This is a genomic window from Diaphorobacter sp. B2A2W2 (assembly GCF_056730635.1).
This window is the reverse complement of sequence record NZ_JBWZOR010000001.1, coordinates 226469-677877: the sequence shown is the minus strand read 5'-3', so window position 1 is coordinate 677877 and position 451409 is coordinate 226469. Positions and strand designations below refer to the sequence as shown.

Genomic DNA, 451409 nt, shown 5'->3' with positions numbered 1-451409 from the left:
AGATAGTCGCCCGTCCCTGTGGTGTGGATCAGCGCCTTGATCTTGACGCCCGCATCCAGATACTGCTGCGCCAGCAGGAACAGCAAGGGGCCGCAGCCTGCCAGCACCACGGGCTCAGTAGGAACGGCGCCCGAGGATTTGTACAGAATCTGGGCCGCGCCCGCGCCCATGACGCCTGGCAGCGTCCAGCCGGGCACGGGAAAGGGCCGCTCCATCGCACCGCTGGCAAGCACCAGGCTGCGCCCCTGGATCTTCCTGCTGCCGCCGTCGAGGAGGTAGGACACCGTCTTGTCCTTGGCGACGTTCCAGACGGCGGCGCCGCCCACGTGCACGGCGCCGCAGGCTGCAAAATCCTGCGCCAGTTTTGCGCCAGCGGCGTAGTCCGGGCCAAGCACTTCGCGGCGGCGGGGGCTGGACTCCTCGATGGCCCGGTAGATCTGGCCGCCAACCCGCCGCTGCTCATCGAGCACGGCCACTGAAAGCCCGAAGCACCGTGCCTCGATGGCCGCCGAAAGCCCTGCGGGGCCCGCACCAATGACCACCAGGTCAAACAATTCAACACCGGTTGCCATATCAGTTCTCCGCACTTTGCATGTTCAGCCCGGATGCGCCCTCCTGGCGCTGGATGACCATGCCGTCCCTCACCTGCGTGAGGCATGACTGGCGGCTGGGGCGGCCGTCGATTTCCACGAGGCACTCAAAGCAGACGCCCATCATGCAATAGGGTGCGCGCGCAGAGCCGGAAACCGGGGTCGAGCGGAATGTCCGCACGCCCGACATGAGCAGCGCCGACGCCACGCTCACATCGTGCGGAACGTCCAGCGGCTGGCCGTCAAAGTAAATGCGGACTTTCTTTCCCTGCGAGCCGGCTTCGGGCATGAACAGGGAAACATTTGTTGCTTGAGTTTCAGTATGCACTGCTGAATTTCCTATTGGGGTTCAGGAATCGCTCGCCAGCGAATTCCCCGATGCCATCCGGCGCTGGTTTCACCCCCGCGATCCAGGGTGCGATTTCATAGGCATGGGAGCCTGCCAGGGAGACCCCGCTGTGGCTGGTGGCGGTGAATGCGCCGGGGTATCGGGCCGACTCCTGGTAGACCGGCGAGCCATCGGGGGTGAGCACGCGAAGCGATCCCCATGCCCGCACGAGCTTGACCGACGACAGGATGGGAAAGGTGGCGACCGAGCGTTTGGCGATCGACTCGATGGCCTCCACCGTCGTCCCGTCGTCCAGTCCCACGTCCTCCGCCGAGAACCCGAGCTGAACCGTGCCCTCGGTGGTCTGGCGCGCCTTGTTGGTGGGGTACGGCAGGAATTTCTTCAGCCGCTCGGTGATGAGCACCTGGCCCCGCTTGGGCAGCACGGGCGCGTGAAGGCCCAGTTGGGGGGCGAGGGCGCTGTTGCTCAGGCCTGCGGCCAGCACGATTTTTGCGCCGCTCCACTGGCGGCCATCGCTGCTCTTGGCCTGAAAGCCCCGTCCTTCGCCGAGCGAGCGCACCTCGCCCACGTCAACTGCGCTGCAGATGCGGCCGCCGAGCGCCTTGATGCCCGCATGCAGCGCATGCAGCAGCTTGAGCGGGTTGGCGTGGCCGTCCAGAGGGCACCAACTGCCCCCGGCCACCTTCGGGCCGATCGCGGGCAGCCGGGCCTTGAGCGCCTGGTGGTCGAGCATCTCGAAGGGCGTGCGGCCGTCGGCATTGATTTTTGCCAGCATTGCCTCCCGCTCGACGACTTCTTTTTCGCTGAAGCCAATCCAGAATCCGCCGTTTTGCTGCAGATCCACATCGACCCCGGTGAGCTCGCGGAGTTCGCTGGCAAGCGGCCCCCAATGGTCAACGGCATCCCGGCTCCATCGGGCGTAGCGGGGAAACCCCGCGCCCTTGCTCTGCAGCCAGACGAGGCCGAAGTTGCCGCGCGAGGCGCGGTGCGCCACGTCGCCCTGGTCGAGCAGGGTCACCGGGCCGCCGGACTTGAGCACGCCATACGCGATGGCGGCCCCCACCAGTCCCCCGCCGACGACGATTGTTTCATTTGAAGACATAGATGTTTACCGGGAAGAACTCTCTGGAGAGCTTTTCTCAATTGAGCGTGATGTTGTTGCGCTTCACGACCTCGCCCCAGCGCACGCTGTCGGCATTGAGCATTTGCCTGTATTCGGCGATGGAAGCCGGGGCCACCTTTGCGCCGAGCCGCTCGTGCTTCTTGATGACCTCGGGGTCCGCGAGCACGGCGTTGATCTCCCGATGCAGCTTTTCAACGATGGCCTGCGGCATGTTGGCCGGCCCCACGACGCCGCCCCAGGTTTCCATTTCCAGGTCCGGGTAACCGGCTTCCCGGATGGTGGGGACGTTCGGCAGCAGGGGGGAGCGGTTAGGCCCTGTAATGGCCAGCGCGTTGATACGGCCCGCCTTCACCTGGGGCTCCATCGACGTGAAGTTGCTGAACATCATCTGGATCTGGCCCGCCGCCAGATCCAGCTCCGCCGCCGGGGCGCTCTTGTACGGGACGTGGGTGATCTGAGCCCCGGAGAGGTTGGCGAACAATGCGCCGAGCACATGCAGCGCGGTGCCGTTGCCAGTGGAGCCGTAGAAAATCTCGCCAGGATGGGCCTTGGCGTAATTCACCAAGTCCGCGACGCTCTTGACGGGAAGGGCCGGGCTCACGCCCAGCAGGTTGGGCTGCGTCCACTGCTTCGCGATGGGCGTGAAGCTCTTGGCAGGATCGTAGGGCAGCGATTTCGCGGTCAGCGCGGTAACGGTGTAGGTCGCGAGATTGGAGTTGCCGATCGTGTACCCATCCGGCGCGGCCTTGGCCACCGCATCCAGCCCGATGGCCCCCGATGCCCCCGGCTTGTTGTCGATCACGATGGGCTGCCCCAGGCGCTTGCTGAGGCCGTCCGCCAGAACCCGCGCCGTGCCGTCCGCAGCGCCGCCTGCCGCGGCGTTCACGATGAAGCGGATCGGTTTTTCCGGCCACTCTGCCTGTGCAGCAGACCCGAGCGAAATCAGGGTGGTGAAAGCAGCCGCGGCCATAAGGAACCGGCGCTGGTTGTGATACGACATGGACACTCTCCGTTGGACATGATGAACGAACGAGTTCTCATGGTAAGAAGGGATCCTGCCGATATCTATGGATGCTGGATCATCAATACATACATGGATGTTATGTTTCTGCGCATGAAGCCGCCGCGACCAAACGAATTAATTCCTTGGCCGGGACTGAAAGCTTCGCGTCGCTCATGGCCGTGGCATAGACCGTGTAGCCGATCGAAGGGCGCAGCGGCAAGGCCACGCCGCCCCGCTTCTGGTGTTTTGCCGCCGTCATGGGATCGACCACGGCAATGCCCAGCCCCTCCAGGCAGAGGTCGCTGATGGACTGGAACAGCGACGCTTCGATCATGGCATCGGCTTGAACCCCGTTGGCACTGAGCCAGGCATTCAGGCGCGTTTGGAACGTTCCGGATGACGCGATGAAGGGTTTGTTGACGAATTCGCCGACGTGAATGTGGTCGGCCTTCGGATCGAGCCACTTCTCGTTGCCGATGCATACACATTCCGAGGGAAACTCTGCCACCGTCTCCAGGTCTCCCAGCGAGAGCGTATCTGCCGTGAGCCCGATATCGGCCTGCCGGGTTTTGACGTGCCTGGCCACTTCAATGTACGAAGCAACTCGAAGGCTGATGAAAACGTCGGGAAATTTTTCTCTCAATTGGCGGATGACGGCTGGAAGGATGGAATGCCCGATGGAAGGGATTGCGCTGATCGAGAGCTGGCCAAGCTTCTGCTTTCGCAGTTGATCGGAAAAATCGACGATTTGCTCCAGCCCTAGAAAAGACTGCTGAACCTTTGCCATCAAAGCATGGGCCTCTTGCGTGGGCTTGATGCTGCGTCCGTTTTTGGCGAACAGCAAAATACCCATGGATCTTTGGAGATCGGCTATCAGCCGACTCATGGCCGGCTGGGTGATTCCCAGCGCATCGGCTCCGGCGCTGATTCCGTTATGCTGCATCGCAGCCTGGAAGGCCTCAACCATTCGGTGGGTGACATTTCGATTCTTCATGAGGTTGACCTTAAGGCAATGCTGAAAAAGTCTCCGCTGCTGCTCCAGCCTGGGTAAATTACTGGGCCATGAAGCAGCAGACCCTTGCTATGGCAGCCGACGCGCAGTTGGGCTTTGAACAACACCGTAAGCCTACGCGGCGCGACGAATTCCTCAAGACTATGGATTCGCTGGTGCCCTGGGCGGCGCTGTGCGAAGAAATCGCACCGCACTACCCCAAGGCCGGCAATGGGCGCCCTCCCATTGGCCTGGAGCGCATGCTGCGCATCCACTTCATCCAGCATTGGTTCAATCTCGCCGACCTGGCGTGTGAGGAAGCCCTCTACGACAGTGCCAGTCTGCGTCGCTTCGTCGGCATTGACTTGGGCTGTGAACCCGTGCCCGACGCGACCACGATGCTCAGGTTCCGTCGGCTGCTCAACGACAACAGGTTGAACGAAGCCCTGTTTGCACGCGTTGGCAAGGAGCTGCAGGCACGCGGCATCAAGGTCAATACCGGAACCATCGTGGACGCCACCATCATCGGTGCGCCCAGCTCGACCAAGAACGCTAACAAGGCAAGAGACCCCGAGATGCACCAGACCCGCAAGGGCCAGCAGTGGTACTTCGGCATGAAGCTGCACATCGGTGTGGACAGTCAAACGGGGCTGAGCCATAGCGCGGTGGTCACAGCGGCAAACGTGCATGACAAGCATCCACTGCCTGATTTGCTGCACGGCAATGAGCAACGGGTCTATGGCGACTCGGCCTATGCCAGCCAGAAGGCACTGATCGCGAGCAAGGCGCCCAGGGCCAAGGACTTCACCAACCAGCGCACGCGCTGCGCTGGCGAGGTGGACGAAGTGCAGCGGGCCAAGAACCGCAACAAGTCGCGGGTGCGTGCTCGGGTCGAACATGTCTTTGCCGTGGTCAAGCGGCTATGGGGGTTCAGCAAGGTGCGCTATCGCGGGCTGCAGAAGAACGCCACGCGCGCATTCACGGCCCTGGCGCTGGCCAACATTTACCTGTGCCGCAGTCATCTGTTGGGACAGGTGCGCCCGTAAGGGCGGGAATCGGGCCTGAAGGCCCCGCGAACTGCCCAAATGGGCGGTGCGAGGGGCCAAAACATCCGAAAAACTGCGTCGTTCAGTGCCGCATAGCAAATTACGACGGCTTGTTCAGCGTTGCCTTAAATAGTTATTTGGGTTAACGCAAATAGCGAAACCTCAAAGCCCAAGCTGAGCTCATGGGAAGAGCAATGACAACATTCCTGGCTTCCCCAGCGTGTCGACGTAGCAAATTAGCTCAACCCAGAAGCGCAGCACCTTGCCGCACAAGAGGCAGCTCAGAAGGGGCATCCGTGGCCTACTGATCAATCGTATCCGGGAGATCGATTCGGGATCAACCGATCAGACAGCCTAATCAGTTTCTGTGGCCACTGTCTCAGAACAACCCGCGAGTGCCCGGTGACTGGCTTACAGCTGGCTTCCACATTGCGGGCGCGAGTGGCAGCAACCGCTGCAAAGCTGCCAAGTGGCGGCAATCAACCAGCGACGGCAACGAGTCGCGTGCTGACGCTGCCTTCGATAGCAGTGGTCATTTGGATCCCCATCCTCAACGACCGCTGGTAGCCTAGAGCGCCCTAAGCGATAGATAAAACCTCCGCCAACTGCTTGCGTGGCTTCTGTGGCCAGTTTCCGGGTTGTGCATAACCTACCGCAACAATCATCACCGGCAACTCTGTAGCATCAAGATGAAAATCTCGGCTTACCTGCGCCGCATCGAACCCGCCCATCGCACACGAGTCCAGCCCCATCCCTTGCGCCGCCAGCATCAGCGTCATGGCTGCCAGTGACGCGGAACGGATGGCCTCGTCGCGCTGCAAGGCCGAGTTCCCTTCGTGCGCCGCGGCTGCTTGAGCCACCCATCCATCGGCGGCACGTTGCTCCATGATGCGTGCCTCCACGCTAGGTCTTAACGCCGTGGCCAATTGCGTGTGCGCTGCCAACCTGCCGCAGACAATAAACACCACCGAGGCATCAACAACCTTTTGCTGACCGTAGGCAACCGATTTCAGACGAGCTTTGGCATTCGCTGATCGCACGGCGATGAACCGCCAGTTTTGGAAGTTGTACGCAGAGGGTGCCTTCGTAGCCTGGTTGACCAGAGCCCCGATGACATCGTCACCCAATGGTCGGTCAGGCTGAAAGCGGTTCACGGACGCCCTGGATTCGATGGCACGCTGTACGGGATTGGTCATAACGATCACTGAAGGAATAGAAAACGCCGTGAGGGATTACTGCGCGTGCGCCGTGGTCCACTGAACTGCAAAGACGCTGGTCAGCACGATCACCAGTCCAACGAATGCCATACCGGTCATGGACTGCGACAGGACGGTCCAGCCCAGAACCACGGCTGTCAGAGGGCTGAGTAAGCCCAGTGAAGAGACGGCAACTGTTGGCAGCCTGACGACGCCTCGAAAGAAGATCACATAGGCGAGTACCGCCCCTGCCAGGCTGAGATAGGCGTAAGCCAGCCATTGCGTCATCGAGACGGACTGCAACTGTGCATCTGCCAGCCACGCCACCGGCGCCAGCATCAGACCGCCGATGAGCAATTGCCAGCCAGTCAGCGCAAGCACCGGCATGTCCAGCGCCCAGCGACGCGTCAGCCACATACCCGTCGCCATGGATGCAGCACCCAGCATCGCAGCCAGGATGCCAACGGGCTCGAATACCGTCTGCGGTGAAAGCAGCAGAATGGCCATGCCCACGATGCCCGCGATCGCCGACCAAAGCGTGGCGTGTGCCGGTGATCGCTTGTCGGCCACCCACGTCAACGCTATGACCACCAAAGGCTGAATTGAGCCCAGGACAGCCGCCAGGCCGCCCGGCAGACGATACGCCGCAACAAACAGAAGCGCCTGGAAGACGCCGATGTTCAACGCACCGAGCACCAGCAAGCGCCACCAGTCCCGGCGGGCAGGCATTTGGCGCGTGAACAGCAACAACAGCAGCCCGGCAGGCAAGGCCCGGAGGAGGGCAGCGGTGAACGGGCGGTCCGGCGGCAGCAGCTCCGAGGCTACGATGTAGGTCGATCCCCAGATGATGGGCGCGAGCGCGGTGAGCATGACTTCGCGCCAGTAGTTCTGTAAAACAACGGTGGGCATGGCATATATCTTCAATTCAAGATATATCAATTCTGGCCACCAATTATCTCGATGTCAAGACATATGAATAGAGCGATCCGGCGGCAAACTGACGCGGTGGATGCCATCCTCGATCAATGGGCGCGAGAACGCCCTGACCTGGACACCAGTCCGATGGGACCGATCGGCCGGATAAAGCGGTGCGCAGCCCTGTTGCAACAACGTGTGGAGTCCAATCTGGCGCAGTTCGACCTGAGCCTGTGGGAGTTCGACATGCTTGCGACGCTGCGACGCTCTGGCGCACCCTACCGTTTGAGTCCGACCGAGTTATTTTCCGCTCTGATGGTGACCTCGGGCACGATGACGCATCGGCTTAAGACCCTAGAGACCAAGGGCTGGATCGAGCGGGTATCCAATGAGCAGGATGCACGCAGCATGCTCGTCCAACTGAGTCGCAAAGGGCGCCTACTGGTTGATCGTGCGGTAGAAGCGCACATCGAAAATGAGCGCCAGCTTGTATCGGTGTTATCTGCATCCGCGCTCTCGGCGTTGGATACACATCTCTCGGCTTTACTGCGGGGCCTGGAATCGCCGGCAGCGCTGCTGCAGGACGAAAGTTGAGAGGGGAGGGAAGGCAGCTTTTCGCTGCAGACCCGCTAGTCGCTTAACGCGGTTGAGGCTCCGCTCAGGGTCGTTTTGTTCGGCTGCAAACCGCTCGATCTCATCCGTGTCCGCAATGGGAAGACCCTCACGTTCGTTCAGCATGACGCCTGGGTGGTCAATGGCAATGCCATCCACCACAGCCCAGGCGTGTACGAAGTCTTCGGCTTGGTAGCGCATCTCCACTTGGTTATCTCTTTCCGAGAACACCGTGTGCAGCGCTGCCTCCATCGCTCAACATCCGCCTTCCTCAAAGCAGAAGCCGATTTTGGCTGCTTCGATAGCTTGGGCTACCCCCGTGTCGAAACACTAGTCCGTCCTTGGTCAAAACGCTCCGTTGTTGTCCTGTTAGGTGTAGCTAGGACTTTGGCGGAGCCCCGTAGGCAATGGACGCTATGTCGCCACTGGTGGTCATTGCCCGGTACAGTGATTGTTATTGGCGACATTGAGGCACTGATTTCGCCTGGGCTGCCATCGGGTTCGGTGAGAAAATGACCGTAATCACAGTCCTTATGCATGACAAGGACTGCGATTGCAGACGCAGCCATCTGCGCTGCGTCACAACCCGGCCGGTTACTGCCGCCTTGCAGCAACGTGCTCCTTTTTTTGCGAGAAGCCCATGAAGTACGACGAATCACTCCGCACGCCTGATGTCCGCCTTAAAGAGGCAGAGCAGATCGGCGCCCAGCTCCGCACGCTGCGCATTGCGCGCGGTATGACACAGAGTGATGCGGCGGCGCGCGCAGGCGTTTCTCGATCCACCGCGGTACTGCTGGAGCAGGGGGATAAAAGCCGCACGCTCTCGCAAGTCCTGCGCTACTTGCACGGCCTGGAGCCCGAGCTGACCTTGGCTGGCTTACTGACAGGCAAGTCGGCCGCCGTGCGTGTCTTCAATGAAGCTCCCCGCGTCCAGCGCGTCTATAAGTCGAATGCAAGCTCTGGACGCAAGGTCGTGGGCTCCACTTTTGGTACCAAAAGCGGGTCCAAGGCGACCTTCAGGTCTGATTCTGGGCAATCCACTGAAATGACCGCGAAGCGCAAGGCTGAAAAGGATCCGTATGACTTCTGACCGGAATCCCTATGCCCGTCCTCCTGGTAACGTTTTCGTGTTCGCCCACGTGACGTATGAGCATGCACTGACTTCGTGCCAGCGGGTTCGCTGGAAGGCGCAAACACCACGCAGCCTGTTTTCGTCTACGGTACCGGCGCATCCTTGGCTGGTAGACGCAACTGGTAGCTGGGCGTGGCCCGTGACATGCCGATGAGCCCGCAGGCGCGGCGCAGACTCAGGCCCCGTGCACGCACGAAGTCCAGTTGCTCGCGCCGCGCCAGCGGGCTCACCATTTTTTTGCGTTGATCTCCTTGAGGATCTCGACGTCGAGGTCGCGCTTGGCCAGCAGCTTCTTGAGCCGACTGTTCTCCAGTTCCAGGGCTTTCAGGCGTTTGACGTCGGCCGCTTCCATCTGCCCGAAGTGCTTACGCCAGGCGTAGATCGTGGCATCGCTGACTTTGTGCTTCTTGGCGGTCTCGGCCACCGTCGTGCGATCTGCCTTGCGCAGGATCGTCACCATCTGCTCTTCTGAGAATCGACTCTTCTTCATGGGCTCCTCTTCCGATTGGAGCCATCTTGCTAGATATCAATGTCTCGGAGAATCCGGGCAGGTCAGGAGAGGCACTTACCAACTTGCACGTGCTGCAAAACCTCATAGACGTGGCATGTGTGATGTTGTCAATTGAGGCTTGATCAAGATATGGGTCAGGCTGTAAATCTCTTCAGAACCAGCGACGCATTCACACCGCCAAAACCAAATCCGTTGAGCATGGCGTGCTTCATGGTATGGGCACGCGCACTCCCAGCGATCAGATCCAGGCCGTCGGCCAATGGATCTGGATGTTCTAGATTGAGCACAGGTGGCGCCATTTGGTCGCGCAATGCCAATACAGTAAAGATCGCAGCGGCCCCGCCAGCGGCTCCCAGCATGTGACCCACGGCGGATTTGGTGGCTGTGATGGATGGGCCAGAGCCGGCTCCAAACACTTGTCGAATGGCTGCCAACTCGCCTCGGTCGCCCACGAGAGTGGAGGTCGCGTGCGCATTCAGGTGTTGAATATCCCAAGGCTGCAGCTGTGCCTGGTGCAACGCGGCGCGCATTGATCGTGCGGCGCCAGAGCCATCCTCCGGCCCGGAGGTGACATGGTATGCATCGGCGGAGGTGCCGTAGCCCACGATCTCGGCCAGCGGCGTGGCACCACGCGCCAATGCATGATCCAGGACCTCCAGCACCAATAGGCCCGCACCCTCGGCCATGACAAAGCCGTTCCGAGCCAGGTCAAAGGGGCGCGAAGCCTTTGCGGGATCGCCGTCACTGTAGGTCGTTACTGCTTTCGCGGCGGCAAAGCTGCCCAGCGCAACCCGGTCAATGGTGGCTTCGCTGCCGCCGCAGAGCGCCATATCCGCTTCGTCATTGCGGATCAGCCGTGCTGCATCGCCAATGGCTTGAATGCTGGCCGCACAGGCCGTCACCGGAGCACCCAACGGACCCTTCAGCCGGTGCCGGATCGACACCTGTCCGGCCGCCAAATTGGCCAGGAAAGCGGGTACGGTGAAAGGCGACAAGCGTTGTGGCCCCTTGCCATCCGTCGTGCGCACCGCTTCTGCGATGGTGCTAAAGCCGCCCACGCCGGAGCCGATGATGGTCGCCGCACGCTCTTGCTGCTCAACGCTTGGATGGGTCCACCGTGCGTGTGCCAGAGCTTGGTCTGCCGCGCCCAACGCAAAGGCGATGAAGCGGTCCATGCGACGTAGCTCCTTCGCCGAGACGACAGCTTCGGCGTTCCACCCGGCTTGCGGATCCTCTTCCTGGCTTGGCACCCGTCCAGCGATGGAGACACCCGTGCCTTCACCCACGGCTGCATCTAGGGTGCGGATCCCAGACTGGCCTGCCAGCAGGCGTTGCCAGGCCACTTCCACATTGCACCCCAAAGGAGATACCAAGCCCAAGCCAGTGATGACGACCCGACGATCCATGCTGCACCTTCCACTGTGAAATCCAGCTCCTGCGAAGAGTTGAGCGTGATTTATTGATGATCGTTGTCATCATAAGTGAGTTTTGATGATGGATATCATCTAATGCATGAAAGTGAGCAAAGCACAGGCCGCCGAGAATCGCGAAGGAATCGTGGAAGCCGCTGCGCGCCTTTATCGGGAAAAGGGCCTGGATGGCGTGGGCGTGGCCGAGATCACACGCGATGCAGGCTTGACGCACGGCGGGCTGTACCGGCACTTTGAGTCCAAGGATGCCCTCGCGCGAGAGGCGTGCCTGCGTGCATTTGAGTGGACGATCACGCCGCTCGACGGATGGGAGCCTCGGGAGGCGGAAGGTGCGCCTGAAACCAGACTCCGTGCGCTGGTGCATGGCTACCTTTCTGTGAACCACCGCGATCACCCTGGAGAGGGTTGCCCTGCTGCGGCATTGGCAGCGGATGCTGCAAGAGCGGGGCCTGAGATGTCAAAGGTTTTTGCGCAGGGGGTGGAGCGCAACATCCAGCGCTTTATGAGCGTGCTCCCGGGTAATGACGGGGCCAAGCGTGCCCGGACTATCGCGACCCTCAGCAGCATGGTTGGGGCATTGGTTCTCGCCCGCGCCACGGCGGCAGGCGACCCGGCGCTGTCTGAAGAAATATTGGCAACCTTGCGGGAGCAGCTAGCCCCGTAGTCGCTGGATTTGGACAGGCGCTCGCACATTTGAAGCGCCCATCACGTTAGTGCTGACGATGAGGCTGCTAGCCTTAGGGGGCCTGTCCATCCTTTGCGCAGCGGGTTTGGATAGGCGCCAAACGGGCGCCTGGCTTGAAAGGCTTCCGGCAACTTTTTCCACCACGCGCTTTATGTACCTACCTGCACAATTCGCCGAGTCCCGGATCGGGGAGCTTCACCGCATCGTCCGCGAGAACGCGCTGGGCATGCTGGTGACACACACTCCCGCCGGTTTGGAGGCCAACCACCTTCCATTTTTTCTGGATGGCGACATGCTGCTGGCGCATGTGGCGCGTGGCAATCCCATCTGGCGCGAGGTACGCGACGGCGATCAAGTGCTTGTCGTCTTCCGCGGCGTCGAAGGTTATATCTCTCCCAACTGGTATCCTGGTAAACAGGAGACGCATCGGCGCGTGCCTACCTGGAACTACGAGGTTGTCCATGCCCACGGAACGATTCATGTCCGCGACGATGTGAAATTCGTTCGCAGGGTGGTCGCCTTGCTAACGCGCCAGCATGAGGCGGGGCAGGCACAGCCATGGAAGATGGGTGATGCGCCGCCAGACTACTTGGATGAGCAACTGCGGCATATCGTGGGCATCGAGATCCGTCTCGGGCGACTGGAAGGAAAGCGCAAGCTGAACCAGCACCACGGCGAGCAAGACCGCGAGGGCGCGATTCAAGGACTGGAGTCCCGCGGCAACCATGGGCTCGCCAAAGCCATGAGGGAGGCGACGTCCCCCACATCGTGACCCGCAACTCCTTGGCCGGCCGGCTTGTGGCCATGCGCGGAGCGGGGTGGCGGGCCTCAGTGCGTTGCCTGCCAGGTGATGCGCTGGCCAGCAAACGATCCAAGCCCTGACCTATCAAGGTGGGCACTGGTGGTAAGCCCGGCCATGGTGGCTGCCATGCAATCCGGCAGCGGACCTGCTGGGGCGGTAATGCCCGGCAGTGCGGTGGCGGATCGCCTCCTGCGCGCCTCGGTGAAAGCCGCGCGCCGCATCGCGTGCCGTCGCGTTGGCGCAGAGCGTGCAATGGCGATGCCGGAGCCGGTCGGCACGGATGCCTTATTCCGGGAGCGGGCCCATGAAGGATCCCGAGGGTTGCCGCATCTCGCCCGCGGGCATGGCACCATGCGGTTTTCTATGTGGGAGTGAATCCATGAAATTCTGGCGGGCGGGTGCGTTCGGAGCGTTGGTGTTGGCGGGCTGTGCCAGCCAGCAAACGCTGGTGCCGCAGATTCAGCAAGGCGAATCCGAAGGGAAAAAGACCGTGACGGTGGCGCCCGCGAGTGCCGCGTGCTCCCGGCCCCAGTGCCCCGTGCTGGCGGCGGCGTGGAGCGCGGCGAAGCCGGCGCAGGCGGTGCTCACCGTGGGCCTGCCCCATCAGGCGGCGGAGGTCACGGGCGCGGACTTCCATTTGGGGGGCGGGCAGGCAGTGCGCGTGCGTTCACGTTCGCGCGCCGAGGCCGCTGCGCTGGGCTACCCCGCCACGGCGTTCGATGTGCCGTTGCGGCTGGTGGACCAGATCGCCTACACGCCGCGCAGCTGGGTGCGGGTCTATACGGCGGATGGGCGCAGCGTGGATGAGACGCTCAACAGCGGTGAGGAGCGCAGCAAGGCCGTCGAGGCGATGAGCTACTTTGTCACTGCCGTGGAGTCCGCCAGCGGCCAGGTGGCAAACCCCGACAGCTCTCGCGGCGGCTTGATGGACCGCCTGGGCGGCGGCAAATAGGGCATCAGCGGTCCACGTCCAGCCAGTCCCACATCGACAGGAACAGCGCCACCGCAACGGCAGCGCCCAGCAGGCTGTGGATGTAGAACAGCGCCAGCGGCACCGCCCAGATCATGAGGCGCAGCGACTGGCTGTAGTACAGGCCCGCGCGCATCAGACTGAGCTCGCCAAGGGTCTGCCATGACCGGCGCGCAGCGGACTCCACGGGCATGCCCGCCACGAAACCGGCGTGGTGGTAGTTGCGCGCCGCCAGCATCGAGGTCAGAAATGCCAGTGCCAGCAGCACCAGCACGGTGAACGCGTTCCAGAAGGCCAAGCCCTGGTCGGTGCCCAACGGTGGAAAACCGTGGTGCCACCACTGCGACGGCCAATGTCCCTGGGTGAGCGTGAGCCCGCCCATGAACGCCAGCGTGGCCGTGGTCGCCGTCATGGTGCAGGACATGAGCGAGTTGCGTAGCGTCTGGACCCCCAGCACTTCGGTGCCCTTGTGCTGCGCAATGGCGGTAAACCATTCCTGCCGCAACCGTGTATGGGCGCGTGTGGCGGAAGGTGCCCACGCCCAGTGCCGCACAAGGTACAGCAGTGGCAGCGCGGCGGTGAGGAGAAACAACAGGGAGTCCATGTGCATCGCTATGAATTAAGGAGCTTATAGCGCTTGTTGGTATTGGTTTTCAATGCGTTATTGCGATGAATTCGGCCAATGACAAGCGCTGCCAGCTATTTTTTCAGGAGCGCGTGCGGCGATCCCAGAAGTGTTGCAGCTGCATCCCCGCCAGCATGGCGGCCACGAACAGCCAGACCTCGCCGCGCAGCGTCCCCAGGTTCATCACGGCCGGGCCGGGGCAGAACCCCGCCAATCCCCAGCCAATGCCGAACAGCGCCGCGCCGGTCAGCAGGCGTTTGTCCACCGCGGTGGAGGAGGGCAGCTGCATGGGGTCTCCCAGCAGCGAGGTCTTGCGCTTGCGGGCCCAGGTGAACGCCACCAGCCCCACAAGAATGGCGCCCCCCATGACGAAGGCGAGCGAAGGGTCCCATGCGCCGAAGAAGTCCAGGAAGTTCTGTACTTTTGCGGGATTGCCCATGCCCGACAGGATCAGGCCCAGTCCGAAGACGAGACCGGCGAGCAGTGATGCGATGGCAGAAGCCATGGTGTTTCTCCTTGAGATGGGTCAGGCCAGCACGTGACGCACCACGAACACCGTGGCGGCGCCGGCACCGATGAAGGTCAGGGTGGCGGCCAGGGAGCGCAGCGACAGGCGCGAGAGTCCGCACACGCCGTGCCCACTGGTACAGCCCGACCCCAGCCGGGTGCCAAAGCCGACCAGCAGGCCGGCCAGCACGATGACCAGCGGGTTGCTGGGCATCTCCATGGGGGGCAGGGGGGCGATGAGCTGCCAGACCAATGGCGCCACCACCATGCCGATCACGAAGGCCGCACGCCAGCCCCAGTTGGCAACGCTGGCCCAGCTGCTGCGCTGCAGCAGCGCGCCCACGATGCCGCTGATGCCGGCGATGCGCCCCAACAGCACGATCAGCAGCGCCGCGGCCAGGCCGATCAGCATGCCGCCGGCCAGCGATGACCAGGGGGTGAACGAATTCCAGAGGATGGTCATGGGATCAAGCTCCTTGCTTGCAGAAAAGGCGATGGATGGCCTGCATCAGCTGCAGTGCGCGGTCGTCCGCCAGTTGGTACCAGATGAATTTGCCTTCACGGCGGGTTTGCACCAGCCCGTCGCGGCGCAATACGCCCAACTGCTGCGACAGCGTGGGCTGGCCGATGCCGGTGAGCTGCTCCAGCTCGCCCACGGTGCGCTCGCCTTCGGTCAGCTGGCACAGCAGCATGAGCCGGTCTTCGTTGCCCAGCAGCTTGAGCATGGTCACGGCTTCGCCCGCATGGGCGCGCATGGCGGGCAGGTCCAGGGTCGTGGCGTCGTTAATCATGATGGAGGTGCAAAACAATATGTTTTCATATAATATATCAAAAAATAAACTGTTGTTGGTTGGTGGTGCTGCTTCGGCACTTCCGTCTTCATTGCGAAAGGACCTTCATGCCCCACGCCTCCATGCATATCGAGCCCTTCTTCGACCCCGTGACGGGCACCGTGAGCTATGTGCTCGCAGACACCGACGCCGGCCAAGCGGCAGTGATCGACCCCGTGCTGGATTTCGAGCCGAAGTCCGGCACGCTGACCAGCGCGTCATCGGACCGCATCATTGAATACGTGCGCCGCCAGGGCTGGCAGGTGCAGTGGATTCTGGAAACCCACGCACACGCCGACCATCTCTCGGGCGCGCAGCACATACGCCACCACCTCGGCGGCAAGGTCGCCATCGGCGCGCACATCCGCGCGGTGCAGCAGCTCTTTCGCAGCGTGTTCCATTTCGAGCGCAGCTTCCTGCCCGACGGCAGCCAGTTCGACCACCTGTTCGAGGACGGCGAGACCTTCCATGTCGGCGGGCTGGAGCTGACGGCGCTGCATGTGCCCGGCCACACGCCTGCCGACATGGCCTACCGCGTGGGCGACGACGTGTTTGTGGGCGACACGCTGTTCATGCCCGATGTGGGTACGGCGCGCGCGGACTTCCCGGGCGGTGACGCCGTCACGCTGTACCGCTCCATCCAGCGCCTGCTGGCGCTGCCCGCGCACACCCGACTGCACATGTGCCACGACTATCCGCCCGAGAACCGCGCACCTGCCTGGGTCAGCACCGTGGCAGAGCAACGCAGCGGCAACATCCATGTGCACGAGGGCGTGACCGAGGCCGCGTTCGTGCAGATGCGCACCGCGCGGGACGCCACACTGGCCATGCCCACGCTCATCCTGCCTTCGGTGCAGGTCAATGTGCGCGCCGGCAAGCTGCCGCCCGCGCAGGACGACGGGCGTACCTATATCCAGCTGCCCATCAATGCGTTCCTGAAAGGGGCTGGCGCGCCGCAGGGCATGTCGTGACGTCGGCGGCGCACCTCTTTGCGCCAGCGGCCGCGTTGCTAAGGGGCGGAGTGGCCGCTGATGAGCGCGAGGTGTTGGGCCAGCGTGGCAGCCGACAGCTCGCCCACGCGCACCGCGGCCAGACGGCCCTGGCGGTCATAGAACAGGGTGGTGGGCAGGGCTTTGTGGCCCAGCGCGCTACCCAGCTGGCCCGCTGAGTCCAGCAGCACATCGGCGGCCGGCAGGCGCTGCTGCGCCGCAAACCGGGCGACTGTCTCGGGAGGCTCCCCCTGGTTCACCCACAGAAAACGCACCTGTGACTGGGGCGACTGTGCCTCGCGCGCCTGCAGCATGACGGGCATCTCGCGCCGGCAGGGCGGGCACCAACTGGCCCACAGGTTTACCACCACGGGCTGCCCCTTCAGCTCTGGCAGGGCGACCGTGCGCGCATCCAGCGCCACGCCTTGCCATGAGGGCAGGGCGGCCTGCTCGCGCGGTGCCGTAGCCTGCAGCACGCCCCAACCCAGCAGCCATACTCCGGCGAATGTGGCCAGCCCTGCCGTGGCGCTCTGCCGCCATGGGCTGCGCCGCAGCCACAGCAGCGCGACATAGAGCAGCGCGGCGCCCAGGCCCGCCCAGGGCGACCACCCGCCGTCGCGGATGTCGAGCACAGCCACCGGCGCGCTGGCATACAGATCCGCATAGCGCAGCACGAAGCCCAGCCGCGCCGCGATCAGTGCGACCAGGGGCAGCAGCCAGCCATGCGGGCCGCCCGGCAGGCCACGCCGTGCGGCCAGTCGCTCATGCACCATCGTGCCCAACTGCCAGGCGCCCAGGAGCACCAGCAACATCCACGGCAGGACCAGTGGGCCCAGGTGCAGTACGCGGTCCACGGCGGCGTCAGTCCTTTGCCGCCGAAGAGGTCACCACCAGCGCCGGAAGGCACAGCCGCGCCCGCAGGCCGGGCTCGGCCGGCTCCAGCGTCAGCGTGCCATGGGCGCTTTCGGCGATGCGGCGCACGATCGTCAGGCCCAGGCCGCTGCCGGGCGAGGTGCTGGACTTGCGCCAGAAACGCCGCAGCGCTTGCTCGCACTCCGCAGGGGTCAGGCCGGAGCCTTCGTCGCGCACACAGACTTCCACCGTGCCCGGACCGGCAGCATCGGCTTGCCAGCGCAGCGTGGCACTCACAGGGGTGGGGCCCTGGTGATGGCGCAGCGCGTTGTCGATCAGGTTGGTGATGGCGCAGGCCAGTAGCGCGGGGGGCAGCGGTAGCTGTATTGCCTGCCAGGCTGCCGGGTCGGCGGGTATTTCTGCCGCGTCCAGCGGTGGGGAGGGCAACTGAATGCCCTCGTTCTCGGCACGCTGCAGGGACTGGCTGCAGGCCAGGCGGAAGGCCTGCGCGATGCCGGTGCCCACGGTGGCGCGCGCCTCTCCCGCGCTGGCGCTTTCCACGCGTGCAAGCTGCAGCAGTTGCTCCAGCGTGGCGTGCATGTGGTCGATGCCTTCGCCCGCTTGGCGCAGTGCGTTGGCGGCCTTGTCGGGGCTGGCGTTGTTGTTGCCCGCGGCAAGTGTCAGCTGCGCCACCTGCACATGGGTCTTGATGGCGGTGAGCGGCGTGCGCAGCTCATGCGCCGCGTCGGCGGTCCAGCGGCGCTCGTGTTCCATGCTGGCGTCCATGCGCGCCAGCAACTGGTTCAGGCTGTCCACCAGCGGGGCCAGTTCCTTGACGTCGCGGCCCGACTGCACGGGCGTGGGGTCGTGGGGTGGGCGCTGCACCAGCTCCTCGCGCAGGCGCTGCAGCGGGCGCAGGCTGCGCGTGCCCATCCACCAGGTCAGCAGCAGGATGACGGCAAGCGCCAGCACGAAGGGCAGCACCAGCGTGCGCACGAAGGTCTGCACCAATTGGTCGCGCACATCCAGCCGGTCGGCGGTGGCCACGCGCACCCCCTTGTCCTCCAGCACATAGGTGCGCCACTGCTTGCCGCCCTTGGTGATCTGGCCAAAGCCCGCGCTGCCGGCAGAGGCCATGTCCGGGATGTTGTTAGTGCGCGCGATGGGCAGGATGTCCACTTCGCTGCGCACCAGGCTCACCTCGCAGGCCACGCCATCGCGGCCAATGACCGACAGCAGCGCATCGTTGCTGGCGCGCGGCGCTGCCGCCAGCTCGGCCTGCTGGAACTGCTGCACGATGCCCACCACCATCCGGGCCGATGCGATGAGGCGGTCGTCCAGCAGCGTGCGCAGCTCGCGCTGCATGTTGATGAACTGCCAGATCGCCACGCCGCTCCAGACCAGGCAAATGGTCAGGCTCAGGCCCAGCACCAGCCGAACCCGCAGGCTTTGCATAGGTCGTGCCGTCATGCCGCACCGCCGCAGTACCGCGTGCCCAGCCGAAAGCCCAGGCCGCGCACGGTGTCGATCACATCGGCGCCCAGCTTCTTGCGCAGATGGTGCACGTGCACGTTCACGGTGTTGCTGCCCACGTCCTGGTCCAGGCCGTACAGGCTGTCATGCAGCTGCGCCGCGCTCAGCACGCGCCCGTGCGCCTGCAGCAGGGCCTGCAGCAGCGCCCATTCGCGGCGCGAGATGTCTATCGCCACGCCGTTGCGCGTGACTTCGCCGGTGGCCATGTTGACCTGGCAGTCGCCCAGCGCCAGCAGGTCGCTGGTGCGCCCGCCTGCGCGGCGCAGCAGGGCGCGCAGGCGCAGCACCAGCTCCTGCAGGTCGAAGGGTTTGGTCAGGTAGTCGTCGGTGCCGGTCTGAAAGCCGGCCACCTTGTCCTCGATGGTGCTGCGCGCGGTAAGGATCAGCACCGGCAGCGCCAACCCCTTGGCGCGCCACTGGCGCAGCAGGCTGATGCCGTCGCTATCGGGCAGGCCTAAGTCCAGCACGCAGGCATCGAACTGGCGGCTGGTCATGTGGGCCTGCGCCTGCGCCACGCTGCCCGCGGTGTCGCTGGTGAAGCCGTGCAGCTCCAGCCCGGCCTGGATGCCGCTGGCCACCAGCGCGTTGTCTTCGACGATCAGGATGTGCATGCGGCCCGCTTGGCAAAAGCCCGCATTCTAGGAACGGCGCGTTATCCCCACATTAACGGCGCACCCGCTGCGTCGGTATCATTGACTGTATAAACGCACAGTCTTTTGTATGCCGCAGCCCGGCCCTGCGCCCGCACCGCACCGCTTTTACTACCTGCACAACTTCCAGCGTGCGCTGGACTGGCTGCACACGCGCTATGGCGACCTGCTCGGTGTGGACGACCTGCAGTTCCTCACCGACTTTCGGCAACTACCCCAGGCCGCACAGGCCCTGCTGGTGCGCATGGTGATGCGGCGCGGGCCGTGGTTTCGCGCGAGCAAGCTGGCCTATGACGAGATTCCCGACACGCGCGACGCCGCCGCGCCGCTGCTGTCGCGGGGCTGGCTGTGCGCCGATGCGCCTCTGGGTCTATCGGAGCTGTTTGCCTTGCACACCAAGCGCGAGCTGCTACAGATTTTGCAGGGCACTGCGCTGCACCCCACCATGCGCAAGGCCGAGATGCTGCAGGCCCTGGCCGACCGCGCTGACCTGCGGCAGCCCTACGCCGCCTGGCACCCGCATGCCGACGAGCCCGTGTGGCAGGTGACGGTGGGCGCGCGCTGCGAGCGGCTGCGGCTCATGTTCTTCGGCAACCTGCACCAGAGCTGGGCGGAGTTCGTGCTGGCCGACCTGGGCGTGTTCCGCTACGAGGCCGTGCCGCTGGACGCTGCCTCGCGCCCGTTCCAGAGCCCAGCCGATGTGGACACCTACCTCGCCCTCAGCGCCTGCCGCCAGGCGCTGGACGCGGAGGGCGCTGATGCCGCAGCGCTGCTGCAGGCGCTGGCCGCCGCGCACAGCGCTACGCCGTGGCTGGAGCAGCGCCGCGCGCGGGTCCTGCTGCGCGTGGGCCAGGCCTGCGAGCGCGCGCACGACTGGCCGCTGGCCGCGCAGGCCTACGCCGCCAGCCGCGCCCCCGGTGCGCGCCACCGCCAGATCCGCGTGCTGGAGCGCATGCAATGCTCCGATCAGGCCCTAGCCCTTGCCCATCAAGCGCTGGCTGCTCCTGAAAGTGAAGAAGAACACCAGCGCGTGGCGCGCATGCTGCCGCGCCTGCGCCGCAGCCTGGGGCAGGGCGGCGGGCCGCGCCGGCCGGCACTGGCCCCGGCCGTGGCTGCGCTGCGCATGGACGTGGAACTGCCCGCGCCCACGCCGCCCCAGTCGGTGGAGCACGCGCTGCGCGCGCACTGGCACTGCGCCGAGGCACCGGTGTTTTATGTGGAGAACACGCTCGTCAACGCGCTGTTCGGCCTGCTGTGCTGGCCGGCCATCTTTGCGCCGCTGCCGGGCGCGTTCTTCCACCCGTTCCAGAGCGGCCCGGCCGACCTGGGCGCGCCCGACTTCGTGGCCCGCCGCCAGGCCTTGTTCAACGCCTGCCTGGCCGAGCTGCACGACGGCCGCTACCGCGCCACCATCCTGCAGCGCTTTGAAGAGAAGCACGGCACCCAGTCGCCCTTCGTGGCCTGGGGCGCGTTGAGCGCCGAGCTGCTGGCGCTGGCGCTGGACTGCATTCCGCCCGCGCACCTGGAGCGGCTGTATGCCCGGCTGCTGCGCGACGTGCAGGCCAACCGCACCGGACTGCCCGACCTGGTGCGCTTCTGGCCCGGCCGGCCGCCCGGGGCCGATCGCTATGCGCTGGTGGAGGTGAAGGCCCCCGGCGACAAGCTGCAGGACAACCAGATCCGCTGGCTGGATTACTGCGTGGCGCAGGGCATTCCGGTGCAGGTGTGCCACGTGCAGTGGTGCGCCCCGGCATGACGCCCGCCCCGCGCCCCCACGTGGTGGCCGTGCGCGCGCTGTGCGAGTTCACCGCCCGCACGGGTGACCTGGACCTGCGCTTCACCCCCGCCCCCAGCGCGCTCGAAGGCATGGAGGGCCACCGTGCGGTGCAGCAGCGCCGCGGCGCAGGCTACGAGGCCGAGGTGCCGCTGACCGGCACGTACGACCACCTGACGGTGCGCGGCCGTGCCGATGGCTGGAACGCGGCGCTGGGCCAGCTCGAAGAAATCAAGACCTACCGCGGCACGCTGGACAGCGTGCGCCCCCACCACCGCGCGCTGCACTGGGCCCAGGCCCAGGTGTACGGCCACCTGCTGTGCCAGGCGCGCGGGCTGGCGGGGCTCAAGCTTGCGCTGGTCTACGTGCACGCCACCACCCATGCCGAGACCGTGCTGGTGCAGGAACACACCGCCGCCGCGCTGCAGGCGTTCTTTGCCACGCAGTGCCAGCGCTATTTGGCCTGGGCGCACAGCGAGGCCGTGCACCGCCAGCAGCGCAACGCCGCCCTGGTGCGGCTGCGCTTTCCGCTGCCCGCATTCCGCGCCGGGCAGCGCGAGCTGGCCGTGGCCGTGTACCGCACCGCACACCCCAACGCAGAGGGCGCCAGCGCCCCCGCCGGGCGTTGCCTGCTGGCCCAGGCGCCCACCGGCATCGGCAAGACCCTGGGCACGCTGTTCCCGCTGCTCAAGGCGATGGCGCCCCCGGCGATGGCGCCCCCGGCCACGGTGCCCCCGGCGATAGCCGCGCCAGGGCAGGGCAGGCCTGCTCCGGCCGCTGCCGCATCCGGCGCCGCCGCCGATGCGGTGCCCAACGGGGATACGGAAACCCTCAAAAAAGAGAGCGCGCCACGCTTGCCCAGCGGGCTGGACAAGCTGTTTTTCCTCACCGCCAAGGGCACGGGCCACGGCCTGGCGCTGCACGCGCTGGCCCAGTTGCAGGGCGCGCTGGCACCCCACGCGCCAGGCACGCCGCTGCGCGTGCTGGACCTGCACGCGCGCGACAAGACCTGCGAACACCCCGGCAGCGCCTGCCATGGCGATGCCTGCCCGCTGGCGCGCGGCTTCTTTGACCGGCTGCCCGCCGCCCGCGCCGCCGCCGTGCAGCAGCCCGCGCCTTGGGATGCGCCCGCCGTGCGCAGCGTGGCGCTGCAGCACGGCATCTGCCCCTACTACCTGTCGCAAGAGCTGGTGCGTTGGGCCGACGTGGTGGTGGCCGACTACCACTACTACTACGACAGCGCCGCGATGCTCTACGCCCTCACGCAGCAGCAGGGCTGGCGCGTGGCCGTGCTGGTGGACGAGGCCCACAACCTGCTGGAGCGCGCACGCAGCATGTACACCGCGCCGCTCTCGCCCTTCGAGCTGGCCGCCGCACGCCAGGCCGCCACCGGCCCCGTGAAGAAGGCGCTCGACGCGCTGCACCGCCAGTGGAACGCGCTGAACAAGACCGTGGGCCAGGCCGCAGAAGACGCTGACGCGCCGGGCGCACCCGGCGCACTGCACACCGGCGCCACCGCACCCGCGCTCCCCATCGCCGCCACGCCCAGCTACCAGGCCCACACCACCGTGCCGCCCGCGCTGCTGGGCGCCGTGCAGCGCGCCGTAGGCGCCATGGCCGAGGCCCAGGCCGACCAGCCCCTGCCGCCGGGCGACGCGGTGCTGGTGTTCTACTGGTCGCTGCTGCACTTCCAGGCCCTGGCCGAGCAGTTCGGCCCGCATGCGCTGTTCGATCTGCAGCGCACCGCCACGCCACCGCGCAGCCGCAGCGGCCGGGCCCGCACACCCGCCACCACGCTGTGCATCCGCAACGTCATGCCCGCGCCGCACCTGGCCGCGCGCCACGCCGCGGCGCAGGCCACGGTGCTGTTCTCGGGCACGCTCAGCCCGCCGCAGTTCTACCGCGACCTGCTGGGCCTGCCGCCCGACACCGCCTGGCTGGACGTGGCCGCCCCCTTTGCCGCCCACCAGCTGCAGGTGCGCGTGGCCCCGCACATCTCCACCCGCTGGCGCGACCGCGAGGCCTCGCTCGCCCCCATCGCCGATCTGGTGGCCGCGCAGTACGCGCACCAGCCCGGCAACTACCTGTGCTTTGCCAGCAGCTTCGACTACCTGCAGCGCGTGGCCGCCACGCTGGCCCAGCGCCACCCACAGGTGCCCCAATGGCAGCAAACGCGCGAGATGGACGACGCCAGCCGCGCCGCCTTCCTCGCCCGCTTTACCGAGGGCGGCCAGGGCGTGGGCCTGGCCGTGCTGGGCGGCGCCTTTGCCGAAGGGGTAGACCTGCCGGGCACCCGCCTCATCGGCGCCTTCATCGCCACGCTGGGCCTGCCGCAAGTGAATGCGGTGAACGACGCCATGCAATGTGCGCTGGACGAGGTGATGGGCCCCGGCCAGGGCTATGCCTGCACCTACCTGTACCCCGGCCTGCGCAAGGTGGTGCAGGCCGCTGGCCGCGTGATCCGCACCGAGCACGACCAGGGCGTGGTGGTGCTGATGGACGACCGCTTTCAGCGTGCCGAGGTGCGCGCGTTGTTGCCACAGTGGTGGCAGGTGGGGTGAGGGGCTGGGTTCGGATGTGGGGCAGCATGCGTGCCCGTGATACCGAATGGCACTAGATGCTATGAATGTGGTAGCTGTTAGCGCTTATCTAAAGCGCCGTAGCGGCCTATTTGGCTGATAAATCCGGAGGGTTTGATTCCCCGAACCGGCTTGAAGGGAAGGTTGATTCTTCAGTGAAATGCTCAGAAGGCGCTGAGCAAAAACGGCGTTTCAAAGGCTGTGGGGGCAGCTTGCGGCCAGAATGCGACATCCGGTTTGCAGCCGTAGAGCGGCCGTTGCGCCACGCTTCAGGCCATGAGCCAACCTGTGCGGTACCAAGAAGTGCTGGAGCACGCGGCGCCGACAGACACCGCGAATTGACGCGAAACGATCAAAAATCCCTAGGATGCCTCTCTGATGGACAGAATCGAAAGACTACTCCGGCTGGGCTACCTCCCGTCTCAGTTGCCGCCCGCATTCAGGACAAGCGATATCGCCGCGCACCACGCAGCTCTCTACGCCGCTTGGATTGCACTGTCTCCGACAACGAAGACTGCGAAGGCCCGCAAGTCAAGGTCCGAATTGTTCAGCGTCGCGCGCCCTGGGCATCAGCGTCGGGCGACCAGTCTGCCGAATCCTATTGCCCAAACTTACCTCAGCAAGGCAATCATCGACAACTGGGCAAGCTTGATCGGGCACTTTCGACGCTCGAAATTGAGTGCGAGTCACCCTAGATTTCGGCGCGATTCCAGTCGCGCTGCAAGCCTACCCGCAATGCAAACCCTTTATGAGCGGCGGCTGCTGCAGGGAGCAGGCTACAGATTCGTACTTCGTTCAGACATTTCGCGTTTTTTTCCAACCATTTACACGCATTCCATACCATGGGCTCTTCACGGCAAGGCGATAGCAAAGAAGAACAGATCCATCACGCCAAAGTTCTTCGGAAACCTCCTTGATCAAGCGGTTCGTCAAGGTCAGGACGAACAGACGTTCGGACTGCCCATTGGCCCTGATACCTCACACATCATCGCTGAATGCATCGCTACTTCGATCGACGTCGAGCTGACCAAGAAGCTTCGCGCTCGTCCCGTTGGCTTCCGTTATGTTGATGACTACTACCTCTTCTTTGAATCGCATGATTCTGCGCAGAAGGCGCTCGCGCACCTTATTCGCTGCCTGAAAGATTTTGAGCTTCAGATCAATTTTGAGAAGACAAAGGTGTGCCGGATTGAAGAGTTAGAAGAAGATTCTTGGACTCATGCGCTTAGAAGTTTTGACATTGCATCAACAGGTCAGCGTCAACGCTCCGATATCAATCATTTCTTCGAACTTGCGCGCGACCTTGCGAAGCGCCACGCAAGTGACGGAGTGATGGTTTACGCACTTAGGCGAGTCGGCTCAGTCATACTCCGAAAGGAAAATTGGGACCCTTTTGAAGCACAACTGTGCATAACTGCAGCCGCGCATCCAGTGACGCTTCAGGCAGTTACGCGTCTTTTCTCGACGTATTCTGGCCTGGGCTATCCTATCGGCAAACAGCGTCTATCACGCCTCGTGAATTCGCTCATCGAAGAGCATGCCCCCCTTGAGCACCATAGTGAAGTTGCGTGGTGCCTGTGGCTCTGCAAAGAGCTTTCCTTAACTTTGACGTCCGCCAACGTAGATCTCGTTGCCGCAATGAATTCTTCAGTTTGCGGTTTGATTCTTTTAGATCTTGCTTCTGCCGAATCGCTGCCCAAAGCGCCACCGCCGGCGAGATTCAAGCCGCTTGAAGACCCCAATGCGCTGTGGGATGACCTTTGGATGCTGAGCTACGAGGCCGGGGTGCGAGGTTGGGGCGGTCTTTCCGACGTTCACATAAAGGCAGATCCGCATTTTGAGGAAATGCGAAAGCGCAATGTGCGTTTTTACGACCCTGCCGCCTCGATCGCGCCGTTGTTTACTCCCAAACCCAATGCGTTGAAGCAGCACAATTTCAAAACAATCGCTGAGCTACTCGAGCTGGATGATCTCGACGACGTGTTTGAGTACGACGACGAAGAAGACATGTACGGTAGTCCGTTCGACGAGCCGGACGACGAACTGTTCGACGAGCCGGATGACGAACTGTTCGATGAGCCGGATGACGAACTGTTCGATGAGCCGGATGACGAACTGTTCGATGAGCCGGACGACGAACTGTTCGATGAGCCGGACGACGATCCGTTCGATGAAGTCCTCCTTGAAGATGACGATCTGTAGATTGAGATCATGGAAAAAGGTCGCGCAATTGTCCTCCCCCTTTGCAGACCCCATCTCTTGAATCGAACGGCGAGAATCAGTCTGCCTTGCCGGTTGCAGTGACGCGTCACGCGATCGTTCTGCTCAATCGCCGAGTTTCGCGACAGTTCGCTTTTTTCGAAGCTGGCCGACAGCAACGGGTCGAAAGCCCCTGCTGATAAAAAAAGCCCATCGCAGTTGCGATGGGCTTTTCCATTCAGTGCACCCGCGCCCGCAAGCGCCCAGTGCTCAGCACCTGGCAGGCATCACACCTTCCGCACCTTCACCGGCAACCCCTGCCGCACCACGGCCCCCGACACCCAGTCGATCCACACGTTGTCCTTGGCGGGCCGGGTGGGGTCGGCAAAGCCCAGCGCGTTCAGGTTCACGCCGTTGCCGTGCTGCGGGTTGTGGGCCATGGGCTTGCCGTCCACGGTGTGGATGGCGGCGCCCAGCTGCTTGTGGCCGTAGCCGTACTCAATAGCCAGGGCGCCCTGGGCGATGCCGCTGCGCACCAGGGCCACGCCCTGCAGCTTGGCGCCGGGGGTGCTGACCTCGATGCGGTCGCCGTTGGCGATGCCCAGTTTGGCCGCATCGTCCTTGTTCAGGCTGATGGGGTTGTGCGGGTGCACCTGGCGCAGACGGCTGGCGGCAATCGACATGCTGCTCATCAGGTTGGACTTGTAGCTGCTCATGGTCAGCGGCCAGTCCTGCTCGGTGAAGCGCTCGCGCATGCTGCTGCCGTCGGCAAAGCGGGTGGGGAACCAGGTGGGGCAGCCCACGTAGCGCTCGCCGGTCATGGAGTGGCGCATCTTGGCCAGGCCTTCGTGCCACAGCTGCACGGGGAACTTGTAGGCGGCCTTGATCTGCTCGCCCTTCCAGGCGTCTTCGATCTTGTCGAAGCGCCCGCCACGGCTCATCACCATGGCCACGCGGCGCACTTCCTCGGGCTTGAGGCGCTTTTCCACCTCGGGCATCCAGCGGGTGACGCCGGTGAGGGCGATGTCGTCGTCGCTGGCTTCGGGCACGGGCTTGCCGGCCTGGTAGGCGATGTTGCACATGCCGCGCAGGTAGAAGTCTTCGGCGCTTTCCAGGTCGAGCGGCTCGCCGTCCTTGGTGCTCATCGCGCCCTTGCCAAAGCCGGGCAGCTGCAGCTGCTTGGCCACGGCAAAGACGAAGCTCTCAAAGCTCACGGGCTTGCCGTCGGCCGTCTTGGCGGTGGCGGGCTCCACGGTGGGCCAGCGCACGGTGCTGCTCTTGGCGATCACGTCGGCCCAGGGGGCGCCGATGCCCCAGCTTTCGTACGTGACGGTGTCGGGCACGATGTAGTCGGCCAGGGCCGAGGTCTCGTTGATGAACGGATCGACCGAGACGAACAGCGGCAGCTTCTTCGGGTCCTTGAGGGCGCTGACCAGCGTGTTCTCAAAGCCGCAGATGGCGTACACCGGGTTGCTCATGTGGTTGATCCACGCCTTCACCGGGTAGGGGTAGCCCAGCAGGCCGGCAGCCAGCATTTCGCTGGAGAGGCCCCCGGGCGCCGGGTACCACGGTGCCTTGGCGGGGTAGGGGTTCTGGCCGGCTTCTTTCTTGCGCTTGAACTCGCTGGTCTTCTCGTACGGAAAGCGCGTGCGCGACAGCGCCACGCCCGTGGCTTTTACCGCACCCTCGAACTGCGCGAAGTTGTAGCGCGGGCCGGGGCCAAAGGGGCCGAACGGGCCGGCGTCCAGCACCCAGCCGCCCTTGACGTTCAGGTTGCCGATCAGGTTGTTCAGCATGGCGATGGCGTAGGCGGTGTAGAAGCCCGCGCCGCTCATGGTGCCGCCGTGCGAGTTGGCCACGGCCTGCTTGCCGTGGCTGGTGAATTCGCGCGCCAGGTCTTCGATGTCTTTCACCGGTACGCCGCACAGGTCGGAATACTCCTGCAGCGTCTTGCGGCGCGCTTCCTCGCGCAGCTTGACGAACGATGTGCACACGGCGATCGGCGCGGGCTCCTCGGTGGCGCCCGCGGCCTTCAGGGGCATGAATTCGCGCTCCACCACCAGCTCGGCCGGCTGGGCCACGGTGTGGGGCACCAGCTTGAAGCCGCCCTTGCCGTCGGCCACCTGCACCACGTACACGTCTTCGGCCGGGGTCTTCTCGTCCACCGGCTCGGGCATGGGCAGGCCCAGGTCGGCGCCGCGCAGGAACTGGCCGTAGCGCGGGTGCTTGGGGTCGTTGATGAGCAGGTGGGTGGCGTTGCTCCAGCTCGCCTCACCCGCGGCGGCCATGGCGGCCGGGCCGGGCTGGGTGAGGTACTTGGCGTCATAGCGCTCGTTGTCGATGATCCAGCGGATCAGCGCCATGGCCAGCGCCAGGTCGGTGGCGGGCTTGATGGGCAGCCAGCGGTTGTTGTCGCCGGCCGCGTGGCTGGACGACATGGGCAGCACGGGCGACACCACCACGTAGCGGTAGGCGTTGTCGTCGCGCGAGCGGGCCTCGGCCAGCTCGCGCCCCATGCGCTGGAACGGGTTGCCCGACTGCGCCGGCGCCGTGCCCAGAAACAGGCCGAAGCGCGAGTTCTTCCAGTCCGGCTTGCCGTGCGGCATGCCGGGGATGTTGCCCAGGGCGGCCGCCGTGCCCACGCGGTAGGTCTGGCCGCAGTAGGCGCCGTGGTTGGCCACGTTCACCGTGCCAAAGGACTGGCGCGCAAAGCGGTTGATGAGCGGCGTGCGGCCTTCGTTGGAGGCGTCGGTCACCAGCAGCTGGTTGGCCTTGGGGCCGTACTCGGGGTTCTCGGGGTCGATCAGCGTTTGCACGTCGCGGATGGCGGCCAGGCCATCCACGTGGCCTTCGCCGAACAGGTCGCCGCCCTCGCAGATTTCCTTGACCAGCTGTTCCAGCGAGATGCTTTTCCACTGGCCGGAGCCGCGCGGGCCCACGCGCTTGAGCGGGGTGAGCACGCGGTGGGCCGCAGTCTGGTGCTCCAGCATGGCCGAGCCGCGCGCGCAGCTGGTGGCGCGGCCCTCCAGGCCGTTGTCGCCGCCCAGCAGGGCGTACACCTCGCGCACGGGCGTCTCCATGGGCGCATGGTGCGTGGTGGCCAGCGGGTGGTAGGGGTTGCCGGCGATGCGGATGATTTTGTTGTGCTCGGTATCCACGCGCACACGCACGCCGCACTGCGTCCAGCAGCCCAGGCAGCTGCTGGGGCTGACCACCTGGCCCGGCTGGGTGGTGAGCTGGCCGGTCACGGGGTCGATGCGGAACTCGGGCGTGAGCGAATTGCCGCGCGTGGCGCTCTTGGTGGCGGTGCCGGACGTGCCGGTCACCAGCCCCTTGGCGCCCTTGGCCACGGTTTCGCCGTAGCCGGCGGCAAAGGCCGCCAGGCCACCGGCCACCGCGCCGCCGCGCAGCAGCAGGCGGCGGCGGTTGGCGTCGGGGTGGGCCTCGGTCTCGGGAGAGGAATGCGGTTTCTTGTCAGTCATGGTCTGTACCTTCAAGGGCAGCGCCAGCGGGTATCACTTCAGTATTGATAGCTGCTCGCGCTTGCTGATATTGCGTTAAAGGCCGATTTGTCTATGAATTTCAGGCGGCAGTGGCCGTGGGTGCCTTGCGGGCCGGGAACAGCTCCAGCGCCCAGCTCGCCAGCCCGACCAGTGCCACGCACAGGCCTGCCACACCCACCATGCCCAGCAGCCCGTCGCCGCCCAGGGGCATGTGGTACAGGTACAGGCCGGCGCCGAACTTGGGCACGCCCTGCACACCCATGAACAGCGCCCAGCGGAAGGCCCAGGCGGCGGCGGCCAGCCCCAGACCCAGCACCAGCGTGTAGCCCTTGGCATGCAGGCGGTGGCGCCCGCGCAGCAGCGCCCCCAGCACGGCGGCGCCACCGACGGCCGAGCCGACCATCGTCAGGCGCCACACGGGGAAGTCGTTCCACAGGCGCAGCGCGGCGTTGAACGAGGGGCTGTCGCCGCCCAAGCCGCTCGCGGCCCAGGCCAGCGCCACCACCAGCAGCGCGCCGGCCAGCGCCAGGCCCATGCCGCGCAGCGTCTGCAGCGCTTCAGCGCCGGGGCGCAGCGTGGCGGGCAGGAAGCGCTCCAGCACGAAGGCCGCGCCCACGGTGGCCAGCCAGCCGGTCAGCGCCAGGTTGACGGGCACCCACAGCGTGTTCCACAGCGGGCGCGAGCGCACCACCATCATCTCGGCGCCGGTATAGACCGAAATGGTGAGCGCAGAGAGCACGAGCAGCGGCGCCAGCAGGCGCATCCAGCCGGTCTTGCCCAGCCACCAGGCGGCGCACATCGCCACGCTGAGCGTGACAAACACGGGCAGCAGCAGCGCGCCGACCGACATCCACGACCAGGGCGTGAAGTGCGCATAGAAGTGCCAGAAGCGCGCGGGCTGGTGCAAGTCGGCCAGCAGCGACACGGGGGCGGCGATGGCGCTGACGGCCAGCGTCAGCACGGCCGCGGGCAGCAGGCGCTGCAGCGTGCCGCCGTCTTTGCCCCAGGCGCACAGCGCGGCCAGGATGGCGGCGCCGGTGGCCACGCCGACCAGAAAGAAGTACTGCACGGCCCAGGGCAGCCAGGCCGCCTCGTAGTGCGGGGTCAGGAGTTCGATGATTTGCATGGTGCGCTCCTTGGGGTTCAGTGGTCGGACAGCAGGCGCACGCTGGCCTGGCCGTCCACGCCGTTGACGAACGCATCGGGCAGGCCGATGTAGTAGACGCGCGGCGAAGTGTTCATGCCGGGCTTGAGCACCTTGAGGTCTTCCTTGTGTTCGGCCATGCGGCGGTTGATCTCGCTGCCCTGGTCGTTCAGGTCGCCGATGACGCGCGCGCCGCCCACGCAGCTTTCCACGCAGGCGGGCAGCAGGCCAGCCTCCAGGCGGTGCTCGCAGAAGGTGCACTTGTCGGCGGTCTGCGTCTCGTGGTTGATGAAGCGCGCGTCGTACGGGCAGGCCTGCACGCAGTAGCCGCAGCCCACGCAGCGCTCGTTGTCCACCAGCACGATGCCGTCGGTGCGCTGGAAGGTGGCCTGCACCGGGCACACGGGCACGCAGGGCGGCTCGTCGCAGTGGTTGCACAGGCGCGGCAGGCTGACCATGGCGGGCGCGCTGCCGTCGTCCTTGTTGATCTCGTACTGCAGCACCGTGGTGCGGAACTGGCCGATGGGCGGCTGGTTCTCCACCGAGCAGCTCACCGTGCAGGCCTGGCAGCCGATGCACTTGCGCAGATCCACCAGCATGCCGAAGCGCTTGCCCTCCATGCCGGGGCGGCGCGGCGGCTGGCCCGGCGCAAAGGGTGTGGCGGCCTGGCTGGCGCCGGCCAGGCCAAAGGCGGTGGCCAGGCCGACGAGTTCTTGCAGGAAGGTGCGCTTGCCGGGTTGCGGCGCGGCGCAGGCGGTGGGGGATGGGGTACTTTTTGACATAAATACTTTGAATATTTACTGCGTAGATGCATTATTCTCCCCGCATCTCGATTATCTGTTTGATTAACGTCAAATGACTTTGTTGATATTCTTATTGGATTATTTTGGTTAAACTTTTTTATTTTATTAATTGAAAATTAATGAAATATTAAATAATCCCGAGCAATTGCGTATGGAATGTGGAGCAGCCGCAAAACGGCCATACGTGCGGGTTCCGGGCCCCGCGGAAAGTCAGCCTTCTGGGCTTGGGATACGAATGCCATCCTGGGTACCAAAATCCGAAAATTGCCGATGAATGGGCGGTGAGGCGATATGCCTCAATTGCCGCCATTCCGATTAAAAATATCGGTTATTGCCCGCGCCGGCGGAGTGCCTGTTACCCACAAAGGCCAGGGGCGGCGCTACAGTGGGACGCATGGACGCTCACCAACTGCCGCTCGCCGGCGTGGAGCCCGATGCGCCACGCCCCAACCACCATCTTTTCTTTGCCGTGCTGCCCGAGCCCCGAGCGGCGCAGGCTGTGGCCGATCTGGCGCAGACGCTGATTGCGCGGCACGACCTGCAGGCGCAGGTACGCGCGCAGCGCCTGCACGCCACGCTGCTGTCGCTGGGGTGGGAGCCTGCGCTGTCGCCGCGGCATCTGCAGTGGGCGCGCGACGCGGCGCAGCAGGTGCGGGCGAGGGCGTTCTCGTTGCGGTTCGATCGGGTGTTGAGCTTTCGCCGCGCGCCGCAGGCCAAGCGGCCCTGCGTGCTCTGCGGCCCCGCCGACGGGCAGCAGGGTTTCATCGCGTTGTACGAGGCGCTGCATACGGCGCTGTGGTCGCAGGTGCGGGGGCTGGACGGCGTGCCCCATGCGCCGCACATCACCCCGCACATGACGCTGTGCTACAGCCGCCAGGCCGTGCCCGAGCAACCCGTGCCGCCGCTGGAATGGACGGTGGGCCGCTTCGTGCTGCTGCACAACCTGCGCGGCTCGCCCGGCCCTTACGAGGTGCTGGGCGAGTGGCCGCTGGCGGATTGATTGCTATTGTTTATATAGCTGTTGGCGCTTGATGGATAAGCGCTGGAGGCCAATTTACTCTGGCATCACGCCATGGTCATCAGGCTGGCATTGCCGCCTGCCGCCGTGGTGTTGATGCTGACCGCGCGCTCCAGCAACAGGCGCAGGGACGCCTGCAGCGCATCGGCGGCGCCGTCCACCGCCGTCACGCCCACGATGGGGCCGGGGCGCAGGGCCACGCGCTGGCATTCCACGCGGCGCGTTTCTGGGCTGCCGCTGTGCAGCACGGCGTCGTAGCCCAGGCCATCGCCGCGCCAGTCGGACACCAGGGCGATGCGCGCCTGCACCTCGCGCGGCAGTGTGGCGCACAGGGCCTGCGCGTCCTGCGGCCAGAGCGCAAGCGCGCCCGCGGCCAGCACCGCGCTCAACTGCAGCAGCAGCGCCTCGTCCGTATCGGCCAGGCACAGCACGCGTTCGCGCGGCAGCAGCCGATAGGTGTTGCGCTCGCCGGTGGGGCCGGGCAGGGTGCAGGCCAGGCCCGCGCAACTGGCCTGCGCCTGGGCCGCGCAGGCCTGTGCCAGCGCTGCGTTGCCTTGCGCCTGGGCCCAGTGCTCCAGCGCCGACAGCGGGGCGAGCAGCGCGGGCTGTGCGCTGGCGTCGGGCACCTGCACGGCCGTCGCCGCCAGCGCGCCGTGCGTGGCGTTGGCCGGGTGGCGCGACAGCAGGCGCAGCAGATACAGCGGGCCGCCTGCCTTGGGGCCCGTTCCCGACAGGCCCTCGCCGCCGAAAGGCTGCACGCCGACCACGGCGCCCACCATGTTGCGGTTCACATAGACGTTGCCGGCCGTGCTGTGGGCCAGCACCTGGGCCACGGTTTCGTCGATGCGGGTGTGCAGGCCCTGGGTGAGGCCGTAGCCCGTGGCGCTGATCTGCGCGAGCAGCGCGTCCAGCTCGCCGCGCTCGTAGCGCACCACGTGCAGCACGGGGCCGAAGACCTCGCGCTCCAGCTCGGTGATGCTGTTCAGCTCGATCAGCGTGGGCGGCACGAAGGTGCCATGCGCCGTGCCCTGCCCACCGGCATGGCTTTGGAACACCGGCCGGCCGCTGGCGCGCAGGCGCTCGATGTGGCGCGCGATCGTGGCGCGCGCCTCCTCGTCGATCACCGGGCCTACGTCCACCGCCAGTTGCGTGGGGTTGCCCATGCGCAGTTCCAGCATGGCGCCGCGCAGCATCTGCAGCAGGCGGTCCGCGCAGTCGCGCTGCACGCACAGCACGCGCAGGGCGGAGCAGCGCTGGCCCGCGCTGTCGAAGGCCGAAGTGAGCACGTCCGCGACCACCTGCTCCAGCAGGGCGGAGGAGTCCACGATCAATGCGTTCTGTCCACCGGTCTCTGCGATCAGCGGAATGGGCCGGCCACTGGCGTCCAGCCGTGCGGCCAGGCTGCGCTGCAGCAGCCGCGCCACCTCGGTGGAGCCGGTGAACATCACGCCCATCACCCGCGCGTCGCCCACCAGCGCCGCGCCCACCGTCTCGCCGCGGCCGGGCAGCAGCTGCACGGCGGCGGTGGGCACGCCGGCCTGGTGCAGCAGGCGCACGGCCTGGCAGGCAATGAGGGGCGTCTGCTCTGCCGGCTTGGCCAGCACCACGTTGCCCGCGGCCAGTGCGGCGGCCACCTGGCCCATGAAGATGGCCAGCGGGAAGTTCCAGGGGCTGATGCAGGTGAGCGGCCCCAGCGGCGGGTGGGTGGCGTTGTCGAAGTGCCCATCCACCTGCGCCGCGTAGTAGCGCAGGAAGTCCACCGCCTCGCGCACCTCGGCCACGGCGTTGGCGCAGGTCTTGCCGGCTTCTCGCATCAGCAGGGCCAGCAGGGCGGGCATATCGCGTTCCAGCCCATCGGCCGCGGCGCGCAGCAGCCGTGCACGTTCTGCGGTTGGCGTGGCAGCCCAGGCGGGCTGCGCCGCGGCGGCAGCCTGCAGCGCGGCGTCCACATCGGCGGTGGTGGCTTCTTGCACCTGCCCGACCATATCGGTGGCATCGGCAGGGTTGCGCACCGGGGTGCGCGGGCCGGCGGGAACGCCGGCGGCGATGAGGGGTGTGGCTTCCAGCGGCGTGGCGGCGCTGGCGGCCAGCGCGTCGGCCACGCGCTGCAGCGTGGGCTCGGCCGCCAGGTCCAGGCCCTGCGAATTGGCACGCGCCGGGCCGTAGAGCTGCGGGGGCAGCGCGATGCGCGGGTGCGGCAGGCCTGCGCCGCCTTCGGCGCGGGCCTCGGCATCCACCGTGTCCACGGGGTTGTCGATCAGCGCCTCCAGCGGCAGCGTGGCGTCGGCCACGCGGTTCACGAACGAGGTGTTGGCGCCGTTTTCCAGCAGGCGGCGCACCAGGTACGCCAGCAGCGTCTCGTGCGTACCCACCGGGGCGTAGATGCGGCAGGGGCGCTCGGGCACCACCTGCTCGTACAGCGGCTCGCCCATGCCGTGCAGGCACTGGAACTCGTACTGGCCGGGGCGATAGTCCGCGGGGCCCGCCAGCTCATAGATGGTGGCCAGCGTCTGCGCGTTGTGCGTGGCGAACTGGGGGTACACCGCGTCGGGTGCGGCCAGCAGCTTGCGTGCGCAGGCGATGTAGGAAATATCGGTGTGCGCCTTGCGCGTGTACACGGGGTAGTCCGCCAGGCCATCGACCTGGGCGCGCTTGATCTCGCTGTCCCAGTACGCGCCCTTGACCAGCCGGATCATCAGGCGGTGGCCGCTGCGGCGCGCCAGATCGATGCAGTAGTCGATCACGCGCGGGCAGCGCTTTTGGTAGGCCTGGATCACGAAGCCGATGCCCTTGAAGCCCGCGAGGGACGGCGCATGGCACAGGCGTTCCAGCAGGTCCAGCGACAGTTCCAGCCGGTCGGCCTCTTCGGCGTCGATGTTCAGGCCGATGTCGTAGCCGCGCGCCAGTTCCGCCAGTTGCAGCACGCGCGGGTACAGCTCGTCCATCACGCGCTGCCACTGCGCGCGGGCGTAGCGCGGGTGCAGCGCGCTGAGCTTGATGGAAATGCCGGGCCCTTCGTACACGCCGCGGCCCGCGCTGGCGCGGCCGATGGCGTGGATGGCATCCACATAGGACTGCATGTAGCGGTCGGCGTCGTGCCCCGTGAGCGCGGCCTCGCCCAACATGTCGTAGGAATAGCGGAAGCCGCGTGCCTCCAGGGTGCGCGCCTTGCCTAGCGCCTGTTCGATGGTTTCGCCGGTGACGAACTGCTCGCCCATCATGCGCATGGCGACGTCCACGCCCTTGCGGATCAGCGGCTCTCCGCCGCGGGCGGTGATGCGGCGCAGCGCATCCTTCAAGCCCCCTTCGCTGTGCGTGGTCACCAGCCGTCCGGTGAGCAGCAGGCCCCAGGTGGCTGCATTGACGAACAGCGACGGGCTCTTGCCCAGGTGCGCGGCCCAGTCGCCCGTGCCGATCTTGTCGCGGATCAGCGCGTCGCGCGTGGCGGCGTCGGGGATGCGCAGCAGCGCTTCTGCCAGGCACATCAGCGCCACGCCTTCTTGCGAGGACAGCGCGAACCGCTGCAGCAGCCCCTGCACCAGGCCGGACCGCCCGCTGGCATGTTCGCGCTGGCGCAGCCCTTGCGCCAGGCGCAGCGCACGCGCCTGGATGTCCTGCGCCATGGCAGCGGGCAGGCGCGCCTGCGCCAGCAGCGGCGCCAGTGCCTCAGGCTCGGGCGGGCGGCAAGCCTGGGTGACCGCCAGGCGCAGCGGGTCGGTGTCGCGGGGGCGAGGGGAAAAGTGGGCGGCGTGGGGGGCGGCGTTTGTCATGGGGTCGCATCATCCTTGGGTGAATGGCGAATGAATCACTAAAATCGGCAAGCACCACCGAATTTTTGCTCAATGACCGGCCAATTTCCCACTGATCTGGATCGCATCGATCGCAGGATATTGAAGATCCTGCAAGACGATGGGCGCATCTCCAACCTCAAGCTGGCAGAAACCGTGGCGCTGTCGCCCACTGCTGTGCTCGCGCGCGTGCAGCGGCTCACGCGCGAAGGCTACATCCTGGGGTATGAGGCGCGGCTCAATCCCCTCAAGCTGGGCGCGGGCATGCTGGTGTTCGTGGAGGTGCTGCTGGACCGCACCACGCCCAACGTGTTCGACCAGTTCAAGGCCGCGGTGCAGGTGCATCCCGAGGTCATGGAATGCCACATGGTGGCCGGCGGTTTCGACTACCTGCTCAAGACGCGCTGCGCCGATATGAATGCCTACCGCCAGTTCGCCGGCGCCGTGTTGTGGCAGTTGCCCGGCGTGCGCGAGACGCGCACCTACGCGGTGATGGAAGAGGTCAAGCACTCCAACCACCTGTACCTGGGTTGAAGCCCCTCGGTACGGAAGACGCAACGCCCGCGTCGTGCGGGCGTTGTGTTTCCCATCAGCCCGCCGGGTATAGCGATGGGGCGTTCCCTGTGTTGTGCCGATGTTTCGTTGCGCATCTCATCGATCACCTGCTGGCGGGTCCTGGTCGAAGCCGTTGAGGGTGCCGGTTCCGGAAAGCTGCTTTCCCCGTAGGACAGGCGGTCCTGTTGCACTGCGGTCTCGGCTTCTGCCCTGACTTGCTCACGGGTCCGATCACTCTTGAAATGCTCGGGGTGAACGACCACGCCCGCTTCGTTGTTGGGGGTGCCAGTAGCCAGCAGATGCCATCGTTGGCAGACCGAGTGCTGCGACGGCAGCCACGCTTGCGATCACGGAGAAAAGAGGAGGTCGGCGACCCATCATGTTCAATATCCCGTGTTGGTTTGCCGGAGCGTGCATATCCCGCCCTTGCGCAGGGGGGCGCAAGGGGCGCTCACAGCAGATGAATGCTTGGAAGGGGGCTGGCATGCACCGGGGTGTGCAGCCGCCCCTCCGGTACTTGCGTTGTGCCCCTTAGTGGGACAGCGGGATGGCCTTCCAGCCGCTGTGGCTGAAGTACTTGCCGTAGGCATTGGAGGCCTGGGCCACCTTGACCACGCCCTCGGCGCGCTTGTCCTCGCCATGCTTGCCTTGCGCGGCCTCGGCACCGGCCATCAGGTCGGCCACGACGATGTGCAACTGTGCATCGGCGGCGGGCGGCAGCTTGCAGTTCTCCACCATGTAGGCGACCTGCTGGTTGACGGTGTTGGCGAAGGCGTCGTAATCGGCCGGAGTGGCCTTGCCCGAGTGGGCGGTGGGCAGGATCTGCGTGACCGATCCGCGCACGGCCGTCATGGCCTTGCGCAGCGGCGCGTCGGTTTCCCACTTCTTGCCGGCGTTGAGCTGCAGTTGGTGGGTTTCGGCACTGCCGCCATGGTTGTGTGCGTCGGCGGCGTAAACGGCCAGCGGGGATGCCAGGGCGGCGGACAGCAGCAGTGCGGTGAAGGTGTTCATGAGAATGCTCCGTTGAAAAGTTGAACCATCAAGGCAGCCGCTCAAGGGAATGTGTGGCTGCCTTGCCTACTTCAACGAAGGTGGTGCCTCAATGTTCCATCTCATTTGCACCTTTTTCCTTCTCTCATCTCGGCGTTCACTTGCGGTGCAGCATTTCCTCCTCGGTGGCTTCTTCTGCATAGCGGGTCAGCAGCAATTGCAGCAGCCGCGTGCGCTGGGCGTCGTCCAGCATGGCGCGCTCGGCCAAGAGTTGGTCAATCACGCGCTGTTGCTGCGTGGCCTGCAGGCGGGCGATGGCGGCCTGCTCGGCGTCAATGGCGGTGCGCTCTGGTGCGTCAGCAAAGATGTGGCGCACCAGGGCTTCGCGGTGGCGGCGTATGTCACTCCAGTTGGACGACAGGTCATGGAGGAAGGGGGTTTCCATTCCTTCCCAGCGCGCGCGCTGTTCGGGGGTGAGCTTCAGATACTCGGGCAGGTGGACCACGGGAGGCGCGCCGCCCTCGGGCACCGTGTCCGGCGCAGGGCGTAGCACCAGTGCGGCAACCACGCCCAGGTTGAGCGCCAGCGAGATCGCCAGCAGGGTGCGAATCCAGGCAGGGTTTTTCATGGCAGGGTTCTCGGCAAACGGCAGATTTCGGCGGCGGCGCACAGCCCGCCTGGTGGCACAGGGTCGAACACGCGCGCCATGGCAGGGCTGGCAGCCGGAAGGGCCGCGCCCGTGCCCAGCAGCAGCCCCCCCAGCCAGACGCCGGACACCAGCGCGGCCCCCGCGGCGAGGCCCGTGGGCATCCAGCCCAGCAGGTTCCAGCCGGTGCGCCGGGACCGGGTGGGTCGTTGCGCCAGGTCGTGTGCCAGGCGGTCCTGCAGTTGCGCCGCCAGGTCGAAACCCAGCGCGGGCGAGGGCAGGGCCAGCAATTGCTGGCGCTGTGCCTGCAATGCGGCAAGGTGCTGGCTGCACAGGGGGCAGGCGTGCAGGTGCTGCTGCAGCGCGACCTGCGCATGCGCGGGCAGCGCATGGTCGATCAAAGCGGAAAGGTCTTCGGTGCGAGGGCAGTTCATGGCGGCTCCTTGCGTTCAGCGTGGCATGAGTTGCAGCAGCCCGGCGCGTGCGCGGGCAATGCGGGATTTGACGGTGCCCAGGCTGATGCCCAGCACCTCGGCGATGTCCTCGTAGGCCATGTCTTCGATGTCGCGCAGCAGCAGGATCTCGCGGTGCTCCACCGAGAGCCGCTGCAGCGCGCCTTCCAGCGCTTCGATGCGCTGGCGGGCCTGCAGTGCAGCCTCGGGCGTGGGCGTGTCCGCCGGCACCTGCTCGGACAAGGTCTCGTCCAGTTCCACGAACGCGACACGCTGCGCGCGGCGCAACAGGTCCAACGCCTGGTTGCGCGCAATGCGAAACAGCCAGGTGGACAGTTGTGCGTCCGGCTGCCAGCGGGGCAGTGCCTGGTAGGCGTTCAAGAAAGTCTCCTGGGCGAGTTCGCGCGCATCCTCCTGCGAGCGCGTCATGCGGAACAAAAAACGGTAGATGCGGTCCTGGTAGCGGGCCACCAGTTCGGAGAACGCCGCGACCTCGCCGCGCTGGGCGCGGGCGATGCAGTCGCTCTCTTCAAGGTGGCTCAGGGGGCGCATTGCCTCTTTCAACGCAGGGCCGCAGCAAAAGTTCCATGAAACCGTCAACACGGGGCCGGGAACAGCCGCTTACCGGGGCGGGCGCAAACTCCGCAATAATGCGCCGCATTCACAGCACAAGAAGGAAGGGAACCCTCATGCGAGCCATTCGCTTTGCCACGGCCTCGGCCGCCGCCATGATTGCCGGACTGTTTGCACCGGGCGCGTGGGCTACTTGCTACGTGATCTATGGCGCAGACCAGCAGGTCATCTACCGCTCGCAGACCCCCCCTGTGGACCTGTCGCGCAACCTGCACGAAACCTTGCCCCAGGTCGCGCCCGGCGGCACGCTGGTGTTTTCCTTGAACAACTATGGCTGCGAGGTGGAAGTCAACCGCCTGCCTTCCAATGTGGCTGCGGTCCGCAAGGATGCCGCTGCAGGCGCCCCCACCGCGCCCCGTGCGCCGCGCGCCAGCCGCAGCTGAAAGCCGCCCGCGCGGCGGCAGGGGTGGGCCGGCCTGAGACAATCGGGGCATGAGCGACCCCACAGAATTCAGCCCACCACCGCCCACCTCCACGGATCTTCCCCCCGGCTGGCTCGAAGTCACCGCCATGGACATGGACGCCCAAGGCGTCGCGCGCAAGCCCGATGGCAAGGTGGTGTTCATCGACGGCGCACTGCCCACCGAGCTGGTCAGCGCCAACACCCACCGCAAGAAGAACAACTGGGAGCAGGCCAGCCTCACGGAAGTCCACCGCCAGTCCAGCCAGCGCGTACAGCCCGGCTGCCCGCACTTCGGCCTGCACGCGGGCGCCTGCGGCGGCTGCAAGATGCAGCATCTGCACGTGGCGGCCCAGGTGGCCGTGAAACAGCGTGTGCTGGAAGACAACCTCTGGCACCTGGGGAAAGTGAAGGCCGAGACCATCCTGCGCCCCATTGAAGGCCCTGCCTGGGGCTACCGCTACCGCGCGCGCCTGTCCGTGCGCTACGTGCCCAAGAAGGACAAGGTGCTCGTGGGCTTTCACGAGCGCAAGAGCCGCTACATCGCCGACATGGAGACCTGCAAGATCCTGCCGCCGCATGTGGACACCATGCTGATGCCGCTGCGCGCCCTGATCGGCAGCATGGCCGCACGCGACACCTGCCCGCAGATCGAGCTGGCCTGCGGCGATACGGTCACGGCGCTGGTGCTGCGCCACCTGGAGCCGCTGTCCCCGGAGGACAAAGACAAGTTGCGCGCCTTTGCCGCCGCGCATGGCGTGCAATGGTGGTTGCAGCCCAAGGGGCCGGACACGGTGCATCTGCTGGACGAGGGCGGCGAGCCGCTTGCCTATGGGCTGCCCGACTTCGGCATCACCATGCCCTTCAAACCCACCGACTTCACGCAGGTCAACCCGCACATCAACCGCGTGCTGGTCACGCGCGCGCTGCGCCTGCTGGACGCGCGCAAGGACGAGCGCGTGATCGACTGGTTCTGTGGCCTGGGCAACTTCACGCTGCCCATCGCCACCCAGGCGCGCGAGGTGCTGGGCATCGAGGGCAGTGAGGCGCTGGTGGCGCGTTCGCGCGAGAATTACCAGTCAAATCAGGCCAAAAGGCAGGACGGATCTGCGCTGGCAGCTACCAGCTTTGTAGCGCGCAACCTGTTCGAGATGACGCCTGAGATGCTCATTGCCGATGGCGCCTCCGACAAATGGCTGGTGGACCCGCCGCGCGAGGGGGCGTTCGCATTGTCCAAGGCGCTGGCGGACATCCACCAGGCGCGCATCGGTGCCGAGGACGCGCCGCCGCTGCCCGCTGGGCATGAAGGCTGGCAGCCGCCCCGGCGCATCGTCTACGTGAGCTGCAACCCGGCCACGCTGGCGCGGGACGCGGGCCTGCTGGTGCACCAGGCGGGCTACCGCTGCGTGGCGGCGGGGGTGGTCAACATGTTTCCGCACACGGCCCATGTGGAGAGCATGGCAGTGTTCGAGCGGGGCTGACGCCCGCGGTGGCTTAAGACGTTTTTGGCCAGGGGGCGCTTGCCTAGCAAGCGCCAGCAGCTATCGTTTGGATAGCATCAGCTGCGGTTGCGGGAGGTGCGGCCCTCGGTCTGCAGGTCCGCCTCTTCGTCGCTTGCACGGCGACTGGCGGGCTTTTTCTCCAACTGCGTGAGTACCGAGGCCGTGCCCTCGATCTTGTTCTCGCGCATGTACAGATCCATGTCTTTCCAGCCCGCGAACACCTGGGCCTTGGGGGCCTTGGGGTTCAGCGTGAAGCAGTCCTCCAGCCCGCGCAGCGCATGCCGGCAGGCGCCACCGATGGCCTTGGCCTCGGCCTCACGCTGGGCCACGCGCGGGTCCGGCCCCATGCCGGGAATCTCACAACCCGCCAGCGGCAGCAGCGCGGCAGCGATCAGGGCGGCGCGAGCGCCGGCGGCAAGGAGGGGGTGGTGGCGAGGCAGCATGTACAGGGGTTATCGGCAGGCGTGCCGTCAAGTTGAGGCTGTCAGCCAAGGGCGGACGTGAAAAAGGCCCCGGAAATCGGGGCCTTGCGACGCATGTGCGGTGGGAAGGCCGTTCAGTCGCGCTCGCCGCCCATGATGCCCAGCAGGGCCAGCAGGCTCTGGAACACGTTGAAGATGTCCAGGTACAGCGCCAGTGTGGCGCTGATGTAGTTGGTCTCGCCGCCGTCCAGGATCTGCTTCAGGTCGTACAGCATGTAGGCGCTGAAGATGCCGATCGCTGCCACCGAGATGGCCATCATGCCCGCCGACGAGCCGACGAACACGTTGATGATGGCGCCCACCATGAGCACCAGCGCGCCCACGAACAGCCACTTGCCCATGCCTGACAGGTCGCGCTTGATGACGCTGGCCAGGCTGGCCATGACGAAGAACACGCCCGCCGTGCCGGCGAAGGCCGTCATGATGAGGTCGGTGCCGTTCTTGAAGCCCAGCACCATGCCGATCAGGCGCGACAGCATCAGGCCCATGAAGAAGGTGAAGGCCAGCAGCACCGGCACGCCCGCGGCCGAGCGCTTGGTCTTCTCGATGGCGAACATGAAGCCGAAGGCGCCGCCGAGGAACACGATCAGCCCCAGGCCGCCGCGCAGCGACTGCGTGATGCCCGTGGCCACGCCGATCCAGGCGCCCAGCACGGTGGGCAGCAGGCTGAGCGCCAGCAGCCAGTACGTGTTGCGCAGCACGCGGTGGCGCTGCTCCTGCGAGATGCCATAGCCCGCGGAGCCGACACTGGTGATTTCTGGGTTCATCTGGTTTCTCTCCTGATTGGCCTGCACAGCGCAGACCCGAATGATTCTAGGTGGTGGCTTTTGGCGCCGAATGCAATACCCGCGCACCATCCCGTACTTTATGGGTTGCATTCTTTTGCCCTGCGGCGGGGCACTGGGCGGGCCCGCTGGCACTATGCTTTTCGTTTTCCCGTTGCGCGCCCTGCCGGCTGGCCGGGCGCATCCACCCACCTCCTGCAGGACTGCCTCATGAAGACCAAACCCGAACTTGAACTCTCCGACGTCAAGCTGATCGCCGCCGCCGCCGAGGCCGAGGCCCTGAAGAACCAGTGGGCCGTGACCATCGCCATCGTGGACGACGGCGGGCATCTGCTGTGGCTGCAGCGCCTGGACGGGGCGGCAGCGGTGTCCGCGCACATCGCGCCGGCCAAGGCCCACACGGCCGCCTTGGGCCGCCGCGAGAGCAAGGGCTATGAAGACGTGATCAACGGCGGCCGCACGGCCTTCCTGAGCGTGCCTGCGCTGCAGGGCATGCTGGAAGGCGGCGTACCCATCATGAAGAACGGCCAGTGCCTGGGCGCCGTGGGCGTGAGCGGCGTGAAGTCCCATGAGGACGCGCAGATTGCGCGCGCGGGGATTGCGGCGATCGGGCTGTAAGCACTCATCGGGACTGGATTGCTATTGTTTTGATAGCTGTTAGCGCTTGTTGGAAGGGCGCTAGGGACTAAAAACATATTGGGTTCCAACAGAAAAACCGGCGCGTGGGCCGGTTTTTTCATGGGTGTGCAGGGAAAAAAAGCCTGGCTACGCGGGCATGCCCGTTGGCTGGCCAATACGACCCTTCGGACCGAGGTCCTGGAGTCGCCCCACGATGAAACTTATTTGGTCAGGATCAGCTTGCCGAGTTTGGTGGCCTGCAGCCGGTAGACGGCGCCGTTGTGCACGATGGCCACGGCCTTCTGGCCGCGCAGCAGGGTGCTGCTGTCGACGGCGCCGCCTTCGGCGTGGGACGCCGGGCTGGAATCGGCGGGCACTGCGAACATGCGGGGTGCGGTCAGTGCGGACGGTGCGGTCAGGCTGGCATGCATGGTGAAGTCTCGGTGCGTTACGATGGTCAAATGATAACCATTCTCAACTAAAGATCAAGCATCCGGGGCTGAAAATTGCCTGTCGATTCGTATCCAGATGCAAGAGGCAGCCCCCGCAGGTGGCGGTGGCGACGCTGCTGCGCCGCCCGTGGGGCTGCTGCTGTGAAGGCCGGCGCGCCGGCGCGGCCGTGGTGCGTCAGGGCGCCGGGTCGGTCACGAAGCCGATCTTGCGCACGCCCGCGCGTTGGGCCGCCGACATCGCCTGCGCCACGCGCTCGTACCGCACGTCCTTGTCGCCGCGGATGTGCAGGTCCGGCTGCGGGTCCTTGCGGGCCTCGGCCTGCAGGCGCGGCTCCAGCTCGTCGTCGCCGATCGTGGTCTCGTTCCAGTGGTACTTGCCGTCGGCCGTCACCGACAGGCGGATGGTTTCGGGCTTGATGATTTCGCGCTCGTTGGACGCACGCGGCAGGTCTACCGGCACCGCGTGCTTCATCACCGGCACGGTGATGATGAAGATGATGAGCAGCACCAGCATGACGTCCACCAGCGGCGTCATGTTGATTTCGTTCATCACCTCGTCGGCATCGTCCTGGGTTCCGAAAGCCATGGCGCATCAGCCTTTCTTGATGGGCAGCACCTTGGCTGCCTCGCCGTGTACCGAAACGCGCGCGCCGGTCACGAAGTAGGCGTGCAGATCGTGCGCAAAGCTGTTGAGGCTGTGCAGGATGGATTTGTTGCCCCGCACCAGGGCGTTGTAGCCCAGCACGGCGGGAATGGCCACGGCCAGGCCTAGCGCGGTCATGATCAGCGCCTCGCCGATCGGGCCGGCCACCTTGTCGATGGTCGACTGGCCCGAGGCGCCGATGGCCACCAGCGCATGGTAGATACCCCACACGGTGCCGAAGAGGCCGATGAATGGCGCCGTGGAGCCCACGGAGGCCAGGATGGCCAGGCCCGCCTGCACGCGCGCCGTGAACTCGTCGATGCAGTTGCGCAGGCAGCGCGTGACCCAGTCGCTCACGTCCAGGCTGTCATGCAGATGGGCCTGCGTGTTGCGGTGGTGCTGCGTGGCTTCGCGGCCTTCCAAAGCGAGGTGGCGGAAGGGGTTGCTCGGGTCGGAGCCCAGCTTGGTCAGGCCGGCGGCGAAGTCTTCGCTGTGCCAGAAGTCGCGTGCCTGGCGGGCGTGTTTCTTGAACTTCAGGATGTCCAGCGCCTTGATGATGATGACGATCCACGATGCCAGCGACATGCCGATGAGCAGCACAGCGACGGCGCGGGTGACGAAGTCGCCCTGTACCCAGACATTGGCAATGCCGAAATGCGATTCCATGAAAACTCCTGCGAGACTTATTGTTGGAGAACGAAGTTGATCGGGACCAGATTCCACATGGCTTCTGGCACGCCGTTGCGCTTGCCGGGTACGAAGCGCCAGCGCATGACGGCGTCGATGGCCTGGCGGTCCAGGCGCTCGAAACCGCTGGACTGCTTGACTTCCACTTTCTGCGGCAGTCCGTCGGTGCCGATGAGCACGCGCAGCATCACTTTGCCTTGTTCTCCCAGCCGCTTGCTCACGGCGGGGTAGACGGGCTTGGGGTTGTTCAGGTAGCTCGCGTCGCTGGAGGGCAACTCGATGCTGGGTGCGGCCGGCGCCGGTGGAGCCGCGGGGGCCGCCGGTGCGGCGACGGGCGCGGCCGCAACCGGCGGGGCCGGGGGCTGAGGCTCAACGACGCCCGTGGGCGCGGCGGGGGCGGGTGTGGGGTCGGGGACCGCCACGGGCATGGGAGCGGGGCGCGGCTTGGGCGCCACGGGTTTAGGCGGCGCCGGGGCTGGTTTGGGCGGCGGCGGAGCGGGAGGGGCCGGTGGGGCCGGAGGCGCGGGCGGCGCGATGAATTCGCTCAACACCTCAGCAGGGATGATGATCTCTGCCGCCTTGCGCACCAGACCCGATTGCAGGGCCCACAGGCCGGCCACGTGCAGCACCACCACGGAGCCTGCGATCACGGCATTGCGGCTCAAGCCCCCGGGGGAGCCGTATCGGTCAGAGGACATAAAAATGATAGCTGCTGGCGCTTGTCCAGCTTGGTCGGAAGGCCAAAAAAGCCTTGAATAGGCGGTCTATTTATGCAGGATCCACCAGACCGAGCATATGACGATGATCAGACTTCCTGCGAGTGCGTAGAACAGTTGCATGCCTTGCCTTCCGGGATGAGGGTGGCAAGCTGGACGGCTGTGGGATCGGTGTCCTTGTACAGGGCGGCCACCGGCTGCGATGCGCAGCACTGCGCCACGACATCGCGGGCACAGTCTTCGCAGCGGCCGCACTGGGTGGCGACGCCCAACTCGAACTGAATCTCATCGAAGCTCATACCTGCGCGCGCATGGCGTGCAATCTCCCGGTCGGAAACGCGGTGGCAAACACAGACGATCATGGTGCAGGCAGTCGTGGCTGGCTATGGACGATGAATTGATTATAAATGCGAATTCATCGCATTTGCAGTCCTTGGCCCCACTGCCGTGTAAGAAACCATTGCCGAGTGCCTTGCAGGCAAAAAAAAACCGGCATGCACATGCCGGTCTTTGTTCGCCTGGCTCTCGCAGAGAGCCTGGCAGGGCAGATTACTTGACGTGCTTGCCAATCAGGCCGGCCATCTCGAACATCGAGACCTGGGGCTTGCCAAACACTTCCTTGAGCTTGGCATCCGCGTTGATCATGCGCTTGTTGGAGGCGTCCTGCAGGTTGTGCGCCTTGATGTATACCCACAGCTTGCTGATGATCTCCGTGCGCGGCAGCGGGGTGGCGCCGACCACGGCCGCCAGAGCGGGGCTGGGGGTCAGGGGCTTCATGAAAGCGGCGTTGGGGGTGCGCTTCTTTGCGGGTGCTGCGGACGCGGTCTTTGCAGTTGCCATGTTGGGTTGTTCCTTGTTGGAAATGAAATATGTCACCAGCGAACGCCGCAGCTCCACTGGCAGCGGTGATGCTACTGGGAAAAAAACCGGTTTCCAAGGCGAGCTGCCTCTTTTTTGCCTCGATTTGTTGCTCTGGCGGCCAACTGTCGGCACGCGCGAGAATGCGCCACCGCAGCTTGCTGCAGCGCACCATCCCCCTTTATGCACAGAAAGGCTTCCCTTCCATGTCCGCACACCCGACCCCGGCCATCAGCACCTGCGATCTCTGCGACGCCCACAAGGGTGACGACAGTGGCGCGTTCCGCGTGCTGCCGCCTGTGTTCCAGAGCTACGGAGCACTGCCCGCTTTCAGCGGCCCCGTGAGCACGGTGAAGTGCTTCGAGGACAACACGCTGGTCAAGGCGGCCGTGGATTCGCCGGGCAACGGGCGCGTGTTGGTGGTGGACGGTGGAGCTTCGCTGCGTCGCGCGCTGGTGGGGGGCAATCTGGCAGCCAGCGCGGCGCGCAATGGCTGGGCCGGTATCGTCGTGAATGGCTGCGTGCGCGACGTGGCAGAACTGAGTGCCGAGCGCGTGGGTATCCGCGCACTCGCACTCATGCCGTTGCCCACCGAAAAGCGGGGCGAAGGGCTTTCTGACGTGGCGGTGCAGGTACAGGGCGTGTGGGTGCGGCCGGGCGACTGGCTGTATGCGGATGCCGACGGCATCGTGATCAGCGACCGCGCGCTGTAACGCCGCCGGTCAGGCGCGCATATCGCGGCCGGTGCGCCACGGCAGCCGTGCGGGCATCGTGGCCAGTACGACGCTGGCCAGTGCGATGCCAAAGGCCATGAACTGCATAGTCGTGAAGCGTTCGCCCAGCGCCAGCACGCCCACCAGCGCTGCGCTCACCGGCAGCAGCACGGTGAATACGCCACTCTGCGCGGCGGGGACGGTCTTCAGGCCGGTCATCCACAGCCACACGCTCCACATGCATGCTGCCATGGCGTAGAACACCAGCAGCAACCAAGTGGGCCAGCGTACGGCCGTGAAGTCGAAGTACAGGGCGAAATACAGCCCGAAAGGCATCGAGAGCATGAAGCCCCACAGGTTGATCAGCGCCGTGATGCGCCGTGGCCCCAGCGCGCCGGTGAGTTTCTTGCCGATGACGGAATAGGCGGCCTCACACAGCGATGCGGCCAGCAGCAGGGCATAGCCCAGCCATTGCAAGTGTTGGGCATTTTCGGGCTGTAGGGCATTGCTGGCGTATGCGGAGTGCTCTGGTTTGGATAGCGCAAACAGCACAATACCCGCCACTGCGCAGGCCACCGCCACCCAGGTGCGGGTCGCGACCTGTTCACGCAGGAACAGCCAGCTCATGACCGCCACACATGCGGGGATGGTCGCCATGATCACCCCGGCAGAGGTGGCGCTGGTGAGGCTCACGCCGTAGATCATGCAAACGGTGAATAGAAAGTTGCCCAGCAGCGACTGCAGAAAAAGCAGGCCTTGGGTCTGCCGCGTCAGAGGTGGCTCCTGGTGCGGCTTCTTCAACCATCCGAGCATGGCCATTGCGCCGATACCGAAACGCAACCACGCCAGCAAAAGCACGGGGAACGCCGCGGCCAGCGGCTTGGAGAGCGCCACGTAGGCACCCACCAGCATCATGCTGAGCGCCAGGCAAAGGTATGCGGTGGGGCGGTTTGGCATCTGATGAAGATTCCGAACGGAGGCTCCATCATGCATGAGCGCGGGGCAGCCCATGGAAAGGAACTCACCAGGTCTCTTATTTCGCATGGAGAAAGTACAATTTTTCAATATGAAAATTTTGATTGCTGCGTTGCGGAAAAATTTCTCGATATGAGAAATGAATTTTCATATAGAGACATAAAAGTCGTAAGCCATTGATTTTTATGGGTTAAATTTATCTCTTATATAAGACATAAGAGATTGATGTGGTCTTATAGAAGACTTAAAGTTGTGTCCAAGGGTCCCGGGAGCGGTACCCGCCCATTCCTTCATCTCTTGGAGAGCAACATGCCAGATTCCCTGAACGCACAACTGAGCCGTGAGCAGCAAATCGCAGCCCTGGAAAAGGACTGGGCCCAGAACCCCCGCTGGAAGAGCGTGAAGCGCGGCTACACAGCCGCTGACGTGGTGCGTCTGCGTGGCAGCCTCCAGCCCGAATACACGCTGGCCAAGCGTGGCGCAGAGAAGCTGTGGGACAAGATCAATGGCGGCGCCAAGAAGGGCTATGTGAATGCCTTCGGTGCCATCAGCGCCGGCCAAGCCATGCAGCAAGCCAAGGCGGGCCTGGAAGCTGTGTACCTGTCGGGCTGGCAGGTGGCCGCTGACGGCAACACCAGCGAGACCATGTACCCCGACCAGTCGCTGTATGCCTATGACTCGGTGCCGACGATGGTGCGCCGCATCAACAACACCTTCAAGCGTGCTGACGAGATCCAGTGGGGCCGCGGTATCAATCCCGGCGACAAGGAATTCATCGACTACTTCCTGCCCATCGTGGCCGACGCCGAAGCCGGCTTCGGCGGCGTGCTGAACGCCTTCGAACTGATGAAGAACATGATTGCCGCTGGCGCGGCCGGCGTGCACTTCGAAGACCAACTGGCTGCCGTGAAGAAGTGCGGGCACATGGGCGGCAAGGTCCTCGTGCCCACACAGGAAGCCATCGAAAAGCTGATCGCTGCCCGCTTCGCTGCCGACGTGATGGGCGTGCCCACCATCGTGCTGGCCCGCACCGATGCCGAGGCCGCCAACCTGATCACCAGCGACCACGACGCCAACGACAAGCCGTTCTTGACGGGCGAGCGTACGCAGGAAGGCTTCTATCGTGTGAAGAATGGTCTGGAGCAAGCCATCAGCCGCGGTGTGGCCTACGCTCCCTACGCCGACCTGGTGTGGTGCGAGACCGGTACGCCCGACCTGGGTTTTGCCCGCGAGTTCGCCCAGGCCGTGCATGCCAAGTGCCCCGGCAAGCTGCTGTCGTACAACTGCTCGCCGTCCTTCAACTGGAAGAAAAACCTGGACGAGAAGACCATCGCCAAGTTCCAAGACGAGCTGTCCGCACTCGGCTACAAGTACCAGTTCATCACGCTGGCCGGCATCCACATCAACTGGTACAACACGTTCCAGTTCGCCCATGCTTATGCCCGCGGCGAAGGCATGAAGCACTACGTGAACATGGTGCAGGAGCCCGAGTTCGCCGCACGTGAGCAGGGCTACACCTTCGTGTCGCACCAGCAGGAGGTGGGCGCAGGCTATTTCGACGACGTGACCACTGTGATCCAGGGTGGTTCTTCGAGCGTGAAGGCGCTGACCGGCTCCACCGAAGAAGAGCAGTTCCACTGATCTTCTTGGTTGATGCGAGAAGCCCGGGGCCCCCGCCTCGGGCTTTTCTATTGCTGCAGGGTAAAATGCCACATCTGTTCACCAACAAGGGCGAGAAAGGCAATCTGGTTATGACACCGCGAACTACGACGGAGATCTGTTCCAGCCGCTGAGGCTGGCCGTTCGCGCCTGCAAGAGATTTCTCTCGCCCCCATAAAAGCGCGGACCTGTACCGCGCTTTTTGCTTTCTGAACCTCAGTCAAGCGCGGCTCACCTACCGAAAAGACTCGATAAGGATTTCCATGATTCACATTACGCTTCCCGACGGTTCCCAGCGAGAGTTTGCTGGTCCCGTGACTGTGGCGGAGGTGGCTGCCTCCATCGGTTCGGGCCTGGCCAAAGCGGCGCTCGCCGGCAAGATCGGGGACAAGGTGGTGGATACCAGCTACCGGATCACGCAAGACAGCCCGCTGTCCATCGTGACGGCCAAGGATGCCGACGGCCTGGAGGTGATCCGCCACTCCACGGCCCACTTGCTGGCCTATGCGGTCAAGGAACTGTTTCCCGATGCGCAGGTGACCATCGGGCCGGTGATCGAAAACGGCTTCTACTACGACTTCTCGTACAAGCGTCCGTTTACGCCGGAAGACTTGGCCGCCATTGAAAAGCGCATGGCGGAACTGGCTGCGAAGGATGAACCAGTGGTGCGCCGTGTATTGCCTCGGGACGAGGCGGTGGCGTACTTCAAGGGCCTGGGCGAACACTACAAGGCCGAGATCATTGCCAGCATCCCGACGAATGAGGACGTGAGCCTGTACCGCGAGGGCGGCTTTGAAGACCTGTGCCGTGGCCCACACGTGCCCAGCACCGGCAAGCTCAAGTTCTTCAAGCTCATGAAGGTAGCGGGCGCCTATTGGCGCGGCGACCACCGCAACGAGATGCTCCAGCGCGTCTATGGCACGGCATGGGCCACGAAGGAAGAACTGCAGCAGTACCTGCACATGCTGGAAGAGGCTGAGAAGCGCGACCACCGCAAGCTGGGCCGTGAGCTTGACCTGTTCCACATCGACGAGCATTCGCCCGGCACGGTGTTCTGGCACCCCAAGGGCTGGACGCTGTGGCAGGAGGTGGAGCAGTACATGCGCCGCGTATACCGCGACAACGGCTACCAGGAGGTCAAGGGCCCGCAGATCCTGGACAAGACGCTGTGGGAGAAAACGGGACACTGGGACAAGTACCGCGACAACATGTTCACCACTGAGAGCGAGAAGCGCGACTACGCTCTCAAGCCGATGAACTGCCCGGGCCATATCCTGATCTTCAAGCAGGGCATCAAGAGCTACCGCGACCTGCCGTTGCGCTACGGCGAGTTCGGTCAGTGCCACCGCAACGAGCCCACGGGTGGCCTGCACGGCATCATGCGCGTGCGCGGTTTCACGCAGGACGATGGTCACATCTTCTGCACGGAAGACCACATCCTGGCCGAATGCACGGCTTACACAGCGTTGCTGCAAAAGGTCTACAAGGACTTCGGCTTCCACAACATCATCTACAAGGTGGCCACGCGCCCCGAGGCACGCATCGGTTCCGACGAGAGCTGGGACAAGGCCGAGCATGCGCTGATGGAAAGCCTGCGCGCGTCGGGTTGCGAATTCGAGATCGCTCCCGGCGATGGCGCCTTCTACGGCCCGAAGATCGAATACACGCTCAAGGACGCGATCGGACGGCAGTGGCAGTGCGGCACCATGCAGGTGGACTTCTCGATGCCCGAGCGGCTGGATGCAGAGTACGTGGGCGAGGATGGCGGGCGCCATCGGCCGGTGATGCTGCACCGCGCCATCGTGGGCAGCCTGGAGCGCTTCATCGGCATCCTGATCGAAGAACATGCCGGGGCCTTGCCCGTTTGGCTTGCGCCCGTACAGGTGGCGGTGCTCAATATCACCGATGTACAGTCCGATTACTGTCGTGAAATCGCCGCAAAGCTGCAAAAAGCGTTGCCGAATCAAGGCCTTAGGGTGGTGACTGATCTGCGTAACGAGAAGATTACGTATAAAATACGGGAGCATTCGCTGCAAAAGCTGCCCTACATCCTCGTCGCCGGCGACAAGGAAAAGGCTGCAGGGGCTGTGGCAGTGCGTGCCCGGGGTAACAAAGACCTCGGCGTGATGTCCCTCGACGCATTCGTCGATCTGATCGCGCAGGACATTGCTTCCAAAGTCTGAATCATCGCTTGAAGCGCATCCCTGGTGCGTAAGCTGCTACGCTTTTCGTAGCTTTTTAATTGAAGGTGAGAGCCATCGCTACCGAATTTCGTGACCGTCGCCAGCGCGAGGAGCGCAAGCATCGACTGAACCGTGAAATCATGGCGCCTGAAGTGCGCCTGTCCGGTCCGGACAACGAGCCCCTGGGCATCGTCAGCCTGCAAGAGGCCCTGCGCATGGCGGGCGAGCTGGATGTGGACTTGGTTGAAATTGCAGCCACGGCTAATCCCCCGGTCTGCCGCCTGATGGACTACGGCAAGTTCAAGTATCAGGAGCAGAAGAAGGCGGCCGAGGCCAAGGCCAAGCAGACGGTCATCGAGATCAAGGAAGTTAAGTTCCGCCCTGGTACGGACGATGGTGACTACAACATCAAGCTGCGCAACATCCGCCGTTTTCTGGCAGAGGGCGACAAGTGCAAGATCACGCTGCGCTTCCGTGGCCGCGAGATCACGCACCAGGAGCTGGGCCTGGCATTGCTCAACCGCTTGAGGGATGACCTGGGCGACACCATTTTGGTGGAGCAGTTTCCCAAGCTGGAAGGTCGCCAAATGATCATGATGATCGCGCCGGCCCGCAAGAAGCCGGCAGGTAAACCTGCCGCTGAAAGCGCTCCCGCCGCTGGGGACAACGCTGCGTAAGCAAGGAGATTTGGCGGGCACCCCCTAAAAAAGGGTACCGGTCGATAGGCGGCATGCAAGTGCCGCCGCACGGCGAGCCGCAAGGCGCGTCGTTTGAAAAAGTGGCTCGGGGCCAACAAGGTTGCACAGCGGTGTGCAAACGCCTCACGAGCACAACCAACAGGAGCATTCACATGCCCAAGATGAAGACCAAGAGCAGCGCGAAGAAGCGTTTTCGCGTTCGTCCAGGCGGTACGGTCAAGCGTGGCCAAGCTTTCAAGCGCCACATCCTGACCAAGAAGACCACGAAGAACAAGCGCCACCTGCGTGGCATTGTGAACGTGCATGAAGGCGATATGGGTTCCATCGCAAAGATGCTGCCCTCCGCTGGCCTGTAATCAACTGACGAACAAGGAGAAAACACATGCCTCGCGTCAAACGTGGTGTAACGGCCCGCGCCCGTCACAAGAAGGTCCTCGCCCTTGCCAAGGGCTTCCGTGGTCGCCGCGGTAACGTCTTCCGCATCGCCAAGCAGGCGGTGATGAAGGCGGGGCAATATGCCTACCGTGACCGCCGCACCAAGAAGCGCGTGTTCCGCCAGTTGTGGATCGCCCGTATCAACGCCGCTGCCCGTGAACTGGGCCTGACCTACAGCCAGTTCGCCAACGGCCTGAAGAAGGCATCCATCGAGATCGACCGCAAGATGCTGGCCGACCTCGCGGTGCATGACAAGGCTGCCTTTGGCAGCATCGTGGAGCAAGTCAAGGCCAAGCTGGCTGCTTGAGTTCACGATTGGTAGCTATAAATTCTATAGCTACTAGCGCGCAAACAACAAGGGCTAGGGCTTGAAAAGGCACTAGCCCTTGTTTCTTTTTCAAGAGTCGATATGAACGAGTTGGATTCCTTGGTGACGAGCGCGCGCGAGTCGTTCGCGCGTTCCGCAACCCCTGCCGAACTGGAGAACGCCAAGGCGCAGTTCCTGGGCAAGTCAGGCCGCCTGACCGAGCTCATGAAGGGCATGGCGCAGCTCTCGCCCGAGGAGAAGAAAACCCGCGGCGCCGCCATCAACGTGGCCAAGCAGGCCGTGGAGGCAGCCCTCGCCGCACGCCGCCAGGAGCTGGCGGCCGCCGAGCTGCAGGCACAGCTCAAGGCCGAGGCGCTGGATGTGACGCTGCCGGGCCGCCAGCGCGGCCGCGGCGGCCTGCATCCCGTGTCGTTGACGCTGGAGCGCATCGAGCGGATCTTCGGTTCGATGGGCTTCGAGGTGGCGGACGGCCCCGAGATCGAGACCGACTGGTTCAACTTCACGGCGCTGAACACGCCCGAAGACCACCCCGCCCGGTCCATGCACGACACCTTCTACGTGGAAGGCGGCACACCCGAAGCCCCCAACCTGCTGCGCACGCACACCAGCCCGATGCAGGTGCGCTACGCCGTGCAGCATGTGAAGAAACACCGTGGCCTGATCGACGCCGGCCAGGCCATGCCCGAGATCCGCGTGATCGCTCCGGGCCGCACCTACCGCGTGGACTCAGACGCCACGCACTCGCCCATGTTCCACCAATGTGAAGGCCTGTGGATCGGCGAGAACGTGAGCTTCAAGGACCTGAAGGTCGTGTTCACGGACTTCTGCAAGACCTTCTTTGAAAGCGACGACCTGGTGCTGCGCTTTCGCCCCAGCTTCTTCCCTTTCACCGAGCCCAGCGCCGAGATCGATATCCAGTTCCAGTCGGGCCCGTTGGCCGGCAAGTGGCTGGAGGTGGCGGGCTCTGGCCAGGTGCACCCCAACGTGGTGCGCAACATGGGGCTGGACCCCGAGCGCTTCATCGGCTTTGCCTTCGGCATGGGGCCGGACCGACTGACCATGCTGCGCTACGGCGTGAACGACCTGCGCCTGTTCTTCGACGGCGACATCCGTTTCCTGTCGCAGTTCCAGTAATGCAAAAAAGTGAGCTGCCAGCGCTTGTTAAGCTTACTCTTCAATATGTTTTCATGTGGAAAACAATAGGTAGCAAGCGCTAGCAGCTCTCTTTTCAAGAGCACGCCAAAGAAGTCTGACTATGCAATTCCCCGAATCCTGGTTGCGCGAGTTCTGCAACCCTCCGCTCACCACCCAAGAACTGGCCGACACCCTGACGATGGCAGGGCTGGAGGTCGAAGAGCTGCAGCCCGTCGCGCCGCCGTTCACGAAGATCGTCGTCGGCGAGATCAAGGATGCCCAGCAGCACCCCAATGCCGACCGCCTGCGCGTGTGCCAGGTGGATGTGGGGCAGGGCGAGCCGCTGACCATCGTCTGCGGCGCGCCCAATGCCCGCGTGGGCATCAAGGTGCCGTGCGCCATGGTGGGCGCGGAGCTGCCGCCCGGCGAGGATGGCAAGCCATTCCTCATCAAGGTGGGCAAGCTGCGCGGTGTGGAGAGCTTTGGCATGCTCTGCTCGGCGCGCGAGCTGAAACTGTCGGAGGACCATGGCGGCCTGCTGGAACTACCGGCCGACGCGCCGCTGGGCCAGAACATCCGCCAGTACCTGAACCTGGACGACACGCTGTTCACGCTCAAGCTCACACCCAACCTGGCGCATTGCCTGAGTGTCTACGGCATCGCGCGCGAGGTGTCCGCGCTGACGGGCGCGCCGCTGAAGGCACCGCAGTTCCCCACCATGGCCACCGCGATCGATGACCGCTTGCCCGTGCGCGTGAGCGCGCCTGACCTGTGCGGGCGCTTCTCCGGCCGCGTCGTGCGCAACGTCAATACCCAGGCCGCCACACCGCAGTGGATGGTGGACCGCCTGGCGCGCTGCGGCCAGCGCAGTGTCTCGCCGCTGGTGGACATCTCCAACTACGTGATGTTCGAGTTCGGCCGCCCGTCGCACATCTTCGATCTGGACAAGATCCATGGCGGCCTGGAAGTGCGCTGGGGTAAGGCCGGCGAACAACTCAAGCTGCTCAACGGCAACACCGTCACCGTCGATGAGAAGGTGGGTGTGATCGCCGACGAGCGCGAGGTGGAGTCGCTTGCCGGCATCATGGGTGGTGACGCCACGGCTGTGTCGGATGACACGCGCAACATCTACGTCGAGGCGGCCTTCTGGTGGCCAGAGGCCGTAGCCGGCCGCTCGCGCCGCTACAACTTCTCCACCGACGCCGGCCATCGCTTCGAGCGCGGCGTGGATCCCGAGTTGACCGTGGAGCACATCGAGCGCATCACGCAGCTGATCGTCGACATTTGCGGTACGCCAGAGACGGCATGCGCTCCCATTGATGATCAGCGCGTCAACATGCCCGCGCAAACACCGGTGCGCATGCGCGTCGCGCGTGCGGCCAAGGTGATCGGCATGCCGCTCACGCAGGCGCAGTGCGTGGATGCGCTGAGGCGCCTGGGCCTGCCGCTGCAGGAGGAAGAGGGTGCCGTGACGGTCACGCCACCGTCGTTCCGCTTCGACCTGCGCCTGGAGGAAGACCTGATCGAGGAAGTGGCGCGCGTGGTGGGCTACAACAACCTGCCCACCACCCCGCCGCTGGCGCCGATCACGCCCAAGTTGCGCGCCGAATCGCGCCGCAGCAGCTTCGCGGTGCGCCGTGAACTGGCGGCATTGGGCTACCAGGAGACCATCAACTTCAGCTTTGTCGAAGAGCATTGGGAAAAGGAACTGGCCGGCAACGCCGCGCCGATCAAGCTGCTCAACCCCATCGCCAGCCACCTGAGCGTCATGCGCTCGTCGCTGCTGGGCTCTTTGCTGCAGGTGCTCAAGTTCAACCTGGACCGCAAGGCCGGCCGCGTGCGCGTGTTCGAGCTGGGGCGGGTGTTCCTGCGTGATGCGAGCGTGCAGAACACCGACCGCACGGTGGAAGGCTTCGCGCAGCCGATGCGGGTCGCGGGCCTGGCCTATGGTGCGGCCGATGCGCTGCAGTGGGGCCGCAAGGACAAGGCGGTGGACTTCTACGATGCCAAGGGTGATGTGGAAGCGCTGCTCGCGCCGCTGCGCCCCACGTTCGAGCCAGCAGCGCATCCGGCACTGCACCCGGGCCGCTGCGCGCGCGTGCTGCTGGAGGGTCACCCCATCGGCTTTGTGGGCGAATTGCATCCGCAATGGCGCCAGTCCTGGGACCTGCCGGCTGCGCCGATGATGTTTGAACTGGAGCTGGACGCCGTGCTGCAGCGCAAGGTGCCGGGCTTTCGCCCCGTGGCCAAGCGCCAGCTGGTGGAGCGGGACATTGCCGTGGTTGTGGCCGAGCGGGTCTCGCACGATGAGGTGATGCGTGCCATTGGCGGTGCACTGGCGGGCGATCTGCTGCGCTCCGCGGTGCTGTTCGATGTCTTCCGGCCCCAGCCGCAGCGTGCGGGCGAGGCCGTGCCGGCGGGCGCTCTGGCGCAGGGCGAGAAGAGCCTGGCCATTCGCCTGACGCTGGGCAGCGACGCCGCCGCGTTGACGGACGCTGAGATCGAAGCCGCAGTGCAATCGGTGCTGCAGGCGCTGGGTACCCACACAGGAGCGAGGTTGCGATGACTCTGGGGATGGAGCCGGGGCCGGTGGAGTTCGCCGTGGAAAGTCTGGAATCGCCTGCGCTGACCAAAGCGCAGCTGGCGGATCTGCTGTTCGAGCACATCGGCCTGAACAAGCGCGAGTCCAAGGACATGGTGGACGCCTTCTTCGACCTGATCGTGCAAAGCCTGGTCGACGGCCAGGACGTGAAGCTGTCAGGGTTTGGCAATTTCCAGATCCGCACCAAGGCGCCGCGCCCGGGGCGTAACCCGCGCACTGGCGAAGCCATCCCCATCAAGGCGCGACGCGTGGTGACCTTTCATGCCAGCACCAAACTCAAGGAGCAGATCCAGGGGCAGGACAAAGCTTGAAGTAGTTGACCCGAACCGGTGTTTTTGGCCCAGAGATCCTGGCCGCCGGTAAGGGGCTGCAGTACGCTCCACAGTCCTGCCCGTTTTTTGCGCCATTCCCATGAGCACCTTGCTGCCACCCATTCCGGCCAAACGCTATTTCACGATTGGTGAAGTGGCGGAGCTTTGTGGCGTCAAACCCCATGTCCTGCGCTACTGGGAACAGGAATTCACGCAGTTGCGCCCCATGAAGCGGCGCGGCAACCGGCGCTATTACCAGCACCATGAGGTGCTGATGATCCGCCGCATTCGCGACCTGCTGTATGACCAAGGCTTCACCATCAGCGGTGCGCGCAACCGGCTGCAGGAGCTGGCCCATGCGGACAAGGCGCTGCGCGATGGTGGTGCGCCGCATGCGGATGGCCTGGAAGCGGCTGTACCCGCACAGGGTGCGAACGAGGGGATGAGCGTCGCGCAGGCGGTTCCTTTGAACGCGGCGACCCTGCGAAAAGAATTGGAAGAAATTCGCGCACTTCTTCTTACGGCCTGATTTTTCGGTATAGAATCCAAGTCTTGTCGGCGTGTAGCGCAGCCTGGTAGCGCACTTGCATGGGGTGCAAGGGGTCGCGAGTTCGAATCCCGCCACGCCGACCATTTATGCCAAAGGGACCACCGTGAAAACGGTGGTCCCTTTCTTATTTGGCCCGTTTGGATCCTTGGCGGGACCAATGTCCTGTGCGCAGTGAGCATGCGCCTCTCGCGCTACAATGAGAGGCTTTCCCGCAAACAAGTCGCCCGGCCGCATCCAAAGCAATTTTCAACAAGCAGTAGCCTTCAGGAACATCGCCGTTCCTGCGGCTCCCGGGCGACCCGTAAACCATCGGAGAACCCAGTGCTTTTGTCTCTCAAGGGAACCTTCCCGCCCGCCATCCTGGCGCTCGCAGACGGCACGGTCTTTATCGGTAACTCGATCGGTGCCGCCGGCACCACGGTCGGCGAAGTGGTCTTCAATACCGCCATCACCGGCTACCAGGAAATTCTCACGGACCCCAGCTACTGCCAGCAGATCGTCACCCTGACGTATCCGCACATCGGCAACTACGGCGTCAACGCAGAGGATATCGAGGCTGAAAAAGTCCACGCCGCGGGCCTCATCATCAAGGACCTGCCGCTGCTGGCCAGCAACTTCCGCATGACCGAGACGCTGCCCGAGTACCTCGTTCGTGCCAAGACGGTGGCCATCGCCAACATCGACACCCGCAAACTGACCCGCCTGCTGCGCACCCGGGGCGCGCAAAATGGCGCCATCGTCGGCTTGGCGGCTGGCGAGGCCGTGACCCAGGCGCGCATCGACGAAGCCGTGGCCGCGGCGAAGGCGGCGCCCAACATGAACGGGCTGGATCTGGCCAAGGTCGTGACCACGCGTGCCGCGTACGCCTGGGACCAGACTGAGTGGAAGCTGGGCGAAGGCTACGGTACGCAGACGGCCCCGCGCTTTCACGTCGTGGCCTATGACTATGGCGTGAAGCTGAACATCCTGCGCATGCTGGCCGAACGCGGCTGCAGGCTCACCGTGGTGCCCGCGCAGACCTCGGCGGCAGAGGTGCTGGCCATGAATCCCGATGGCGTGTTCCTGTCCAACGGCCCGGGCGACCCGGCGGCCTGCGACTACGCGATCACGGCAGTCAAGCAGATCATCGACAGCGGCGTGCCTACCTTCGGCATCTGCCTGGGCCACCAGATCATGGCGCTGGCCAGTGGCGCCAGGACTTTCAAGATGGACAACAGCCACCATGGCGCAAACCACCCTGTGAAGGACTTGGACAGCGGCCGGGTAAGCATCACCAGCCAGAACCACGGTTTCGCGGTGGACATGGCATCGCTGCCGGCCACCTTGCGCGCCACGCACATCAGCCTGTTCGACGGCACGCTGCAGGGCCTGGAACACAAGGACAAGCCGGCCTTCTGCTTCCAGGGGCACCCCGAGGCGTCACCCGGTCCGCACGACATTGCCTACCTGTTCGACCGCTTCACCACTCTGATGCAGGCCGCCAAGGCCCAGTAAGCCCAAAAGGAAACCGGCGCCATGAAACTCTTCAGCTTCCCGGCTGCAGCGCTTGAGAAAGCCATTCACAAGCGCGTGCTCACATTGCCTCCAATGCACCGCGAGTGGTTCACCGAACGCTGGCAGCAAAAGCCCTACAAGAAGTCTTTCGTCGAGAACAAGGCCATGCCCCTGGTCACGCTGATCGCCAAGGGCAAGACCTGGGACGATGCGACCTTCGCAGAGGCCATGCAGGAGTGGGACGTGACGTTCTACGAGGCAGAAGCCGAAGTGTTGCGACCCCTGGTTCAGGGCGACGGCCTGCTGCAGCTGATGCAAAAGAACCTCCCCGCCGAGCGGGCCCAGGCGCTGCTGGACAGGCTGAATACGCGGCGCCCCGCAGCGGTGTCTGCCGCCCCAGCCTCCGCCCCAGCGACCGATTGACAGACATACCATGCCAAAACGCACAGACATCAAAAGCATCCTCATCATCGGCGCCGGCCCGATCATCATCGGCCAGGCCTGCGAGTTCGACTACTCGGGCGTGCAGGCCTGCAAGGCGCTGCGCGAGGAGGGCTACAAGGTCATCCTGATCAACAGCAACCCCGCGACGATCATGACCGACCCGGCCACGGCCGACGTCACCTACATCGAGCCCATCACCTGGCAGACGGTCGAGAAGATCATCGCCAAGGAGCGCCCCGACGCCATCCTGCCGACCATGGGCGGCCAGACCGCGCTGAACTGCGCGCTGGACCTGTGGCGCAACGGCGTGCTGCACAAGTACAAGGTCGAACTGATCGGCGCGACGCCCGAGGCCATCGACAAGGCCGAAGACCGCCTGAAGTTCAAGGATGCGATGACCCGCATCGGCCTTGGGTCGGCGCGCTCCGGCATCGCCCACAGCATGGACGAGGCCTGGGCCGTGCAGAAGAACGTGGGCTTCCCCACCGTGATCCGGCCCAGCTTTACGCTGGGCGGCACGGGCGGCGGGATCGCCTACAACCCGGAAGAATTCGAAACCATCTGCAAGCGCGGCCTGGAAGCCTCGCCCACCAACGAGCTGCTGATCGAAGAGTCGCTGCTCGGCTGGAAGGAGTACGAGATGGAGGTCGTGCGTGACAAGGCGGACAACTGCATCATCGTGTGCTCGATCGAGAACCTGGACCCGATGGGCGTGCACACGGGCGACTCGATCACCGTGGCACCCGCGCAGACGCTGACCGACAAGGAATACCAGATCATGCGCAACGCCAGCCTGGCAGTGCTGCGCGAGATCGGCGTCGACACGGGTGGCTCCAACGTGCAGTTCTCGGTGAACCCGAAGGACGGCCGCATGATCGTGATCGAGATGAACCCTCGCGTGTCGCGTTCGTCGGCGCTGGCCTCCAAGGCCACGGGCTTCCCGATCGCCAAGGTCGCTGCCAAGCTGGCCGTGGGCTATACGCTCGATGAACTGAAGAACGAAATCACCGGCGGCGCCACACCCGCGTCGTTCGAGCCCTCCATCGACTACGTCGTTACCAAGATCCCGCGTTTTGCGTTCGAGAAATTCCCAGCGGCCGACAGCCGCCTGACCACGCAGATGAAGTCCGTAGGCGAGGTGATGGCCATGGGCCGCACTTTCCAGGAGTCCTTCCAGAAGGCGTTGCGCGGCCTGGAGGTGGGTGTGGATGGCATGAATGAGAAGACCCAGGACCGCGAGTTGCTCGAGAAGGAACTGGGCGAGCCGGGACCTGAGCGTATCTGGTACGTGGGCGACGCGTTCGCCATGGGCCTGTCGGTGGACGAGGTGCATGACCTCACCAAAATCGACAAGTGGTTCCTCGTGCAGATCGAGGAGATCGTGAAGATCGAACTCGACCTGGACCAACTCACGGCCGAGAAGGGCGATGGCGCGCTGGCCTTGCTGGATGCGGACACGTTGCGCGCGCTCAAGAAGAAGGGCTTCTCCGACCGCCGCCTGGCCAAGCTGCTCAAAACCAACGAGAAGGCTGTGCGCGAAGCGCGCCATGCGTTGAATGTGCGCCCGGTGTACAAGCGCGTGGATACCTGCGCCGCCGAATTCGCCACCAATACCGCCTACATGTATTCGACCTATGAGGACGAATGCGAAGCCGAGCCCACCAACAAGAAGAAGATCATGGTGCTGGGTGGCGGCCCCAACCGCATCGGCCAGGGCATCGAGTTCGACTACTGCTGCGTGCATGCCGCCCTCGCCATGCGCGAGGACGGGTACGAGACCATCATGGTCAACTGCAACCCCGAGACTGTCTCGACCGACTATGACACGTCGGATCGCCTGTACTTCGAACCGCTGACGCTGGAAGACGTGCTGGAGATCGTGGACAAGGAAAAGCCCGAGGGCGTGATCGTGCAGTACGGCGGCCAGACGCCACTGAAGCTGGCGCTGGGCCTGGAGGCCGCTGGCGTGCCCATCATTGGCACCACCCCCGACATGATCGACGCCGCCGAGGACCGCGAGCGTTTCCAGAAGCTGCTGGGCGACCTGGGCCTGCGCCAGCCGCCCAACGCCACCGCGCGTACCGAACCCGAGGCGCTGGAGAAGGCCGCTGCCCTGGGCTACCCGCTGGTGGTGCGCCCCAGCTACGTGCTGGGCGGCCGTGCCATGGAGATCGTGCATGAGCAGCGCGACTTGGAACGCTACATGCGCGAAGCCGTCAAGGTAAGCAACGATTCGCCCGTGCTGCTGGATCGCTTCCTCTCCAATGCCATTGAGTGCGATGTGGATTGTGTGCGCGATGCCTCCGGTGCCGTGTTCATCGGCGGCGTGATGGAGCACATCGAACAGGCTGGCGTGCACTCGGGCGACTCCGCCTGCTCGCTGCCGCCGTACTACCTGAAGGCCGAGACGGTGGCCGAGATCAAGCGCCAGACCACGGCCATGGCCCATGGCCTGAACGTGGTGGGCCTGATGAACGTGCAGTTCGCAATTCAGGAAACTGACGACGGTGATGTGATCTACGTGCTGGAAGTGAACCCGCGCGCCTCGCGCACGGTGCCGTTCGTCAGCAAGGCCACGGGCATCCAGTTGGCCAAGGTGGCGGCGCGCTGCATGGCCGGCCAGACCCTGGCCAGCCAGGGCATCACCAAGGAAGTCACGCCGCCGTACTTCAGCGTGAAGGAGGCCGTGTTCCCCTTCGTCAAGTTCCCGGGCGTGGACACCATTCTGGGCCCCGAGATGAAGTCCACCGGCGAAGTCATGGGTGTGGGCAAGACCTTTGGCGAGGCCTTCGTCAAGAGCCAACTGGGTGCGGGTACGCGCCTGCCGCGCTCGGGCAAGGTGTTCCTCACCGTGAAGAACGCCGACAAGCAGCGCGCGGTGGCGATTGCCCGCGACCTGGCGGCCATGGGCTTCGAGCTGCTGGCCACCAAGGGAACGGCCGCGGCCATTGAGGCCGCCGGCGTGCCGGTGCAGGTGGTCAACAAGGTGACCGAAGGCCGCCCGCACATCGTGGACATGATCAAGAACGACGAGATCGCCATGGTCATCAACACGGTGGAGGAGCGCCGCAACGCGATTGCCGATTCGCGCGCGATCCGCACCAGTTCGCTGCTGGCGCGCGTGACCACCTTCACGACCATCTTCGGCGCCGAGGCGGCCGTGGAAGGCATGAAGCACCTCGACAATCTGGACGTGTATTCGGTGCAGGAACTGCACGCCCGCCTGGCGGCTGCAGCCTGAGCGCGGCACCGGGTTTTAGGGGATGACCGCCGCGGCAAACGCGGCATAATCGCCCTTGATTTGTGAGACCGCCGCGCGGCAACGCGCGGCGGTTTGCTTTTTGCATCTGGAATCTGGAGACTGACCCATGGCCACCATTCCCATCACCAAGCGCGGCGCAGAGAAACTCAAGGAGGAACTGCACCGCCTCAAGACCGTCGAGCGGCCTGCCGTGATCAGCGCCATTGCGGAGGCGCGCGCGCAGGGCGATCTGAGCGAAAACGCCGAGTACGAAGCCGCCAAGGACCGCCAGGGCTTCATCGAAGGCCGCATCATGGAGATCGAAGGCAAGCTGTCGGCGGCCCAGATCATCGACCCCTCGGCGCTGGACGCTGGCGGTCGCGTGGTCTTCGGCGCCACGGTGGAGCTGGAGGACGAGGACACGGGCGACGCCGTGAAGTACCAGATCGTGGGCGAGGACGAAGCCGACTTGAAGCACGGCCTGATCAATGTTTCCAGCCCGATCGCGCGCGCGCTCATCGGCAAGGAAGAGGGCGACACGGCCGAGGTGCAGGCGCCTGGGGGCGTGCGGCGCTACGAAGTGGTGGCCGTCAGCTACATCTGAGGGTGCACGCCATGCGCGAACGCCTGCCCGTGCTGGCTGCGGCCCTGTGGTGGGGTAGCCTCTCGGCCATGGGCTTCGTGGCCGTGCCGATGCTGTTCGTCTACCTGCCCACGCCGAGTGTGGCGGGGCAGATGGCAGCCCGTTTGTTCGAGGCGCAGACTTATATTTCGATAGCGTGTTGCGCTTGTCTGTTGGTGCTTTCCAAAAGAAAACACGCGGAAACCGAGGAGCAGTGGGCGCGAGCAGCTATGGTTTTTGTGATCCTCGGCCTGCTGCTGGCCTTGCTGGTGCAATATGGCGTGGCGCCGCGCATCGTGGCGCGCCAGAACCTGCGGCTGTGGCACAGCGTGGGCAGTGCCATGTATCTGGTGCAATGGCTCTGCGCGGGCATCACGTTGTGGAAAACTGCCAGGCAAGGAGGGTGAGCGAGCATGGAATCCCAGGTCGTACGCATCGAATCCCGTGATTGGTCGGTACCGGGGACCGACGCCTGGCGCGCTGCGCTGGAGGGCGGCAAGGTGCTGTTCTTTCCCAACCTCGCCTTCGAGGTGCAGCCTGAAGAGCGCGCCCTGCTGCGGCCTGACATCCGCGACCCTGGTGCGCGCAACATCAGCCTGAATGTCGACGGCAGCCTGAAGGGCGCGGTGGGCGACGCCACCACCCAGGCGCAGTTGACGGCCATGATCACGCGCTTTCGGGCGCAGGCGCTGGGCTTGATCGAGGCGCTGCTGCCGCATTACACCTCTGCGCTGCGACTGGCCCCCACCAGCTACCGGCCGATGCAGGTGGAAAGCCGCCAGCAATCCTGGCGGGCCGACGACCGGCGGCTGCACGTGGATGCGTTTCCCTCGCGTCCCAACTATGGCGAACGCATCCTGCGCGTGTTTGCCAACGTCAACCCCGACGGGGCGCCCCGTGTGTGGCGCGTGGGTGAGCCCTTCGAAGCCATGGCGCGTAAGTTCCTGCCACGCGCCAAGCCGTATTCGGCGTGGCAGGCCAAGGTGCTGCAGGCGCTGCGTGTGACCAAGTCCTTTCGCAGCGAGTACGACCACCTGATGCTGCAACTGCACGACGGCATGAAGGGCGACCTGGAGTACCAGCGCACCAGTCCGCAGGAAACGGTGCCGTTTCCTGCGGGTTCGGTATGGGTGTGCTTTTCGGACCAAGCCACGCATGCGGTCATGTCCGGCCAATACATGCTGGAGCAGACATTGCACCTGCCCGCGTCGCATGCGTATGACCGGGAAGCGAGCCCCTTGGCGATCCTCACGCGATTGACGGGCCGGCCGTTGCACGGCGTTCCGACGGCCTAACCGGCGCCTTGGCGCTGGCGGTTCCTGTCCGCCACGCTTCATGGCGGGGCGACCTCGTCATTCGTGCCAGTGTCGCGCCACCCAGCGTGCGGGCTGGATGTGGTGAAAGCGCTTGTTGCGCCGTCCCTCCAGCGCATCCGGCGGATTGCATTCGCCGTGGAAGATCATGATGCGTGCGCCTTCGGGCACGAAGGGCTCGCGCCAGTAGTTGCTCGGCCACGCGGGAATGCCGTCGTACTTGAAGCTCGGGCACCAGCCTTCAGGCCAGTACGACAGCTTGCCCTGGGCATGCAGGAAGCGTGACAGAAAGGCCTGCTCGTTGCGATAGCTGGCCTGCACCTCGTCCATGTGCGTGCGGAAGTACGCCAGCACATCGGCATGCGCGCCCAGTTCAAAGCGGTAGACCGAGGAGTTGCCCGTGATCCGCTGGCCAAAGCGCCAGAAACGGGGGTAGTCGTGGATGATGAGGAATTCACCCGGCTGCTCGAAGAAGGGATCCAGCCCGCCCACGATCACCACGTCGAGGTCGAGGAACAGCGCTGTGCCGCGCAGGCCGTGCAGGTCGGCCTCAAAGGTCGTGAGCTTTTTCCAGGCGCCGTCCCGCTGGCCGGGTGCCAGCTGCAGATTCAGCGGCGGGATGGGCAGGCACTGCACCTCGGGGCGTATGCCCGCATCGTCGTCGGTGAGGCAGACGAAGTTGAACTCGCCACTCAGGTGGCGGCGCACCATGGCGTAAAGCCGGTTGACGTACTCGGGGCCATATTTCGTGCCCCACTTCATGCAAAGGATGTGGCGCTGGTGCTGCTGCGGTGCGTTCATGGGATCTAGGATCAATCGGCCTGACGTTTTTTCACCGACTTCTGCTTGGGCTTGGCACGCTTGATCTGTCCGCCAGGCGTCAGACGCTGGTTACCCAGCACACGCAGTTGCTTGACCTCGGGGCGCTGGCCGCCGCGCTTGCTGAACTTGAGTACCTTCACGTCGCGGGGACCGGGCATGCGGTCTTCGTCGATGGCTTTCTCTTTCGCAGGAATGGGCCGCCACAGCACCAGCAGCTTGCCGATATGCTGGATGGGTGCGGCGTTCAGCGCATCGGCCAGTTGCTGATACATCTCCTCGCGTGCGGCGCGGTCGTCGTTGAAGACGCGCACCTTGATGAGTCCATGGGCCTTGAGTGCGGCATCGATCTCCTTTTGAACGGCGGCCGTAAGTCCGTCGCCACCGATCAGGACCACGGGGTCCAGATGGTGGGCATTGGCGCGGTGTTCCCGGCGCTCGGCGGGAGTCAGTTGAATTTGAGGCATACCCGTATTATCTCAACGCCCCGGCAATGGCCGGCATACTGCTGTCCCCCGATCCGGGGCGGCGCACCGATCTATCCATGAAAGCCCAGACCAAAAGCAAGAAGGTGAACAAGGCATGGCTCCACGACCATGTCAACGACACCTACGTCAAGCTCGCCCAGAAGGAGGGCTACCGCGCACGCGCCGCCTACAAGCTCAAAGAGATCGACGAGCAGCTCGGGCTGATCAAGCCCGGCCATGTGGTGGTGGATCTCGGGTCGTCTCCGGGGGCCTGGAGCCAGTATGTGCGCCGGCGGTTGTCGCCGGACGGGGCTGCCGTGGGGCAACTCAACGGCGTCATCATCGCGCTGGACATCCTGCCGATGGAGCCGATTGAAGGCGTCACCTTTTTACAGGGGGATTTTCGGGAGGAAGAGGTGCTGGCACGCTTGCAGGAGGCCGTGCAAGGGCGGCCCGTGGATGTGGTGGTGTCGGATATGGCTCCCAATCTGTCGGGCGTGGAGTCGGTGGATGCCGTGCGTATCGCGCACCTGATCGAGCTGGCGGTGGACTTTGCCGTGCACCATCTGAAGCCTGAGGGGGCACTGGTTGTGAAGCTGTTCCACGGCAGCGGTTACTCCCAGCTGGTGCAACTCTTCAAGGACACCTTTCGCGTGGTCAAGCCGATGAAGCCCAAGGCCTCGCGCGACAAATCATCGGAGACCTTTCTGGTGGGCATGGGGCTCAAGCGTCAAGGTTGACCGCAGCGCCTTGACCATGGCCTGTGCCGGGGTTAATGGGCGGTGCTGGCGGGTTGAAACGCCTAAAATGAACCCCAATTGCGTTAGGACGTTTCCATGACAGTGTCGTGGCCGGCCTCCCACTTCTGAATCTGGAGTTCCGCTTGAACAATCAGTGGTTTTCAAAAGTCGCCGTCTGGCTGGTCATTGCCATGGTGCTCTTTACGGTGTTCAAACAATTTGACACCCGTGCGGGCGCGGGCGCCGGAACCATCGGCTATTCGGAATTCCTGGAAGAGGTGCGCAGCAACCGCATCAAGAGCGCGACCATCCAGGAAGGGCAGGGCGGCACCGAGATCGTGGCGGTCACCAATGATGACCGCCGCATCCGCACCACGGCCACCTACCTCGACCGCGGCCTCGTGGGCGATCTGATCAATAACAACGTCAAGTTCGACGTCAAGCCGCGCGAAGAAGGCTCGCTGCTCATGACCCTGCTGGTCAGCTGGGGCCCAATGCTTCTGCTGATCGGCGTGTGGGTGTACTTCATGCGCCAGATGCAGGGCGGCGGCAAGGGTGGTGCCTTCAGCTTTGGCAAATCGAAGGCGCGCATGCTGGACGAGAACAACAACACCGTCACCTTCGCGGACGTGGCGGGCTGCGACGAGGCCAAGGAAGAGGTGAAGGAAGTCGTCGACTTCCTGAAAGACCCGCAGAAATTCCAGAAATTGGGCGGCCGCATTCCGCGCGGCTTGCTGCTGGTCGGCCCACCCGGCACCGGCAAGACGCTGCTGGCCAAGTCCATCGCGGGTGAAGCCAAGGTGCCGTTCTTCAGCATCTCGGGCTCCGACTTCGTGGAAATGTTCGTTGGCGTGGGTGCGGCGCGTGTACGCGACATGTTCGAGAACGCCAAGAAAAACGCCCCCTGCATCATCTTCATCGATGAGATCGATGCCGTGGGTCGCCAGCGCGGCGCCGGCCTGGGGGGCGGCAATGACGAGCGCGAGCAGACGCTGAACCAGATGCTGGTCGAGATGGATGGCTTCGAGACCAACCTGGGCGTGATCGTCGTGGCTGCGACCAACCGTCCCGACATCCTGGACGCCGCATTGCTGCGTCCCGGTCGCTTCGACCGCCAGGTCTATGTGACGCTGCCCGACATTCGCGGCCGCGAGCAGATCCTGGGCGTGCACATGCGCAAGATCCCGGTGGGTCAGGACGTGAACCCCGCCATCATCGCGCGCGGAACGCCCGGCATGTCCGGCGCAGACTTGGCCAACCTGTGCAACGAAGCAGCGTTGATGGCTGCACGGCGCAATGCGCGCACCGTGGAGATGCAGGACTTCGAAAAGGCCAAGGACAAGATCATCATGGGCCCCGAGCGCAAGACCATGGTCATGCCCGAGGAAGAGCGCCGCAACACGGCCTACCACGAAGCAGGCCATGCGCTGATCGGCAAGTTGTTGCCGAAGTGCGACCCGGTGCACAAGGTCACCATCATTCCGCGCGGCCGCGCGCTGGGCGTGACCATGAGCCTGCCCGAGAAGGACCGCTACTCCTACGACAAGGAGTACATGCTGAACCAGATCGCCATGCTGTTCGGCGGGCGCATTGCCGAAGAAGTGTTCATGAACCAGATGACCACGGGCGCCAGCAATGACTTCGAACGCGCCACGTCCATCGCGCGCGACATGGTGATGCGCTACGGCATGAGTGAGGCCCTGGGGCCCATGGTGTACGCGGAGAACGAAGGCGAAGTGTTCCTGGGCCGTTCGGTGACCAAGACCACCAATATCTCCGAAGAAACCATGCAGAAGGTGGATGCTGAGGTGCGTCGCATCATCGACGAGCAGTACGGATTGGCACGCCGCCTGATCGAAGAGAACCAGGACAAGATGCACGCCATGGCGAAGGCCATGCTGGAGTGGGAAACCATCGATGCCGAACAGCTGGACGACATCATGGCCGGCCGGGCACCTCGCCCGCCCAAGGACTGGACGCCGCGCACCCCTCCTTCAGGCGGTGACGGTTCCAGCGGCGGCACTCCGGCCGTCAAGCCGGACCCGGCACCCTCCGCCGCCTGACAGCGGTTTGGCATGAACAACGGGGCCTCGCGCCCCGTTTTCTGTATTTCACGGCTCGCACTCACTCACACATGCGCTGGCAAACCACACGTTTCGACGTGAACCTCACGCGTCCCCAGGTCATGGGGATCGTCAACGTCACCCCAGATTCCTTCTCAGACGGCGGCCGGCATGTCGATACGCGGGGAGCGTTGCGGCACTGCGAGCAGCTGATCAAGGATGGCGCGGATATCCTGGACATCGGCGGCGAATCCACGCGCCCGGGTAGCCCGGCGGTGCCGCTGGAGCAAGAGCTGGCGCGCGTCGTGCCGCTGGTGGCGGAGGCGGTGCGCCTGGGGGTGCCAGTCTCGGTCGACACCTACAAGCCCGAGGTCATGCAGGCGGTGCTGGACCTGGGGGCGGACATCGTCAACGACATCTGGGCGTTGCGCCAGCCAGGGGCGGCCGGGATCGTCGCCGCCCATCCGCGCTGCGGCGTGTGCCTGATGCATATGCACCGGGACCCGCAGACCATGCAGGCCACGCCCATGGAGGAAGATGTGGTGCCGTCAGTGCTCTATTTTTTGGAGCGCTCCGCGCAGGAACTGCAAGCGCTGGGCGTGGAAAAGGCCCGCATCGTGCTCGACTATGGCATTGGGTTCGGCAAGACAGTCGAGCAGAATTTCGCCCTGCTGGCCCGCCAGCCCGAGCTCCTGGCCTTGGGCTACCCGTTGCTGGCCGGCTGGTCGCGCAAATCGTCCATCGGTTCCGTCACTGGCCTGCCTGTGCACGAACGCATGGCGCCTAGCGTTGCCGCGGCCGTGCTTGCCGTGGAGCGCGGTGCGCGGGTGGTGCGTGTGCATGACGTACGCGACACCGTGGCGGCGCTGGCGGTGTGGAGCGCGATGCGGCAGCAGGACACCGGCGCCGCCATTTCCCAGTAATCAAGGAATTTCATGACCCGCAAGTATTTCGGCACCGATGGCATCCGCGGCACGGTGGGGCAGTCGCCCATCACCCCCGACTTCGCGCTGCGCTTGGCACATGCGGTAGGGCGTGTGCTGCGCCGCACGCAGGAGCGTCCCACGGTGCTCATCGGCAAGGACACGCGCATCTCCGGCTACATGCTGGAAAGCGCGCTGGAATCGGGCTTCAACTCGGCGGGTGTGGATGTCGTGCTGCTGGGGCCGCTGCCCACGCCGGGCGTGGCCTACCTCACGCGTGCCCAGCGTGCGAGCCTGGGTGTGGTCATCAGCGCCAGCCACAATCCATACCCCGACAACGGCATCAAGTTCTTCAGTGCGCAAGGCACCAAGCTGCCCGACGCATGGGAAGAAGAGGTGGAAGCCGCCCTGGAGCAACCGCCCGTGTGGGCCGATTCCGCATCGCTGGGCAAGACGCGACGGCTGGATGACGCCGCCGGCCGTTACATCGAATTCTGCAAGAGCACTTTTGCCAACGACCTCACGCTGCGGGGCCTGAAGATCGTCGTGGATGCCGCACATGGCGCGGCTTATCACATCGCGCCCAAGGTGTTTCATGAACTGGGGGCCGAGGTCCTGGCGATCGGGTGCGCGCCCGATGGACTCAACATCAACCATCAAGTGGGCGCCACGCATCCGGACGCGCTGGTGCGGGCCGTGCGTGCCAACCATGCTGACTACGGCATTGCGCTGGATGGCGACGCGGACCGCGTGCAAATGGTGGATGCGGCGGGGCGGCTTTTCAACGGTGACGAACTGCTCTACGTGATGGTCGCCGCCCGGCTGGCGCGCGACGAGCATGTGCCCGGCGTAGTCGGCACCTTGATGACCAACATGGCCGTGGAAGAGGCTCTGCAGCGGCGCGGCGTGAAATTCATGCGCGCCAAGGTAGGGGACCGCTATGTGCTGGAAGAACTCCAGCGCCAGCATTGGCTGTTGGGCGGGGAGGGCTCGGGCCACCTGCTCGCGCTGGACCGGCACACCACGGGCGATGGCCTGATCAGCGCGTTGCAGGTGTTGCAGGCGTGCGTGCGCAGCGGCAAAACGCTGGCACAGCTGCTCGCGGACGTGCCGTTGTTTCCCCAGGTGTTGCTCAACGTACGCTTGAACCCGGGACAGGACTGGAAAACCAACCCTGTGCTCGCGGATGCCATCCGCGACGCAGAGGCTGAACTGGGCGCCCATGGCCGCGTGCTGGTACGCGCCAGCGGCACGGAGCCACTGTTGCGCGTGATGGTGGAGGCACGTGAGGCCGAGCAGGCGAACCGCTGCGCACAACGCATGGCAGACGCGGCGCGTGCGGGCTGATTTGCTATTGTTGCTGTAGCTGCTTGCGCTTGATAGACGGGCGCTACAGGCACTTTTGAGTGTTCATTCAGGCAGGGCGCTGCAGCAGATACTGTTGCAGATGCGGGGCCCCCAGGGGCCGGCTGAAATAGAAACCCTGGGCTTCATCACAGCCCTGTTCGCGCAGGAACGTCAGTTGATGGGCGGTTTCTACCCCCTCGGCCGTGGTGCGCATGCCCAGCGCCTGCGCCATGCGGATGATGGCGCTGACGATGGCGCGGTCGTTGCCGTCATGGTCCAGGTCGCGCACGAAGGACTGGTCGATCTTCAGCCGGTAGATCTGGAATCGCTTGAGATGGCTCAGCGACGAATAGCCGGTACCAAAGTCATCCATCGACAGGCGCACGCCTTTGGCGTGGAGCTGGTCCATCGTCGCGATCGCGGCGTGGGGGTCCGCGACGGCCACGTTCTCGGTCAGCTCCAGCTCCAGCAGGTGGGGCTGCACTCCGTACTCGGCGAGGAGCCGGTCCACCAGCTCCAGCAACTGCGGCTGGCGGAACTGCACGGCGGACAGATTCACTGCCATCGTCAGGGCCGGAAGTCCCTGACTATGCCAGGTGCGCAACTGCGCCAGCGCCGTGCGCAGCACCCACTCGCCAATGGGCAGGATTTGCCCAGTGTCTTCTGCCACCGGAATGAATTCTGCCGGCGATACCGCGCCCAGTTCTGGGTGATGCCAGCGCAGCAGCGCCTCCACGCCGCAGACCCTGCCCGTCGCTATGGACACCTGGGGTTGGTAATGCAGCGACAACTGGTTGCGCTCCAAAGCCCGCCGCAGCGCGTTGGTCAACTGCAGCGCTCGGGCCGACTGCGCCTGCATCGTGGGCGTGAAGAACCGGAAGCTGTTGCGTCCGTCCGCCTTGGCGCGGTACATCGCGGTATCGGCCGACTGGATCAGGGTCTCGAAATCGCTCCCATGCTCAGGAAAGAGCGCAATCCCCATGGACAGGGCCAGCGACAATTCATGGTGCTGGATGTGCACGGGCTGCAGGGCTGCTTCCTGCATCTTGGCCGCCACCCGCGCGGCGCCTTGCGCGTTGGCGCCGGGTAGCAGGAGCACGAACTCGTCACCCCCTAGGCGCGCCACGGTGTCCCTTTGCCGCACCGTGGTGCGCAGGCGCTGTGCGATTTCCACCAACAGTGCATCGCCGATGCGATGGCCCAGCGAGTCGTTCACGTGCTTGAAGTTGTCCAAGTCCAGGAACATCACGGCCAGGGGCGCACCGGACTCTTGCGCGTGGCGGATCGCGTCCTGACCGCGCTCGGCCAGAAGGACGCGGTTGGGCAGTTCGGTGAGCGCGTCGTAGTGCGCCATCCAGTAGATACGTTCCTGGTCGCGTTGACGGTCCTGGATCTCGCGGTGCAGGTTGCCCACTGTCTCCTGCAACTCGCGCGTGCGGTCGCGCACTTGCTGCTCCAGTTCGCCATGCATGCCCGCGAGCTGCCTCTGAATGCGCAATCGCTCGCTCACATCCATCACGATCCAGATGGAGCCCTGCGCGACATTCGACGGATCGACGGCCTTGCTGCGTACCTCACATTCAATAGCGCGCCCATCGCGGGTGCGCAAGACCATCTGGCCTTCGAAGGACTGTCCCTGCACCAGCGGCGCATAGCAGCGCACCCCCGCCTCGTGCCAGTCTTCGTCGCTCAAATACCACCGCCGCGACAAGGACCCTGCCAGTTCGCCCGGGCCGTACCCCAGGATCTGCTCGAAATGGCGGTTGCACCGTGTCATGCGCCGCTCTTGCAGGAAGACGATGCCCACCATGGCACTGTCGAACAGCACCTGCTTTTCCCACAAGGCCGCCTGCAACTGCGCCTGAGCACGCTTTTGCTCGTCGATGTCGTCGATGATCCAGATGGACCCTTCGCGGCTGTCCCGGGGGTTGATCAATCGCCCGGTGAGGTGCGCCCAGAACAGTTGGCCGTCGCAGCGTTTCAGCTGGCGCTCCGTGCGATACGCCTGACCGCGCGCGAGGGTCGGATAAGCGGCGCGGCCGAGTTCGCGGAACGCTCCCCGGCTTGGGTGCAGGGCTTCGCTGCTTCGGCCAATCGCGTCTTCGGGCGAGGGTAGCCCGAAGATCTCGGCGCAGCGCTGGTTGCACCGCACCAAAGCGCGGTTGCGAATGAACACGATCCCGACGCCCGCGCTGTCCAGCAAGGTCTGCTGTTCGCGCAGGACGCGCTGCATCGCCCCGGGAGAAACCTGCCCTGGGTCCTGCGCCAGGGCGGTGGACGGATGCGACATGGACAGCAGTCCGAAGATGGTGACGTTGGAAATCCTGATTTGTAGCAAATTGTATTCGCGGCGGGGCGTTTTCGGCCATCTCTTTTTGGCAGGGTTAGTCCCATGACACAAAGTCGCCACGAAGGCGACACCGCGCCGTCACGGGCCGTATGCACAGTCATGTCCAAGGAATGCGGTGCTCCGGCATCTTCGGGCAGGCACGCGTGGTCCTTGCGACATCAGGAGTGCCCAATGAGCGACTTGCCGAACCCCACCATGCCCTTGAGCCCCGTGACCCTTCCCAGGGGGTCACTTCACCGCCCACGCAGCGCGGAAGGTGTGGGCCACGGTGCAGCGCCGCACGGCGGTGTGGAGGTGGCCTGGGCGCGGCATCTCGATGAAGTCCGTCAAGCGCAGCGGTTGAGATTCGATGTCTTCGCTTCGGAAATGGGCGCACGTCTGCAGACCGCGCTGCCCGGCCATGATGTGGACCTCTTTGACGACTACTGTGAGCATCTGCTGGTGCGCGACATGCAGTCGCGGCAAGTGATCGGCACCTACCGGGTCTTGACGCCTGCGCAGGCCCAGCGCGTGGGCAGCACGTATAGCGATACCGAGTTCGACCTGACGCGCCTGCGCGGCCTGCGTGAGCGCATGGTGGAACTGGGCCGCAGTTGCGTTCACCCCGACCATCGCCATGGCGGCGTCATTCTTGCGCTGTGGGGCGCACTGGCGGACTTCATGGCCCGCAACCGGCTGGACACGATGATCGGCTGCGCCAGCATCCCGATGCTGCACGGCGGCATTGTCACGGGCGACGTGGCCGCCAGCATCTGGCACCAATTGCGCCAGACGCATCTCGCGCCCATCGAATACCATGTCTTGCCCCGCTTGCCGCTGCCTGTCGAGCACCTGGACAGCAGCATGGATGTGGAGCCGCCAGCGTTGATCAAGGGCTATTTGCGCCTGGGTGCCAAGATTCTGGGAGCGCCTGCCTGGGACCCGGATTTCAACACGGCCGACCTGCCCATGCTGATGCGCCTGACGGATCTCCCGCCCCGTTATCGCAAGCACTTCCTGGGGCATTGACGGACACCCCTTGAATGAAGGGGATTCCGTATACGCGTGACAGAAACAAGTCAGTGTCATGAATTTGTCATTGGCATCGCAAATACTGGTGGTCACTCTTTCTTCTGTGTACTCCCATGTCCTCTCCTGTGACCTCGTCCGCTGTTTCTCGTCAGATCGAGGAGAAGCCGGATGTTGAAGTGGAAAGGGAGGAGGGCACCGCCGCTCTGCCCGCTCCGGTGCGTGCCGTGCCGTTGCTGGACCGTGACCACAGCATTCTCGCTTTCAATGAACGGGTGCTGGACTGGGCGATGCGGGAAGACGTGCCGCTGCTGGAGCGGTTGCGCTACCTGTGCATCGTTTCTTCCAACCTTGATGAGTTCTTCGAAGTACGTGCCGCTGCCCATCTTGCCGCGGCGGACGGTGGTGAAGCCAAGCAAGGCTACAGCCTGCATTCGTTTGAGGCGCTGGCACGCAAAGCCCACGATCTGGTCGAGCGGCAATACGCCCTGTACAACCATTCGCTGATTCCCGCGTTTGCCGCGCAGGGCATACGCATGGTCTCGCATGGCGAGCGCACGGCGGCGCAGCGGCGGTGGGTGCGTGAGTATTTCCAGCGCGATGTGCGCCCGCTGCTCATTCCGGTGGGGTTGGATCCGGCGCACCCATTTCCCCAAGTGGCGAACAAATCGCTGAACTTCATCGTGCGCCTGCGCGGCAGCGCTGCCTTCGGGCGTGAAAACGAGATCGCCATTGTCAAAGTGCCGCGCGTATTGCCGCGCATCATGCGCCTGCCCGCACATGTGGCGCCCACGGGCATGCAGTTCGTCAGCCTCTCCAGCATCATCCGCACGCACCTGGCGGACCTGTTTCCGGGCCGCGAGGTGTACGAATTTTCGCAGTTCCGCGTCACCCGTCACTCGGACCTCGCTGTGGATGAGGAAGACGTGCGCAACCTGCGCACCGCCCTGCGGCAGGGACTGCAGCAGCGGCACTTCGGTCAAGCGGTGCGCCTGGAGGTTTCTTCCAGTTGCTCGCGATTTCTGGCCGAATTCCTGCAATCCCAGTTCGCTCTGCCTGCCGCGGCGCTGTATCGGGTGCATGGCCCCGTCAACTTGGTGCGGTTGGTGCAGATGGTGGAACTGATTAATGTGCCAGCCTTGCTGTTCCCTCCGTGGCGCGCGGCATGGCCAGTGCAATTGCCGCGCTCCAGCTCCATCATGGCGGAGCTGCGCCGCAGAGACCTGCTCATCCACCAGCCGTTCGAGAGTTTTGACGGAGTGCTGGCATTCCTGCGCGAGGCGGTCAACGATCCGCAGGTACTGGCCATCAAGCAGACCATCTATCGCACGGGCTCGGATTCGGAACTCATGGAGCTCCTGCGTGAGGCGGTGCGTCGCGGCAAGGAGGTGACGGCAGTCGTGGAACTGAAGGCACGCTTTGACGAGGAGGCCAACATCAACTGGGCCGAAGCGCTGGAGTCCATCGGCGCGCAGGTGGTGTATGGCGTCGTGGGCTTGAAGACCCATGCCAAGATGCTCTTGGTGACGCGCCGCGAAGGAGGGCGCCTGCGGCGCTACGGGCACCTGTCCACTGGCAATTACAACCCACGCACGGCCCGGCTCTACACCGATCTAAGCTATCTGACGGCGGATGCGGACCTGACGGCGGACATGGATCTCGTCTTTGACCATCTGGCCAATCAGAACCGGCTGCCACCGTTGAAGCAGTTGGTCATGGCGCCCTTCGACCTGCACCCGTTCCTGTTGGAGCAAATCGAGCAGGCAGGGCTGGCGGCTGAGCGCGGCGAGGGCGGCCGCATCGTCGCCAAGATGAACGCGCTGACCGATGAGGCATTGGTGCAGGCGCTCATCCGTGCGGGCCAGCGTGGCGCAAGCGTGGACCTCATCGTGCGCGGCGCATGCATCCTCCCCGCACAGGTGGCGGGCGCCACGGAGAACATCCGGGTGCGTTCCGTCATCGGTCGCTTCCTGGAGCACACGCGCGTGTTTTACTTCCGCAGCGGTACGCGGGAAGACCTTTACCTGTCCAGCGCCGATTGGATGAACCGCAACATGCTGCGCCGCGTGGAACTGGCGTGGCCGGTGACGGACAAAAAGCTGCGCCAGCGCATCATTGACGAATGCCTTGTGGCCTACCTGCACGACAACCGTGATGCGTGGAGCCTGGAGAGCGATGGCAGTTATTCCCGCGCGCCGCATGTGCTGGATGGCGCGGGAGCCCAAAATGCCCTGATGGCGCGCTACGCCCCCGTAGCTGCGCCCGTACCCCGGAAAGAAAGCGCATGACGGATCTCATACTTTGGCGCCATGCCGAGGCGGAAAATGCCGGTGAGAACGAAGACGACCTGGACCGGCCGCTGACGCAGCGTGGCGAAAAACAGGCGGCGCGCATGGCGGTGTGGCTCGATCGCCAACTGCCCGACGGATTGCGCGTGCTTGCCAGCCCCGCACGGCGCACCGAGCAGACCGCAAAAGCACTGGGCCGCAAATACAAGCTGCGTGCAGAACTGTTGCCGGGCGGACAACCCGATGAGCTACTTGAACTGGCCCAGTGGCCGCGTTCGCGGGGGGCAGTGCTGATAGTGGGCCATCAGCCGATGCTGGGGCAAACCGTGGCACGGCTCTTGGGCTTGCGTGCCGATGAATGTTCCATCCGCAAGGGAGCCGTGTGGTGGCTGCGCCATCGGCAACGACAGGATGCCAGCGAGACCATCCTGCTTGCGGTGCAATCGCCCGAATTCCTGTAGCTGGAGCGCAGGACAGGGCAGGCGATCTTCAAACCTGCCCTGCAAAGCAGACTATTTCTTGTCCGACTTAGGGCGCCCGGTCTTGATGGCGGGTATGGACTGCATTGCCTTTTGCAGGGTGGCATCGTCCAGTTGCGACAATAACTTGAGGCCGGCCCGCAGTAACTCGCTCTTCTTGGCAGGCGTCGACAAGCGGGCCGTGCGTTCCTTCAGCGTTTCGATGACAGCGTACTCGTCCTTCGGGATGGTGAAGCTATCGCGCACCAGCTTGGGCTTCTTGGCCTTCATGTCTTTTTCTTTGTCGGCCACAGATGGCGCCGCCTTGGTGGCCGCTTTGAGGGGCGCTTTTACGTGTGCCTTGGAAGGCTTTGCCGGCGACCTCTTCGGCGAAGCCGCTGGCGCTTCTGTTGCCAGATCTTTTGCCGGAGCTGGAGCCGGGGCCTGCGCGGCCGGGGCTGCTGTGTCGGTAGCGGGAGTTCGTGCCATATATCTTGCCTGATTGAAAAACGATATAAACAGTTTATATCGTTTTATGTTGCGGCGCCATCACATCAAGAAAGCTCGGTCACGAATTCCCATGGCGTTTTTTGCCATGCATCGGATTCTTCCCGCAGCAGGTGTGCAGACTGCGGATAGGCCGCTGCCCAGCCGGTGCGCGACTGCACGGTACAGCGGCGGCCTTCCACCTGCAGATGGATACCTTCTACGTCTGGAGGGCGCCGCGCGTGGCACAGGGCCACTGCTGCGCGCAGGCACATGAGCTGCAAGGCAAAGACCGGATCGGCGAGATTCGCGGCTTCCAGCTTGCGCACCTTCCCCCGGTGGCCCAGCACCAGGAGCCCCAGATGGTGCAGTTCGGACAAGGCAAAGCCGGCTGCATCCGTATGGTCCAGGATGTAGGCGCCGTGATGGTGGTAGTCGCTGTGTGAAATGCGGCACCCGATCTCGTGCAGGCAGGCGGCCCAGCCGAGCTTGCGGGCGGCACGTTCGCTGCCTTGCGGGGAAGCCTCACGGAACAGGCGGCAGGCCAGTTCGGCAACGCGCTCGGCATGGGCGTGGTCCACCGTAAAACGGTGCATGAGCGAGCGCACGGTAGCTGAGCGCAAATCCGTTTCGGGCTGGTCGCGGTCCAGAAGATCGTAGAGGGCACCTTGGCGCAGAGCGCCTTGCGCCACGGTCATGCGTTCGATATCCAGCAGATCAAAGATCGCACGCACGATGCTGACGCCCCCTCCAATCACCGCCTTGCGGTCGTCCTTGAGGCCGTCCAATCGCAGGCGGTCTACATGGCGTGCACGCATCAGCTGGTCCTGCAGCCAGTCGAGGCCCTCCCGGCGGATCACACCCTCCTCACCGCCAGCGGCAGCAAGGATGGAGCCAACGGCCCCGACGGTGCCTGATGAGCCATAAGCCACATCCCACGTCTGGCGCCGGTAACTGTCCATCGCCTCGTCCAGCACGGCCTTGGCGGCGATCTCAGCGGCTTCGAAAGCGTGGCGCGTGAAGGAACCGTCAGCGAAGTAGCGGGCAGACCAAGCCACGCTGCCCACGCGGTAGGACGCCACGGTACCTGGCGTGAACTGCTGCCCCAGAATCAATTCCGTCGAGCGACCGCCGATGTCCACGACCAGGCGCTTTTCGTCGGATTGCGGCAGCAGTCTTGCCACGCCCTGGTAGATGAGCCGCGCCTCCTCAGGCCCGGATACGACGTCGATGGGAAAGCCCAGAATCCGGCTTCCTCGGGTAATGAATTCTTCCCGGTTGCGTGCCTCGCGCAAGGTTTGCGTCGCCACCGCACGGACATGAGGGGCTGGGAAGCCCGCAAGCCGCTCTGCAAACCGGGCAAGGCAATCCCAGCCACGCTGCATGGCGTCCTGCGTGAGGTTGCGGTCCTCATCGAGGCCGCCGCCCTGGCGAACGGTTTCTTTCAGGTATTCGACACGGCGGATCTGCCCGTGTTCGAGGCGGCCGATTTCCAGGCGAAAGCTATTGGAGCCCAGATCCACGGCTGCCAGCAGTATTCCATCTTGCATGGGGATGCACGCTGTGCGCAGGTTTTCCAGCGGTGCAGCATAGCATCGGCGCCGGGGAGAAAACGACTGCAGGGCGGCCACGTCTCAGCCCACGATGCGTCCGTCGGCCGTGAGCATGCTTTGTGTGACGTGGGTATTGGCCAGGCGTCTGTCTTCGTAGGCCACCAGGTAGCCGCCGACCTGGATTTCCACGCGTTTACGCAACGCGGCGAGAACGCTGGCGCGTGTGACCGGTCCGGTCACCGACTGCAGCACCTCTGCGGTATACCGTGCGGCGATGAAGCCCGCCAGCCCCTGGGGCGAGGGGGGCTCGTCGTAGAGCTTGGCCATGACCTCGCGGTAGTTGCGCACGATGGACATGCCGTGCGACACCAAGGGAACCGGTTGCGTGGCGATGACGGAAATGCCGCGCGGAATGCCACCCAACTGCGCCAGCACCTGCAGATTCGCATCGGCAAGGGCCACTACAAAGCATTGCCGGCCCTGGGGCAGGGTCAGGTGTCTTACATATTCGTGAAGCTCCGGAGTACCCCCGATGAACAGCACGATGGCAGGGGGAATTCCGCGCTGCTCCTGGGGCGAGAGGGGCTGGATGCGCAACCCCATGGCCTTGCCCACTTCGGTGACCAGACCCTGCAACTGCTGCTGGAGCGTCGCATTGGCGTAGACCGCCCCCGCCTGTTGCACTCCCATGACCGCGAGAGAGCGGATGGCATGGGTCATCTGGGCCCGGTAATTGGGAAAGATGGGAAAGACGGTGTCGCTGTCGTCCTTCCATTGCCGCAAGAGCCACGGTGCCAGGTGGGCCAGTGCGGCCTCGCCCGTCTGAAGGGTGGCGATGGCGGCCGCCGTGCTGTCCCCCACGCACCCGGACAATGCCACACACGCGGCGTTGTCGTATGCCGCCTTCCAGGCCGTGCGAACCGCGGCAGCCGACCCGTCGGTCTCCACCACCACATGCTGGACGGAGCGGCCGCGAATGCCGCCGCCACGAGCGTTCAGGTCCGTCCATGCAGCCCGGGACCCGATCAGGAAGTCACGGCTGACGTCCTGGTTCTGTGGCGACAGATCCACGATCTGTGTGACTGAGAGAGCGCGTTGCTCCTGCGCCCGCGCTACGGGCGCATATGCCGCTGCGCCGATGGCGCAGGCAGCGCCCGCCGCCTTCAACAGGGCGCGCCGCTGCAATCGCAGGCTGCAAGAAAGGGGAGGATGCATGGTCTGGAAGGACAGGTTGGCGTGGAACGGCTTACTTCTTGCGGGGAGGCACCAGCACGCGATCAATCACGTGCACGACACCGTTGCCCGCCTTCAGGTCGGCCTGTTCCACCAGGGCGTCCTCCACGGTCACAAAGTCTGCGGCGCGTGCCAGAGCAATGTCCGAGCCCTGCAGGGTCTTCAGCTTGCCGGCCTTGGCGCTTGCGGTGACGTGTGCCGGCACGATGTGGTAGCTCAGCACGGCCTTCAGCTGTTCCTTGTCGTTCTTGAGGGCGTCACGCGTCTTCGCAGGAAGCGCCTGGAAGGCTGCATCGCTGGGGGCGAAAACCGTGTAGGGGCCGGAGCCGTTCAGCGTGGCTGCCATGCCTGCGTCGGCGACCAATTGGTTGAAGGTGCTGAGGTTCTTGGTCTTGGCAACCACGCCGCCCACCGTGTTAGGGGCAGACGCGGGGGTAGAGCAGGCGCCCAGGGTCGCGACGATCGCGAGGGCCAGGGTGGTTTGAAGAGTCAGGCGACGGAACATGTGGTTCTCCCGTAGAGGTGTGTTTGTTACCGACTGTTGTCGGTGGCGGGAGCGTACGTTCCCCGTGCGACAGTTCCGTGACAAGGAAGTGGGGCAGCGCTGCGGACGGTGTATGACGGTCAAGAATGAATGTCACGGTGATGTCACAAACGGCTTCTAGAGTCGCGGCATTGAGTTTTTTCAACCAAGAGGTCTCTTCCATGAAACTCTCCGCGATTCGCGTTCTGGTGTCTGGTGTTGTGGCAATGGGCGCGTTTTCTGGCGCCTGGGCACAGCAGGAAGCAACGGGCGCTGGCGCCACCTTCCCTGCACCCCTGTATTCCAAGTGGGCGGCCGACTACAACAAGGCCACGGGTGTCAAGATCAACTACCAGTCCGTCGGCTCGGGCGCCGGTCTGCGTCAGATCGATGCAAAAACCGTGGCGTTTGGCGCTTCTGACATGCCCTTGAAAGACGAAGACCTCGAAAAGAAGGGTCTGGTTCAGTTTCCTACCGTGATTGGTGGCGTGGTGCCGGTGGTCAACATCAAGGGTATCCAGCCTGGCCAGATCAAGCTCACCGGTCAAGTGCTTGGTGACATCTATCTTGGCAAGATCACCCGCTGGAATGACGAGGCCATCAAGGCCCTGAATCCTTCTGTGCCTCTGCCGGATGCCGCAATTGCCCCTGTTCGTCGTGCCGATGGTTCTGGTACGACTTTTGTGTTCACTAACTATCTCAGCAAGGTGAATGCCGAGTGGAAAGCCAAGGTTGGTGAGGGTACGGCAGTGAATTGGCCCGTGGGTGCGGGTGGTAAGGGTAACGAAGGCGTTGCCGCTTTCGTGGGTCGTCTGCCTAATTCCATCGGTTATGTTGAGTACGCTTACGTCAAGCAAAACAAGCTGACCTATACGCTGCTGCAAAACGCGGCTGGCAAATTTGCGTCTCCTGATGACACCGGCTTCAAGTCTGCTGCTGCTGGCGCTGTTTGGCCCAAGAGCTTCTACCTGATCCTGACAAACCAGCCCGGCGACGCTACCTGGCCCATCACCAATCCCACGTTCATCCTGATGCACAAGGTTCAGGAGCGACCGGCTGACGCCACTACTTCGCTCAAGTTCTTTGAGTGGGCATACAAGTCGGGCGACAAGACCGCCTCCGATCTGGACTATGTGCCCATGCCGGAAAATGTGAAGGCAGTGATCATGAAGTCGTGGGGCGAGATCAAGGACACTTCGGGCAAATCCATCGCCCTGAAGTAAGCTGACACGGTGGCCCGCCCTCCAGGGTAGGCCACCGGTTCCCCTGTTTTACAAGGCAATCAGACGTGTCCAGTACCATGCCCGTCCACGAGGCCCCGCCGCTTGATGCGGCTGTTGGCGCATCCAGGGGTTCACCCCCGCCCCGTACCACCCTGTTTTCCGGCGTGATTGCCGATCGCATCTTCGGCTGGTTGGCGCGCGGCGCGGCCGTGCTGACCCTGGCGCTTTTGCTGGGCATCATGGCGTCGCTCGTGCACGGTGCCTGGCCATCGATCCAGCAGTACGGCCTGGGCTTCCTGACGAGCAGCGTCTGGGATCCCGTGCAGAACGAGTACGGCGGCCTGGTGATGGTCTACGGCACCCTGACGACCTCCATCATCGCGCTGTTGATCGCCGTGCCGGTCAGTTTCGGCATTGCGCTGTTTCTGACGGAGCTTTCCCCTGCGTGGCTCAAACGTCCGCTGGGAACGGCCATCGAACTGCTGGCGGCTGTGCCTTCGATCGTCTACGGCATGTGGGGCCTGATGGTGTTCGGCCCCATTCTTGCCACTTATGTGCAGCAGCCGCTGCAGTCGCTGTTCCACGGCGTGCCTTACCTTGGCGCGCTGGTGTCGGGGCCGCCCGTGGGTATCGGCATTCTGTCGGCCGGCATCATCCTGGCCATCATGATCATCCCCTTCATCGCGTCGGTCATGCGCGATGTGTTTGAGGTCACTCCCGCGCTGCTCAAGGAGTCCGCCTACGGCCTGGGCTCCACCACCTGGGAGGTGGTGTGGAAGGTGGTGCTGCCCTATACCAAGTCCGGTGTCCTGGGCGGCATCATGCTGGGGCTGGGCCGTGCGCTGGGCGAGACCATGGCCGTCACCTTCGTGATCGGCAATATGAACCAGCTCAATTCACTGTCCGTGTTCGAGGCGGCCAACAGCATCACCTCCGCGCTGGCCAACGAATTTGCCGAAGCCGGCGAGGGCCTGCACCAGGCGTCGTTGATCTATCTGGGACTGGTGCTCTTCTTCATCACTTTCGTGGTGCTGGCCTTGTCCAAGCTGCTGCTGGCGCGCCTCAAGAAAAACGAAGGGGCCCGCGCATGAGCACGTCGCAAAAACTCATCTCCGCGGCCGAGCTGGCCCAGGTGCGCCAGGCGCGCTATGCGTCGCGCAAGCGCCTGAACCAGATCGCATTGACGCTGTCGCTTCTGGCCATGGCGTTTGGCGTGTTCTGGCTGGTTTGGATCCTGTGGGAAACCATCCGGCTGGGCATGGGCGGGCTGAGCGTGGCGCTGTTCACGCAGATGACGCCCCCGCCCAACGAAGCCGGTGGTATCGCGAACGCGATCTTCGGTTCCTTTGTCATGGTGCTGCTGGCGACGTTCGTGGGCACGCCCATCGGCATCATGGCGGGCGTCTACCTTGCGGAATACGACGCACGCGGCTGGCTGGCATCCACGACGCGCTTTGTGAACGACATCCTCCTGTCCGCACCCAGCATCGTGATCGGCTTGTTCGTCTATGCCGTGGTGGTCGCCCAGTTCAAGAGCTTCTCGGCCTACGCCGGGATCATGGCCTTGGCGCTCATCGTCATTCCCGTGGTGATCCGCACCACCGAAAACATGCTGATCCTCGTTCCGGCCAGTCTGCGCGAGGCGGCCTACGCCCTGGGCACGCCCAAATGGAAGGTCATCACCATGGTGACGCTGCGCGCGGCCCGCGCCGGCGTGATCACCGGCATATTGCTGGCGGTGGCACGCATCGCAGGCGAGACGGCGCCCCTGCTGTTCACCGCACTGAACAACCAGTTCTGGAATGGCGACCTGTCCAAGCCCATGGCCAGCTTGCCGGTGACCATCTTCAAGTTCGCCATGAGCCCCTATGAGAACTGGCAGCAGCTCGCCTGGGCTGGCGTGTTCCTCATCACCCTTGCGGTGCTGGGCCTGAACATCCTGGCCCGTGTGGTCACGCGCCAAAAGTAACTATTGCCTCCGGAAGACATTCATGCCCTCCACCAAGACCTCCGCGCCCGTGCAATCCAAGATCACGGTCCGTGACCTGAACTTCTATTACGGGAAGTTCCATGCCCTCAAGAGCATCAACCTCGACATTCCCGAGAAGAAGGTCACCGCCTTCATCGGGCCGTCGGGTTGCGGCAAATCCACGCTGCTGCGCACCTTCAACCGCATGTTCGAGTTGTATCCCGAGCAGCGCGCCGAAGGGCAGATCATCCTCGACGGCGAGAACCTGCTCACCAGCAAGCAGGACGTGGCGCTGATCCGCGCCAAGGTGGGCATGGTGTTCCAGAAGCCCACGCCGTTTCCCATGTCAATCTACGACAACATCGCCTTTGGCGTGAAGCTGTTCGAGAGCCTGAGCGCGAGCGACATGGACGACCGCGTGGAATGGGCGCTGCGCAAGGCGGCCTTGTGGAATGAGGTCAAGGACAAGCTGGACCAGAGCGGCGCGGGTCTGTCCGGCGGCCAGCAGCAGCGCCTGTGCATCGCACGCGGCATCGCCATCAAGCCGGAAGTGTTGTTGCTCGACGAGCCCTGCTCCGCGCTGGACCCCATCTCGACCGCCAAGATCGAGGAATTGATCGCTGAACTGAAAGACGACTACACCGTGGTCATCGTCACGCACAACATGCAGCAGGCGGCGCGCTGCAGTGACTACACCGCCTATATGTATTTGGGCGACCTGGTGGAGTTCGGCGACACAGAGCAGATGTTCTTCAAGCCGCAGCGCAAGGAGACAGAGGACTACATCACGGGCCGCTTCGGCTGATGGAGGTACGGGACATGGCAGACAAACATCTTTCTTCACAGTTCGACAGCGAACTGAACAACATTTCCTCCCGCGTCATGGAGCTGGGTGGCTTGGTGGAGTCGCAGATTCGCCAGGCCATCTATGCGCTTTCCCACTTCAACCTGGAAGCCGTGGAACAGGTGGAGCAGTTGGAGCGCCGCGTGAACGCCATGGAGGTCGAGATCGACCATGAGCTGGCTTCCGTCATCGCGCGCCGCCAGCCCACCGCACGCGACCTGCGCCTGCTGATGGCCTTCTCCAAGGCCATCGCCAATCTGGAGCGCATGGGTGACGAGGCCACGCGCATGGCGCGCATGGTCAAGTCCATCATCGAAAGCGGGGCCGCCCGTTCGCTACCGTCCAGCGACCTGCGTGTGGCGGCCGACCTGGCTTCGGGGCTCCTGCGCAAGGCGCTGGATGCGTTTGCCCGCCTGGACACCAAGGCCGCTGTTGCCATCCTGAAGGAAGACGATCTCATCGACCGGGAGTTCGACGGTTTCGTGCGCAAGCTCATCACCTACATGGTGGAAGACCCGCGCACCATCTCCGCCAGCCTGGACCTGCTGTTCCTGGCCAAGGCCATCGAGCGCATTGGCGACCATTCCAAGAACGTGGCCGAGCTGATCATCTATCTCGTCAAGGGCAAGGACGTGCGCCACACGGCGCTGGACGAGATCGAGTCGGCCGTGGCCTGAGAAAGGCGGTGAACCGATGAAGAAGCTTCTCCGGGTACTCATCGTCGAGGACGAGTCCCCCATCGCAGAACTGGTGGCCGTGAACCTGCGCCACAACGGCTTTCAGCCCATCTGGGCGGAAGACGGCGAGTCGGCGCAGCGCGAGCTGGACGCGGTGCTGCCCGATGTCATCTTGCTGGACTGGATGCTGCCGGGCCAAAGTGGCCTGCAACTGGCACGCAAGTGGCGTGCCGACAGCCGCACCAAGCAGATCCCGATCCTCATGCTGACGGCGCGTGGTGACGAGCCCGACAAGGTGGCCGGGCTGGATGCCGGCGCCGACGACTACATCACCAAGCCGTTTTCCACGCAGGAACTGCTGGCGCGCATCCGCGCCGTGCTGCGCAGGCGTGCGCCCGAGCAGGTCAGCGACAGCGTCTCTATTGGTGAACTGGTGCTGGATGCGGCCACGCATCGCGTCAGCTACCAGGGCCAGCAGCTCAAGGTCGGGCCGACAGAGTTCAAGCTGCTGCACTACCTGATGAAGCACCCGGAGCGCGTGCACAGCCGCGCGCAACTGCTCGACAAGATTTGGGGGGACCACGTCTTCATCGAGGAGCGCACGGTGGACGTGCACGTGAAGCGCCTTCGCGAAGCATTGGGTGTGGGCGGCGCCATGGTGGAGACCGTGCGCGGAGCGGGCTACCGGCTCACCGCACAGCCGCAGGCACTCATGCGGGCGTGATGGCGGGTGCCCGACGCCCCCGTGTTTTTTCAGGCGCCCGGAGATGATGCGGGCGCTTTTTTGTTGTTGACCTGAGCCCTGCGGCCATGCTCCTGCGCTTCTTTTTCTTTCTGCTGTGCCAACTGATCGGCGGTGCGCTGGGCTGGTGGCAGGCGGGCCCCTGGGGTGCTGGCATCGGCGCCTGTTTCGCCGCATGGTTGTGGTTTGCCTGGGATCTGTGGCGCGGCGCGCGCGTGCTGAACTGGTTGCGCCAAGGAGACCCCACGCAAACGCCACGCCTGAGCGGCCTGTGGGGAGAAGCAGCGGACCGCGCACGGCGCTTGGTGCGCCAGGGCCAGCTGAAGGCGCAGGCCGGCGATGCGCGCCTGCAGGAAATCCTCCAGGCGCTGCAGGCATCGCCCAATGGCGTGATGCTGCTGGATGCCGAAGGCCATATCGAATGGTGCAACCAGATGGCCGAGGAACACTTTGGCCTGGATGCGGAGCGTGATGCGCAGCAATCCATCGGCAACCTCGTGCGGGACCCGGACTTCAGTACCTACTACGCGTCCAAGGACTACACGCGCGACGTGGTGCTGCCAGGACGCGCCAGCATGCCCTCGCGGCCGGTGCGCGTATCGGTGCACCTGCACCCGTATGGCGATGGCCGCAAGCTGCTGCTGTCACGCGACGTGACGGCGCTGGAGCAGGCCGAGGCCATGCGGCGCGACTTCGTCGCCAACGTGTCGCATGAGATCCGCACCCCGCTCACCGTGCTGATGGGCTTTGTCGAAACCCTGCAGACCCTGCAGCTCAGCAACGAGGAGCGTGCGCGCTACCTGCGCATGATGTCGCAGCAGGCCGTGCGCATGCAGAACCTGGTGCAAGACCTGCTGACGCTGTCGCGCCTGGAGGGAAGCCCTCCGCCCAGCATGCACGAATGGGTCGCGGTCTCGACGCTGCTGCGCCGCTGCGAGGACGAGGGGCGCGCGCTCTCGGCCCTGCTGACGCAGAACCAGCCCGGCAAGGCCCACCAGATCACGTTCCCCACGACCGAAGCAGCGCAGGCGGCCGGGCAGGTGGCCGGCAATGCGGCCGAGCTGCAAAGCGCCCTGGCCAACCTGGTCAACAACGCCGTGCGCTACACGCCACCGGGAGGCATCATCACCGTGGCGTGGGACGTGGAGCCTGATGGCAGCGCCCGTTTTATGGTGCGCGACTCAGGGCCCGGCATTGAGCCGGAACACCTGCCGCGCATCACCGAGCGCTTTTACCGCGTGGACCGCAGCCGCTCGCGCGATACGGGCGGCACGGGCCTCGGACTGGCCATCGTGAAGCATGTGGTGCAGCGCCATGGCGCAGCGCTGCAGGTGGCCAGCGTGGTGGGGCAGGGCTCGACGTTCACGGTGGTGTTTCCGCCGTCGCGCCTGCGGACGCCGCCGCGCGGCCTCAGCGGTGGGGTTCCTGCGGTAGCGGCGGAGCCGCCCGGCGTGTCTGCAGCCTGAGCACGCCCAGCAGCAGGGCCGTGAAAATCAACGCCGTCGCGCCTAGAGCGGCAGCGCTGGCGGCCCAAAAAGGCGAAGGGGAATGCATTGGCCCCCAGCCCGCCAGACCGCGGTAGGCCAACACGTAGCCTCCATACAGTCCCACGCCCCACAGCAGCACGCAATAGACCGCCAATGGCGCCAGCGTGATGCGGTAGCTGCGCAGCACGAAGATGCACAGCGTCTGCAGGGCATCCGCCACATGGTAGGCGGCCACCCATACTGCCAGCGCGCCTGCCATGGCGACGACTTCCGCGCTGGTGGAGTACAAGGCCGTGATCGTGCCTTTTGCTATTAATAATATAGCTGCTAGCGCACATCCCATAAGCGCTGCAAGCCAAAAACCCTTCAAGGCGACGGCAGCGGCCTGGTGCTCGTTCCCCGCGCCACGCCAGAAGCTCACGCGGGCGCTTGCGGCAATGGCCAGCGACAAAGGCACCATGTAGAGCACGGCGGCGAGGTTGGAAGCGATCTGGTGCGCAGCCGAGGCCAACGCCCCCTGGCGTGCGATGAACAGCGCCATCAGCGTGAACGAGGTCACCTCCACCAGGATGGACAAGCCCGCTGGCAGGCCCAGCCGCAGAAAGCGCGCGATCTGCGCGGGGTCGGGCCGCTCCAACGGGCGCCACAGCCGCAGCGGGCCGTACATCGTGTGGCGACGCAGCATCCACCAGCCCAGCAGCATCAGGCCGTAGTTCACGGCCAGCGTGGCCCACGCGCAGCCTGCAGCACCCTGCGGCGCCAGACCGGCACCGCCGAAGGTGAACCAGACCGAGAGCGGCACTTTGACCGCCAGCGAGCCGACCTGCAGCCAGGTGACGAGCTGCGGGTGCCCCAAAGCCTGGTTGAGGGTGCTGTAGATGCGAAACAGCAATGCAGGCGGCAGGCCGAACGCGAGGATGGCCAGGTAGGCCTGCACCTCGCCGCGCAGCGCCGGCGGCACCTCGGTCCATTGCAGGAGCGGGCCTGGCGACAGCAGCACGGCCATGCCCAGCACCGCGGCACCCGCCCACAGGTACAGCGACTGGCGCACGCTGGCGCCCATGCCTGCCTGTGCGTTCGCGCCGCGCTGCTCGGCCCAGATGGGCAGCAAGGCCTGCAACACACCCATGAGCGCCACGTACACGCTCACGAACACGGCTGAGCCGATGGAGAGGGCAGCCAGGGACTCCTGCGAATGGCGTCCGGCAACGATGGTGTCGGTGACCCCGAAGGCCATCACCGCAAGCTGCCCGGCCAGCACGGTGAGTGCGTGCCGTGCAATGGTGGACAGCTCGGACATCAGCGCTTGCGGGCCGCGCGGCGCAGCACCAGCATGCGGTCGCCGCGGTCCGTGGGGCGGCTGACGCTCGCCATCTCCTGCCACTGCGCTGGGGGCAGCAACGCGCTCACCAGCGGTGCGGCGGAGGCGTCTGCGATGACCCAGTCGCACTGCGCCAGCTGTTCGGTGGGCACCATGTGCAGCTGCCCATGGTGCAGCAGCGCGGCCAACTGCGCACGGTTCAGCCCGTAGCCGACCACGCAGCTGTCGCGGTCGGTGATGGCGGCAGCCACGCCGGCCACCTGGGGTGCGAAGCTGCGGCCATAGTTCAGCAGCGGCAGCCACAAGGTCATCATGAGCAGCCAGCCCAGCGTGGCGCCGCCCGCGGGCAACACCAGGCTGCGCCAGATGGCGGGGCGGTTGCGTGCCGCGCGCCAGACCACCAGCAGGCACCACGCAGCCGTGGCGGCCAGCGCCACGCCGAAGGCCAACAGCGAGAACGACGGCACGTAGCCGGGCGCCAGCTTGGCCACGTTGGCCGCGGGCTTGGCCGGCACCCCCGTCTGCACCGCCAGCCACACCACCCAGATGCCGATGGCCGAGGCGCTGAAGAACAGCAGGGTGAACCAGTCGATCAGCGCTGCGATGCTGCGCCGCAGCGTCGGCAGCGCAAAGGCGGCCAGCGCCGCCAGGGCGGGCAGGCCCAGCAGCAGTGCGCGGTCGGCCGGCTGGGTGGTCAGTGTGGCTGTCACGGCCACGAGGGCAAACCACAGCGGCAGCAACAGGTGCCGGTGCCATTCGCGGCTGAGGATCTGCTGCCGCCAGCGCCACAGCGTCCACAGCGTGAGGGGCCAGGCGGGCCAACTGAACCAGATCAACAGGCGCACCAGGCTTTGCCACTGTTTCAGATCTTCGAAGCGCACGATGCGCCAGCGCCATAGGTCCAACTGCAGCGCCAGCGCGGCAGCGGCCACCGTGGCGGCCAGCAGCACGCCCGCTGCCACTGCGCGGCTGCGCAGTGTCGCGCCGCGTGTGCAGGCCACCAGCCAGACACAGCCCAGGCCCAGCAGCACTGCGAGCGTGGGGGCGCCGCTGAGCACCAGCCCCAGCAGCCCGGCAATGGCGGTGAAGGTGGGCCACGCCGTGCGCCAAGGCATTGCGGAGCCAGCGTAAAACAGCAGCGCGGTGCAGCACAGCTGGGTGAGGTAGCTCGTGGTTTCATGCGACAGCTGGGCCAGTCCCAGGCAGGCGATGAAGGCCAGCAGGCCGGCATCGGCCATGGCGCGGGCATAGTCGGCGGGCTGCGCCTCGCCGCCGAAGGCAAAGGCCACGGGCTGTGCGCCGGGGCTGCGCGCCAGGTAGTACACGCTGTACCAGGTGGCCGCCAGGGTCAGCAGCAACAGCGCGACGAACGGCAGGCGCGCGGCAAGCTCCGCCGGCAGCCAGCCGTCCAGCGCCTGGATGGCCCACGCGCCCAGCCAGTAGGGCAGCAGTCCGTCGCCATCCGGCGGCACGCCTACCAGCAGCGGGTCCATCCAGGAGGTGCGCCCGAGGGCCAGTTCGCGCATGTAGCCGAACGAGGCGATGTCCGCATTGCGCCACGGGTCGCGCCCCACGAAGCCGGGAACGGCATAGGCCAGGCACAGCAGCAGCAAGGCCCAGCGCGGCAGCGGGCGCACGGCGCTCTGGGCAACGATGGCGGGGGTCGGGTGTATCACGCGGACGGGGGGAAATGGCGTTGGGCCGAGGATAGCGGAGTGCGCAATAAAAAAGGCAGCGCGGAGAAGCCGGGCTGCCTGGTGTGTGCAAGTGCGGCGAATGGGTTCGCCACCTGCCTGCACGGGCCTGCACGGGGCAGGCCTTGTTGCTTACTTCGCTGCGGTCTTGCCGAAGCGGTTGCGGAAACGCTCCACGCGGCCGCCCATGTTGTCCACCGACTTTTGCGTGCCGGTGTAGAAGGGGTGCGATTCGGAGGACGTGTCCAGCTTGTACAGGGGGTATTCCTTGCCTTCGAAGGTTTCGGTTTCCTTCGTGTTCACGCAGGAACGGGTCACGAACTTGAAGCCGTTGGACAGGTCAACGAACAGCACTTCGCGGTAATTGGGGTGGATGCCTTCTTTCATGATCTTCTTCCTCAAGTCAGCGGGAGCCGCACCAGCCTATTCCAGTGTACTTTCCGCAAAAAAGCCCGCAATTATCGCACAAGCTGATTCAGCGGTGCTAGGCCATGCTGCTGATGGTGCGGCGAAAGCGCGCCAGCGACAGGGCGAACAGGACCGAGCCGATGCCCGCCAATGCCAGGAACTGCGGCCACACCACGTCCATGCCTGCGCCGCGGTACAAGATGGCCTGGCCCAGCTCCACGAAGTGCGTGGTGGGGGCCGCCAGCATCAGGTCCTGCACCAGCGCAGGCATGCTCTCGCGCGGCGTGGTGCCGCCCGACAGCATCTCCAGCGGGATGAGCGTGAGCACCATGAGCAGCCCGAACTGCGGCATGCTGCGCGCCACCGTGGCCATGAAGATGCCCATGGAGGTGGTGGCGAACAGGTGCAGCGCCGCCCCGGCCAGGAAGAGCCCCAGTGAGCCGCCAATGGGCACGCGCAGCAGCCCCTGCACCACCAGGACCAGCGACGTCGTGGCCGCCAGCAGCACCACCAGCGCCATGGACCAGACCTTGGCCAGCATGATCTCGGTGGGCGTGACGGGCATGACCAGCAGGTGCTCGATGGTGCCGTGCTCGCGCTCGCGGATCAGCGCCGCGCCCGTGAGGATGATGGACAGCATGGTCACGCTGTTGATGATCTCCATCAGGCTGCCGAACCATGCCTTGTCCAGTGCGGGGTTGAAGCGCATGCGCAGCGCCAGATCCACGGGTGGGGCTGCGGTGCCGCGGTAGCGTTGCACGAACTCGCTGACCTCGCTCAGCACGATCTGCTGCACGTAGGCATTGCCGCTGAAGGCCTGGCTCATGCGCGTGGCGTCCACGTTCAGCTGTACTTCCGCTGCGCGGCCCGCGAGCACGTCGCGCTGGAAGTCGGGCGGGATGTTGAGCACGAAGGTGTAGTGCCCCGCGTCCATGCCCGCATCCATCTCGCGCGCGGTGATGAGCGCCGGCGTGTTGAACTGCGGCGGGTAAAAGGCCGAAACGATGCGCTGCGACAGTTGCGACTGGTCCTCGTCCACGATCGCAATCGGCGCCTTGTGCAGGATTTCGGGCATGGCCGTGGCGGCGGCGTACACCGACAGCGTGAACACATACACGATCAGCACCAGCATGGTGGGGTCGCGCAGCAGGCTCCACAACTCCTTCACGCCCAGGCGATAGATGTTGAGCAGGTGCAGGCGCACGGATGAGGAGGAGCCGGGCATTGGTCAGCGCTCCTGCTTCTTCAGCAGCGCAATCGCGCCCAGCATGACCACGGGCACCGACGCCAGCAGCGGCAGCAGCGCTCCCTGCAGGTCGGCCAGTCCCAGTCCCTTGCTGAAGACGCCGCGGCTGATTATGAACATGTACGTGGCCGGGTAGACCGAGCCGATGAGGCGGCCGCTGCCCTCCAGCGACGAGACGGGATCGATCAGGCCCGAGAACTGCACCGCCGGTATCAGCGTGCCGATGAGTGCGAAGAACATGGCTGCGATCTGGCTGCGCGTGACGCTGCTGGCCAGCAGGCCCATGCCGGTGGAGGTGACCGAGAACACCAGCGCTGCCAGCGCCAGCGTGGCAAAGCTGCCGGTGATGGGCACGCCGAACACGGTTACCGCCAGCAGGCACATGAGCAGGAAGTTCAGCATGGCCAGCAACACGTAGGGCAGTTGCTTGCCCAGCAGGAATTCGGTGCGTGTGACGGGCGTCACGTACAGGTTGAGGATGGAGCCCATCTCCTTCTCACGCACCACGGCCAGCGCCGTGAGCATTGCCGGCAGCATGAGCATCAAGAGCGGAATCACCGCCGGCACCATGGCGGGCAGGCTGCGCACGTCGGGGTTGTAGCGGTAGCGCGATTGCACGGTCACGCTGCTGGCCAGGCGCTGCCCCGTGCGCTCGTGTAGTTGCGCGGCCAGCCAATGCTGGTGCATGCCTTGCACATAGCCGCGCACGGTTTCCGCGCGCATGGGCATGGCGCCGTCCACCCAGGCGCCGATCTCCACGTTCTTGCCGCGCAGCACGTCGCGGGCAAAGCCGCTGGGGATCTCGATGGCCAGCGACAGCTCGCCGCTTCGCATGCGCCGGTCCAGCTCGGCATGGTCCGACAGCGGCGGTTGCTCGATGAAATAGCGCGATCCCGAGAGCGCGTTGGCATAGCTCTGGCTCAGCGTGGTCTGGTCGCGGTCGAGCACGGCGTAGCGTAGGTTCTCCACGTCCATGTTGATGCCGTAGCCAATCACGAACATCAGGATCAGCGAGCCCGCCAGCGCCAGCGTGGCGCGCACCGGGTCGCGGCGCAGCTCCAGCGACTCGCGCCACATGTAGCTCAGCATGCGCTGCAGGCTGAAGGCGCGGTGCCGGGGTGCTTCTATTTCAGGAGCTGCCGCCGCTTGATCTGCGGGTGTTTCAAACTCTTTTGCGTTTGATACGACCGTCGATTGAGCGCTGGAAGCTCCTGTTTTCGTAGCGTTGTCATCTGCAATGGGCTCGCCAGCGGCCTCCAGCAGGTAGCCGATGAACGCCTGCTCCAGCGTCTGGGCGCCGCGCCGGGCCATCAGCGCGGCCGGCGTGTCGCTGTCCAGCACCCGACCCGCGTGCATCATGGACATGCGGTCGCAGCGCTCGGCCTCGTTCATGAAGTGGGTGGAGATGAAGATCGTCACACGGTCGCGGCGCGACAGTTCGACCAGCAGGCGCCAGAAGGCGTCGCGCGCCACCGGGTCCACGCCGGAGGTGGGCTCGTCCAGGATCAGCAACTCGGGCCGGTGCACCATGGCCACGGCCAGCGACAGGCGCTGGCGCATGCCCAGCGGCAGGTTGGCGGGCAGGGTGGCACGCTCGTCCTGCAGGGCAAAGCGCTGCAGCATCTCGTCCACGCGCGCTGTCACCTGCTCTTCCGGCACATGGAACAGGCGCGCGTGCAGCACCAGGTTCTGCTCCACCGTCAGCTCGCCATACAACGAGAACGCCTGCGACATGTAGCCCACGCGCCGGCGCGTGGCCATGTCGTGCGGGTCCACCGCCTGCCCGAACAGCCAGGCACGGCCCTCGGACGCAGGCAGCAGTCCGGTGAGCATCTTCATGGTGGTGGACTTGCCGCAGCCGTTGGAGCCCAGAAAGCCGAAGATCTCGCCGCGTCGGATGCGAAAGCTCACCTGGTCCACGGCCACGAAGTCGCCAAAGCGCATGGTCAGGCCCTGCGCCTCGATGGCAATGTCGTCCTCGCCGTTGGTCGGCAGCGGTGGAATCACCACCGGGCTGTGGCCGCGCTTCCTGGCTTCGGGCAGCAGGGCGATGAAGGCTTCCTCCAGGGTGTCGACGCCAGCACGCTGCAGCAGCTCTTGCGGTGTGCCCGTGGCAAGAACGGCGCCATCGTCCATGGCCACCAGCCAGTCGAAGCGCTGCGCCTCGTCCATGTAGGCGGTGGCGACGATCACGCTCATGTGCGCGCGCTCGGTGCGGATGCGGGCGATCAGCTCCCAGAACTGCGCGCGTGCAAGGGGGTCGACGCCGGTGGTGGGCTCGTCCAGGATCAGCAGGTCAGGGTCATGGATCAGCGCGCAGCACAGCCCCAGCTTTTGCTTCATGCCGCCCGAGAGCTTGCCCGCGGGCCGCGCGAGGAAGGGGTACAGGCCTGTGCTGCGCGTGAGGTCGTCAATGCGCTTGCGCCGTTCGGCCGCGCCGTGGCCGAACAGGCGCGCGAAGAACTGCAGGTTCTCCTCGACCGACAGCGTGGGGTAGAGGTTCTTGCCCAGGCCCTGCGGCATGTAGGCGATGCGCGGGCAGATCGCGTCGCGGTGCGCCTTGCGCGCCATGTCGCCGCCCAGCACCTGCACGCTGCCCTGCTGCAGTGCGCGCGCGCCGGCCATCAGCGCCAGCAGGCTGGACTTGCCCACCCCGTCCGGCCCGATCAGGCCCACCATGCGGCCGGTCGGTATGTCCAGCGTGATGCCACGCAGGGCCTGGGCCGCGCCGTAGCGCAGTTGCACGTCCCGCAGCCGGGCCACGGGGGTGGCGGTCTCAAGGTGCTGGGGCATGGAGCAGCCAGGCGTTACGGTCCGTCAAGGGGCCACGACGTTGTGCAGGTGCGCCGGCCAGTCGCGGCCCGCGTCCAGCTTGATCCAGGCCTGGCCGGGCAGGCCGGTCTTCACCTGCGTGATGTGCTTGCGCAGCAGCTCGGGGGCGATGCGCGCGCGCACGCGGAACATGAGCTTTTGCCGCTCGCTGGCCGTCTCCACGGTCTTGGGCGTGAACTGCGCCGTGCTGGCGACGAACGACACCTTGGCCGGGATCACATACTGCGGTGCGGCGTCGAGCACGATGCGCACCTCGGTTCCCAGCGCCACACGGCCGGCCACGGTCTCGGGCAGGAAGAAGCTCATGTACACGTCGGTCAGGTCTACCAGGTTGAGCAGCTTGCCGCCGCCGCCCAGCACTTCACCGGGCTGGGCTAGGCGCAGCTGCACGCGGCCATCGCGCGGGGCGGCGAGTTCGCTGTCGGCCAGGTCGGCGTTGATGCGCTGCACGGTCGCATCGGCGGCTTTTACCGCCGATTCGGCGCCGGCCACCTGGGTGCGCGCGGCAACGATGGCCGCGCCTGCGGCCTGTGCCTGTGCCTGCGTGGCCTTCAGCGCGGCCTGTGCGCTGCGCACGCGGGCCCGATCGTCGTCCAGTTCCTGCTCGGAGGATGCGCCCTCGCGCGCCAGCGTCTCCGACCGTGCCGCGCGACGCTGAGCGGCGTCCAGGTCGGCCTCGCGCTGAGCGATCAGGGCCTGGGCGGCCGTGTGCTCGCTCTCGCGCAGGGCCACCTGGGCGCGCGCGGATGCCACGGCCTGCAGGGCGCGGTCGCGGCTGGCCTCAGCCTCGCGCTGCTGGGCCAGCAGGCTGTCCACCTGCATGCGCGCCAGTGGCTGGCCGGCCTGCACGAAGTCGCCTTCCTGCACCAGGATCTCGGCTACGCGGCCGGCGTACTTGGTGGCCACGTCCACCTCGGTGGCCTCGATGCGCCCGTTGCCGCCCACGAGGCCGGCGTTCTGCTGCGTTTCCTTCCACTGCAGCCAGGCGTAGCCGCCCAGTGCGGCGATGGCAGCGATTGCGGCTGCGGCGATGAGGATTTTCTTGGGAATGGTCATGCGAGGGTCCCGTTGGGTTGTCAGCGCGCGGGCGCGCCGCCGCCCAGCGCGGCATAGACGGCGATGTGTGCTGCCTGTAGCGCATAGCGTGCTTGCACGAGTTGCTGCTCGGCGGCCAGCAGGTCGCGCTGGGCATCCAGCACTTCGAAGTAGGGCGTGGCGCCGTGGTCGTAGCGCAGTTGCGCCAAACGCGCGCGTTCATGCAAGGCGTCGCGCTGGGCCTGCTGCAGCGTGATCTGGCGCGCTGCCGTGGCGCGCGTGGCCAACGCATCTGACACTTCGCGGAAGGCCGTCTGCACGGTCTTTTCGTAGTCGGCCACGGCGATGTTCTGGCGTGCGGCGCTCAGATACAGGTTGGACCGCAGGCGCCCGCCGTCAAAGAGCGGCAGAGAGACGCTGGGAGCGAACGTCCAGGCGCGGCTGCCGCTGTCGAACAGGCCGTCCAGGTGCGCGCTGGCGGTGCCCGCACTCGTGGTCAGGGCGATGCGCGGAAAGAACGCTGCGCGCGCGGCTTGTACGCGGGCGTTGGCGGCGTGCAGGGTGTGCTCGGCGGCGGCAATGTCGGGGCGGCGCAGCAGCAGGTCGGAGGGCAATCCCGCGGGCACGGTGGGAAGGGCGACGGCAGCCTGGGGCGGCGCCAGGGCCAGCGCATCCCACGGTACGCCCACGAGCTGCGCCAGCGCATGGGCCTGCAGTGCCTGCTGCTGCGCGAGCTGGGTGCCGATGGATTCGGCCTGGTACAGCAGAGATTCCACCTGCGTCAGCGCCAGGCGCGAGATGGCGCCGGCCGCGTGGCGGCGCCCGAAGATGCGCAGGCTCTCGCGGCGCGTGGCGATGGTGTCTTCTGTCAGCGCGATGCGTTCCTGCGTTTCGCGCCATGCGAGGTAGTTGCGTGCCACCTGGTTCACCAATGCGGCTTGGGCGGCGCGGCTGCCTTCGGCGGAGGCGAAGTAGGCCTGCTGCGCTGCCGCCTCCAGGCTGCGCACGCGGCCCCACAGATCCAGCTCCCAGTTGCTGATGGCGAGGCCCACGCGGTGCTCGCCGGTGATGACGGCGCGGCCGGCCACGTTCAGGTCCCCCGGCACGCGGGCGCGGGTGTGGCTGCTGCCCACGGCCAGGGTCGGCCAGCGATCGGCGGACTGCAGGCCCAGGGCGGCGCGCGCCTCGTCCACGCGCAGCATTGCCAGGCGCAGGTCGCGGTTGTTCTCGAGCGCCTGGCGCACCAGGCCTTGCAGTGTGGGGTCGCGGTAGAACATGCCCCACTCGGCCTGGTCGTCACCGCTGACGGTGCCGTCATCGAAGGCGACGGGTGGCGCGGGCCATGCGGCGGGCAGCAGCGCAGGGGAGGGCACGTCCGTTCGCACCCCTGCCATACATCCGGCGACTGTGACGCAGATCCCGAGCAGGCCCGTGCGCAGCGCTGGGCTGTCAAGGGGCGACACGAGGGCGGGGAGGGCGAAGGGCATACGCAGGCCGGCGATGGTAATCCGCAATTTCGTTCGCAGCGCCCGGTTCGTTGGGCGCCCCATTGCGGGCCACCATGCTATCGAAATGAGATGACAGCCAGTATGGGCCAGCGCGTCGCGCCGTGTCTTGAGGCGAATCAAGTGAGCGGTGGGCGGGAGTCACGCCTGCACGCAGCGAGGGAAATGTGCGGCCATGAAAAAGCCCCGCACGAAGGCGGGGCTGGGCAAAGCGGTGGAGCAGCAGGTCAGCCGCCGCGGCGCATGGCCTCGAAGAACTCCACGTTGGTCTTGGTTTCCTTCATCTTCTTGATCATGAGTTCCATGGACTCGATCTCGTCCATGTTGTACATGAACTGGCGCAGGATGCGCGTCTTCTGCAGGATCTCGGGTGCCAGCAGCAGTTCCTCTCGGCGCGTGCCGCTCTTGTTGAGCTCGATGGCCGGGAACACGCGCTTTTCGTAGAGGCGGCGGCTCAGGTGGATTTCGCAGTTGCCCGTACCCTTGAATTCTTCAAAGATCACTTCGTCCATGCGGCTGCCGGTATCGACCAGCGCCGTGGCAATGATGGTCAGCGAGCCGCCTTCCTCGACCTTGCGCGCCGCGCCGAAGAAGCGCTTGGGGCGTTGCAGGGCGTTGGAGTCCACGCCGCCGGAGAGCACCTTCCCGCTGGAGGGCACCACGTTGTTGTAGGCGCGGGCCAGGCGGGTGATGGAGTCCAGCAGGATCACCACGTCCTTTTTCAGTTCCACGAGGCGCTTGGCGCGCTCGATCACCATCTCTGCCACATGCACGTGGCGCGCGGCGGGCTCGTCGAAGGTCGATGCAATGATTTCGCCCTTGACCGAGCGCTGCATCTCGGTCACTTCCTCGGGACGCTCGTCCACCAGCAGCACCATCAGGTGCACATCGGGGTTGTTGGCCGTGATGGCATGGGCGATGTGCTGCATCATCACCGTCTTGCCGCTCTTCGGAGGCGCGACGATCAGCGCGCGCTGGCCGCGGCCGATGGGGGCAATGATGTCGATGATGCGGCCGGTGATGTTCTCCTCGCCCTTGATCTCGCGCTCCAGCCGCATCTGCTCCTTGGGGAACAGCGGCGTGAGGTTCTCGAACATCACTTTGTGCTTGTTCTGCTCTGGCGGGCCGCCGTTGACGGAGTCAAGCTTGGTCAGCGCGAAGTAACGCTCGCCATCCTTGGGCGTGCGCACCTCACCCTCGATCATGTCGCCGGTGTGCAGGTTGAAGCGGCGCACCTGGCTCGGACTGATATAGATGTCGTCGGTGCTCGCGGTGTAGCTGGTGTCGGGGCTGCGCAGAAAGCCGAAGCCGTCGGGCAGGATCTCAAGCACGCCGTCGGCAAAAATCTGCTCGCCGGCTTTTGCACGCTTCTTGATGATGGCGAACATCAGCTCCTGCTTGCGCATGCGGCCGCCGTTTTCGATTTCCAGGTCTTCGGCCTGCTTGAGGACTTCAGACACGTGCAGTGCCTTGAGTTCGTTAAGGTGCATGGAGTGACTCCTGGACGGAGTGGAAATGTCTGTGTGAGGGGAAGGGCTGCGTTTCGTGCGGGCCATGGGTGATGGCGGACTTGGCGAGCCTGTGATCCGGAGCCGGCCGCTGGGTGCACGTGCGGCGAGGGGATCAGCGCGAATTATGACAGGAAAAGTTCTGCACTATTCGCAGGTTGCCCGGGTGCTGCGCACCTCGGAAGACTGCCGGCCGCGCAGGGCGGCCGGCAAGAAGGGAATCAGGCCAATTGCTGGTCGATGAAGGCGGTGAGCTGGGCCTTGCTCATGGCGCCTACCTTGGTGGCGGCGAGTTCACCGTTCTTGAACAGCATCAGCGTGGGAATGCCGCGGATGCCGAACTTGGCGGGAATCTCGCGGTTCTCGTCCACGTTCATCTTGGCGATGGTGAGCTTGCCCTGGTAGGCGCCAGCCACCTCGTCCAGGATGGGGGCGATCATCTTGCAGGGGCCGCACCACTCGGCCCAGTAGTCCACCAGCACCGGAGTTCCGGCTTTCAGCACGTCGGCTTCAAAGCTGGCGTCGGAGAGATGTTTGATGAGTTCGCTGGCCATGGCGCGTTCCTTGGTTCCTTGTGTGAGCAGTGGGCGATGCCGGTACGTATAAAGTCCAGTCATTGTGACAGAAACCGAATCCCCGCATCCTCATATGGCCGGTGCTTGTAACGCTATGACACCCATAGCAAAAGACGATCACGCCGCAGCGTGCAGCGCGGGGTGGTGCGCGGTTTTCGAGCAGGTGCGCTCAGCGGCCGCGCAGCGCGGCGCGCACCTGGCGGCCACCGTGGTGCTGGTGCCGTACGCCCAGCTCATGGGCGAGGCGCGCCGGCAATGGCAACGCGCCTACCCGCAGGGTTTCGCGCCGCGCTTCGAGACCACGCGCAACTGGGCTGCCCAGCTGGGCGCGCCTCTGGCGGAGGGCAGCGAGTACGCGGGCGATATGGCGCGCGATGCGGTCACCGCACGTGCATTGCTCGACCGCGCCGGTCTCGCCGTGCACCGCGAAGTCCTCAGCGGTCCGCTGCTGGAGATGGCCGCGCAGTTGGCGGTGGTGGCAGCGGCTGTGGCTCCTGAGCGGCGCCCGGACTGGGGCGAGGCGGCGCGCGCCCTGCTGCCGGCGGCGGGCGACGGTGGCGCGCTCCGGCTGGAGGCCGCCGCAGCGCGCATCGCCCTGGAATGGGTGCTGGCTTCGCGCCACATGGGGGATGTGCTGTTCGAGTCTGGCGTGCGTGCGGCCGTGCCGCTGCTGGTGGTGGTGCAGGGCTTCCAACCCGACCCCCTGGCCCGCACGCTGGCGCGGCACTGGGCAGAGGCGGGCCTTGTCGTGGACCTGCCGCAGGTGATGGACGGCGGGAAGGCCGGCGTGCCAACCTTGCATGCCGTGCCCGATGCCGAGGACGAGGCCCAGCGCGCCGCCGCCTGTGTGCTGCAGCACCTGGCGCAGGGGCAGGCGCCCGTGGCACTGGTGGCCAACGACCGCGCGCTCACCCGCCGCATCAGTGCCTTGCTCGCCGGCGCGGTCGTGGCAGTGCACGACGAAAACGGCTGGCTGCTCTCCACCACCCACGCCGCGGCGCGGCTGATGGCGGTGCTGCAGGCCTGTGCCTGGGATGCCAGCGCCGATGCCGTGCTCGACTGGCTCAAGCAGTCGCCCGCGGTGGATGGGGCCGCACTGCGCGCGCTGGAGCACTGGCTGCGCCGTGCGGGCGCCCGGCATTGGAGCGGCGCGGCGACGCAACTGCAGGCGTTGGCTGAGCGGCGCCCGGCCGAGGCCGCGTTGGCGGACCAGGTACAGGCCTGGCGCGCGCAGCTGCGGGCCGCGCGGCCGCTGGCCCAGTGGTTGCAGTCGCTGCGCGTGCTGCTGCAGGACTGCGGCCTGTGGGACGGGCTGCAGCAGGACGAGGCCGGTGCGCGCGTGCTGGCCGAGCTGCGCCTGCCCGAGGGCCTGCAGGACGATCTGCAGGACATGGACGGGGCCGGTGCGCGCATGGCGCTGGCGGACTTCACACGCTGGGTGGGAGAGGTGCTGGAATGCGCGCGCTATCGACCGGCCTATGTGGACGATGCACCCGTGGTGGTTCTGCCCCTGCCGCAGCTGCTGGCGCGCCCGTTCGCTGCGCTGGTGCTGCCTGGCTGCGATGAGAAACGCCTGCAGGCCGCGCCTGAACCGCCCGGCCCCTGGACGCAGGCGCAGCGCGAGGGATTGGGGCTGCCCACGCGCGACCTGTTGGCCGCCGCGCAGCGCGCCGCCTGGCGGCATGCCTTGCGCATTGAGCGTGTCGACCTCCTGTGGCGCGTGGGTGACGAGGGGGGCGAACCCCTCCTGCCGAGCCCGCTGGTCCAGGCGCTTCGGCTGGACCGAACCGGCACGGACGGTGCCGATCCCCGCGTGATGCGCAGCGTGCCCGCGGCACCCACGGCGCGTCCGCTGCCGGTGGGCGCGCAGCTGCCGGTGCAGCGGCTGTCGTCCTCGGCATATTCCGACCTGCGCCACTGTCCCTACCGCTTCTTCGCGCTGCGCCAACTGCAGCTGCAGGAAGACGACGAACTGGACGCCGGGCTGGACAAACGTGACTTCGGCACCTGGCTGCATGCCGTGCTGCAGCACTTCCATGAGGCGTTGCAGGACGCGCCCACGGGCGACGCCGCGGCGCGCACGGCGCTCATGGACGAGGCGGCTGCGCGCGTCACGCGCGAGCTGGGGCTGCAGGAGGGCGACTTCCTGCCCTACGCCTCGGGCTGGCCCGCGCTGCGCGCCGGCTATCTGGAATGGCTGGGCAAGCACGAAGCCGCTGGCGCCTGCTTTCGCCAGGCCGAGCTGCGCGCGCGCCAGCCGCTGGGCGCGCTGGAACTGGTCGGCACACTGGACCGTGTGGACGCCGTGCGTCCGCAGGGCGGGGGCGAACCCCTGGCGCTGGTGATCGACTACAAGACCGAAAGCGACGCCCTCACGCGCGGGCGCATCAAAGCCGGGGCCGAGGACACGCAGCTGGCCTTCTACGCCGCATTGCTGCAGGACGACACCCTGCGGGCCGCGTACGTGAATGTGGGTGAGCGCGGCGAAACCCGGCTGCACGAGCAGGACGACGTGTTGCACCTGCGCGACCTGCTGCTGGACGGCATCACGCACGACATGCAGCGCATTGCCGCCGGCGCGCCGCTGCCCGCGTTGGGCGAGGGCAGCGTGTGCGAATGGTGCGCCGCGCGCGGTCTGTGCCGCAAGGATTTCTGGAATGAGTGAAGCTGCCGCGCAAGCCGCCTACGAACACAACGGCCAAACGGTCACGCGGGAGGCCTTCTACGCCATCGCCTGCGACCCGCAGCGCAGCGTGGCCGTGGAGGCCTGCGCCGGCGCCGGCAAGACCTGGATGCTGGTCTCGCGCATGCTGCGTGCACTGCTGGACGGCTGTGCGCCGCACGAGATCCTTGCCATCACCTTCACCAAGAAGGCCGCGGGCGAAATGCGCCAGCGCCTGCAGGAATGGCTGCAGGAGTTTGCGGCCAAGCCGCTGCCTGATCTGGAAAAGGAGCTGATTGCAAGAGGAATCGGGCCGCAGCGCGCTCTGGACAAGCGCGAGCAGCTACAAAAACTATACCGTCAGACGCTGGACGCGGGCCGCCCCGTGCAGATACGCACCTTTCACAGCTGGTTTGCGGCGCTGCTGGGCACGGCGCCGCTGGCGGTGCTGGAGCAGCAGGGCCTGCCCGCCCATTACGACTTGCTGGAGGATGACGCCGAGGCAGTGCGCGAGGTTTGGCGCCCCTACCTCGCCGCCGTGGCGCAGGACGCCGCGCTGCGCGCGGATTACGAAGCCTGTGTAGCGCATCACGGCCGCTCGCAGACACACAAGGCGCTCGAAGGCGCGCTGGCCAAGCGCGTGGAGTTCGCGCTGGCCGACGAGGCGGGCGTGGTGGACGCATCGATCCCGCATTTCGGCACGCAGTTCGCGGACCTTGCCGGCTTGCACCATCCGGCCGATGCGCTGGCCAGCGACGCAGCGCGCCAGCGCTGGCATGCCTGGGCCCAGGTGCTGGGGGCGCAGGCGAACAAGACGCCGCAGAAGGCCGCCGACGCGGTGATCGACGCCTGGCTGTGCGACGACCTGGGCCAGCGTCTGGACACGCTGCGCAAGGCCTTCTTCGTGGCCAGCGAGGATCGCCTGTCCAAGAATCTGGAGAAGTTCGCCGCCGCGCAGGAGGCCGAGGGCGAACTGCAGCGCCTGTGCGCCGCGCGCCGCCAGCACGAGGCCTGGCTGCACCAGCAGCGCATGGCGCGGCTGGCGCGTGCGCTCATCGCGCAGTTCGCCCAGCTCAAGCGCGAGCGCGGCTGGGTGGACATGAACGACGTGGAGCGCACGGCGCTGGTCATGCTGTCCGACCCCATCCTCTCGGGCTGGGTGCAGGAGCGCCTGGACGCGCGCGTGCGCCACCTGCTGGTGGATGAGTTCCAGGACACCAACCCGCTGCAGTGGCAGGCGCTGCATGCCTGGCTGGCCGGTTACGCGGGCGCGGGCGGCGGCCAGCAGCCGCCCAGCGTGTTCATCGTGGGTGACCCCAAGCAGAGCATCTACCGCTTTCGCCGCGCCGAGCCGCAGGTCTTCAAGGCCGCCCAGGCCTTCGTACGCGAGGGGCTGGGGGGCGACCTGCTGGCCTGCGACCACACGCGGCGCAACGCCATCGGCGTGATTGCAGCGGTGAACCAGGCCATGCAGGCGGCGCAGGCGCAGGGTGAGTACGCGGGCTTTCGCGACCACACCACCGAATCGCGCGACCCGGGGCAACTGCTGCGCCTGCCCCCGATCACGGCGCCTGACGGGGGTGATGCCGCCGCGGCCACTGCCCCCGAGTGGCGCGACACTCTGACCCAGCCGCGCCATGAAGCCGAGGAAACCCTGCGCATGCGCGAATGCGCGCAGGCTGCGCAATGGGTGGCGGCGCAGATCGCCGCGGGCGTGCAGCCGCAGGAGATCATGGTGCTCGCGCGCAAGCGCGACCGGCTGGCCTCCCTGCAGGAGGCCCTGCGCGCGCTGCACGTGCCCTGCGTGCAGCCCGAGAAGGCCGAGCTGGGCGAGGCGCCCGAGGTGCAGGACATCGTCGCGCTGCTGGATGCGCTGGTCTCACCGGGGCATGACCTTTCGCTGGCGCGTGCGCTGCGCTCGCCGCTGTTCGGCCTGACGGATGACGCGCTGGTGCAGATTGCGCTGCGGGTACGCCAGACGGCCGCAGAAGGATCCCCGTGCAGCTGGTTCGACGTACTTCAAAAAAGTGAGCTGCTACCGCCCGACCTGCAAGCGCTGGCGCCTGTTTTGGCTCAATACAAGCGATGGGTGGAAACACGCCCCCCCCACGATGCGCTGCATGCCATCTACGAACACGGCGACGTGCCCGCGCGCTTTGCCGCCGCGGCTCCCGCCTCGCAGCGTGCGGGCGTGCTGGCCAACCTGCGCGCTTTGCTGGCCGCGGCGCTGCAGCAGGGCGGGGGACGCTACCTCACGGCCTATGCCTTCGTGCGCGCCATGAAGCGCCCGGGCATGCGCGCACCCGGCCGCGTGGAGGCGCAGGCCGTGCGCCTGCTCACCATCCACGGCGCCAAAGGGCTGGAGGCGCACAGCGTGCTGCTGCTGGACACCGATGCGCGCGCTCAGAAGGCCGAGACCATGGGCGCGCTGGTCGACTGGCCGGGCGAGCAGGCCGCTCCGCTGCGCTTTGTCTTTCTGGCCAGCGAATCCAACCCGCCGCCCAGTGCGGTGGACCTGCTGGCGGCGGAACTGGCGGAGCGCCAGCGCGAGGAGCTCAACACCCTCTATGTGGCCATGACACGCGCCAAGCATTGCCTGGCCTTGTCGGCGGTGCAGTCCAGCACGGCCGCGCCCGGCAGTTGGTGGAACCGGCTGGCCGAGTCCCTGCAGGACGCGCCAGTGCCGCCCGCCGCGCCATTGGGCGATGTGGCTGACGATGCCGCCGTCGCGTTGCCGCAGCTTCCGCCGTATGCGGGGGCTGCGCCGGGGGCACAAGCCGCTGCGGCGGGTGCTCCCGTCTCCACCCCGCAGTCGCGCCAAGGCGAGGCCATGCACCAGTTGCTGGAGCAGGCGGGCGTGGTCGGCGCCCTGCGGGCGGGCGGCGTGTGGCCCGCGCGGCGGCTGGCGCAGCTGGCGCGCGATTTCGACATCACGGCGGAGGCTGCCGCACAGGCCGCAGCGATGGCGCGGAGCATTCTGCAGGGCGAGGGTGCCTGGGCGTGGAACCCCGATCACGTGGAGCAGGCCCTCAACGAAGCGCCGCTGGTGTACCAGGGCCAGGGTCTGCGTCTGGACCGCCTGGTGCGGCTGCGCCAGCCGCGTGAGGGTGCGCGCTGGTGGGTGCTGGACTACAAAAGTGCCACCGCGCCCGAGCGCCAGCCGCAGCTGATGGCCCAGCTGCGCCTGTACCGCGAAGCGGTGGGAGCGCAGTTTCCGGGCGAGCGGGTGGGCGCGGCTTTCTTGACGGGCGATGGGAGGCTGGTGGTCGTGGACGCGCCAGGGCAGGGCGTGCTGTTCTGACCGGGTGGGCAGGCGCCGGGCCTGTGGCCGGCGTACGGGAATACCCCGCGTCGTGCGCAGGGGTAGGTACCATCGGTTGATTCTGCCGATTGATCGATGACCCATGAACCACACCCTCGTCCCTGATGAACTGGATGTCCTGGTCGAGTTGCTGCCAACACCCGGCACGCGCGTCATCGAACTCGGATGCGGCGGAGCGCGCATGGCGCGGCAGATGCTGCAGCGTTGGCCGGACATGCGGTATCTGGGGCTGGAAGTGGACCTCCGGCAGCACGCAATCAACCTGCAGGACACGCCGCCGCGCATGCGCTTTGCCGTGGGTGGTGCGCAGGCCATTGCATGCGATGACGCGCAGTTCGACCTGACGCTGATGCTCAAGTCCCTGCACCACGTGCCGCTGGATGCGATGGACCAGGCGCTGACCGAAGTGGCGCGCGTGCTGCGTCCCGGCGGGCATCTGTACGTTTCGGAGCCGGTCTACGAAGGCGCGCTCAACGAGATCGTGCGCCTGTACAACGACGAAGGCATCGTGCGCGCCGCTGCGCAGGCGGCGCTGGACCGCGCGCTGGCTGTCCGCGGCACCTGGGAGCAGGTGGCGCAACGGCGATTCGACATGCCTGTGCATTTCGAGGACTTCGCCCAGTTTGAGCGGCGGATGATGAACCCCACCTTTGCCGACCACCGCATCGACGCGCGCTTGCGCGAGCGCGTGGCGGCGGCCTTCGCGCCGCATTGCACGATGCAGGGAGCGCACTTCGTGCGGCCCATGCACGTGCGCCTGCTGCGGCGTGTGGGTTGATGAAAGCAACACCATGATGGATACGGATCTGCGATCCTGCGAGATCGCCGTGATTGGCGCGGGGCCGGCTGGCCTGATGGCCGCCGAGACCGCAGCAGCGGCGGGCCTGAGCGTGCAGGTGTTCGACGCCATGCCTTCGGTGGGACGCAAGTTCCTGCTGGCGGGCAGGGGTGGGCTGAACCTCACGCATTCCGAACCGCTGGCGGCCTTCATGGCGCGCTATGGCGATCGCCAGCAGGCGCTGACGCCCTGGCTGCGAGACTTTGGCCCCGAGGACTTGCGCGCGTGGGCTGATGCCTTGGGCGCGCAGACCTTCGTCGGTACGTCGGGCCGGGTGTTCCCCAAGGACATGAAAGCCGCGCCGCTTCTGCGTGCCTGGCTGCACCGCTTGCGCGGGCAGGGGGTGCAGCTGCACATGCGCCATCGCTGGATGGGCTGGGCCGACGCATTGAATGGCATCACGCCGCCTGTGCTGCGCTTTGCCGCGCCGGCGGGAGAGGTGCGGGTAAGGGCGCGCGCCGTCGTGCTGGCCCTGGGCGGCGGCAGCTGGGGCCGCCTGGGCTCGGACGGTACCTGGGCGCCGCTGCTGGCGCAGCGCGGCGTGCCTGTGGCGCCGCTGGCGCCGTCCAACTGCGGTTTCGACGTACCGCGCGTGGATGCGCCCGTGGGCGAGACGCGGCGAGAGTTCTTTCTGGAGCTCATCGGCCGAGGCGCGCCCGCCGTCGGCTGGACGCCGCATTTCGTCGAGCGCTTCGCGGGCCAGCCCTTCAAGTCGGTGGTGCTGTCCTTCACCGACAGCCAGGGCCGGCGCTTTGAGCGGCGCGGGGAATTCGTGGCCACGGCCACGGGCGTGGAAGGCAGCCTGGTCTATGCGGTCTCCAGCCTGCTGCGCGACGAGATCGTGGCACACGGTCACGCCACCTTCCACCTGGACCTGCTGCCCGACCACACGCCCGAGCGCGTGCTGGCCGAGGTGCGCCACCCGCGCGGCTCGCGCAGCCTTTCCACCCACCTCAAGAGCCGGCTGGGCCTGGACGGCATCAAAACCGCCGTCCTCTACGAACAACTGGGCAAGGATGGTATGTCCGACCCGGTGGCGCTGGCCCATGCCATCAAGGCCTTGCCCATCACCGTGGTGGCAGCACGCCCATTGGATGAGGCCATCAGCACGGCCGGCGGCGTGGCCTTCGAAGCGCTGGATACGCGCCTCATGCTGCGCACCATGCCCGGGGTTTTCTGCGCGGGCGAGATGCTGGACTGGGAGGCGCCCACCGGGGGTTATCTGTTGACTGCGTGCTATGCCACCGGGCGTGCGGCAGGGGCGGGTGCCGCGCACTGGCTGGCAACGCAGGCGTAGTACAGCAGGGGCGCCGCTTTAGGGCATGCTCTGCGATCATTGCAAGAAGGTCGGCGTCAACCCAGAGCGTTGCATGAGCGCGCGGTCAAAACTTCGCGCGGTAATACACCATGGGCCCGCCGCGGCGGGCGCGCAGCACCAGCCGCGCATCGCCTTGCAACTGCACGCCGATGGCGCCCAGCTCGGGGACCAGACCGCGCGTGCGCGATGCGGACCATTGCACCTCCAGACGGGTGCCAAAGTTGCTGCCCTGGTCGCGACCCCAGATCATGCCCATGGCGTCGTGCAGGCCCGTGTGCGGGTGGGTGCGGGCCCAGGCCTGCAGGTCCAGCCGTACGCGTGGCTGCAACTGTGATCGCCAGCGCAGACCCAGGTCGTAAGCCAGCGGGGTGCCTGGCGGGTAGGCAGGGCTGACGGATCCTGCGCGGGCCGCGCCGTCCGACGGAACCACCACGCCCAGCGTCAGCCCCAGGCGGGAAGCTTGCAGCGGCGTGAGCCAACGGGTGATGTCCGTGTACTGAACGCTGTTGCCGAATGCTGCGCGCGGAAGATCGCTGCCGTTCAGGTCGGGGTAGGTGGCGGTGTTCTGCGTGAAGGCGGCGGAAGAAGGCTCATCCTGAGCCTCTCGCAATGCGGCCGCAGCGCCGTCTGCCAGGCTCTCATCGCTCCGGGCGGGAAATGCCGCGCAGAGGCACAGCAGGCACACAATGCCCCAATCCATGGCCGGCCGTGGCAGCGGCCGGAGCAGATGACTTGCAAGCAGCGCGGACATGGCAGACAGCATGGCGGCACGGGACAGCAAGAAAGTGGATCGGTGGCGAGAACTCCTGGGGCACAGTATGGACCGCGGGCACGTGCTTGTCGCGATCGCCGTGCTTGTTCCGCTGTAGGACGGAGCTGACGCATGCCGCTCATGTGCAGGCAACGCCGCAACCGCCCGATGAAACGCAAAGCGCTCAGGCGACGCAAAAAAAGAATGGGAAAGGAAAGAAGAAGGTGACGAGCCTTACCCCCGGCACTGGCTCCACAGTTAGGGCTGCTTGGTTCCCCACCTGACCCGGTTGGCCGCTTCACCATGCGGGGAGGCCCGTCGCCTGTGATTGTACGACGAACCACGCTCTGCCCGTGGCCCGTCAGAACTTTGCCCGGTAGTACAGCATGGGGCCGCCGCGCCGGACGCGCAGCAGCAAACGTGAGTCGCCCTGCAGTTGCACGCCGATGGCGCCAAACTCGGGCGTGCTGGGCAGCGAGTAACCGTCTGGCTCGGGGTAGTCACGCGCACGCAGATCCAGGTCCGCAGGTAATGCCTGGTGCTGCGTCGGTGGATCGACGGCGGAGGTGTCTTTAGAACCATCCTGTGCTTGCGTTGGTGGCTGCAGGCACAGACACAGTAGCAAGCGGCTTAGACGCACCCCAGCCGACCGGGTCAGCAACCCTTGTCGCGATAGCCGCCTGCGGGCTGCAAGGGTTGGAAGCAAGGCGGGCAACATGGCGGTGCGGTGCGACTGGCCGTTTGCAGTCGATCCCGGGGAGTATGAATCCTGGCAGAGAGCAGATCGCCCTCGGTCGGCGCGGTGGCCCGCGTAGGCCCGGGCCAGCTAGAAGCCTTGGCGCGCTGGTGTCTGGCCCGCACATAGAATCACGCCCCATGTCCTATCTTGTGCTCGCCCGCAAATACCGTCCCAAGACCTTCTCTGAGATGGTGGGGCAGGAGCACGTGGTGCAGGCGCTCTCCAACGCGCTCACGCAGCAGCGGCTGCACCACGCCTACCTGTTCACCGGCACGCGCGGCGTGGGCAAAACCACGGTCTCGCGCATCCTGGCCAAGTCGCTCAATTGCCAGGGGCCGGACGGCCAAGGCGGCATCACTGCCACGCCCTGCGGCGTGTGCCCGGCCTGTACCGACATCGATAGCGGCCGGTTTCCTGACTACACCGAGCTGGATGCCGCCTCCAACCGCGGCGTGGACGAGGTACAGGGGCTGCTGGAGCAGGCCGTCTACAAGCCGGTGCAGGGGCGCTTCAAGGTCTTCATGATCGACGAAGTGCACATGCTCACGAACACGGCGTTCAACGCCATGCTCAAGACGCTGGAGGAGCCGCCGGAATACCTCAAGTTCGTGCTGGCCACCACCGATCCACAGAAGGTGCCGGTCACGGTGCTCTCGCGCTGCCTGCAGTTCAACCTGCGGCCCATGGCGCCCGAGACGGTGCTGGAGCACCTTACCCGCGTGCTGGCCGCCGAGAACGTGCCCGCCGAGCCTCAGGCCCTGCGGCTGCTGGCCCGCGCCGCGCGCGGTTCCATGCGCGACGCGCTCAGCCTGACCGACCAGGCGATTGCCTTCGGCAGCGGCCAATTGCAGGAAGCCGCTGTGCGCCAGATGCTGGGCAGCGTGGACCGCAGCCATGTGTTCCGTCTGATCGACGCGCTGGCGCAGGGCGATGGCCGCACGGTGGTCGAGACGGCGGACACCCTGCGCATCAACGGCCTGTCCGCCGCCTCCACGCTGGAGGACATGAGCGCCGTGCTGCAGCGCATGGCCGTGTTGCAGGCCGTTCCGCAGATGGCTGCGGCCGCGGACGCCGCCGACCCTGAGGCGGCAGAGGTTGCGCGCCTGTCTGCCGCCCTGCCGGCCGACGAGACGCAGCTGCTGTACAGCATCTGTCTGCACGGCCGCGCCGATCTGGGTCTGGCGCCCGATGAATATGCCGCGCTGACCATGGTGCTGCTGCGCCTGTTGGCGTTCAAGCCGGCGGCTTCGGAAGGCGGCGCGGCTGCCTCGGCTGAAAAAAAAACTCTGACGCGGCCTGAAGCCGCAGCGCCGTCGGCCCATGCGCTGGCCGATACGCCGGTAGTCCAGGCACCGCAGGCTGTGCCGGCCGCCGCGGACCGGGCTCCCGCACCGCCGCCGGTGTCGGTGCACCCGGCTCCTGTCGCGGCGCCCGCGATGGACTGCGCGACTGCCGCGCCCACCCGGCCCGCCGCATCGGCAGCGCCTACGCGGGCGCAAGCCACGCCGGACGATGTGAACCAGGCCGTGCAGGACGCGTTGGACGCGGGCGACCGCGAATCGCCCCCGTGGGAAGCCGGCGACGCGGCCCAGGCGCCCGTACGGGCCGCAGCGCCTGTGCGTCTGCCCGTACGCTCCCCTGAGGATTTAAGGCAAAAAACACTTCCAGCGCCCGCCCATACAGCGCAAGCAGCTCCTGAAACGGTAGCAATCCCCGTGCGTACCGCGCCGGAACCCGGCGCGCGCCTGCAGCCCCTGCCATCGGCGGCCCCGGCACCCGCGCGGCTGGTGCGCACGGAGGAGGGCGATGTCTGGCATGCCACCGTGCAGCAGCTCATTGCCCAGGAGGCCATCACCGCCCTGGTGCGCGAACTGGCGCTGCAGTCGCAACTGGTGGCGCGTGACCCGGACCATTGGCTGCTGCGCGTGGAGCGGGAGTCGCTCAACCAGCCCACGGCGCGCGAGCGCCTGCGCGCGGCGCTGGAGGCCGCGGGCCATGCGCGCCAGATCAGCGTGGAGGTGGGTGTGGTGATCGACAGCCCCGCGCGCCGCAACGCGCACGCCGCGGCCGAACGCCAGCGCGTGGCCGAGGAGATCGTCCACAACGACCCCTACGTGCAGCAACTGATGCGTGATTTCGGGGCGAAAATCGTGCCGGGCAGCATCAAGCCTGCATAACCATTTTTGAAACGCAAAGGAAACCATCCATGTTCAACAAGGGACAGCTCGCCGGCCTCATGAAGCAGGCCCAGGCCATGCAGGACAACCTGAAGAAGGCCCAGGACGATCTGGCCAACATCGAGGTCGAAGGCGAATCCGGCGCCGGCCTGGTGAAGGTGCTGATGACCTGCAAGCACGACGTCAAGCGCGTGACCATCGACCCCAGCCTGCTGGCCGACGACAAGGACATGCTGGAAGACCTGGTGGCCGCCGCTTTCAACGCCGCGGTGCGCAAGGCCGAGGAAACCTCGGCCGAGAAGATGGCCAAGATCACGGCCGGCATGCCAGGCCTTCCCGGCGGCATGAAATTCCCCTTCTGAGGGCAGGCTACTGCGCGCTGGCCACGCGTCGTTGGGCAGTGCTCGCAATCCTCACGTACTAGGCAAGTACGTTCCGGTTGCTGCGCTCCGTCCGCCTCGCCTGGCAGGCGCTCGCTACGCCCTTGGGGGCGGCGTTTGCACTCCGAAATCCATTCTTCATGTCCGACACCAGCTCCCTTGACGCACTGATCCAGGCCCTGCGGCGCCTGCCGGGCGTGGGCGTGAAGTCGGCGCAGCGCATGGCGTTCCATCTGCTGCAGCATGACCGCGCCGGCGCGCAGGTGCTGTCGCAGGCGCTGGCGCAGGCGGCAACGCAGGTGCGCCATTGCGAGCGCTGCCACACCTTCACCGAGGGCGCGGTGTGCGAGACCTGCCTGGACCCGGCGCGCGACGCCACCCGCCTGTGCGTGGTGGAGACGCCCGCCGACCAGGCCGCGATGGAGCGCACCGCGGCGTTCAAGGGGCTGTACTTCGTGCTCATGGGGCGGCTGTCGCCGCTGGATGGGGTGGGGCCGCGCGACATCGGTGTGCACAACCTGCTGGAGCGCGCCAGCGACGGCGTGGTGCAGGAGGTGATCCTGGCCACCAGCTTCACGGCCGAGGGAGAGGCCACGGCCCACGCGATCGGCGAGGCGCTCAAGCGCCGCGGCGTGCACGTCACGCGCCTGGCGCGGGGCGTGCCCGTGGGCAGCGAGCTGGAATACGTGGACCTGGGCACCATCGCTCATGCGCTGGCGGATCGGCGCTGAATATCAAAAACAATAGCTGCTAGCGCTTGTTGGATAAGCGCTGGAGGCCAAGAACACTGCAAAAATGAACACAACAATGCATGTGGCCCGCTTCACCGTGGCCTACTGGTGCGTGCTGATTGCGGCGCTGCTGCCCATGGCTTGCGCGCTGCTGGCCAAGCGGGGGGGCTTTCGCGGCAGCGACAACCACGACCCGCGTGCGTGGCTGGCGCGCCAGACCGGCTGGCGCGCCCGTGCCAATGCGGCGCAGGCCAACAGCTTCGAGGCGCTGCCGTTCTTCATCGGCGCGGTCATCATCGCGCACCAGTTGGGCGCGCCGCAGATGATGCTGGACCTTCTGGCCTTCCTGTTCGTGATGCTGCGCGTGTCCTACATCACCATGTACGTGGGCGACATGCCCACGGCGCGCAGCCTCGTGTGGGGCGCGGGACTGCTGGTCAACATCGCCATCCTGCTGATCGGCTGGCGCTGACACCAGCGGTTAAAGGTGCTGCTGCGGCACGGGGATCTCAGCGGTGCGCATGCCCAGCGCGGTGACCACGGCGCTCAGCAGGGCCATGGCGCCGCAGAACACCAGCAAGCCGCGGTTCAGGCCCACGTGGTCCGACAGCCAGCCCATGCCCAGGATGGGCACGATGGTGCCCAGGTACCCCACGATCAGGTAGGACGACAGCAGGCCGCCGCGCTCTTCGGGCGTGGTGAGCTTGGCCACCACGCCCATGCCCGCCACATTGGCCAGCCCATGGCCGAAGGCCGTGGCGATCACCGCCGCGCCAAACACCAGCGTGGCGCCGGTGAGCGTGGTCGCCATGAGCAGCAGGTTGCACAGCACCAGCGCGCAGCCGCTGGCCAGGGCCACGCGCTTGGTGCGCCAGTTGCGCACCATGAACTGGAACGCGGACGACAGGAACAGGATCATCGCGATCGATAGTCCGCTCACGGCCGGCCCATGCCAGGGCACGATCTCCTGCATGAAGCTGGGCGCCAGCGATGAGTACAGGCTGAACATGCCGAAGGCGCTGAAGGCGCCCATGCTCGCCAGCCAGAACTGGCGCCGGCGCAGGCGCGGCGGCGGTGTGAGCCGCGGCATCCACTGCGCGATCACGCCGCGCCAGGTGCCGGGCGGCAGGGCATCGTCCCGCGTTCCCCCTGTGGGCAGCCCGCGCAGTTGGTGCAGCGCATACACCGCCAGCAGGCCCATGGCCGCCGTGGGCACGTAGGCGGTGACGAGCGGTTGGGGCACCCACTGGGCTATCAAGCCGCCCACGAGCGGCCCCAGGCCGAAGCCCAGCGTCATCGCCACGGTGGTCAGTGCGGCCGTGCGCCGTGGATCACGCCCGGGGCGGGCCTGCACCATGCCGATGGAGGCCGAGGTGGTGATCATTCCCGACGCCAGCCCGATCATGAGCCGCGCCAGCATGAAGACGGGCACATTCCACGCCAGGGCCGATAGCACCACGCCCGCGGTCATCAGTGTGAGGCCCGTGCGCAGGATGGCCAGGAAGCCGTGGCGCTGCGTGAGCCGCCCCAGAAACAGCAGGCTGGTGAGCGCGCCGAACATGTACACCACGAAAAGATGCGTGATGTCGCTGGGCTTGAGCCCCCAGGCCTGCTGGTAGAGCGGGTACAGCGGGCTGGCCAGCGCCGTGCCCATGACGCCGACGCACATGGCATAGCCAATCCAGACAACGGGAGACCAGGAGCGTTCTTGCATAGGTGGAGGGAGAAAGCCCGCGCGGTGGGGCGCGGCGGCGACGGGGAGCCGGCAGCGGGGCGTGTCGGGAACGGTGAATGGTACGGTGGGCGAGGGGCCCCATGCGGGCCGCCGGTGCTAGACCCCACGCGCCACGCAGCCGTGGATAGGTGGCGCGCCACACGCCTGTGCTGTCGGTGGTAGGCGAGTCTTGCGCATCGCTGGGCGGGCTGGCACCGGTTGCCATTCGCCTGGCAGGACGGCTGCAGTTGCGCGTGCTCCTTCCCCAGGCGCAGGCGCAGGCGCACGCCGGCCGGGGATTTGCCCCGTCACCTAAAATCGCCCCTGTGCTCCGCTACTGCGTGGCACTGCCGCCCGACAGGGGCAGCGCCCGGCTCGCTGAAGCACGCCTCATAACGGGGCCGTCTTATGTGCCTACTTTTTGTTCGTTGGGTTTTTCATAACGAACAATTACATTCACCCGCTGTTCTGATCTTCACCCGCCGCGGCTGGCCATCCCTGAGAGGGCAGCCTGCGCGCGCTTTGCATTGCATTTCATGATTGACCTTCGGGGTATCACCCAGATCTACCCGGGCCCGCAGGGCCCCGTCGAAGCCCTGCGCGGCATCGACCTGCATGTCACGCCGGGCGAGGTGTTCGGCATCATCGGCCGTTCGGGCGCCGGCAAGAGTTCGCTGGTCCGCGTCATCAACCTGCTCAACCGCCCCACCGCCGGCCAGGTGATGGTGGCGGGGCGCGACATGACCCAACTGTCCGACGCTGACCTGCGCGCCGCGCGCCGCGAGATCGGCATGGTGTTCCAGCACTTCAACCTGCTGTCGTCGCGCACGGTGTTCGACAACGCCGCGCTGCCGCTGGAGCTGGCGGGCATGCCGCGGGCCGAGATCAAGAAGCGCATCGACCCGCTGCTGGACCTGGTGGGCCTGGCGCACCTGGCCGACCGCTACCCGGCGCAAATCTCGGGCGGGCAAAAGCAGCGCGTGGGCATTGCGCGCGCGCTGGCCAGCAACCCGAAGGTGCTGCTGTCCGACGAGGCCACCAGCGCGCTGGACCCTGAGACAACCCGTTCCATCCTGGACCTGCTGCGCCAGGTGAACCGCGAAATGGGCGTGACGGTGGTGCTGATCACGCACCAGATGCAGGTCATCAAGCAGATTGCCGACCGTGTGGCCGTGATCGATGCGGGCCGCATCGTGGAGATGGGCCCGGTGGTCGACGTGTTCACCCGCCCGCAGCAGGACATCACCAAGAGCCTGATCGACGAGATCGTGCCCCAGGAGCTGCCCGCCGGGGTGCTGGCGCGCGTGCGCAGCCTGGCCGCGCGGCTGGAGCCGGGCGCGAGCGGCCAGCTGCTGCGCCTGTCGTACGCGGGCGAGCATGCCTACGAGCCGATCCTGTCGCACCTGATCCGCGAGCTGGGACTGGACCTGTCCATCCTGCATGGCCAGATCGACGAGATTCAGGACCAGACCTTCGGTTCGCTGGCGGTGTACGCCAGCGGCAACATGGCGCGCATCGGCGCGGCCATCGACTATCTGCGTGCCAACGGCGTGGTGGTGCGCACCGTGGAAGTGACAGGCTGAGGGGCGGGCGATGTTCGAGAACTTTTCTGAAATGATGCTGGAGCTGTTCGTCACCTCGCTGTGGGAAACGATCATCATGGTCGGCGTGTCCGGCATCGTCGGCGGCCTGGTGGGCATTCCGCTGGGTGTGTTCCTGCGCCTCACGGACGCGGGCGGCGTGCTGGAGAACGGCCCGGCCAACAAGATCGTGGGCTGGATCGTGAATGCCGTGCGCTCCACGCCGTTCATCATCCTGCTGGTAGCCATCATCCCGTTCACGCGCTTCATCACCGGCTCGTCCATCGGCACCTGGGCGGCCGTGGTGCCGCTGACCATCGCCGCGGCGCCGTTCGTGGCGCGGCTGGTGGAGACGGCGCTGCGCGAGGTGGACAACGGCCTGGTGGAGGCCGCGCAGTCCATGGGCGCCACCACCGGCCAGATCGTGTGGAAGGTGCTGCTGCCCGAGGCGCTGCCCGGCATCGTGGCGGGCCTGACCATCAGCTTCGTGAGCCTCACGGGCTACTCGGCCATGGCCGGGGCCATCGGCGGCGGCGGGCTGGGCGACCTGGGCATCCGCTACGGCTACCAGCGCTTCCTGCCCGACATCATGCTGGCCGTGGTGGTCATCCTGATCTTCTTCGTGCAGGCCATCCAGAGCCTGGGTGACTGGGCCGTGCGCCGCCTGTCGCACCGCTGATGCAGGACAGGGGGGCGCACACGGGATGTGTAAGCTCCTGATTTGATAGCTTCTGGCGCTTGTGCAGCGGGCGCTGCGGGCTGTTTTGACAGAAGACCTGCGTGTGCGGGCGGCTTGGCCGATACTCGATGGCAAAGCCACTACCACGAAGGAGACCCCGCCATGTCCGCACTGCCCGCCTTTGCGCCACCGGATGACGCGCTGTTCCAGCGCGCCCAGTCCCTGCTGGACGATGAATGGCTGGCCCACGATGCCGATCTGGCTCCCGTGCTGCCCATGGTGCTGGCGCGCGGCGTGGGGCAGGACTGGCACAAGGCCGGAACCTTCCGCCATCACCTGGTGGGCGTGGCCCGGTCGCTGGCGCTGTGGGGCCAGCCCCGGGACGTGCGTCTGCTCGGGCTGCTGCACAGCGTGTACGGCAATGCCTTCGTCGACCTGGTGAAGTTCGACGCGGCCAGCGAGCGCGGCCGCCTGCAGGCGCTGGTGGGCGAGAGCGCCGAACACCTGGTGTACCTGTTCTGCACCATGAGCCGCGCGCAGTTCGTGCAAAAGGTGCTGGCCGGCGAGCTGCAGGCCGACGGCTCGCTGGTCGTGGAGAAGAACGGCCCCGCGCCGCGCCAGACCGTGCACCTCGCACCCTACGAGGTGGCGGCCTTCACCATCGTCAGCATGGCCGACACGATCGAGCAGTGGTTCAGCTGGCAGGACGACATCTACTCGCGCTTTCCCGCCGTCGATCCTTCGCGCCCACAGGCCGTGCACTGGGCCGCGTCGCTGTGGCCCGGACCCATGCGCCCCACGGCCCGCATGGTCAGCCAGATCGCGGCGCTGGGCCTGGCGTTGCAGCACCCCGGGCTGCGCGGGCAGTTGCCGCTGCCGCCCGTGTTCGACCACTGCAGCCAGGGCCTGACGGCGCAGGACGAGGCGGCCGCCACGGCCCTGTATTGGTCGGTGATCCAGTTGGCGCAGCCGCTGGTGGACCTGGACGGCGCCACGGCCACGCTGGAGCAGGCCGTGCGCCTGAACCCCTGGGTGGGCGAGCCGCAGATGGTGCTGGCACAGCTGTACCTGTCGGCCGGCCGCGCGCAGGACGCGGCGTGCGCCGCACGCGGGGCGCTGCAGGCCTTCAGCGCCTGGGGCAATGCCTGGGACAAGCGCGTGCAGTGGGACGCCTGGATCGCCTGGACGCGCATCCTGCTGCAGTCGGCCGAGGAGGGCGGCTGGCCCGCGCGGCTGGACAAGCTCAACAACGTGGCGCTCAAGGGCTGACGGGGCGGCGCCGCGGCCTTCCCGGGGCGGTGGAGGATGCACGGCCTTTCACCCCCTCAGGTGCTCTGCCGCTCGGTTGCTCTTCATGTGTGCGGGTTCTTTGGATATGGAAAAGTATTCGTTCGGAGGGCGCGCCGCAGGGGCTACGATGCCGGCTCTCCCTGTAACGGTATGAAAGGTTTCCCGTGATTTCCAAGCGCTCCCTGCTCCAATCGACCCTGGCCCTGGCAATGGCCGCCGGCCTCTCGGGCCACGCCCTGGCGCAGGACAAGCCGCTGAAGATCGGCGTGACGGCGGGCCCGCACGCGCAGATCTTCGAGCAGGTCAAAAAAGTGGCCGAACAGCAGGGCCTGAAGATCCAGGTGGTGGAGTTCAGCGACTATGTGCAGCCCAACGCGGCTCTGGCCGCCGGCGACCTGGACGCCAACAGCTACCAGCACAAGCCCTACCTGGATGCGCAGATCAAGGATCGTGGCTACAAGTTCGCCGTGGCGGCCAACACCGTCAACTTCCCCATCGGCCTGTATTCCAAGAAGGTCAAGAAGCTGGCCGACCTGAAGGAAGGCGCGCGCTTCGGCATTCCCAACGACCCCACCAACGGCGGCCGCGTGCTGCTGCTGCTGCAGGCGCAGGGCCTCATCAAGCTCAAGGACGGTGCAGGCCTGAAGGCCACGCCGCTGGACGTGGTGGGCAACCCGAAGAAGCTCAAGTTCGTGGAGCTGGACGCCGCGCAGCTGCCGCGCTCGCTGGACGACCTGGACGCCTCGGCCATCAACACCAACTTCGCCATCTCCGCTGGCCTGAACCCCAAGACCGATTCCATCGCGCAGGAAAGCCCGGACGGCCCCTACGTCAACCTGCTCGTGGTGCGTGAGGCCGACAAGAACAAGCCCTGGGTGGCGCAACTGGTCAAGGCCTACCAGAGCGAGGAGATCCGCCGCTTCATCGAGACGCAGTTCAAGGGCTCGGTGCTGGCAGGCTGGTGATGGCGCGCGGCGGGGGCGTCGACCGGCCCCCGGCCCCGGTGCCGTGACCGCCGCTTGTCTGACAGCAGCGTTCCAAGACGGCCCGTAAGATGGTCCGGCCGCCCGCCATCGCGATGGCGCTGCGCGGCGCCTACCTCTGCCAGAAAGGGTCCGTATGAGCCACTACCGCATTGCCGTCGTCGTCGGCAGCCTTCGCAAGGATTCGTTCAACCGCAAGCTGGCCCATGCGCTGGCGCGCATGGCGCCCGCGGACTGCGAATTCCACCAGGTGCGCATCGACGACCTGCCGCTGTACAACCAGGATGACGACGGCCAGCAGGCCGAGTCCGTGCAACGACTCAAGAAGGAGATCGCCGGGTCGCAGGGCGTGCTGTTCGTCACGGCGGAATACAACCGCTCCATCCCCGGCGTGCTCAAGAACGCCCTCGACAACGCATCGCGCCCCTATGGCCAGAGCGCCTGGGCGGGCAAGCCCGCGGGTGTGATCGGCGTGTCCATCGGCGCCATGGGCACGGCGATGGCGCAGCAGCATCTGCGCAATGTGCTGGCCTACCTGGACATGCCCACGCTGGGCCAGCCCGAGGCATTCATCCATGCCAAGGACGGCCTGTTCAACGAAGACGGCACCATCGGCGAGGGCAGCAAGGACTTCTTGCAGCGCTGGATGGACCGGTACATCGCCTGGGTCAAGCGCCACAACGGCTGACGGTTGCTATCGATTGGATAGCTATTTGCGCTTGACTATAAAGGGTTATAGCCTATTTTGATATGAAAAAACCCGCCCCGGCATGGCCGGAGGCGGGTTTTGTTTGGCGAGGCGCCGGGGCTGGTCAGGCGGCCTGGCTGACGCGGTCCTGGTTGGCGGCATGGGCCTTTACGTGGGCCTCGATCGCCTGGGCGGCGGCGGCCAGGGCCTGGGCCTTGGCATCGCCACCCATGGCCACGCCCTCGGCGCGCACGAAGCGCACGTCGGTCACACCGAAGAAGCCCAGCACGGTCTGCAGGTAGCTTTCCTGGTGCTCCATGGCGCGGCCGCCTTCGCTGGTGGAATACACGCCGCCGCGGCTCGACGCCACGATCACCGTCTTGCCCTTGGCCAGGCCCTCGGGGCCGTTGGCGGTGTACTGGAAGGTGCGGCCGGGTTGGGCGATGCGGTCGATCCAGGCCTTGAGCTGCGTGGGGATGGCGAAGTTGTAGAACGGTGCGCCGATCACCACCACGTCGGCCGCCAGGAACTGGCTCACCAGCCGCTCGGACACGGCGTTCTCGCGCTGCTGCGCCTCGCTCAGGCCGTCGGTCTGGCCGGTGCGCGGTGCCATCGCATCCATCGTGAAGTGCGCAGGCGCGTCGGCCACCAGGTCCAGGTAGCTCACCTGGGTGGCGGGATGGCTGGCCTTCCAGGCCTCGACGATCTGCGCCGTGAGCTGGCGCGAGACGGACTGGTCACCGGTGATGGCGGAATCGATGTGCAGCAGTTGCATGGAAATCTCCTGGGGATAAGGACAAACCCTCAATGGGGCGATGGATAGATTGTCGTTTTGGACCGAATGTTTGATAAGCAGGCGGTGATGCGATAGATTGTTCTGAATTTGGAACGAAAGGCGCGCGATGCAGGATCTGAACGACATGCTTTATTTCGCCGAGGTGGCCGAGCGAGGCGGCTTCGCCGCGGCGGGCCGGGCGCTGGGGATCCCGAAGTCGCGCCTGTCGCGCCGCGTGGCCGAGCTGGAAGCGCGCCTGGGCGTGCGCCTGTTGCAGCGCACCACGCGCACGCTGTCGCTTACCGAGGTGGGCGAGGCCTACCTTCGCCATTGCCAGGCCATGCGCGATTCGGCCCAGGCAGCGCAGGACACGGTGGACCAGGTACAGACCGAACCGCGCGGCACCGTGCGCGTGACCTGCCCGGTGACGCTGGCGCAGACGGTGGTGGCCGAGCTGATGCCGCAGTTCCTGCAGCGCCACCCCCAGGTGCGCCTGGAGATGCAGGTCACCAACCGCGTGGTGAACGTGGTGGAAGAGGGCGTAGACGTGGCGTTGCGCGTGCGCCCCACGCTGGAGGACAGCGGCAGCATGGTGGTCAAGCGCCTGGACGAGGTGCGCCTGCTGCTGGTGGCCAGCCCCGAGCAGTTGCGGCGCCAGGGCACGCCCACCTCGCTGCGCGACCTGGCGCTGCTGGACACACTGGCCATGTCCGCGGCCGACGGGCGCGCCAGCCTGCGCCTGATCGGCCCCGAGGGGCGCGAGGAAACCGTGCACTTCACGCCGCGCTACGTGGCCGACGACCTGCTGACGCTCAAATTCGCCGCGTTGGCGGGCACGGGCCTGTGCTGGATGCCGGACTACATGTGCATGTCCGAATTGCAGGAGGGCCGGCTGGTGCACCTGCTGCCCCAGTGGACGCAGCCGCGCAGCGTGGTGCATGCGGTGTTTGCGTCGCGGCGCGGCTTGTCGCCGGCGGTGCGCAGCTTCCTGGACTTTCTGGGTGAAACCGTGCCCGGCCATTCCGCCGCGGTCTGTGAGCGGGGCGACACGGCCACGGCCGGCGCGGCACTGCCCCGCTGATGCGGCGGTGCGTGGTGTACGCAAGAGCGCGGGATGCGTTGGCGGTGCGGCTTGATCCCCAGTGGGGGATCGATGTAAGGGCGCTTTGCTTTTGATAGCTGGTAACGCTTATCGCATAAGGGCTAGAGACCAATTTGACTTTCCATGGCGGTGCCGGGAGCCTGCGTGCCAGATGGCATTGCATATGCTCATCCGTGGATAAATTTACAAAAATATATTCTTTTGAGTTTTAACCTGCGCTCTCCACAATGCATGATTTCCTGCAACGTGGAGGCGCTCCCATGACCCCGGCAACCAAGCTCAAGACCCTTCTCGCCACGCTGGCCCTGGCGGCCAGCGGGCTGGCCTCGGCCCAGGCCAATGCGCTGCTGAACGTCTCCTATGACGTGGCGCGCGAGTTCTACAAGGACTACAACCAGGCCTTCATCGCCCACTACAAGAAAACCAAGGGCGTGGACATCAAGGTGGACCAGGCCCATGGAGGCTCCAGCGCCCAGGCGCGCGCCGTGAACGATGGCCTGGCCGCCGACGTGGTCACCTTCAACACCACCACCGACGTGCAGTTCCTCGCGGACAACGGCGTGGTGGCCAAGGACTGGGCCAAGAAATTCCCGCATGACGCATCGCCCACCACCTCCACCATGCTGTTCCTGGTGCGCCACGGCAATCCCAAGAACATCAAGGACTGGAACGACCTGATCCGCCCCGATGTGAAGGTGGTGGTGGTGAACCCCAAGACCGGTGGCAACGGCCGTTACGCCTACCTGGGCGCCTGGGGCTCGGTGCGCGAGAAGGGCGGCAGCGACGCGCAGGCGGCGGAGTTCGTGGGCAAGCTCTACAAGAACGTGCCCGTGCTGGCCAAGGGTGGGCGTGATGCCACGGCCACCTTCCTGCAGCGCAACATTGGGGACGTGCTGATCACGTTCGAGTCGGAGGTGGTGTCGGTGGAGCGTGAGTTCGGCAAGGGCAAGGTGGATGCGGTCTATCCCTCGGTGAGCGTGACGGCCGAGAACCCCGTGGCCATCGTGGAGCGCACGGTCGCCAAGAAGGGCACGGGCGAGCTGGCCAAGGCCTACCTCGACTACCTGTACTCGGATGAAGCGCAGGAGATCGCCGCCAAGCACGCGATCCGCCCGCGCTCCGAGGCGGTGCTCAAGAAGCATGCCGACCTGTTCAAGCCCATCCAGCAGTTCACGGTGGCCAAGTACTTTGGCTCGCTGACCGAGGCGCAGAAGGTGCACTTCAACGACGGCGGTCAATTCGACAAGCTCTACACGCCTGGCAAATAAGCAGTGAACACGCCCCTGAGCCGCTTGGCGCCTTCACCCCGCCCTGACTGCCCGGGTAGGGTGGCGGTGCCCGCGCATGCAAGCGCGGTGCCTGCGGGCGTGGGCCGCACCGGCTTTTGACCGGCGGCGAATAACGGATAACTCCATATGAGTGGCAAGAAAAGCGCCCCCAGGCGAGCCAAGAGGGTATTGCCCGGCTTTGGCCTCACGCTGGGCTACACGCTGTTTTACCTGAGCATCATCGTGCTGATCCCGCTGCTGGCGCTGCTGCTCAAGACGTTCACCATGACCTGGCCGCAGTTCTGGGAAGCGGTGGCGTCGCCGCGCGTGCTGGCGTCGTACCGCCTCACGTTCGGTGCCTCGTTCATCGCCGCCTGCGTGAATCTGGTGTTCGGCCTGCTCATCGCCTGGGTGCTGGTGCGCTACAAGTTCCCGGGCAAGAAGATCGTGGATGCGCTGGTGGACCTGCCGTTCGCGCTGCCCACGGCGGTCGCCGGTATTTCGCTCACCGCACTGCTCGCGGGCAATGGCTGGGTGGGGCAGTACCTGGAGCCGCTGGGCATCCAGCTCGCATTCAACCCCAACGGCATTGTGATTGCGCTGATTTTCATCGGCCTGCCGTTCGTGGTGCGCACGGTGCAGCCGGTGCTGGAAGACAGCGAGAAGGAGTTGGAAGAAGCGGCCACCAGCCTGGGCGCCACGCGTTGGCAGATCTTTCGCCACGTGATCCTGCCGGCCATCATGCCCGCGCTGCTCACCGGCTTTGCCATGGCGTTCGCGCGTGCCGTGGGCGAGTACGGCTCCGTCATCTTCATCGCCGGCAACATGCCCATGGTGTCTGAAATCACGCCGCTCATCATCATCGGCAAGCTGGAGCAGTACGACTACGCAGGCGCTACTGCCGTGGCGGTGGTGATGCTGGTGATCTCTTTCGTCCTTCTGCTGGTCATCAACGCCTTGCAGGCCTGGCAGCGCCGCCACGCAGGAGCATCCGCATGAGCGCCGCGAACACCCGTACCGTGCGGCGCGCGCAGGCCGGAACGACCGAGGCGCGCTGGATCCAGTGGACGCTGATTGGCCTTGCCATGGTGTTCCTGCTGCTGTTCCTGGTGTTGCCGCTGGCCGCCGTGTTCACCGAGGCGCTGCGCAAGGGCGTGGATGCCTACTTGGAGGGCTTGCGCGAGCCCGACGCCTGGTCCGCCATCCAGCTCACGCTGCTCACGGCCGTGATCGCCGTGCCGCTGAACCTGGTGTTCGGCATCGCCGCGGCGTGGTGCATCGCCAAGTACGAGTTCAAGGGCAAGGCCTTCTTGACCACGCTGATCGACCTGCCGTTCTCCATCTCGCCCGTGGTGGCGGGCCTGATGTACGTGCTGGTGTTCGGCGCCAACGGCTGGCTGGGGCCCTGGCTGGCGGCGCACGACATCAAGATCATCTTCGCCGTGCCGGGCATCGTGCTGGCCACCGTGTTCGTCACGTTCCCGTTCATCGCGCGTGAACTGATCCCGCTGATGCAGGCGCAAGGCAACGACGAGGAGCAGGCGGCGGTGGTGCTGGGCGCGAGCGGCTGGCAGACCTTCTGGCACGTGACGCTGCCCAACATCAAGTGGGGCCTGCTGTACGGCGTGATCCTGTGCAATGCCCGGGCGATGGGTGAGTTCGGCGCGGTGTCGGTGGTGTCGGGCCACATCCGCGGCCAGACCAACACCATCCCGCTGCACGTGGAGATCCTCTACAACGAATACCAATCGGTGGCCGCGTTCGCAGCCGCCTCGCTGCTGGCACTGCTGGCATTGGTCACGCTGGTCATCAAGTCGGTGGCCGAGTGGAAGAGCGAACAGGAAATGAAGGCCGCGGCCGCGCTGCCGCCCGAGCGGCCTGCGCCCGCGCCCGGCGCGCCGCGCTGAAGGATGAACACATGAGCATTGAAATCCGCAACGTCAGCAAGCAGTTCGGCGACTTCCAGGCGCTGCGCGACGTCAGCCTGGACATCCAGTCGGGCGAACTCATCGCGCTCCTGGGCCCCTCGGGCTGCGGCAAGACCACGCTCTTGCGCATCATCGCGGGGCTGGAGACCCCCGACGTGGGCAGCATCCACTTCAGCGGCGAGGACACGACCGACGTGCACGTGCGCGAGCGCGGCGTAGGCTTCGTGTTCCAGCACTACGCGCTGTTTCGGCACATGACGGTGTTCGACAACGTGGCCTTCGGCCTGCGCATGAAGCCGCGCAAGGAGCGGCCGTCCGAAGCGCAGATCAAGGAGAAGGTGATGAGCCTGCTCAAGCTCGTGCAGCTGGACTGGATCGCCGACCGCTATCCCTCCCAGCTTTCGGGCGGGCAGCGCCAGCGTATCGCCCTGGCGCGCGCGCTGGCCGTGGAGCCCAAGGTGCTGCTGCTGGACGAGCCCTTCGGCGCGCTGGATGCCAAGGTGCGCAAGGAGCTGCGCCGCTGGCTGCGTCGCCTGCACGACGAACTGCACGTGACCAGCATCTTCGTCACGCACGACCAGGAGGAGGCGCTGGAAGTGGCCGACCGCGTGGTCGTCATCAACCAGGGACGCATCGAGCAGCAGGGTACGCCCCAGCAGGTGTGGGACAACCCTGCCAGCCCCTTCGTCTATGGCTTTCTGGGCGACGTGAACCTGTTCAAGGGCCGCGCCAACGACGGCCGGGTGTACCTGGACGACGGCATGCAGCTGGAAAGCCCCGAGGCCCAGCACGCCGACGATGCGCGCGCGTTCGCCTACGTGCGCCCGCACGACCTGGACGTGGAGCGCTATTCCCCCGGCCAGGCGCTGGACGCGCACGGGCGCCCGCGCGGCATCGTGGTGCAGTTGGCGCGCGCCATTGTGGTGGGGCCGATCGCGCGGCTGGAACTAATCCCCGAGGGCGATACCCAATCGGCGGACAATGCGCCCTCGGACGCGTTGATCGAAGCGCAGATTCCGGCGCAGCAATTCCACGAGATGGGGCTGCGTGAGGGCGAGACGCTGGTGGTGACACCGCGGCGCGCCAAGGTGTTTCTGGACGAAGCCGCCGGCATCTGAGAGCCGCTGCCTGCCAAGGGAGCGGATGCGGAGGCCGCTCCCTGCAAGGAAAACAAAAAGTGTTGTTGAACTGGATTGATACCGCCCCGCGCCGCATCCTGGCGCTGATCAGTGCCGCCTGCGTGGCCATGCTGGCCTTTGGCATGTACCTGCAGCATGTGGTGGGACTGGAGCCTTGCCCGATGTGCATCGTGCAGCGCTATGCTCTCATAGGTGTAGCGGTCTTCGCAGGACTGGCAAGCGCTAGAGGCACAAAAGGCTGGTGGATGGGTTGGACGGTGCTGGCGCTGGCAGCAGCGGGTTTTGGCGGCTTCACGGCCGCGCGCCAGAGCTGGCTGCAGTGGTACCCGCCAGAGATCGCCACTTGCGGGCGCGACTTCTACGGAATGATCGAGAACTACCCCATCAGCCGCGCCATCCCCATGATCTTCCGCGGCTCGGGTGACTGCACGGCGGTGGACTGGACGTTCCTCGGCGGCTCCATCGCCAACTGGTCGTTTGCCTGGTTCTTGGTGTTTGCCGTGCTGCTGCTGGTGCTGTTGGTGCGCGGCGGGCGCGGCGCGCCGGACACGCTGGCCCGGGCATAACTACGCGTCTTTTTTTGACCTCTCGCGGGGCGCCTTCGGGCGCCCCGCGGCGCTTCACCTCGTCTTCACAACCCGTCTCACGCGGTTGTGGGTGGGAAGACCACGGGCGGCGCGCCGGGCTTCCAGGCCTCGTACTTGTGCATGACGCCCAGGAACAGCGGCGACTGCTGCCAGCGCACCAGCCAAGCGCGCAAGTGCGGCCAGGGCGCGGCCTCCCACTGTGCGTCGTCGATGCCGGCGAACTGGCGCACGAAGGGCGCGATGGCCATGTCGGCCAAGGCGGCGCGCGGTCCGAAGAGGTGCCCGCCCGGCTCCAAGGCCAGGCGCTGTTCCAGCACCCGCAGCCAGGCATGGGCGGCGGCCCGTTCGTCCGCCGGGCTGGCGTCGGGGTAGCGGTTGGGGTACTTGCAACGGTCCAGCGCCCGCTTGAACGGACCATCGCACTGCGCGATGAGCTCCAGCATGGCGCCCAGGTCACCCCGGCCGGGGTTGAGCCAGCCGTGCGGGTCATGGGCCGCCAAGGCCCATCGCATGATGTCCAGGCTGTGCTCCAGCACCTGCCCCGGCAGCACCAGCACGGGCACCGTGGCCTGGGGCGATACGGCCAGCAGCGCCGCCGGCTTGTCGCGCAGCACCACTTCGCGCAGTTCGCAGCGCTGGCCGCTCACCGCCAGCGCCATGCGCGCGCGGATGGCATAGGGGCAGCGGCGAAACGAATACAGAACGGGCAGGGCAGACGTGGCGGGCATGCGCCCGAGTATGCAGCGCTCTCCATCACCGCATCGGGGCCTAGGGTGCGGCAGGTGTACGCCAGCCCAGCTTGCGCCGTACGCGCCGCCAGCCCAGCACGACGCCGCTCAGGCTGATCACCGTGCCGCCCACACTCAGCGCCACCAGCAGCACGTCCCACAACGGCCGGCGCTGCAGCAGCGGCAGCCAGTCCCAGCTGTGCAGCAGGCCGAACAGCCAGCGCGAGGTGCGGCGGTGCCGGTCCAGCCGACCCAGCACTGCGCCCGTGTGTGGGTCCAGGTGCACCCAGCTGGCGTGCGGGTCGCCGAACACCAGCCGCAGCACGGGCAGCGGTTTGTCGGTGCCGCCGGTCATGGTGTGGGCGTCCCGCGTGTAGTAGTAGGCGTCGTACGCGCGCAGGGTCTCGACGCGCTGTAGCGGCGCATCGACCAGCCGGGCTGCGGCGGCTTCCAGCTCGCCCGGCTGCCATGCGTGAGGCAGGGCGGTATGCGCGTCCAGCACCGTGGGCGGGCCAGAGGCGGGCAACGCCTGCACCAGCGTATGGCCGGCGGTGCGCGTCCAGCGCAGTTCGCGCGTGTCGGTGGGCGCAGCCTGCAGCAGGGCGGCCACGGGTGCGCCTGCGTGCGGCAGCTGCAGGGGCCCGCCGTGCATGGCGTTGGTGCGCAGAGCGGGTGCGCCGCTGTCGAAGATGCGCCAGGGGTTCATGGACATCAGGCCGCTGAAGATCCAGGCGAGCGTGACGACCATGAACAGCAGGCCCGCCACGTGGTGCCAGCGCGCCCATGCGGACGGGAACGGCGTACGCCGGCCGCTGCGGTAGGTGCCCGCGAAGCGCCAGCGAAGGATGCCGATCACGCCGCCTGTGACCACTGCGGCGATACCCAGCAGCGACAGCGCATTGACGATGTCCGCCCAGTAGCGGTCCACCAGGCCGCCGCGCAGCGGGTACAGCCAGTGCAGCCACGCGCCCGCGTAGTTCCATTGGCGCTCGGTGCGTGTGGCATCGCGCACCACCTCGCCGGTCGTGCCGGAGATGTAAAGCACCGTGTCGTGTGCATCGCCCAGGCGCACGCGGTGCAGGGGCCGGTGCATGTCCAGCGCGCGGGAGTGGGTGAAGGCGTCTTCCTGCAGCGTGCCTTCGTGAACGGCATGGGCCGGACCCTGCGCGTAGGCTGCAGCGCTGGCCAATGCCCGTGGCGCGTCGACGGCCGTGAGCACGGCGCCGGTGCGGGCGTCGATCACCACCGGGGCGCCGCGCGGGCGTGCGTCGCCGGGTGGGGCGGCCTTGAACGGCTGGGGCGTGGCCAGGTACACCGCCCGCCCGCCGCTGGCCACGGCCAGCCGCAGGTCGCGCAGCGGGCCCTGCAGCCCGGCGGCGGCCAGGGCCTGGTCGGGCTCCAGCGCCACGGCGGCGCCGCGCAGCGGCGGCAGGTGCATCAGCCGTTCGGCGGGCGTGAGCTTGGGATAGCCCACGTACATCATCACCACGCCGGAGACGAACCACAGCGCGAACAGCACGCACAGCGCCACACCCAGCCAGCGGTGGGCGAGGAACATCCAGCGTTTGAGGTGCGACATGGCTTGCGTACCCCGTGCTTCAGAAAGCCACGTGCAGCGCTACGTCCAGCGTGCGCGGCGCGCCCAGATAGGCCTGGCTGCCCACGTTGGCCGCATATACGCGGTCGGTGGCATTGCGCACGCGGCCCGTGAGGGTGGTCGTGGGGTTCAGCTTCCACGCCAGGCCCAGGTCCAGCAGCGTGTAGGAAGGACACCATTGGGTGTTGGTGGCGTCGGCATATACCTTGCCCACGTGGCGCACGCCCGCGCTGGCCTGCAGCGTGGGCGTGAGCGCGTACGCCAGCCAGAGGTTGGCCACCGTCGCCGGGGTGTTCGTGGGGGTCTTGCCCGCCAGCGACACGCCGCCCTGCACGAACTGCTCGTACTGCGCATCCACATGCGTGAGGTTGGCCTGCACCTGCCAGCGCGGCGACGGGCGCAGGCCCACGGCGATCTCGGCGCCGCGCGCCGACTGCTCGCCCACGAGCACGGTCACCCCGGGGCGATCGGGGTCCTGCGTGGCGATGTTGCTGCGTGTGATCTTGTAGAGCGCCAGCGTGGTGGTGCCCTTGCCGTCCCAGAAGTCGAGCTTGCCGCCCACCTCGGCCTGGCGGCCGCTGGTGAGGCGGCTGTTGTTGATCACGTCCGCGAACGAGGCGGTGGACAGGACGCCCGACGGCGGGTCGGCCGCCGTCGCGTACTGGGCGTAGAGGTTGGCACCGGGCACGATGTCCCACACCAGGCCCATGCGCCCCGTCGTCGGCTGGTAGCTGCGGCTGAACGCGGCGGGCAGGGCGGCCGTCACGGCGCGGCGGTTGGTCAGGTCCAGCGAGATGCGCTCGTGCCGCAGCGCCGTCACCAGGTGCAGCCTGGGCACGAGGGCTGTGCGGTTCTCCAGGTACACGGCGGCGGTGGTCGCCTTGTTGGTGCGATCGGCGTGGAAGCCCGAAGCCATGCCGGGAATGTCGAAGAAGCGCTCCACCACCGGGTCATACGGATCGGTGGTGTTCACCGTGCCGGACAGGCTGTTGGGAAAGCGCGTTTGCCGGTTCACGTTCACGTCCAGGCCGAAGGCCCAGTCGCTGCGCCGGCCCAGCAGCGTGCCCTGTTGGCGGCCCTCCAGGCGTTCGCCGACCACCTGGTGGTCGTGGCGCTGCAGGAAGGCGGCGCTGCGCGCCACCTGCGTGTTGGCGGCATTGAAGCGGTAGGTTTCCACGTTGCGGTAGTCGCGCAGCGCGTCGTAGGCGTACAGCGTGTTGGTGAGCTGCAGCGTGGGTGTGGCCTGCCATTGGGTGACCGAGCGCAGCCATTGCACGCGCTGGGCATACAGGCCGTCCGTGCTGTTGTAGTTCTGAAAGCGCGTGCCAGGGTCCACACCCAGCCGGCCCACCGCAGGCGTGCGCAGCGGCGTGCCCCAGTAGGGGCGGTCCACATGCTCATGCTGCCATTCGTAGGCCAGCAGATGTGTCGCGCCGCCGCCCAGATCGGACAGCAGCGAAGCCGCCAGCTGGGTGGCGCGCGTCTCGGTGCCGCGCACCCAGCTGCCGGCGTCGCGGTGGTTGAAGTCCAGGCGCGCATGGTGGCGCGCGGGCGTGCCATCGCTGGCGCCCAGGCGCCGGTTCAGTCCCAGTGAGACCTCCTTGAGGCCGTAGGCACCCACGCGCACCTGCCCTTCGGCAAAGTCCGAGCGCTCGGGTGTCTTGGTGAGGTAGTTGATCGACCCGCCGACCGCACCGGAGCCGAACAGGAAGCTCGACGGCCCGCCGATGGCCTCCACGCGGTCGTAGATCCAGCTGTCCACGGGCCGCGCGGCGATCGAGTACTGCACGTTGATGCCGTTGAACAGCTGGGCGATGGAGCCGCTGCTGAAGCCCCGGTAGCTCACGCCGATGCTGCCCGGCGCATCATGGGCCGTCACGCCGGCGATGGCGCGCAGGGCCTCTTGCGTGTTCTGGGCGCCACGCGCTTCGAGGGTGGCGCGGTCCACCACGGTGACGCTGGCGGGCGTCTCGCGCGGGGTCAGGCCCAGGCGGCTGCCGGTCTCCACCGGCGTGTCCAGCGGCAGCAGGCCGGGGGCCTGGGTGGCGTCGCTTACCTCCACGGTGGGCAGGGTGGGCGTCAGCGGGTCGGCGGATTGGGCGGAGGCGGCACCGGCCAGCGCAGCCAAGGTGAACGCGCCGGCGCTCTGGCGTATGTCGATACGGAACATGCGTGAAAACTCTCTCGGTCTCTGCGGAAGAACGGCCGACGAGTGCAGCGCGCCGCCCCAGTGGTGCGCGGGGGGTGGTGCTGTCTCGTGCGGCAAGGCACACCCAGTGCGTGGGCGTGGCAAGGGCCGCCTGGGGAGCCAGCAGGCTCCTTGCGGCCCGGCAGGGTCAGAGAGTCGAGGGAGGGCCGCGCGCCGGCAGCGGCGCTGCGGTGGCCGCGGCAATGCGCGCCGCCTCGATGGGTTGCAGCGCATGGGCCAAAGGTGGAGGCGGCTCGACCAACGCGGTTTCGGGGGCGGGCGGTGCGCCCGCGGGCGCACACAAGGGGCAGTCCATACCGGACGCGCCCAGGGCGCCCACACTGCCGTCGTCCGCCTGGACCATCAGCATCACCGCGCCCGAGGCCGAGCACACCAGCTGCAGGGACTGTGGATGCACCAGCGGCGAGGCCACGGCCACGCCCAGCGAAGCCATGAACCAGCCCAGCACCCAGGTGCGCAGTGTGAGCGAGAGGCGGGGCCAGTTCATGGCGGCGATTATGCCCATTGCGGGGCTGCGCCGCGCAGGCATTTTTCAACCAGGGTGCTTCCACTTTTATAGCTGCCGGCGCTTGATTTATAAGGCTGAAAGGCTTTTTTGATGCGGTTTTGCTGGCGGGGTGGCATCACTGCGGCGGCGCGGACTCGCGCAGCAGCCAGTCGCGGAACGCCTGCAGGGCATCGGTCGGGGCGCGTGACTTGAGGCGGCACAGCCAGTAGTCGCCCAGCGCTGCCGTGCACGCGAAGGGCTGGACCAGCCGCCCCTGGCGCAGTTCGCGCTCGAACATGCGCACGGGCAGCAACGCCACGCCCGCGCCTTGGGCTGCGGCCTCGGCCAGCGTCAGCGACGAGTCGAACACCGCGCCGCGCAGCACGGGGCAGGGCGCGCCCGCGGCGGTGAACCATGCGGGCCACTCATCGGCACGGTAGCTGCGCAGCAGGGCCTCCGCGCCCAGGTCAGCAGGTTCGCGCAGGCGCGCAGCCACTTCTGGCGCGCACAGAGGCGCCAGCGGCGCGGGCATGAGCCGCTCGGCGTCGGTGCCGTGCCAGGCGCCGTCGCCGAAGCGGATGGCGCAGTCCAGCCCTTCGCCCGCAAGGTCCACGCGGTTGTTGTGCGTGAGCAGGCGCAGGTCGACGAAGGGGTGGCTTTCATGGAAGGCGCGCAGGCGCGGCAGCAGCCACCCCACGGCGAACGTACCCACCACGCCCACGGTCAGCACCTCGCGCGGGCGGGTGTCGGCCAGGCGCTGCAGGGCCTGGCCGATGCGCGCAAAGCTGTCGGACAGCACGGGCACCAACTGGCGGCCCTCATCGGTCAAGGCCAGGCCGCGCGGCAGGCGGCGAAACAGCGGCTTGCCCACGCGTTCCTCCAGGTTGCGGATGTGCTGGCTCACCGCGGTTTGGGTGACGTGCAGTTCCTCCGCGGCGCGCGTCAGGTTCAGGTGGCGGGCCGCCGCCTCGAAGGCCCGCAGCGCATTCAGGGGCAGGTGCATGGGTGAAGTTTTTCTAAGGGCTGGTGGCGATTATTGTCGATGGTCAAGCCCCCTGTGCCGCCTTATCGTGGCGCCTTCTTTCCACACATGACGAGGTAAAACAATGGACCGAAGAAGCTGGTTGCTGGGCGCCGCGCTGCTGCCCGTGATGGGGTGTGCCCAAACCGGGGTCGAGAAAAACAGGGCTCAGGCCGCGCAGCAGTTGCAGGCCGCGCTGGGCCGGGTGGAGCAGCGCGTGGGCGGGCGGCTGGGCGTGGCCGTGCTGGATACCGGCTCCGATGCCCTTGCGACCTACCGCGGCGACGAGCGCTTTGCGCTGTGCAGCACCTTCAAGCTGCTGCTGGCCGGCCAGGTGCTGCAGCGTGCGGACCAGGGGCTGGAGCGGCTGGATGCACGCGTGCGTTATGGCCGGGAGGATCTGGTGGAATATTCCCCGCGCACCGAGCCGCACGCGGGCGGCGCCGGCATGACCGTGGCCGAGCTGTGCGAGGCCACCATGGTGCTCAGCGACAACAGCGCCGCCAACCTGCTGCTGCGCCGCCAGGGCGGGCCCGCCGGCCTGACGGCCTGGCTGCGCACGCTGGGCGATGCGCACACACGGCTGGACCGCATCGAGCCCGCGCTCAACGATGTGCCTGCGGGCGAACTGCGCGACACCACCATGCCGCGCGCTATGGTGCACACCGTGCAGAAACTGGTGCTGGGCGATGCGCTGTCTGGCGAGGCACGGGCGCGGTTGCAGGGCTGGTTGCTGGGCAACCTCACGGGCGACAAGCGGCTGCGCGCGGGCATGCCGGCGGGCTGGCGCATCGGCGAGAAGACCGGCACCGCCAACGGCACCAGCAACGACGTGGGCGTGGTGTGGCCGGAGGGTGGGGCGCCGGCCGTGGTGGCGTGCTATCTCACGCAGTGCCCCGCCGCGCCCGCGCAGCGCGACGCGGCGATTGCCGAGGTGGGGTCGCTCGCGGCCGCATGGCTGGCGGCCGCGGGGTGAGGCTCAGAGCTTCTTGACCAGCACCTGGCTCTTGCGGTCCCAGTTGTACTTGCGCTTGCGTGCGTCGGGCAGCCAGTCGGGGTCCACGGGCGAAAAGCCCCGCTTGATGAACCAGTGCATGGTGCGCGTGGTCAGCACGAAGATGCTGGACAGGCCCAGCATGCGCGCGCGCTGCTCGATGCGCTTGAGCAGCTTCTCGCCGTCGCCCGTGCCCTGGCTTTGCGGGGACACGGTGACGGCGGCCATCTCGGCCGTGCCGGCCTCCGGGTAGGGGTAGAGCGCGGCGCAGCCGAAGATCACGCCGTCGTGCTCGATCACGGTGTAGGCGGCGATGTCGCGCTCGATCTCGGTGCGGTCGCGCTTGACCAGCGTGCCGTCGCGCTCGAACGGCTCGATGAGCTGGATGATGCCGCCCACATCGTCGATGGTGGCTTCGCGCAGCTCTTCCAGCTTTTCGTCGATGACCATGGTGCCGATGCCGTCGTGCACGTAGATCTCCAGCAGCAGCGCGCCGTCCACCGCGAACGGCAGGATATGGCTGCGCTCCACGCCGTGCTCGCAGGCCCTCACGCAATGCTGCAGGTAAAAACCCACATCGGTCGGCTGCTGCGCGGGCGGCAACTGGGCCAGCAGCTGGCGCGCTGCGGCCAGGGGCAGTTCGGTGTCGATGGGGTTGTCCTCGGCGTCGGGTTCCAGCGGCTGGATGCGGATGCCCGGCACTTCGGTCAGGAACAGCAGCTTGTCTGCCTTGAGCTCGGTGGCCACGCGTGTGGCGACTTCTTCCATGGCCAGGTTGAAAGCCTCGCCCGTGGGCGAGAAGCCGAAGGGCGAGATGAGCACCATGGCGTCGGACTCCAGCGTGCGGCGGATGCCTTCCACGTCCACCTTGCGCACCAGGCCCGAGTGCTTGAAGTCCACGCCGTCCACGATGCCCACGGGCCGCGCCGTGAGGAAGTTGCCGGAGATCACGCGCACGCGCGAGCCCGCCATGGGCGTGTTGGGCAGGCCCTGGCTGAAGGCGGCCTCGATCTCATAGCGCAGCTGGCCCGCGGCCTCCTGGGCGCAGTCCAGCGCCACGGAATCGGTCACGCGCATGCCGTGCGAGTAGCGCGGGGTGTGCCCCTTGGCGTGCAGCTGTTCGTTGACCTGCGGGCGAAAGCCATGCACCAACACGATCTTCACGCCCATGGCCTGGATCATCGCCAGGTCCTGCACGATGCTCTGCAGCTTGCCCGCGGCGATGGCCTCACCCGTCAGGCCCACCACGAAGGTCTGGTGCCGGAACTTGTGGATGTACGGCGCCACGGACCGGAACCAGGGAACGAAGGTGAAGTTGAAGACCGTGGACATGGGCGGTGCGTCAAAGGGTTGGCGGTGAAGCGGTGAAAAGAGGGGCGGAGACGAAAAGCGCTCGCGGCTTCCCGTGCGCCTGTACCAGGGCAGGGGCGCCAGCAAGCGCAGGCCGCAGTGTAGCGGGCTGCGCGCCGTGCCGCGGGCAGCGCAGGGAGGGAGGAGGAATGCTCCTCAAATAATAGCTGCCAGCGCTTGATTGTGACGGTTTTCGAAGGGTTTTCTTCTGAAATCCACCGCGGGGAAAGCGTGGGCAGCTATTCAAATAATAGCGCCGACCCAGCCATCAGCGCTCGCCGCGCGCCGACAGCGCCAGCGAACCGCGTGCGGTAGCCGGCCGCGCCGTCCGCACGGGGGCCGGCTTGCGCTGGGCGGGGCGGGCATCGCGCCAGCGCATGGCCCAGCGTTCCACGGTGTAGTACGACAGCGCCGCCAGCGCCGCCGAGATCAGGAAGCCCAGCACCACCACGGCCGGCCACGGCAGGTCGGCGCGCAGGTAGCGCACCACGGGGTAGTGCCACAGGTAGATGCCGTACGACAGCTTGCCCACCAGCATCAGGGCCGGTGCGCTCAGCATCTGGTGCAGCGCGCCGCGGTGCTGCTGCACCGCCAGCAGTACCACCAGGGCGGCGCATTCCACCACCGTCATGCCCCAGAGCATGGCGTTCATGTCGTCCCAGGACTGGGCCATCAGCAGCGGCACGGCCAGCACCACCCACATGAAATGGTGCAGCCGCTGGCGCAGCGCCTGGAACCAGGCGGGTTGCTCGTGCAGCAGCGTGGCCAGCAGGCTGCCGGCCAGCAGGCCCGTGGCGCGGGTGTCGAAGCGGAAGAAAATCTCGTAGAACTGCTGACCCTGCGCCACCCACAGCACGCGCCAGGCCCACGCCAGCACCACCAGGCCCAGCACCGGGCGCCACAGCGCGCCGCGCGGCGTAAAACGCGCCAACACCACCAGGAGCGGTGGCCAGACCAGATAGAAGTGCTCTTCCACCGACAGCGACCACATGTGCAGCAGCGTGTCGGGGCTGTCGAAGAAGGCGATGCCGTAGTCGGCCAGGTACAACAGGGACACCAGTGCGTCGGAATACACGTCCGTGAGGTCCGGCCACAGCAGCGGCGCGAACACGCAGTACGCCCCCAGGAACAGCGCCAGCGCGGGCATCAGGCGGAAGAAGCGGCGGCGGTAAAAACGCCAGTAGTCCAGCCGGCCGTTGCTTTGCAGTTCCTGCAGCAGCAACGAGGTGATCAGGAAACCGCTGAGCACGAAGAACAGGTCCACCCCGTAGAACGCGCCGTCGAACAGCGGCGCATGGGCGTGCGACAGGATCACCAGCAGGATCGCCACGCCGCGCAGTCCGTCCAGTGCGCTGTTGTAGGCCAGGCTCGGCGCGCGGCCGTCATGGCTGAGGGGGTTCACCCGGGGGTTGTCCATTTTGTCTGCCAAAACGCGGCACCTCCATTGCTGGGCAGGCCTGGCGCCCGCCGTGTTCATCACCAATCACATCCCGACCCGGAATGGGCTTGTCGCCAGTCCAATGCGCTGCCCAGGCCGTGCCTGGCCGCATTGCGCTGGCTGGGAGTGGTCGACACTGCCAGCCGTCCCTGAGGACGGCGCGGCACCCTTCGCTCCTGTGTCGGTAAGGCAGGCCGTGAAAGCGGTCCTGCGGTCGTGGGCACGCGCTGCGTGCCGCGCCGGATCTGCGCCCGGCCGTCGGATTCTAGGGGCCGTCCACAGGGGGCGGGTTACCAAATGTCGCTACCGATTCAGGGTGATGACTTTCGGGCGGGTGCGAAGTTCCGCTGCAAGCCGCCGTGGCGTGACCGCGGGCACGCGGGGCCCATGGCGGAGACGGTGAAATTGTCTTTCCGGTTACCATCAAAGGGTTAACCCTGATGATGCGTTCGCCCCAGCGGACGCTTTTTCTTTTCTGCAAGCGGCCCTTCGCGGGCCTCGTACACCGGCCCCACAAGGGCCTTCAATGAAGGAGAGCTTATGTTCCGCAGAACCGTTCTTGCCGCTGGCGCAGTCCTGGCCCTGGCCGCAGGCGCACCCACGATGGCGCTGGCCAAGGATGCCTGGCCGGTCAAGACCATCACGCTGGTGCAGCCCTACGCACCGGGCGGCACCAGCGACATGCTGGCGCGCATCATCGCCAACGAACTGGAAAAGCGCATCACTGCCAGCGTGATCGTGGAAAGCAAGGCCGGTGCGAACGGCAACATCGCCACCGCCTACGTGAGCCGCGCCAAGCCCGACGGCGGCACCTTCCTGGTGGGCTCCAGCAGCCCGGTGGTGATTTCGCCCACGCTGTACAAGAACGTGCCCTACGACCCGGTGAAGGACCTCACGCCCATCACCCCGCTGGCCAAGGCGCCGTTCCTGCTGGTGACGGGCGCCAACTCGGGCATCAACTCGGTGGACGAGCTGCTCAAGCTCATCAAGGCCGACAAGATCAACTTCGGCTCGGCCGGCGCGGGCTCGCCCCAGCACATGATCGTGGAGATGTTCCACATGCAGGCCAAGGCCAAGACCATGCACGTGCCGTACAAGGGCTCCGCGCCGCTGGTGCTGGCCGTGATGTCCAACGAAGTGCAGTACGCCATCGACAACCCCGTGCCGCTCAAGCCGCAGATCGAGGCCGGCAAGATCAAGGCGCTGGCCATCACCAGCAAGACCGCCTCGCCCAAGTTCCCGGGCGTGAAGCCGCTGGCGGAGCAGGGCTTCCCTGGCTTCGAGGCCGAGCCCTGGTACGGCATGATCGGCTCCAAGGGCCTGCCCAAGGACCTGGCCGAGCGCATGAACAAATACGTGCGTGAGATCCTGGCCCAGGAGAACGTGAAGCAGAAGATCTCCGACCTGGGCGCCGAGGCCTATGGCCTGAGCACGGCCGACTTTGCCAAGCTGATCGCCGCCGACATTCAGAAGTGGGGTGCTGCGGTCAAGGCATCGGGCGCTACGGCGGACTAAACGCATGCAATAGGTGACAAAAAAGGCCGTGAGGATTCACGGCCTTTTTTGCGTCTGACGCCCACCGGTCAAGCGCGGGCAGCTATCAATCAATGAGTGCTGCTACTGTCCCGGAGCCTCCAGGGCGAACAGCGGCACCTGCGCCTGGCGGCTGAGCCACAGGCCCCCGCCCATGTCGATGAAGTGCCGCGCAAGGCCGCGGCGGTACAGCGACGCGCGGTGGCGGTACAGGCGCGGGTCGGTCAGGTCTTCGTCGATGATGTCGCGCTCGTAGTCCTCGCGCGTGACGGCCTCCAGGTACAGCGCGCCGCGGCACAGGCGCCCCAGGTTGTCCAGCGCCCGCGCCAGGTCCTGCGTGCCCAGGTAAGGCAGCACGCCCTGGCAGATGACGAAGTCGAAAGGCTCGCGCGCCGTGTAGTCCACCACCGAGCCGCGCTCCCACCCAAAACGCTCGCACAGATAGGGGCTGTATTCCACGCCCTGGTAGAGCGCGCCGGGCAGGTGGTGCTGCACCATGTCCCGCCACAGGCCGATGCCGCAGCCCACGTCCAGCACCCGTGCCACGGGCACGCGCAGGTAGTGCAGATAGCTGCAGACGAAGCTGCCCAGCCGCTGCGCATGGCCGGGGTCCACCACGCTGGTTTTCTTGTCGAAGTAGTAGCGCTGGTAGTACGCCTCGTCAAACCACTGCTCACTCGCCGATTGCACGCATGCTCCTGAAGAAGGCGGCGCCGGGCTGGTACCGCTCGCCGGGAGTATGGACCAGTCCATCGCGATGGCGGGCGGTTGCCATGGGGGCTCCCCGGTGTGCCGCGCGTACTGCGGCGTCTATATTGCGCGGCAGTGCCGTATGAGAACCCGATGAAAGGAGCGCCCATGTCCGCCGGAGACTGGAAAGACCTGTACGCCGCCGCCTCCACGGGGGATCTGGCCCGGGTGCGCTATCACATCAGCGCGGGCGTGGATCCCAACTACCAGCACCCCGAGGTGCTGTGCACGCCGCTCGTCGCCAGCCTGGTGCAGGGCCACGATGCGGTGGCGCGCTACCTGCTGGAGCACGGGGCGGATCCGCACCTGCTGTCGGAGTTCGACGGGCTCACGCCGCTGCAGGCTGCGCTGCGCCATGGCCGCGGTGAGCTGGCCGCACTGCTGCGCAGCCGGGGTGCGCGGGACGTGCCGCCGCCCAGGCGCGTGGCAGCGTGGCGGCGCTGGCTGCCGTTGTAGTGCGCGGGGGGCGTAGCATCAAGGCATTTTTGTGCTGTAATGCATGCTGGTAAAGCGCTGGCAGCTATTAAAACAGGAGTAATCAGCCTTGGGTAGCGGCCCCGCGGCGCTGGCGCAGGCTCTGCCAGCCCAGCAGCGCCAGCACCACCGCCACCATGGGCAGCATGCCGGCGTTGATGCCGCCCCAGCCGACGCTGTGCAGCAACTGGCCCGAGCCGAAGGACGCCACGGCCACGGTGCCGAAGACCAGGAAGTCGTTCAGCGCCTGCACCTTGGCACGCTCGGACGGGCGGTGGCAGTCGGCCAGCAGGGCCGTGGCGCCGATGAAGCCGAAGTTCCAGCCCACGCCCAGCAGCACCAGAGCGCCCCAGAAATGGGTGAGCGCCAGTCCCATCAGCGCCAGCAGGCCCGACGCGGCAATCAGCACCAGCCCCAGGCCCGTTACGGCGCGCTTGCCCCAACGGGCGATCAGACGGCCGGTGAAGAAGCTGGGTGCGAACATGGCGAGCACATGCCACTGGATGCCCAGGGCGGCTTCGCCCACGCTGTGGCCGCAGCCCACCATGGCCATGGGAGCGGCCGTCATGAGAAAGGCCATCAGCCCATAGCTCACCACGCCCGCGATGGCCGCCACGATGAACTGCGGCGTGCGCGCGATCTGCGACAGCGGCCGCGCGCCATGCGACTCGGCACGCGGCGGTGCGGGCGGCAGGCGCAGGGCCAGCAGCAGGGGCAACGCCAGCAGCGCAAGCGCGGCCTGGCTGTAGAAACTGCCGGCGAACGGCGTGGCGGGCAGGCTGTCGCGCGTCCAGATCACCACCTGCGGGCCAATGATGGCCGCGATCAGCCCGCCCACCATGACCCGCGATATGGCGCTGGCGTGCCGCGTGGTGTCGCCCACCGCGTCGATCGCGGCGAAGCGGTAGCTCTGCACGCAGGCGCCGTAGAAGCCCGCCAGCGTCGTGCCCAGGCAGAACAGCAGGAAGTCCGACTGGCTGATGCCCCAGGCCGCGATCAAGCCCGACAGCACGCCCAGCACCGCGCCCAGCAGATAGGCCGTGCGGCGGCTCGCGCGGTGCATGAGCCATGCCGCGGGCAGGGTAGAGAGGGCCAGGCCCAGCTGGTACAGGCTCACGGGCAGCGTGCTGGCGGTAGGCGTGCTCGACAGCATCTGGCCCACCAAGCCCCCGAGCGAAATGATGATGGGGGGCGAGGCACCGCCCAATGACTGGGCGGCGACCAGCAGGCCGAGATTGCGGCGTTCAAGAGCGGTGGAAGAGGTCTTCATGGGCGGGAGGCGGCGAACAGGACACCTATTGTCTTCGCTGGACGTACGGTTCCGGGGTAGACCATGCATCACTTTTCGTAGTAGATGACGCGATAAAGGATGCAGATGGTGGCATGAAGAGGGCGGGTTGTTGCAAATGAGCCCAGTTGAAGATAACTGCGTTGAAAGGGCCGGATTTTTGTGCTCTTTTGCTGAAGGTTGCGGATGTGATTTGCCTGCTTATTGGCGGAAATTGATTGGCAATAGATGCTTTTTGCTGAAAGAAAAGGATTTTTAAGGGGAGTAGAATCCGTGGCGAATTTGCTTGGCTTTTTGGCATGCTCCCCTCCTGTTCCTCTCACCCCCCTGACGCTCCCGTGCTGCAAGTGCGGCAGGTGCGCCTGCGCCGCGGTGTCACACAGGTCTTTGACGGGCTCGATCTCACGCTGGCCGAGCCGCGCATTGGACTGATCGGCCACAACGGCGCAGGCAAGACCAGCCTGCTGCGGCTGTTGTGCGCGCTGGAGGTGCCCGACGAAGGCCAGGTGCTGTCGCACGGGCAGGATTTGCAGGCACTGCCGCAAGGGCAATTGCGGGCCCAACGCGTGGGCATGATGTTCCAGAACCCCGACGATCAAATCATCTTTCCCACGGTGGAAGAGGAACTCGCCCTGGGCCTGCAACCGCAGGGCCTGTCCCGGCGTGATGCGCTGGCGCGCGCCCGCGCCTTCCTGGCCGAACGGGGCCTTGCCGACTGGGCCGCGCGCGCGGTCGGGGCGTTGAGCCAGGGCCAGCGCCAGCACGTTTGTTGGCTTGCGTTGCTGCTCGCCGGGCCGCGGACGCTGTTGCTGGACGAACCCTTCGCCAGCCTGGACCTGCCGGGGCAGGCACGGCTGGCCGATGACATTGCCGCCTGCGGGCGGCAGGTGGTGGTGTCCACCCATGTGCTGGAGCATGTGCGCGACTACCCGCGCGTGGTCTGGCTGCATGAAGGCCGGGTGCAGGCGGACGGCCGCGGCCACGATGTGTGCGCGGCGTATGAAGCCGCCGTTGCCCAACAGGTGGCGCGGGCCCGCGCCGCGGCGGGCATGCCACATGCCCGTATGCGCGCCGCGGCCTGAGCGAAGGATGCACCGCCATGGGTAGCCTGTACAGCGAACACCTCACCTGGCTGCACCGCTGGCCCGCGGGGTGCAAGCTGGCCGGCATGGCGGTGCTGGGCACGTTGCTGTTCGTGCTGTCGGCGCCGGGGGCGTTGGCGGCGGCGGGCGTGGCGTGCGCACTGTTGTGGTGGAGCCTGGGGCCGGCCACGCGCGTGGCGCGCCGGCTCATCGTGTCGGTGCTCATCGCCGCGGCGCTGGTGGCGGGCTTTCACCTGTGGATGGGACGGCCCGAGGTGGCGGCGGTGAGCGCGCTGCGCCTGGCCTGCGCCTCCACACTGGGGGTGGCGCTCACCGTGAGCACGCGTCCCACGGACTTGTTGCAGGTGCTGGATGCGCTGCTGCGGCCCCTGGCGCACCTTGGCCTGCGGCCGGAGCGCGTGTCGCTGCAACTGGCGCTGATGCTGCGGTTCACCGAACATTTTTTCGTGCAGTGGAAGAAGCTGGACGAAGCCCACCGCCTGCGCACCGGCCGTGCCGGCGGCCTGCGGCTGGTCGCGCCGCTCACCGTGCAGATGCTGCAGGGGGCGCAGCGTGTGGCCGATGCCCTCTACGCCCGTTTGGGCGGCTGACTATTCCTGTTTTTCTTGTCGACCCAAGGAGTTGTATGACTGCTGCCCTATCGCGCAAAGCCTCTCACTCCATGGCGCTGGTGGCGCTGTTCGCCGCGCTCATGGCCGTGATGGGGCTCATTCCCAAGATCGATCTACCGCTGGGCGTGCCGATCACGCTGCAGTCGCTGGGCGTGATGCTGGCCGGCTGCCTGCTGGGCGCGCGCCGGGGCTTTCAGTCCATGCTGCTGTTCCTGGCGGCCGTGGCGGCCGGCCTGCCGCTGCTGTCGGGCGGGCGGGGCGGCCTGGGGGTGTTCATGGCGCCGTCGGCCGGCTACCTTGTGGGCTACGCTCTGGCGGCAGGGGTGACAGGCGCGCTGATGCGCACACTGCCGCAGGGCACGCCGCTGCGCACGGCCGCGAGCGCGTTCATCGCTTCCGTGCTTGGCGGGCTGGTCTTCCTGCATGCCATGGGCATTGCCGGCCTCGTGCTGCTGGCGCAGATGCCGCTGGACAAGGCCTTTCTGGCGGACCTGGTCTTCGTGCCCGGTGACCTGGTCAAGTGCGCGCTCTGCGCGGTGGTGGTGCATACCGTGGCCAAGGCGCTGCCAGACTGGCCGTTTGGTGGGCGCGAACGTTGAACACCCACCCTTGCAAGCGGCAGGCGCTGGCGCCCCTGCCGCAACTGCTGACGGGCGATGCGCTGCCTGAGCTGTTCGAGTGGGTACATGGCCCCCTGGCGCACTGGGCCCGCACGCGGCCGCACTCCCTGGCGCTGGCCAATGAAACCACCCAGTGGGACTTCGCGACGCTGCACGACCGTGTACAGGCGCGGGCGCGCTACTGGGATGCGCAAGGCGCGCCGACCACCGTGCTGCTGCCCGGTGATGCCGGCACGCTGGAGGGGGTGGTGGAATTTCTGGGCGTGATCGCCAGCGGGCGCTGCGCGGCGATGGGCGATCCCCAGTGGCCGGCGGGTGTGGCCCGGGCGGTTGCCGGGCGGCTGCCTCTGGGCTCCGGAGCCCCGGCAGCGGCCACGCCGCAGTCGCCGTTCTACGTGGGCTTCACCTCGGGCAGCACGGGCCTGCCCAAGGGCTTCATGCGCCACCACCGCTCCTGGGTGGAGAGCTTTCGCGTCAGCCTGCAGGACTTTGGTGGCGCGGCGGCCACGCGCGTGCTGGCGCCTGGCCGCATGTCGCATTCGCTGTTCCTGTTCGGCGCGCTGCTGGGCCTGTGGACGGGCGCTGGCGCGGTGCTGCAGGAGCGCTTTTCCGCGCCGCGCGCGCTGGACACCCTGCGCGCGGGCGGCGCGCCCTTGCTGGTGGCGGTGCCCAGCCAGCTTGTGCTGATGCTGCAGTGGGCCGAGCGGCGGCAACTGGCACCTATCGAGGGGGTGGAGCTGGTGCTGATCAGCGGCGCGCGCTGGCTGCGCGAGCGCACACCCGCGCTGCGCCGGTTGTTCCCGCGCGCACGCATCGTGGAGTTCTACGGTGCATCCGAAGCCAGCTACGTCGCCTGGATGGATGCAGAGCCGGGCGCACCGGCCCAGGCCGTGGGCCGGCCGTTCAGCAACGTGGACCTGCACATCGGCCCCGATCCCCGCAGCGCCGCGCTGCCGCAGGGCGTGCCGGGGCTGATCTGGGTGCGCAGTCCCATGCTGTTCATGGATTACGTGAACGCCGCCGACGGCACCGCCGCCCTGCGCGAGGGCGACTGGCTCTCGGTGCGCGACATGGGTTACGTGGACGACAGCGGTTTGTTGCACCTGTGCGGGCGCGAGAACCGCATGCTCGTCACCCAAGGCAAGAACCTGTTCCCCGAGGAAGTGGAGGCGCGCCTGCTGGCCCACCCACAGGTGGCGCAGGCCAGCCTGCAGGGTGTGGCCGACGGCCTGCGCGGCCTGCGTGTGCAGGCGGTACTGCAGTGGCAGGGCGACGCGCCGCCACCCGGCGCGCTGGAGCTGGCGGCCTGGTGCCGCGCGGTGTTGGAGCCTTACAAGGCGCCGCGCCACTGGTGGGTGTGGGTGGGCGACTGGCCGCAGACGGCCAGCGGCAAGACCGACCACGCAGCCATCGCCCGCGCGCTGCAGGCACCGTCGCCCTCGCTGGAGCGCTGGCGGTGAACGCTATTCCCATATTGGCCTGGGCGCGCACGCCGGTGGCGCCGGTCGGCGGGGTGCTCGCGGCCTGCCAGCCGCACGATCTGGCGGCGCCGCTGGTGGCGCGCATGCTGGCGGATGCCGGGTTGCCGGCCGAGGCCGTCGATGCCGTGGTGCTGGGCAACGCCCTGGGCGCCGGGGGCAACCCCGCCCGCATGCTGGCGCTGGCGGCCAGCCTCCCCGAGGGCATTCCCGCCGTGACGCTGGACAGCCAGTGCTGCGCGGGGCTGGATGCCGTCACCCATGCCTGCGGTCTGCTGGCGCTGGGCCAGGCCGATGTCGTGGTTGCCGGCGGGGCCGAGGCGTGGAGCCGCGCACCCCTGCGCATGCACCGGCCTCTGCAGGCGGAGGAGGCACCGGTGCCCTATGACCGTCCACCCTTCACGCCCTGGCCCGAGCGCGACCCCGACATGCTGCTGGCCGCGCTGGACGGCGCGCGGCGCCTCGGGCTCACGCGCCACGCGCAGGATGCGTACGCCATGGCCAGCCACGCGCGCAGCGTGGCGGCGCGCGCTGCCATGGCCCATGAAATCGTGCCGTTGCGGGGGTTGGCGCACGACGCCTACCCGCGCCTGTTGAGCGCCGCGCGTGTGGCGCGCATGCCTGCGGTGGTCAGCGGTCAATCGGTGGACGGCCAGGATTGCAGCCTCAGCACCGTCGCCGTGTCGCCCAAGGCGGACGGCGCGGCCCTGCTGCTGTTGGCCACGCCCTCGGCCTGCGCGCGCTGGGGCGTGCGGCCGCGTGCGCAGTGGCGCGGCAGCGCCAGCGTGGGTGGCGCGCCCGAGTCGCCCATGCTCTGCGCCGTCGACGTGGCACGCGCCGCGCAGCAACGCTGTGGCTGGGATTGGGCGGCGCTGGAGGCGCTGGAACTGCACGACGCCTTTGCGGCGCAGGGCCTGGCGTTCTGCAATGCGCTGGGCTTGCCGCTCGGTGCCATCAACCGGGGCGGGGGCGGCCTGGCGCGCGGGCACCCCATCGGTGCATCGGGCGCCATTGCGCTGGTGCGCGTGCTGGCGCAGATGGCGCAGCGGCAGGGTGCCGACCGCACCGACCGCACCGACCGCACGCTGCGCGGCATGGCGTGCATTGCGGGTGCGGGTGGCCTGGGTGCGGCCACCTGGGTGGAAATGCCGGAGTGAGAATGACCAAACCCCTGACGATGCCTGTGGCGCAGGACGCCTTCGAGACGCTGGCGCAGGCGCGCCATTCCGTGCGCGCCTTCCTGCCGCGGCCCGTGCCCCTCGCGCTGCTGGAGCGGTTGCTGGCTGCGGCGCGGCTGGCGCCCAGCGGCGCCAATCTGCAGCCGGGCCGCTTCTGGGCCGTGGAGGGCGCGGTGCGCGAACGCCTGAGTGCCGCGCTGTGCCAGGCGTGGCGCGACCAGGTGCCTGAGGCCGAGGACTATGGCTATTTCCCCCGCCCCATGCCGCTGGCATTGCGCAAACGCCAGGTGGCAGCCGCGCAGGCGCTGTACGGGGCGCTGGGTGTGGCGCGCGGCGACGGCGCGGGTCGGGCCACGCAGTTCGAGCGCAACTACCGCTTCTTCGATGCACCCGTGGCGCTGATCGTCACCATCGACCGCGGTTTCGGCGCAGGTGGCTTCATGGACCTGGGCATGTGCCTGCACGGACTGATGCTGGCCGCGCAGTCCCAGGGGCTGGCCAGCTGTGCCATTGGTGCGCTGGCGAGCTACCCGCAGATCGTGCGCGACGCGCTGGACCTGCCGGCCAGCGAGGTGGTCGTCTGCGGCATGGCGCTGGGCTGGGAAGACGCGGGCGCACCCGTCAACCGCACGCGCACCGAGCGCGAGGCGCTGGAGCGCTACTTCACCGTGCTGCGCTGAGGCAATGCGGAACACGTTCCCTCGCGTGTCGTGAGCCCCACCTTTTCTGCGGCCTGCCGCGTTGCATAACGGTCGCGATGGTGATGGCGGGGCTTTGCGTGCGAGGTGCGTCCCCTCGCAGCCCAGGCAGTACCCTCGTGCCGACTTATTTGACGGCGCCGGGCCGTCGCGCGGTCTTACGACGCTGTGCCACGGCGCAGCACCAACAGGTCGATATGGGGCTGCACGCCCAGCCGCACTGCGAAGCCGGCCCACAGGCCCGCGCCCGCGCTCACGAACAGGCGCATGCCGTCCACGTCGTATTGCCCGCGCACGAAACCGTTGTTGAACGGAGCGACCAGCCAGCGGTCCATGCCGCTGATCAGCCCGCCGTGCGTGTGGCCCGAGACCTGCAGGTCCACGCCGTGCGCGGCGTTGTCGCGTGCGAGCTTGGGCTGGTGCGCCAGCAGCAGGTGGAAGTCGGCCTGCGCCGCGCGCGCCTGCCGGGCCACCGCGGGTACATCGGGGGGCACGCCCTCGGGCACGCGCGGGTCGGCGTTGTGGTGAGAGGTGCGGCCGTAGACCGGGTCGCCCACGCCGGACAGTGCCAGACGCGCGCCATTCACCTGCAGCACCTGGGTCTGGTTGGCCAAGACGCCCAGGCCCAGGCGGCGAAATTCCGCCATCCAGGCGTTGTAGCCGCCGTAGTACTCATGGTTGCCGGGCGCGGCCCATACGCCGTGCGGTGCGCGCAGTTGCGCCAGTGGAGCCACGAAGGCGGCGCTGCTGCCTACGTCGCCATCCACCAGGTCACCGGGCAGGACGATCAGGTCGGGCCGCGCCGCGTGGGTGCGCTCCACCACGCTCTGCACGTAGGCGGTATGGTTGATGGGGCTCGCGTGGATATCCGCCAGCACGGCCACACGCAGGCCATCCAGGGCCTCGAGCAATTGCGGCAGGTGCACCAACTGTTCACGCACCGTGGGCGGCTGCAGGCCCTGCGCCGTGCCAAAACCCGCCGCGCCCAGCGCCAGTGCCACGGCGGTGCCGGTCAACCGCCTGCCGCGCAGCCGCAGGTGCCATGTGTCGCCCCGGCCCATGAGCGCGGCGGCCCGCGCCGCGAGCCATGCGGCATCACGCGCCAGAAGAAAGGCAATGATCAGCACCAACGTGCCCAACACCCAGCCGCCGGGCACCTGCAGATAGGCCAGCGTGGCGTAATCCATCGCGCCGGTCTGCAAGAGCTTGAGCAGCAGGGCCGGTGTCACGCCCAGCAGGGCGGTCAGCGCAATGGCCACCAGGCGCGCCTGGCGCGACATGCCGCGCACGGGCCCCCAGAGCCAGACCGCCAGCAGCGGAATCACCAACGCAGCAAGAGACACCATGGAAAGCCGGAGATGCAAAGAAGAAAGCAGCACCGGCGTACGGGGCCGGCGTGGGGGTGGTCGCGGCGACAGGGGTTGCGCCCCGCCGGCCGAGAGCGTTCGCAGGATAACGGTCCTTTTCAATGCCTTGCAGGCGGTGGGGTACTGGGCGGTGTCCCGGCCTAGGGCGTATCCCAAGAGACGTGGGGCGTACCCTGCGCTACGGTGGCCGTGGGATTCCCACCGGCCCGCGCGCCAGCAGGCGCCGGGGTTTCGCGCCGCAGCGGCGCACTTCCATCGTTTGCCATACCCATGAACCTTCACCAGAAACTGCTGCAGCGTGCCCGGCAAGGGCGTCCCATCCGCATTGGGCTGATCGGCGCGGGCAAGTTCGGCGCCATGTACCTGGCGCAGGTGCCGCGCATGCCGGGCGTGCACCTGGTGGGCATTGCCGATCTGTCGCCGGCCAACGCCCGCGCCAGCCTGGCGCGCGTGGGATGGGCGCCCGAGCAGTCGGAGGCCGCCTCTGCCCAGCAGGCGCTGGAGCAGGGTACGACCTGGATCACCGAGGACTGGCAGGCCCTGGTGCGCCACCCGCAGATCGAGCTGATCGTCGAATGCACGGGCAACCCGCTGGCGGCGGTGGACCACATTCTCGACGCCTTCGCCCACGGCAAGCATGTGGTGAACGTGACCGTGGAGGCCGACGCTTTCTGCGGCCCGCTGCTGGCGCGCAAGGCCCAGGCCGCGGGCGTGGTCTATTCGCTGGCCTATGGCGACCAGCCCGCCATGATCTGCGAGCTGGTGGACTGGGCCCGCACCTGCGGCTTTCCGGTGGTGGCGGCCGGGCGCGGGCACAAGTGGCTGCCGCATTTCTGCGAATCCACGCCCGAGACGGTGTGGGGCTACTACGGCCTGACGCCCGAGCAGGCGCAGCGTGGCGGCCTGAACCCCAAGATGTTCAACAGCTTCCTGGACGGGTCCAAGCCCAGCATCGAGAGCACGGCCGTCTCCAACGCCACGGGCCTGGCCGTGCCGAGCAACGGCCTGCAGTACCCGCCCGCCAGTGTGGAGGACATTCCCTACGTCACGCGCCCGGTGGGCGAGGGCGGAGTGCTAGAGAAAAAAGGCATGGTGGAAGTGATCTCGTCGCTGGAGAAGGACGGCCGCCGGATCCCCTACGACATCCGCATGGGCGTGTGGGTCACGGTGGAAGGCGAGACTGACTACATCCGCCACTGTTTCGAGGAATACAACGCCCACACCGACCCCACGGGCCGCTACTTCACGCTGTACAAGCGCTGGCACCTCATCGGGCTGGAGGTGGGCATGTCGGTGGCCAGCGTGGCGCTGCGCGGCGAGCCCACCGGCGTGCCCCAGGGCTGGAACGCCGATGTGGTGGCCACGGCCAAGCGTGACCTGCGCCCGGGCGACCTGCTGGATGGCGAGGGCGGCTACACCGTCTGGGGCAAGCTGCTGCCGGCTGCGACGTCGCGCAGCCTCAGGGGCCTGCCGCTGGGCCTGGTGCACAGCGCGCGCGTGGTGCGCCCGGTGGCAAAAGGCCAGGCATTGTCCTGGGACGATGTGGAGATGGACACCACCACCCACGCCTATCGGGTGCGCCGGGAGATGGAGGCCATGTTCTCCGCCTGACCCTGGTGCGGCACGGGTGCCTGGGGGCTGGGATAATTCCCGCCCCTATGCCCCTCACGATCACCTTTCCCGAGCAACTCCCCGTCTCCAGCCGCCGCGACGAGATCATGGCGGCCATGGCCGAGCACCAGGTCATCATCGTCTGCGGCGAGACGGGCTCGGGCAAGACCACGCAGTTGCCAAAAATAGCGCTGGCCCTGGGACGCGGCAAGTGCAATGCGCCCGAGGGCACGCGCGGGCGCCTGATTGGCCACACCCAGCCGCGGCGCATTGCCGCCAGCAGCGTGGCCAAGCGCATTGCCGAGGAGTTGAACACCCCCTTGGGCGAGGTGGTGGGTTACAAGGTGCGCTTTCAGGACACGCTGCAAAAGGGCGCTTCGGTCAAGCTGATGACCGACGGCATCCTGCTGGCCGAGACGCAGACCGATCCGCTGCTCAAGGCCTACGACACGCTCATCATCGACGAGGCGCACGAGCGCAGCCTGAATATCGACTTCCTGCTGGGCTACCTCAAGCAGATCCTGCCGCAGCGGCCCGATTTGAAGGTGGTCGTGACATCGGCCACCATCGACGCGGAGCGCTTCGCCAAGCACTTCGAGGGCAAGGCCGGTCCGGCGCCGGTCATCATGGTGTCCGGGCGCACCTATCCCGTGGAGATGCGCTACAAGCCCTTTGAAGAAAAGAAGGACTTCGACCTCAACGATGCCATTGCCGACGGCGTGGACGAGTTGTGGGCGGGCGGCAAGGGCGGAGACATCCTCGTCTTCCTGCCCGGCGAGCGCGAGATCCGCGAGGCGGCGGACCACCTGCGCAAGCACCTGCAGCACTCGCCAGTGCTGCGGAACGCCGAGGTACTCCCCCTGTTCTCGCGCCTGTCGCAGGCCGAGCAGGACCGCATCTTCGACGGCCACACCGGACGGCGCATCGTGCTGGCCACCAACGTGGCCGAGACCTCGCTCACCGTGCCGGGCATCCGTTACGTCATTGACGCAGGTACGGCGCGCGTGAAGCGCTATTCCTTCCGTAGCAAGGTGGAGCAGTTGCTGGTGGAGCCCATCAGCCAGGCGGCGGCCAACCAGCGCGCCGGGCGCTGCGGCCGCGTGGCCAACGGCATCTGCATCCGCCTGTACGACGAGGCGGACTTCCACCAGCGCGACCGCTTCACCGACCCCGAAATCCTGCGCTCGTCCCTGGCGGGCGTCATCCTGCGCATGAAGTCGCTGGGCCTGGGTGACGTGGTGAACTTCCCGTTCCTCGAGGCGCCCTCGGGCCGTGCGATCGCCGACGGCTATCAACTGCTGCAGGAGTTGGGCGCCGTGGACGAGCGCGGCAATTTGCTGCCCATGGGCCGCGAACTGTCGCGCCTGCCCTTGGACCCGCGCGTGGGCCGCATGATCCTGGAGGCCCGCACCCGCGGCGCCGTGGCCGAGGTGCTGGTCATTGCCTCGGCCCTCAGCGTGCAGGACGTGCGCGACCGGCCGCTGGAGGCGCAGCAGCAGGCCGACCAGCAGCATGCCAAGTTCGATGACGAGAAAAGCGAGTTCACCGGCTACCTGCGCCTGTGGAAGTGGCTGCAGGATGCGCGCGGCGGCAAGATCGTCGCCAAGACGCGCAAGGAGATGGCGGCCCAGACCGCCCCCGCGGCCCCAGCGCGCAACACGGCCTTCCTGCCCGTCGCACAGCGCAGCAGCGGCGCGCAAGCGGAAGCCGCAGGCGAGGAGCGCCTCGCACAGTTCCACCCCGCCGATGCGGAGGAGGCCACCCACAAGCTCAGCAACCGGCAGTGGGAGCAGTTGCTGCGCCAGAACTACATCAACATCCGCCGCGTGCGCGAGTGGCGCGACATCCATTCGCAGCTGCTCACCGTGGTGCGGGAGCACCAGTGGCAGGTGAACACCGAGCCCGCGGGCTACGAGGCCGTGCACCTGTCCATGCTGTCGGGCCTGCTGGGCAACATTGGTTACAAGGCCGAGGAGAGCGAGGCCTACCTGGGCGCGCACGGCATCAAGTTCCACCCGCACCCGGGCGCGCACCTGTCCAAGAAGCCCGGCCGCTGGATCGTCGCGGCCGAGCAGGTCGAGACCTCGCGCCTGTACGGCCGCGGTATCGCGGCGATCGAACCGCAATGGCTGGAAGAGGTGGGCGGCCATCTGCTCAAGAAGCAGTTGCTGGACCCGCATTGGTCCAAGAAACAGGCCGACGTGGTGGCGCTCGAGCGCGCCACGCTCTACGGCCTGGTGGTCTACAACGGCCGCCGCGTGAGCTATGGCCGCGTGGATCCGTACGAGGCGCGCAATCTGTTCATTCGCCAGGCGCTGGTCGAGGGCGAGTGGGAGACGCATTGGCCGTTCCTGGGCGCCAACCTCAAGCTGGTGCGCAAGGTGCAGGAGCTGGAGCACAAGAGCCGCCGCCAGGACGTGCTGGTGGACGACGAGCTCATCTTCGCCTTCTACGACCAGCAGATTCCCAAAGACGTGTACAGCGGCGCCACGTTCGACAAGTGGTTCCGCAGTGCCGGCAAGGAGAACGCCGGCCTGCTGCTTCTCAAGCGCGACGAGCTGATGCGCCATGAGGCCGCGGGCATCACCACCGACAACTTTCCCAAGACGGTGAAGCTGGGCGGCGTGGACTGCACGGCCAGCTACCTGCACAGCCCCGGTGACGCGCGCGATGGGGTCACCGTCACGGTGCCGCTGTTCGTGCTGAACCAGGTGAGCGAGGAGCGTGCGGAATGGCTGGTGCCCGGCATGCTCAAGGACAAGATCCAGGCGCTGCTCAAGAGCCTGCCGCAGCGCCCGCGCAGCCGTTTCGTGCCTCTGCCGGAAAGTGCTGCGCGGCTGGCGTCGCTGTTCACCGAGGAAGAGCGTTGGGCCCAGGGCAGCTTGATCGACACGCTGCTCAAGCAAGTGCGCGACGAGACCTCGCTCGACGTGAAGCGCGCGGACTTCAAGCTGGACATGCTCAGCCCGCACCTGTTCATGAACTTTCGCGTGACGGATGAGCACGGCCGCCAGCTCGGCCAGGGACGCAATCTGGGCGCGCTCAAGGCGGAGTGGGGGAGCAAGGCACGTGGGGCGTTCCAGGCGCTTGCTTCATTAAAGATAGCTGGTGGCCCTCACCAGAAGCCAGATTCCGGTGGAAAACCATCTGAAACCAAGGAAAACCGGGCGCCAGCAGCTATCAAAAAAGAACCGCCTGTCGGCGCGCCCCCGGCCCGCAAGGCCGATGCCCGCTACGAGGATTGGAGCTTTGGCGAACTGCCCGAGCTGATGGAGATCGCCAAGGGCAGCCAGACGCTGATCGGTTTCCCCGCGCTCATCGACCATGGCGATGCGGTGGGCATCGAGGTGTTCGACGAACCCGAAGTCGCCGCCGCGCGCCACCGCGTGGGCCTGCGCCGGCTGTTTGCGCTGCAGATCAAGGACGCGCTCAAGTACCTGGAAAAGAACATCCCCGATCTGCAGAAAATGGCCGTGGCCTTCATGCCGCTGGGCACGCAGGAGGAGCTGCGCGCACAAATCATCGACGTGGCCATCGACCGCGCCTTCCTGCAAGAGCCGCTGCCCAGCAACGAGGCACAGTTCAAGCAGCGCGTGCAGGATGGGCGCGGGCGCCTCACGCTGATCGCCAACGAGGTGGCGCGCATGGCGGCGGCCATCCTCATCGAATACGCCGCCACGCAGCGCAAGATCAAAGACACCAAGAACGCTCCCGAGGCCACGGCCGACGCGTCACAGCAGCTGCAGCGCCTGATGCCCAAGCAGTTCATCGCCGCCGCGCCCTGGGCGCAGCTGCAGCACTACGCGCGCTACCTCAAGGCCATCGCCACGCGCCTGGACAAGTACCGCGCCGACCCGGCACGCGATGCCGCCAAGCTCAAGGAACTGCAGCCGCTGGAGCAGCGCTATTGGCGCCTGGTGGCCGAGCGCAAGGGCCAGGTGGATGCCCGCATGCAAGAGTACCGCTGGATGCTGGAGGAACTGCGCGTGAGCTTCTTCGCGCAGGAGTTGCGCACGCCGTATCCGGTCAGCGGCAAGCGGCTGGACAAGGTCTGGTCGCAACTGGTGTCTTGAGAGCGGCTCGCGCGCGAGGCAAGCCTGCAGGACAGGTGTGCCGCCACCGGCCGCCGCGGGGCCGTTCATGCTTTGGCGCGCACGGCGAGCGTCCGCCAACCCGTCACCGAGCTGGCACTGGCCGCGACCGGTGTGGCCTTCTCGGGCACCGGGCTTGCGGCCGCCAGCGCTCGTCTGGGCGGAACGGCGCCTTGCCATGCAACAGCTGGCGGCGCTGATCGCCCCAGCGTCAAGACGTGAGCAGCGCCTTCAGCTCCTCGGCAGATAAATCCCGCGCCGCGCCAAACCCTGCCACGTGGCGGCCCACCGAAGGGATGATCTGCACGAACTGGAAGTCGCCCAGCGCCGTCATGGGCGCTGCCTCAGGGAAGCGCCGCAGGTAGGCGGCGCGCGCGCTGGCGGCTGCCTCGGGCGCAAGCAGTACGGCTTGCCCTTGGATGGCAACGCGCTCCAGCGCATGCACGGGCTGGGCCGCGTCCTCGGGCGCCGTGATCAGGAGAGAAACCGCGGGTGATTGCCGCAGGTTGCGGGTATGGGCGGCGAGGGCGCTGACATGCAATACCAGCACCTGGGCCGTGGAGTCGATGGCATACGGAACGAACGACACCGCTGGCGTTATGGATGGCACCGATTCCGCGCCGGGCAGGGTTTGCAGCGTTGCCAGCGCGGCCGTGCGCCGGCCCCACAGCAGTTGCCGCAGCAAGCGGTCCAGGCGGGACTCGGGGGTCATGGCGTGCTTGGGGGCGGGCAGTTGCAAGTGCCGTGCATTGTAGAAACGGACCTGCGATGAACGCGCTGCGGCCGCGACGCCTTCGAAAAGTGTCAGAAGTGGTCGCAGCAGTGCCCCGCGGTCAGCGCAGGGCCAGGCGCTCCAGTTCCGCGCACACATCGGCCATGCGGCCGGAAATCACGAGCTTGCAGGCGTCGTCGGTGTCATGGCGCAGGATCACGCGCAGGGGGAGCGAACGGGTAGAGATCGCAGGCCGCAGACCTGTGTGCTGTATGGCCGCATCCGCGGCAGGCATGGCAAAGGCGCGGTGGCGGGCCGGGTTTTCTGGCGCCATGCCCGCCACGGCGGGGCTATCGGGAGGGCCGGCGTTGGGCGTCGCTCCCTGGAGTGCATCAACGCGTCCGTGCGTGGTGCAGGCAGAGGGTGCCGCGCCGCGCGACATATGGCGTGCGGCCAGTCCCCATCGGCGCAGGCGGCGCAAGGGGCGGGAAAGGGAGGCAAAGGCAAAGAGGGCAAATCCCATGTGAAGACTCCGGCATGCCAGGGCATGAAGGTGGAACACAGGCAGGATTGCCAAGGACGTCAAGCGCGCATCCGCAGGGTTGGCATGCCGCAGCCACGGGGCATGCCCGGGCTACCGCCTGCCAAACGCCCGCCACCTGCGGCGGCGCTGCATTCAACGGACTACATGAGCATGGTGTTGCGTATCAGGCCCACGGCCAGCCCTTCGATCTCGAAAGGTTCGCCCGGCTCGACGCGGATCACCGGGTAGTCGGGGTTCTCGGGCAGTAGTTCGATGGCGCTGCCTGTGCGGCGCAGGCGCTTGACCGTGACGTCATCGCCCAGGCGCGCCACGATGATTTGCCCGTTGCGCGCCTCGCGCGTTGCCTGTACGGCAAGCAGGTCGCCGTCCATGATGCCCGCGTCGCGCATGGACATGCCGCGCACCTTGAGCAGGTAGTCGGGCTTGTGCGCAAACAGGCTGCCTTCCACCGTATAGGTCTGGTCCACATGCTCCTGGGCGAGAATGGGCGAGCCGGCCGCCACGCGGCCCACCAGCGGCAGCGTGAGCTGGGACAGGCCGGGTATCGGCAAGTTGAACTGGGCGCCGCGCGCCGCATTGATGTTGCGCACGGTTTCGCCGCGCAGGCGGATGCCGCGCGAGGTGCCGCTGACCAGTTCGATCACGCCCTTGCGGGCCAGCGCCTGCAGGTGCTCTTCGGCCGCGTTGGCGGACTTGAAACCCAACTCTGCCGCGATCTCGGCGCGGGTAGGCGGGGCGCCGGTGCGCGCGATGGCGGTCTGGATCAGGTCCAGGATCTGCTGCTGGCGGGCGGTGAGCTTGGGACTGTCGAGCATGGTGCGATCCAATGCGGTCGGTGGTTGAGTGGGTTACTGTTTTTTAATCCAGTATCTGTATTTTTGAACAGTTTTTGGAGGGATGCAAGTGGCAGCTGCAAGAAAAATCGTCGTTATGGGCACCGGCGGCACGATTGCGGGCTCTTCCGCGGTGCAAGGTGCGAACGTGGGCTACACGGCCGGGCAGATCGGCGTGGAGCAATTGCTGGCCGCGGTGCCCGGGCTGGTGCAGGCCGCGGGCGGCGCGCTGGTGGCTGAACAGGTGGTGCAACTGGACAGCAAGGACATGGGCTTTGACGTGTGGGCGCGCCTGGCCGATCGTTGCGCCGCACACCTGGCCGACCCGGCCGTTGCCGGCGTCGTCATCACCCACGGCACGGATACGCTGGAGGAAACCGCCTGGCTGCTGCACAACCTGCTCGATACCACCGCCAAGCCGGTGGTACTGACCTGTGCCATGCGTCCGGCCACGGCGCTCGCGCCGGACGGGCCGCAGAACCTGCTGGATGCCGTCACTCTAGCGGCCGACCCCTCAGCGCGGGGGGTTCTGATGGCGGCCGCTGGCGTGGTGCACGGGGCGCGCGAGGTGAGCAAGGTGCACCCGCTGCGGCTGGACGCGTTCGACTCCGGCGATGCTGGGCCTCAGGGCTGGATGGAAGCGGGGCGCGTGCGCTGGGCCCGCGGCCTTGCGCCGCAGGTGGAACAGCCCGCGCATGGCGCGCTGGTGCCGATCCCGCCAGGTGCCGCCTGGCCACGCGTGGAAATCGTCCTCAGCCACGCCGGCGTGGATGGCGCGTTGGTGGACTGGCTGGTGGAGAAGGGCGTGCACGGCATCGTGGTGGCCGCCACCGGCAATGGCACGCTGCACCATGCGCTGGAGGCCGCGCTCGCGCGTGCCGTGGCGGCCGGGGTGCAGGTGCGCGTGGCTTCGCGCTGCCCGCAGGGGCGGATGATGGACCTGACGGGCACGCCCTGGCGCGATGCGGATGGGCTGAGCCCCGTGAAAGCACGGGTCAGCCTGCTGCTGGAGCTGATGCAGTCCGCTAATTCATAAGCACCGTCATGGGCCGAGGCGCTTGCCTGGACACAAAGCACAACGCCCCGCGTTGCGGGGCGTTGGCGGGCGCCGGCGGCGGGTTCGTCAGCTTGACAGTGCCGTCAGGGCGCGCTGGGTGATTTCCTCCACGCTGCCGGTGCCTTGGATGGCGCGGTACTTGGGCGCATTGACGGGATCCGCCTTGGCCCAACTGGAGTAGTAGTCCACCAGGGGACGCGTCTGGTCGCTGTAGACCTGCAGGCGCTTCTTGACGGTTTCTTCCTTGTCGTCCTCGCGCTGTACCAGGGGCTCGCCCGTCACGTCGTCCTTGCCTTCGACCTTGGGCGGGTTGAACTTCACGTGGTAGGTGCGGCCCGAAGCCGGGTGGGAGCGGCGGCCGCTCATGCGTTCGATGATGGCGTCGAACGGCACGTCGATCTCCAGCACATAGTCGAGCTTCACGCCCGCGGCTTTCATGGCGTCTGCCTGGGGGATGGTGCGTGGGAATCCGTCGAACAGGAAACCCTGGGCGCAGTCGGGCTCGGCGATGCGCTCCTTCACCAGGTTGATGATCAGGTCGTCGCTGACGAGCTGGCCCGCATCCATGACGGCCTTGGCTTGCAGGCCCAGGGGCGTGCCGGCCTTGACGGCGGCGCGCAGCATGTCGCCGGTGGAGATCTGGGGGATGCCGAATTTCTGGCAGATGAACGCGGCCTGCGTACCCTTTCCGGCGCCGGGAGCGCCGAGCAGAATCAGTCTCATGGATGTCCTCTAGTGTTTTGAAATCAGCGGGCACGCTTGCCGTCGGCGCGCCAGCGCGGGACAGGTGCTCTTGTTGCGAACAAGGATAGCACGCGGGCCATGCGCCAAGCTGACGGCCGCGCTAGCCGCCCAGGAGGGTGCGCACGCGCTCCAGGTCGGCTGGCGTGTCCACGCCCGCACCGGGTGCGCTGCCGGTCACGTGCACGGCGATGCGGTGGCCGTGCCAGAGGGCGCGCAGCTGCTCCAGCGCTTCCAGTTGCTCGGTCGGCGCCGCTGGCAGCTGTGGAAACCGGCGCAGAAAGCCTGCCCGGTAGCTGTAGATGCCGATGTGCCGTAGCGGTGCGAAACCCACGGGCACCCCCGTCTGGCCCGGCTGCCACCAGAGGCTGCCCGGCCCGTGGTCGCGTGCGTGGGGGATGGGGGCGCGGCTGAAGTAGTGCGCGAGGCCCTGCGCGTCCAGCACCACCTTCACCACGTTGGGGTTCGCAAAGTCCTCCGCGCTGTCGATGGCGTGCGCGGCGGTGCCCATGCTGGCATCGCCGCGCGCATGCAGCAGTGCGGCCACGGCGTCGATCAGCCGTGGGTCGATGAGGGGCTCATCACCCTGTACGTTCACCACAATGTCTTCGCCCGCCAGGCCCAGCAGCTCGCAGGCCTCGGCCAGGCGATCGCTGCCGCTGGCGTGGTCGGCGCGCGTCAGCAGAGCCTGCACCCCGTGCGCCTGGCAGGCCTGGACGATGCGCGCGTCGTCCGCCGCGACCACGCAGCGCTGGGCGCCGCTCTGGCTGGCCCGGCGGGCCACATGCACCACCATGGGCAGCCCGGCGATATCGGCCAGGGGCTTGTTGGGCAGGCGGGTGGAGGCCAGGCGCGCCGGTATCAGCACCGTGAACGGTGCGGCGCGACTCACTGTTCCAGCTCCTCGTCGCTCAAGGGGCGGGCCTCGTTTTCCAGCAGCACGGGAATGCCGTCGCGCACGGGATAGGCCAGCCGTGCGCTGCGCGAGATGAGTTCTTGGCGTTCGCGGTCGTAGGTCAGCGGGCCCTTGGTGACGGGGCAGACCAGCAGTTCAAGCAGTTTGGGATCCATGGTGTTCCTCAATGGCCGGACGATGATAGCGACGCCAGGCGGGCGTCGAGCGCGTCGAAGAAGGCCGGCGGGATCCGCAGGGCCAGCGGCACGGCCAGCGCGTCCGGGTGCGCGGGCCAGAGCTTGACGGCGTCTTTTTCGGTACAAATCAGCCGTAAGCGCTTATCCGGCGGGCGCTTCCAGCTAGAAAAATCATAGTGATCGGGCAGTGCTTCCTCGCTCTCGGGCTGGAGGCCCCTCGCGTGCAGCATCGCAAAAAAGTCGTGCGGCCGGGCGATCGCCGCGAGTGCGTGCAACGGTTCGCCCTGCAATTGCTCCAGCGGCAGCTGCTGCCCGCTGGCATTCACGGCATGGGCGGCGAGTTCACGTGACAGTGCGAATTGCGGCGCGACCCCATCGGGCGGGGAGCCGGCGTGGAGCACCAGGTCCACCGCGCGCGGCCAGGGCTCGCGCAGCGGGCCGGCGGGCAGTAGCCAGCCGTTGCCGGCGCCTTCGTCGTTGAAGACGCAGACTTCCAGGTCGCGCGCCAGGGCCAGGTGCTGCAGGCCGTCGTCGCAAACCAGGATGTTGGTGGCGGGGTGGGCGGCCAGCAGCGCGCGCCCGGCCTGGGCACGCCTGCGCGCCACGAAGACCGGGGCGCCGCTGGCGCGGGCGATGAGCAGCGGCTCGTCGCCCACCTCGGCTGCGCTGCTGGCGGGCAGCACTTCGCGGCAGTCTGCGGTGGCGCGGCCGTATCCCCGCGAGATGACACCCGGCCGCCAACCGCGGGCCTGCAGGTGGCGCACCACGGCCAGGGTCACGGGCGTTTTGCCGGCGCCGCCGGCGATCACGTTGCCGACCACGATGACGGGCACGGGCAGCCGCTCGCTGCGCAGCAGACCCGTGCGATAGAGCCCGCGGCGCAGCGCCGTGAGCACGCCGTACAGCAGCGACAGCGGCCACAGCGCCAGGGCCAGCGCGCCACGGTGCCGCCAGGCGCCGCGCAGCCGCTCGGCCAGGGGGGACGGGCGGCCGGGCGCGGCCATCGGCGCAGGCTTACTTGCCGGCCGTGGCCGACGACTGGGTGGCAAAGGTGATCTGCGACAGACCCACGCGGCGCGCGGCCTCCATCACCGTGACCACGGACTGGTGGGGGGCCGATGCGTCGGCGCTGATGATGACCACGCTGTTCGGCCCCGCAGTGGCGGCATCGGCCAGCGCCCGCGCCACCTGGTCGACCTGCCGGCCCTCCAGCGTGGTCTTGTTGATGGCATAGCGTCCGTCGGCGGCCACGGCCACGATGACTTCCTTGGGGTGGTCGCGCAACTGCTGAGCGTCCGCTACGGGCAGGGTGAGCTGCAGCTCGGTGAACTTGCTGTAGGTGGTGGTCAGCATCAGGAAGATGAGGATCACCAACAGCACGTCGATGAAGGGGATCAGGTTGATCTCCGGCTCTTCCTTTTGGCGGGGGCGAAAGTTCATGGCGAAACGTGCCTCTGTGCGCTGGCGCCGCTCACTTGCGCAGGCGGTTGATGTGCCGCACGAATTGTTCGGACGCCAGTTCCAGCGTCAGCAGGTAGGCGTCCACGCGGCTGCGGAAGTAGCGCCAGAAGATCAGCGCCGGGATGGCCACGATCAGGCCGAAGGCGGTGTTGTACAGCGCAATGGAGATGCCATGCGCCAGTTGCGCGGGGTTGCCGCCGCCCGTCGCGCCCACGGCGCCCGTGCCGGCCTGGGAGCCGAAGATCTCGATCATGCCGATCACCGTGCCCAGCAGACCCAGCAGGGGTGCGGCCGAGGCGATGGTGGCCAGGGCGTTGAGGTACTTCTCCAGCCGGTGGGCGACGGCGCGGCCCGCGCCCTCCATGGCGGCGCGCACGTCGGCCTCGGTGCTCTGCGGGTTGCTGTTGAGCGTGCGCAGGCCGCTGGCCAGCACTTCGCCCAGGGCCGAGTTCTGCGCCAGCTGGTTCACCACGTCGGGCGAGGGAATGGACTTGGAGGAGACCGAGATGGCCTCGTCCAGCAGCTTCGGGGGGGCCACACGGGCGGTTTTCAGTGCGACGAAGCGCTCAAAAACCAGCGCCAGCGCCAGGATGGAACAGGCAATCAGGGGCCAGATCGGCCAGCCCGCGGCTTGTATGATCGACAGCAATTCTCACTCCGCTCACGTAAAAAGCAGCGGGGATTATGGCGCACCTTCCAACCCGGCCTTTGGGCGCATCGTCTGCTTTACGCCACCCCTGTTCGGAGCACAGGGCCGGGGCACGTAGAGTCGCCGGGGAGACTCACATTTTCTGTGGATAACTTTGTGGGAAACCACGTGCATACCCGTCGCGAAGCGGCGCCGTTACGTGGTTTGCTTAGTTTGATGAAAAACTGCGCATCAAAAAAACCTTTGAAATCAATGGGTTGCACGTACTCTTGTGGTATGGGGCCGGGTTGGCGCATGGCCTTCCGCCGTGGCGCCGGATGCCCGGATCTGTGGACTAGTGCACCGGCCCGGTGCGCGTACAAGCGTGGAGCGGCCTGTGTTTGAGCGTGCAGATACAGGCGTGGCGCCGCGAATCTGGGAGGTTGGCGCGTTATGCCGCGCCATTGCTGATGCGCTGGAGGCGCGGTTCAATCCTGTCGCGGTGCGCGGGGAGATCACGGGCTTCTCGCGCGCGTCCAGCGGGCACTGCTACTTCACGCTGAAGGATGGAAATGGTCAGATCCGTTGCGCCATGTTCCGCCGTGCGGCGGGCGTGCTGGATTTCACCCCGCGCGACGGCGAACTAGTCGAAGTGCGCGGCCGGCTGGGCGTGTACGAGGCACGCGGCGACCTGCAGCTCATCGTCGACAGCCTGCAGCGCGCGGGGCAGGGGGCGCTGTTCGAGCAGTTCATGCGCCTCAAGGCGCAACTGGAGGCCGAGGGCCTGTTCGACGCGGCGCGCAAGCGCGCGCTGCCGGCCATGCCGCGCGGCATCGGCGTGGTCACGTCGCCGGGCGCTGCAGCACTGCATGACGTGGTGACGGCACTGCGCCGGCGCGTGCCGCACATTCCCGTGGTGCTGGTGCCGGCCCTGGTGCAGGGGGCGCAGGCGCCGGCATCGATTGCCGAAGCGCTATCAAAAATGTATCTGCTTGCGCAGGAGGGGCGGGCGCTGGGCGGTGATTTGGCTATGAATGCCGGGGCGCCGCCAGCCATCGATGTGATCCTGCTGGTGCGCGGCGGTGGCTCCATCGAAGACCTGTGGGCGTTCAATGACGAGCGGGTGGCCCGCGCCATCGTGCAGAGCCCGGTGCCACTGGTCAGCGGTGTGGGGCATGAGACCGACTTCACCATCGCCGACTTCTGCGCCGACCTGCGTGCGCCCACGCCCACGGCCGCCGCCGAGTTGGTGGCACAGCCGCGTGCCGTGTGGCTGGGGGCACTCGACCTGCTGGCGCAACGGCTGGCCGACGGCGTACAGCGCCAGGTGGACCTGCGGCACCAACGGCTGGACCAGGCGGCCCAGCGGCTGGGCCGGCCCTCGGGTCTCGTGGGCCGGCAGCAATTGCGGCTGAGCGGCCTGGAACAGCGCCTGCGCCACGGATTGCTATTGAAAACGCAGCGGCTTGCACAGGCGGGGCAAGCGCTGCAGGGTCATTTCCCTCGAATCGTGCAGCGCAGCCTGGTGCAGCGCAGAGAGCGCCTGGAGCGCGCGGCGCTGCGTCTGCAACTGCTGGATCCGCGCCTGGTGCTGCAGCGCGGCTATGCCTTGCTGACCGATGCGCAGGGGCAACCCGTGACGCGCCCCGCCCAGGTGCGCCTGGGCGACGCCGTGCATGCCCAGTTGGCCGAGGGTGAACTGGACCTGACGGTATCGCAGCGCCGATTGCTGTGAACACGGCGCGGGTCAATCCCGTACCAGAGGTCAGGAGTCGCCGCCCGCCTACAGCGGCGAGTGCTATTACTTTCCTACAATGCCCGTTGCTTCGCCGCGCCCTGGTGGCCGCGATCTCCCTCATCCCAACCCACGAAGGACTTGACCATGGAACATACCCTGCCTCCGCTGCCTTACGCGATTGATGCCCTGGCCCCGCACTACAGCCAGGAAACGCTGGAATACCACCACGGCAAGCACCACAACGCCTACGTGGTGAACCTGAACAACCTGCAAAAGGGCACCGAGTTCGAGAACATGACGCTGGAGGAGATCGTCAAGAAGTCGTCCGGCGGTATCTACAACAACGCCGCGCAGATCTGGAACCACACCTTCTTCTGGAACTGCATGGCCCCCAACGGCGGTGGCGAGCCCGGCGGCGCGCTGGCCCAGGCGATTCATGCCAAGTGGGGCAGCTACGCCGCGTTCAAGGAAGCGTTCGTGAAGAGCGCCGTGGGCAACTTCGGCTCCGGCTGGACCTGGCTGGTCAAGAAGGCTGACGGTACGGTGGACATCGTGAACACCGGCGCCGCCGGCACGCCGCTGACCACGGCCGACAAGGCGCTGCTGACGGTGGACGTGTGGGAACACGCCTATTACATCGACTACCGCAACCTGCGTCCCAAGTTCGTCGAGACCTTCCTGGACAAGCTGGTGAACTGGAAGTTCGCCGAAGCCAACTTCGCCTGAGCCGAAAGCGCACGCCGCGCCCTGCGGCGTTGAGCGACCCAAAGACAAACGGCCCGCAGAGGAATCTGCGGGCCGTTTTTTTGTCTGGCTTGACGGGCCGGGTGGCGGCCTCACTGGGTACGGCCTCACTGGGTACGGCCTCACTGGGTACGGCCTCACTGGGTACGGCCTCACTGGGTAATTTGGCAGCGGGACGACAGTCTTGTAGAAGACTTGCAAAAAAAAGTGCCAGTTCCTCTGTCAATTTTTTGCAATGCGATATTCGATTGCAAATTACACGATTTCCGCGCAACGACTCGCGCACAATCCGGGCTGTCACATCGGATGACTGCGCGCGAGGCCGCGGATCGGCGGCGCAAGACCTCTGTTTTGTTTACCTGAGAGACGAGATGAGCACCCAGAAACCCACCATCATCTATACCCTGACCGACGAGGCTCCCCGCCTGGCCACGGCCTCCTTCCTGCCCATCGTGCGCAGCTTCGCGTCGGTGGCCGGTATCGAAGTGGCCGAGAGCGACATCTCCGTGGCGGCGCGCGTCCTGGGTGAGTTCCCCGACTTCTTGACGCCCGAGCAGCGCGTACCCAATACGCTGGCTGAACTGGGCAAGAAGACGCTCGAGCCCGACGTCAACATCATCAAGCTGCCCAACATCAGCGCGTCCGTGGCGCAGTTGATCGCCGCCATCAAGGAACTGCAAGGCAAGGGCTACAACCTGCCCGACTACCCCGAGAACCCCACCACCGAAGAGGAAAAGGCCATCAAGGCCCGCTATGGCAAATGCCTGGGCTCGTCCGTGAACCCGGTGCTGCGCGAGGGCAACTCCGACCGCCGCGCGCCTGCCGCGGTGAAGAACTACGCCAAGAAGCACCCGCACTCCATGGGCGAGTGGAAGCAGTGGTCCCAGACGCATGTGTCCCACATGCACGAGGGCGACTTCTACCACGGCGAAAAGTCGATGACCCTGGACAAGGCCCGCGACGTAAAGATGGTGCTGGAGACGAAGTCCGGCAAGACCGTGGTGCTGAAGGAAAAGGTCGCGCTCAAGGACGGCGAGATCATCGATTCCATGTTCATGAGCAAGAAGGCCCTGTGCGCCTTCTACGAGAAGGAACTGGCCGACTGCAAGGAAGCCGGCATCCTGTTCTCGCTGCACGTGAAGGCCACGATGATGAAGGTCTCGCACCCGATCGTGTTCGGTCACTGCGTGAAGATCTACTACAAGGAAGCCTTCGAGAAGCACGGCGCGCTGTTTGACGAGCTGGGCATCAACGTCAACAACGGCATGGCCACGTTGTACGAGAAGATCGAGACGCTGCCGGCTTCCAAGCGTGAAGAGATCATCCGCGACCTGCACGCCTGCCAGGAGCACCGTCCGGCGCTGGCCATGGTGGACTCCGCCAAGGGCATCACCAACTTCCACTCGCCCAACGACATCATCGTGGACGCCTCCATGCCCGCCATGATCCGCCAGGGCGGCAAGATGTGGGGCGCCGACGGCAAGCCTTACGACTGCAAGGCCGTGATGCCCGAGTCGACCTTCGCCCGTATCTACCAGGAGATGATCAACTTCTGCAAGTGGCACGGCAACTTCGACCCCCGCACCATGGGCACCGTGCCCAACGTGGGCCTGATGGCGCAGAAGGCCGAGGAATACGGCTCGCACGACAAGACCTTCGAGATCGCCGAAGACGGCGTGGCCAACATCGTGGACATCGCCACGGGTGAAGTGCTGCTGTCGCAGAACGTGGAAACCGGCGACATCTGGCGTATGTGCCAGGTCAAGGACGCTCCGATCCGCGACTGGGTGAAGCTGGCCGTAACCCGCGCGCGCAACTCCGGCATGCCCGCCGTGTTCTGGCTGGACCCCTATCGCCCGCACGAGAACGAGCTGATCAAGAAGGTCGAGAAGTACCTGAAGGACCACGACACTACCGGCCTGAACATCCAGATCATGAGCCAGGTGCGTGCAATGCGCTTCACGCTGGAGCGCGTGGCGCGTGGCCTGGACACCATCTCGGTGACCGGCAACATCCTGCGCGACTACCTGACCGACCTGTTCCCGATCATGGAACTGGGCACCTCCGCCAAGATGCTGTCCATCGTGCCCCTGATGGCCGGCGGCGGCATGTACGAGACGGGCGCGGGCGGCTCCGCTCCCAAGCACGTGCAGCAGCTGGTCGAAGAGAACTACCTGCGCTGGGACTCGCTGGGGGAATTCCTGGCGCTGGCCGTGTCGCTGGAAGACCTGGGCCTGAAGGAAAACAACCCCCGCGCCAAGCTGCTGGCCAAGACGCTGGACCAGGCCACCGGCAAGCTGCTGGACGAGAACAAGTCGCCCTCGCGCAAGGTGGGCGAGATCGACAACCGCGGCAGCCAGTTCTATCTGTCGCTGTACTGGGCCCAGGCCCTGGCCGCGCAGTCCGAGGACGCCGCGCTGGCCGCCAAGTTCGCTCCGTTGGCCAAGACCCTGGCCGATAACGAGGCCAAGATCGTCGAGGAACTGCGCGTGGTTCAGGGCAAGCCCGCCGACATCGGTGGCTACTACCTGCCCGATCTGTCCAAGCTGGACGCCGTGATGCGCCCCAGCGCCACGTTCAACGCGGCCATCGCAGCGCTCGCCTGACGGAGCACCGGCCGGGCGTCATCCCGGCCGTTGGCACCTGGCCGTCACCGGCCTTCCCGCAAGGGGAGGCCGGTTTCTTTTTGCACGGCCTTTGGGTGGGGTGGACCCTCGCAATCGCGGACAGGGATGCTATGAAAAATGAAGCTCTTCGCGCTTGATACGCAATGGTTTCAAGGTAAATATTTCATGAAATCCTTGCGGGGAAAGCGCTGCCAGCTCCTGAATAAATAGCGCGCTACCGCTGCGCAAACGGTCTTCCGCTGAGCCTGCTGCCCGCCTTCAGCCCGCGCTTGGCGAACCAGCCCTGGTTCATCTCCAGCACGAAGCGCACCGGCCGCTTGGAGCAGTGCGATTCTTCGGACAGCGGCTGCATGTCCACCAGGTTCACGATGGTGCCGTCGTCGGCCACGAAGGCCGCGGTGAGCGGCAGCAGCGTATTGCGCATCCAGAAGCATTGCGTGGCCGGCTGCTCGAAGACGAACAGCATGCCCTCGTGCATGGGCATGTCGCGGCGGTGCATCAGGCCGACTTGGCGCTCCTGCGGCGCGGTGGCGACCTGGGCGTCGATGCGGTGCATGCCGGCCTGTAACTCCACGCGCGGCAGGTTCATTTGCGGAACACCCTGCGCCGCCGCGGCTGCGCACAGGCCTAAGGCCACGCCGTATGGCAGCAGGGGAGACAGAAAGCTGCGCAGCAATCGCGCGATGGGCATGGCAGGTGCGGTGAGCGAAAACATGGGCATGGAAGACATGGGTTGGCAGGGGCAATGCGGAACCCCGAGCCTAGCAGGCAACAAAAAGCCCGCCGAAGCGGGCTGTTCAGCAGTGGCCGTGGCGATCAGGCGGCCGTCTTGCTTCGCTTGGCGGTCTTCTTGGCGACCTTGGCGCTCTTGTGCTTGGCGGGCGCCTTGGCGTGGTGATTGCGCAGCTTGGCGGGTTTGGTGGCGGCGGCCGGAGCCGGTGCGGCGGCCGCAGGGGCGGCCGTGTCGGGGGCGGCCACAACGGCCGGGGTGGCGGGAACTGCGGGCGTGGCAGGGGCCGCTTGCGCGAAGGCCCCCGTTGCGAGCAGACCGCCGGCCAGGATAGCGAGGAGTTTTTTCATATGTGCCAATTCCTTGGAAGGGTCGGTATACCGGTATACGCCAGGCGGCCAGGCCGCATGGCACGGATGCGTGCGTCGGCCGCGGAGCCTGTTGCACGCCCTGTCTCAACGGCTTCCCGGAGCGCGCGTTGACAGCGCCCCTTCGCAGGTCATCATGCCGGGCCGACATGCGCTGCGGGGCGGGCCACCCTGCAGCCTTGCCCTAGAATCTTTGGGCCCCGTTCCTGCGCGAGCAGCCCGCCGCCTTGCGCACGCACCTACAGGAGACCCGCTTCATGACCAGCTACCAGCACATCCAGATTCCGCCCCAGGGCCAGAAGATCACCGTCAACGCCGACATGTCGCTGAACGTGCCCCACCAGCCCATCATCCCGTTCATCGAGGGCGATGGCACGGGCATGGACATCACGCCCGTGATGCTCAAGGTGGTGGATGCGGCTGTGGCAAAGTCTTATGGCGGGCAGCGCAAGATCCACTGGATGGAGGTGTATGCCGGCGAGAAGTCCACCAAGGTCTATGGCCCCGACGTGTGGCTGCCCGAGGAGACGTTGCACGCTGTGCGCGACTACGTGGTTTCCATCAAGGGGCCGCTCACCACGCCCGTGGGCGGCGGCATCCGTTCGCTGAACGTGGCGCTGCGCCAGGAGCTGGACCTGTACGTCTGCCTGCGCCCGGTGCGCTACTTCAAGGGCGTGCCTTCGCCGGTGCGTGAGCCCGAGAAGACCAACATGGTCATCTTCCGCGAGAACTCCGAGGACATCTATGCCGGCATCGAGTTTGAGGCCGAGTCGGACAAGGCCAAGAAGCTCATCAAGTTCTTGCAGGAGGAGTTCGGCGTCAAGAAGATCCGCTTTCCTGAGACGTCGGGCATCGGGGTCAAGCCGGTGTCGCGCGAGGGCACGCAGCGCCTGGTGCGCAAGGCCATCCAGTACGCCATCGACAACGACCGGCCCAGCGTGACCCTGGTGCACAAGGGCAACATCATGAAGTTCACCGAAGGGGGCTTCCGTGACTGGGGCTATGAACTGGCAGCCCAGGAATTTGGCGCGCAGCTGATCGACGGCGGCCCCTGGATGCGCATCAAGAATCCCCGCACCGGCAAGGACATCACCATCAAAGACAGCATTGCCGACGCCTTCCTGCAGCAGATCCTGCTGCGCCCGGCCGAGTACAGCGTGATCGCCACGCTGAACCTGAATGGCGACTACATCTCCGACGCATTGGCGGCGCAGGTGGGCGGCATCGGCATTGCCCCGGGTGCCAACCTGTCCGACAGCGTGGCGATGTTCGAGGCCACCCATGGCACGGCCCCCAAGTACGCGGGAAAGGACTATGTCAACCCGGGCTCCGAGATCCTCTCGGCCGAGATGATGTTGCGCCACATGGGCTGGACCGAGGCGGCCGACCTGATCATCAGTTCCATGGAAAAGGCCATCCAGAGCAAGAAGGTGACCTATGACTTTGCGCGCCTCATGGACGGGGCCACGCAGGTGAGCTGCTCGGGCTTCGGGCAGGTGATGATCGACCACATGTAAGCGCCCCGCCAACCACGGGTGCGTGACTGGGCCCGCCGCTGGTCGGCGGGTTTTTTTGCCCTAGCGCAAGGTCAGCGCCCAGCAAAAAGGCCATCCCAACAGATGCTGGAATGGCCTTGAATGGCTCCTCAACCTGGGCTCGAACCAGGGACCTACGGATTAACAGTCCGGCGCTCTACCGACTGAGCTATTGAGGAATGATCGGTGTTTGTTTTTGGCAGGCCTTGTGCAATTGCAAGGCTTGGAATTTGGCTCCTCGACCTGGGCTCGAACCAGGGACCTGCGGATTAACAGTCCGTCGCTCTACCGACTGAGCTATCGAGGAACAAGACTTAGATTATATACATAAAAAAGTGCCGCCTTGACGTTGTGCTGTGCAAGGGATGCGAAGGGCAATGTCAGCGCTGCGGCTCAGGGCGAAGCCACAGCCACACCAGTACGCAGGCCATGCTGACCACCGCGCTGATGGACGCCCAGCGCGGGATATGCACCACCCACAGCACCAGCGCGCACAGGGCCATCAGGAAGGTGGCGCTCCACTTCGCATGGCGGCTCACGCGCCCGCCGTTGGCCCAGTTGCGCAGCATGGAGCCGAACAGCGGGTGGAACCACAGCCAGCGGTACAGGCGCGGCGAACTGCGCGCGGCCGCCCAGCCCGCCATGAGGATGAACACCGTGCTGGGCAGGCCCGGCACGACGATGCCGATCACCCCCAGCGCCAGGCAGAGTGCGGCAAACACCAGCAAGAGCCAGCGCGCCAGCGCTGGCAGGGGCGCTTGCTCAGGGACGGGCGGCAGTGGCTCGGACGGCGGGGACATGCCTGCCATTGTGCAGGTGTTGCCGGGCGTTATGCTCCAAGGCAGGGACGCCGCCATGCCTTTCGCCATGCCCCGCGCTTGGCGGCTGCAGCCCGCAGACCCACCATGACCATCCGCACCATCCTGAAGATGGGCGACCCGCGACTGTTGCGGGTGGCCCAACCCGTTACCGCATTCGATACGCCCGCGCTGCACCAACTGGTGAACGACATGCGCGAGACGATGCAGGCCGTGAACGGCGCGGGCCTGGCGGCGCCGCAGATCGGGGAGGATTGGCAGGTGGTGATCTTCGGCTCCGGCGAGCGCAACCCGCGCTACCCCGACCGCCCCATCGTGCCGCCCACGGTGCTCATCAATCCCGTGATCACGCCGCTGGGCGCCGACGAGGAGGACGACTGGGAGGGCTGCCTGTCCGTGCCGGGCCTGCGCGGCAAGGTGCCGCGCTTTGCGCGCATCCACTACCGCGGCGTCGATCTGCTGGGCACGCCCATCGACCGTGTGGCGGAAGGTTTCCACGCGCGGGTAGTGCAGCACGAGTGCGACCACCTGATCGGCAAGCTCTACCCAATGCGCGTGCGTGATTTCACGCAGTTCGGTTACACGGAGGTGTTGTTTCCGGAGATTGGTGCGGTAGAAGACGATTAAGCGCTCAATCAGGCTGTAGCGCCCTTGTGGAAAGCGCAAGCAGCTATCGAAATCATAGTCATTGATCGGCCAGCGCCTGCAGTAGCTCGGTCTCGATCTGGATCTGTCGCGCGTTGTTCTGCATCTCCGGGCCCTGCACCAGGAACACGTCCTCCACCCGTTCGCCCAGCGTGCTCACCTTGGCCAACTGCACGCTGAGGCCGTGGCGCGAGAGTACACGCGCCACCAGGTACAGCAGGCCGGCACGGTCGCTGGCGGAAATGCTGATGAGCCAGCGCTGGGCCTTTTCGTCAGGGCGCAGCGTGACGCGCGGCGCGATGGGGAAGCTCTTGACGCGACGCGACACGCGCTTGCGCGTAGGCTCGGGCAGGGGCCGCGGGTCTTCGATGGCGCGCAGCAGGTCGTTCTCGACCATGTGAATGAGTTCGCGGTAGGCGCCTGGCTGGCTGGAGGCAACGACCTGGAAGGTGTCCAGCGCATGGCCGTTGTTGGCGGTGTGCACGCGCGCATCCAGGATGGAAAAGCCCGCACGGTCGAAGTAGCCGCAGATGCGCATGAACAGGTCGCTTTGGTCGGGCGCATACACCAGCACCTGCAGGCCTTCACCCGCCAGCGACTGGCGTGCGCGCACCACCGGCTTGCCGGCGCCCACGTGGCGCGAGAGGTGGCGGGTGTGCCAGGCGATGTCCGCCGCCTCGTGGCGCATGAAATAGCTCACGTCCAGCGTATCCCACAGCTTCTTGTGCGCCTCGTGGGGCTGGGAGGCCAATGCCAGCAGCACCAGCGCTTCGCGTTTGCGCGCCTCGATCTCGGCGGCAGCGTCGGGTGCGCGCCCGCCCAGGGTACGCAGCGTCGCGTGGTACAGGTCTTCCAGCAGCTTGCCCTTCCAGGCGTTCCACACCTTGGGGCTGGTGCCGCGGATGTCGGCCACGGTGAGCAGGTACAGGGCGGTGAGGTAGCGCTCGTTGCCCACGCGGCGCGCGAAGGCGGCGATCACGTCGGGGTCGGACAGATCCTGCTTTTGCGCCACCTGGCTCATGGTGAGGTGTTCGGCCACGAGGAATTCAATGAGCCGCGCGTCCTCGCGCGTGATGCCGTGCGCCGCGTGCTGGCGGCAAAAGCGCCGCACTTCCTGCGCGCCGATCTGTGAATGGTCGCCGCCGCGCCCCTTGCCGATGTCGTGGAACAGCGCAGCGATGTAGAGAATCCACGGTTTGTCCCAGCCTGCGGCGAGCTGCGAGCACGACGGGTATTCATGTGCGTGCTCGGCCATGAAAAAGCGCCGCACGTTGCGCAGCACCATCAGGATGTGCTGGTCCACGGTGTAGACATGGAACAAGTCGTGCTGCATCTGCCCCACGATGCGCCGGAAGGGCCACAGGTAGCGGCCCAGCACGGAGGTCTGGTTCATGAGCCGCATGGCGTGCGTGATTCCTGCGGGCTGCTGCAGGATCTGCATGAACAGTGCGCGGTTCGCGGGGTCGCGCCGGAATTCACTGTCCATCACGCCACGCGCGTTGTAGAGCGCTCGCAGTGTGCGTGCCGACAAATCCTTGAGCCCTACAGTGGTCTCGTAGAGCAGGAAGGTTTCCAGGACGGCGTGGGGTTCTCTTTCGTACAGGTCGTCGCTGGCCACTTCGATCATGCCGGCCTTCTCGAAGAAGCGCGGATTGATCGGACGCAGTTCATGCGTGGAGGGGTTCAGTCGCTCCTCGATGCCCAGCAGCAGGATCTGGCACAGCTGCGACACGGCCTTGGCGGCCCAGTAGTAGCGGCGCATCAGCGTCTCGCTGGCACGCATCGCCAGGCGCTGGCCGTCCGGTGCGGTGGAGCGGTAGCCGAAGGTCTCGGCCACGGCGGTCTGCAGATCGAACACCAGGCGGTCTTCGCGCCGGCCGGCCAGCGCATGCAGGCGTGCGCGGATCAGGAACAGCAGCGCCTCGTTGCGCTCGATCTGCTGCACCTCGAACGGTGTGGCCAGGCCGCTGGCCGCCAGTTCTCGCCAATTGCGCCCCAGGCCCGCGGCGCGCGCCACCCACTGGATGAGCTGCAGGTCGCGCAGGCCGCCGGGCGACTCCTTGCAGTTGGGCTCCAGCGCGTAGGGGGTGTTTTCGTACTTCGTATGGCGCTGGCGCATCTCCAGCGTCTTGGCGACCAGAAAGGCGCGCGGGTCCATCTGCGCGTCGTAGCGCTGGCGGAACGCATCGAACAGCGCGGCGTTGCCGCACAGCAGGCGCGCTTCCAGCAGCGATGTCTGCACCGTCACATCGGCGGCAGCCTCGCTCAGGCATTCGGCCACGCTGCGCACGCTGGACCCAACCTCCAGCCCCGCGTCCCAGCAGCTGCCGATGAAGGTCTCGATCGGTGTGCAGGGCGCCGCACCTGCATGGCCCGCGGCCACGCTCATGCCGTCTGGCAGCAGCAGCAGCACGTCCACGTCGGAATAAGGGAACAGCTGTGCGCGTCCGTAGCCCCCCACGGCGACCAGCGCCATGCCTTCAGGCAACTGCGCGCGGTCCCACAGCCGGCACAGCAGGCCGTCGGTCAGCGACGAGAGGCGATGCAGCAGGCTGCGCACGCCGCGCGTGGACGCTCCGGGCGCGCGCAGGGTCGCCAGCAGGGCGGCCTTGTCCTGGCGGTAGGCGTCGCGCAGCGCATGCAGCTGCGCAAGATCCGGTGCAGTGGCGGGGGGGCAGGGGGGGGTGGAAGGCATGGAGGACGTTTAGCAAGAACCGTGCATGCCTTGCGGCGCTCTGGGCGCGGCGGCCTGGCTCAGGTCGTGGTGGCGGTGACGAAGGCCGGCAGCGCGGGGGAGCCGGCGGAGAGGGTCAGCACGTCGTAGCCGGTCTCGGTCACGAGCACGGTGTGTTCCCACTGCGCCGACAGGCTGTGGTCTTTGGTGATGATGGTCCAGCCGTCCTTGCCCAGCTCCTTGATGTCGCGCTTGCCCAGGTTGAGCATGGGCTCGATGGTGAAGGTCATGCCGGGCACCAGCTCCTCGCCCGTGCCGGGGCGGCCATAGTGCAGCACCTGCGGGTCCTCATGGAATTTCTGGCCGATGCCGTGGCCGCAAAACTCGCGCACCACCGACAGGCCGTGGCCCTCGGCGAACTTCTGGATGGCGTGGCCGATGTCGCCCAGGCGCGCGCCCGGCTTGACCTGCTGGATGCCCAGCCACATGGATTCGAACGTGAGCTGCGACAGCCGCTTGGCGGCAATGGAGCATTCGCCGATAAGGTACATGCGGCTGTTGTCGCCATACCAACCGTCCTTGGTGATCACGGTGACGTCCACATTGACGATGTCGCCCTTCTTGAGCGGCTTGTCGTTGGGAATGCCGTGGCAGACCACATGGTTGACCGAGGTGCACAGGTGGCCGGGGTAGGGCGGGTAGCCCGGAGGCTGGTAGCCGATGGTGGCGGACACGGTGCCCTGGGCGGCCATGCATTCCGCGCCCAGGCGGTCGATCTCTGCGGTGGTGATGCCGGGCTTGATGTGTGGGGCAATGTAGTCCAGCACTTCGGACGCCAGGCGGCAGGCCTCGCGCATGCCGGCGATGCCCTGCGCGTCTTTGATGGTGATGCTCATGGCGCAAATTATCCCATCGGCCTTTGCCCCCTGTGGGCGCGGGGCGGGCAAGGGCGGGTGCGGCGGGCTAAAATAGCGGGCTCCCACCAACACGCGCTGCCGGCGCGGCGGCCCCATTCAGCGGCTGCCTCAACCAGCGGGCGAAACGCCTCTTTCTGCCACCACACAGGCCGCTACCGTGACCTTGCACATCACCCCGCTGGAGGGCGGCAATGCCCTCAGCACCTTCCGCGCCCAGCAACTGCAACCCGCCCTGGCGGCCATTCATCCCAAGATCGACGGCATTGCGGCGCGCTTCGTGCACCTGGTGGCCGGCGACGCCGCACCCGATGCCGCCGCGCGCGAGCGCCTGGCCGCGCTGCTGACCTACGGCGACCCATACGCCGGCCCGCGGGACGGCATGGTGCTGTATGTCACTCCGCGCCTGGGCACGGTGTCGCCCTGGGCGTCCAAGGCCACGGACATCGCCCACAACTGCGGCCTGGCGGTGCGCCGCATCGAGCGCATCACCGAATACCGCATCAGCCTCAAGGGCGGCCTGCTGGGTGGCAAGCCCGAGTTGAGCACCGAGCAGCTGCAGCAGGTTGCGGCGCTCTTGCACGACCGCATGACGGAATCGGTGGTCACCACGCTGGACGAGGCGCAGCGCCTGTTCACCGAGCTGCAGGCCGAGCCCATGGCCTTCGTGGATGTGCTGCAGGGCGGGCGTGCGGCGCTGGAGGCTGCGAACAAGGCCTGGGGCCTGGCCCTGGCCGACGACGAGATCGACTATCTGGTCAATGCCTTCACAGGCCTGGCGCGCAACCCCACCGACGTGGAGTTGATGATGTTCGCCCAGGCCAACAGCGAGCACTGCCGCCACAAGATCTTCAACGCGCAGTTCACCATCGACGGCGTGGCGCAGGACAAGAGCCTGTTCGGCATGATCCGCAACACCGAAGCCGTGTCGCCCCAGCATACCGTGGTGGCCTATGCCGACAACGCCTCCATCATGGAAGGCAGTGAGGTCGAGCAATTCATCGCCAAATTCGAGTCTTTCGCCCAACAGGTAAGCGCTCCAAGCTATCAAAAGCGTAGTGCAACCCACCATGTGCTGATGAAGGTGGAAACGCACAACCACCCCACTGCCATCTCGCCATTCCCTGGCGCTTCCACCGGCGCGGGCGGCGAGATCCGCGATGAGGGCGCTACCGGCCGCGGCTCCAAGCCCAAGGCGGGCCTCACGGGCTTCACCGTGTCCAAGCTCTGGGGCAGCGAGGTGGGCAAGCCCGAGCACATCGCCAGCCCCCTGCAGATCATGACCGAGGGGCCGCTGGGCGGGGCCGCGTTCAACAACGAGTTCGGCCGGCCCAACCTGACGGGCTACTTCCGCGAATACGAGCAGGTGGTCGGAACGGGCGAGGGCGCCATCATCCGCGGCTACCACAAGCCCATCATGATCGCGGGCGGCCTGGGCACGATCGACGCGCGGCTCACCCAGAAAATCCTGTTCCCCGCCGGCACGCTGCTGATCCAGCTCGGCGGCCCCGGCATGCGCATCGGCATGGGCGGCGGCGCCGCCAGCTCCATGGCCACGGGCACCAACGCGGCGGAGCTGGACTTCGACTCCGTGCAGCGCGGCAACCCCGAGATCGAGCGCCGCGCGCAGGAGGTCATCAACCACTGCTGGGCGCAGGGGGCGGACAACCCCATCCTGGCCATCCATGACGTGGGCGCGGGCGGCCTGTCGAACGCCTTCCCCGAGCTGACGAATGACGCGGGCCGCGGCGCGCGCTTCGACCTGCGCGCCGTGCCGCTGGAGGAGTCCGGCCTGGCGCCCAAGGAAATCTGGTCCAACGAGAGCCAGGAGCGCTATGTGCTGGCCATCGCGCCCGAGTCGCTGGCGCAGTTCACGGCCTTCTGCGAGCGCGAGCGCTGTCCCTTCGCCGTCATCGGCACGGCCACCGAGGAGCGCCAACTGGTGCTGGAAGACACGTCGGTCACGTCCGGCGACCAGAAATTTCCTGTGGACATGCCCATGGATGTGCTGCTGGGCAAGCCGCCCAAGATGCACCGCGATGTGACCAGCGTGCAGCGCAGCTTCGCGCCGCTGAACGTGGACGGCCTGCCGCTGGAGAAGGCTGTGATCGAGGTGCTGGCCCACCCCACGGTGGCGTCCAAGCGCTTTCTCATCACCATCGGCGACCGCGCCGTGGGCGGCCTGACCCACCGCGACCAGATGGTGGGTCCCTGGCAGGTGCCCGTGGCCGACGCGGCCGTGACGCTGGCCGACTTCCGTGGCTTTGCCGGCGAGGCCATGGCCATGGGCGAACGCACGCCGCTGGCGGCGCTCAACGCGCCCGCGTCGGGCCGCATGGCGGTGGCGGAGAGCATCACCAACCTGTTGGCGGCACCCATCGAACTGCCGCGCGTGAAGCTGTCGGCCAACTGGATGGCGGCATGCGGCGAGCCCGGAGAAGACGCCGCGCTGTACGAGACCGTGAAGGCCGTGGGCATGGAGCTGTGCCCGCAGCTGGGCATCTCCATCCCCGTGGGCAAGGACAGCCTGTCCATGCGCACCCAGTGGAGCGAGGGCGGCCAGACCAAGAAGGTCACCTCGCCCGTCAGCCTCATCATCACCGCGTTCGCCACGCTGGCCGACGTGCGCGGCACGCTCACGCCGCAGCTCGACGCCAAGGAAGAGGACACGACCCTCGTGCTGATCGACCTGGGCCGCGGCAAGATGCGCATGGGCGGCTCCATCCTCGGGCAGGTGCTGAACCAGACCGGCGACGAGACGCCCGACCTGGACGACGCCAAGGATCTGATCGCCCTGGTGGATGCCGTGAACGCGCTGCGCGCTAAAGGTGCGATCCTGGCCTACCACGACCGGGGCGACGGCGGCCTGCTGGCTACCGTGGCCGAGATGGCCTTTGCCGGTCAGGTGGGCGTGGCGCTGAACGTGGACATGCTCATCACCGAGGGCGACGGCATCACCGACAGCCGCATGGACAGCGGCGAGGGCAAGAACTGGGGCGCCCAGATCAGCGGCCGGCGCGAGGAGCGCACGCTGCGCGCGCTGTTCAACGAGGAACTGGGCGTGGTGCTGCAGGTGAGGACCAGCGAGCGCAACGAGGTCATGCAGACGCTGCGCGCGCACGGCCTGTCCACTTGCAGCCACTTCGTGGGCAAGACGCGCCCGCTGTCCTCGCCCATCGATGCGGGCAAGGGCGAGTTGCAGGTGTGGCGCGATGCCAAGGCCGTGTTCAGCGCCAGCCTGCCGGACCTGCACCAGGTGTGGGACGCGGTGAGCTGGAAGATCTGCCAGCAGCGCGACAACCCCGCCTGCGCTGACAGCGAGCACGCCGCGGCCGGCGATCCCGCAGACCCCGGCATGCACGTGCAGCTCACGTTCGACCCATTGGACAACGTGGCCGCGCCGTACATCGCCACAGGCGCGCGCCCGCGTGTGGCAGTGCTGCGCGAGCAGGGCGTGAACTCGCATGTGGAGATGGCCTACACCTTCACCGAGGCGGGCTTCGAGGCGTTCGACGTGCACATGACCGACCTGCAGACCGGCCGTGCCGACCTGGCGCAGTTTGCTGGCGTGGTGGCCTGCGGCGGCTTCAGCTACGGCGACACGCTGGGCGCGGGCATCGGCTGGGCGCGCTCCATCACGTTCAACGAGCGCCTGTCCGCCCAGTTCCAGCAGTTCTTCGCGCGTGGCGATACCTTCGCCCTGGGCGTGTGCAACGGCTGCCAGATGTTTGCCGAACTGGCCGACATCATCCCTGGCGCGCAGGACTGGCCGCGCTTCACCACCAACCAGAGCCACCGCTTCGAGGCGCGCCTGTCGATGGTCGAAGTGCTGGAATCGCCCAGCATCTTCCTTCAGGGCATGGCCGGCAGCCGCCTGCCGATCGCCGTCGCGCACGGCGAGGGCTATGCCAACTTCCAGTACCGTGGCAATGCCGACAAGGTGGTGCGTGCCATGCGCTTCGTGGACAACCATGGCCAGCCGACCGAGCGTTACCCGTTCAATCCCAATGGCAGTGCCGGCGGGCTCACGGCCGTGACCACGGCGGACGGACGCTTCACGGCCATGATGCCGCACCCTGAACGCGTGTTCCGCAACATCCAGATGAGCTGGACCGATCTGGCCGCCACGGGGGGCAAGGACGCGTTCAGCCCCTGGATGCGCGTGTGGCGCAACGCACGCAAGTGGGTGGGGTGATCGGCGCCGCGGCGCGCGGCTAGCAGCCGCCGCGCACCTGGCACTCGGGCACGATGCGCCCGTGCGAATCGCGCCACTGCATCGGCGGACTGTCGGAAGACGGCGCCGCCGGCGCGGGTGGCTGCGGCGGCCGGTACGGATCGTGCAGCACGGTGGATGAGCCCACGCCGGCTCCGACGTGTGCGCCGCCCATGGGAACCGAGGTGCCCACGCCCACGCCGCCAGTCACCTGGCCGCTTGGGTGCACTCCCACTCCGACGCCCATCGGCCCCACGCCGGTGCCCACCCCGGCTGATACGCCGCCCGAACCCACGCCGACGCCCACGCTGAACGGCCCCACCGGCACGCCCACGCCCAGGCGCGCCGACGGGCCGGCGCAGGCGGACAGCACCAGCGCGGCCAGCGCGGCGGCGGTGCGCGCGGGGCGCGAGGAGGCAGTGCGAGAGGGCATGCCGCCATGGTACGCCTGCCCACCGTATTGCAAAATCAATAGCTGTCAGCGCTTGTCCCACATGCGTTAGGGGGTGTTTTCAATCAGAATGGCGGCTTCTTGAAAGGAACTCACCCATGGCCGGCGCCAGCCTTCTGACCCTGCTTGACGACATCGCCACCATCCTGGACGACGTGGCCCTCATGACCAAGGTGGCCGCCAAGAAAAGCGCCGCCATGGCCGACGACGTGTCCGTCATGACCAAAGTGGCGGCGCAAAAGACCGCAGGGGTGCTGGGCGACGACCTGGCGCTCAATGCCCAGCAGGTCACGGGCGTGCGGGCAGAGCGCGAGATCCCCGTCGTGTGGGGCGTGGCCCGCGGATCCCTGGTGAACAAGGCCATCCTCGTGCCGGCGGCGCTGCTCATCAGCGCGTTCGCGCCGTGGGCCGTGACGCCGCTGCTCATGGTGGGCGGGGCCTTCCTGTGCTTCGAAGGCTGCGAAAAGCTCGCGCACAAGCTTTTGCACACGCCCGAGGAAGATGCCGTGCAACACGCGATCCATGCGCAGGCCAACGCCAATCCCAACGTGGACCTGGCGCGGGTGGAGAAGGACAAGATCAAGGCGGCCGTGCGTACCGACTTCATCCTCTCTGCCGAAATCATCGCCATCACCCTGGGCGCCGTCGCGGGCGCGCCTTTTGCGCAGCAAGTGGCGGTACTGGCGGGCATCGCCGTCCTGATGACGGTGGGGGTCTATGGCCTCGTGGCGGGCATCGTGAAGCTGGATGACCTGGGCCTGTGGCTCAGCCGCCAGGCCAGCAACGCGGCACAGGCCCTGGGCCGCGGCATCGTCGCGGCCGCTCCCTGGCTCATGAAGACGCTGTCGGTGGTGGGCACCGCAGCCATGTTCCTCGTCGGCGGGGGCATCCTGGTGCATGGCGTGCCGGCGCTGCACCATGCCGTCGAGGGCGTGGGCGCGGCGGTGCAGGGTTGGCCGCTGGGCGGACTGTGGTCGGTGCTGGTGACCAACCTGCTCAATGCCGTGGTGGGCTTGGTGGCGGGCGCCGTGGTGCTGGCGGGGTGGACGCTCGTGGGACGGCTGCGCGGCAAGGCGGCTGCCAATGGCACACATTGAATGAGGCCATATGCCGCCGTTTGTGACGGAATAGACACATACGAATAGACACACAGATTCTGGGTTTGATCTGCAGCAATATTGACCATATTACTCGTGGGCTTAATACGTGCACGGGGGTCGTCCCCGGTCAACCCAACGTATCGAGTCAACATGAAAAAGAATCTTCTGGCCCTGGCCGTTCTGTGTGCGATGACCTCCGGCGCTGCCTTCGCGCAGCAGGTTGCGGAAGGTTCCTGGCTGGTGCGTGCACGCGCGGTGCATCTGGACAGCGCCAACAACGGTGCCGCCGGCGACGCGGGCGTGAGCATCAACGACAAGTGGATTCCTGAAGTTGACGTCTCGTACTTCTTCACGCCCAACCTCGCTGCCGAACTGGTCCTGACCTACCCGCAAAAGCACGACGTGCGCCTGAACGGCGACAAGATCGGCTCGCTCAAGCACCTGCCGCCCTCGCTGCTGCTGCAGTACCACTTCACGAACTTCGGCGCGTTCAAGCCGTACGTCGGCGCTGGTGTCAACTACACGCGCTTTTCCAGCGTGAAGCTGCCCGCGGGCCTGGACGTGAAGCGCAACAGCTGGGGCGGTGCCCTGCAAGTGGGCTTCGACTATGCGCTGGACAAGAACTGGTCCCTGAACGTGGACGTGAAGAAGGTGTACATCGACACCGACGTGCGCGGCGTGGGCACTTTCAAGGTCGACCCGGTGCTGTTCGGCGTGGGCGTGGGCTACCGCTTCTAAGAACGCAAGTTCCGTTCTTCATGGTGGGGTGGGCCGGCGCATGCGCCGGCCCTTTTTTTTTATCCTCGGCGGACGGTAAATTGATGCTCTCATTGAAGGAGCTATTTGCGCTTGGTGGGCAAGCGCTTCCGCCTGATTTGATCCTTTATTGGCTGGGCGGCGAAAAAGCCAACCACAGCGGGCAATCCGGCACAAGAGGTGCACTGTGGATTGCCCTGCAGATCGCGCGTACGTCCTACCTGAAGAGGTGTCGTTGGACTGCAGGGGCGCGTTGGCAGGTGGCCTACGCTGCAGCGCTATGTCTGCAGTTTCTCCCCTTGCTCGGCTTGACGGCGTCCTTCACCACCTCGGCCTGGCAACGCCGCAGCCGCCCGCGGGTGTGGCCTCGGCCGCCGAACGCGGCGAGATCCTGGCCGGCCTGTTGCAGCCGCAGGCGGCGCTCTCACCCAAGTATTTCTACGACCAGCGGGGCTCGGAACTCTTCGAGGCCATCACCCGCCTGCCCGAGTACTACCCCACGCGTACCGAGCGTGCCTTGCTGCGGCGCCACGGGCACGCCATTGCCCAGGCCGTAGGCCCGGAGCGTGTGGTGATCGAGCCCGGGGCGGGCAATTGCGACAAGGCGCGCGAGCTCTGCGCGCTGGTACGGGCCACGCACTTCGTGGGGGTGGACATCTCCGCCGACTACCTGCGGGATGCCATCGCGCGCCTGCGCGTGGCACTGCCGGGCCTGCATGCCCGCGCCGTGGGCGCGGACATCACCCGGGGTGTGCACCTGCCGCCGGACGTTCCCGGTGCGCGCCGCCTCGTCTTCTACCCTGGCTCGTCCATCGGCAACTTCGACCCGCCCCAGGCACTGGCCCTGCTGCGGCACATGCGCGAACTGGCGCTGGACGATGGCGGCCTGCTGATCGGCTTCGACCTGCCCAAGGACGTGGCCGTGCTGGAGGCCGCGTACGACGACGCCGCCGGCGTGACCGCGGCCTTCAACCGCAACGCGCTGGCCCACGTGAACCGCCTGGTCGGCAGCGACTTCGTGCCCGCGCAGTGGCGCCACCGCGCCTTCTTCAACCCCCATGCCTCGCGCATCGAAATGCACCTGGAGGCCGCGGGGCCGCAGCGTGTGCGCTGGCCGGGCGGCGGGCGCGACTTTGCGGCGGACGAGCGCATCCATACCGAGAACAGCTACAAGTACCCGCTGCCGGATTTCACCGCGTTGCTGCACGAAGCGGGTTTCACGCGCACGCAGGCCTGGACGGACGATCGCGGCTGGTTCGCCATGGTGCATGCCCAGGCGTGATGCCGCCAGGGGATACCACATGCGCTTGCCACCCTCGACTCCCACGCTGCCGTCGTCGCCGCAGCAGTCGCAGCCCTCGATGGCGCTGCGCTACGCCGCGGTGCGCGCGGCCACCGAGGCGCTGGCGCGGCCCCTCTCGGCCGAGGACTGCTGCGCCCAGTCCATGCCCGACGCCAGCCCCGTCAAATGGCACCTGGCGCACACGAGCTGGTTCTTCGAGACCTTCGTCCTGGAGGCGCACGAGAGCGGCTTCCGAGCATTCGATCCGGCGTTCCGCGTGCTGTTCAACTCGTACTACCACGGCGTGGGGCGGCAGCACCCGCGCCCGCAGCGTGGGTTGATCACGCGGCCCGACCTGGCCACCGTGCGGGCCTACCGCGCCGACGTGGATGCGCGCATGCAGCAGCTCCTGTCGCAGCCCGAGGTACCGGGTGACGTGCTGGCGCTGGTGGAACTGGGCCTGCAGCATGAGCAGCAGCACCAGGAGCTGATCCTCACCGACGTCAAGCACCTGCTCTGGTGCAACCCGCTGTGGCCGGCCTACCAGGGCACAGCCGCGGCCGTGGTGGTGGACGCCATTGCGGCACAAGACACCGCGTGGCGGCGCCTGGAAGGCGGCCTGGCGCAGATCGGCCACGATGGCGAGGGCTTCGCCTTCGACAACGAGACGCCGCGCCACACCGTCTTCCTGCAACCCTTCGAGATCGCCACCCGACCGGTGACCAACGCGCAGTACCTGGCTTTCGTGCAGGCCGGCGGCTACCGCGAGCCGGCCCACTGGTTGGCCGAGGGCTGGGACTGGCGGCGTGCGCAAGGGCTGGAGTACCCCATCTACTGGCGCAGTGATGGGGAGTGCGGCCAAGGTGGCGGGCCAGGCGGCTGGAGCGAATTCACGCTATCAGGCGAGCGCCCGCTGCATCCTGCGCAACCGGTGGTGCACCTGTCCTACTACGAGGCCGATGCCTTTGCCCGCTGGGCCGGCGCGCGCCTGCCCACGGAAGCCGAGTGGGAGGTGGCCGCCGCGGCGGCCTGTGCCGGGCCCGCGGGCTGCGTGGACCATCCCGCAGATGCCGATGTCTTGGACGACGGCAGCCGGCTGCATCCCCGCCCCGCGGCACCGGCGGTCGGCGCCGATCCCTTCCATCTGATGGGCGGCGAGGTCTGGGAATGGACGCAGTCCAGCTACGCCCCGTACCCCGGCTTCGCGCCCGCGCCCGGTGCCGTGGGCGAGTACAACGGCAAGTTCATGGTGAACCAGTACGTGCTGCGCGGCGGCTCCTGCGCCACGCCGCCCGGCCATGTGCGTGCCAGCTACCGCAACTTCTTTCCCGCCACGGCGCGCTGGCAGTTCACGGGCCTGCGGCTGGCACGCGATGCCCGCTGAGCAGTGGGTATGCTCCTGAATCAGGAGCTACTAGCGCTTGTCAGGAAAGCGCTAGAGCCGAAAATCGCTTAAACCGCGTCCAGCGCCTGGTGCAGGTCGGCCAGCAGGTCGTCGATATGCTCGATGCCGATGGACAGGCGCACCATGCCCTCGGTCACGCCCGCCTGGGCCAGTTCTTCGGGATTGAGCTGGCGGTGCGTGGTGGAGGCCGGGTGCGTGGCCAGCGACTTGGCGTCGCCGATGTTCACCAGGCGCGTGAACAGCTGCAGCGCGTCCAGGAAGCGCGCACCGGCGGCGCGCGGGTCGCCGCTGGCCTTCAGGCTGAACGACAGAATGCCCGAGGCGCGGCCTTTCATCTGGCGCTGCACCAGGGCATGGTCCGGGTGGTCCGGCAGGCCCGCGTAGCGCACCCACTCCACCTTGGGGTGGCCCTGCAGCGCCTCGGCGATCTTCTGCGTGTTCTCGCAAATGCGGTCCATGCGCAGCGCCAGCGTCTCGATGCCCTGCAGGATCAGGAAGGCGTTGTGCGGCGAGATGGCAGCGCCCGTGTTGCGCAGCGGCACCACGCGTACGCGGCCGATATAGGCGGCCGGGCCCAGGGCCTCGGTGTAGACCACGCCGTGGTAGCTCACGTCAGGCTCGTTCAGGCGCTTGAAGCGTGCCTTGTGCTCAGCCCAGGGGAACTTGCCGCTGTCCACGATGGCGCCACCCATGCTGTTGCCGTGGCCGGCCAGGTATTTGGTCAGGGCGTGCACCACGATGTCGGCGCCGTGCTCGATGGGGCGCAGCAGGTAGGGGCTGGGCACGGTGTTGTCCACGATCAGCGGCACGCCATGCGCATGGGCCACGTCGGCGAGGGCGCGGATGTCGGTCACGTTGCCCAGCGGGTTGCCGATGGATTCGACAAAGATGGCCTTGGTGCGCGCGTCGATCAGCTGGCCGAAGCTGGCGGGATCGCGTGCGTCGGCAAAACGCACCTCGATGCCCTGCTGGGGAAAGGTGTGGGCAAACAGGTTGTAGGTGCCGCCATAGAGCGTGCTGGCGCTGACGATGTTGTCGCCCGCCTCGGCGATGGCCTGGATGGCGTAGGTGATGGCCGCCATGCCCGAGGCCACGGCCACGGCGGCAATGCCGCCCTCCAGCGCCGCGACGCGCTTTTCCAGCACGTCGGTGGTGGGGTTCATGATGCGCGTGTAGATGTTGCCGGGCACCTTCAGGTCGAACAGGTCGGCGCCGTGCTGGGCGCTGTCGAAGGCGTAGGCCACCGTCTGGTAGATGGGCACGGCCACGGACTTGGTGGTGGGGTCGGGCGAATAGCCGGCGTGGACGGCCAATGTCTCGATGCGCATGTGCTTCCTTTACGGGTGAAGGGGAGGGCGGGGCCCGGCGTCCTGGGGCGCTTCCTAGTGCGAGCCCCTGGGCGCCCTGGGGCGGAGATAGCCGCGCGATTATGGCGGCCCACCCTCCACAGGCCAACGATGCATTGGCAATGTCGATATGCGCCCGCGCGGCGCCGGGCGGGCGTTGCGTTATCCCCGCAGCCTGTGGGCTGTGCTGTGGAAAACCCCGTGGGCAACTGCGCGAAGCCGCGCCAGTCATGGCCTGGCACGCGATGCCCATGTTTTGGGCAGCAGGCCAGGATCAGGCGGAGGTGGGCGCCGGTCGCGTGCGGTAGAACTGCAGCGGCTGGGCCTGCATGTCCTTGAGATGCTGGTTCATCACCGACTTCTTCATCTTGCCCACCACGTGCATCTCGCAGGGCTTGCAGTCAAAGCGCAGGGTGAGCTTTTCCTTGCCGTTGATGAGCTGCAGCGGCTCGGCCTTGATGGTGCCCTTTACGCCGATCACACCCTTGGCCTGCTTGGGGCACAGGCTCATGGAGAAGCGCACGCAGTGCTTGGTGATCATCAGGCTGACTTCACCTTCTTCCTCTTTCGATTCGTACGCGGCGTCGATCACCTTCACGCCATGCTTCACGTAGAAGTCGTGCGCCTTGTGGTTGAACACATTGGCCAGGTAGGTCAGCGTGTCTTCGGGGAAGGGCACGGGTGGCTGCACCGGCACGGCGCGCGGCAGGCGCACGAAGCCGGCGGTGCGTGCGTCCTCCAGCGCGACCACGGCGTCACGGCGCAACTGGTTCAGTGCCGATGCGGGCACGAACCACGGCTGCGAGAGCTGCAGCGCCATGGCGTGTACGGCGAAGCGGGTGGCGCCAAAGCGCCCGAGTTGATCGCGCAGCGTGGCCTCGGCCTTGACCGCATCGGTGGCTGGCTGGTGGGGCTGGATGACCGACGCGCTGCCGACGAAGCCGTCTTCGTCGGTGACCGTGAGCGCAAAGCCGTCGGCGGTCTCGGCCAGATGGGCCCACAGGCCGATGCGGCGGTCGCTGGATTTCTTCTCCAGCGTGCGCACCCAGTCCATGTCGCGGTTGCGGTTGATCTCCAGGCCCTTGCGCAGGTCCTTGAACTCGGTGATCTCGTTCTTGGGGAACACGCGCCAGATGCCCTTCTTGGGCGCCACGCATTCGGCGCGGTTGATGTGCACGCCCACCAGTTCCTTTTGCAGATCGTAGTAGCACAGGCCGTCGCCGTTGTGCAGTGCGGTGGTTTTGTCGCTCACCTCCAGCTCGAACCAGTTGTCGCCGATCTGCGTCACCCAGCCGATGGCGCGGCCCGGCGTCTTCGGGGTGTCGAAGGCGCCGATGTCTTCCTTGCGGCCGTTGACGAAGTAGTCGGTGAACTCGCGGTTGAAGTTCTGGTCGGGATCGGGCTCGAACGTGAAGGTGGTGCGGCCGCTGGACGAGCGCGTCAGCGGCTCGCCCGTGAACTCGCGCTCCTCGATGATTTCGTCCAGCAGCTTGCGGTAATGGGCGGTGATGTTCTTCACGTAACCCATGTCCTTGTAGCGGCCCTCGATCTTGAAGCTGCGCACGCCGGCGTCGATCAGCGCGCGCAGGTTGTCGCTCTGGTTGTTGTCCTTCATCGACAGCACGTGCTTCTCGTGCGCAATGATGCGGCCGGCGCCGTCCAGCACCTCGTAGGGCAGGCGGCAGGCCTGGTTGCAGTCGCCCCGGTTGGCGCTGCGCCCGGTGTGGGCATGGCTGATGAAACACTGCCCCGAATAGGCCACGCACAGCGCACCGTGCACGAAGAATTCAATGGTGGTACGGCTGGGGTCGGTGGCTTCGCGAATGGCCTGGATCTGCTGCAGATCCAGCTCGCGCGCAATCACGATCTGCGACAGGCCTGCGTCCTGCAGAAAGCGCGCCTTCTCGGGCGTGCGGATATCGGTCTGCGTGCTGGCGTGCAGCTGGATGGGTGGCAGGTCCAGCTCCAGCAGGCCCATGTCCTGGATGATGAGCGCGTCGGCGCCGGCCTCGTACACCTGCCAGGCCATCTGGCGTGCACCCTCCAGCTCGTCGTCGCGCAGAATGGTGTTCAGCGTGATGAAGATGCGGCTGTTGAAACGGTGCGCATGCTGGATGAGCCGCTCCAGGTCGCGGATGTCGTTGCCCGCCGTGGCCCGCGCGCCAAAGGCGGGGCCGCCGATGTAGACGGCGTCGGCGCCGTGGTTCACGGCCTCGATGCCGATGTCGGCGTCGCGCGCGGGTGAAAGCAGTTCGAGCTGGTGGGGCAGGAGGGACATAGGGCGTGAATTATCCCGGTCTGCGCCCGGCCCTGCCGGGGCGGGGGTACCCGGTGGCAGGTACCCGTCTGGCAAAATTGCGGGTTTTCCCGGATGGTTCATAGACAGGGCGCTTAGCGCGCGTGTGGTTTGTGCGCCTGCCGCTTCCACCGCCAGCGGCACGGCCGGGTTGCGTCCGCCGGCGTGGTTCTTCCTCTGAGATCACATGGATATACAGTTCAGCACCTACTACACCCTGATCTTCGCGGCCATCGTGCTGCTGGTGGGCAAGTTCCTCGTGCAGCGCATCCGCTGGCTGCGCGAATTCAACATTCCCGAACCCGTGGCGGGCGGCCTGGTGGCGGCGCTCATCTCCTGGGGGCTGAACGCCGCGTTCGACGTGCGTGCGTCGTTCGACACCGGCCTGCAGACCGCTTTCATGCTGGTGTTCTTCTCCTCCATCGGGCTGAGCGCCAACTTCCTCAAGCTGCGCGAGGGCGGCATGGGGCTGATCGTCTTCCTGCTGGTCGTGGTGGTGTTCATCGGCGTGCAGAACAGCGTGGGCGTGGCGCTGGCCACCGCGCTGGGGCTGGACCCGCTGATCGGCCTGATCGCGGGCTCCATCACTCTGGTGGGCGGGCACGGCACGGCCGGGGCCTGGGGCTCGGTGCTGGAAAACGACCATGGCATCCCTGGCGCCATCACCTTGGGCATTGCCTGTGCCACCTTCGGCCTGGTCATCGGCGGGCTGATCGGCGGGCCGCTGGCCAAATGGCTGATCCAGCGCCACGGGCTGAAGCACCCGCAGGGCACGGGCGATGCCGGCGCGCTGGAGGCGGGCACGCCCAACTTCGAGTTCCCGCACAAGACGCGCCTGATCACCGCGGACGCGGCCATCGAGACCATGGCCCTGTTTGCCGGCTGCCTGGCCTTTGCCGAGTTCATGAGCCAGTTGACGAAGGGCACGGCGCTGCAACTGCCCACCTTCGTGTGGGCGCTGGGCGGGGGCGTGCTGATCCGCAACGTGCTGGACTACGTCTTCAACTTCGAGGTGTTCGACCGCGCCATCGACGTGTTCGGCAACACCGGGCTGTCCGTCTACCTGGCGATCGCGCTGCTGTCTCTCAAGCTGTGGGAGCTGGCCGGGCTGGCGGGTCCGCTGGTCATCATCCTGGGCGTGCAGACGCTGGTCATGGCGGCCTACGCGGGCTTCGTTACCTTCCGCCTGATGGGAAGCAACTACGATGCGGCCGTGCTCTGTGCGGGGCATTGCGGCTTCGGCATGGGCGCCACGCCCACGGCGGTGGCCAACATGCAGGCCATTACCAACCAGTACGGCGCGTCGCACAAGGCTTTCCTGATCGTGCCCATGGTGGGCGCGTTCTTCATCGACCTGGTCAATGCCGTGGCCATCCAGGTCTTCATCAACGTGTTCGGCTAAGCGCCCACCACGGCGCGGAGGGCAGGCGGTGCGTACAGGATTCGGACTGATCGGGCTGCTGCTGGCCCTGGCCCTCGTGGCCGTGCTGGTCAAGAAGCAGATGGGCGCCACGCGCGTCGCCGTGCCGCCCGCCGTGCAGGGGCTGCCGGCGCCGGCGGAGGGCGCCGCCTCCACGGTGCGCGCGCAAAGCCAGCAGGTGCAGCAGCAGGTGAAGCAACAGATGGACGCACTGATGCAGCAGCCACGCACCCTGCCCGAAGATTGATGGCCAAAATGGCCTACAGCGCTTACCCATCAAGCGCGAGCAGCTACTGAAAGATGAGCGAATCCGACGACGCCCACTGGATGCGCGAGGCCATCGCCCAGGCGCGCGCCGCGCAGCACGCGGGCGAGGTGCCCGTCGGCGCCGTGCTGGTGCGCGATGGGCAGGTGATCGCCACCGGGCGCAATGCCCCCATCGCCGGGCACGACCCCACGGCGCATGCCGAGATGGCCGCGCTGCGCGCCGGCGCGGCGCAGCTCTCCAACTACCGGCTCGACGGCTGCACGCTCTACGTCACGCTGGAGCCGTGCGCCATGTGCAGCGGCGCCATGCTGCACGCGCGCCTGCCGCGCGTGGTCTACGGCGCGGCGGATGCCAAGACCGGCGCAGCGGGCTCGGTGGTCAACCTGTTCGCCGAGCCGCGTCTCAACCACCAGACCGCGGTGCAAGGCGGCGTGCTGGCCGATGAATGCGGTGCACTGCTCAGCGACTTCTTCCGCGACCGCCGCCGCGCCCAGCGGGCGCAGCAACTGGCCGCCCACCCGCTGCGCCAGGACGCGCTGCGCACGCCCGACGCCGCGTTCGCCCATCTGGACGGCCCCGCGCCGCATTACGTGAGCGATCTGCCCGCGCTGGCCGGCCTGCGCCTGCACTACCTGGACGAAGGCCCGCGCGACGCTGCCCGCACCTGGCTGCTACTGCATGCCAGCCCTGGCTGGAGCCATGGCTGGCAGCCCATGCTGGCGGCCTTCGCGCAGGCCGGCCACCGCGTGGTAGCGCCGGACCTGATCGGCTTCGGCCGCAGCGACAAACCCAAGAAAGAAGCCGCCCACCGCCTCGACTGGCATCGACAGGTGCTGGCCGAGCTGGTGCAGCGCCTGGCCTTGCGCGGCGTGGTGCAGGTGGCGCAGCCCAGTGCGCCGCTGCTGCCTGATGCGGCGCCGGCGCCCCTGGTGCGCGTGCTGCATGTGCGGGGTGGCGCGCCCTGCGACGCCGCGCCGTTCCCTGATGCCGGCCATCGCGCCGGGCCGCGCGCCTTCGCCCGTTTTGCCGATGCCGATGCCGCGCCGCTCCTCACCGTGCCGGACGCCAGCGCCGCCTCGGCGCTGCGCGCTATGGAATACTTCACCCGCTATGCCTAACCACCCCCACGACTGCGGCCACGATCACTGCGATCACCCTCACGGCCCCCGGCACATCTACATCTACTCCCCTTCCGGCGCGGTGCGCGACAAGGCCGCGTTCAAGCGCGGCATTGCCCGCCTGCAGGCCATGGGCCACGAGGTGGAGGTGGACCCGGACGCGCTCGCATCCCACACGCGGTTTGCCGGCGACGATGCCACGCGCCTGGCCGCCATCCACCGCGCGGCCGCCAGCGGCGCCGACGTGGCGCTGATCAGCCGCGGCGGCTACGGCCTCACGCGCATCCTGCCGGGCATCCAGTACAAGGCCGTGGCCAAGGCGGTGGAGCGCGGAACCCAGTTCGTGGGCGTGAGCGACTTCACGGCCCTCCAGTCCGCGCTGCTGGCCAAGACCGGCGCCACCACCTGGGCCGGCCCGGCGCTGGTGGGAGACCTGGGCGTGCCGGGCGAGCCCGACGACATCATGCTGGCCTGCCTGGACGATCTGCTCACCGGCCACGGCGAGGGCAGCGGCTGGCGCATGAACGCCGAGAAACCCCGCGCCGACGGCCAGCCCGCCGTGCGCGACATCTACGTGAAGAAGGCCACCCTGTGGGGCGGCAACCTGGCCGTGCTGTGTTCGCTGGTGGGCACGCCGTACTTCCCGCAGGTCAAGGGCGGCGTGCTGTTCCTGGAGGACGTGGGCGAACACCCTTACCGTGTCGAACGCCTGCTCACCCAGTTGCTGCACGCCGGCGTGCTGGCCCAGCAAAAGGCCGTGGTGCTGGGCCAGTTCAATGAATACAAGCTCACGCCGCACGACAAGGGCTTCAAGCTGCAGAGCGTGGTGGACTGGCTGCGCACGCAGATCAAGGCGCCCGTGCTCACCAACCTGCCGTTCGGCCATGTGCCCACCAAGGTGCTGCTGCCCGTGGGCGCGGAGGTGTCGCTGTCGGTCGAAGGGCGCGACGCGCTCATCTACTGGGGCCACGCCCACTGAGATGCTATTGATTTAAGAGCTGCTGGCGCTTGAAGGGTGGGCGCGATGGCAGGTTTCGGCTTGAAACGCCGCGACGGCGGGGGAGGCGGCATGGGCAGATTGCAACGCATCGGCGCGGGCGCCGTGGTGGCGCTGGTGGCAGCGCTGCTGCTGGCCGGCAGCGTGGCCGCGGTGTATGCACTGCGCAGCTTCCCGCAACTGGACGGGACACTGCGCGCCGCCGGGCTGCAGCACGCCGTGGCGGTGCGCCGCGACGAAGCCGACGTGACGCACATCGAGGCGCAGACCCCCTGGGACGCGTGGTTCGCCATGGGCTACGTGCATGCGCAGGAGCGCACCTGGCAACTGGAGTTCAACCGCCGGCTGATGCACGGCGAGCTGTCCGAGATCCTCGGCCCCGCCACGCTGGACACCGACAAGCTCATGCGCACGCTGGACATCATGGGTGCGGCGCGCCGCCAGTACGCCGCGCTGCCCGCGTTCGCGCGCGAGGCGCTGCAGGCCTACAGCCGGGGCATCCAGTCCTTCCACGCGGCGCGGACCCAGGCGCTGCCGCCGGAGTTTTTACTGCTGGGTGCGCGGCCCGGCGGTGCGCAGGGTGTGGCCTGGGCGCCTGAGGACAGTGTGGCCTGGGCGCTGATGATGGCGCTGGACCTGGGCGGCAACTGGGGCAACGAGTTCGCGCGCCTGTCGCTGGCGGCCACGCTACCCACCGAGCGGCTGTGGCAGCTCATGCCGCCCTATCCTGGCGAGGCGCCCGCGACGGCGGTGGACCTGCAGGCGCTGTACCGGTCGCTGGGCGTGTACCGCGCGCCGCAGGCGGCTGCACCGGCCCCGCAGGCCGATGCCGAGCCCGCAGGCGCAGGCGCGGCGCAGGCGCTGCAGGCCTGGTCGCAGGACTTCGTGGCAGGCCTGGGCACGCCGGGCGGGCGCGGCAGCAACAACTGGGTGCTGGACGGCACGCGCACGGCCAGCGGCCGGCCGCTGCTGGCCAACGACCCGCACCTGGGCCTGGGCGCGCCGGCGCTGTGGTACTTCGCGCACCTGAAGGCGCCGCAGGGCAGGGCGTCCGACGGCACGCCCGTCGCGGCCATTGACGTGATCGGCGCCACCTTGCCGGGCCTGCCCTTCGTGGTGCTGGGCCGCACGGCCGAGGTGGCCTGGGGCTTCACCAACACCGCGCCCGATGTGCAGGACCTGTACATCGAGGCCATCCACCCCGACGACCCCACGCGCTACCGCACGCCCGAGGGCTGGCAGGGCTTCGAGCAGCGCGAGCACGTGATCCGCGTGAAGGGCCGCCCCGACGTGCGCCACACCGTGCGCAGCACGCGCCATGGGCCGGTGATCAGCGATGCGCAGCCCGCGCTGCACGGCAGCGTGCTGGACCTGCGCCGGCATGTGATCGCGCTGCGCTGGAGTGCACTGGATGCCGACAACCACACCGTGCTGGCGGGCCTGCTGAGCAACCAGGCACGCTCGGTGGAGGAGCTCTTCGCAGGCATGGCGCACTACCACTCGCCCATGCAGAGCGTGGTGGCGGCGGACGTGCATGGCGCGATCCGCTTCCAGGCCTTTGGGCGCGTGCCCCTGCGTGCGGCCGGCAACGACCTGCGCGGTGTGGCCCCCGCGCCGGGCTGGGAGGCGCGCTACGACTGGCAGGGCTGGCTGCCCCTGGCGCAGACGCCGCAGGACGACGGCGGCGCGCGCGGCTGGATCGCCACGGCCAACCAGCGCATCACGGCGCCGGGCTATCCGCACTTCCTGACGCAGGACTGGGCCTTGCCCTACCGCTACCAACGCATAGAGCAGCAGCTGGAGGCACGGCGCCTGCACGACCTGCCGTCCCTGCGCGCGCTGCAGGGCGACACGGTGTCCCCCGCCGCGCTGCGCCTGTTGCCCCATTTGCTGGCGGCTCCGGTTTCGCAGCCGCTGGCGCGGCAGGCCCAGGCGCTGCTGCGCGGCTTTGACGGCGACATGCGCCCCGACCGCGCGGCGCCGCTCATCCTGTCGGTGTGGGCCGACGAGCTCACGCGCGCACTGGTCGTGCCCCGCGTGGGTGAGGAGCGCTTTGCCGCCACCTACGGCCGGCGGGACTTCCGCGCGGGCCTGGAAGGCATGCTGGAGCGCGGCGACACCTGGTGGTGCCCGCCCCACGGCTGCGCCGCCCATGCCGGCGCGGCGCTGGAGCGTACCGTGCAGCGCCTGGCCGCGCGCTATGGCAACCAGCCCGAGCGCTGGGCGTGGGGCGCGGCGCATCCGGCGCTTTCCGTGCACAAGCCGCTGGGCAGCGTGCCCGTGCTGTCGCGCTGGTTCAACGTGGGCGTGCCCTCGGGGGGCGATGCGTACAGCGTCAACGTGGGCCAGTACAACGCTGCGCAGCCCGTGGAGCCCTTCGCCAGCCGGCACGCGCCCTCGCTGCGCGCGCTGTACGACCTGCAGGACCCGGAGCGTTCGCTGTTCATTTACCAGACGGGCCAGAGCGGGCTGGTGTTCTCGCCGCGCTACGCCGACATGGCCCAGGCCTGGGCCGGCGGCGGCTACCGCCCCCTGCAGCGCCAGCCGCGCCGCTACGTGCACCAGTTGCAGCTGCGCCCCTAGATACCGGGCGGGCGCACGCCGCGGTGCCGCTTGTCACGCTTGTCACGCCTGTCGCATTACAGTGGCACGGACAACCCTGAAGGAGAGCCGTCCATGACCATCCAGTTGCAGCGCATCGAGGGCACCCCCATGGCCCAGCGCCTCACCATCCGCAGCCACGAATGGGTGGTGGACGGCACGGCCGCCGAAGGCGGCGACGACACCGGCCCCAACCCGCACGACCTGTACGACGCCGCGCTGGGCGGCTGCAAGGCGCTCACGCTGCTGTGGTACGCGCGGCGCAAGGGCTGGGACGTGCAGGACGTGCGCACTGTGGTGGAGCGTGATGCCTCGCAGGAGCGCAGCGGTACCTATCGCCTGGCCACACGGCTGCAAGTGCAGGGCGACTTGAGCGATGCGCAGATCGCCGAGCTGCAGGCCGCGATCGGCAAATGCCCCGTGCACAAGCTCATGACCCAGGTGACCACCGAGATCACCACCGTGGTGGAGCGCGCATGAGCGCCGGCGCCATTCCTGCGCAGGGCCCTCTGCGCCTGAGCGGGCACTTCAAGGACCTGGGCGGCGGCTTCACTGTGCGCCGCCTGCTGCCGGCGCTGCAGCGCCGGTCGGTGGGGCCCTTCGTGTTCTTCGACCACTTCGGCCCCGCGACGGTGGCGCCTGCATCCGCCTATGACGTACGGCCCCACCCGCACATCGGGCTGGCCACGGTCACCTACCTGTTCGAGGGCGCGATCCTGCACCGCGACAGTTTGGGTTCGCTGCAGCAGATCGAGCCCGGCGCCATCAACTGGATGACGGCGGGGCGCGGCATCGTGCATTCCGAGCGGCGCCCGCCCGCGCTCGCGCACAGCACTTATGTGAACCACGGTATCCAGCTCTGGGCGGCGCTGCCGCAGGCGCATGAGGACGTGCCGCCGCATTTCGCCCATACCCCTGCGGACCAGATTCCGGCCTACCAGCATGGCGGCGCAGCAGTGCGGGTGCTGATCGGCGCGGCCTTCGACTGCCAGTCGCCCGTGGCCACGTTTGCGCCCACGCTGCTGCTGGATGTGCAGCTGGAGCCGGGTTCTGCGCTGGACCTGCCCACGCTTGCCGACGAGATGGCGCTCTACACCGTGAGCGAGGGGCTGTGGCTGGACGCCGGGGCGTTGCCCGCGCAGACGCTGGCGCTGCTGGAGCCCGGCCGCTCCACCAGCGTGCGCGCGGGTAAGGCGGGGGCGCGGTGTGTGGTGATCGGCGGCGCCGCCCTGGACGGCCCGCGCCACATCTGGTGGAACTTCGTTTCCAGCCGCAAGGAGCGCATCGTGCAGGCCGCCGATGACTGGGATCGCGACGCCATGGGCCACATCCCGGGCGAGAGCGAACGCATTCCCCTGCCGCCGCGGAGGTTTCTGGGGTAAGTTATTGAAGGCAAAAGTGGCTGTAACGCTTGTTGGGCAAGCGCTAGCAGCTATTTTTTCAGGAGCGATTTGCGCCCGGTCCTTCGGGGGATGGCGTGAGCATCGTGGACTCCACCTTGTTCGCCAACTGGGCCACGGCCAGCGCGGCCGGGCAGCCGGGCATCTGCAGCATCAGCAACTGGCGGCGCATCACGGCGTCGCGCACCGAGGTGTCGGCGGGAATGTCCCCCACGTGGATCAGCCGCATGGGGCGGCCGGTGTCGGTGGTCACGAAGCGGTCCAGCACCTGCTGCAACTGCCCGGTGATGGCGCGTCCGTCCCCCGGACGTGCGGCCTGGTTCACCACCATGCGCACGTGCTGGCGCTTTTGCTGGGTGGCCAGCACCTTGATGGCGGCGTAGGCGTCGGTGAGCGACGTGGGCTCGGGCGTCGCGACGATGAGCACCTCGTGCGCCAGCGAGACGGAAAACAGCACCACGTCGGAGATGCCCGCGCCGGTGTCCAGCAGCACCACGTCAAAGCGGGGTGCCAGCGTGTGGATGACGTTGAGGAACTCGTTGCGCACCTCGGGCGTGAGGCGCGAGTACTCGACCATGCCGGAGCCGGCCAGCAGGACCGAAAAGCCGCCGGGTGCCTTGATCACGGCGTCTTCCAATTGGGCCTTGCCGGTAAAGACGTCGTGCAGCGTGACCTTGGGGTGCAGGTTCAGCACCACGTCCAGGTTGGCCAGGCCCAGGTCGGCATCCAGTACCAGCACGCGGTGCCCGCGGCGGGTGAGGGCGGCCGCCAGGTTGGCGGACACGAAGGTCTTGCCCACGCCGCCCTTGCCGCTGGTGATGGCGATGATGCGTGCGTTGGCAGGTGTGGTGGAGGGCACGGAAGCAGAAGCCGGCGCAGCGGCGCCGGCCGGTGGAGTCGTCGGGTTGGGGGACAGCGCGTCGTTCATCACTACTGGGCTTTCAATAGGCGCTGCCTGTGGATGGATCCAAAGGCGGGGGCAGGTCGCCCCATCCCGACGGAGTGTATAGCGGGCCGAACAGCAAACTCTTTTCTTCCGCAGTGACCGTGCTGTCGGGTTGTTCTTCAATGCTGATGCAGTTGCGGCCGCCGAGCTTGGCCTTGTACAGCTCGGCATCGGCCCGGTCGGCCCACAGGGCGGTGGTGCTGCGGATCCATTGCAGCGCGAAGGCGCCGCCGATGCTCACGGTGACGTTCAACGTGAGCGATGGCGAGATGCGCACGGGCGTGGCTTCGACCGCGCGGCGCACGCGTTCGGCGATCACCCGGCCAAAGCCGAACTGGCAGGCGGGCAGCACGATGGCGAATTCCTCGCCGCCGTAGCGGGCCACGGTGTCCATGGGGCGTACGCAGCTCTCCAGCGTACGCGCGACGGACTGCAGCACGATGTCGCCGGCCAGGTGGCCATGGCGGTCGTTGACCTGCTTGAAATGGTCGATGTCCAGCATCAGCAGCAGCGCGGCTTCGCCCGAGCGCGCGACCCGGTCGATCTCGCGCTCCAGCACCGCACGCACGTGGCGGCGGTTGGCCAGCCCGGTGAGCGGGTCCTTCAGCGAGAGTTCGCACAAGCCGTCGATGAGGTTCTGCAGGTACAGCAGCGGCGTCTGGCCCTGCAGGGACACTTCGGAACCCAACGACTGCGCCACCAGGGCATGGGCCGTGGCCAGACGCAGGTCGCGCAGAGAGACGGAAGCGGGGGACGCGGTGTTTGTCACAACCAGAAACAAATATCTATCGGCAGTGTAGCAGCTATAGCTTCGGTAGCGGCTGAGCTGGGCCACTTGTGTCGGACTGCGGCGCCGAGGCAGGGTTCCCGGCGTCGGGGGGAGCCAGCCTCTGCAGAGCCGCGATGGCCTCGGCGTCGGTGCGGTACAGCGCGAAGTTGGGTCCCGGCGCCAGCGCGCCTGCATTGTCCAGCGTGTGCTGTACCGGTAGCTTGATGCCGGTCACATGCAGCGTGCCGCCGTGGCTTTGCAGCAGCGCGCGCAGGCGGATGAAGGCCTCCACCCCCGTCACGTCGATGCGGTTGATGGGCAGCGCGAACAGGCACAGGTGGCGGATGGACGGGCGCTGGGCCAGCTCGTCGGTCACGCGGCGCTCCAGCGCATTGGCGGAGGCGAAGTCCAGCTCGGCATCCATGCGCAGGGCCAGCAGCTCTGGCGCCAGCGGGGGCAGCTGCCACAGGTGGCGGTCGCGCAGGCTGCCGTCGGGGTGCAGGCCCACCTCGATGATGCGCGGGTGCAGCCGTTGGTAGAGAAAGTGGCTCAGGTTCATGAGCAGGCCCACCAGCACGCCCCAGTACATGCGCGGTGCCGTGGCCAGCGTGAGGCCGAAGGTGACGAGGCCGATGGCCGTCTCCACGCGCGAGACGCGCCACAGGCGGAACATGCCGACGGGCTTGATGAGGCTGGTGACCGCTGTCACCACCACGGCGGCCAGCACCGGCTGTGGTACGTGGTACAGGGCCGGCGTGAGCCACAGCAGCGTTGCCAGCACCAGCACCAGCGCGAACAGCGTCGCCCAGCCGCTCTTGGCGCCTGCATACAGGTTGATGGCGGAGCGCGAGAACGACGCGCTGGTGGCAAAGCTGCCGCACAGGCCCGAACTGATCTTGGCCATGCCATGGGCGATCAGGTCCTGGTTCTCGTTCCAGCGGGTGCCGCCCTGGTGGTGCTCTACCTTGGCGCTGGAGGCGGTCTCCAGGAAGCTGACCAGCGTGACGACCATCACCGGCATCACCAGCGCGCCCATTTCTTCCCACGAGAGCCATCCCGGCCAGTACAGCGTCGGCAGGCCGGAGGGCAAGTGGCCGATCACGGCGCCGTCGGCATCGGCATAGCCCATGGCCCAGCTGATGAGTGCCGCCAGCGCGATCACCACGATGGCGGCCGGGAAGCTGGAGCGCCAGCGCCGCGCCAGCACCAGGCAGCCCAGGCTGCCCAGGCCGAACGCCAGCGCGCGCAGGTCGAAGTGGTGCAGCGACGGGCTGACCGCCAGTGCGCTCCAGCTGGTGCGAAGGCCCAACAGGTCGGGCAGTTGCGAGGCCAGGATCAGCAACGCCGCAGCCTGCGTGAAGCCGCCCAGCACCGGCGAGGTCACCAGGTTGAGCAGCCAGCCGAAACGCACCACGCCCAGCAGCAGCTGCAGCAGGCCCGACAGCAGGGCCATCCACACCGCCAGCGTGACCCAATGGGCGCTGCCGGGCTCGGCCAGCCCGGTGATCGACGCGCCGATGAGCAGGCTGGTGAGCGCCGTGGGCCCGACGCCGAGGCGGGTGGATGAGCTCCACAGCACGGCCACCAGTGCCGGCACCAGCGATGCGTAGATCCCCGTCACCAGCGGCATGCCGGCCAGCGCGGCGTACGCCACGCCCTGCGGCACCAGCATCAGCCCGACGGTCATGCCGGCCCAGAACTCGCCCTGCAGCAGCGCGGATGTCGGGCGGGGCCAGGAGAGAAAGGGAAACCAGCGATGCAGCAAGGATGAGGACATGGGCCGATTGTCCAGGCTTGCGTCGGCACGTGCCTTAAAGCCGCTGTTGTCCTACTGCGGTTTCGGTCCTCTCCGACCGGCTCGGCAGCCAGTGCTTTCTACAGTGGACCGCGTACCCACTGGAAGGAGATATGCCCATGACACCCCCTCTTTTTCGAGCGTCGCGCTGGACCGTTTTCGCCGCTGCCGCTGCCCTGGCCGCCGGGCTGAGTGCTTGCAACAAGGCCGAGGAACCCACGGCCGGGCAACGCCTGGATTCCGCCATCAACAAGACCGAGCAGGCGGCCCAGGATGCCAAGCAAAAAATGGAATCCGCGGCGCAGGAAGCCGGGCAGGCTTCACGCAACGCCACGGCCGACGCAGCCGCCCTTATGGACGATGCCGGCATCACCACCAAGGTGAACGCGGGCCTGGCGCAAGACCCGGACCTCAGCGCCATCAAGATCGACGTGGACACCCGTGCGGGCGTCGTCACGCTCAATGGCCCCGTGAAAAGCGAGCAGGCCCGTGACCGCGCCAGCCAGATCGCGCAGGCCGTACCGGGCGTGACCTCGGTGGTCAACAACCTCACCATCTCCAGCGGCGGCTGAGCCTGGGCGGGGGACAGGCTCTACCATCGGCGCATGAAGCAGCCCTCCACACCCGACCTGTCCACCCGCCTCATTCACCACGAGTACACACCGCCGCAGGGTTTCCATGCCCCGCAGCCAGCGGTGCACAAGGCGTCCACCGTCATCTTCCCCAACGTCGCCGCAATGCGCGCGCGCGAGTGGAAGGACAAGAGCAGCTACACCTACGGGCTGCACGGCACGCCCACGACCTACCAGCTGGAAGAGCGCCTGGCCACGCTGGAAGGCGGGCTGCAGTGCCTGCTGGTGCCCAGCGGATTGGCAGCCATTTCCACCGTATCGCTGGCGCTGCTGCACCAGGGCGACGAGGTGCTGATCCCGGACAACGCCTACGGTCCCAACAAGGCACTGGCCGAGGTGGAGTTGCGCCACTACGGCATCCGCCACCGTATCTATGACCCCTTGGACCCGGCGGACCTCGCATCCAAAATCACCGACGCCACGCGGCTGGTGTGGCTGGAGGCGCCGGGCTCCGTGACGTTGGAGTTCCCCGACCTGGTGGAGCAGGTGCGCATCTGCCGCGCACGCGGTGTGGCTACGGTGCTGGACAACACCTGGGGCGCGGGCCTGGCTTTCGCGCCCTTCGATCTGCTGGGCCATGGCGCGGGTGCCGAGGGCGCGCTGGGCGTGGACGTATCCGTGCATGCGCTCACCAAGTACCCCAGCGGCGGCGGCGATGTGCTGATGGGCAGCATCACCACCCGCGACGATGGGCTGCACCTGCGCATCAAGCTCACGCACATGCGGCTCGGGCTGGGGGTGGGAGCGAACGACGTGGAAGCGGTCTTGCGGGCGCTGCCCAGCATGGCGCTGCGCTACCACGCGCACGATGCGGCCGCGCGCGACCTGGCGCAGTGGATGGGCTTGCAACCCGCGGTGGCCCAGGTGCTGCACCCGGCGCTGCCCGGATCGCCCGGCCATGCGCAGTGGAAGGCGCTGTGCGGCGCAGCCAATGGCGGGCAGGGCGCTGCCGCCGGCCTCTTCAGCGTGGTCATTGACGCATGCCACAGCCAGGCGCAGGTGGATGCCTTTTGCGACGGCCTGCGCCTGTTCAAGCTGGGCTACAGCTGGGGCGGGCCGATGAGCCTGGTGGTGCCCTACGACCTGCCCAGCATGCGCACGGGCGCCACCGCGCATCTGCGGCCCGGCACCGTGGTGCGCTTCTCCGTGGGGCTGGAGGCCGTGGACGACCTGCGTGCCGACCTGGCGCAGGCGATGCACCAGGCCTTTGGAGCTGCCTGATGCGTTGGCGGCTGGCGCGGCGAGGGTGGTAGTTTCCTTGATGGTGGTCAGGCAGTCAGGTGGTTAAGGTGGCAGCAACGCCACTGCCGCAGCGATGCCGACCGCCATGTCTGATTCTTCCGCGCCAGTCACCTCCGCGCCGGTGTCCGCACCGGTGACTCTCAACCCCTTGCGCTGGCCGGACCCGCTGCGTTGGCTCGTGCTGGGGGCGCGCGACATGATGGCCGCGCCCGGCGTGGCGCTGTTCTACGGTACGTGGTTCTGGGGCATGGCACTCCTGCTGGGCTGGGTGTTTCAGGCGCGGCCGGAATACACCATGTCGTTTGCCAGCGGCTGCCTGCTGATGGGCCCCTTCCTGGCCATGGGGCTGTACGACACCAGCCGCCGGCGCGAACAGGGATTGGCACCCGATCTGGGCGAATCGCTGACCTGCTGGGACCGCCACCTGGGCAGCATGGGCATGCTGGTACTCGTACTTGTGGTGCTGGAACTGCTGTGGGGCCGCGCGTCGCTCGTGGTGTTTGCCGTGTTCTTCAACACCGGCATGCCGTCCACCACGGGGGTGGTGCAGGCGGTGTTCAACCCGAGCAACTGGCAGTTCGTCGCCGTGTACCTGCTGGTGGGCAGTGTGTTCGCGGCCCTGGTGTTCTCCAGCATGGTGGTGTCCATTCCGATGATTCTGGACCGCGACACCGATGCGCTCACGGCCGGCATTGCGAGCATGCGGGTGGTGGTGGAAAACCCCGGCGTGATGCTGATGTGGGGCCTGCTCATCACGGCGCTGGTGGCGTTGTCGCTGTTCGCCTGGGGCGCGGGCTTGCTGGTGGTGGGGCCGGTGCTGGGGCATGCCAGTTGGCATGCCTACCGCGCGGCGGTGGCGGCGCCCACTGCGCCCCTTGCGCCCGCGCAGGCGTCGCAGAGCGCCGGCTGATTCTCTGACGATGGTTTACAGCAAGGCGCGCAGCGCGGGCCACACGTTGTCCAGCATGCGCGGGTGCGCCTGGGCCGTGGGGTGGATGCGGTCGGGCTGGAACAGCGCCGTGGGATCGGGCCCATCGGCCACGCCCTTGAGCAGGAAGGGCACGAGCGCTGCCTTGCGCTCCTGGGCCACGTTCTCGAAGACCTCGGCGAACTGCCGGGTGTAGTTGGCACCGTAGTTAGGCGGCACCTGCACACCCACCAGCAGCACGCGCGCGCCCGCGGCCTGGGCCTGTTCGGTCATCCACGCCAGGTTGCCCTGGGTGCTGGCCAGCGGCAGGCCGCGCAAGGCGTCGTTGCCGCCGAGTTCGATCACCACATGCGTGGGCTGGTGCTGCCGGAGCAGTGCGGCCAGCCGCGCACGGCCGCCGGCGGTGGTGTCGCCGCTCACGCTGGCGTTGATCACCGTGGCGGGGATCTTCTCCTGCGCCAGCCGCTTGTCCAGCAGCGCCACCCAGCCGGTGCCGCGCGGCAGGCCATATTCGGCGCTGAGCGAGTCGCCCACCACCAGGATCACGGGGGCGCGGGTGGGCTTCTTGCCACCGGACTGCGCAAGGGCGGGCGCCGCGCCCCACAGGGCCAGGGCGCCCGCCACGATAAAGTCACGCCGAACCATATGCTTCACTGCCGAGAACCTTTCATGTCCGAAACCTCCGCCGCCACGGCCCCTGCCGCTTCCAATGACCGCATGCCGCCCGAATCCATCATCGCGGTGGAGCATGTGTCCAAGTCCGTCACGGACTCCACGGGTACGCTGGAGATTTTGCGGGATATCGATTTCCGCCTGGCGCCGCGGGAGACTGCGGCCATCGTGGGCGCGTCGGGCTCGGGCAAGAGCACGCTGCTGTCCATCATCGCCGGCCTGGACACGCCCACGCGCGGCACGGTGCGGCTGGGTGGGCAGGACCTGTTCGCACTGGACGAGGATGACCGCGCCGCACTGCGCGCGCGGCAGGTGGGCTTCGTGTTCCAGAGCTTTCAGCTCATGGGCAACCTCACGGCGCTGGAGAACGTGATGCTGCCGCTGGAGTTGGCTGGCATCCGCGATGCACGCCGCCGCGCGACCGACATGCTGGAGCGCGTCGGCCTGGGCCAGCGCCTGACGCACTATCCCAAGGTGCTGTCGGGCGGCGAGCAGCAGCGCGTGGCGCTGGCGCGCGCCTTCGTGGTGGAGCCCGCCGTGCTGCTGGCCGACGAGCCCACGGGCAGCCTGGACTTCGCCACGGGCGAGACCATCATGGAACTGATGCTGGCCCTCAACCGCGAGCAGGGCACCACGCTGGTGCTGGTCACGCACGACCGCGGCATTGCCGCGCGCTGCGACCGGCGCATCACCATTGAGGCCGGACGGCTGGTCGATAACTCCTGAAAGAATAGCTGCCAGCGCTTGATGCTAGCTGGTTTCCAATGAATTCCATCTTGAAATCCATGCGCAGCAAGCGCTGGCAGCTCTCGTATCGATAGCGAGCTGGTGGTGAATCAGACCTGCGCCTTGCGCTCCTGTGCCAGGCAGGCGGCGGCGGTGAAGATCACGTCGGTGGAGGAATTCAGCGCCGTCTCGGCCGAATCCTGCAGGATGCCAATGATGAAGCCGATGGCCACTACCTGCATCGCCACGTCGTTGCCGATGCCGAAGAGGCTGCACGCCAGCGGAATCAGGAGCAGCGAGCCGCCGGCCACGCCCGATGCGCCGCAGGCGCACAGCGACGCAACCACGCACAGCAGCAGCGCGGTCGGCAGGTCTACCTGGACGCCCAGGGTGTTGGCCGCGGCCAGCGACAGCACGCTGATGGTGATGGCCGCGCCGGCCATGTTGATGGTGGCGCCCAGCGGAATGGCGATGCTGTAGGTGTCCTCGTTCAGGCGCAGGCGCTTGGCCAGGGCCAGGTTGATCGGGATGTTGGCGGCCGAGCTGCGCGTGAAGAACGCCGTTACGCCGCTCTCGCGCAGGCACATCAGCACCAGCGGATAGGGGTTGCGGCGGATCGCCACGTACACGATCAGCGGGTTGACCACCAGCGCCACGAACAGCATGCAGCCCAGCAGCACGGCCAGCAGTTGGGCATAACCCCACAGCGCCTGCGCGCCGGCTTCCGCAAAGGTGCTGGCAACCAGGCCCAGGATACCCAGGGGCGCCAGGCGGATCACCAGCTGGATCACCTGCGTCACGGCCGCGGCGCCGTCCTGCAGCATGGCGCGCGTGCCCGCGCTGGCGTGGCGCAGCGCCAGGCCCAGCGCAATGGCCCAGGCCAGGATGCCGATGTAGTTGGCCTCCAGCAGCGCCTTGACCGGGTTTTCGACCACGCTCTTGAGCACGTTCATCAGCACCTCGGACACCGACCCCGGCCCCGCGGCGGCCTGTGCGGGCGCCTGCAGCGTGAGCGTGCTGGGAAACCACATGCTGGCCACCACACCCACGGTGGCCGCGGCCAGCGTGCCCACCGCGTACAGCACCAGCACCGGGCGGATGTGCGTGGTCTCGCCCGGCGTGTGGTTGCTGATGGCGGCCATCACCAGCACGAACACCAGCACCGGCGCCACCGCCTTCAGGGCCGAGATGAACAACGCGCCCAGAATGGACAGGTGGGGCGTGGCGGCGGGCCATACAGCCGCCAGCACAATGCCGATGACCACGGCGATGGCGATCTGGGTGACCAGGCTCGTGCGCTGCACCCAGCGCAACAGGGGAGAGAGGATCATGATCTGAACAGAAGGAGGGCCTGAGCCGCTGCGCAGGCCGCGCAGCGCGGCGCCTTGTGGCAGGCGCGGCCGCCACAGGGACGGCCATGAAGGCGGTCAGGCAAGCGGCGCCGCTTGTGGCAGCGGCCCGTTTGTCAAGGGAAGAAACGCGGATTTTAGCGGCTGCCCGGCGGTGGCCTGCGCCGCGCCACGGTGCCAGTGGGGTCGCTGGCGGGATAATCGCCACCCATGTCCTCCCCCAAAGTCCTCTTCGGCTTTCACGCCGTGGGCGTGCGCCTGAAGACCGCGCCGCAAAGCATCATCGAGATCTATTACGAGCCCACGCGCCGCGACGCGCGCATGCGCCAGTTCCTGGAGCGCGCACGCGAGGCGGGGGCGCGCCTGATCGAAGCCGACGGCCTGCGCCTGGCCAAGCTGGCCGGCAGCCATGGCCACCAGGGCGTGGCTGCGCGGGTCGAGGCCGTGGCGCAGGTGCGCACACTGGACGAGCTGCTGGACGAGCTGGAGGCCCGTGGCGTGAAAAATCCGCTGCTGCTGGTGCTGGACGGCGTGACCGACCCGCACAACCTGGGCGCCTGCCTGCGCGTGGCCGATGGCGCGGGCGCGCATGCGGTGATCGCTCCCAAGGACCATGCGGTGGGCATCAACGCCACCGTGGCCAAGGTGGCCAGCGGCGCGGCCGAGACGGTGCCGTACTTCATGGTCACGAACCTGGCGCGCACGCTGAACGAGCTCAAGGAGCGCAACATCTGGGTCATCGGCACCAGTGGCGATGCCGACAAGACGCTGTATCAAGTGGACCTGAAAGGCCCGGTCGCCCTGGTGCTGGGCGCCGAGGGCCCGGGCATGCGCCAACTCACGCGCAAGACCTGCGACGAACTGGTGGGCATCCCCATGCAGGGCGCTGTCGAGAGCCTGAACGTGTCGGTGGCCAGCGCGGTGTGCCTGTACGAGGCGCTGCGCCAGCGCGCCTGAACGCGGAAGGCGCCCGGCCCCTAGCCGCGGCGCGCCGCCTCGATGGCGGCAATGTCGATCTTGCGCATCTGCATCATCGCGTCGAAAGCGCGCTTGGCTGCGGCGCGGTCGGGGTCGGTCACCGCGCGGGTCAGGGCCACGGGCGTGATCTGCCAGGACAGGCCCCATCGGTCCTTGCACCAGCCGCAGTCGCTTTCCTGGCCGCCGTTGTTCACGATGGCATTCCAGTAGCGGTCGGTTTCTGCCTGGTCGGCGGTCGCCACCTGGAACGAGAAAGCCTCGCTGTGCTTGAAGGCCGGGCCGCCGTTGAGCCCCAGGCAGGGGATGCCCAGCACCGTGAACTCGACCATCAGCACATCGCCCTCGTGGCCTGACGGAAAGTCCCCCGGCGCGCGGTGCAGCGCGCTCACGGATGAGTCGGGAAAGGTTGTCGCGTAGAACCGCGCGGCTTCTTCGGCAGTGCCGTCGAACCACAGGCAGACGGTGTTTTTGGCGGGTTGCGTCATGGGGTGCTCCTGCTGAGTCGGGACTGCTGGGCCTTTAACCCGGGATGTCAGGCTCCACCAGCGCGGCCAGCTGGGTGAGAGATTCCTGCCAGCCCAGGTAGCACATTTCCAGCGGAATGGCCTGCGGAATGCCGGCCTGGGTGATGCTCAGCTCGGTGCCGCAGCTCACGGGCGTGAGCCGGACGGTGACCTCCAGCGTGCCGGGCAGGTTCGGGTCGTCGAACCGGTCGGTGTAGCGGATGAGCTCCCCCGGCACCAGCTCCAGGTATTCGCCGCCGAAGGCGTGCGACTGGCCCGAGCCGAAGTTGTGGAACGACATGCGGAAGGTGCCCCCCACGCGGGCGTCGAGTTGTTGCACCCTGCAGGTAAACCCGTGGGGCGGCAGCCATTTGGCCATGGCGTCGCCCTCCAGGAAGGCGCGATACAGCTTGTGCGGCGTGGTGCGCAGCACCCGGTGCAAACGAACGGTGCGGTCGGACATACGGCCTCCTTGTGTGTGGGGCATCAGGCCTGTGCCGTCACGTTGACCATCCACGGCGTGCCGAAGCGGTCGCGCGCCATGCCGAAGCCGGGCGACCAGAAGGTCGCGGCAAATGGCATCACGGTCTCGCCGCCGGCGCTGAGCGCATCGAACAGGCGGCGCCCCTCAGCCGCGTCGGCGGCCTGGATCGACACCCAAAGGCCCTGCGGCAGTTGGTAGCCGCCACCACAGGCATTCGGGTCCTGCCCGGGAATGGCCGGCATGGTGTCCGATCCCATCAACGACTGGTCCTTGATCTGCAGCTGCACATGCATGATGCGGCTCTTGGCTGCCTCGGGCAGCGGGGGCATGTTTTCGGAGGGAGGTATCTCCCCAAAGGTGCTCTGGTGGACGATGGTGCCGCCGAACAGCTTGGCGTAGAAGGCAAATGCCTCGGCACAGTTGCCGTCGAAGTTGAGGTAGGGCGTGAACTGCATGGTGTCTCCTTGGGGTGGTTTGAGGGGAGTAGACGGGGAAGAGGTGCGCGCCGTTTACGCGTGGACCAGCACGCGAAACCCGCCATAAATCACACGCTGGCCATCGAAAGGCATGTCCTTGGGGCAGAGCGGGTCGTCCATGACGGCCTGCATGCCGGCATCGCGTACCGCGCGCGAGGGCCACACGACCCAGGAAAAGACCACGGTCTCGTCGTCCTTGCGCTGCACGGCCAGGGGCATGGAGGTGAGCTTGCCCTCGGGCACGTCGTCGCCCCAGCATTCCACGATCTCCAGGGCGCCGTGCTTCTTGAAGATCTGCGCGGCCTCGCTGGCGTGCTGGCGAAAGGTCTCCTTGTTGGCAGTGGGGACGGCAAGCACGAAGCCGTCGATGTAGCTGTCGGGTTCCATGGCGCAACTCCTTTGTGGACAATGTACACTTGCAGTGTATTCGGGCTGCGTCGATAAATGTGGACGGTGTATCTGTAAAAACTCGTAAATGCCGAATGAAGACCTGAGCCCCGTGCGTGCCACGTACCGCCATGGGGATTTGAAGCGCGCGCTGCTGGACGCCGGTGTGGCGCTGGCGCGCGAAGGCGGCCCTGCCGCGGTGGTGCTGCGCGAAGCCACGCGCCGTGCCGGTGTGGTGCCCAATGCGGCGTACCGGCATTTTCAGAACCACCAGGCGCTGCTGGAAGCCGTGCGCGCGGTGGCGCTGTCGGAACTGGCGCGCGCGATCGAGGCCGAGATCCATGCCACGCGTCGGCTGCGCGATCCGCGCCAGCGTGCACGCGCCGCGTTCCGCGGCGTGGGCCTGGGCTATCTGCGCTTTGCGCGGCACGAGCCGGGCCTGTTCCGCACCGCTTTCGTGGCGCGGCCCTTTGATGTGGACGAGCGCGCGCCGGACGATGATGCGGCGCGCGGGGCCAGCGGCATGGATCCGTTCGAACTGCTGGGGCACACCATCGACGGCATGGTGCAGGCCGGTCTGCTGCCACCCGCACGCCGCCCGGGCGCCGAGTTCATGGCCTGGTCCGCCGTGCATGGCATGGCGATGCTGATGCTGGACGGCCCTTTGCGCGGCCTGGACGAGGCTGGCTGCCAGGCGCTGGCCGAGCGACTGGTCGCCATGGTCGAGCAGGGCCTGCTGGCCGAGGCCGCGGCATGACGGACGATGCCGGAACCTCCGGCCCCTGCACCCCGCTGGACGAGGTGCGGGCGTGGGTGCGCGATGCGCGCCGCATCGCGGTGCTGACAGGCGCAGGCATCAGCGCCGAGTCGGGCGTCCCCACGTTCCGGGATGCGCAGACGGGCTATTGGGCGCAGTTCAACCCCATGGAGATGGCCAGCGAGACCGGCTTCAGGGCCCAGCCCGCGCGGGTGTGGGACTGGTACGCCCACCGCCGCGGCTTGCTCGCGGGCGTGCAGCCCAACGCGGGCCACCGGGCGCTGGCGGCGTTTGCGCAGCACGGGCGCGGGCGGCTGACGCTCATCACCCAGAACGTGGACGGCCTGCACCAGCGCGCCGGCAGCCCGGATGTGCTGTGCCTGCATGGTGACCTGACGGCCGACCGCTGGCTCGACCGTCCGCGTGCCTGCTGCGATCTGGCCCACGCCGCGCCCGGCCACCCGCCGCGCTGTCCCACCTGCGGCAACCTGGTACGCCCTGGCGTGGTCTGGTTCGGCGAGGCCTTGCCGCTGCCGGTGCTGGCCGCGGCGCAGCAGGCGGCGCAGTCCTGCGAGCTGATGCTGGTGGTGGGCACCGCGGGCGCCGTGTACCCGGCCGCAGGGCTGGCGCACCAGGCGCGCCATGCCGGTGCGCGCGTGGTGGTGGTCAACACCGCGGCCAGCGAGCTGGACGGTATCGCCCACGCCGTGCTGCGTGGTTCGGCGGCGCGTTTGCTGCCATTGCTGCTGGACGGGCCGCCGATGGTTGAGGCGCCATAATCGGCAGGTCTTCAGGGCGGGGTGGAATTCCCCACCGGCGGTAGGCGGCGCATGGAGGTTTTCTTGCACCGCGAGCCCGCGAGCGCCCCGGTTGCCATCAGTGCAACCGGGGGTCAGCAGACCCGGTGCGGGGCGGCGCAGGCCACTCCCAGTCCGGGGCCGACGGTCATAGTCCGGATGAAAGAAGACGTGCCGCGACCGGGGCCCAGCGCCCTGGGCGCGGCCGTGTGCTTCGCGCGTGCCGGGCCCCGGGCCCATGGCGCGCGTGGGTGCTTCTTGCATGCCTTGAGGCGTTTCTTCATTTCAACCGAGGAGCGTTTCATGTCTTTTCCCGCCACTTTCTTGTCCGCCTCTGGCGATCTCCCACAGGAGGTCACGCTCGCGCCCCTGCCCGCGGTGATCGCCGCGATCGCGGCCGGCCGCCCGGTGCTGGTGCTCGATGACGCCGACCGCGAAAACGAAGCCGACCTGGTCTGCGCCGCCGCCAACATGACCGAGGCCACCATGGCGCTCATGATCCGTGAGGGCAGCGGCATCGTTTGCCTGTGCCTGACGTCCGCGCATGCCAAGGCGCTGGGGCTGCGGCCCATGGTGGAGGTGAACCGCTCGGCGTTCTCCACCGCGTTCACCCAGTCCATCGAGGCCGCGCATGGCGTGAGTACCGGCGTGTCGGCGGCCGACCGCCTGCAGACCGTGCGATGCGCCCTGCGCATTCCGGCGCCGGGGTGCGCGCCCGAGGTCGTAAGCCCGGGCCACGTGTTCCCACTGGTGGCACGCGCGGGCGGGGTGCTGGAGCGTGACGGCCATACCGAGTCGGCCGTGGACCTGGCCGTGCTGGCCGGCCTGCCGCCTGCGGGCGTGCTGTGCGAGCTCATGAACCCCGACGGCAGCATGGCGCGCGGCGCACAGGTGGCCCGCTTTGCCCGTGCGCATGGCTTGCTGTGCACCACGGTGCGGGCGCTGGCGGACTACCGTCGCGCGCGCCAGCCCTGACACCGCGCTAGACCCAGCCGAACGCGCCCAGCAACGCCCCCGCGCCCAGCAGCCATAGCAGGTGGATGCGCGTGCGCCACACCAGCAGGGTGGTGGCCGCGCTCAGCAGCCACAGTGGCCAGTCTTGCGCGGGCTCGCCATGGGCGCTGCCCAGCACCCAGGCCGTGGCCAGCAGCAGGCCGATCACCAGTGGTGCCATGCCTTGCTTGAAGGCGCGCACCGAGCGGCGCTCGCGGTTGCGGTGTGCCCAGCGCGTGGCGGCCCAGGTCAGCAGGCTGCTGGGCAGCAGCACCCCCAGCATGCAGACCGCCACGCCCACCGCGCCGAAGGCCCAGGCCGCATGCGTGCCGGTGCCGGCCGCGTTCAGGCCCACGTTCCAGCCCAGCAGGGCGATGAACAGTACGTTGGGCCCGGGAGCCGACTGTGCGATGACGATGGAGGTGTTGAACTGCACCTCGGTCAGCCAACCCTGGCGCTCCACCAGGAAGCGGTGCATGTCCGGTGCGGTGGCGATGGCGCCGCCCACGGCCAGCAGCGACAGCGACAGGTAGTACAGGAACAGGTTCAGCCAGTCCAGCGGCTGCAGGTGCAAGGTCAGCGGTGCGGCCATGGCTGCGTCAGTGCCCCGCGGGAGCGAGCTTGCGCCAGGTGAGGGCGCAGGCCGCGCCGCCCACCACGGGCAGCACCCAGGCCAGCGGCAGGCGCAGGACGCTCATGGCGACGAAGGTGGCGGCCGCGATGGCGCCGCAGGCCCAGGGCCCCAGCGGGTGCTTGCGCAGCGATGCGGCCAGGCGGCAGCCCACGCCCGCCACCAGGCCTGCGGCCACGGCGCCCATGCCGCGCAGAGCGCCGGCCACCATGGGCTGGTCGGCAAAGCCGGCATAGACCACGGCCAGCACCACCACCAGCAGCATCGGCAGCAACAGCATGCCCGCCACGGCCACCAGCGCGCCGCGCAGGCCGAAGTAGCGGTCGCCCACCATGATGGACAGGTTCACCACATTCGGGCCCGGCAGGATCTGCGCGGCGGCCCAGTCCTCGACGAACTGCTCGTTGCTCATCCAGCGGCGGCGTTCCACCAGCTCGCGCTGCACCACGGCCAGCACGCCGCCAAAGCCCTGCAGCGCCAGCCAGGTGAAGGCCCAGAACAGCTCCCGCAGGCTGTGCGGGCGTGGGTGGTCGTCCTCGGCGGTTCTGGCGGGTGATTCGGGGATGTGGGGGTGCATGGCGGGGCGGCGAAGCTGCGCATCGTACGCGTGCCGCGCGGCGGCCGTGCCGGCCTCGCCATCGCCAAACGCGATGCGGCCATCAGTCGATGCGATGGATGAACGGGATGGCGTGCATAAGATCGTCCCGATCAAACCCACGGAGACACCCATGAAACTCGTCCGCCACGGACAACCCGGCGCGGAGCGCGCCGGCCTGATCGACGCCCAGGGCGTGCTGCGCGACCTGTCCATGCTGCTGCCGGACATCGGCCCCACGCAGTTGGCGCCACGCACGTTGGCCGCGCTGGCCGCCATCGACGCCGCGCGCCTGCCCGCGGTGGTACCCGGCACACGCCTGGGCTGCCCCGTGGGCGGTGTCGGCAAGATCGTCTGCGTGGGCCTGAACTACGCCGACCATGCGGCCGAGGCCGGCTTGCCCGCGCCGGCAGAGCCCGTGCTGTTCATGAAGGCGACCAGCGCGCTCAGCGGCCCCACGGACGCCGTGCGCATCCCGCCCGGCGCGCTCAAGACCGACTGGGAGGTGGAGCTGGGCATCGTCATCGGCACGCGCATGCAGCAGGTGGCCGAGGCCGATGCGCTGGCCCATGTGGCCGGCTACGTGCTGGCCAACGACGTGTCCGAGCGCAGCTACCAGATGGAGCGTGGCGGGCAGTGGGACAAGGGCAAGGGCTGCGACACCTTCGCACCCGTGGGCCCCTGGCTGGTGACCACCGACGAGATTCCCGACCCGCACGCCATCGGGCTGTGGCTGGAGGTGAACGGCCAGCGCATGCAGGACGGCCACACGCGCAATTTCATCTTCGGCGTGCCCCGTGTGCTGGCATACATCAGCCAGTTCATGACGCTGGAGCCGGGCGATCTGGTGCTCACCGGCACGCCCGCCGGCGTGGGCCTGGGACAGAAGCCCACGCCGCGCTTCTTGCGCGCGGGCGACGTGATGCGGCTGGGCGCGACGGGGCTGGGCGAGCAGCGGCTGGTCTGCACGGGCGGGTAGGGTGTAGCCTGGGAATTTCAAGCCAAATATGCCTGGAGTGCTTTCCCATCAAGCGCGAGCAGCTATCATTTTGATAAATCTCGCACGCACCGCACTTTCTTACCCATGCATCCGTACCTTCTGCTCGGCATCTCCATCGTGGCGGAGGTGGTGGCCACCTCGGCGCTCAAGTCCTCGCAGGGGCTCACGCGGCTGGGGCCCAGCGCGCTGGCGGTGCTGGGCTACTGCGTGGCGTTCTACCTCGTCTCCAAGGTGATGAACCACATGGCCACGGGCGTGGTGTACGCCGTGTGGTCGGGGCTGGGCATCGTGCTGATATCGCTGGTCGGCTGGCTGCTCTATGGGCAGAAGCTGGACCTGCCGGCCGTCGTCGGCATGGCCATGATCGTGGGCGGCGTGCTGGTGATCCAGCTGCTCTCCAAGGCCACAGGGCATTGACCCGTGCGGCCTGTCAAGCTATCGAAGCCTTAGCGCAATTGCGCGGCGGGGCAGGGCGCCCGTTCCTACAATGGCTCACACCTTGACGCTGGAGAACCCCATGACCGCCACGCCCGAACGCCCCGCCCTGGACGAAGCCACCCTGGCCTTTGCCGAGAAGGTGTTCGACGCCGCGCGCCAGGGCGACGCCGCGCGTCTGGCGCTGTGGCTGGACAACGGCCTGCCGCCCGACCTGCGCAATGCCCAGGGCGACAGCCTGCTGATGCTGGCCAGCTACCACGGCCATGCCGAGGCCGCGCGGCTGTTGCTGGCGCGCGGAGCCGATGCGGGGCTGGTGAACGGCCGCGGTCAGACGCCGCTGGCCGGCGCCGCCTTCAAGGGCGATGTGGACATGGTGCGCCTGCTGCTGGACGGTGGTGCGGCCGTGGACGGGCCTTCGCCCGATGGCCGTACGCCGCTGATGTTCGCCGCCCTGTTCAACCACCCGGCCGTGGTCGAACTGCTGCTGTCACGCGGCGCCAACCCGCGCGCGGCCGACCTGCAAGGCAACACCGCCTTGGGCTGCGCCCTCGCGATGAAAGCCGACGCGGCAGCCGCCCTGCTGCGCTCGGCAGGTGCCGAAAGTTCTGAGTGAAAAGACGAGCTGGCGCGGGTTGGATAAGCGGTTGAAGCTACTTTATTGATAGCAAAATAGTTGGCATATGCCCGGCAGTGGATGCCACCGCCGGGCAATGCGCTTTGGTGCCCAACCCGTTAACCACCCCACAACTGCAACACCACCTGCGTATACAGCGGGATGCCCAGCAGGATGTTGAGCGGAAACGTCACACCCAGCGACAGGCTGACGTACAGCGAAGGATCTGCCTCGGGTATCGCATAGCGCACCACGGCGGGCACGGCGATATACGACGCACTGGCGGCCAGCACCATCAGCAGCACGGCGTCGCCCGCGGGCACCTGGGCGAGCCACGCCAGGCTGACCGCCACGCTGGCATGCACCAGCGGACCCCACACTGCGTAGGCCAACAGCCAGGGCGACTGTTTGCGCACGGCGGGCAGATTGCGCGCGGCAGACAGGCCCATGTCCAGCAGGAACAGGCAGAGCATGCCCTTGAACAGGTCACCCGAAAACGGCTGCATGGCAGCCTTGCCTGCCTCGCCCGTGACAAGGCCGATGAGCATGGCGCCCAGCAACAGCAGTTGGGTGCCATCGGTGAACGATTCGCGCAGGATCTTCCCCACCGACAAGGCCGGACCGGCCTTGCCCGCTGGGGTGGGGCCCGCGGCACCCAGCCCGCCGGGGCCGGCCAGGGCCACGGCGCCTGAAGCAGAAACGGCCAGCACGGGCGCAGCATGGGCTGCGGGCACCGCCTGGCGCTGGCGCAGCGCATTGGCCAGCATCACGGCCAGGAGGATGGCGGGCGACTCCATCAGCGCCATGGCCGCTGCCATGTAGCCGCCGTAGGAGATGGATTGCGATTCCAGGTACTGCGTGGCGGTCACGAATGTCACCGCGCTGACCGATCCATACGTGGCCGCCACGGCCGCCGCGTTGAAGCCCGACAGCACCCGCCGCAGCAGCGCGTAGCCCGCCAGGGGCACGACCACGGCCAACAGCACCGCCAGCCCCAGGCTGCTGGCCACGCTGGCCGTGAAGCCCGAGGCCGCCAGCGCAAAGCCGCCCTTCAGGCCCAGCGCCGTCAGCAGATAAATCGACAAGAACTTCGAGATGGCCGCAGGCATCTCCAGGTTGGACCGTACCAGGCCCGCAAACGCGCCCAGTGCAAAAAAAAGGACCGCAGGGTCCAGCAAACTTTGCATTCTTCAACTCCACATGGGTGATGGGAGGCGATGCTAGAGAGGGCAGGGGGCAAAGTAAAATCGATTCGAATGCGGTTATCTATAGATAAAAATCTATGAATATCACTTTTCGCCAACTGCGCCTGTTTCTTGCGTTGGCCGAGACCGGCAGCGTGAGCGCCGCCGCCAAGCTCATGCACGTGACCCAGCCCACGGCTTCGATGCAGTTGCGCGAGGTGGCGCAAGCGGTGGGCGTGCCGCTGTACGAGGTGGTGTCGCGCCGCGTGTACCTGACCGAGGCGGGCCAGGCCCTGGCCCGCACCGCCCGCGCCATCGCCGGCGAGTGGGATGCGTTTGAGCAGGGCATTTCGGGCGCCAAGGGCCTGACCAGCGGCCGGCTCAAGGTGGCGGTGGTGAGCACCGCCAAGTACTTCGTTCCCCGTCTGCTGGGCAGCTTTTGCAAGTTGCACCCACAGATCGACATTTCGCTGGAAGTTCTCAACCGCGACCATGTCATCACCCGTCTGCGTGCCAACCAGGACGACCTTTACGTGATGTCCATGCCGCCGGGCGATTTGCCGCTGGAGGACCACGTGCTCATGCCCAACCCGCTGGTGGTCATCGCTCCCGCGGGGCACCGGCTGGCCGCCAAGAAACGGGTGGCCTTGCCGCAGTTGCAGAGCGAGCGGTTCATCCTGCGCGAGAAAGGCTCAGGCACACGAATGGCGACGGACGCCCATCTGCGCCAGTTGGGCTTTGCGCCCGCTGCGGTACTGGAGCTGGGCAGCAACGAGGCCATCAAGGAGTCGGTGCAAGGGCAGCTGGGCGTTTCCATCGTTTCGCGGCACGCGCTGGGTCCGCACCTCGATGGCTTGGCCATTCTGAACGTGCAGGGTTTTCCCATCCAATCGCAGTGGCACCTGGTCTGGCCCAAGGGCAAGCGGCTGTCGCCCATTGCCGAAGTGTTTCGCGGGCATTTGATGGATGAGGCTGCTGGATGGATGCAGAGCCGCTGAGGGACCGCGGCGGGGCTTGGCTTATCCCTTGGCCAATGAAGGCGCGGTCGCCGCCGCCTCATGGCTGTGACTGACGATGGCCAGACTTGGGGCAGGCACCGGTTTGCACGTCCATCTAGGCAGCACCCTGTGGCAAAGGCTGTCGGGCAACGGGCTGCTGCGCCGGCTCCTGCGCGTGCGGGGCGTGGCCTCACAGGCTTTTCACCGACGGGGGTGGGTGCCGCACCCGGCTGGACCGGGCCCGACTGTTATGGGTGCGTGAGTGCGATGCCACCCGCCAGCCGCGCCTGCACGGTGCGCTGCAGCGTGGAGGGGGCGTCAGCGAGCAGTGCGGGCCAGTCGGCCTGCGCGCGGCGTACCAGGTCCCGCAGCAGTGCCAGGTGGCGCGGTATGCGCAACAGGCCGGCGGTCTTGACGAGGGCCTGCAGTGCGTCCCAGTCCAGCGCGCGCATTCTGCGGTCGATGGCGCGATTCACCGCGTACTGGTGTTCGGTCGCTCCTTCGAAGAACGCAGCCACGCACACCGGGTCGTACAGCGGCGCCAGGCGCGGCGTGTGCCCGTCGGGGTAGACCAGGGCCCAGTTCTTCAGGTGCGCGTCGGTGTTGCCCATGAGGATGAACGCCACCATGCGCGCCAAGAACTCGCGGGTGTCCTGCACGGGCTGGTCGCTCAGGCGATCGACCACGCGCAGCATGGTGGCCCAGTCCTGCAACAGGCCCTTGCCGTACTTCTGGCGCGGCGCGTAGCCCAGGGCCTGGTTGAACTCCTCCATGTGCACGCGGGTGCCGTCGGCCAGATGGTCGAAGCGTTGCACGGCCAGGATGTTGTCGAACGGCACGGCCTCGGGCAGCTCCGCCTCAGCGCGGGTGATGATGCGCGCCTGGGCGCAATGCAGGCCCAGGCTACCGGCCAGCTGGTAGCAGGTGAACTCGTTGGCCACCAGGTCCGGGTGGGCCGTGGTGGGCAACTTGAGGATCACGCTGCCGGCGGCGCCGCGGCGCTTGACGAGGTAGCGGCGCCCGTCCTGCACGGCACTGAACTTGGTGACCACACCGGGCAGTGAGGCGGCGTCTTCCACCGGGTATTCGACAAACCCGGGCTCCAGCACGTCCAGGCCCTGCGTGGTGTGCCAGTAGCGCACCACGTCGGGCACGCCCTCCTGGGCGGGCACGGGTTCGACCTCCAGCGCGCCCATCAGGTCGTGGCCGGCGGCGGCCAGCAGCTCGAACTCGTCGTCGGGCGCGCAGCCGCGTTCGCGCGCCAGGCGGTCGCGGTTGTGGCCCTCGGGCAGCAGATTCTGGAAGTACGCCGGCCAACGCCCGTCGGTGCGCACCAAGCGGGCGTCACGCGCCGAGCGCAGGATCTGCTGCGTGTCCGCCTCGTTCGCGCCGCGGTAGCTCAGCGACAGGGTGGGGCGCTGCGGGTCGGCGATGTAGTCCTCATCGAAGGACACGCGCAGGATGTCGCCGTACTGGGACAGGTAGCCGATACCGCGCCGCCCGCCTCCCTGCGCTGCAGGGCGGTGCAGGTACAGGCGCAGGTAGCGGATGGCGGTACTCATCGTGCGTCTTGATCAGCGACCTAGGCTCTCCACCACCGAGGGGGGGGCGTCCGCTCCCGAGGGCTGACCCAGGAATTTGCCCCCCGACTGGATGAAGGCCTGCAGCGCGGGGCTCAACTCGGCCGGCACGGCGATCAGTTCCATGCCGAGCACGCGGGCCATCTCGGCCAGGGTGGAAAAGCGCGGGTCCACGTCCCCCGTCTCGGTGCGTTGCACGGCCATGCGCGACAGGCCGGCTTGTGCGGCCAGGTCGGCCTGCGTGATGCGCCGGGCTTTGCGCACCTCTGCCAATGTGGTGATCAACGAATGCGTCATGCCATCCTTTATACGCTTTTTTATTAAAAAGCGCTTTGTAAGTTTCTTTTTTCAAGCGGGACACGGCAGCAGAGCCCCGCGCAACTCCGCAAAGCGCTGTGCCTGCAGCGCCAGCCATTCCTTGACCAGCAGCATCGGCGGGCTGGGATGCGCCGTGGTGACGAAAGAGTACGACGCCCGCGAGCGCACGCTGCACCCGAACAGCGGCACCAGCCGCCCGTGCTGTACGTCTTCCAGCACGAGGGCCGCGCGCCCCATGGCAATGCCTTGGCCCGCCAGGGCGGCACTCAGCGCCAATTGCGACAGGTTGAACTGCTGCCCGGCGCCCCAGGCGGGCGGCGCTGTGTCCGTGCAGGCGCACCAGTGTTGCCATTCCTCGAATGGGTCGGCACCCTCCCAGGCACTGCTGTCGTGCAGCAGCCATTCACCGCGCAATTGCGAGGGTGACTGCAGGTCAGGATGGGCGGCCAGGAAGGCGGGGCTGGCCACGGGAATCAGCCACTCATCCAGGAACACGCTGGCGCGCAGGTCGGTGTAGCCGCCCAGGTCGAAGCGCACTGCCGCCTCGACCCCGTCGCGCACCATGCGGGTGCGGTCCAGCCGGTGGAACTCGCCAAACACGCGCAGGCCCACGTCCGGGTGCTCACGAAAGAAATCCCCCAGCCGCGGCGTGAGCCATTGCATGGCAAACGAGGGGGAGCAGCTCAGCGTGGCCACCGGCGTATCGTCGGTCACACGCATCTGCGACAGGGCGTCCTCGATGGCGCCGAAGCTCTCACGCAGCACCACGGCCAGCCACTTGCCCTCGGGCGTGGGCATGAGGGTGCGGGGCGTGCGCACGAAGAGGGGGCGCCCCAGCCAGGTTTCCAGCTGCTTGACCTGCTGGCTCACCGCGCCCTGGGTGATGCACAGCTCCGCCGCCGCGCGCGTGAAGCTGCCGTGGCGTGCGGCCGCTTCAAAGCAGCGCAGCCACGCGAGCAGGGAAGGAAAAAGCCGTGAATTCATTATTCAAACTAATGCACTCGTCAATATAAATGAGTTGTATCGGTGCCGGGGCGTGCCAAGAATGCCGTCTATATCCACCTTCCACCGACCGCAGCCCATGCCCTCCGTTGTTTCCCCACAGGACCGCTTGCAGGACGACACTCCGGCCGCACAGCTGCGCCGCGCCGAGCCCTGCCTATGGCTCAACCCGCACAGGCAGCCCATACCCGCCGCACGGCAGGCCGTGGCCGGTGATCACATTAGTCTGGATGATACGGAGAAGGCAGCGGCACGCTTCGCGCGCTTTGCGCCGCTGCTAGAGGGCGTGTTCCCCGAGTTGCAGGCGACGGGTGGCGTGATCGAGTCGCCCCTGTTACCCGCATCCAGCCTGCATGCCGCGGCGGGGCTCGTCGCGGGCCAGGGCGCGCTGTGGATCAAGGCGGACCACCGGTTGCCCGTGGCCGGGTCCATCAAGGCACGCGGAGGCATCCATGAAGTGCTGGAGCTGGCCGAGCGCCTGGCGCTGCAGCACGGCCTGCTGACGCCGCAGTCCGGCACTGCCGACTACCGTGCCCTGGCCAGTCCCGCCGCGCGCGCCGTGTTCGCGCGCTACACCGTGGCCGTGGGCTCCACGGGCAACTTGGGCCTGAGCATCGGCGTGGCGGCATCGGCGCTGGGTTTTCACGCCGTGGTGCACATGTCGGCCGATGCCAAGGAATGGAAGAAGCAGCGTCTGCGCCAGCGCGGCGTGCAGGTGGTGGAGCACGCGGGTGACTACGAGGGCGCCGTGGCCGCGGGCCGCGCGCAGGCGGCGCAGGACCCGTTCAGCCATTTCGTGGACGACGAACGCTCGCTGTCGCTGCTGCTGGGTTACAGCGCCGCGGCGCTTCACCTGCGCCAGCAGTTGCAGGACGCGGGCATCGCCGTGGACGCGCAGCACCCCCTGTTCGTCTACCTGCCCTGCGGGGTGGGGGGGGCGCCGGCGGGCATCACCTTCGGCCTGCGGCAGGTGCTGGGGGCGCATGTGCACTGCTTCTTCGCGGAGCCCGTGCAGTCGCCGTGTTTCATGGTGCAAATGATGGCCGGACAGGGCGCACACCCCTCGGTGTACGACTGGGGCCTCACCAACCGGACGGAAGCCGACGGCCTGGCCGTGCCACGCGCGTCCCTGCCCGCGGCCGAGCTGATGGAGCCGTTGCTGGCGGGCTGCTTCACCGTGTGCGACGACACCCTGTTTCGCCAATTGGTACAGGTGCTGGATGCCACGGGCGAGCGCATCGAGCCGTCCGCAGCGGCGGGCCTGAGCGGCCCCGGTTTCCTGACGGGCACCGAGACGGGCCGCACCTGGCTGCACGCGCAAGGGCTGTGGCCCCACCTGGCGCAGGCCACGCACCTGGTGTGGACCACCGGCGGGCTGTACGTGCCGCCCGAGGCCTACGCGCGCTTCGAGGAACGTGGCCGGGCCCTGGGTTGACGCGCCTTCGCCGAGTCCTGGCCCCGCGAAAGGATCTTTTTTTTGACTGGCTTGACTGGAGAGAACGCCATGAACCGCAAGACGATGTTGTCCATGCTGGCCTGCGCACTGGGCGCCGCCGCTTTCGCCCCCGCGCATGCGCAGGAGGCGTTTCCCTCCCGGCCCATCACGCTGGTGATTCCGTTTCCCGCGGGTGGAGCCACCGACGTGCTGGGGCGCCTGATCTGCAAGAAGCTGGGCGACAAGCTGGGGCAGAGCGTGGTCATCGACAACCGCGCTGGCGCGGGCACGGTGATCGGCGCGAGCTACGTGGCCAAGGCCGCGCCGGACGGCTACACGCTGCTGCTGAGCTCAGGCACCACCTTCACGGTGAACCCGGCGGTGCGGCCCCGGCTGCCGTATGACCCCGTCAAGAGCTTCGATCCCATCGGCATCACCGGGCGCACGGGGCTGATCCTGCTGGCCAGCAAGAGCGTGCCGGTCAACGACGTGAAGCAATTCGTCAGCGCCGTGAAGGCCGCGCCCGACAAGTATTCCTACGGCTCCTTCGGCGCGGGCACGACCTCGCAGTTCGCGGGCGAGATGTTCTTTCATGCCGCGGGCCTCAAGATCCAGCACGTGCCCTACAAAGGCAGCGCGCCGGCCATGGTGGACCTGATCGGCGGGCAGATTCCGTTCACCGTGGACACGGTGTCGGCCGCGCTGCCCCAGCTCAAGGAGGGCAAAGTCAAGGCGATTGCCGTCACCACCGAGAAGCGCTCGACCCTGCTGCCCCAGGTACCCTCGCTGGCCGAGAGCGGTTACCCCGGCCTGAACATGGACACCTGGCTGGCCCTGGTGGCGCCCGCAGGCCTGCCCACTGCGGTGAAGGCGCGGCTGGAGAAGACGCTGGCCGAGGTGGTGGCCGACCCGGACACGCGCGAGCGCCTGCTCGCGCTGGGCTTTGAGCCGGCATTCGCCTCGTCGGCCGAGCTGGCTGCGCTGATCGAGCGGGAGCTGCCGCTGATGCGTGCCATTGCCCAGCGCGCGGGCATCACCGCCGACTGAGGCGCGGCTCATCCACAATGGCCCCTGGACCTTCTTCACGACCATGACTGCTGATCCCACGCTGGTGGAACTGTCCGCCAATGAACTGCGCCACCGCATCGGCACGGGCGAGATCTCGCCCGTCGAGCTGCTGCAGGCCTGCATCGACCGCATCGAGGCGGTGAACCCCTATGTGAACGCCGTCACGGCGACCTGCTACGACCGCGCGCGCGCCGAGGCGCAGGCCGCCGAGCGGGCCGTGCGCACTGGCGAGCCCCTCGGCCTGCTGCACGGGCTGCCCATGGGCGTGAAGGATCTGGAGGCCACCGCCGGCCTGCTGACTACCTACGGCTCGCCCATCTACCGCGAGAACATCCCTGCGCAGGACAACGTGCTGGTGGCGCGCCTGCGCGCGGCCGGCGCCATCGTCACGGGCAAGACCAATATTCCCGAGATGGGCGCGGGCGCCAATTCGCGCAACGTGGTCTGGGGCGCTACGGGCAACCCGTTCGATCCGCGCCTGAACGCGGGCGGCTCGTCCGGCGGGTCGGCCGCGGCGCTGGCCTGCGACATGTTGCCGGTGTGCACGGGCTCGGACACGGGTGGCTCGCTGCGCATCCCCGCGGCCAAGTGCGGCGTGGTGGGCTTTCGGCCGTCGCCCGGCGTGGTGCCCAGCTCGCGCAAGCTGCTGGGCTGGACGCCGATCTCCGTGGTCGGTCCCATGGGCCGCACGATGGCCGAGGCCTGCCTGCAGCTGGCCGCATCGGCCGGCCTGTCGGCGGGCGACCCGCTCACCTACCCGCTGGACCCCCACAGCTTCCTGCACCTGGAGCCGGCCGACCTGGGCGGCCTGCGCGTGGGCTACACCGAAGACTTCGGCGCCTGCGCGGTGGACGACGGCATCCGCGCGGTGTTCCGCGCCAAGATCGGCGCCATGCGCCACCTGTTCCGCTCCTGCGAGGAAGTCCGGCTGGAACTGGGCGACGTGCACCGCTGCTTCGACGTGCTGCGGGCCGAGAGCTTCGTGGCCGGCATGCGCGAGGCCTACGAGCGCGACCCCGCCAGCCTGGGGCCCAACACGCGCGCCAACTATGAGATGGGCGCGGCCATGTCGCTGCTGGACAGCGCCTGGGCACAGGCCGAGCAGACGCGCATCCTGGCGCGCTTCCAGGAGGCGTTTGCCAACTTCGACGTGATCCTGGCACCCACCACGCCGGTCTCGCCCTTCCCGTGGACCGCGCTGTACGCGAGTGACATCAACGGTGAACCCCAGGCCAACTACTACCGCTGGCTGGCACTGACCTATGTGACCACGCTGACCACGCACCCCGCGCTCAGCGTGCCCTGCGGGCGCGACACGGCCGGCATGCCGTTCGGCCTGCAGGTGGTGGGGCACTTTCGCGACGACCATCGCCTGCTCTCCATCGGCCTGGGGCTGGAGCAGGCCTTCGCCCGCATCGATGGCCTGCAGCGCCCGCGGCCCGACCTGGCCCGGCTGGGGCCGGTGCAACCCGCGCTCACCTCCATCGTCACCCACGCGCCGGACCCCGATGACGCGCGCGGCGTGCCGCGGCTGGGCGCACGCGGTGCCGCGGAGCAGGCATCGGCGGTCTGACAGTGATTGGCGAGGGAACCCATGCAACCCTATGACTTCGTGATCATCGGCGCGGGCATTGCCGGCGCCTCCGCCGGTTGGGAACTGGCCGCGCACTGCCGCGTGCTGCTGTTGGAGCGCGAGGCCCAGCCCGGCTACCACACCACCGGCCGGTCGGCTGCGCTGTACTCGGCCACCTACGGCACGCCCAACATCTGCGCACTCACACGGGCCAGCCGCGCGTTCTACGACGCACCACCGCCTGAGTTCGGCAGCACCCCCATCCTCACGCCGCGCGGCGTGGTGTACCTGGCGGGGGCCGACCAGCTCGACCTGCTGGAAGCCGCGTACGCCGAGGCGCTGCCGCGCAACCCGCAGGTGCGCCGCCTGACGCGCGAGGAGCTGCTGGAGCAGGCCCCGTGCCTGCGCCCCGAGGCCGTGGCCGCGGGCATGAGCGAGCCCGGCGCCGCCGACATCGACGTGCATGCGCTGCACCAGGGCTACCTGCGCGGCTTGCGCCAGCGTGGTGGCGAGATCCGCACCCATGCCGAGGTGACGGCCCTGCAACGGGGCGAGGAGGGCTGGCACATCACCCTGGGCGATGGCGAGGTGCTGCACGCGCGCGCCGTGGTCAATGCCGCAGGCGCCTGGGCCGACGTGGTGGCAGCCCAGGCGGGCGTGCCGCCCATCGGGCTGGAGCCGCGCCGGCGCACGGCCTTCACCTTTCCCGTGCCGGCCGGCATGCAAGCGGCCCACTGGCCAGCCGTCATCGGCATTGCCGAGGACTATTACTTCAAGCCTGACGCGGGGCAGATGCTGGGCTCCCCCGCCAATGCCGATGCCGTGGCGCCGCACGACGTGGTGCCTGAGGAACTGGACGTGGCCCTGGGCATCCACCGCATCGAGCAGGTGACGTGCTTTCAGATCCGCCGCCCCTCGCACACCTGGGCGGGGCTGCGCTCGTTCGTGACCGATGGCGACCTGGTCATTGGCTGGGACAACCATGTGCCCGGCTTCTTCTGGCTGGCCGCGCAAGGCGGCTATGGCATCCAGAGCGCGGCGGGCGCGGCGCTGCTGACGCGGCAGTTGGCACTGGGCGAGCCGCTGGCCCCCGAGTTGGCGCGCGAGGGTGTGGACGTGGCGGGCCTGTCGCCTGCGCGGCTGCGCTGAGCAAGGCCGGAGCTGAAGCCGGCCTGAGCCGGCGAAAAAAAGCCAGCGCGCCGTGCGCGTCAGGCGTAGGTGTTGAGCTGCGTGCCCAGCGGGCCCTCGGTCGCCAGCGGTGGCTGGGGCAGGGCGGCGAGCAGGGTGGCGGCGGCCGTTTTCTGCGTGTCCAGGGCCTTCTTCAGCACGGTGACCTGGACGGCATCGGCCGTCTCGCGGCTGGCGAGGGCGCTGGCGGTGCTGACGATGGATTGGGTGAGGGCGACGTCCATGGTGATCTCCGGTGTACCTCTTGTTATCGGCCAGTTCACCGCGGACTCAAGGGTGCTTCTATAAACATAGCTGTTGGCGATTGATACGTAAGGATTTCAAGCTGTTTTGGTGCTGAAAATCCATCCTGGCAAGCGCGGCCAGCTATTGTTTTTGTATCAGTCCAGCGCGCTCGCGCCGTAGGCCTCGCAGGCGGCGAGGTCGGAATCGCTGGCCTTGGGCAGGCGCGAGGCCGCGTCGCGCAGTGCCGTGCGCAGGCCTTCCTCCAGCACCGGATGGTAGAAGGGCATGCGCAGCAGGTCGTGCACCGTCAGCCGCTGCTCGACGGCCAGTGCCAGCAGGTGGGCCATGTGTTCGCCCGCAGGCGCGCACAGCTCGGCGCCCAGCAGGCGGCCGCTGCCGTGCTCGGCGTACACGTTCAGGCGCCCGTGGTTGCACTGCGCCACGCGCGCGCGGCCCTGGCGTGCAAAGTCCACCGTGCCCCCCACCCATTGCCCCTCGGGCAGATCGGCATGGCGCTGCCCCACCACGGCGGCATGGGGCTGGCTGAAGGTGATGGCCAGCGGCGTGCGCCGGGCGAAGCCGCGCGGCGAGGGCGCCAGGGCGTTCAACCCCGCAATGTGGCCCTCGTCCGCGGCCTCATGCAGCAGGGGGCGGTCGCCATCGGCATCGCCCGCGATGAAGACGGGCAGATTGCCCACCTGCAGGGTGCACGGATCGATGGGCGGGTGGCCCTTGTCGTCCAGCGCCACGCCCAGCGTGTCCAGCCCCAGGTGTTCCAGGTTGGGGCGCCGGCCCATGGCGGCCACCACCTGGTCCACCACCACGGTCGCGCTGCCGTTGGTGACCTGTATGCCGCCGGCCACCTCGCGCAGCTCGGCCTTGTCGCCCACGTTGACGATGAATTCGTCCTTCAGCCGCGCCAGCAGCGCGTCGTTGATGGCGGGGTCGCTCAGGCCGGCCACGCTCTTGCCCGTCGCGAAGGCCATCACCTCCACCCCCAGCCGCGCGAGCGCCTGCGCGATTTCCACCCCCAGCGGCCCCAGCCCGATGACGGCCACGCGCGGGCCGAGCGTGGGCTGCTCGAACAGCGTGTCGGTGGTCAGGATGCGGTCGCCAAAAGCCAGCCAGTCCTCCGGCACGATGGGGCGCGAGCCCGTGGCGATGATGATGCGCCGCGCGGTGTGCACCTGGCCGTTCACTTCCACACGTTGCGCGTCCAGCAGCCGGGCGTGGCCGCTGATGGCGCGCTCGCCCGCGTCGGTGGCGGCCAGCGTGCCGGCCACGAAGTCATCGCGCAGCGCGCGCACGCGGCGCAGCACGGCGGGCAGGTCCACCCGCAGCGCATCCGCGCCCTCGATGCCGAAGGTGTGCAGTGCGCGCCGCGCATGGTAGGCGTTGGCGGCCTCGATGAGCATCTTGGACGGCATGCAGCCCACGCGCGCGCAGGTGGTGCCCCAGGGGCCGTCGTTCACGATGCGCCAGTGGTCGGTGCGCTTGCGCACCTCGCGCAGCGCCGCCAGTCCGGCGGACCCTGCGCCCAGGATGATCACGTCCAGCGGCTGGCTCATGGAGGGGGCTCCTTGTGAATGCGGGCCGCCAGTGTCGCCGCGTGCGCCAGCGCGGCATGTAGGCGCGCAGGCATTGTTGGGCTTGCGCGGGCGCGGCCCCGGTCCCGGCCTTCAATCCGTGGATTCGCCCCAGGCCACGCGGCCCTGGCCTGCTTCGTTCACCTGGTGGACGAAGGCCTCGGCCTCGGCCTCGGGCAGGCGCAGGTGCAGCGTGACCAGCGTGGCATGCTGCACCTGCAGCAACTGCGCGCCAGCACCGTCGATCATGCGGCGCAGCAGTCCTTCCAGGGCGTAGGGCACGCTGCATTCGAGGGTGCGCATGCGCTGCAGCGGCACCTTGTCGGCCTGCAGCAGCGCCTGGGCCACGGTATCGGTATAGGCGCGCACCAGGCCACCCGCGCCCAGTTTCACCCCGCCGAAATAGCGCACCACGGTGGCCAGCACGCCCTCCAGGTCCTGGTGGCGCAGCACATCCAGCATGGGCCGCCCGGCGGTGCCGCTGGGCTCGCCGTCGTCCACCGCGGCGGACTGGCCGCCCGCCAGCAGCGCCCAGCACACATGGGCCGCGCCCGGGTGTTCGCGCCACAGCGCATCCACCACGGCCTGCGCGCTCGCGCGGTCGGCCATGGGCTGCACGCAGCCGATGAAGCGGCTTTTCTTGATGATGAGTTCGCTGTGAACGGGGGCGCTGAGGGTGTAGGGCATGGGGGCGGCCGAGCTTACCCCATGGGCCGACGGCGACAAGGGCCATGCGGGGGCGGTTAGGCGCAAAGGGGGCATGGCTTCTAAAATGCCCGGCCCCCACCTGCAGGCCCGCCCATGAACGCCCCGATCGATGTCTCCTTCTTCCCGCGCAACGCCAAGCCGTTGACCAGCTACCGCCCGTATTGGGCCAAGCGCTTTGGCGTGGCGCCGTACCTGCCCATGAGCCGTGCAGAGATGGAGCAGTTGGGCTGGGACAGCTGCGACGTGGTGCTGGTGACGGGCGATGCCTATGTGGACCACCCGAGCTTCGGCATGGCGGTGATCGGGCGGGTGCTGGAGGCGCAGGGCTTTCGCGTGGGGATCATCGCGCAGCCGGACTGGCAGAGCGCCGACGCGTTCAAGGTGCTGGGCAAGCCCAACCTGTTCTGGGGCGTGACCGCGGGCAACATGGATTCGATGATCAACCGCTACACGGCGGACCGCAAGATCCGCAGCGACGACGCCTACACGCCGGGCGACGTGGGCGGCAAGCGGCCCGACCGCGCCGCAGTGGTCTACAGCCAGCGCTGCCGCGAGGCGTACAAGGACGTGCCCATCGTGCTGGGCGGCATCGAAGGCAGCCTGCGCCGCATTGCCCACTATGACTACTGGAGCGACAAGGTGCGCCGCTCCATCGTGGTGGACAGCAAGTGCGACATCCTGCTGTTCGGCAACGCCGAGCGTGCCCTGGTCGAGGTGTCCCACCGCATTGCGCGACGCGACCCGGTGGAGACCATCACCGACGTGCGCGGCACGGCCTTCGTGCAGCGCGCGTCCGAGCCCGGATGGTTCGAGATCGACTCCACCGAGGTGGACGAGCCCGGCCGCGTGGATGAGCTGATCAATCCCTACATGACCACCAGCGAGCAGGCTGCGGCCCAGGGCCAGACGTGTTCGCAGGAAGATGCTGCAAATTCAATAGCTGCCAGCGCTGACCCACAAAGCGCTGCAGGCCAAAAACCCTTGCAGACCGTGCAGATCGTGCCCAACCCGGCGCTGCCCTCCAAGGGGCGCAGCGGTCGGGCGCTGCCGCCGCGCGAGCGCACCGTGATCCGCCTGCCCAGCTATGAGCAGGTGAAGGCCGACCCGGTGCTCTACGCCCACGCCAACCGCGTGCTGCACCTGGAGACCAACCCGGGCAACGCCCGCGCGCTGGTGCAGGCGCATGGCGAGGGCGCGACGGCGCGCGACGTGTGGCTGAACCCGCCGCCCGTCCCGCTCACCACGGCCGAGATGGACTGGGTGTTCGGCCTGCCGTATGCGCGCAACCCGCACCCGCAGTACCTGGACGCGCAGGGCAGCTACGAGGGGCCGACCAAGATCCCGGCGTGGGAGATGATCCGCGCGTCGATCAACATCATGCGCGGCTGCTTTGGCGGCTGCACCTTCTGCTCCATCACCGAGCACGAGGGACGCATCATTCAGAGCCGCTCGGAAGATTCCATCATTGCCGAGGTGGAGGACATCCGGGACAAGGTCAAGGGCTTCACCGGCACCATCTCCGACCTGGGCGGCCCCACGGCCAACATGTACCGCCTGGGCTGCAAGAGCCCAGAGATCGAGGCCGCCTGCCGCAAGCCCAGCTGCGTGTTTCCCGGCATCTGCCAGAACCTGCACACGGACCATGCGCCGCTAGTCAACATCTACCGCCGTGCGCGCAAGCTGCCGGGCATCAAGAAGATCCTCATCGGCTCCGGCCTGCGCTACGACCTGGCCGTGAAGTCCCCCGAATACGTGAAGGAGCTGGTGCAGCACCACGTGGGCGGGTACCTCAAGATCGCGCCCGAGCACACCGAGGCGGGGCCGCTGTCCAAGATGATGAAGCCAGGCATCGGCAACTATGACCGCTTCAAGCAGATGTTCGAGCAGTACACCGAAGAGGCGGGCAAGAAACAGTTCCTGATCCCGTACTTCATCGCCGCCCACCCCGGCACCACCGACGAGGACATGCTGAACCTGGCCATCTGGCTCAAGAAGAACGGCTTTCGCGCCGACCAGGTGCAGGCCTTCTACCCCAGCCCCATGGCCAGCGCCACGGCCATGTACCACTCGGGCCGCAACCCGCTCACGCGCGTGCGACGGCAGATGCGCGACGTGGCCGAGGAGCAGGTGGACGTGGTGCGTGGCGAAAAGCGCCGCCGCCTGCACAAGGCCTTCCTGCGCTACCACGACCCCAACAACTGGCCGCTGCTGCGCGAGGCGCTGAAAAGCATGGGCAGGGCCGACCTGATCGGTAACGGCAAGCACCACCTGATCCCCACCTTCCAGCCGCTGGTTGACGGCAGCTACCAGAGCGCCCGCAAGAAGAACAGCACCGGGCCCAAGGGTGGCGGGGCGGGCGTGGGCTACACCATCAACAAGGACGGCAAGGCCGTGGCGCTGCGCCGCCGCCCGCAGGAGCTGGAGGAGCCGCAGGGCGACGTACGTTTTCGTAGCAGTGCGCCGCAGCCGGGCCGCATGCTCACGCAGAACACCGGCCTGCCGCCGCGTGCGGGCACCGGTGCCCGCACAGGCAGCCGTGGCAATGCCGGCGGCAACGCTGCGGGCGCCGCGGGGCGCCGGCAGGGCGGGGCCGGCACCCCGGCGTCGGGCAAGGGTACGGGCCGGCGGCGCTGACGGGGCGGCACCCGGCCGTCAGCGCGCGGGACCGGCGGGGGCGGGCACCAGTTCCTCAATGATCAGGCGGCGGTAGTAGAACGCCGCCAGCGGGCCCAGCGGCTGCAGCAGGTCGCGCAGCGTCTCCGGAGCGTCGGAATCCGCGGCACGCAGCAACAGGCCGTGGGCGCCGTCGCTGGCTAGTTGCGCGATGCGGCGCACGATCACGCCCTCCGCACCGACCGAGGGCAGAGGTGCATCGGCATTGCCCAGCGTGCGCACCACATGTTCCAGGATCATCGGCGGCGTGGCGTGCGCCACGTCATCGCGACCCTGGGCCTGCAGCGCCTGGCCTGCGGAGCGCGCCGCCTCCTCGTTCGCAAACAGCGCGAACACATGGCCCGTGGGGTAGAAAGTCCCGGTCGCCGTGGTCATGCTCGGGTCGAGGGCGAAAGGCTTCATGGCGTCGTTCTCCAATGCGGCAAAAAACTGGACCCATTGGAGGCGCAGCAGCATCGCCTGGCTGTCGGGCGATGGAAGGCCGCGCTGTCGGACGTGGCCGCAAGGCATGCCGCAGATCCCGATAAAAACCGGCCCCGCCGCAATGCTGGAAAGCGCTAGCAGCTATAAAAAAGAAAGCACTTCGCGAAGCGTCTGCGGCCGCAGCGTCCACACCGCCAGTGCGGTGCAGTTCAACGCCACAGTGCCCCAATACACCGTGCGGAAGTCCTGTTTGCGCGATTTATGGCGCAGCCACTGCTGGGCCCACCATGCGGCAGGCCAGCCGCCCAGCAGGGCGAGCAGGTGCAGGTGGCTCTCCCGGGTGCGCCACGTGCCACGTTGGGCGGCGCTCTTGTCCAGCGCGTAGGTGAAGAAGGTCAGCAGGTTCAGGGCCGCCGTCGCGCCCAGCCACCACAGCGGGAACCGCTGCACCCAGGCGCCCCAGCCCCACAGGCCCAGCCAGAGCAGCATCAGCGCCAGGGCGATGCCCGCGCCTGCGGGTGCCTGCGGCGCGGAGCGCGGGCGCGTGTGCCTGGCGGTGGCAGGCGTGGGGCGCGCGGTGGGTCGCGTGGATGGCGGGGCGGATGCTGCGCGGGCCGGAGACCGGTGGGCGGAAGGGGAGCCGCTCGGTTGGCTGCGTGGACGCACATCCATCGCGCGTGGTCCCTTGCCGCCCACGTGGATCTCTTCATACTCCACCGGCATCCCGTGGGCGGGCGGCGCCGTGCCCCGGAAGTCCCGTACATGAAAGAACACCTGGGTGCTGGCAGCGCCCTGGATGAAGCCGAAGCCTTTGTCCGCATTCCATTGCCGGACGATGCCGTGTGTGCGCATGTTCAAACATCCTCCGCACTGGACGGCGGAAGTGTGGCCATGGGCTGGCCATCAGGGGGCAGGGGGGTGGCCTGTGGTCCAGGACATGCGCGGGCACTGAGCCGGCGGCATGCCAGCGGGGCAGGGGGATCGAGCGCGAGAGGCATGGGCGGAAAGCGGAGGCGGTGAACGGAGGGCCGCGGCTGGAACTTCGGCGCCCGTGCGCGCTCCGATCCCGGCTGTCCGGCAGAAAATCATATCGTGCCCTCTCACGCCTTCCTCTTGCCGCAGCGCCGCCGCACCATGGCCGCGCTGGCGGGCCTCGCCACCCTTCCCGGAGTCTTCATGAGCCCCCTGTCCGAAGCCGCCCCGTTGCTGGAGGCGCTGCGCCCCTCGCCGCGCATGCCGGTGCTGTTCGTGGGTCATGGCAGCCCCATGAACGCCATCGAAGACAACGCCTGGCGCCGCACCTGGCAGGACATGGGGGCGGAACTGCTGGCGCGCGGGCAGCGGCCGCAGCTCATCCTGTGCGTGTCGGCCCATTGGCTCACGCGCGGCGGCTGGCAGCTGACGGGCATGGCCGCACCCCGCACCATCCACGACTTCGGCGGTTTCCCGCGCGACCTGTTCGAGCAGCAGTACCCGGCGCCGGGCGCACCGCAGGTGGCGCGCAGCCTGGCGCAGGAGCTGCGCTCACCCGCGACGGCGCGCGCCCTGGAGGTGGACGCGGGGGCGTGGGGCCTGGACCACGGCACGTGGTCGGTGCTCAAGCCCATGTTCCCGGCGGCGGACATTCCGGTGCTGCAGCTCAGCATGGACTACGCGCGCCCGGCGGCCGAGCATTACGCGCTGGGCCAACAGCTGCGTGCGTTGCGCGAGCGTGGAGTGCTCATCGTGGGCAGTGGCAACGTGGTGCACAACCTGCGCGCCGCGCGGCGCGGCACAGGTATCAATGCAGCCTACGAGTGGGCGAACGAATTCGACGCCAAGGTGCAGGAACTGGTGAAGGCGGGCCGCCTCGACGCGCTGGTGGCCTTCCAGCAGTGGGGCCCGATGGCGCCGCTGGCGCATCCCACGCATGAGCATTACCTGCCACTGCTGTATGCCGCAGGCGCCGCGCTGCCCACGGAGATGCCGCGCTTTTTCAACACGGGTTTTCAGTCGGCCTCGATCTCCATGCGCTCCATGCTTTGGGGCTGAGCTATCTAAATTGATAGCTGCTAGCGCTTGCTGGATGGGTGTTAGAGCCCGAAAACACATGAAAAAACCGCCCGAAGGCGGTTGCTTTTTTGGGGCGTCGCTGCGGCTCAGATCACCTTGGCGATGGCCTGGCAGACGTAGTCGATGTTCTTGCTGTTGAGCGCGGCCACGCACATGCGGCCGGTGTCGGTGCCGTACACGCCGAACTCATTGCGCAGGCGCACCATCTGGTCTTTGGACAGGCCGGAGTAGCTGAACATGCCGATCTGCGTGGTGATGAAGCCCATGTCCTGCTTCACACCGGCGGCCTTCAGGCCGTCCACCAGCTTCTGGCGCATTTCCTTGATGCGCACGCGCATCTCGCCCAGCTCCTTTTCCCACAGGGCACGCAGCTCGGGGTTGTTCAGCACCGCGGCCACCACGGCGCCGCCGTGCGTGGGCGGGTTGCTGTAGTTGGTGCGGATCACGATCTTGAGCTGCGAGAGCACGCGCGCGGCCTCGTCCTTGTCGTTGGCCACCACGGACAGCGCGCCCACGCGCTCGCCGTACAGGCTGAAGCTCTTGGAGAACGAGGTGGACACGAAGATGTTCAGGCCGGCCGCGACGAACTTGCCGATCACGGCGCCGTCCTCGGCAATACCATAGCCGAAGCCCTGGTAGGCCATGTCGAGGAAGGCCACCAGGCCCTTGGCCTTCACGGCGGCGATCACCTGCTCCCACTGCGCGGCGGTGATGTCGTAGCCCGTGGGGTTGTGGCAGCAGGCATGCAGCACCACGATGGTGCCGGGCGCGGCGGCGTTCAGGTCGGCCAGCATGCCGTCGAAGTCCACCTTGCGGTTGGCGGCGTCGTAGTAGCGGTAGCTGCCCACCTCGAAGCCGGCATTGGTGAAGATGGCGCGGTGGTTTTCCCAGCTCGGGTCGGAGATCAGCACCTTCGCGTTCGGGCTGATCTTCTTGAGGAAGTCTGCGCCGATCTTCAGGCCGCCCGTGCCGCCAATGGCCTGCACCGTGGCCACGCGGCCGGCCTTAACGACGTCGGACTCCGCGCCGAACACCAGGGCCTTGACCGCGTTGTCATAGGCGGCGATGCCGTCGATGGGCAGGTAGCCGCGCGCAGCGGGCTTGTCCATCATGGCCTTTTCGGCCGCCTGCACGCACTGCAGCAGGGGCAGCTTGCCGTTGTCGTCGAAGTACACGCCCACGCCCAGGTTGACCTTGGCTGGATTGGGGTCGGCGGCGTATTGTTCGTTGAGACCCAGGATCGGGTCGCGGGGAGCCATTTCGACGGCGGTGAACAGAGACATGAAAAGTCCTTGAGGGGATGGAAATCTGACGACGGGACCTCACCTACGGTAGGCTTTCGGTCCACTCTTGATTTTAACGGCCGCCCCCGCGCGCCGTTTACCTCCGCCATGCATGAAGTCACCTCTGAGCCGGCCGCTGGCGCGGCGGACGGGCAGTTCGTCCAGTTTCCGGGTTCGCCCTTTTCGTTGTACCAGCCATACCCGCCCGCCGGTGATCAGCCTGAGGCGATCGCCAAGCTGGTGGAGGGCGTGCAGGACGGCGAGGTGTTCCAGACCCTGCTGGGCGTGACGGGCTCGGGCAAGACCTTCACCATGGCGAACGTGATTGCCCGCCTGGGACGGCCGGCCATCATCTTCGCGCCCAACAAGACGCTGGCCGCACAGCTGTACAGCGAGTTCCGCGAGTTCTTCCCCAAGAACGCCGTGGAGTACTTCGTGAGCTACTACGACTACTACCAGCCCGAGGCCTATGTGCCTCAGCGCGACTTGTTCATCGAGAAGGACAGCGCCATCAACGAGCACATCGAGCAGATGCGCCTGTCGTGCACCAAAAGCTTGCTGGAGCGGCGCGATGTGGTCATCGTGGCCACGGTGTCGGCCATCTATGGCATTGGCGAGCCCGAGAGCTACCACCGCATGATCATGACGCTGCGCGTGGGTGACCAGCTGAGCCAGCGTGACGCGATCGCGCAGCTGATCCGCATGCAGTACCAGCGCAACGAGCAGGACTTCAGCCGGGGCAAGTTCCGCGTGCGTGGCGACACCATCGATGTGTTCCCTGCCGAGCATTCCGAGCTGGCGGTGCGCATCGAACTGTTCGACGACGAGGTGGAAAGCCTGCAGCTGTTCGACCCGCTCACGGGGCGTATCCAGCAAAAAATCCCGCGCTTCACGGTGTACCCCAGCAGCCATTACGTGACGCCGCGCGACAAGGTGCTGGCAGCCGTGGAGACCATCAAGCAGGAACTGGACGAGCGGCTCAAGTTCTTCATGGCCGAGGGCAAGTTGGTGGAGGCGCAACGGCTGGAGCAGCGCACGCGCTTCGACCTGGAAATGCTCAGCGAAGTGGGGCACTGCAAGGGCATCGAGAACTACACGCGCCACCTGTCGGGTTCTGCGCCTGGCGAGCCGCCGAGCACGCTGACCGACTACCTCCCGCCCGATGCGCTGATGTTCCTGGATGAGAGCCACCAGATGATCGGGCAACTCAACGCCATGTACAACGGCGACCGCGCGCGTAAGACCACGCTGGTCGAGTACGGCTTTCGCCTGCCGTCGGCATTGGACAACCGGCCGCTCAAGTTCGAGGAATTCGAGCAGCGCATGCGGCAGGTGGTGTTTGTTTCGGCCACTCCGGCTGATTATGAGAAGGAGCACTCGGGCCAGGTGGTGGACCAGGTGGTACGGCCCACCGGCTTGGTGGACCCGGAGGTGGAGGTGCGTCCCGCTACCCATCAGGTGGATGACGTGCTGCAAGAAATACGCATTTGCACGCAAAAGAATCAACGCGTACTCATTACGACGCTGACGAAGCGCATGGCGGAGCAACTGACCGATTACCTGAGCGACAACGGGGTCAAGGTGCGCTATCTGCACTCCGATATCGACACCGTGGAACGCGTGGAAATCATTCGCGACCTGCGCCTGGGAGCCTTCGATGTCCTGGTGGGGATCAACCTGCTGCGTGAGGGGCTGGACATTCCTGAGGTCTCCCTGGTGGCCATCCTGGATGCCGATAAGGAGGGTTTTCTGCGCGCCGAACGCAGCCTGATCCAGACCATCGGCCGGGCGGCGCGCAACCTGCACGGCAAGGCCATTCTGTATGCCGACCGGATCACCGACTCAATGCGCAAGGCGATCAGCGAAACGGAACGCCGCCGCGCCAAACAGATCGCATACAACGAGGCCCGGGGTATTACGCCGCGCAGCATCGTCAAGCAGGTGCGAGACCTGATTGACGGCGTTTATAGCGAGAAGGCAGGCCAGGAAGCCCAGCGACTCCGCGAAGATGCGGCGCGGCAGGCCGAATTGGAGGAGATGTCCGAAAAGGACATTGCCCGCGAAATCAAGCGGCTGGAAAAGCTCATGCTGGAACACGCCCGCAACCTGGAGTTTGAGCAGGCTGCTCGGGTGCGCGATCAATTGACCCGTCTCAAGGACCGGGTGTTTGGAGCGCATGGCGGCGATCAAATCCCTGCCGCATGACCAGGCTTTGCGACCCTGCAGGAGAAAACGCGACTGTTTAGTCTAGTTACCCGACAAAATTAATAGGGATTTGTGCTATACTTGTCTCAAATACTCAAGAAAGAGCCCCACAACAAACAAGGGCCTTGGAGGCTGCAGCCGTAGCGCTTCAGGGAAAGGGTGGAGACGGTGCCCGGTTGGCTATACGCATGCCGCGGCGTTTCTATAACGATCAAGCCTAGACAAGGAGCTTGCGATGCGTCTCACAACCAAAGGCCGTTTTGCGGTCACCGCCATGATCGATTTGGCCCTGCGCCAGAACAATGGGCCCGTCACCTTGGCGGCCATCAGCCAGCGCCAACAGATTTCGCTGTCCTATCTGGAACAATTGTTCGGAAAGCTGCGCCGCCACGAACTGGTGGAATCCACGCGCGGCCCTGGCGGCGGTTATACGCTCGCCCGCAAGGCGGGCGATATTACCGTGGCAGACATCATCGTCTCCGTGGACGAGCCCATTGATGCCACGCAGTGCGGTGGCAAGGAAAACTGCCTGGGCGAGGCGGGCCGTTGCATGACGCACGAGCTGTGGGCCTCTCTGAACCAGCGCATGGTGGAATTCCTGGATTCCGTCACGTTGCAGAAACTGGTGGACGACCAGCTCGCCAAGGGCGTGCAAATCGAAGACAAGCCGGTCACGCGCCGCGCGATCTCCACCACGCCGGTGGTCAAACCGATCCGTGTGAACGCACCCAATTCGGTGTTTGCCCTCGGCAACGCTTTCGCCAAATCTTGAGCTGCAGGCTGACCTGCGCCGGCCTCGGGCTGCGCGCGGGGCGGGCTCGCCACGTCGACCCTATTGCTTTCTGATGCCAGCCAGAACTTTTCACTGAGCCAGCCATGGACATGACTCCGCATTTCCCTATCTATCTTGACTACGGCGCCACGACCCCCGTGGACGGCCGGGTCGTCGACGCGATGATTCCCTGGTTGCGCGAACATTTCGGCAACCCGGCGTCGCGCAGCCACGCCTGGGGCTGGGAGGCCGAAGAGGCCGTGGAGCAAGCCCGCGGCCATGTGGCCGATCTGATCGGCGCCGACCCGCGCGAGATCGTGTGGACCTCGGGCGCCACTGAATCCAACAACCTCGCCATCAAGGGCGCTGCCCATTTCTACCAAGGCAAGGGCAAGCATCTCATCACCGTGAAGACGGAGCACAAGGCCGTCCTTGATGTGATGCGTGAACTGGAGCGCCAAGGCTTCGAGGTGACCTACCTCGATGTGCAGGAGAACGGCCTGCTCGACATCGAGAAGTTCAAGGCCGCCATCCGCCCTGACACGATCCTGGCCAGTGTCATGTTCGTGAACAACGAAATAGGCGTGATCCAGGACATTCCCCAGCTGGGTGCGCTTTGCCGCGAGAAGGGCATCATTTTTCACGTGGATGCCGCGCAGGCCACCGGCAAGGTCGAAATCGACCTGACCCAATTGCCCGTGGATTTGATGAGCCTGGCTTCGCACAAGACTTACGGACCCAAGGGCATCGGAGCCCTCTACGTGCGTCGCAAGCCGCGCGTGCGCCTGGAAGCGCAGATGCATGGTGGCGGCCACGAGCGCGGCATGCGTTCAGGCACGTTGCCCACCCACCAGATTGTGGGCATGGGCGAGGCTTTCCGCCTGGCCAAGCTGGAAATGGCCCAGGATTTGGGCAAGGTCCAAGCGCTGCAAAAGCGTCTGCTGGACGGTCTGAAGGATGTGGAGCAGGTCTTTATCAACGGCGACCTGGAGCGGCGCGTACCCCACAACCTGAACATGAGCTTCAACTTCGTGGAAGGCGAATCCCTGATCATGGGCATCAAGGGACTGGCGGTGTCTTCCGGGTCGGCTTGCACTTCGGCGAGCCTGGAACCCAGCTATGTGCTGCGCGCCCTGGGCCGCAGCGATGAGCTGGCCCACAGCAGCCTGCGCATGACCATTGGCCGTTTCACGACGGAAGAAGAAATTGACTACGCGATCAGCACCATCCGGCACAACGTCGCCAAGTTGCGTGAGTTGAGCCCCCTCTGGGAGATGTACCAGGATGGGGTGGACCTGAGCACCATCCAATGGGCGGCTCACTGACCACACGCGGCACGACGGAATACAGGAGAAACACACCATGGCTTACTCGGACAAAGTGATTGACCATTACGAGAACCCCCGCAATGTGGGTTCCTTCGACAAGGGTGACGACTCGGTGGGCACCGGTATGGTCGGTGCGCCGGCTTGCGGCGACGTGATGAAGCTGCAGATCAAGGTGAACCCCGATACGGGCGTGATTGAGGATGCGCGCTTCAAGACCTACGGCTGCGGCTCCGCCATTGCGTCCTCGTCGCTGGTGACGGAATGGGTCAAGGGCAAGACGCTGGATGAGGCTGCCTCGCTCAAGAACAGCCAGATCGCCGAAGAGCTGGCGCTGCCGCCGGTGAAGATCCACTGCTCCATCCTGGCGGAAGACGCCATCAAGGCCGCCGTCAACGATTACAAGGCCAAGCACGGAGCGGCTGTCGAGGCCGCCTGAAGACCATGGCGATCACGCTGACCGAAGCTGCCGCGCGCCATGTGACGCGCTACCTCGCCCGGCGGGGAAAGGGCGTGGGCGTGCGCCTGGGTGTCAAGACCACCGGATGCTCAGGCCTGGCTTACAAGCTTGAATATGTCGATGAGCAGGCACCCGAAGACGTTGTGTTTGAAAATCACGGCGTCAAGGTGCTGATCGATCCCAAGAGCCTTGCTTATATCGACGGGACCGAGTTGGATTTTGTGCGCGAGGGCCTCAATGAAGGCTTTCGCTTCAATAACCCAAACGAGCGCGACCGCTGTGGTTGTGGAGAGAGCTTCCGCGTGTGAGCACGCCGTAGGCCGCTTATTGCACAGGACCGCCATCGCCCGCCGCGCTGGCGGTTTTTTTATTGCCATGAACCTCCAATCCGACGATTTCGAACTTTTTGGCGTGCCACGCCGCTTTGCCCAGGACCGCGATGCCCTGGACGCGCGGTGGAAGGACCTGCAGCGTGAAGCCCATCCCGACCGGTTTGCGGCGCAGGGCGCCGCCGCCCAGCGTGTGGCGATGCAATGGTCGGTGCGCATCAACGAGGCATACCAACGCCTGAAGGATCCTTTGAAGCGGGCCGCTTACCTTTGCGAACTGGGCGGCTCGCCCATCCGCGCCGAGGACAACACCGCCATGCCCGCGGCCTTCCTGATGCAGCAGATGGAGTGGCGCGAAGCCCTGGATGAGGCCCGCAGTGCTGCGGAGCTTGACGCGCTGGACGACACCACCCATATGGCGCGGCAAGTGGCGTTGGCCCGTTGTGCGGAACTGCTGGACCAGCAGCAGGACTATGCCGGCGCAGCCCGCGAGGTCAGAGCCCTCATGTTCATTGCGCGATTTGCGCACGACATCGATTTGCGCCGAGAGCAACTGGGACAATAGGCGCTTTATTCGGTCACTCCTGTCTGGGCGTGCGCTTGCGGGCCCCGGCTTTTCCACACTCATTTCATGGCGCTTCTGCAGATTTCCGAACCAGGGCAATCGCCCGATCCTCACCAGCGGCGCGTTGCCATCGGCATTGATCTGGGCACCACGCATTCGCTGGTGGCGGCCGTGCGCAACGGGGTCGCCGAGTGCTTGCCCGATGCGCAAGGCAGGGTGCTTTTACCTTCCGTCGTTCGCTACCTGGGCGGGGGCGGGCGGCAGATCGGCTACGAGGCCGCTGCAGCGCAGATGCAGGACCCGGCCAACACGGTGTCGTCCGTCAAGCGATTCATGGGCCGGGGCCTGGGCGACATCACGGGGCGCGAGAAGCTGCCCTACGACTTCATTGCAGCCACCGACAGTGGCGGAATGCTCTCGCTGTCCACCGCGGCAGGCGTGAAATCGCCGGTGGAAGTCAGTGCCGAGATCCTCGCCACGCTGCGCTACCGTGCCGAAGACAGCTTTGACAGTGACCTTTACGGCGCCGTGATCACGGTGCCCGCATATTTCGACGACGCGCAGCGCCAGGCGACCAAGGATGCCGCCCATCTCGCGGGTCTGAATCTGCTGCGCCTGATCAACGAGCCGACGGCCGCCGCGATTGCCTACGGGCTGGACAACGGAGCCGAAGGCGTATATGCCGTGTACGACCTGGGCGGTGGCACGTTCGATATCTCCGTGTTGCGCCTGGCGCAAGGGGTGTTCGAAGTCATTGCCACCGGGGGTGACTCGGCTCTGGGCGGTGACGATTACGACGCCGCCCTGGCCGAATGGGTGATGCAGCAGACAGGTGTTCGGGCGATTACGCCCGAAGACAAGACGGCGGTGCGCTTGGCTGCGCGCGCCTGCAAGGAAGCGCTGACTGCTACTGATAATGTAGCTTTTACCGCAGATGTGGCGGGCGCTACAGTGCAATTTGATGTCAAGCGTGAAGATTTTGCGGCAGTGACGGCGGAGCTCACCCAGCGCTCCCTGGCGGCGGTGCGCCGCACCTTGCGCGATGCGCAGATCGAGCGCGACGAGGTCAAGGGCGTGGTGCTGGTGGGCGGCTCCACGCGCATGCCGGTCGTGCGCGCCGCGGTGGCCGAATTTTTCGGCCGTGAACCGCTGACCAACCTCAACCCGGACGAAGTGGTGGCCATCGGCGCGGCCATCCAGGCCAACCAACTGGCCGGCAACGATGCGGCCGGCGATCTGTTGCTGCTGGACGTGATTCCGCTGTCGCTGGGCATCGAAACCATGGGCGGGCTGGTCGAACGCATCATCGGCCGCAACGAGACCATTCCTACGGCCAAGGCGCAGGACTTCACCACCTACAAGGACGGCCAAACCGCTCTTGCCATCCACGTGGTGCAGGGCGAGCGCGACCTGGTGCAGGACTGCCGCAGCCTAGCGCGCTTTGAGCTGCGGGGCATTCCCCCCATGGCAGCGGGCGCGGCGCGCATCCGCGTCACGTTCACGGTCGATGCGGATGGTCTGCTCAGCGTGGCTGCGCGCGAGCAGGCCAGCGGTGTGGAGGCGCGTATTGACGTCAAGCCATCCTACGGGCTCAGCGACGAGCAGATCGCGCGCATGCTGCAAGAGGGCTTTGCGACCGCGCAGCAGGACATGCAGACGCGCGCATTGGTTGAAGCCCGTGTGGATGCCGACCGCCTGCTGATCGCCACGCAGAGCGCACTGGACGTGGACGGCGATGTACTAGCGGCCGCGGAGCGCACGGCGATCGACGACCTGATGCATGCACTGCGCGCCACGCTGGAGACCAGCACCGACGCGGCGGCTGTCGAGGCCGCAGCGCAGGCCCTGGCCAAGGGCACCGAGGCGTTTGCTGCGCAGCGCATGAACCGCGGTATCCGCCAAGCTCTGGCAGGCAAGAACGTCAGTGCCCTCTGACCGCACAAACCTCATCCATTGATTCAAACACCCATGCCCGTCATCAAGATCCTGCCTCATCACGAATACTGTCCCGAGGGCGCGGAAATCACCGCGCCGGCCGGCACCTCAATTTGCGAGGCATTGCTGGACAACGGCATCAAGATCGAGCACGCCTGCGATATGAGCTGCGCCTGCACGACCTGCCATGTGGTTGTGCGCAAAGGATTCGAATCGCTCAATGATGCGGAAGAGGAGGAGGAAGACCTGCTGGACCGCGCGTGGGGCCTGGAGCCGCAATCGCGCCTGTCCTGCCAGGCCATCCTGGCGCAGAGCGATGTGACGGTGGAGATTCCCAAGTACTCCATCAACCACGCCAAGGAGAACCACTGATGTCCCGACAGATTGTTCTGGACACGGAGACCACCGGCCTGTCGGCGGAGGGGGGCGACCGCATCATCGAGCTGGGCTGCGTGGAACTCGTCAACCGCAAGCTCACCGGCAACAATCTGCATCTGTATCTGAACCCCGAGCGCGACAGCCATGAGGACGCGCTGAAGGTGCACGGCATCAGCAATGAATTCCTGCGCGACAAGCCCAAGTTTGCCGAGCGGGTGCAAGACATCCTGCAATACCTGCAGGGCGCGGAACTCATCATCCACAACGCGAGCTTCGACGTGGGCTTCCTGGACAAGGAGCTGGAACTGGTCGGCCTGGCGCCGCTGTCCGCGCATGTCGGGGGCGTGATCGACACCCTGGCCATGGCCAAGGAGATGTTTCCGGGCAAGCGCAACTCGCTGGACTCGCTGTGCGACCGGCTGGGCGTGGACAATTCCAGTCGTACGCTGCACGGCGCTTTGCTGGACGCGGAGTTGCTGGCGGATGTCTACATCAACATGACCCGCGGGCAGGATGCCCTGCTGATCATGGATGAGGCCACCGCCGGGGCAGGAGGCACCACCGTGGCCGCGGTAGATCTGAGCCGCATCGCACTGACGGTGCTGACCGCCAGTGCGCAGGAGCTTGCCGAGCATGAGGAAGTACTCGCGCAGATCGACAAGTCCAGCAGCGGTAAAACAATTTGGCGGACTTTGTCTGAGGCGTGAGAAAGCTATGCCATAATCGCGGGCTGTCGCAGCAACGACACGGGTGATTAGCTCAGCGGTAGAGCACTGCCTTCACACGGCAGGGGTCACATGTTCGATCCATGTATCACCCACCAGTTTTGTCAGGGCCTGTACTCGCAAAAATACAGTCCTTTGGGTGATTAGCTCAGCGGTAGAGCACTGCCTTCACACGGCAGGGGTCACATGTTCGATCCATGTATCACCCACCAATCCGAACCCCTTGCAGCCGGTATGGCCGCAAGGGGTTTTTTCTTGGCGCTGAGGTCGTGAGGGACTGCCGGCGTCGATGACAATCCGGCAGTCGCGATTGACTTGGCCGCCGTCGATGATCACCTTTCATAACCCGCTGCAGCACACCCACGCTCCCGAGCACGAATTTTTCCGCGGCGAGCGTGTACCCTGTTTCGAGAACCCGACGCGCGCGGCCTATGTGGAAGCAGCTTTGACTGCGGGGGGGCATGTACTGCACCCCCCGGATGTGGATTGCACGGAGGTACTGGCAAAGATCCATGCGCCGCGCTACCTGGCTTTTCTGGCTTCGGCGTGGCAGCAGTGGCTGTCGCTGGGTGAAGGGCAGGACCGTGTGCAGCCGTTTCCGTCGGTATGGCCGGTACGCACATTGCGCTCGGATGTAGAGCCCGACAATTTCATTGCCAAGCTGGGGTTGTACTCCATGGACAACGGCTCGCCGCTTGCAGCGGGCACCTGGACGGCAGCCAAAGCAGGCGCCGACGCGGTGGCCAGTGCCGCGGCGCGCCTGGCGGCCGGCGAGCGCGCCGCGTTCTGCAGCACACGCCCGCCGGGGCACCATGCAGGCCCCGATTTCATGGGCGGGTACTGCTTCTTGAACAACGCGGCCGTGGCGGCCCAATGGCTGCGCGACCACGGCGCGGCCCGCGTGGCCGTGTTGGACGTGGATTACCACCACGGCAATGGCACGCAGAGCATCTTCTATGACCGTGCGGACGTGCTCTTCGTCAGCATCCATGGCGATCCCCGCACCGAATACCCGTTTTATCTGGGACATGCCGATGAAACCGGCGCAGGCCTCGGTGCGGGCTGCAACCTGAACCTGCCTCTGCCGGCCGGAACCGATGCTGCCACTTGGTTTGCGGCCTTGGAGCAGGCCTGCGCGCGCATCGCCGCTTTTGGAGCGGATGCCCTGGTGGTCTCGCTCGGACTGGATACCTATGAGGGCGATCCGATCTCGCGCTTTCGGCTGGCGACGACGGATTTTCTGCGGCTGGGTGCGCGGCTGCGTGGTGTGGGACTGCCCACCGTGCTGGTGCTGGAAGGCGGCTACGCAGCGGCGGAGCTGGGAACGAATGCGGTGAATGTGCTCGAGGGTTTCGAGCAGGCATGACAACGGAGGCATGAGCGATGAGTGAGATGGTCGATTGCGTCGTGGTGGGCGCGGGGGTGGTGGGGCTGGCGGTGGCGCGTGCATTGGCGCTGCAAGGGCGCGAGGTCTGGCTGCTGGAGGCGGCCAATGCCATTGGCACCGAGACGAGTTCGCGCAACAGCGAGGTGATCCACGCCGGCATCTATTACCCGCAGGGTTCGCTCAAGGCGCGCTTGTGCGTACAAGGCAAGGCCATGCTGTACGACTACTGCAGCGAGCGCGGCGTGCCCCATAGTCGCTGCGGCAAGCTCATCGTCGCCACGTCGACCGAACAGCAGAACGCGCTGACGGGCATCAGAGCGCGCGCGCAGGCCAATGGCGTGGATGACCTGCAATGGCTCTCGCGGGAGGAAGCGCGTGCGCTGGAGCCCGAACTGGAATGTGTGGCAGCGCTGCTCTCGCCCAGTACCGGCATCGTGGACAGCCATGCCCTCATGCTGGCGTTGCTGGGCGACCTGGAGAACGCGGGTGGTGTTCTGGCATTGAATTCGCCTCTGGCCAAGGCCCGTTGCACGCCACAAGCTATCCATTTGGAAGCAATGGATGGCACGTGCATCAGTGCGCGCACCGTGGTCAACGCGGCCGGTTTGCATGCGCCAGTCCTCGCGCGCCAGTTCGAGGGGTTGTCCGCGGTGCATGTACCGCAGGCGGCCTATGCCAAAGGCAACTATTTCACGTTGTCCGGCCGGGCACCCTTCAGCCATCTCATCTATCCCGTACCGGAGGCGGCGGGGCTGGGCGTGCACCTGACGCTCGACCTGGGGGGGCAGGCCAAGTTCGGCCCCGACGTGCAATGGGTGGAAGGCCCCGAGGACCTGGTGGTGGATGCGAGCCGCTCCGAGACCTTTTACGCCGAGGTGCGCAAGTACTGGCCTGGCCTGCGCGACGGTGCACTGGCGGCGGGCTACGCCGGCATACGCCCGAAGATCCACGGCCCCCATGAGCCCGCGGCAGACTTCCTGATCCAGGGGCCGCGCGATCACGGAGTCTCGGGGCTGGTCAACCTGTTTGGCATCGAATCACCTGGGCTGACCAGCGCGTTGGCAATCGGTGCGCACGTGGCCGGTCTGCTGCACCAAGACGCCGTGTCTTGATGCAACGCGGTCATTTTGTGATAGCGGCCATGCCCTGCGGCGCGAGCACTGGGCTAAGATGAGATACCCGCCTACATGGTTTGCCATGCACGGCGTATTACCGTTGTTTCCTGCTATGAAAGGCTCGCGTATGACCACCGTATCCGAAACCATTTCCTCCACCCAGGCAGAACTCGAAAAGCTGGTGGGCGACCTGCGCGGTCTGCTGGCCAGCAAGGATCTGGACGGTATTCCCGAGATCAAGCAACTGCGCCAGCGTCTGGATGACGGCATTCATTCGGTGCGCGATTCCGCCGTGCGTGCCGCTCAGGAGGCAGCCCTGCAGGCCAAAGATGCCGCGCGCGCCGCCGACCGTTATGCCCACGATGAACCCTGGCGCGTTGCCGGCGCTGCGCTGGCCGTAGGGGCGCTGGTGGGCTTCATGCTGGCCCGCCGCTGAGCGGTAGCGCAATGGCAGGGCGAATCGTCAACGCTGCGGCGCGCTCTAGCGCCAGGGGGGGGCTTGCATGAACTGGTTGTCCCTGCTCGGCCTGGAAGGCTGGGTTGCACGCTGGCGGGCCGCCATCATCGAAGGCGCGATCGCGGCGGAAGACCGTATCGAACTCGCACGGCTCGAATGGGCCGACCAGAAGCGCCGTATGGCCCAGCTGGTGGTGCTGCTGGTTCTCTTCGGAGGCGTGGCCGTGATCGCCCTGCTGCTGTTGTCACTGGCTGTGCTGGTCCAGTTCTGGGATTCACCGCAGCGCGTGCTGGTGGCATGGTTGCTGGCTGGCGGCTGGTTGCTGGCCTGGGTGGCAGTGGCGGTGGCCCTGGTGTCCATCGGCCGACAGGCGGGTAATGCCTTTGCCCTTACGCGGCGGGAGCTGCAGCAGGACTGGCGCACCATCAAGGAGCAGTTATGAGCCCCTCTTCCCTGGACTCTGGGCAGCCGACGCGCGTGCCCACCCCGCAGCAGCAGAAGGTGCTGGACCGCATTCTGGTGCAGCGTGAGCGGCTGCGTGCTCGGCGCGCGGCCCTGCGCCAGGCGCGCGCCGTGGCCGCAGGCGCGGAAGTTCGGGTGGAACCCGATGCGCCGCTGGCGGCCAGGCTGGTGGCGTTTGCGCGCCTGCATCCCGTTGCGGTGGCAGCGGTGGCGGGCGCTGCTGTGCTGGCGGGGCCTCAACGGCTGGTGCGCTGGGCCACCCTGGTGATGCCGCTGGTCATGCGTATGCGGCGCGGCTAAAGCCCTGTTCCACAGTCTCTATCAGGCCGCATCGCGGCCTTTTTTCTTGGTTCGTTTTCAATGCAGATCGCGGATCGCCTTGGCCGCACGGCCCACGAGGGCAGGGCCTTCATAGATCAGGCCGGTGTAGATCTGCACGACATCGGCGCCTGCGCGGATTTTGCTCACAGCATCTTCGGCGCTCAGAATGCCGCCCACGCCGATGATCGGGAAAGCCGGGCCCAGCGCGGCACGCAACTGGCGGATCACGGCGTTGCTGGCTTCCAGCACGGGTGCACCGCTCAGGCCTCCAGTCTCGCCGGCATGGCGCAGGCCCTGCACGGCGTCCCGGCGGATGGTGGTGTTGGTGGCAACCACGCCATCCATGCCGTGGCGCTGAAGTGTGGTGGCAATCACGGCCACTTGGGCCTCGTCCAAATCCGGCGCAATTTTCACGAAGATGGGCACGCGGCGGCCCTGGGCGGCGGCGAGCTGTTCGCGGTGCTCGGCAATGGCACCCAGCAGGCCGTCAAGCGCCGCATCGCTCTGCAGAGCGCGCAGGTTCTGCGTGTTGGGCGAACTGATGTTCACCGTAACGTAGTCGGCATGCGGGTACACGCCTTCCAGGCAGGTGAGGTAGTCGCGCGTGGCGTCTTCGATGGGCGTGGTGGCGTTCTTGCCGATGTTCAGACCCAGCAGCAGTTTGCTCTGGCCGCGGCCCTGTGTGCGGACCTGCGAGCGCTGCACGTTGGCCACGAAGGCATCCAGCCCTTCATTGTTGAAGCCCAGGCGATTGATGAGCGCACGCGCCTCGGGCAGACGGAACATGCGTGGCTTGGGGTTGCCGGGCTGCGCACGGGGCGTGACGGTGCCCACCTCCACGAACCCGAAGCCCATGGCGGCCAGCGCGTCGATACAGCGGGCGTTCTTGTCGAGCCCCGCCGCGAGGCCCACGCGGTTGGGAAAGCGCAGGCCTGCCAGTTCGATGGGGTCGCTCACGGTTTCATTGCACCAGGCCCATTGGAGCGGCGTGCGCTGGCCGCGCGCCAGCATGTCCATGGTGAGTTCGTGGGCGGCTTCGGCGTCCATGCCGAAGAGAAAGGAGCGGGCGAGGGCGTAGGGCAGCAGAGACATGGGGATAATTCAATGATCTTTCCGGATTTTCCCCCATGACTGCACCCACATCCCTTTCCCAAGACGAACTCAAGACCCTGGTCGGCCAAGCTGCACTGCAATATGTGGTGCCGGGCGAACTGGTGGGTGTGGGAACCGGCTCTACCGTCAACAAGTTCATTGACGCGCTGGCATCTATCAAGGACAGCATCCGCGGCGCGGTTTCCAGCTCCGAAGCCAGCACGGCGCGGCTGAAGGCGCTGGGCATCCCCGTGCTGGACGCCAACGACGTGCGCTCGCTGTCGGTGTACATCGATGGCGCGGACGAGATCGACGGCAACGGCTACATGGTCAAGGGCGGAGGGGCGGCCCTCACGCGCGAGAAGATCGTCGCCGCGCTGGCACGGCGCTTTGTGTGCATAGCGGACGAGTCCAAGCTGGTGAACGTGCTGGGCGCGTTCCCGCTGCCGGTGGAGGTCATTCCCATGGCCGCAGCGCACATCGCGCGGCGCTTTGAGTCGCTGGGGGGGCAGGCGACGCTGCGTCTCAAGGATGGCCAACCGCTCGTGACCGACAACGGCCAACACATACTGGATGTGCGCGGCCTCACCATCAGCGATCCGCTGGCGTTCGAGACCGAGGTGAATCAGTGGCCGGGGGTGGTGACGGTGGGCGTGTTTGCGCTGCAGAAGGCCAACGTCTGCCTGCTGGGCACGGCGCAGGGCGTGCGTACTCTGTCCCTGTAAGACGGTGGGATGGCAGTGGCGCGGCAATGCCGCGCCGAGCATCCCTCGCTTTTAGAAGATGATGCCGGCCGGATTGGAGGGAGACGGCCCCGTGGGCGCTGCCGGTGGCGCCGAGGGGCGTCGTGCGGGAGCAGTGGACGCCTTGTCCGCAGCCGGTGCTGCAGGCTGCGCAGGCACCGCAACGAGCGGGGCTGCCGCAGGGCGGCGGTAGTTCGGCGGCAATTGCGACTGCTTGGGGTAGCCGGCGGCGTCCAGGTACTGCGTCCACTCGGTGTCGGAAAAGCCCCGCAGCTGCTGTGCGCCAATGGTGCCGAAGGGCAGGCTGGATTCACCGCTCATGCGCTTGAGCGCGTCGATGTCCTCATTGGTGCTGACGGTGCGCTCGGTGAAAGGAATGCCACGGTTGATCAGCAGATTGCGCGCGCTGTTGCAGGGCACGCAGTCGCTGCTGGTGTACAGCGTCACGGGAAAGCGCGTGGCCACCTGGCGCAGAGCGTAGGGCAGGGCCTCGGCGCCGCTGCCGCCGCTGCGTGGTCCGGCGCCGACCGCTGTGCCCTCGGCGTTTGCGGCAGGAGCGCGGTCGGAGAAGGTCACCTTGCCATCCGGCCCGACGATGCGGTACACCTGCTGGGCCAGCGCGGCCGTGGACAGCAGGGCGGCCGTGGCGCATGTGGTGGCCAACACGGCAGCGTTGCGAATGATGGACATGGGTTCCTCTCCTCTTGGTTTCTTAAAAATAATAGCTGGTCGCGCTTGCTGCAAGCCATTTTCCAGTAGAAAGCAGGCGCAAACGCCCTGCAGACAAGCGCGAACCGCTCACTTTTATGCTGCCATGCCCTGGTGGCGCAGCAGCGCGTCCAGTGTGGGTTCGCGGCCGCGGAAGGCCTTGAAGGAGTCCATGGCGGGGCGGCTGCCGCCCGCTTCCAGGATGGCCTGGCGGTAGCGCCGGCCGGTCTCCGCGCTGGGCTCCCCGCCCGCGCCGGCAGTTTCCTCGAACGCGGCATACGCGTCGGCGCTGAGTACTTCGGCCCATTTGTAGCTGTAATACCCCGCCGCGTAGCCGCCCGCGAAGATATGGCTGAACGTGTGGGCCGAGCGGCTGAAGGCGGGAGGTTTGAGCACGGCCACCTCGTCGCGCACGCGGTCCAGCAGCGCCAGCACGTCGCCTTGGGGGTCGTGCTCGGTGTGCAGCAGCATGTCGAACAACGCGAACTCGATCTGGCGCAGCGTGGCCATGCCGGCCTGGAAGTTCTTGGCCGCGATCATCTTGTCGTACAGCGGGCGCGGCAGCGGCTCGCCCGTGTCCACATGGGCGGTCATGTGGCGCAGCACTTCCCATTCCCAGCAGAAGTTCTCCATGAACTGGCTGGGCAGTTCCACGGCGTCCCATTCCACGCCGCTGATGCCTGACACGTCGCGCTCGTTCACCTGGGTGAGCATGTGGTGCAGGCCATGGCCGAATTCATGGAACAGGGTGATCACGTCGTCGTGCGTGAGCAGGGGTGGGCGGCCGTCCACCCCGTCGGCGAAGTTGCACACCAGATGCGCCACCGGTGTCTGCAGCAGGCCCGTGTCCGGGCGCAGCCAGCGGGCGCGCGCATCGTCCATCCAGGCCCCGCCGCGCTTGCCCTGGCGGGCAGGCTGGTCCAGGTAGAACTGACCCACCAGCTCGCCGCCGCGCTCGATGCGGTAGAACTCCACGGCGCTGTTCCATACGGGCGCAACGTCGCGGCGGATGGCCACCTCGAACAGCGTCTCGACGATCTTGAACAGCCCGGCCAGCACCTTGGGCGCCGTGAAGTACTGCTTGACCTCCTGCTCACTGAAGGCGTAGCGCGCTTCCTTGAGTTTCTCGGAGATGTAGGGCCAGTCCCAAGACTGGGGGTTGGCCAGGCCCAAATGCTCAGCGGCAAAGGCGCGCAGGTCGGCTACGTCCTTCTCCGCAAAGGGCCGGGCGCGGTGCGCCAGGTCCCGCAGGAAGTGGATGACTTGTTCGGGCGATTGCGCCATCTTGGGCACCAGCGACACCTGGCCGAAGTTGCCATAGCCCAGTAGCTGCGCCTCTTCCTTGCGCAGCGCGAGGATCTCGGCCATCACGGCGGTGTTGTCGAAACGCGCGGCGTCGCCGCTGGCCTGGTCCGATGCGCGTGTGACGTAGGCGTGGTAAAGCTTCTCGCGCAGGGCACTGCTGGTGGCGAACTGCATCACCGGCAGGTAGCACGGCATCTTCAGCGTGAGCTTGTAACCGTCCTTGCCCTCGGCCTGGGCCGCGGCGCGGGCGGCGTTCTGCACGTCGGCCGGCACGCCGTCCAGCTCCTCGGCCGTGGCGTAGTAGGCGTAGGCGTCGGTGGCGTCCAGTGCGTTCTCGCTGAACTTTTGTTGCAACTCGGCCTGGCGTTCCTGGATGGCGGCAAAGCGCTCCTTGGCTGCGCCCTGCAGCTCGGCGCCCGACAGCACGAAGTTGCGGATCGCATTGCTGTGCGCCTGCCGCTGCTCGGGGTTGAGCGTGGCGGGGTCGATCGCCTTGTATTTGGCGTACAGGCGCTCGTCGGCGCCCAGGCGGGTCCAGAACTCGGTGACCTTGGGCAGCGCCTCGTTGTAGGCGGCGCGCAGCTCGGGCGTGTCCGCCACGCTGTTGAGGTGGCTGACGGCGCCCCATGCGCGACCCAGCTCCTCGGTGGCGACATCCAGTACCTGCGCAATCGCATCCCAGCGGGCCGGGTAGTCCGGCTGGGTGACGGTTTCCAGTGCGGCGTCTGCGCGTTGCAGCAGCACATCCACCGCAGGGGCTACGTCGGCGGGGGTGATGCGGTCGAAGGGAATGTGGCCCGAGAAGTCGAGGAGGGGGTTGCTCATGCTGGCTTAGATGGCGTTGCCGTGAGTGGGTTCAAGCCGTTGGCGCAAACGCGCGTCCACCGGCACTCGGGTCAGGGGTGCCTCGCGTCAGAGGCGCTCAGCCGCTTCCAGGGTGTTCACCAGGAGCATGGTAATTGTCATCGGGCCCACGCCGCCGGGCACTGGCGTGATGTAGCCCGCCACCTGCTTGACGCCCTCGAAGTCCACGTCGCCGCAGAGCTTGCCTTCGTCATTGCGGTTCATGCCCACGTCGATCACCACGGCGCCGGGTTTGACCATGTCGGCCGTGAGCACGTTGCGCTTGCCCACGGCAGCCACCACCACATCGGCCTGGCGCGTCATGGCGGCAAGATCCGCCGTGCCGCTGTGGCAGACCGTGACGGTGGCGTTGGCTGCCAGCAGCATCATGGCCATGGGTTTGCCCACGATGTTGGAGCGACCGATGACCACGGCGTGCTTGCCGCGCAGGTCCTTCATACCGATGGATTCGAGCATCTTCATGCAGCCGTAAGGCGTGCAGGCCTTGAAGCCCACCTCGCCCACCATCAGTGCACCGGCGCTGGCGACGTGAAAGCCGTCCACGTCCTTGAGGGGCGAGATCGCTTCGATGACCTTGTGGTCGTCGATGTGCTTGGGCAGCGGCAGTTGCACCAGAATGCCGTGGATGCTGGGGTCGTTGTTCAGCGCCTGCACGCGCGCCAGCAGCTGTTCTTCGGTCATGCTGGCGTCGTACTTTTCCAGCACCGAGTGAAAGCCCACGTCCTCGCACGCCTTGACCTTGTTGCGCACGTAGACCTGGCTGGCAGGGTTGTCGCCCACCAGCACCACTGCGAGGCCAGGGGTGATGCCGCGGTCTTTCAGCGCGGCCGTGCGCGCGGCGACTTCAGTGCGCAGTTGGCGGGAGAGGGTGTTGCCGTCGATCAGTTGGGCTGTCATTGATGAATCCACGATACAAATGAAAAAGCTGCCTGGCGCTTGTCTGGTATGCGCAGGCAGCTATTGAAAACGGAGCAATTAGGCCTTGGCGCTACCTGGCCCCAGGGCAATCTTGAGCAGGTCGGCCACGGTGTTGGCGTTGAGCTTTTCCATGATGTTGGCGCGGTGCGCCTCCACCGTCTTGATGCTGATGCCCAGGTCGTCGGCGATCTGCTTGTTCAAGCGGCCGGCAACGATGCGTTCCAGCACCTGCGCCTCGCGGCTGGTGAGTTTGGACAGCAGCGCGTCGCGGCTGGCGGCCTGCTGGTAGTCGGCAAAGGCTTCGCGTGCATGGTCCAGCATGCGCTCAACCAGGCCCAGCAACTCTTCTTCGTTGAAGGGTTTCTGGATGAAGTCCAGCGCGCCTTTCTTCATGGTGTTCACGGCCATAGGGACGTCGCCGTGACCGGTGATGAAGACGATGGGCAGGGGCGACTTGCGTTCGACCAGGCGGTCCTGCAGCTCCAGGCCCGTCATGCCGCCCATGCGGATGTCCACGATCAGGCAGGCGACTTCGCGCGGGTCATAGCGTGCGAGGAACGATTCCGCCGAATCAAAGCAGCGTACACGGTAGTCCTTGCCCTCCAGCAGCCACTGGAGCGAGTCGCGGACGGCTTCGTCGTCGTCGACGACATAGACGGTGCCTTTTTTCGGAATCAAACTCATGCAATAGTCCTTGGGGTTGACGTTGCTGCGGAATTGATAGTGGCATCCGCAGCAGTGGCGAGCGGAAGCCAGAAGGAGAACCGGCAGCCGGTGACCTCCGATCCATTGTAGAGGTTCTCCGCGTGCATCCGGCCCTGGTGCGACTCGACGATGCTGCGGCACAGGTTCAGGCCCATGCCCATGCCTTCGCTCTTGGTGGAGAAGAACGCCTCGAACAGGTGCGCCAGCACTTCCGGGGCCAGGCCCTTGCCCGTGTCCTGCACCGAAAACTCGATCACCCCGCGGCCATCCACATGGCGCGGCACCACGCGCAGCTCCACGCTGCGCCCGGATGGGGGGCGGTGGGCCTGGGCGATGGACTCGGCGCCGTTCTTCATCAGGTTGATAAGCACCTGCTCGATCAGGATCGTGTCGGCCATCACCTGGGGCAGGCGGGCGGCGACGTAGTGCGTCAGGTGCACGTTGTGGCGCCGCAACTCGATGTCGGCCAGTTCCACCGCTTCGCTCACCATCTCGTGCACGTCGGCCAGCGTGCGGTTGGGTTCGCTTTTTTTCACGAAGGCGCGGATGCGCTGGATGATCTGGCCGGCGCGCTGCGCCTGGTGGGCGGTCTTTTGCAGCGCTGTGAGCAGTGCCTCCTCGCTGATCTGGCCGCCCTGGATGCGCGAGACCATGCCGCTGCAATAGTTGCTGATGGCGGTGAGCGGCTGGTTGAGTTCGTGGGCCACGCTGGAGGCCATCTCGCCCATGGTGATGAGGCGGCTGACCGACTGGGCGCGTTCGGCCTGGCGCGCGGCCTGCTCCTCGGCCTGGCGGCGCGGCGTGATGTCGGTGGCAATGACCATTTGCGCCAACCGGCCGTCCACCCAGTTCAGGTAGCGCGAGCGCACCTCCAACCACTTGCCCAGATCGGGCAGATAGATCTCGGCGTTCTCCGAACGGGCACTGGTCAGCGAGTCGGTGGGCAGGCCCATCAGGCCATCTTCGTCGTCCATGCCGCCGGAACTGTAGGAGGTGGGCAGCACGCCTGCCTGCGCCACCAGTTGCAGGTGGCCGCTGGTCTGCGAGCCGAACCATTGGCGGTACAGGCGGTTGGCAAACAGCAGCTCCTCGCTCCCCAGCGGCGCCACGGAGACGGAGGCGTCCAGCGCCTCCAGCACGATGGTGAAGCGCTCATGCGAGGCGGTGAGTTGCTCGCGCACGCGGTTGGGCTCGGTGATGTCGGTCATTGAGGTCATCCAGCCTGTCTGGTGACCGCGTGCGTCGATCAGCGGTGAGACGTACAGGCGCGCATCGAACAGCGTGCCGCTCTTGCGCCGCACGCGTACCTGGAATCCACCGGGCACGGTCTTGCCCGAGAGTTCGTCGCGCAGATTGGCGTGCAGCGACTCATATTCGCCCTCGGGCCAGTAGCTGTAGGGCGGGGTCTGCCCGACCAGCTCGGCCTCGGTCCAGCCTGTCATCTGGCAGAACGCGGCGTTCACATAGGTGATGCGGCCCTCCAGGTCCAGCGCGCGCATGCCGGTGAGGATGGAGTTCTCCATCGCCCGGCGGAAGTTGGTTTCTGCCACCAGTGCTTCCTGGGCCTGCAGCCGCCTGCGCGTGTGCCGCCAGGTGGCGATGAGCATCCATGCCGTCATCACGCTGAGCGTGCCCACGAGCCAGAACAACCCGCTGCCTACCACGCCCAGCGACGTACGGTACGCCTGCGCCCGCATCACGAGGCCGTTGCCCACCGGGGAGACCGGGATCTCGTACTGGTTGGCCTTGGTGGTCCAGGGCAGCAGCGCATTGGTGCGCGGGGGCAGGGGCGTGCCCGCTAAGGTGCGGCCATTGCCGTCCAGCAACGTGACGGCGTAGCGCGCCAGCACCTCCGTGGGAGTGCCGTAGCGCAGCAGGCTGTCGATGGAGTATTCCGCCAGCACCACGCCGCCGAACTTGCCCTGAGGCGACAGGGGCACCTGCAGTTGCAGCAGGGGAGCGCTCTCGCCCTCGGTGGCCGTGGGTTGCGAATACAGCGGCTGCTGCAGGTCGCGGACGGCGTTAAAGAGGTTGGTGGTCTCGCCGGGCTTGAGCACCTCGCCGCCCACGCGCAGCTGGCTGCTGGTCACGGCGGGCGCGGCGTGGCTGGCGCGGATGCGCCGGCGCTCGTCAATCCAGGTGATGGCCTGCAGCTCGGGGTATTGGCTGATGAGCGGCTCGGCGCGGCTGCCGAAGTCCGCGCGCTCCACATCCTGGTTGGATAGATCGCGCGCGATGCGCATGATCTGCTCTTGCCGCTCCAGCAAGCGCAAACGCACGCGCTGTTGGGCGTATTCCACGTCGCGCCTGAGGGCTTCCTTCTCGCGTTCCACCTCTTCCGTGCGCAAATACCAGAACGAGGCCACGATGGCAGCGAGGAACATCAGCACCGATGCCACGGGCGCCAGCGCCGCGAACCGGTCCTGGCGCGTGGGCGAGAGGCTGCGCCACCAGGCACGCCACCAGCGCGCCGGGGTTTTAACGGCAGACACGGTGGAAGAGGGCGCGACAGGGGACTCCATGGGCGCGGAGTTTAAAGGCTTCGCGGGGGCGATTTCATCTGAAGAAATAATGTGCAATCGCAGCAATTTTTCATATTAAGAGATGAAAAAGCATCATTTGAAATGATGAAAATTTGTGCGAAACTCGCGCCCGTATTACCGTTATTGCCACTGAATCAAGGAGACAGGTATGTCTGATCCGACCAAAGTCCTGACCGCTACCGACATCGACCAACAGGAAACCCGCGAATGGCTGGACGCGCTGTCGGCAGTGATCGACAAGGAGGGGCCGGAGCGTGCCCACTTCCTGCTGGAGCAATTGCTGGAGCAGGCCCGCCAGAGCAGTATTGACCTGCCGTTCTCCGCCAATACGGGATACGTGAACACCATCGAGCCGGACCAGGAGGCCCGCTGCCCGGGCAATATCGCCATCGAGAAGCGCCTGCGCGCCTACATGCGCTGGAATGCTATGGCCATGGTGGTGCGCGCCAACCGCCTGCATCCGCATGACGGCGGCGACCTGGGCGGCCACATCGGCTCCTTCGCTTCGCTGGCCTCCATGTGGGGCGCGGGCTTCAACCACTTCTGGCACGCCGAGAGCGAGAGCCACGGCGGCGACTGCATCTATTTCCAGGGACACAGCGCGCCCGGCATCTACGCCCGCGCCTACCTGGAAGGCCGTATCACCGAGGACCAGCTCGAAAACTTCCGCCAGGAAGTGGGCGGCAAGGGCCTGTCCAGCTACCCGCACCCCAAGCTGATGCCGGGCTTCTGGCAATTCCCCACGGTGTCCATGGGCCTGGGACCGATGATGGCCATCTACCAGGCGCGCTTTCTCAAGTACCTGCATGCCCGCGGTATCGCCAACACCGAGAACCGCAAGGTCTGGATCTTTCTGGGTGACGGCGAGATGGACGAGCCCGAGAGCAAGGGCGCGATCAGCCTGGCCGCGCGCGAGAACCTGGACAACCTGATCTTCGTTATCAACTGCAACCTGCAGCGCCTGGACGGCCCGGTGCGCGGCAACGGCAAGATCATCCAGGAGCTGGAGGGTGACTTCCGCGGTGCGGGCTGGCATGTCATCAAGCTGCTGTGGGGCAAGGGCTGGGACGAGCTGCTGGCACGCGACAAGAGCGGCAAGCTCAAGCAGCTGATGATGGAGACGCTGGACGGCGACTACCAGACCTACCGCGCCATGGACGGTGCGTATATCCGCAAGCATTTCTTTGGCAGGTACCCCGAGACGGCCAAGCTCGTGGAGCACCTGAGCGACGACGAAATCTGGGAACTGCGCCGCGGTGGTCACGAGCCCGAGAAGGTGTATGCCGCCTTCCATGCGGCCAATGAACACCAGGGCCAGCCCACGGTGTTGCTGGTCAAGACCGTCAAGGGCTATGGCATGGGCAAGGCCGGTGAGGGCAAGAACACCGTGCACCAGACCAAGAAGCTGTCGGACGAGGACATCAAGTACATCCGCGACCGCTTCAACATCCCGATCCCCGACAGCGAGCTGGACAAGCTGCCCTACTACAAGCCGGCCGACGACACGCCGGAAATGAAGTACCTGCACGAGCGCCGCAAGGCTCTGGGCGGCTACCTGCCGCAGCGTCGCACGCACGCCGACGAGAGTTTCACCGTGCCGGCGCTGGAGACGTTCAATGCCGTGCTGGAGCCCACCGCGGAGGGCCGCGAGATCTCCACCACCCAGGCCTACGTGCGCTTTCTCACGCAGCTGCTGCGGGACAAGGCCCTGGGTCCGCGCGTGGTGCCCATCCTGGTGGATGAGGCGCGTACCTTCGGCATGGAGGGATTGTTCCGCCAGATTGGCATCTACAACCCCAAGGGGCAGCTCTACACCCCGGTCGACCGCGACCAGGTGATGTACTACAAGGAAGACAAGGCCGGTCAGATTCTTCAGGAAGGCATCAACGAGGCGGGCGGCATGTGCTCGTGGATCGCTGCGGCGACGTCGTATTCGACGAACAACCGCATCATGATCCCGTTCTACGTGTACTACTCGATGTTCGGCTTCCAGCGCTTTGGCGACTTCGCCTGGGCCGCGGGCGACATGCAGGCGCGCGGCTTCATCCTGGGGGGCACGTCGGGCCGCACCACGCTCAACGGCGAAGGCCTGCAGCACGAGGACGGCCACAGCCACATCCTGGCCAACACCATTCCCAACTGCGTGAGCTACGACCCGACCTTCGCGCACGAGGTGGCGGTCATCATGCAGGACGGCCTGAAGCGCATGGTGGAGAAGCAGGAAAACGTCTACTACTACATCACGCTGCTCAATGAGAACTACGCCATGCCGGGCCTGCAGCCGGGCACGGAAGAGCAGATCATCAAGGGCATGTACCTGTGCAAGGCCGGCGCGGACGGCGACAAGCGCGTGCAGCTGCTGGGTTCGGGCTCGATCCTGCGCGAATCGATCGAGGCGCAGAAGCTGCTCGCCGCCGACTGGGGCGTGCAGGCCGACGTGTGGAGCTGCACCAGCTTCAACGAGCTGACCCGCGAGGGCCAGGACGTGGCGCGCTGGAACCTGCTGCACCCGCTGGAGACACCGCGCGTGTCCTTCGTGGCGCAGCAGTTGGGCGGCCGCCCGGGCCCCGTGGTGGCGTCCACCGACTACATGAAGAACTACGCCGAGCAGATCCGCGCCTTCATCCCCGCAGGGCGCTCCTACACCGTGCTGGGTACCGACGGCTTTGGCCGCAGCGACTTCCGCTACCGCCTGCGTGAGCACTTCGAGGTCAACTGCCACTACATCACCGTGGCCGCGCTCAGCGCCTTGGCCGACGAGGGCAAGCTGCCCAAGGAGAAGGTGGCCGAGGCGATTGCCAAGTACGGTCTCCAGACCGAGAAGATCAACCCCCTGCACGCCTGAAGACCGGGAGACACGACATGGCATTGGTAAACATCCAGGTTCCCGACATCGGCGACTTCGACGAAGTCGGCGTGATCGAGCTGCTGGTCAAGGTGGGCGACACGGTGAAGGCGGAGCAGTCGCTGATCACCGTGGAGTCCGACAAGGCCTCGATGGAAATCCCGTCGAGCCACGCGGGTGTGGTCAAGGAACTCAAGGTCCAGCTGGGCGACAAGGTCAAGCAGGGCAGCGTGATCGCCGTGCTGGAGGCTGCGGGCGAAGCCGCTGCTTCTGATGAAAAACCGGCTCCAGCGCCCGCCGCACAAGCGCCGGCAGCTATCGAAACGAAAGCGCCGGTCGCGCCTGCTGCACCCGCCGCCCCTGCTGCGGGTGGTGGCGCGGTTGAGGTGCGTGTGCCCGACATCGGTGACTTCAAGGACGTCGCCGTGATCGAGTTGCTGGTCCAGCCCGGCGATGCGGTCAAGGTGGAGCAGTCGCTGTTCACCGTGGAGTCCGACAAGGCCTCGATGGAGATCCCTTCGCCCGCCGCCGGCGTGCTCAAGGAGCTCAAGGTCAAGATCGGCGACAAGATCAACGTGGGCGACCTCGTGGCGGTGCTTGAAGGTGCCGCCGCTGCACCGGCCGCCGCCCCGGCGCAGGCTTCTACACCAGCGGCCGCTTCCGCTTCCGCTACGGACGCTGCCGCACCCGCGGCGGCTCAGGCCTCCGCGCCCGCACCGGCTGCGGCAACGGCAACGGCGCCCGTGCCGGCCCACCAGCCCTCGACGCCCACGCCGGGCCTGCCGCACGCCAGCCCCTCGGTGCGCAAGTTCGCCCGCGAACTGGGTGTGCCGCTGGCGGAGGTCAAGGGCACGGGCATCAAGGGCCGCATCACGCAGGATGACGTGGCGGCCTTCACGCGCCAGGTGATGAGCGGTGCGCTGCAGACCCAGGCGCAGGGCAGCAAGGCGCCCGCTGCGGGTGGCTCAGGGGTGGGCCTGGACCTGCTGCCGTGGCCCAAGGTGGACTTCGCCAAGTTTGGCCCCGTCGAGCGCAAGGAGCTGTCGCGCATCAAGAAGATCAGCGGCGCCAACCTGTCGCGCAACTGGGTGATGATTCCCCACGTCACCAACAACGACGAGGCCGACATCACCGAGCTGGAAGCCTTCCGCGTCTCCACCAACAAGGAGAACGAGAAGAGCGGCGTCAAGGTCACCATGCTGGCCTTCGTCATCAAGGCCGTGGTCGCGGCGCTGAAGAAGTTCCCCGAGTTCAACGCCAGCCTGGACGGCGACGCCCTGGTCTACAAGCAGTACTTCCACATCGGCTTTGCGGCCGACACGCCCAACGGCCTGGTGGTGCCCGTGCTGAAAGATGCCGACAAGAAGGGCATCCTGCAAATCAGCGCCGAGATGGCCGAGCTGGCCAAGAAGGCCCGCGACGGCAAGCTGGGTGCGGCCGACATGCAGGGCGGCAGCATGTCGATCAGCTCGCTGGGCGGCATTGGCGGCACGCATTTCACCCCCATCATCAATGCGCCCGAGGTGGCCATCCTCGGCCTGTCCAAGAGCCAGATGAAGCCCGTGTGGGACGGCCAGCAGTTCGTGCCGCGCCTCACGCTGCCGCTGAGCCTGTCGTACGACCACCGCGTGATCGACGGCGCCTCTGCCGCGCGCTTCAACGCCTACCTGGGCCAAGTGTTGGCGGACTACCGCCGCATCCTGCTGTAAGGACGGAGCACAACATATGGCAATCATCGACATCAAGGTGCCCGACATCGGCGACTTCGCCGAGGTGGGCGTGATCGAAGTGCTGGTGCAGCCGGGCGACACCATCCGGGCCGAGCAGAGCCTGGTCACCGTGGAGTCCGACAAGGCCTCCATGGAGATTCCCAGCAGCCACGCCGGCGTGGTCAAGGAGCTCAAGGTCAAGTTGGGCGACAAGGTGGCCGAGGGCTCCGTGCTGCTGACGCTGGAAGTGGCGCAGGGTGCGGCGGCGCCGGCTGCGGCCCCTGCCGCGGCGAGCACGCCCAGCGCACCGCCATCTGAGTCAAAACCGGCTCCAGCGCCCGCTGTTCAAGCGCCAGCAGCTCCTAAAACCGAAGCAGCCAGCTTCGGCGGCAGTGCCGACGTGGAGTGCGATGTGCTGGTGCTGGGTGGCGGCCCCGGCGGTTACAGCGCCGCCTTCCGCGCCGCCGACCTGGGCCTGAACGTGGTGCTGGTCGAGCGCTACGCCACCCTGGGCGGCGTGTGCCTGAACGTGGGCTGCATTCCCTCCAAGGCGCTGCTGCACGTGGCCGCGGTGATGGACGAGGTGAGCCACCTGAAGAGCGCCGGCATCGACTTCGGCGCGCCGCAGGTCCACATCGACACCCTGCGCGGCCACAAGGAAAAGGTCATCGGCAAGCTGACCGGCGGGCTGGCGCAGATGGCCAAGATGCGCAAGGTGACCGTGCTGCGCGGCTACGGCCACTTTGTCGGCGCCAACCATCTGGAGGTGGAGGAAACCACCGGCACCAGCCAGGACAAGACCGGCGCCAAGAAGGTGGTGGCGTTCAAGCGCGCCATCATCGCCGCCGGCAGCCAGGCCGTGCGCCTGCCGTTCATGCCCGACGATCCGCGCGTGGTGGATTCCACCGGCGCGCTGGCGCTCAAGGACGTGCCCAAACGCATGCTGATCCTGGGCGGCGGCATCATCGGCCTGGAAATGGGCACGGTGTACAGCACGCTGGGCGCGCGCCTGGACGTGGTGGAGATGCTGGACGGCCTGATGCAGGGCGCTGACCGCGACCTGGTCAAGGTATGGCAGAAGATGAACCAGCACCGTTTCGACAACGTGATGCTGAATACCAAGACCGTGGCCGCCGAGGCCACGCCCGAGGGTATCAAGGTGAGCTTCGCGCCCGCCAAGGACGGCGTCACGGTGCCCGAGCCCCAGGTGTACGACCTGGTGCTGCAGGCCGTGGGCCGCACCCCCAACGGCAAGAAGATCGCCGCTGACAAGGCCGGTGTTACCGTGACGGACCGCGGCTTCATCAACGTCGACATCCAGATGCGCACCAACGTGCCGCACATCTTCGCCATCGGCGACATCGTGAGCCAGCCCATGCTGGCGCACAAGGCGGTGCATGAAGCGCACGTGGCGGCCGAGGTCATCGCCGGTGAACTGCAGGGCAACAAGGAACTGGCAAGCGCCGCCTTCAACGCCCGCGTGATCCCGAGCGTGGCCTATACCGACCCCGAAGTGGCCTGGGTGGGTCTGACCGAGGACCAGGCCAAGGCGCAGGGCATCAAGGTCAAGAAAGGCCTGTTCCCCTGGGCGGCCAGCGGCCGCGCCATCGCCAACGGGCGCGACGAAGGCTTTACCAAGCTGCTGTTCGACGACAGCCCCGAGGCGCACGGCCACGGCCGCATCCTGGGCGGCGGCATCGTCGGCACGCACGCCGGCGACATGATCGGCGAGATCGCCCTGGCCATCGAGATGGGCGCCGACGCGGTGGACATCGGCAAGACCATCCACCCGCACCCCACGCTGGGCGAGAGCATCGGCATGGCGGCGGAGATTGCCCACGGCAGTTGCACGGACGTGCCGCCGCAGCGCAGGTAAAGGCCGCGGCCGTAGCAAAAAAGCAGCCTCTGGCTGCTTTTTTTATGCTTTTGATAGCGCCTAGCGCTTGCTGTGCAAGGGCTGGAGGCGTTTTTTAGTATGAGGTGCTGGGTTGGCGAGTGTGCGTGGCAGTTCAGGCCTGCACCAGTGCCACGCGGTAGCCCTGGCCCGTCTCGATCACCTGCAGCAGCCGGTCGATGTTGGGATGGCTGCCGGGATGCTGGCGGGCATCGGCGGTGTGTTCGGCGAACAGTTCCAGGCCTTCCTGCGCCGCGGCGACGGTGATGCCGCCGTGCTTGGCGGCCAGCGCGGCGTACACGGTCAGTGAGCCCGTCTTGCCCGGCTGGTTGGGAATGGTGGCCACCACCTGGCCGGCGTCGTCCAGCAGTTGCAGGGCGGCCAGGTGGGCAATGGAGGGCAATTGGCGCAGGTTGTCAGCGAAGGTCATGCAAAAGCCTTGAACGGAGCGGATGAAACCGTGACGATAACGTAAAAACCATAGCTGTTAGCGCTGGCACAATCTGCGTTAGAGGGCATTTTGATGCCTGTTTTTCTTTGCGCCCGACCACACTCATGCAAGCCCTGCTCGACGCCATCGCCACCCTCACTCCGCCCGTTGAGGCCTGCCGCATCTTCCATGGGCGTGGCGGGCGGTTTCCCGGCAGCGAGCAGTGGACGCTGGATGCCTATCCACCCGTGCTGGTGCTCACCAGCTTCGCCCCGGTGACGGACGACGCACTCGCCACCATCGACGGCGCCCTGCGCGCGCGCTGGCAGCAGGTGGCGCCAGGGCAGCCGCTGAACTGGGTGTTCCAGCACCGCGGTGAGGCGCTGCGCATCGAGGGCCGCAGCGATACGCGGCTGATGGCGGGCGAGGTGCCCGAGCCGCATGTGGTCACCGAGGATGGCGCACGCCTGCGCGTCCAGGTGCTGCGCGGGCAGAACCACGGGTTGTTCCTGGACATGGCCGAAGGGCGACGCTGGGTGCGCGCGCATGTGGCGAACCACCGCGCACGCACCGGGCGCGGCGCTCGGGTGCTCAACCTGTTCGCCTATACCTGTGCGTTTTCGGTTGCCGCGCTGCAGGCGGGCGCGGCGGAGGTGGTGAATGTGGACATGAGCCGGGGTGCCATAGCCACCGGGCAGCAGAACCACCAGCTCAACGGGTTGGTCGCCGGTGCCCGCTTTCTGGCGCATGACATCTTCAGCTCGTGGGGCAAGATCACGCGCAGCGGGCCGTACGACCTGGTGATCGTGGATCCGCCGTCCTACCAGAAGGGCAGCTTCGTCGCGACCAAGGACTATGCGCGGCTCATGCGGCGCCTGCCGGAACTGCTGATACCGGGCGGCCACGCCCTGCTGTGCCTGAACGCGCCGGAGCTCGGGATGGAGTTTCTGCGCGAGCAGATGCGATCCCAGGCGCCTTCGCTGGCGTTCGTGGAACGCGTTCCCAACCCGGCGGCGTTCGCCGATGTGGACGAGGAGCGGTCGCTGAAGGTACTGGTTTTCCGGGATACGGCGGCGGTGGGTTGAAGGGGCTCTGCGCGCCACAATGCGGTGGACATCGCTTCCCACCCACCGGTTGAAACGCAGCACATGAACACCCCTCGCATCGGACTGATCGGCGTAGGCCTGATGGGCCACGGCATTGCCATGAATATCGCCCGCAAGGGCTATGCGCTGACGGTGCTGGAGCACCCTGGCAACCAGCCCCTGGATGCATTGCGCGCCCAAGGCGTGGCCAGCGCCGCATCGGTGCATGAACTGATGCGACAGGTGCAGGTGCTCATCCTGTGCGTGACGGGATCGCCCCAGGTAGAGGCGGTGCTGCTGGGCGAGGAGGGCGCCTTGGCCGCCATGCAGCCCGGCACCGTGGTGATCGACTGCTCCACGGCCATTCCCTCGTCCACCGAATCCGTCGCCCGCGCCGTGGCGGCGGCCGGCGGGCGGTTCCTGGATGCGCCGATGACCCGCACCCCCAAGGAGGCCGCCGAGGGCCGGCTGAACCTGCTGGTGGGCGGCGAGGCCGCGCTGCTCGACGAAGTGCGCCCGGTGCTGCAGTGCTTTGCCGAGAACATCACGCATACCGGTGCCGTGGGCAGTGGCCACCGCATGAAGCTGCTGCACAACTATGTGTCGCTGGGCAGCGTGGCGCTGATCGCGGAGGCTGCCGCGTGCGCGTTGGCGGCCGACGTGGCGCCGCAGGTGTTCCTGGATGTTCTCGCCAAGGGCGGCGGCGGCGGCGTGGCGCTGGAGCGCCTGCGGCCCTACCTGCTGCAGCAGGACCCCTCCGGGCTGCGCTTCTTCATGTCCAACGCGCTCAAGGACATGGGCTACTACACCGCCATGGCGCACGACGGCGGCGCGGCCGATGGCATTGCCCAGGCCGTGCACGACACCTTTGCCGCCGCCGTTGCCGAGGGTGGGCCGCAGGCGCTGGTGCCGGAGCTGGTAGCGCTGCTGCGCGCCAAGGGGGCGGGTTGATGAAGGTTGGGTTTCTGGCGGGATTCCCTTTCCCCGCCTTCAGTCCTCCCGCCTCAAGCCTGTTGATGCGTGGCGGGGACACCCGCGCGGCCCGCTAGTCTGCCGCGAGCACCTGCGTGATGAAGGTCCACTCCTGCGGCTGCAGCGGCGTGATCGACAACCGGTTGCCTCGCTGCAGTACGCGCATCGACGCTAATTCGGGATAGGCGCGCAGTTCCGCCAGGCCAATGAGCCGTGTCTTGCGCACGGCTTGCACGTCCCGCAGCAGCCACCGGGGTTTCTCAAGGGGTGACTTGGGGTCGTAGTAAGGGGATTCAGGGTCGAACTGTGTGGGATCGGGGCGTACGCCCGAGGCTATGCGTGCAATGCCGGCGATACCGGGTGCAGGGCAGCTTGAGTGGTAGAAGAGCACGCCATCCCCCACCTGCATCTCGTCGCGCATGAAGTTGCGCGCCTGGTAATTGCGCACGCCGGTCCAGGGCACGGTGGCGCCCGGAGCGCCCAATGCATCGTCAATGGAGCACTCGTCGGGCTCCGATTTCATGAGCCAAAAGCGCGTAGTGGGTGTGGTCATGGCTGGAAGGACACCTGTGTGGCTTGCACACCGTCACCCCATGTGCAGGCACTGAAAACGCTGGCCCGGTGCGTAGCTACTTACCGCAATTACTAGAGCAGTGCCGGACAGGGTGCCGGCCTCGGTCTCAGTTGGCGGCCGGAGCGCGAGCGGAAATGGCCATGGCGGCGGCGTCTTCGTCCGTCGTCACGCGCCGTGCACCGTTGAAGCGCCGCTGCCAGTAGGAAGCGCCCATGTCTTCCACGCGCACCTGCGCACCGGAGCGCGGGGCATGGATGAACTTGCCGTCGCCCACGTAGATGCCTACGTGGCTGAACGCGCGGCGCATGGTGTTGAAGAACACCAGGTCGCCGGGCTGCAGGTCTTTTTTGTCGATGACTTCGGTGGCGGCGGCCTGCTCGTTGGCGCGGCGTGGAAGCACCATGCCCTTGGCCTGCTCGTAGATGGCGCGCACGAAGCCGCTGCAATCAAAACCCGTCTCGGCACTGCTGCCACCCCGGCGGTATGGCACGCCGATGAAGCCCATAGCGGTGGAAATCAGGGAGGAGGTGCGGTCTGCCACGTTGTGCTGAACGTCCTGCAACTGGACGAGCAGGCTGCGGTCAATGCTGGCTGCAGGGGTGGCGGCTGCCCGCTCTACCTCGGGGGAGGGAGCGGCGTAGGCATTCGAGCAAAGCAGCAGCAGCAGGCACAACCGACGAAACATGGGGCGCGAGGGTACCACGGCATGACGGGAAATCTGCCGACAAGTGATAGTAAATAGTTGATTTACATAGATTTTCATGAACGTGCCCGCGGCGATAGGCAACGTCTTGCTGGGTTTTGCCCGGTGATGGGGTGAAGTGCCTTTCGCAGGCCGGCCTCTCACCATCTCGGGAAAATGCTTCTACTTTGATAGCGGTTCATGTTTGGTGGACAGGGCCCAACACTGTTTCTACGGACATGACCAGCGCATCAGTCCGCAAAATAAACCCAATGGCACACTTTGGCCTTCTTTTCTGAGCCCGCCATGGGCGATTTCATGACGCGTGGACCTGTTTCCCCCACTTCGCGCCAGCCGCTGCTGTGGCTGGTCGCCCTGGGCTTCTTCATGCAGACGCTGGACGCCACCATCGTCAACACGGCCTTGCCGGCCATGGCGCGCGACCTGGGCGAAAGCCCGCTGCAGATGCACTCGGTGATCGTGGCGTATTCGCTGGCCATGGCCGTGCTGATTCCGGCGTCGGGCTGGCTGGCGGACCGTTTCGGCACGCGGCGGGTGTTCATGTCGGCGATCGCGTTGTTCGTGCTCGGCTCGGTGTTGTGCGCGCTGTCGTCCACGCTGCCGCTGCTGGTGGGCGCGCGCGTGGTCCAGGGGCTGGGCGGTGCGCTGCTGCTGCCCGTGGGGCGGCTGGCGGTGCTGCGGGCGTTTCCGCGCGACGAGTTCATCCGCGCCATGAGCTTCGTCGCGATTCCCGGGCTGGTGGGGCCGCTGATCGGGCCGACCCTGGGCGGTTGGATGGTGGAGTACGCCTCGTGGCATTGGATCTTCTGGGTCAATGTGCCCGTGGGGCTGGTGGGCTTGATGGCCGCGCGGCGCTTCATGGCGGCGGGAGAGGTGCTGGCCGTGCGTGGGTTCGACGCCATGGGCTATGGCCTGCTGGCCTTTGGCATGGCGGCCGTGTCGCTGGCGGTGGAGGGCATGGCCGGCGGCGGTGCGCGCAGCGCGTCGTCGCTGGTGATGATGATCTTTGGCCTGGCCAGCCTGGCGGCCTACTGGCTGCATGCGCTGCGCAGCGATGCGCCGCTGTTTGTGCCGGGGTTGTTCTCGGTGCGCACGCTGCGTGTGGGGCTGCTGGGCAACCTGTTTTCGCGGCTGGGCAGCTCGTGCATGCCCTTCATGATCCCGCTGGTGCTGCAGGTCAGCCTGGGCTACGCACCCATGCAGGCGGGCATGATGATGCTGCCCACGGTGCTGGGCAGCATGGCCGTGAAACCTGCGGTCACCTTCATGGTGCGGCGCTGGGGCTATCGCGAGGTGCTGGTGGTCAATACCTGCGCGCTGGCGTTGCTCATCGCCAGCTTTTGCCTGATCACGCCCGGCCAGCCCCCGTGGCTGCTGATGGTGCAGCTGGCGGCGTTTGGCGGCGTGAACTCCATGCAGTTCTCGGCCATGAACACGGTCACGCTCAAGGACCTGGACACGGGTCATGCCAGCAGCGGCAACAGCCTGCTGTCCATGGTGCAGATGTTGGCCATGGGCATGGGGGTGGCGGCTGCCGGGGCGGTGCTGGCGAGCTTCCAGGGCTACTTTGGCGCCGCAGATGCGCAGGACACGCTCCACGCGTTTCGCGCCACGTTTGCCTGCATGGGGGTGCTGACGCTGGCGGCCACGGCGCTGTTCCTGCAGTTGCCGCCGCACGAGCCGCCGCGCCCCCATCCCCTGGGCCCAGAGGAGCAGAGCTGAACCGGGACTCTTCAGTCTCTTGTGCTATTGTTATAAGAGCTGTTGGCGCTTGTCAGTATTGCCTTGGAGGCCTATTTCTGTCTCGATTGCCATGATCGTGCGCGGCCGATCCTGTATCGCTCAGGCCTCGTCCGGGTCCTGTCCCATGAAGCCGCCGCTCTGGTGCGTCCACAGCCGCGCATAGACACCCCCTTGCGCCAGCAGCTGTGCGTGCGTGCCTTCCTCGACGATGCGGCCGGTGTCCAGCACGATGAGCCGGTCCATGGCGGCGATGGTGGACAGGCGGTGCGCGATGGCGATCACCGTCTTGCCCCGCATCAGTCCGTCCAGGCTCTGCTGGATGGCCGCCTCCACCTCGGAGTCCAGCGCGCTGGTGGCCTCGTCCAGCAGCAGGATCGGGGCGTCCTTGAGCATCACGCGCGCGATCGCCACGCGCTGGCGCTGCCCGCCCGAAAGCTTGACGCCGCGCTCGCCCACCTGGGCGTCGTAGCCGCGGCGGCCCTGCAGGTCGGTCAGCTCGTCGATGAATTGCGCGGCCTCGGCGCGTTCGGCAGCCAGGCGCATGTCTTCCTCGGAGGCATCGGGGCGGCCGTACAGGATGTTGTCGCGCATCGATCGGTGCAGCAGCGAAGTGTCCTGCGTGACCATGCCGATCGCTTGGCGCAGGCTGTCCTGCGTGACGTGGGCGATGTCCTGCCCGTCCACCAGAATGCGTCCGCCCTGCACGTCATGAAAGCGCAGCAGCAGGTTGACCAGCGTGGATTTGCCCGCGCCGGAGCGGCCGATCAGCCCGATGCGCTCGCCTGGGCGGATGGTGAGGTTCAGCCCGTCGATCACTGCCGCGCCGTCGCGGTAGCCGAAGCGCACGTTCTCAAACTGCACCTCGCCACGCGTGACCTGCAGCGGGCGGGCATCGGGCGCATCCACCACCGTGCGGGGGCGGGTGAGGGTGTTGATGCCGTCCTGGATGGTGCCCACGCTCTCGAACAGCGTGGTCATCTCCCACATCACCCAATGGGCGTGGCCCGAAACGCGCAGTGCCATGGCGGTCACCGCGGCCACCGCGCCGGCGCCTACCTCGCCCCGTGACCACAGCCATAGCGCCGTGCCGCAGGCACCGAGGATCATGCCCACCACCAGGGCGTGGTTCACGATCTCGAAGCGGCTGACCAGCCGCATCTGTGCGTAGCCCGTGGTCTTGAACGCGTCCATCGCCGCGCGGGCAAACTCGGCCTCGCGCCGCGTGTGCGAGAACAGCTTCACCGTGGCGATGTTGGTGTAAGCGTCCGTCACGCGGCCGGTCATGACGGAGCGCGCGTCGGCCTGGGCCTTGCTCACCTGGCCCAGGCGTGGCACGAAGTACCAGCACGCGGCCGCGTAGCACAGCGCCCACGCAAGAAAGGGCAGCAGCAGCCGCCATTCAAAGCCGCCCGCCAGTGCCAGGATGGTGACCAGGTAGACACCCATGCCGATCACTACGTCGCAGGTGGTAAAGATCATGTCGCGCACGGCCAGCGCGGTCTGCATGATCTTGGTGGTGATGCGGCCCGCGAACTCGTCCGCATAGAACGCCATGCTTTGGCCCAGCATCAGCCGGTGGAAGTTCCAGCGCAGGCGCAGCGGGAAGTTGATGGCCAGCACCTGGTGGCGCACGGTGGTCTGCAGCGCCACTATGCCAATGCTGGCGACCAGCACCGCAGCCACCCCGGCGAGCAGCGTGCCGCGCTCAGCCCAGAAGCGCTCGGGCGCAGTGGCGGCGATCCAGTCCACCACCCGTCCCAGCACGGCAAACAGCAGCGCCTCGTAGATGGCCACCACGGCAGACAGGGCGGCCATGGCCCCGACATAGCCGCGCAGGCCGCGCGTGCTGGCCCACACGAAGGCGAGGAACCCGGCGGGCGGCACGGTCGGCTCGGCCGCAGGGTACGGGGGGACACGATTTTCGAACAACCAAAACAACACGATGGCGGGCACTCCTGATGCGGCCATGGTACGGGCCGACGGCTGGCGACGCCGGCGTGGGGAATTGCGCAGGCGCCGCGGCCCCGCGGTCGCAGCAGACGTTGGCGGTGCCTGTTGCCCCCGCACCGGTAAATGCCGCTATGCTCTGCGGCGCGGCGGCGGCCTATCAGCCGTTGTCCTCCTTGTCCATCTGCCCCGCATGCCGACATCCCACGCACAGCGCTCGTTCCCCTGGCACTGGCTCCCCGGAGCGGCCGTGGCGTTGGCCGGTTGCGCGGCAAGCTACGCGCTGTACCACCAGCAGCAGTCCTCCATGCAGGCCATCGCGCGGGTGCGTTTCGAGCAGGAGGCCCGGCTGTTCGCCGAGACGCTGCAGCGGCGCATGGAATCCCACGCGGATTTGCTGCAGGGCATGCGCGGCCTGCTGACGGTGAATCCGCAGCTGCGGCGCGCCGACTTCGAGCGCGTGGCGCGTGAGCTGGATCTGCGGCATTACCACCCCGGCGTGAAGAACATCAACTTTACGCGGTACGTGCCCGGCCCCCGGCGGGCGGCCTTCGAAGAGCAGGCGCGCTCCGACCCGCATCTGGACGGCGACCTGCCGCGGGATTTCGCCATCCATCCACAGGCCGTATTGCCCGACTATTTCGTGGTGGACTACCTCTGGCCGCAGGGGGGCAACAGCAGCGTGCAAGGGTTGGAGATCCATTCCCAGCCAGCCAACCTCGAAGCCATGCGCCGTGCGCGCGACACCGGCGGGCTGGTCGCCTCCGCGCCGTTCGAGCTGCACCAGGAAACCGAGCACCGCACGGGCGTCATCATCCGCATGCCGGTGTTTGCCGAGCCGGCGGCCGGACAGGCGGGGCCGGCGCGCTTTCTGGGGGCGGTGGGCGTGAGCCTGCGCATCTACGACATCGTGCATGCCGTGCACACCGCGGGCAACATGCAGGGCCTGGCGCTGCGCATGGCGGACGTGGGCCCCTTCAACAGCGAGGAGCCTGCTCCTCCGCAATCCCTCTTTGAATCGGAGACGCGCGTCGGCACCTCTGCCATGGAATATGAGCAAAGCGTGCGCGTAGGCGGAAGGCGCTGGAGCCTGCAGTTCCAGCCCGTCGTGCCGTTCCTCTCGCCGCAGGAGTCGCGCCTGCCCTGGCTGCTGGGCTCGGGTGGTCTGGTGGTGACCGCACTGCTCACCGCGCTGGTATCGATGCTGGTGCTGCGGAGGTCGCAGGCACTGGACCATGCCAAGGAGACCGATACGGCCTTGCGCGAAAGCGAGGCGCGCCTGCGCGCCGTGTTCAACCAGGCCGCGGTGGGCATCGCCCAGACCGACTCGCGCACCGGCCGCCTGGTGCGCATGAACCAGAAGTTCTGCGACCTGCTGGGCTACAGCGCGCAGGAACTGCAGCAGATGCGCTTTCAGGACTTCAGCGAGCCCAGCGACCTGGCCGCGGACCTGGAGCAATTGCAGCGGATGCTGGCCGGTGAGCTGAGCGAATACCGCATGGAAAAGCGCTACCGCCGCAAGGACGGCAGCGAGGTGTGGGTGGACCTCATGGTCTCGCCGCTGCGCCTGGAAGGCCAGCCCGAACACCACCTTGCGGTGGTGCAGGACATCAGCAAACGCAAGCACATGGAGCAGGTGCTGCGCCAGAGCGAGGAGCACCTGCGCAACATCCTGAACCACATGCCCGTGGGCGTGAACCAGGTGCAGGACGGCAAGATCGTGTTCCGCAACGACCGTCATGTCCAGATCTGCGGCTACGACATACGCGAGGCGCCCGACGTGGACACCTGGTGGCGCCTGGTAATGCCCGACGCACACCAACGCGAGCATGCGCGCGAGGCATGGCACGCCGCATGCACGGCGGCGCTGAAGAACCCCGACGGTGCCATCCGTACCGTGGAATGCGTGATCACCGCCAAGTCGGGCGTGCGCCGCGCGGTCGAGCTGTCCGGCATGATCCTGGGCGACTCGCACATCGTCACCATGGTGGACCAGAGCCAGCGCAAGGCGGCCGAGGAAGAGGTGCGCTACCTGGCCTACAACGATCCGCTCACCGGCCTGCCCAACCGCCGCCTGCTGCTGGACCGCCTGGAGCAGGCGCTGGCCATGAGCGCCCGCCACCAGCTGTGCGGCGCGGTGATGATGCTGGACCTGGACAACTTCAAGACCATCAACGAGACACAAGGTCCGGACATGGGTGACCGCCTGCTGCGCGAGGTGGCCCGGCGGTTGCGCGACTGCGTGCCCGAGGACGAAACCTTGGCGCGCCACGGCGGCGACGAGTTCGTCGTGGTGCTCAAGGACCTGGGCGCCGACCCGCAGGAGGCCGCCAACCGCGCCGAGGAAATGGGCCAGACGATCCTGGCGGCCATTCGCGCGCCCTTCGACATCGACGGTCAGCAGCACCACACGGCGCTCAGCGTGGGCATCGCCATCTTCCGCGGGGTGCGCGAATCGGCGGACGAGCTGCTCAAGCGCAGCGACCTTGCCATGTACGAGGCCAAGGCCGCCGGGCGCGATACGCTGCGCTTTTTTGATCCACAGATGCAGGCTGCCGTGTCCGAACGCGCGGCGCTGGAGGCGGACCTGCGCGCCGGACTGGATGCGGGACAGTTAGAACTGTTCTACCAGCCCAAGGTGGACCAGGGCCGCATCACGGGCGCCGAGGCGCTGGTACGCTGGCGCCATCCGGACAGGGGCTTCATCTCGCCAGCGGAATTCATTCCCTTGGCGGAAGAAAGCGGACTGATCCTGCGCGTGGGCGAGTGGGTGATGCGCAGCGCCTGCGCACAGCTGGCGCAGTGGAGCGCGCACCCCGTGCTGGGTGAGCTCACCGTCGCGGTGAACGTGAGCCCGCGCCAGTTCCACGAGGGTAGCTTCGTGCCCCAGGTGCTGGAGGCGCTGGCCGCCTCGGGCGCCGACGCGCGCCGCCTGCGGCTGGAACTGACCGAGGGCATGCTGCTGCAGGACGTGGAGGACACCATCGCCAAGATGGTGCAGTTGCGTGGCTACGGCGTGGGCTTCTCGCTGGACGACTTCGGCACGGGCTACTCGTCGCTGGCCTACCTCAAGCGCCTGCCCCTGCACGAGCTGAAGATCGACAAGAGCTTCGTGCGCGACGTGCTCACCGACCCCAACGATGCCGTGATCGCACGCACGATCGTCGCCCTGGGCACCAGCCTGGGCCTGCGGGTGGTGGCCGAGGGCGTTGAGACCGAGGCGCAGCGCGCCTTTCTGGAGCGCAACGGCTGCCATGCCTGGCAGGGCTATCTGCTCAGCCCACCGCTGCAGGCCGCGGCGTTCGAGGCCTTGGTGCTGAAGCGGGCCGGCGTCTGATCGCTGCGGCCTTCTTTTCCATCACGCATTCACGCATGCTGCCCTTCAAGACCCTGGCCCTGTTCCTGCTCACTGCCGTGGCGGAAATCGTCGGTTGCTATCTGCCCTGGTTGTGGTTGCGCCAGGGGCGCAGCGCCTGGCTGCTGGTGCCGGCGGCCGCCAGCCTGGCGCTGTTTGCCTGGCTGCTCACGCTGCATCCGGCGGCCACAGGGCGTGTGTACGCGGCCTACGGCGGCGTGTATGTGGCCGTGGCGCTGGTCTGGCTGTGGACGGTGGACGGCGTGCGCCCCGGCCCATGGGACTGGCTGGGCGTGGCCGTCACGCTGTGCGGCATGGCCATCATTGCCTTTGCCCCGCGTGGGGGCTGAGCTGCCGTAGGATGCTCTCGTAAGAATAGCTGCTGGCGCTTGCTGGGTAAGCGCTAGAGGCCATTTTTGCTTGCAATCGAAGGATGCCCGGCTGGGCATGGGGCCGACGCGAGCGCCACGGTATGATTCCGGTCTTTCCTGCACCTGCGAACCGCCCTGTCCAACGCCTGACCCGTGCGTCTTAACTCGATCAAACTCGCCGGCTTCAAGTCGTTTGCCGAGCCCACCAACTTCATGCTGCCGGGGCAACTCGTGGGCGTGGTGGGCCCCAACGGTTGCGGCAAGTCCAACATCATGGATGCCGTGCGCTGGGTGCTGGGCGAGAGCAAGGCCAGCGAGCTGCGCGGCGAGAGCATGCAGGACGTGATCTTCAACGGCACCACCAGCCGCAAGCCGGCCAGCCGTTCCAGCGTGGAGCTGACGTTCGACAACAGCGACCACCGCGCGGGCGGGCAGTGGAACCAGTTCACCGAGATTGCCGTCAAGCGCGTACTCACGCGCGACGGCACCAGCAGCTACTTCATCAACAACCAGCCGGTGCGTCGCCGCGACGTGCAGGACGTGTTCCTGGGCACGGGCCTGGGCCCGCGCGCCTACGCCATCATCGGCCAGGGCACGATCAGCCGCATCATTGAAAGTCGCCCCGAGGAACTGCGCCTGTTCCTTGAAGAAGCCGCGGGCGTGTCCAAGTACAAAGAGCGCCGGCGCGAGACCGAGAATCGCCTGTCCGACACGCGGGAGAACCTCACGCGGGTGGAGGACATCCTGCGCGAACTCCATGCCAACCTCGACAAGCTGGAAAAGCAGGCCGAGGTGGCCGCGCGCTACAACGCGCTGCAGCAGGACGTGACCCTCAAGCAGCACCAGCTGTGGTTCCTGAAGCGCACCGAGGCGGAAAGCGAACAGGCCCGCGTGCGCACCGAGGGCCTGGCCGCCGTGAACGACCTGGAGTCGCGCATGGCCGACCTGCGCCATGTGGAGGCCGACCTGGAGACCATCCGCCAGGCGCACTACGAGGCGGGCGACAAGGTCAACCAGGCACAGGGGCGCCTCTATGAGGCCACGGCCGAGGTCGGCAAGCTGGAAGCCGAGATCCGCTACGTGGTCGAGGGCCGTCAGCGCGTGGAGCAACGCCTGGTGCAACTGGCCGAGCAGATCGCCCAGTGGTCCGCGCGCAAGGAAGAGGCTGAAGCCGAAGTCGAAGGCATCGAAGGCGCCGGCATGAATGCCGAGGAGCAGGCCGAGGTCCTGGCCGCACAGGTCGAGGAGCAGGCGACACGCCTGCCCGAACTGGAAGACGCCCTGCGCCAGAGCCAGCAGCGCAGTGACGAGCAGCGCGCCGCCGTGGTGCAGGTGCAGCAGCAGATCCAGGTGCTGGCGGCCGAGCAGCGCAGCCTGGACGAGCAAAGCCGCCAGTTGGAGGCGCGCCTGGAGCGTCTGCGCACCGACCGCAATGCCCTGGCTGCGCCCGACGAGGCGCGCCTGGCCAACCTGCACCAGCAGTTGCAGCAGGCCGAGGAGGGCGCCGAGATGGCCGAGGCGCGCCTGGCCGAGCTGCAGGACAGCGTGCCCCAGCTCGACGAGGACCGCCGCGCGCGCCAGCAGGTCGTGAACCAGGAAACGGCCCGGCAGGCCGACCTGTCCGCGCGGCTGGAAGCGCTCAAGGCCTTGCAGGAGAAGGTCAAGGTGGACGGCAAGCTCCAGCCCTGGCTGGCCAAGCACGGGTTGGAAGGGCTGCAGGGACTGTGGAGCCGCATCCACATCGAACCCGGCTGGGAGAACGCGCTGGAGGCAGCGCTGCGCGAGCGCCTGGCCGCGCTGCCCGTGGGCCGGCTGGACATGGTGCGCGGCTTCCTGGGCGCGGGCGGGCAGGATGCGCCTCCGGCGCGGCTGGCTTTCTACAGCGCGCCGTCTGCGCCCGCGCCCGAAACCCCCGCTGGTTCATCGCGCTTGTCGGATCTGCTGCGCGTGCACGACGCCGGGCTGCACGCCGTGCTCGTGGACTGGCTGCAGGGCTGCTACACCGCGCAGACGCTGGACGATGCGCTGAACCGCCGCGCGCAGTTGCAGCCGGGCGAGGCCATCTATGTGGCAGCCGGCCATGCCGTGGGCGCGCACAGCGTGAGTTTTTATGCGCAGGACTCCGAGCAGTCCGGCCTGCTGGCCCGGGCGCAGGAGATCGAACACCTGGAGAAGGAGCTGCGTGCCCAGGCATTGATCGCCGAGGAGGCGCGCACGGCGCTGGTGCGTGCCGAGAGCCTGTACGCCGACGCGGCGCAGCGCCTGGTGGCCGCGCGCCGCGAGGCCAGCGAGGCCCAAGGCCGCGCGCACGAGCTGCAGGTCGAGACCCTGCGCCTGTCACAACTGGCCGAGCAGACCCGGGCGCGCAGCGAGCAGATTGGCGCTGACCTGTCCGAGGTCGAGGTGCAGTTGGGCGACCTGCAGGAGCGCCGCGTCACCGCGGAGGCGCGTTTTGAAGAACTGGACATGCAACTGGCCGACAGCCAGGAGCGCCACGCCCAGCTGGGCGACCGTGTGATCGAGGCCGAGCGCCGCCTGGCCGAATGCCGTGAGCAGCAGCGCGCGCTGGAGCGCCAGGCGCAGGAGGCCCAGTTCTCCCAGCGCAGCCTGCAGGCCCGCCGTGCCGAGCTGGCACGCACCATCGACACTGCGGCCACGCAGGCACGCGCGTTGCACGATGAGCGCCAGCGCGCGCAGGACGAGCTTTCGCGCCTGTCCGATGCCGCCGCCCAGGGCGGCCTGCAACAGGCGCTGGACCTGAAGATCGAGCGCGAAAAAGACCTGGCCGCCCAGCGCAGCCAGTACGACGACCTGACGGCGCGGCTGCGCGCCAGCGACGAACTGCGCATGCAGAACGAGCGTACGCTGGAGCCCCTGCGCGCACGCATCACGGAGTTCCAGCTCAAGGAGCAGGCGGCGCGCCTGGGCCTGGAGCAGTACAGCACGCTGCTGGCGGACGCGCAGGCCGACCTGGCGGCGGTGGAGCGCTCCATCCAGGACGGTGGCGTGCGCATGGCGGGGTTGCAGGGCGAGATCGACCGCCTGCACCGCGAGATCACGGCGCTGGGCGCGGTGAACCTGGCCGCGCTGGAGGAGCTGCAGCTCGCGCGCGAGCGCAAGGGCTTCCTGGACGCGCAGACCGAAGACCTGACGCTGGCCATGACCACGCTGGAGGACGCCATCCGCAAGATCGACGGCGAGACGCGCACCCTGCTGTCGGGCACCTTCGAGACCGTCAACGGGCACTTCGGCCGCATGTTCCCCGAACTGTTCGGCGGCGGCCAGGCCAAGCTCATCATGACGGGTGACGAGATACTCGACTCCGGCGTGCAGGTCATGGCCCAGCCGCCGGGCAAGAAGAACCAGACCATCCACCTGCTGTCGGGCGGCGAGAAAGCACTCACCGCGATCGCGCTGGTGTTCGCCATCTTCCAGCTCAACCCCGCTCCGTTCTGCCTGCTGGACGAAGTGGACGCACCGCTGGATGATGCCAACACCGAGCGGTATGCCAAGCTGGTGTCCAGCATGTCCAAGGGAACGCAGTTCCTCTTCATCAGCCACAACAAGATCGCCATGGAGATGGCCGAGCAACTGATCGGCGTCACCATGCAGGAGCAGGGCGTGTCGCGCATCGTGGCCGTGGACATGGAGTCCGCGCTGTCCATGGCCGAGGCCTGACCCCGTATTCACCATGAGCAACTTCCAACTTGGTCTCATCATCGCCGGCGCGCTCGTGCTGATCGTCGTCGTCGCCTACAACGCCTGGACAACCCACCGCAACGCGCCCAAGCGCCCGCGACCGGCCGAGGCCGATCCCACGCAGGAGCCGGTGGCGCGCCATGAGCCCGCCTTTGATGGCGCGGTGCTTACCGGCGCGGGGCTCACCGGCGCGGGGCTTGTCGGGAGCGGCGCCGAAGGCGAGGCCGAGCCCGGCTTTGACGGCCACGCCGTGGATCTGCGTGATGCGCTGGACCTGCCCGTGCCCACGGCCGAGCGCCGCGGCGGCCTGGATCCGCTGATCGACGCCATCGCCCCCATCGTGGCCGAGCAGCAGGTTTCGGGCGATGCGGCCCTGGCCGCGCTGCCGCCCACGCGCCGCGCGGGCAGCAAGCCGTTCGCGGTGGAGGGCTTCAACGACGCCGCGCAGCAGTGGGAAACCCCCCAGCCCGGCCAGCGTTACCTGCAGTTCCAGGCGGGCGTGCAACTGGCCAACCGCCTGGGTGCGCTCAATGAGATCGAGTTCTCCGAATTCGTCATGAAGGCCCAGGGCTTCGCCGACGCGATCAATGCCGCGCCCGACTTTCCCGACATGCTGCACGAGGTGGCCCGCGCGCGCGAGCTGGACCAGTTCGCCAGCGAGCACGATGCGCAGCTCACCTTCGTACTGCGCGCGCGCCACGCGGCCTGGAGCCCCGGCTACGTGCAGCAGAACGCCGCACGCCTGGGTCTCGTCGCCGGCGCCATTCCGGGCCGGCTGGTGCTGCCGGCGCAGGGGCCGGGCCTGCCGCCCGTGCTCACGCTGACCTATGACGCGCAGGCCGCCATGTCCGACGACCCCGAGCAGTCCGCCGTGCGCGACATCGTGCTGAGCCTGGACGTAGCCCAGGTCCACCGCTCGCAGCAGCCCTTTGCGCGCCTGCGCGAGGTGGCGGCCGCGCTCGGCGAGGCCATGGACGGCGTGCTGTGCGACCAGAACGGTACGCCGCTGCCTGCCATGACCATGGAGCCCATCGCCGCCGATCTTGAGCAGCTGTACGACAAGCTGGACAGCCGCGAACTCTCGGCCGGCTCCGCGCTGGCGCGGCGCCTGTTCAGCTAGGAAACGGCATGATCGACCTGCGCGCCCATGATGTGCGCTCTTTCCTCCCGGCCCAGGACTTCGCGCTGTCCAAGGCGTTCTACGCGGCCCTGGGCTGCACCCTGGAATGGTCGGACGAAGACTTGGCCCTGTTCCATCTGGGCGGGGTGGGGTTCTACCTGCAGCGCTACTACGAGAAGGAATGGGCGGACAACTGCATGCTGCACATTTCCGTGCAGGACGCGGCCCAGTGTTTTGCAGACGTTTCGCAGCTCATCGGCACGGGCCGCTTTCCTGGGGCCCGCGTGTCCGCGCCGAAGCAGGAACCGTACGGCGCGTGCGTGACCTACGTCTGGGACCCGTCGGGCGTGCTGCTGCACCTCGCCCAATGGGACCGGGCCTGACCCTTCCTGGCATGACTGAACAATCCGACCTTTTTCCGGCTTCTGGGCCCAAGGGGTCTGCGCTGGTAGCTACAAAAATCAAAGCGCTGCGCGAGCAGTTGAACCGCTGGGCGCACGAGTACTACGTCCAGGACACGCCGAGCGTGCCCGATGCCGAGTATGACCGCGCGTTCCAGCAGCTGCAGGCGCTGGAGGGCGCTTACCCCGACCTGGTGACGCCCGACTCGCCCACGCAGCGCGTGCTGGGCGCGGTGCTGGACGGGCTGACACCGGTGCGCCACCGAGTGCCCATGCTCAGCATCCGCACCGAAACCGACACCGAGGCCAGCGGCGCCCAAGCCTTCGACGCGCGCGTGCGCCGCGAACTGAAGCTGCCGCCCGATGCGCCGCCGGTGGAATACGTGGCCGAACCCAAGTTCGACGGCCTGGCGATGAGCCTGCGCTACGAGGGCGGGCGCCTGGTGCAGGCCGCCACGCGCGGTGACGGCGAAGTGGGCGAGGACGTGACGCACAACGTGCGCACCATCCGCCAGATCCCCCTGAGCCTGCCCGCCGGCGTGCCGCCGGTGCTGGAGGTGCGCGGGGAGGTCTACATGCGCCGCGCGGACTTCGACGCACTCAACGAGCGCCAGCGCGAGAAGGGCGACAAGACCTTCGTCAACCCGCGCAACGCCGCCGCCGGCGCGGTGCGCCAGTTGGACTCAGGCATCACCGCGCAGCGGCCGCTGTCCTTCTTCGCCTACGGCCTGGGCGAGGTCACGCCGGCCGCCGAGGGCGGGCCCGACTTCGGCACGCACTTCGGCATGCTGCAGCAGCTCAAGGAATGGGGCTTTCCGGTTGCAGCCCAGGTGCAGATTGCGCAAGGCGCTTCTGAACTCATAGCGTTCCATCAGCGTGTGGGGGCCGAACGGGACGCGCTGCCCTACGACATCGACGGCGTGGTCTACAAGGTCAACAGCCTGGCACTGCAGCGCCAGCTGGGCTTTGTGACGCGCGAGCCGCGCTGGGCCGTGGCCCACAAGTACCCGGCCCAGGAGATGGTCACGCGCGTGGAAGGCATCGACGTGCAGGTGGGCCGCACGGGCAAGCTGACGCCCGTGGCGCGACTCGCGCCGGTGTTCGTGGGCGGCGTCACGGTGACCAATGCCACGCTGCACAACCTTTTCGAGCTGCGCCGCAAGAAAGTGCGCGTGGGCGACCAGGTGATCGTGCGCCGCGCGGGCGACGTGATTCCCGAGGTGGTGGGCGTGGTGCCGGCGGGCGCAGGCCTGGCAGTGCTGGCGGGCTCCGACGCGCTGGTGGACGCCGCCAGCAGCGCGGACGGCACCGCACCCGCGCAGCCGCTGGCGGGGCCGCGCCAGCCCTACGTGCCCAACTTCCGCATGCCGCGCCAGTGCCCCATCTGCGGCAGCGCCGTGGTGCGCGAGCCGGGCGAGGTCAACCACCGCTGCTCCGGCGGGCTGTTCTGCCCCGCGCAGCGCAAACAGGCGGTGCTGCACTTCGCCCAGCGCCGCGCCATGGACATCGAGGGCCTGGGCGAGAAGCTGGTGGACCAGCTCGTCGAGGGCCACGTGATCCGCACGCTGCCCGACCTGTACCGGCTCGGGCTGTCCAGCCTTGCGCAGCTCGACCGCATGGCCGAGAAGTCCGCGCAAAATGTGCTGGATGCGCTCGACAAATCCAAGCGCACCACGCTGGCGCGCTTTCTCTTCGGCCTGGGCATCCGCCATGTGGGCGAGGCCACGGCCAAGGACCTGGCGCGCCACTTCGGCCAGTTGGACGCCATCATGGATGCGGGCGTGGAGCAGTTGCTGCAGGTGAACGACGTGGGGCCCGTGGTGGCCGAGGCCATCCACACCTTCTTCGCGCAACCCCACAACCGCGAGGTGGTCGAGCAGCTGCGCGCCTGCGGCGTCACCTGGGACGAGAGCGAGCCCGCTGCCGCCGCCACGCTGCCACTGGCGGGCATGACCGTGGTGCTGACCGGCACGCTGCCCACCCTGGGCCGCGACGCGGCCAAGGACCTGCTGGAGTCCGCCGGTGCCAAGGTGGCGGGCTCGGTCAGCAAGAAGACGCACTACGTGGTGGCCGGCGCCGACGCGGGCAGCAAGCTCGCCAAGGCGCAGGAACTGGGCATCCCCGTGCTGGACGAGGATGGGTTGCATGCGTTGTTGCGGGGCACACCGCTCAACGCAGGTGGAAGCTAGATGGCACTGACCCGCCGCGCCCCACGGCTGGGCCTTGCGCTGGGCAGCGGCTCGGCGCGCGGCTGGGCGCACATCGGCGTGCTGCAGGCGCTGCGAGAGGAGGGCGTGCGGCCGGACGTGATCTGCGGCTCCTCCATCGGCGCGCTGGTGGGCGCGGCCTACGCGGGGGGCGAACTGGAGCGCTTTGCCGACTGGGTGCAGGGCCTGGGCCTGCGCGATGTGTTCGGCTTCATGGACTTCAATCTGTCGGGCGGCATGCTCAAGGGCGAAAAGCTCATCGCCTTCTGGCGCCGCAACTTCGCCGATTTCGACATCGACGCCTCACCGCTGCCCTTCGGCGCGGTGGCGACCGACCTGCACTCGGGTGCCGAAGTCTGGCTGCGCCACGGCTCCATCGCCGACGCGGTGCGCGCTTCCATCGCGCTACCGGGCCTGTTCACCCCCGTGAACCACACCGACGGGCGGCTGCTGGTGGATGGCGGACTCGTCAACCCCGTGCCCGCATCGCTGGCCCGTGCCATGGGTGCGGACATCGTCATCGCCGTGGACCTGAATTCCGACATCCTGCACCGCCACATGCATCCGCTGGCGGTGGTGCGCGAGCCGGATGCCTCCGTGCCCACGGATGCGGCGCCGGTCCCTGGGCCGGAGCCGGTGCCCGAACCGCTGGTCAGCGCCGACTGGATGCGCCGCCTGAAGTTCTGGGCGCCCGCCAGCGGCGAGGCGCCGCCCCCCAAGCCATCGGCGCTGGACGTGATCATGACCAGCGTGAACATCATGCAGATGCGCATCACCCGCAGCCGCATGGCGGGTGACCCGCCCGAGGTGGTGATCGCCCCGCGCCTGGCGCATTTGGGCCTGCTGGACTTTCACCGTGCCAGCGAAGCCATTGCCGAGGGCCGACGCGCCGCCCATGCCAGCCTGCCGCAGTTGCGCCAGTTCATGAGCTGAGGTGGTGGCGCGGGCCACCGGGCGGTCAGTGGCATCTGTACAGCGGCCCAGCCTGGCGCGGGATTGGCGGTATAAAGCAGGCCCGGTCCGTCGCCAGGCGCCGCGGCTGGTGCGGCGACCGGCGCGGCGGCGCGTGTTCTGCCTGCCGCGCATGGCCGGGCACCCCTGTCTACGCATTGCTTCTGAATTCATAGCTGCTAGCGCTTGCTGATAAAGCGCTACAGGCCATTTTTGCCCATAAATTACATGGATCTTTCCACGACCCTGCGAGCCCGCTGGGCCCGCCTGCGGCCCGCGCTGGCGCAACTGTTGCATCGGCCCGAGCGCTGGCTGTCCGCGCATGGCCTGGTGTGGCTGCTGGCGGCGCTGGCGCTGGCCGGCGTGCTGTATGTGCTGGCGCTGATCCCGTTCACGCCGGGGATCAGCGACATCCGCAAGGCCAAGAGCGACCAGCCTGCGCAACTGGTGTCCGCCGACGGGCGGCTGCTCGCCGAGTACCGGTGGGTGAACCGCGAATGGGTGCCGCTGGAAACCATCGCCAAGCCCGTGGTCGATGCGCTCATCGCCACCGAGGACCACCGTTTCTACGACCACTTCGGCCTGGACTGGCGGCGCACGCTGTCGGCCGTCGTGCGCACCGTGGGCGGCGACAAGCAGGGCGGCTCCACCATCACCCAGCAGCTTGCGCGCAATCTCTACCCCGAGGACATCGGCCGCGCGCCCACGCTCACGCGCAAGATCAAGGAGGCGATCACCGCGTTGAAGATCGAGTGGCTGTACTCCAAGGACGAGATCCTGGAGACCTATCTGAACACGGTGCCCTTCCTCTACAACGCCTACGGCATCGAGATGGCGGCGCGCACGTACTTCGACAAGTCGGCCGACAAGCTCAACGTGCTGGAAAGCGCCACGCTGATCGGCATGCTCAAGGGCACGGCCTACTACAACCCGGTGCTCAACCCCGAGCGCGCGCAGGCCCGGCGCAACACCGTGCTGGCGCAAATGGCCAAGCGGGGCAAGCTCTCGCAGACGGAGTACGAGCGGCTGATCAAGCGCCCGCTGCGCATCCGCTTCGAGCGGCAGGCCGAGGTGGCGGGACTTGCCCCGCACCTGGCGCAGCAACTGCGCCGCCAGCTCATCGACTGGGCCGACCGCAACGGCTACAGCCTGTATTCCGATGGGCTGGTGATCCGCACCACCATCGACGGGCGGCTGCAGGAGATGGCCAACCGGGCCGTGCAGCAGCAGGGCCGGGCGCTGCAGGGCGTAGCCGACGGTGCGTGGGCGCCGCGCAGCGCCTGGGGCCCCAAGAGCGCGCTGGTGCAACAGCTGGTGCGCGAGTCGCCCCAGTACGAAAAGGCGGTGGCCGCGGGTGCCGCGCCCGAGGAGGCGCTGCGCGAGCTGCTGGACGACGGTAGCTTCCTGCGCACGCTGCGCCAGTCCAAGACCCGCGTGCAGGCCGGCTTCATGGCCATGGACCCGCGCAGCGGCGCGGTGCTGGCCTGGGTGGGCAGCCGCGACTACGCGACCGATCCGTTCGACCACGTACAGGCCGCACGCCGCCAGCCGGGCTCCACCTTCAAGCCCTTCGTGTACGGCGCGGCCTTTGCGATGGGACTGCAGCCGACCGACACGCTGCTGGACACCGCGGTGGAGATCCCCCTGGGTGGCAAGCGGGTCTGGCGCCCCACGGACGGCCGCACGCCACCCAGCGAGGAGCCCATGACGCTGCGCGACGGGCTGGCGTACTCCAAGAACACCATCACTGCACAGCTCATGCAGAAGGTGGGGCCGGCGCGCGTGGTGCAGCTGGCCCGCGCCATGGGCGTGCGCGAGTCCGAACTGGAGGCGGTGCCCGCGCTGGCGCTGGGCACGAGCTCGGTCACGCTCAAGGAGATGGTCGCCGCCTACGGCACCATCGCCAACGGCGGGCGTTACCTGGCGCCCCGGGTCATCACGCGCATCGAGGACAAGGACGGCAAGCTGCTGGAGGAATTCAAACCTGCATCGCCCGAGCGCGCGCTGGACGTCACCGCCGCGCAGCAACTGCGCGACGCGCTGCGGGGCGTGGTGGACAAAGGCACGGGCGCGGCCATCCGCAGCCGCTACGGCATCACGGCGGACGTGGCGGGCAAGACCGGCACCACGCAGGACAACACCGACGGCTGGTTCATCCTGATGCATCCGCAGCTTGTCGCGGGGGCCTGGGCGGGTTTCAACGACGGGCGCATCACCCTGCGCAGCGACTACTGGGGGCAGGGCGCGCACAGTGCGCTGCCCATGGTGGGCGACGTGTTCCGCCAGGCCCTGCGCGCCAAGGTCATCGATGCGCGCGAGCGCTTCGTGGATGAGGAGGAAAGCTCCTGGATCGGCTCGGCCGCGGGCACGCTGCGCAACTGGGTCTATGACCTGTTCGGTCGACCCACGGGTGAGCAGGCCGGCCCGGCGGGCGCTCCGGCGCCGCAGCCCGAACTGCCGCAGACGCCGGCGCCGGCCGCCAGCGCCCCGCCGCCGGAAGAGCGCCCCGAGATCACGGATGCGCCCCTTGTGCCGCTGCAGGAGGTCACGCCCCGCCCCGCGCCGGCCGAGCCGCCGGTGTGGGTGACCGAGCCGGATGCGCCGTTGCCGGGTCCGCCAGCCGCTGCTCCGGCGGCGCCCCAGGCGCCACCCGGTGCCGGCCCCGCCGCGCCGCAGGTCGTTCCCGGCGTGGTGGTCGATCCCGTGCAGCGTGGCGTGGTCGTACCCCGGCCGCAGGACAACGCGCCGTTTTTCGTCGAAAACCGCTGACCACGGCCCTTTGGCATGCAGACGCCGCGCCAACCCTCGCCAGCGCGCATCCCCGCCGCCGTATGGGCGCTGGGCCTGGTGAGCATGCTGATGGACATCTCGTCCGAGATGATCCACAGCCTGTTGCCGATGTTCATGGTGGGCGCGCTGGGCATGTCGGCCTTCGCGGTGGGCCTCATCGAAGGTCTGGCAGAAGCCACGGCGCTGATCGTCAAGGTGTTCTCGGGCACGCTCAGCGACTATCTTGGCAGGCGCAAGGGGCTGGCGTTGCTGGGCTATGGGCTGGGGGCGGTCACCAAGCCGCTCTTCGCGCTGGCTTCGGGCGCCGGCTTGATCGTGACGGCGCGCCTGATCGATCGTGTGGGCAAAGGCATCCGCGGCGCACCGCGCGATGCGCTGGTGGCCGACGTGACCCCGCCGGAGATTCGCGGTGCCGCGTTCGGCCTGCGCCAGTCACTGGACACGGTGGGCGCCTTCGTCGGGCCGCTGCTGGCCGTGGGCCTGATGCTGTTGTGGGCCAACGACTTTCGCGCCGTGTTCTGGGTGGCGGTAGTGCCGGGCGTGCTGTCGGTGGCCGTGCTGGCCTGGGGCGTGCGCGAGCCTGCGTCCCAAGGGGGCGTGCGCCGCACCAATCCCATCCGGCGCGAGAACATCCGCCGCCTGGGGCCCGCCTATTGGTGGGTGGTGGCCGTGGGTGCGGTGTTCACGCTGGCACGTTTCAGCGAAGCCTTCCTGGTGCTGCGCGCCCAGAACATCGGCATACCCATGGCACTCGTGCCCCTGGTGATGGTGGCCATGAACCTGGTGTATGCGGCGGCGGCCTATCCATTTGGCAAGCTGTCGGACCGCGTGAGCCACACGCGGCTGCTGGCCTGGGGCCTGGTGGCGCTGGTCCTGTCGGACGTGCTGCTCGCAACGGCCCAGCACTGGACCCTCGTGATTGCCGGCGTGGCCGTATGGGGCATTCACATGGGCATGACGCAGGGCCTGCTGTCGGCCATGGTGGCGGATGCGACTCCGGCCGACCTGCGCGGCACGGCCTATGGCGTGTTCCACCTGGCCAGCGGTTTGGCCATGCTGGTGGCCAGCGCGGTCGCCGGGTTGCTGTGGGATGCCGTGGGGCCGGCGGCCACGTTCTGGGCCGGCGGTGCGTTTGCGGCGCTGTGCCTTGCGGGTCTCGGTTGGCGCAGCGCAGGGGCTGGCCGGTTGCTCAGGTGATGTCGATGCAGTGCATGCCGAAGCGCCCCGCGCGACGGTCGGCAAAGAACTGCTCCAGCGTGTGCTTGACGGTGCGAAACGCGATCTCGTCCCAGGGGATTTCGTCCTCGGTGAACAGGCGCGCCTCGATGGTCTCGTGGCCAGGGTCGAAGCGGTCGCTGAGCAGCGTGGCCAGGTAAAAGAGGTGTACCTGACCCGCCTGCGGCACGTTCAGCAGCGAAAACAGCGGGCCCATCTGGATTTGCGCGCCCGCTTCCTCGTCGGTCTCGCGCGCGGCGCCCTCGACGGTGGTCTCGTCCAGTTCCATGAAGCCGGCCGGCAGGGTCCACTTGCCTCGGCGCGGCTCGATGTTGCGCTTGCACAGCAGCACGTGGTCCCCCAGTACCGGCACCGTTCCCACCACCATCAGCGGGTTTTCGTAGTGGATTACGTTGCAACTGGGGCAGACGGCGCGCTCGCGCGTGTCACCGTCGTCGGGCACGCGGTAGGCCACGGCCGTTCCGCAGGCGCGGCAATGCTTGATGGGGCGGCGGAAGTTCATTCGTTGTATGAATAAAAAACGGCTACAGCGCTTATGGGGAAAGCGCTAGCAGCTATTTTTATGATAGTGAATCAGGCCACGGCCACGCGCAGCGTGCCCAGGCCGTCGATGCCGCCTTCCAGCACGTCGCCGCGCACCACCGCGCCCACCCCCTCGGGGGTGCCGGTGAAGATCAGGTCGCCGGGCTGCAGCTCCCACGCGACGGACAGGTGTTCGATGGTCTCCGCGATGTTCCAGATCAGCTGGCCCACGCTGCTGCGCTGGCGGTCCGTGCCGTTGACCTGCAGCCAGATGGCTGCCTGCTGCACGTCGCCCGCCTGCGCCGCGGGCGTGATCGGGCCGATGGGCGCACTGGCCTCGAAGCCCTTGCCGATGCACCAGGGGCGGCCCTGCTTCTTCATCTCGCCCTGCAGGTCGCGACGCGTCATGTCCAGGCCCACGGCGTAACCCCAGATGTGCGACAAAGCGTCGGCCGCGGCGATGTGCTTGCCGCCCTTGCCGATGGCCACCACCAGCTCGATCTCGTGGTGCAAGTCCTTGGTCAGCGTGGGGTAGGGCATCTGGCCGGTCTCGCCCGGGTTCACGGGCAGCACGGCGTCGGCGGGCTTCATGAAGAAGAACGGCGGCTCGCGGCCGGTGAAGCCCATTTCCTTGGCGTGCTCGGCATAGTTGCGGCCCACGCAGTAGATGCGGTGCACGGGAAAGCGCTGGGTTGAGCCCACGACGGGCACGCTGGCCTGCGGTGCGGGAGGGATCACATAGCTCATGGTTCTCTCGGTGGTAGCGGCGGTGTGAAGGGATGAAGCAGTGTGCCACGGCGCGGCGCCGCGCATGGGCGGGGGCCCGCATTACGCCCGGCGCCGGCTTGGCTTATGCTGCGGCCGCATGAAGCTCTACAACTACTTCCGCTCCTCGGCATCGTTTCGCGTGCGCATCGCGCTGGAAGTCAAGGGCCTGCCCTATGACTACCTGCCGGTCCACCTGGTCAAGGCAGAGCATTTGGCGCCCGGCTATGCCGACCGCGTGGGTGACACGCTGGTGCCGGCGTTGCAGACCGATGACGGCCACCTGCTCACGCAGTCGATGGCGATCATCGAATATCTGGACGAGACCCACCGCGAGCCTGCGCTGCTGCCGGGCGACGCGCTGGCACGCGCGCGCGTGCGGGCGCTGGCGCAGATGGTGGCCTGCGAGATCCACCCCCTGAACAACCTGCGCGTGCTCAAGTACCTCAAGCACCAGCTGCAGGTGGAAGACGCCGCCAAGGACGCCTGGTACCGCCACTGGGTGCGCAAGGGCCTGGAGGCGTTCGAGCGGCAGCTGGGGCTGCTGGACGGTGAACGCCAGGCCGCCGGGCTGGCACCCTCGCGCCTGTGCTGGGGCGATACGCCCACGCTGGCCGACTGCTGCCTGGTGCCGCAGATCTTCAACGGCCGGCGCTTCCATGTGGACATGGACGGCCTGCCGCGCACGATGGCCGCGTTCGACGCATGCATGGCGCTGCCGGCCTTCCAGCGCGCGCAGCCGTCTGCCTGCCCGGACCACGAGGCCTGAAACCCGTGGCACAGACCGATCCTTCCGCAGTTCCGCACGACTGGCTGGTTCCGGACTGGCCCGTGCCCGCCCGGGTACGTGCGCTGTGCACCACGCGCAACGGCGGCGTGAGCGCGCCGCCCTGGGACAGCTTCAACCTGGGCCGCTTCGTGGGCGACGACCCCGCCGCCGTGCAGGCCAACTGGGCGGCGCTGCAAGATGCGCTGGGCGCCGGCGGCTCCGCGGTACGGGCGGTGTACCTGCGCCAGGTGCATGGCACGGCAGTGCAGCCGCTGGACGCGCACACGCCCGATGGGCTGGACGCCGATGGCTGCACCACGCAGGCCGCAGGCGTGGCCTGCATCGTGATGGCGGCGGATTGCCTGCCGGTACTGTTCACCAACCGCGCGGGTACGCGCGTGGCCGCGGCGCATGCGGGCTGGCGCGGTCTGGCCGCAGGAGTGTTGGAATCGACTTTGGAGTGTTTCAGGCCCGCAGCGCAGGCAGGTCAAGCGCAAGCAGCTATTGAAAACGGAGCGACGGCGGATGCGGATGACGTAATGGCCTGGCTGGGACCCTGCATCGGCCCAGAGGCCTTCGAGGTGGGCGCGGAGGTGCGCGAGGCCTTCTGTGCGCAGGATCCGCGGGCGGCCGCGTACTTCCGCCCGCATGCCAGCGATGGCAAGTGGCTGGCGGACCTGGCCGGGCTGGCACGCCACCGCCTGCGCGCCTGCGGCGTTACGGCGCTGTACGGCAACGACAGCACCAGCGCCTGGTGCACCGTGGCCAATCCGTCACGGTTCTTTTCGCACCGGCGGGACACCGCCCGGCTCGGCAGCAGCGGGCGCATGGCCGCCTGCATCTGGCTGGCCGCCTGAGGCGGCTTCCACCTCGGCCTGCTGCCGGGCGCGCAGCGCGCGTTTGCGCCCGGGCGTGCCCAGGATGTAGAGCACGATGGACATGGGCAGCAGCCCGTACAGCACGAAGGTGACGATGGCGCCCAGCACCGTGCCGTTGGCGGACGTGGCCTCGGCCAAGGCCATCAACACGGTGACATACAGCCATGCGATAACCACCAGGTACATGATCGATTCCGAAGGGGCAAAGCGGCGATTGTGGCCGGCTTGCCACGGCGGCGGAAACCCAAAGCCCTGCGAATGCGCTGCAGTTTTCCGAGGCACCGCCTGCTGGGCAACAATGACACATGGGGCCCGCGCCTGGGCCGCGATGGAGGCTGCATGAGCACGAATTTCGACGCCAGCTGGGCCGACAGCGCCCGGCAGTTTCAGCAGATGGTGGGCGAGGGCTGGAGCCAGATGCTGCAGGTCCTGCAGCCCAAGGAAATGGGCGCCGCGCTGTCCATGCCAGCTGCCGGCTCGGTGAGCTTCGCACCCGACAAGCTGGCTGCGGTGCAGCAGCGGTACCTGCAAGAGGTGCAGGCGCTGTGGAGCCATGCGCTGCATCACGACGAGGCACCCCTCAGCAACGACCGCCGGTTCGCGGGCGAGAATTGGGCGCACAACCCGTTGTCGGCGTTCTCTGTCGCGGCCTACCAGTTGCAGGCGCACGCGCTCATGGGCCTGGCCGACGCGGTGCAGGCCGACGACAAGACCCGCGCACGCATCCGCTTCAGCGTGGAGCAATGGCTGGCCGCCATGGCGCCCAGCAACTTCCTGGTATTCAACGCGGACGCGCAGCAAAAAGCCCTGGAAACGCACGGCGAGAGCATCGCCAAGGGCGTGGCCAACCTGCTGCACGACCTGGGCCAGGGGCATATCTCGATGACCGACGAGAGCCGCTTCGAAGTGGGCCGCAACGTGGCCACTACCGAGGGTGCAGTGGTGTTCGAGAACGAGCTGTTCCAGCTGCTGGAATACAAACCGCTCACCCCCAAGGTGTACGAGCGGCCCCTGCTCATGGTGCCTCCATGCATCAACAAGTACTACATCCTGGACCTGCAGCCCGACAACTCGCTGATCCGCCATGCCGTGGCCCAGGGCCACCGCACCTTCGTGGTGAGCTGGCGCAACCCCGATGCATCGCTGGCGCACAAGACCTGGGACGACTACATCGACGAGGCCGTGCTCACGGCCATCGCCACCGTGCAGCAGATCGCTGGCGCCAAGCAGATCAACGCCCTGGGCTTTTGCGTGGGCGGCACCATGCTGGCCACGGCGCTCGCGGTGCTGGCGGCGCGTGGCGAGGAGCCTGTGGCCAGCTGCACTTTCCTGACCACGCTGATCGATTTTGCCGACACCGGGATCCTCGACGTGTTCATCGACGAAGGCTTCGTGCGCATGCGCGAACTGCAGATGGGGCAGGGCGGGCTCATGAAGGGCCAGGACCTGGCATCCACCTTCAGCTTTCTGCGCCCGAACGACCTGGTGTGGAACTACGTGGTGGGCAACTATCTCAAGGGCGAGACGCCGCCGCCCTTCGACCTGCTGTACTGGAACAGCGACAGCACCAACCTGCCTGGGCCGTACTACGCCTGGTACCTGCGCAACTTCTACCTGGAGAACAACCTTATCCGGCCGGGGCGGCTCACCGTGTGCGGCGAGCCACTCGACCTGACCCAGGTCCAACTGCCTGTGTACATCTACGGCTCGCGCGAGGATCACATCGTGCCGATCGGCGCGGCCTACGCCTCCACGCAAGTATTGCCGGGGGACAAGCGTTTCGTGATGGGCGCGTCGGGCCATATCGCGGGGGTCATCAACCCGCCCGCCAAGAAAAAGCGCAGCCACTGGCTGCGCGAGGATGGGCAACTGCCCGCCACGCTGGATGCATGGCTGGCTGGGGCCACCGAACTGCCCGGCAGTTGGTGGGACGACTGGTGCGCATGGCTGCACGGCCACGCCGGTCGGCAGATCGCCGCACCCAAGGCCTATGGAAAGGCGCCGAAGTTCAAGGCCATCGAACCCGCGCCAGGGCGCTACGTGCAGCAAAAGGCCTGAGGCCGGCGCCGCACGCTCCCGGGGCGGCGTTGCGGCGCGCTGCGGGGTGACTACGCAATAGTCCTGACACCGGGCCGACAGACAATGGCTACTGGCCTGCGGCCGTGCAGCCGGCAGGTGCCACTCCCGAAAGGACACACCATGGAAGACATCGTCATCGTTTCCGCCGTGCGCACGCCCGTGGGCAAGTTTGGCGGCGCACTGGCCAAGACCCCCGCGACCGATCTGGGCGCCATCGTCATCCGTGAGGCGCTGGCACGCGCCCGCGTCGCTCCCGATCAGGTGGGAGAGGTCATCATGGGCCAGGTGCTTGCGGCCGGCTGTGGCCAGAACCCGGCCCGCCAGGCCATGATGAAGGCGGGGCTGGCCCAGGAGACGCCCGCGCTCACCATCAACGCCGTGTGCGGCTCGGGTCTCAAGGCCGTGATGCTGGCCGCCCAGGCCGTGGCGACGGGCGACAGCGAGATCGTCGTGGCCGGCGGCCAGGAGAACATGAGCCTGGCACCGCACGTGCTCAATGGCTCGCGCGAAGGCCAGCGCATGGGCGACTGGAAGCTGGTCGACACCATGATCGTCGACGGCCTGTGGGACGTGTACAACCAGTACCACATGGGCATCACGGCCGAGAACGTGGCCAGGCAGCACGGCATCACGCGCGAGATGCAGGATGCGCTGGCCCTGGCCAGCCAGCAAAAGGCCGCCGCCGCCCAGGACGCAGGGCGCTTCACGGACGAGATCGTGCCGGTGACACTTGCGCAGAAGAAGGGCGACCCCGTCATATTCGCGGCAGACGAATATCTCAACCGCAAAACCAGTGCCGAAGCTCTGGCTGGCCTGCGCCCCGCTTTCGACAAGGCCGGCTCGGTCACGGCGGGCAATGCCTCGGGCATCAATGACGGTGCGGCCGCCGTGGTGGTGATGAGTGCCACCAAGGCTGCTGCCCTGGGCCTGCAACCGCTGGCCCGCATTGCGGCCTACGGCACCAGCGGACTGGACCCCGCCACCATGGGCATGGGCCCGGTGCCGGCATCCCGCAAGGCACTGCAGCGCGCGGGCTGGGGCGTGGGCGATGTGGACCTGTTCGAACTCAACGAAGCCTTCGCTGCCCAGGCGTGCGCGGTGAACAAGGAACTCGGCATCGATCCCGCCAAGGTCAACGTGAATGGCGGCGCCATCGCCATCGGTCACCCCATCGGTGCCTCGGGCTGCCGCGTGTTGGTGACCCTGCTGCACGAAATGCAGCGCCGCGATGCCAGGAAGGGCCTGGCCGCCCTGTGCATTGGTGGAGGCATGGGCGTGTCCATGGCGCTGGAGCGTTGAAGGCGCGGCACCCTTTGGGACGGGTGCCCTGCATGCAAAAAGGCCGCACGGGGAAGCCCGTACGGCCTTTTTTGTCGGCGCACGCGGCAACGGCTGGCTACGGAGTGCAAAAACGCGATGATGCCCGGTTTTTTGCGCCGCAACAATAATGCCGGGGCGCAGTGTTTTCCTCCTCGGTATTGTCGTAATTCTTGGGTAGAGTGGTCACTGATCTGATTCACTTTTGACACATCCAAGGAGCACACATGAGCCAGAAAGTTGCGTACGTCACCGGGGGTATGGGGGGCATCGGCACGGCCATCTGTCAGCGTCTGCACCGGGACGGGTTCAAGGTCATCGCCGGGTGCGGCCCCACGCGCGACTACAACAAGTGGCTGGGCGAGCAAAAGGCGCTGGGCTATACGTTTTACGCGTCGGTCGGGAACGTGGGCAACTGGGAGTCCACGGTGGAGGCCTTCACCCAGGCCAAGGCCGAGCATGGCAGCGTGGATGTGTTGGTGAACAACGCCGGCATCACACGCGACCGCATGTTCCTCAAGATGTCGCGCGAGGACTGGGACGCTGTCATCGAAACCAACCTCAACAGCATGTTCAACGTGACCAAGCAGGTCGTTGCAGACATGGTGGACAAGGGCTGGGGCCGCATCATCAACATCAGCAGCGTGAACGGCGAGAAAGGCCAGGCCGGCCAGACCAACTACTCGGCGGCGAAGGCGGGGATGCACGGTTTTTCGATGGCGCTGGCGCAGGAACTGGCCACCAAGGGCGTGACGGTGAATACCGTCAGCCCCGGCTATATCGGCACCGACATGGTCAAGGCGATCCGCCCGGATGTGCTGGAAAAGATCGTCGCCACCGTGCCCGTGAAACGCCTGGGCGAACCCAGCGAGATCGCGTCCATCATTTCGTGGCTGGCCTCCGAAGAGGGCGGCTATGCCACCGGGGCGGATTTCTCGGTCAACGGCGGCCTGCACATGGGCTGACCTAGCGGCAGCTGGAAAAGGCTGCCTTGAAATGCAAAAGGAACGTGTCGGCACGTTCCTTTTTTTGTCTCCACCCTGAAGTGGGCGGTGTGAATCGGGGCCGGTAGCTCCCGGCGGGCCCTGGCAGTGGCTTGGAATTGCGCAGTGCGGCGATTCCTCCAACGAACGGCCTTCAGAACAGGCCGAGTGGACGCTTACAGGCGGGCCGGGGCGCGCTTGCGGTCACGTTCGTCTTCGGGCCAGGCAGAGAGGATTGCAGTCATGGTCATAGGGAAAACTCCTTAGATGTACCCACAACGCGGCCCCCTGGGGGAGCGTTGACAGTGCGCTGCAAAAAAATGCAACCCCGGGATATCCCCAGAATTTACTCCTGAAAAAGGAGCTGTCTGCGCTTTATCCGTGAGGCTTGGAGGCTGTTTTTATACAGATATCAAAAATAACCTGTAGCCCCTCAGCGCGCCAGTTCCTCCAGCGCTGAGGAAACATCCAGCCACTTTTCCTCAAGGGCTGTCACCTCTTCGGTGCAGTCCTTGAGCCTCCGCCCGCATTCAGCGATCTCCGCAGGGGGCAGCGGCTGCATGAGCCGTTCTTCCAACTGCGCTTTTTCCCGGTTCAGGGCTTCCAGGCGCTGGTCGATTTTTTCAAGCTCTCGCTTGAGGGGGCGGGTTTTCTCGGCCAGTTGCTGGCGGGCCTGGGCTTCCTGGCGGCGCTGTTCGCGGGCGTCGCGCAGGGGAGGGGCGGCAGTGGCGGTTGGGGGCGCGGCCTCGGCAACGACCACCTGCTCGGCTGCGCGGGCCAGTTCGCGCAGGCGTTTGGACTCCTCAAGCAGGTAGCGCTGGTAATCGTCCAGATCGCCGTCGAAGGGCGCCACGGCACCCCGGCCCACCAGCCAGAACTCATCGCACACGGCGCGCAGCAGCGCCCGGTCGTGGCTGACCAGCATCACCGTGCCCTCGAACTCGTTGAGCGCCATGGACAGCGCCTCGCGCGTGGCCAGGTCCAGGTGGTTGGTGGGCTCGTCCAGCAGCAACAGGTTGGGGCGCTGCCAGACGATCATGGCCAGCACCAGGCGGGCCTTCTCCCCGCCGCTCATGGTGCCCACGGCCTGGTGCACCATGTCGCCGCTGAAGTTGAAGCTGCCCAGGAAGTTGCGCAGGTCCTGCTCGCGGCTGGGTTCCTGGGCCTGTGCACCCAGTTCGCGCGCCAGGCGTATCATGTGCTCCAGCGGGTTATCGCCGGGACGCAGCACGTCCAGCTCCTGCTGCGCGAAGTAGCCGATCGACAGGCCCTTGCCCTCGGTCAGGGTGCCGGAGAGCGGCGCCATGGTGCGGGCGATGGTCTTGACCAGCGTGGACTTGCCCTGGCCGTTGGCGCCCAAAATGCCGATGCGCTGGCCGGCCAGCACCGAGCGGTTCACGTGGCGCAGGATGGTGGTCTCGCTGCCATCCTCGGCGCGATAACCGAAGGACGCGTCGGTGATGGCCAGCATCGGGTTGGGCAGGTTGGCCGGCTCCTTGAACTCGAAGGTGAAGTCGGCCGAGGCCAGCACGGGGGCGATCTTCTCCATGCGCTCCAGCGCCTTCACGCGGCTTTGTGCCTGTTTGGCCTTGGTCGCCTTGGCCTTGAACCGATCGATGAATTTCTGCAGGTGCGCGATCTTGTCCTGCTGGCGCTCGTAGGCCGACTGCTGCAGTTCCAGCTGCTGGGCGCGCAGCTCCTCAAACTTGCTGTAGTTGCCGCCGTAGCGGGTCAGGCGCGCGTTATCGATGTGCAGCGTGACCTGGGTCACGGCGTCGAGGAATTCGCGGTCGTGGCTGATGACGACCAAGGTACCGTTGTAGCGCTGCAGCCAGGCTTCCAGCCATACCAGCGCGTCCAGGTCCAAGTGGTTGGTGGGCTCGTCCAGCAGCAGCAGGTCGCTGGGGCACATCAGCGCGCGCGCCAGTTGCAGGCGCATGCGCCAGCCGCCGGAGAAGCTGTTGACCGGGCGCTCCAGCTCCGCCACCTGAAAGCCCAGACCCAGGATGAGCGCCTGCGCGCGCGCGGTGGCGTCGTGCGCACCGGCGTCTGCCAGGTCGGAGTGCGCCTGGGCGATGGCCATGCCATCACCCGCCTGCTCGGCCGTGTGCAGCGCCTGGTGCAGCTCCGACAGGCGGGTGTCGCCCTCCAGTACGAAGGCGGTGGCAGACTCGTCCGTCTCTGGCATGTTCTGCGCCACCTGAGCCATGCGCCAAGCCGCGGGCAGGAAGAAGTCACCGCCGTCTTCGTGCAGCGAACCATTGAGCAGCGCGAACAGCGTGGACTTGCCAGCGCCGTTACGCCCGACCAGGCCGACATGTTCCCCGGGGTTGATGGTGACGGAAACGCCGTCGAGCAATACCTTGGCGCTGCGGCGCAGCGTGACGTTCTTCAGGGTGATCATGGGTCAAAACCAATGGACGGGGCGGGGGCCGGACGGGCCGGCGCCGTCACTTTGCGGGAGCGAGTGGGAGCAGGGCCTGGCGCGTGAGCAGCAGCACCTGGTCGCTGCCGGCGCTGGTCTCCAGCCAGAACACGGGCAGGTCGGGAAAGGCGGCCTCGAAGTGTTCGCGTTCGTTGCCGATCTCCAGCACCAGCACGGCGTCTTCGCTCATGCGCGCCGGGGCGTCGGCCAACAGCTGGCGAATGAAGTCCATGCCGTCCCGGCCGCCCCGCATATTGCCGGACAGGGCCAGCTCGGGCTCGGCCCGGTATTCGGGCGGCAGCTGGGCCATGCTGGTGGCGTTGACGTAGGGCGGGTTGCACAGGATCAGGTCCCAGGGGCCGGGCAGGGCGGCCAGGCCGTCGGACTCGACCAGCGTGATGCGCTCCTGCAGCCCGTGCCGGTCCACGTTGATGCGGGCCACGGCCAGCGCGTCGGGCGAGAGGTCGGCGCCCGTCACCTGCACGTCGGGATACGCCATGGCGGCCAGCACGGCCAGGCTGCCGTTGCCGGTGCACAGGTCGAGCACGTGGCGCGTCTGGTCGCTGAGCCAGTCGTCGATGCTGCCGTCGGCCAGCAGTTCGGCAATGAAGCTGCGCGGCACGATGGCGCGCTCGTCCACGTAGAACGGCACGCCCTGCAACCAGGCCTCGCGCGTGAGGTAGGCAGCCGGCTTGCGCGTGGCGATGCGTTCTTCAAAAAGTGTAGCTACCAGCGCTTGATGGGCGGGTGTTACGGGCCGATTTGCCACTGAACCTTCAGCACCCTCGTCGAGCACGCTGTCCAGCGGCAGCCCCAGGCGCCACAGCACCAGCCAGGCGGCCTCGTCCTGCGCGTTGGCAGTGCCGTGGCCGAAGGCCACGCCGGCCTGTGTGAGGCGCGCTGCGCCGCTGGCGACCAGCGCCCCGATGGTGTCGCCCTGGACTGCCGCGGTCATGCACCCGCCAGTGCGTTGAGGTGGTCGAGCGTGCGGCGGTAGATGTTCTTGAGCGGCTCGATGTCGACCAAGCGCACGTTCTCGTCGATCTTGTGGATGCTGGCGTTGGGCGGGCCCATCTCGATCACCTGGGGGCAAATCTGGGCAATGAAGCGCCCGTCGCTGGTGCCGCCGGTGGTGGACAGCTCGGTTTCCAACCCGGTCTCGGCGCGGATGGCTTGCTGCACCGCCTGCACCAGTTCGCCCGGCGTGGTCAGGAAGGGCTGGCCGCCCAGCGTCCAGGTCAGGTCGTATTCCAGTCCGTGGCGGTCCAGTACCGCATGCACGCGCTGCTGCAGCCCTTCGGCGGTCGATTCGGTGCTGAAGCGGAAGTTGAAGTCGATCACCACCTGGCCGGGGATCACGTTGGTCGCGCCGGTGCCGCCGTGGATGTTGCTCATCTGCCAGCTGGTGGGCGGAAAGAAGGCGTTGCCCTCATCCCACACGGTGGCGGCGAGCTCGGTGAGCGCGGGCACGGCCTGATGGATGGGGTTGCGCGCCAGCTGCGGGTAGGCGATGTGGCCCTGCACCCCCCGCACGGTGAGCCGCCCGGACAGCGTGCCGCGGCGGCCGTTCTTGATCATGTCGCCGGTCTGCTCGACTGAGGTAGGCTCGCCCACGATGCACCAGTCCAGCCGCTCCCCGCGCGCGCGCAACTGCTCAATGACCACCTTGGTGCCGTCCACCGAGGGGCCTTCCTCGTCGCTGGTCAGCAGCAGCGCGATGTCCAGGCGCGGGTCGGGCGTGGCGGCCAGGAATTCCTCGACCGCGACGACGAATGCGGCGATCGAGGCCTTCATGTCACTCGCGCCGCGGCCGTACAGGCGGCCGTCCCGGTGTGTGGGGGTGAACGGCGGGCTGCTCCACTGCTCCACGGGGCCCGTGGGTACCACGTCGGTGTGGCCGGCAAATACTACTGTTTGGGTAGTTGCTTGCGCTTGTCCAGAGCGCGCTGCAGTGCGTTTTGACCACAAATTGCTGACGCGGAAGTTCTCGGGCCCGCTGTCCAGTCGTTCGCAGGCAAAGCCCAAGGGAGCGAGGCGCCGGGCCAGCAGGTCCAGGCAGCCCGCGTCGTCGGGCGTGACGGAGGGGCGGGCGATGAGCTGTTCGGTCAGTAGCAGAGTGGGGGACATGGGTACAGGCGGCGCACTGCCGTGCAGCGGCCGCGAAACGGGCTCAGGCGGGCTTGACGTCCAGCACGATCTCGGTGAACGAGGGGGCATCGTCCTCGGACTGCTGGCCGGCATCGTTGACGGCGCGCGCCGACTTCGCGGCAGCCGAGAAGTCGTTTTGCAGGCGCCACATGAGGTTGGTGGGGGAATCGGCGTAGGCCAAGCCTTCCTTGCGGTCGATCTTGCCCTCCAGGATCAGGTGTGCCAGCGCTTCCTCGAAGGTCTGCGAGCCTTCGGCCATGGATTTTTCCATGGCCTCGCGGATCCCCGAGAAGTCGCCCTTTTCCACCAGCTCGGCCACCAGCTTGGTGTTGAGCATGACTTCCGCCGCGGGCACGCGATCGCCGGTCGTGGTGCGTACCAAGCGCTGCGAGATGATGGCCTTGAGCGCGGACGCCAGGTCGCCCAGCATCGTGGGGCGCACCTCCACGGGGTAGAACGACAGGATGCGGTTGAGGGCGTGGTAGCTGTTGTTGCCGTGCAGCGTGGCCAGGCACAGGTGGCCCGACTGGGCGTAGGCGATGGCGGCGGACATGGTCTCGCGGTCGCGGATTTCGCCGATCAGGATCACGTCGGGCGCCTGTCGCAGCGCGTTCTTGAGCGCGGTCTGCAGCGATTGGGTGTCGCTGCCGATCTCCCGCTGGTTGACGATGGACTTCTTGTTCTTGAACTGGTATTCGACCGGGTCCTCCACCGTGAGGATGTGGCCGGTCATGGACTCGTTGCGCGCGTCCAGCATCGCCGCCAGCGTCGTGCTCTTGCCCGAGCCCGTGGCGCCCACGAGCAGGATCAGGCCGCGCTTTTCCATGATCAGCTCGCTGAGCACCGGCGGCAGGTGCAGCGTGGACAGCTGCGGGATGTTCTGCGTGATGAAGCGGATCACCACCGCATAGGTACCGCGCTGGCGCATCGCGCTGACGCGAAAGCGCCCTACGCCGGTGAGCGGCACACCCATGTTGAGCTCACCGGTCTCTTCCAGCTCTTCGATGCGGTCGGGGGGGACGATCTCGGACAGCAGGTTCTTGGGCGCGTCAGGCGGCAGGATCTGGCTGTTGATCGGCACGCATTCGCCGTTGATCTTGATCAGCGCCGGTGCGTTGGCCGACAGGTAGACATCGGATGCCTTCTTGTCGGCCATCAGGCGCAGAATCCGCTCCATCGTGCTCATGCTGGTTCCCTCTCAGTGCTGGTTATGTATGCGTGCAGAGTGCCGGTGCGGCGTAGCTTCAGTCGCGCAGCAGGTCGTTCAGGCTGGTGGTGGAGCGGGTCTTGGCGTCCACCTTCTTGACGATGATGGCCGCGTACATGCTGTAGCGGCCACCGTCCTTGGGCAGGTTGCCGCTGACCACCACCGAGCCAGCGGGCACGCGACCGTAGGTGATCTCGCCCGTGGTGCGGTCGTAGATCGGCGTGCTCTGACCGATGTACACGCCCATGCTGATGACCGAGTTCTCTTCGACGATCACGCCCTCGACGACTTCGGAGCGCGCGCCGATGAAGCAGTTGTCCTCGATGATGGTCGGGTTGGCCTGCAGGGGCTCGAGCACGCCGCCCAGCCCCACGCCGCCGGACAGGTGCACGTTCTTTCCGACCTGCGCGCACGAGCCCACGGTGGCCCAGGTGTCCACCATGGTGCCTTCGTCCACATAGGCGCCGATGTTCACGTAGCTGGGCATCAGGATCGCGCCCTTGGCGATGAAACTGCCGCGGCGCGCCACGGCCGGCGGCACCACGCGCACGCCGGTGGCGGCCATCTCGTCGGCGGACAGGTGGGCGAACTTGGTGGGCACCTTGTCGAAGAAGCCCAGGTCACCGGCCTTCATGAGCTCGTTGTCCTTCAGGCGGAACGACAGCAGCACGGCCTTCTTGATCCACTGGTGCACGGTCCACTGGCCCACGCCCTCGCGCGTGGCCACGCGCAGCCTGCCGTTGTTGAGCTCGGCGATCACATGCTCGACGGCGTCCACCACTTCCTGGGGCGCGGCGGAGGGCGAGAGGCTGGCGCGGTTGTCCCAGGCGTTGTCGATCAGGGTCTGCAATTGTTGGGTCATGGATGGAATCACGTACGGGATTGGATGAATTGCACGATGCGCGAGGCCGCTTCGGCGCATTCCGCGGTCTCGGCCACAAGGGCCATGCGCACGCGCTGGGCGCCGGGGTTGGCGCCGCCGGAATCGCGGGCGAGATAGCTGCCCGGCAATACCGTGACATTGTATTGAGCCAGCAGGGCCTGGGCGAACTCCGCATCGCTCATGCCCAGGGCGTCGGGCACCTTGGCCCAGAGGTAGAAACCCGCGTCGGGCAGGCGCACGTCCATCACCTCGGCGAGCATGGGCGTGACCTGGGCGAACTTCTGGCGGTACAGGGCGCGGTTTTCTTCCACGTGCACCTCATCGTTCCAGGCAGCCACGCTGGCGGCCTGCACGGCGGGACCCATGGCACTGCCGTGGTAGGTGCGGTACAGCAAAAACGCCTTGATGAGTGCCGCGTCGCCCGCCACGAAGCCGCTGCGCAGGCCCGGCACGTTGCTGCGCTTGGACAGGCTGGTGAAGGCGATCAGGTTGCGGTAGTCGGCTCGGCCCAGTTGGGTCGCCGCCTCCAGGCCGCCTAGCGGGGGCTCGTCACGGAAGTAGATCTCGCTGTAGCACTCGTCCGAGGCGATCACAAAACCGTAGCGGTCACTCAGCGCGAAGAGCTTTTCCCACTCGGGCAGGGGCATCACGGCGCCCGTGGGGTTGCCGGGCGAGCACACGAAGAGCAGTTGCGCGCGTTGCCATACCTCCTCGGGCACGCTGTCCCAGTCCACAGCAAAGTTGCGGGCTGGATCGCTCGGGGCGTAGTACGGCGTGGCGCCGGCCAGCAGCGTGGCGCCTTCATAGATTTGGTAGAACGGGTTGGGGCACACCACGGTGGCGCCCGCGCGGGTGGGGTCCACCACGGTTTGCGCGAATGCGAACAACGCCTCGCGCGAACCGTTCACCGGCAGCACCTGCGTGGCGGGGTTGACGGGAATACGGTAGCGCCGCTGCATCCAGCCGGCACAGGCTTCGCGCAGGCTGGGGTCACCGGCGGTGGAGGGGTAGCTGGCCAGGCCTGCCAGGTTGGCGGCCAGGGCCTCCTGGATGAACGGCGGCGTTGCATGGCGTGGCTCGCCGATGCCCAGGCTGATGGCGCGGTGAGCGGCCGAGGGCGTCACCCCCGCAAAAAGCTGTCGCAGCCGCTCGAACGGGTAGGGCTGCAGTAGGGAGAGCAGGGGATTCATAGGGGGGCGATTATCAGGGATGCGGCCGGGCGCCATAGGGCGCGGCCCCGCCACCCGTTCCCAAAAACAACTACAGGGTTTGATCGCTCTACACAGCCGTCGAATTTGGTTACAAATGGCATCAATTCATCAGTGCGACGCGCCAGGGCGCGCATTTCAGCCAGCGAGGGGGACAAAAGCGATGACGGTTTCATTCATTCTGCGGCCGGGCGTGGGACTCATGCGGCGCCTGCGTTTCTCGGCCAAGCTGGCCCTGTTGGGAGGCGTGGCCGTGTTGGCACTGCTGGCCGTCGCGGGGGTGCAGGGATGGGGGCCGCGCGCCACGTGGGGCGTGTGTGGCGTGGCGGTGCTGGCCACCGCCTATCTGGCCACGGCTTTCCAGGCCAGTGTGGCGGGCGACCTGCGGCGGCTGAGCGGCGTAATGGAGCGCACGGCGCAGGGCGACCTGTGCAGCCGGGCCGAAGTGCGCGGCCGCGATGAACTGGCGCACATGGACGAGCAACTCAACCGCATGGTGTACACGCTCTCGTCGATGGTGGCCGACATCCGCAGCAACGCGGCGCTGGTGGCGCACGCGGGTCAAAGCCTGGCGGCGGACAACCGCGAACTGGCCGACCGCACCGAGCAACAGGCCGCCAGCCTGGAGCAGACTGCGGCCAGCGTGGAGGAGCTGTCTTCCGCCGTGAACAACAACGCGCAGGCGGCCGGCGTGGCCGATCAGCGCGCCGGCGAGGTGCGCCAAGCCGCTGAGGCGGGCACCCAGGCGATGGCGCGGGCGGTGGAGGCGGTGCAGGGCATCCAGAACGATGCCCGCCGCATGGGCGAGATCATCCAGGTGATCGACGGCATCGCCTTCCAAACCAACATCCTGGCGCTGAATGCCGCCGTGGAAGCGGCACGCGCGGGCGAGCAGGGCCGGGGTTTTGCCGTGGTGGCGGCCGAGGTGCGCACGCTGGCGGGCCGCTCAGCCGAGGCGGCGCGCGAGATCCGCGACCTTATTGGCACGTCCGTGCGGCAGGTGGAGGGCAGCGCGGGGCTGATCCGCACCGCCGGTGAGGGTATTGCGGCCATGGCGCAAGGCATCCGTGGCGTGGCCGGGCATGTGAGCGAAATCTCCCACTCGGTCAATGAACAGGGCACGGGTCTGCGCGAGATCAGCACCGCGGTGCAGCAACTGGACCAGATCACGCAGCGCAATGCCCAGATGGTGAGCGATGCCCTGCGCGAGGCGCAGGCGCTGGAGAGCCGGGCGTCTACCCTGTCCCGGGCGGTGCTGGCGTTTCGTCTGCAGCAGGGTACGGCCGAGGAGGCCGTGGCCCTGGTGCAGCGCGCCGCCGCCGTGCAGCGCGGCCTGCCGCGCGACGCCTTTCTGCGCACGTTGACCGACCCCGCACAGCCCTACCACGACCGCGACATGTACGTGTTCGCGCTCGATGCGGGCGGCACCTACCTGGCCTTTGGCGGCAATCCCGCCAAGGTGGGAACGCGGGTGCAGGACATTCCCGGTATTGCCGGGGATGCGCTGGTCAGCGCCATCGTGGCCCAGGCCGAACGCGCGCCGGGCTGGGTGGAATACGACATCACCAATCCGGCCACGGGCGCGGTGCAAACCAAGATGTCCTACGTGCAGCGCGCGGGAGATGTCTATCTGGGCTGCGGCGTCTACAAGTCGCTCGCGGCCTGATGCGGCAGGCCTGTCGCCGGTTCGCTCCGTATTGCCATAGCCCGCTGCGGTCGTGAGCGGTAGGGCTGCCGGCGCAGCGGCGTCAGCCCCGGTCGGCGCGCTGCGCGCGGGCGCGCGCCAGTGCCGCGGCAATGGCTGCGCGCTTGGGATCGGGCGCGTTGTCCGGCGCCGGAGGGGCGGGTTCGGGGGCGGTGGCCTGCGCCTCCTCGCGCTGCAGCCGCTCTTGCCGCGCCTGGTAGCGCACGCGCGCCTGCTCGGCCTGCGGGGCGGACCATGCGGCCCAGCCAGTGGCCTGGCCGCTGGCATTTTCCATGCGGATGCAATCCACCGGGCAGGCGGGCAGGCACAGTTCGCAGCCCGTGCAGTGCGGCGCGATCACGGTGTGCATGCGCTTGTTGATGCCCAGGATGGCGTCCGTGGGGCAGGCCTTGAGGCACAGCGTGCAGCCGATGCACCAGTTTTCGTCGATCACCGCCACGGCGCGCGGGACCTCCGTTCCATGGGCCGCGCTCAGCGGCAGCTCGGGCCGGCCAGTGATGGCGGCCAGGCGTGCAATGCCCTGGGCCCCGCCGGGCGGGCACTGGTTGATCTCGGCCTCGCCCCGTACGATGGCACGGGCATAGGACTGGCAGTCAGGGTAGCCGCAGCGCGTGCACTGGGTCTGGGGCAGGGCCGCGTCAATGCGCTCAACGAGCGCCTGCTGCGCTGCGGGGGAGGTCATGGCCGGCGTCAGGCGGCGCTGCGTGCGCGGCGGGGGCGTGACGTGGGCTGGGCGGACTGGTTGGCACGGATGAAGTCGCGCACCTGCGGGTAGACCAGCTCGCGCCAGCGGCGGCCGCTGAAAATGCCGTAGTGGCCGGCGCCCTTCACCTCGAGGTGGTTGCGCCGGTCCGCGGCGATGCCGGTGCACAGATCCTGCGCCGCCTCGGTCTGGCCGGAGCCGGAGATGTCGTCGAGCTCGCCTTCGATGGTCAGCAGCGCGGTCTGGGTGATGTCCTGGGGGCGCACGCGCTCCACCGCGCCGTCCGGCGAGCGCACGTCCCAGGTGCCGTTGACCAGGCTGTAGTCCTGGAAGACGGTCTTGATGGTCTCCAGGTAATAGTCGGCATCCATGTCGAGCACGGCGTTGTACTCGTCGTAGAACTTGCGGTGGGCCTCGGCGCTGGCGTCATCGCCCTTGATGAGGTTCTTGAAGTAATCGTAGTGGCTGCTGGCGTGCCGGTCCGGGTTCATGGCCACGAAGCCCGTGTGCTGCAGAAAGCCCGGGTACACGCGGCGGCCGGCGCCGGGGAAGTTGCTGGGTACGCGGTAGATGACGTTGTTCTCGAACCACTCGAAGCTGCGTTGGGTGGCCAGGTTGTTCACCGCTGTGGGTGAGCGGCGCGCATCGATGGGGCCGCCCATCATGGTCATGGACAGTGGCGTGGTCTCGCCGCGGCTGGCCATCAGCGAGACGGCGGCCAGTACCGGCACCGTGGGCTGGCAGACGCTCATCACATGGCAGTTGCCGTATTGGCCCTGCAGGTAGCGGATGAACTCCTGCACGTAGTTCACATAGTCGTCCAGGTGGAACTCGCCCTCCTGCAGCGGCACCATGCGCGCGTTCTTCCAGTCGGTGATGTAGACCTTGTGGCTCTCCAGCATGGAGCGCACGGTGTCGCGCAGCAGCGTGGCGTAGTGGCCCGACAACGGCGCCACGATCAGCACCACGGGCTGGCCCTTGAGCTTGAGCAAGGTGGCCGGGTCGTCCGAAAACCGCTTGAAGCGGCGCAGTTCGCAGAAAGGCTTGTCGACGTCCACGCGCTCATGGATGGCCACGCTCACGCCATCCACGTCCACGGTGCTGATGCCGAACTCGGGTTTCTCGTAGTCCTTGCCCAGGCGGTACAGCAGTTCATAGCCTGCCGAGATGCGATGGGCCAGTTGCGTCTCGCTGAACGGCGAGAGCGGGTTGCTGTAGAACTTGGCGGCGGCCTGCGCCAGGTCGGCGAAGGGCTCCATGAGGGAGCGCTGGGTCTCGTAGAGGGTGTACAGCATGGGGCAGGACCGAGTTATGTTGCAGTGCAATATATCAGCAGTTGCATTTGCTTGCGTGTCGTGCAACTACGCATTCAGTGTCCCGCGCGCGACATTGGCGGGCGGGCTTGATGCAATGCTTTTGATAGCAGTCAGCGCTTGATGGACAAGCGCTGGAGGTCGATTTGACTTATATCAGGGTGGGATTTTCCTGCAGCCACGCTTCGAAGGCTTCGCGCGAGCTGTTGCGCAGCGCGCGGCGAAACGCCTGCCGGTCGCCCAGGTACAGGCAGTGTCGGATCACGGTGAAGGGGTTGAAGCTGCCCTCGGGGTTCTGCGCCTCGTAGAACTGCTTGTAGCGCTTGACGGTGGCAATCGTTTCGCGCATCAGCGTGTTGAAGCGGGCACGCGTGATGCCCGGTGACCATGCGCGCATGTCGTCCACGAACAGGTCCACCTTCTGCGCGTCGAACTCCACGTCCTTGAAGAAATGGCGGGCAATCTTCAGGAACGTGAAGGCGTTGAGCTCGCTGCCGGGCGCCGGCGTTCGACTGGGTTCGGTCTCGGCCTCGGTGGTCTCGTCGGGTGCGTAGAGCAGTTCGGCATCGGTGGCATCGCGGATCTGGCGGAACTCGCGGTCCGCCAGTTCGAACAGGGCGGACAGCACGTTGATGCGGCGCTTGAGTTCGGCCGGAATCGACTTCTTGTACTTGATCTTGTGGTCCAGCACGCTCCACGCGTCCTGGATGATGGTGCGCACCTGCAGCTCGAACGGCTGCGCCGCATAGGCGGCGTTCTCGGGCAGGGCGGCCTGCACGGCGTTGAGCCGCAGGTCCAGGTGCAGGCCCTTGTAGCCGAAAGAGGCCTCGGTGCCCTCCAGGGCGCTGACCTTGTCGGTCACGTCGATCACGTCGAAGTGCGACTGGACGATCTGCGCCACCTTTTCCAGCTCGTCCTCGTACAGGCAGACCACGCGCACGCCGATCAGGTCGGTGATGTAGGGGCGGATTTCATAGGGTGCCCCGCTTTCCTCCAGCGCCGCGCGGTACTTGCGCGAAAACTTGCGCAGGCATTCATCGCGGTCCTTCACGCGCCCTTCGATCTTGGCAATTTCGATGTGGCGCGCCTGCGACAGCAGCGACTGCAGCAGCGCCATGTAAAACGCGCAGGCGTGGTCCAGCGCCGGGCGCTCCTGCGCATAGAACGCGTGGAACGCGGACTCCTCAGGGGTGAGATGGGTCGTGGGTGAGGGGAGGGGCACGGCAGGCGCAGGGGTCAAGGGACAGCCACGGATGGTAGGGCAGGGAAGGGCCTGCGGTGGCCCTCGGCGGGGTAGGACAAGGCCGCGTCCCACAGACGGGCCGCGCGGCGCACGGCAATCTGGCGCTTCCCTATTGTGTTGCGGCGGTCGCTATGCGACGCTTGGAAACGCATGAATAAAGAGGTGGCTGCCCCGAGGGGGTTCGCACAGCACTGGGCCCCATGGCATCCGGGCATGATCGCAGCAGTGGTGCTTTCACTGCTGCTGCTCGCCGTCACCTATCTGGTCTGGCAGGGTGTGGAGCGCGCACGGGACGAGCGCCGGCTGCAGGCTTTCGCCTTGTCCGTGGACCGCGTGGTTTCCAACCTGTCGGACCGCATCGCCGCCTACGAAATGGTGTTGCGTGGCGCCAAGGGCTACTACGAAGGCTCCGACAGCATCGACCAGCAGGAATTCCAGGCCTATGTGGAGGCCTTGCACCTGCCGCAGACGCGCCCGGGCCTGCAGGGGGTGGCGTTGCTGTCGCGCGTGGCGGAATCCACGGGGGCGCGCACGGGGCAGGCGTTGATCACGCACATCGCACCCCAAACGCCGGAAAACCAGCAGGAACTGGGACAGGATGCCATGCTGCAGCCGGCGCGGCGCGAGGCGCTGCTGCGCGCGCGCGACTCCGGGACGCTGGCGCTGTCGGGCCCGCTGGGCAGCCGCGAAGGGGATGCCGGCAGCTCCCTGGTCATGTACCTGCCGCTGTATGCCAGACACGCCGCCGTGGACACTCTGGCCCAGCGTCGCCAGAACATTGCAGGCTGGGTGGCCGCGCCATTTCGCATGGACGACGTGATCCAGGGCCTGGCGAGCGAACTGGACAGCGACCTTGCACTGGCCATCCATGACGGCCCCTCGGTGGCAGGGGGGGTGCTGGTGTTTGCGTCGCGCACGGACTATGCACCCCACGCGGTCAATGGCGGGCTGGAGGCCGTGCGCAGCTACGACGTAGGCGGCAGGCGCTGGACGCTGGTGCTGTACCCGCTGCCTTCATTCGAGCAGCGCTTCGAAGGATCCACACACCATCTGGTTGCCCTGCTGGGCGCCGCCTTCAGCCTGCTGGCGGGATGGTTCGTGGGGCAGCAGGTGAACGCCCGGCAGCGGGCCATGGCGCTGGCCCGCGAGATGACGCGCGAGTTGCGCCGCACGCGCGATGAGCTGGAAGGCACGCTCAATGCCGTGCCCGATCTGCTGTTCGAGGTGGACGCACAGGGAGGCATCCACCACTACCGGTCCGCCCGCGCGGACCTGATCGGCACGCGCGCCCAGGCGCTGGTGGGGCGCACGCTGGGGGATGTGTTGCCGCCCGCTGCCGCCGCCGAATGCATGGCTGCGCTGGACGAGGCGGCCGAGTACGGCTATTCCGAAGGGCGGCAGTACAGCCTGGACATCGGGGGCAGCCAGCATTGGTTCGAGCTATCCGTGGCCTGCAAGCAGGGCGGTGCGCCGCAGACCGGGGGCGGCCCGGGCCAGCGCCACTTCATCGCGCTGTCGCGCGACGTCACGCGGCGCCACGAGGCCGAGGCCGCCATGTACCGGCTCGCGTATTTCGACGCGCTCACCGGCCTGCCCAACCGCCGCCTGCTGCTGCAGCGCTTGCAGGATGCACTGGTCACGGCCCAGCAGCAGGGGGGCATGGGCGCGCTGTTCTACATCGACCTGGACAACTTCAAGGAGATCAACGACGCGCGCGGCCACGGGGTGGGCGACGGGCTGCTGGTGCAGGTCGCCGCGCGCCTGCAGGACGCGGCCGGGCCGCAGGAGACCGTGGCACGGCTGGGGAGCGACGAATTCGTCATGCTGGTGCCGCGGCTGGGCGACGGCCCTTCCGTTGCGCGTGAGCAGGCCTGCCGGCGCGCCCAGCAGCTGCGCGAATGCCTGGATGCGCCCTATGACCTGGGCGGGGTGCACTACGGCAGTACCGGCAGCATCGGCGTGACGCTGTTTCCCAAGAACGGTGAGGCCGTGGAAGACCTGCTGCGCGAGGCCGACACGGCCATGTTCTGTGCCAAGGACCGGGGGCGCAACCAGGTGTGCTTCTTTGAGCAGGACATGCACGCCGCAGCGCAGGAGCGCCTGGCGCTGCTGCAGGACCTCAAGAGCGCGGTCGACAACGACGCGCTGCTGACCTATGCGCAGCCGCAGGTGGATGCCGCCGGCCAGCTCATCGGCGCGGAGCTGCTGCTGCGCTGGCCGCATCCGCAGCGCGGCTTCGTGCCGCCGGCGCAGTTCATCCCGGTGGCGGAACAGGCGGGGTTGATCGTGCGCATGGGTGCGCGTGTCATCCAGCAGGCCTGCGCCACGCTGGCCGAACTGCACCAGCAGGGCCGGGCGCTATCGATCTCGGTCAATGTCAGCCCCCGCCAGTTCCGCCAGGCGGACTTCGTGGAGCAGGTACGCGCGGCGCTGCACAGCACGGGCGCGCCCGCGGCGCTGCTCACGCTGGAGGTCACGGAAAGCCTGCTGGTGGAGAACTGGCAGGACACTGCCCGGCGCATGCACGAGCTGGTGGCGCTGGGCGTGCGCTTTTCCATCGATGACTTCGGCACCGGCTACTCCAGCCTGGCGTATCTGAAGCGCCTGCCGCTGTACGAACTCAAGATCGACCGCAGCTTCGTACAGGACGCGCCCTCCGACGCGAACGACGCGGCGATCGTGCAGGCCATTCTTTCGGTCGCGCGCCACTTGCGCCTGCGCGTGGTGGCCGAGGGGGTGGAGACGCGGCAGCAGGCGGACTTCCTCATCGCCCACCACTGCCATGGCCTGCAGGGCTATCTGTTCGGGCTGCCGCAGCCGCTGCGGGACTGGCTGGCGGGCCTCAAAGGCTGAGCGGCTCCGTTGGCAGGGCGCCGGCTTGCACGGCGCTTGCGCGCAGTGCATCGGGCGCGGTGGCGCCCGGCTTGGTGCGCGCCAGGGCCATCACTTCGCGCGCGGGCAGGTGTTTCAAGCGGTGGTCGCTCCACACCTGGCGCCAGCGTCGCGCGCCGGGCAGGCCGTTGCGCAGGCCCAGCATGTGGCGCGCCACCGCATACCAGTGCGTGCCGTGCGCGGTGGCCTCGCGCTCCATGTAGGCCACCATGTCTTCCTCGACCTGCTCGCGCGTGAGCGCGGCGGGCACGGCGCCAAAGAACTGCTCATCCCAGCGCGCCAGCCACCAGGGGTTGTGGTAGGCCTCGCGGCCCACCATTACGCCATCCACCCGGGCCAATTCCTGCAGCACCGCGGCGTCGGTCTGAAAGCCCCCGTTGATGGCGATGGTCAGTTGCGGGAAGTCGGCTTTCAGCCGGGCCGCGACGTCGTAGCGCAGCGGGGGAATCTCGCGGTTCTCCTTGGGCGACAGGCCCTTCAGCCACGCATTGCGCGCATGCACGATGAACACGCGGCAGCCCGCGTCGGCCACCACGCCCACGAAGTCGCGCACGAAACCGTAGTCTTCGTTCTGGTCGATCCCGATGCGGTGCTTGACGGTGACCGGGACCTGAACCACGTCCACCATGGCTTTCACGCAGTCGGCGACCAGTTGCGGCTCGTTCATCAGGCAGGCGCCGAAAGCGCCGCGCTGCACACGCTCGCTGGGGCAGCCGCAGTTGAGGTTGATCTCGTCATAGCCCCACTGCTCGCCCAGACGGGCGCAGTGCGCCAGGTCGGCCGGCTCGCTGCCGCCCAACTGCAGCGCCACCGGGTGCTCGGCCGCGTCAAAGCGCAGATGGCGCTGCACGTCGCCGTGCACCAGCGCACCGGTGGTCACCATCTCGGTGTAGAGCAGCGTGTGGCGCGACAGCAGACGGTGCAGGTAGCGGCAGTGCCTGTCGGTCCAGTCCATCATCGGCGCGACGGACATGCGCCAGGGACTGTGGGCGATGGAGGAGGGCATAGCGTGCACGGTGAAGGACGGGGCGGTCTGGGGGACAAGGGAGCGGGGCGGGGGCCAATATTGTCCCAGGTCCGGCGCTGCGCCACAGTTGCAAGGGATTTAGGGTGTTTTCGGCCTCCAGCGCTTGTCCATCAAGCGCTAGCAGCTATTAATTCATGAGTGCAAGCGCGCCGCATCCCCAGGCCCTACACTTGCCGCCCGGCGCCGCGCCGGCACTTCGACCCTCTGCCCACCTTGCTGTCTTCGATCCTCGTTCCCCTGGTTCCCGTCATTCTGTGCATCGGCATCGGCTACCTCACCGCCCGCGTGGGCTGGGTGCGCGCCACGGCGGTGCCGGATCTGTCCAACATCGTGTTCCTGGTGCTCACGCCCGCGCTGCTGTTTCGCACCATGGGCAATGTGCGGCTCCAAGAGCTGGACTTTCAGCCCGTGCTGCTGTACTTCAGCGCGGCGGCGCTGCTGTTCGGGCTGACGCTGGCGTTCAGCCGGTTCTCCACGGCCGCGGCGGCGCGGGCGCTGGCGCACACCTTCAGCAACCTGGTGATGATCGGCGCGCCGCTCATGGGTCTGGTGTATGGGCCGCAGGGCCTGGTGACGCTGTTCACGCTGGTATCCCTGCATTCGCTGGTGCTGCTGACGGCGGCCACCATGGTGTTCGAGTTGGCCGAGGCGCGCGAGCAGCAGCGCACCGGCAGTGCAGCGCCGCGCCCCATGGCGCACACCGTGTGGCAGGCCGTGCGCAACAGCATCGTGCACCCGGTGCCGCTACCGATCCTGGCGGGCCTGCTGTTCGCGCAGACAGGCTGGCAGCTGCCCGAGATGCTGGACCGCCCACTGCAGGTGCTGGCGGCGGCGCTGGGGCCCATGGCGCTGCTGCTGGTGGGTATTGCGCTGGCGCACACACGCATTGGCAACCACTGGCGCGGCGCGTTGCGGGTGGCAGTGATCAAGAACCTGGCGCTGCCCGCCACGCTGGGGACGCTGGCGTGGGCGCTGGGGCTGTCAGGCCCGGCGATCGCGGTGATGTTCACCGCCGCGGCCATGCCGGTGGGCGCGAATGTGCTGTTGTTCACGCAGCGCTATGGCGTGATGCAGGAGGAGGTGTCCTCGGCCATCGCGCTGTCCACCGCGCTGGCGCTGATCACGCTGCCGGTGGTGCTGGTGTTGGCGCAGTTCTTCATGCATTGAACATGCGTTGAAGACGCGCGTGGAGCAGGGCGTCTTCCGGATGCTTACGGCGCCAGCCGCTCGCGCTCCCACGCGCCGCCCTCCAGGCGGTAGCGCAACCGGTCGTGCAGGCGGCTCTTGCGGCCCTGCCAGAACTCCCACTGATCCGGCCGCAGGCGAAAGCCCCCCCAGTGCGGCGGGCGGGGCGGCTTGAGCAGGAACTGCGCGCCGTACTTGGCCGCGTTGGCCACCAGCACACCCCGGCTGGGGATGACCTGGCTTTGCGGACTTGCCCAGGCGCCGATGCGCGAGTCCAGCGGGCGGCTGTGGAAGTAGGCGTCGCTCTCGGCCTCGCTCACCTTTTCCACCACGCCCTCGATGCGCACCACGCGCTCCAGTTCCACCCAATGGAACTGCAGCGCGGCATAGGGGTTGCCCGCGATCTGGCGGCCCTTGCGGCTGTCGTAGTTGGTGTACCAGACGATGCCCTGCGCGTCGTAGCCCTTGATGAGCACCACGCGGGTGCTGGGACGCAGGTCGCTGCCCACGGTGGCCACGGTCATGGCGTTGGGCTCGGGCACCTGGGCAGCCATGGCTTCGCGCAGCCATTGGTCGAACTGCTGCAAGGGATCGGCGTGGGAGGCGTCCTCGCTGAGCTCGGCGCGCTCGTAGCTCTTGCGCAGGTCGGCGATGGAGGAGGAGAGAGGGCTGTGGCTCATGCGGGGATTGTGCCCGCAGGGCGCCCAGCCCTGCACCAGGCGATCAGCGGCCGGCGATCACCGCGCACGCCAGGCGCGCGCCCGCGTTGCCGGTGGGTTGGGTGACGTAGTCGTCGGGGTTGGCATGCACGATCAGGCCGCGACCCACGATGTCGGTGGCGCCGGAGCCCACGCGAATGCTGCGCGACTCGAAGTTGAAGGTGGCCACGCCGTTGCCGTCCGCGCGCAGGCTGGGCAGGTCGCCGGTGTGGTGCGGTCCCTTGCCGTGTTGGCCATGCGGTGTGCCCGTGGGATTGAAGTGGCCGCCCGCGCTGTTGCCGTCCCGGCTGGAGCAGTCGCCTTTCTCATGGATGTGAAAGCCGTGCTCCGCCCCCGGCTTGAGCCCGCTGACCGTGCCGCTGACGCGCACCGCATCACCGCTCTGCACGAAGCGCACCGTGCCCTGGGCGCTGTTGCCGCGCGTAGGCTCCAGCCGGGCGGTGGCCGAGGGCGCGCTGGACATGGATGCGCAGCCGGCGAGTGCGACAGCAGCCGCCAGGGCCGCGCCCGTGGGGAGGTAGCGAAGGGACATGCGATTTCTCCAGAGGGTTGAAAACCGCCAAACTAACGCGGTTCGCGCGCCAACGCAATCAGACGCGAGAGCGCCCGGTCGTGGATGCCCATGCGTTGCAGTTCGGCGTGGGTGGCCTCGGCGTAGTCGCGCGTGGTGCCGTAGATGCCGCTGGCCTGCGCGAAGATGCGGCGGTATTCCTCGTCCGCCAGCACGCCCGTGTGGCTGGGGCTCTTGCGCGACAGCGTGAACGCCAGCGCGCGCACCGCACCCTGGGGCGTGCGGCAGTTGAGCCAGCGCGGGTCGTATACGCCCAGGACCATCTCGCGCTGCCACAGGTTGACCATGACCTGGCGCGCGTGGCTGTGGTCCACGCGGAACACCATGCCGCGGCAACTGCCGCCCGACAGCATGCCGAACACCAGACCCGGGCATTCGGGCGTGCCGCGATTCACGCGGCTCCACATCTTCAAAGCCCGGTGCCAGCCGTGCACCGTGGCCGCGCGCCGCTCGGCGTAGGCAAAGTCGGGCCGCCAGATCAGCGAGCCATAGCCAAAGATCCACAGGTCGTCCCGCCCGCCCCATTCATGCAGCGCGCGGTCGAGCATGGGGGCGGGGTCACGCAGGGGAGCGGCAAGCGGCGGCATGGCGAGACTCTACAATCGATGGGTTTTGTCCAACGCACCGATTATTCACGGGAGTTCTCAACATGTCCTTCAACAGCTCCGACGACGACAGCCAGCAACGCTTCGCACTCGGGTTCCTCTTTGCGCTGATCGCGCTGGTGGTCTCCACCGTCGTGGGCGTGGTGGTCTACAAGCGTGGCATTGCCCACGCCCCCAAGGCGCCGGCCGCCGCTGTGGCCCCTGCGGCTGAGGCAGCCGCGCCCGGCGTGGTGATCACCGAGGACGCCGCCAGCGTGGTGGTGGAGGGCGGTGTGGTGAAGTTCTTCTTCGCCACCGGCAAGGCCGAGCTGGCCCCGGGCGCCAACGAAGCGCTGGGCGACGTGGTCAAGGGCGTGGTGGACGGCGGCAAGACCGCGGTGGTGTCGGGCTTCCATGACGCCACGGGCGACGCGGCCGTGAACGCCGAGCTGGCCAAGCAGCGCGCGCTGGCCGTGCGCGACGCCCTGAAGGCCCTGGGTGTGGCCGAAGAGAAGGTGGAGCTGAAGAAGCCCGAAGCCACGCAGGGCAGCGGCAGCAATGCCGAGGCGCGCCGCGTGGAGGTGATTCTGGCTCCTTGAGCCTGGATGCGCCAAGCCTGCAAAAGCCCGGTAATGCCGGGCTTTTTTGTGTCTGGCGTGCTACACATTCAATAGCTGGTCGCGCTTGTTTGAAGAAGGATTCAGGTACTTTTTTGCCTTGAGTGCTTGATTCGCAAGCGCGAACAGCTACCCAAGCTGTAGCGCACTGCGCTGCATCCTTGTTCACGTACTCTCGCGCACGATCAGCTCGTAGTCCAACTGCACGCACTGCGGCTGCGCCAGCGTGCCGCGCATCAGGCCCAGCAGCATGTCGGCGCCGGCGCGGCCGACTTCGCTGCGCGGTGTGCGGATGGTGGTCAGCGGCGGCACCATCTGCGCGCTGCCGGCCAAGTCGTTGAATCCCGCGACGGCGATGCGCCCCGGCACGTCGATGCGCATGCGGTTGGCCGCCAGCAGCCCGCCCTGGGCAATGTCGTCGTTGCAAAAGAAGATGGCGTCCACGTCGGGCATGCGTTGCACCAGGTCCTCGAACAGCCGAGCGCCCAGGGCGATGGAAGAGCGCTCGGGGCTTAGCAACTCCAGGCGCGGGTCGTACAGGCCCGCTTCGCGCAGGGTGCGCCGGTACCCTTCGGCGCGCTGCAGCACGCGCGGGTCCAGTTGCGCGGCGCAAAAGGCGATGCGCTTACGCCCGCGTTCCAGCAGGTGGCGCGTGATGGTGGCGCCCGCGTCCTGCTGCGAAAAGCCCACGCAGGCCACCCCAGGCGCGGCGCTGGTCTCCATGAGGTGCACGCAGGGCACGCCGCTGTGCACGATGAGCTGGCGTGCGGCCTCGCTGCGGTCGAACCCCGTCACCAGCAGGCCGGCGGGGCGGTGGGGCAGGTAGGTGCGCAGCAGCAACTCTTCCTCGGCGCTGTCGTAGTGGGTCACGCCGATGAGTGGCTGAAAGCCCTCGGGGAACAGCGTGCGGTGCACCGCCTCCAGCAAATCCACGAACAGCGCGTTGGACAGCAGCGGCACCAGCACCAACACCTGCGTGCTGCGCTGCGACGCCAGCGCGCGCGCGGCCGGGTCGGGCACGTAGCCCAGCCGATCGGCCGCCTCGCGTACGCGGTCGGCCAACGCAGGATCCACGGTGCGTTCGCCGCGCAGGGCACGCGACACGGTGATGGGACTCACGCCGGCGGCGCCTGCCACGTCGTTCAGGGTGATGCGGCCGCTGGAGCGGCGCGGTCGTCGGTTGGCGGTCAAGGGTTATTCCTAGGAATTCTGGCCAAAATTGTCCCTTAAGATAGCGCTATCTTTCATGGGGTTTTCGCGGGTTTGTGGGGAGGAGTAGCTTCTCCCCGTGCGATGCAGCGAAATTTCCCCATGAGAAGCCGCGGCGTGAAGCCGTGAACTTCGGGTGAACGGCTTGCGTCCTGGGATGCAGCCGTTTTTTTGAATCTTTAGAGATAGCGCTATCTTGACCTGTGACATCGATGCCATCGTGGTGATGGGCGTTTCTGGCTGCGGCAAGTCCAGCGTGGGCGAGGCCTGCGCAAAAGCGCTGGGCTGGGTGCTGCATGAAGGCGATGCCCACCATGCTCCCGAGAGCATTGCCAAAATGCGCGCCGGCGTGCCCTTGACCGATGCCGACCGCGCGGGCTGGCTGGAGCGGTTGGCCGCATTGCTGGCGGCGCCCTCGGGCTCTGCGGGCGTAGTGCTGACCTGCTCGGCGCTGCGCCGCAAATACCGCGATCGCCTGCGTGCGGGCAACCCGCGCGTGGGATTCGTGTTTCTGGCGCTGGACTATGAGCAGGCATTGCAGCGCGTGCAGACGCGCGCGGGGCATTTCTTTTCGCCCGCTCTGGTGGCCGATCAGTTCGCCACGCTGGAGTCGCCCGAGGGCGAGCCGCGCGTGTTGACGCTGGATGCCACACGCCCCGTGGACGAGCTGGCCCGGTCCGTCGTCCAATGGCTGCGCGGCAACGCAGCTGCCTCCCTTTCGTCGTCTTCCGGAGACAGTGCATGAGCGCTTCTTCCCCTTCCCCGCAGGAACGGCCGCGCAAGCCCCTGGTGCAGCGCCTGGCCGAGCATTTCATGGTGCTCGCGCTGGCCGGCATGGTCGTGGCCGTGTTCGTCAACGTGGTATTGCGCTACGTGTTCTCCACGAGCATCGTCTCGTACGAAGAGATCTCGCGCCTGCTGTTCGTGTGGCTGGTGGCGGTGGGCACCATCGTCGCGGCCTTTGAGGGCAAGCACCTGGGCTTCGACATGCTCACTTCGCGCCTGAAGGGCCGCTCGCGCAAGCTGCTGTTCTGGGCCAGCCAGGCTCTGGTGGCGGGCGGCATGCTGCTGCTGCTCAAGGGTTCGTGGGAACAGGTGATCGCCGGCATGGACAGCTACAGCACCGTTCTGGGTTATCCGCTGGCGCTGGGCGCCGCGGCGACGCTGGTACTGGCCGTGGGCCTGCTGGTGGGCGTGGTGGTGGATCTGCGCCGCGGCGAGCCGCTGCCGCATGGCAGCGACGCGGAAACGTCGGTGGAGTAGGGCGCACCATGATCGTTACCGCCATCTTTCTTTTGGTGCTCATCGGCGGCATGGTGATCGGCATGCCCATCGCCCACGCCCTGGTGCTGACGGGTGTCGCCCTGATGTGGCACCTGGATTTCTTCGATTCGCAGCTGCTGGCGCAAAACCTGCAGGCCGGCTTTGATAACTTTCCGCTGCTGGCCGTGCCGTTCTTCATCCTGGCGGGCGAGCTGATGAACGCGGGCGGCCTGTCGCGGCGCATCATCGACCTGGCGCGCGCCTTCGTGGGGCATATCCGCGGCGGGCTGGGCTTCGTGGTGATTGGCGCGGCCGTGCTGTTGGCGTCCATGAGCGGTTCGGCCATTGCCGACACGGCGGCGCTGGCCACCATCCTGCTGCCGATGATGCGCGAGCAGAAATACCCGATGAGCTACAGCGCGGGCCTGCTGGCGTCTGGCGGCATCATCGCGCCGATCATCCCGCCGTCCATGCCGTTCGTGATCTACGGGGTGACGACGAATACCTCGATCAGCAAGCTGTTCCTCTCAGGCGTGGCACCGGGCCTGATGATGGGCATCTTCCTGATTGGCGCCTGGGCCTGGATTGCGCGCCGCCACGACCTGCCCTCGATGGAGCGTGTGGCGTGGGGCCCGCGCATGAAGGCGCTGGCGAAGAGCTTCTGGGCCATGATGATGCCGGTCATCATCCTGGGCGGCCTGCGCGGCGGCATTTTCACGCCCACCGAGGCCGCCGTGGTCGCCGCCGTGTATGCGCTGCTGGTGTCCATGTTCGTGTACCGCGAACTGAACTGGTCGCAGCTGTACGACGTGTTCCTGGCCGCAGGCAAGACCACGGCGGTGGTCATGTTCCTGTGCGGCGCCGCCACCGTCACGGCCTACATGATCACCCTGGCCGACCTGCCCAACATGCTGGCCGACAGCTTCGCCGGCGTGATGGGCAACCCCGTGCTGTTCATGGCGCTGATGATGACCTTCCTGTTGGTGGTGGGCACGGCCATGGACCTCACGCCCACCATCCTGATCTTCGGCCCCGTCTGCGCGCCGCTGGCCGCCAAGGCAGGCATCGACCCCGTGTACTTCGGCTTCATGTTCATCTATGTGGGCTGCATCGGCCTGATCACGCCGCCCGTGGGCACGGTGCAGAACGTGGTGGCGGGCGTGGGCCGCCTGCGCATGGAGACCGTGATCCGCGGCACCACGCCGTTCCTGGCCGTGTATGTGCTGCTGGCGGTCCTGTTCACGCTGTTCCCGGCCCTCATCACCGCGCCGCTGCGCTGGATGCACTGAGCTTTTCATCCCTTTTCACCCTGACTGTCCAAAGGAGACTTCCCATGCGTATCCGCTTTGCTCTTGCCGGCCTCGTGGCCGCACTCGTTGCCACCGGCGCTGCACAGGCGCAGGACTTCAAGCCGCGCATCGTGCGTTTCGGCTATGGCCTGGTGGACAACTCCAACCAGGGCCGCGCGGCCCGCATGTTTGCGCAAGAGGTGGAAAAGGCCACCGGCGGCAAGATGAAGGTGCGCGCCATTGGCAACGCCTCGCTGGGTTCCGACACGCAGATGCAGCAGGCGCTGATCGGTGGCGCGCAGGAGATGATGGTGGGCTCCACCGCCACGCTGGTGGGCCTGGTGCCGGAGATGGCTGTGTGGGACACGCCGTTCCTCTTCAGCAACGCCAAGGAAGCCGATGTGGTGCTGGACGGCCCCGTGGGCGACAAGATCAAGGCCAAGCTGGAAGCCAAGGGCATGGTGGGCCTGGTGTACTGGGAGAACGGTTTCCGTAACCTCACCAACAGCAAGCGCCCCGTCGCCAAGCTGGAAGACCTGAACGACATCAAGCTGCGCGTGATGCAGAACAACGTGTTCCTCGACAGCTTCAAGGCCCTGGGCGCCAACGCCGTGCCGCTGCCGTTCTCCGAGCTGTTCACCGCGTTGGAAACGCGCGCCGTGGACGGCCAGGAGAACCCCTACAACACCATCGTCTCCAGCAAGTTCTACGAGGTGCAGAAGTACCTCACGGTGACCAACCACGTGTACAGCCCCTGGATCGTCACGGTGAGCAAGAAATGGTGGGACGGCCTGTCCGCCGCCGAGAAGAAGGTGCTGCAGGACGCCGCTATCAAGAGCCGTGATTTCGAGCGCAAGGACACGCGTGAAGAGGCCGCCAAGGCCCTGGCCGACCTGAAGGGCAAGGGCATGCAGGTCAACGAGCTGTCGGCCGCCGAGGCCAACCGCATGCGCGAAAAGCTGGTCAGCGTGAACGCGGGCATCGCCAAGTCGGTGGGCCAGCAGACCTGGGACGAGGTGAACGCCGCCGTCCAGCAGGCGCGCAACGCCAAGTAAGCGCAGGGTGGGGCAGGCGGCGGCGCCTGCCCTCGGTTCCCCGCCATGTGCCCTCGGCCTACACCTGTGTCGCCCACTGGCGCGTAGGATTCCGGGGGCAATGCTTGCCCGCAGTCGTTTTCTGCAACCTTCCCACAGCCGCCCTCGCGCCACCCAGCATGCCCCTGCACGACACCGTCCACACCGTCACCGAGCGCATCCGCCAGCGCAGCGCCCCTACGCGCGGCGCCTATCTGCAGCAGCTTGAGTTCCAGGCGCGCCGCGACCGCGGTGCAGACCGCCTGGGTTGCGCCAATGTGGCCCACGCCTTCGCCGGCATGCCTGGCAACGACAAGCTGCGTGTGGTGGTCCAGAAGGCACCCAACATCGGCATCGTCACGGCGTACAACGACATGCTGTCGGCCCATGCGCCGCTGCAGCATTACCCGGACCTGATCAAGGACGAGGTGCGCAAGCGCGGGGCCACGGCCCAGGTGGCCGGCGGCGTACCCGCCATGTGCGATGGCGTGACGCAGGGCACACCCGGCATGGAGTTGAGCCTGTTCAGCCGCGACGTGATCGCCATGGCCACGGCCGTGGCGCTGAGCCACGACGTGTTCGATGGCGCGCTCATGCTCGGTGTGTGCGACAAGATCGTGCCTGGTCTGCTGGTGGGTGCGCTGCAGTTCGGCCATCTGCCCACGGTGTTCGTGCCGGCGGGGCCGATGACTTCGGGCCTGTCCAACAGCGCCAAGGCCAAGGTGCGAGAGCAGGCCGCGCAAGGTCTGGTGGGCCGCGGTGAACTGCTGGAGGCCGAGATGGCCGCTTACCACTCGCCGGGCACCTGCACCTTCTACGGCACGGCCAACAGCAACCAGATGATGCTGGAGGCCATGGGCCTGCATGTGCCGGGCACGGCCTTCGTGAACCCGGGCCAGGCGCTGCGCCAGGAACTCACGCGCGAGGCAGCACGCACGGTGCTGGGCGACAAGGGGGCGTCATGCCCACCTATCGGGCGCGTGGTAGACGAGCGCGCTATCGTCAACGCCATGGTGACGCTGCTGGCCACGGGAGGATCCACCAACCACCTGATCCACTGGGTGGCTGTGGCGCGCGCGGCGGGCCTCGTGATCGACTGGGACGACTTTTCCGCCCTGTCCGCCGTCGTGCCGTTGCTGGCGCGCGTGTACCCCAACGGCAGCGCGGACGTGAACCAATTCCAGGCCGCCGGCGGCCCCGGCTATGTGATCCGCGAGTTGCTCGATGCCGGGCTGATGCACGAGGATGTACTTACCGTTCGCCCTGGAGGTATCCGCGAATACACGCGCGAGCCGCAGGGAACCGCCGATCAGCGACTGCACTGGGCCGACATCGGCGCCTCGCGTGACGACAGCGTGCTGCGCCCTGCGGCCGACCCTTTCAGCGCCACGGGCGGCCTCAAGCTGCTGTCGGGCAACCTGGGGCGCAGCGTGATCAAGGTCTCCGCCGTGCCGCCCGACCGGCATGTGGTGCAGGCGCCTGCACGCGTGTTTGCCTCGCAGGGCGAACTGCAGCAGGCCTTCCAGGCCGGCGAACTGGACCGGGACGTGGTCTGCGTGGTGCGCTGGCAGGGTCCCCAGGCCAATGGCATGCCAGAACTGCACAAGCTCACCCCGCCGCTGGCCGTGCTGCAGGGCAAGGGCTACAAGGTGGCGCTGGTCACCGACGGCCGCATGAGCGGCGCCTCGGGCAAGGTGCCTGCGGCCATCCACGCATCGCCCGAGGCGCATGCCGGCGGCCCGCTGGCGCTGGTGCGCGACGGTGACGTCATCCGGCTGGATGCCGTGGCGGGCACGCTCGATGTGCTGGTCGATGCGGCCGAATGGCAGGCGCGCACGCCTGCCACCGTGCCGCCTGGCTTGCTGCAGGACAACGCACGCGGTTGGGGGCGCGAACTGTTCGCCGGCATGCGGCGCAATGCGCTCAGCGCGGAAGAGGGAGCCTGCACATGGCTGTGACGCAACCCACCCTCACGGCGCTCGATGTGATGCGCGATGCGCCCGTGATCCCGGTCATCGTTCTGCACGACGTGCGGCATGCCGTGCCAATGGCGCGCGCGCTGGTCGCCGGTGGTATCCGCATGCTGGAGGTGACGTTTCGCACGCCGCAAGCCCTCGAATGCATGCGGGCCATCGCCGCGGAAGTGCCCGATGCCGTGGTCGGCGCAGGCACCGTACGCACCAGTGCTGATGCGGCTGCTGCCGCGCGCGCCGGGGCGCGGTTTGCCGTCAGTCCGGGTTTTACGCCCGCCGTAGGCCGCGCCTGCCGCGATGCGGGCTTGCCGCTACTGCCGGGCGTGGCCACGGGCAGCGAGATCATGACGGCGCAGGAAGAGGGCTTCTCTGCGCTCAAGTTCTTCCCTGCGGTGCAGGCGGGCGGTACGGCCATGCTGAAAGCGTGGCAGGGGCCGTTTGGCGACGTGGCGTTCTGTCCGACGGGTGGAATCCAGCCCGGCAATGCGGCGGAGTTTCTGGCGCTCAAGAACGTGGCCTGCGTGGGCGGGTCGTGGCTGGTGCCCGCGGATGCGCTGGAGCAGGGCGACTGGTCCCGCATCACCCGTCTAGCGCGCGAAGCCAGCGCGTTGCAGCGGGTTTGATGAATACAAGTAAAAATGGGCTGTAGCGCTTTGTGGATAAGCGCTAACAGCTATTAAAGAAAGAGCAAACTAGCGCAGGCCGGTGCCTGCGCCGGCATCGCTCTTGCGCTCGATCAATTCAATCTTGTAACCGTCAGGGTCGGTCACAAAGGCGATCACCGTGGTGCCGCCCTTGACCGGCCCGGCTTCGCGCGTCACGGTGCCGCCGGCGGCCTTGATCTTCTCGCAGGCGGCGTAGGCGTCGGGCACGCCCAGGGCAATGTGGCCGTAGGCTGTGCCCATCTCATAGCTTTCCACCCCCCAGTTGTACGTCAGCTCGATCTCGGCCTGGCCGGGGTTGCCGCCCTCGAAGCCCAGAAAGGCCAGAGAGTATTTGTACTCAGGGTTTTCGGAGGTGCGCAGCAACTGCATGCCCAGCACCTGGGTGTAGAAATCGATGGAGCGCTGGAGATTGCCAACGCGCAGCATGGTGTGCAGAAGTCTCATGGCATGGATTGTGCCGTCAACCCAAAGACCCAGCGGCCTGTTGCGCTGAGTGATGGGCTGGGCTAGACCGGCACGGTGTAGTTGAGCGTCATGCGGCCGCCGTCCACGGTGACGATCTCGCCGGTCACATAACTGGCGGCGTCGCTGGCGAGCCATGCCACCACATCAGCGACCTCCGAAGGCTCACCCAGGCGCTTCATCGGCGTGCGGCTCAGGATCTTGAGCCGGGCCTCGTCGCTCGTCAGCACGGCCTTCGCGGCGAGTTCCGTGGCAATGGTGCCGGGCGCCACCGCGTTCACGCGGATACCACGGTCCGCCAGCGCCAGCGCCATCACGCGGGTGAGCTGATTGATGCCACCCTTGCTCACGTTGTAGCTGGCGATGTTCGGAATGGCCAAAACGCCGTTGACGGAACTCATGTTCACGATGCTGCCGCCGCCCGAGCGCACCATTTCGCGTGCCACGGCCTGGCCCATGAGAAAGGCACCCTTGAGGTTCACGCGCAGTACCGCGTCGAAGTCTTCCTCGGTCACCTCCAGAAAATTCGCAGCGCGGAAGATACCCGCGTTGTTGACCAATACATCGATGCGCCCGTGCAGCGCCATGGTTTGACCTACCAGGGCATCCACTTCGGACTTGTTGCCCACATCGCAATGAATGTAGGCGGCTTGCGGCACCGCATCGGCAAGAGCACGTCCGCGGGCATCATCCATGTCTGCGATCACCACCTTGGCACCGTCGCGCGCCAGCCTGCGCACGCAGGCCTCGCCAATGCCCTGGGCACCGCCCGTGACAATACACACGCGACCGTGATGGCCGAAGGAGATAGTTGACGTGGAGAGTGTTTGGGACATGCCAGCCATCGTAGTCAATTGACAAGGGCCGGTCACTGAACGTTTACGCGGAGGGTGGGATCGTTCCCTGAGCTGGGTGCGGATGTGGGGGTTGTGGCGACGGATACTCAGCTGCCAGTTTGGTAGATACGATGTATATTATGTTAAATAATTGAACTGACTAGTCTTGCCGCTTACTCGAGGGCGTACCAAAAAAACGTACCCAGCTGGTGGCACCCTGATTCTTCAGAGCGCGCACCCTCTGCACAAAACAGCGCATGCAGATTAAGCACCGCAAGCAGTTTCTGTGGTGGTTTGGTTGGGCGTACCCTTCAACCCCAGTTTGGCCAGCAATTGGGTGTCGGCCTCTACATCCGGGTTGCCCGTCACGAGCAGCTTGTCGCCATAGAAGATGGAATTGGCACCCGCCAAGAAGCACAAAGCCTGCACCGCGTCGCCAAGCTGCTGGCGGCCGGCGGACAAGCGTACGCGAGCCTTGGGCATGGTGATGCGGGCCACCGCGATCACGCGCACGAAGTCCAGCGGGTCCACCGGCTCGCTGTTGGCCAACGGTGTTCCGGCAACACGCACCAGGCTGTTGATGGGCACCGACTCCGGATACGGGTTTAGGTTGGCCAACTGCGCGATGAGACCCGCGCGGTGCACCGGCGCTTCGCCCATGCCAACGATGCCGCCGCAGCACACGTTGATGCCTGCGTCGCGCACATGGCGCAGCGTATCCAGCCGGTCCTGGTACTGGCGCGTGCTGACCACGTCGCTGTAGTACTCGGGGGCCGTGTCCAGGTTGTGGTTGTAGTAGTCCAGTCCGGCATCCTTCAGCGCCTGGGCCTGGTGCGACTGCAACATGCCCAGCGTGGCGCAGGTCTGCAGGCCGAGGTCCTTCACGGCGGTGATCAGCTCGCTCATCTTTTCGATGTCGCGGTCCTTCGGTGCTCGCCAGGCGGCGCCCATGCAAAAGCGCGTCGCGCCGGCGTCCTTGGCGGCTTGCGCTGCCTGGGTTACCTCCTGCACGCTCATGAGTTTTTCGGCCTTCACGCCGGTATCGAACTCCGCCGACTGGGGGCAGTAGCCGCAGTTTTCCGGACAGCCGCCTGTTTTCACGGACAGCAGCGTGGCCAATTCGATGTCGCCCTGGGGCCAATGTGCGCGGTGCGTGGCCTGCGCGCGCCAGAGCAGTTCCATGAATGGAAGATCGAGGAGCTCCTGTACCGCTTGAATGCTCCAGCCCTCCCCTCGCTGCATCACAACACTCCCGGCAACGCGAGGATGAAACTGCAGTGTCTGGGTTGTATGCGGGGCTGTCGTGGCTGAGGTCATCAAATTTCTCCGGTTCTGCGGTCGCCACTGCTGGGCGCTGCTCCTGATTGTGTAAAGGCTTGAGTGGTCTGTGAAGCCTTAGCGTTCAAAAATCAGGATGAAAAGAGATGCGTCCAAAAGTGGCCTATTTGCGTTATTTTTAATGCATCTTGAGAGCATATAGATGAAAAATGGGGAATGAAGATGGAAGAAGTAAGTCGTGTTATTCATCTGCCATCAACTCCCCAGTAACTCCCCCTAATTGCCAGAAAAACCACGCTGTTTTTGCTGAAGATGCGGCATGGCCATAAAAAAAGCCCTGGTCGCATGGACCAGGGCTCTCTTGCTTTTCAGCAGTCAGGCGGTTGCGTCGAAGTTTGTCCTTTTCAACCCAACGCCGCGATCACCTCGGGCGGCGCCTGCACCAGTTCGATCAGGACACCCTCCCCGGCGATCGGGAACTCGTCATTGCTCTTGGGATGCAGGAAGGTGATGTCGTAGCCCGCCGCGCCTTTGCGGATACCCCCGGGCGCAAAGCGCACACCCTGTGCGGTCAGCCATTCCACCGCCTTGGGCAGGTCATCGATCCACAGGCCGATGTGGTTCAGCGGCGTGGCGTGCACGGCAGGCTTTTTCTCGATGTCCAGGGGCTGCATGATGTCCACCTCCACCTTGAAGGCGCCCTGCCCCATGGCAAGGATGTCCTCGTCCACGTTCTCTCGCTCGCTCTGGAAGGTACCCGTCTGCGTGAGGCCGAGCATGTCCACCCACAAGGTCTTCATGCGCTGCTTGTCGGTGCCGCCGATGGCCACCTGCTGGATGCCCAGCACTTTGAAGGGGCGTGTCATCCATTTACTCCTTTATTGATAGCTGCTAGCGCTTACAGGGCAAGCGTTAGGCGCTGTTTTCATTGAAATTCCAGGATGACCTGATCCACCGCCAGCGATTCACCCTTGCCCGCAACGATCTTGCCCACCACGCCGTCCTGCGCCGCGAAGAGGATGTTCTCCATCTTCATGGCCTCGATCACGGCCAGCTTCTCGCCGGCCTGCACCTTCTGGCCCGGCTGCACCGCGACGTCCACCAGCAGGCCCGGCATGGGCGACAGCAGGAACTTGGACAGGTCCGGCGGTGCCTTGAAGGGCATGAGCTGGTGCAACTTTGCGCCCAGCGGCGACAGCACCAGCGCGTCGATCTGCGTACCGTTGTGGCTGATGCGCAGCGCCAGCGGGTTCTTGGCCGTACCGCGCTCCACCTGCGCCGTGAAGCCCTTGCCGTTGCACTGGCCCTGCACGCGGATGTCGCCCAGGCCGGCCGTACTGCTGATGCGGTAGGTGGTGTTGCCGATGGTCACGGCGCTGGAGCGGCTCTCTGGCTCATAGTCGGTGACCGTCACTTCATGGTGGATGTTGTTGCCCTGTGCGCCCAGCACCACCACGGTGAACTGCGCGCCCACCTGCACCTCATGACCCGTGAGCTGGCCGCTGATGCCCGATGCACGCGCGCGGTAGCGGCGGTTCATGTACGCCGCCAGCGCCACCAGGAACAGCGGATCGTCGTGCGGCACGTCTTCGGCGGCGAAGCCCTTGCCGTAGTGCTCCGCAATGAAGCCGGTGTTGAACTGGCCGGCCACGAACTTCGGGTGCGCCAGCAGCGCCGCCTGGAAAGGGATGTTGCTGCTGATGCCGCGGATCACGAAGCCGTTGAGCGCGGCGCGCATCTTTTCGATGGCGTCGTTGCGGTCCTGGCCGTGCACGATGAGCTTGGCGATCATCGAGTCGTAGTACATCGGGATCTCCCCGCCTTCGAACACACCCGTGTCCACGCGCACGCCATACTTCTTGGTCGTGTCGCCCTGGAACATGGACTCCTCCGGCGCCTGGAAACGCACGAGGCGTCCGGTGGAGGGCAGAAAGTTGCGGAACGGGTCCTCGGCGTTGATGCGGCACTCGATGGCCCAGCCGTCGCGCTTCACGTCTTCCTGGCGGATGGCGAGCTTTTCGCCGGCGGCCACGCGGATCATGAGTTCCACCAGATCCAGGCCGGTGATGCACTCGGTCACCGGGTGCTCCACCTGCAGGCGGGTGTTCATCTCCAGGAAGTAGAAGTCCTGGTCCTTGCCGACCACAAACTCCACCGTGCCGGCGCTTTGGTAGCCCACGGCCTTAGCCAGGGCCACGGCCTGCTCGCCCATGGCCTGGCGGGTGGCGTCGCTGATGAAGGGGGACGGCGCCTCCTCGATCACCTTTTGGTGGCGGCGCTGGATGGAGCATTCGCGCTCGTTCAGGTAGATCACGTTGCCGTGGGCGTCGCCCAGCACCTGGATCTCGATGTGGCGCGGCTCCTGCACGAACTTCTCGATGAAGATGCGGTCGTCGCCAAAACTGTTGCGCGCTTCGTTCTGGCAACTGGCAAAGCCTTCAAAGGCTTCCTTGTCATTGAACGCCACGCGCAGGCCCTTGCCGCCGCCACCGGCCGAGGCCTTGATCATCACCGGGTAGCCGATGCCCTTGGCGATCTCCACCGCGGCCTCGGGCCCGGCGATGGGGTCGTTGTATCCGGGGATGGTGTTCACACCCGCCTGGTTGGCCAGCTTCTTGGAAGCGATCTTGTCGCCCATGGCGGCGATCGCCGCATGCTTGGGGCCAATGAAGACGATGCCCTCCTCCTCCACCCGCTTGGCGAAGGCTTCGTTCTCGGACAGGAAGCCGTAGCCTGGGTGCACGGCCTGCGCGCCGGTCTGCTTGCAGGCGGCAATGATCTTGTCGGCCAGCAGATACGACTCGCGGCTGGGCGCAGCGCCGATGTGCACGGCCTCGTCGGCCAGCTTGACATGGCGCGCGTCCTTGTCGGCGTCGGAGTAGACGGCCACGGTGGCAATGCCCATCTTGCGGGCGGTTGCGATGACGCGGCAGGCGATTTCGCCACGGTTGGCGATCAGGATTTTGGTGAACATTCTCACAACCCGTTTTCTTGAATGATTTGCTTCAGTTGCTGAAGGGCTTCAGGACTGAATCGAAGACTTTGACTCTTTTTCCCAGGGAGCGCGCGCCCGGCAGAACCGTATGTGTCTAGCTGCAAGCACTTCCCATCGTCTGTGATGACTACGGTGTAAGTGCATTCAACTGTCGAGTGCTTTGCGACCGACTGCAGTGGCTGCGCTTTGATATTTGCGATCAGCGCCATGCCAACTCTCCTTTACAGCGGAATGTTCCCGTGCTTGCGCCACGGGTTATCAAGCTGCTTGTTCTTGAGCATGGCCAGGCTGCGGCAGATGCGCTTGCGTGTCTCATGCGGCAGGATCACGTCGTCGATGAAGCCGCGTGCGCCGGCGACGAACGGGTTGGCAAAGCGCGCCTTGTACTCAGCCTCGCGGGCGGCCAGCTTGGCGGGGTCGTTCTTATCCTCGCGGAAGATGATCTCCACCGCGCCCTTGGCGCCCATCACGGCGATCTCGGCGTTCGGCCAGGCCAGGTTCACGTCGCCGCGCAGATGCTTGGAGCTCATCACGTCGTACGCCCCGCCGTAGGCCTTGCGCGTGATGACGGTGATCTTCGGCACCGTGCACTCGGCGTACGCGTAGAGCAGCTTGGCGCCGTGCTTGATGATGCCTCCGTACTCCTGGCTGGTGCCTGGCATGAAACCGGGCACGTCCACGAAGGTGATGACGGGGATGTTGAACGCATCGCAGAAGCGCACGAAGCGTGCGGCCTTGATAGAGCTCTTGATGTCCAGGCAACCCGCCAGTACCAGCGGCTGGTTGGCCACGATGCCCACGGTCTGCCCTTCCATGCGCGCGAAGCCAATGAGGATGTTCTTGGCGTAGTCGGGTTGCAGCTCAAAGAAGTCACCGTCGTCCACCGTCTTGACGATCAGCTCCTTCATGTCATACGGCTTGTTGGGGTTGTCGGGCACCAGCGTGTCCAGCGACAGGTCGGCGCGGTCGGCCGGGTCGTTGCTCGGGCGCACGGGCGCCTTTTCCTTGTTGTTGAGCGGCAGGTAGTTGTACAGGCGGCGCAGCATCATCAGCGCCTCCACGTCGTTCTCGAAGGCCATGTCGGCCACGCCGCTCTTGGTGGTGTGCGTGATGGCGCCGCCCAGCTCTTCGGCCGTGACCTCTTCGTGCGTGACGGTCTTCACGACCTCGGGGCCGGTCACGAACATGTACGAGCTGTCCTTGACCATGAAGATGAAGTCGGTCATGGCCGGGCTGTATACCGCTCCGCCCGCGCAGGGGCCCATGATCATGCTGATCTGCGGGATCACGCCGGACGCCAGCACATTCTTCTGGAACACGTCGGCATAGCCACCCAGGGAAGCCACACCCTCCTGGATGCGCGCGCCGCCCGAGTCGTTCAGGCCGATCACCGGCGCACCGACCTTCATGGCCTGGTCCATGACCTTGCAGATCTTCTCGGCGTGGGTCTCGGACAGCGCGCCGCCGAACACCGTGAAGTCCTGGCTGAACACGAACACCAGGCGGCCGTTGATCATGCCGTAGCCGGTGACCACGCCGTCACCGGGGATCTTGGTGTTCTCCATGCCGAAGTCCGTGCAGCGGTGCTCCACGAACATGTCCCATTCCTCGAAGGTGCCGTCGTCCAGCAGCAGCTCGATGCGCTCGCGCGCGGTGAGCTTGCCCTTCTTGTGCTGGGCGTCGATGCGCTTCTGGCCACCGCCCAGGCGGGCGAGTTCGCGCTTTTTCTCCAGTTGATCCAGGATGTCTTGCATGGTCGCTCTTTCAGTGAAGTGCTATTTAAATAGTAGCTTGCAGCGCTTGTCCAGATTGCGCTGCGAGCAGATTTCGTGCTGCAGTGGAGGCCGCTACGCGCCCCGCGGCCACGTCCTGCTGCAGGCGGGGCAGCAGCTCGCGCACCTGCGGGTGCTGGCGGAAGGCCTGCTTCAAGCCCGCGTCGATGCGCTCCCACATCCACGCCAGGGATTGCCGCTCGCGCCGCGCGGCCAGGCGGCCGTTGGCCGTCTGCAGGCGGCGGAACTCCTGCACCGCGGCCCAGAAGCCATCCACCCCCTCGCCTTTCAGCGCGCTAAGCGTGATGACCTTCGGCGTCCACAGGGATTCGTCGTGGTGCGCATGCTCGGGGTTGCCATGCATGGACAGCAGGCGCAGGCTGGAAGTGATCTGCGCCTGCGCGCGTGTGGCGGCGTGCGGGTCGATGTCGGCCTTGTTGATGACCACCAGGTCGGCCAGCTCCATCACGCCCTTCTTGATGGCCTGCAGGTCGTCGCCCGCGTTGGGCAACTGCAGCACGCAGAACATGTCGGTCATGCCCTGCACGGCGATCTCGCTCTGGCCCACGCCCACGGTCTCGATGATGACCACGTCATAGCCCGCAGCCTCGCACACCAGCATGGCCTCGCGCGTCTTCTCGGCCACGCCGCCCAGCGTGCCGCTGGACGGGCTGGGGCGGATGTAGGCATCGGGGTGGACCGACAGGTGCTCCATGCGCGTCTTGTCACCGAGGATGGAGCCGCCCGAGACGGTGGATGACGGGTCGATGGCCAGCACCGCCACCTTGAGGCCTTGTCCGATCAGGTGCAGGCCCAAGGCTTCGATGAAGGTGCTCTTGCCCACGCCAGGCACGCCGCTGATGCCGAGGCGAAACGCGCGGCCCGTGTGCGGCAGCAGCGCGGTGAGCAGTTCGTCGCCCTGCGTGCGATGGTCGGCCCGCGTGGATTCCAGCAGCGTGATGGCCTTGGCCATGGCGCGGCGCCGCACGGCGGGCGCGCCGTGCAGGATGCCTTCGTGCAACTGCTGGGGGGTCACTGCGCCTGCGCCTTCTTGATTTGCTCCAGCACATCCTTGGCGCTGGCCGGGATCGGCGTGCCGGGACCATAGACGCCCTTGACGCCTGCACCGTAGAGGAAGTCGTAGTCCTGCGCGGGCACCACGCCGCCCACGAAGACGATGATGTCGTCGGCGCCCTGCTTTTTCAGTTCTTCGATGATGGCGGGCACCAGCGTCTTGTGGCCCGCGGCCAGGGTGGAGACGCCCACCGCGTGCACGTCGTTCTCGATGGCCTGGCGCGCGCACTCCTCGGGGGTCTGGAACAGCGGGCCCATGTCCACATCGAACCCCAGGTCGGCAAAGGCCGTGGCCACCACCTTGGCACCGCGGTCGTGGCCGTCTTGGCCGAGCTTGGCGATCATCACGCGCGGGCGGCGACCGAGCTGTTCGGCGGCCTGATCGATTTCACCCTTGAGCTTTTCCCAGCCTTCGGCCGAGTCGTAGGCAGCAGCGTACACACCGGTCACCTTTTGCGTATCGGCGCGGTGGCGCCCGAAGATTTTTTCCAGCGCGTCGGACACCTCGCCCACCGTGGCGCGTGCGCGAATCGCCTGGATCGACAGATCCAGCAGGTTGCCCTGGCCGCTTTCTGCCGCAGAAGTAAGAGCGGCCAGCGCTTGTTGGACCTGGGTTTGATCGCGTTTTGCCTTGATGGCGTTGAGGCGCGCGATCTGGTTCTCGCGCACCTTGACGTTGTCCACCTCAAGGATGTCCACCGGGTCTTCCTTGGCAAGCTTGTACTTGTTCACGCCGACGATGACTTCCTTGCCCGAATCGATGCGCGCCTGCTTTTCCGCAGCCGCGGCCTCGATCTTGAGCTTGGCCCAGCCGGAGTCCACGGCGGCGGTCATGCCGCCCATCGCCTCGACCTCTTCGATGATCTTCCAGGCGGCGTCGGCCATGTCCTGGGTGAGCTTTTCCATCATGTAGGAGCCGGCCCAGGGGTCGATCACGTTGGTGATGTGGGTCTCTTCCTGGATGATGAGCTGCGTGTTGCGCGCAATGCGTGCGCTGAATTCGGTGGGCAGCGCGATGGCTTCGTCCAGCGCGTTGGTGTGCAGGCTTTGCGTGCCGCCGAACACGGCCGCCATGGCCTCGATGGTGGTGCGCACCACGTTGTTGTAGGGGTCCTGCTCGGTGAGCGACCAGCCTGAGGTCTGGCAGTGCGTGCGCAGCATCAAGCTCTTGGGGTTCTTGGCGTTGAAACCCTTCATGATGCGGCACCACAGCAGGCGCGCGGCGCGCATCTTGGCGATCTCCAGGTAGAAGTTCATGCCGATCGCCCAGAAGAACGACAGGCGCCCGGCGAAATCGTCCACGTCCATGCCCTTGGCGATGGCCGTCTTCACGTATTCCTTGCCGTCGGCCAAGGTGAAGGCCAGTTCCAGCGCCTGGTTGGCGCCGGCTTCCTGCATGTGGTAGCCCGAGATCGAGATCGAGTTGAACTTGGGCATGTTCTTGCTCGTGTACTCGATGATGTCGCCGATGATGCGCATCGACGGCTTGGGCGGATAGATGTAGGTGTTGCGGACCATGAACTCCTTGAGGATGTCGTTCTGGATGGTCCCGGCCAGCTTGTCCTGGCTCACGCCCTGCTCCTCGGCTGCCACCACGTAGCCGGCCAGCACGGGCAGCACGGCGCCGTTCATGGTCATGGAAACAGACACCTTGTCCAGCGGAATGCCGTCGAACAGGATCTTCATGTCCTCCACGCTGTCGATGGCGACGCCCGCCTTGCCCACGTCGCCCGTCACGCGCGGGTGGTCGCTGTCGTAGCCGCGGTGCGTGGCCAGGTCAAAGGCCACCGACACGCCCTGCCCCCCCGCGGCCAGGGCCTTGCGGTAGAAGGCGTTGGATTCTTCGGCCGTGGAGAAACCGGCGTACTGGCGGATGGTCCAGGGGCGCACGGCGTACATGGTGGCCTGCGGGCCGCGCAGGTAGGGCTCGAAGCCCGGCAGCGTGTTGGCGTATGGCAGGTCCTGCGTGTCTTGCGCCGTGTACAGGGGCTTCACGCTGATGCCGTCGGGCGTCACCCAGTTCAGGGCATTCACGTCGCCGCCGGGCGCGGACTTGGCCGCGGCCTTGGCCCAGGCGGCAAGGTCGGCGGACTGGAAGATGGGATCAGGATGGCTGCTCATGGCGGGGGCGCTTTCGCAAAGATGGCAAAGAGATGTGGTTATGCGTGCTGCGTTTTCGCAATTTTGCGGAGTTTACCTGATCTGTAATTATTAATTCTTAGTTTTTTTCAGGTACAGTCCGCCCATGTCAGCCGTCACCCTCACTCCCCGCGCACTCTATGAACAAGTGGCGGAGCAACTGCGCCAGCGCATCTTCCGGCGCGAGCTGGAGCCTGGCAGCTGGATCGACGAGCTGAAGATCGCCGAGGAGTTCGGCATCAGCCGCACGCCTTTGCGCGAAGCACTCAAGGTACTGGCGGCGGAAGGCCTGGTCACCATGAAGGTGCGCCGCGGCGCCTACGTGACCGAGATGTCCGACAAGGACCTGCACGATGTCTACCACCTGCTCAGCCTGCTGGAGAGCGACGCGGCAGGCGTGGTGGCCGCCCGTGCCACGCCGGAGCAACTGCGCGAACTGGAGCAGCTGCATGCCGACCTGGCCGCCGCCGTGCAGGACCGCGACCGCTTCTTCACCATCAATGAGCGCATCCACATGCGCCTGCTGGAGATGGCCGACAACCGCTGGCGCAGCCAGATGGTGGCCGACCTGCGCAAGGTCATGAAGCTCAACCGCCACAACTCGCTGCTCAAGCAGGGACGCATCGAGGATTCGCTGGCCGAGCACGAAACCATCCTGGCCGCGCTGCGCGCGCGCGACCCGCAGGCCACCGTGGCCGCCATGTCCGCGCATTTCGCGCATGGGCTGGAGGCAGCGGGCTGACCGGGCCCGCCCCTCATCCGCCGTTCTTTTTTCCGTCGCGCGAGCGACAAGTTTGCGAACGATCGTGCGAAAACGCGCGTGCCCGGCCTATGATTCCGCTTTTTGCCCGGCGGCTTGGCTCCGCAATGGCGCCCAACCCTGCCGGCACGCACTGCACGTATTGCACGCATGAATTCCCCCACCCCTGACCTGCGCGGCGTGCAGACGCTGCCCGAACTGCTGGCGTTCCGCGCCGCCCTCACTCCCCACAGCGAGGCCTACCGTGCCTGCGACCCCGGCACCGGCCAGTGGATCAGCCTGACCTGGGCACAGACCCAGGAGCGCGTGCAGCAGTGCAGCCGCGCCATTGCCGCATCGGGCCTGCCACAGGGGGCGCGCATCGCCATCCTGCTGCCCAACGGGCTGGATGCCATGAGCATCGACCAGGCCGTGATGGCCACGGGCTGTGTGCCCGTGCCTCTGCATGCCATCGACAATCCGGGCAGCATCGCCTACATCCTGGCGGATGCCGAGGTGTCGCTGCTCGTCGTGGAAGAGCCAGAGCAATGGCGGCGCATCCGCGACGTGGGCATGCCGCTTCCGCACCTGATGGGCGTGGTGACGACCAACGCCAGCACCGGCCTGCCCACCGCCGCCGAGCAGGACGTACCGGTCGCACCGCTGGCTGCCTGGCTGCAGCATGCCGCGGCAGATACGCCGCTGCCCCCGCCGCCCGGCCCTGAGGATCTGGCGGCGATCGTCTACACCAGCGGCACCACCGGCAAGCCCAAGGGGGTGATGCTCAGCCATGCCAACGTGGTGGCCGACGTGAAGGCGGTGCTGGAGCGCATCGCCCCCACGCCACAGGATGTGTTCCTGTCCTTCCTGCCGCTGTCGCACACCTTTGAGCGCACAGGCGGCTACTACCTGCCCATGGCCTCGGGCAGTTGCGTGGTCTACGCGCGCTCGGTGGCGCAACTGGCGGAGGACTTGAAGAATGTGCGCCCCACGGTGCTGGTGTCGGTGCCGCGCATCTATGAACGCGTGCATGCCAAGCTCATCGAGACGCTGTCGCCCTCGCCCTTGAAGATGCAGCTGTTCCAGGCCGCGCAGGCCGTGGGCTGGAAGCGGTTTTGCGCCGCGCAGCGCCTGCCAGCACCCCAGGACGACGGCGCGGGTGGCTGGATGCGCGCCCTGCCCTGGCCGCTGTTGCGTGCCCTGGTGGCCAAGCCGCTGTTGGCGCAGTTCGGTGGCCGCGTGCGCGTGGCCGTGAGCGGGGGCGCGCCGCTGTCGCCCACCATCGCGCACTGCTTCCTGGGCCTGGGCCTGCAACTGGTGCAGGGCTACGGCATGACCGAAACCACGCCCGTGGTCAGCGTGAACACGCTGGAGGACAACGACCCGTCCACCGTCGGCCGCGCCTTGCCGGGCGTTGAGGTGCGCATCGGCGAGAACCGCGAACTGCAGGTGCGCGGCCCCATCGTCATGAAGGGCTACTGGAAGCGCCCCGAGGATACGGCCCGCACCGTCTCCGCCGACGGCTGGCTGGGCACAGGCGACCAGGCCGAGATCGTCGACGGCCGCATTCGCATCTTGGGGCGCATCAAGGAAATCATCGTCACCTCCACGGGCGAGAAGGTGCCGCCGGCCGACCTGGAGCTGGCCATCACCGCCGATGCGCTGTTCGAGCAGGCCTTTGTGGTGGGCGAGCAGCGCCCCTTCATCGCCTGCGTGGCCGTGGTGCATGCCGAAGAGTGGCGCCAACTGGCCGGGCAACTGGGGCTGGACGCCAACGACCCTGCCAGCCTTGCGCACCCCAGCGCCCAACGGGCGGCACTGGCGCGCATCGAGAAGCTGGCGGCCGGATTCCCGCGCTACGCGGTGCCACGCGCCGTGCATCTGGTGCGCGAGCCATGGACGATCGAGAACGCGTTCATGACACCCACGCTTAAGCTCAAGCGCACCAACCTCATGGCGCACTACGCGGCCGCCATCGAGGCCATGTACCAAAAGCGCTGATCAGGCCCCCACCGCTTGCAATGACCGCGCAAGCGGGGCCTGGGCCGACTCGGCGTCCCCCTCGCTTCCCGGCACGCGGTAGACGCGCCCGAACCGATTGGCCAGGAAGTCCTCCAGCGCGATCTGCTCTTGCCCGATGAAACCGGCCTGCGGAAGCTGGCCCGCCATGACCAGGTCCAGCGCCGCGCAGATGCCCGCGGCCGTGGTGCGTTGGATGGCGCTGAGCATCTGCCCGCGCACCGATGCGCCCAGGATGTGGGCGGCATAGCTTTCCTGCACCAACCGGCCGTCCCGCTGGCCGCGCGCGCTGGCCAGGATCACGATCACGTCTTGCTGCGTGGTCGGGACGGCGCCGTCCAGCAACTCCTTGAGCAGGTCGCGCCGGTCGCGCAGGCGCAGCTCGTGCAGCAGCAGCTGCAGGATGGCATGGTGGCCGGGGTAGCGCACCGACTTGTAGTCGAGCTGCTGCACGCGCCCCTCCCAGGTCTGGGGCAACGTGCCCAGGCCGCCCGAGGTATTGAAGGCCTCGTATTCCACGCCGTCGATCAGCAGCGTTTCCAACCCGCCGAGCGCAGGCACGCTGGTGCGCCGGCCCTGCACGATGGAGTCGCACGGGTTGCAGTATTCGTTGATCAGGCCCTCGGTGCTCCAGGTCATGGCATAACGCAGGGCGCCCTGGGGGTAGCGCGGTAGCGCCCCCACGCGCAGTTGCAGCCCTTCCACGCGGTCCAAGCGCTGCGCCAGGGCGTTGCCCACCACGCCGATGAAGCCGGGCGCCAGCCCGCACTGCGGCATGAGCGCGCTGCGCGCGCCTTCGGCCAGCGCCTGGATGGCACGGGTGCTGGCCACGTCCTCCGTCAGGTCGAAGTAGTGCACGCCATGGCGTGCACACAGCGTGGCCACCGGCACGGCCTGGTGGAACGGCAGTGCGTTCAGCACCGCATGGTGCCCGGCAATGGCAGCCTCCAGCATGGCGTCGCCCGTCACCTGCAAGGGGGCGGCGCTGTGGACCTGCAGGCGCTTCAGTGCGGCGGCGTCGCGGTCGGCCACGGTGAGCGTGTAGCTGCCCGCGTCCTCCAATAGCAGCGCAATGGCACGGCCGATATGGCCCGCGCCCAGGATCAGTACGCGGTGCGGGTGGGAAGCATTGACGGGATGCAGGCGGGTCATGGCGGTCTCCTTGCGTTGTCGTTCGGTAGAGACATGCTAGGCCGGATCGTTGTCAGTGTGTAGCATTACAAATGTCGATAAAAGCATCAACGATCGTCATATCGACGGCATTGCACGACTTATCGGCAGCATTGGAGATGCCCGTGGAACTGGACGCACTGGACCAACAACTGCTCAGCCTGCTGCAGGCCAACGCACGCGAGGGCACGGCCGAGCTGGCGCGCCGCCTGGGCCTGGCACGCACCACGGTGGTGGCGCGCATTGCGCGGCTGGAGCGTGAAGGGGTGGTCGCCGGCTACGGCGTGCGCCTGGGCCAGCGGCTGGCAGGCAGCGCCGTGCGGGCCTGGTGCGCACTGCGCGTGTTGCCCAAGGCCGGGCCGGCGGTGCTGCAAACGTTGCAGGCCCTGCCCCAGGTGGAAGAGGTTTCGGCGGTGAGCGGGCCGTTCGACTACCTGGTGTTCCTGCGCTGCACCAGCCACGAGCAGCTCGACGGCCTGCTGGACCGCATCGGCCAGCTGGACGGCGTGCAGAACACGCAGACCAGCATCGTGCTCAGCCGCAAGATCGACCGTCGCAGCGTGGGCGGTTGATGCTCTATTAATGAGAGCTGCTAGCGCTTGATGGATAAGCGCTGAGGCCGTTTTCCTTCTGTCATCAGCCCAGCAGCCAACCTGCTGCGCCGCACAACGGCACCACCAGCCACGGCGGCACGCGCGCCCATACCAGCGCGGCAAAGGCCGCCAGTGCCAACGCCAGGTCGGCTGGCGCATGGATGGCGCTGGTCCACACCGGGTGGTAGAGCGCCGCCAGCAGCAGGCCCACCACGGCGGCATTCACGCCCGCCAAGGCCGCCCGGGCACGTGCGTTGTGCCGCAGCCGATCCCAGAACGGTAGCGCGCCCGCCACCAGCAGGAATGCTGGCACGAAGATCGCCACCAGGCATACGGCCGCGCCCAGCCAGCCGCCCGCGCCGTGGCCTGCCGCCGCGCCCAGAAAGGCCGCAAAGGTGAACAGCGGCCCCGGCACCGCCTGCGCCAATCCATAGCCTGCCAGGAAATCGTCGGCCGCCACCCAGCCGGTGGCCACCACCTCGGCCTGCAACAGCGGCAGCACGACGTGGCCGCCGCCGAACACCAGGGCGCCGGCGCGGTAGAACGCATCGGCCAGCACCAGCCATCCTTGAGGCCAGGCGCGCGCAGCCAGCGGCAGCAGCACCAGCAGCGCCGCAAATGCGGCCAGCAGCAGCGCTCCAGTACGCGGTCGCACCCCGGCCGCCAGCCCGCCCTGCGATGGTGGCGCCGGCATGGCGCCCGCGCGCCCCCACAGGCCCAAGCCGGCCAGCGCCGCCACCAGCATGGCGCCCACCTGCCCCACCACGCCCGGCCACAGCAGCGCAAGCGCACAGGCCAGCACCATCAGCAGCAGCCGTGCGGGCCCGCGGCACAGGCTGCGCGCCATGCCCCACACGGCTTGCGCCACCACGGCCACCGCCGCCACCTTCAGGCCGTGCAGCACGCCCGCGGGCACGAGGCCCTGCCCCGCCACCAGGCCCAGGCCCAGCAGCGCCATCAGCAGCGCGGAGGGCAGCGTGAAACCCAGCCAGGCCGCCAGTGCGCCGCCCCACCCCGCTTGGCGCAGGCCCAGCGCCAGGCCCACCTGGCTGCTGGCGGGGCCGGGCAGGAACTGGCACAGCGCCACCAGGTCGGCAAAGGCGTCTTCCGTCAGCCAGCCGCGGCGCGCGACGAATTCCTCGCGGAAGTAGCCCAGATGGGCCACTGGCCCGCCGAACGACGTCAGGCCCAGGCGCAGGAAGATGAGGAACACCCGCCAGGCGCTGGCGTGGTGGCGGGTGGCGGCGAAAGGAGAAATGGGTGGCATGCAGCGGGCGCGAAACCTCGAGTATCGCTATTGCGCGTTGCGCGCGGATGACTGGCGCCGCGTGCCAGCAGCGGAGCGCGGCGCGTGCGCGCGCAAGCAGACCTCCTGATCCTTGCGGCCGCAGCCGCTGTGGGCATCAGATGGCGCAGGGCCCCATCCACACCCCGCTGCGCAGGCCGGCCGGCGGCTGCTGCGCCCAGACCTGGGCACACACCTCCCAGGCAGGCTCCTGTACGTTCAGGCCCGCGAAAATGCCGTAGCCTTCGCCCGCGCGGATGTCCTCACCCGCGCTCAGGCTCTCGCCGGCCTTGATGGCTCCCTGTGTGTGGATGCACTCGCCCGCCTTGATGCCCCACCCGGCCTCCAGGTGCGTCAGGCCGCTGATGGCTCCGCCGACCACGATGCCCTGCCCCGCGCGCAGGCTGCCTTCGCCGCTCACATGCCCGCCCACGCGCAGGCTTTTGCCGCAGTCGATGCCGCCGTGCACCAGCAGGTCCTGCCCCACGAAGGCGCTAGCGCCCACGCTGAGCGCGCCGTGGCAGACCACGTCCCACGCCGCGCGCAGGTCGCCGCCGCAGTGCAGCGATTCCTGCACCTGCACGCCCCAGTCGGTGCGCAGGTGGCCGCCGCAGTGCAGCCGCCCATCGCTGTGGATGTGCGCGCCGGCGCGGATGTCCTCGCCCGCCACGATGGCCCTGCCGGCGCGGATGCCGCCCCCCGCATGGAGGGAGCGGCCGACGTGGATCACGCCGTCCACCCCGATGCCGCCGCGCACCTGCACGGTGCCCGCGAACACGAAGGCCTCGGCCTCCAGGCTGTCCAGGTGCAGCACTGCGTTCGAGGGGCCGAACTGGCCGAGCAGCCACAGCGCGTCGTCCACGCGGCCGGCGGCCACCAGCTGGTCCAGCGCCTGCTGGTAGCCCACACCGTCCTCGACATGGCGCACGAACCAGCGAAAGCCGTTGGCGCAGGGGCTCTTGGCCCGGAGAAACTGCTTGGTGAATTCCATGCGACGCTCCAATCCTTGCAAGGCGCCCGTGCGGTGCTGCTGCGGGGGCCTGGGGTGACCCGGCGGACGAAGGGCCCGCGCGAGCGGGCGTGGGAAGGCGTCGTCCGCCGTTGCGCAGGGCGGGTGCCCGGCGATGGTGGTTCTGCGCGTTGGAAAGAGGAAGGGTGCTTTATCGCCGGGCGGAGGAATGTGCGACCGGCTGGTATGGCCAGAGCACACGCGCCACGACGCCCACGCGGTTGCGCGCAAGGGTGCGGCGGACGGGTGTGGTCGGGAACATGGGCGCGCATGCTAGCAGTGCGCAGTCCGCGGGACAACCTTGTCGCACGGCGGCGCGCGGTCTTTGGTGCGCCGCCGTGCGTGCTGCGCGGCGGATGTGCATGCGCATCCGCCGCGGGCCGGGGATGGCGGTGTCAGAACGACACGCGCACGCCCACCGTCACGTTGCGCCCTGCCAGCGGGGCCGCGTCCTTGATGAACGAGGTGTGGGCGTAGGCCAGGCGGTCCGTGAGGTTGCGTGCCTTCAGATACACCTGCCACGGCGTGCCGCTGCCCGTGCGGCCGTTGTAGGCCAGGCCCAGGTTCAGCATGCCGTAGCCAGGCGTGGCGGTCTCGAACGCGGCCACGCGGTTTTGCCGCGCCACCTGCACCCATTCCACCGCGCCGTCCCAGTCGCGCCAGTTGGCATCCAGGCGCAGGCCCACGCGTGCGGGGGCGATGCGCGGCAGCCGTTCGCCACCGTCCAGGCGGGCACGCACGCTGTCGCCGAACAGGGTGACCCCCAGGCGCTGCGTGATGCGCTGGCGCACCCGGCCCTCCATGCCGGTAAAGGTGGCGCCCGCCTGGCTGTACTGCAGCAGCTGCAGGCCGTCCAGTTCGTCGAGCGTGCGGCCGTAGATGTAGTTGCGGATGCGGTTGTGGAACACGCTCACGTCAAACGTGGTGTCCCCGCTGGTCTTGCGCAGGCTCAGGTCGATGTTGCGCGAGGTTTCCGCACGCAGACTGGCGTCGCCACGCTCGTAGGTGGACGTGGCCATGTGCAGGCCGCGCGCGTACAGTTCCTCGGCGGTGGGCGCACGGTGGGCGCGGGTGATGCTCGCGCCCGCGGCGTAGCCAGGCGCAAAGCGCCACACCGCGCCCAGCGATGCGGAGGTGCCGTGGTGGCGCCGCTCTACTCCGCTGTCCTGCGCTTCGGCGCTTTGGCGGTCGTGGCGCAGCGCGGTCTCGATGCGCCAGTCGCCATGCCAGTCGCCCAGGCGGTATTCCTCCAGCAGAAACACGCCCCATTGGCGCGTGAGGGTGGGTTGCACGTAGGCCTCTTCTCCCGCGGCGCTGAACTTGCGCTGCCCGGTCTGCAGGCCCAGCACGCCGCGCCAGCCGGCCACGGGCTCGTGCTGCAGCTCCACGCGCAGGTCGTGGGCCTTGTTCTTGAAGGTGGTGGCGACGGTGCCCTCCTCCACCTCGTCGTGTACGTAGTCGGTCACGCCCGCGCGCAGGCGCAGCGCGGAGAAGCCGGTGAACGGGTCGCGCAGCTCACCGCGGATGTCCACGCGCTCGCTGCGCAGGTCCACCACAGGAACGGCTTCGTGACCGTGGTCGTGGTCATGCCCGTCGTCCTCGTGGTCGTGCTCGTCATGGCTGCCGCAGTGCAGGTGGTTGCCATGGGTGTGGCAGCCTTCGAAACTGTGGCTGTGGCCCGGCAGGCCGTATTTGGCGTTCTGGCGTGTGAAGGCCAGGCCCAGGTAGCCGCGGCTGCCAACCCAGGACAGCCCCACGCTGCCGGTACCCGTGCGGTTGAAGCTGCCGGGCACGCGGCGCCCCTCGGCCCAGCCGCTGCCCACGCGGTAATCGTCGGCGTCCCGACCGGCGGCCTCCACGTGCACGGCCAGGTTGCCCGCGCCGCCGGTCAGCGCGACAGCGCCGGCCTTTTCGCGCGCCGCACTGCCGGCGCGCAGCTCGGCGCTGCCTTCGTAGCCTTTGTCGGGCACGGCCGTGGGCACCTTGCCGTCCAGCACGTTGACCACGCCACCCACGGCACCGCCGCCATAGACCAGTGCCGACGGCCCGCGCAGCACTTCGACCTGCGTGGCCAGCAGCGGCTCGGCCGCCACGGCGTGGTCCGGGCTGACGGTGGAGGCGTCGTGCAGTTCGGACCCGTCAGAGAGCACGCGCACGCGCGGACCGTCCATGCCGCGGATCACGGGGCGGCTGGCGCCCGCGCCGAAATGGCTGCCGGTGATGCCGGGCTCGCCGTCCAGGGTCTCGCCCAGCGTGGCCTCGCGCTGGCGCACGAGGGCGTCGCCCTCCAGCACAGACACGGGTTGTGTCATTTCGGACACGCCCAACTGCAAACCGCTGGAGGACACGGTGACCTCGGGCAGGCGGGCATCCGCCTGCGCCCACGCGGGTGCTGCGCTGGTCAGGCACAGCAGCGCGGCCCAGGCCAGCGGCTGCATTGCGCCCGGCATGCGGGCGAAAGGGGTGAAGGAGTTCATTACAACGATTTCCGTCAAAAGGCGGCAGGCGCGCGCGAACGCTCGGGCCGCACGCGGCTGCGCTTGAAAATTGATTCAAAACTGCCTCTAGCGCTTATGTATCAAGCGCGAGCAGCTATAAAAAGAGGAGTTTTTGCGACGCCGACACGCAAAGGCGGCGGTGCGAGGCGGGGAGCCTCAGGCGCTCAGGGGCGGAGCGCGGGCATGGAAAGGCGCCGCCCTGCCCGCGCGCGGCACCGGCGCGGGGGACCTGACAGGGGGCAGCTGCGGCTGTGCCTGGACCTGCGCGGGGGCCTGGCCCAGCGCGGCGCCCACCAGCGTCTGCTCGTCCAGCACCTGGCAGTCCGCGGCGCCGTGCCCGGCAAACAGCGCATGCAGGGTGTCCAGGGCCTGTTGCCCGGCGCTTGCCGCATCCCGTGCATGCCCGTCGTCGTGCAAGGCATGCGCCAGCCCCTGCCCCGCGGGCAGGTGCAACACCTGGTGCATGCGCCCGAGTGCGGGCGCGAGCACCAGCGCCAGCAGCAGCCAGGTCAGGGCCAGGCGGCGGCGCAGTTGCGGCAAGAGCGCGGGTGTCAGGGACATGCGGGCTGGGTGAAAGGTGCAGTCGTCAGTGGGCGTGCTTCATGCCGCAGTACTTGCCGATCGCCAGGTTCTTGCAGGCGGCCTGCAGTTCCTTGCGGCAGGTTTCTTCGCCCTTGCCGGATTCCAGGCACTTGGCAGCGGCCTCGTGGGCCGCGGCCATGGCGCGGTGGCGCTCGATGTCGACCTTGGTCTGCTGCGCGGTGTGCTCCTGCGCGTGCGCGAAGGCGGCGCAGGCCAGCAGCAGGGTGGCGAGCCAGGGTTTCATGGGTTGCTTCCTCCAAAGTAACACCGCGCCGCTGTTGCGGCGCGGGCCCGGGAGGATAGCGCAGGAACCCGCGGGGATTCACAAAAGGCTGCGCGGATGCGCCGCTTTGGGAAGGCAGTGGACCCGCTGGCGGCGACCTGGGCCGCGCAGCGGTCAGGCGCCGGGTTTGAGGTGCCGTGCGAAGGTCTTGCGGAACTTCTCCACCTTCGGCCCCACGACGAAGGCGCAATAGCCCTGGTTGGGATGGTTGCGGTAGTAGTCCTGGTGGTAGTCCTCCGCGGGCCAGTAGTTCACCAGGGGGGCCACCTCGGTCACCACGGGCGCGCCAAAGAGCTTGTCCTGCCCCATCTGGCGCAACAGCTCTTCGGCCACGTCCTGGTGTGCGGGGTCGGTGAAGTAGATGGCGCTGCGGTACTGCGTGCCCACGTCGTTGCCCTGGCGGTTGAGGGTGGTGGGGTCGTGCGTGGCGAAGAAGATCTCCAAGATCTCGCGCACGCCGATCTGCGCGGGGTCGAAGGTCACGCGCACCACTTCGGCGTGGCCGGTCGTGCCGCTGCACACCTGCTCGTAGGTGGGCTCGGCTACGTCGCCATTGGCATAGCCGCTTTGCACGTCGGTCACGCCGCGCACGCGGTCGAACACGGCTTCGGTGCACCAGAAGCACCCGCCGCCGAGGGTGATGGACTGCAGATCGGACATGGGATTGCGCCTCGTGAAGGGGATAAAAGCCTCATCATAGAAATGAAGCGAAGGCGCCGTCCCGCGTCTGCCCTTGCGTTGACGGGGGCAAGGCGGGTTGCTATATTACTAACCAGTCAGTCAGTAATTTATGGCCACCCTCCCCCCAGTCCCCGAATCGTCCGAACCGCCGCGCCGTGGCCGCCGCAAGGAAGCCCGGCCCGGTGAATTGCTGGACGCTGCCCTGGACCTGTTCGTGGAAAAAGGGTTTGCCGCCACCCGGGTGGACGAGGTCGCCGCGCGCGCGGGCGTGTCCAAGGGCACGCTGTTCCTCTACTTCCCCAGCAAGGAAGACCTTTTCAAGGCCGTGGTGCGCAAGAACATTGCGGGCCGCTTCCCTGAATGGGACTTGGAGATGGAAACCTTCGAGGGCACGAGCAGCGAACTGGTGCAGTACTGCTTTCAGACGTGGTGGGAGCGCGTGGGCTCCACCAAGGCCTCGGGCCTGGGCAAGCTCATGCTGAGCGAGGCCAACAACTTCCCGGAGATCGCTGAGTTCTACCGCCGGGAGGTCGTGGAACCCGGCCACCGCCTGATCCGCCGCATCCTGCAGCGCGGCATGGACCGTGGCGAGTTCCGCCCGCTGGATCTGGACCATGCCGTCTACCTGGTGCTGGCGCCCTTGATGTTCCTGATGTTCTCGCAGCCTTCGCTGTCGCTGTGCATCCCGAACCCTGATACGTTCTCCGCGCAGGAGTACATCCGCCTGCAGGCCGAGAACGTCTTGCAGGGGCTGTGCGTGCGGCCGACCTAGAATCAGGGGTTTGTCTGAACCACAGTGACCCGCCTCCGGAGTACCCCATGAACATGCCTCTGAACACGTCCGCTGACATTTGCGATCCTACCGAGCAGGCCCGCTACAACATGGTCGAGCAGCAGATCCGCCCGTGGAACGTGCTGGACGAGGCGGTGCTGGAGTTGCTGGCCACCGTGCGCCGCGAGGAGTTCGTGCCTCCGGCCTACCAGGGTGCCGCCTTTATCGACACGCAGATCCCGCTGAACCCCTCGGTGGAAGAAGCCGAGCGCCTGGGCCAGGTGATGCTGGCGCCGCGCGTGGATGCGCGCATGCTGCAGGATCTGCAGGTGCAATCCACCGACCGCGTGCTGGAGATCGGCGCGGGCTCGGGCTACATGGCCGCGCTGCTGGCCGCGCGCGCCGAGCGCGTGGTGTCGCTGGAGATCGTCCCTGAGCTGGCCGAGTTCGCCCGCGAGAACCTGCGCAGTGCCGGCGTGGACAACGCCGAGGTGCGCCAGTCCGACGGCGCGCTGGACCCCATCCCCGATGGTCCGTTCGATGTGATCGTGCTCAGCGGCTCGGTGGCCGAGATTCCCCAGCGCCTGCTGGGCCTGCTGCGCGACGGCGGCCGCCTGGGCGCCTTCGTGGGCCACACGCCGATGATGCGCGCCACGTTCGTGCGCCGCCATGGTGACCGGTACGAGACCACTCAACCCTGGGATGTGGTGGTGCCGCGCCTGCGCCACTTCCCGGAGCCGACCCGCTTCAAGTTCTGACACCCCTTCAGCGTCCTTCAGGAACCTTTGCATGATCGACCACGTGCGCCCTGCCCAACTGGCCGACTGGCTGACCGCTAACGCCGGCAGCCGCCCGCTGGTGCTGGACGTGCGTGAGCCGTGGGAGCTGCAGACCGCCAGCGTGACGCCCCAGGGGTTTGAGCTCGTCGCCATCCCCATGGGGGAGCTGGCCGCGCGGCTGGATGAACTGGACCCCGCCCGCCCTGTGGCCTGCTTGTGCCACCACGGCATGCGCAGCCTGCGGGTGGCGGGCTTCCTGGCGCACCAGGGCTTCGACCAGGTGGCCAATATCACGGGCGGCATCGAGGCCTGGTCGCATGAGCGCGACCCGGCGGTGCCCCGGTATTGAGCCACCACGGACGTCGCCCGGCGTGCTGCAGCCTTCCCATTGATCACCGCAGACCTTCCTGAAGAACGCCATGACATCACTGCAACGGTTGCTCTCCGTTTCCCTGGCCGTGGGCGCCTGCGCGCTGGGCGCCCTGCCCGCGCAGGCGCAGAGCCTGTCCACGCTGGTGGAATGGGCGCGCAGCTATGACGCCCCGTGGCAGGCCGCGCAGGCACAGTTGCAGGCCGCCGACAGCCGTGCCGAGCAGGCGCGCGCAGGCCTGCTGCCCAGCGCCGCGCTGAACGGGGGCGTGACCTACGCCCGCACCGACCTGACCCGTGGCCCCCTGCCCCCGCTGGACCTGCACGCCCCTACCCAGACCGTGGGCGTGGTGGCCTCGCAGCCGCTGTACCGACCGGCCAACCGCATCGGCTTCGAGCAGGGGCAGCGCGGGATCGACATTGCCCGCGCGCAGCGTGACGGGGCCGAGCAGGACCTGCTGGTGCGCGTGAGCCAGGCGTATTTCGATGTGCTGGCCGCCCAGGACACCCTGACCTTCGTGCAGGCCCAAAAGGCCGCCGTGGCTGAGCAACTGGCCGCGGCCAAGCGCAATTTCGAGGTCGGCAACGCCACGGTGACCGACGAGCGCGAGGCCCAGGCGCGGCACGACCTGGTGTCGGCCCAGGAGATCGCGGCCGAGAACGACCTGCACGTCAAGCGCCTGGCACTGGAGCAGACCGTGGGCCGCCCGGGCCTGACCCCGCTGCCCCTGGCCCAGCCGGTGCAGCTGCCCGCGGTGCAGCCGACCGATGTGAACAGCTGGGTGCACGTCGCGGAAGATCAGCAGCCCCAGGTGCGCCAGGCGGCCATTGCGCTGGACGTGGCGCGTCTGGAGACCGCCAAGGCCGAGACCGGCCACCTGCCCACGGTGGATCTGCAGGCGGGCTACAGCGTGCAGCGCACGCCCAACGGCACCGTCACCATGCCGGGCGTGCACTCCCGTGCCAACGTCGCCAGCGTGGGGGTGGCGCTCAACCTGCCGCTGTTCGCGGGCTTCGCGGTGCAAAACCGGGTGAAGGAAACCCTGTCGCTGGAAGACAAGGCGCGCGCCGACTTGGACCATGCGCGCCGCAACGTGGCCCAGGCCACGCGCGCCGCGTTCTTCGGCGTGCAGTCGGGCCAGAGCCAGGTGCGGGCGCTGCAGGCGGCCGAGGCGTCCACCCAGAGCGCGCTGGAAGCCAACCAGCTGGGCTACGAGGTGGGCGTGCGCATCAACATCGACGTGCTCAACGCCCAGAGCCAGCTCTACCAGACCAAGCGCGACCTGGCCGTGGCACGCTACAACGTGCTCATGGGCACGCTGCGCCTCAAGCAGGCCGCCGGCACCTTGTCCATGGACGACGTGGTGGCGGTGGACAGCCTGCTGAGTCGCTGACACCCCGCGATACCCACCGCTGTTGCTATATAAACAATAGCTGCTTGCGCTTTGCGGATAAGCGCTAGAGGCCTAAAAGACCATCATTCGCGGTCAAGGTCCGCCGGGTCACCCGTCCGGTTCACGGCATAACGCAGCTCCACCATGCCCGTCCCCAGGGGGTGTGCGTCAAGCAGACGCAGCGCGGTGCCGGGCAGCCGGCGCGGAAACAGCGGCTTGCCCCGTCCCAGCGTGATCGAGCCCACCTGCAGGATCAGCTCGTCCAGCAAGCCAGCGTCGTAGAACTGGCCGGCAAGGTCCCCGCCGCCTACTACCCAGAGGTTCTTCGTCCCCGCCGCCAAGCGCATGGCCGCGTGCACCGGCCGCACGTCGCCCTGCACGAAGCGGATGTCCGCCCCGTCGATGCCCGGCAGGCGGCGCGAGGAGAAAACCCAGGCGGGCTGCGTGTAGGGCCAGGCGGAGCCCGTTTCGGCGCGCACGGCGTCCGCGTTGCGCAGCATCCATTCGTAGGTGGACGACCCCATGGCCAGGGCACCCACCTGCGCGATGAAGGCGGGATAGCTGGATTCCTCCAGGCTGCCCAGGGTGAAAAGCCAATCCAGCGAGTCGTCTTCCGTGGCGAGGAAGCCGTCCAGGCTGGTGGCGGTGAAATACTGGGTCTTCATGGACGGTTTATAGCGCGTACTCTGCCCCGCAAAGCTCTGCAGGATCAGGGCAGCAACTCGACGCCCAGCGGCCGCACGGCGAGCGCGAACAGGCCGAAGCAGACCACGGTGATGGCTGCGCTGGCCAATAGAGTCAGGCCGAACCCGATGCGCGGCAGCAGCCAGGGGAAGGCCAAAAACATGGGCAGCGTGGGGACCACGTACCAGAACGTGTACCAGGCGTGGTTGGCGATTTTTTCCTGCGGCTGCTTTTCCACGTACAGCCAGACCAGCGCGAGGAACGTCACCAGCGGCAGCGCCGCCAGCAATGCGCCCAGCTTGTCGCTGCGCTTGGCTGCTTCGGACACGGCGACCACCACCGCCGCGGTGATCAGGTATTTGGTGACGAGCCAGCCCATCGTTTTTATAGTTGGTGCACCACCAGGCGGAATTCCGGATCGTCCTCGAAGGTGCGCACCTCAAAGCCCAGGCGCCGCATCAGCTTGAGCATGGTCGGGTTGTTGGCCAGCACCAGGCCCTGGATTTCGGCCAGGCCGCGATCGCGCGCCACGTCCATGATGCTGAGCATCAGGCGCGAGCCCAGCCCTTTGCCGGCGAAGTCGTCGGCCACCAGCAACGCGAACTCGCAGCTCGTCTGGTCGGGGTTGGTCACGTAGCGCGACACGCCCACGATGCGTTCCTTGTGGCTCACCTCGCCCTCTTCGTCCACCACGCGCTCGCGGTGCACGGCCACCAGGGCCATTTCGCGGTCGTAGTCGATGAGGGTGAAGCGCGCCAGCATCGAGGGCGGCAGCTCCGCGAGCTGCGACACGAAGCGGAAGTAGCGGCTCTCGGGCGACAGTTCCTTGACCAGGCGCTGCACCATCTGCGCATCGTCCGGACGGATCGGGCGCACCAGGTACTCACCCCCGCCGCGCAGCGGCCACACCGCCTCATAGCGCGCCGGGTACGGCAGGATAGAGAGGTGGCCGTAGTGCCCGTAGCCGGCTACCTCGCCGCGCGAGCCGCCCTGGGCGGTTTCATGGATGACGATGCGCGCGTCCACGGCCACGGCGCCCTGCTCGTCCACGATCAGGGGGTTGATGTCCATCTCGCGCAGCTGGGGCAGCGCGCAGACCATCTCGGACACGCGCAGCAGCACCTGCTCCAGCCCTTCCAGGTCCACGGCGGTGGCGCCGCGCCATTCGCCCAGCGTCTCGGCCACGCGCGAGCGGTCGATGAGCCGCCGCGCCAGGAACTGGTTGAGCGGCGGCAACTCCATCGCGCGGTCGTTGATGAGCTCGATCATCGTGCCGCCGGCGCCAAAGGTGATCACCGGGCCGAAGGGCTCGTCGCTGACCAGGCCGATGCAGGTCTCGCGCCCGCGGCGCCCGCGTGCCATCTTCTGCACCGTTACGCCGTTGATGCGCGCGCCGGGCTGTACCCGCGCCACACGCTGCACCATGTCGGTGTAGGCATCGCGCGCGGCCGATCCGTTGTGCACATTCAGCGCCACGCCGCCTACGTCGGACTTGTGCGCGATGTCGGGCGAATCGATCTTGAGCGCCACGGGGAAGCCGAGCTGCGTGGCGATCATCATCGCCTCGTGGCTGCTGCGCGCCAGCAGCGTCTTGGTCACCGGGATGTGGAAGGCCGCCAGCAGCGTCTTGGACTCCATCTCGGTCAGCACGTTGCGCCGCTCGGCCAGCACGCTCTCGATCACTAGGCGCGCGCCCTCGATGTCGGGCTTGGACAGCGTCGTGAGCGGCGGCGGTGTCTGCTGCAAAAGCTGCTGGTTCTGGTAGAACGAGGCGATGTTGCCGAAGGCGCCCACCGCGGCTTCGGGCGTTCGGAAGGTGGGAATCTGCGCGGCCCGCAGGATGCGGCGCGCCGGCACCACCGAGGCGTCGCCCATCCAGCACGACAGCAAGGGCTTGGAGGCCAGGCGCTTGGCATCGGCCAGCACGGTGGCCACGGCTTCGGCGTCGGCGCCGGCCTTGGGCGAGAAGATGGCCAACAGGCCGTCGATCTGCTTGTCACGGAACGCCGCCTCCAGCGCCAGGCGATAGTGCTCCGGCCCCGCTTCTTCCGACAGATCGATCAGGTCGGCCAGCGAGGCCAGCGGCGGCAGCTTGGGCGCCAACGCAGCGCAGGTCTCGGACGAAAAGCGGCCCAGGTCCAGGCCGATCTCGTTCTCCCAGTCGGCCGCCAGCACGCCGGGGCCGCCGCCGTTGGTGATGATGGCCAGGCGCTTGCCTACGGGCCGGTAGCGCGAGGCCAGGCACTTGGCGGCCGAAAACAGCTCCACGAACGAGCGCACGCGCACGGCGCCCGCGCGGCGCAGCGCGGCGTCGAACACATCGTCGCTGCCCACGATGGCGGCGCTGTGCGTCTGCGCCGCCTCGTTGCCTGCAGGCTTGCGCCCCGCCTTGAGCACCACCACCGGCTTGGCATAGGCCGCCGATCGCAGGGCGCTCATGAATCGGCGCGCATTCTGGATGCCTTCCATGTAGACCACGATGCTCTGCGTGCGCGCATCGTTGGCCAGGAAGTCCAGCGCCTCGCTCAGCCCCACGTCGGTGTGCGGGCCCAGCGAAATCACGCTGGAAAAGCCCACCGCGTTGTTGCTGGCCCAGTCCAGGATGGACGAGGTGAGCGCGCCCGACTGGCACACCAGTGCCAGCGACCCCTCGCGCGCCAGCGGCCCCGCGGCGCTGGCGTTCAATTGCAGCGACGGCCGCTGCATGCCCAGCGAATTGGGCCCCAGCAGATGGATGCCCTCGCGACGCGCAATCTTGCGCAGCTGCTCGGCCAGTTGCGCATCCACGCCGTTGGACAGCACCAGTGCCGAGCGGCAGTTGATGCGCCCCGCTACCTCCAGCGCGGCGGGCAGGTCCTGCGGCGGCTGGGCGATGATGGCCAGGTCCGCACGCGTCTGCGCCAGGTCGGCCAGCGTGCCGCTGGTATGGATGTCCAGGTAGGTGAGCGTGCCCGTGAAGCGCTGGGCGGCCAGCGCCTCGCGCAGCACCTTGGCCTGGGGCGTGTGCGTGTCGGGCGCATCGGCATTGCCGGCCAGCACGACGATGGAGCTGGGCGTGAACAGGGGCGTGAGGTAGTGCTTGTCCATCATGATGGAGCGATTCTCTGCCATCCCGGCATTGCTTGGCGAGACAGGCAACGCCAGCGGCTTGCGCTGTGTCAGCGCCCTCGCAGTCGTGGTTGCAGTCGTGATCGCAGGAAACGCGGGCGGACCGCTCAGTCGGGACGGTCGTCCACGGCCTCGCGCAGGCGCTGCAGGACGGCCAGGGCCGTGTCCAGGGCCGCGCCGCGGTGCTCCTCGGTGAATGCCACGCAGCGCTCGGACAGCGCCCTCCGCCGCTGCGGGTCCTGTGCTAGGGCGGCCGCGGCGGCCACGCCCTCGGCCATGTCGGCCACGCGCAGCGCGGCGCCGGCGTCGATGGCCAGGCGCGCGGCCTCGGCAAAGTTGAAGGTGTGCGGGCCCATGACCACGGGGCAGCCGCCCGCCGCGGCCTCGATGAGGTTCTGCCCGCCCAGCGGCGCAAAGCTGCCTCCCAGCAGCGCCACGTGGGCCAGGCCGTAATACAGCGCCATCTCGCCCAGCGAGTCGCCCAGCCACACATCGGCGCTGTCCGGCTGCGCGGTCCACTGGCTGCGCCGCGACACGCGCAGGCCGGCGGCCTCGCACAGGCGCTGCACCTCGTCAAAACGCTGGGGGTGGCGCGGGACCACCAACCACTGCACGGATTGATTTACTCCTGAATCAATAGCTGCTGGCGCTTGACTGGCGGGCGCTATAGGCGTTTTTTGCTTCAAAACCTCCAGCCACATGGCCTCTTCGCCCTCGCGGCTGCTGGCCAGCAGCACCACCGGTCGGGCGCTGGCGGCCCGCCACGTGCGGCCCTGCGCCTGCAGGGCGGGTGACGGCACCACGTCGAACTTCAGGTTGCCGAAGACTCCTGCCACCTGCGCGCCCACGTCGCGCAGCCGGGCGGCGTCGTCTTCGGTCTGCGCCCACACGGCCGACAGGCCGGCGTAGGCCGGGCGCGACAGCCAGCCCAGCCGGCGCGCGCCGGCGCGCGACTTTTCGTTGAGCCGCGCGTTGGCCAGCACCAGCGGGATGCGCCGCCTGCGGCAGGCCGCGACGAGGTTGGGCCAGATCTCCGTCTCCATAAGGATGCCGATGGACGGGCGGAACTGCCGCAGGAAGCGCCGCACGGCCCCGGGCGTGTCCCAGGGCTGCCACACCTGCACGTCGCCGGGCAGCAGCAGCTTTTCGCCCTCGGCCCGGCCCGTGGCCGTGCCGTGGGTGAGCAGCAGGCGCATGCCGGGCAGCAGCGGGCGCAGTTCCTTCAGCAGGATGGCCGCCGCGCGTGTCTCCCCCAGGGAGACGGCGTGGATCCAGATGAACTGCTCGTCGGCCTCGGTCTCCGATGACGGCGACAGGCTGTCCATAGGCGGCGGGTAGTGGCCGAAGCGCTCGGGCACGGCCACCGCGTAGCCGGGCTCGGTGAGCGCGCGGCGGCGCAGCTTGCGCAGCAGCAGCGGCGTGGCCAGCCACACGGCTAGGCTATAGAGCCACAGGATGAGCTGGTGCATGCCGCCCGCGCTGCCCGCAATCAGTGCGCGGCGCCGCCCACCTGGGCGCCGGGCTTCACGCGTTCCAGCAGGGCCAGCATGGCGGCTTCGATGCGCTGCAGCGCGGCGTCGGTGTGGCCCTCGAAGCGCAGCACCAGCACCGGCGTGGTGTTGCTGGCGCGGATCAGGCCAAAGCCATCGGGCCAGTCCACGCGCAGGCCGTCGATGGTGCTGATGCGGGCCGGTGGCGCAAACGCGTCGGCCGCCAGCGCCTGCAACTCGGCCGTCAGGCGATGGGGCTCGCCCTCCTCGCAATGCACGTTGAGTTCGGGCGTGGAATGGCTTGTGGGCAGGGCGTTCAGCACGGCGCTGGGGTCGGCATGGCGGCTCAGGATTTCCAGCAGGCGGCAGCCTGCATACGTGCCGTCGTCAAAACCGAACCAGCGTTCCTTGAAGAAGATGTGGCCGCTCATCTCGCCGCCCAGGGGCGCGTCCAGCTCTTTCATGCGTGCCTTGATGAGCGAATGGCCGGTCTTGTACATCTGCGGCTGGCCGCCCGCGGACTCGATGGCGGGCGCCAGGCGCTGCGTGCACTTCACGTCGAACAGGATGGGTGCGCCCGGCACGCGCGAGAGCACATCCTGGGCGAACAGCATCATCTGCCGGTCGGGGAAGATGTTCTGACCGTCCTTGGTCACGATGCCCAGGCGGTCGCCGTCGCCGTCGAAGGCCAGGCCCAGTTCGGCGTCGCTGGTCTTCAAGGCCTCGATCACGTCGCGCAGGTTGTCGGGCTTGCTGGGGTCGGGGTGGTGGTTGGGGAAGTTGCCGTCCACCTCCGAAAACAGCTCGATCACCTCGCAGCCCAATGCACGGAAGATGCCGGGCGCCGACGCGCCGGCGATGCCGTTGCCGCTGTCCACCACGATCTTCATGGGCCGCGCGAGCTTCACGTCGCCCACGATGCGTTGCACGTAGGCGGGCAGCACGTCCTCGTGGCGCACGTGGCCGCCTTCGCGCAGCTGCCAGCTCTGCTGCTCCATGGTGCGGCGTAGCTGCTGGATTTCCTCGCCGTAGATCGCGCGGCCGGCCAGCACCATCTTGAAGCCGTTGTAGTCCTTGGGGTTGTGGCTGCCCGTAACCTGGATGCCGCTGGCGCACAGCGTGCTGGCCGCGAAGTACAGCAGGGGCGTGGTGCTCATGCCGATGTCGATGACCTCGACGCCCGCGTCCACCAGGCCCTGGATCAGCGCGGCCGAGAGCACCGGGCCCGATAGGCGCCCGTCGCGCCCCACAGCCACCGTACGCTCGCCCTGCGCGAGCGCGGCGGTGCCAAAGGCCCGGCCGAGGGCACGGGCCACGTCGTCGTTGAGCGTGCTGGGCACGATGCCGCGGATGTCGTAGGCCTTGAAGATCGCGGGAGAAAGCTGCACAGGGGATTCCTTGGAGATAAGGGGCGGGACCGGGAGGTCCGCCGTCCAGGCAAGGCCGGCAGGAAGGCCGGCAGAGAGGCCGGAATTGTAGGCCTGGTCCGGGCGCGCCCCTGTCAGCCGTGGGCCCACCTGAGGCCGGCCAGGCGCATGTCCGAAAACGGCCAGTAGAACGGCTGCGCGTGCCTATCATGGCCCCATGCCCGACGTTCTCCATTCCCCTGCTCCACCCGCCAGCACCGCCTCTGCGGCCGACGACGACGAGGCCCGCTACCTGGCCCTGCGGGCCCGGGATGCGCGTTTTGACGGACGGTTCTTCACCGGCGTGACCTCCACCGGAATCTACTGCCGCCCCGTCTGTGCCGTACGCACGCCCCGGCGCGAAAACTGCCGTTTTTTTACGCTGGCGGCGCAGGCCGAGAGTGCCGGCTTTCGCCCCTGCCTGCGCTGCCGGCCCGAGCTGGCGCCGCAGGCGCTGGCCTGGTCGATGCAGGACGCATCGGGCATCCTCGTGCGCCAGGCGCTGCGGATGCTGGATGCGCCGCAGTCCTGGGGCGCGTGCGAAGGCGGCGCCGTGGTCGCGCAGCTGGCTGCGCGCCTGGGCGTGAGCGACCGGCACCTGCGCCGCATCTTCGAGGCCGCGCTGGGCATCTCGCCGTTGCAGTACCTGCAGACGCGCCGGCTGCTGGCGGCCAAGCAGTTGCTGACCGATACCGATCTGCCCGTCACCCAGGTGGCGCTGGCCAGCGGCTTTGCCAGCGTGCGCCGCTTCAACGCGGCTTTCAATACCCACTACGGACTCAATCCCACCCAGTTGCGCCGGCAAGGCGCCGCACCCGATGGGGTACAGGCAGGCGCCCGAGCGGTGCGTCTGGGCCTGCGCCCGCCCTACGACACGGCCGCGCTGTTGGGCTTTCTGGCGGCGCGGCAGATCCACGGCATGGAGAGCATCCGCACCGGGCCGGGGGCGCAGGTTCTGCGCAGAACGGTGCGGCTGGCAAGCGCGGGCACCGTTTTCACCGGCTGGCTGGAAGCCGGCTTCGATGACGGGCGCCCCCAGCTGTGGCTGCGCGTCAGCGACGGCCTGCAGCCCGTGCTGCCGCAGCTCATCGCGCGGGTGCGCGCATTGTTCGACCTGGACGCGGACCCGCAGGCCATCAACGCGGTGCTGCACCCCTCCTTCCCGGAGGGCGACGGCCTGCGTGTGCCGGGCGCGTTCGACGGCTTCGAGCTGGCGGTGCGCGCCGTGCTGGGCCAGCAGATCACGGTGGCCGCCGCGCGCACGCTGGCGCAGCGGCTGGTGGAACGCTTTGGCGAGCCCATCGCCACGCCATGGCCGGACCTGCATCGGCTGTTTCCCACACCGGCCGCTCTGGCCGCGGCGCAAGGGGACGCACTGGGCAGCCTGGGCATCGTGCGCCAGCGGCAGGCCGCCATCGTGGCGCTTGCGCAGGCCGTGGACGCGGGCACGCTGCTGCTGGACGCCAGCGCCGACGTACCCGCCACGCTGGACGCGCTGCGTGCCCTGCCCGGTATTGGCGACTGGACGGCGCAGTACATCGCCATGCGCGCCCTGCGCTGGCCCGACGCCTTTCCGGCCGGAGACGTGGCGCTGCACAAGGCGCTGGGCGTACAGGGCCAGCCGCAACCCGCGCGCGCCGCCACCGAGGCAGCGCGCGCCTGGCGCCCCTGGCGCAGCTATGGCGTGCTGCGCGCGTGGAGTGGTTTGGCTCTGGTGCTATCAGACCAATAGCTGCCGGCGCTGGGTGCACCTGCGCAAAAGGCAAATTTCGCGTTTAATGAAGGATTCACCATGCAATACCCCCGCGACACCGTGCAAAGCCGCATCGCAACGGCCCTGGGCGACGTGCGCCTGGCCGCCAGCGCGAAAGGCCTGGTTGGGCTCTGGTTCGACGGCCAGCGCCACCAGCCCGCGCAACTGGATGCCGCGCCCGCGTGGCCCACAGACGATGCGCATCCCGTGCTGCGCGCAGCGGCCCAGCAACTGCAGCAGTTTCTGCGGGGCGAACGCACGCGGTTCGATCTGCCGCTGGACCTGTCGGGCGGCACACCCTTCCAGCAGGCCGTGTGGCAGGCGTTGCTGGCCATTCCGCACGGCGCCACCACCAGCTATGGCGCGCTGGCACGCCAGATCGGCCGGCCTACCGCGGTGCGTGCCGTGGGCGCGGCCGTGGGGCGCAACCCCCTCAGCGTCGTCGTGCCCTGCCACCGCGCCGTCGGCAGTGCGGGCGCCCTCACCGGCTACGCGGGGGGGCTGCCGCGCAAGAAGGCGCTGCTGGCGCTGGAGTCGGGCCCGCAAGCCCGCGCCATTCCCTTCACCCCTGTATTGAATTTCGCATGACAGCACCACACACGAGCGCTGAGGCCCTCTCCCCCCACGCGCCCGCCTGGGTGGGCGAGTTCGTGTTGCTGTCCAGCTTGTGGGGGGCGTCGTTCCTCTTCATGCGCCTGGGCGCGGCCGAGTTCGGCCCGCTGCCCATGGCCGGGCTGCGCGTGCTGATGGCCGCCCTGTTCCTCTGGCCCTTCCTGCTGCACCGGGGCGAATGGCCCGCGCTGCGGCGCCACTGGCGGCCCGTGCTGTTCGCCGGGCTCATCAACTCGGCGATCCCGTTCGCGCTGTTCGCCTGGGCGGTGATGCACATCGCCACCGGGCTGACATCGATTCTTAATGCCACGGTGCCGCTGTTCGGCGCGCTGGTGGCCTGGCTGTGGCTGGGCGACCGCATCAGCCGGCTGCGCTGGGCGGGGCTGGCGCTGGGCTTCGTCGGCGTGGCGCTGCTGGCCTGGCGCGCACCGGCTGGCGTGGGCGCCAGCGGCAGCCAGGCGGGCTGGGCCATCGCGGCGTGCCTGCTGGCGTCCACCTGCTATGCCGTGGCCGCCAGTTACGCACGGCGCTACCTGGTGGGCATTCCGCCACTGGCCACGGCCACGGGCAGCCAGGTGGGCGCGGCGCTCGGGCTGGCCCTGCCCATGTGGTGGGCTTGGCCCGCGCAGACGCCGAGCCTGCGCGCCTGGGCGGCCATCGCCGCCATTGCCGTGCTGTGCACGGGCATTGCGTACATCCTCTACTTTCGCCTGATTGCCAATGCCGGCCCCAGCCGGGCGCTGGCCGTGACTTTCCTGGCGCCCGTGTTCGCAGTGTTCTACGGCGCGGTGTTTCTGGGCGAAGCGGTCACGCCGTGGATGCTGGGCTGCGGCGTGATCATTGCGTGCGGCACGGCGCTCTCCACGGGGTTGGTGGGCGGCGCGGTGCGGCCGGGTACAAAGGCGCCCTGACGCGCCGCGGCAGGGTTTCACCCGACGCCTGCGGGTCCGCTGCGCGACGCGCGGCACGCACATAGACCGCCGGGCGCAATACACTCTGAAACATGTCGCCTTGCGCCTTCGCCGTATTCCCTGCCGTTGCACGCATCCCCGGGCCGCGGCCCGCGGGCGCTGCGCCATTGCGCCAGGACGGCGGGGACCGCGGGGGCGACCAGCGCGCGGATGCACAGGAGGGATATGCCCACTGAGGTGTTCCTCTCCGGCATCGTGCACCTGCTGCTGATCGCCGGGGCGACCGCGCTGCCGCAACCCGTCCTGCTGCAACCCTCGCGCGGCGTGCGCATCGCGCTGGGCCTGGTGGCCGGGGCGGCGTCGACGCTGGTGGCCCTGCAGGGCATGCCGCTAGACGCGCCCGGAGTGGCGTACATCCACCCGCCCATCATCGTTTCCGCCGCGTTCCTGTTCGGGCCGTTGTGCGGTGGCGTGGCCGCAGTGGCTGCGCTGGCCAGCGGCTGGCTGGACGCGCCGGCCCACTGGGGCGCCATGATCAGCCTGTCCGCGGCCTGTTGGCTGATGGGCTGCCTGGCGTGGCTGCTGGGGCGCTCGACACGCTTGACGGCGATATCGCTGGTGGTCGCGCTCACCGTGCTGGTGCCGCCCGCGCTGCTGCCCTGGACCGAGACTGCCAGCGCCCTCGCCGCGCAGGGGGGATCGGCCCCGTGGCAGGGCATTCCCTGGCGCTACGCCTTCGGCGTGGTGGCGCTGTGCGGCGCCGTCGAGCTGCTGCGTGCGCGGGCCCGGTCGCTGCAGACGCTGGGACAGCACGAGGACGAGCTGCTGCGCGTGCTCAAGGCCTCGGGCGGCGGGCGCTGGGAATGGGATCTGCGCAACAGCCGCTTTACCTACCACGGGCGCTTTTACCGGGCTTTCGGCCTGGCCAACAGCCCCGACGACGAGGACTTCACACCGCTGCGCGCCTTCGATGTGCGCGAGTCATGGCAGCGCTGGAACGCCCGGCGCCACCCCGACGACCGCGAGCGCCTGGGCGCGTACCTGCAGCGCGTGCAGGACGGACTGGAAGAGAGCTTCCATGCAGAGTCGCGCATGCGCGATGACGAGGGCCACTGGCGCTGGGTGGTCTCGCGCGGGCACGCGGTGGAGCGCGACTCCGCCGGACGCGTGCTGCGCATGGCCGGCATTGACCTGGACATCACCGAGCACCACGAGATGCGCGACGCGCTGCGCGTGTCCGAAGCCAAATACACCACCGTCTACCAGACGCTGCCCGACGCCGCGGGCATCACCCGCCTGTCCGACGGGTGCTACCTGGACGTGAACCCTGCGTTCGAGCGGTTGCTGGGCAAGCCGCGCGACCAGATTTTGGGGCGTTCGTCCATGGAATTGGGCGTGTGGGGCGACACGCAGGAGCGCGCCCGCCTCACCGAGGCGCTGCGCAACCAGGGCGAGGTCCGCGGCCTGCCGATGACGGCGCTGCGCGACGGCGCCGAAGTGCCGGGCCTCATGTCGGGACGGGTGTCGCGCATTGAGGGCGAGGACTGCCTGGTCTTCGTGTTCCACGACATGACGCAGGAGCGCCGTGTGCGCGATGAATTGCTCGCCGCCAACCGCCTGCTGCGCCAGGCGGGCTGGATGGCGCGGCTGGGCGTGTGGGAGGAAGAGCCGGGCAAAGGCATCACCTATTGGTCCGACGTGTGCTTCGACATCCACGGGCTGGACCCAGGCACGCCGCTGCCGCGCGACTATGTGCAGCAGTTCGTCGCACCCGCCTGGCGGGAAGCCATGCACGCAGCCCTGCGCGACTGCCTGCGCAAGCGCACTGTGTGGAGCCAGGAAATCGAGATTGTGCGCGCCGATGGGCGCCTGGTCTGGGTGCGCGTGCGCGGGGAGCCCATCATCGAGGGCGACCGCGTGGTGCGCGTGCGCGGCATCCTGCAGGACATCGACGAGCCGCGCCGCGCGGCGCAGCGGCTGCGTTCTTCCGAAGAACGGCTGGCACGCATCTTCCAGCTGCTGCCCTACCCGCTGGGGTTCTCGCGCCGCGAGGACGGCACCTACCTCGACGTGAATCCGGCGTGGGAGCAGGCCCTGGGCTACACCCGCCAGGAAGCCGTGGGGCGCACGGTGGTGGAACTGGGCATCTACTCCGCCCCCACCCGCGCGGCGCTGCTGGAGGCGGCGACGGCCGAAGGGCAGCTCGTGGGCTACGAGCTGGAACTGACCACGCGCGGCGGCGACAAGCGCACCGTGCTGCAGTCCATGAGCCCCATCGAAGTGAACGGCGAGGCCTGCTGGCTGTTCGGCCTGCACGACATCACCGAGCGCAAGCAGACCGAACAGCGCGTACGCGAACGCGAGGAATTGCTGTCGCTCACCATCGAGGCGGCGGCGCTGGGCCTGTGGGACTGGAACCTGCCCAGCGGCGAAGTCACGGGCGACGCGCGCTGGCGCGCCATGTACGGGCTGGCGCCCGTGGATCCCGGGGCCAGCGCTGCCGTGCACTGGGCGTCGGGTATCACGCCGGAAGACATCGACGTGGTCACCCAGGAGCTGCGGCGCCACCTGCAGGAGCCGCACAAGCCGTTCGACGTGACCTGCGAGGTGCTCGCACCACAGGGCGACGGCCGCTGGATCCGCAGCGTGGGCAAGGTGGTGGCGTACGACGCCGCCGGGCAGCCCGCGCGCATGGTGGGCATGTCCATCGACGTGAGCAGCCAGCGCCAGCAGGAGCGGCAACTGGAGCGCATGGCCCATTACGACGCACTCACCGGCCTGCCCAACCGGGTGATGCTGGAGCGGCGGCTGCGCGCAGGCATGGAGCACAGCCGTGCGCGCGGCCAGCAATTGGGCGTGGCCTACCTGGACCTGGACGGCTTCAAGCCCGTCAACGACCGCCTGGGCCACGCGGCGGGCGACCGGCTGCTGGTGGTGGTGGCCGAGCGGCTCAAGCGCGCCCTGCGCCTGACCGACTCGGTGGCGCGGCTGGGCGGGGACGAGTTCGTGATCCTGCTGTCGGGCTTAGCCCATGCCGAGGAATGCGAGCGGCGCCTGCATACGGTGATGGAGAGCGTCGCGGCCCCGTACACGCTGGACGGCGAGCGCGTGCTGGTCACCGCCAGCATTGGCTACACCCTCTACCCCGACGATGAGGCCGACGCCGACACCCTGTTGCGCCATGCCGACCAGGCCATGTACGCGGCCAAGCAGGCGGGGCGCAACCGCTTCCACGGCTTTGATGCCGCCGAGGAGCGCGCCCGGCAACTGCGGCGCGAGCAGTGCGGCGAACTGCTGCGCGCGCTGCAGCGTGGCGAATTGGCACTGTTCCTGCAGCCCAAAGTGGACATGCGGCTGGGCACCGTGGTGGGGGCCGAGGCCCTGGCCCGCTGGCAGCACCCCGAGCGCGGCCTGCTGTCGCCCGTGCATTTCCTGCACCTCATCGAAGGGCATGCCGAGCTGCAGATGCGTTTTGGCGAATGGGTGGTGGACACCGCGCTGCAGCAGATCGCCCGCCTGATGGCGCAGGGTCTGGAACTGCCCGTCAGCATCAACATCACGCCCGAGCACCTGCACCGCCGGGGCTTTGCGGACTGGATGGCGTTGCGCCTGGCGCAGCACCCCGCGGTGCCGGCGCGGCTGCTGGCCATCGAGCTCACTGAAAGCGCCGCGCTCTACGACATCGACCACGTGGCGCGGGAGCTGACCAGACTGCGCGCGCTGGGCATGCAGATCTCGTTCGACGACTTCGGCACGGGCTACTCGTCGCTGGCGTACCTGCGCCGCCTGCCCATGGACCACCTCAAGCTGGACCGCAGCTTCGTCGCCGGCATGCTGGCCGATGCGGGCGACCGGGCCATCGTGCAGGGCGTGATCGGCCTGGCGCATTCCTTTGGCTGCGGCATCGTGGCCGAAGGGGTGGAAACGGTGGAGCAAGGCCTGGCACTGCTGCAGATGGGCTGCCACCACGCGCAGGGCTACTGCATCGCCATGCCCATGCCCGTGGAGCAGTTCATGGACTGGGCGAAGGCCTGGCAGGCCCCCGCACCATGGCGCGCCACCGGCCAGGCCGCCGCGCCCGTACCACCGGCGGCGGCGATAGCCGCTTGATGGCGTATCAGATCAAGCAATAAAAAAGCTTCCAGCACCCGTCCAACAAGCGCGGGAAGCTATCAAATCGAGAGCAAATTCCCGCGCGTCAGCCCAGCAGTTCCTTGATCTGCTGCAGTGCCACGGGGTCTTCCATGGTGGTCAGGTCGCCCGTGTCGCGGCGCTCGGCCACGGCCTGCAGGGCGCGGCGCAGCAGCTTGCCGCTGCGGGTCTTGGGCAGCATCGTCACGAACAGCACGCGTGCCGGGCGGGCCACGGCGCCCAGTTGGGTATCAACCTGCTTCATCACCTCGCCTTCCAGTTTCAGGCGCGCGGCCTCGTCGGTGAGGCCCGAGGCATCGCGCGGCACCGCGAAGGCCATCGCGACCTGGCCTTTCAGCGCGTCGGCCACGCCCACCACGGCCACCTCGGCCACATTGGGGTGGCCGGCGATGCATTCCTCGATCTCGCGCGTGCCCAGGCGGTGGCCGGCCACGTTGATCACGTCGTCGGTGCGGCCCAGGATGAAGTAGTAGCCGTCGGCATCGCGGATGCCCCAGTCAAACGTGCTGTAGACCAGCCGGCCGGGAATGCTCTTCCAGTAGGTGTTGACGAAGCGATCATCGTTGCGCCACACGGTCTGCAGGCAGCCAGGGGGCAGCGGCCCCTCGATGGCCACCACGCCCTTCTGGTTGGGCTGGGTCAGCTCCTCGCCCGTGGCCTCGTCGATCAGCTGGACGTTGTAGCCGTACACGGCCTTGCCCGGGCTGCCGAAGCGCGAGGTTTGCTTCTGCACGCCGTTGCACAGCGTGAGGATGGGCCAGCCGGTCTCGGTCTGCCAGTAGTTGTCGATGATGGGCACCTGCAGCGCGTCGCTGATCCACTGGGCCGTGGGCTCGTCCAGGGGCTCGCCCGCCAGCCACAGCGCCTTCAGGCTGCGGATGTCGTATTTCTTCAGGTAGGCCGGGTCCTGCTTCTTGAGCACGCGCACCGCGGTGGGGGCCGAGAACATGTGCGTGACCCGGTATTTCTCGACGATGCTCCACCAGATGCCCGCGTCGGGCCGCACCGGCAGGCCTTCGTACAGGATGGTGGTCATGCCGGCAATCAGCGGGCCGTAGATGATGTAGCTGTGGCCCACCACCCAGCCGATGTCGCTGGTACAGAAATAGGTGTCGCCCGGCTGTGCCTCGAAGATGTGGCGCATGCTGGACGCCAGCGCCACGGTGTAGCCGCCCGTGTCGCGCTGCACGCCCTTGGGCTTGCCGGTGGTGCCGCTGGTGTACAGGGTGTAGCTGGGCTGCGTGGCGTCCACCCAGGTGCAGGGCACCTGCGCATCCATGTGCCGCGCGCGCAGTGCCGCCCAGTCGTGGTCGCGGCCCGCGCGCATGGCGGCGGGCGCGAGGCCCCGGTCCACCAGCAGCACGGCCGCGGGCTTGTGGGCCGACAGTTCGATGGCCTCGTCCAGCAGCGGCTTGTAGGGCACCACCTTGCCGCCGCGCGAGCCCGCATCGGCGCTCACGATCACCGTGGGCTCGGCGTCCTCGATGCGCGAAGCCAGCGACGACGATGCGAACCCACCGAACACCACCGAATGGATGGCCCCGATGCGCGCGCACGCCAGCATGGCGAACGCCGCCTCGGCAATCATGGGCATGTAGATCAGCACGCGGTCGCCCTGGCGCACGCCCAGCGTCTGCAGGCTGGCGGCCATGCGCTGCACTTCCTGGTGCAGCTCGGCGTAGGTGTAGGCGCGCTCGGTATTGGTTTCGGTGGAGATGGCCACCAGCGCGTTTTGCAGCGGGCGCTCTGTCAGGTGGCGGTCCACCGCGTTGTGGCACAGGTTGGTGGTGCCGCCCACGAACCACTTGGCGAACGGCGGATTGCTCCAGTCGCAGATCTGCTGCGGCGGCTGCTGCCAGTCGATCAGGCGAGCCTGCTCGGCCCAGAAGGCGTCGCGCTCGTCGATGGAGCGGCGGTAGAAGTCGGCATAGTCGGCGGCCATGGTGCTGTCTCCTTGGAATCCTCCGCGCCGACGTGGCGCGGGTCGGTGGTTATCCAAAATTCATAATTATTCATGCCGCGCTTGCGGGAAGCTGACGCGGTCGCTGACGCGGTCCTTGACGCGGCGCTCGCCGCACCCCTCTGCGCCCAGCCCACCTTTGCGCTTCACTATTCATAGCTGTTAGCGCTTGGTGGGTGTGCCTGAGAGGCCTATTTGACCAAGGCCAGCATCTCCTTGAATGCCGGGTGCTCGCAGCTGCGCAGCCACTCGAAGGCCACCATCTCGGTGGTTACCAGCTCGGCGCCGGCGCCGGCCAGTCGGTCGAAGGCGGCGTCGCGGTTGCGCTCCGTGCGCGAGCTGCAGGCGTCCGTCACCACCCATACCTCGAACTCATCCTCCAGCAGGTCGAGCGCCGTCTGCAGCAGGCAGACATGGGCCTCGCAGCCGGCCACCACGATGGTGGCGCGCTCCGGCGCCTGGGGCTCGCGGCCCTTTTGCAGGTGCTTGGGCAGGCTGCGCGCATTGCCGCCCTGGGGCTTGGCGGGCGGGCGCAGCCACTCGCCCAGGCCCTCCTCGGTGGCGCTGAAGTGCATCTTGGACAAGGTGCGCTGGCACAGCGCGCGCAACGCGGCGTCGTTGGGCCCCAGGCGCGAGGGGTTCTGCTCCGTGCCCCACACCGGCACGTCCATCAGCCTGGCAATCTGCGCCAGCCTGCGTGCGTTGGCCAGCACGGCTTCTGCCTCGAAGATGGCGGGCATCAGGCGTTCCTGGTAATCCACGAGAACGAGTTGGGATTCGGAGGCGTCAAGCAGCATGGCGGTCATCGTTGTTCAGTCGGGCGGTCATTGTCGCAGGCGCTACGGGTAGCAGCGGGGCAACGGCGCGCAAGTTCCCCATGCGCCCCGTGTCCCGCTTCGGGCACAGGGGTGCCCCCTTGGCGCCGGTCCCGCACCGCGACGCGTCCTCGCGCAGGCGTGTTCAACGTTGCCTCAGGCGCAGCAACTGCCCGTCCGGGCTGTCGGTGAGCAAGTACAACCAACCGTCCGGCCCCTGGCGCACGTCGCGGATGCGCGCGCCCAGGTGGTCCAGCAGGTACTCGTCGCGCACCACCTGCGCGCCCTGCAACTCCAGCCGGTGCAGCCGTGCGAACTTGAGAGAACCCACGAACAGGCTCCCCTTCCAGGCCGCGCCGTACCGGTCGCTGGTGAGAAAGGCCATCCCCGACGGCGCGATCGACGGCACCCAGTAATGCAGCGGCTGCTCCATGCCGGCCTTGGCCGTGCCCTCGCCGATCTTGCCGCCGCCATAGTGTTCGCCATAGGTGATCACCGGCCAGCCGTAGTTGCGGCCTGCTTCGGGGCGGTTGATCTCGTCGCCCCCTTGCGCGCCGTGCTCATGGATCCACAGCCGGCCGTCCGGCCCCCAGGCCGCTCCCTGGGGGTTGCGGTGGCCCCAACTCCAGATCTCCGGCAGCGCGCCCGCGCGGCCCGCCAGCGGGTTGCCGGGCGCCGCGCCGCCCGTGGGCGCTATGCGGACGACCTTGCCCAGGTGGTTGTCCAGGCGCTGGGCGTCCTCCTTGCGGCCGTAGCGCTCGCCCAGGGTGAGAAACAGATGGCCGTCCGGCGCCTGCACGATGCGGCAGCCAAAGTGCAACTGGCTCGCCACCTTGGGACGTTGGCTGAAGAGCACTTTCACGTCTTGCAGCGCCGCCGCGTCCGGCGCCAGCGTAGCGCTGGCCAGGGCCGTGCTGTTGCCGCCGCCCTTCGGTGCGGGTTCGGAGTAGCAAAAGAAGATGCGACGGTTGCGTGCGAAGTCCGCATCGGTGATCACATCCAGCAGGCCGCCCTGCCCGCCCGCCGCCACTTGTGGCAACCCGGCCAGCGGCGACCCCAGGCGCCCGTCGGCCTCTACCACGCGCAGGCGGCCGGGCCGCTCGGTGACGAGGAAGCGCCCGCCCGGCAAGAAGGCCAGGCCCCACGGATGGCTCAGGCCCGAAGCCACTACCTCCGCCGACGCCTCACCGCGCGCGGGCACGGGGGGGACGGGTGCGACCTCCTGGGAAAGCGCCTCGCCGCCCGCCAGCATGGCGGCAGCGGTCAATGCTATGTTAATAATAGCTGCTAGCGCTCTTCCAGTATGGATTGCAGGCACTTTTGGCACAGAGTTCATGGGAAGGATTCCTGGGATCAACCGTGGGTGCTGTCATGGTGCTGCGCCAGCGGGCTCTGCATGCGGCACGCGGGGCTACGCGGAGGGCGCCGCGTTGACACCATGGCACGTGCATTGTGCGCGGCCGGGCCGCACAGGCAAACCCATCCTTCAGCGAATCCGCACGCGGCGGCCCGCGCCGCCGGCGTGGCAAAGCGCCGGCTACTTGTCCAGGCAAGAGCGGGGCCTTGGCCTACAGCCCGCTCGGCATGCTGCCTGACCACGCCATGCGCCGCCTGCCTAGCTGCGCGCGCCCCCGGCGCCCGCACGATGAGGCCACGCGATGCCCGCGTTGCCAACGAAAGGAAAAACCATGTCGATTTCCCTCCTGCTGCTCATCATCCTGGTGCTGATCCTGATCGGCGTGCTGCCGACCTGGGGGTACAGCCGTTCCTGGGGCTACGGTCCGGGCGGTGGTGTCGGGCTGGTGGTGGTGATCGTGCTCATCCTGCTGCTGATGGGGCGCATATAAAAAACGGGGCCTGCGCCCCGCGCGGCCGTGTGTCGTCACGAGGTCTGGCCGCCGCCTGCGGCGCCGCTGGCGGCCGATTGGCTGCGCCGGTCGGGCTCCGAAGGACTGGAGATGTCGCGGATCGCCGTGCCGGACTGGCGCTCGTCCACGTTGGTGGCCACGTCGCCCAGCGACACGATACCCACCAGCCGCTGTTTACGGTCCACCACGGGCAGCCGGCGCACCTGCATGTCGCGCATGGAAGCGATGGCTTCGTCCACGGGCTGGTCCTCGTAGCAGTAGTACACCTCGCGGGACATGACCTCGTTCAGGCGCGAGTGGGTGCGCTCTTCGGCCAGGCCGCGCAGCACCATGTCGCGGTCCGTCACCATGCCCACCAGGCGCTCGCCATCGCATACCGGCAAGGCTCCCACATTTAATTCGCGCATGGCCTGCGCGGCGGTGGTCAGGGTGTCGTCGGGTGCCATGGTGCGGATCCCGCGGGTCATCACATCAGAAACGTTCTGCATAGCTCACTCCTTTCATGAAAAGACAAGGGTCAGGCGCGATCGCGCAGGACTTGGACACCCGTGGCCTCGGCGCAATGGTTGCAGCAGAAGATGCGCTCTCCCGCCTGCACGCCGTGGCCGATGATGGCCACCTCGCAGTGCCCGCACCGCGGCGCCAGGCGCGAAATAGCGCACTCAAAGCTGTCGAAGGTGTGCGGCTTGCCGTCCAGAATCACATCGAACGTGCGGTCGTAGGTATTGCCGCAGGTTTCGCACTGCTTGGCCATGGGAAGTCCTTTCTTGCAACGGATTGGCCTTCAGTGTGGAAAACGCGCAGGCGCCGGGCTGTAGGACCAGCCGCCGTACCGGGGAAGGCGCGCCTGCGCAATGCGTGGCTGGGCGGTACTGCCGACCTGGGCAGGATGCGACGCCCAAGCGATGAGGGTCCGCCCTATTTCTGCCCTTGTCCTACAGCCGGGCATTTTTCCCAGGCGCAGAGTGGATCGATGCGGATCCTTCGAGGACGGCGCTCTACCGGGCAGCCCTTGCTCCTGCTGAATACACCGCGGCGGCGCCGTCCACCGCGGAGTCCGCGTGCCGGGGCGGGCCGTCCGCGCCCGCCGTCACACACCATGATCCCTGGATGAGGAGCCCCGTATGAGCAGTCCTCCCATCTTCGAACAACTGCAAGCCAAAGCCTCGCAATGGTGCTCGGAATATGGGCGCTACAAGGAGGAATGCCGCGTGTTCGCGGAGCACATGCGCGTGGAGTACATCGAATACCTGGGCGCGCGGTCGGCGGACATTGAGTTCCACGTTCTGAATGAAAACCTGGAACGCATGAAGGACGAGGGAACCACCCTCTCGCCCCGCTTGCAGCCGGGAGACGATGGCTTCATCTACTTCGGTCTCACGATCGTCTTCAAGATGAACCACGGATGTCTGGATGAGCATGTGCGCATCGGCGTGCAGCGCGTGCGCAACCAATGGCGTGTGCGCTGGAACCAGACGGAGATGGCGTATGGAGACCCGCCGCACCTCGCCTTCTTTCAGAAGGTGACCGCGCTCATCGAAGCCAAGTTCTCCACACCCTTTCACAAGCAGCGGGGTGCGCTGGGGTTCATTCCCGTGGTCAGCAACGACCACCTGGCGCTGCTGCCGCCCGCAGAGCTGCGCATTGCAGCGGAGGCCGACGCGCCCACCGCAGAAAGTGGCGGCCAGCCCGCCAAGGGGTAAGCGCCACCACGGCCTCAGCGCAACCGATTCCGACCTCTCCGTCGGAATCTTCTTACCTGTGCATGCAAATCCAGCGGCCTAGAGTGAATTGGCAGCGATTCACTGTCGCCGCTTGTTCATTTCCCCCTTCACGCAGGAGCTTACGCATGCCCAGCCCTACCTCCCAACGTCCTGCCAGCCGAGATCAGCGCGCCGGCACCCCGCCCCAGGCCACCAGCCAGGGCGGGCGGGGATTTGCCTGCATGGACCCCGAGCGCCGGCGCGAGACGGCCTCGCAAGGCGGGCGCGCGGCCCATGCCTCGGGCAATGCGCACGAGTTCACCTCCGCCGGGGCACGCGCAGCAGGCGCCAAGAGCCACGGGGGCACCCACGCTTCCCGCGGCGCCGGCCAGAGCAACCCTCGCCGCAGCAGCGACCGCTGACGCGCACTGGCCAGCAGGGCCGGGCCCGCCATGGCGCGTGCCCGGCCCTGTGGTTTCCAGCCCGTCATTTCAGCCACTTTTTATGCTGGAGCCAACGCCATGGAAACCGCCGCCCGTCATTGCCACATCACGCCGCTTTGCCCCGATCCCGAACTTCCCCACTGGAAATCCCTGGGCTGAGCAGCAGTCCTCTCTCTTTCTGAACCTTCCACGGAGCCTTCTCATGAATACACCGGCCAGCCAGACGCCCTCCTCGCCCACCGCCGACGAGACCCAGCAACAACAGCGGGACATACAGCAGCAGCAAGACCAAAAAGACGCCGCCAAGTCCTCAGGCGACACCCAGCAATCGCAGAAGGCGGCACCCGGCCCGGGCCGCGAGGAGCCCGCTCCACCCATGCCGGACCAGCATCTGCAAAAGCCCGGGCATGAACATGCCATGGAGCTTCAGCCCCGTTTCGACGCGCCCCACTACAAGGGCAGTGGCAAACTGCAGGGCATGGCGGCCCTGATCACGGGGGGCGACTCCGGCATTGGCCGCGCGGTCGCGCTGCTGTTTGCCCGCGAGGGTGCCGACGTCGCCATCGTCTACCTGAGCGCCGACCAGGACGCACAGGAGACCGCCCGCCTGGTGCAGGCGGAAGGCCGTCAATGTGTGGTCATCCGGGGTGACGTGAAAGACGCGGCGTTTTGCCGCGACGCGGTGAAGCAGGCCGTGGCCCAGCTCGGCAAGCTGAACATCCTGGTGAACAACGCCGCATTCCAGGAACACGCGGAATCGCTGACGGACATCACCGAGGAACGGCTGGACGAAACCTTCCGCACGAATATCTACGGCTACTTCCACATGACCACGGCCGCGCTGCCGCACTTGTCGCGCGGCGACGCGATCATCAACACCGGCTCCGTCACCGGCCTGCGGGGCAGCAAGAAGCTGCTGGACTATTCGGCCACCAAGGGGGCCATCCATGCCTTCACCAAAGCCCTGGCACACAACCTGGCGGAAAAGGGCATCCGCGTGAATGCGGTGGCCCCGGGGCCGGTATGGACGCCGCTGAACCCGGCGGACCAATCGTCCAAGGACATCGTTCACTTCGGCGAGAAGACGCACCTGGGCCGGCCGGCACAGCCCGAGGAGATTTCTCCAGCCTACGTGTTCCTGGCAGCGCCGTGCTGCTCCAGCTACATCACCGGGATCGTGCTGCCCATTACCGGCAACGCGGGGGACGGCGCCTGATGCGTCTGATGCGCATGCGCTGTGTTTCCAGTCATCGCAGGGCACCTACCCGCCGATAGGACCGGTCCTACCGACTCGCGTGCACCGCAACCGAAGAATGAATCACGCACATCAGGTTTTGTGCGCCCTTCACACCACCACTTCAGGAGAAATCGATGCCCAACAACAACCCGCAAGGCCACAACCAGTACACGGAGAACTCGAACCAGCGCAAGAGCCAGAGCCGCCAGGGTGGCGCCACGGCCAGCGGTCAGAACTCCACGCGATCGCAAGGCGATTCGAACGCGAAAAGCGGTTCATCCAACCGCAGTTCAAAGCAGCGCTGAGCGTTTTCAGCCCCCTCTTCCACCCCCTTTTTTTCAGGAGTACGCAATGGCATACCGAGACAACGACGAACGCAATTACCGCCAAGACCGCAGCCGTGACGATCATGACAATCGCATGGGCCGCGGCGGGCGCGAATCCCAGCAAGGCGGCGGCTACCGCGGCGGGGACGACCGGGAGCGCTATGCATCCTATGGCCAGGAAGGCAGCGGCTCCCAGCGCTCCCAGCGCGAGTGGGCCGGCGACTACCAGGGCATGCAACAGCAGCGCCCTTATGAGGAAAACTACCGCGACCGCTACGAGGCGGGTTATGACAGCGACTTCCGCGCAGGGTCGCGATCAGGCCAGGGCTACCAGGGCGGTGCCGGCTATGGCGGCGACTTTGGCGCAGGCGGGCAGCAGCAGGGTATGTATGGCGGCAACAACCCGATGCAGGGCTCGTACGGCCGCGGCTACCGCGGCGCTCAAGGCTATGGCGCCCAGGGGGGCGTGGGTCAGAGCGGCTACGGGGGGTACGGTTCGCAGGGGTACGGCTCCCAAGGCCAGGGTTATGAAGGCCATCGCGACGCGGACTTTGGTTCGCAGTACTCCGGCACCGGCGGAGAGCAGCGCGGGCGCTTTCAGAACGACCCCGACTACCACCAGTGGCGCCAGGACCAATTGCGCCAACTGGATGACGATTACGACTCCTGGCGCAAGGAGCGCTATGAAAAGTTTGCCGATGACTTCAACACCTGGCGCACCTCGCGCGGCGGCACCGGGCAAAAGAGCAGCGGCAGCAACAGCGCTACCTCATCCAGCCAGGGCACGTCGGGCAAGAACAAAGAGCAAGGTTGATCCTCGATGATCCCCTGGTCCGCAAGGGCCCCCGCATGCGGGGGCCTTTTTCTGTATGCCGCAGCGTGCCCTAGCCTGCCGCTGGTTTACCTGGGACCAGCGACGCCGCCTCGCGCTGGCCCACGTCTTTCAGGAAGGCCCACACCGCCTGCATGCGCGCCAGGTGCTTGGCCTCGGCCGGCATGCTCATCCAGAAGGTGCGTGTGAACTCGGCCTCGTGGGGCAGCACGCGCGCAAGTACAGGGTCACGGTCGGCCAGGAATGCGGGCAGCACGGCCAGGCCCGCGCCGGCGCGCACGGCCTCGTACTGCGCAGTGATGCTGGTGCTGCGCAGCGCAAAACGCTCGGGCGGGTAGAGCTGGTCGATGAACTGCAGCTCTTTCGTGAACAGCAGATCGTCCACGTAGCTGATGAAGGCGTGGTGGCGCAGGTCTTCACGCTTAGCCACCAGCGGTCTGCGCGCCAAGTACTCGCGCTGGCCGTAGAGACGCAGGGTGTAGTCGGCGAGTTTGGTGACGATCACCGAGCCGCGCTTGGGCCGCTCCAGGGAGATCACGATGTCCGCCTCGCGCCGGCTCAGGTGCAGCATGCGCGGCAGAGCCAGCAGGTCGATGGACAAGTGCGGGTGCTTCTGTGTGAGCCGCGCCAGGTGCGGCGCCAGCACCACCGTGCCAAAACCCTCGGTGGCACCCACGCGCACCAGTCCGGAGGGGCCCGCGCCCGGGGAGTTGGCGGGCGATGCGCGCTCCACCCCCAGCACGGCGGCCTCCATGGCCTCGACGGCGGGCAGCAGGTGGCGGCCGGTTTCCGTCAGCCGGTGTCCCGCTGCCTCGCGGGCGAACAGCGGCGCACCCATCTGTTTTTCCAGCGCCTGGATGCGCCGCGCCACTGTCGTGTGTTCCACGCCCGTGCGGCGCGCGGCCCCTGCCAGCGTGCCGGTGCGCGCCAGCTCCAGGAAGTAGCGCAAATTGTCCCAATCCATACGGCTCCTCTGCGGTGATGTGCAAATTTGCAAAGCCAAGGTGCGTGATTGTCTATTGCCTACGCAATTTCGCACAACTACGATGCAGCCCATGCCAAGTCGGCACTTGCCGTGCCGGCTTCATTGCAGACCACCCCAGGACCCCCAGGAGACAACCATGGACGCATCCACCTCCCAGGCCGTGAAGGCCCCCACCGTCAAGCTGCTGATCGGCGGCCAGTTCGTCGAGTCCAAGACCACCCAGTGGCGTGACGTGGTCAATCCCGCCACGCAACAGGTGCTGGCGCGCGTGCCTTTCGCCACGCCCGACGAGATCAACGCCGCCGTGGCCTCTGCCAAGGACGCCTTCAAGACCTGGAAGAAGACCCCCATCGGCACGCGCGCGCGCATCTTCCTGAAGCTGCAGCAGCTCATCCGCGAGAACATGAAGGAACTGGCCGCCCTGCTGACGGCCGAGCAAGGCAAGACCTTGCCCGACGCCGAAGGCGACGTGTTCCGCGGCCTGGAAGTGGTGGAGCACGCGGCCAACATCGGCACGCTACAGCTGGGCGAGCTGGCCAACAACGTGGCCAACGGCGTGGACACCTATTCCATCATGCAGCCGCTGGGCGTGTGCGCCGGCATCACGCCGTTCAACTTCCCCGCGATGATCCCGCTGTGGATGTTCCCCATGGCCATCGCCACGGGCAACACCTTCGTGCTCAAGCCCTCCGAGCAGGACCCCATGGTCACCATGCGCCTGTGCGAACTGGCGCTGGAGGCCGGCATCCCCGCCGGCGTGCTGAACGTGGTGCATGGCGGCGAAGACGCCGTGAACGCCATCTGCGACCACCCCGACATCAAGGCCATCAGCTTCGTGGGCTCCACCAAGGTGGGCACCCATGTGTACAACCGCGCCAGCCTCAACGGCAAGCGCGTGCAATGCATGATGGGTGCGAAGAACCACGCCATCGTCATGCCTGACGCCAACAAGGAGCAGACGCTGAACGCCCTGGCCGGCGCCGCCTTCGGCGCAGCAGGACAGCGCTGCATGGCCCTGTCGGTCGCCGTGCTGGTGGGCGAGGCGCGCAACTGGATCCCCGAGCTGGTCGAGAAGGCCAAGACGCTGAAGGTGTCCGCCGGCACCGAGCCCGGCACCGACGTGGGCCCGCTGGTGAGCTGCGCCGCGCTGTCGCGCGTGGAGGGCCTGATCGAGCGCGGCATTGCCGACGGTGCCACGCTGGAACTGGACGGCCGCAAGCCCCAGGTGGCGGGCTACGACAAGGGCAACTTCGTCGGCCCCACGATCTTCAGCGGTGTGAAGCCCGGCATGAGCGTGTACGACCAGGAAATCTTCGGCCCCGTGCTGTGCCTGGCCGGCGCCGAGGACATCGACGAGGCCATCGAGTTCATCAACGCCAACCCCAACGGCAACGGCACGGCCATCTTCACGCAGTCCGGCGCGGCCGCGCGCAAGTTCCAGGAAGACATCGACGTGGGCCAGGTGGGCATCAACGTGCCGATCCCCGTGCCCGTGCCGCTGTTCTCGTTCACCGGCAGCCGCGCCTCCAAGCTGGGCGACCTGGGCCCCTACGGCAAGCAGGTGGTGCTGTTCTACACGCAGACCAAGACCGTCACGGCGCGCTGGTTTGACGACAGCACCACCAGCCACGGCGTGAACACCACCATCAGCCTGAAGTAAGCGGCGCCGCGCGGTGCGCGCATGGTGAAATCACAGGCATGACCCGATGCGTGAAACCCCATGCCGCCCGCCTGCGCACCTTGGCCGCTGCGTGCGCCCTGTTGGCTGCCACCCAGGTACAGGCGCAGGCCGGCGCTGCCTGCCGCCCCGGCGGCACGGTGGATGAGACCAACGCCTGCGCCGTGCAGCGCTACCAGGAGGCGGACACCGCCACTCAGATTCTGTATGGCGATGTGATGCGTGCCCTGTCGGCCCACGAGCGCCCTGCCCTGCGCCAGGACCACGCCGCCTGGCAGCGCACGCGCGCCGCGCAGTGCAAGCAGGCGCAGCGCGCGGCGGAGTCCCGCCCCGAATGGCCGCGGCTGTACCACGACTGCCTGACGGTCCATACCCAGGCGCGGCGCGACGCCCTGATGCACTGGCTGCACCATGGCGAGGCGCCGCAGCCCACGACGAACAAGCCATAAGACGCATAAGAGAAGGAGACACCCGCCATGGACTTTGAACTCAGCGAAGACCAGCGCGCTTTTGCCGACACCGCGCGCCAGTTCGCCCAGGCGGAGCTGGCGCCCCACGCCGCCGAGTGGGATGCGCAGGGCATCTTCCCCCGCGAGGCTATTTGCCGTGCGGGCGAACTGGGCTTTTGCGGCCTGTACGCGCCCGAGAGCGCCGGTGGCCTGGCCCTGCCGCGCCTGGACGCCACGCTGGTGTTCGAGGAACTGGCGGCCGTGGACCCCAGCACCACCGCCTTCATCACCATCCACAACATGGCCACCTGGATGCTGGGCACCTGGGCCACGGATGCCGTGCGCGCCGAATGGGGCGAGGCACTCACCAGCGGGCAAAAGCTCGCCAGCTACTGCCTGACCGAGCCCGGCGCGGGGTCCGACGCCGCCTCCATCAAGACGCGCGCGGAACTGGTCGGCAACGAGTACGTCATCAACGGCAGCAAGGCCTTCATCAGCGGTGCGGGCAGCACCGACGTGCTGGTGCTCATGGCACGCACCGGCGACGCGCAATCCGGCGCGGGCGGCATCAGCGCCTTTGCCGTGCCCGCGAACCTGCCCGGCATCCACTACGGCAAGAAGGAAGAAAAGATGGGCTGGAACAGCCAGCCCACGCGCCAGATCAGCTTTGACAACGTGCGCATCCCCGCCAACCACCTGCTGGGCCAGGAAGGCGAAGGCTTCAAGATCGCCATGAAGGGGCTGGACGGCGGGCGCATCAACATTGCCACCTGCTCGGTCGGCGCCGCGCAAGGCGCACTGCAGCACGCCCAGCGCTACATGCAAGACCGCAAGCAGTTCGGCAAGCCGATCGCCAGCTTCCAGGCGCTGCAGTTCAAGCTGGCCGACATGGCCACCGAGCTGGTGGCTGCGCGCCAGATGGTGCGGCTGGCCGCCAGCAAACTTGACGCAGGCGCGCGCGATGCCTCCACCTACTGCGCCATGGCCAAACGCTTTGCCACCGACGTGGGCTTCAACGTGGTGAACGAGGCGCTGCAGCTGCACGGCGGCTACGGCTACATCCGCGAATACCCGCTGGAGCGCCTGCTGCGCGACGCGCGCGTGCACCAGATCCTGGAAGGCACCAACGAGATCATGCGCGTCATCATCGGCCGGCGCATGCTGGACGGCGACGCGCCGGAGGTGATCCGTTGACATTCAAAAACCATAGCTGCTCGCGCTGGATGGACAAGCGCTAGAGGCCTATTTGACTCCAAACCCACCATGCCTGCCCGCCCCCTGTCCGACGAAGCGCTGCACCTGATCGCCGCCGTGCGCGACGCACTGGGCGAGCGGCTGAACGCGCAGGTGGAGGTAGAGGAGCGCACGCTCTTTGGCTGCCACGCCTTCATGGTGGACGGCAAACTTTGCCTGGGCGTGAAGGGCGAAGAGCTGTTGGTGCGCCTGCCGCCGCAGCAGCACGACGCAACCGCAGAAACCCCTGGCGTGCGTGAACTGGACCCGCGTGGCGGCATGGCCGGCTACTTCTGGCTGGAGCCTGCCGCCTACGCCACGCGCGCCCAGTGGGAGCACTGGATCGACACCGCCCTCGCCTTCAACCCGCTTGCCAAGGCCTCGCCCCGGCGGGCGAAGGCGGCCACAAACCGCAGCAAGGGCACGCGATCATGATTGAAGGCATTTTGGCCCGTAGAGCCCGTCCATCAAGCGCTAACAGCTATCAAAATAATAGTTCCCATCACACACCACAGGAGACAACCACCATGCAAATCGCATTCATTGGGCTGGGCAACATGGGCGCCCCCATGGCCATCAACCTGCACAAGGCCGGCCACAGCGTGAAGGCCTTCGACCTGAGCGCTGACGCGCTTGCCAAGGTCAAGGCCGAGGGCTTGCAGGTCGCCGCCAGCGCGCAGGACGCCGTGCAGGGCGCCGAGGCCGTCGTCACCATGCTGCCCGCCAGCCAGCACGTGGAAGGCCTGTTCCTGGGCAACGGCAACCTGCTGGCCAGCATCGCCAAGGGCACGCTGGTGATCGACAGCTCCACCATCGCCGCCGCCACCAGCCAGAAGGTGGCCAAGGCGGCCGAGGCCGCCGGCATCGACTTCATCGACGCCCCCGTCTCCGGTGGCACCGGCGGCGCCATCGCCGGCACCCTCACCTTCATGGTGGGCGGCACCGACGCGCAACTGCAGCGCGCACGTCCCCTGCTGGAAAAAATGGGCGCCAACATCTTCCACGCCGGCGCCGTGGGCGCGGGCCAGACGGCCAAGATCTGCAACAACATGCTGCTGGGCATCCTGATGGTGGGCACCAGCGAAGCCATCGCGCTGGGCGTCGCCAACGGCCTGGACCCCAAGGTGCTGAGCGAAATCATGCGCCGCAGCTCCGGCGGCAACTGGGCACTGGAAAAGTACAACCCCTTCCCCGGCGTGCACGAGAACGCCCCCGCCAGCAAGGGGTACGCGGGCGGCTTCGGCACCGATCTGATGTTGAAAGATTTGGGCCTGGCCCAGGAAAACGCCATCGCCACCAAGGCCAGCACCCCGCTGGGCGGCATGGCGCGCGCAATCTACGCGGCGCACAGCATTGCGGGGCACGGGGGGGATGATTTCTCCAGCGTGATCAAGATGGTGCAGAAGAAGGGCTGACGCAGGCTTTCCGGCATGCCTTCTGCAAACAGGCGCTGTGACTAGCGTTGCAGCGCCTTTTTTTATTTTGAGCAGAGTGCCTTGCTGCGATCTCAAACTAGGCAGGTAGTAGGTAGGTGCTCATTCATCTATGGCCTCTTTCGACGCAACGCGGGCGAGTTGGACCGCTGACATCATCGACGGATCCTGAAAAATACCCGCTTCACCCGGAGCGGGCATCTTTCGATGCAGTTGGTCTTGGGTACGGTCTCGCGGGACCAGGGCGCGCGGCTTGGCGCGAGATCGTCGCAGCGTACCCCCGAAAACAGAGGTAGTGAGGAATTTCAGACACGACACAGCACCTCCTCCCGAAAAGCCCTGCCCGCTGGTCCAAGTACGCGATCGCGCCGATGCGCAACATAGGCCTGTTCACGGGCTTCCCCTGCGGGGCCGAGGTTGCTGGCAACGAGTCGCAGAAGTCGAGCGTCGCGCAGCGCGGTTTCGACTGTCCATAGGGGCAGGCGGCCCCAGCCCACGCCCGCCTCAATTAACGCCTGCTTCGCTTCCTGCGTACCGACGCGCCACGTCCGGGGAGACAGCACATTGAAGTCACGCCTCGCGGACAGCGGGGTGGGATCGATCAGGACGACCTGCAGGTGCTCGCCAATATCGTCCGCGCTCAGACGCTTGCGCGCGCGCAGCGACGCACCCAGCCGGTGGCTGGATGACACGACGGGCACGATCGGGACCGTCGTCAGCGGCTCCTTCTTGACCCGCGGATCGTGCAGATCGTTGCCGACCGTGATGGCCACGGAACAGCGGCCCTCGAGCAATGCGTCGAGTGGACCGCCAAGCGGGGCGACTTGCAGTTGGACACGGACGCTCGGATACCGCGCGTGCACGGCCTGCAATGCGGCACAGGCCAGGGGCAGCGGAAACAGCGTGTCGACGATGACGGATAACTCCAGCTCCAGCCCTTGGCTCACGCCCTGGGCGCGAGCGCGCATGGTGTCCACCTTTAGCAGCACCGCGCGTGCGTCCTCTAGCAGCGCGGTTCCGGCAGGCGTCAAAACCGGCCTGCGCCCGTCGCGGTCGAAGAGCGCAATACCCAACTCCTGCTCCAGGCTCGCCACCGCGTGGCTGACGGCCGACTGCGCTCGTCGCAAGCGGGCAGCGCCGGCGCGAAAGCCGCCCGCTTCGGCGATGGCCACAAAAGTTCGTAATTGACCCAGTGTGAGGGCGTCGATCATTGATCCACTCTTTAGATCACTTTGAGCGAAATTATGTGACTTTCATTGATCGGACGTTGGACCCATAGTCGCACAACCAACTCAAAAGAAAGGAATTCAGGATGCCTATCCGTCCACGTGTGCTGGTTCTGTACTACTCCTCGTACGGGCACGTCGAAACCCTGGCGCAGGCCGTGCGCGACGGTGCGCGCGAGGCGGGCGCGCAGGCCGACCTCAAACGCGTGCCGGAACTCGTGCCTCCATCGGTTGCGGAGCGGGCTGGCTATCGGCTCGAACAGGCCGCACCGGTCGCCCGGGTCGAAGAGCTGGCCGACTACGACGCGATCCTGTTCGGCACGCCGACGCGCTTTGGCACGATGGCCGCCCAGATGAAGAACTTCTTGGACCAGGCCGGTGGCCTCTGGGCACGCGACGCGCTCGTCGGCAAGGTAGGCAGCGTCTTCACATCCACGGGCTCGCAGCACGGCGGTCAGGAAGCCACGCTGCTCACGACGCACGTGGTGCTGCTGCACCTGGGCATGCTGCTGGTCGGCCTCCCCTATACCTTCAAGGGGCAGAACCGCATGGACGAAGTGACCGGAGGCAGCCCCTATGGCGCTTCGACGATCGCCGATGATGGCGAAGGTGGCAACCGCCTGCCGAGCCCGAACGAGCTGGAAGGCGCGCGCTTCCAGGGCGCGCACGTCGCTCGCGTCACCCATGATTTGTTGCTCGGCCGGCTCCACCGGGAAGCGGCATGACGCGTGCGCTCCCGACGTCGCCCTGGCCCGCTACCTTGTTGCTGGTCGGGGCTGGCATTGTCTCGGCCGTACAGGTGGGCAAGGCGCCCGCCGCGTTGCAGGCTGTGCAGACGGCGCTGGCCATGCCGCTATCGCAAGCCGCGTGGCTGCTGTCCGCCTTCGGCGTCGTCGGGGCGATGTTCGGTATCGCCATCGGACTGGTGGCAGATCGGCTCGGCGCGCGCCGCGCACTGATCGCCGGCCTGCTCCTGCAGGGCGTCGCATCGGCCGCTGGCGCCATGGCCCAAGGCCCCGTGCTGCTGATCACAAGCCGCGTCGTGGAGGGCGTTGGCTTCCTTGGTGCGATCGTGGCGGCCCCCGCCCTCATTGCACACATCGCGCGGGGACGCGGCGCCTCTGGCCCGTTGGGTGCCTGGAGCACCTTCATGCCGGTTGGCATGGCACTCATCCTCTTTGCGTCCCCCTGCCTGCTCTTGTACGGCTGGCGCGCGCTGTGGTGGGTGGGCAGCGCCGCCGCCCTGGTCTTCGCCTGCGCCGTGGCGTTGCACGCGCCCCATGTAGCGGCTGCGCGGGACAACGCAAGCACCGCGGCTTTGCTGCGCCAAACGCTGCTGGCGCGGGGGCCAATCTGCCTGCTGCTGCTGTTCATGCTCTATGCCGGGGCATGGTTTGCTCTGTTCGGGCTGCTGCCGGTCGTCCTGCAGGACGGGCTGGCGCCCTCGCCGGCTCGGGCGAACGCGCTCACTGCGCTTGCCATCGGCGCGGGTGCAGTGGGCAACCTGCTGGGCGGGGCGCTGGTTGCGCACGGGGCACGACCGTCTTCTGCCTTGGCCTGGGCATTCGGTGCCAGCGCAGTGCTTGCGTTGGTCGTGGCGACAGCACCGCTCGGCCCCGCGTGGCGTTTCGGCCTGGTCGTAGTCTTTGCAGTGATTTCTGGAATCGTGCCTCCCGCGCTTTTCGCGGAGGCTCCGTCACAGGCACCGCATCCCAATGCAGTGGGTGCGACCCTGGGAATGATGATGCAGGGCAACAACCTGGGCCTGGTCGCGGGTCCACCCGCCGCAGCCGCCCTCACCGCAGCAGGCGGATGGCCCGCGTTGGGAGCTGGGGTCGCCGCCGCCGCCCTCGCGGCCGTCGCGGTGGCGTGGTGGTTGCTGCCGCGAACCGAACGCAGCCTGGAAGCACCTTGGAGTCGAATCTCGCATGACCACCGATAGACAAACCAGCCCCATCCTTCTTCGCAATACCCTGGCTTTTGACCGGCAACATGTGGCCGAATTCAAGCGCGCCATCGTCAACGCGGTCGAGTTTGCAAATCAGCACGCCCCACAGTTGATGGTTCAGACTTACGTCGACGATGAGAACGGCCTCTGCTACAGCTTCCAGCTGTTTCAAGACTCCGAAGCGGTTCTCCGCCATTGGCAAGTGTCTGACCCCAGCATTGCCGAGGTGATGAAGTACTGCGTCATCCGCAGCTTGGAGGTTTATGGCGACGCCAGCAAAGCCGTGCGTGACGGGATTCTGAACGCAGTCGGTGACGCCAGCGTTTCCTTCACGCCGGCATTTGTCGGGTTCTCTCGCCTTGGTTGAAGCGGGCTAACAATGCCCTGGCTTTGCTCCTCTACCGAAACTCTTTATAAAACAATCGGTTAGATAGAAATTCAAGCCATCGCCATCCACTCTTGTACGCAATGGCGGGCCAGCGCCGTCACCCAGCAGGGCTTCTCCGGTACGAAGGCAATCCCGTACCGCGGGCTGACCAGAAACCCGGCGCGGTCGAATGCCCGGTCATCGCTCGATTGCACAAACGCGGCCAGGTCACGGAACGGCACGGCCACGGTGCCCAGGTGCAGCGCCTCCGCGCGGGCGGTCACCTCTTCCAGTCGGCCACTGTCCTGAAAGCGGTAGACCACGTCGCCATAGTCCAGCGCGGTCAGGCCGACGTTGTTGCGCGACTCGCTGCGTGGCTGGCCGTGGGCGCGGATGATGTCGCCGCGCGTGGCGGTGAGGGGTACAACATTCACGCTTTCGTAGGGTTGCAGGTGCATGGTCGATTCTGTGGCGGCGCGGCGGCGCGCAGCAACCGGGGGCGTGTATCGAACCGTGAGGCGCAACACGCGCGTATATTGCCCCGTGTTGCCGTTGGCGGGCCGTAAGCACCCCGCAATGGTTCAGCATGAAAATGCCGCCCAGCACGCGTCTGAAAAGCGCGGGCAGCTATCAAAATCGAAGTTCTTTCAACCACCCTCCTCCTTTGACTGCGATGACAGCCTCCACCGACTTCGCCCCCATGCCCGATGCCGCCGGCTTCTTTGGCCCCTACGGCGGGCAGCTTGTGCCGCCGCACCTGAAAGCCGCCATGGACGACATCGCCGCGGCCTATGCCGAGATCACGCAGCGCAAGGACTTTCAGGACGAGCTGGCACAGCTGTTTGCCGATTACGTGGGCCGGCCCAGCCCGATCTTTCATGCCAAGCGGCTTTCGGGCCTGCTGGGCGGCGCGCAGATCCACCTCAAGCGCGAGGACCTGAACCACACCGGCGCGCACAAGATCAACCACTGCCTGGGCGAGGCGCTGCTGGCCAAGTTCATGGGCAAGAAAAAGGTGATCGCCGAGACGGGCGCCGGCCAGCACGGTGTGGCGCTGGCCACGGCCTGTGCGCTGGTGGGCATCCCGTGCGAGATCCACATGGGCCAGGTGGACATCGAGAAGGAGCACCCCAACGTCACCAAGATGCGCATCCTGGGCTGCAAGCTGGTGGCGGTGACGCGCGGCGCGGCCACGCTGAAGGAGGCGGTGGACAGCGCCTTCGAGGAGTACCTGACCAACCCCACCGACTACCTGTACGCCATCGGCTCGGTGGTGGGGCCGCACCCGTTCCCGATGATGGTGCGCGACTTCCAGAGCATCATCGGCCGCGAGGCGCGCGAGCAGTTCCAGGCCAGACACGGCCGCCTGCCCGACTACGTGACCGCCTGCGTGGGCGGCGGCAGCAATGCCATGGGCATGTTCACCGCCTTCCTGGGCGATACCGATGTGAAGCTGGTGGGCGTGGAGCCCTCGGGCGAAGGCACCGACAAGCCCGGCCGGCACGCGGCCACGCTGAGCATGGGCCAGCCCGGTGAGATCCACGGCATGAAGTGCTATGTGCTGGAGGATGCGCCGGGCGTGCCCGCCGCCGTGCACAGCATTGCCTCGGGCCTGGACTACCCCGGCGTGGGCCCGCAGCACAGCTATCTGAAGGACATTGGCCGCGTGCAGTACGAAGCCGTGACCGACAAGGAATGTCTGGACGCGTTCATGCAGCTGTCGCGCGTGGAAGGGATCATCCCCGCGCTGGAGAGCGCCCATGCCGTGGCCTGGGCCATCCGCGTGGCGCCCACGCTGCCTCAGGACCAGCACATCCTGGTCAACCTGTCGGGCCGCGGCGACAAGGATGCGGATTACGTCGCCAAGGTGCTGGGGCTTTGACGGGCGGGCGCGGCGCGTGTTCTGCCATCATGCCGCCCTTGATTCACTGAACTGAGAGAACCTGACCATGGCACTGCCACCCAACAAGCAACGCAGCCGCCGCCTTCGCAAGAAGATGCGCGTGGCCGAGTTTCAGGAATTCGGCTTCGAGTACGAGCTGAAGGTCAAGCAGGAGCTGACGCCCGAGCAAGAGGAGGCGCTGATGGACCGCTTCGTGCGGGACCTGCTGGTGCCCCGCAATCTGGCGGCCGCCGGCTGGGTGCGCGAAGGCTTCGTGACGGCCTTCGTGCGCGGCTCCGCCACCGAGGACGACCGCCAAGCCACACAGGCCTGGCTGGCTGCACAGCCCGAGGTGGCCGAGGCCACGGTGAGCGAGCTGAAGGACGCCTGGTACGTGCAAGACTGAGCCGCGCGCCACAGGGTAGCCGCGCAGCGCTGGGCTGGCTTCAGCCAGAAGGTTTTAAGCCTTTTTTGGCCTCTAGCCTTTGACCAACAAGCGCCAGCAGCTATCAGAACAGAAGCGAAACAGCCGCCAACCCCCACGGGGGTGGCGGCTGTTGCCGTTGATGCGGTGCGTTTGTGCAAACGGGGCGGTTGGCTCAGCCTTCCGTGATCCCTGCGGCCCTGATGACCTGGGCCGCACGGGGCGGCCCCTGCCCTGTGGCGGGCGGCCGCCACGGGGACATTCGCACTCAGACAGCGCCGCGCGCCTCCACGTAAAGCGCGTAGATCGAATGGCTGCTGGCCATGAACAGGCGGTTGTTCTTGGCACCCCCAAAACACAGGTTGGCACAACGCTCAGGCAGCCGGATGTGGCCAATGGCTTTGCCTTCGGGGTTGAAGACCATCACGCCATCCAGGTCCGCCGGGTTGGCGCCCACGGCGCCGTTGCTGCCCCACCCGCACCAGAGGTTGCCGAACTCGTCGCACTTGATGCCGTCCAGGGCACCCGGGCCGCCCGCGTCGATGTGCAGACGCTTGCCGGACAGCCGCCCGCCCGGGCCCACGTCGTAGGCCCACACCACGCGATGCGGCTGGTGGCGGCCCTCGACGATGTAGAGCACCTTCTCATCGGGCGAAAAGCACAGGCCATTGGCACCCGCCAGGTCGCCCAGTACCTGGCTGACCTTTGCGCCGCCCGGGTCGATGCGGTAGACGCCGTGCGGCAGCTCTGGCGCGGCCTTTTCGCCCTCCCAATGACCGGCGATGCCGAACGGCGGGTCGGTGAACCAGACCGCGCCGTCCTTGCTGCAAATGATGTCGTTGGGTGAGTTGAAGCGCTTGCCGTTGTAGCCATCGGCCAGCACGGTGATGCTTCCGTCGTACTCGGTGCGCGTGATACGGCGCGTCAGGTGCTCGCAGGTCAGCAGCCGGCCCTGGCGGTCGCGCGCGAGGCCGTTGGAAAAGTTGGAGGGCTGGCGGAATACGCCCCACGCACCGCTGGCCTCATCCCAGCGCATGATGCGGTTGTTCGGAATGTCGGATACCAGCAGGTAGCGCCCGTCTCCGAACCACACGGGCCCTTCGGCCCAACGCATGCCGGTGGCAATCTGCTCCACGCTGCTGCTGTAGATGCGGTACTTGGCGAACTGCGGGTCCAGCACTTGCACCGATGGGTCGGGGTAACGCTGCTGGGGCTTGAATTCAAAACTCTGCGCCGTGGCAGCACCTGCGGCCGTGGCGGCCACCGCGCCGGCCAGGAAATGGCGCCGCGTGGCAACGCTGGGCGCCGCATTCTTCTTGTGAGGCATTTCGGGATCTCCGTTGTGGGTTTTGCCCGGGTTGGGTCGAACAAGCAGGTCAGGTCACCGGCGCCGGGTTGAACAGCACGAGCTGGTTGGCCAGCTTCCAGTGCTCGGCCCAGGTCTTTTTACGGCCGCTGGCCACGTCGAGCATGAGGTGGAATAACTCCCAGCCCACGTCTTCGATGGTGGCCTGCCCGTCTGCGATGCGGCCGGCGTTCACATCCATCAGGTCGTGCCAACGCCGGGCCAAATCGCTGCGCGTGGCTACCTTGATCACCGGCACCTGCGCAAGCCCATAAGGCGTGCCGCGCCCCGTGGTGAACACATGCAGGTTCATGCCCGCCGCCAGTTGCAGCGTGCCGCAGATGAAGTCGCTGGCGGGGGTGGCCGCGTAGAGCAAACCTTTTTGCGTCGCCTTTTCGCCCGGAGCCACCACGCCGGCGATGGGCGCGCTACCGCTCTTGACGATGGAGCCCATGGCCTTCTCGACGATGTTCGACAGGCCCCCCTTCTTGTTGCCCGGCGTGGTGTTGGCACTGCGGTCCACGCGGCCGCGTGCCAGGTAGGCGTCGTACCAGACCATCTGGTCGATCAGGGCCTGCGCCACCTCGGGCGTGGCCGCACGTGCGGTGAGCTGGTCGATGCCGTCACGCACCTCGGTCACCTCGCTGAACATCACCGTGGCGCCGGCGCGCACCAGCAAATCGGTGCAAAAGCCCACGGCCGGGTTGGCGGTCACGCCGCTGAAGGCATCGCTGCCGCCGCACTGCACGCCCACCACCAGTTCGCTGGCAGGCACCGTCTCGCGCCGACGTGCGTTCAGGCGCTTCAGGTGCTCGTCGGCCTGGCGCAGGATGGAGTCGACCATGGACATAAAGCCCACATGGGCTTCGTCCTGCAGACACACCACGTCCAGCGGTGCCTCCTGCAAGGTGCGCTGGTCCACCAGAGCAATGGTGCCAGGCGGCATGAGGCGCTCGGGCTGCAGCTTCTCGCAGCCCAGGCTGACCACCATCACCTCGCCGCCGAAGTTCGGGTTGAGGCTGATGTTGCGCAGCGTGCGGATGGGTACCGCCGCGTCCGGCGCGTCGATGGCGACACCGCAGCCGTAGCCATGCTCCAGCGCCACCACGTCGTCCACGTTCGGGTACTTGGGCAGCAACTCGGCCTTGATACGCTGCACGGCAAAGTCCGTCACCCCGGCCACGCACTGCACCGTCTGGGTGATTGCAAGGATGTTGCGCGTGCCCACGGAGCCATCGGCGTTGCGGTAACCCTCGAAGGTGTAGCCCGCCAGCGGCTCCATCGGCGTCGGCCTGGCGGTGGCGATGGGCAGGCCGTCCAGCGCACGCGCATCGGGCATCTGCAACAGGCGCTCGTGCACCCAGCTGCCAGCCGCTATGAACTTGAGGGCATAGCCGATGACCACGTTGTAGCGGCGCACGGCACCGCCCTCGGGAATGTCTTCCAGCGCCACCTTGTGCGCCTGCGGCACCTTGTCCACCAGCACCTGGCCGCCGGGCAGCCGGGTGCCAGCAGGCAGGCCGCCATCGTTGGCCACAATGGCGACGTTGTCGGCCGGGTGCATGGCGATGCAAAGCGGGGCTTGTGTACTCATACCAATGTCTTTTCCAGTTTCCATGGCGCTACGGCCGCCCGCGGGCGACGAAGCTGACGCCTGCAACCAGGTTGCCGTGCAAGAGCTACCCGGCAACGGGGCGGCATCTCCGTTAGCGAAAGGCGTGCGGCCGCTCAGGGGTCATTCCGCCTTTATGCCTGCGGCCTTGATCACCTGCGCCCACTTGGCCACCTCGGCTTTCTGGAATGTGGCCAGTTCGGCGGGCGTCATGGTGGATGGCACCATGCCGAAGGCTTTGAGGCGCGCCTGGACTTCCGGGGTGGCGACGATCTTCATGATCTCGGCGTGCAGTCGGTCCACGATGGGCTTGGGTGCGCCGGCGGGCGCGAACACGGCCTGCCAGGAGCCCATGTCGAAGCCTTTTTCTCCGGCTTCGGCAATGGTGGGCACGTCGGGCAGCGACTCCACGCGTTTGGAGCTGGTCACGGCGATGGGGCGCAGCTTGCCCGACTGGATGTGCGGGCCTACGACCAGGGCGGTGTCGAACATCATGTCCACCTGGCCACCGATCACGTCCTGCACCGCCGGGCCGCTGCCCTTGTATGGCACATGCGTGAACTTCACGCCCGTCTGATAGGCCAGCAGCTCCAGCGCCATGTGGTTGGAGGTGCCGCTGCCGGGCGACGCCGAGGACAGGCCGCCCGCCGCGGCCTTGGCCTTGCTGGCGGCGAGCACTTCCGCAAGCGTCTTGTACGGGCTGGCGGCGGGCACCACCAGCACAAGAGGGCCTGAGCCCAACATGGCAATCGGTGTGAAGGACTTGACGGGGTCGTAGTCCAGCTTGGGGTACAGGCTCACGTTGATGGCGTGCGAGCTGATGGTGCCGCCAAGGATGGTGTAGCCGTCGGCGGGCGCGCGCGCGGCGATGGCCGATCCCACGCTGCCGCCCGCGCCGCCCTTGTTGTCGATGACCACGGGCGTGCCCAGGGCCTGGCCCAGAGGCTGGGCTACCACGCGAGCCAGCGTGTCGGTATTACCGCCGGGTGGAAAGGGCACCAGGTAGGTGATGGCCTTGCCCGCGGGCCAAGTGCCCTGCGCTGCCGCAGGCAAGGGGGTCAATGCGCTGCCCAGCAGCAAGGCGCTGGCGGCGGCGAGGGAGCTTTTGATCAAGGTGCGGCGTTGCATGGGGGATGTCTCCTGGTTGGATGGAAAGGACTCAGAAACGTGGCTGGCGGCCAGTGAAGTCGGGGTCGTACTTGCGCATCTGCCCGAGGTCGTCGCGGTTGCGGATGCCGCAGTGCAGGTAGTTGTCGTGCAGGCTGGCCAGCGCCTCGCGATCCAGCGTGACGCCCAGGCCCGCCGTCGTAGGCACGCGCAGGCTGCCCTGTTCGAATTGCAGGCGGCCGCCTTCGACGACCTCCTCGTCCTGCCACGGGTAGTGCGTGTCGCAGGCATAGGTGAGCTGCGGCACGCTGGCACACAGGTGCGTCATGGCGACGAGGCTGATGCCCAGGTGGGAGTTGCTGTGCATGGACAGACCCAGGTCGAAGGTCTTGCACAGCGTGGCCAGCCGTTGCGTGGCACGCAGACCGCCCCAGTAGTGGTGGTCGCTGAGCACGATCTTCACCGGGCAGCCGAGGTCGACGTTGCGGCGGAATTCGGCAAAGTCGGTGACCACCATGTTGGTGGCCAGCGGCACATCGCCTTCGCGCTCCATCGCGCGCGCCACGGCAGCCATGCCCTCCAGGCCAGGGGCCGGGTCTTCGTAATACTCCAGCACGCCACGCAGTTGCTGCACTACCTTCAGGCTGGTCTGTACCGTCCAGTTGGCGTTGGGGTCGATGCGCAACGGCATACCCGGAAAGGCCTGGGCCAGCGCCAGGATGCCGGCCGCCTCCTGGTCGGGCGGCAAGGCGCCGGCCTTGAGCTTGATGCTCTGGAAGCCGTACTGGGCGATCATGCGCCGCGCCTGGGCGACGAGTTGCGCGGGCGTGAGTGCCTCGCCCCAGGCATCCGGCGTATAGGGCTGGTCGATGTGTTCGGCGTATTTGTAGAACAGGTAGGCCGAGAAGGGAACGCTGTCGCGCGCCGCGCCGCCCAGCAGATCCACGACCGGGGCCTGGGCCAACTGGCCTTGCAGGTCCATCGTCGCCACTTCAAACGCGCTGATGACCTTGGCCACGGTCTTGGATACATGCGTGCCCGGTGCCAGCGACACCTGCTGCCCCAGGAATTCCGAGGCCGTCTGTGCGGGCGGTGCGACCAGGGCCGCCACGCGCTGCTCCATTGCATTGAGCGCCCAGGGGGACAGACCCACCAGGGCGGGCGCCGCCTTGGCCAATGCGTCCAGCATGGGCTGGTCGCCATAGCTCTCGTTGATGCCCACCAGACCCGAGGCGGTCTCGATCTCGATGATGGAGCGCAGGACCCAGGGCTCGTGGATGCCGGCCGCATTGAGCAGCGGCGGATCGCGGAAGGCAATGGGCGTGATGCGGATGTGGCGGATCGCGTGGGAGGTGCTCATCTTCGTGCGTTGAGAGGGGCATCCGTGCCGGCATTTCAGGGTGCGGCTCGAATAAGAGATATGTTGTCTGATAACGTGCAACGAATTATGATCACATCCATGAACACGCCCTCCACGGGATTACCCGAATCCATCGCGTCCGCAGCCCAGCACGCCTCTTCACTGCGCGGCAGAGCGGGCCGCAGCGCAGGGCGCAGCCTGGCAAAGGTGCTGTTCGATGAATTTGAAAGCAAGATTCGCCAAGGCCTGCTGCGCGAAGGCGACAAGCTGCCCACGGAATCGGAGCTGGTGCAGGGCTACGATGTGAGTCGCACGGTTGTGCGCGAGGCGCTGTCCAAGCTGCAGGCCGCCGGCATGGTGGAGACCCGACACGGCATCGGCACCTTCGTACTGCCACCCCGTAGCGGCGGCATGTTCTTCCTGGACCCCTCCGAGTTGGCCGAGTCCGTGGACGTGCTGGCCGTGCTGGAGCTGCGCATCAGCCTGGAGACCGAGTCGGCTGGGCTGGCCGCGCAACGCCGTACTGAGGGGCAATTGCAGGCCATGCGTGCCGCACTGGATGACTTTGCGCAGAGCACGCAACTGGGCGAAGACACGGTAGCCCACGACTTTCGCTTTCACCTGCAGATTGCCCAGGCCACCGGTAACCGCTATTTTGCGGACATCATGAACCACCTGGGCACCACGCTGATTCCGCGCACCCGCGTGGGCACCGCGCGCAGCTCCCCGCCGAATGACGGCTACCTGCAGCGCGTGAACCGAGAGCACGAAGAGATCTACATGGCGATTGCGCGCAAGGATGCTGAATCCGCCCGCGCGGCCATGCGCGTGCACCTGACCAACAGCCGCGAACGGCTGCGCCAGGCTCAGGAAGCGGCCGCCGCGGCGGCCGCCCTGCCCGCCTGAGCCCCTTTCACAAGCCATCCACTGAAAAATTTGCGCTGAAACGTTTGTTGTTCTTTTGTTGATGTTGTACGATGACGTATAACTTAACCCACACAACCACAGGAGACATCGCATGACTTTGACCCGCCGCCTTGCCCTCGCCTGCGCCGCGCTGGCCTGCAGCACCACCCTAGTTCACGCCGCAGACAACTGGCCCAGCCGTCCGCTCAAGATCGTCGTGCCCTACCCGCCGGGCGGCAGTTCGGACATCATTGCCCGCTCGATCAGCCAGCAGTTGTCCGAGTCGCTCAAGCAGCCGGTGATCGTCGAGAACAAGCCCGGTGCGAACGGCAATCTGGGCGCCGACATCGTGGCCAAGTCGTCGCCTGACGGCTACACGCTGCTGTTGTGCGATCTGGGCGCGCTGGCCATCAGCCCGTCAATCTATACCAAGCTGCCCTTCAATCCGTCCAAGGATCTGCGCGGCGCTGCCATGCTGGCGTATTCGCCCCACCTGTTGGTGGTGCACCCTTCCGTCAAGGCCAACAACCTGAAGGAACTGGTGGAGCTGTCCAAAACCAGCGACCTGAACTTCGCCGTCACGGCCACCGGCAGCGCACCGCACCTGGCGGGTGTGGAGTTGGCCCGCGCCACGGGCGCCAAGTGGGTCTACGTGCCCTACAAGGGCGGCGTGCAGTCGGTGCAGGACACGGTGGCCGGCCAGACGCAGGTGCTGATGAACGGCATGCTGGCCACCTATCCCCATGTGCAAAGCGGCAAGCTCAAGCTGCTGGGTGTGTCCAAGCGCGAGCGCATGCCGCTCATCGGCAGCTCTCCCACCATTGCCGAGCAGGGCGTGGCGGGCTTCGAAACCGGCTCGTGGCAAGGCGTGATGCTGCCCGCAGGAACACCGCCGGCCATCACCAAGCGCATTGGCGAGGCCCTGGTGGCCGCCATCCGTACGCCCGATGTGCGCTCACGCCTCACGGGCCAGGGCGCCGAAGTGGTGACCCTGTCCCCGTCGGAAGTGGACAGCTTCTTTGCCAGCGAACGCGCCCGTTGGGCCAAGGTCGTGCAGCAAGAGAAGCTGCAGCTGGACTGAATGCGCAGCGCTGACCGCGCCCCGATTTCCCTTCTTTAACCCCACGTCGCCAACCTGCCGCGCAGCGGCTTTGAAAGAAAGACTGAGATGACTCCCCAAGACCTGAAGAACGTGATGAGTTCCGGCCTGCTGTCGTTCCCCATCACCGACTTCCATGACAACGGCGACTTCAATGCCAAGGGCTATGCCGAGCGCCTGGAGTGGCTCGCTCCGTTCGGCGCCAGCGCATTGTTTGCTGCGGGCGGTACGGGCGAGTACTTCTCGCTCACGGCCAGCGAATATCCGCAGATCATCCAGACGGCGGTAAACACCTGCCGCGGCAAGGTGCCCATCATTGCCGGTGCGGGCGGCCCCACGCGCTTTGCCATCGAATGCGCGCAGGCCGCCGAGAAGGCCGGCGCGCACGGCATCCTGCTCATGCCCCACTACATGACAGAAGCCAGCCAGGAAGGCCTGGCAGCCCACGTGGAAGCCGTGTGCAAGAGCGTGAATTTCGGCGTGATCATCTACAACCGCGGCATCACCCGCTACACGCCGGAAACCGTTGCCCGCCTGTGCGAGCGCAACCCGAACCTGGTCGGCTTCAAGGATGGCGTGGGCGACATCGAGGGCATGGCCTCCATGTTCCTGGCCATGGGCGACCGCCTGGCCTACCTGGGCGGCCTGCCCACGGCCGAGGTCTATGCCGCCGCCTACAAGGCACTGGGCACGCCGGTGTATTCGTCCGCCGTGTTCAACTTCATCCCGAAGACGGCCATGCGTTTCTACGAAGCGGTGAAGAACGACGACCAGGCCACGCAACACCAGTTGCTCAAGGACTTCTTCATGCCTTACCTGAAGATCCGCAACCGCAGCGCCGGCTACGCGGTGAGCATCATCAAAGCCGGCGCCAAGATCGTCGGCCACCCCGCCGGCCCCGTGCGTGCGCCGCTGGCCGACTTGCAGGCTGAAGAGATCGAGATGCTGGCCGAACTGATCCGCAAGGTCGAGCCTGTCTGATGCCTTTTGGCCCCGCCCAGCGTTGGCGGGGCTGCTCATCCCGGCACATAAAGATCCAAGGAGCACCCCATGAAAAAAGTCCTCGTGGCCCTCGCGGCCAGCGTGGCCCTGTCTGCCGTGGCCGCCTGGCCGGAAAAGAGCGTGAACATCGTCGTACCGTTCCCGCCCGGCGGCTCCACCGACACGATTGCCCGCGCCATGGCCCAGCACATGGGCGAGAAACTGGGCCAGGCATTCGTGGTGGACAACCGCCCTGGCGCCACCGGCACCATTGGCGCCACGGCGGTCAAGCGCGCCGCGCCAGACGGCTACACGCTGCTCGTGGCCTCGCTCGGCCCCTACGTGATCGCGCCGCATCTGGTGAAGAACGTGCCCTATGACGCAGTCAAGGACTTCGACTACCTGTCTCTGCCCGTGCAAGCGCCCAATGTGCTCGTCGCCTCGCCCGCGCAGAAGGCACGTACGCTGGCCGAGGTGGTGGCTGCGCTCAAGGCGCAACCTGGCAAGATCAGCTTTGCCAGCTCTGGCAATGGCTCGTCGGACCACCTCTCGGCCGAGCTGTTCTGGCAGCAAAGCGGCACCACGGGCGTGCATGTGCCCTACAAGGGTGGCGCACCGGCCATCAACGATCTGCTGGGTGGACAGGTGGATTTCTCGTTCCAGAACGTGAACGCGGTGCTGCCGCACATCCGTGCCGGTAAGTTGACGGCCATCGCCGTCACGGGCGACAAGCGCTCCCCCGTTCTGCCCGACGTGCCCACGCTGGCCGAGGCCGGTGTGAAAGGGGCCGAGATCTATTCCTGGCAAGGAATGGCCGCGCCCAAGGGCTTGCCCGCGGATGTGAAGAAGAAGCTGGCGGACGTAGCCATCCAGGCCATCAATGAGCCGACGCTGAAGAAGCGCCTAACGGACCAGGGCATGGAGATCGTTGCCAACACCCCCGAGGAATTCACGGCCTTCCAAGCGCGCGAGTACGCGCGCTGGAAGACGCTCATCGAAGCCCGCAAAATCAGCATCGACTGATTGCCACGCCCTCTCGACGTCCGCGCCGCAGTTGCCGGTGCGGGCGCCCTCTTGCCTCTGCCGCCCCCATGACACATCGCCCTCCCCGCATCCTCCAGTACGGCCGCATGCCATTGCCCGCACTGGACCACGAACTGGCCGCCCAGTTCGACGTGACCGTGCTCAGCGAGCAGCCAGACCGGGCCGGCTTCCTGGCCGCGCACGGTGCAGATTTCGAATGCGTGGTGACTTCCGCCGCCATGGGCCTGCCGGGCGACGTGGTGCGCGCCCTGCCCCGCCTGCGGTTCGTCAGCAGCTTTGGCGTGGGCTTTGACGCACTGGACCAGGCTGCGCTGCTGGAGTGCGGCGCACGCGTGGGCTATACGCCCGGTGTGCTGGACGACTGCGTGGCCGACATGGCCTTCGCCCTGCTGCTGGACGCAGCGCGCAGCCTGTCCGCGGCCGACCGCTTCGTGCGCCGCGGTGATTGGAGCCGCCAGCGCTTTGGCGTGCACACGCGCGCCAGCGGCAAGCGCCTGGGCATCTTCGGCATGGGGCGCATCGGCGCTGCCGTGGCGCGCCGCGCCGCGGGCTTTGACATGCAGGTGGGCTACCACAACCGCCGGCCGGTGGAGGGCTCGCCTCATCAGTACCTGCCGTCGCTGATGGAACTGGCGCGCTGGGCGGACTTCCTCGTCATCACCGCTGCGGGCGGAGACAGCACGCGCCACCTGGTGAATGCCGAGGTGCTGGACGCGCTGGGCCCGCAGGGGTTCCTGGTCAACGTCGCGCGCGGCAGCGTGGTGGACGAGGCCGCGCTGGCCGCCGCCCTGCAGCAGCGGCGGATTGCCGGCGCCGGTCTGGACGTGTTCGAGGACGAGCCCCACCCGCTGCCAGCACTGCTCGCATTGGACAACGTCGTCCTGGCCCCCCACATCGCCAGCGGTACCCAGGAGACCCGCCGTGCCATGGCCGACCTGGTGCTGCAAAACCTGCACAGCTGCCTTGCCACGGGCGTGCCGGTGCAGGAAGTGCCCTGGTCGGCGGCTGCGGCCCGGCAGGCGCACTCCGCCTGACGTCCGGGCCATTTTCATCTCCGTTTTTTCTGCTTCCCCGAACCATGTCACAGACTCCCACCATCACCGAGATCGAAGTCATCCCCGTCGCCGGGCGCGACGGCATGTTGATGAACCTCAGCGGCGCGCACGCGCCCTTCTTCACACGCAACGTGGTGCTGATTCATGACAGCGCGGGTCGCACCGGCGTGGGGGAAGTCCCCGGTGGCGAAGGCATCCGCCGGGCGCTGGAGGACAGTCGCGGCGTGCTCATCGGCCGCCCCATCGGTGAGCGCCTGCAGTTGCTGCAGCAGGTGCAAAAGACCCTGGAAGGGCGTGACCCTGGTGGGCGCGGCCTGCAAACCTTCGACCTGCGCGTTGGTGTGCACGCCGTGACGGCCATCGAATCCGCACTGCTGGACCTGCAGGGCCAGTACCTGGGCGTGCCCGTGGCGGCGCTCCTGGGCGAAGGCCAGCAGCGCGAGCGCGTGGAGATGCTGGGCTATCTGTTCTTCGTGGGCCCGTCGCACAAGACCGGTAAACCCTACGTGCAGGCGGGAGAGGACCGTTCAGGCACCGACGACTGGCATCAGGTACGCCACATGGAGGCCATGACGCCGGACGCCATCGTGCGCCAGGCCGAAGCCGCGCACGCGCGCTACGGCTTCAACGACTTCAAGCTCAAGGGCGGCGTGCTGGCCGGCGAGCAGGAGGTCGAGGCCGTCACCGCCCTGGCCAAGCGCTTCCCGCAAGCCCGCGTCACCCTGGACCCCAACGGCGGCTGGCTGCTCAAGGACGCGATCCGCCTGATGCGCGACATGCGTGGCGTGCTGGCCTATGCCGAAGACCCTTGCGGCGCCGAAGGGGGTTTCTCGGGCCGCGAGGTCATGGCCGAATTCCGCCGCGCCACGGGCTTGCCTACGGCCACCAACATGGTCGCCACCGACTGGCGCCAGATGGTGCACGCCCTGTCGCTGCAGTCCGTGGACATCCCGCTGGCCGACCCGCACTTCTGGACCATGGCCGGCTCCGTGCGCGTGGGCCAGACCTGCCGCGACTGGGGCCTGACCTGGGGGTCGCACTCCAACAACCACTTCGACATCTCGCTGGCCATGTTCACCCACGTGGCGGCCGCCGTCCCGGGCAAGGTCACCGCCATCGACACGCACTGGATCTGGCAGGACGGGCAGTTCCTCACCCAGAACCCACTGCAGATCCGCGGCGGCTTCGTCGACGTGCCCGAGACCCCGGGCCTGGGCGTGACGGTGGACCGCGCCGCACTGCAGCGCGCGCATGCGCTGTACCAGGAGCATGGCCTGGGCGCGCGCGACGACGCCATCGGCATGCAAAGCCTGATTCCGGGCTGGCAGTTCGACCCCAAGCGGCCCTGCATGGTGCGCTGAGAGGCCGGCACGCGCCCCTGCCTAGAATGGCCGGACGCACCGCGCGCTGGGTCGCGCGGTATTCCGCCACAACAGGAAAGGAGCGCCATGATGGACGCACAGCAACTGCACCGTGGCCGCCTCATCGACCATATCCAGCTGGTGGTGCGCGACCTGCCCGCCAGCCTGCGGTTCTATGAGGCGGTGCTGGGCGCGCTGCAAATCCCCCTGGGGGGCCAGGCCGACAGCTACTTCTGGGCCGACGAGCTGTTCGTCTCCACGGCCAGCAGCCCCGCCGCTAATGGCCACCTCACGGGGCGGCACCACCTCGCCTTCCAGGCGAAAGACCGCGAGATGGTGGATGCCTTCCACCGCGCGGCGCTGGCGCATGGCGGGCGCGACAACGGCGCCCCGGGCGAGCGGTCCTACCACCCGGGCTACTACGCCGCCTTTGCGCTGGACCCGGACGGCAACAACATCGAGGCGGTATTCCATGGCGCACACCAGCGCAGCGCGTCCTCCGTCCTGATCACGTTCTGAGCACGCGGGCGGGCGACAATCGCGCTCTACGCGCGCCCTTGATTGCCTGCATGACCACATCGCTTCCCTGGCTGGAACCCGACGATCCTTTTCCACCCACCGACGGTGCCTGGGGCGCGGACTCTCCCGCGCCCGGCCTGCTGGCCGCGGGCGGCACGCTGGGGGTGCCCCGCCTGGTGCAGGCCTATGCCCAGGGTGTCTTTCCGTGGTTCAGCACCGGCCAGCCCATACTGTGGTGGAGCCCGGACCCGCGCATGGTGCTGCATGTGCAGGAATTCCGTCTGCACCGCTCGCTGCGCCGCGTGCTGCAGCGCTTTCGCGCCACGCCCGGTCGCGAGGTGCGCATCGACAGCGACTTTTCCGCCGTGATCCACGCCTGCGCCAACAAGCCGCGGGCCGGGCAGTCCGGCACCTGGATCGTGCCCTCCATGGTTGCCGCGTATGAGGCGCTGCATGCTGCTGGCCTTGCCCATAGCGTGGAAACCTGGGTGAACGGGCAACTGGTGGGGGGGCTTTATTGCGTGGCGCTAGGACGGGCCGTGTTTGGCGAATCGATGTTCGCGCACGCGACCGATGCTTCCAAGATCGCCCTGGCGGCGCTGGTATGCCTGTGCCGGCGCGAGGGGGTCCCGTTGATCGACTGCCAACAGAACACGGGTCATCTGGCCTCGCTGGGCGCCCGGGAGATGGAACGTTCGCAGTTCCTGAATCACGTGGCGCGAGCGCGGCAAGACCCTGCCTGCACCTGGAAATTCGAGCCCGTATACTGGACCGAGCTTTTGCCCAACCCCTCAGCGGCGTGACCCAACTCAACGATCTTCCGCTGCAAAGCCTGCAGTTCTACGCCACGGCACCCTACCCGTGCAGCTACCTGCCCGAGCGGCAGGCGCGCTCGCAGGTGGCGACGCCCAGTCACCTGATTCAGAACGATGTGTATTCGGGCCTCGTGGCGCGGGGCTTTCGGCGCAGCGGCATGTTCACCTACCGCCCCTACTGCGACGGCTGCCAGGCCTGCACCCCGCTGCGCGTGGTGGTTGATCCATTCAAGCCCGACCGCAGCCAGCGCCGTGCCTGGAAGCGCCACGCCGGCCTGCAGGCGCGGGTACTGCGCCTGTGCTACCTGCCCGAGCATTACCAGCTATACCTGCGCTACCAGAACGCACGCCACGCCGGGGGCGGCATGGACCAGGACAGCATCGACCAGTACACGCAGTTCCTGCTGCAAAGCCGGGTCAATTCGCGGCTGGTGGAGTTCCGTGAGACCGGGGCCGACGGCCAGCCGGGGACACTGAAGATGGTGTCCATCCTGGACGTGCTGGAGGACGGCCTCTCCGCCGTCTACACCTTTTACGAGCCCGAGCCGGGCGCAAGCTACGGCACCTACAACGTGCTGTGGCAGGTGCAGCAGGCGCGCACGCTGGGCCTGCCGTATGTCTACCTGGGTTACTGGATCGAGCAGAGCCCGAAGATGAACTACAAGGCGCGCTTCATGCCGCATGAGCTGCGCATCGACGGCCGTTGGCAGCGTTCCAAAAGTTGATGGGCCTTGCAGGTCATATCGACCTCCAAGGCCCATCCATCAAGCGCAAGCAGCTTCTTTTTTAATAGCGATCAGCGCCCGGACCGTGCACCGTCCACGCTCCATGCCCCGGCGCCGAAGGCGGCGAATGCCAGCAGGCCGCCCGTCACGGCAACGTTCTTGAAGAACAACAGCTGCTGCATCATCTGCTGGTCCGCCGGCAGAGCCCAGTAGGCGTGGAAGAAGAAACTGGCCGCCAGCGTGAACACGGCCAGCGCCAGCGCAGCGATGCGTGTTCCGAATCCGAAGAGCAGTGCCAGGCCGCCCAGTAGTTCAATCAACAGACCGACGGCAACGGCCACGGTGGGCATGGGCATGCCCACGGACGTGGCGTAGCCCACGGTGCCGGCAAAGCCGCTGATCTTGCCGAACCCCGCAGGGATGAACAACAGGGCGATGAGGATGCGGCCCACCAGGGCCAGAGGGTTTTGCAGGGTAGCAAACATGGCGGAACTCCTAAGATTGAAGTGGATGGGCAGACTTCACGCGGCGAGATCAAAAACCAGAACTTCGGCATCGCTTCCCCCAGACAGGGTTACGCTGCTTTCGTTATCCAGCAGGGCCGCGTCGCCCCCGCTCAGATGCTGTCCGTTGACCTGCAGCGTACCGCGGATCAGGTGAACGTAGGCTTTGCGCCCTGCGGCAATGGGCAGTTGCGCCGCCTCAGCACCGTCGAACAGGCCCGCGTACAGCGTGGCGTCGGCATGGATCGTGACCGAGCCTTGCGCGCCGTCGGGCGAGGCCACGCGACGCAACTGGCCGCGCTTGTCGGCATCGGGAAAGCGCTTTTGCTCATAGCTCGGCGCGATGCCGCGCACATTGGGCTCAATCCAGATCTGCAGAAAGTGCGTCTGCTGGCCCTCGGCGTGGTTGAACTCGCTGTGCATCACGCCCGTGCCGGCACTCATGCGCTGCACGTCGCCGGGCGGAATGCCTTTGACGTTGCCCATGCTGTCCTGGTGCGCCAGTTCGCCAGACAGCACGTAGCTGATGATCTCCATGTCGCGGTGGCCATGGGTGCCGAACCCCGTGCCCGGCGCGATGCGGTCCTCGTTGATGACGCGCAGGTTGCCCCAGCCCATGTGGCGCGGGTCGTAGTAGCCCGCGAACGAGAAGCTGTGGTACGAATGGAGCCAGCCGTGGTCTGCGTGGCCGCGATCTTGGGATTTGCGAAGGGTCAGCATGGGGTCGCTCCTGGAAATGCGTTGCGTTGGAGAGAACTGTAGGTCGCGCAGCGCCCTTGCAGGGACAGCGGGCTTGAAGGCATCATTCAAACTCATTGAACGAATAGGCCGTCGATCATGCAAAACACCCGCGATGCCCTGACCCCTGAAAACTTGGCCATGCTGCAGAGCATTGCGGAGACGGGCAGCTTTGCCGCGGCGGCACGCCAGCTCGGCGTGGTGCCCAGCGCACTGACCTACCGTGTGCGCCAGATCGAGGATGCGCTGGACGTGCTGCTTTTCGACCGCAGCGCCCGCCACGCACGGCCCACCGATGCCGGCATGGAGCTGCTGCGCGAAGGCAAGCGCTTGCTGGAGGACGTGGACGCCATCGCCAACCGCGTGCGCCGCGTGGCCACGGGCTGGGAGCCGCAGCTCACGCTGTCGGTGGACGGCGTCATCTCGCCCACCACCATGCTGGAGCTGGTGGAGGCGTTCTACGCCCTCGGTCCACCCACGCGCGTGAAGTGGCGCGACGGCATCCTCGGCGGCACGGCCGAAGCGCTGACGTCGGGCCAAGCAGACCTGGCCATCGGCGTGGCCGTGGGCGCCTCCAACGTCGCCGGGCTGCAATCCGCCCCGCTGGGCGAGGTGCGTTTCATCTTCGTCGTGGCGCCCCACCACCCACTGGCCAAGGTGCCCGAGCCCATCAGCGACACCACGCTGCGCGAACACCGCGCGATCGCCGTGGCCGACTCGGCACGGCGCAGCAACGTGACCATGGGCATCCTCGCGGGGCAGGATGTCCTCACCGTGGACAACATGCGCGCCAAGATCCATGCACAGTTGCGCGGCCTGGGCGGGGGCTTTCTGCCCGAGCCCATGGTGCGTCCGTACCTCGAAGCCGGCCATCTGGTCGAGCGGCAGGTGGCGCGCCCCGCGCGCAACGTGCGCCTGAGCTACCAATGGGGTGGCCCCGGGCACGCTGCGCCGGGCCGCGCGCTGCAGTGGTGGCTGTCGCAACTGCAAAGTGACGCCACACGCCGTGCGCTGCTGGAAAACCACCACCAGTTCTGAATGCGTGGGCCGCGCGGCGCGTGTAGAGTCAACACTAGCGCTGCGCTAATTACCAGCACTGCACCAGCCCATTTCCGACGTCATCGAAGGCCTGCCATGACCCGCTTTTCCTCCCGCTCCAGCGATCGACTGAAACAAGGCCAGCAGGTCGCGCCCCTGGGCGCCGCGCGGCGCTTTGCCGTGGTGGGTGCCGGCATGGCCGGCGTGGCCTGCGCCCGCACACTGGCCCAGGCGGGCCACATGGTCACCGTCTTCGAGAAGGCGCCGCAGCCCGGCGGGCGCACGGCGGCGCTGGCGTCGCCGTTTGGCAGTTTTGATTCGGGCGCGCAGTACTTCACGGTACGCGACGCACGCTTTCAGCGGGCGCTGGACACCGTTTCCGGCCTGTGCCGCGCCTGGAGCGCCACCACCATCCGCGTGCTGGACGCCGCCGGGCGCGTCGCCACCGCCGCGCCACCGCCCGGTGAAGCGCACTGGGTGGCGGCCCCCGCAATGGATGCGCTGGTCCAGGCCTGGGCCGCACCGCTGGCGCGCGAAGGCCACCTGCACACGCGCACGGCCGTCACGCGCATCGAGCGCGACGCCATGCGGCCCACGGCCTGGCAGCTGCGCACCGAGACGCTGGATGGGGGATCGCAGGTGTATGCGGGTTTCGATGGCGTGGTACTGGCCCAGCCCGCGCCGCTGTCGCGGGCGCTGCTGCAGCAGTCCGGCGTTTCCACGCCGTGGAACGATGCCCTGGCCGGCGTGGACATCGCGCCCTGCTGGACCTTGATGCTGGCCTTTGCGCAGGCCGTGCGCCCCGGGCTGACCACGCTCGGCCCGCAGTGGAACGCCGCACGCAGTACGCACCACCGCATTGCCTGGCTGGCCCGTGAGTCCAGCAAGCCCGGCCGGACACAGATCGAGCGCTGGACGGTGCAGGCCAGTCCCGCCTGGTCGCTGGAGCACCTGAACGACGAGGCCCCCCGCGTGCAGGCCAAGCTCATCAAGGCGTTTGCCGAAGTCACCGGCATACGCGCCACGCCCACGCATGCCGAGATGCGGCGCTGGCGCCACGCGCAGACGCAAAAGCCCTTGGGCCAGAGCTTTCTGTGGGACGCCTCCCTGGGCCTGGGCGTTTGCGGGGATTGGTGCCTGGGGCACCGGCTGGAAGACGCTTTCGTCTCGGGCCTGGAGCTCGCGCTCACCGCTGCATGACGGCGGCCGCGGGCTACGTCGGCCGCTTTGCCCCCTCCCCGACCGGCCCGCTGCACGCGGGCTCGCTCGTCGCCGCCCTGGCCAGCTGGCTGGACGCGCGCGCGGCCCTGGGAGGACGCGGCGGGCGCTGGCTGGTGCGCATCGAAGACGTGGACCCGCCGCGCTGCGTGCCCGGCGCCGACGAGCGCATTCTGGCGCAGCTGGCCCGCTGCGGCCTGCTGCCCGACGAGCAGCCGCTGTACCAATCCACCCGCGGCCCCCGCTACCAGCAGGCGCTGGATGGGCTGCTCCACGCCCGCCTGGCCTACCCATGCGCATGCACGCGCCGCGACATCGAAGCCGCCTTGCAGGCGCAGGGCCTGGTGCATGAACGCCATGTGGAACGCCCCTACCCTGGCACCTGCCGCCACGGCCTGGGTGGACGCACGCCGCGCGCCTGGCGCTTCCATACCCAGAGGTATCAATCAAAAATGCCTCCAGCGCCCATCCAGCAAGCGCAACCAGCTATTTATTCAATAGCAATTTCCGGGGTCTCCTGGACCGATCGGCGCCTGGGCCCGCAGTTTCAGGATGTGGCGCGGCAGGTGGGCGACTTCGTGCTGCGGCGTGCAGATGGCCTGTGGGCCTACCAGCTTGCGGTAGTGGTCGACGACGCCGACCAGGGCGTCACCCATGTGGTACGCGGCGAAGACCTGGCCGACAACACGCCGCGCCAGATCCTGCTGCAGTCCGCATTGGGCGTGCCCACGCCGCAGTACCTGCATACGCCCCTGGTACGTGCGGCGGATGGCGAGAAGCTCTCCAAACAACATGGCGCCCCCCCCATCGACGACAGCCAGCCGCTGCAGGCTTTGACAAATGCAGCCCAGGTACTGGGATTGCCGTCACCTACAGGCATAGCAGGCATCGCCGATGCGCTCGCATTCTGGGTCAAGGCATGGCCTGGAACCTACAATTCGCCGCTGTGACTCAAACGCTTTCTTCGCAAGACCCGCAGGCCCCCGCGGCCCCCCCCATGCCCGGTGCCGCAGGCAGCGCCCCGGCAGACGTCGCCCATCCCAAGGGCATCAAAAGCTATGTGCGCCGCGCCGGCCGCACCACCACCGGCCAGGCCAAGGCGCTGGAAGAGCTGGGCCCGCACTACGTGCTGGACTATGCGCCCGCCCTGCTGGACGCCACTGCGGCCTTCGGCCGCAGCGCGCCGCTGGTGCTGGAGATCGGCTTCGGGATGGGCGAGGCCACGGCACACATCGCGCGCGTGCGCCCGCAAGACAACTTTCTGTGCTGCGAGGTGCATGAACCCGGTGTGGGCGCGCTGCTCAAGCGCATCGGCGAGCAGGACATCCACAACATCCGCATCCTGCAGCACGACGCCGTCGAGGTGCTGGAGCACATGCTGGCGCCCGGATCGCTCGACGGCGTGCATATCTTCTTTCCCGACCCCTGGCACAAGAAGCGCCACAACAAGCGCCGCCTGATCCAGCCGCCGCTGGTGGCGCAGCTGGCGGCACGCCTGAAGCCGGGGGGCTACATCCACTGTGCGACCGACTGGCAACCGTATGCGGAGCAGATGCTGGAGGTGTTGTCGGCCGAACCCTTGCTGTCCAACACCGCCGAGGGCTATGCTCCGCAGCCGGACTACCGCCCCCTGACCAAGTTCGAGAACCGCGGCATGCGGCTCGGCCATGGCGTGTGGGACCTGGTGTTCACGCGCCGCTGAGCGTCTATTCCCGTTTCCCGATGAAGCCCATCCTCCAGAACCTGGCCGAAATGACCGCCCACCGGGACCACCTGCGCCTGGAGGTCTCGGTGCTGTCCACGCTGCTCAAGCTGGGCCATATCGTGCAGGTGCGGGCGCTGGAGCTGTTCACGCAGGACGAAGTCCTGATGCTGCGCCCGCGCAGCTGGAGCCGCGAAGGGCAGTTAGTCTCCAGTGAGTACGACGCTGCTTCGGATCCCCAGCGCATTCCGCTGGCGCAAGAGCCTGAACTGGCCCACTGCATCGCCACCCAGGGCGAGAGCGCCGCGCGTGCCTCCGAGCAGCGCCACACGCTCTGGCTGCCCATGTGGCTGGGCGGGCGCCCCACGGCGTGCCTGGAAATCACCCAGTCCCGCCGCTTCACGCGTCACCAGCGCGACGTGATCATGGGCGTGTTCCTGGTCTACCAAAACTACCAGAGCCTGCTGGATTACAGCGAGCGGGACGCGCTCACCGGGCTGCTGAACCGCAAGACCTTCGAGGAGCAGTTCTCACGACAGACCGGCGCACCCGCCAGCCCAGGTGAGGGCGAAGACACCGTGCGCCAATGGCTGGCGGTGATCGACATCGACCATTTCAAGTCGGTCAATGACCGCTTTGGACACCTCTATGGCGATGAGGTGCTGATCCTGGTGGCCAACCGCCTGCGCACGCAGTTCCAGAGCCAGGACAGCATCTTCCGCTTCGGCGGAGAGGAGTTCGTGGTGCTGCTGCGTTCCCTCACGTTGGCGCAGGCGCGCCAGGCGCTGGAGCGGTTGCGCGCGGCCGTGCAGACGCATGTGTTCCCGCAGATCGGCCACATCACCGTGAGCATCGGCTTCGCGGCCACGCAACAGGGCTCGCCGGTGGAGATCCTGGGGCGCGCGGACCAGGCGCTCTACTATGCCAAGGAACATGGACGCAACCAGGTCTGCTTCTATGAAGATCTGGTCAACAGTGGCGCCTTGCAGATCAAGGTGGCGCACGACGAAGTGGAGCTGTTCTAGCCCATTTGCCGGCAGACGGCGCTGTGCCTGCCGTCTTTTGCCTAGCCCCGTGGGTCCGGTGTAACCGCGGCGCAGGCCGCCGCCGCCCGCGCGGGTACAACCATGTCCGCACGTGCACCGGGCCCCCGTCTGGGGGGCCCAGGCCGTCGTCAGATGCGCTCGCCCACCCAGCCCTGCACGGCTGCCAGCGCCTGCGGCAGCGCCGCCGCGTTGGTGCCGCCGGCCATAGCCATGTCGGGTTTTCCGCCCCCTTTGCCACCCACCTGGGCCGCCACGAAGTTCACCAGATCCCCGGCCTTGACACGGCCGATGCTGTCGGCGGTCACACCGGCCGCCAGCTGCACCTTGTCGCCATCGACGGCCGCCAGCACGATGGCCGCCGTCTTGAGCTTGTCCTTGAGCTTGTCCATGGTCTCGCGCAGGGTCTTGGCGTCCGCGCCTTCCAGCCGGGCCGCCAACACCTTGATGCCCTTGACGTCCACGGCCTGGCCGGCCAGCTCGTCGCCCTGGCTGGAAGCCAGCTTGCCCTTGAGTGCAGCCAGTTCCTTCTCGAGCGTCTTGATCTGATCGAGCGCACCGCCAATGCGGGCGGTCAGCTCCGCAGGGGGCGCCTTCAGGGCGGCTGCAGCCTGGTCCACCGTGGACTCCAGCGACTGCAAGTAGGCCAGCGCGTTCTCGCCGGTCACCGCCTCGATGCGGCGCACGCCGGCGGCCACGCCGCCCTCAGCCACCACCTTGAACAGGCCGATGTCGCCCGTGCGGCGCACGTGCGTGCCGCCGCACAGCTCGCGGCTGGTGCCGATGTCCAGCACACGCACGGTCTCGCCGTACTTCTCGCCGAACAACATCATGGCGCCCGTTTTCTGCGCGCTTTCGATGTCCATCAGGCGCGCGTTGGTGTCGGTATTGGCCAGCACTTCGGCATTCACCAGGCGTTCGATCTCGCGAATCTGCGCGGCCGTCAGCGGCGCGTTGTGCGCGAAGTCAAAGCGCGTGCGCTCGGCGTTCACAAGGCTGCCCTTTTGCTGCACATGGTCGCCCAGCACCTCGCGCAGCGCCTTGTGCATGAGGTGGGTGACCGAGTGGTTGCGCATGGTGGCCGCGCGCAGTTGCAGGTCCACTTGCGCCTGCACCGTGTCGCCCACATTCAGCGTGCCGGCTTCCAGGGTGCCGTGGTGGCCGTAGACGTCGGCCTTGATTTTCTGCGTGTCGGCCACGCTGAAGCACGCCGAGCCAGCGCCGATGGTGCCTTGGTCGCCCACCTGGCCGCCGCTTTCGGCATAAAACGGCGTGCGGTCCAGCACCACCACGCCGCTCTGACCCGCGTGCAGGGCCGCGGTGCTGGTGCCGTCCACGTACAGCGCGACGATCTTGGCACTTTCGGCCAGTTGCTCGTAACCCGTGAACTGGTTGGCCGCGCCGGTGTATTCCAGCGCGCGGTCCATCTTGAACTTGCCTGCGGCGCGGGCAGTGCTCTTCTGGTGTTCCATGGCGGTGGCAAAGCCCGCTTCGTCCACGTTGACGCCCCGTTCGCGGCACACGTCGTTCGTCAGGTCCAGCGGGAAGCCATAGGTGTCGTGCAGCTTGAACGCCACGTCGCCCGGCAGCGTCTTGGCGCCGCCAGCCAAAGCGCTGTCCAGAATCTCCATGCCGTGCGCCAGGGTCTCGAAGAAGCGTTCCTCTTCCACCCGCAGCACATCCGTGATGCGCGCCTGTTGCTCGCGGATCTTGGGGTAGGCATCGCCCATCTGCTGCACCAGGTCTTGCACCAGCTTGTGGAAGAACGGCGTCTTACGACCCAGCTTGTAGCCGTGGCGAATGGCGCGGCGCACGATGCGGCGCTGCACGTAGCCGCGGCCCTCGTTGCTGGGGATGACACCGTCGGCGACCAGGAAGGCGGTGGCGCGGATGTGGTCGGCGATGACCTTGAGCGACGGGTTGGTCAGGTCGCTTGTGCCTGTTTCGCGCGCCGCGGCCTTGATCAGCGCGTCGAACAGGTCGATCTCGTAGTTGCTGTGCACGTGCTGCAGGATGGCGGCCAGGCGCTCCAGGCCCATGCCGGTGTCCACGCAGGGTGCGGGCAGCGGCTTGACGTTGCCTTGCTCGTCCATGTCGAACTGCATGAACACGTTGTTCCAGATTTCGATGAAGCGGTCGCCGTCCTCATCCGGGCTGCCGGGGGGGCCGCCGGCAATGTGCTCGCCGTGGTCGTAGAAGATCTCCGAGCACGGGCCGCAGGGGCCGGTGTCGGCCATCATCCAGAAGTTGTCGCTCTTGTAGCGGCCGCCCTTGTTGTCGCCGATGCGGATCACACGCTCGGGCGGCAGGCCGATTTCTTTGGTCCAGATGTCGTAGGCCTCGTCGTCCTCGGCGTAGACCGTGGCCAGCAAGCGCTCGGGAGGCAGCTTGTAGACCTCGGTCAGCAGCTCCCAGGCCCACTTGAGCGACTCGCGCTTGAAGTAGTCGCCAAAGCTCCAGTTACCCAGCATCTCGAAGAACGTGTGGTGGCGCGCGGTGTAGCCCACGTTCTCCAGGTCGTTGTGCTTGCCGCCGGCGCGCAGGCAGGTTTGCACCGATGTGGCGCGCACATAGGGGCGCTTGTCCGTACCCAGGAACACATCCTTGAACTGCACCATGCCCGAGTTGGTGAACATCAGCGTGGGGTCGTTGCCCGGCACCAGCGGACTGGACGCCACCACGGTATGCCCCTTGGCGGCGAAGAAGTCCAGGAAGGTCTTGCGAATGTCTGCAACGGAGAAAGTGGGTGTGCTCATGGTGTGTATGGGGTTCGTGGCGGGTATGGCAGCGCAAGGCATCCCGTCGTGACCAACCTGTCATTATAGATTTCACCCTTGCGCACACACGGCGCTATCCTGCCCCTTTGCCCTGCCCGCCGCGGCCTTCCAGGAGCCAACCCATGGACATGAAGACATCACCCCTTTCCCTGCTCAAGGATCCGAGCCTGCTCAAGACCGACGCCCTGCTGGGAGGCCAGTGGTTCGCAGGCGGCGCACGCTTTGCCGTGCACGACCCGGCCACCGGCCTGAAGTTGGCCGATGTGGCCAACCTGGGGGCCAAGGAAGCCGAGCTGGCTATCGCCGCCGCCAACGAAGCATGGCCCGCATGGAAGGCCAAGACGGCCAAGGAGCGCAGCACCATCCTGCGCCAGTGGTTTGACCTGCTCATGCAGCACCAGGACGACCTGGGCCGGCTCATGACGGCGGAACAAGGCAAGCCCTTGCCCGAGGCCAAGGGCGAGGTGGCCTATGGCGCCAGCTTCGTCGAGTGGTTTGCCGAGGAGGCCAAGCGCGTGAACGGCGAAACCCTGCCGCAGTTCGACAACAACCGCCGCCTGTTGGTGCTCAAGCAGCCCATCGGCGTGTGCGCGGCCATCACGCCGTGGAACTTCCCCTTGGCGATGATCACGCGCAAGGTGGCGCCGGCGCTCGCGGCGGGCTGTCCGGTGGTGATTAAGCCGGCCGAGCTCACGCCCCTCACCGCCCTTGCCGCGGCCGAGCTGGCGTTGCGCGCGGGCATTCCCCCCGGCGTGCTGAGCGTGCTGACGGCCGATGCGGAGAACTCCATCGCCATCGGCAAGGTGCTGTGCGCAAGCGACGTCGTGCGCCACCTGTCGTTCACCGGCTCGACGGAGGTCGGGCGCATCCTCATGGCCCAGTGCGCGCCCACGGTGAAGAAGCTGAGCCTGGAGCTGGGCGGCAATGCGCCGTTCATCGTGTTCGACGATGCCGACCTCGATTCCGCCGTGGAAGGCGCCTTTGCCAGCAAATACCGCAATGCCGGGCAGACCTGCGTGTGCACCAACCGCTTCTATGTGCAGGCGGGGGTGTACGACGCCTTCGTCGCCAAGTTTGCCGCCCGCGTAAAAACCGCAAAGGTCGGCAATGGCTTCGAGGACGGCGTGAACCAGGGCCCGTTGATCGAACCCGCGGCGGTGGACAAGGTACAGCGCCACCTGAACGACGCCATCGCCAAGGGCGCCAGCGTCGTAACGGGCGGAAAGCACCTGGCGGAACTGGGCGCGGGCCAGTTCTTTGAGCCCACGGTGCTCGCCAACGCCACCGCTGGAATGCTGTGCGCGCGCGAGGAAACCTTCGGCCCGCTGGCGCCGGTCTTCAGGTTCGAGACCGAGCAGGAAGCCATCGCTGCCGCCAACGCCACCGAGTTTGGCTTGGCCAGCTACTTCTACAGCCGCGACGTGGGCCGCATCTTCCGAGTGGGCGAGGCGCTGGAATATGGCATGGTGGGTGTGAACGTCGGCATTCTGGCGACTGAGCATGTGCCCTTCGGTGGCGTCAAGCAGTCGGGCCTGGGGCGCGAGGGCTCCCACTACGGCATGGACGACTATGTGGAGATCAAATACCTCTGCGTGGGCGATATCCAGAAGTAGAGAGCACTTTACTTCTTTTTTTATAGCTGCCAGCGCTTGCTCCTATTGCCCGATGGCCAGAAATCCCAACGAACCATGTGCTGGCAGGACAGGCTGGTCGTCGGCCGGCGCAGAATGCACGGTTGCCCGGAAAGCACGCGGCAGTGCGCTAGAATCCACCGACTTTGCGGGCGTCGTTCAATGGTAGGACCTGAGCTTCCCAAGCTCAAGACGTGGGTTCGATTCCCATCGCCCGCTCCACCGCATCATTCTGCGGACTTCCGCAGAAGTCCAAGAGAGTCTGCAAGTCGTTGCCACACAAGGACTTTTCCTCTCTTTGACGTTCTGCCGTGGTCCACTGCGATCCATCTACAGCCGGGACTTTTAAGTCCACAAACAAGTCCATTTTTGCGGGCGCGGCTGATTCCGGATTGTTGATGGAGGGGCGAGGTCGACGTGACCAGCATCTGGTTCCTGACTCATGTTCAGGAGCAAGAGCATGGCACTCTCAGACCTGGCCGTTCGGCAGGCCAAGGCAACTGGCAAGGCATACACCCTCCCTGACTTGGATGGCCTCTCCCTGGCCGTCACGGCTGCAGGGGGCCGGGCTTGGCACTTCCGCTACTACTGGGCGGGCAAGCAGAAGCGGATGTCGCTCGGCACCTACCCAGAGGTGACGCTTCGCGAGGCCCGCAGCCTGCGCGACGAAGCGCGCGCCCTGCTGGCCAAAGGCACCAATCCTCGCGTTCACCGCAAGCAGAAGCGCACCGCTGTCCGGCTCGCCGACGAAAACACCTTCGAGGCGGTGTATCGCAAGTGGCTCAAGCATCGCGGGCTCAGCCTCAAGGAAGGCCGGCAGACGACCCTCTCGATACTTCCGCGCATCTTCGACAAGGATGTGCTACCCGCCTTGGGCAAGCGGTCGATCTATGAGATCAAGCGTCCCGACCTCTTGGAGGTGATCGCCAAGATCGAGAAGCGCAGGGCGCTCTCCGTCGCCGAGAAAGTCAGGACGTGGTTCAACCAACTGTTCCGCTACGCGCTGGTGATCGTGCCGGGCCTGGAGCAGAACCCTGCCTCCGATCTCGATGTGGTGGCGCTGCCGCTGCCGCCCGTCAACCACAACCCGTTCCTGCGCATGGCCGAGCTGCCGAAGCTGTTGCAGCGGCTGCGCAGCTATCGCGGCAGGCGGCAGACCCAGCTCGGGCTGCGGCTATTGGTGCTGACCGGCGTGCGAACCGGCGAGCTGCGACAGGCGATGCCGGATCAATTCGATCTGGACCGTGGGCTGTGGATCATCCCGCCCGACGTCGTGAAGCAACTCCAGTTGGATATGCGCAAGAAGCGGCAGCAGGCGAAGGACATCCCGCCCTACATCGTGCCGCTGTCGATTCAGGCCATGGAGATCGTCCGGCACCTGCTCGATGAGTTCAAGCCGGCCCAGCGCTACCTGTTCCGGCACGACAGCGACTTGAAGAAGCGCATCAGCGAGAACACGCTCAATGGTGCCCTCAAGCGCATGGGCTATCAGGAACGCCTGACGGGGCACGGCATCCGCGGCACGATGTCCACTGCGCTCAACGAGATCGGCTACCCGAAGGTCTGGGTGGATGCACAGCTCTCGCATGTCGATCCCAACAAGGTCAGCGCGACCTACAACCATGCCGAGTACGTGGAGCAGCGTCGCCGCATGATGCAGGACTGGGCCGATCGGCTCGACCTCTTCGAGCAGAACCAGGTCGAGGCGGCCAGCATGCCGCTCACCGTGCATCTGGAAGGCGTGCCCGCATTCCCGAGTGAGCAAACCGCAAGCGCACCCTCCACGCCGGTTGCCGCTTCGCCAATCCTGCTGGTGACGAAGCCGGGTGACGCCATGCCGTTGGTTTCTGCCGCCGCACATCGGCTGCCGGCGGTTCCGCCCCCTCGATCGGCCGCGCCGCTGGTGCCTTCGGACATTCAGCGCGAGAGGATGGAGCTGTTCGATGTCTTCGAAGCGCCGCACAACCTTCCCGTCGCGGCGTTTGCCAAGATGGCGGGCAAGTCCCGCAGGTGGATCAGCTACGAGATCAAGGCGGGCAACTTGCTGGCGTTGAACGTAGGCAACCGCGGCCAGCGCGTGCCGGACTGGCACCTCGACCCACTCAAGCACGAGCTGATCCAGTCCGTCCTGAAGCTGACCAGGGGTGCGGACCCTTGGCAGATCTACCATGCACTACTGCAACCGCGCTCGATGCTGCGGGGGTGTTCGGCACTGGAGGGCGTGACGGCCGGCAATCTCGACAAGCTCGTCATGGCAGTGAGCACAGCCGTGAAGGAAAGCGAATGGACCCCGCTGCGAGTCGGAGTCGCCTAGCAGCAGGAATGCGGGATCGTGGCGAAACCGCGATCCCCGCGCGTCTGTCAGGACACCAAGCGCGCGCGGCGGGCGAATCTTGCCTGGGTGTCCGACAAGGAAGCATCGCGGCGGAGCAGGTAAGCCATCACGATCGTTGGTGCGCCGGCCAGCGGCCGCACGGCGATGCCTCGGCGTAGGTAGCTCGCCAGTCTCGCGGCAGGCGCAATGGCGATCCCGTACCCGGCGGCAACCAGCGTCATCGCCACATCGAATGTCTCCACCGTTTGCTCTCGCTCTTGCAGCGCGTTCTCGAACACACGCTGCACGGTCATGCGCCATGGTTCATCGGCCGTGGACTGCGAGCAGATCAAGGGCTGCTTGAGCACTTCCCCGCACGGCACTTCACGGTGGGCCAGCAGGTGGGAGCGCTTGGCCACGGCGACCGCCAGCGTGTCATGCCACAGCGGTTCGCATACCCAGCCAGGCCACTGCCGGGCAACCGCAGACAAGGCGAAGTCGAAGCCGTCGTCCGGCAGCTCCGAGCCTCGACCGGGATCTGTCCAGCCGGCCAGGACGGCATGGGTCTCCGGCTCTTCGGCACGCTGCAGGGCGAGCACGTCGGCGAGCTGGGGAGGCACCCATTCGCCGAGGACGGCCATGCGAATTTCGGCGGTGATGTCACTCGATTCCACGTCCAGCTCCCCCAGGCGGTGAACTCGTGGCAACTGATCTCGAAGCCGTTAGATGAGTTAAGTTTAACGTGGTTTAAATCGTGACCGTGTTCGACGCTCTTGGCAATGCCAAAGCGTTCGATCCAAAGGGGCCGCCCCACCGGCACCACTACCTACGAAGCGGAACCAGCCATCGCGTTTGGGGCTGCCGTGCGGGAAGAAAGAACCAACCAGGGCATCGCTCAGGAAACGCTGGCCCACATGGCCGGCATCGAACGGTCGCACATGGGCAAGATCGAGCGCGGCGAGCATGTCCCCACGCTCCCTCTCATCCTCAAGATTGCCCGTGCGCTGAAATGCAGTTCCGCCCACTTGATGACTCTGACCGAAGCCAAGCTGGCAGAGTCGGCCCCATCCGCAGATTGAAGCCGGCCCGCACAGCGGTCGCATGACTACGCCTGATCGTCGTCCTTGCCCCCAAGGGCTGAATCTTCGCGCTTTGCGGCCTCGTTGACGAGCCGCAGGTATGGGTTGTCTGGCGGCGTCTCCTGGAACAGCGCATCCGGGCTGGCGAGCAGGTAGCCGTGCAGCCGGCGCGACTTGCGCGGCCCCGTGACTTCGCAGGTCCAGATGTTCAGCCCGCTCGGCTGCTTGCGGTGCTGTCCCAGCTTCTCGAAGCGCTTCTGTACCCACTGCCACCCCTCCAGCTTCTCCTGCTTGGCCAGCGCGGCGACTTGAAGGTACTCCTGCGCGTAGCGCTGGAACACGCCGGGGCTGACGAGGTAGGTCGTACCGACGACGGTATGCACCAGGGCCTTGGCGTCGTTGATGATGAGCTTGCGCGTCTGGATGCTCTGACGCAGCCAGGCCATGAAGTGCGCCCCGGAGGGCTCCGCGCGATCCTGGGAAGGCGCGAGGCTCATCTGCGGCGGGGGCACGGTCGAAGGGGTCGGCTCGGCCTCGGCGATCTCCGGCGCTGTGGGTAGAGCGGTGTCGCCCAGCAGGTCGAGCAGCGCGGCCACGCCGGTGTCCATGGCTGCGGATGCGATCGGCGCCGTGCTCGCGGATGCAGCTTCGATGCCTTCGGCGCGCGGCCCATCGGCCACCGTTGTCGCCTGCGGCGTCGGCTCCGCCTGTTCCTCTTCGACCTGCACACGGCCTGCGAACGGCGCCGGCCGGTCGGCGGCATCCCAGATCATCGCCGGCGAGAGTTTCAGGAAGGTGAAGGCGTGCGACCAGCCGGCGTCGCTGGTGACAGTAGCCTTCCAGATCGCCTTGCCATCCGGCGTTGGCTGCACGATGCCGTGATCCTGCAGCACGTTGAACACCGCCGTATTGCTCGCCGGAATGCCGTCGATGCCTTGCGATAGCAGATGTGCGCGCAGCTTGTCGGAGACGGTCTTGCTCACCAGCCACAAGGCGTCCTGGGTCAGCCAACCGTCCGCCGGGCCGGCCTGGTTCAGCTTGAACGCTTCCTTGAGCAGGTAGCGCAAGCCGTCGAGCAATTTGCGTTGCAGAGCATGCTTGGGCGCCACCAGCGCCTTGCTGGGATCGCCGCCGAGTTCCTGGGCGACCGATGCCTGGTCGGCCTGCACGACCAGCTCGCCGAGCGTGCCGGCGTGCTCGTACTGGCCGGCCAGCACGTACAGCAGCGCGGCCCAGAGGTCGGGATAGCCGCTGAGCCAGTCGAAGATGTCCCGATCGAGAAGGCGCGCGTAGAGCAGCCCGGTGGCGGCGCTGTGCAGGCGGTACTCGCGCTCCTTTCGGTAACGGAAGCGGTAGGGCTTTCGCAGCGGGCCGTGCCAGGGATGCCAGACGCTGCCGTCGGCATGCTCGACGTGCAGATCGACCGCAATCTTGCCGATGTCGTGCAGCAGGGCCGCGTAGGCCGTGCCTGCAGTCCAGGCTTCGGCCTGGGCCGCCTGTGCCTCCGGCGTGACGCCCGCAGGCAGCAGGTATGACTGCCGCAGTTTCAGCGCATAGGCGACGATCTCCAGGCCGTGGTCCAGCATGCCGCCCGGATAGGCGTGGTGGTGGTTCTCGGAGGCCGGGAACTGCTGGACCAATTCGGCGTAGCGCTCCAGTGGGGCGAGGTAGAGCGTGGCGAACTGCCGGCGCGAGAGCGATGTGCGCTGCCAGATGTGTTCCAGCAGTTTCTGCCGACGCGGCGTGGTCAGCAGCGATGCGGCCGACTCCGGCCGCATCGCCCCTTTCGGAGTTTCGATGGCGGATGTGGGCGGTGTGCCGGCGGCGGGTGGCACCCTTTTGCGCTGGAACAGCGAGAGCATGGCGAACCCCGGATGACGGGCTGCTCGGGGCGCCTTTTGGCCTTTTCAGGATAGGGCCTTTCCCCTTGGCGCCCTTCCTTTGCCCCTTCCCAGCCCTTTGGCCTTTGTCGGAAGCCTTTGGGTATAGGGCCGCTGCTTCGTGGATGCCACGATGAATGCGGCATGGGGCAATCCCGGCAAGTGGGGCGCTGCGGGATGTTCGTCAGCTCTGGCCCAAGCCGGTGTCGAGGGCGGCGGATTGCGCTGCGAAGTCGTCGGGACGGCGCTTGCGGAAGGTTTCGAGATTGGCGAGCTTCCAGCGCAGTGCCGGCAGTTGCGCGGCGTGCTGGCACTGCACCAGCGACCAGTCCGGTTCTGCGCGCGCCAGCCCGCTCAGAAACTGCTTGTGCGCGGTGTTCAGTCGCTGTGGCAGCTCGCGCCGCATCCTGGCGCGAGCGTCGAGCAGCGTCTCCAGGGAGCAGTCCACTTCGGTCATGCCGACAAAGGCCCGCTCGTACTCGCCGGCGATGTCCTTGTCGTTGCCGAACAGCACTTCGTGGGGCGGCCGGTTGTGGCCCGCCAGATAGATCACGAAGCACTCGACCATGCCGTCGCTGATGTCGCCCGATTCGTAGAGCTGCCACACGTCGAACAGGTCGCGGGGGTGCTGTCGATCCAGCGCGGCCACCAGCTTGCTGGCGTACAGCTCGTCCGGTGCCAGAACCGGCAGCTCGAACTCGACGCCGAACAGATCGCTGGTCTTGGCGCTCAGCGGCCGCCGCTCGACGGGCAGCACGCTGCCGCGGAACACGACGTTGACCTCGATCTTCACCTGGCTGGCGTCGTTCTCGACGATCAGCTTGGTGTCTCCCAGGTCCTTGGCGCGAACCAGGCGTGTCTGCACGCCCAGTGGCGCAACGCGCGCGGCGATGGCGGCCAGCTCCTGGTTGATGGCTTGCAGCGCTTCGTCGCGCGGCGTCTGCCACGGGAGGTACACCACGTCGATGTCCACCGACAGGCGCGGCATGTCCCGCACGAAGAGGTTGATGGCCGTGCCGCCCTTCATGGCGAAGATGTCGTTGGCGAACACATCGGGCGCGACGGCCAGCAGCAGGCGAACGGTGTCCGCGTAGGTCTTATCCATGAGGTCTCAGGCTCAGCAAGGTGCCGTCATCGAGCCGGCTCATCCAGCGCGTGTTGCTGCCGGTGCGAACCGGGTACTGCTCCAGCAGGGCATCGACGTCCACGAGGCTGGTCTCGCGCGCCCAGGTCAGGAACAGGCGCACGGCCTTCACGCTGGCGCAGCAGGACAGCAGTTGCCCGAGCAAGTCCTTGCGGGGGGAACGCAGTCCATCGAAGAGGTTGCGGGCCTCTTCGAGGCTCTGCTTGACGCCGGCTTCGTACAGCAGCTCCAGCACGGCACGCTCGGGGGCTGCCACCCGCAGATCCTCGGGCAGGCCAGGCGGCGTGGTCAGGGTCTTGCCGGCCAGCGCCGTGTCCGGCCAGTCGAACAGGCGGGCGTGGACGTAGCGGGCCGGAAAGCGCGAAGTGAACCAGGCCGGCAACGCGAAGCGACCGTCGCCCCACAGCACCAGCGCCTCCCGGCTGCCCAGGTTGTGCCGCACCCCCTGCAGGGCCAGGGCGCTCTTGCCGCCGACGTGCAGGCCGGGCACGCGCTGTTGCAGGAACTTCAGCGCACCGTAGACCCCGAACTCATCGTTCGGGAAGGCATAGACGCCATGGGCCAGGCGCACGAGCCACCCGCCGTCGGCATAGTGGGCGGCGAGCTGGGGCGACACCCCGAACTGGCTCAGGGTGGCAAGGTCGAACGGCGCCCCACGGGGGAGTCCCGCCTGCAGTCGCTTGATTACCTGGTGCCGAAAATTTCCATTCATGCTATAATAATAACACAGAATCCAATCGACCCTAGAGCCATTGCAAGAACGTGCAGGGAAAGTAGCATAAGGTTTGATTTATCGCTCAGAATCTAATCGACCTGCGGCCCGAGCCAACCCGGCTCTGCCGGCCGCAACCCGCCCTCCTGATCGCGGTCTATGCTGGAGGGCAGGCCACGACCGGCCGCTCCGCGAGGTGAGGCACCACTGAAGCCGAGGCATATGAGCATGAGCACCAACACGCACAACGGGCGCTGGAGCCACCGGCTGGGCCGGGGGGCTGGCCGTGCCTGGCGTGGATACCTCCGCCGCGAGCAGCGTGTCGCCGGCTGGCTGGTGACGCGCGGGGTACCCGCGGGCGCGGCGACGGCGGTGCTCTGGATCGTCAAGCTGGCCGTACTTGGCATGCTGCTATACACCGTATCCTGGCTCGTCCTGCTGCTGGCCTTTGCGGTGGTCGCCGCATGGCTCGCGCGGAACGCCGACGAGGACGACGAGAAGCAGCCGGAACTTAGAGACGGACACTCGGGCGTCGGCCTGTACGACAAAGATGACTGGCGGATCGACATGGGCGATCCCGACGAGCCGTAGCGGCCGCATCAACGCGAGAGAGTGCTCCTTACTTCGCAGCACCTTTCGATACAGCCGTCATCGCAAGGCGAGAGCCACTACCCCCAGCCGACTTCGCATCGGACGTGCCAGTGATAAGACCGCCCAGGAAGTTTCCGGCGCGAACGCCTGCCCATCCGAGTGCCATGACCCAGAACGTCGGCAACACGATGAACATCGTTGCCATGACGAAGTTCAGCAGCATGTCACCGAACGCATTGTTCAGGCCGATCAATGGGTCGAAGTTGGCGTGCGGCCTGTCCGCGCCAAACCCCCAGCCGTAGAGCGCATCCAGGATCGTGCTGTCGATCCAGCGCGCGAGCTGGAACCAGAAGTCCACGAAGAACAGCGCGAACTGGACGCAGCTCACCGTCACCACCGTCTTCAGGTCGTAGGTGCCGATCAGCAGCACCAGTGGGATGCAGATGACGAGCGCCATCTTGAGCATGGTCAGCACCATCGGCAGCGCCTGGCGCACCACGTCCATTGCCGGAAAAAAGCCCAGCGAGCCGACGGTCAACCCCAGGTCGCTCGCGCCGCGCGTGACGACGTTCGGCAGCGTCTTGTCGATCTGGCCGCCGTAGTCGGTGTAGACGGCGCCCTGGTTCATCTTCTGCTGCCTCGGTGAGACCACGGCGCGGATCACCGAGTCATTGACCTCGCTCTGCGACAGGAATCCCACCCAGCGCCCGATGCGGGTCAGCAGGTCCGGGTCGACCTGTGCCAGCAGCCGGCTGCGCAGTCCCTGGCCGCCATCGGCCCACCACTGCCGGCAGGATGGATAGCCGCCGCCGCTGCCCACCTGTGCCAGCCCCGCATCGCGGGTCGCGTCGTAGGGCCAGGCCGTGCGTGGGGTCTTGGCGCGATAGGTGTCATAGAAGCCGGGCGTGTCGAGGAAGTAACTCGATCCGATCCAGGTGACGTCGTTCATCTGCTCGTCGGAGAGCGTCGGCCGGTTCATGAACAGCTTGGCGCGCGACGGCCCGTAGCAGTCGTGCGTGAAGTCGGCGACCTCCTGTGCCAGCACCGGATCGTCGATGCGCGTGGCATCCACATCCATGCGAATCTGACGCAGGTCCGTGCCGCAGGGAATCGCCGCCACCGCGGAGCCCGTCACGGCTTTCGACAGCGCGTGCATGAAGAACCACCACACCGGCACCAGCGCGCTCTGGTCGTTGAGCGCCGTGTAGACGTTGGACCAGCCCGTGTCGTTGGGCAGCGGGACACTGACCTGGCATTGCGCGGAGCGCGTGGTGTCGAACCTGATCGTGGCGAGATCCACCAGGATGAACGGGATGCCGGCGAACATGATGACCACGATCGCCACCCACACCCGGTTCTCGATGCGCATCGACGACAGCACGCCCTTGTTGCCTTCGTCCGCACCTTCGCTGCGGGCCTTGAGCCACTCCTGGATCACGATGGCCACGAACGGCAGCGCGAACACGCCGCTGGCCACGAGGATGCTCCAGATGCCGTTGTTGACCACCCAAGCCACCAGGGTCAGGTAATACTCCAAGTAGTCCGTGGTGTAGAGCGTCATGCCTGCCTCCCGGTCTCAGCCGTGCCGCAGCAGCTGGCTGGCTTCCAGCGCGACCACGGCGATGACGGCCGCGATCTCCGTGCGCAGCAGGCGCTGATGCGTCTCGCGGGACGGCTCCCGCCGCAACAGGCGCCGACGCATCCACCACCAGCCGTAAGCCGTCGCTCCGTAGAGGCACAGACGCCACACTAAGAAGTGGCCGGCGTGCGCCTGCAGCCAGTGCTGCCAGCCCTCGACGCCGCCGACCACGTGGATGCCGGCGATGTTCACCGCCACCGCGGCGGCGACCACCAGCAAGGTCCACAGCAGCGCCACGCCGACGCGGCGGTTGAACAGCCATGGCAGCCGCAGCCAGGCGAGCCGGCTCATGGCGTACCGCTCCGCGGCTTCTGGACTTCCCGCAGACGGTCGCGCGTGGTGTCGCCCTCGAAGACGCCGCGCGAGCCGGCAGCGCGGGTACTGTGGCGCTGGATGATCGCCATCGCCGAGTTGCCGGCCAGCGTGCGGCGCAGCTCCAGCTCGGTCTTGAGGTTGTTGATCTCCTGCTCCAGCGCGCTGTTCTCCTGGTCCACCGCCTGCACGGCGAGCTCGTTGGCGGCGACGTTCGGCTCCTTCTTGCCGGTCAGCAACGTGCGTTGCAGCAGCAAGGCCTTCTCCAGCACGCTGGACAGCGCAGCCTCGGACGCGAGGCGCCGGCCCAGCACGTCCTGGTCGGGCTCGTCACGCAGGGCCTCGATCACGCCGCGGGTGATCGGCAGCGAGCTGCTGCCGGCCGCGTCGAGATTGGCCAGTGTCGTCGGCCGGGCGCCCGTCACCAGTTCCTGCAACACCTGCAGCTTGGTCTCGTACTCTTCCTGGATCACTGGCGTGAGCCCGACGCCAGGCGTGGTCTGGGTCTTCGTGCAGTTTTCGCAGGTGCGTTGCTCGCGTTCGCCCAGCACGCGGTTCGCAAAGGCCGCGGCCGCGCCAGGCGACGACCAGGTCTGGCAGGTCAGGCGGTTGCCGCAGGCGCTGCGCGCGATCGACGAGGTATCGGTGGCGCTGCGCCCGTTGAGCAGGTTGTAGCCCGCGCGCGTCACGTCGCCGACCACCTTGATCGAACTCTGGCCGGAGCCGCCCGCGTTGCCGCCGCCGACCCAGGGCACGCCGTTGTTCCCTTTGTTGGACTCGGCCTGCTCGATGGCGGAGACGGCATCGGTGCTGCTGACCGCATCCCGCAGCGCCATCCCTTCGGCGAGCTGGTCCCAGCCGGCCTGGCCGCCGGCCATGTCCGCCATACGATTGGCGATGGCGCGGCAGGTCATCTTCGAGCGGTCGAAATCCAGGCGCGCCTGCAGGATGCCGTTGGTGAGCAGGTTGTACAGGCCCGGGTCGGCGCGCTGGATGATCAGGGCCGGCAGCGAGGCCACGGCGCTGGTGGCGTTCTGGATCACGTTGCTCATGATCGTTTGGAAGCCGTTGGTGATGCCGTTGAGCTGGTTCTGCAGCGTCGTGGTGATGCTCATGTCGCCGCAGATCAGGTTGCTGTTCCAGCCGACGCCGACGCCGATGCTCTGCATGTTGCCGGCACCACCCATCGACACGGCCCGGCCGCCGCCGATGCTGTAGAGCACGTCGTCGCCGATCACGCTGCCGCTGACGTTCACGCCATTGGGATCGATGCGCGTCTGCCCCCAGGCGACGCCGACGACCAGCGTGATGGCCGCCACGAGCAGCGTGGCCCCCAGGGGCGATTTCGCGCGGCGGAGGAAGTCAGAGAGGGAGGCGTTCATCGTGGGTTCCTCACATGAAATCGACGCTGCCGAGGAAGACCTGGCCACGGCGCCGGCAGCAGGAGTACGGCCGCCACAAGGCCCAGGCGTAGTCGCCCTGCTGGGCCTGCACGCGGGTGCGGCTGTGCGGGAAGACCACGCAACTGTTCGAGAGCGTGGGCGTCAGCTCCTGCCACTTGCCCGTCGAGGCGTCGGTCTCCATCAGCGCGCCGGCCGGCCAGTAGCCGTCGCGGGCGTTGGCCAGCAGGGGCTGATACACGTGAATCTGGTTGCGGCGCGTCACGATGTCGCCCGCGCGCTGCGCGACCACGGCGCCGCTCTTGTGGTCGTCGGTCTGGTGCAGGAAGCCACCGCGGGGATACACGTTGCCCCAGAGGTTCAGGCCGGTGCGCGTACCGATTTCGCGCCGGCCGGGGATGAGCGCTTCGGGGTAGAACGCTTCCGGGATGTTGTAGCGCCAGGCGATCGTGTCGAGCGTGCTCAGCAGATACGGCATGAAGGCCGTGCCAGCGCCTTCGCAGGTGTAGCCGGAGGCGCTGGCGAACTGGCTGAACACCAGCCCGGCCGGATGGCCGATGACATCGGCGTTCTTGAACTTGGCGAGGTTGTTCTCGTTGTCGTGATTGGTCGTGCCGTCACCGCCAGCCTTGGCGGTCGGGTTGGGTATGCTCATCGCCCTGACCTCCAGCCACGGGTTTTCGCCAGTGTTCGAGTAGCTCGACACCACCGCATCGGGGACGTAGTGGCGCACCTTGACGGAAGTGCGAACCGAGCAGCCGAAGGGCGTGCAGTACAGCCAGTAGCAGATACCGACCACGCGGTATTCGAGGCAGTCGGGGGACAGCGCCGACGAGACGATGGTGGCGGTGTCCAGGGCGAACGTCGACGTGGCCGTGCTCAGCAGCAGCGAGGCGACGGTGGCGCGCAGGCGCCGGGATGCCAGCAGGAGGCTCATGGCTGCGTGCTCCGGTAGGCGTTGATGCGCGCGACGGCGCGGGGCACGTCGGGCTCGCCGTAGACCACGTAGCGTCGATCGACCACCACGGCGGGAATCTTGGCGATGCCCAGTCCCCAGGCATCCGCGACACCTTGGTAGGCGTGGCCGATGCGGCGTTGAAGGGCCTCGCCGCCGTCATGCAACCGCTGCCGCACCAGGGCTGCAGCCTGTTGCGGGTCGGCCGGTAGGTGCGCGGCGAGTTCGACCTCGATGCGCGTGGCCTGGTCCAGCTCGATGATCCGCACGCCGGCTGGAGCCTGCACCGGATGACGGCTGTCGGTGACGACGAGCACGTCGGCTGCTGCAGTCTGGGTAAACATGAACAGCACTGCCCACAGTCCGGGCGCAATGCTGATGGTCGGCAGCCGGGGCGAAGCCTTGAAGACGGGGGCCGGCATATCGGGCGTCCTTGGAGTCGATCAAAGTCACAGTCGACTTCAAGTGCCGATCTAGCGCGACAAAGAAACCGCATCCGGCCCCTGCCGGTTTCATACCCTATGCCGTTGTGAGCGTTGTGATTGCCTCCTGTCGGAGGCGGAGATCAGGTGCGGGACGCTGAGGTGCCCGCGAACCCAAGAAACGCATGCTGTAAGCGAATCGGCATCGACGGCTTGGAGCGTGCATGTAGGCTCTGCCAAGTCCCGTCACTGATGTCGCTCGGGGCGAGGCGATCTACCGAGCGCGAAACTCTTCTCAAGTAAGCGTTGACGCCATCCGCGGATTCCGAAGGAGCGCCGGCAAGAACGTACCCCACCATGAAGCCGATAGCATGGTTCTCGCCGTACTTCTCCTGGATGAATCGATCCATGCCCTCGACGACGTACTCTCGACACAAGTGAGTGTCCGACCCGGCGATTCGTTTGCATTCGATGATCGCGTGCGGATCATGCTCCTGCGTGCGCAAGAAAATTTCGACGAACGCCAGCGGGATGTCGGTACGTCCGTCTGGCAGCATCACGTTGCTTTTGGATCGCGATTCCGTGCCAGGCAGCACCATGATCTGCTTCCACGGGGAGTTCTTCAGCGCAATGCGCATCCCGTCCCGCAGGCGCTCGGTCATGATTACCTCTCCAGCGTTGGCATTCACGTCCTCGGCTGCGCATGCTCGCTGCCAACCTGCGGCCAGTGTCAGCAGAATGACCGCCACAACCTCGGGCTCAAGTTCAATGAACTCTCTGCCCAGTGCAGGAGGTGCCTCATAGGGGATCCTCAAACTTTGCCCCCTGAAAAGCTCTCCGCGACCACTGCATCGGCATCTTCCAGTGCCGCTATGCCCATCCAGTAGCGCCGCGCTGCTGGCTTGATGATCACGACTTCGTTGCGTCCGTGTACTCGCAATTCCCGCTCTGCACTGAGCGCGGTCGCAATCTTGACTTTCAGGCGCCTGCCGATACGTGCCAGTACTTCACCCAATTCGCCTTGTGGTGCCACGACGCTCACGCTCGCATTACCCGGCCCTTCTTCCAAGACAAAGCGCACGACGCGCAAGGCCGAACTGCTTGGCAAGTCGAGCACTTCGGCGCGCATGTGCCGCTTATTGCGAACGGAAAGCCAATCCTCGATAACGGACAGGAACGTCTTGGCATACGCCGTGACCTCAGTACGACTGTCCGATGGCTCCACGGATGATTCGCGGCCGGTTTCCCATTGCCACCCGGCGCGAAGGAGGCCGTCTCGAATGACAGTTCGGTCGGCATCGTTCAGTTCGTACAGATCGAAGACAGCTTCGTCCAGTTCAGCCCATCCCCTCTCGTCGGTGCCGTTGGCGCGCAGATTCTTCTCAATCTGCAGCAGGCGCTGGCCAGCCTCAGATTTCACTGCGCTCGTGAAATTAGGCACCGGTAGGAAGCTGAGGTCGCGAGCCAGCAGCTTCCTCTTGTAGATTCCAAACTCTGCAGCGGTCAGATAGAAGAACCATGTCGCAAAAGCAGAACTCAACACGGTGGCAAGCAAATGTGCCGTCCGCGTGTGCCCTCTCGGAAGAGACACTGCGAAGTATGAGTTCGTGAAGACGAGATCCCGCTCGGAGACGGCCGCCAAGACGCGTGGACTCCCCAGAAGCATTTCCTTCACGATGAGAAGCGGGGCTTGATATATCTCCCGCGATCGTGGCCATTGTGCCTTCGATTGGCTGAAAGTCGGCAAATCATCGGGAATGTTGAAGTGCTGCATGTCTTTGACTTGCAGTACATCCAATCCTTTTAGCGGGCGAGCATCGCGCGTCTGATTCTCTGGGGCCCCGCGAATCAATCCAACCTGGAAGGTAGTGTCGAGTAATGAGAGTTGCTCGCCCAGATTTCTGTGGGCCGAAGTCAAGTCATCCAGCAATAGGAGGTCACGGCGCCGGCCAACGGCTGCTGCCTTGAGCTTCAACGGCTGTTCTTGGATTTCGTCGAGTGTCAAAGTGATGACGTCACTCGGCGCCACCTCGAACGAATGAGTCCTTGCACCGCTGGGCGTCCACGGGATCTGAACGACCGTGACCTGATCCGTTCGCTGCTTCGGTCGATGACGGGCAAAGAGAACCACTGCGGGCATGGCCGCTGTCGCGAAGAGCCAACTGCACAAATTGGACAGATTTACCAAGGTGATCGGAGCCACGGCTCGCATCACATGCTGAGCTGCTGCCATGCCGGTGCCGCTGCGGCTGAAGAACGGCATCGCGCTAAGAATGATGCCGAAACGGGTCTTCTCATGTGAGAACTCCGCCGCTCGCAACACGAAATCCAAGCCTTCACCGCGCGGTTGCGCAGGTACGCCCGCAACCCTGGTCTTGCGCCGCGCTTCGGTTCCTGTCTGCCCCCTAAAGCTCCAAGGGGGATTGCCCACGATAAGGTCGAACTGCTTCAGCCCTGTCGGCGTCGCCAGCACGGCCTTGCCATCTCCATCACGTTCGACAGTACGAGCGTCACCGACGAGCAATGTCCTGCCGATCAATGGCTGGAACTTCAGGGACTGCGGTGGTTGCGGGTCAGGGTCCAGCTCAAGCGCAGCCAGGTACAGGCTGAACGCAGCGACGCGAATCGCGGCTTCGCTAATGTCTACGCCATACACCTGCCCGTAGAGCGTCGAGCGGATCAGCTCCCTCGTGGGCGGCTGACCTTGCGAGCGAAGATGAACCAAGCGCCGCAGCGCTTCGACCAGGAAGACACCGGAGCCGCACGTCAAATCCAGCACCGACTCCCGTCCAGATAGACCATCCATGACCTCATCGAGGACCAGCGAGACGACGGACAGTCGCGTGTAGTGCACGCCGTTTCGCAACGCTTCTGTGCGCTTTCCTCCAGTCTGCGGCTCAGCATGTGCAAACTGCTCGTAGATCGAGCTGATGAGCTCGACCGGAATCACGTCGAACTGGTACGGGAAGAAGCTGAGTTGCCCGCTTTCAGGATCGACAGCCTCCAGGAACTCCGCAACCCGCGTCAAATGGTGAGCTGCTGGTGTCGTTTTCACCGACGAGGGCGGAAACATATCGCCGTTGAAGGTCTGGGCCAGCCATGCGAACAGCTTGCTGGTCGCTGGCCGGTCGCGCAGGATCGCCGGCAACGCCGTGCGGCCGCATACCCGCTTCAACCGCGCCGCACTGACGATCTCGCGGTCAATCAGGTACTGGGTGAAGATCACGCGCCCAATCAAGGCCTGCGCCGCATCGCGCGCGAGATTGCCTGCGACCAAATCGCGTTCGAGACATCCAAGGTCAGACAGGAGCTTCTGATCGACGCTGGTCTTGCGATCGATGGCCGGCACCTGGGCCCAGAATTGGCCCGTCTCGATCGCCAGTCGGCCGGCCAACTCGTCCAGTTCATGAAGCGAACCTTCGATGTTCTCGAAACGCCGAATCAAATGTCTCTGGGCATCGCCTTCTTTCGCGGGTGTGCCGAAACCGTTGTACAGGTCGATACGCTGCGGCGAGATCACCCACAGCAACGGCGCGAACCCCTCGTTCCAGACCTCTCGTCGCCACTGGCTGACCAGATCGTCTGCAGGCGCGCTTTGCTCAAACTTGAAGTAGACGGTCAACGACGACGCGCTGCGCCACAATGCGTCCGGAACAAAAACGCGGCCGTGGCGCGAGGACTGCGCCTCGGCCCCCAACCGAAGACCGGGCGCGGGTTGCCCGTCCGGCAGGTAGCCGGTTGCGGCGAGCACCTGTTCCAGCGTGGCAGTGTTCACGCCCTACTCCGGATAGCTTCGGGTGGAAACGGCAACGCTGCCTGGCTCGGCGTCGGGACGATCGGCAGCATGTGCTGCTGAAGCCGCATGATCAACGGATCGAGCGGGATGACGAGAGTCGGTTGCGTCGGCGCCGGTCCAATCCCCTCGGGGCCGATATCGCACAGGGTCGCCGAAGTGGCCGTCACGAACGCCACGGACCCATTCAGCGCCAATGCGCTACTCGTGCCCAGCAACCGAAAGAGCGCGTCAACGCCGACGCTGACGGTGGCGATGTGCACTCCCAACGAGCTGACCAACTCATTGGTAACGGCCAAGCCTAGGAGATCCGCGAAGGTGAATCGGGCAGCCTTCCCGGTCTTGGACGCCAAGTAGGGCACGGTCTTGCGCCAATGCCGCACCGTTTCGACGGACACGCCGGTTAGCGTGCGCATCTGGTCCTGAGTGTACTGGATGGCGGTGACGGCAGACATTCGCGTTGCTGGCAACTAGAAAATATGCAGATTCTGCCATGCAAAGGTGTGCTTCTCAACAGGTAAAGGCCGGTTCAGCCGCCTATCCCACAAGCCTTCCAAGCTTCCGAAAGTCGCGACCATCAGAGCGCATCGCGAACGTGTGGATAGGGGCAAGACGCAAGGCGCCCCCGGAAGGGGCGCCTGCGGACTACAACAAGCCGGCTTCGGCGAACGAGTACGGGCTGCCCTTGCCGACGATGAAGTGATCCAGCACCCGGACATCGACGGTGGCCAGGGCGCTCTTCAGCCGCTCGGTGATCACACGATCAGCGGCCGAGGGCTCGGTGTTCCCCGAGGGATGCTGATGCGCCAGGATCAGCGCCGAAGCGTTGAGCGCCAGCGCACGCTGGACCACCACCCTCGGATACACCGAAGTCTGGTCGACCGTGCCCTTGAACAGCGGCTCGTAGGCGAGCACCTGGTGCTGGTTGTCGAGAAACACGACGGCGAAGATTTCGTTCGGCTCCGCGACCAGTTTCAGGCGCAGGTAGTCGCGCACGGCGGCGGGACTGCCCAGCGCCGGACCGGCCTTGAACACGCGGTTCTCCAGCAGGGTGATGGCCTGCTGGATGATCCAGTCTTCGTGCTGGGCGGCGATCAGGGTGAGCGACTCCGGGCGGGAGTCGGCGATGGCAAGAGACATGGCGAACCTCCAATGGATGAGATCGGAGGGCGCCTGCCCCAGGAGGGCAAACCCTCCGGGGGACGATGGGGATGGAACAGGTGACGAGCGGGCATCCACCACCGCGGATGCGGTGGCTGTTCGCGTCAAGGGATGCGATGCGAACGGGTTTCGATCAACGCGGACGAGCCGCGCCGCAGCCTTGAAGATCGATGGCTACCTGGGCATGTCACCGGCGACGCCGGCGGGCATGTCTGGGGAATGGGCGGGTTCGGCCGCGGTCGTGCTGCCGGCGGCGAGCAGGTCGATGGCCGACAGCAAGGCATCGCCTTCGACGGGACCGTGCAGCAGGAGGGTCTTGCCGGACTCGCGGTCGCGCAGTTGCAGGGCCGGCGTGGCCGCGATGCCCTGCTGTGCTGCTTCCGCCGCCTGGGCACGGATGACGGCATCGGGGCGCTCGCTGTCGAGACAACCCTGCATGGCCGGCGTGAGGTCGGGATAGCGCAGGCCCTCCGGCAGGCCCTGGCCGTCGCCACGGGTGTTTGCGTAGAGCCAGGCCACTGCCTGCCAAAGCGCGGCGTGTCCGCCCGTCTCGCCCGCGCACTCGGCCAGGCGTGCCCCGGCAGTCGCGGCCGGCTCGTGCATGGACAGCGGCAGGTGGTGCCACTGCCAGTTCACCTCGGGATGGGCGTCGATCCAGCGCTTGAGTTCGGGGAAGTAGGCCCGGCAGTACGGACACTCCAGGTCGGCGTAGCCGACCACCGTGAAGCGCGCATCGGCACGGCCATACAGCCAGGGCGGGCCAGCCGGTTTCGGCCCCTCGGACCCGGCGGCGGCCAGGGGCATGGACTCGGTTGCCGGATGCGGCGCGCGCAGCAGCATCCACGAGGCAACCGCAATCGTCACCACGATCAGCAGACCGATCCAGGGATGACGGCGGGCGAATGAGGGCAGGCGCATCGTGTCGCTCCCGTCAGGCCAACGTATCCAGCGCCAGCGGTTCGATGCCCCGCGCACGGTCGATCTTCTCGGCCACGCGGAAGGCGGCGTCCAGCTCGCTGATGCCGCGCTGCTGCATCAACTGGAAGCGTTCGGCCTTCTCTTCGGGCTCGGTCATCGCCATCGCCAGGTAGAGGCTGGGCGGCACGGCGCGGAACAGCACTTCCATCGACTTGGACAGGATGACGCCCTCGCTGAACTTGCCGGCCTCCTTGCGGGCCGAGAGCATCAGCGCCTTCTGCGAAGCGTTGAGTTCGCGGAAGCGCGCGATCTTCTCGACTTCATCGGGCGGCATCGACAGGCAGATCCACCACTCGATCATGTTGAGCATGGGCTCGGCCGCTTTCGGCAGGTCGTCCAGGTTCTGCGTGGCGAGCCAGAACCAGGCGCCGAGCTTGCGCCACATCTTGGTGATCTTGACCACGTAGGGCGCGAGCAGCGGGTTCTTCGTGATGATGTGGCCTTCGTCCGTCACGTTGATGATCGGGCGGCCCAGGAACTGGTCGCGCTCGGCGATGTTGTTGACGGTGTTGATGAGCGAGATGTAGGCAATCGAGAGTTGGGCGTTGTAGCCCTCGCGCGCGAAGGTGGCGAGATCCACGATGGTGATGTCCGCCTCGGGCCACGGCGTGCCGGACCGGTCGAACATCTCGCCGTCCACGCCTTGGCAGAACATGTCCATGGCGTCGGCCATCTCCAGCAGCCGTGCGCGCCGCATCTCAGGCAGCGTGGCGTCGCGGGCGCGCTCGCGCAGCGCCTCGCGCACGTCGCGGGTCAGTACCGTGCGCTTCTCCGCTACGCAGCGCTGGGCCGCATCGAGGATGCACTGGCGGATCAGGCTGCGGTCGGCGCGCGTCATGCGCGCTTCTTCCTTGTCCTCGCCGCCGGTGATCATCAGCCGTGCAGTGATCTCCAGTTCGCCGAGCACGTCACGCTGCTCATCGCCTTCCACGGCCATGCCGGCATCGGTCTGGTCTTCGTCGAGCGCATCAGCGTCCAGCGTCTGTACCTGGCTCGGCGTATCGACCAGGCGCCAGGCGTCGGCGAACGGAGCCAGACTGACGCCCGCGCCGGGCGCGAGCTTCACCCGATGCACGGTGAGACCCAGCCGTGCGGCGAAGTCGCCGAACAGGCCGAAGCTGTTGCCCGCCTCGACGATGAACAGGCGCGGCCGATAGATCGCCGTCACCTGATTCAGGATGTTGTTGAGCGTCGCGCTCTTGCCCGAACCCGTGGGGCCGAACAGGAACAGATGCGCGTTCATCTGCCGGTCGAGGCGGTTCAACGGATCGAAGGTGATCGGCCCGCCGCCGCGGTTGAAGAACGTGATGCCCGGATGCCCCGTGCCCTGGCTGCGGCCCCAGACCGGCGCCAGGTTCGCCGCATGTTGCGCGAACATGAGCTGGGTGTACCACTGGCGCTTGTCGGCAGCCGGATCGAACACGCACGGCAGCCAGCGCAGATAGCTGTTCAGCGGCGCCACCTCGTCTTCCTCGCGCACCGGCTGCAGGCCGGCGTTGAGCATCACGTTGACGAGCTGCAGGCCGCGCGCATCGAGCTGGGCCAGGTCGCGGCCGCGCAGGTAGAACGCCAGCGCGCCGCGGTAGAGCTTGTGCGCACTGCCGATCAGGCCGCGCGCCTGCTGCACGTCCTGCCGGGTCTGCTCCGAGGCCAGGGTCTCGCCGACGGCCTTCCTGGCGAGGTGGTTGAGGTGTGCCTCCAGCACGTCCTGGGGCGTGGCGACCAGCGTCAGGCACATCACCGTGTCCTCGGGCATCTGGTCGAACAGCGCGTTCATGGCGTCGCCGCCCTTGCGCGTCTCGCCCGTCAGATGGCCCGTCACGGGTGGCGTGCGCAGGCGATCCATCACGATCACCCGATGCGGCATGCCGTCGAAGAACCACAGGCCGTTCGGCACGTCCGAGCGTGGCTGGCCGAAGAACAGGCGCTGCGCGAAGTCGGTGCCGCTGGCGAGTTCGATCTCGCCCTCCTCCCGCTCTTCCGGGTAGCGGGTCAGCGCGTAGAAGCGTTCCCGGTCTTCGGCAGTGGCGCCGAGCAAGGTCGGGTTCGGGTTGAACCAGCGCAGCAGCCAGGCGTGGATGTCCGCCGCGCCGAGACGCCGGGCCTTCACGCCGGCATTCGCCAGCCCGCCGACGAGGCGGTCGCAGATCGTGGTCAGCGCCTGCTCGGGCGACTGGCCGCGCCGCGAGGCCGGGGCGGCGGACGTGCGGCGGTAGACCACCATGCGCACGCGCCGGACCTGGCCGCGCCACGGCAGGCGCGTCACCGTGGTGTCCTCGAACAGGCCACCCGGCTTGGCGATGGCCCGCAGGTGATGGGCGAAGAAGCGCAGGTAGAAGTCGCTGAACGCGCTGCCCTGCGCACGCGGCTGCAGGTAGTTCGCCAGGGAGCGCAGATAGTTGTCCCAGTCGGCCTCGTCCTGGGCGTAGAGCTGCACCACCCAAGGGTTGTCGTCCAACTCGTCGAAGGAGTCCTGCAGGGCGTTCTCCAGCGCATCGCGCGCCTGCCATAGCCAGGCCATCTCGCGGCCCTCGGTGCCGACCGGCGCCAGTTCGAAGAAGGCCGCCACCGACTGGCCGTCTTCCAGCAACATGCACTTGCTGCCGGGCAGGTACTCGACCCAGGGCAGCAAGTCCGCGAACGACGGCGCGACGCCATAGAGCGCATCGTGGTCGGCCTGGGTGGCCGGTCTGCGCCGGCCCCGGCCGAGCGCGCTGCCCGGCTCGGCGACACCCGGTGCCGCCAAGGCCGTTACGTGCCGTGCCCAGGCATCATCGGTCGCATCCGCGGCGTCAGCAGGCGATGCGCCGGGCTTGCGTGACCACCAGGCCATCAGTAGTCCTCCACGCGCTCGCCCGGCATCGCGTACTGCACGCGCTGGTAGAGCGGGAACACCGTGCTGTAGCCGGGCACCGGCACCGGGTCGGTGCCCGCCAGGTGCGGGAATACGTACATCACCAGGTCGGGGTTCGGCAGGCGGTGGAACTGGCGGTAAATCTCGTTCTGCGCGGTACGGGTGTAGCGCGCCTGCATGCCGGGCGTTGCCTGCACAGCGGCCTCGGTCAGCGGCCGGCGCAGGCCCTGGCGCGCATCGAGCAGTTGCCGGGCGGCTTGGCCGCCGCCCGCGCTGCCGCCGGTCTCCTGATGCCAGATGTCGAGCATGGTGCTGTCGCCGTGCGGCAGCAGCTTCTCCTTGCTGGTAGCGCAGCCGCCGAGCAGGGTGGCCGCCAGCAGCACGGCGGCCGCGTCAATCCAGATCCGAGGCATGGGCTTCTCCGGTGCGGTGGTGGACCCGACGCCCCTTGGCGTCGTAGTCGATGTCGAGCGGCTGCTCCAGATGCACGGCCACCCTGGCGCCAGGCTGCACGTAGACCGCCGCGAAGGCCTGGCCGTAGAGCTTGTTGACCCAATCGGCCATGTCGCGCACGCCGCCCGCGAGGATGCGGCCCATCGCTTCGTTGCCGCTGATGCCGACGGTGCCCAGCGAGCCGTTGCTGTTGGCGACCACGGCCACGCTGCCGTTGTCGGACTTGATGAGCGAGGCCGCGCCGGCGCCGGCCGCGGTGATGAGTGCCTGGCTGCCCAGGTACTGCTGGGCGTTGCTGCGCCGCTCGCCGCTGACGCAGGGAATGCCGTAGGGGTCGCTGATCCAGCCCAGGCCGCCTTGGATGCTGGCGCCGTTGTGCCCCGAGTTGCCGCCGCTGCTACTGCCCTTGCTGCTGTCCTCCGGCACCGTGCGGATGGTGCCGTCCTGGAACACGAACGTGACCGAGCGGATTTGCCCGCGCACGCACGAGAGGGTCCAGTCGCCCGAGGCCGTGCCGCTGACCACGGCGCCGGCGACGTCGGGGATGTCGATGCCGTTGGCCGTGAGGTTGTCCGGGCCGATCAGCACCTTGAACGGGTACGGGTCGTTGACGGTTCCATCGATCGGTACGCGCCCGATCAGCGCCGTCATGGCAATCGACCCCATGAGCGTGGAGTTCGACGGCACGGTGTACACGGCCCTCGTGGATGCGCCCACCGCGCGGCTGCCAACGTCGGCGACGGATTCCACCGTGGCCGACAGGCTTTTCTGGGCCGGCCCGAAGCTCGATGGAAAGCCCGGCGCTTTGCTCCCGCTCGTGGCGTCCACTTTGGCATCGTCGGGCTCGACCCACTGCGTGTTACTGGTGCCGCGGTCGAAGCGCTGGCCGTCACCCTCCTCCAGCCCCAGCCCGACGGGCAGGTCGGACGGGCCGCCCTTGCCCGCAAGGCCGTCCAGTTGCCGCTGCAGATCCTGCATCAGCCCCTCGGTCTGCTGCCTGTCGCTGGCCACTTGGGCGCGCTCCTGCTCCAGGCGGCTGCGCTCGCCTTCCAGCGCGCTCTGGATGCGTTGGTCGATCGCGCTTTCCCGCGCGCGCAGGCGCTCGTTCTCGGCCTTGTGCTGCTTGTTGTCGCCCAGCGCGCTCTGCAGCTCGGTGCGCAACTGCTTCACCTGGGCCACCAGCGTGGCGACGGTATCGCGCGGCGTGTCGCCAGCGATGCCCAGGGCTTTCATCTCCTCGGGCGTGAGCGTACTGGCCGCGCCCTTGGGAGCGGGCTGGCCGCCGGGCGCGCCGGAGAACAGCTTGATGCCGACGAACACCAGCAGCAGCGCCATCGGGATCAGCAGCCACTTGAGCAACGGATTACTTTTCATCGCGCGCTCCTCCGGTCGAGCCGGCCGCGGCGGCCGGCGGCAGGTTCACGCTGGCGTCGATCGGGCTCAGCGCCGGCAGCAGCGACTCGGCCAGGCCGTGGCCGCGCGTGACCAAATAGAGCACCGTGGTGTCGGACGGGGTGCCGGCCGGCCCCAGGTTCGGATGCTGGAAGGTCGCCGCCACGAAGTTCCCCTGCAGGGCGCGCGGGTCGAGGTCGAGCCAACGCGCGGCGGTGTTGGTGAGTCGCACGGCCGTCACCCACTGGTCTTCCAGGCGCCACGCGGCCAATGCCCGCGCGTGCACCGGCAACGTCGGCAGCAAGGTGTCCAGCGCGAGGCCGCGGCGCAGGTTTACGCGCCCGATGCCGGCGACCGGCTCGACGGTGCGCAGCGGCGCGTACAGGTTCTGTGCGGCATGGCGCGTCAGCACGACCGGTACCGGCGTTTCGCGCCGGGGAACGGATTTGCCCGCGGGCGCATCGGCCTGCTCGTCCGCGCCGCTTGCTGCACCGCCGCCGTAGCGCTTGGCGGGGGCTTCCGCATCCACGATGCGCACCGGCTCCAGCGGCGCCTGGCCGTCCTTCGCCGGCTCGGCGGCGATGTCGAGCAGGATCAGCGCGCCGGATTCCACGTCCTGCAGTTGCAGCCGCGTGGGCGGAATCGGCTCGCTCGCCCGCAGGTAGATCGCGCCGCCCGCACTCTGCACGCGCAGGTGATCGCCAACGCTGGCCGGCACGCCGACGCGCACATTGCGGTCGATGAAGACCACGCGCTCCTGGCCGACCACCAGCGGCACCGGCAGGGGCAGCCGCTCCCAGCGCAGGATTTCCACGGCTTGGCTGGCCGGCACGAAACCGAGGATCAGCAGGACGCCGGCCAGGGCCGACAAGGCAACGGACTTCATGGAGAGTCTCCCTGCAGGTGGCCGGAGGCGTTGGCGGGCGCGCCGGCCTGGGTCGGCGTCGGCGGCGGTTCGATGCGCTGGGGTGCGCTGGCGTAGCAGTCGAGCGCCAGGCCAAAGGGGTTGCGCTCGGGGTCGATGTCTAGCCGGACGACCTTGATGGGGTAGCGCACCAGGGCGCGCTTGACCTGCTCGGAGCCGTAGTATTCATCCGCGCTCACGTCGAGCGTGACGATCCAATCGCGGTCGGAAACCACCTTGACGCGCGTGGCCGGATCGTCGCCGTAGCCGCGGCCGGGAATCTCGTAGATGCCGCGCACGCGCTGACGCAGCTCGCCACTGGCGCGCCGGTACTCGTAGTCCTGTTGCAGAAAGGCCCGGCAGCTCGGCGTCAGGTAGGCCGACAGCGCGCGCAGGTTGCGCGGGTAGTCTTCTTCGCCGTTCGTGGGCCAGCGCTGTACCTGCTGCCAGATGTAGAAGGAGAAGGCATACACGCTCTCGGGCGGCACGTCCCACCACTTGCGCGTGCTGCCCGAGCGCAGGTCCGGCGGCACATGGATGGTCAGACTCTTCGGCGCACTCCACCAACCGAAACCGAGCAGCAGCGCCACCACGAACAACGCGCCGGCCCCCAGACGCAACGTCTTCACGTGCGCCTGCAGGTGCGCAACCTCGTTCTTGAAACGGCTCATGGCGCACCTCGATCGGCGTTGCGCCGGGTCGTCCAGTAGCCCGAGCGGGTGATGAGGCGCTGCCCGCCCAGGAGCGCTGCCAGCGCCGGGTGCCGCAATGCCAGCCGCCACTGGAGCTGCCGGTACAGCCAGGTGTCGGGCCGGCCGCGCTTCTGCGCACGCAGGAAGCCACCGCCGACGAAGACGCCCAACGCGATGCCGGCGACGATCAGCGTGGGCACCATGGCGATGCTGTGCGTGAGCCAGGCCAGCGGCAGGCCGAGCGCGAACCCGGCTGCGGCCGACAGGCCGGCGCAGATCCACAACTCGTCGGCGGTCAGCCCGCGCACGACCACCGGCTGGCGGTTCAGCCGGTGCGGCAGGAACGTCACCAGCGTGTCGCGCGGGGTCTCCGAGGGGACGGCCATCGCTTGCCGCCCTCAGAGCACGCCGGTGGCCTTGGTGAGCAGCCAGATGCCGACCACCAGCAGGATCGCGCCCACGGCGACCGTCAGGCCGAACTGGCCCCAGGTGGCGCGGCCGGTGTGGATCTCCGAGTAGCGCGTGTAGGCGTGATAGCAGACACCGACGAACATCGAGGCGACCACGAGCAGCGCGATCAGCAGCACGATGTCGTAGCCGTAGTTCTGCAAGGTCTGCAGGATGCCGCTGAACACAACGCGATTGCCGTGGCCAACCACTTGGCGCAACTGCTCAAGCGGCCTGAAAGCAAGCTCAAGACCGTTCTTTCGACGCACCACACGCTGTTCTTCAATGTGTTGTGCAATGAGTTGAAGAATGCCAAGCGGTATTTCATCAACAAGAACTCAACAGGTAGCAGCTACGTCTTGCGTGAGGAAACGGGCGACACGCCGTTCTTTCACCACGTCGCCGCTCTGGCCGAGCTGTACCAGGCTGCACAGGAAGACCGGCTGTTCACCCACCACTTCAACATGCTGCGCACGATCCTGGAGAAGACGGCGAGCTTTCACGGCCACAAGAACTTCTCGGTTTGCATCAAGCAGCAGGAGGATGACCCGGACGGCATCCTGCACGCCCGCCTGATCAACATCCTGAGTCACGGCAATTATTCGCTCTACGAGCCCCAGCAGATGCTGGACGAGAACAAGGCCTATTTCAGGAAGATTCTGCATGACTTTCTGAATCGCTACCCATTCAATCCCGAATTATTCCCTCAAGCCGTTGAGGCAACAGGTACACCATGACCGAATACGAAAAGCAAAAGCTGGGTAGGACTCTTTGGGCGATTGCCGATCAACTGCGCGGCGCGATGAACGCGGACGACTTCCGCGATTACATGCTGGCCTTCTTGTTCCTGCGCTATCTGTCGGACAACTACGAGGCCGCCGCGCAGAAGGAACTGGGGGCTGACTATCCCAGGCTGGCTGAGGGCGACCGCCGCGCGCCGCTCGCGGATTGGTATGAGAACAACGCCGACGACACCGCAGAATTTGAAAAGCAGATGCGCCGCAAGGTGCACTACGTGGTTCGCCCGGAATACCTATGGACCAGCATTGCGGAACAAGCTCGCACCCAGGACAAAGAGCTGCTGCACACCTTGCAAAACGGCTTCGCCTACATCGAGAACGAATCCTTTGCCAGTACCTTTCGGGGCCTGTTCTCGGAGATCAACCTAGCTTCGGACAAGCTCGGCAAGACCTACCCCGAGCGCAATGCCCGGTTGTGCAAGATCATCGCCGAGATCGCCAAGGGGCTGACACAGTTTTCCACCAACAGCGACACCCTGGGCGATGCCTATGAATATCTGATCGGCGAGTTCGCCGCGGGCTCAGGCAAGAAGGCCGGCGAGTTCTACACGCCGCAGCCGATTTCCAGCATTCTCTCGGCCATCGTCACGCTGGACGGGCAGGAGCCGGCAACGGGCCGGCGCCCGCATCTGGACAGTGTGCTGGATTTTGCCTGCGGCTCAGGCTCGCTGTTGCTCAACGTGCGCCACCGCATGGGGCCGCATGGCATCGGAAAGATCCACGGCCAGGAAAAGAACATCACCACCTACAACCTGGCGCGCATGAACATGCTGCTGCACGGCGTGAAGGATTCGGAGTTCGAGATTTTCCACGGCGACACCCTGCTCAACGAGTGGGACATGCTGCGGGAAACCAACCCGGCCAAGATGCCGAAGTTCGACGCCGTGGTGGCCAATCCGCCCTTCAGCTATCGCTGGGAACCGACCGATGCGCTCGGCGAGGACGTGCGCTTCAAGAACCACGGCCTGGCTCCAAAGTCGGCGGCCGACTTTGCTTTTCTGCTGCATGGCTTCCATTTCCTGAAGCAGGACGGTGTGATGGCCATCATCCTGCCGCACGGCGTGCTGTTCCGTGGCGGCGCGGAAGGGCGCATCCGCACCAAGCTGCTCAAGGACGGCCACATCGACACCGTGATCGGCTTGCCGGCCAACCTGTTCTTCTCCACCGGTATTCCGGTGTGCATCCTGGTGCTGAAGAAGTGCAAGAAGCCCGACGACGTGCTGTTCATCAACGCGGCCGAGCACTTCGAGAAAGGCAAGCGGCAGAACCACTTGCTGCCCGAGCACATCGACAAGATCATCGACACCTACCAGTACCGCAAGGAAGAGGCGCGATATTCGCGGCGGGTGCCACTGGATGTCATTGAGAAGGAACACGACTACAACCTGAACATCTCGCGCTATGTCAGTACCGCAGAGGCCGACGAGGAAATCGAGATCAAGACGGTCCATTCTGAACTGGTTTTGTTGGATCAAAAAATCAAGACGGCTACCGAGCGGCACAACGAACTCCTCAAGGAGCTAGGGCTGCCCTTGCTACCTTATGGCACGTCGATGACTTCGCCGGAATAGTGTGCAAACCGTATTCGCGCCGTGGAGCCACTTACCGGTTGCACTACAGGTACTTCTTGAACGTCGCCGCCGCAATGCACACCGCCACGCCGAGCAGTGCGGCGCTGGGCAGCAGGATCAGCAGCGGGTTCACGCTGACCGGCAGTGCCAGGTAAGTCACCCACGGCAGTACGGCCAGCGGGATCAGGCTGGCCCTGGCGCGGTGATAGATGAACCCCGATTCGCGTCCCGCGCCGAAGCGGCGGATGTCCCGGCGCACCAGGCCGTCCACCAGCCCGACGAAGGCGGCCATCAGGAACAGCGGCAGGGTCAGGCACAGCACCAGCAGCCGCACGAGGAAGACCAGCGTCGTGTAGGCCGCCGCGATCAGGTAGCTCTCCACGTTCACGTAGACCAAGCCGATGTAGTAGCGGAAATCCTTGGTCGGGCGATGGCTGCCGGCGCTGGCCTGCGTCGAGGCGTCGCGTATCCAGTCCAGCAGACCGCTCTTCACGAACAGACAGTCGTAGCCCTGCTCGACCAGCCGGTGCGCGGTGCGCCCTGGCTCCTGCACCAGCGCGCTGCGCGTGAAATGCGTGGAGAGCTGATCCAGCTCGTAGTGCAGCATGCCCTGCGCGTGGCGCCAGCCCTGATCGGGCCAGAAGAAGTGCATGCCGACGCATTCGATCAGGATGCACAGCAGCAGCGCGCCGCACAGCACGCCGAAGAAGCGGAACGGCAGCGTGATGAGGCCGGCGATCAGCCCCTGCTGTCGTTGCTGCTGGCGCTGTGCCGCGACGGCCGGATCGCTCATGCTTCGGCCTCTTCAGCGGCGGCCATCTGCTTGAAGTCGTCCAGCAGGTCGTCGGGCAGCGCCTTGTCCTGCAGGCCGGGGATGCCCTGGTTCTCCCACCAGTCTCCCGCCTCGACGTAGTGCTGTCGCATGTAGCCGGCCAGCTCCTGCAGATCCTTCGGCATGGCTTCGTCGGGGTCGGGTGCCGGCAGCGGCATGCGGACTTTCCAGAGGTTGCCGCCCTCGGTCAGCGCGAAGCACTGCCCCTTGGGCAGCGCCACCACATGCGCCGGCTCGATCAACGGCACGCTGTTGCTGCTGATGCGGTCCTGGGTGTTGGACGTGAACGCGGTATTGCCGTGCGGGTCGGAGCTGTCGGTGGCGCCGCTCATCAGTGCCGTGGCATACACCTCAACCTTGGGCAGTTGTCGCGTCAGCAGTTCGGCGGTGGCGGTCTCGCGCACGCGCAGCATGAACAGGTTGTTGAAGTTGCCGACGACCTGGCCGGCCTTGGCACGGTTGCCGATGCGCGCCTCGATGTCGCTCAAGGTCTGCGTGTAGGCCGTCACCTGCACGCCGGCACCGCCGCCCTTGTTGACCATCGGAATGAACTCGTCGCCCATGAGTTCATTGAATTCGTCGGCGTGGACGTTGATCAGAATCTTGGCGCCCACCGCGGCGCCGGGCAGCCCGTCGTCGATGCCGAACTTGTAGATGTGGCCGGCGACCGAGACGAGATCGCTGAACATCGAGTTGCCCACCGCCGCCGCGACTTCGGCGTCGGACAGCGCATCCAGCCCCACGTAGACCACCGCGCGTTTGCGGATGACCTGCATCCAGTCGAAGATCGGCCGCGGGTCGGACAGGTCGGAATAGTTCGGTGCGAGCAGTTGCGCGATCTTGCCGGTGGTGAGCTTCTCCAGCAGCGGCAGCAGCGAAGCGACGATCTTGTCGAAGTACGTCCGGTCGTAGCGCACGGCGCTGCGCAGGCCGTCGAGCACCGGGTCATAGATGCGCACCTGGGACAGGTACTGTTCGAGGGCCACCACGCGCTTCTCGCGCCCGATCATGTTGCGCGGGATGTTCTTGTCGTTCAGCTTCGCTTCGAGCTGGACGATGACCTCCCAGGCCTTCGGCTCGTTCTTGGCGAAGTAGTGCTGGGCGTACTCGATGAACAGCGCGTCGATGTTGATGACGTGGCGCTGGATCAGCAGGTAGTCCGGCCGCTGCCCCAGCTCGACCAGGGCGCGCGCGATGATGTTGACGAAGCGCCATGCGAATTCGCGGAACGCGGCGCTGTTGCCTTCGCCCGAGAGCTGCCCGGCGATGCGCGTGGCAACCTCGGAGATCCGCCCGAACCGGCCCACGGCGTTGTAGCGCGCCGAGATGTCCGGCCAGCCCAGATGGAAGACGTAGAACTCGCCTTCGCGCCCGGCGCGCTTGGCCTCAACGTACATGCGCTTCAACAGATCGGCATCGCCCTTGGGGTCGAAGACGATCACCACCTCGTGCTCGCCGCGGACCTTGCGGCGGATGTCTTGCGTGATGAACAACTCGGCCAGCCGCGTCTTGCCCACGCGCGTGGTGCCCAGCACCAGGGTGTGGCCGACGCGCTCGCCCAGCGGCAGCGAGACATCGACCTCGTGCGGCTCGATGCCATGCAGGCGCGGCATTCCGCCGAGCGGTGGCAGCGGTCGCGCCGGGTTGAGCGGGCTGTCCCAGGCCAGCGCGCGCGCCAGCGTCGAGACGGGAAACGGGGCGAACTCAAGCCGCTCCTCCAGCCGCCGGGCGGCCCGGTAGATCGCCGTCGGCTCGACATAGCGGCGGAACTCCGGCCGGTAGGTCTGCATCAGCCGGTGCGTGTGCCGCTGCTCCCAGCGAAAGCCCCGGCCGACGAACAGCCGTTGCTGACTCACCGGTACGTCGCGGCTGGTCATCACGTAGCGCGGCAGGCGGCGGATGTTGCGGCGATAGCGCAGGATCGCCCAGGCATCGCGCAGGCGAATCGCGCCGAAGGTCAGGAAAGCCAGCGCCGAGCCCAGGCCAAGCAGCGGGTTCAGCGCAAGCGACCACGGTGCCACCAGGCACAGAATCGCGGCGCCGGTGCAGACCACCACGGTGTAAAGCTCCACCGCTGGCCGCAGCAGCACCTCGACCGCATGCGGTTGGGCCATTGGCGCACCTACTGCTCGACGCCGGTGGCCGTGATGAGCACCGGGTAGTGGCGCAGGCCCAGGCGCTGGGCCAGGTCGTCGCCGGAGACCGGCGACAGGGTCAGGCCAGGCGCCAGCCTGCGCAGCGCCGTCAGCGCGGCCATCGACTCCACATTGACCACCAGGCCCACGGCCCCCAGCTCGCGCAGCGCGGTCTGCCGCTGCCGCAGCCAGGCGCGCGAACGCTCGTCGTCGCCGATCAGGAACAGCGCCGTCAGGCCCGGCGCCCGGATGACACGGCGCTGCACCTCGCCCGGCGACAGTTGCGTCGAGCGCACCGGCAGCATGGCGGCTTCGGCGTCGGCCGCGTTACCCGCGTGAGGGGCCGGCATCGGGGCCAGCGGTGCGGCCTGATCCGGCTGAGGATTCAGAGACTGGTAATACGGCAGCGCGGAGGCGCCGCCGCGGTCTTCGACGACGATCAGGGGCGCGGAGGCGGTCTGGGCGAAGACGGTGGTCGTGGACAGCAGCCCGATGGCGGCGATGAGGACGATGTGGTTCATGGCGTGGTGGCCTGGAGGGTTGGAACGGGAACGCCGGGGTCGAGCACGCGGCTCAGGTGCCGATGCACACTGCGCCGGTAGCGCGCCGCGGGTGCCCCGCCGGCGGGCCGGTGGTAGCGGCCGATGGCAAGCAGCCAGTCCTCGCCCGGCGTGTGCTGTTCGCGCAGGATTTCCGCAGCGATGGCGAGGTTGCGGTACGGGTCCAGCAGCTCGCAGGGCTGGGTGTAGCGATGCGCGTGGTAGCCGAGATTGACCTGGCCGAGGCCGGCGTCGATGCGATTGGCCGGCGTGTGGGCGAGTGCCCGGCGCAGCCCCGCGCAGGCCTCGGCGCGGGTGGCGTAGCGCTGCGGCGTGCCGGCGACGTTGAGCGTCCACGGCCAGGGGATCAGGCGCCCGCGCAGCATGGCGCCGCTCTCCTGCAAGGCTACCGCGTACAGCACCGCCGCCGGCACGTCTGCACGGTGCGCCGCCAGTTGATAGGCCGGCGGCGGCACTTCCCGCGCCAGGGCGGCCAACGCCCAGCCGCCGCTGGTGAGCAGCAGCACGGCGCCGGCGCAGCGGATGGCGACGCGGGATGGCCGACGCTCCCGGCCCGGAGTAGCTATTGCCGCTGCCATTGACCGTTCACCTCGCGCACCACGGCCGGCAGATCGCCGGGCAGGCCGAGCGACAGCCAGCGTCCCGCATCGTGGTTGAGCGTGATGGTGCGGGCGCGCACCCTGGCCGGGTCGATGCCCACCCGGGTGGCCCACTGCCGGATGCGCGCGTCGTCCTGACGGCTGCCGACCATGTAGAGATCGAAGGCCGTGCCGGCCGCCTGCAACTGCTGCACGCGCTGCGCGCACGGTGCGCAATCGGCCTTGACGAAGACCGCCAGGCGCCCGGAGCCGGTGTTGCCGGCACCCTGCGCCTTGGCGCCGGGCAGGCTCACGCGCGGCTGGCCGGGAAACAGGCGCTGCCACGCCGCGTCGTAGGCCCGCTGGTAGGCCAGCGTCTTGCCGACGCGCCGGGCCTCGGCCTGCACCTGCAACTCCGCGTAGCGCCTGCGCTCCTCCTCGCTGCGGGCCTCGATGCCCAGCGCCGTGAGCGGATCGAGCTGCGGCGAATAGACCCCGAGCGGCCCCTGCATCAGTTGCCGGTAACGCGCCCACTCCTCGGGCTGAAGCCCCCACTCCCGCGCCTGTCTCTCGTCGAGCGCGGTATCAGCGCCCGGCTGCACCTGGGCGGGCACCATGCGCGAGTTCGTCACCGGGGCCGGCTGGGCGGATGCGCCGAAAGCGGCGAACAGGACAACGGCAGCGAGCAACGGCCGCAGGTTCATGGCGACCTCCTACGGCACCGCGACGCGCTGCGTCTGGCCGTTCACCTGGAACACGCCCGCCTGCGCCTCGATGGACTGCAGTTGCCAGCCGCCCTCGGCATCGCCCTCGCGCAGCAGCCGGGCGCCCGCGAGCGAGGCCGCGGCGGTGGAGGTGATCGACAGAAAGCGCTCGCCTCCCCGCAGCTCCACGCCGAGCGCCCGGAACGGCGGCTCCGGCACCTTGGGCTTCGTCGCAACCGGAGCGCGCGGGCGAGCGGCGGATGCCACCTGCCGGATCTTCTCCAGGCGGGTTTCGATTCCGCTCACGCGCGCCAGCAGCGTCTGCAGGTCGACGGCCAAGGCCCTCGCCTCATCGGCCTCTTCGAGGCGCGTCATCCGTTCGTCCAGCGCCTGCCGCGCGTTGGCGAATTCGGCCTGGCTGATCGGCACCGGCCGGCGCTTGTCCGCATTGGCCTGGTGTTCGAGATCGGCCACGCGCAGGCCCAGCGCATTGACCTGCGCATCCTGTGCGCTGCTCTGGGTCTGTTCGGCGAGCCGCGACAGGCCGACGCTGTTGACGAGTGCCACGGCACTGATGAGGACCAGCCAGAAGGCCGCGGCGACCTTGAGCCAGCGCGTGCGGGAATTGCGCTCGGATGGCGCTTGGGGAAAGGTCATGGCTGCATCTCCCCGGGCCGGTCGGCGTCCGGTACGGGCGTGGCGGTGCCGGGCGGGTTGGCGGAAAGGAAGGTGGGAGCACCGCGCCGGCTGAAGCAGACCTGGCGGGTCAAGTCATCGACCGACAGCTCCCAGGCGGGGCCGGCAAGGGTCAGCAAGGCATCGCGCAGCATCAGCGGGCCCAGGCGCAGGTGTGCGGCGGGCAGCGGCAGCGCGTAGAGCGTGGCGGCCTCGGCCGCATCGCAGAGCCGGTAGCCGGAGCGCAGGAGCACATGGCGCATGGCATCGCCCACGCTGGCATCGAGCATGGGCGGAATCGAGACCTCCACCGCCTGCTGCAAGAGATCCCGCTGCGCAGGTTCCGGCACCAGCTCGACCAGGGTGTAGCGTCCGTAGCGGGCCACCGGAACGAAACCCGGCTCCGGCGCGACGGCGGTTGGCGATGCGGCCGGCACCGCTGACGCAGACGGTGCGGCGGTCGTCGCGCAGCCGGCGGCCAACAGGCTGCCGGCCAGCAAGCCAGCGACGAGGGCCAGGCGGTGAACAGCGCGGATGGATGGTTGCATGGAGGGCGCTTCCCTGGAACACGGAGCGCTCACCATCGCCGCCGCTTGGCCTGCGGGCAGCAAACAAAACGCACTGACGCCCGCCCGAATACATGGGGGGCGGCGCCATAGACTGTCATACGCCCAAGAAAAACGGCCCCGAAGGGCCGTGGAAAGAAGCCGGCGACCCCGAGGGGCCACCGGCATGGGCACATGGATCAGACCGTGACAAGCTGCCGGGCCAGTGCGACCTCGACGGAATCACCATCCTGGTTCAGAACATCCAGGCCCGACTCGGGTACGTCTCCCGACGTGCTTTGCGACACCATGATCTTCCGGGCCATCAACCCCAGGCAGGTCATCTGCGAGGAGTTGGCGTAGCCGAGGTAGATCACGCGCACCGGCTGCTTCTGGCCGATGCGCCATGAGCGCCGCGCGGCCTGCTGCAACGAATACACGTTGTAGCCCGACTGGAGGAACACGATGGTCGGGAACTCCAGCAGGTCCAGGCCGGTTTTCACCAACTCGGGATTGGTGATGAGCACATCGATGCCACGGTCCAACTGCTCAGCGATCCAGTCCTCGCGGCGGGAGGCATCCACGCTCGCGCGCAGTACCGCCACCTTGAAGCCTTCCTGCTCCAGCAGCACCTTCAAACGCGACGTGGTGTCGCGCGTGCCGGTGTAGACCGAATAGACCAGGGTCTTGCGACCTTCTGCCTTCTCCTGCTTGCAGATCTCGATCAGCTCGCGTTCCTTGGGCATCACCTCCAACTCGTTGAACTGAGCCGGCACGAACGCCAAGGTGTTGCGCGTGCGCGGATGCACCACGGTTTCCGACCGGAAGCAGCAGTCCGGCCAGGCCAGCAGCACGTTGAGGACCACGCCGAGCAGCGTCGTGTCGCGCTTCGCCAGGGCCTGCTTCAGCTCCTGGGTCAGGCGACCCGCCAGATCGCGGTAGGCCGCGGCCTGCGCCGTGTCCATCGCGACTTCGCGGAACTCCTCGTCGTAAGGCGGCAACACATTGCCGCCGATGTCCTTCAACTTGAGGAATACCGTGAACGGCAGGACGCACCGCAGTACGCCCTTCGGACCGAAACCCGGCGCCTTGACCGTGCGCACCGATACCTTGGTGCCCTTGGCCGTCTTGTGCGCCGTGCCAGTGCTCTCGGAATAGATGTCCTTCAAGACACCGTGATCGCGCATGAACGCCATCGCGGCCGACGTCATGCTGCCGCTCTTCGTCGGCCGGTAGCCGTCTTCGATCATCCGCCCCGGCAGGGCTCGGAACAGCAGGTGGAACAGGTCGTCGCCGTAGCCGCCCATCAGTGTGCCGGTGAGCAGCAGCGTCTTGCGCGCCTTGGCCGCCAACACCCCCATGGCCTGGCCCTGTGCGGAGCCGCCGTTCTTGTACTCGTGTGCCTCGTCGGCGATGAGCAGGTCGAACGTGCCTTGGGGAAGCTGCCTCTTGATGAACTCGGACGGCTGGTAGCCGCCCTCGCCGAAGCCGAACTCCATGTTGGCCATCGCACGTTCCATCCGATGGGCTTGCCGGTCCGAGAAGACCAGCTCGCCGTTGCCATCCATCAGGTTGATGAACTCGTGGATGTTGTCCCCGAGCATCGACGCGAGGAAGGCGTCACCGAACTTTTGCATCAGCTTCTGCGCGGTGACTTCCCCGATGGTTGGAATACGCTTCAGTGCCTTGAGCACGGTCGAGGACTGGTCGCTGGCGGACAGGCCTCTCGGACGGATCAACGACCACAGCGGTGCACGGCAGTGGCTGCACTTGCGGCGGGACTCCTCGGCTTCCAGCTCGACCGGGTTGATCGGCTCGCCGTCGAGGTCGGTGATGACATGCCCGCAATCCGGGCAGGCCCCCACGTCGCCGTGAGGCATGCGCCGCCGAACGAAGACAGGCTTCCAGTGGAACCCCATCCGCATCCGCACGCGGCCCAGGACGAAGAACTCCTGGCCCTGGGCCGGCACGCCCAACTGCTCGCGCAGTTTCAGCAGCTTGACCAGCGTGTCCGGGCCATTGAGCACCCAGACCTTGGCGCCGGCCACCGTCTCCTGGATTTCGCGCCGCCACTTGTAGACCAGGTGGGGTGGCGAGAGCACCAGGGTGCGGCGGTAGCCTTCGGCGTTGAGCACGGCGGCGGTGGCAATACCCACCGTCGTCTTGCCGCAGCCCATCTCGCCATTGACGATCGCGGCGCGTTCGCCGCGATCGACCAACAGCTCGGTGACGGCATGGACCACATCGGCTTGCGCCGGGAACAGCTTGCGCTTGAGCGCGGCGAGGATCAGTTGCCGATGCACCCGCACCTGGCCGGTGTAGACCGGAGGATTGGCGCGGTTGAGCGAATCGAGCAACTCGTCGCCGAACTCCGATACGAAGTCCTGCAGGCTGAGCGTGAGGGGTGAAGCGGCCGCTTCGAGCAGGTCGCCCTGCACAGCGGTTTCGGGAATGGTTTCGAGATCGAGGGACATGGTGATGCTCCAAAGCAAATGGGGCATGCACCTCCCTCACGGGGCGGCGACATGCCCCTGGGGGGAAAGAAAGAAGCGGCGCGAGACCGCTGGATGGGGATCAGTATTCGCTGGGCAGCAGCAGCGTGGTGACGCTGCGATCCCATTCGGTGATGATCCAGAGCTTCAGGTTGGGCGTGACCTGGTAGGACGAGAACAGACGATCCTCGCCGGACTTCAGCGCGGCGTCGTTCTGCCGCCGATCGCTGTCGCTCAGGTCGCCCCATTCGCCATGAAGATGGCGGCGCAGGTACGGCGTGGGGTTGAGCCGGCCCTGTCGGACCAGCTCGTCGACGCCGGCGGTCATGACCACCTGCCCGGGCGAAAAGCGTGCTTGTGACGCGAGGTTGAGGACTGCGAGTGCCATGGTGGTTTCTCCTTCTGGAAGAAGGGGCCACGGCACCCCATCGGGGCGACGTGACCCCGGTGGGTGGATGAAAGCGACGGCGAACCGTCAGGGAACAGCGATCAGCGGATGGTCAGCACTTCGCCCCACGTGGGCGAGCCCAGCGTCAAGTCCCATGCACGAATGACCGGCACGAACTTGTCGGTGAGGATGCGCGTCTCGGCCACGGAGCCGTCGTCGCGTTCGGTGTATTCCGTCTGGAGCGTCTTCTCCTTGTGGGTATCACCTTTGACGACGAGCACGCGCCCGCTCTTGGACTTCACTACGCCGGAGATCGCGCCTGCGGCCAGAGCCAGGGCGAGATGCCAGTGCGACAAGGCCCGCGCGGGCGGACGCAGCGATTGCTGCGCGGCGCCCAGGTGGGTATCGAGCGCCGGCCAGAGTCCTTGCAGCCGGCCGACTTCATCGGCGAACTGCTCGGGCTCCATCGTCACGCGATAGAAGTGCTCCGGCTCGGCCGGGCTGGCAGGGACGGTGTACGGCAGGAACGGCCATTCGAGCGGCAGTTCCTCGGCTTCGGCGTCACCCTGTCCGATCTGCAGCAGCAGACCGCGCACGGCTTTGACCGACTCCGACGCCTGGTCGCGTTGACGAATCCTGCGACCGAAGATCACTACCTGCTTGAACTGCGTTTCCACCGCACGGTAGATGCGCAGGTCGGCGAAGTGGCGCGTCAGCCATCCGACCAGCTCGGCGTCGAGCACGTAGTGCGGCACGATGAAGACCAGCACGCCACCGTACTGCAGCAGCGGCAGCGCGCGCTGATAGAACAACTTTTCCAGCCGCGCACGGCCCTGGCCCTGATAGCCGATGTTGCCGTTCACGTCCTTGCTCAGGTCGCCATACGGCGGGTTCAGCCACAGCAGCCCGAAGGACTGGCGCGAGATCAGCGTGTCCATCAGGTCACCTTGGATGCAGCGATCGACCAGTTGCCGTGCGTGGCGGGCGCGCTCGGCGTCGTACTCGACGGCGAAGGCCTGGACCTGCTCGCGCCCGAGGGCGTGAGCGGCTTCGGCGATCGCCACGCCTTCGCCGGCGCAGGGATCGAGGATGGACATGGAGCCGGGAGACGGCGCCAGTGCGGACAAGGCCCGCTCCAGCGTCGGTTCGTCGGTGGGGAAGTAGCCGTTACGAATGAAATTGCGCGCCAGGCGCGGAAACATGAGTGCCATGGATTTCTCCTGATGATGGATGAGGGAAGGCGGGCACGCGCGGCGCGCATGCCCGTGGGGATGGTTCACGCCACACGCCGAAGCGGTGCGTTCGCGGCCAGTTCGTACTGCGTGGCGCCGAGGGTGCCGTTGCGAATCAGTTCGCCCAGCGCCTTCGTCAGCGCCGGGACATCGAGGGCCAGCCGATGGCCTTCCAGTGGCCCGAGGGCCAAGGGAAGACCGGTCAGCATCCGCCGTGTCTGCAACAGCTCCAGCACGGTGTCGCGCCAGTGGTCGAGCAGTGGCAGCGGGCAGGTGTCCTGCACCAGCGTCCACAGCCGGTCGAGCCGGTGAGCGGAATCCCTGGGCAGAAGCGCCAGCGCGCTGGCGTTGGCCTTGTCTGGCTTCACGCAGCGACGATCGAACAGCCACACGTTCGTCAGCGAACCGAACAGCGTTCGCCGATAGGCGCGGGTGATGCGCTTTTCCAGGTTCTCGACGTTGCCGACGAAGACCGAGATGGATGCGCCCTGCTCGGTGATGACGTGGAACTGATCCAGTCCCTGTTCGTCCCGGCCGAGGGTCAGGCGGGCGAGGAACTCCTGAACGGCGGTGTCGCGCGCCCAGATCGAGAGAAAGACGAGATTGCCCTGCTCGTCACCGACGCAACCGTCAGCCATGAGGTCGGGGCATTCGTCGATGCGGTACAGCGGTTTCGCGGAAGAAGGTGCAGGCATGGTGATGTCCTCTTGGAAAAGAAGGAGCAACCACAGCCCGCGGGGCCGTGCTCGCCCCGGTTGGGTGAAGGAAGATGCGTGCCGCTAGACAGCGCGCCCCGCGTGGAAGCGGTGAACCCGCTCGCGCCACTCGGAGCTTTGCACCGGCGCCATGTCGAGATAGCGCAGCGGGCACGAGTAGTAGTACGGATGCACGGACTCATCGAGGGACTTGTAGCCCCAATCGCCGCCCGAGCTTTCCAGAAGATGGCAGCCGATGTAGCAGACGGACTCACCGGCCGCGAGGCCCATGACGCCCGCCTGCCTGGCGGTGACGCGAACCACGGTCCACAGAACGTCGCCGTCCAGTGTGTGGTCGATGACTTCGCAGCAAGCGCGTTCGGACGCCTGCGGAGCGAGCAGCTCGCGGATCAACTGATCGCGCGTCTGACGAACGAAGGTCCAGCCCATGAGGGTCTCCTTGAAGCAAAGGCCGGAGCCCTCCCCGTCGGGGGAGAACCCCGGCGGGTGGCGGAATGCCGCGTAAGGCGGCGGATGGATCAGGCAGCTTTGAGGTGCCAGTCCTGGGACAACGGAGCGAACTCGTAGCCGAGCTTGTCGAGACGGTCGCGCTGCTGACGCAGCACACGACGATCCACGGTCGCATCGAGCTTCACGGTCTCGCCCAGGGGCCACAAGGCACCAAACAGCACCGCGTCGTCTGCCTCGGCCGAGGCCGCAGCGGACACGGGAGCCGATTCGCTGCCGAACGGCGTGGTATCGACCAGGGGATCACGCGGACTGCGCGACTTCGCCTTCGGCTTGGCCGGGGGCGTTGCCGGCGCGGGCGTCTGCGCTTCCTCGTCGATCGGATCGACTTCCTGCGGACTCAGCCGGCGGGCCTCGTCGCGGCTCAGGGCGTCGATGTTGGACAGTGTCATCCCGCCCAGATGGGCGCGGATCTCGATGACCATGCGGCCGTTGGCGTTGTACGTGGAGGGGCGAATCTCGACGATGACGAAATCACCGTCGTACTTGCCCTCGCGGTACTGATCGAGTTCGGCGTTCTTCACGACGAACTCGCCGATCGAGGTCGCCAGGCGGCCGACGTTGAAGTCGCCGTTCCTGCCGTGGATGGTCTTGATGGCCAGTTGGCCGGGGATGGTGATCATGAAGGTCTCCTGCTGACGAAGAGAAGACAAGGCCCCGGGGATGGGGCCTTGCGGATCAGAACGACTCGGCAACGGCCAATGCGGGGGCATCGGCAGCGTCGTCGGCAGCATCGGCGTCGGGCTTGGAAGGCTCCGGTGCCGAGGCTTGCTGCGCGGCGGGCGCGTCGGACGTCACAGGGACTTCCGGGTCGCGCTCGTCGGTCTCGGTCGGCTTGGGTTCGGCCTTGTAGACGAGCTTGCCGTCGACCTTGATCCAACTGACGAACAGCAGGCGGGCCTTGAGGCTCACCCCCTGCTCGCCGGCACGCTTGCCCTTGGAGTAGGTGAAGGTGTCGGCCCACAGGTCGCCCAGGCGGAAGCCGATCATCACCTTCTTCTCGGCGTCGACCGCCTGAATGCAGCGGCGCACCAGGTGCTGCGCTTCCGAACCCGATACGCGCGTGTCGAAACGCACATACGAGACGTCATCGCTGGGACCGTTCAGAGCCGCGATGTCGCAGGCCAGGAACGCATCGCCTTTCTTGGGCTTCACTTCGCGGATGCGATTGAGATACCCGAGGCCGGTGATGTGCAGATCGAAGTAGGACTTTTCGGTGGAAGTGGTCATGGTGAATCTCCTGAGAACAATGAGGCGGAGACACACCCGACCCAAGGCGGGGAAGGTGTGGAACCCCCGCGTGGGTTGATGGAACAGCTTGGTGGCATCGCCATCGAGAACCGATGGCCGTTCGCGCATGGATGCCGGTGCGAACTGGGGTGATCAACGCGGTCGGAACCGCATCGCAGCCTTGAAGATCGTGGCTGCCTGGGCATGTCGCTGACGGACGTCAGCGGAACATGGGCGGAAGCGTGGCGCCGGGGCGGCGCGCATGCGAGCGGTAATTGGCACTCGCGGCTGTCCGCATTGCCGGGAAGAAAGAGGCCCCCGGAGCGGGGGCCAGGGATGGGCGGTCAGTTACCGCTGGGCGCGGAAGGAACCGCCTGCAGCGACAGGTGTGTCGCGGTGGCGGACACGTCGAGATCGTCCTCGCTGTGCAGGATGCACGCAAACACGCCCTCCTTCGGATCGAAGAACTCGCCAAAGTCATCGCCGCCGAACTCGGCGCGCGCCAGCTCCCACCAGTCATCGAACGCATCGACATCCGGGTTGCAGCCAGCGGCATAGGCGATGGTCTTCTGGCGACCATCGGGTCGGCGCTCGCCGCGCTCGGCCAGGAAGTACACGCCCTGATCCTTGACCAGGATGACGCGGCATTGATTCGCCACCGCTTCGGCGAGCACGGGCCGCAGCTCCGTGCCTTTGAATCGAACAGTCATGGGTGTGATCTCCAGGGATGCAGGAAGAGAGGCTTCCCGCCGCGAAGGCGGGAAGCTGCTGGGAGATCAGTGCCGGACAGCCTTGCGACCCGACAACAGGCACTGCACTCGGATGCGGCGCCAGCTCCCGTCGTCGATCAGCCGTTCCAGCGTCTCGCCGAGGGTGTCGAAGAACACCTCATCGACCCGTTCAATCAGCTCGCCGTCGCGGCGCAGCTCCACCGCGTAGAGGTCGAGGCCACGCTCATACAGCACGGTGACGTGACCCTGGAACTTCATCGTGGCGACGGTGAAGCCGATGGCCGGTGGCGTGCGGATGATGTCGGCGGGCAGCGGATCGACCCAGGTGATGTCCCGCGCACCGGCATCCACCAGCATGTGGGTGATGCGCCGGAAGCCGTCGGGAGCGGGCAACTGCTCCAGTTGGTCGATCAGTTCCTGCAGCTCGGGGCAGCGCGGCTCGGGGATCGGCAGCTTCGCCGGTGCGGAACCGAGCACGAACCGCTTCACCGTGTAGGGCTGGCCGTCGGCGGTGAACTCGGTCTGCTCCTCGGGCGTGTCCGCCCGCTGACCGTCGAAGCGGCGTCTGACATAGGGTTCGACCTGCACCTTGGCGCCCTCGTCGGGCACCTCGGTCACGAGCGTTCGATCGAGCACCGCGAACTCGGCTCGTCCCGTCTTGACGACGATGGCCTCGTCGGTGGTGGCGATGACCTTGCCCTCGAAAGGCTTCGGGTCAATGTGAAAGCCCAGCGTCGAAACCTTGGGCTGGCCGTCGAAGATGTTGAACTTGAACGAACGGACGTTGGAAGGCACATGACCGACAACGAGCGTCGGCATCTGTGCGCGGATGGCTTGGGTATCCATGGGGAGACTCCTTGTGGCAACCAAGGGACTCCCGCCCGCAAGGGAGGTCTGTCCCTTGAGGGTGAGGTGGATGGACGCGGGTGCGCCCGGAGAACGAAACAACCAGCACGGCGAACCGCGCCGCAGTCTCGAAGGTCTCGACTGCCTGGGCATGCTGCCGGCAACGCCAGCGAACATGCGGCCAGCGTGCGGCACATGACGGCGGCCGTCCGCCGGGAATCGGCAACGCGCCGGCACCGCGTTCCGCGGAAAAGAAGAGCCCCGCACGGGGCTCAAGAGGGGGTTACTCGTCGTCGTAGAGCGTCAGTCCGTCCAGCACGGGCGCGCCGGCATCGAACACCAACATGCGAACGTCGGCGAGCGCAGCCAGGTGCAACACTTCCACGAGGGACTCCGGCATGCCCTTGGCCCGGTGCTCCTGCCGCAGTTCTTCGGCGGTGATGCCCTCGACCTGCTGCACGTTCGCATCCGTCCAGGGCGTGGCGATCAGCTTCACGCCGACCGCCGGGCTGTAGGGAATGCGGAAGGCGATGAACAGAAAACCGCTCGGCGTGGCGATGTCGGCCAGGTTGGCCAGATAGCGGCCGGCCTCCTCGGTGATGTGCGCCGAGCTGATTTCCCAGGCACGGCTGTAGAAGCCGGTCTCGAAGCGCAGGCGCCGCACCACCTCGCGTGCGGCTTCCTCGGAGTAGGTATCGCCGACGTGCAGCGGCTGGCCGGCTTCTTCGGCCATGACGGCGTAGACGAGGTTTCGGGCGATGCCGTGGCTGCGGCATTGCGCGTCCAGCTCGGGCGGCACGTTCTGGCCTTCCGTGATCAGCGCGAAGTCGTCGCAGAAGACGCAGGCATGGCGCTCGACCTGGCTGTCCGGCAGGTGCGACTGCGAGACGTGCAGCGGCAGATAGCTCAGCGGGCAGTCGTCGTCGTAGGAAATCGCCAGCAGCCGTTGCACGGACAGGCCATCGTAGCCGCGGACGAAGGGGTTGTTGGAATGGGACATGGGATTCCTCCAGCAGAGGATGGCCGAGGCAATCCCCTGCCGGGGATTGAACCCCAGCGGGTGGATGAAGTGGCAGCCGGTCAGCCGGCCGCGGCGTCGGACCGCCCTGGTGGCGGGCGGTGCGGGTCAGTGGAAGATGCTGATTCGGGACATGGCCGCTCCTGCGAAAAGAAGGAGGGACATGGCCCCGAACGGGGACGCATGTCCCTCGTGGGGTGGGATGAAAGGACGGTGGGTTGCCAGGCGCGGCTCACCAGCCGTTGTAGTGCAGCGTGAGGTCAGCGATGACCTGGCGCCGTTCCAGATCGAGGCCGCCGAAGTCGGACAGCCCCTCGAAGCCGCAACGCTTGAGCATCGCGCCACCCTCGCGGGCGTTGTAGAAGCTCACCATCGCGGACAGGAACATGCGTTGACCGCTGCTCAGCACGCCCAGGGCGTCGTTGAGCATCAGCATGTTGGGCCGCAGATCCCACTTGGTGGTGGCACGCTGCAGACCTTCGCGTGTGCCGTCGCCGAACCACTCGTGGCCGGCGATCTGCGCGCCGCGCTTCCAGGCCTCGAAGAAGGCCTGCGGTGCAGCGTCGAAGTGCGCCTGTTCCAGCGCCATCTGATCGAGCACGTCTTCGGGCAAAGACAGATTCATGAGAGGACTCCTTGAAGGGTGGGGAATCAGGGCTGAGCGCGCTGCGTCCAGGCATGGGTATCCAGGGCGCGCTGTGCTGCGAGGTGGGTGGGGAAATACTCGACGGACTCCCGCGATACCGGGCCTTCGTCGTCTTGCGTGCCGATGTATTGGCCGGCCGCGCTGCGCAGCACCTGTAGCGGCAGACGCTTGCCGGTCCAGGCCAGCGCCAGCGCACCACTGCGCACTGCGGTTGCAGAGGAAGATGCGGAAGGTTCAGACATGCCGTGCTCCTTGGTGGGTCGGGGAGCACGCATCCCACAGGGGATGGGGTTCCCCTCGGGTGGTTGAGAAAAGTGCATCGTCGCCAGACCGGCGAGCGTCCGCGGTGGGCGATGCGAAGCGGACTGGATCGGTCAACGCGGCGAACCGCGTTGCAGTCTTGAAGACCGAGACTGCCAGGGCATGCCGCTGACGACTGTCAGCAACGCATGGGTGAGGATGGGCGCGAAGCATGGCTGCCGTCGCAGGGAAAACCGAATCGCGGACGGCCCGCTTTAGGGCAGGCCCGCGTCACGGGACAAGGCAAGGACCAGGGCGCCGAAGGCCACGCGGGCCTTCGGCTGGAGAGGAAGGAAAACCACCTGTGGGCTGCGTCAGCGCAGGCCGTCGTCAAAGCCGTTCGCTGCGTCAGCAATCGCACCCGGCCCGTTTCGTGGCTGGGGCCGGAAACCTCTGGCGTGCATCCACACACAAAGGGAGCCCGTTGTTCCGCCGGCGGGCACCGGCACGGAATACCCTCGGCCCAAGTGGCCTCCTCACGGCTCGCGCGGCGGCAAGGCGTCAGGAAGCCCCTCGTGGCCGAGGCAAGGCACACCGATCAAGGGAATGGCGGCGGGCGCGATTCGTGGAGCAATGACCTTCTCGCCCCGTCGCCCGATGCCGGGCAGACGGGGCGCGCACACCGTTGCAGAAGGAGACGCGCGCTTTGGAGTCCCGCGCGGTGCGGGACGTTTGCCTCGCCGCCAGTGAAGTGGCCGGCGCGGCAGGGGAAAAGCGAGGATCAGGACGCCTTGGAGGCAGCGCGCCGCTTGCGCGGTGCGCTGCGCCGGCCCGTCGGGGACTCGATCGGCAGCGTGCCCTTGCAGTCCGGGTAGCGCGAGCAGGACCAGAACGCGCCGCTCTTGCCCGTGCGCTGCTGCATCGGTGTGCCGCACTGCGGGCAGGCCGGCGCCGGCGGCAGCTTGAGCGAGAGCGTTGCGCCGCGGTACTGCTGCACGAGCTGGCCGACCCACACGGACTGCTTCTCGATGAAGGTGTCCAGCGCCATCTGGCCGGCCTCGATCATGTCGAGTGCCTGCTCCCACACCGCCGTGGTGCCGGGGTCGGCGATGGCCGAGGGCACCGCGTCGATGAGCGTGAATGCCGCGTCGGAAGCGCGGACGGCGCGGCCTTTCTTGACCAGGTAGCCGCGACCGATCAGACCGTTGATGATGTTGGCGCGTGTCGCCTCGGTGCCGATGCCGGTGGTATCTCGCAGCTTCTGTTTCAGCCGCGGGTCGGTCACGAACTTGGCGACGGTCTTCATGGCCTTGATCAGCTCGCCCTGCGTGTAGGGTTTGGGCGGCAGCGTCTTCAGCGCCTTGAGATCCACCTTTCCGACCGGGCAGGACAGGCCCGCATGCAGGGCGGGCAGCACCTGGCTGCGCTGCGCATCCTCGCCATCGGCATCGTCCGGCCCCGGCGTCGCCAGCACCTCGCGCCAGCCGGTGACGGCGATCTGCTTGCCCACGGCCGCCAGCGACTGACCGCCGCACGAGAACTGCGCCATCGTGCGGTCGAACTCATGGTGTGGGAGGAACTGCGCGAGGTAATGGGCGCGGATCAGCCGGTAGACGGCCAGCTCCTTCTCGCTCATGGCCGACAGGTTGGCGGGTTCCAGCGTCGGGATGATGCCGTGGTGAGCCGACACCTTGCCGTCGTTCCATGCACGCGAGCGCAGTTGGCGATCCAGGCGCTCGATCAGCGGCCGCAGGCTGGGGTCGGTCTTGACCAGGCTGTCGAGTACGGTCGGCACCTCAGCCAGCATGCTCTCGGGCAGGTAGCCCGAATCCGAGCGCGGATACGTTGTCGCCTTGTGCGTCTCGTACAGCGCCTGGGCAATGTCCAGCGTCTCCTGCACGTCGAGGCCCAACTGCTTGGAGCACACCTCCTGCAGCGTGCCCAGGTCGAACGGCAGCGGCGGTGCCTCGCGCACGCGCTCGGTGTCCACCGACACGACCTGCGCATCGCGTGCCGCGCGAATGCGATCCGCAGCCTGCTGGGCCACCGGCTGCTGAAGGCAGCGACCCGCTGCATCCGTGCTGCCTTCGGGCGGTATCCAGCTCGCGGTGAAGGATTGGCCGGCATGGGATAGCAGCACATCCACGGCCCAATACGGCATGGAGACGAATCGCGCGATCTCGCGATCACGATCGACGACCAGCTTCAGCGTCGGCGTCTGCACGCGCCCCACCGACAGCACGCCGGTGTAGCCGGCCTGCCGACCTAGAAGCGTGAACAAGCGGCTCAGGTTCATCCCGATCAGCCAGTCGGCGCGCGATCGGGCGAGTGCGGAGAAATACAGCGGCAGCGTCTCGGCGGACGGCTTGAGCGCACCCAGCGCCTTGCGGATCGACGCATCGTTGAGCGCCGACAGCCACAGGCGCTGAATCGGCCCGCGGTAGCCGCATAGGTCGATGATCTCGCGGGCGATCATCTCGCCCTCGCGGTCGGCGTCGGTCGCAATCACCAGCTCGCCCGCCTTGGCGACGAGCTGCTGCACGACTTTGAATTGCGCTGCGGTCGCCGCCTTGGGCTCGACACGCCAACGCTCAGGAAGAATGGGCAGTTGCTCGATGGCCCAGCGCTTGTATTGCTCGCCGTAGCCTTCGGGCGGAACCGCCTCCACCAGATGACCGATGCACCAGGTCACAACGACACCCGCGCCGCTGTAGCAGCCGTTGCCGCGTTGACCGGCACCCAGCACACGGGCGATGTCCTTGCCCTGGGACGGCTTCTCGCACAGGAACACGCGCATGAAGCCTCCTTGGAAATGTGCGGTTCATCGGATGGGCGTCAGCTTGGCGGGGCCAGGAGATGCCGGCAGCAAGGAAGTCGATTGATGCAGACACCGCTTTGTGATTGGCAGGCGGTTCGTTGCCGCAGCGGTGTGCATAGATCGTAGGAGCTGGCACAGCAAGAGCGTCGTTTCGGGAGGGCGGCTGGAACTCCGTGGACGACCTTGGAGCTATCCCCTGGGGATAGCTCGCTGGTGCATCGCGGGCGTATGACGGTTGCTACAGCCGCCCTCGGGGGAACGGCGATGGGCGAATTACTGTCCGCCGGCCGGCTTGGCGCTGAGCGCCACCGACTCGATGCGGTACGGCAGGATGCCCACGCGCCGCGCCTCGACCTTGAACGTCACGCGCTCGTTCTCGTCGGCGTCCTCCCATTCGTCGCGCACGGTGCGGCCCTCGACCAGCACCCGCATACCTTTCTGGTACAGCGTCTTCCAGTGCTCGGCGTCGCGGTGCCACAGCTCCACGGGCGCCCAGAAGCCGCCGCGATCTTCGTACTCGCCGTCCTTCTTCGGGATCGGGTTGTCGAAGTAGACGTTCAGGCGAAGCAGCCGGCGCGGCTCGTCGTTGCCGTTCGGAAATTCGCGGTAGTCCGGCGCAGAACCGATGTTGCCCTCGCCGACGAAGTGCGTGCTCATGGTGACTCCTTGGTGGTGGGTGGAACGGACGCGGTATGCCCGTGGACGCGCCGCAGGTAAGCCGCTTCGGCCTGCGCGGCCTTGTTGGCGCATTCCAGGGCTTGGCGAGCGATGCTGTGGGTCAGACTGATCTGCATGTTCAGCACGATGCGCTGCAGTTCGATCGCGTACAGCTCGTCGATCAGCGAGGCCGGCGTCGCGGGGTTGGCCAGCAGGGCCTCCCACAACGCCACGCCCATCGAGGAACGGTCGAGGTTGCGCCAGCGCAGGAAGGTCGTCCCTGCGCCAGTGGCCTGCTGGGCCAGTTGCACGTCGAGCAGACTGAAGGGGTAGGCGCGCGCCTGGGGAAGCACGCGCCGCTGCGCCAGGCCAATCACGTCGTCGCGCAGCGCTGCGCACTGGCTGGCCCAGGTCTCCAGACTCCCCTTACCCTTAAAAGGCTGTAAAAGGCCTTTTAGGTAGCCTGCGTGTTCCAGCCGCTGGAAGTCCGCCTGTTCCAGCGCCACGAAGCGCGTGGAGTGGCTGATAGGGGGCGATGCTGTCATGCGCCAGCACCCTCATCGCCCGCGGCACCATCGGCTGCGCCACCCGTGGGAGCCTGCGCATCGGGCTCGATGGCAGGCGCAGCAGGCGGCGTGCCGGGCTTGTTCGTCCGCCGCGCGATCGGTGGCGCGAAGCGCGAGCGGCGCGTGCCTTCCAGCACGTCCTGCGGCAGCTCGCCGAACTTCTCCAACGCCGCTCGCGCCGCGGCGTTCTTCGCCGCGAAGTCGTCGCGCGTCGTGCCCGAGTAGCGGTACTGCTGAGCCAGCGAGAACAGGCTGCGCAGCGCGTGCGCGCCATCATTGAGCCAGCGCTCCAAGGTGCTGCGGTCGATCAGCGCCGTGTGGTGCGCCAGGATGAGTTTGCGTGCCAGGTCGTCGTAGTCGGCCAGCAGATACACCGCCATGAAGCCGAGCTGGGCATTCACGAACAGCGGCAGCTTCACCGGCTGCACGTTCATGTTCTCGCCCAGCGACAGCGCCGCTGGCACGTCGGCCAGGGCCTGATCCACCTGTTCGCGCAGGGTCTGCAAACGGGTCTTGGTGTCGGCTAGCTTGTCCTCGATCCGCAACATCCACCAGTCCGAGTACGGGTCGTCCTGCTCGGCGCCGCGCTTCACCTTGTTCATGGCACCGATGAAGCCGTTGAGACCGATGATTCCTGGGCGCCCCTCGGCGGGCGCTCGGCCGTGCCAGATGCGCGAAGCGTGGTGCGTGTGCAGCGTCAGCGACATCGCGCTGCGCAGCGATCCGAGATTCAGTTGCAGGGGTTCTGTGCGTTCGTTGGCCATGGGGAGCGACTCGCGGTGAAGGGGCGAGTCGCCAGCATCGGCATCGGCCGGAAGGCTGTCAGTCAACAAACCGCAGCCCATGCGTGCCCGGATTGTTCCGCACGGAAGGCTGTGTGTGCCGGCTATCCCCTGGGGATAGGTCTTGAGCCCGCGATGCTTGATGTCTGGGCGTGAACCATGACAATGACGGGGGGCGCATCGCACCTGGGTTGCTGCGCAGAAGAACGAGGGGAAAACATGCAGGATGGGAAAGCCGTTCAGTTGCTGTTGAACGGGGAAGAGCACGGGCACGGCCACGTAGTCGAGAAGCTGCTGAAGCGGGCGGAACGCCTGGAATGCTTGGTGGCCTTCGCGAAGATCTCGGCCATCGGCGACTTGTTGAAGCCCTTGCGCAAGGCGCTGGAAGGGGGATTGAAGGCCAGGTTTGCGATAGGTCTGGACTTCTACCTGACCGAACCCGAAGCACTCCGACAGCTCTTTGCGCTCGCCGAGAAGCACGCGCTCGTCCTGTACCTCAGCAACGCCAGCGACACCTTCCACCCGAAGATCTACGCCTTCCAGAATGGCAAGCAATGCTCGGTGATCGTCGGCTCGGCCAACCTCACCCACGGAGGCTTCTACGGAAACTACGAGGCATCGGCCCTCATCGACGACGCGAGCGGCGCGCTGATGGCATCTGTCACGCGACACCTCGATGCGCTGGTCGCGGACAGGATTCTCGTGCCAGCGACCAAGCCCCGGATTGATGCCTACGAGCGGGAGTACATCATCCACGACACTTGCCGGAAGGTGGCCAAGAAGCGTGCGCAGAAGGCGAGCCGAACCGAGGGGCCGGACTTCACGATCCTGG

Annotated in this window: 411 protein-coding genes, 6 tRNA genes, 1 other RNA gene, 2 pseudogenes and 1 riboswitch (2 of these 421 running past the window's edge); of the genes and pseudogenes, 208 read left to right on the top strand and 212 right to left on the bottom strand. The window is 66.9% G+C overall.

Features of this window, described 5'->3' with window-relative positions:
* From AC1PPL_RS03115 to AC1PPL_RS03095, 5 genes are all read right to left on the bottom strand, one after another.
* Positions 1–572 carry the 5' end (the start) of an NAD(P)/FAD-dependent oxidoreductase gene (locus tag AC1PPL_RS03115; protein ID WP_295939186.1) on the bottom strand. It extends 817 nt beyond the left edge of the window, so 572 of the gene's 1389 nt are visible here — the first part of the coding sequence; the start codon lies at positions 570–572; its stop codon lies off the left edge, out of view.
* A gap of 1 nt (position 573) precedes the next feature.
* Positions 574–879, bottom strand: coding sequence for a (2Fe-2S)-binding protein (locus AC1PPL_RS03110; RefSeq protein WP_295939184.1), 306 nt, complete (start codon positions 877–879; stop codon positions 574–576).
* 28 nt (positions 880–907) lie between these two features.
* A complete protein-coding gene (locus AC1PPL_RS03105) occupies positions 908–2041 on the bottom strand; it encodes an NAD(P)/FAD-dependent oxidoreductase (RefSeq protein WP_479972586.1) in 1134 nt (377 codons plus the stop codon).
* A gap of 37 nt (positions 2042–2078) precedes the next feature.
* A complete protein-coding gene (locus AC1PPL_RS03100) occupies positions 2079–3062 on the bottom strand; it encodes a Bug family tripartite tricarboxylate transporter substrate binding protein (RefSeq protein WP_479972585.1) in 984 nt (327 codons plus the stop codon).
* Between the two features lie 100 nt (positions 3063–3162).
* On the bottom strand, positions 3163–4059 hold the full coding sequence (locus AC1PPL_RS03095; RefSeq protein ID WP_479972584.1) for a LysR family transcriptional regulator: 897 nt from the start codon (positions 4057–4059) through the stop codon (positions 3163–3165).
* A 68-nt stretch (positions 4060–4127) separates the two neighbouring features.
* On the opposite strand from AC1PPL_RS03095, the gene AC1PPL_RS03090 reads away from it, so the two are divergent.
* The gene (locus tag AC1PPL_RS03090; RefSeq protein ID WP_479972583.1) at positions 4128–5102 is read left to right on the top strand and encodes an IS5 family transposase; all 975 of its coding nucleotides are present in this window, start codon (positions 4128–4130) and stop codon (positions 5100–5102) included.
* 578 nt (positions 5103–5680) lie between these two features.
* On the opposite strand, the gene AC1PPL_RS03085 is transcribed toward AC1PPL_RS03090, so the two are convergent.
* Together AC1PPL_RS03085 and AC1PPL_RS03080 are read right to left on the bottom strand one after the other, a co-directional pair.
* Positions 5681–6298 carry a nitroreductase family protein gene (locus AC1PPL_RS03085; RefSeq protein WP_479972582.1) on the bottom strand — a complete coding sequence of 206 codons (618 nt, stop codon included), beginning with the start codon at positions 6296–6298 and terminating at the stop codon, positions 5681–5683.
* 36 nt (positions 6299–6334) lie between these two features.
* Positions 6335–7207 (bottom strand): EamA family transporter, encoded by an 873-nt coding sequence (locus tag AC1PPL_RS03080; protein ID WP_479972581.1) that lies wholly within the window; start codon positions 7205–7207, stop codon positions 6335–6337.
* A gap of 63 nt (positions 7208–7270) precedes the next feature.
* Between AC1PPL_RS03080 and AC1PPL_RS03075 the strand changes: the two genes are divergently transcribed.
* A complete protein-coding gene (locus AC1PPL_RS03075; RefSeq protein ID WP_479972580.1) occupies positions 7271–7807 on the top strand; it encodes a MarR family winged helix-turn-helix transcriptional regulator in 537 nt (178 codons plus the stop codon).
* A 658-nt stretch (positions 7808–8465) separates the two neighbouring features.
* A complete protein-coding gene (locus AC1PPL_RS03070) occupies positions 8466–8915 on the top strand; it encodes a helix-turn-helix domain-containing protein (protein ID WP_479972579.1) in 450 nt (149 codons plus the stop codon).
* 131 nt (positions 8916–9046) lie between these two features.
* Here the strand turns inward: AC1PPL_RS03070 and AC1PPL_RS03065 are convergent.
* A pseudogene (locus AC1PPL_RS03065) lies at positions 9047–9447 on the bottom strand (transposase); the annotation flags it as partial.
* Between the two features lie 155 nt (positions 9448–9602).
* A complete protein-coding gene (gene fabF / locus AC1PPL_RS03060) occupies positions 9603–10874 on the bottom strand; it encodes a beta-ketoacyl-ACP synthase II (RefSeq protein ID WP_479972578.1) in 1272 nt (423 codons plus the stop codon).
* A gap of 106 nt (positions 10875–10980) precedes the next feature.
* Between fabF and AC1PPL_RS03055 the strand changes: the two genes are divergently transcribed.
* The 3 genes from AC1PPL_RS03055 (at position 10981) to AC1PPL_RS03045 (ending at position 13337) form a co-directional block, all read left to right on the top strand.
* The gene (locus AC1PPL_RS03055) at positions 10981–11562 is read left to right on the top strand and encodes a TetR/AcrR family transcriptional regulator (RefSeq protein WP_196995692.1); all 582 of its coding nucleotides are present in this window, start codon (positions 10981–10983) and stop codon (positions 11560–11562) included.
* 172 nt (positions 11563–11734) lie between these two features.
* Positions 11735–12355, top strand: coding sequence for an FMN-binding negative transcriptional regulator (locus AC1PPL_RS03050; protein WP_220638816.1), 621 nt, complete (start codon positions 11735–11737; stop codon positions 12353–12355).
* 409 nt (positions 12356–12764) lie between these two features.
* A complete protein-coding gene (locus AC1PPL_RS03045) occupies positions 12765–13337 on the top strand; it encodes a hypothetical protein (protein WP_088887019.1) in 573 nt (190 codons plus the stop codon).
* Between the two features lie 4 nt (positions 13338–13341).
* Here the strand turns inward: AC1PPL_RS03045 and AC1PPL_RS03040 are convergent, their stop codons facing one another.
* The 4 genes from AC1PPL_RS03040 to AC1PPL_RS03025 form a co-directional block, all read right to left on the bottom strand.
* Entirely contained in the window at positions 13342–13959 is a 618-nt protein-coding gene (locus AC1PPL_RS03040; RefSeq protein WP_479972577.1) for a DUF599 family protein, read from the bottom strand.
* 103 nt (positions 13960–14062) lie between these two features.
* On the bottom strand, positions 14063–14485 hold the full coding sequence (locus AC1PPL_RS03035; protein WP_088887017.1) for a YeeE/YedE family protein: 423 nt from the start codon (positions 14483–14485) through the stop codon (positions 14063–14065).
* Positions 14486–14506: 21 nt separating this feature from the next.
* Positions 14507–14950 (bottom strand): YeeE/YedE family protein, encoded by a 444-nt coding sequence (locus tag AC1PPL_RS03030; protein WP_123676436.1) that lies wholly within the window; start codon positions 14948–14950, stop codon positions 14507–14509.
* A 4-nt stretch (positions 14951–14954) separates the two neighbouring features.
* Complete coding sequence (locus AC1PPL_RS03025; RefSeq protein ID WP_011805640.1) at positions 14955–15278, bottom strand: ArsR/SmtB family transcription factor; 324 nt, start codon at positions 15276–15278, stop codon at positions 14955–14957.
* A 107-nt stretch (positions 15279–15385) separates the two neighbouring features.
* Here AC1PPL_RS03025 and AC1PPL_RS03020 point away from each other — a divergent pair, with 107 nt between their 5' ends.
* Positions 15386–16288, top strand: coding sequence for an MBL fold metallo-hydrolase (locus tag AC1PPL_RS03020; RefSeq protein ID WP_479972576.1), 903 nt, complete (start codon positions 15386–15388; stop codon positions 16286–16288).
* Between the two features lie 38 nt (positions 16289–16326).
* On the opposite strand, the gene AC1PPL_RS03015 is transcribed toward AC1PPL_RS03020, so the two are convergent.
* The 3 genes from AC1PPL_RS03015 to AC1PPL_RS03005 are packed head-to-tail and all read right to left on the bottom strand — an operon-like array spanning position 16327 to position 19302.
* Positions 16327–17160, bottom strand: a complete 834-nt coding sequence (locus AC1PPL_RS03015; RefSeq protein ID WP_479972575.1) for a redoxin family protein — start codon at positions 17158–17160, stop codon at positions 16327–16329.
* A gap of 7 nt (positions 17161–17167) precedes the next feature.
* Positions 17168–18628, bottom strand: a complete 1461-nt coding sequence (locus AC1PPL_RS03010) for an ATP-binding protein (protein WP_479972574.1) — start codon at positions 18626–18628, stop codon at positions 17168–17170.
* Positions 18625–19302: a response regulator gene (locus AC1PPL_RS03005; RefSeq protein ID WP_479972573.1), complete on the bottom strand. Its 678-nt coding sequence runs from the start codon at positions 19300–19302 to the stop codon at positions 18625–18627. Before AC1PPL_RS03005 ends, AC1PPL_RS03010 begins: the two co-directional genes overlap by 4 nt.
* A 109-nt stretch (positions 19303–19411) precedes the next feature.
* Between AC1PPL_RS03005 and AC1PPL_RS03000 the strand changes: the two genes are divergently transcribed.
* From AC1PPL_RS03000 to AC1PPL_RS02990, 3 genes are all read left to right on the top strand, one after another.
* Positions 19412–21097, top strand: a complete 1686-nt coding sequence (locus tag AC1PPL_RS03000; protein ID WP_479972572.1) for a VRR-NUC domain-containing protein — start codon at positions 19412–19414, stop codon at positions 21095–21097.
* Positions 21094–23676, top strand: a complete 2583-nt coding sequence (locus AC1PPL_RS02995) for a helicase C-terminal domain-containing protein (RefSeq protein WP_479972571.1) — start codon at positions 21094–21096, stop codon at positions 23674–23676. The genes AC1PPL_RS03000 and AC1PPL_RS02995 overlap by 4 nt, the downstream gene beginning before the upstream one ends.
* A gap of 396 nt (positions 23677–24072) precedes the next feature.
* Positions 24073–25896 (top strand): RNA-directed DNA polymerase, encoded by a 1824-nt coding sequence (locus AC1PPL_RS02990; protein ID WP_479972570.1) that lies wholly within the window; start codon positions 24073–24075, stop codon positions 25894–25896.
* A gap of 284 nt (positions 25897–26180) precedes the next feature.
* Here the strand turns inward: AC1PPL_RS02990 and AC1PPL_RS02985 are convergent, their stop codons facing one another.
* The 3 genes from AC1PPL_RS02985 to dsrO all read right to left on the bottom strand — a co-directional run bounded on the left by AC1PPL_RS02985 (position 26181) and on the right by dsrO (position 31322).
* Complete coding sequence (locus tag AC1PPL_RS02985) at positions 26181–29375, bottom strand: molybdopterin dinucleotide binding domain-containing protein (RefSeq protein ID WP_479972569.1); 3195 nt, start codon at positions 29373–29375, stop codon at positions 26181–26183.
* 100 nt (positions 29376–29475) lie between these two features.
* Positions 29476–30522 carry an NrfD/PsrC family molybdoenzyme membrane anchor subunit gene (gene nrfD, locus AC1PPL_RS02980; RefSeq protein WP_479972568.1) on the bottom strand — a complete coding sequence of 349 codons (1047 nt, stop codon included), beginning with the start codon at positions 30520–30522 and terminating at the stop codon, positions 29476–29478.
* 17 nt (positions 30523–30539) lie between these two features.
* Positions 30540–31322, bottom strand: a complete 783-nt coding sequence (dsrO, locus tag AC1PPL_RS02975) for a sulfate reduction electron transfer complex DsrMKJOP subunit DsrO (RefSeq protein ID WP_479972567.1) — start codon at positions 31320–31322, stop codon at positions 30540–30542.
* Between the two features lie 415 nt (positions 31323–31737).
* On the opposite strand from dsrO, the gene AC1PPL_RS02970 reads away from it, so the two are divergent.
* Entirely contained in the window at positions 31738–32343 is a 606-nt protein-coding gene (locus AC1PPL_RS02970) for a 2'-5' RNA ligase family protein (protein ID WP_479972566.1), read from the top strand.
* 65 nt (positions 32344–32408) lie between these two features.
* On the opposite strand, the gene putA is transcribed toward AC1PPL_RS02970, so the two are convergent.
* Complete coding sequence (putA, locus tag AC1PPL_RS02965) at positions 32409–36131, bottom strand: trifunctional transcriptional regulator/proline dehydrogenase/L-glutamate gamma-semialdehyde dehydrogenase (protein ID WP_479972565.1); 3723 nt, start codon at positions 36129–36131, stop codon at positions 32409–32411.
* Between the two features lie 72 nt (positions 36132–36203).
* On the opposite strand from putA, the gene AC1PPL_RS02960 reads away from it, so the two are divergent.
* Entirely contained in the window at positions 36204–36683 is a 480-nt protein-coding gene (locus AC1PPL_RS02960; protein ID WP_011805624.1) for an Lrp/AsnC ligand binding domain-containing protein, read from the top strand.
* Positions 36684–36742: 59 nt separating this feature from the next.
* Here the strand turns inward: AC1PPL_RS02960 and AC1PPL_RS02955 are convergent.
* The 5 genes and pseudogenes from AC1PPL_RS02955 to AC1PPL_RS02935 all read right to left on the bottom strand — a co-directional run.
* A pseudogene (locus AC1PPL_RS02955) lies at positions 36743–37085 on the bottom strand (DUF4148 domain-containing protein); the annotation flags it as partial.
* Between the two features lie 150 nt (positions 37086–37235).
* Positions 37236–37715, bottom strand: a complete 480-nt coding sequence (locus AC1PPL_RS02950) for a hypothetical protein (protein ID WP_103737576.1) — start codon at positions 37713–37715, stop codon at positions 37236–37238.
* 136 nt (positions 37716–37851) lie between these two features.
* Entirely contained in the window at positions 37852–38322 is a 471-nt protein-coding gene (locus tag AC1PPL_RS02945; protein WP_284465662.1) for a Spy/CpxP family protein refolding chaperone, read from the bottom strand.
* The gene (locus AC1PPL_RS02940) at positions 38319–38774 is read right to left on the bottom strand and encodes an anti-sigma factor family protein (RefSeq protein ID WP_103737578.1); all 456 of its coding nucleotides are present in this window, start codon (positions 38772–38774) and stop codon (positions 38319–38321) included. The genes AC1PPL_RS02945 and AC1PPL_RS02940 overlap by 4 nt, the downstream gene beginning before the upstream one ends.
* A gap of 15 nt (positions 38775–38789) precedes the next feature.
* A complete protein-coding gene (locus AC1PPL_RS02935) occupies positions 38790–39344 on the bottom strand; it encodes a sigma-70 family RNA polymerase sigma factor (protein ID WP_312565597.1) in 555 nt (184 codons plus the stop codon).
* A gap of 137 nt (positions 39345–39481) precedes the next feature.
* Here AC1PPL_RS02935 and AC1PPL_RS02930 point away from each other — a divergent pair, with 137 nt between their 5' ends.
* Together AC1PPL_RS02930 and rlmD are read left to right on the top strand one after the other, a co-directional pair.
* A complete protein-coding gene (locus tag AC1PPL_RS02930; RefSeq protein WP_015913035.1) occupies positions 39482–39808 on the top strand; it encodes a hypothetical protein in 327 nt (108 codons plus the stop codon).
* A 49-nt stretch (positions 39809–39857) separates the two neighbouring features.
* Positions 39858–41306, top strand: coding sequence for a 23S rRNA (uracil(1939)-C(5))-methyltransferase RlmD (gene rlmD, locus AC1PPL_RS02925; RefSeq protein ID WP_479972564.1), 1449 nt, complete (start codon positions 39858–39860; stop codon positions 41304–41306).
* A gap of 77 nt (positions 41307–41383) precedes the next feature.
* On the opposite strand, the gene AC1PPL_RS02920 is transcribed toward rlmD, so the two are convergent.
* Both AC1PPL_RS02920 and AC1PPL_RS02915 read right to left on the bottom strand, forming a co-directional pair.
* Positions 41384–41770: a hypothetical protein gene (locus tag AC1PPL_RS02920; RefSeq protein WP_088886992.1), complete on the bottom strand. Its 387-nt coding sequence runs from the start codon at positions 41768–41770 to the stop codon at positions 41384–41386.
* Between the two features lie 113 nt (positions 41771–41883).
* A complete protein-coding gene (locus AC1PPL_RS02915; protein ID WP_011805616.1) occupies positions 41884–42576 on the bottom strand; it encodes a Bax inhibitor-1/YccA family protein in 693 nt (230 codons plus the stop codon).
* A gap of 228 nt (positions 42577–42804) precedes the next feature.
* On the opposite strand from AC1PPL_RS02915, the gene AC1PPL_RS02910 reads away from it, so the two are divergent.
* Positions 42805–43212 carry a GlcG/HbpS family heme-binding protein gene (locus tag AC1PPL_RS02910; protein ID WP_088886991.1) on the top strand — a complete coding sequence of 136 codons (408 nt, stop codon included), beginning with the start codon at positions 42805–42807 and terminating at the stop codon, positions 43210–43212.
* 221 nt (positions 43213–43433) lie between these two features.
* Here the strand turns inward: AC1PPL_RS02910 and hemP are convergent, their stop codons facing one another.
* From hemP to AC1PPL_RS02880, 6 genes are all read right to left on the bottom strand, one after another.
* Positions 43434–43643 (bottom strand): hemin uptake protein HemP, encoded by a 210-nt coding sequence (gene hemP / locus AC1PPL_RS02905; RefSeq protein WP_015913038.1) that lies wholly within the window; start codon positions 43641–43643, stop codon positions 43434–43436.
* 196 nt (positions 43644–43839) lie between these two features.
* On the bottom strand, positions 43840–44250 hold the full coding sequence (locus AC1PPL_RS02900; protein WP_011805613.1) for an ExbD/TolR family protein: 411 nt from the start codon (positions 44248–44250) through the stop codon (positions 43840–43842).
* Positions 44251–44256: 6 nt separating this feature from the next.
* Positions 44257–44973: a MotA/TolQ/ExbB proton channel family protein gene (locus AC1PPL_RS02895; RefSeq protein WP_103737583.1), complete on the bottom strand. Its 717-nt coding sequence runs from the start codon at positions 44971–44973 to the stop codon at positions 44257–44259.
* A 17-nt stretch (positions 44974–44990) separates the two neighbouring features.
* The gene (locus tag AC1PPL_RS02890; RefSeq protein WP_252100890.1) at positions 44991–45692 is read right to left on the bottom strand and encodes an energy transducer TonB; all 702 of its coding nucleotides are present in this window, start codon (positions 45690–45692) and stop codon (positions 44991–44993) included.
* A 107-nt stretch (positions 45693–45799) separates the two neighbouring features.
* Complete coding sequence (locus AC1PPL_RS02885; protein WP_015913041.1) at positions 45800–46072, bottom strand: (2Fe-2S)-binding protein; 273 nt, start codon at positions 46070–46072, stop codon at positions 45800–45802.
* Positions 46073–46259: 187 nt separating this feature from the next.
* The gene (locus tag AC1PPL_RS02880) at positions 46260–46550 is read right to left on the bottom strand and encodes an SWIB/MDM2 domain-containing protein (RefSeq protein ID WP_011805609.1); all 291 of its coding nucleotides are present in this window, start codon (positions 46548–46550) and stop codon (positions 46260–46262) included.
* 224 nt (positions 46551–46774) lie between these two features.
* On the opposite strand from AC1PPL_RS02880, the gene rraA reads away from it, so the two are divergent.
* On the top strand, positions 46775–47281 hold the full coding sequence (gene rraA, locus AC1PPL_RS02875; protein ID WP_313147158.1) for a ribonuclease E activity regulator RraA: 507 nt from the start codon (positions 46775–46777) through the stop codon (positions 47279–47281).
* 9 nt (positions 47282–47290) lie between these two features.
* On the opposite strand, the gene AC1PPL_RS02870 is transcribed toward rraA, so the two are convergent.
* On the bottom strand, positions 47291–48238 hold the full coding sequence (locus AC1PPL_RS02870) for a DMT family transporter (RefSeq protein WP_479972563.1): 948 nt from the start codon (positions 48236–48238) through the stop codon (positions 47291–47293).
* Positions 48239–48565: 327 nt separating this feature from the next.
* On the opposite strand from AC1PPL_RS02870, the gene aceA reads away from it, so the two are divergent.
* The 16 genes from aceA to kdoO all read left to right on the top strand — a co-directional run bounded on the left by aceA (position 48566) and on the right by kdoO (position 65252).
* The gene (gene aceA / locus AC1PPL_RS02865; protein WP_015913044.1) at positions 48566–49897 is read left to right on the top strand and encodes an isocitrate lyase; all 1332 of its coding nucleotides are present in this window, start codon (positions 48566–48568) and stop codon (positions 49895–49897) included.
* A gap of 281 nt (positions 49898–50178) precedes the next feature.
* Positions 50179–52098 (top strand): threonine--tRNA ligase, encoded by a 1920-nt coding sequence (gene thrS / locus AC1PPL_RS02860; RefSeq protein ID WP_479972562.1) that lies wholly within the window; start codon positions 50179–50181, stop codon positions 52096–52098.
* Positions 52099–52163: 65 nt separating this feature from the next.
* Positions 52164–52775, top strand: coding sequence for a translation initiation factor IF-3 (infC, locus tag AC1PPL_RS02855; RefSeq protein WP_083766753.1), 612 nt, complete (start codon positions 52164–52166; stop codon positions 52773–52775).
* A gap of 173 nt (positions 52776–52948) precedes the next feature.
* Positions 52949–53152, top strand: a complete 204-nt coding sequence (gene rpmI / locus AC1PPL_RS02850; RefSeq protein WP_011805603.1) for a 50S ribosomal protein L35 — start codon at positions 52949–52951, stop codon at positions 53150–53152.
* A gap of 26 nt (positions 53153–53178) precedes the next feature.
* Positions 53179–53538, top strand: coding sequence for a 50S ribosomal protein L20 (gene rplT / locus AC1PPL_RS02845; protein ID WP_005795139.1), 360 nt, complete (start codon positions 53179–53181; stop codon positions 53536–53538).
* A gap of 102 nt (positions 53539–53640) precedes the next feature.
* Positions 53641–54693 carry a phenylalanine--tRNA ligase subunit alpha gene (gene pheS / locus AC1PPL_RS02840; protein WP_479972561.1) on the top strand — a complete coding sequence of 351 codons (1053 nt, stop codon included), beginning with the start codon at positions 53641–53643 and terminating at the stop codon, positions 54691–54693.
* A gap of 121 nt (positions 54694–54814) precedes the next feature.
* Positions 54815–57259, top strand: a complete 2445-nt coding sequence (gene pheT / locus AC1PPL_RS02835; protein ID WP_479972560.1) for a phenylalanine--tRNA ligase subunit beta — start codon at positions 54815–54817, stop codon at positions 57257–57259.
* Positions 57256–57606: an integration host factor subunit alpha gene (locus AC1PPL_RS02830; RefSeq protein ID WP_011805600.1), complete on the top strand. Its 351-nt coding sequence runs from the start codon at positions 57256–57258 to the stop codon at positions 57604–57606. The genes pheT and AC1PPL_RS02830 overlap by 4 nt, the downstream gene beginning before the upstream one ends.
* 100 nt (positions 57607–57706) lie before the next feature.
* Complete coding sequence (locus AC1PPL_RS02825) at positions 57707–58135, top strand: MerR family transcriptional regulator (protein WP_196995664.1); 429 nt, start codon at positions 57707–57709, stop codon at positions 58133–58135.
* 27 nt (positions 58136–58162) lie between these two features.
* Positions 58163–58239 (top strand) — tRNA-Pro (locus AC1PPL_RS02820).
* A gap of 238 nt (positions 58240–58477) precedes the next feature.
* A complete protein-coding gene (gene carA / locus AC1PPL_RS02815; RefSeq protein WP_287964798.1) occupies positions 58478–59650 on the top strand; it encodes a glutamine-hydrolyzing carbamoyl-phosphate synthase small subunit in 1173 nt (390 codons plus the stop codon).
* A gap of 21 nt (positions 59651–59671) precedes the next feature.
* The gene (locus AC1PPL_RS02810; protein WP_011805597.1) at positions 59672–60073 is read left to right on the top strand and encodes a hypothetical protein; all 402 of its coding nucleotides are present in this window, start codon (positions 59672–59674) and stop codon (positions 60071–60073) included.
* A gap of 10 nt (positions 60074–60083) precedes the next feature.
* Positions 60084–63335 (top strand): carbamoyl-phosphate synthase large subunit, encoded by a 3252-nt coding sequence (carB, locus tag AC1PPL_RS02805; RefSeq protein ID WP_479972559.1) that lies wholly within the window; start codon positions 60084–60086, stop codon positions 63333–63335.
* A gap of 127 nt (positions 63336–63462) precedes the next feature.
* A complete protein-coding gene (greA, locus tag AC1PPL_RS02800) occupies positions 63463–63939 on the top strand; it encodes a transcription elongation factor GreA (RefSeq protein ID WP_011805595.1) in 477 nt (158 codons plus the stop codon).
* An 11-nt stretch (positions 63940–63950) separates the two neighbouring features.
* Positions 63951–64364 (top strand): DUF4149 domain-containing protein, encoded by a 414-nt coding sequence (locus tag AC1PPL_RS02795; RefSeq protein WP_011805594.1) that lies wholly within the window; start codon positions 63951–63953, stop codon positions 64362–64364.
* A 6-nt stretch (positions 64365–64370) separates the two neighbouring features.
* Positions 64371–65252 carry a Kdo hydroxylase KdoO gene (gene kdoO / locus AC1PPL_RS02790; RefSeq protein WP_479972558.1) on the top strand — a complete coding sequence of 294 codons (882 nt, stop codon included), beginning with the start codon at positions 64371–64373 and terminating at the stop codon, positions 65250–65252.
* Between the two features lie 57 nt (positions 65253–65309).
* Here the strand turns inward: kdoO and AC1PPL_RS02785 are convergent, their stop codons facing one another.
* Both AC1PPL_RS02785 and AC1PPL_RS02780 read right to left on the bottom strand, forming a co-directional pair.
* Positions 65310–66071, bottom strand: coding sequence for a hypothetical protein (locus AC1PPL_RS02785; RefSeq protein ID WP_011805592.1), 762 nt, complete (start codon positions 66069–66071; stop codon positions 65310–65312).
* Positions 66072–66082: 11 nt separating this feature from the next.
* Complete coding sequence (locus tag AC1PPL_RS02780) at positions 66083–66556, bottom strand: YhbY family RNA-binding protein (protein ID WP_011805591.1); 474 nt, start codon at positions 66554–66556, stop codon at positions 66083–66085.
* 77 nt (positions 66557–66633) lie between these two features.
* Here AC1PPL_RS02780 and AC1PPL_RS02775 point away from each other — a divergent pair, with 77 nt between their 5' ends.
* From AC1PPL_RS02775 to glmM, 4 genes are all read left to right on the top strand, one after another.
* Positions 66634–67296 (top strand): RlmE family RNA methyltransferase, encoded by a 663-nt coding sequence (locus AC1PPL_RS02775; RefSeq protein ID WP_015913064.1) that lies wholly within the window; start codon positions 66634–66636, stop codon positions 67294–67296.
* Positions 67297–67439: 143 nt separating this feature from the next.
* Positions 67440–69359: an ATP-dependent zinc metalloprotease FtsH gene (gene ftsH, locus AC1PPL_RS02770; RefSeq protein WP_011805589.1), complete on the top strand. Its 1920-nt coding sequence runs from the start codon at positions 67440–67442 to the stop codon at positions 69357–69359.
* 71 nt (positions 69360–69430) lie between these two features.
* Positions 69431–70282, top strand: a complete 852-nt coding sequence (gene folP, locus AC1PPL_RS02765; protein WP_479972557.1) for a dihydropteroate synthase — start codon at positions 69431–69433, stop codon at positions 70280–70282.
* Positions 70283–70294: 12 nt separating this feature from the next.
* Positions 70295–71629 (top strand): phosphoglucosamine mutase, encoded by a 1335-nt coding sequence (glmM, locus tag AC1PPL_RS02760; protein ID WP_123676411.1) that lies wholly within the window; start codon positions 70295–70297, stop codon positions 71627–71629.
* A gap of 67 nt (positions 71630–71696) precedes the next feature.
* On the opposite strand, the gene AC1PPL_RS02755 is transcribed toward glmM, so the two are convergent.
* On the bottom strand, positions 71697–73919 hold the full coding sequence (locus tag AC1PPL_RS02755) for an EAL domain-containing protein (RefSeq protein ID WP_479972556.1): 2223 nt from the start codon (positions 73917–73919) through the stop codon (positions 71697–71699).
* 231 nt (positions 73920–74150) lie between these two features.
* Between AC1PPL_RS02755 and AC1PPL_RS02750 the strand changes: the two genes are divergently transcribed.
* The 3 genes from AC1PPL_RS02750 to AC1PPL_RS02740 all read left to right on the top strand — a co-directional run bounded on the left by AC1PPL_RS02750 (position 74151) and on the right by AC1PPL_RS02740 (position 77736).
* The gene (locus AC1PPL_RS02750) at positions 74151–74987 is read left to right on the top strand and encodes a GNAT family N-acetyltransferase (protein WP_479972555.1); all 837 of its coding nucleotides are present in this window, start codon (positions 74151–74153) and stop codon (positions 74985–74987) included.
* Positions 74988–75103: 116 nt separating this feature from the next.
* Positions 75104–77275 (top strand): polyphosphate kinase 1, encoded by a 2172-nt coding sequence (gene ppk1, locus AC1PPL_RS02745; protein ID WP_479972554.1) that lies wholly within the window; start codon positions 75104–75106, stop codon positions 77273–77275.
* On the top strand, positions 77272–77736 hold the full coding sequence (locus tag AC1PPL_RS02740) for a SixA phosphatase family protein (RefSeq protein ID WP_015913070.1): 465 nt from the start codon (positions 77272–77274) through the stop codon (positions 77734–77736). The genes ppk1 and AC1PPL_RS02740 overlap by 4 nt, the downstream gene beginning before the upstream one ends.
* Positions 77737–77787: 51 nt before the next feature.
* On the opposite strand, the gene AC1PPL_RS02735 is transcribed toward AC1PPL_RS02740, so the two are convergent.
* The 4 genes from AC1PPL_RS02735 to AC1PPL_RS02720 all read right to left on the bottom strand — a co-directional run bounded on the left by AC1PPL_RS02735 (position 77788) and on the right by AC1PPL_RS02720 (position 81510).
* Positions 77788–78222, bottom strand: a complete 435-nt coding sequence (locus AC1PPL_RS02735; protein ID WP_011805582.1) for a hypothetical protein — start codon at positions 78220–78222, stop codon at positions 77788–77790.
* A 65-nt stretch (positions 78223–78287) separates the two neighbouring features.
* Entirely contained in the window at positions 78288–79769 is a 1482-nt protein-coding gene (locus tag AC1PPL_RS02730) for a Ppx/GppA phosphatase family protein (protein WP_479972600.1), read from the bottom strand.
* Positions 79770–79853: 84 nt separating this feature from the next.
* Positions 79854–80843: an ABC transporter substrate-binding protein gene (locus AC1PPL_RS02725; RefSeq protein WP_479972553.1), complete on the bottom strand. Its 990-nt coding sequence runs from the start codon at positions 80841–80843 to the stop codon at positions 79854–79856.
* A 175-nt stretch (positions 80844–81018) separates the two neighbouring features.
* On the bottom strand, positions 81019–81510 hold the full coding sequence (locus AC1PPL_RS02720; RefSeq protein ID WP_015913072.1) for a fasciclin domain-containing protein: 492 nt from the start codon (positions 81508–81510) through the stop codon (positions 81019–81021).
* 200 nt (positions 81511–81710) lie between these two features.
* Here AC1PPL_RS02720 and pstS point away from each other — a divergent pair, with 200 nt between their 5' ends.
* From pstS to phoR, 7 genes are all read left to right on the top strand, one after another.
* The gene (pstS, locus tag AC1PPL_RS02715) at positions 81711–82751 is read left to right on the top strand and encodes a phosphate ABC transporter substrate-binding protein PstS (RefSeq protein WP_479972552.1); all 1041 of its coding nucleotides are present in this window, start codon (positions 81711–81713) and stop codon (positions 82749–82751) included.
* 77 nt (positions 82752–82828) lie between these two features.
* Positions 82829–83842, top strand: a complete 1014-nt coding sequence (pstC, locus tag AC1PPL_RS02710; protein ID WP_011805577.1) for a phosphate ABC transporter permease subunit PstC — start codon at positions 82829–82831, stop codon at positions 83840–83842.
* On the top strand, positions 83839–84720 hold the full coding sequence (gene pstA / locus AC1PPL_RS02705) for a phosphate ABC transporter permease PstA (protein ID WP_479972551.1): 882 nt from the start codon (positions 83839–83841) through the stop codon (positions 84718–84720). Before pstC ends, pstA begins: the two co-directional genes overlap by 4 nt.
* A gap of 22 nt (positions 84721–84742) precedes the next feature.
* Positions 84743–85525 carry a phosphate ABC transporter ATP-binding protein PstB gene (gene pstB, locus AC1PPL_RS02700; RefSeq protein WP_011805575.1) on the top strand — a complete coding sequence of 261 codons (783 nt, stop codon included), beginning with the start codon at positions 84743–84745 and terminating at the stop codon, positions 85523–85525.
* A gap of 14 nt (positions 85526–85539) precedes the next feature.
* A complete protein-coding gene (phoU, locus tag AC1PPL_RS02695) occupies positions 85540–86241 on the top strand; it encodes a phosphate signaling complex protein PhoU (protein ID WP_015913075.1) in 702 nt (233 codons plus the stop codon).
* Between the two features lie 16 nt (positions 86242–86257).
* The gene (gene phoB, locus AC1PPL_RS02690; RefSeq protein WP_479972550.1) at positions 86258–86965 is read left to right on the top strand and encodes a phosphate regulon transcriptional regulator PhoB; all 708 of its coding nucleotides are present in this window, start codon (positions 86258–86260) and stop codon (positions 86963–86965) included.
* Between the two features lie 86 nt (positions 86966–87051).
* Positions 87052–88449, top strand: coding sequence for a phosphate regulon sensor histidine kinase PhoR (gene phoR, locus AC1PPL_RS02685; protein WP_479972549.1), 1398 nt, complete (start codon positions 87052–87054; stop codon positions 88447–88449).
* On the opposite strand, the gene AC1PPL_RS02680 is transcribed toward phoR, so the two are convergent.
* The 9 genes from AC1PPL_RS02680 to trxA all read right to left on the bottom strand — a co-directional run bounded on the left by AC1PPL_RS02680 (position 88394) and on the right by trxA (position 100573).
* Positions 88394–89770 (bottom strand): MATE family efflux transporter, encoded by a 1377-nt coding sequence (locus tag AC1PPL_RS02680; protein WP_312563516.1) that lies wholly within the window; start codon positions 89768–89770, stop codon positions 88394–88396. The genes phoR and AC1PPL_RS02680 overlap by 56 nt on opposite strands.
* Positions 89770–91467 carry a hypothetical protein gene (locus tag AC1PPL_RS02675; protein ID WP_479972548.1) on the bottom strand — a complete coding sequence of 566 codons (1698 nt, stop codon included), beginning with the start codon at positions 91465–91467 and terminating at the stop codon, positions 89770–89772. The genes AC1PPL_RS02680 and AC1PPL_RS02675 overlap by 1 nt, the downstream gene beginning before the upstream one ends.
* Before the next feature lie 150 nt (positions 91468–91617).
* Positions 91618–91872 carry a type B 50S ribosomal protein L31 gene (locus tag AC1PPL_RS02670; protein ID WP_011805569.1) on the bottom strand — a complete coding sequence of 85 codons (255 nt, stop codon included), beginning with the start codon at positions 91870–91872 and terminating at the stop codon, positions 91618–91620.
* A 97-nt stretch (positions 91873–91969) separates the two neighbouring features.
* Complete coding sequence (locus AC1PPL_RS02665) at positions 91970–93118, bottom strand: ABC transporter permease (RefSeq protein ID WP_011805568.1); 1149 nt, start codon at positions 93116–93118, stop codon at positions 91970–91972.
* 3 nt (positions 93119–93121) lie between these two features.
* The gene (gene rbbA / locus AC1PPL_RS02660; RefSeq protein WP_479972547.1) at positions 93122–95932 is read right to left on the bottom strand and encodes a ribosome-associated ATPase/putative transporter RbbA; all 2811 of its coding nucleotides are present in this window, start codon (positions 95930–95932) and stop codon (positions 93122–93124) included.
* Between the two features lie 24 nt (positions 95933–95956).
* Complete coding sequence (locus tag AC1PPL_RS02655; protein WP_123676398.1) at positions 95957–97027, bottom strand: HlyD family secretion protein; 1071 nt, start codon at positions 97025–97027, stop codon at positions 95957–95959.
* Between the two features lie 20 nt (positions 97028–97047).
* Complete coding sequence (locus tag AC1PPL_RS02650) at positions 97048–98493, bottom strand: efflux transporter outer membrane subunit (protein ID WP_479972546.1); 1446 nt, start codon at positions 98491–98493, stop codon at positions 97048–97050.
* A 245-nt stretch (positions 98494–98738) separates the two neighbouring features.
* Positions 98739–100001, bottom strand: a complete 1263-nt coding sequence (gene rho / locus AC1PPL_RS02645; RefSeq protein WP_011805564.1) for a transcription termination factor Rho — start codon at positions 99999–100001, stop codon at positions 98739–98741.
* Between the two features lie 239 nt (positions 100002–100240).
* The gene (trxA, locus tag AC1PPL_RS02640; protein ID WP_011805563.1) at positions 100241–100573 is read right to left on the bottom strand and encodes a thioredoxin TrxA; all 333 of its coding nucleotides are present in this window, start codon (positions 100571–100573) and stop codon (positions 100241–100243) included.
* A 115-nt stretch (positions 100574–100688) separates the two neighbouring features.
* Between trxA and AC1PPL_RS02635 the strand changes: the two genes are divergently transcribed.
* The 4 genes from AC1PPL_RS02635 (at position 100689) to AC1PPL_RS02620 (ending at position 108713) form a co-directional block, all read left to right on the top strand.
* The gene (locus tag AC1PPL_RS02635) at positions 100689–103259 is read left to right on the top strand and encodes a PD-(D/E)XK nuclease family protein (RefSeq protein WP_479972545.1); all 2571 of its coding nucleotides are present in this window, start codon (positions 100689–100691) and stop codon (positions 103257–103259) included.
* Positions 103252–106557, top strand: a complete 3306-nt coding sequence (locus AC1PPL_RS02630) for a UvrD-helicase domain-containing protein (protein WP_479972544.1) — start codon at positions 103252–103254, stop codon at positions 106555–106557. Before AC1PPL_RS02635 ends, AC1PPL_RS02630 begins: the two co-directional genes overlap by 8 nt.
* A 103-nt stretch (positions 106558–106660) precedes the next feature.
* Positions 106661–107356: a class I SAM-dependent methyltransferase gene (locus tag AC1PPL_RS02625; protein ID WP_479972543.1), complete on the top strand. Its 696-nt coding sequence runs from the start codon at positions 106661–106663 to the stop codon at positions 107354–107356.
* Positions 107357–107369: 13 nt separating this feature from the next.
* The gene (locus AC1PPL_RS02620; protein WP_172206715.1) at positions 107370–108713 is read left to right on the top strand and encodes a TIGR03862 family flavoprotein; all 1344 of its coding nucleotides are present in this window, start codon (positions 107370–107372) and stop codon (positions 108711–108713) included.
* 85 nt (positions 108714–108798) lie between these two features.
* On the opposite strand, the gene AC1PPL_RS02615 is transcribed toward AC1PPL_RS02620, so the two are convergent.
* The 3 genes from AC1PPL_RS02615 to AC1PPL_RS02605 all read right to left on the bottom strand — a co-directional run bounded on the left by AC1PPL_RS02615 (position 108799) and on the right by AC1PPL_RS02605 (position 110110).
* Positions 108799–109434 carry a hypothetical protein gene (locus AC1PPL_RS02615; protein ID WP_312130963.1) on the bottom strand — a complete coding sequence of 212 codons (636 nt, stop codon included), beginning with the start codon at positions 109432–109434 and terminating at the stop codon, positions 108799–108801.
* Between the two features lie 274 nt (positions 109435–109708).
* An RNA gene (gene ffs / locus AC1PPL_RS02610) (signal recognition particle sRNA small type) lies at positions 109709–109805 on the bottom strand.
* Positions 109806–109846: 41 nt separating this feature from the next.
* The gene (locus AC1PPL_RS02605; protein WP_479972601.1) at positions 109847–110110 is read right to left on the bottom strand and encodes a hypothetical protein; all 264 of its coding nucleotides are present in this window, start codon (positions 110108–110110) and stop codon (positions 109847–109849) included.
* A gap of 251 nt (positions 110111–110361) precedes the next feature.
* Here AC1PPL_RS02605 and dnaX point away from each other — a divergent pair, with 251 nt between their 5' ends.
* The 4 genes from dnaX (at position 110362) to AC1PPL_RS02585 (ending at position 113984) form a co-directional block, all read left to right on the top strand.
* Positions 110362–112401, top strand: coding sequence for a DNA polymerase III subunit gamma/tau (dnaX, locus tag AC1PPL_RS02600; protein ID WP_479972542.1), 2040 nt, complete (start codon positions 110362–110364; stop codon positions 112399–112401).
* Between the two features lie 29 nt (positions 112402–112430).
* Positions 112431–112763 carry a YbaB/EbfC family nucleoid-associated protein gene (locus tag AC1PPL_RS02595; protein WP_011805555.1) on the top strand — a complete coding sequence of 111 codons (333 nt, stop codon included), beginning with the start codon at positions 112431–112433 and terminating at the stop codon, positions 112761–112763.
* Between the two features lie 158 nt (positions 112764–112921).
* On the top strand, positions 112922–113512 hold the full coding sequence (gene recR / locus AC1PPL_RS02590; RefSeq protein ID WP_011805554.1) for a recombination mediator RecR: 591 nt from the start codon (positions 112922–112924) through the stop codon (positions 113510–113512).
* 64 nt (positions 113513–113576) lie between these two features.
* The gene (locus AC1PPL_RS02585) at positions 113577–113984 is read left to right on the top strand and encodes an MAPEG family protein (protein ID WP_011805553.1); all 408 of its coding nucleotides are present in this window, start codon (positions 113577–113579) and stop codon (positions 113982–113984) included.
* A 9-nt stretch (positions 113985–113993) separates the two neighbouring features.
* On the opposite strand, the gene AC1PPL_RS02580 is transcribed toward AC1PPL_RS02585, so the two are convergent.
* Entirely contained in the window at positions 113994–115226 is a 1233-nt protein-coding gene (locus tag AC1PPL_RS02580; protein ID WP_479972541.1) for an MFS transporter, read from the bottom strand.
* A 536-nt stretch (positions 115227–115762) separates the two neighbouring features.
* Between AC1PPL_RS02580 and AC1PPL_RS02575 the strand changes: the two genes are divergently transcribed.
* From AC1PPL_RS02575 to AC1PPL_RS02555, 5 genes are all read left to right on the top strand, one after another.
* Complete coding sequence (locus tag AC1PPL_RS02575) at positions 115763–116809, top strand: methionine ABC transporter ATP-binding protein (protein ID WP_011805551.1); 1047 nt, start codon at positions 115763–115765, stop codon at positions 116807–116809.
* 10 nt (positions 116810–116819) lie between these two features.
* A complete protein-coding gene (locus tag AC1PPL_RS02570; protein ID WP_011805550.1) occupies positions 116820–117485 on the top strand; it encodes a methionine ABC transporter permease in 666 nt (221 codons plus the stop codon).
* A 162-nt stretch (positions 117486–117647) separates the two neighbouring features.
* The gene (locus AC1PPL_RS02565; protein ID WP_011805549.1) at positions 117648–118754 is read left to right on the top strand and encodes a DUF6817 domain-containing protein; all 1107 of its coding nucleotides are present in this window, start codon (positions 117648–117650) and stop codon (positions 118752–118754) included.
* A 185-nt stretch (positions 118755–118939) separates the two neighbouring features.
* Positions 118940–119740: a MetQ/NlpA family ABC transporter substrate-binding protein gene (locus tag AC1PPL_RS02560; RefSeq protein WP_011805548.1), complete on the top strand. Its 801-nt coding sequence runs from the start codon at positions 118940–118942 to the stop codon at positions 119738–119740.
* A gap of 154 nt (positions 119741–119894) precedes the next feature.
* Positions 119895–120446: an NADPH-dependent FMN reductase gene (locus tag AC1PPL_RS02555; protein WP_011805547.1), complete on the top strand. Its 552-nt coding sequence runs from the start codon at positions 119895–119897 to the stop codon at positions 120444–120446.
* A 124-nt stretch (positions 120447–120570) separates the two neighbouring features.
* Here the strand turns inward: AC1PPL_RS02555 and AC1PPL_RS02550 are convergent, their stop codons facing one another.
* Entirely contained in the window at positions 120571–121221 is a 651-nt protein-coding gene (locus AC1PPL_RS02550) for an FMN-dependent NADH-azoreductase (protein ID WP_015913094.1), read from the bottom strand.
* 127 nt (positions 121222–121348) lie between these two features.
* Here AC1PPL_RS02550 and AC1PPL_RS02545 point away from each other — a divergent pair, with 127 nt between their 5' ends.
* The 6 genes from AC1PPL_RS02545 (at position 121349) to AC1PPL_RS02520 (ending at position 127224) form a co-directional block, all read left to right on the top strand.
* Entirely contained in the window at positions 121349–122302 is a 954-nt protein-coding gene (locus tag AC1PPL_RS02545; RefSeq protein WP_015913095.1) for a LysR family transcriptional regulator, read from the top strand.
* Between the two features lie 281 nt (positions 122303–122583).
* Positions 122584–123591 carry a sulfate ABC transporter substrate-binding protein gene (locus tag AC1PPL_RS02540; RefSeq protein WP_015913096.1) on the top strand — a complete coding sequence of 336 codons (1008 nt, stop codon included), beginning with the start codon at positions 122584–122586 and terminating at the stop codon, positions 123589–123591.
* A gap of 147 nt (positions 123592–123738) precedes the next feature.
* Positions 123739–124590: a sulfate ABC transporter permease subunit CysT gene (gene cysT / locus AC1PPL_RS02535; RefSeq protein WP_287740185.1), complete on the top strand. Its 852-nt coding sequence runs from the start codon at positions 123739–123741 to the stop codon at positions 124588–124590.
* Entirely contained in the window at positions 124587–125498 is a 912-nt protein-coding gene (gene cysW, locus AC1PPL_RS02530) for a sulfate ABC transporter permease subunit CysW (RefSeq protein ID WP_270173896.1), read from the top strand. Before cysT ends, cysW begins: the two co-directional genes overlap by 4 nt.
* Positions 125499–125509: 11 nt before the next feature.
* Positions 125510–126637 carry a sulfate/molybdate ABC transporter ATP-binding protein gene (locus AC1PPL_RS02525; protein ID WP_011805541.1) on the top strand — a complete coding sequence of 376 codons (1128 nt, stop codon included), beginning with the start codon at positions 125510–125512 and terminating at the stop codon, positions 126635–126637.
* Between the two features lie 59 nt (positions 126638–126696).
* A complete protein-coding gene (locus AC1PPL_RS02520; protein WP_479972540.1) occupies positions 126697–127224 on the top strand; it encodes a disulfide bond formation protein B in 528 nt (175 codons plus the stop codon).
* Between the two features lie 77 nt (positions 127225–127301).
* On the opposite strand, the gene AC1PPL_RS02515 is transcribed toward AC1PPL_RS02520, so the two are convergent.
* The 5 genes from AC1PPL_RS02515 to AC1PPL_RS02495 all read right to left on the bottom strand — a co-directional run bounded on the left by AC1PPL_RS02515 (position 127302) and on the right by AC1PPL_RS02495 (position 133269).
* On the bottom strand, positions 127302–127973 hold the full coding sequence (locus tag AC1PPL_RS02515) for a glutathione S-transferase (RefSeq protein ID WP_479972539.1): 672 nt from the start codon (positions 127971–127973) through the stop codon (positions 127302–127304).
* A gap of 40 nt (positions 127974–128013) precedes the next feature.
* Positions 128014–129552 (bottom strand): PepSY domain-containing protein, encoded by a 1539-nt coding sequence (locus AC1PPL_RS02510; protein WP_479972538.1) that lies wholly within the window; start codon positions 129550–129552, stop codon positions 128014–128016.
* A 19-nt stretch (positions 129553–129571) separates the two neighbouring features.
* Positions 129572–131740, bottom strand: coding sequence for a TonB-dependent receptor (locus tag AC1PPL_RS02505; RefSeq protein ID WP_479972537.1), 2169 nt, complete (start codon positions 131738–131740; stop codon positions 129572–129574).
* Between the two features lie 166 nt (positions 131741–131906).
* Positions 131907–132266, bottom strand: coding sequence for a DUF2946 family protein (locus AC1PPL_RS02500; RefSeq protein WP_041838994.1), 360 nt, complete (start codon positions 132264–132266; stop codon positions 131907–131909).
* 136 nt (positions 132267–132402) lie between these two features.
* Positions 132403–133269 (bottom strand): LysR family transcriptional regulator, encoded by an 867-nt coding sequence (locus AC1PPL_RS02495; RefSeq protein ID WP_011805536.1) that lies wholly within the window; start codon positions 133267–133269, stop codon positions 132403–132405.
* Positions 133270–133417: 148 nt separating this feature from the next.
* Here AC1PPL_RS02495 and bla point away from each other — a divergent pair, with 148 nt between their 5' ends.
* The gene (gene bla / locus AC1PPL_RS02490) at positions 133418–134263 is read left to right on the top strand and encodes a class A beta-lactamase (protein WP_479972599.1); all 846 of its coding nucleotides are present in this window, start codon (positions 133418–133420) and stop codon (positions 134261–134263) included.
* A 3-nt stretch (positions 134264–134266) separates the two neighbouring features.
* On the opposite strand, the gene argA is transcribed toward bla, so the two are convergent.
* A complete protein-coding gene (gene argA, locus AC1PPL_RS02485; protein ID WP_479972536.1) occupies positions 134267–135613 on the bottom strand; it encodes an amino-acid N-acetyltransferase in 1347 nt (448 codons plus the stop codon).
* A 286-nt stretch (positions 135614–135899) separates the two neighbouring features.
* Positions 135900–137048, bottom strand: a complete 1149-nt coding sequence (locus AC1PPL_RS02480; RefSeq protein WP_374608332.1) for an acyltransferase family protein — start codon at positions 137046–137048, stop codon at positions 135900–135902.
* 561 nt (positions 137049–137609) lie between these two features.
* On the opposite strand from AC1PPL_RS02480, the gene AC1PPL_RS02475 reads away from it, so the two are divergent.
* A complete protein-coding gene (locus AC1PPL_RS02475) occupies positions 137610–138584 on the top strand; it encodes a Bug family tripartite tricarboxylate transporter substrate binding protein (protein ID WP_011805532.1) in 975 nt (324 codons plus the stop codon).
* Between the two features lie 102 nt (positions 138585–138686).
* Here AC1PPL_RS02475 and AC1PPL_RS02470 read toward each other — a convergent pair whose 3' ends face one another.
* Positions 138687–139292 (bottom strand): class I SAM-dependent methyltransferase, encoded by a 606-nt coding sequence (locus AC1PPL_RS02470; RefSeq protein ID WP_041836007.1) that lies wholly within the window; start codon positions 139290–139292, stop codon positions 138687–138689.
* 168 nt (positions 139293–139460) lie between these two features.
* On the opposite strand from AC1PPL_RS02470, the gene AC1PPL_RS02465 reads away from it, so the two are divergent.
* Positions 139461–139808 carry an ankyrin repeat domain-containing protein gene (locus tag AC1PPL_RS02465; protein WP_103738341.1) on the top strand — a complete coding sequence of 116 codons (348 nt, stop codon included), beginning with the start codon at positions 139461–139463 and terminating at the stop codon, positions 139806–139808.
* 82 nt (positions 139809–139890) lie between these two features.
* Here AC1PPL_RS02465 and AC1PPL_RS02460 read toward each other — a convergent pair whose 3' ends face one another.
* Positions 139891–141096 carry an MFS transporter gene (locus tag AC1PPL_RS02460; RefSeq protein ID WP_252100835.1) on the bottom strand — a complete coding sequence of 402 codons (1206 nt, stop codon included), beginning with the start codon at positions 141094–141096 and terminating at the stop codon, positions 139891–139893.
* A 317-nt stretch (positions 141097–141413) separates the two neighbouring features.
* Between AC1PPL_RS02460 and AC1PPL_RS02455 the strand changes: the two genes are divergently transcribed.
* Genes AC1PPL_RS02455 through AC1PPL_RS02430 form a run of 6 tightly spaced genes read left to right on the top strand, consistent with a single transcriptional unit; the run spans position 141414 to position 146784 of the window.
* On the top strand, positions 141414–142196 hold the full coding sequence (locus AC1PPL_RS02455) for an energy-coupling factor ABC transporter ATP-binding protein (protein WP_479972535.1): 783 nt from the start codon (positions 141414–141416) through the stop codon (positions 142194–142196).
* Positions 142197–142213: 17 nt separating this feature from the next.
* Positions 142214–142807, top strand: coding sequence for a CbiQ family ECF transporter T component (locus AC1PPL_RS02450; RefSeq protein WP_123676374.1), 594 nt, complete (start codon positions 142214–142216; stop codon positions 142805–142807).
* A 35-nt stretch (positions 142808–142842) separates the two neighbouring features.
* Complete coding sequence (locus tag AC1PPL_RS02445; RefSeq protein ID WP_123676373.1) at positions 142843–143427, top strand: biotin transporter BioY; 585 nt, start codon at positions 142843–142845, stop codon at positions 143425–143427.
* Complete coding sequence (locus AC1PPL_RS02440) at positions 143424–144908, top strand: AMP-binding protein (protein WP_479972534.1); 1485 nt, start codon at positions 143424–143426, stop codon at positions 144906–144908. Before AC1PPL_RS02445 ends, AC1PPL_RS02440 begins: the two co-directional genes overlap by 4 nt.
* On the top strand, positions 144905–146083 hold the full coding sequence (locus tag AC1PPL_RS02435; RefSeq protein WP_479972533.1) for a thiolase family protein: 1179 nt from the start codon (positions 144905–144907) through the stop codon (positions 146081–146083). Before AC1PPL_RS02440 ends, AC1PPL_RS02435 begins: the two co-directional genes overlap by 4 nt.
* A gap of 2 nt (positions 146084–146085) precedes the next feature.
* Complete coding sequence (locus AC1PPL_RS02430) at positions 146086–146784, top strand: nitroreductase (RefSeq protein ID WP_252100830.1); 699 nt, start codon at positions 146086–146088, stop codon at positions 146782–146784.
* A 176-nt stretch (positions 146785–146960) separates the two neighbouring features.
* On the opposite strand, the gene AC1PPL_RS02425 is transcribed toward AC1PPL_RS02430, so the two are convergent.
* Complete coding sequence (locus AC1PPL_RS02425; RefSeq protein WP_479972532.1) at positions 146961–148148, bottom strand: metallophosphoesterase; 1188 nt, start codon at positions 148146–148148, stop codon at positions 146961–146963.
* 291 nt (positions 148149–148439) lie between these two features.
* On the opposite strand from AC1PPL_RS02425, the gene AC1PPL_RS02420 reads away from it, so the two are divergent.
* Together AC1PPL_RS02420 and hrpA are read left to right on the top strand one after the other, a co-directional pair.
* On the top strand, positions 148440–149780 hold the full coding sequence (locus AC1PPL_RS02420; RefSeq protein WP_479972531.1) for an NAD(P)H-dependent oxidoreductase: 1341 nt from the start codon (positions 148440–148442) through the stop codon (positions 149778–149780).
* Between the two features lie 47 nt (positions 149781–149827).
* Entirely contained in the window at positions 149828–153853 is a 4026-nt protein-coding gene (hrpA, locus tag AC1PPL_RS02415; RefSeq protein WP_479972530.1) for an ATP-dependent RNA helicase HrpA, read from the top strand.
* Between the two features lie 229 nt (positions 153854–154082).
* Here the strand turns inward: hrpA and AC1PPL_RS02410 are convergent, their stop codons facing one another.
* From AC1PPL_RS02410 to lexA, 3 genes are all read right to left on the bottom strand, one after another.
* The gene (locus AC1PPL_RS02410) at positions 154083–154583 is read right to left on the bottom strand and encodes a pyridoxamine 5'-phosphate oxidase family protein (protein ID WP_479972598.1); all 501 of its coding nucleotides are present in this window, start codon (positions 154581–154583) and stop codon (positions 154083–154085) included.
* A gap of 121 nt (positions 154584–154704) precedes the next feature.
* The gene (locus AC1PPL_RS02405; protein WP_479972529.1) at positions 154705–155106 is read right to left on the bottom strand and encodes a hypothetical protein; all 402 of its coding nucleotides are present in this window, start codon (positions 155104–155106) and stop codon (positions 154705–154707) included.
* A gap of 161 nt (positions 155107–155267) precedes the next feature.
* The gene (gene lexA, locus AC1PPL_RS02400) at positions 155268–155942 is read right to left on the bottom strand and encodes a transcriptional repressor LexA (protein WP_011805517.1); all 675 of its coding nucleotides are present in this window, start codon (positions 155940–155942) and stop codon (positions 155268–155270) included.
* Between the two features lie 82 nt (positions 155943–156024).
* On the opposite strand from lexA, the gene AC1PPL_RS02395 reads away from it, so the two are divergent.
* On the top strand, positions 156025–156996 hold the full coding sequence (locus tag AC1PPL_RS02395) for an asparaginase (RefSeq protein WP_479972528.1): 972 nt from the start codon (positions 156025–156027) through the stop codon (positions 156994–156996).
* Positions 156997–157083: 87 nt separating this feature from the next.
* Here the strand turns inward: AC1PPL_RS02395 and adk are convergent, their stop codons facing one another.
* The 6 genes from adk to AC1PPL_RS02365 all read right to left on the bottom strand — a co-directional run bounded on the left by adk (position 157084) and on the right by AC1PPL_RS02365 (position 160960).
* Positions 157084–157740 (bottom strand): adenylate kinase, encoded by a 657-nt coding sequence (gene adk, locus AC1PPL_RS02390; RefSeq protein ID WP_479972527.1) that lies wholly within the window; start codon positions 157738–157740, stop codon positions 157084–157086.
* 121 nt (positions 157741–157861) lie between these two features.
* Complete coding sequence (gene kdsB / locus AC1PPL_RS02385) at positions 157862–158650, bottom strand: 3-deoxy-manno-octulosonate cytidylyltransferase (RefSeq protein WP_015913122.1); 789 nt, start codon at positions 158648–158650, stop codon at positions 157862–157864.
* Entirely contained in the window at positions 158647–158829 is a 183-nt protein-coding gene (locus AC1PPL_RS02380) for a Trm112 family protein (protein ID WP_011805513.1), read from the bottom strand. The genes kdsB and AC1PPL_RS02380 overlap by 4 nt, the downstream gene beginning before the upstream one ends.
* An 8-nt stretch (positions 158830–158837) precedes the next feature.
* On the bottom strand, positions 158838–159854 hold the full coding sequence (gene lpxK, locus AC1PPL_RS02375) for a tetraacyldisaccharide 4'-kinase (protein ID WP_479972526.1): 1017 nt from the start codon (positions 159852–159854) through the stop codon (positions 158838–158840).
* Positions 159855–159864: 10 nt separating this feature from the next.
* Positions 159865–160290 (bottom strand): ExbD/TolR family protein, encoded by a 426-nt coding sequence (locus tag AC1PPL_RS02370; RefSeq protein ID WP_011805511.1) that lies wholly within the window; start codon positions 160288–160290, stop codon positions 159865–159867.
* 31 nt (positions 160291–160321) lie between these two features.
* Complete coding sequence (locus AC1PPL_RS02365; protein WP_011805510.1) at positions 160322–160960, bottom strand: MotA/TolQ/ExbB proton channel family protein; 639 nt, start codon at positions 160958–160960, stop codon at positions 160322–160324.
* Positions 160961–161336: 376 nt separating this feature from the next.
* Between AC1PPL_RS02365 and xseA the strand changes: the two genes are divergently transcribed.
* The 3 genes from xseA (at position 161337) to AC1PPL_RS02350 (ending at position 166027) form a co-directional block, all read left to right on the top strand.
* Positions 161337–162674, top strand: coding sequence for an exodeoxyribonuclease VII large subunit (gene xseA, locus AC1PPL_RS02360; protein WP_479972525.1), 1338 nt, complete (start codon positions 161337–161339; stop codon positions 162672–162674).
* A gap of 147 nt (positions 162675–162821) precedes the next feature.
* Positions 162822–163403 carry a superoxide dismutase gene (locus AC1PPL_RS02355; RefSeq protein WP_231403412.1) on the top strand — a complete coding sequence of 194 codons (582 nt, stop codon included), beginning with the start codon at positions 162822–162824 and terminating at the stop codon, positions 163401–163403.
* Positions 163404–163792: 389 nt separating this feature from the next.
* A complete protein-coding gene (locus AC1PPL_RS02350) occupies positions 163793–166027 on the top strand; it encodes an NADP-dependent isocitrate dehydrogenase (RefSeq protein WP_479972524.1) in 2235 nt (744 codons plus the stop codon).
* A gap of 235 nt (positions 166028–166262) precedes the next feature.
* Here the strand turns inward: AC1PPL_RS02350 and AC1PPL_RS02345 are convergent, their stop codons facing one another.
* Both AC1PPL_RS02345 and AC1PPL_RS02340 read right to left on the bottom strand, forming a co-directional pair.
* Positions 166263–166769: a DUF192 domain-containing protein gene (locus AC1PPL_RS02345; RefSeq protein WP_479972597.1), complete on the bottom strand. Its 507-nt coding sequence runs from the start codon at positions 166767–166769 to the stop codon at positions 166263–166265.
* A gap of 95 nt (positions 166770–166864) precedes the next feature.
* Positions 166865–167128 carry a hypothetical protein gene (locus AC1PPL_RS02340; RefSeq protein ID WP_287965328.1) on the bottom strand — a complete coding sequence of 88 codons (264 nt, stop codon included), beginning with the start codon at positions 167126–167128 and terminating at the stop codon, positions 166865–166867.
* 275 nt (positions 167129–167403) lie between these two features.
* Here AC1PPL_RS02340 and icd point away from each other — a divergent pair, with 275 nt between their 5' ends.
* Positions 167404–168663: an NADP-dependent isocitrate dehydrogenase gene (gene icd / locus AC1PPL_RS02335; protein WP_011805504.1), complete on the top strand. Its 1260-nt coding sequence runs from the start codon at positions 167404–167406 to the stop codon at positions 168661–168663.
* A 121-nt stretch (positions 168664–168784) separates the two neighbouring features.
* On the opposite strand, the gene AC1PPL_RS02330 is transcribed toward icd, so the two are convergent.
* From AC1PPL_RS02330 to AC1PPL_RS02320, 3 genes are all read right to left on the bottom strand, one after another.
* Positions 168785–168860 (bottom strand) — tRNA-Asn (locus AC1PPL_RS02330).
* Between the two features lie 52 nt (positions 168861–168912).
* Positions 168913–168988 (bottom strand) — tRNA-Asn (locus AC1PPL_RS02325).
* Positions 168989–169061: 73 nt separating this feature from the next.
* Positions 169062–169481 carry a YbaN family protein gene (locus AC1PPL_RS02320; RefSeq protein WP_479972523.1) on the bottom strand — a complete coding sequence of 140 codons (420 nt, stop codon included), beginning with the start codon at positions 169479–169481 and terminating at the stop codon, positions 169062–169064.
* A gap of 105 nt (positions 169482–169586) precedes the next feature.
* Here AC1PPL_RS02320 and def point away from each other — a divergent pair, with 105 nt between their 5' ends.
* On the top strand, positions 169587–170126 hold the full coding sequence (def, locus tag AC1PPL_RS02315; protein ID WP_479972522.1) for a peptide deformylase: 540 nt from the start codon (positions 169587–169589) through the stop codon (positions 170124–170126).
* Positions 170127–170184: 58 nt separating this feature from the next.
* Here def and AC1PPL_RS02310 read toward each other — a convergent pair whose 3' ends face one another.
* A complete protein-coding gene (locus AC1PPL_RS02310) occupies positions 170185–172839 on the bottom strand; it encodes a [protein-PII] uridylyltransferase (protein WP_479972521.1) in 2655 nt (884 codons plus the stop codon).
* Between the two features lie 59 nt (positions 172840–172898).
* Positions 172899–173714 (bottom strand): type I methionyl aminopeptidase, encoded by an 816-nt coding sequence (map, locus tag AC1PPL_RS02305; RefSeq protein WP_011805500.1) that lies wholly within the window; start codon positions 173712–173714, stop codon positions 172899–172901.
* A gap of 178 nt (positions 173715–173892) precedes the next feature.
* Between map and purL the strand changes: the two genes are divergently transcribed.
* Positions 173893–177927 carry a phosphoribosylformylglycinamidine synthase gene (purL, locus tag AC1PPL_RS02300; RefSeq protein WP_479972520.1) on the top strand — a complete coding sequence of 1345 codons (4035 nt, stop codon included), beginning with the start codon at positions 173893–173895 and terminating at the stop codon, positions 177925–177927.
* 19 nt (positions 177928–177946) lie between these two features.
* Here the strand turns inward: purL and AC1PPL_RS02295 are convergent, their stop codons facing one another.
* The gene (locus AC1PPL_RS02295; protein ID WP_479972519.1) at positions 177947–178378 is read right to left on the bottom strand and encodes a hypothetical protein; all 432 of its coding nucleotides are present in this window, start codon (positions 178376–178378) and stop codon (positions 177947–177949) included.
* Between the two features lie 116 nt (positions 178379–178494).
* Here AC1PPL_RS02295 and AC1PPL_RS02290 point away from each other — a divergent pair, with 116 nt between their 5' ends.
* From AC1PPL_RS02290 to egtB, 4 genes are all read left to right on the top strand, one after another.
* Complete coding sequence (locus AC1PPL_RS02290) at positions 178495–179493, top strand: DUF808 domain-containing protein (protein WP_011805497.1); 999 nt, start codon at positions 178495–178497, stop codon at positions 179491–179493.
* 153 nt (positions 179494–179646) lie between these two features.
* The gene (locus AC1PPL_RS02285) at positions 179647–180234 is read left to right on the top strand and encodes an OmpW/AlkL family protein (RefSeq protein WP_011805496.1); all 588 of its coding nucleotides are present in this window, start codon (positions 179647–179649) and stop codon (positions 180232–180234) included.
* Between the two features lie 298 nt (positions 180235–180532).
* Positions 180533–181534, top strand: coding sequence for an L-histidine N(alpha)-methyltransferase (egtD, locus tag AC1PPL_RS02280; protein ID WP_479972518.1), 1002 nt, complete (start codon positions 180533–180535; stop codon positions 181532–181534).
* 19 nt (positions 181535–181553) lie between these two features.
* Positions 181554–182918: an ergothioneine biosynthesis protein EgtB gene (egtB, locus tag AC1PPL_RS02275; protein ID WP_479972517.1), complete on the top strand. Its 1365-nt coding sequence runs from the start codon at positions 181554–181556 to the stop codon at positions 182916–182918.
* A gap of 68 nt (positions 182919–182986) precedes the next feature.
* Here the strand turns inward: egtB and AC1PPL_RS02270 are convergent, their stop codons facing one another.
* Positions 182987–184267 carry an O-acetylhomoserine aminocarboxypropyltransferase/cysteine synthase family protein gene (locus AC1PPL_RS02270; RefSeq protein WP_088886928.1) on the bottom strand — a complete coding sequence of 427 codons (1281 nt, stop codon included), beginning with the start codon at positions 184265–184267 and terminating at the stop codon, positions 182987–182989.
* Between the two features lie 292 nt (positions 184268–184559).
* A complete protein-coding gene (locus tag AC1PPL_RS02265) occupies positions 184560–186563 on the bottom strand; it encodes a peptidase U32 family protein (RefSeq protein ID WP_479972516.1) in 2004 nt (667 codons plus the stop codon).
* A 205-nt stretch (positions 186564–186768) separates the two neighbouring features.
* Between AC1PPL_RS02265 and gltS the strand changes: the two genes are divergently transcribed.
* The 7 genes from gltS (at position 186769) to AC1PPL_RS02230 (ending at position 194367) form a co-directional block, all read left to right on the top strand.
* Positions 186769–187983 carry a sodium/glutamate symporter gene (gltS, locus tag AC1PPL_RS02260; RefSeq protein ID WP_011805491.1) on the top strand — a complete coding sequence of 405 codons (1215 nt, stop codon included), beginning with the start codon at positions 186769–186771 and terminating at the stop codon, positions 187981–187983.
* 28 nt (positions 187984–188011) lie between these two features.
* Positions 188012–188248 (top strand): hypothetical protein, encoded by a 237-nt coding sequence (locus AC1PPL_RS02255; protein ID WP_015913150.1) that lies wholly within the window; start codon positions 188012–188014, stop codon positions 188246–188248.
* 53 nt (positions 188249–188301) lie between these two features.
* A complete protein-coding gene (gene tadA / locus AC1PPL_RS02250; RefSeq protein WP_479972515.1) occupies positions 188302–189387 on the top strand; it encodes a tRNA adenosine(34) deaminase TadA in 1086 nt (361 codons plus the stop codon).
* Entirely contained in the window at positions 189380–190366 is a 987-nt protein-coding gene (locus AC1PPL_RS02245; protein ID WP_479972514.1) for an LD-carboxypeptidase, read from the top strand. The genes tadA and AC1PPL_RS02245 overlap by 8 nt, the downstream gene beginning before the upstream one ends.
* Before the next feature lie 90 nt (positions 190367–190456).
* Complete coding sequence (locus tag AC1PPL_RS02240; protein WP_479972513.1) at positions 190457–192967, top strand: penicillin acylase family protein; 2511 nt, start codon at positions 190457–190459, stop codon at positions 192965–192967.
* Positions 192968–193060: 93 nt separating this feature from the next.
* On the top strand, positions 193061–193465 hold the full coding sequence (locus tag AC1PPL_RS02235; protein ID WP_015913154.1) for an OsmC family protein: 405 nt from the start codon (positions 193061–193063) through the stop codon (positions 193463–193465).
* Positions 193462–194367 (top strand): pirin family protein, encoded by a 906-nt coding sequence (locus tag AC1PPL_RS02230; RefSeq protein WP_479972512.1) that lies wholly within the window; start codon positions 193462–193464, stop codon positions 194365–194367. Before AC1PPL_RS02235 ends, AC1PPL_RS02230 begins: the two co-directional genes overlap by 4 nt.
* A gap of 58 nt (positions 194368–194425) precedes the next feature.
* Here AC1PPL_RS02230 and AC1PPL_RS02225 read toward each other — a convergent pair whose 3' ends face one another.
* From AC1PPL_RS02225 to AC1PPL_RS02215, 3 genes are read right to left on the bottom strand one after another with little or no spacing between them, the layout of a single operon-like run.
* Positions 194426–195313 (bottom strand): MinD/ParA family protein, encoded by an 888-nt coding sequence (locus tag AC1PPL_RS02225; protein WP_015913156.1) that lies wholly within the window; start codon positions 195311–195313, stop codon positions 194426–194428.
* Between the two features lie 13 nt (positions 195314–195326).
* Positions 195327–196100: a GGDEF domain-containing protein gene (locus AC1PPL_RS02220; protein WP_088886919.1), complete on the bottom strand. Its 774-nt coding sequence runs from the start codon at positions 196098–196100 to the stop codon at positions 195327–195329.
* A gap of 34 nt (positions 196101–196134) precedes the next feature.
* Complete coding sequence (locus AC1PPL_RS02215) at positions 196135–197877, bottom strand: SulP family inorganic anion transporter (RefSeq protein ID WP_287984654.1); 1743 nt, start codon at positions 197875–197877, stop codon at positions 196135–196137.
* A 137-nt stretch (positions 197878–198014) separates the two neighbouring features.
* On the opposite strand from AC1PPL_RS02215, the gene AC1PPL_RS02210 reads away from it, so the two are divergent.
* The 3 genes from AC1PPL_RS02210 to AC1PPL_RS02200 all read left to right on the top strand — a co-directional run bounded on the left by AC1PPL_RS02210 (position 198015) and on the right by AC1PPL_RS02200 (position 200679).
* Positions 198015–198467, top strand: a complete 453-nt coding sequence (locus AC1PPL_RS02210) for a BON domain-containing protein (protein ID WP_312130452.1) — start codon at positions 198015–198017, stop codon at positions 198465–198467.
* 33 nt (positions 198468–198500) lie between these two features.
* Complete coding sequence (locus tag AC1PPL_RS02205; RefSeq protein ID WP_479972511.1) at positions 198501–199748, top strand: PLP-dependent transferase; 1248 nt, start codon at positions 198501–198503, stop codon at positions 199746–199748.
* A gap of 94 nt (positions 199749–199842) precedes the next feature.
* Entirely contained in the window at positions 199843–200679 is an 837-nt protein-coding gene (locus AC1PPL_RS02200) for a DUF2189 domain-containing protein (RefSeq protein WP_479972510.1), read from the top strand.
* 15 nt (positions 200680–200694) lie between these two features.
* Here AC1PPL_RS02200 and AC1PPL_RS02195 read toward each other — a convergent pair whose 3' ends face one another.
* Positions 200695–201342, bottom strand: a complete 648-nt coding sequence (locus tag AC1PPL_RS02195; protein WP_479972596.1) for an arylesterase — start codon at positions 201340–201342, stop codon at positions 200695–200697.
* 24 nt (positions 201343–201366) lie between these two features.
* Here AC1PPL_RS02195 and AC1PPL_RS02190 point away from each other — a divergent pair, with 24 nt between their 5' ends.
* Complete coding sequence (locus AC1PPL_RS02190; protein ID WP_047350314.1) at positions 201367–202095, top strand: ABC transporter ATP-binding protein; 729 nt, start codon at positions 201367–201369, stop codon at positions 202093–202095.
* 110 nt (positions 202096–202205) lie between these two features.
* On the opposite strand, the gene sstT is transcribed toward AC1PPL_RS02190, so the two are convergent.
* A complete protein-coding gene (gene sstT / locus AC1PPL_RS02185; protein WP_479972509.1) occupies positions 202206–203426 on the bottom strand; it encodes a serine/threonine transporter SstT in 1221 nt (406 codons plus the stop codon).
* Between the two features lie 228 nt (positions 203427–203654).
* On the opposite strand from sstT, the gene rlmB reads away from it, so the two are divergent.
* A complete protein-coding gene (gene rlmB / locus AC1PPL_RS02180) occupies positions 203655–204401 on the top strand; it encodes a 23S rRNA (guanosine(2251)-2'-O)-methyltransferase RlmB (RefSeq protein WP_015913162.1) in 747 nt (248 codons plus the stop codon).
* 20 nt (positions 204402–204421) lie between these two features.
* On the opposite strand, the gene AC1PPL_RS02175 is transcribed toward rlmB, so the two are convergent.
* From AC1PPL_RS02175 to AC1PPL_RS02160, 4 genes are read right to left on the bottom strand one after another with little or no spacing between them, the layout of a single operon-like run.
* On the bottom strand, positions 204422–204907 hold the full coding sequence (locus AC1PPL_RS02175; protein ID WP_479972508.1) for a VOC family protein: 486 nt from the start codon (positions 204905–204907) through the stop codon (positions 204422–204424).
* Positions 204908–204941: 34 nt separating this feature from the next.
* Positions 204942–205388 carry an SRPBCC family protein gene (locus AC1PPL_RS02170; RefSeq protein ID WP_312302119.1) on the bottom strand — a complete coding sequence of 149 codons (447 nt, stop codon included), beginning with the start codon at positions 205386–205388 and terminating at the stop codon, positions 204942–204944.
* Between the two features lie 23 nt (positions 205389–205411).
* Positions 205412–205864 (bottom strand): VOC family protein, encoded by a 453-nt coding sequence (locus AC1PPL_RS02165; RefSeq protein ID WP_479972507.1) that lies wholly within the window; start codon positions 205862–205864, stop codon positions 205412–205414.
* Between the two features lie 54 nt (positions 205865–205918).
* Positions 205919–206272: a DUF1428 domain-containing protein gene (locus AC1PPL_RS02160; RefSeq protein WP_011805472.1), complete on the bottom strand. Its 354-nt coding sequence runs from the start codon at positions 206270–206272 to the stop codon at positions 205919–205921.
* An 88-nt stretch (positions 206273–206360) separates the two neighbouring features.
* Here AC1PPL_RS02160 and AC1PPL_RS02155 point away from each other — a divergent pair, with 88 nt between their 5' ends.
* The 3 genes from AC1PPL_RS02155 (at position 206361) to ribB (ending at position 208801) form a co-directional block, all read left to right on the top strand.
* Positions 206361–207029 carry a TetR/AcrR family transcriptional regulator gene (locus AC1PPL_RS02155; RefSeq protein ID WP_479972506.1) on the top strand — a complete coding sequence of 223 codons (669 nt, stop codon included), beginning with the start codon at positions 206361–206363 and terminating at the stop codon, positions 207027–207029.
* Positions 207026–207808 (top strand): SIR2 family NAD-dependent protein deacylase, encoded by a 783-nt coding sequence (locus AC1PPL_RS02150; RefSeq protein ID WP_312302123.1) that lies wholly within the window; start codon positions 207026–207028, stop codon positions 207806–207808. The genes AC1PPL_RS02155 and AC1PPL_RS02150 overlap by 4 nt, the downstream gene beginning before the upstream one ends.
* A gap of 3 nt (positions 207809–207811) precedes the next feature.
* Positions 207812–208001: riboswitch (FMN riboswitch) on the top strand.
* A 128-nt stretch (positions 208002–208129) separates the two neighbouring features.
* The gene (gene ribB / locus AC1PPL_RS02145) at positions 208130–208801 is read left to right on the top strand and encodes a 3,4-dihydroxy-2-butanone-4-phosphate synthase (protein ID WP_479972505.1); all 672 of its coding nucleotides are present in this window, start codon (positions 208130–208132) and stop codon (positions 208799–208801) included.
* Between the two features lie 7 nt (positions 208802–208808).
* Here the strand turns inward: ribB and AC1PPL_RS02140 are convergent, their stop codons facing one another.
* Complete coding sequence (locus tag AC1PPL_RS02140; RefSeq protein WP_011805468.1) at positions 208809–209411, bottom strand: chromate transporter; 603 nt, start codon at positions 209409–209411, stop codon at positions 208809–208811.
* 7 nt (positions 209412–209418) lie between these two features.
* Positions 209419–210027, bottom strand: coding sequence for a chromate transporter (locus AC1PPL_RS02135; protein ID WP_103738715.1), 609 nt, complete (start codon positions 210025–210027; stop codon positions 209419–209421).
* 151 nt (positions 210028–210178) lie between these two features.
* Between AC1PPL_RS02135 and AC1PPL_RS02130 the strand changes: the two genes are divergently transcribed.
* The 3 genes from AC1PPL_RS02130 to AC1PPL_RS02120 all read left to right on the top strand — a co-directional run bounded on the left by AC1PPL_RS02130 (position 210179) and on the right by AC1PPL_RS02120 (position 212096).
* Positions 210179–211024, top strand: coding sequence for a fumarylacetoacetate hydrolase family protein (locus tag AC1PPL_RS02130; protein ID WP_011805466.1), 846 nt, complete (start codon positions 210179–210181; stop codon positions 211022–211024).
* Positions 211025–211129: 105 nt separating this feature from the next.
* Positions 211130–211462 (top strand): SMR family transporter, encoded by a 333-nt coding sequence (locus AC1PPL_RS02125; protein WP_047350324.1) that lies wholly within the window; start codon positions 211130–211132, stop codon positions 211460–211462.
* Between the two features lie 70 nt (positions 211463–211532).
* Complete coding sequence (locus AC1PPL_RS02120) at positions 211533–212096, top strand: ankyrin repeat domain-containing protein (RefSeq protein WP_411275689.1); 564 nt, start codon at positions 211533–211535, stop codon at positions 212094–212096.
* A 119-nt stretch (positions 212097–212215) separates the two neighbouring features.
* Here AC1PPL_RS02120 and AC1PPL_RS02115 read toward each other — a convergent pair whose 3' ends face one another.
* Positions 212216–213283: a sodium-dependent bicarbonate transport family permease gene (locus AC1PPL_RS02115; protein WP_479972504.1), complete on the bottom strand. Its 1068-nt coding sequence runs from the start codon at positions 213281–213283 to the stop codon at positions 212216–212218.
* Between the two features lie 95 nt (positions 213284–213378).
* On the opposite strand from AC1PPL_RS02115, the gene AC1PPL_RS02110 reads away from it, so the two are divergent.
* Complete coding sequence (locus AC1PPL_RS02110; RefSeq protein ID WP_479972503.1) at positions 213379–214278, top strand: LysR family transcriptional regulator; 900 nt, start codon at positions 213379–213381, stop codon at positions 214276–214278.
* Positions 214279–214526: 248 nt separating this feature from the next.
* Here the strand turns inward: AC1PPL_RS02110 and AC1PPL_RS02105 are convergent, their stop codons facing one another.
* The 3 genes from AC1PPL_RS02105 to AC1PPL_RS02095 are packed head-to-tail and all read right to left on the bottom strand — an operon-like array spanning position 214527 to position 217160.
* Positions 214527–215840: a type II toxin-antitoxin system HipA family toxin gene (locus AC1PPL_RS02105; protein ID WP_479972502.1), complete on the bottom strand. Its 1314-nt coding sequence runs from the start codon at positions 215838–215840 to the stop codon at positions 214527–214529.
* Positions 215841–215852: 12 nt separating this feature from the next.
* Complete coding sequence (locus AC1PPL_RS02100) at positions 215853–216167, bottom strand: helix-turn-helix transcriptional regulator (protein ID WP_333489991.1); 315 nt, start codon at positions 216165–216167, stop codon at positions 215853–215855.
* Positions 216168–216206: 39 nt separating this feature from the next.
* The gene (locus AC1PPL_RS02095) at positions 216207–217160 is read right to left on the bottom strand and encodes a LysR family transcriptional regulator (protein ID WP_479972501.1); all 954 of its coding nucleotides are present in this window, start codon (positions 217158–217160) and stop codon (positions 216207–216209) included.
* A 97-nt stretch (positions 217161–217257) separates the two neighbouring features.
* On the opposite strand from AC1PPL_RS02095, the gene AC1PPL_RS02090 reads away from it, so the two are divergent.
* The 4 genes from AC1PPL_RS02090 (at position 217258) to AC1PPL_RS02075 (ending at position 222403) form a co-directional block, all read left to right on the top strand.
* Positions 217258–218613 carry a D-serine ammonia-lyase gene (locus AC1PPL_RS02090; protein WP_479972500.1) on the top strand — a complete coding sequence of 452 codons (1356 nt, stop codon included), beginning with the start codon at positions 217258–217260 and terminating at the stop codon, positions 218611–218613.
* A 69-nt stretch (positions 218614–218682) separates the two neighbouring features.
* Positions 218683–219660 (top strand): Bug family tripartite tricarboxylate transporter substrate binding protein, encoded by a 978-nt coding sequence (locus AC1PPL_RS02085; RefSeq protein ID WP_479972499.1) that lies wholly within the window; start codon positions 218683–218685, stop codon positions 219658–219660.
* A 43-nt stretch (positions 219661–219703) separates the two neighbouring features.
* On the top strand, positions 219704–221254 hold the full coding sequence (locus AC1PPL_RS02080) for an amidase (RefSeq protein ID WP_479972498.1): 1551 nt from the start codon (positions 219704–219706) through the stop codon (positions 221252–221254).
* A gap of 21 nt (positions 221255–221275) precedes the next feature.
* Complete coding sequence (locus AC1PPL_RS02075) at positions 221276–222403, top strand: NAD(P)/FAD-dependent oxidoreductase (protein WP_479972497.1); 1128 nt, start codon at positions 221276–221278, stop codon at positions 222401–222403.
* Positions 222404–222462: 59 nt separating this feature from the next.
* Here the strand turns inward: AC1PPL_RS02075 and AC1PPL_RS02070 are convergent, their stop codons facing one another.
* The 3 genes from AC1PPL_RS02070 to AC1PPL_RS02060 all read right to left on the bottom strand — a co-directional run bounded on the left by AC1PPL_RS02070 (position 222463) and on the right by AC1PPL_RS02060 (position 224940).
* A complete protein-coding gene (locus tag AC1PPL_RS02070) occupies positions 222463–222666 on the bottom strand; it encodes a YjfB family protein (protein WP_123676330.1) in 204 nt (67 codons plus the stop codon).
* A gap of 156 nt (positions 222667–222822) precedes the next feature.
* Positions 222823–224235 carry a dihydrolipoyl dehydrogenase gene (locus AC1PPL_RS02065; protein ID WP_479972496.1) on the bottom strand — a complete coding sequence of 471 codons (1413 nt, stop codon included), beginning with the start codon at positions 224233–224235 and terminating at the stop codon, positions 222823–222825.
* A gap of 111 nt (positions 224236–224346) precedes the next feature.
* A complete protein-coding gene (locus tag AC1PPL_RS02060) occupies positions 224347–224940 on the bottom strand; it encodes an IMPACT family protein (protein ID WP_479972495.1) in 594 nt (197 codons plus the stop codon).
* A 114-nt stretch (positions 224941–225054) separates the two neighbouring features.
* On the opposite strand from AC1PPL_RS02060, the gene AC1PPL_RS02055 reads away from it, so the two are divergent.
* Positions 225055–227595: a YgiQ family radical SAM protein gene (locus AC1PPL_RS02055; RefSeq protein WP_479972494.1), complete on the top strand. Its 2541-nt coding sequence runs from the start codon at positions 225055–225057 to the stop codon at positions 227593–227595.
* 18 nt (positions 227596–227613) lie between these two features.
* Here the strand turns inward: AC1PPL_RS02055 and AC1PPL_RS02050 are convergent, their stop codons facing one another.
* On the bottom strand, positions 227614–228036 hold the full coding sequence (locus AC1PPL_RS02050; protein ID WP_287804658.1) for a hypothetical protein: 423 nt from the start codon (positions 228034–228036) through the stop codon (positions 227614–227616).
* 162 nt (positions 228037–228198) lie between these two features.
* Positions 228199–228909, bottom strand: coding sequence for a DUF1294 domain-containing protein (locus AC1PPL_RS02045; RefSeq protein ID WP_479972493.1), 711 nt, complete (start codon positions 228907–228909; stop codon positions 228199–228201).
* Positions 228910–229233: 324 nt separating this feature from the next.
* Here AC1PPL_RS02045 and ygiD point away from each other — a divergent pair, with 324 nt between their 5' ends.
* The gene (ygiD, locus tag AC1PPL_RS02040) at positions 229234–230088 is read left to right on the top strand and encodes a 4,5-DOPA-extradiol-dioxygenase (protein ID WP_479972595.1); all 855 of its coding nucleotides are present in this window, start codon (positions 229234–229236) and stop codon (positions 230086–230088) included.
* A 107-nt stretch (positions 230089–230195) separates the two neighbouring features.
* On the opposite strand, the gene AC1PPL_RS02035 is transcribed toward ygiD, so the two are convergent.
* Positions 230196–231392 (bottom strand): amino acid aminotransferase, encoded by a 1197-nt coding sequence (locus tag AC1PPL_RS02035; RefSeq protein WP_015913188.1) that lies wholly within the window; start codon positions 231390–231392, stop codon positions 230196–230198.
* A gap of 108 nt (positions 231393–231500) precedes the next feature.
* Between AC1PPL_RS02035 and uvrB the strand changes: the two genes are divergently transcribed.
* The 16 genes from uvrB to AC1PPL_RS01955 all read left to right on the top strand — a co-directional run bounded on the left by uvrB (position 231501) and on the right by AC1PPL_RS01955 (position 243807).
* Positions 231501–233597 (top strand): excinuclease ABC subunit UvrB, encoded by a 2097-nt coding sequence (gene uvrB / locus AC1PPL_RS02030; protein ID WP_479972492.1) that lies wholly within the window; start codon positions 231501–231503, stop codon positions 233595–233597.
* Between the two features lie 235 nt (positions 233598–233832).
* Complete coding sequence (gene iscR / locus AC1PPL_RS02025) at positions 233833–234369, top strand: Fe-S cluster assembly transcriptional regulator IscR (RefSeq protein ID WP_011805376.1); 537 nt, start codon at positions 233833–233835, stop codon at positions 234367–234369.
* Between the two features lie 104 nt (positions 234370–234473).
* Entirely contained in the window at positions 234474–235694 is a 1221-nt protein-coding gene (locus AC1PPL_RS02020; protein WP_088886889.1) for an IscS subfamily cysteine desulfurase, read from the top strand.
* 37 nt (positions 235695–235731) lie between these two features.
* A complete protein-coding gene (gene iscU / locus AC1PPL_RS02015) occupies positions 235732–236133 on the top strand; it encodes a Fe-S cluster assembly scaffold IscU (RefSeq protein ID WP_011805374.1) in 402 nt (133 codons plus the stop codon).
* Positions 236134–236138: 5 nt separating this feature from the next.
* The gene (iscA, locus tag AC1PPL_RS02010; protein ID WP_011805373.1) at positions 236139–236462 is read left to right on the top strand and encodes an iron-sulfur cluster assembly protein IscA; all 324 of its coding nucleotides are present in this window, start codon (positions 236139–236141) and stop codon (positions 236460–236462) included.
* Between the two features lie 67 nt (positions 236463–236529).
* The gene (gene hscB, locus AC1PPL_RS02005; protein ID WP_011805372.1) at positions 236530–237048 is read left to right on the top strand and encodes a Fe-S protein assembly co-chaperone HscB; all 519 of its coding nucleotides are present in this window, start codon (positions 236530–236532) and stop codon (positions 237046–237048) included.
* Between the two features lie 66 nt (positions 237049–237114).
* Entirely contained in the window at positions 237115–238983 is a 1869-nt protein-coding gene (gene hscA, locus AC1PPL_RS02000) for a Fe-S protein assembly chaperone HscA (RefSeq protein ID WP_479972491.1), read from the top strand.
* Between the two features lie 33 nt (positions 238984–239016).
* Positions 239017–239355, top strand: a complete 339-nt coding sequence (gene fdx, locus AC1PPL_RS01995) for an ISC system 2Fe-2S type ferredoxin (RefSeq protein ID WP_011805370.1) — start codon at positions 239017–239019, stop codon at positions 239353–239355.
* Positions 239355–240068 (top strand): DNA polymerase III subunit epsilon, encoded by a 714-nt coding sequence (gene dnaQ / locus AC1PPL_RS01990; protein WP_287924402.1) that lies wholly within the window; start codon positions 239355–239357, stop codon positions 240066–240068. The genes fdx and dnaQ overlap by 1 nt, the downstream gene beginning before the upstream one ends.
* A 41-nt stretch (positions 240069–240109) precedes the next feature.
* Positions 240110–240184, top strand: a tRNA-Val gene (locus AC1PPL_RS01985).
* 39 nt (positions 240185–240223) lie between these two features.
* Positions 240224–240298, top strand: a tRNA-Val gene (locus AC1PPL_RS01980).
* Positions 240299–240414: 116 nt separating this feature from the next.
* Entirely contained in the window at positions 240415–241452 is a 1038-nt protein-coding gene (locus tag AC1PPL_RS01975) for a histone deacetylase family protein (protein WP_479972490.1), read from the top strand.
* A gap of 17 nt (positions 241453–241469) precedes the next feature.
* Positions 241470–242585 carry an NAD(P)/FAD-dependent oxidoreductase gene (locus AC1PPL_RS01970; RefSeq protein WP_479972489.1) on the top strand — a complete coding sequence of 372 codons (1116 nt, stop codon included), beginning with the start codon at positions 241470–241472 and terminating at the stop codon, positions 242583–242585.
* A gap of 130 nt (positions 242586–242715) precedes the next feature.
* Complete coding sequence (locus tag AC1PPL_RS01965) at positions 242716–243024, top strand: DUF883 domain-containing protein (protein ID WP_015913196.1); 309 nt, start codon at positions 242716–242718, stop codon at positions 243022–243024.
* 67 nt (positions 243025–243091) lie between these two features.
* Positions 243092–243487, top strand: a complete 396-nt coding sequence (locus AC1PPL_RS01960) for a phage holin family protein (protein ID WP_123676318.1) — start codon at positions 243092–243094, stop codon at positions 243485–243487.
* Complete coding sequence (locus AC1PPL_RS01955; protein ID WP_015913198.1) at positions 243484–243807, top strand: hypothetical protein; 324 nt, start codon at positions 243484–243486, stop codon at positions 243805–243807. Before AC1PPL_RS01960 ends, AC1PPL_RS01955 begins: the two co-directional genes overlap by 4 nt.
* Before the next feature lie 57 nt (positions 243808–243864).
* On the opposite strand, the gene AC1PPL_RS01950 is transcribed toward AC1PPL_RS01955, so the two are convergent.
* Positions 243865–244920, bottom strand: a complete 1056-nt coding sequence (locus AC1PPL_RS01950; RefSeq protein WP_479972488.1) for a quinone-dependent dihydroorotate dehydrogenase — start codon at positions 244918–244920, stop codon at positions 243865–243867.
* 35 nt (positions 244921–244955) lie between these two features.
* Between AC1PPL_RS01950 and rpiA the strand changes: the two genes are divergently transcribed.
* On the top strand, positions 244956–245645 hold the full coding sequence (gene rpiA / locus AC1PPL_RS01945) for a ribose-5-phosphate isomerase RpiA (protein ID WP_287740894.1): 690 nt from the start codon (positions 244956–244958) through the stop codon (positions 245643–245645).
* Positions 245646–245696: 51 nt separating this feature from the next.
* Here the strand turns inward: rpiA and AC1PPL_RS01940 are convergent, their stop codons facing one another.
* From AC1PPL_RS01940 to AC1PPL_RS01920, 5 genes are all read right to left on the bottom strand, one after another.
* A complete protein-coding gene (locus tag AC1PPL_RS01940) occupies positions 245697–246353 on the bottom strand; it encodes a glutaredoxin family protein (protein ID WP_479972487.1) in 657 nt (218 codons plus the stop codon).
* Positions 246354–246467: 114 nt separating this feature from the next.
* Entirely contained in the window at positions 246468–248501 is a 2034-nt protein-coding gene (locus AC1PPL_RS01935) for a M3 family metallopeptidase (RefSeq protein WP_284466203.1), read from the bottom strand.
* Positions 248502–248588: 87 nt separating this feature from the next.
* Entirely contained in the window at positions 248589–249437 is an 849-nt protein-coding gene (gene folD / locus AC1PPL_RS01930) for a bifunctional methylenetetrahydrofolate dehydrogenase/methenyltetrahydrofolate cyclohydrolase FolD (protein ID WP_479972486.1), read from the bottom strand.
* A gap of 78 nt (positions 249438–249515) precedes the next feature.
* On the bottom strand, positions 249516–250142 hold the full coding sequence (locus AC1PPL_RS01925) for a response regulator transcription factor (RefSeq protein ID WP_011805358.1): 627 nt from the start codon (positions 250140–250142) through the stop codon (positions 249516–249518).
* Entirely contained in the window at positions 250139–252685 is a 2547-nt protein-coding gene (locus AC1PPL_RS01920; RefSeq protein WP_015913204.1) for a PAS domain S-box protein, read from the bottom strand. The genes AC1PPL_RS01925 and AC1PPL_RS01920 overlap by 4 nt, the downstream gene beginning before the upstream one ends.
* Positions 252686–252854: 169 nt before the next feature.
* Between AC1PPL_RS01920 and aceE the strand changes: the two genes are divergently transcribed.
* The 3 genes from aceE to lpdA are packed head-to-tail and all read left to right on the top strand — an operon-like array spanning position 252855 to position 259136.
* Positions 252855–255551 (top strand): pyruvate dehydrogenase (acetyl-transferring), homodimeric type, encoded by a 2697-nt coding sequence (aceE, locus tag AC1PPL_RS01915; protein ID WP_479972485.1) that lies wholly within the window; start codon positions 252855–252857, stop codon positions 255549–255551.
* A 17-nt stretch (positions 255552–255568) separates the two neighbouring features.
* The gene (gene aceF / locus AC1PPL_RS01910; protein ID WP_479972484.1) at positions 255569–257260 is read left to right on the top strand and encodes a dihydrolipoyllysine-residue acetyltransferase; all 1692 of its coding nucleotides are present in this window, start codon (positions 255569–255571) and stop codon (positions 257258–257260) included.
* A gap of 16 nt (positions 257261–257276) precedes the next feature.
* Positions 257277–259136: a dihydrolipoyl dehydrogenase gene (lpdA, locus tag AC1PPL_RS01905; protein WP_479972483.1), complete on the top strand. Its 1860-nt coding sequence runs from the start codon at positions 257277–257279 to the stop codon at positions 259134–259136.
* A 133-nt stretch (positions 259137–259269) separates the two neighbouring features.
* On the opposite strand, the gene AC1PPL_RS01900 is transcribed toward lpdA, so the two are convergent.
* Complete coding sequence (locus AC1PPL_RS01900) at positions 259270–259584, bottom strand: DUF2322 family protein (RefSeq protein WP_011805338.1); 315 nt, start codon at positions 259582–259584, stop codon at positions 259270–259272.
* 125 nt (positions 259585–259709) lie between these two features.
* Between AC1PPL_RS01900 and AC1PPL_RS01895 the strand changes: the two genes are divergently transcribed.
* The gene (locus AC1PPL_RS01895; protein ID WP_479972482.1) at positions 259710–260669 is read left to right on the top strand and encodes a class I SAM-dependent methyltransferase; all 960 of its coding nucleotides are present in this window, start codon (positions 259710–259712) and stop codon (positions 260667–260669) included.
* 30 nt (positions 260670–260699) lie between these two features.
* Positions 260700–261620 (top strand): NAD(P)-dependent oxidoreductase, encoded by a 921-nt coding sequence (locus AC1PPL_RS01890; protein WP_479972594.1) that lies wholly within the window; start codon positions 260700–260702, stop codon positions 261618–261620.
* Positions 261621–261714: 94 nt separating this feature from the next.
* On the opposite strand, the gene AC1PPL_RS01885 is transcribed toward AC1PPL_RS01890, so the two are convergent.
* Positions 261715–262194 (bottom strand): EVE domain-containing protein, encoded by a 480-nt coding sequence (locus AC1PPL_RS01885; RefSeq protein WP_479972481.1) that lies wholly within the window; start codon positions 262192–262194, stop codon positions 261715–261717.
* Between the two features lie 127 nt (positions 262195–262321).
* Positions 262322–262900: a C40 family peptidase gene (locus AC1PPL_RS01880; RefSeq protein ID WP_135148604.1), complete on the bottom strand. Its 579-nt coding sequence runs from the start codon at positions 262898–262900 to the stop codon at positions 262322–262324.
* A 303-nt stretch (positions 262901–263203) separates the two neighbouring features.
* On the opposite strand from AC1PPL_RS01880, the gene mdtD reads away from it, so the two are divergent.
* Complete coding sequence (gene mdtD / locus AC1PPL_RS01875; RefSeq protein WP_479972480.1) at positions 263204–264640, top strand: multidrug transporter subunit MdtD; 1437 nt, start codon at positions 263204–263206, stop codon at positions 264638–264640.
* A gap of 120 nt (positions 264641–264760) precedes the next feature.
* Here mdtD and AC1PPL_RS01870 read toward each other — a convergent pair whose 3' ends face one another.
* Positions 264761–266629 (bottom strand): ABC transporter ATP-binding protein, encoded by a 1869-nt coding sequence (locus tag AC1PPL_RS01870; RefSeq protein WP_479972479.1) that lies wholly within the window; start codon positions 266627–266629, stop codon positions 264761–264763.
* Positions 266630–266801: 172 nt separating this feature from the next.
* Between AC1PPL_RS01870 and AC1PPL_RS01865 the strand changes: the two genes are divergently transcribed.
* The 9 genes from AC1PPL_RS01865 to AC1PPL_RS01825 all read left to right on the top strand — a co-directional run bounded on the left by AC1PPL_RS01865 (position 266802) and on the right by AC1PPL_RS01825 (position 282699).
* Positions 266802–269945 (top strand): bifunctional diguanylate cyclase/phosphodiesterase, encoded by a 3144-nt coding sequence (locus AC1PPL_RS01865; RefSeq protein WP_287740869.1) that lies wholly within the window; start codon positions 266802–266804, stop codon positions 269943–269945.
* A gap of 35 nt (positions 269946–269980) precedes the next feature.
* Positions 269981–270313, top strand: a complete 333-nt coding sequence (locus tag AC1PPL_RS01860; protein ID WP_011805330.1) for a YnfA family protein — start codon at positions 269981–269983, stop codon at positions 270311–270313.
* 174 nt (positions 270314–270487) lie between these two features.
* On the top strand, positions 270488–274012 hold the full coding sequence (gene smc / locus AC1PPL_RS01855; RefSeq protein ID WP_479972478.1) for a chromosome segregation protein SMC: 3525 nt from the start codon (positions 270488–270490) through the stop codon (positions 274010–274012).
* Positions 274013–274025: 13 nt separating this feature from the next.
* Positions 274026–275153 (top strand): cell division protein FtsZ, encoded by a 1128-nt coding sequence (locus AC1PPL_RS01850; protein WP_287953673.1) that lies wholly within the window; start codon positions 274026–274028, stop codon positions 275151–275153.
* Positions 275154–275161: 8 nt separating this feature from the next.
* Positions 275162–275536 (top strand): VOC family protein, encoded by a 375-nt coding sequence (locus AC1PPL_RS01845; protein WP_123676301.1) that lies wholly within the window; start codon positions 275162–275164, stop codon positions 275534–275536.
* Between the two features lie 11 nt (positions 275537–275547).
* On the top strand, positions 275548–277743 hold the full coding sequence (gene ligA, locus AC1PPL_RS01840; protein WP_479972477.1) for an NAD-dependent DNA ligase LigA: 2196 nt from the start codon (positions 275548–275550) through the stop codon (positions 277741–277743).
* Positions 277744–278694, top strand: a complete 951-nt coding sequence (locus tag AC1PPL_RS01835; RefSeq protein WP_479972476.1) for a patatin-like phospholipase family protein — start codon at positions 277744–277746, stop codon at positions 278692–278694.
* A 246-nt stretch (positions 278695–278940) separates the two neighbouring features.
* Positions 278941–281481 carry a penicillin-binding protein 1A gene (locus AC1PPL_RS01830; RefSeq protein WP_479972475.1) on the top strand — a complete coding sequence of 847 codons (2541 nt, stop codon included), beginning with the start codon at positions 278941–278943 and terminating at the stop codon, positions 281479–281481.
* A 15-nt stretch (positions 281482–281496) separates the two neighbouring features.
* The gene (locus AC1PPL_RS01825; protein WP_479972474.1) at positions 281497–282699 is read left to right on the top strand and encodes an MFS transporter; all 1203 of its coding nucleotides are present in this window, start codon (positions 281497–281499) and stop codon (positions 282697–282699) included.
* Here AC1PPL_RS01825 and AC1PPL_RS01820 read toward each other — a convergent pair.
* Together AC1PPL_RS01820 and AC1PPL_RS01815 are read right to left on the bottom strand one after the other, a co-directional pair.
* On the bottom strand, positions 282692–283240 hold the full coding sequence (locus AC1PPL_RS01820) for an NUDIX hydrolase (RefSeq protein ID WP_015913223.1): 549 nt from the start codon (positions 283238–283240) through the stop codon (positions 282692–282694). The genes AC1PPL_RS01825 and AC1PPL_RS01820 overlap by 8 nt on opposite strands.
* Before the next feature lie 71 nt (positions 283241–283311).
* Complete coding sequence (locus AC1PPL_RS01815; protein ID WP_479972473.1) at positions 283312–284007, bottom strand: fumarylacetoacetate hydrolase family protein; 696 nt, start codon at positions 284005–284007, stop codon at positions 283312–283314.
* 118 nt (positions 284008–284125) lie between these two features.
* On the opposite strand from AC1PPL_RS01815, the gene maiA reads away from it, so the two are divergent.
* The gene (gene maiA / locus AC1PPL_RS01810; RefSeq protein ID WP_287804702.1) at positions 284126–284794 is read left to right on the top strand and encodes a maleylacetoacetate isomerase; all 669 of its coding nucleotides are present in this window, start codon (positions 284126–284128) and stop codon (positions 284792–284794) included.
* A gap of 5 nt (positions 284795–284799) precedes the next feature.
* Entirely contained in the window at positions 284800–285651 is an 852-nt protein-coding gene (gene pgeF / locus AC1PPL_RS01805; RefSeq protein WP_479972472.1) for a peptidoglycan editing factor PgeF, read from the top strand.
* Here the strand turns inward: pgeF and AC1PPL_RS01800 are convergent.
* Entirely contained in the window at positions 285568–285858 is a 291-nt protein-coding gene (locus AC1PPL_RS01800) for a hypothetical protein (RefSeq protein ID WP_015913227.1), read from the bottom strand. The genes pgeF and AC1PPL_RS01800 overlap by 84 nt on opposite strands.
* Positions 285859–286011: 153 nt before the next feature.
* Here AC1PPL_RS01800 and AC1PPL_RS01795 point away from each other — a divergent pair, with 153 nt between their 5' ends.
* From AC1PPL_RS01795 to phbB, 3 genes are all read left to right on the top strand, one after another.
* On the top strand, positions 286012–287730 hold the full coding sequence (locus tag AC1PPL_RS01795; RefSeq protein ID WP_479972471.1) for a PHA/PHB synthase family protein: 1719 nt from the start codon (positions 286012–286014) through the stop codon (positions 287728–287730).
* A 141-nt stretch (positions 287731–287871) separates the two neighbouring features.
* Positions 287872–289050 (top strand): acetyl-CoA C-acetyltransferase, encoded by a 1179-nt coding sequence (locus AC1PPL_RS01790; RefSeq protein ID WP_313560845.1) that lies wholly within the window; start codon positions 287872–287874, stop codon positions 289048–289050.
* Between the two features lie 245 nt (positions 289051–289295).
* Positions 289296–290033 carry an acetoacetyl-CoA reductase gene (gene phbB, locus AC1PPL_RS01785; protein WP_015913416.1) on the top strand — a complete coding sequence of 246 codons (738 nt, stop codon included), beginning with the start codon at positions 289296–289298 and terminating at the stop codon, positions 290031–290033.
* A 451-nt stretch (positions 290034–290484) separates the two neighbouring features.
* Here phbB and AC1PPL_RS01780 read toward each other — a convergent pair whose 3' ends face one another.
* From AC1PPL_RS01780 to dapC, 6 genes are read right to left on the bottom strand one after another with little or no spacing between them, the layout of a single operon-like run.
* Positions 290485–292455 (bottom strand): ABC-F family ATP-binding cassette domain-containing protein, encoded by a 1971-nt coding sequence (locus tag AC1PPL_RS01780; RefSeq protein ID WP_479972470.1) that lies wholly within the window; start codon positions 292453–292455, stop codon positions 290485–290487.
* A 46-nt stretch (positions 292456–292501) separates the two neighbouring features.
* Complete coding sequence (prmB, locus tag AC1PPL_RS01775; RefSeq protein ID WP_479972469.1) at positions 292502–293431, bottom strand: 50S ribosomal protein L3 N(5)-glutamine methyltransferase; 930 nt, start codon at positions 293429–293431, stop codon at positions 292502–292504.
* Positions 293428–294603, bottom strand: a complete 1176-nt coding sequence (gene dapE, locus AC1PPL_RS01770; RefSeq protein WP_479972468.1) for a succinyl-diaminopimelate desuccinylase — start codon at positions 294601–294603, stop codon at positions 293428–293430. The genes prmB and dapE overlap by 4 nt, the downstream gene beginning before the upstream one ends.
* 43 nt (positions 294604–294646) lie before the next feature.
* Entirely contained in the window at positions 294647–295810 is a 1164-nt protein-coding gene (locus AC1PPL_RS01765; protein WP_088886622.1) for a PilT/PilU family type 4a pilus ATPase, read from the bottom strand.
* A gap of 58 nt (positions 295811–295868) precedes the next feature.
* Positions 295869–296693: a 2,3,4,5-tetrahydropyridine-2,6-dicarboxylate N-succinyltransferase gene (dapD, locus tag AC1PPL_RS01760; RefSeq protein WP_123676290.1), complete on the bottom strand. Its 825-nt coding sequence runs from the start codon at positions 296691–296693 to the stop codon at positions 295869–295871.
* 8 nt (positions 296694–296701) lie between these two features.
* Positions 296702–297904, bottom strand: coding sequence for a succinyldiaminopimelate transaminase (gene dapC, locus AC1PPL_RS01755; RefSeq protein ID WP_479972467.1), 1203 nt, complete (start codon positions 297902–297904; stop codon positions 296702–296704).
* 181 nt (positions 297905–298085) lie between these two features.
* Here dapC and AC1PPL_RS01750 point away from each other — a divergent pair, with 181 nt between their 5' ends.
* Complete coding sequence (locus AC1PPL_RS01750) at positions 298086–299588, top strand: methyl-accepting chemotaxis protein (protein WP_479972466.1); 1503 nt, start codon at positions 298086–298088, stop codon at positions 299586–299588.
* Between the two features lie 82 nt (positions 299589–299670).
* Here the strand turns inward: AC1PPL_RS01750 and AC1PPL_RS01745 are convergent, their stop codons facing one another.
* From AC1PPL_RS01745 to AC1PPL_RS01735, 3 genes are all read right to left on the bottom strand, one after another.
* A complete protein-coding gene (locus AC1PPL_RS01745; RefSeq protein ID WP_088886625.1) occupies positions 299671–300309 on the bottom strand; it encodes an RnfABCDGE type electron transport complex subunit B in 639 nt (212 codons plus the stop codon).
* A gap of 8 nt (positions 300310–300317) precedes the next feature.
* Entirely contained in the window at positions 300318–301625 is a 1308-nt protein-coding gene (locus tag AC1PPL_RS01740; protein ID WP_088886626.1) for a polyhydroxyalkanoate depolymerase, read from the bottom strand.
* Positions 301626–301794: 169 nt separating this feature from the next.
* Complete coding sequence (locus AC1PPL_RS01735) at positions 301795–302865, bottom strand: GTP pyrophosphokinase (protein WP_479972465.1); 1071 nt, start codon at positions 302863–302865, stop codon at positions 301795–301797.
* A gap of 234 nt (positions 302866–303099) precedes the next feature.
* Between AC1PPL_RS01735 and AC1PPL_RS01730 the strand changes: the two genes are divergently transcribed.
* Positions 303100–305739: a bifunctional diguanylate cyclase/phosphodiesterase gene (locus AC1PPL_RS01730; RefSeq protein ID WP_479972464.1), complete on the top strand. Its 2640-nt coding sequence runs from the start codon at positions 303100–303102 to the stop codon at positions 305737–305739.
* Here the strand turns inward: AC1PPL_RS01730 and dusA are convergent.
* Complete coding sequence (gene dusA, locus AC1PPL_RS01725) at positions 305729–306784, bottom strand: tRNA dihydrouridine(20/20a) synthase DusA (RefSeq protein ID WP_479972463.1); 1056 nt, start codon at positions 306782–306784, stop codon at positions 305729–305731. The two genes, AC1PPL_RS01730 and dusA, sit on opposite strands and share 11 nt — an antisense overlap.
* A gap of 234 nt (positions 306785–307018) precedes the next feature.
* Here dusA and AC1PPL_RS01720 point away from each other — a divergent pair, with 234 nt between their 5' ends.
* Positions 307019–307972, top strand: a complete 954-nt coding sequence (locus AC1PPL_RS01720; RefSeq protein ID WP_287953699.1) for an AEC family transporter — start codon at positions 307019–307021, stop codon at positions 307970–307972.
* A gap of 44 nt (positions 307973–308016) precedes the next feature.
* On the opposite strand, the gene pdxH is transcribed toward AC1PPL_RS01720, so the two are convergent.
* The 3 genes from pdxH to AC1PPL_RS01705 are packed head-to-tail and all read right to left on the bottom strand — an operon-like array spanning position 308017 to position 309867.
* Entirely contained in the window at positions 308017–308670 is a 654-nt protein-coding gene (gene pdxH, locus AC1PPL_RS01715) for a pyridoxamine 5'-phosphate oxidase (RefSeq protein WP_479972462.1), read from the bottom strand.
* Positions 308671–308713: 43 nt separating this feature from the next.
* Positions 308714–309241, bottom strand: coding sequence for a superoxide dismutase family protein (locus AC1PPL_RS01710; protein ID WP_479972461.1), 528 nt, complete (start codon positions 309239–309241; stop codon positions 308714–308716).
* A 32-nt stretch (positions 309242–309273) separates the two neighbouring features.
* Positions 309274–309867, bottom strand: coding sequence for a gamma-glutamylcyclotransferase (locus AC1PPL_RS01705; RefSeq protein WP_015913401.1), 594 nt, complete (start codon positions 309865–309867; stop codon positions 309274–309276).
* Between the two features lie 62 nt (positions 309868–309929).
* Between AC1PPL_RS01705 and AC1PPL_RS01700 the strand changes: the two genes are divergently transcribed.
* On the top strand, positions 309930–310463 hold the full coding sequence (locus AC1PPL_RS01700; protein WP_088886633.1) for an OmpA family protein: 534 nt from the start codon (positions 309930–309932) through the stop codon (positions 310461–310463).
* Positions 310464–310646: 183 nt separating this feature from the next.
* Here the strand turns inward: AC1PPL_RS01700 and gntR are convergent, their stop codons facing one another.
* The gene (gntR, locus tag AC1PPL_RS01695) at positions 310647–311672 is read right to left on the bottom strand and encodes an HTH-type transcriptional regulator GntR (RefSeq protein ID WP_479972460.1); all 1026 of its coding nucleotides are present in this window, start codon (positions 311670–311672) and stop codon (positions 310647–310649) included.
* A gap of 244 nt (positions 311673–311916) precedes the next feature.
* Between gntR and AC1PPL_RS01690 the strand changes: the two genes are divergently transcribed.
* From AC1PPL_RS01690 to eda, 6 genes are all read left to right on the top strand, one after another.
* Positions 311917–312435 (top strand): gluconokinase, encoded by a 519-nt coding sequence (locus tag AC1PPL_RS01690; RefSeq protein WP_312302233.1) that lies wholly within the window; start codon positions 311917–311919, stop codon positions 312433–312435.
* Complete coding sequence (locus AC1PPL_RS01685) at positions 312432–312953, top strand: TRAP transporter small permease (RefSeq protein ID WP_123676600.1); 522 nt, start codon at positions 312432–312434, stop codon at positions 312951–312953. Before AC1PPL_RS01690 ends, AC1PPL_RS01685 begins: the two co-directional genes overlap by 4 nt.
* An 8-nt stretch (positions 312954–312961) precedes the next feature.
* The gene (locus AC1PPL_RS01680; RefSeq protein ID WP_088886635.1) at positions 312962–314242 is read left to right on the top strand and encodes a TRAP transporter large permease; all 1281 of its coding nucleotides are present in this window, start codon (positions 312962–312964) and stop codon (positions 314240–314242) included.
* Positions 314243–314286: 44 nt separating this feature from the next.
* Positions 314287–315297, top strand: a complete 1011-nt coding sequence (locus AC1PPL_RS01675) for a TRAP transporter substrate-binding protein (protein ID WP_047351486.1) — start codon at positions 314287–314289, stop codon at positions 315295–315297.
* Between the two features lie 158 nt (positions 315298–315455).
* On the top strand, positions 315456–317273 hold the full coding sequence (edd, locus tag AC1PPL_RS01670; RefSeq protein ID WP_479972459.1) for a phosphogluconate dehydratase: 1818 nt from the start codon (positions 315456–315458) through the stop codon (positions 317271–317273).
* The gene (gene eda / locus AC1PPL_RS01665) at positions 317264–317911 is read left to right on the top strand and encodes a bifunctional 4-hydroxy-2-oxoglutarate aldolase/2-dehydro-3-deoxy-phosphogluconate aldolase (protein WP_479972458.1); all 648 of its coding nucleotides are present in this window, start codon (positions 317264–317266) and stop codon (positions 317909–317911) included. The genes edd and eda overlap by 10 nt, the downstream gene beginning before the upstream one ends.
* Positions 317912–317980: 69 nt before the next feature.
* Here the strand turns inward: eda and gloA are convergent, their stop codons facing one another.
* The 9 genes from gloA to scpA form a co-directional block, all read right to left on the bottom strand.
* Positions 317981–318397 carry a lactoylglutathione lyase gene (gene gloA / locus AC1PPL_RS01660; RefSeq protein WP_011805290.1) on the bottom strand — a complete coding sequence of 139 codons (417 nt, stop codon included), beginning with the start codon at positions 318395–318397 and terminating at the stop codon, positions 317981–317983.
* Between the two features lie 62 nt (positions 318398–318459).
* Entirely contained in the window at positions 318460–319251 is a 792-nt protein-coding gene (locus tag AC1PPL_RS01655) for an SDR family NAD(P)-dependent oxidoreductase (protein ID WP_287804733.1), read from the bottom strand.
* 264 nt (positions 319252–319515) lie between these two features.
* Entirely contained in the window at positions 319516–320568 is a 1053-nt protein-coding gene (bioB, locus tag AC1PPL_RS01650) for a biotin synthase BioB (RefSeq protein ID WP_312793280.1), read from the bottom strand.
* Positions 320569–320933: 365 nt separating this feature from the next.
* Entirely contained in the window at positions 320934–321395 is a 462-nt protein-coding gene (locus AC1PPL_RS01645) for a VOC family protein (protein ID WP_015913377.1), read from the bottom strand.
* A gap of 59 nt (positions 321396–321454) precedes the next feature.
* A complete protein-coding gene (locus tag AC1PPL_RS01640; RefSeq protein WP_479972457.1) occupies positions 321455–323503 on the bottom strand; it encodes an acetyl-CoA carboxylase biotin carboxylase subunit in 2049 nt (682 codons plus the stop codon).
* Between the two features lie 2 nt (positions 323504–323505).
* The gene (locus tag AC1PPL_RS01635) at positions 323506–323733 is read right to left on the bottom strand and encodes a hypothetical protein (RefSeq protein WP_135149238.1); all 228 of its coding nucleotides are present in this window, start codon (positions 323731–323733) and stop codon (positions 323506–323508) included.
* Positions 323734–323745: 12 nt separating this feature from the next.
* The gene (locus tag AC1PPL_RS01630) at positions 323746–325278 is read right to left on the bottom strand and encodes an acyl-CoA carboxylase subunit beta (RefSeq protein ID WP_015913374.1); all 1533 of its coding nucleotides are present in this window, start codon (positions 325276–325278) and stop codon (positions 323746–323748) included.
* A 25-nt stretch (positions 325279–325303) separates the two neighbouring features.
* Positions 325304–326332, bottom strand: coding sequence for a methylmalonyl Co-A mutase-associated GTPase MeaB (gene meaB, locus AC1PPL_RS01625; protein ID WP_479972456.1), 1029 nt, complete (start codon positions 326330–326332; stop codon positions 325304–325306).
* Positions 326329–328491 (bottom strand): methylmalonyl-CoA mutase, encoded by a 2163-nt coding sequence (gene scpA / locus AC1PPL_RS01620; RefSeq protein WP_270173737.1) that lies wholly within the window; start codon positions 328489–328491, stop codon positions 326329–326331. Before scpA ends, meaB begins: the two co-directional genes overlap by 4 nt.
* A 124-nt stretch (positions 328492–328615) precedes the next feature.
* Between scpA and AC1PPL_RS01615 the strand changes: the two genes are divergently transcribed.
* Complete coding sequence (locus AC1PPL_RS01615; RefSeq protein ID WP_015913371.1) at positions 328616–329251, top strand: GntR family transcriptional regulator; 636 nt, start codon at positions 328616–328618, stop codon at positions 329249–329251.
* Between the two features lie 168 nt (positions 329252–329419).
* Positions 329420–331249: an AMP-dependent synthetase/ligase gene (locus AC1PPL_RS01610; protein ID WP_313146473.1), complete on the top strand. Its 1830-nt coding sequence runs from the start codon at positions 329420–329422 to the stop codon at positions 331247–331249.
* Here the strand turns inward: AC1PPL_RS01610 and AC1PPL_RS01605 are convergent, their stop codons facing one another.
* A complete protein-coding gene (locus AC1PPL_RS01605) occupies positions 331250–332419 on the bottom strand; it encodes a saccharopine dehydrogenase family protein (protein ID WP_479972455.1) in 1170 nt (389 codons plus the stop codon).
* Between the two features lie 137 nt (positions 332420–332556).
* Between AC1PPL_RS01605 and AC1PPL_RS01600 the strand changes: the two genes are divergently transcribed.
* On the top strand, positions 332557–333009 hold the full coding sequence (locus AC1PPL_RS01600) for an Lrp/AsnC family transcriptional regulator (RefSeq protein WP_011805279.1): 453 nt from the start codon (positions 332557–332559) through the stop codon (positions 333007–333009).
* A 64-nt stretch (positions 333010–333073) separates the two neighbouring features.
* On the opposite strand, the gene chrA is transcribed toward AC1PPL_RS01600, so the two are convergent.
* From chrA to msrA, 6 genes are all read right to left on the bottom strand, one after another.
* Positions 333074–334297 (bottom strand): chromate efflux transporter, encoded by a 1224-nt coding sequence (gene chrA / locus AC1PPL_RS01595; RefSeq protein WP_479972454.1) that lies wholly within the window; start codon positions 334295–334297, stop codon positions 333074–333076.
* Positions 334298–334433: 136 nt separating this feature from the next.
* A complete protein-coding gene (locus tag AC1PPL_RS01590) occupies positions 334434–335306 on the bottom strand; it encodes a hypothetical protein (protein ID WP_479972453.1) in 873 nt (290 codons plus the stop codon).
* A gap of 413 nt (positions 335307–335719) precedes the next feature.
* Positions 335720–337801, bottom strand: a complete 2082-nt coding sequence (locus tag AC1PPL_RS01585) for a TonB-dependent receptor domain-containing protein (protein ID WP_479972452.1) — start codon at positions 337799–337801, stop codon at positions 335720–335722.
* A gap of 177 nt (positions 337802–337978) precedes the next feature.
* Positions 337979–338383 (bottom strand): hypothetical protein, encoded by a 405-nt coding sequence (locus tag AC1PPL_RS01580; RefSeq protein ID WP_374606773.1) that lies wholly within the window; start codon positions 338381–338383, stop codon positions 337979–337981.
* 25 nt (positions 338384–338408) lie between these two features.
* Positions 338409–338648: a hypothetical protein gene (locus AC1PPL_RS01575; RefSeq protein ID WP_011805274.1), complete on the bottom strand. Its 240-nt coding sequence runs from the start codon at positions 338646–338648 to the stop codon at positions 338409–338411.
* Between the two features lie 153 nt (positions 338649–338801).
* Positions 338802–339347, bottom strand: coding sequence for a peptide-methionine (S)-S-oxide reductase MsrA (gene msrA / locus AC1PPL_RS01570; RefSeq protein ID WP_011805273.1), 546 nt, complete (start codon positions 339345–339347; stop codon positions 338802–338804).
* A gap of 130 nt (positions 339348–339477) precedes the next feature.
* Here msrA and AC1PPL_RS01565 point away from each other — a divergent pair, with 130 nt between their 5' ends.
* From AC1PPL_RS01565 to AC1PPL_RS01550, 4 genes are all read left to right on the top strand, one after another.
* Positions 339478–340140 (top strand): TetR/AcrR family transcriptional regulator, encoded by a 663-nt coding sequence (locus AC1PPL_RS01565; RefSeq protein ID WP_270173745.1) that lies wholly within the window; start codon positions 339478–339480, stop codon positions 340138–340140.
* A 47-nt stretch (positions 340141–340187) separates the two neighbouring features.
* Entirely contained in the window at positions 340188–340898 is a 711-nt protein-coding gene (locus AC1PPL_RS01560) for a protein-L-isoaspartate O-methyltransferase family protein (protein WP_312566549.1), read from the top strand.
* 31 nt (positions 340899–340929) lie between these two features.
* On the top strand, positions 340930–341268 hold the full coding sequence (locus tag AC1PPL_RS01555) for a rhodanese-like domain-containing protein (RefSeq protein WP_011805270.1): 339 nt from the start codon (positions 340930–340932) through the stop codon (positions 341266–341268).
* A 70-nt stretch (positions 341269–341338) separates the two neighbouring features.
* Positions 341339–342682, top strand: coding sequence for a TolC family outer membrane protein (locus AC1PPL_RS01550; RefSeq protein ID WP_479972451.1), 1344 nt, complete (start codon positions 341339–341341; stop codon positions 342680–342682).
* Positions 342683–342765: 83 nt separating this feature from the next.
* On the opposite strand, the gene AC1PPL_RS01545 is transcribed toward AC1PPL_RS01550, so the two are convergent.
* From AC1PPL_RS01545 to AC1PPL_RS01525, 5 genes are all read right to left on the bottom strand, one after another.
* On the bottom strand, positions 342766–343347 hold the full coding sequence (locus AC1PPL_RS01545; protein WP_479972450.1) for a dihydrofolate reductase family protein: 582 nt from the start codon (positions 343345–343347) through the stop codon (positions 342766–342768).
* Between the two features lie 44 nt (positions 343348–343391).
* Positions 343392–343745, bottom strand: coding sequence for a DUF3147 family protein (locus tag AC1PPL_RS01540; protein WP_011805267.1), 354 nt, complete (start codon positions 343743–343745; stop codon positions 343392–343394).
* A 5-nt stretch (positions 343746–343750) separates the two neighbouring features.
* Entirely contained in the window at positions 343751–346456 is a 2706-nt protein-coding gene (locus AC1PPL_RS01535; RefSeq protein WP_088888517.1) for a bifunctional acetate--CoA ligase family protein/GNAT family N-acetyltransferase, read from the bottom strand.
* 125 nt (positions 346457–346581) lie between these two features.
* Entirely contained in the window at positions 346582–347943 is a 1362-nt protein-coding gene (locus AC1PPL_RS01530; RefSeq protein WP_479972449.1) for a 3-deoxy-D-manno-octulosonic acid transferase, read from the bottom strand.
* A gap of 20 nt (positions 347944–347963) precedes the next feature.
* Positions 347964–349352, bottom strand: coding sequence for a phosphomannomutase/phosphoglucomutase (locus AC1PPL_RS01525; protein ID WP_479972448.1), 1389 nt, complete (start codon positions 349350–349352; stop codon positions 347964–347966).
* Between the two features lie 196 nt (positions 349353–349548).
* On the opposite strand from AC1PPL_RS01525, the gene AC1PPL_RS01520 reads away from it, so the two are divergent.
* From AC1PPL_RS01520 to AC1PPL_RS01505, 4 genes are all read left to right on the top strand, one after another.
* A complete protein-coding gene (locus AC1PPL_RS01520) occupies positions 349549–351102 on the top strand; it encodes an AlkA N-terminal domain-containing protein (RefSeq protein ID WP_479972447.1) in 1554 nt (517 codons plus the stop codon).
* Between the two features lie 60 nt (positions 351103–351162).
* Positions 351163–351711, top strand: coding sequence for a methylated-DNA--[protein]-cysteine S-methyltransferase (locus AC1PPL_RS01515; protein WP_287740566.1), 549 nt, complete (start codon positions 351163–351165; stop codon positions 351709–351711).
* A complete protein-coding gene (locus AC1PPL_RS01510) occupies positions 351708–352646 on the top strand; it encodes a DMT family transporter (protein ID WP_196995559.1) in 939 nt (312 codons plus the stop codon). The genes AC1PPL_RS01515 and AC1PPL_RS01510 overlap by 4 nt, the downstream gene beginning before the upstream one ends.
* A 225-nt stretch (positions 352647–352871) precedes the next feature.
* Positions 352872–356756, top strand: a complete 3885-nt coding sequence (locus AC1PPL_RS01505) for a sensor domain-containing protein (RefSeq protein ID WP_479972446.1) — start codon at positions 352872–352874, stop codon at positions 356754–356756.
* Between the two features lie 88 nt (positions 356757–356844).
* On the opposite strand, the gene AC1PPL_RS01500 is transcribed toward AC1PPL_RS01505, so the two are convergent.
* The 3 genes from AC1PPL_RS01500 to AC1PPL_RS01490 form a co-directional block, all read right to left on the bottom strand.
* Positions 356845–358740 carry a propionate--CoA ligase gene (locus tag AC1PPL_RS01500; RefSeq protein WP_479972445.1) on the bottom strand — a complete coding sequence of 632 codons (1896 nt, stop codon included), beginning with the start codon at positions 358738–358740 and terminating at the stop codon, positions 356845–356847.
* 209 nt (positions 358741–358949) lie between these two features.
* On the bottom strand, positions 358950–359555 hold the full coding sequence (locus AC1PPL_RS01495) for an isochorismatase family protein (protein ID WP_287927082.1): 606 nt from the start codon (positions 359553–359555) through the stop codon (positions 358950–358952).
* A gap of 163 nt (positions 359556–359718) precedes the next feature.
* On the bottom strand, positions 359719–360825 hold the full coding sequence (locus AC1PPL_RS01490) for a PQQ-dependent sugar dehydrogenase (protein ID WP_479972593.1): 1107 nt from the start codon (positions 360823–360825) through the stop codon (positions 359719–359721).
* Between the two features lie 436 nt (positions 360826–361261).
* Here AC1PPL_RS01490 and AC1PPL_RS01485 point away from each other — a divergent pair, with 436 nt between their 5' ends.
* Positions 361262–361420, top strand: a complete 159-nt coding sequence (locus AC1PPL_RS01485; RefSeq protein ID WP_011805256.1) for a DUF3309 family protein — start codon at positions 361262–361264, stop codon at positions 361418–361420.
* Positions 361421–361455: 35 nt separating this feature from the next.
* Here the strand turns inward: AC1PPL_RS01485 and AC1PPL_RS01480 are convergent, their stop codons facing one another.
* Positions 361456–361929, bottom strand: a complete 474-nt coding sequence (locus AC1PPL_RS01480) for a CBS domain-containing protein (protein WP_479972444.1) — start codon at positions 361927–361929, stop codon at positions 361456–361458.
* Positions 361930–361958: 29 nt separating this feature from the next.
* On the bottom strand, positions 361959–362195 hold the full coding sequence (locus AC1PPL_RS01475) for a hypothetical protein (protein ID WP_479972443.1): 237 nt from the start codon (positions 362193–362195) through the stop codon (positions 361959–361961).
* Between the two features lie 370 nt (positions 362196–362565).
* Here AC1PPL_RS01475 and AC1PPL_RS01470 point away from each other — a divergent pair, with 370 nt between their 5' ends.
* The 5 genes from AC1PPL_RS01470 (at position 362566) to AC1PPL_RS01450 (ending at position 365964) form a co-directional block, all read left to right on the top strand.
* Positions 362566–363144, top strand: coding sequence for a hypothetical protein (locus AC1PPL_RS01470; protein ID WP_015913346.1), 579 nt, complete (start codon positions 362566–362568; stop codon positions 363142–363144).
* A 146-nt stretch (positions 363145–363290) separates the two neighbouring features.
* Positions 363291–363566, top strand: a complete 276-nt coding sequence (locus tag AC1PPL_RS01465) for a KGG domain-containing protein (RefSeq protein WP_479972442.1) — start codon at positions 363291–363293, stop codon at positions 363564–363566.
* A 223-nt stretch (positions 363567–363789) separates the two neighbouring features.
* Positions 363790–364803 carry an SDR family oxidoreductase gene (locus AC1PPL_RS01460; protein WP_479972441.1) on the top strand — a complete coding sequence of 338 codons (1014 nt, stop codon included), beginning with the start codon at positions 363790–363792 and terminating at the stop codon, positions 364801–364803.
* Between the two features lie 155 nt (positions 364804–364958).
* Entirely contained in the window at positions 364959–365129 is a 171-nt protein-coding gene (locus AC1PPL_RS01455) for a hypothetical protein (RefSeq protein ID WP_187306019.1), read from the top strand.
* Positions 365130–365175: 46 nt separating this feature from the next.
* Positions 365176–365964, top strand: a complete 789-nt coding sequence (locus tag AC1PPL_RS01450; protein ID WP_479972440.1) for a hypothetical protein — start codon at positions 365176–365178, stop codon at positions 365962–365964.
* A gap of 70 nt (positions 365965–366034) precedes the next feature.
* Here AC1PPL_RS01450 and AC1PPL_RS01445 read toward each other — a convergent pair whose 3' ends face one another.
* Complete coding sequence (locus tag AC1PPL_RS01445) at positions 366035–366946, bottom strand: LysR family transcriptional regulator (RefSeq protein WP_103737656.1); 912 nt, start codon at positions 366944–366946, stop codon at positions 366035–366037.
* A gap of 157 nt (positions 366947–367103) precedes the next feature.
* Here AC1PPL_RS01445 and AC1PPL_RS01440 point away from each other — a divergent pair, with 157 nt between their 5' ends.
* From AC1PPL_RS01440 to mmsB, 5 genes are all read left to right on the top strand, one after another.
* Positions 367104–368627: a CoA-acylating methylmalonate-semialdehyde dehydrogenase gene (locus tag AC1PPL_RS01440; protein ID WP_088886774.1), complete on the top strand. Its 1524-nt coding sequence runs from the start codon at positions 367104–367106 to the stop codon at positions 368625–368627.
* A 38-nt stretch (positions 368628–368665) separates the two neighbouring features.
* Positions 368666–369094 carry a lysozyme inhibitor LprI family protein gene (locus AC1PPL_RS01435; protein ID WP_088886775.1) on the top strand — a complete coding sequence of 143 codons (429 nt, stop codon included), beginning with the start codon at positions 368666–368668 and terminating at the stop codon, positions 369092–369094.
* Between the two features lie 27 nt (positions 369095–369121).
* Entirely contained in the window at positions 369122–370288 is a 1167-nt protein-coding gene (locus AC1PPL_RS01430) for an acyl-CoA dehydrogenase family protein (protein ID WP_088886776.1), read from the top strand.
* Between the two features lie 69 nt (positions 370289–370357).
* Positions 370358–370762, top strand: coding sequence for a TfoX/Sxy family protein (locus AC1PPL_RS01425; RefSeq protein ID WP_088886777.1), 405 nt, complete (start codon positions 370358–370360; stop codon positions 370760–370762).
* Positions 370759–371742, top strand: coding sequence for a 3-hydroxyisobutyrate dehydrogenase (gene mmsB / locus AC1PPL_RS01420; protein WP_228403714.1), 984 nt, complete (start codon positions 370759–370761; stop codon positions 371740–371742). The genes AC1PPL_RS01425 and mmsB overlap by 4 nt, the downstream gene beginning before the upstream one ends.
* Positions 371743–372065: 323 nt before the next feature.
* On the opposite strand, the gene AC1PPL_RS01415 is transcribed toward mmsB, so the two are convergent.
* Complete coding sequence (locus AC1PPL_RS01415) at positions 372066–372971, bottom strand: LysR family transcriptional regulator (protein WP_088886779.1); 906 nt, start codon at positions 372969–372971, stop codon at positions 372066–372068.
* Between the two features lie 101 nt (positions 372972–373072).
* Here AC1PPL_RS01415 and wrbA point away from each other — a divergent pair, with 101 nt between their 5' ends.
* The 3 genes from wrbA to AC1PPL_RS01400 are packed head-to-tail and all read left to right on the top strand — an operon-like array spanning position 373073 to position 375301.
* Complete coding sequence (gene wrbA, locus AC1PPL_RS01410) at positions 373073–373711, top strand: NAD(P)H:quinone oxidoreductase (protein WP_088886780.1); 639 nt, start codon at positions 373073–373075, stop codon at positions 373709–373711.
* A complete protein-coding gene (locus AC1PPL_RS01405; protein ID WP_479972439.1) occupies positions 373708–374928 on the top strand; it encodes an MFS transporter in 1221 nt (406 codons plus the stop codon). The genes wrbA and AC1PPL_RS01405 overlap by 4 nt, the downstream gene beginning before the upstream one ends.
* The gene (locus AC1PPL_RS01400) at positions 374915–375301 is read left to right on the top strand and encodes a hypothetical protein (RefSeq protein WP_088886782.1); all 387 of its coding nucleotides are present in this window, start codon (positions 374915–374917) and stop codon (positions 375299–375301) included. Before AC1PPL_RS01405 ends, AC1PPL_RS01400 begins: the two co-directional genes overlap by 14 nt.
* Positions 375302–375372: 71 nt before the next feature.
* On the opposite strand, the gene AC1PPL_RS01395 is transcribed toward AC1PPL_RS01400, so the two are convergent.
* On the bottom strand, positions 375373–375759 hold the full coding sequence (locus tag AC1PPL_RS01395) for a hypothetical protein (RefSeq protein WP_479972438.1): 387 nt from the start codon (positions 375757–375759) through the stop codon (positions 375373–375375).
* Between the two features lie 215 nt (positions 375760–375974).
* Between AC1PPL_RS01395 and trpB the strand changes: the two genes are divergently transcribed.
* Positions 375975–377183 carry a tryptophan synthase subunit beta gene (gene trpB, locus AC1PPL_RS01390; protein WP_015913327.1) on the top strand — a complete coding sequence of 403 codons (1209 nt, stop codon included), beginning with the start codon at positions 375975–375977 and terminating at the stop codon, positions 377181–377183.
* A gap of 67 nt (positions 377184–377250) precedes the next feature.
* The gene (locus AC1PPL_RS01385; protein ID WP_011805244.1) at positions 377251–377589 is read left to right on the top strand and encodes a YggL family protein; all 339 of its coding nucleotides are present in this window, start codon (positions 377251–377253) and stop codon (positions 377587–377589) included.
* A 286-nt stretch (positions 377590–377875) separates the two neighbouring features.
* Here the strand turns inward: AC1PPL_RS01385 and AC1PPL_RS01380 are convergent, their stop codons facing one another.
* The 4 genes from AC1PPL_RS01380 to AC1PPL_RS01365 all read right to left on the bottom strand — a co-directional run bounded on the left by AC1PPL_RS01380 (position 377876) and on the right by AC1PPL_RS01365 (position 383031).
* Positions 377876–378934: an SMP-30/gluconolactonase/LRE family protein gene (locus AC1PPL_RS01380; RefSeq protein WP_479972437.1), complete on the bottom strand. Its 1059-nt coding sequence runs from the start codon at positions 378932–378934 to the stop codon at positions 377876–377878.
* Between the two features lie 49 nt (positions 378935–378983).
* Positions 378984–380546 (bottom strand): galactarate dehydratase, encoded by a 1563-nt coding sequence (gene garD, locus AC1PPL_RS01375; protein ID WP_479972436.1) that lies wholly within the window; start codon positions 380544–380546, stop codon positions 378984–378986.
* Between the two features lie 141 nt (positions 380547–380687).
* A complete protein-coding gene (locus tag AC1PPL_RS01370) occupies positions 380688–381692 on the bottom strand; it encodes a Bug family tripartite tricarboxylate transporter substrate binding protein (RefSeq protein ID WP_479972435.1) in 1005 nt (334 codons plus the stop codon).
* A gap of 31 nt (positions 381693–381723) precedes the next feature.
* Positions 381724–383031 (bottom strand): glucarate dehydratase family protein, encoded by a 1308-nt coding sequence (locus AC1PPL_RS01365; protein WP_479972434.1) that lies wholly within the window; start codon positions 383029–383031, stop codon positions 381724–381726.
* 99 nt (positions 383032–383130) lie between these two features.
* Here AC1PPL_RS01365 and AC1PPL_RS01360 point away from each other — a divergent pair, with 99 nt between their 5' ends.
* From AC1PPL_RS01360 to AC1PPL_RS01320, 9 genes are all read left to right on the top strand, one after another.
* Positions 383131–383937 carry a FadR/GntR family transcriptional regulator gene (locus AC1PPL_RS01360; RefSeq protein WP_088888518.1) on the top strand — a complete coding sequence of 269 codons (807 nt, stop codon included), beginning with the start codon at positions 383131–383133 and terminating at the stop codon, positions 383935–383937.
* Between the two features lie 112 nt (positions 383938–384049).
* The gene (locus tag AC1PPL_RS01355) at positions 384050–385018 is read left to right on the top strand and encodes a Bug family tripartite tricarboxylate transporter substrate binding protein (protein ID WP_088886786.1); all 969 of its coding nucleotides are present in this window, start codon (positions 384050–384052) and stop codon (positions 385016–385018) included.
* An 87-nt stretch (positions 385019–385105) separates the two neighbouring features.
* Positions 385106–386017: a 5-dehydro-4-deoxyglucarate dehydratase gene (kdgD, locus tag AC1PPL_RS01350; RefSeq protein ID WP_011805237.1), complete on the top strand. Its 912-nt coding sequence runs from the start codon at positions 385106–385108 to the stop codon at positions 386015–386017.
* Positions 386018–386086: 69 nt separating this feature from the next.
* Positions 386087–387040, top strand: coding sequence for a Bug family tripartite tricarboxylate transporter substrate binding protein (locus AC1PPL_RS01345; RefSeq protein ID WP_479972433.1), 954 nt, complete (start codon positions 386087–386089; stop codon positions 387038–387040).
* A gap of 68 nt (positions 387041–387108) precedes the next feature.
* On the top strand, positions 387109–388095 hold the full coding sequence (locus AC1PPL_RS01340) for a 2-hydroxyacid dehydrogenase (RefSeq protein ID WP_479972432.1): 987 nt from the start codon (positions 387109–387111) through the stop codon (positions 388093–388095).
* A gap of 44 nt (positions 388096–388139) precedes the next feature.
* Positions 388140–389477: an enolase C-terminal domain-like protein gene (locus tag AC1PPL_RS01335; protein WP_424296903.1), complete on the top strand. Its 1338-nt coding sequence runs from the start codon at positions 388140–388142 to the stop codon at positions 389475–389477.
* Between the two features lie 90 nt (positions 389478–389567).
* Positions 389568–389996, top strand: a complete 429-nt coding sequence (locus tag AC1PPL_RS01330; RefSeq protein WP_287985741.1) for a VOC family protein — start codon at positions 389568–389570, stop codon at positions 389994–389996.
* A gap of 50 nt (positions 389997–390046) precedes the next feature.
* Positions 390047–390799 (top strand): leucyl/phenylalanyl-tRNA--protein transferase, encoded by a 753-nt coding sequence (aat, locus tag AC1PPL_RS01325; protein WP_424296905.1) that lies wholly within the window; start codon positions 390047–390049, stop codon positions 390797–390799.
* Complete coding sequence (locus AC1PPL_RS01320; RefSeq protein ID WP_011805231.1) at positions 390796–391536, top strand: arginyltransferase; 741 nt, start codon at positions 390796–390798, stop codon at positions 391534–391536. Before aat ends, AC1PPL_RS01320 begins: the two co-directional genes overlap by 4 nt.
* A 71-nt stretch (positions 391537–391607) precedes the next feature.
* On the opposite strand, the gene AC1PPL_RS01315 is transcribed toward AC1PPL_RS01320, so the two are convergent.
* Both AC1PPL_RS01315 and AC1PPL_RS01310 read right to left on the bottom strand, forming a co-directional pair.
* A complete protein-coding gene (locus AC1PPL_RS01315; RefSeq protein ID WP_088886790.1) occupies positions 391608–392021 on the bottom strand; it encodes a DoxX family protein in 414 nt (137 codons plus the stop codon).
* 36 nt (positions 392022–392057) lie between these two features.
* Positions 392058–392759, bottom strand: a complete 702-nt coding sequence (locus AC1PPL_RS01310) for a pirin family protein (protein WP_011805229.1) — start codon at positions 392757–392759, stop codon at positions 392058–392060.
* A 117-nt stretch (positions 392760–392876) separates the two neighbouring features.
* Between AC1PPL_RS01310 and AC1PPL_RS01305 the strand changes: the two genes are divergently transcribed.
* The 5 genes from AC1PPL_RS01305 to AC1PPL_RS01285 all read left to right on the top strand — a co-directional run bounded on the left by AC1PPL_RS01305 (position 392877) and on the right by AC1PPL_RS01285 (position 397760).
* Positions 392877–393815, top strand: coding sequence for a LysR family transcriptional regulator (locus tag AC1PPL_RS01305; protein ID WP_015913314.1), 939 nt, complete (start codon positions 392877–392879; stop codon positions 393813–393815).
* A 96-nt stretch (positions 393816–393911) separates the two neighbouring features.
* Positions 393912–395015, top strand: a complete 1104-nt coding sequence (locus AC1PPL_RS01300) for an NAD(P)/FAD-dependent oxidoreductase (protein WP_424296908.1) — start codon at positions 393912–393914, stop codon at positions 395013–395015.
* Complete coding sequence (gluQRS, locus tag AC1PPL_RS01295) at positions 395012–395983, top strand: tRNA glutamyl-Q(34) synthetase GluQRS (RefSeq protein ID WP_424296909.1); 972 nt, start codon at positions 395012–395014, stop codon at positions 395981–395983. The genes AC1PPL_RS01300 and gluQRS overlap by 4 nt, the downstream gene beginning before the upstream one ends.
* Complete coding sequence (gene trmB, locus AC1PPL_RS01290; RefSeq protein ID WP_479972431.1) at positions 395953–396735, top strand: tRNA (guanosine(46)-N7)-methyltransferase TrmB; 783 nt, start codon at positions 395953–395955, stop codon at positions 396733–396735. The genes gluQRS and trmB overlap by 31 nt, the downstream gene beginning before the upstream one ends.
* Positions 396736–396755: 20 nt before the next feature.
* A complete protein-coding gene (locus AC1PPL_RS01285; RefSeq protein ID WP_424296911.1) occupies positions 396756–397760 on the top strand; it encodes a GGDEF domain-containing protein in 1005 nt (334 codons plus the stop codon).
* A 149-nt stretch (positions 397761–397909) separates the two neighbouring features.
* Here AC1PPL_RS01285 and alaS read toward each other — a convergent pair whose 3' ends face one another.
* A complete protein-coding gene (gene alaS, locus AC1PPL_RS01280) occupies positions 397910–400534 on the bottom strand; it encodes an alanine--tRNA ligase (RefSeq protein WP_015913309.1) in 2625 nt (874 codons plus the stop codon).
* A 143-nt stretch (positions 400535–400677) separates the two neighbouring features.
* Here alaS and AC1PPL_RS01275 point away from each other — a divergent pair, with 143 nt between their 5' ends.
* From AC1PPL_RS01275 to AC1PPL_RS01265, 3 genes are all read left to right on the top strand, one after another.
* The gene (locus tag AC1PPL_RS01275; RefSeq protein WP_103738225.1) at positions 400678–402168 is read left to right on the top strand and encodes an NAD-dependent succinate-semialdehyde dehydrogenase; all 1491 of its coding nucleotides are present in this window, start codon (positions 400678–400680) and stop codon (positions 402166–402168) included.
* A gap of 166 nt (positions 402169–402334) precedes the next feature.
* Positions 402335–402408 (top strand) — tRNA-Gly (locus AC1PPL_RS01270).
* 238 nt (positions 402409–402646) lie between these two features.
* Positions 402647–404500 carry a tyrosine-type recombinase/integrase gene (locus AC1PPL_RS01265; RefSeq protein WP_077575498.1) on the top strand — a complete coding sequence of 618 codons (1854 nt, stop codon included), beginning with the start codon at positions 402647–402649 and terminating at the stop codon, positions 404498–404500.
* 47 nt (positions 404501–404547) lie between these two features.
* Here the strand turns inward: AC1PPL_RS01265 and AC1PPL_RS01260 are convergent, their stop codons facing one another.
* Positions 404548–405174: a LysR substrate-binding domain-containing protein gene (locus AC1PPL_RS01260; protein ID WP_065085017.1), complete on the bottom strand. Its 627-nt coding sequence runs from the start codon at positions 405172–405174 to the stop codon at positions 404548–404550.
* A 105-nt stretch (positions 405175–405279) separates the two neighbouring features.
* Between AC1PPL_RS01260 and AC1PPL_RS01255 the strand changes: the two genes are divergently transcribed.
* The gene (locus AC1PPL_RS01255; RefSeq protein WP_003282197.1) at positions 405280–405579 is read left to right on the top strand and encodes a helix-turn-helix domain-containing protein; all 300 of its coding nucleotides are present in this window, start codon (positions 405280–405282) and stop codon (positions 405577–405579) included.
* Positions 405580–405605: 26 nt separating this feature from the next.
* Here AC1PPL_RS01255 and mobH read toward each other — a convergent pair whose 3' ends face one another.
* The 3 genes from mobH to AC1PPL_RS01240 form a co-directional block, all read right to left on the bottom strand.
* Positions 405606–407441 (bottom strand): MobH family relaxase, encoded by a 1836-nt coding sequence (gene mobH, locus AC1PPL_RS01250; protein WP_023083157.1) that lies wholly within the window; start codon positions 407439–407441, stop codon positions 405606–405608.
* A 202-nt stretch (positions 407442–407643) separates the two neighbouring features.
* Positions 407644–408564, bottom strand: coding sequence for a nucleotidyl transferase AbiEii/AbiGii toxin family protein (locus AC1PPL_RS01245; RefSeq protein ID WP_017462894.1), 921 nt, complete (start codon positions 408562–408564; stop codon positions 407644–407646).
* Positions 408557–409315, bottom strand: coding sequence for a type IV toxin-antitoxin system AbiEi family antitoxin domain-containing protein (locus AC1PPL_RS01240; protein WP_479972430.1), 759 nt, complete (start codon positions 409313–409315; stop codon positions 408557–408559). The genes AC1PPL_RS01245 and AC1PPL_RS01240 overlap by 8 nt, the downstream gene beginning before the upstream one ends.
* Positions 409316–409543: 228 nt before the next feature.
* Between AC1PPL_RS01240 and AC1PPL_RS01235 the strand changes: the two genes are divergently transcribed.
* Positions 409544–409906: a DUF3742 family protein gene (locus AC1PPL_RS01235; RefSeq protein ID WP_023125135.1), complete on the top strand. Its 363-nt coding sequence runs from the start codon at positions 409544–409546 to the stop codon at positions 409904–409906.
* 28 nt (positions 409907–409934) lie between these two features.
* On the opposite strand, the gene AC1PPL_RS01230 is transcribed toward AC1PPL_RS01235, so the two are convergent.
* The 17 genes from AC1PPL_RS01230 to AC1PPL_RS01150 all read right to left on the bottom strand — a co-directional run bounded on the left by AC1PPL_RS01230 (position 409935) and on the right by AC1PPL_RS01150 (position 427619).
* Complete coding sequence (locus AC1PPL_RS01230; RefSeq protein ID WP_479972429.1) at positions 409935–411467, bottom strand: conjugal transfer protein TraG N-terminal domain-containing protein; 1533 nt, start codon at positions 411465–411467, stop codon at positions 409935–409937.
* Positions 411468–411482: 15 nt separating this feature from the next.
* A complete protein-coding gene (locus AC1PPL_RS01225; protein WP_065085015.1) occupies positions 411483–411836 on the bottom strand; it encodes a hypothetical protein in 354 nt (117 codons plus the stop codon).
* Positions 411833–413239: an integrating conjugative element protein gene (locus AC1PPL_RS01220; protein ID WP_017462899.1), complete on the bottom strand. Its 1407-nt coding sequence runs from the start codon at positions 413237–413239 to the stop codon at positions 411833–411835. The genes AC1PPL_RS01225 and AC1PPL_RS01220 overlap by 4 nt, the downstream gene beginning before the upstream one ends.
* A 10-nt stretch (positions 413240–413249) precedes the next feature.
* Positions 413250–414194, bottom strand: coding sequence for a TIGR03756 family integrating conjugative element protein (locus tag AC1PPL_RS01215; RefSeq protein WP_059401245.1), 945 nt, complete (start codon positions 414192–414194; stop codon positions 413250–413252).
* Positions 414191–414634, bottom strand: a complete 444-nt coding sequence (locus AC1PPL_RS01210) for a TIGR03757 family integrating conjugative element protein (RefSeq protein ID WP_016446147.1) — start codon at positions 414632–414634, stop codon at positions 414191–414193. Before AC1PPL_RS01210 ends, AC1PPL_RS01215 begins: the two co-directional genes overlap by 4 nt.
* A 143-nt stretch (positions 414635–414777) precedes the next feature.
* Entirely contained in the window at positions 414778–415296 is a 519-nt protein-coding gene (locus AC1PPL_RS01205; protein WP_017462901.1) for a hypothetical protein, read from the bottom strand.
* 149 nt (positions 415297–415445) lie between these two features.
* Entirely contained in the window at positions 415446–418409 is a 2964-nt protein-coding gene (locus AC1PPL_RS01200) for an HsdM family class I SAM-dependent methyltransferase (protein ID WP_031688111.1), read from the bottom strand.
* Positions 418406–418882 carry a MerR family transcriptional regulator gene (locus AC1PPL_RS01195; protein WP_016446149.1) on the bottom strand — a complete coding sequence of 159 codons (477 nt, stop codon included), beginning with the start codon at positions 418880–418882 and terminating at the stop codon, positions 418406–418408. The genes AC1PPL_RS01200 and AC1PPL_RS01195 overlap by 4 nt, the downstream gene beginning before the upstream one ends.
* Before the next feature lie 190 nt (positions 418883–419072).
* Positions 419073–419567, bottom strand: a complete 495-nt coding sequence (gene radC / locus AC1PPL_RS01190; RefSeq protein WP_003140985.1) for a RadC family protein — start codon at positions 419565–419567, stop codon at positions 419073–419075.
* 195 nt (positions 419568–419762) lie between these two features.
* Positions 419763–420506, bottom strand: a complete 744-nt coding sequence (locus AC1PPL_RS01185; RefSeq protein WP_016446150.1) for a DsbA family protein — start codon at positions 420504–420506, stop codon at positions 419763–419765.
* A 13-nt stretch (positions 420507–420519) separates the two neighbouring features.
* Positions 420520–423399: a conjugative transfer ATPase gene (locus AC1PPL_RS01180; RefSeq protein WP_479972428.1), complete on the bottom strand. Its 2880-nt coding sequence runs from the start codon at positions 423397–423399 to the stop codon at positions 420520–420522.
* Positions 423399–423833 (bottom strand): TIGR03751 family conjugal transfer lipoprotein, encoded by a 435-nt coding sequence (locus tag AC1PPL_RS01175; RefSeq protein WP_043221487.1) that lies wholly within the window; start codon positions 423831–423833, stop codon positions 423399–423401. The genes AC1PPL_RS01180 and AC1PPL_RS01175 overlap by 1 nt, the downstream gene beginning before the upstream one ends.
* The gene (locus tag AC1PPL_RS01170) at positions 423814–425247 is read right to left on the bottom strand and encodes a TIGR03752 family integrating conjugative element protein (RefSeq protein WP_071574238.1); all 1434 of its coding nucleotides are present in this window, start codon (positions 425245–425247) and stop codon (positions 423814–423816) included. Before AC1PPL_RS01170 ends, AC1PPL_RS01175 begins: the two co-directional genes overlap by 20 nt.
* The gene (locus AC1PPL_RS01165) at positions 425237–426151 is read right to left on the bottom strand and encodes a TIGR03749 family integrating conjugative element protein (protein WP_065085011.1); all 915 of its coding nucleotides are present in this window, start codon (positions 426149–426151) and stop codon (positions 425237–425239) included. The genes AC1PPL_RS01170 and AC1PPL_RS01165 overlap by 11 nt, the downstream gene beginning before the upstream one ends.
* Positions 426148–426840, bottom strand: a complete 693-nt coding sequence (locus AC1PPL_RS01160; RefSeq protein WP_065085010.1) for a PFL_4703 family integrating conjugative element protein — start codon at positions 426838–426840, stop codon at positions 426148–426150. Before AC1PPL_RS01160 ends, AC1PPL_RS01165 begins: the two co-directional genes overlap by 4 nt.
* On the bottom strand, positions 426837–427247 hold the full coding sequence (locus tag AC1PPL_RS01155) for a TIGR03750 family conjugal transfer protein (protein WP_023443884.1): 411 nt from the start codon (positions 427245–427247) through the stop codon (positions 426837–426839). The genes AC1PPL_RS01160 and AC1PPL_RS01155 overlap by 4 nt, the downstream gene beginning before the upstream one ends.
* 12 nt (positions 427248–427259) lie before the next feature.
* Complete coding sequence (locus tag AC1PPL_RS01150; protein WP_479972592.1) at positions 427260–427619, bottom strand: TIGR03745 family integrating conjugative element membrane protein; 360 nt, start codon at positions 427617–427619, stop codon at positions 427260–427262.
* Here AC1PPL_RS01150 and AC1PPL_RS01145 point away from each other — a divergent pair.
* Together AC1PPL_RS01145 and AC1PPL_RS01140 are read left to right on the top strand one after the other, a co-directional pair.
* Positions 427509–428045 (top strand): hypothetical protein, encoded by a 537-nt coding sequence (locus tag AC1PPL_RS01145; protein ID WP_479972427.1) that lies wholly within the window; start codon positions 427509–427511, stop codon positions 428043–428045. The two genes, AC1PPL_RS01150 and AC1PPL_RS01145, sit on opposite strands and share 111 nt — an antisense overlap.
* Positions 428042–429679, top strand: coding sequence for a type I restriction-modification system subunit M (locus tag AC1PPL_RS01140; RefSeq protein ID WP_065086184.1), 1638 nt, complete (start codon positions 428042–428044; stop codon positions 429677–429679). The genes AC1PPL_RS01145 and AC1PPL_RS01140 overlap by 4 nt, the downstream gene beginning before the upstream one ends.
* Before the next feature lie 43 nt (positions 429680–429722).
* Here AC1PPL_RS01140 and AC1PPL_RS01135 read toward each other — a convergent pair whose 3' ends face one another.
* The 23 genes from AC1PPL_RS01135 to AC1PPL_RS01025 all read right to left on the bottom strand — a co-directional run bounded on the left by AC1PPL_RS01135 (position 429723) and on the right by AC1PPL_RS01025 (position 450559).
* Positions 429723–430472: a TIGR03747 family integrating conjugative element membrane protein gene (locus AC1PPL_RS01135; RefSeq protein WP_065086183.1), complete on the bottom strand. Its 750-nt coding sequence runs from the start codon at positions 430470–430472 to the stop codon at positions 429723–429725.
* Complete coding sequence (gene traD / locus AC1PPL_RS01130) at positions 430469–432625, bottom strand: type IV conjugative transfer system coupling protein TraD (RefSeq protein ID WP_479972426.1); 2157 nt, start codon at positions 432623–432625, stop codon at positions 430469–430471. The genes AC1PPL_RS01135 and traD overlap by 4 nt, the downstream gene beginning before the upstream one ends.
* A gap of 8 nt (positions 432626–432633) precedes the next feature.
* Positions 432634–433167, bottom strand: coding sequence for an integrating conjugative element protein (locus tag AC1PPL_RS01125; protein WP_071574242.1), 534 nt, complete (start codon positions 433165–433167; stop codon positions 432634–432636).
* Positions 433164–433784: a lysozyme family protein gene (locus AC1PPL_RS01120; RefSeq protein WP_058159121.1), complete on the bottom strand. Its 621-nt coding sequence runs from the start codon at positions 433782–433784 to the stop codon at positions 433164–433166. The genes AC1PPL_RS01125 and AC1PPL_RS01120 overlap by 4 nt, the downstream gene beginning before the upstream one ends.
* Positions 433769–434488 carry a TIGR03759 family integrating conjugative element protein gene (locus AC1PPL_RS01115; RefSeq protein ID WP_065086180.1) on the bottom strand — a complete coding sequence of 240 codons (720 nt, stop codon included), beginning with the start codon at positions 434486–434488 and terminating at the stop codon, positions 433769–433771. The genes AC1PPL_RS01120 and AC1PPL_RS01115 overlap by 16 nt, the downstream gene beginning before the upstream one ends.
* 9 nt (positions 434489–434497) lie before the next feature.
* The gene (locus tag AC1PPL_RS01110) at positions 434498–435145 is read right to left on the bottom strand and encodes a hypothetical protein (RefSeq protein ID WP_065086179.1); all 648 of its coding nucleotides are present in this window, start codon (positions 435143–435145) and stop codon (positions 434498–434500) included.
* Positions 435142–435711 carry a PFGI-1 class ICE element type IV pilus protein PilL2 gene (gene pilL2 / locus AC1PPL_RS01105; protein WP_058163801.1) on the bottom strand — a complete coding sequence of 190 codons (570 nt, stop codon included), beginning with the start codon at positions 435709–435711 and terminating at the stop codon, positions 435142–435144. Before pilL2 ends, AC1PPL_RS01110 begins: the two co-directional genes overlap by 4 nt.
* 197 nt (positions 435712–435908) lie before the next feature.
* The gene (locus AC1PPL_RS01100) at positions 435909–438182 is read right to left on the bottom strand and encodes a helicase-related protein (protein ID WP_065086178.1); all 2274 of its coding nucleotides are present in this window, start codon (positions 438180–438182) and stop codon (positions 435909–435911) included.
* A 100-nt stretch (positions 438183–438282) separates the two neighbouring features.
* Positions 438283–438588 carry a hypothetical protein gene (locus tag AC1PPL_RS01095; protein ID WP_024537150.1) on the bottom strand — a complete coding sequence of 102 codons (306 nt, stop codon included), beginning with the start codon at positions 438586–438588 and terminating at the stop codon, positions 438283–438285.
* A 101-nt stretch (positions 438589–438689) separates the two neighbouring features.
* Positions 438690–439799 carry a DUF6094 domain-containing protein gene (locus tag AC1PPL_RS01090; protein ID WP_065086177.1) on the bottom strand — a complete coding sequence of 370 codons (1110 nt, stop codon included), beginning with the start codon at positions 439797–439799 and terminating at the stop codon, positions 438690–438692.
* Positions 439800–439864: 65 nt separating this feature from the next.
* Positions 439865–440515 (bottom strand): hypothetical protein, encoded by a 651-nt coding sequence (locus tag AC1PPL_RS01085; RefSeq protein ID WP_034031706.1) that lies wholly within the window; start codon positions 440513–440515, stop codon positions 439865–439867.
* An 84-nt stretch (positions 440516–440599) separates the two neighbouring features.
* Positions 440600–440965: a hypothetical protein gene (locus tag AC1PPL_RS01080; protein WP_013982123.1), complete on the bottom strand. Its 366-nt coding sequence runs from the start codon at positions 440963–440965 to the stop codon at positions 440600–440602.
* An 89-nt stretch (positions 440966–441054) separates the two neighbouring features.
* The gene (locus tag AC1PPL_RS01075) at positions 441055–441666 is read right to left on the bottom strand and encodes a DUF3275 family protein (protein WP_023124351.1); all 612 of its coding nucleotides are present in this window, start codon (positions 441664–441666) and stop codon (positions 441055–441057) included.
* 55 nt (positions 441667–441721) lie between these two features.
* Positions 441722–442273: an STY4534 family ICE replication protein gene (locus tag AC1PPL_RS01070; RefSeq protein WP_023124352.1), complete on the bottom strand. Its 552-nt coding sequence runs from the start codon at positions 442271–442273 to the stop codon at positions 441722–441724.
* A gap of 344 nt (positions 442274–442617) precedes the next feature.
* Positions 442618–442983: a DUF3085 domain-containing protein gene (locus tag AC1PPL_RS01065; protein ID WP_023124353.1), complete on the bottom strand. Its 366-nt coding sequence runs from the start codon at positions 442981–442983 to the stop codon at positions 442618–442620.
* A 66-nt stretch (positions 442984–443049) separates the two neighbouring features.
* Complete coding sequence (locus AC1PPL_RS01060) at positions 443050–443850, bottom strand: hypothetical protein (RefSeq protein WP_013721851.1); 801 nt, start codon at positions 443848–443850, stop codon at positions 443050–443052.
* 283 nt (positions 443851–444133) lie between these two features.
* On the bottom strand, positions 444134–444850 hold the full coding sequence (locus tag AC1PPL_RS01055; protein ID WP_033986204.1) for a DUF5983 family protein: 717 nt from the start codon (positions 444848–444850) through the stop codon (positions 444134–444136).
* A 250-nt stretch (positions 444851–445100) separates the two neighbouring features.
* Positions 445101–445493: a hypothetical protein gene (locus tag AC1PPL_RS01050; RefSeq protein WP_011829941.1), complete on the bottom strand. Its 393-nt coding sequence runs from the start codon at positions 445491–445493 to the stop codon at positions 445101–445103.
* Between the two features lie 26 nt (positions 445494–445519).
* Positions 445520–445756 carry a hypothetical protein gene (locus AC1PPL_RS01045; RefSeq protein ID WP_011829940.1) on the bottom strand — a complete coding sequence of 79 codons (237 nt, stop codon included), beginning with the start codon at positions 445754–445756 and terminating at the stop codon, positions 445520–445522.
* Between the two features lie 779 nt (positions 445757–446535).
* A complete protein-coding gene (locus tag AC1PPL_RS01040; RefSeq protein WP_071574243.1) occupies positions 446536–448551 on the bottom strand; it encodes a DNA topoisomerase III in 2016 nt (671 codons plus the stop codon).
* 294 nt (positions 448552–448845) lie between these two features.
* Complete coding sequence (locus tag AC1PPL_RS01035) at positions 448846–449229, bottom strand: single-stranded DNA-binding protein (protein WP_004362284.1); 384 nt, start codon at positions 449227–449229, stop codon at positions 448846–448848.
* Positions 449226–449774, bottom strand: a complete 549-nt coding sequence (locus tag AC1PPL_RS01030) for a DUF3158 family protein (RefSeq protein ID WP_004362273.1) — start codon at positions 449772–449774, stop codon at positions 449226–449228. The genes AC1PPL_RS01035 and AC1PPL_RS01030 overlap by 4 nt, the downstream gene beginning before the upstream one ends.
* Positions 449771–450559, bottom strand: a complete 789-nt coding sequence (locus tag AC1PPL_RS01025) for a PFL_4669 family integrating conjugative element protein (protein ID WP_479972425.1) — start codon at positions 450557–450559, stop codon at positions 449771–449773. The genes AC1PPL_RS01030 and AC1PPL_RS01025 overlap by 4 nt, the downstream gene beginning before the upstream one ends.
* A 237-nt stretch (positions 450560–450796) precedes the next feature.
* Here AC1PPL_RS01025 and AC1PPL_RS01020 point away from each other — a divergent pair, with 237 nt between their 5' ends.
* On the top strand, positions 450797–451409 hold the 5' portion of the coding sequence (locus AC1PPL_RS01020) for a phospholipase D-like domain-containing protein (protein WP_479972424.1). The gene runs 605 nt beyond the window's last position; 613 of the gene's 1218 nt are visible here — the first part of the coding sequence; it begins with the start codon at positions 450797–450799; its stop codon lies off the right edge, out of view.

Bases quoted from the DNA above. Each gene is read 5' to 3' on its own strand.
- AC1PPL_RS03110 (WP_295939184.1), bottom strand. From the start codon at position 879: ATGCCCGAAGCCGGCTCGCAGGGAAAGAAAGTCCGCATTTACTTTGAC.
- AC1PPL_RS03105 (WP_479972586.1), bottom strand. From the start codon at position 2,041: ATGTCTTCAAATGAAACAATCGTCGTCGGCGGGGGACTGGTGGGGGCC.
- AC1PPL_RS03100 (WP_479972585.1), bottom strand. From the start codon at position 3,062: ATGTCGTATCACAACCAGCGCCGGTTCCTTATGGCCGCGGCTGCTTTC.
- AC1PPL_RS03095 (WP_479972584.1), bottom strand. From the start codon at position 4,059: ATGAAGAATCGAAATGTCACCCACCGAATGGTTGAGGCCTTCCAGGCT.
- AC1PPL_RS03090 (WP_479972583.1), top strand. From the start codon at position 4,128: ATGAAGCAGCAGACCCTTGCTATGGCAGCCGACGCGCAGTTGGGCTTT.
- AC1PPL_RS03085 (WP_479972582.1), bottom strand. From the start codon at position 6,298: ATGACCAATCCCGTACAGCGTGCCATCGAATCCAGGGCGTCCGTGAAC.
- AC1PPL_RS03080 (WP_479972581.1), bottom strand. From the start codon at position 7,207: ATGCCCACCGTTGTTTTACAGAACTACTGGCGCGAAGTCATGCTCACC.
- AC1PPL_RS03075 (WP_479972580.1), top strand. From the start codon at position 7,271: ATGAATAGAGCGATCCGGCGGCAAACTGACGCGGTGGATGCCATCCTC.
- AC1PPL_RS03070 (WP_479972579.1), top strand. From the start codon at position 8,466: ATGAAGTACGACGAATCACTCCGCACGCCTGATGTCCGCCTTAAAGAG.
- fabF (WP_479972578.1), bottom strand. From the start codon at position 10,874: ATGGATCGTCGGGTCGTCATCACTGGCTTGGGCTTGGTATCTCCTTTG.
- AC1PPL_RS03055 (WP_196995692.1), top strand. From the start codon at position 10,981: ATGAAAGTGAGCAAAGCACAGGCCGCCGAGAATCGCGAAGGAATCGTG.
- AC1PPL_RS03050 (WP_220638816.1), top strand. From the start codon at position 11,735: ATGTACCTACCTGCACAATTCGCCGAGTCCCGGATCGGGGAGCTTCAC.
- AC1PPL_RS03045 (WP_088887019.1), top strand. From the start codon at position 12,765: ATGAAATTCTGGCGGGCGGGTGCGTTCGGAGCGTTGGTGTTGGCGGGC.
- AC1PPL_RS03040 (WP_479972577.1), bottom strand. From the start codon at position 13,959: ATGGACTCCCTGTTGTTTCTCCTCACCGCCGCGCTGCCACTGCTGTAC.
- AC1PPL_RS03035 (WP_088887017.1), bottom strand. From the start codon at position 14,485: ATGGCTTCTGCCATCGCATCACTGCTCGCCGGTCTCGTCTTCGGACTG.
- AC1PPL_RS03030 (WP_123676436.1), bottom strand. From the start codon at position 14,950: ATGACCATCCTCTGGAATTCGTTCACCCCCTGGTCATCGCTGGCCGGC.
- AC1PPL_RS03025 (WP_011805640.1), bottom strand. From the start codon at position 15,278: ATGATTAACGACGCCACGACCCTGGACCTGCCCGCCATGCGCGCCCAT.
- AC1PPL_RS03020 (WP_479972576.1), top strand. From the start codon at position 15,386: ATGCCCCACGCCTCCATGCATATCGAGCCCTTCTTCGACCCCGTGACG.
- AC1PPL_RS03010 (WP_479972574.1), bottom strand. From the start codon at position 18,628: ATGACGGCACGACCTATGCAAAGCCTGCGGGTTCGGCTGGTGCTGGGC.
- AC1PPL_RS03005 (WP_479972573.1), bottom strand. From the start codon at position 19,302: ATGCACATCCTGATCGTCGAAGACAACGCGCTGGTGGCCAGCGGCATC.
- AC1PPL_RS03000 (WP_479972572.1), top strand. From the start codon at position 19,412: ATGCCGCAGCCCGGCCCTGCGCCCGCACCGCACCGCTTTTACTACCTG.
- AC1PPL_RS02995 (WP_479972571.1), top strand. From the start codon at position 21,094: ATGACGCCCGCCCCGCGCCCCCACGTGGTGGCCGTGCGCGCGCTGTGC.
- AC1PPL_RS02990 (WP_479972570.1), top strand. From the start codon at position 24,073: ATGGACAGAATCGAAAGACTACTCCGGCTGGGCTACCTCCCGTCTCAG.
- AC1PPL_RS02985 (WP_479972569.1), bottom strand. From the start codon at position 29,375: ATGACTGACAAGAAACCGCATTCCTCTCCCGAGACCGAGGCCCACCCC.
- nrfD (WP_479972568.1), bottom strand. From the start codon at position 30,522: ATGCAAATCATCGAACTCCTGACCCCGCACTACGAGGCGGCCTGGCTG.
- dsrO (WP_479972567.1), bottom strand. From the start codon at position 31,322: ATGTCAAAAAGTACCCCATCCCCCACCGCCTGCGCCGCGCCGCAACCC.
- AC1PPL_RS02970 (WP_479972566.1), top strand. From the start codon at position 31,738: ATGGACGCTCACCAACTGCCGCTCGCCGGCGTGGAGCCCGATGCGCCA.
- putA (WP_479972565.1), bottom strand. From the start codon at position 36,131: ATGACAAACGCCGCCCCCCACGCCGCCCACTTTTCCCCTCGCCCCCGC.
- AC1PPL_RS02960 (WP_011805624.1), top strand. From the start codon at position 36,204: ATGACCGGCCAATTTCCCACTGATCTGGATCGCATCGATCGCAGGATA.
- AC1PPL_RS02950 (WP_103737576.1), bottom strand. From the start codon at position 37,715: ATGAACACCTTCACCGCACTGCTGCTGTCCGCCGCCCTGGCATCCCCG.
- AC1PPL_RS02945 (WP_284465662.1), bottom strand. From the start codon at position 38,322: ATGAAAAACCCTGCCTGGATTCGCACCCTGCTGGCGATCTCGCTGGCG.
- AC1PPL_RS02940 (WP_103737578.1), bottom strand. From the start codon at position 38,774: ATGAACTGCCCTCGCACCGAAGACCTTTCCGCTTTGATCGACCATGCG.
- AC1PPL_RS02935 (WP_312565597.1), bottom strand. From the start codon at position 39,344: ATGCGCCCCCTGAGCCACCTTGAAGAGAGCGACTGCATCGCCCGCGCC.
- AC1PPL_RS02930 (WP_015913035.1), top strand. From the start codon at position 39,482: ATGCGAGCCATTCGCTTTGCCACGGCCTCGGCCGCCGCCATGATTGCC.
- rlmD (WP_479972564.1), top strand. From the start codon at position 39,858: ATGAGCGACCCCACAGAATTCAGCCCACCACCGCCCACCTCCACGGAT.
- AC1PPL_RS02920 (WP_088886992.1), bottom strand. From the start codon at position 41,770: ATGCTGCCTCGCCACCACCCCCTCCTTGCCGCCGGCGCTCGCGCCGCC.
- AC1PPL_RS02915 (WP_011805616.1), bottom strand. From the start codon at position 42,576: ATGAACCCAGAAATCACCAGTGTCGGCTCCGCGGGCTATGGCATCTCG.
- AC1PPL_RS02910 (WP_088886991.1), top strand. From the start codon at position 42,805: ATGAAGACCAAACCCGAACTTGAACTCTCCGACGTCAAGCTGATCGCC.
- hemP (WP_015913038.1), bottom strand. From the start codon at position 43,643: ATGCATGCCAGCCTGACCGCACCGTCCGCACTGACCGCACCCCGCATG.
- AC1PPL_RS02900 (WP_011805613.1), bottom strand. From the start codon at position 44,250: ATGGCTTTCGGAACCCAGGACGATGCCGACGAGGTGATGAACGAAATC.
- AC1PPL_RS02895 (WP_103737583.1), bottom strand. From the start codon at position 44,973: ATGGAATCGCATTTCGGCATTGCCAATGTCTGGGTACAGGGCGACTTC.
- AC1PPL_RS02890 (WP_252100890.1), bottom strand. From the start codon at position 45,692: ATGTCCTCTGACCGATACGGCTCCCCCGGGGGCTTGAGCCGCAATGCC.
- AC1PPL_RS02885 (WP_015913041.1), bottom strand. From the start codon at position 46,072: ATGATCGTCTGTGTTTGCCACCGCGTTTCCGACCGGGAGATTGCACGC.
- AC1PPL_RS02880 (WP_011805609.1), bottom strand. From the start codon at position 46,550: ATGGCAACTGCAAAGACCGCGTCCGCAGCACCCGCAAAGAAGCGCACC.
- rraA (WP_313147158.1), top strand. From the start codon at position 46,775: ATGTCCGCACACCCGACCCCGGCCATCAGCACCTGCGATCTCTGCGAC.
- AC1PPL_RS02870 (WP_479972563.1), bottom strand. From the start codon at position 48,238: ATGCCAAACCGCCCCACCGCATACCTTTGCCTGGCGCTCAGCATGATG.
- aceA (WP_015913044.1), top strand. From the start codon at position 48,566: ATGCCAGATTCCCTGAACGCACAACTGAGCCGTGAGCAGCAAATCGCA.
- thrS (WP_479972562.1), top strand. From the start codon at position 50,179: ATGATTCACATTACGCTTCCCGACGGTTCCCAGCGAGAGTTTGCTGGT.
- rpmI (WP_011805603.1), top strand. From the start codon at position 52,949: ATGCCCAAGATGAAGACCAAGAGCAGCGCGAAGAAGCGTTTTCGCGTT.
- rplT (WP_005795139.1), top strand. From the start codon at position 53,179: ATGCCTCGCGTCAAACGTGGTGTAACGGCCCGCGCCCGTCACAAGAAG.
- pheS (WP_479972561.1), top strand. From the start codon at position 53,641: ATGAACGAGTTGGATTCCTTGGTGACGAGCGCGCGCGAGTCGTTCGCG.
- pheT (WP_479972560.1), top strand. From the start codon at position 54,815: ATGCAATTCCCCGAATCCTGGTTGCGCGAGTTCTGCAACCCTCCGCTC.
- AC1PPL_RS02830 (WP_011805600.1), top strand. From the start codon at position 57,256: ATGACTCTGGGGATGGAGCCGGGGCCGGTGGAGTTCGCCGTGGAAAGT.
- AC1PPL_RS02825 (WP_196995664.1), top strand. From the start codon at position 57,707: ATGAGCACCTTGCTGCCACCCATTCCGGCCAAACGCTATTTCACGATT.
- AC1PPL_RS02810 (WP_011805597.1), top strand. From the start codon at position 59,672: ATGAAACTCTTCAGCTTCCCGGCTGCAGCGCTTGAGAAAGCCATTCAC.
- carB (WP_479972559.1), top strand. From the start codon at position 60,084: ATGCCAAAACGCACAGACATCAAAAGCATCCTCATCATCGGCGCCGGC.
- greA (WP_011805595.1), top strand. From the start codon at position 63,463: ATGGCCACCATTCCCATCACCAAGCGCGGCGCAGAGAAACTCAAGGAG.
- AC1PPL_RS02795 (WP_011805594.1), top strand. From the start codon at position 63,951: ATGCGCGAACGCCTGCCCGTGCTGGCTGCGGCCCTGTGGTGGGGTAGC.
- kdoO (WP_479972558.1), top strand. From the start codon at position 64,371: ATGGAATCCCAGGTCGTACGCATCGAATCCCGTGATTGGTCGGTACCG.
- AC1PPL_RS02785 (WP_011805592.1), bottom strand. From the start codon at position 66,071: ATGAACGCACCGCAGCAGCACCAGCGCCACATCCTTTGCATGAAGTGG.
- AC1PPL_RS02780 (WP_011805591.1), bottom strand. From the start codon at position 66,556: ATGCCTCAAATTCAACTGACTCCCGCCGAGCGCCGGGAACACCGCGCC.
- AC1PPL_RS02775 (WP_015913064.1), top strand. From the start codon at position 66,634: ATGAAAGCCCAGACCAAAAGCAAGAAGGTGAACAAGGCATGGCTCCAC.
- folP (WP_479972557.1), top strand. From the start codon at position 69,431: ATGCGCTGGCAAACCACACGTTTCGACGTGAACCTCACGCGTCCCCAG.
- glmM (WP_123676411.1), top strand. From the start codon at position 70,295: ATGACCCGCAAGTATTTCGGCACCGATGGCATCCGCGGCACGGTGGGG.
- AC1PPL_RS02755 (WP_479972556.1), bottom strand. From the start codon at position 73,919: ATGTCGCATCCGTCCACCGCCCTGGCGCAGGACCCAGGGCAGGTTTCT.
- AC1PPL_RS02750 (WP_479972555.1), top strand. From the start codon at position 74,151: ATGAGCGACTTGCCGAACCCCACCATGCCCTTGAGCCCCGTGACCCTT.
- ppk1 (WP_479972554.1), top strand. From the start codon at position 75,104: ATGTCCTCTCCTGTGACCTCGTCCGCTGTTTCTCGTCAGATCGAGGAG.
- AC1PPL_RS02740 (WP_015913070.1), top strand. From the start codon at position 77,272: ATGACGGATCTCATACTTTGGCGCCATGCCGAGGCGGAAAATGCCGGT.
- AC1PPL_RS02735 (WP_011805582.1), bottom strand. From the start codon at position 78,222: ATGGCACGAACTCCCGCTACCGACACAGCAGCCCCGGCCGCGCAGGCC.
- AC1PPL_RS02730 (WP_479972600.1), bottom strand. From the start codon at position 79,769: ATGCAAGATGGAATACTGCTGGCAGCCGTGGATCTGGGCTCCAATAGC.
- AC1PPL_RS02720 (WP_015913072.1), bottom strand. From the start codon at position 81,510: ATGTTCCGTCGCCTGACTCTTCAAACCACCCTGGCCCTCGCGATCGTC.
- pstS (WP_479972552.1), top strand. From the start codon at position 81,711: ATGAAACTCTCCGCGATTCGCGTTCTGGTGTCTGGTGTTGTGGCAATG.
- pstC (WP_011805577.1), top strand. From the start codon at position 82,829: ATGCCCGTCCACGAGGCCCCGCCGCTTGATGCGGCTGTTGGCGCATCC.
- pstA (WP_479972551.1), top strand. From the start codon at position 83,839: ATGAGCACGTCGCAAAAACTCATCTCCGCGGCCGAGCTGGCCCAGGTG.
- pstB (WP_011805575.1), top strand. From the start codon at position 84,743: ATGCCCTCCACCAAGACCTCCGCGCCCGTGCAATCCAAGATCACGGTC.
- phoU (WP_015913075.1), top strand. From the start codon at position 85,540: ATGGCAGACAAACATCTTTCTTCACAGTTCGACAGCGAACTGAACAAC.
- phoB (WP_479972550.1), top strand. From the start codon at position 86,258: ATGAAGAAGCTTCTCCGGGTACTCATCGTCGAGGACGAGTCCCCCATC.
- phoR (WP_479972549.1), top strand. From the start codon at position 87,052: ATGCTCCTGCGCTTCTTTTTCTTTCTGCTGTGCCAACTGATCGGCGGT.
- AC1PPL_RS02680 (WP_312563516.1), bottom strand. From the start codon at position 89,770: ATGTCCGAGCTGTCCACCATTGCACGGCACGCACTCACCGTGCTGGCC.
- AC1PPL_RS02670 (WP_011805569.1), bottom strand. From the start codon at position 91,872: ATGAAAGAAGGCATCCACCCCAATTACCGCGAAGTGCTGTTCGTTGAC.
- AC1PPL_RS02665 (WP_011805568.1), bottom strand. From the start codon at position 93,118: ATGCCCGGCTCCTCCTCATCCGTGCGCCTGCACCTGCTCAACATCTAT.
- rbbA (WP_479972547.1), bottom strand. From the start codon at position 95,932: ATGCCCCAGCACCTTGAGACCGCCACCCCCGTGGCCCGGCTGCGGGAC.
- AC1PPL_RS02655 (WP_123676398.1), bottom strand. From the start codon at position 97,027: ATGACCATTCCCAAGAAAATCCTCATCGCCGCAGCCGCAATCGCTGCC.
- AC1PPL_RS02650 (WP_479972546.1), bottom strand. From the start codon at position 98,493: ATGCCCTTCGCCCTCCCCGCCCTCGTGTCGCCCCTTGACAGCCCAGCG.
- rho (WP_011805564.1), bottom strand. From the start codon at position 100,001: ATGCACCTTAACGAACTCAAGGCACTGCACGTGTCTGAAGTCCTCAAG.
- trxA (WP_011805563.1), bottom strand. From the start codon at position 100,573: ATGGCCAGCGAACTCATCAAACATCTCTCCGACGCCAGCTTTGAAGCC.
- AC1PPL_RS02635 (WP_479972545.1), top strand. From the start codon at position 100,689: ATGACACCCATAGCAAAAGACGATCACGCCGCAGCGTGCAGCGCGGGG.
- AC1PPL_RS02630 (WP_479972544.1), top strand. From the start codon at position 103,252: ATGAGTGAAGCTGCCGCGCAAGCCGCCTACGAACACAACGGCCAAACG.
- AC1PPL_RS02625 (WP_479972543.1), top strand. From the start codon at position 106,661: ATGAACCACACCCTCGTCCCTGATGAACTGGATGTCCTGGTCGAGTTG.
- AC1PPL_RS02620 (WP_172206715.1), top strand. From the start codon at position 107,370: ATGATGGATACGGATCTGCGATCCTGCGAGATCGCCGTGATTGGCGCG.
- AC1PPL_RS02615 (WP_312130963.1), bottom strand. From the start codon at position 109,434: ATGGATTGGGGCATTGTGTGCCTGCTGTGCCTCTGCGCGGCATTTCCC.
- dnaX (WP_479972542.1), top strand. From the start codon at position 110,362: ATGTCCTATCTTGTGCTCGCCCGCAAATACCGTCCCAAGACCTTCTCT.
- AC1PPL_RS02595 (WP_011805555.1), top strand. From the start codon at position 112,431: ATGTTCAACAAGGGACAGCTCGCCGGCCTCATGAAGCAGGCCCAGGCC.
- recR (WP_011805554.1), top strand. From the start codon at position 112,922: ATGTCCGACACCAGCTCCCTTGACGCACTGATCCAGGCCCTGCGGCGC.
- AC1PPL_RS02585 (WP_011805553.1), top strand. From the start codon at position 113,577: ATGAACACAACAATGCATGTGGCCCGCTTCACCGTGGCCTACTGGTGC.
- AC1PPL_RS02580 (WP_479972541.1), bottom strand. From the start codon at position 115,226: ATGCAAGAACGCTCCTGGTCTCCCGTTGTCTGGATTGGCTATGCCATG.
- AC1PPL_RS02575 (WP_011805551.1), top strand. From the start codon at position 115,763: ATGATTGACCTTCGGGGTATCACCCAGATCTACCCGGGCCCGCAGGGC.
- AC1PPL_RS02570 (WP_011805550.1), top strand. From the start codon at position 116,820: ATGTTCGAGAACTTTTCTGAAATGATGCTGGAGCTGTTCGTCACCTCG.
- AC1PPL_RS02565 (WP_011805549.1), top strand. From the start codon at position 117,648: ATGTCCGCACTGCCCGCCTTTGCGCCACCGGATGACGCGCTGTTCCAG.
- AC1PPL_RS02555 (WP_011805547.1), top strand. From the start codon at position 119,895: ATGAGCCACTACCGCATTGCCGTCGTCGTCGGCAGCCTTCGCAAGGAT.
- AC1PPL_RS02550 (WP_015913094.1), bottom strand. From the start codon at position 121,221: ATGCAACTGCTGCACATCGATTCCGCCATCACCGGTGACCAGTCCGTC.
- AC1PPL_RS02545 (WP_015913095.1), top strand. From the start codon at position 121,349: ATGCAGGATCTGAACGACATGCTTTATTTCGCCGAGGTGGCCGAGCGA.
- AC1PPL_RS02540 (WP_015913096.1), top strand. From the start codon at position 122,584: ATGACCCCGGCAACCAAGCTCAAGACCCTTCTCGCCACGCTGGCCCTG.
- cysT (WP_287740185.1), top strand. From the start codon at position 123,739: ATGAGTGGCAAGAAAAGCGCCCCCAGGCGAGCCAAGAGGGTATTGCCC.
- cysW (WP_270173896.1), top strand. From the start codon at position 124,587: ATGAGCGCCGCGAACACCCGTACCGTGCGGCGCGCGCAGGCCGGAACG.
- AC1PPL_RS02525 (WP_011805541.1), top strand. From the start codon at position 125,510: ATGAGCATTGAAATCCGCAACGTCAGCAAGCAGTTCGGCGACTTCCAG.
- AC1PPL_RS02515 (WP_479972539.1), bottom strand. From the start codon at position 127,973: ATGCCCGCCACGTCTGCCCTGCCCGTTCTGTATTCGTTTCGCCGCTGC.
- AC1PPL_RS02510 (WP_479972538.1), bottom strand. From the start codon at position 129,552: ATGTCGCACCTCAAACGCTGGATGTTCCTCGCCCACCGCTGGCTGGGT.
- AC1PPL_RS02505 (WP_479972537.1), bottom strand. From the start codon at position 131,740: ATGTTCCGTATCGACATACGCCAGAGCGCCGGCGCGTTCACCTTGGCT.
- AC1PPL_RS02500 (WP_041838994.1), bottom strand. From the start codon at position 132,266: ATGAACTGGCCCCGCCTCTCGCTCACACTGCGCACCTGGGTGCTGGGC.
- AC1PPL_RS02495 (WP_011805536.1), bottom strand. From the start codon at position 133,269: ATGCACCTGCCCCTGAATGCGCTGCGGGCCTTCGAGGCGGCGGCCCGC.
- bla (WP_479972599.1), top strand. From the start codon at position 133,418: ATGGGGTGTGCCCAAACCGGGGTCGAGAAAAACAGGGCTCAGGCCGCG.
- argA (WP_479972536.1), bottom strand. From the start codon at position 135,613: ATGTCCACGGTCTTCAACTTCACCTTCGTTCCCTGGTTCCGGTCCGTG.
- AC1PPL_RS02480 (WP_374608332.1), bottom strand. From the start codon at position 137,048: ATGGACAACCCCCGGGTGAACCCCCTCAGCCATGACGGCCGCGCGCCG.
- AC1PPL_RS02475 (WP_011805532.1), top strand. From the start codon at position 137,610: ATGTTCCGCAGAACCGTTCTTGCCGCTGGCGCAGTCCTGGCCCTGGCC.
- AC1PPL_RS02465 (WP_103738341.1), top strand. From the start codon at position 139,461: ATGTCCGCCGGAGACTGGAAAGACCTGTACGCCGCCGCCTCCACGGGG.
- AC1PPL_RS02460 (WP_252100835.1), bottom strand. From the start codon at position 141,096: ATGAAGACCTCTTCCACCGCTCTTGAACGCCGCAATCTCGGCCTGCTG.
- AC1PPL_RS02455 (WP_479972535.1), top strand. From the start codon at position 141,414: ATGCTCCCCTCCTGTTCCTCTCACCCCCCTGACGCTCCCGTGCTGCAA.
- AC1PPL_RS02450 (WP_123676374.1), top strand. From the start codon at position 142,214: ATGGGTAGCCTGTACAGCGAACACCTCACCTGGCTGCACCGCTGGCCC.
- AC1PPL_RS02445 (WP_123676373.1), top strand. From the start codon at position 142,843: ATGACTGCTGCCCTATCGCGCAAAGCCTCTCACTCCATGGCGCTGGTG.
- AC1PPL_RS02430 (WP_252100830.1), top strand. From the start codon at position 146,086: ATGACCAAACCCCTGACGATGCCTGTGGCGCAGGACGCCTTCGAGACG.
- AC1PPL_RS02425 (WP_479972532.1), bottom strand. From the start codon at position 148,148: ATGGTGTCTCTTGCTGCGTTGGTGATTCCGCTGCTGGCGGTCTGGCTC.
- AC1PPL_RS02420 (WP_479972531.1), top strand. From the start codon at position 148,440: ATGAACCTTCACCAGAAACTGCTGCAGCGTGCCCGGCAAGGGCGTCCC.
- hrpA (WP_479972530.1), top strand. From the start codon at position 149,828: ATGCCCCTCACGATCACCTTTCCCGAGCAACTCCCCGTCTCCAGCCGC.
- AC1PPL_RS02410 (WP_479972598.1), bottom strand. From the start codon at position 154,583: ATGACCCCCGAGTCCCGCCTGGACCGCTTGCTGCGGCAACTGCTGTGG.
- AC1PPL_RS02405 (WP_479972529.1), bottom strand. From the start codon at position 155,106: ATGGGATTTGCCCTCTTTGCCTTTGCCTCCCTTTCCCGCCCCTTGCGC.
- lexA (WP_011805517.1), bottom strand. From the start codon at position 155,942: ATGCTCGACAGTCCCAAGCTCACCGCCCGCCAGCAGCAGATCCTGGAC.
- AC1PPL_RS02395 (WP_479972528.1), top strand. From the start codon at position 156,025: ATGCAAGTGGCAGCTGCAAGAAAAATCGTCGTTATGGGCACCGGCGGC.
- adk (WP_479972527.1), bottom strand. From the start codon at position 157,740: ATGAGACTGATTCTGCTCGGCGCTCCCGGCGCCGGAAAGGGTACGCAG.
- AC1PPL_RS02380 (WP_011805513.1), bottom strand. From the start codon at position 158,829: ATGGATCCCAAACTGCTTGAACTGCTGGTCTGCCCCGTCACCAAGGGC.
- lpxK (WP_479972526.1), bottom strand. From the start codon at position 159,854: ATGGCCGCGCCCGGCCGCCCGTCCCCCCTGGCCGAGCGGCTGCGCGGC.
- AC1PPL_RS02370 (WP_011805511.1), bottom strand. From the start codon at position 160,290: ATGAACTTTCGCCCCCGCCAAAAGGAAGAGCCGGAGATCAACCTGATC.
- AC1PPL_RS02355 (WP_231403412.1), top strand. From the start codon at position 162,822: ATGGAACATACCCTGCCTCCGCTGCCTTACGCGATTGATGCCCTGGCC.
- AC1PPL_RS02350 (WP_479972524.1), top strand. From the start codon at position 163,793: ATGAGCACCCAGAAACCCACCATCATCTATACCCTGACCGACGAGGCT.
- AC1PPL_RS02345 (WP_479972597.1), bottom strand. From the start codon at position 166,769: ATGCCCATGTTTTCGCTCACCGCACCTGCCATGCCCATCGCGCGATTG.
- AC1PPL_RS02340 (WP_287965328.1), bottom strand. From the start codon at position 167,128: ATGAAAAAACTCCTCGCTATCCTGGCCGGCGGTCTGCTCGCAACGGGG.
- icd (WP_011805504.1), top strand. From the start codon at position 167,404: ATGACCAGCTACCAGCACATCCAGATTCCGCCCCAGGGCCAGAAGATC.
- AC1PPL_RS02320 (WP_479972523.1), bottom strand. From the start codon at position 169,481: ATGTCCCCGCCGTCCGAGCCACTGCCGCCCGTCCCTGAGCAAGCGCCC.
- def (WP_479972522.1), top strand. From the start codon at position 169,587: ATGACCATCCGCACCATCCTGAAGATGGGCGACCCGCGACTGTTGCGG.
- AC1PPL_RS02310 (WP_479972521.1), bottom strand. From the start codon at position 172,839: ATGCCTTCCACCCCCCCCTGCCCCCCCGCCACTGCACCGGATCTTGCG.
- map (WP_011805500.1), bottom strand. From the start codon at position 173,714: ATGAGCATCACCATCAAAGACGCGCAGGGCATCGCCGGCATGCGCGAG.
- AC1PPL_RS02295 (WP_479972519.1), bottom strand. From the start codon at position 178,378: ATGCCCTCTCGCACTGCCTCCTCGCGCCCCGCGCGCACCGCCGCCGCG.
- AC1PPL_RS02290 (WP_011805497.1), top strand. From the start codon at position 178,495: ATGGCCGGCGCCAGCCTTCTGACCCTGCTTGACGACATCGCCACCATC.
- AC1PPL_RS02285 (WP_011805496.1), top strand. From the start codon at position 179,647: ATGAAAAAGAATCTTCTGGCCCTGGCCGTTCTGTGTGCGATGACCTCC.
- egtD (WP_479972518.1), top strand. From the start codon at position 180,533: ATGTCTGCAGTTTCTCCCCTTGCTCGGCTTGACGGCGTCCTTCACCAC.
- egtB (WP_479972517.1), top strand. From the start codon at position 181,554: ATGCGCTTGCCACCCTCGACTCCCACGCTGCCGTCGTCGCCGCAGCAG.
- AC1PPL_RS02270 (WP_088886928.1), bottom strand. From the start codon at position 184,267: ATGCGCATCGAGACATTGGCCGTCCACGCCGGCTATTCGCCCGACCCC.
- AC1PPL_RS02265 (WP_479972516.1), bottom strand. From the start codon at position 186,563: ATGTCCCTCCTGCCCCACCAGCTCGAACTGCTTTCACCCGCGCGCGAC.
- gltS (WP_011805491.1), top strand. From the start codon at position 186,769: ATGGATATACAGTTCAGCACCTACTACACCCTGATCTTCGCGGCCATC.
- tadA (WP_479972515.1), top strand. From the start codon at position 188,302: ATGAGCGAATCCGACGACGCCCACTGGATGCGCGAGGCCATCGCCCAG.
- AC1PPL_RS02245 (WP_479972514.1), top strand. From the start codon at position 189,380: ATGCCTAACCACCCCCACGACTGCGGCCACGATCACTGCGATCACCCT.
- AC1PPL_RS02240 (WP_479972513.1), top strand. From the start codon at position 190,457: ATGGGCAGATTGCAACGCATCGGCGCGGGCGCCGTGGTGGCGCTGGTG.
- AC1PPL_RS02235 (WP_015913154.1), top strand. From the start codon at position 193,061: ATGACCATCCAGTTGCAGCGCATCGAGGGCACCCCCATGGCCCAGCGC.
- AC1PPL_RS02230 (WP_479972512.1), top strand. From the start codon at position 193,462: ATGAGCGCCGGCGCCATTCCTGCGCAGGGCCCTCTGCGCCTGAGCGGG.
- AC1PPL_RS02225 (WP_015913156.1), bottom strand. From the start codon at position 195,313: ATGAACGACGCGCTGTCCCCCAACCCGACGACTCCACCGGCCGGCGCC.
- AC1PPL_RS02215 (WP_287984654.1), bottom strand. From the start codon at position 197,877: ATGTCCTCATCCTTGCTGCATCGCTGGTTTCCCTTTCTCTCCTGGCCC.
- AC1PPL_RS02210 (WP_312130452.1), top strand. From the start codon at position 198,015: ATGACACCCCCTCTTTTTCGAGCGTCGCGCTGGACCGTTTTCGCCGCT.
- AC1PPL_RS02205 (WP_479972511.1), top strand. From the start codon at position 198,501: ATGAAGCAGCCCTCCACACCCGACCTGTCCACCCGCCTCATTCACCAC.
- AC1PPL_RS02200 (WP_479972510.1), top strand. From the start codon at position 199,843: ATGCCGACCGCCATGTCTGATTCTTCCGCGCCAGTCACCTCCGCGCCG.
- AC1PPL_RS02195 (WP_479972596.1), bottom strand. From the start codon at position 201,342: ATGGTTCGGCGTGACTTTATCGTGGCGGGCGCCCTGGCCCTGTGGGGC.
- AC1PPL_RS02190 (WP_047350314.1), top strand. From the start codon at position 201,367: ATGTCCGAAACCTCCGCCGCCACGGCCCCTGCCGCTTCCAATGACCGC.
- sstT (WP_479972509.1), bottom strand. From the start codon at position 203,426: ATGATCCTCTCTCCCCTGTTGCGCTGGGTGCAGCGCACGAGCCTGGTC.
- rlmB (WP_015913162.1), top strand. From the start codon at position 203,655: ATGTCCTCCCCCAAAGTCCTCTTCGGCTTTCACGCCGTGGGCGTGCGC.
- AC1PPL_RS02175 (WP_479972508.1), bottom strand. From the start codon at position 204,907: ATGACGCAACCCGCCAAAAACACCGTCTGCCTGTGGTTCGACGGCACT.
- AC1PPL_RS02170 (WP_312302119.1), bottom strand. From the start codon at position 205,388: ATGTCCGACCGCACCGTTCGTTTGCACCGGGTGCTGCGCACCACGCCG.
- AC1PPL_RS02165 (WP_479972507.1), bottom strand. From the start codon at position 205,864: ATGCAGTTCACGCCCTACCTCAACTTCGACGGCAACTGTGCCGAGGCA.
- AC1PPL_RS02160 (WP_011805472.1), bottom strand. From the start codon at position 206,272: ATGGAACCCGACAGCTACATCGACGGCTTCGTGCTTGCCGTCCCCACT.
- AC1PPL_RS02155 (WP_479972506.1), top strand. From the start codon at position 206,361: ATGCCGAATGAAGACCTGAGCCCCGTGCGTGCCACGTACCGCCATGGG.
- AC1PPL_RS02150 (WP_312302123.1), top strand. From the start codon at position 207,026: ATGACGGACGATGCCGGAACCTCCGGCCCCTGCACCCCGCTGGACGAG.
- ribB (WP_479972505.1), top strand. From the start codon at position 208,130: ATGTCTTTTCCCGCCACTTTCTTGTCCGCCTCTGGCGATCTCCCACAG.
- AC1PPL_RS02140 (WP_011805468.1), bottom strand. From the start codon at position 209,411: ATGGCCGCACCGCTGACCTTGCACCTGCAGCCGCTGGACTGGCTGAAC.
- AC1PPL_RS02135 (WP_103738715.1), bottom strand. From the start codon at position 210,027: ATGCACCCCCACATCCCCGAATCACCCGCCAGAACCGCCGAGGACGAC.
- AC1PPL_RS02130 (WP_011805466.1), top strand. From the start codon at position 210,179: ATGAAACTCGTCCGCCACGGACAACCCGGCGCGGAGCGCGCCGGCCTG.
- AC1PPL_RS02125 (WP_047350324.1), top strand. From the start codon at position 211,130: ATGCATCCGTACCTTCTGCTCGGCATCTCCATCGTGGCGGAGGTGGTG.
- AC1PPL_RS02120 (WP_411275689.1), top strand. From the start codon at position 211,533: ATGGCTCACACCTTGACGCTGGAGAACCCCATGACCGCCACGCCCGAA.
- AC1PPL_RS02115 (WP_479972504.1), bottom strand. From the start codon at position 213,283: ATGCAAAGTTTGCTGGACCCTGCGGTCCTTTTTTTTGCACTGGGCGCG.
- AC1PPL_RS02110 (WP_479972503.1), top strand. From the start codon at position 213,379: ATGAATATCACTTTTCGCCAACTGCGCCTGTTTCTTGCGTTGGCCGAG.
- AC1PPL_RS02105 (WP_479972502.1), bottom strand. From the start codon at position 215,840: ATGAGTACCGCCATCCGCTACCTGCGCCTGTACCTGCACCGCCCTGCA.
- AC1PPL_RS02095 (WP_479972501.1), bottom strand. From the start codon at position 217,160: ATGAATTCACGGCTTTTTCCTTCCCTGCTCGCGTGGCTGCGCTGCTTT.
- AC1PPL_RS02090 (WP_479972500.1), top strand. From the start codon at position 217,258: ATGCCCTCCGTTGTTTCCCCACAGGACCGCTTGCAGGACGACACTCCG.
- AC1PPL_RS02085 (WP_479972499.1), top strand. From the start codon at position 218,683: ATGAACCGCAAGACGATGTTGTCCATGCTGGCCTGCGCACTGGGCGCC.
- AC1PPL_RS02080 (WP_479972498.1), top strand. From the start codon at position 219,704: ATGACTGCTGATCCCACGCTGGTGGAACTGTCCGCCAATGAACTGCGC.
- AC1PPL_RS02075 (WP_479972497.1), top strand. From the start codon at position 221,276: ATGCAACCCTATGACTTCGTGATCATCGGCGCGGGCATTGCCGGCGCC.
- AC1PPL_RS02070 (WP_123676330.1), bottom strand. From the start codon at position 222,666: ATGGACGTCGCCCTCACCCAATCCATCGTCAGCACCGCCAGCGCCCTC.
- AC1PPL_RS02065 (WP_479972496.1), bottom strand. From the start codon at position 224,235: ATGAGCCAGCCGCTGGACGTGATCATCCTGGGCGCAGGGTCCGCCGGA.
- AC1PPL_RS02060 (WP_479972495.1), bottom strand. From the start codon at position 224,940: ATGCCCTACACCCTCAGCGCCCCCGTTCACAGCGAACTCATCATCAAG.
- AC1PPL_RS02055 (WP_479972494.1), top strand. From the start codon at position 225,055: ATGAACGCCCCGATCGATGTCTCCTTCTTCCCGCGCAACGCCAAGCCG.
- AC1PPL_RS02050 (WP_287804658.1), bottom strand. From the start codon at position 228,036: ATGAAGCCTTTCGCCCTCGACCCGAGCATGACCACGGCGACCGGGACT.
- AC1PPL_RS02045 (WP_479972493.1), bottom strand. From the start codon at position 228,909: ATGCGCACACACGGCATCGTCCGGCAATGGAATGCGGACAAAGGCTTC.
- ygiD (WP_479972595.1), top strand. From the start codon at position 229,234: ATGAGCCCCCTGTCCGAAGCCGCCCCGTTGCTGGAGGCGCTGCGCCCC.
- AC1PPL_RS02035 (WP_015913188.1), bottom strand. From the start codon at position 231,392: ATGTCTCTGTTCACCGCCGTCGAAATGGCTCCCCGCGACCCGATCCTG.
- uvrB (WP_479972492.1), top strand. From the start codon at position 231,501: ATGCATGAAGTCACCTCTGAGCCGGCCGCTGGCGCGGCGGACGGGCAG.
- iscR (WP_011805376.1), top strand. From the start codon at position 233,833: ATGCGTCTCACAACCAAAGGCCGTTTTGCGGTCACCGCCATGATCGAT.
- AC1PPL_RS02020 (WP_088886889.1), top strand. From the start codon at position 234,474: ATGGACATGACTCCGCATTTCCCTATCTATCTTGACTACGGCGCCACG.
- iscU (WP_011805374.1), top strand. From the start codon at position 235,732: ATGGCTTACTCGGACAAAGTGATTGACCATTACGAGAACCCCCGCAAT.
- iscA (WP_011805373.1), top strand. From the start codon at position 236,139: ATGGCGATCACGCTGACCGAAGCTGCCGCGCGCCATGTGACGCGCTAC.
- hscB (WP_011805372.1), top strand. From the start codon at position 236,530: ATGAACCTCCAATCCGACGATTTCGAACTTTTTGGCGTGCCACGCCGC.
- hscA (WP_479972491.1), top strand. From the start codon at position 237,115: ATGGCGCTTCTGCAGATTTCCGAACCAGGGCAATCGCCCGATCCTCAC.
- fdx (WP_011805370.1), top strand. From the start codon at position 239,017: ATGCCCGTCATCAAGATCCTGCCTCATCACGAATACTGTCCCGAGGGC.
- dnaQ (WP_287924402.1), top strand. From the start codon at position 239,355: ATGTCCCGACAGATTGTTCTGGACACGGAGACCACCGGCCTGTCGGCG.
- AC1PPL_RS01975 (WP_479972490.1), top strand. From the start codon at position 240,415: ATGATCACCTTTCATAACCCGCTGCAGCACACCCACGCTCCCGAGCAC.
- AC1PPL_RS01970 (WP_479972489.1), top strand. From the start codon at position 241,470: ATGAGTGAGATGGTCGATTGCGTCGTGGTGGGCGCGGGGGTGGTGGGG.
- AC1PPL_RS01965 (WP_015913196.1), top strand. From the start codon at position 242,716: ATGACCACCGTATCCGAAACCATTTCCTCCACCCAGGCAGAACTCGAA.
- AC1PPL_RS01960 (WP_123676318.1), top strand. From the start codon at position 243,092: ATGAACTGGTTGTCCCTGCTCGGCCTGGAAGGCTGGGTTGCACGCTGG.
- AC1PPL_RS01955 (WP_015913198.1), top strand. From the start codon at position 243,484: ATGAGCCCCTCTTCCCTGGACTCTGGGCAGCCGACGCGCGTGCCCACC.
- AC1PPL_RS01950 (WP_479972488.1), bottom strand. From the start codon at position 244,920: ATGTCTCTGCTGCCCTACGCCCTCGCCCGCTCCTTTCTCTTCGGCATG.
- rpiA (WP_287740894.1), top strand. From the start codon at position 244,956: ATGACTGCACCCACATCCCTTTCCCAAGACGAACTCAAGACCCTGGTC.
- AC1PPL_RS01940 (WP_479972487.1), bottom strand. From the start codon at position 246,353: ATGTCCATCATTCGCAACGCTGCCGTGTTGGCCACCACATGCGCCACG.
- AC1PPL_RS01935 (WP_284466203.1), bottom strand. From the start codon at position 248,501: ATGAGCAACCCCCTCCTCGACTTCTCGGGCCACATTCCCTTCGACCGC.
- folD (WP_479972486.1), bottom strand. From the start codon at position 249,437: ATGACAGCCCAACTGATCGACGGCAACACCCTCTCCCGCCAACTGCGC.
- AC1PPL_RS01925 (WP_011805358.1), bottom strand. From the start codon at position 250,142: ATGAGTTTGATTCCGAAAAAAGGCACCGTCTATGTCGTCGACGACGAC.
- AC1PPL_RS01920 (WP_015913204.1), bottom strand. From the start codon at position 252,685: ATGGAGTCCCCTGTCGCGCCCTCTTCCACCGTGTCTGCCGTTAAAACC.
- aceE (WP_479972485.1), top strand. From the start codon at position 252,855: ATGTCTGATCCGACCAAAGTCCTGACCGCTACCGACATCGACCAACAG.
- aceF (WP_479972484.1), top strand. From the start codon at position 255,569: ATGGCATTGGTAAACATCCAGGTTCCCGACATCGGCGACTTCGACGAA.
- lpdA (WP_479972483.1), top strand. From the start codon at position 257,277: ATGGCAATCATCGACATCAAGGTGCCCGACATCGGCGACTTCGCCGAG.
- AC1PPL_RS01900 (WP_011805338.1), bottom strand. From the start codon at position 259,584: ATGACCTTCGCTGACAACCTGCGCCAATTGCCCTCCATTGCCCACCTG.
- AC1PPL_RS01895 (WP_479972482.1), top strand. From the start codon at position 259,710: ATGCAAGCCCTGCTCGACGCCATCGCCACCCTCACTCCGCCCGTTGAG.
- AC1PPL_RS01885 (WP_479972481.1), bottom strand. From the start codon at position 262,194: ATGACCACACCCACTACGCGCTTTTGGCTCATGAAATCGGAGCCCGAC.
- AC1PPL_RS01880 (WP_135148604.1), bottom strand. From the start codon at position 262,900: ATGTTTCGTCGGTTGTGCCTGCTGCTGCTGCTTTGCTCGAATGCCTAC.
- mdtD (WP_479972480.1), top strand. From the start codon at position 263,204: ATGGGCGATTTCATGACGCGTGGACCTGTTTCCCCCACTTCGCGCCAG.
- AC1PPL_RS01870 (WP_479972479.1), bottom strand. From the start codon at position 266,629: ATGGCCGCATCAGGAGTGCCCGCCATCGTGTTGTTTTGGTTGTTCGAA.
- AC1PPL_RS01865 (WP_287740869.1), top strand. From the start codon at position 266,802: ATGCCGACATCCCACGCACAGCGCTCGTTCCCCTGGCACTGGCTCCCC.
- AC1PPL_RS01860 (WP_011805330.1), top strand. From the start codon at position 269,981: ATGCTGCCCTTCAAGACCCTGGCCCTGTTCCTGCTCACTGCCGTGGCG.
- AC1PPL_RS01850 (WP_287953673.1), top strand. From the start codon at position 274,026: ATGAGCAACTTCCAACTTGGTCTCATCATCGCCGGCGCGCTCGTGCTG.
- AC1PPL_RS01845 (WP_123676301.1), top strand. From the start codon at position 275,162: ATGATCGACCTGCGCGCCCATGATGTGCGCTCTTTCCTCCCGGCCCAG.
- ligA (WP_479972477.1), top strand. From the start codon at position 275,548: ATGACTGAACAATCCGACCTTTTTCCGGCTTCTGGGCCCAAGGGGTCT.
- AC1PPL_RS01835 (WP_479972476.1), top strand. From the start codon at position 277,744: ATGGCACTGACCCGCCGCGCCCCACGGCTGGGCCTTGCGCTGGGCAGC.
- AC1PPL_RS01830 (WP_479972475.1), top strand. From the start codon at position 278,941: ATGGATCTTTCCACGACCCTGCGAGCCCGCTGGGCCCGCCTGCGGCCC.
- AC1PPL_RS01825 (WP_479972474.1), top strand. From the start codon at position 281,497: ATGCAGACGCCGCGCCAACCCTCGCCAGCGCGCATCCCCGCCGCCGTA.
- AC1PPL_RS01820 (WP_015913223.1), bottom strand. From the start codon at position 283,240: ATGAACTTCCGCCGCCCCATCAAGCATTGCCGCGCCTGCGGAACGGCC.
- AC1PPL_RS01815 (WP_479972473.1), bottom strand. From the start codon at position 284,007: ATGAGCTATGTGATCCCTCCCGCACCGCAGGCCAGCGTGCCCGTCGTG.
- maiA (WP_287804702.1), top strand. From the start codon at position 284,126: ATGAAGCTCTACAACTACTTCCGCTCCTCGGCATCGTTTCGCGTGCGC.
- AC1PPL_RS01800 (WP_015913227.1), bottom strand. From the start codon at position 285,858: ATGTACCTGGTGGTTATCGCATGGCTGTATGTCACCGTGTTGATGGCC.
- AC1PPL_RS01795 (WP_479972471.1), top strand. From the start codon at position 286,012: ATGAGCACGAATTTCGACGCCAGCTGGGCCGACAGCGCCCGGCAGTTT.
- AC1PPL_RS01790 (WP_313560845.1), top strand. From the start codon at position 287,872: ATGGAAGACATCGTCATCGTTTCCGCCGTGCGCACGCCCGTGGGCAAG.
- phbB (WP_015913416.1), top strand. From the start codon at position 289,296: ATGAGCCAGAAAGTTGCGTACGTCACCGGGGGTATGGGGGGCATCGGC.
- AC1PPL_RS01780 (WP_479972470.1), bottom strand. From the start codon at position 292,455: ATGATCACCCTGAAGAACGTCACGCTGCGCCGCAGCGCCAAGGTATTG.
- prmB (WP_479972469.1), bottom strand. From the start codon at position 293,431: ATGACCGCGGCAGTCCAGGGCGACACCATCGGGGCGCTGGTCGCCAGC.
- dapE (WP_479972468.1), bottom strand. From the start codon at position 294,603: ATGTCCCCCACTCTGCTACTGACCGAACAGCTCATCGCCCGCCCCTCC.
- AC1PPL_RS01765 (WP_088886622.1), bottom strand. From the start codon at position 295,810: ATGAGCACGATGGAGCGGATTCTGCGCCTGATGGCCGACAAGAAGGCA.
- dapD (WP_123676290.1), bottom strand. From the start codon at position 296,693: ATGACCCAACAATTGCAGACCCTGATCGACAACGCCTGGGACAACCGC.
- dapC (WP_479972467.1), bottom strand. From the start codon at position 297,904: ATGAATCCCCTGCTCTCCCTACTGCAGCCCTACCCGTTCGAGCGGCTG.
- AC1PPL_RS01750 (WP_479972466.1), top strand. From the start codon at position 298,086: ATGACGGTTTCATTCATTCTGCGGCCGGGCGTGGGACTCATGCGGCGC.
- AC1PPL_RS01745 (WP_088886625.1), bottom strand. From the start codon at position 300,309: ATGACCTCCCCCGCAGCGCAGCAGGCGCTCGTTGAGCGCATTGACGCG.
- AC1PPL_RS01740 (WP_088886626.1), bottom strand. From the start codon at position 301,625: ATGCTGTACACCCTCTACGAGACCCAGCGCTCCCTCATGGAGCCCTTC.
- AC1PPL_RS01730 (WP_479972464.1), top strand. From the start codon at position 303,100: ATGATCGCAGCAGTGGTGCTTTCACTGCTGCTGCTCGCCGTCACCTAT.
- dusA (WP_479972463.1), bottom strand. From the start codon at position 306,784: ATGCCCTCCTCCATCGCCCACAGTCCCTGGCGCATGTCCGTCGCGCCG.
- pdxH (WP_479972462.1), bottom strand. From the start codon at position 308,670: ATGAGCCACAGCCCTCTCTCCTCCTCCATCGCCGACCTGCGCAAGAGC.
- AC1PPL_RS01710 (WP_479972461.1), bottom strand. From the start codon at position 309,241: ATGTCCCTTCGCTACCTCCCCACGGGCGCGGCCCTGGCGGCTGCTGTC.
- AC1PPL_RS01705 (WP_015913401.1), bottom strand. From the start codon at position 309,867: ATGCCGCCGCTTGCCGCTCCCCTGCGTGACCCCGCCCCCATGCTCGAC.
- AC1PPL_RS01700 (WP_088886633.1), top strand. From the start codon at position 309,930: ATGTCCTTCAACAGCTCCGACGACGACAGCCAGCAACGCTTCGCACTC.
- AC1PPL_RS01690 (WP_312302233.1), top strand. From the start codon at position 311,917: ATGGGCGTTTCTGGCTGCGGCAAGTCCAGCGTGGGCGAGGCCTGCGCA.
- AC1PPL_RS01685 (WP_123676600.1), top strand. From the start codon at position 312,432: ATGAGCGCTTCTTCCCCTTCCCCGCAGGAACGGCCGCGCAAGCCCCTG.
- AC1PPL_RS01680 (WP_088886635.1), top strand. From the start codon at position 312,962: ATGATCGTTACCGCCATCTTTCTTTTGGTGCTCATCGGCGGCATGGTG.
- AC1PPL_RS01675 (WP_047351486.1), top strand. From the start codon at position 314,287: ATGCGTATCCGCTTTGCTCTTGCCGGCCTCGTGGCCGCACTCGTTGCC.
- edd (WP_479972459.1), top strand. From the start codon at position 315,456: ATGCCCCTGCACGACACCGTCCACACCGTCACCGAGCGCATCCGCCAG.
- eda (WP_479972458.1), top strand. From the start codon at position 317,264: ATGGCTGTGACGCAACCCACCCTCACGGCGCTCGATGTGATGCGCGAT.
- gloA (WP_011805290.1), bottom strand. From the start codon at position 318,397: ATGAGACTTCTGCACACCATGCTGCGCGTTGGCAATCTCCAGCGCTCC.
- AC1PPL_RS01655 (WP_287804733.1), bottom strand. From the start codon at position 319,251: ATGTCCCAAACACTCTCCACGTCAACTATCTCCTTCGGCCATCACGGT.
- bioB (WP_312793280.1), bottom strand. From the start codon at position 320,568: ATGACCTCAGCCACGACAGCCCCGCATACAACCCAGACACTGCAGTTT.
- AC1PPL_RS01645 (WP_015913377.1), bottom strand. From the start codon at position 321,395: ATGACACGCCCCTTCAAAGTGCTGGGCATCCAGCAGGTGGCCATCGGC.
- AC1PPL_RS01640 (WP_479972457.1), bottom strand. From the start codon at position 323,503: ATGTTCACCAAAATCCTGATCGCCAACCGTGGCGAAATCGCCTGCCGC.
- AC1PPL_RS01635 (WP_135149238.1), bottom strand. From the start codon at position 323,733: ATGGCGCTGATCGCAAATATCAAAGCGCAGCCACTGCAGTCGGTCGCA.
- AC1PPL_RS01630 (WP_015913374.1), bottom strand. From the start codon at position 325,278: ATGCAAGACATCCTGGATCAACTGGAGAAAAAGCGCGAACTCGCCCGC.
- scpA (WP_270173737.1), bottom strand. From the start codon at position 328,491: ATGAGCAGCCATCCTGATCCCATCTTCCAGTCCGCCGACCTTGCCGCC.
- AC1PPL_RS01615 (WP_015913371.1), top strand. From the start codon at position 328,616: ATGTCAGCCGTCACCCTCACTCCCCGCGCACTCTATGAACAAGTGGCG.
- AC1PPL_RS01610 (WP_313146473.1), top strand. From the start codon at position 329,420: ATGAATTCCCCCACCCCTGACCTGCGCGGCGTGCAGACGCTGCCCGAA.
- AC1PPL_RS01605 (WP_479972455.1), bottom strand. From the start codon at position 332,419: ATGACCCGCCTGCATCCCGTCAATGCTTCCCACCCGCACCGCGTACTG.
- AC1PPL_RS01600 (WP_011805279.1), top strand. From the start codon at position 332,557: ATGCCCGTGGAACTGGACGCACTGGACCAACAACTGCTCAGCCTGCTG.
- chrA (WP_479972454.1), bottom strand. From the start codon at position 334,297: ATGCCACCCATTTCTCCTTTCGCCGCCACCCGCCACCACGCCAGCGCC.
- AC1PPL_RS01590 (WP_479972453.1), bottom strand. From the start codon at position 335,306: ATGGAATTCACCAAGCAGTTTCTCCGGGCCAAGAGCCCCTGCGCCAAC.
- AC1PPL_RS01585 (WP_479972452.1), bottom strand. From the start codon at position 337,801: ATGAACTCCTTCACCCCTTTCGCCCGCATGCCGGGCGCAATGCAGCCG.
- AC1PPL_RS01580 (WP_374606773.1), bottom strand. From the start codon at position 338,383: ATGTCCCTGACACCCGCGCTCTTGCCGCAACTGCGCCGCCGCCTGGCC.
- AC1PPL_RS01575 (WP_011805274.1), bottom strand. From the start codon at position 338,648: ATGAAACCCTGGCTCGCCACCCTGCTGCTGGCCTGCGCCGCCTTCGCG.
- msrA (WP_011805273.1), bottom strand. From the start codon at position 339,347: ATGTCCGATCTGCAGTCCATCACCCTCGGCGGCGGGTGCTTCTGGTGC.
- AC1PPL_RS01565 (WP_270173745.1), top strand. From the start codon at position 339,478: ATGGCCACCCTCCCCCCAGTCCCCGAATCGTCCGAACCGCCGCGCCGT.
- AC1PPL_RS01560 (WP_312566549.1), top strand. From the start codon at position 340,188: ATGAACATGCCTCTGAACACGTCCGCTGACATTTGCGATCCTACCGAG.
- AC1PPL_RS01555 (WP_011805270.1), top strand. From the start codon at position 340,930: ATGATCGACCACGTGCGCCCTGCCCAACTGGCCGACTGGCTGACCGCT.
- AC1PPL_RS01550 (WP_479972451.1), top strand. From the start codon at position 341,339: ATGACATCACTGCAACGGTTGCTCTCCGTTTCCCTGGCCGTGGGCGCC.
- AC1PPL_RS01545 (WP_479972450.1), bottom strand. From the start codon at position 343,347: ATGAAGACCCAGTATTTCACCGCCACCAGCCTGGACGGCTTCCTCGCC.
- AC1PPL_RS01540 (WP_011805267.1), bottom strand. From the start codon at position 343,745: ATGGGCTGGCTCGTCACCAAATACCTGATCACCGCGGCGGTGGTGGTC.
- AC1PPL_RS01535 (WP_088888517.1), bottom strand. From the start codon at position 346,456: ATGATGGACAAGCACTACCTCACGCCCCTGTTCACGCCCAGCTCCATC.
- AC1PPL_RS01530 (WP_479972449.1), bottom strand. From the start codon at position 347,943: ATGCACCAGCTCATCCTGTGGCTCTATAGCCTAGCCGTGTGGCTGGCC.
- AC1PPL_RS01520 (WP_479972447.1), top strand. From the start codon at position 349,549: ATGCCCGACGTTCTCCATTCCCCTGCTCCACCCGCCAGCACCGCCTCT.
- AC1PPL_RS01515 (WP_287740566.1), top strand. From the start codon at position 351,163: ATGCAATACCCCCGCGACACCGTGCAAAGCCGCATCGCAACGGCCCTG.
- AC1PPL_RS01510 (WP_196995559.1), top strand. From the start codon at position 351,708: ATGACAGCACCACACACGAGCGCTGAGGCCCTCTCCCCCCACGCGCCC.
- AC1PPL_RS01505 (WP_479972446.1), top strand. From the start codon at position 352,872: ATGCCCACTGAGGTGTTCCTCTCCGGCATCGTGCACCTGCTGCTGATC.
- AC1PPL_RS01500 (WP_479972445.1), bottom strand. From the start codon at position 358,740: ATGGCCGCCGACTATGCCGACTTCTACCGCCGCTCCATCGACGAGCGC.
- AC1PPL_RS01495 (WP_287927082.1), bottom strand. From the start codon at position 359,555: ATGCTGCTTGACGCCTCCGAATCCCAACTCGTTCTCGTGGATTACCAG.
- AC1PPL_RS01490 (WP_479972593.1), bottom strand. From the start codon at position 360,825: ATGCTGGCGGGCGGCGAGGCGCTTTCCCAGGAGGTCGCACCCGTCCCC.
- AC1PPL_RS01485 (WP_011805256.1), top strand. From the start codon at position 361,262: ATGTCGATTTCCCTCCTGCTGCTCATCATCCTGGTGCTGATCCTGATC.
- AC1PPL_RS01480 (WP_479972444.1), bottom strand. From the start codon at position 361,929: ATGCAGAACGTTTCTGATGTGATGACCCGCGGGATCCGCACCATGGCA.
- AC1PPL_RS01475 (WP_479972443.1), bottom strand. From the start codon at position 362,195: ATGGCCAAGCAGTGCGAAACCTGCGGCAATACCTACGACCGCACGTTC.
- AC1PPL_RS01470 (WP_015913346.1), top strand. From the start codon at position 362,566: ATGAGCAGTCCTCCCATCTTCGAACAACTGCAAGCCAAAGCCTCGCAA.
- AC1PPL_RS01465 (WP_479972442.1), top strand. From the start codon at position 363,291: ATGCCCAGCCCTACCTCCCAACGTCCTGCCAGCCGAGATCAGCGCGCC.
- AC1PPL_RS01460 (WP_479972441.1), top strand. From the start codon at position 363,790: ATGAATACACCGGCCAGCCAGACGCCCTCCTCGCCCACCGCCGACGAG.
- AC1PPL_RS01455 (WP_187306019.1), top strand. From the start codon at position 364,959: ATGCCCAACAACAACCCGCAAGGCCACAACCAGTACACGGAGAACTCG.
- AC1PPL_RS01450 (WP_479972440.1), top strand. From the start codon at position 365,176: ATGGCATACCGAGACAACGACGAACGCAATTACCGCCAAGACCGCAGC.
- AC1PPL_RS01445 (WP_103737656.1), bottom strand. From the start codon at position 366,946: ATGGATTGGGACAATTTGCGCTACTTCCTGGAGCTGGCGCGCACCGGC.
- AC1PPL_RS01440 (WP_088886774.1), top strand. From the start codon at position 367,104: ATGGACGCATCCACCTCCCAGGCCGTGAAGGCCCCCACCGTCAAGCTG.
- AC1PPL_RS01435 (WP_088886775.1), top strand. From the start codon at position 368,666: ATGACCCGATGCGTGAAACCCCATGCCGCCCGCCTGCGCACCTTGGCC.
- AC1PPL_RS01430 (WP_088886776.1), top strand. From the start codon at position 369,122: ATGGACTTTGAACTCAGCGAAGACCAGCGCGCTTTTGCCGACACCGCG.
- AC1PPL_RS01425 (WP_088886777.1), top strand. From the start codon at position 370,358: ATGCCTGCCCGCCCCCTGTCCGACGAAGCGCTGCACCTGATCGCCGCC.
- mmsB (WP_228403714.1), top strand. From the start codon at position 370,759: ATGATTGAAGGCATTTTGGCCCGTAGAGCCCGTCCATCAAGCGCTAAC.
- AC1PPL_RS01415 (WP_088886779.1), bottom strand. From the start codon at position 372,971: ATGATCGACGCCCTCACACTGGGTCAATTACGAACTTTTGTGGCCATC.
- wrbA (WP_088886780.1), top strand. From the start codon at position 373,073: ATGCCTATCCGTCCACGTGTGCTGGTTCTGTACTACTCCTCGTACGGG.
- AC1PPL_RS01405 (WP_479972439.1), top strand. From the start codon at position 373,708: ATGACGCGTGCGCTCCCGACGTCGCCCTGGCCCGCTACCTTGTTGCTG.
- AC1PPL_RS01400 (WP_088886782.1), top strand. From the start codon at position 374,915: ATGACCACCGATAGACAAACCAGCCCCATCCTTCTTCGCAATACCCTG.
- AC1PPL_RS01395 (WP_479972438.1), bottom strand. From the start codon at position 375,759: ATGCACCTGCAACCCTACGAAAGCGTGAATGTTGTACCCCTCACCGCC.
- trpB (WP_015913327.1), top strand. From the start codon at position 375,975: ATGACAGCCTCCACCGACTTCGCCCCCATGCCCGATGCCGCCGGCTTC.
- AC1PPL_RS01385 (WP_011805244.1), top strand. From the start codon at position 377,251: ATGGCACTGCCACCCAACAAGCAACGCAGCCGCCGCCTTCGCAAGAAG.
- AC1PPL_RS01380 (WP_479972437.1), bottom strand. From the start codon at position 378,934: ATGCCTCACAAGAAGAATGCGGCGCCCAGCGTTGCCACGCGGCGCCAT.
- garD (WP_479972436.1), bottom strand. From the start codon at position 380,546: ATGAGTACACAAGCCCCGCTTTGCATCGCCATGCACCCGGCCGACAAC.
- AC1PPL_RS01370 (WP_479972435.1), bottom strand. From the start codon at position 381,692: ATGCAACGCCGCACCTTGATCAAAAGCTCCCTCGCCGCCGCCAGCGCC.
- AC1PPL_RS01365 (WP_479972434.1), bottom strand. From the start codon at position 383,031: ATGAGCACCTCCCACGCGATCCGCCACATCCGCATCACGCCCATTGCC.
- AC1PPL_RS01360 (WP_088888518.1), top strand. From the start codon at position 383,131: ATGAACACGCCCTCCACGGGATTACCCGAATCCATCGCGTCCGCAGCC.
- AC1PPL_RS01355 (WP_088886786.1), top strand. From the start codon at position 384,050: ATGACTTTGACCCGCCGCCTTGCCCTCGCCTGCGCCGCGCTGGCCTGC.
- kdgD (WP_011805237.1), top strand. From the start codon at position 385,106: ATGACTCCCCAAGACCTGAAGAACGTGATGAGTTCCGGCCTGCTGTCG.
- AC1PPL_RS01345 (WP_479972433.1), top strand. From the start codon at position 386,087: ATGAAAAAAGTCCTCGTGGCCCTCGCGGCCAGCGTGGCCCTGTCTGCC.
- AC1PPL_RS01340 (WP_479972432.1), top strand. From the start codon at position 387,109: ATGACACATCGCCCTCCCCGCATCCTCCAGTACGGCCGCATGCCATTG.
- AC1PPL_RS01335 (WP_424296903.1), top strand. From the start codon at position 388,140: ATGTCACAGACTCCCACCATCACCGAGATCGAAGTCATCCCCGTCGCC.
- AC1PPL_RS01330 (WP_287985741.1), top strand. From the start codon at position 389,568: ATGGACGCACAGCAACTGCACCGTGGCCGCCTCATCGACCATATCCAG.
- aat (WP_424296905.1), top strand. From the start codon at position 390,047: ATGACCACATCGCTTCCCTGGCTGGAACCCGACGATCCTTTTCCACCC.
- AC1PPL_RS01315 (WP_088886790.1), bottom strand. From the start codon at position 392,021: ATGTTTGCTACCCTGCAAAACCCTCTGGCCCTGGTGGGCCGCATCCTC.
- AC1PPL_RS01310 (WP_011805229.1), bottom strand. From the start codon at position 392,759: ATGCTGACCCTTCGCAAATCCCAAGATCGCGGCCACGCAGACCACGGC.
- AC1PPL_RS01305 (WP_015913314.1), top strand. From the start codon at position 392,877: ATGCAAAACACCCGCGATGCCCTGACCCCTGAAAACTTGGCCATGCTG.
- AC1PPL_RS01300 (WP_424296908.1), top strand. From the start codon at position 393,912: ATGACCCGCTTTTCCTCCCGCTCCAGCGATCGACTGAAACAAGGCCAG.
- gluQRS (WP_424296909.1), top strand. From the start codon at position 395,012: ATGACGGCGGCCGCGGGCTACGTCGGCCGCTTTGCCCCCTCCCCGACC.
- trmB (WP_479972431.1), top strand. From the start codon at position 395,953: ATGGCCTGGAACCTACAATTCGCCGCTGTGACTCAAACGCTTTCTTCG.
- AC1PPL_RS01285 (WP_424296911.1), top strand. From the start codon at position 396,756: ATGAAGCCCATCCTCCAGAACCTGGCCGAAATGACCGCCCACCGGGAC.
- alaS (WP_015913309.1), bottom strand. From the start codon at position 400,534: ATGAGCACACCCACTTTCTCCGTTGCAGACATTCGCAAGACCTTCCTG.
- AC1PPL_RS01275 (WP_103738225.1), top strand. From the start codon at position 400,678: ATGGACATGAAGACATCACCCCTTTCCCTGCTCAAGGATCCGAGCCTG.
- AC1PPL_RS01265 (WP_077575498.1), top strand. From the start codon at position 402,647: ATGGCACTCTCAGACCTGGCCGTTCGGCAGGCCAAGGCAACTGGCAAG.
- AC1PPL_RS01255 (WP_003282197.1), top strand. From the start codon at position 405,280: ATGCCAAAGCGTTCGATCCAAAGGGGCCGCCCCACCGGCACCACTACC.
- mobH (WP_023083157.1), bottom strand. From the start codon at position 407,441: ATGCTCTCGCTGTTCCAGCGCAAAAGGGTGCCACCCGCCGCCGGCACA.
- AC1PPL_RS01245 (WP_017462894.1), bottom strand. From the start codon at position 408,564: ATGGATAAGACCTACGCGGACACCGTTCGCCTGCTGCTGGCCGTCGCG.
- AC1PPL_RS01240 (WP_479972430.1), bottom strand. From the start codon at position 409,315: ATGAATGGAAATTTTCGGCACCAGGTAATCAAGCGACTGCAGGCGGGA.
- AC1PPL_RS01235 (WP_023125135.1), top strand. From the start codon at position 409,544: ATGAGCACCAACACGCACAACGGGCGCTGGAGCCACCGGCTGGGCCGG.
- AC1PPL_RS01230 (WP_479972429.1), bottom strand. From the start codon at position 411,467: ATGACGCTCTACACCACGGACTACTTGGAGTATTACCTGACCCTGGTG.
- AC1PPL_RS01225 (WP_065085015.1), bottom strand. From the start codon at position 411,836: ATGAGCCGGCTCGCCTGGCTGCGGCTGCCATGGCTGTTCAACCGCCGC.
- AC1PPL_RS01220 (WP_017462899.1), bottom strand. From the start codon at position 413,239: ATGAACGCCTCCCTCTCTGACTTCCTCCGCCGCGCGAAATCGCCCCTG.
- AC1PPL_RS01215 (WP_059401245.1), bottom strand. From the start codon at position 414,194: ATGAGCCTCCTGCTGGCATCCCGGCGCCTGCGCGCCACCGTCGCCTCG.
- AC1PPL_RS01210 (WP_016446147.1), bottom strand. From the start codon at position 414,634: ATGCCGGCCCCCGTCTTCAAGGCTTCGCCCCGGCTGCCGACCATCAGC.
- AC1PPL_RS01205 (WP_017462901.1), bottom strand. From the start codon at position 415,296: ATGACCGAGCGCCTGCGGGACGGGATGCGCATTGCGCTGAAGAACTCC.
- AC1PPL_RS01195 (WP_016446149.1), bottom strand. From the start codon at position 418,882: ATGTCTGCCGTCACCGCCATCCAGTACACTCAGGACCAGATGCGCACG.
- radC (WP_003140985.1), bottom strand. From the start codon at position 419,567: ATGTCTCTTGCCATCGCCGACTCCCGCCCGGAGTCGCTCACCCTGATC.
- AC1PPL_RS01185 (WP_016446150.1), bottom strand. From the start codon at position 420,506: ATGCGCCTGCCCTCATTCGCCCGCCGTCATCCCTGGATCGGTCTGCTG.
- AC1PPL_RS01180 (WP_479972428.1), bottom strand. From the start codon at position 423,399: ATGGCCTGGTGGTCACGCAAGCCCGGCGCATCGCCTGCTGACGCCGCG.
- AC1PPL_RS01175 (WP_043221487.1), bottom strand. From the start codon at position 423,833: ATGCCTCGGATCTGGATTGACGCGGCCGCCGTGCTGCTGGCGGCCACC.
- AC1PPL_RS01170 (WP_071574238.1), bottom strand. From the start codon at position 425,247: ATGAAAAGTAATCCGTTGCTCAAGTGGCTGCTGATCCCGATGGCGCTG.
- AC1PPL_RS01165 (WP_065085011.1), bottom strand. From the start codon at position 426,151: ATGAAGTCCGTTGCCTTGTCGGCCCTGGCCGGCGTCCTGCTGATCCTC.
- AC1PPL_RS01160 (WP_065085010.1), bottom strand. From the start codon at position 426,840: ATGAGCCGTTTCAAGAACGAGGTTGCGCACCTGCAGGCGCACGTGAAG.
- AC1PPL_RS01155 (WP_023443884.1), bottom strand. From the start codon at position 427,247: ATGGCCGTCCCCTCGGAGACCCCGCGCGACACGCTGGTGACGTTCCTG.
- AC1PPL_RS01140 (WP_065086184.1), top strand. From the start codon at position 428,042: ATGACCGAATACGAAAAGCAAAAGCTGGGTAGGACTCTTTGGGCGATT.
- AC1PPL_RS01135 (WP_065086183.1), bottom strand. From the start codon at position 430,472: ATGAGCGATCCGGCCGTCGCGGCACAGCGCCAGCAGCAACGACAGCAG.
- traD (WP_479972426.1), bottom strand. From the start codon at position 432,625: ATGGCCCAACCGCATGCGGTCGAGGTGCTGCTGCGGCCAGCGGTGGAG.
- AC1PPL_RS01125 (WP_071574242.1), bottom strand. From the start codon at position 433,167: ATGAACCACATCGTCCTCATCGCCGCCATCGGGCTGCTGTCCACGACC.
- AC1PPL_RS01120 (WP_058159121.1), bottom strand. From the start codon at position 433,784: ATGGCAGCGGCAATAGCTACTCCGGGCCGGGAGCGTCGGCCATCCCGC.
- AC1PPL_RS01115 (WP_065086180.1), bottom strand. From the start codon at position 434,488: ATGAACCTGCGGCCGTTGCTCGCTGCCGTTGTCCTGTTCGCCGCTTTC.
- AC1PPL_RS01110 (WP_065086179.1), bottom strand. From the start codon at position 435,145: ATGACCTTTCCCCAAGCGCCATCCGAGCGCAATTCCCGCACGCGCTGG.
- pilL2 (WP_058163801.1), bottom strand. From the start codon at position 435,711: ATGCAACCATCCATCCGCGCTGTTCACCGCCTGGCCCTCGTCGCTGGC.
- AC1PPL_RS01100 (WP_065086178.1), bottom strand. From the start codon at position 438,182: ATGTCCCTCGATCTCGAAACCATTCCCGAAACCGCTGTGCAGGGCGAC.
- AC1PPL_RS01095 (WP_024537150.1), bottom strand. From the start codon at position 438,588: ATGGCACTCGCAGTCCTCAACCTCGCGTCACAAGCACGCTTTTCGCCC.
- AC1PPL_RS01090 (WP_065086177.1), bottom strand. From the start codon at position 439,799: ATGGCACTCATGTTTCCGCGCCTGGCGCGCAATTTCATTCGTAACGGC.
- AC1PPL_RS01085 (WP_034031706.1), bottom strand. From the start codon at position 440,515: ATGCCTGCACCTTCTTCCGCGAAACCGCTGTACCGCATCGACGAATGC.
- AC1PPL_RS01080 (WP_013982123.1), bottom strand. From the start codon at position 440,965: ATGGGCTGGACCTTCGTTCGTCAGACGCGCGATCAGTTGATCCGCGAG.
- AC1PPL_RS01075 (WP_023124351.1), bottom strand. From the start codon at position 441,666: ATGATCACCATCCCCGGCCAACTGGCCATCAAGACCATCCACGGCAGG.
- AC1PPL_RS01070 (WP_023124352.1), bottom strand. From the start codon at position 442,273: ATGACCACTTCCACCGAAAAGTCCTACTTCGATCTGCACATCACCGGC.
- AC1PPL_RS01065 (WP_023124353.1), bottom strand. From the start codon at position 442,983: ATGACTGTTCGATTCAAAGGCACGGAGCTGCGGCCCGTGCTCGCCGAA.
- AC1PPL_RS01060 (WP_013721851.1), bottom strand. From the start codon at position 443,850: ATGGATACCCAAGCCATCCGCGCACAGATGCCGACGCTCGTTGTCGGT.
- AC1PPL_RS01055 (WP_033986204.1), bottom strand. From the start codon at position 444,850: ATGTCCCATTCCAACAACCCCTTCGTCCGCGGCTACGATGGCCTGTCC.
- AC1PPL_RS01050 (WP_011829941.1), bottom strand. From the start codon at position 445,493: ATGAATCTGTCTTTGCCCGAAGACGTGCTCGATCAGATGGCGCTGGAA.
- AC1PPL_RS01045 (WP_011829940.1), bottom strand. From the start codon at position 445,756: ATGTCTGAACCTTCCGCATCTTCCTCTGCAACCGCAGTGCGCAGTGGT.
- AC1PPL_RS01040 (WP_071574243.1), bottom strand. From the start codon at position 448,551: ATGCGCGTGTTCCTGTGCGAGAAGCCGTCCCAGGGCAAGGACATCGCC.
- AC1PPL_RS01035 (WP_004362284.1), bottom strand. From the start codon at position 449,229: ATGAGCACGCACTTCGTCGGCGAGGGCAACATCGGTTCTGCGCCGGAC.
- AC1PPL_RS01030 (WP_004362273.1), bottom strand. From the start codon at position 449,774: ATGACAGCATCGCCCCCTATCAGCCACTCCACGCGCTTCGTGGCGCTG.
- AC1PPL_RS01025 (WP_479972425.1), bottom strand. From the start codon at position 450,559: ATGGCCAACGAACGCACAGAACCCCTGCAACTGAATCTCGGATCGCTG.